This window comes from Fuscibacter oryzae, from assembly GCF_016765795.1.
Lineage (GTDB): Bacteria > Pseudomonadota > Alphaproteobacteria > Rhodobacterales > Rhodobacteraceae > Fuscibacter > Fuscibacter oryzae.
The window spans coordinates 113135-449530 of record NZ_JAESVP010000003.1; the positions used below are offsets into that span (position 1 = coordinate 113135).

A 336396-nucleotide genomic window follows, 5' to 3' on the forward strand; every position below is an offset into this window, starting at 1 on the left:
CGATGGCCGCCATCATGGTCGCAGCCGCATCGGGAATGAACGGGGCCGACAGGATGGCATAGACCCGGATCAGATTGAGACTGAGCCGGATCATCGCCTGCGCGCGCTCCGGGTCGGTTTTCACCACCGTCCAGGGGGCGGCGGCTTGCAAATATTCGTTGCCGATCACCCATATCGCCCGCAACTCGGCGCTGGCTTTGCGCACCTCCATCGCCTGCATGCAGGCTGCGTAATCCGTTATGCGGGTGCCCAGTTCTTCGATCAGGCGATGTTCCTGTTCGCTGAAGGCACCGCCAGCGGGCACTTCGGCCCCGAATTTCGACACGCAGAACTTGGTGACACGGCTGACAAGATTGCCCAGCACATCGGCCAGATCCTTGTTCACGCTTGCCTGGAAATTCTCCCATGTGAACTCGCTGTCGCTGGATTCCGGCGCGTGGGACAAAAGCCACCAGCGCCAGTAGTCCGACGGCAGGATCGACAAAGCCTGATCCATGAACACCCCGCGACCGCGCGAGGTGCTGAACTGGCCGCCGTCATAGTTCAGATAGTTGAAGGATTTCAGGTAATCGACCAGCTTCCACGGCTCGCCCGAGCCCAGAATGGTGGCGGGGAACGACAGGGTATGGAAGGGTACGTTGTCCTTGCCCATGAACTGGTAATAGGTCACGTCATGCGCGCCCTTGTCGGTGCGCCACCAGCGTTCCCAGTCGGCATCGGCCTTGCCATTCGCATCGGCCCATTCGGCGGTGCCAGCGATATATTCGATGGGGGCATCGAACCAGACGTAGAAAACCTTGCCCTCCATGCCCGGCCAGGGCTGATCGCCCTTCATCACCGGGATGCCCCAGTGCAAGTCGCGGGTGATGCCGCGGTCTTGCAGCCCGTCGCCGTCGTTCAGCCATTTCTTGGCGATCGAGGTGGTCAGGATCGGCCAGTCGGTTTTCGAGTCGATCCACGCCTCCAGCTTGTCCTTCAGGGCGCGCTGCATCAGGTAAAGGTGCTTGGTTTCCCGCACCTCCAGATTGGTGCTGCCGGAAATGGTGGAATGCGGGTTGATCAGGTCGGTCGGGTCCAACTGCTTGGTGCAGTTGTCGCATTGGTCGCCGCGCGCGGAATCGTACCCGCAATTGGGGCAGGTGCCCTCGATATAGCGGTCGGGCAGGAAGCGGTTGTCGTCGATGGAAAAGATCATCTTCTCCGACACTTCGCGGATCAGGCCGTTGTCGGCCAGCTTGCCTGCGAAATGCTGGGTCAGCACATGGTTGCGCTGGCTGGACGACCGCCCGAAATGGTCGAACGACAGGCGAAAGCCCTTGGCAAGCTCGGCCTGAACCTTGTGCATCTCGGCGCAATATTCGGCCACCGGCTGGCCTGCCTTGGCGGCGGCCAGTTCGGCGGGGGTGCCGTGTTCGTCGGTGGCGCAGATGAACATCACCTCATGCCCCATCGCGCGGTTGAACCGGGCGAACAGGTCGGCTGGCAGTTGCGAACCCACAAGGTTCCCAAGATGCTTGATGCCGTTGATATAGGGAATGGCGGAGGTGATCAGAATCCGTGCCATGAGGTGCCCTTTTCCTTAGGTCGGGCGCTGTTTAGCGCCCGCCGTGCAAAAGGGCCAGAGGTTTGACCTATTTCGCCGTATAGCCCCCATCAACAAGGTGATAGCTGCCGGTGATGAAACTGGCGTGATCCGAGAGCAGGAACAGCGTCAGCGCGGCGACTTCTTCGGCCTTGCCCATCCGGCCCGCCGGGTGCTGCGAAATCAGCCAGTCGCGGGCGGCTTTGTCAAAACCTGCAAGCAGCGGCGTATCGATGAAGGCGGGGCCAACGGCATTCACCCGAATGCCTTGCGTCGCATATTCCATCGCTGCGTTCTTAGTCAGGCCCACGACCGCGTGTTTGGCTGCCACATAGGCGGGCGCCCCGCCAAAACCAACCGATCCAAGGATCGATGCCATGTTCACAATCGCCCCGCCGCCCGATTTCAGCATGGCCGGAATGCCAAAGCGCAGCCCGTAGAACACCCCGTTCAGGTTGATGCCGATAACCTGCGCCCAACCGTCGAGTGGATAATCCCCGGTGGGCGCTGAAGGCCCGTCGATGCCGGCGTTATTCACCAACAGGTGCAACCCGCCGCCCCAGGCCACCGTGTCAGCCACCATCGCCTCTACCGCCGTCGCATCGGCCACATCGCCTGCCAGCGCCCTGGCCTCGCCACCTTTGGCGACGATGCGGGCCACGACGGTTTGGGCTTTGTCCAGCGAAATATCCTGCACCGCGACCTTTGCCCCCGATTTGGCCAGCGCAACCGCAACCGCCTCGCCGATGCCCGACCCCGCGCCGGTGACAAGCGCAGTCTGGCCTTTGAAGGTGATATCCATCGTCGTCTCCTTTGCTTCGATTTAGGAATCCTACCCGGATTCGAGGCTGGTTTCGTTGATCTGGCGCAGTTGGCACTTGATTCCCGGCTTGCCTTGGCCGTGCCGCGAGTTAGCTTGCCCCCTGTTGATGGAGGGCAGGATGAAAACCATTTCCTTGGGGCGGACCGGGCTGAACGTGCCAGAGATCTGTCTGGGCACCATGACCTGGGGCAGCCAGAATACCGAGGCCGAGGGCCATGCCCAGATGGATATGGCCGTGGACCATGGCGCCACCTTCTGGGACACGGCAGAGATGTATCCGGTCAATCCGGTGCGGGCCGAAACCGTAGGCAAGACTGAAGAAATCATCGGCTCTTGGCTGGCGGCGCGGGGCGGGCGTGACCGGCTGGTCATCGCCACCAAGGTGGCCGGCGTGGGGCAGATGGTGCGGCCCGGCCAGCCGATTTCGGGCGCAACCCTGCGCGCGGCGGCTGAAAGCTCGTTGCAACGGCTGGGCACCGATTACATCGACATCTACCAACTGCACTGGCCCAACCGGGGCAGCTATCACTTCCGTCAGCACTGGGATTACAAACCCACCAGCGACCGCGCCGGAACCGAGGCAGAAATGCTGGACATTCTGGGCGAGGCGGCGCGCCTGATCGGCGAAGGCAAGATACGCCACATCGCCCTGTCGAATGAAAGCGTCTGGGGGGCGGCGAAATGGTTGTCGCTGGCCGACCGGCACGGCCTGCCGCGTATGGCGACGGTGCAGAACGAATATTCGCTGCTGTGCCGCCAGTTCGATACCGACTGGGCAGAGCTTGCCACGATGGAAGAGATGCCGCTGCTGGCATTCTCTCCACTGGCGACGGGGCTTTTGTCGGGCAAATATGCGGGCGATGTCACGCCAGAAGGCTCTCGTCGCAGTCTTAATCACACTCTGTCGGGCCGGATCACGCCCCGGGTGTTTCCCGCCGTTGCCGCCTATCTGGGGGTGGCCGCGCGCCATGGGCTTGACCCCTGCCAGATGGCGATTGCCTGGTGCCGGACGCGGCCTTTCCCCTGCATTCCGATCATCGGGGCGACCAGTCTGGCGCAGTTGCAGACCGCCCTTGGCGCGGCAGAGATCACCCTGTCGGCAGAGGTTCTGGCCGAGATCGAGGCGGTGCATCGCGACTGGCCGATGCCATACTGACGCCCGGGCTTGCGGCGGTCGGGCGGACCTGATTCACTGACCCGCAAGGCAAGGGGGCATGCGATGCGGTATCTGGTTCTGGCGGTGGCCATTGTACTGTCGGCCTGCACGATGGGTCTGGGCGGCAAGGGTGGCAAGGCGGTGGCCGCCAACCCTATCACGGGTGGCGATGTGACGGTTACCGCGCTGTCGGGGCCACCCGGCGCGGCAACTGCGGGTGCAGCACCCGTCGCCGCAACAAAGCCGCCGCTGCCAAACCCGGCGCGGCCACATCCGGCCCCTGCGGCGGCCGATACGGCACAGGCAAAGCCCGCCGCTTCCCCCGCGAAACCTGCTGACGCCGCCGCACCTGTTGCCGAAGAGCCGAAACCGGAGCCGCCGCCGTCCTCTCCCGAAGAGGCCGCCTGCCGCAAGAAGGGCGGGCAATGGGCCAAGGTTGGCAAGGGCGCCGGGCAGACCTGCGTGCAGCGCACGCGCGATGCGGGCAAAGAGTGCAAGAAGGCCTCGCAATGCGAAGGGCTGTGCCTTGCGCGGTCTGGCACCTGCGCGCCAATTGCCCCCTTGTTCGGCTGCAATGAAATTCTGCAAAACGACGGATCAAGGGTGACATTGTGCATCGACTAAGAGGGAATAGGCTGGGGCTTGCGGCCTGTCTGGTGTTGATGGCCTGTTCTGCGCCGACGTTGCCGCCGCAACAGGGCGGCTACCGCAAGGCGGGGGCACCGATCTATTCTTCGGTGCAGGTTGAAAGCGCGCGGCTGGCCGGGGATTGGCGGCAGGTTGCCGCATTCGGGCCAGCGGGCTGTGCACCGGGCGGGGTGACGATTTCCGGCAAGGGCACCTTGCAGGCCAGCTATCGGCTGTGCCTGTCGGGGCGCGACATGAAGGGCGGTGGCGCGATGCAGCCCGCCGGGCCGGGGCGCTTTGTCGTCGGTGGTCGGGCGTGGTGGGTGCTGTGGGCCGATGCCGATTACCGCACGCTGGTGATCGGCACGCCCGACGGCAGCTTTGGCTTCATTCTGGACCGCACGGGCAGTATTTCGCCCGACCGGCTGAAGGCCGCGCGCGAGATTTTGGAATGGAACGGCTATGACCTGTCGCGGCTGGCGGTGTTTTAGGCTGATGCGTGCAGGCACGCACCCTACGGGATAGGGACAGCCGTAGAACCAAGTCGCAAGGTGCGTGATTTCACGCACCTTTCCGCGCCATTCCCCTTGACCAACCGCCGCTTTCTGCCCTCATAAGTCCAGCCCTTCCTGCGATTTGAGGCCAGAATGTCGATCCCTGCCGAAGCCTTTGTTCTGCCGCCTGCCGGGCGGGGCAGCCTGCAACAGCGCATCCGGCAGATGGTGACCGAGGGCATTCTGGCGGGCCGCTTCCGCCCCGGCCAGCGGATGCCATCATCGCGCGGTCTGGCCGAGCATCTGGGCATCAGCCGGATCACGGTCACGCTGTCTTATGCCGAGCTGGTCTCCTCTGACTACCTTACTGCGCGGGGGCGGTCGGGCTATTTCGTGTCGGAAAACGCACCCCGCGCGCCCGATATGCCCGCCCGTGGCCCGCGCGCCGAAAGCCCCGATGTCGCCCGCCTGCTGGCGGGCCGCGTGCTGGCGGCGGGGCAGGTGGACCGGCCCGCGGATTGGGAGGCCTATCCCTATTCCTTCATCTATGGCCAGGCGGATGCCACGCTGTTTGACCATCAGAACTGGCGCCTTTGTGCGGTGCGGGCACTGGGGCGGCGCGATTTTGCCACCCTGACGCAGGATTACTATGACCGCGACGACCCCCTGCTGATCGAGCATGTCTTGCGGTCCATCCTGCCCCGGCGCGGGATTGCGGCGGAACCGGACGAGGTGCTGCTGACCCTTGGCGCGCAGAACGGGCTGTGGCTGGCCTCTCAGGTGCTGCTGGGGCCGGGGCGGCGGGCGGCGGTGGAAAACCCCTGCTATTCGGGCCTGCGCGGGGTGCTGGCGGCGACGGGGACCGAGATTCTGCCGGTGGATGTCGATGCCGACGGCCTGCCGCCCGAGGCGGTGCCAAAGGGGGTGGATGCGGTTTTCACCACCGCCAGCCACCAATGCCCGACCAACGCCACCATGCCGCTGGAGCGGCGTCTGGCCCTCTTGGAGGCGGCGGGGCGCGAGGGGTTCGTGATCGTCGAGGATGATTACGAGTTCGAGATGTCGTTCCTGAAACCTGTCTCTCCGGCGCTGAAAAGCCTCGATAGCGACGGACGGGTGATCTATGCCGGGTCGTTTTCCAAGTCGGTGTTTCCGGGGATGCGGCTGGGCTATCTGGTTGGACCGGCAAGCTTTATCCGCGCCGCCCGCGCGCTGCGGCTGACCACGCTGCGCCACCCGCCGGGGCATATTCAGCGCACTGTCGCCTATTTCCTGTCCCTTGGCCATTATGATGCGCTGATCAACCGGATGCGCACCGCCTATCGCCGCCGCCGTCAGGCGATGGAAGAGGCGATCCGCGACAACGGGTTGGTCGTCGCTGGGCAGGGTGGCTTTGGCGGTTCGTCTTTCTGGATGCGGGCACCTGCAACGGTGAACACCGAGGTGCTGGCCGAGCGTCTGCGCGCCGAGGGCGTGCTGATCGAGCCGGGGCGGGTGTTCTTTGATCCCGAAAGTGCGCCGCGAAACTATTACCGGCTGGCCTATTCCTCGACCCCGCCGGTGCGGATACCCGAAGGGATTGCCCGGATCGCGCGGGCGATAAGGCAGGGGGCGGGCTAGCGGCAATCGCCGGGGCGCTGCCCCGGACCCCGAAGTATTTCTGCCAAGAGGAAGGGAAGATCTGGCGCTATCAGCCCGGAGGCACTGGCCCTAAGCGGGCTTGGGGCGCGGGGCTATCACTTGGGCCACACCGTCATTCCGGGAAGGATACGCCATGAAGATGACCACCGAGGAAGCCTTCGTCAAAGTGCTGCAAATGCACGGCATCGAACATGCCTTCGGCATCATCGGATCGGCCTTCATGCCGATTTCGGACCTGTTTCCCCGTGCGGGCATCAGCTTTTGGGACTGCGCGCATGAAGGCAGCGGCGGGATGATGGCCGATGGTTTTACCCGCGCCTCGGGCAAGATGAGCATGATGATCGCCCAGAACGGGCCGGGCATCACCAATTTCGTCACGGCGGTGAAAACGGCTTACTGGAACCATACGCCGCTGTTGCTGATCACGCCGCAGGCGGCGAACAAGACCATCGGGCAGGGCGGCTTTCAGGAAGTCGAGCAGATGGCGCTGTTCAAGGACATGGTCTGCTATCAGGAAGAGGTGCGCGACCCGTCCCGCGTGGCCGAAGTGCTGAACCGTGTAATCCTGCAAGCCAAGCGCCAGTCGGCCCCGGCGCAGATCAACTTTCCGCGCGATTATTTCACCCAGGTGATCGACATCGATCTGCCCGCGATTGTGGAGTTTGAACGCCCCGCAGGCGGGGAAGAGGCGATTGCCGCCGCCGCCGCGCTGCTGTCATCGGCCAAGTTTCCCGTCATTCTGAACGGGGCGGGCGTGGTCTTGGGTGGCGCCATTCCGGCCAGCATGGCGCTGGCCGAGCGGCTGGATGCGCCGGTCTGCGTCGGCTATCAGCACAACGATGCCTTTCCCGGCAGCCATCCACTGTTCGCGGGTCCCTTGGGCTATAACGGGTCGAAGGCCTCGATGGAGTTGATTTCGCAAGCGGATGTGGTATTCTGTCTGGGTACCCGACTGAACCCGTTTTCAACCTTGCCGGGATACGCGCTGGACTATTGGCCGAAGCAGGCCAAAATCATCCAAGTTGACATCAACCCGGATCGGATCGGGCTGACGAAGAAAGTCACGGTTGGCATTGTCGGCGACTCCAAGAAAGTAGCCGAGGCGGTTTTGGCGCGGTTGGCCTCTACCGCAGGTAACCATGCGCGGGCGGAGCGCAAAGCCAAGATCGCACAGACCAAATCGGCCTGGGCGCAGGCGCTGTCTTCGATGGATCACGAAGATGATGATGTGGGCACCACATGGAATCAGCGCGCCCGCGCCGCAAAGCCGGACTGGATGAGCCCCCGCATGGCGTGGCGCGCGATTCAGTCGGCGCTGCCGAAAGAGGCCATCATTTCCAGCGACATTGGTAACAACTGCGCGATCGGCAATGCCTATCCGACGTTTGAGGCGGGGCGGAAATACCTTGCCCCCGGCCTGTTCGGGCCGTGCGGTTATGGTCTGCCGTCGATCGTCGGTGCCAAGATTGCCTGCCCGGATGTGCCTGTTGTGGGCTTTTCCGGCGATGGCGCCTTTGGCATCGCGGTGACCGAGCTGACCGCGATTGGCCGCGGCGAATGGCCCGCGATTACCCAAGTTGTGTTCCGCAATTACCAATGGGGCGCGGAAAAGCGCAATTCGACCCTGTGGTATGACGACAATTTCGTGGGCACCGAGCTGGATACGCAGGTGTCCTATGCCGGGATCGCGCGGGCCTGCGGTTTGCAGGGCGTGGTGGCGCGCACGATGGATGAATTGCGCGACGCGCTGACCAAGGCGATTGCCGACCAGATGGCCGGCAAGACGACCCTGATCGAGGCGATGATCAATCAGGAACTGGGCGAGCCTTTCCGCCGCGATGCGATGAAAAAGCCGGTTGCAGTGGCGGGCATTTCCGCTGCCGACATGCGTCCGCAGGTCGTTTGATGCTGTTCGGCCTTGGGCTGGGGGCTGCGGTCTGGATGGGGGTTGCCATTCTGGTGGCGGCCTTCATCCGGGGCTATTCGGGGTTCGGCTATTCGGCCATCGTCATCGCCGCCTCGGGTGTGGTGACGAACCCGCTGCATTTCGTGGCGACGGTAGTGATATTGGAAACCGCGATGAGCCTTCAGGCCTTTCGCGGCATCGGCCATCAAATCGACTGGCGGCGCGTCGGGCTGATGATGGCGGGGGCGGTCGTGGGGCTGCCCCTGGGGCTGTGGGTGCTGACCGGCGTTTCCGAAAACACGGCGCGGGCGGTGATTTCGATCTATATCCTGATCATGTGTTGCGTGCTGTTGGCAGGCTGGCGGCTGCGGACCGAGGTGCGGGGCGGGCCGAATGTGGTGGCGGGCCTGATCTCTGGCCTTGCCAATGCGCCGGGGATGGGGGGGCTGCCGGTGGCGGCGTTCTTTGCCGCGCAACCGATGGCAGCGGCGACGTTCCGGGCGACGCTGATCGCCTATTTCCCGATCCTCGACCTTTATTCCGCGCCGCTTTACTGGTGGCACGGGCTGGTGACGTGGAACACGTTGTGGATTGCGCTGGCGGCCCTACCGCTGACCTTCCTTGGCAACTGGCTGGGCAGCCGGCATTTCCTGAACACCGACCCCAAGGATTTCCGCCGCTTTGCGATCATCCTTCTGGCCGGGCTGGCGGCGCTGGGGCTGATCAAGGCGGTGATCTGATGCTGCTGGTGGTCAATGCCGGGTCATCCTCGGTCAAGGTCGTGCTGTTTGATGGCGGGGCCGAGCTGGCGCGCGGCATGGTGGCCGAGATCGGTGGCGCTGCGGTGGTGGAGGTTGGTGGCGCAAAGTACGCCCGCCCGGTTGCCGACCACGGCGCGGCGCTGCTGGCGCTGATCGAGGGGATGGGGCTATCGGTTGGTTCGCTGGCCGCTGTCGCGCATCGGGTGGTGCATGGCGGCGCGGCGCTTACCGCGACCTGCCGGGTGACGGCGGAGGTGGAGGCGCAGATTGCGGCCTGCATCCCGCTGGCCCCCTTGCACAATCCGGCGAACCTGATGGGCCTGCGGGCGATGACCGCGCTGGCCCCCGACCTGCCGCAGTATGTCAGCTTTGACACGGCCTTTCACGCGACCAACCCCGAGGTGGCGACGGCCTATGCCCTGCCTTTGGCCGAGCGCGAACGCGGCATCCGCCGCTATGGCTTTCATGGCATCAGTTACGCCGCACTTGTTCGAAAAGTGCAAGAAATGGCCGGCAATAAGTTGCCAGATCGGCTGTTGGCATTGCATTTGGGCAATGGCGCATCTCTATGTGCCATTCACGCTGGGCATTCTGTCGCCACCACCATGGGCTATTCACCACTGGACGGGTTGACCATGGGCACCCGAACCGGGGCGATTGACGGCAATGCGGTGCTGCGGCTGGCCGAGGTGCATGGCATCGACGGGGCCGCCCGCATCCTGAACCGGGAAAGCGGCCTTTTGGGTCTTGGCGGTGCCAGCGACATGCGCGCCTTGCGGGCGGCGGGCACGGCAGAGGCCGCCTTTGCGCTGGACCATTTCGCCTATTGGGCCGTGCGCCACGCGGGCAGCATGGTGGCCGCGATGGGCGGCCTTGATGCCATCGCCTTCACCGGGGGCATTGGCGAGAATGACCGCGCAATGCGGGCCGCGATTGTTGAGGGGCTTGGCTATCTGGGGGCCGAACTGGACCCGGCCGCGAATGAGGCGAATGCAGCGCAGGTGCATTCCGCGACATCGCGTGTCGCTATCCATGTGGTTCCCGCCGAAGAGGAGCGCCACATTGCAAAAGAGGCCATGGCAATCATGGCCAGCGAGGCAAGCGGATGAGCCAGCCGATCCTGAACCTGTCGCCCGCCGTTTCGGACGAGGTGCGCAAGACCACCTGTTATATGTGCGCCTGCCGCTGCGGCATCAATGTGCATCTGAAATCGGGCAAGGTTTCCTATATCGAGGGCAACCGCGCCCATCCGGTGAACAAGGGGGTTCTCTGCGCCAAAGGGGCTTCGGGCATCATGCAGGTGACTGCGCCCAGCCGTCTGCGCGCGCCCCTGCGCCGGGTTGGCCCGCGCGGATCGGGCGCGTTTGAGGAAATCAGTTGGGACGAGGCGCTGGCGCTGGCGGTGTCGTGGATGAAGCCCTTGCGCGAAACCGCGCCGGAAAAGCTGGCATTTTTCACAGGGCGCGATCAGAGCCAAAGTCTCACAGGCTGGTGGGCGCAGAATTTCGGCACGCCGAACTATGCCGCCCATGGCGGGTTTTGCTCGGTGAACATGGCGGCGGGCGGCATCTACACCATCGGCGGCGCGTTCTGGGAATTCGGCCAGCCCGACTGGGACCGCACCAAGCTGTTCGTGATGTTCGGCGTGGCCGAGGATCACGATTCTAACCCCATCAAGATCGGTCTGGGCAAGCTCAAGGCCCGCGGCGCGCGGGTGATCGGCGTCAACCCGATCCGCACCGGCTATAATGCGATTGCCGATGATTGGCTGCCGATCACGCCGGGCACCGACGGGCTGCTGATCCTGTCGCTGATCCATTGCCTGTTCGAGGCGGGCAAGATCGACCTTGAGTATCTAGCGCAATGGACCAACGCGCCCCTGCTGGTGAACGACACCGAAGGCCCCGAAAAGGGCCTGATCCTCAAGAACGCCGAAAGCCAGCCCTTCGTGATCGACCGCCGTACCGGGAACCCGGCGCCGTGGGATGGCAAGGGGGTTCAGCCAGATCTGGGCGCAGTGTGGGACGGTCACCGGACGGTGTTTCAGCATATGGCCGAACGCTATCTGTCGCCCGATTATGCACCGGAGGCGGTGGCCGACCGCTGCGGCATTCCGGCGGCGCGCATTCGGGCGCTGGCGGCGGAACTGGCCGATGTGGCGTTCAATCAGTCGATTGAAATTGCGCAAGCATGGACCGATTTTCGCGGCAACCGGCATGAAACCATGCCCGGAAGGCCGGTCAGCTTTCACGCCATGCGGGGCATCTCGGCCCATTCCAACGGCTTTCAGACCGCCCGCGCGCTGCATCTGTTGCAGATCGTCCTCGGCACGGTCGAGGTGCCGGGCGGCTACCGTTTCAAACCGCCATACCCCAAGCCGGTTGAGGCGCATCCGACCCCGAACTTTGTTGCCGTGCCGGGCAAGCCGCTGTCTGGCCCGCATCTCGGCTATGTGCGCGGACCCGAGCAATTGGCACTGAAACCCGACGGCTCGCCCGCGCGGATCGACAAGGCGTTTTCGTGGGAAAACCCGTTCTCGGCCCATGGGTTGATGCACATGCTGATCCCCAATGCCCATGCCGGTGACCCGTATCGGATCGACACGCTGTTCCTCTATATGGCGAACATGGCGTGGAATTCGTCGATGAATACGGCGAAGGTGATGGAGATGCTGACCGACAAGGGGCCGGACGGCGACTACATCATCCCCCGCATCATCTATTCCGATGCCTATGCGTCTGAAATGGTGGCATATGCCGACCTGATCCTGCCCGACACCACCTATCTGGAACGGCACGATTGCATCAGCCTGCTGGACCGCCCCATTAGTGAACCCGATGCGGCGGGCGACTCGATCCGCTGGCCGGTGGTGGAACCGGATCGTGATGTGCGCTGTTTTCAGACCGTTCTCCTCGACCTCGGTGCCCGTTTGGGCCTGCCGGGGATGACCAACGAGGATGGCAGCGCGAAATTCCGCGACTATGCCGATTACATCGCCAACCATCAGCGCCGTCCCGGTGTCGGCCCGCTGATCGGTTTTCGCGGTAATGGCGAGGCTGAGGGGCGCGGTGCGCCGAACCCCGATCAGATGCAGCGTTACATCGAGAGTGGCGGCTTTTATCAGGCCCATGTGCCGGAAGAGGCCCTGTTCTATAAACCCTGGAACCAAGCCTATCAGGATTGGGCGGTGGCGACCTCGTTCTACGAGACGCCGCAGCCTTACCTGTTCAGCATCTGGTCCGAACCGATGCGGCGGTTCCAGCTCGCCGCCGAAGGGCAGGGCGCGATCCAGCCGCCCGACCATATGCGCGCGCGGCTGAAACAGGCGATGGACCCGCTGCCCGCGTGGTATCCACCCTTTGGCGACGAGGGGGCCGAGGGCTATCCGATCCACGCCCTGACCCAGCGCCCGATGGATATGTATCATTCCTGGGGCACGCAGAACGCCTGGCTGCGGCAGATCCGGGGGATGAACTTCCTTTATCTGCCGACGAAAGTCTGGGAAGCGCATGGGTTTAGCGATGGCGATTATGCCCGCGTCACCAGCCCCAATGGCGAAATCACCGTGCCGGTTGCCCATATGGCGGCCTTGAACGAAAACACCATCTGGACGTGGAATGCCATTGGCAAGCGCAAGGCGGCGTGGGCACTGGACGAAGGGGCAAGCGAGGCGACAGAGGGCTTCCTGCTGAACCATCTGATCTCCGAACTTTTGCCGGAAAAGGACGACGGGATGCGCTGGTCGAACTCCGACCCGGTGACCGGACAGGCGGCGTGGTTCGACCTGCGGGTGAGGGTGGAACGGGTGGGGCCGCGCGATCATTCGGAACCGGCCTTTGGCCCGGTGCCGCGTGTGGTGCCCAAGGGGGAGGACCGGGCATGACGCAATTTTCTTGGAAGAAAATTGCAAATTCCTTCCAAGGAATTTGCCGCGCGGGGGACACGGAATGACCATGCTTCCCGGCCCTACGCCCAAGAAACTGGGCCTTGCCATCGACCTAGATACCTGCGTCGGCTGCAACGCCTGCGTCACCGCCTGCAAAGGCTGGAATGATCAGGGCTATGGTGCCCCCCTGTCGGATCAGAACCCTTATGGGTCAGACCCTTCCGGCACCTTCCTAAACCGCGTTCACAGCTATGAGGTGCAGCCCCCGGATGGGCCCGCTCAGGTAGTGAACTTCCCCCGGTCCTGCCTGCATTGTGAGGCGGCGCCTTGTGTCACCGTCTGCCCCACCGGCGCCAGCTACAAGCGGGCCGAGGATGGCATCGTGCTGGTGAATGAGGATGCCTGCATCGGCTGTGGCCTGTGTGCCTGGGCCTGCCCTTACGGCGCGCGAGAGCTGGATCAGGCGGCGGGGGTGATGAAGAAATGCACCCTTTGCGTGGACCGGATCTATAACGACAACCTGCCAGAGGTGGACCGCGTTCCCGCTTGTGTGCGCACCTGCCCGACCGGCGCGCGGCATTTTGGTGATTTCGCCGACCCCAATTCCAACGTCAGCCGCCTCTCTGCTGAACGGGGTGGGATGGAACTGATGCCGGAACTGGGCACCATGCCGGTCAACCGCTATTTGCCGCCGCGCGAAAAGGGGGTGGAGCAGACCTCTCCCCTCGCGCCTCTGTTGGACATTCGTGCAACCGGCCTTGCGGGCTGGCTGGACCTCGTCTTGTCGAGGTTCTGATGCATCCCGCGCCTTCAGTCATCCTGTTCACCACGCTGTCGGGCCTTGGCTTTGGCTTTCTCGCCTTTCTGGGGGCGGGATGCCTGCATCCGGCGAGTATGACGGCCTTTCTGCTGTGGGGCTTGGGCTATGCGCTGGCGGTGGGGGGGCTTTTGTTCTCGACTCTGCATCTTGGCAATCCGCAGCGCGCCTGGCGGGCGTTCAGCCAATGGCGCACAAGCTGGCTTAGCCGCGAGGGCTGGGCCTCGGTCGTGACGCTGCTGCTGCTCCCGCCGGTCGCGCTGTCGGACTGGCTGGGGCTGGGGTGGTCGCGGCTGCCGGGGATGATCGGGGCGGCAATGTGCTTTGTGACCATCTTCACCACCTCGATGATCTATGCGCAGCTCAAGACAATTCCGCGTTGGAACCACTGGATCACGCCGGTGCTGTTTTTGGCCTTTTCCGGCACTGGCGGGGCCATTCTGGCGGGAAAGGTCTGGCTGGCGGTTGGCGGCTGTGTGGTCTTGGCGGCGGTTCTGGTGGCGGGCTGGCGCATTGGTGACGGACGTTTTGAGACGGTTGGGGCCACGATGGAAAGCGCGACCGGCCTTGGCAGCATCGGCAAGGTGCGGGTGTTTGAGCGCGGGCATACCGCGGGGAACTACCTGCTGCGCGAGATGATCTTTGTCGTCGGGCGCAAACATGCCGCGCGGCTGCGTGTCATCGCGCTGGCGCTGGCGGCGGTGGTTCCGGCGTTGATTCTGCTGGTTGCTGGCCCGCATCCGGTGGCCATCGCGCTTGCGGCACTGTGCCACCTGATCGGGGCGATGGCCCAACGCTGGCTGTTCTTTGCCGAGGCCGAGCATGTGGTGGGCCTTTACTACGGGCAAAGGTAAACAACCCCATCCGGGTCTGGGGCCGGACGGGGTTGGCGCTTTGGCTCTGGTAACGCTCGAACCTGACGCAGCGATGTTACGGCGCACGGGCCGGAATCCGTCGCGTCCTGCGATCCTTTCTTGAGGTTGTCATCCCTGTGGGATAGCGAGCGCGAAAAAGGAGCCTGCCATGCCTGCTGACATGTCCCCACAGCTTCGGCTTGCCGTCGGAAGCATCGTTGTAGGCTTTGTCGTGCTGGGTCTGAAGCTGCTGGCATGGCAGATGACCGGCTCTGTCGCGTTGCTGTCTGACGCGCTGGAAAGTTTGGTGAACGTGGCGACGGCAATTGCCGCGCTGATCGCCATTCGGGTCGCGGCCAAACCTGCGGACGCCGACCACCCCTATGGCCACCACAAGGCGGAATTGCTGAGTGCGATTCTGGAAGGGGTGATGATCATCCTGGCTGCCATCCTGATCCTGCGCGAGGCGTGGTTTGCCTTTCAGGCGCCCCGCGCGCTGGATGCGCCTTTGTCGGGGCTGCTGGTCAACGGCGCGGCGGGCGTGCTGAACGCGCTTTGGTGCTGGGTGCTGATCCGTCAGGGGCGACGGCTACGGTCGCCCGCGCTGGTGGCCGATGGCAAGCATTTGCTGTCTGACGTGATTTCCTCGGCCGGGGTGCTGTTCGGTGTGCTTTTGGCGATTGAAACCGGATGGGCGGTGCTGGACCCGGCCATGGCGGCGCTGGTTGCGTTGAACATCCTGTGGTCGGGCTGGAAGGTGATGAGCCATTCGGTTTCCGGCCTGCTGGACGAGGCGGTGCCCGAAGAGGTGATGGTCAAGGTGCGCGAGGCGATCAGCCGCGAAGGGGAGGGGGCGGTTGAGGCGCATGACCTGCGCACCCGCCACGCCGGTCGCGCGACCTTTATCGAGTTTCACTTTGTCGTGCCGGGCAGCCTGACCGTCAGCGAGGCGCATGAGATGTGCGACCGGGTCGAGGCGGCGCTGAAAAAGGTGGTGCCCGATTGTGTGGTGACGATTCATGTCGAGCCGGAACACAAGGCCAAGCATTCCGGCATCGTGGTGATCTGACCGGTCAGACCGCGCGCTGCCGCAGACGGATGATCTGGTGCAGCGTCTCGGTTATCGGCACGGTGGCGAAGATGTCGCGCATCATCGCCACGTCGCCTTTGATGCCCTGCCACAGCCCGCCGCGCTTGGCCGATTTTGCCGGGCTGGCCACGTCGGGCCAACGCACCACCGCCACCTTGCCGCCTTGCGCCAGAATTTGCCGGTTCAGAAAAACCTCAAACCCAAAGCGGGGCAGGCGGGCCAGTGCACTCTCTTGGCCGGCAATCAGCGCGCGCGGGATCACGCGTTCACCGCTGATGTAGTCCAATCCCAGCGCCCGCCAGGTGCGGGGGGCATTGCCGCGCAAGGACAGGCTGGCAAAGGCGCGGCCCGTGGCCACGGGGGCAATAAGCGCGTCGATGTCTGCTGCTGTCAGGCCGGTCAGATCGGCGTCGATCAGCACCAGATGGCTGCCGCTGGCTTGTGCCAGCCCGGCCAGCAGCGCCTGAGTCTTGCCCAGATTGCCGGGGGTTTGCAGCACCGTCACGCCATGAGCGCGGGCAATCTCTGCCGTATCGTCGGTTGAGCCGTCGTCGATGACGATCACCTGATCAAGTCGCGGATGGCGGTCAATCGCTGCAAGAACCGCGCCGATCCGGGGACCTTCGTTCCAGGCGGGGATCAGGCAAGAGAACCGTGGCCCGGTCATACTGTGGGGGCCGCCGAAGGGACAGCCATCGCATTGCCCCGCCATTCGATGCCCCGGCGCAGGAAGGTGGCCAGCCACAGCACAGGCAGGAGCGCATCGCGCAGCGGCAGGGCCAGCACACCGCGTAAGCCCAGCGGCCAGCGGGCGGCCCGGCATAGCGCGATCTCTGCCCCATACCACAGCGCAAGATAGGCCAGCGGCCAGATGGCGCTGCCTCCGGCCAGACCCGTTGCCGCAAAGGCCAGCGCAGCGGGCAGCAGTGCACCGTTCAGCGGTTCCAGCAGGAACAGCAGGGGAAAGCCGTCGCGGCGCACCCTGCTCCAGCGCAACTGGCGGTTCCAGACCGCGCGCAGGCTGCGCTGCCCGATCGGTTGCGCCCAAGGGCGTGGCGGCAGGCTGACCCGCAGCCCCTGTTCGCGGGTAATGCGGGTGGCGGTAACATCCTCGGCCAGATGGCGGCCAAGGGCGGCAATGCCACCCGCAGCCTCCAGCGCCGGTTTCGACCAGAACAGCGTCTTGCCTTGGGCAAAGCCAAAGCCCAGCCGCGCCGCCGCCAGTTGCAGCCGCGCCTGATTGCCGTTCAGGAACGCGCATTCCAGATGGCCCCCAAGGTCGGCAGGCCGCACCCCGACCGGCGGGCAAGAGACAAGGCCCGTCCCCTCTGCCCAACTGCCTGTGACGGTTGTCAGGTAATCCGGCGGCAGCAGCAGGTTGCTGTCGGTCATGCACACCCATTCATACGTCGCGGCGCGCCAGCCCTTGGCCAGATTGGCCAGCTTGGGGTTGGTCAGCGCATCAAGCCCGGTCAGCAGCCGCGCGGGAACATGCGGATATTGTGCCATCAGCCGACGGCACAGAGCGACCGCGGGGTCTGCCTCGTTTGGCGCGCAGAAAATTACCTCATACTGCGGGTATTCCAGGGTGAAGGAAGAGCGCAGGGTTTCTTCATCAAACGGATCGCTGCCGCAGACCGGGCGCAGCAGCGTCACGGGCGGCTGACCGATCCGACGGGGCAGGGGGCGGCGCAGTTGGGCAAGGCCAAGGCCGACCGTGGCCAGATGGGCAAAAAGCAGACCTGTTGCTGCCAACAAAAGACCGATCGCCATCATACCCCAATTGCTCCTGTGGGCAGCGGTGCAACGGCATTGCGAGGCACCAGCGCCGCGCGTCCGCCGACAAGGCGCAATCGGCCATCGAACCCTTCGGCCAGCGCCGAAAAGCTGTCAACCCAATCGCCGCAATTGGCATAGGTCAGCCCGTGGTCATCGTGCAGGGCGGCAATGTGGAAATGGCCGCAGATCACGCCATCCACCCCATCGGCCCGCGCCAGTGCCACCAACTGCCGCTCGTGCCCGCGCCCCAGATACATCAGCGCATTGACCGAGGTGATCAGGAACTCGATCACGCTGCGCCGGTCTACTGCCACCTGTCGGCGCAGGCGGGCCAGCAGACGGTCAATGCAGCGCAAGCCATGGTCGATGCGGCTGCCAAAGCGGGTCATCGCATGGTGGCGGATCAGGCGGCCGTCGATCACATCGCCATGCGTGACCAGATAACGCCGCCCGTTCGCTGCCTCGTAAATCAGTGCGGCGGGCGATGGGGGCGGCAACTGGCGGCCCTGCGGCGCAGGGGTGGCCTGCGGGTCATGGTTTCCGGGCAGATAGATCAGCGTCGCGCCATCCGCCTCGCGCTCGGACAGATGGTCCAGCACCGCCTGATGCCCGTCGGTCCAGAACGGCAAAAGAGGCGACCACAGGTCCAGCACGTCGCCGACCAGATAATAGGTTTCGGCCAGATTGGTGGTCAGAAAGTCCAAGAGCAGGTCGGCCCGGCAACCGATGGCACCAAGATGCAGGTCAGACAGGAACAGGCAGCGGTGGTGCTGGGGCAGCGGGGGATGCGTCTGGGGCATGGTGTGGCTCCGTCGCTGAAATCTGGCCGGACGATGGGGCGGCACCGGATTCCATTTGATGACAGTATTGCTGCATTCGCATGAAGCGCGCCATAGGCTATGCCGCGATGCAGCGAAAATCCAGCCGGCCGTGCAACACCTTGCCGTGACAACGCCATCTCGGCGCAAGCTGGCTTGCACCGGCATCAACTGCCGCTACAGTCACCGCGATACCTTAACCCGCGGGGGCCTGTCGTGCTGCGTCGTCTTCTTTGCCTTTCCTTTGCCGGTCTGCTGATATCATCGCCCGGCTGGGCCGCCCCTTGCGGCGATACCTCTGCCGGGTTCGAGGACTGGAAGAGCATCATGGCCGCCGAGGCCAAGGCCGAGGGGGTCGGCCCCGCCGGGATCAAGGCGCTGAAAGGGGCCAGCTATTCCAAGGCGACCATCGGTGCCGACCGCAACCAGAAAAGTTTCAAATATTCGCTGGCCAAGTTCATGGATGTGCGGGGCGCCAAGGCGATTGCCGCGCAGGGGCGCAAGCGGCTGGCCAAGAACCGCGCCTTCTATGACGGGCTGCGCCAGCAATATGGTGTCGATCCGGGCGTGCTGATCGCGATTCACGGCATGGAAACGGGTTTTGGCAATTTCATGGGTGATACCAACGTGGTTTCGGCCATTGCCACGCTGACCTGGGACTGCCGCCGCAGCGACTTTTTCCGCCCGCATCTGATGGGGGCGCTGAAGCTGGTCGATCAGGGGGCGATCAGTCCGGCGACCATCGGGGCCAAACATGGCGAACTGGGGCACACCCAGTTCCTGCCGGGTAATGCGCTGGCTTACGGCGTCGACGGCAACGGGGATGGCCGGGTCGATCTGGCCAGCATGGCCGATGCCATGGCCACGACGGCGCATTATCTGCAGCAAAAGGGCTGGCAAGCCGGCCTAGGCTTTCAGCCAGGAGAGCCGAACTTTGCCGTGATCGGACAGTGGAATGCGGCCTCGGTCTATCAGCAGGCCATCGCGTTGATTGCGGCGGATATAGATCGGTGATTTTCGCTCTTGCGCAGCTTTGGGGCAGAGGCTAAAAGCCCGCCCGTGGCCCGTTCGTCTATCGGTTAGGACACCTGGTTTTCAACCAGGTAAGAGGGGTTCGACTCCCCTACGGGCTGCCACTTATCCTTGTAATATGCTGATTTTACAGGGATTTTTCAAGAATCCAATCCTCTGCCTAGGAATTGCCCAGGGTTTTAACCGGCCACTTCGGTCGCTGGATCATGCAGGGAACAATCACGCATTTGTGAAGGCTAGTGTCGTGGCGAATGATCGTCGATACTGTCGAAAAGCGTCAACGAATTAACTATCGGGCGAATTACATCGCCATTGATGATGTGAAAGCGTGTCTGCAAGCTGGCGGGTTTCAAATTGCCGCCGAAGAACGCTTGCCGAATGGAACCGGAACGAAGATCAGTGTCGGGAACGGTGCTATCGTCAATGTCTATGATACCGGAAAAGTCGTTGTCCAAGGCAAAAACCAAGACCCGATGAAGGAATGCCTTGGTGTTCAACCCGCCGCCGTAGCCGTCGCAGGGCTAGATGAACGCCGCATCGCCGACCTTCTGGGGCAGAAAACCCTGTCCATGGCGCGGCACTATTCGCGCTCCGCCAACCTCGCCACCAAGAACCGCGAGACCATAGCAACTCTCGAAACCGAAAACGCGCGGCGGGCGCGGAGTGTCAAACCTTCCGCCAAAAGCGTCAAGCCCAAACCGAAAGAGAAATCGGAATGAAAATAAACCTAGCGATTTCAGGGATTTAAGTGGTGCCCGGAGCCGGAATCGAACCAGCGACACGCGGATTTTCAATCTTCGTATCTCTATCGTGGTGGCGTGAAGGTGGCAAGGCAGTTTTTCGGCAAGTGTCTGAAATTATGTCGAAATTATGTAGAGGTATTTGTTGCAATTTATTGCGGTTAGCTGCAATCGGTTGTATCTAGTGGCACACCTTTGGTAGCCCATAGGTAGCCCAATCGGAGATGAGCTTTGCCCCAAACGAAGTCAACATTGTCGGATGCTGCGCTGCGCAAATTGAAACCGACGGGGGTCCGACACGAGATCAACGACAGTGTGGCAGTGGGTCTGAGGGCGAGAGTTTCTGCCGAAGGGCGCGTCACCTTTATCCTCAAAGCGAAAGACGCCGCGAACAAGCTCCAGACCATCACACTCGGTGCATACCCGCATATGTCACTAAAGGAGGCGCGTGAGGGGGCGAACCAGGCCCGTCTCAACCTTAAGGCGGGAAAAGACATCAACCAGGAAAAGCGGCAAATCCGGCGTGCTGGTGCAGCTGAAAGCGAGGAAGTGACGCTGCGTGATCTCCTTGGCGAGTTCGAGACGCGATTTGCTTCCTCCAAAAAGACTTGGGCACCGCGTGGGCCACGTTCAGAGCGGAGTGGTGCGCGGCAGGTGATCGAGCGAGTCTACAAGGAGCTTTTGGATCGGCGGGTGGTAACTATTACCGATGAGGAGTTTGCCCATGCCACCACCGGTTACAAGAGGGCAAAACCAAAGGACGGAAAATTAACTGCCAATGGTCAGGCTTCGCGAGCCCGCGGCTACTTGGGGCCAGTTCTGGACTGGGCAGCAGGCAGGAAGATCTATGCTAAGATTGGTGCATCGCGTTTGCCTCGCCTTGGGGTCGTGAGCCTAGTTACCACGCACGACCCAGCCTCAGACGATCCGACCATTGCTGGCAAGAGAACGCGCGTCCTCACCGAGGCAGAGCTAAAGGCTGTCCTGCCTTACCTTGTCTATCCAGCGCCAAAGGTTGGCAGTCTGAGGCTCGAGGCCAGCCGCGACTATCGGCCCATTGCGATGCGGTTTCTGCTCTTTACTGCTGCGCGTCTTGAGGAGGTCTGCGCGATGCGTTGGAAGCATTTGGATCGTCTGAATAAGGTTTGGCACAAACCCAGCGTCAAATCGACGAAGGGCGGTTCGCGCAGCCAAAATCTACCTTTGTCAGATGCTGCGATGTCAATCCTGCGCGGATTGCCTGACTGGGAATGCGCCAAGCCGACCGACTTGGTGTTCCCGAACGCGACTGGCGAGCGCAAGTTGGGCAACTGGACACGCTACCAGAAAGCGCTTCATGAAGTGACCAGCACGAATGGCTGGCATCGTCACGACCTTCGTAGGACCGCTGCTACCATTATGATGTCTTTGAAAGTGCCTGCCTCAACTATTGAACATATATTGGCCCATGCAGACCCCTTGAAGGCGGACAATGTAGGTGGTTCTGCATCGCACTACCTTCAGCTGACTCGTGTGCTGAGCAACACGCGTGACCCGCAAGAAGAGGCTCTAGCCGTTCTGGGTGAGGCGTTGGAGCTGATTGAGTTTGGTGCGCCCGTCAAGCGCAAGCAGATGGCACGATGAGTCGCCGCTGGACCGCGATTTCTGAATGGCTACACTCAGGCCCGCAACGCCTCGTAATAGCGCAGGTTGCCGCTGGACCGCGATTTCTGAATGGCTACACTCGACACCATGCGCCGCAGCCTGCACCGCGAGTTGCCGCTGGACCGCGATTTCTGAATGGCTACACTTATCCCATGCGTCATCCGCGATGGAGAAACGTTGCCGCTGGACCGCGATTTCTGAATGGCTACACTACCCACCGTCATCATATCAGACCGATTTTTGTTGCCGCTGGACCGCGATTTCTGAATGGCTACACTCGCGGCGCTCGGGAAAGCGCGATGCCAAGCGTTGCCGCTGGACCGCGATTTCTGAATGGCTACACTAAGGCGTCCTGACATGGCTGACGTTGCCCAGTTGCCGCTGGACCGCGATTTCTGAATGGCTACACTGGCGCTGTCCATGTGCCGCACGATCATCAAGTTGCCGCTGGACCGCGATTTCTGAATGGCTACACTGCCGGGCGGCATTTCGATGCCGTCACGCATGTTGCCGCTGGACCGCGATTTCTGAATGGCTACACTCCATGCTGGGGAGTGTGATTGTGACGGACGGTTGCCGCTGGACCGCGATTTCTGAATGGCTACACTCAGATGCAAACAGCATTGCCCGCAGGCAGAGTTGCCGCTGGACCGCGATTTCTGAATGGCTACACTTTTGAAACCAGGCTTCAATGCCTCACGCAGTTGCCGCTGGACCGCGATTTCTGAATGGCTACACTCATGGCCGCAGCGATTGCGGAGCGTGACGCGTTGCCGCTGGACCGCGATTTCTGAATGGCTACACTCGTCACCGATGTCCGTGTGCAGCGGTTGCAGTTGCCGCTGGACCGCGATTTCTGAATGGCTACACTTCAGTCGGCAGGCATCACCACGCACACCAAGTTGCCGCTGGACCGCGATTTCTGAATGGCTACACTACCACAGCCAGCGCCCCATATGCCGATGAAGTTGCCGCTGGACCGCGATTTCTGAATGGCTACACTCGGGTCGCGCGGGGCCGGGTCAAGGCGGGCGTTGCCGCTGGACCGCGATTTCTGAATGGCTACACTTGAACGGGTCCATGACCACATCGCCCGGCTGTTGCCGCTGGACCGCGATTTCTGAATGGCTACACTATGGGCGCATCGTTCAGTCCTGGCTATGAAGTTGCCGCTGGACCGCGATTTCTGAATGGCTACACTCGCGGCGGAAGACATGGCAAAGGCAATGAAGTTGCCGCTGGACCGCGATTTCTGAATGGCTACACTCATTGCCGCGCTGGTGGCAGACCGCGAAGCGTTGCCGCTGGACCGCGATTTCTGAATGGCTACACTACCACGACGAAACCAATTGAATGCCATACGGTTGCCGCTGGACCGCGATTTCTGAATGGCTACACTACTAGCCGTTATTACATTGCGCAAAATGGCGTTGCCGCTGGACCGCGATTTCTGAATGGCTACACTCGCGGGTGCGAACTCTGGAACGGCAACGGCGTTGCCGCTGGACCGCGATTTCTGAATGGCTACACTCGTTGCGTTCGAGACCGCCGCGCGCCGGGTGTTGCCGCTGGACCGCGATTTCTGAATGGCTACACTGTTGACATAGGTGATGACATAGCGGGCGTGGTTGCCGCTGGACCGCGATTTCTGAATGGCTACACTGCATGTTGAACTGATAGGCCGGGCTGTTCTGTTGCCGCTGGACCGCGATTTCTGAATGGCTACACTCCCGCAGCCGACCGTGCAATCCGGCGTGGTGTTGCCGCTGGACCGCGATTTCTGAATGGCTACACTTGAACTGTCGCTGGCCTATGATACGGCGGAGTTGCCGCTGGACCGCGATTTCTGAATGGCTACACTGTATCGCAGGCGGTAGTTTCGGCGGGCTGCGGTTGCCGCTGGACCGCGATTTCTGAATGGCTACACTTTGTAGAGATCGGCAAGGGCGTTCTGCTGCGTTGCCGCTGGACCGCGATTTCTGAATGGCTACACTGTCCACTGCACTGATCTGCCGACCCGCAAGGTTGCCGCTGGACCGCGATTTCTGAATGGCTACACTGGCCTTTTCCATCATGCCAAGGGCTACAAGGTTGCCGCTGGACCGCGATTTCTGAATGGCTACACTGCAACTTGCCGCCTAGATCGGCAGTTGTGTGTTGCCGCTGGACCGCGATTTCTGAATGGCTACACTCCCGCGTAACCGCGCCCCCGGGGGACAGGGGTTGCCGCTGGACCGCGATTTCTGAATGGCTACACTGGGCGAAACCCCCAACCCCTTCATAGAAGGGTTGCCGCTGGACCGCGATTTCTGAATGGCTACACTTTCGTCACATTGCGGAAATGGATCGGCGCAGTTGCCGCTGGACCGCGATTTCTGAATGGCTACACTGGTTACGGTCTGCGTCACGCTCAAGCCCTTGTTGCCGCTGGACCGCGATTTCTGAATGGCTACACTAGACCTTGGCGGGCTTGCCCTATCGGGGGCGTTGCCGCTGGACCGCGATTTCTGAATGGCTACACTCACCTAGCCTGCGCCATGGCAATGCATAGCGTTGCCGCTGGACCGCGATTTCTGAATGGCTACACTCGCGACAAGGCAGAGGCGCTGTTCATCCTAGTTGCCGCTGGACCGCGATTTCTGAATGGCTACACTTGATCTCGCCATAACTTCTTGTTTATGAAGGGAAAGATGGCGAGATCGAGTTTGGCAAAATGAGCGAATCGCATCAGAATAGAACCAGCTGGGACGGATTTTCTCGCGCGCGGCGCCTGCCTTGGTCGGAGAAATGAACGATGTCACGGTATTGGCGGTCGGTCAATGTCAGGATCTGGACATCCCCCTGAGAGGGTAGTGCGCTTTCGATTCGTCGCACGCGTGTCTCGAAGGCTTCCTTGCCGTTGATGAAGCGGGCGTAGATCGAAAACTGACTGCGCTCGAACCCTTCGTCCAGCAGGAAGTTTCGGAAATCTCCGGCCGCCTTGCGTTGTGGCTTGGTGTCGGTCGGCAGGTCGAACATCACTAGTATCCACATCAGGCGATACCCGCTGAGAAAGGTGGTCGGGCTGCTCATCGGCCCAGCCCGGAGAGGACAAGTGGGGAAGGGGGCTTGGGCAGGGCAAGGATCAACCGCTTCGCTTCGAAGCTTTGGGCAAGGGAGACGGCTAGGCGTGACAGCGCCACGGAAAGGGGGCTGGTTTCCCCAATCAGCGGCAGGTCCAGGGCAATGAGCCCGGCCATGCGGTTTTTGGCCTCGGACGACACTTTTGGCCCGGCCTCTGCCGCTATGGCGCGTGCGGTCAGATCGACCAGCGGGCGAAACGGCTCCATCAGGTCATCGGCCAGCGCGAAGGCATTGGCGCGGTTGGAGTGGAAGAGGCCAATGGTCGGATGCAGACCTGCGGCCACGACGGCACGTGCCGTAGCCGCCCGCAGAACCGTATAGCCGTAATTCAGGAGCGCGTTTATATCCGGCAGATCGACGTCGCGGCGGAAGCTCTTGCCCATCATCAGCGGCCAATAGATCCGCGCCGCCTGCGCCTCGGCATTGCCATTGTCGCCCGATTGGACATTGCGGGCAATCATGTCAAGCGGGGCGCGCGGTTGGCTGATTGCGGCCAGAGCGGTGGCTTGCATCGTGATCTTGGAAATCACGATCTGTTTCCAAGCCTGTTTGATCAAGGGTTGCGGGGCGTCCCATTGCGCACGCATCCGGGCATTCTGCATATGGTGCCCCTCAAGCGAGCAAATGACCGCCCTGGGCTGGTGATTGGTGGCACAAAGAACCACCGGAGCGCCACGATCTGCAAGTTCGACCAGAAGGGAATTGCTCCAGGTGACACCGTGCGTATGCACGATCACGGCAGAAATATGATCAAGAGGGACGCGGCCAATTGTCTTGCCGTCAGATTCTACTTTCAGAAAGCCACGATCCCGCGACAGGTGACGGCCTTCCTGGCTGATATCAATGATTTGATCCAAAGGGTTTTCTCCGGCACACGCCAACCTAGAAAGGTTAACGTGACCGATGATTCCCTCCAAAGGATTCTGTTTTAGCGCGCGCCGGGGTCTCGGATTCGGCCAGTTTCATCAACAATCACCCGACGCGCACCGGATTTTATCAATGTCGTGGTCTGACATCGAATGAAGACGTCCTCCTTGTCTCGGCGGTAACGCTGATCGGCATTGCTTTCGTTATGTGCGACCAGAGTAACGCTGCCGTTGGTGTCAAATTTGACCACCACGGCGACGACTGGGCCGAATTTACTGCTGTCAAGTCGGACCATATCACCCTTGAATAACCGTATCAGGCGCTTTGCTGCGGGATGAGGTTTGCGTTCACCCGGCTGATGGGCGTCAAAGGTCGAGATCACCTGATATATCAGCTTGCCGTCCGGCAGGCGCCAGACCTCGTAGCGTTGGTTGCTGTCGCCCTTGTAACCTTTATAGGCACGGCCTTGTCGGTCGCTAATCTGGATCACATCTACCGGCTCAATAATCCGGACATGGCGAATGCCACGATAGGGGCTGGGGCGGGCACGGAAGGCTTCGATCGCGGCTTTCAGATCCTTGCCGTCCTTGCCCTTGATCGCCAGTGACAAAAGCTGCGCCAGATGAGGATCGCGGATCTTGTCGATCATCGCGGGTGTCAGGCTGTCGATCGGCTTGCGGGTCACGACCAATGGCACGCCCTTCAGTTTTTCCCCGGTCAGGCCATAGGCCGTATCGTTGTGCAACTGGCCGGCGGTCGAATCCTTCCCCTGCTTCTTCGCCCCGGGGTCAATGCGGCCATGGTCTGCGCGATGGCTGACGATGGTCTGGTCAAGCTGGGCCTTGAGGCTGTCGCGGAAATCGGGCCAGGGCGCGGGGATAGAGCCAGCTAGATCCTCTAGGCCATTTTCCACATTGGCCTTGGCGATATCCGCAATGCGTTTGACCATGCCCTGATCGGTCGCTCCGACCACGGCGGCGTCGATCATGTGATGGCGGTGGTCTTGGCGGTTCTTGGCTTTGGCTGTGCCGCGATGAGCATCCGGCAAGAGGCTGTTCAGCCCCCAATGGCGGCGCAAAAGCTCGGTCAGTTTGCCCACCACTACCCAGATCGGACGGCGCCCGTCGCGCAGGGCATCGGCATAAAGACTTTCCAGATATTCCCGTGCCAGGCGCGACAGATATTGGGTGTCAATCAGGGCGCGGGCTGCAAAATCCCGCTCGCCCTCGAATTTGGCCATGGCATCGGGCTGGAACCGCCAGCTTTTGCCGTCCGGCAGGTTTTTCAGATTGGCCTCTATGGCGGGCCATTTCGGGGTGTTCCCCCATGCCTCCCATGGCGTCTGATTGCGCTTTTCGCGGTTGGCGGATTTCAGGCAGATCGTGCGATTGTTGAAACTGTCGTCCAGCGTGCGCGAATAGGGCAGGATGTGGTCGATGTCGCAACTGCCGTCAAAAAGCATCGCGGCGGATATGCGCGCGCCGGTATAGGGGCAGAAGCGCTTCAATGGATCGGACGAGGATTCCTCCCACACCCGCAGAATGGCGCGGTTGCGGCCGTTGTCCTCGACCTTCAGTTCCTCGATCAGTTTCTGGCTGCGGTTTTCCGCCGCCTTCTGGTTTTTTGAATTTAGCTGCGCCAGGTCGCGCTTTTGCTCCTCGCTCATCTTCAGGTCGCGGGCCAGTTCCATGACGATCTCATGTGGCCGCCCGTGGATTTCGATCACCCGGTTTACCAGCCGCCGCAACTGACCAAGGCCGATGTGGACGGTCGGGTTGGTGATGCGGCCAAAGCGGGTCACATCGTCATCCTCCTCCTCGCCGGTGCCGGGCAGGACGTGGCGATCAAGGATCTGGCCGTAATAGGGCAGGCGGTCCAGCACTTCGCCGGTGCCTAGGTGCGAATGGTTCCAGCCGCAGAATTCCACCGCTTCGTTGTAGGTAGGCACCTCCTGATCCGCTGTGCCGCCGATCAGCACCGCCAGAATCCGGCGGGTTGCGGTTTCGCCAAGTCGACCGAAGCCTTCGGGCAGGGGCGCATCGGCGATGGCGCGGGCGCGGGTTCGGTCCAGCCCGGTGCGCTCCATCAGCCAGATGACCAGCTTTTCGCCGTCCTGTTCGTCGCGCAATTGCTGGAGGATCTCCCACTGCGCCTCAGGGGGCAGGGCCGACCAGCCGGGGCCATAACGGTCAGGGTGGGCCAAGCTCATCCGCACCGGGTCGCAGGCGATGGCGTCGCGCATCGCGGTTTCCAGCGAGAAACTCTCGTCGGCGTTCAGCTTGATCAGTTTTCTCAGCGCCGTAAGCGTCAGCTTGTTTGATCCGGGGCTTTTCGCAGGTTCCTTTCCGTTCAGAGCGAAGACGATCTTGTCACGCTCTGCCCGGGTCAGCCGACGCTTCGGCTGGCCTGGCGCGGTGACGCGCAGCATGTTCACGGTTTCATACAGCGTGCGCTGTTGGGTCATGGGGTGCGCCTTGGGCAGGCGGGGCTCAGGCAGGAAGAGGCAGCGGCCGATCGCAGGGGCTTTCAGCGGGCGTTGATAAAAGATCGTCTCGAACAGTAGGTCGCGCAGGTCGTCGGTCAGTTCCGGGTGATGTTTCGCCTGCACCTTCCATAGCGCGTGGAACTCTTCCTCCAGGTGATGCCGGTCGGGGTAGAAATCATAGCCCGCCTGCTCCTTGCCATCATCACCGGTCAGATGCGGGTTGATGCGGGTGCGGACCGCGGGCACCGCGCGCTGATCATCGACTTCGGCGCGACGCATGTGCAGGAACTCGCCATAGGTCCGCGCGCCCGAGGCCATGATAGCCTGATCCAGCCGGGCCGAGGCGTCAACGATCAGCCCGCCCTCGTTGTTACCCTTGTCGGTGCGGCGGTTCGATTTGAAGCCGCGGCGCTGGTTCAGGTGGAACAACGCGCGGCCCAGATGGGGCAGGGGAAGCGCCTTGTCCAATCCTTCGGCGCGAAGCGCATAGGGGTCGAGCGTGGTCAGCTCTGCCGCTTCGGTCGGGTCCTGCGGCATCAGCCCGTCGGCCGCTAGACGCTTCATTAGTGCGGCCCGTCGGCGCAGATAACGATCACGCCTCCGGCGCATGGCACGGGCACCGCGACGCCCGACGGCAAGCGATTGGCCAGTCTTGGCCTCGCGTCCGTCGCCGAAGATGCGCGACCCGCCGTCAAGGATGCGCACGGGCTGGTTGTTGACGACTTCATAGAGAAGCCAGCCTATACTGGAGGAGCCGATGTCGAGTGCGAGTCGGGTGAGCATGGTTGTCCTCCCTGTGGTTGTATGGGAGTGTGGCAGAGAGTGGTGGGTTTTGCATAGTGCTTTTGAGGAAATTATCTTTGAAGTCCATTGACAGCCGCTCGGTCTCGGCTCAGCCTTGTCATAGTAGGCACGTCTTCCGAGGTGAGTGCGTGCGAAGCGGGCAATTGTGCGTCGTATGATAGGCTACGGCAAAGCTTCGTTGGCACCGCAGATGTGGTCAGGTTGGGTTTGTGCCCCGTTCAAGTGTCAGTATTTTCCTGGTCGAGATGGACTTGGCTCCATGACCCGAAAGTGCTTTTGAGTTGTCGCTGGACTGCGATTTCTGAAGGTGACTTCGCGCTTGACTTCGTTGCCTGCCCGCTGTTTTCTGACCTCATTCAGAAATCGCGGTCGAGCGGCTAACAAGCTCGACAGAGCACCACATCGAAGCACGGGCTACGGCCCGTGTTTCCATTTTTTGCACACAGGCTTCTTAGCCTGTCTTGAGGTGTTGATTTCGGTTTGTCAGGATGCTGCACATCCAAGACCCACCGATCGATCCCGAGACCGAGCCGTTCCCCGATTTTTCGCGCAACGCGCGCATCGCCGGAGAGGCCAGGAGCGAGTCACTGAGAGCCCTTCTGTTTTCGTGAGTCACTGACACCTCAAACAGCCCCACCCCACCTCCTAGCGCGCCTCTGGGCCTCTGCGGCCGCCCCCCCCCCTCTCCTGAAGCGGCCCGGAATTCTTTCACGCATCTCGAACTGGACAAGTTCGCACAATGTTCGCACCCTGTCATCTTGCTGATTCTGGACCCTGCGATGTGCAACCTCTACTCCGAGACCAAAAGCCAGGACGCGATGCGGCATGTCTTCGATGATGTCGTCGAGGAGGAGGAGCCCTTCGAGGATCTGACCGGCAACCTGCCACCGATGGCTGGAATCTGGCCGGACTACCTGGCGCCAATCTTTCGTCATGGCGGAAATGGTGGCTGGCGGCTTTCGATGGCGCGCTGGGGATTGCCGACGCCACCACAGTTTCTGACCGGCAAGCGCACCGACCCCGGTGTGACGAATGTCCGCAATCTGGCCTCACCGCACTGGCGGCGCTGGTTGGGCGTCGAGCATCGCTGCCTCGTGCCGTTCACCTCCTTCGCGGAGCCTGACACCCGCCAGGGGCCGACCAAAGGCAAACCCGTCTGGTTCGCACTCGGCCCTGATCGACCGCTGGCCTTCTTTGCTGGCATTCGCACCGGCTGGACCTCGGTGCGCAAGGTGAAGGAAGGCGAGGTGACGGTCGATGCCTTTGGTTTCCTCACCTGCGCACCCAACCGCGAGGTCGAGGCCATCCACCCCAAGGCGATGCCCGTGATCCTGGTGCGGCCGGAGGAGTGGCGCGCGTGGTTGACGGCCCCGATCGAACAAGCGCTGCATCTGCAACGCCCACTGCCGGACGGCGAGTTGGACATCGTGCTGGAGGGTGTGAATGAAGACCCTGCGTGATCGACCGTCCAGCGACTCCCTCGCCCTCGCCAAAGCCCGTGTGCACGAGGCCGAAGGACCGGGCCGACGCGCCTTCGCGGTCTATCAGGGCCTGCGTCACCCCGGCCCGGTCGTCTGGGTGCTGCCTGCGCATGAACCGCAGCGCCCTCTGCTGGCCGGTCTGCCTTCGGGGCTGGGTGAACGGCTGATGATCCTCACCCCCAAAGGCGAGACCGATCTGCTGTGGTGCGTCGAAGAGGCGTTGCGGGCCAGCCCCGTCGCTCTGGTCATCGCAGAGCCACAACAGCCGCTGTCGCTGACGGCCGGTCGTCGGTTTCAACTTGCGGCCGAGGCGGGGCGAACGGTCGGCCTGATGTTGATCCAGGAGGGTCAGGGCAGCAACGCGACCGAGACACGCTGGCACTGCGCACCATTGGCGACGACGGACTCGACTCTGCACAGCTGGTCCCTTAACAAGAACAAATCAGGAACAATCGGAACGCTGATTGCAGAGTGGGATGTCACGTCGCCTCATGTCCATCTGGTTTCCCAGGCTGGCGAGCGAGACCAGCTTGCGGACCCGGCCCGTTGAGGGGCCCTTCGCGCTGATCCATCGGTCGGCCAATGCCGATCACCTACATTGTCTGAACCCTCTGGCCGAACGACATGGCCTGCGTCGCGGCATGTCGCTGGCCGATGCGAGGGCGATCTGCCCTGATCTGGCGACCCGGCCTGCCGATCTGGTTGCCGAAGCCAGATCGCTGACCACCTTGCGTCGCTGGGCCGGTCGTTACGCACCGATGGTTGCCGTTTCGGGTTCGGACGGGCTTATCGCCGACATCACGGGCGTCGCGCATCTCTTTGGCGGCGAGGCCGAGGTGCGGGGCGATCTTCATGCGAGGCTTGCTCAGGCCGGGCTTTCGGTCACCAGCGCCATCGCTGGCAGTCTGGGCGCCGCCCATGCTCTGGCGCGACATGGCGGCGGTATCATCGCCGAGGGTGCCTTGCAGGCAGGTATCGAGCACCTGCCAGTCTCGGCCCTGCGGATCGAACATGCCACCGCCGAGGCTTTGGCGCGGGTCGGTCTGGCGCGGATCGGCGATCTGATCGCGCAACCGAGGGCTCCCCTTGCAAGACGGTTCGGCATCGCCCTGATCCAGCGCCTCGATCAGATCTTGGGCCACCAACCAGAGCCGGTCTCTGCCGACCCTGACCCTCCACATTTCGGGGTGCGGATGACGCTGCCGGACCCGATCGGCCTGACCTCGGATGTCATGGCCGGGCTGGCGCGTTTGCTGGACCGGCTCTGCACCACCCTGGCCCTGCATCGCCGTGGAGCGCGTCGTCTGCGGTTGGAACTGCGTCGGGTCGATCGCGGAACGGTGCAGGTCGAGATCGGGCTGGCACGCGCCATGCGTGACCCGGCCCGCATCCTGGCGCTGTTCGCCAAAGGCGTCGAAGAGATCAACGCAGGGTTCGGCATCGACGCTTTGCGCCTCTTTGCCGCGATCACCGAACCCATGGCCCCCGAACAGATCGGCCACGGCGCCCAGGTCAAGACGGAGGATGCGCTGGCCGATCTGGTCTCGCGTCTTGGCAACCGCATCGGCTTTGACCGCGTGCTGCGTCTGGCTCCGGCAGACAGCCTGATCCCCGAACGCAGCTTTCAGATGGTGTCGGCGGCCTGGTCAGAGCCGGTCGCGGCCCCGCCCTGGTCTGGTCCGCCACGCCCGATCACCCTGTTTCCACCCGAACCTGTCACGCAGGTCTCCGGCCACCCGCCCGCGCGATTTCGCTGGCGGCGGATGCGCCTGACCACGCTGCGCGCCCAAGGCCCGGAACGCATCGCCCCCGAATGGTGGTTCGATGATCCAGCCTGGCGCAGCGGCCTGCGTGACTACTGGCGGATCGAGACCCAGGAAGGCCCGCGGCTCTGGCTGTTTCACACCCCACAGACCCCGAGCTGGTGCGTGCAGGGAGAGTTCGCATGACCGGCTATGCCGAGCTTTGCGTCACCTCGAACTTCACCTTCCTCAACGGTGCCTCCCACCCCGAGGAGCTGGTGACCCGCGCCGCCGAACTGGGCCTGACCGCCATCGCCATCACCGACCGCAATTCGGTCGCGGGTGTGGTGCGGGCGTTTTCGGCGTTGAAGGAACTGGCGCGGCTGAAAGAGGAGGCGCAGACCGAGGCCGCAAAGACCGAGATCGCGCAACCGGGACCGGCGATCCGCTCGCAGCGTGTGACCGATCATTCCAGCCGACAAACCGTGCCACATTTCACCGGCGAGACATCGGCGCCGATGATATCCGACCTGACATTGCCCAGGCTGATCCCCGGTGCGCGGCTGGAGCTGACCGACAGTCCGGTCAATTGGCTGGCGCTGCCGACCGATGTCGCGGCCTGGTCTCGCCTGACCCGCTTGCTTTCCTTGGGCAAGCGTCGTGCAACCAAAGGCGAATGCAGCCTGACCCGCGCCGATCTGATCCAGTGGGGACAGGGGTTGATCCTGATCGCCCTGCCGCCTGATCCAATGACGACCACCGTGCCGGTCATCGACATCACCCGCATCGCCCGCGCTTTTCCCGGTCAGTGCTATCTCGGCGCGGCCCCGCAGTATGACGGGCGTGATCAGCGACGCCTCGACCACCTCGCAGCACTTGCTCAGGCCACCGCCCTCGCGCTGGTCGCGGTCGGGGATGTGCTGATGCACCGCGCCAGTCGCCGCCCTCTGGCCGATGTGCTGACCTGCCTGCGGATCGGCTGCACCATCGACAACATCGGTCGGAACCGCCTGACCAATGGCGAGCGACGGCTGAAGTCTGGCGCCGAGATGGCCCGCCTCTTCAATCGTTACCCCGCTGCGATCCGTCGCAGCGTAGAGATCGCCGACCGCTGTGCCTTTCGTCTCGACGAGCTGCGCTATCAATATCCCGACGAGGCCCAGAATGGGGAACCTGCCCAGACCCGTCTGGAGCGCCTGACCCGCGATGGCCTCGTCTGGCGCTATCCAGAAGGACCACCCCCGAAGATCCTCCAGCGCGTCGAGAAGGAGCTGACGCTGATCGCCGAGGTCAGCTATGCGCCCTATTTCCTGACGGTGCATGACATCGTGGCCTTCGCCCGATCCAGGAGCATCCTGTGCCAGGGGCGCGGCTCGGCCGCCAATTCGGTGGTCTGCTATCTCCTCGGCATCACCGAAGTGCCGCCTGAGTCCATCACCCTGATCTTCGAGCGGTTCATTTCGAAGGAACGCGGCGAGCCGCCGGACATCGACGTGGATTTCGAACACGAACGCCGCGAAGAGGTGATCCAGTGGATCTATGACCGCTATGGCCGCGACCGCGCCGGTCTGACGGCAACCGTAATTCATTTCCGCAGTCGTGCCGCCATCCGCGAAGTCGGCAAGGTCATGGGGCTGTCGCAAGATGTGATCGCGCGGCTTTCGGGGCAGATCTGGGGCTGGTCGTCGGCAGCCCCCGGCGAAGACCGGCTGCGCGACGCGGGTCTGTCGCCAAACGACCGGCGCGTCGTGCTGGCGATGCAGTTGATCGGCGAGATCATCGGCTTTCCGCGCCACCTGTCGCAGCATGTCGGCGGTTTCGTTATCACCCATGGCCGTTTGGATGAGCTTTGCCCGATCGAGAACGCGGCGATGGAGGATCGCACCGTCATCGAATGGGACAAGGATGACATCGACGCGCTTGGCCTGCTGAAGGTGGACATCCTGGCGCTTGGGATGCTGACCGCGATCCGCAAGTCGTTTGCGATGCTGGCCGATCATCGCGGGCGGCAGCTGACCCTCGCCAATGTTCCGCCGGAAGATCCCCTGGTCTATGACATGCTCTGCCGTGCCGATGCCATCGGGGTGTTCCAGGTGGAAAGCCGGGCGCAGCTGAACTTCCTGCCCCGGATGCGACCACGCCAGTTCTACGATCTGGTCTGCGAGGTGGCGATCGTCCGGCCCGGCCCGATCCAGGGCGGCATGGTCCACCCCTTCATCAACCGCCGACAGGGGCGCGAGAAGGTCGAAGACCTTGGTCCAGCGATGATGGAGGTGCTTGGTCGCACCTATGGCGTGCCACTTTTTCAAGAACAGGTCCTCCAAATCGCTGTCGTCGCGGCCGGATTCACCCCGTCCGAGGCCGATCGTCTGCGTCGCAGCCTCGCCACCTTCAAGCGCATGGGCACCATCGGCTCGTTTCGGGACCGCTTCATCTCCGGCATGTTGGCGCGCGGCTATGATGCCGGTTTCGCCGCCCGCTGTTTCGCCCAGATCGAGGGCTTCGGCTCCTACGGCTTTCCTGAATCCCACGCGGCCAGCTTCGCACGCCTGGTCTATGTTTCGGCCTGGCTGAAGTGCCATTACCCGGCGATCTTCACCTGCGGCCTGTTGAACAGCCAGCCGATGGGGTTCTACGCGCCTGCCCAGCTGGTGCGCGATGCACGGGATCATGGGGTGGAGGTGCGGCCGGTGTCGGTCAACCACTCGCATTGGGACTGCACGCTGGAGCTGCGCTCGGACGGTGCGTTGGCGCTGCGTCTGGGGTTCAGGCAGATCAAGGGTCTGCGCGAGGAGGATGCCATCTGGATCGCCGCCGCCCGCGGTAATGGCTATCCTGACGTGGAAAGCCTCTGGCGGCGGGCCGGTATCCGCGCCGATACGCTGGAACGGCTGGCCGAAGGCGATGCTTTCTCAGCCCTTGGCCTGACCCGTCGCGACGCCCTCTGGGCCGCCCAGGCGCTGCGGGCACCAAAGCCGCTGCCGTTGTTCGGCGCAGATGGCGAGGGATTGACTGAGCCCGCGGTGGTCCTGCCGCAGATGACCCTCGGTCAGGAGGTGATCGAGGATTACCTCGCCCTGCGCCTGTCACTGCGTGCGCATCCGATGGAGCTTCTTCGACCTGGGATGACCGAAAGTCTGCCCCACAATCGCCTGGCTGAGGCCAAGGGGCGCATCACCATCACCGGCCTCGTCATCACCCGCCAGCGGCCAGGCACAGCGTCAGGCGTGATCTTCCTGACGCTGGAGGACGAGACTGGCACCGCCAACGTGGTGATCTGGCGGAAGATCTATGACACTTTCCGCAAGGCAGTGATCGCCGGTCGGCTCCTGCGCGTCACGGGCCGGATCCAGCGCGATGGTCAGGTCACCCATCTGATCGCCGAGCGGGTCGAAGACCTGTCACCCCTCCTCGCCACCCTCGGTCGTCAGGTGCTGATCAACATCAATGACGGCCGCGCCGATGAAACGAAGCGCCCGGTTGGTGGGAGCAGAAGGTCAAGCGCGCATCACCCGCGGGAGCAGGCCAAGAAGTTGTTTCCGAGCCGGGATTTTCATTGAGGGCGATGGGCAGAGGCCGGACGGTCGCTACGCCGGGTATGGAGCGCTCCTTTGATCTCTGAGGGGCAGTCGATTAGCGAGGGCAATAGTAGACCGTCGCCACTTGGTTCGGGTCGATGGTGCCGTTCTTGAAACCGACGCTGAACGGGCTGAAGCCAACATAACCGCCGAGCCTGTTCTTGCCGTTCAGCTCCAAGCAGACCAGATCCCGCTTGGTTCCATCGGCGAGTGTTGCCGTCGCGCCGCGGATATCTCGGAACTGAGCGGACGATGGGTCGATCAGTTGATACGTCAGATGATCTTTCGCTGCCTGGACGTTCTTCGCGTTCGGTTTAGACGGCTGGTAGGTGGCTTGCATCAGGTCCGAGCAGGCGGTCAAAGTCAAAAAGGCTATAAGGACGAGTTTCTTCAATTCCGTTTCCAGTCAGCATTGGGTTTTTAGTTCGATGCAGCGGCTGTGCACTGCGTTGCAAATGATCTGCTTCCAGATGGTTAGCACAGTTGTTCTTTCCAAGACTAGAACAACTGTTCGTGGCGCGGTGTCAAGGTGTGCGGGATGGCTCCCGCCATGGATCGCAGCAACGAACCCTTGGTCATCGCGTTTGCCGCCGCCCTGCGCGAAGCACGGTTGCGCGCGGGCATGACCCAGGAAGAACTGGCCGAGCGCGCTGATGTGTCTGTCCGGTTCATTTCGCTGCTGGAGAACGGCAGGCGCCAACCGTCGCTCAGTGCCTTGGCGGCGGTCAGCGCCGGGTTGAACATTCCGATGTCGATGATGCTTGCGGCGGTCGAGGGTCACCTCATGACCAACCAGGGTAATACAGATGGTGGCAAAGAAGCCACTCCCGAAGCGTAGATATTCTACGCGGACATGCTTGATCGCCAGACAAACCCGACATGACCAAGACACGCCAGAAACGCGACAACAGCTACTATCTCGACCGCCTGCGCATCGATCACCCCGGTATTTATGCCGATTTTCAGGCCGGAAAGTTCAAGAATGCGTCCGAGGCGCTGATCAAAGCGGGCCTGCGCAAACCCAAAACAGCTCTTGATGCGCTCCATTCGGCTTGGGCGAAGGCGACCACCGCAGAAAGGGTTGCCTTCAAAGCTATGATTGGATGCGCACCGAAAGTATCCACCACGTCATTTATTTCACCAGGAGTCAGCCAGCCTACGACACCAGCATCGACGCCAAGGCCAATTCACCAGAACCGCTACCTGACGCCCGAAGCAGCAGATGACATCCGAGCGATCATGGCTCGGCGCGGGCTGAAGAATGGTGATGTCATGCGCGAACTTGGCTTCAATCCTTTGAACGCGTCGCTCGGTATGGCCCTGAATCGCAATACGCAAATCAAAGAACCCCTTCTGAAAGCTCTGGAGGGCTGGATTGTGAGCTATCGGGCATGATGTGCTGGGACAAACGAGACGATCAAACGAGACGATGTTGTCAAATCAGAACCCAGAACACGCAAATGAGTTCTTTGCGTTGCGTAGAATTTCTACTGACCCCTGATCGAACAGTATAATTTCTTCGATCCTGCCCGACATCCGTGCCAATGGCGCATATAGGGTTGCGTGTTACCTTGAGAAAGTCATGACCCTTCCAACCCTCGCAGCCCTTCCCGCCGGCAAACCGTCCTCGACATCCTATCATCTGGCGCATGACCTGATGCCCGTCAGCAATGTCCAACGCCGTCTGGCGGGTCGGAACAAGATGGTGCCGGCCGTGAACCTTGATGCCTACAGGTTCCGCACTGTGATCGACTGGATCGAGTTCCGCGTCGAGTTCGGAAGGATGACGCAACGGCAGCATGTCCAACAGGTTCTCCGCCGGTTTCTTGACCGAGGCAGCTACATCAAGCCGAAGAACATGGGGCCAGGTCTGACGTTCAGCATCTGCCATATCCGCGTTCAAGAGCCGAAGAACCTGGCGCTGATTGAAGATATACACCGGGCGCTGGTCAACACCTTCGGAGAGGCCGCAGGATCACGCGTGACGGCCATCGAGATCAGCGTTGACGCTTACCCAGCACAACCGTCTGATGCCGCTCGTGCGACTCTCCTGGGCGCTCTGCAAAGGACGATCTGGACTAACCGGGATATCTGGTCGAATGGCGCTAGTCGGCCGCGGGTATCGATTGGCAAAGCACGTCATGAAAATCAGTGGCTGATGATGGGACCGGAGACGGATGGAACGATCTTCTGTCGCTCGTCGTCTGAAAACCATGTGCCTGCATTCATTGATGGCACGATGTATCTCGGGGCGCGCGATGAAGATGTGATGATACGGATAATGGACAAGGTTATCGATCAGCAAAACCCTAACGGTAAGCACACCATACTTTCGGATGACCGGAAGAGGGTCAGGATCGAGGTGACGCTAAAAGGTGAGGAACCTCAAAGAATGGGGATCACGGATATTCCCTCGCTGCGCCAGCTAAAGATGGCCACGTTTCAGAAGGAATACTTTCAGTTCAAGCTGCCGACATTCCTGGATGTGACACAGATTGGGACCGCAAAAGATCTGATCCACAGAACAAGGGAGACTTGGCGAGCGGACACCTACCTGAAAACCGGCGTCATCGGGCTGATGGTGATGGATGCCGTAACGACCCTGCGCCGGAAAAAGATGAAGGACGGGGTTCGCAAAACTTTGCGCGCGATGAACAAGTCAACGAGGAACCCAGCTCCTGACGCAAGGCTCGCCCCCGCGTTTTTATCCTGGGATGAACTAAACCAAAAGGTCAACGTCGCGTTTCAGCAGCAGGAGAAAAGAGAGCAGACGGCTTGGAAGAGGATGAAGGTCTAAAAAGGGAGGTAGTAGACTATGGTGAGGAAGCAACCCATACCATCTCTACCAGTTATTAGGCCATCGCGGCCGCTTGAGATGCTGCCGCCCTTAAAGAAAAGGCTGAAATCGCGATCTGGTCGGTTTCATGGCGGGAAACGGCGGTGAAAAAAACCTGCATGTGGCGCCTGAACCGTAGCACTCAGCTTTGATCGGGAGGGTGCTGGCGCCGACGGCGCGGGGCACTGAACGCGCCCGCTGGCCGAACCCTCCGCGCCTTCGTTCTCCCATGTCAGTCCTGGGCAGATGTCGCCCGACGACAACCACGCTGGCCCACCATCATCTTCGCCTTCATCGCCAGACTCGCTGAGGCGCGCGCTGAGCTGCATCCGTGCTCTCGCTGGTGGTGATGTGCACCCAGATCAGCAGCGCTGCCCCTGACCGCCCCCTGCGCTGTTCCTGGTGATCGCCGTCAACGCCGCCGATGACCATTCGTTTCTCCCTTCACTTTCAGCGTATCCTCAGACGCCCGCGACGTGGACGAAGTGCCTTGTGCACCTGTCCTTCCGGTGCTGATCTGCATGGCGGCAAGCCGTGATCATCGTCCGCGACCGGTTTCGTGCTCAGGATCGTGGATCTGCGGACGTTCGGCATCAGGTGGATTTCGATGGCCGCAAGCCGATCCTGCGGTCCGTCTCTCTGGCAAGTTATCGGGAAAATTCATTTTGCGAGGTCAGAATGTAAACTTAGCGCCCACTTCTCCGTGCCAGGATCAACAAAACAAGGGATTTTCATCGGTCGAAGCGCAACATTTCATCGCCCGAGGCAACGAAATCCGTCCACGGAGCAACCGGAAATGTTGCGTTTCAGCGGGAATATGTTGCGCTTTGTTGACGTGTGGACAGGTTTTCGGCCCGAAATGTTGCGCTTGCTCACCCTGTCAACATGGTCACGCGGCCCGACGACGCTGTTCATCAATGCGTTTCCGCGCCCTTGCGTAAACGGATTTGATCGCGGCCGCGGCCAGTTCCTCGGTCTCGAACCTGCCAAGGTTGATGACGGCCTCGTCCAAAAGCACCATCGCCTCGAAGGCATCGCCGATCTTCCACACCCCGCGCGTCGCAGTCGGTTCAGGTCTGGGCGGACAGTGTTGTTCTTTCTGGCTGCGCCCGGCCTCACGCAGGTTCTTCCAGCGGTTGTCGCTGCGATCGCCGTTGATGTGCTCGATGTTGCTACGGGGCATGGTGCCTGTCATCCACAGCCAAGCCAGCCGATGAAGCAGGTGATAATGGCTGGCGATGGAGACCTTGAGAAACCCTCTGTCGTCATGCCGGGTGCCTGCGATCCGGCCTTTGCGGCTACCTTTGACAAAGGTGAATACCCCGGTGTCAGGGTCGTAGTCGAGCACCTGGCGCAGGCGCTGTTGGGTCAGCATCATCGATCTCCATGAAGACGTTATGCTGATATCTAAGGCGCCATCCTTGGATCGTCGCACGGGATGGAGAAATTTCTGGTCGAGGTGACCAACTGAGTGTCAGGTGCGATTCATGTGTGCGGGGTCGCATATTGCTGAGCAACACAGCCAGCCCAGAGCAGCCGCTGAAGCCAGTTCTTCGAACGATCGATTTCAAATACCGACGTTGCGCTCAATAGCAGCTGGGTCCAGACTTTTGACCCATGTCATGGCTCGCGGCCCCGCGACGCGGCATGGTTGTCTTGTGTATAGGGATGACTTCTGATGGATACCGCGTCTCTTTTTGAAGATCCGACGCATTTCCTGTTCTTCACGGGAAAGGGCGGCGTGGGCAAGACCTCGCTCAGTTGCGCGGTGGCGTTGGGTTTGGCGGATACAGGCAAACGCGTGCTTCTGGTCAGCACCGATCCGGCCTCGAACCTTGACGAGATGTTGGGCGCCAGGCTTTCCGATCAGCCGACGGCCATTCCCGGCGCCGTGAATCTGTTCGCCATGAACATCGACCCCGACAAGGCGGCAGAAGACTATCGGGCACGGGTCATCGACCAGTTGGGAGCCGATGCTTCCGAAGTGGAAATAACCACTGTGCGCGAGCAACTTTCCGGCGCCTGCACGATCGAGATTGCGGCTTTCGACGAATTTGTCGGGCTGCTGGCCGGGGATGCGCCGGAATACGATCACATCATCTTCGACACCGCCCCGACCGGCCATACCCTGCGTTTACTGAGCCTGCCTCGCGCGTGGACGGGGTTTTTGCAGGGCAACGACCGTGGTGCTTCCTGTCTTGGTCCACACTCGGGGTTGAAGATGCAGGAGGCGCGGTTCCAGGCTGCACTGAAGGCCCTGGCCGACCCGAAGCGCAGTTCGATCGTGCTGGTAACCCGCGCCGACCGTGGGGCGGTGCAAGAGGCGGCGCGAACCTCGGACGAGTTGCGCGCGTTGGGGCTTGGCAATCAGCGCCTGGTGGTCAACGGCGTGTTCCATGCGAGCGGGCAAAGGGATGCTGTCGCAGAGGGTCTGGCCCGCGATCACGCCACCGTTCTGGCCCATCTCCCGCAGAACCTTGCGGCTCTACCCCGGAGCGAGGTTCCGCTACGATCCTTTGATATGGTAGGGCTGCCAGCACTACGCGCATTGTTCAGGCCCGAGGAGACGGCCGGCCATGTGGCGGTGGTTCCGCCAGGTATCGATGAGGCCGGGCTTGCCGAAATGGTAGACGAACTGGCGCAAGCCGGTCGCGGTCTGGTCATGGTGATGGGCAAGGGCGGGGTGGGCAAGACAACCGTGGCCGCCGCCATCGCCGTGGGCTTGGTCAAGCGCGGGCATCAGGTGCATCTGACAACAACCGATCCCGCCGCGCATGTTGCCTTGGTGGTGGATGGCATCCTGTCTGGTCTGACCGTGGACCGTATCGACCCCGTGGCGGAAACCTCTCGCTATGTCGAAAAGGTCATGGCCACCAAAGGGCGCGATCTGGATGCGGCCGACCGCGCCCTGATGCTGGAAGACCTGGCTTCGCCCTGCACCGAGGAGGTGGCGGTGTTCCATGCCTTTTCGCGGATCGTTGCTGAAGCCCGCAGCGCCTTTGTCGTGGTGGATACGGCGCCGACAGGCCATACACTTTTGCTGCTGGATGCGACAGGAGCCTATCACCGCCAGATGACGCAGGACATGGGCACCGTGCAGGGGCGTATCGTCACGCCTTTGATGCGGTTGCAGGACCCCGACTATACGCGGGTCGTCCTTGTGGCCTTGCCGGAAACCACTCCGGTCTCCGAAGCGGCAAGCCTTCAGGATGACCTGCGGCGGGCCAGGATCGAGCCTTGGGCCTGGGTCGTCAACCGGGCGATGGCGCGCACGGGCACCACTAACCCGCTTTTGCAAAGGCGGGTCGCGTCCGAGGTCGCGCAAATCACGCGCATCCGAAGCGGGCTGGCGCGTCGGCTTTACCTTCTGCCGTTCTGCCCGGAACCGCCTGTCGGGGTCGCGCGTCTCTCAGATCTGAGCTGAATGGTTTCAGACGGAACAAGCCGCCGGTTCTGCGACCTTGGCCAAGCACCACTGCGTGACCGCTTCGGCTTCGGTCGGAGGCCCTTCGATCTCTTCACCCGCAAAGGCGAGCAACGCCGCGAGGTTCAGACCGTTGACGCCGACCAAGATCGGCAGTCCGCGATGCAGGGCTTCGGCGATGAGCGCAACCAGCCCTTTGCGTATTCCAGAAATGCGCCGGTTCGCCCTTGGCGGCTGCGCGACGAGTCGCTCAAGAACAGCCCGACCATCACCCGCCCTGCGCGGCGCAGAGCGGGTGGGCCGTCCAGCATCAGCTCGAGGGGACGATAGCTGACGCGGATAGGTTAGGGGTGTTTAATCGGTCCGACGTAACCTCGCATCCGGGTTCTCCGCCAGTGCTATCATCGAAATAGCGAGCATTGGCTGGGCGCGGGCTGATCAAGGTTAGGTCTGGAGAGCTATTTGAAAGGTGATGAGGCAGATCAGGGCAAGATTAGTGACGACCGCGCAGGATAGCCAACTTCGCGTCATTTTACCCGAAGGGATCACCTCGCCGACAGGCTCGGATGTGGTCCAGCGGAACTTCCTGCCGGCCCTGGGTGAAGTGGCCCGTTCGCGCAATGCACATCCGAATTCAACGCTCCGGGTGTTTGGCCATACGAACAATGTCTCTTCTGACGCCTCTAAGAGGCAGCCCAGCCAAGGCCGTGCGCCGTCAGTATCCCGCGCTGATCCGTTATGGCGCGGCCTTGAGCAGGATCCGCCATTCCCAGCGCGGATTTGGCGAGCCAATCACGACAAGCGCCACGTCAGGTGGCTAGGCACAGAACCACCGCGCCGAAATCGTGACGACGCCTGCCGATTGACCATGCTGCCTGCCGCGTTGCGGCGGGCGCCCATTGGCGGTTTGTCGCCGGTTTTCCACTCCGCCCGAATGAATGCGCGCGATGCAAACCTGGATCAGGATGAAACGGCGCAAAACAGCGCAAGTTCGCCCATGGCCCGCGAATACCCGCAGACCATATCTGCACCAGACCTGCGGTGCCCCGACCGATCCCGTAATTTTCAGATTTCAGTTATTGTTCTTAGTTGGGTCGCGAAGGGCATCGTCGGGTCTGGAAGCCGAAAGGACTTGAAATGACTATGAATATTTCCAACACCACCGCCGAAAAGATGAAATCCGTCAAGGCCGCTTGGGACAAAGCCCCTGATGGCGCCAAGAAGGATGCGGCCTTGACCCATTACAAGGCGGCCGAAAAGGCGCAGACGGCCAAGAACGATGCCGAATGCATGAAAGCTTTGGATGAAGCCACCAACGCGCTGGCGTAAGCCGCGTCAGCCCTTCCGGCATTCGTGCTTCGGAAGGGCAACCCTGACCTAGATCAGCAGCGGGCCATCGTGGTCAAGGTAAGCCCGATCAAAGCCCGCCAGCTCGACCAGCGCGTCATGGTCGTCAAACACCACGCGGCCTTTCTGGAAGGTCAACAAACCGCTTTCGCGCAGCTCTCGCAAGACACGGTTGACGTGCACCGCACTCAGCCCCAGCGCATCGGCCAGAAGATACTGAGACAAAGGGCAGGCATAGCCCGTCCGGTCCCCAATACCAACCAGCCGCAGTCGTGCCCCCATCTCCAGCATGAAGTGCGCCATCCGCTCTGCCGCAGACCGGCGGCCCAGATCCACAAGATGCTCCACAACCATCGCCTCGTCACGGGACGCGGCCCATAGCACGGCGGTCGCCAGGCGCGGCGTGCGCGCAAACGCATCCAGCAAATCGTGTTGCGTGACTTCAGACGCCTGAACCGGGGTGATTGGTTCAACATTGTGATCGGCAGTTCGGAACAAGACCGAGCGCAGCCCCAGAAAATCGCCTGGAATCTGAAAATCCACGATCTGCCGCGTGCCGCCGGGGAGGATCTTGTAGGAACAGGCCCAGCCCGATGCCAGCACGAAGGCGCTCTGGCCACTCTGGCCCTGATGGATCATGTCAACACCAACAGAAAATCTTCGACGGCGTTGGTAGATCTCGGACATCACCGACAGATCGCTTTGTGACAGGCGCACAAAGGCGGCCAGTTTGCGCGCAAACGGGCTGTCCTGGATCGCGATTGCGACGTTTCGCTGAGTCATCAATCGCCCCTGTAGCATCAGGCAGTAATCAGCAGCCCATTCGCCTTTATCTTGGACAAAAGAGACGGACCTCTGCTGATCCAGATCAGCCCGCACCGGAAATTTCCGGTGATGATGTCGTGTCTGTTGCAGGTCTATGCTTGTCGCGGGTGATCGTGACAGAAGTTTCCCAGAAAGTCGAAATACAATGCCGACCACGCCCGAAGTTGCCGGAACTGCCGCCCTTGCCATCTGCGAGTCCCTGTTGCTCGCGTTGAACGACCGCAACATCCTGCCAGAGCGTGAGATCATGGGCGTCTTGAAAGATGCGGCGGCTGCGCATGAATACGCCCCTGCCGGTGATGGCAACGAAGCCATGCACAAGGCGGTAGCCGCATTGATCAACACGATCATCAGCGGTGGCAATTCGGTCCGCAGAAGCTGAAAAGCCCGTGGCGTCGCGCAGTCGCAGGCGAAGGCGCGTAAGGATCTGGTGCAGGCGCAGGCGCTGATTGCTGCTGGAAGACCGGCGTCATGAACTTCAGGGGGTCTGGAATGAAGCCCTGCGTCGGGGGACGAAGTGGGAGGAGAAGCTCATGCAGGCGGCAGGGCAGCTCGCGCACGGCCTCGGTGACCGCCTGATTACTTTGACAGAGGATCGGTCCTGATGGGCGCATGGAGCGTGCTGCGCCCAGATCTCTGGCCGTGCAACCCCGCCAACCCGGAGGGTTGAGGCGCCCCCGACCGGCTGGCGCAGAATGCACCCCCATCATCAGACGCGATTTTTTCTAGGACTTCGCTGTTCCCGTTCGCAGAGTTACAACTCCCACCCGACGCTCGCAGCGTTGGTCGGTAAGTTCAGTCTGTAACCAACCACAGACGAGACCGACAATGACTAACCCCTACGAGAACAGCCCAGCGACCATCTTCATCGCCGACCGCATCCGCGACCTGAGCCACTCCAAGACGCAGGCCGAGATCGCCACCGAAGCCGGTTTCGTGAATCCGAACATGGTCACGTTTCTCAAAACCGGAAAGACCAAGATCCCCCTCGACCGCATCCCTGCGCTCGCCAAGGCGCTGGAGGCTGACCCAGCTGTCCTGATGCGTCTGGCGCTGGACCAGGCGGTGGGCGCGACCGCAGCGCGGGCGATCACCGAGATCTTCGGCTCGCCCGTCAGCGAAAACGAACAGGGCTGGCTCGACGAAATCCGTGACGCATCTGGTAATACCGACCCACGCCTGACCGCGCGGTCTCGGACGGTGCTGAGGGGGATCTTCCGCAAATGAGTGAAGGGAAACTCGTCGTGCCGGCGGGACCAGCGGGACCGTGGGACCAGTTGACCGAGAACGAGAAGGCGTGGATTGAGATGATCCGCGTCATCTCAGGCGGCCGCGATCCTCGGATCACGCTGTCCCGCATTCAGGCGTTGACGAAACTCCTGGACGCGGGATGGGGCGGCGGCGGGGTAAGCTAGCCGTTCCCCGTGGGGTCAGGCGCAGCCACCGCCCTCGCAAATTATCACGCAGCAAGCAAGTGCGACGCGTCGAACGTGAAGCAGGCCTGGAGATTGCTTTCATAGGCTTCGATATCACTCAGCCGCCACCTGGTGCAGCCAGGGCCAACTTTCACCGCGAGCGGGAAGGCGCCTGCGCGCTTCCAGCGCCAAATGCTATCGGTGGATACACCGAGACGTTCGGCGACCTGATCAACAGAGAGATAGAGGGTGTTGGGGTTTGCCGGCGTCGCCAATTGTGGTCTCCTAAGTTATGCAAGGGGGCATAAGCTCTCTATACGCACGACTCCTGGAAGTGCGCTCGTGGCATCTTCACTTTGTGAAAAGAATCTTGTTGGGGTGCCTGCCTATTCGTCGTTCAGACGGATTTCGGTTAGGCCCGCGCAAAGTAGCCCATAGGTAGCCCAGATCCGACGTCGTAACCGTGTCCGAAACATCAAGGCACGGTTCCGATCAATCATTTCAGGGATTTAAGTGGTGCCCGGAGCCGGAATCGAACCAGCGACACGCGGATTTTCAATCCGCTGCTCTACCAACTGAGCTATCCGGGCACTCTTGATGAAAGGGCGCTGCCTTTCGAGTGGGCGGGTGATACGTCAGGTGGGCGGGGCTGTCCAGAGGGTTTTGGCGTTTTTTCGCGTGGGTTACTGGTGAATTTATTGCGTGCGGGGAGGAGCGGGCGGCGGGGCGTCGGTTTCCTCGGTATCGTCCTCGGCGGGAAGGGCATAGCCGCCGGTCAGCCAGCGGCCAAGGTCTACATCGGCGCAGCGGCGGCTGCAAAAGGGGCGGTATTTGGCATCCGCCGCCTTGCCGCAGATCGGGCAGCTCATGCCAAAAGCTCGCTGAGCGGAAGGCGGTCGCGGCGGCGGGTCATCTCGAACAGGCCCAGATTGGTCCAGCCTGCCAGATTCACATCCGCGCCTTCGGTCTTGAAGGCCGCCTTCAACACCTGATCCAGAATCGCGCGGTCCTTTTTCGGCAGGGGCGCGAAATCTACCACGATCTGGCCGCCAAGGCCGCGCAGGCGCAACTGGCGAGGCAGGTCGCGTGCGGCGGCGATATTGGCCTTGAGCGCTGCGGCGGGCGAGGTATCGGTGCCGGTGTTCACATCAATCGCCACCAAGGCGCGGGTGGGTTCGATCATCAGGTGGCCACCGGCGGGCAGGGGCACGCGGGTGCGGGCCAGGTCGGCGATCAGATCGGCAACGCCATGATCGGCAAAGCCGCCGGGGGCGCTGACCACCTCGTCCGGCGCAGGTTCCAGCCAGTCGCGCAGCGCAAGGTCATGCGCGCCAGGGCCATCGAACAGCAGTTCGGGGTCGCCCGCCACATCGGCCAGAACGGCTTCGGCCAACGCGCGCAGTTGCGCCAGATCCTCGGCTACCTCGTCCAGATCGGCCTCGGCGCAGGCCGACCGCAGGATAAGGCCCAAAGTTTCATCGGCCCCCGCCATACCGGCCTTGGCCAGATCATCAAGATCGGCGCGCAGGTCGTCGTCATGAATGCGGCGCGAGATGTTCAGACCCGGCGCGCCGGGGGTCAGGATGGCAAAGCGGCCCTTGAACAGCAGGCGCGTGGTGACGGGCAGGGCCTTGCCCGGCTCGGCAGGGCCGGTGACCTGCACCAGCAGGCGCTGGCCGGGCGCGATGCCCGAAATCTGGCGCAAAAAACCTGAAGCCCCGCCGGGCAATTTCACGAAAATGCCGCCCTGGCCCTTCATCGGGCGGTCGGCAACGGCGCGGTAGATGGCACCCGGCAGCGCCTCGTCGCCCTTGGGATCAATCGCCAGCTCTTCAAGCTGCCCGTCCACCACAAGCGCGGCGGCGTCGCGCCCGTCAAAGGTATCCAGAATAACGACGCGGCCCTTCATGCTTGCCTCCAGACCGGCCAGCCTGCATCTGCAAGCAGGGCCGCGGTTTCGGCCAGTGGAAGGCCGACGATGCCGGTAAAACTGCCGGAAATCCACGGAATGAAGGCGCCAGCCGCGCCCTGAATGGCATAGGCCCCGGCCTTGCCCTGCCATTCGCCGCCCTGAAGATAGGCGTTCAGTTCCATATCGGACAGCCGCTTCATCTTGACGGCGCTGACGCTTTCGCGCGTCCAGAGGCGGTCGCCGCGGCGCAGGGCAATGGCGGTGATCACCTGATGCCGCCGCCCGCCAAGGGCCGTTAGGAACGCTGCCGCCTCGCCTGCGTCGCGCGGCTTGCCCAGAATGCGGCGGCCAAGGGCAACGGTGGTATCGGCGCACAGCACCAGATCATCCGGCCCGGCAGCAACCGCCGCCGCCTTTTCGCGCGCCAGCCGCGCGCAATAGGGGCGGGGCAGTTCGCCCTTTTTCGGCTCTTCGTCGATGTCGGGGGGCAGGATGGCGTCGGGCGTGATGCCCAGGTGCGACAGAAGTTCCTTCCGGCGCGGACTGCCTGATCCCAGAATGAACTTCAATTTACTTGAAGCGATAGTTGATGCGGCCTTTCGACAGGTCATAGGGGGTCATTTCGACCTGCACCTTGTCGCCTGCCAGAACCCGGATACGGTTCTTGCGCATCTTGCCAGCCATCGTCGCGATCAGTTCATGGCCATTTTCGAGTTCAACCTTGAATGTCGCATTGGGCAAAAGTTCCTTCACGACACCGGGGAATTCGAGGGTTTCTTCCTTGGCCATGGTCTCTCCAAAAGGGGTAAGGCCCGCGCGGGTGGCGGGCTGTGCGCGGCATATGCGCCGGATTTTCCCGATTTTCAAGGGGAGTCTTGGGTGCGGCCGAGGAGCCGGGGGTTTCACATCACCGGACCGCAGTGGACTATTTCCAGAAAGGCAAGGGAAAGCGGGATCAGGTTCGGATCAAGGTCACGCCCGATGCGGCCCGATCCATCTGTTCTTCCCAATGGGCGTGGTTCAGCACCTGCCCGTCGCGCCGCACCGCATGGATGGTTTCAAGATCCACAGTGGCATAGGCCCAGCCCGGTTGGTTGAGGGGCGTTTCGTCGAAGATGCCCATGGCGGGAAAGCCGCGGTCGGGCGGGCCATAGATCGCGGCGGAGCCGACGTTTTCATCCACTGCGGGGGAAAAGTCGCACAGGCCCACGGTGGGTGAATGGACAGTGACACATTGCCCTTCCAGCGCGCGGGCCATGGCGCCGACGCGGACGCGGGTGAAACCGGCAAAGCTGTCGGTGCAAGAGGGGACAAGGATGATCTCGGCCCCCGCCTCGACCAGTGCGCGGCCCAGCAGGGGAAATTCGCTGTCATAGCAGATCAGCACCCCGATCTTGCCAAGGGGCGTGTCGAAAAGCTGCAAGGGGCCGCCTGCGACCACATTCCAGACCTCGCGTTCGAACCGGGTCATCATCTGTTTGTCCTGATGGCCGATCAGGCCATTTGGGCCGAACAGGCTGGCGCGGTTAACGGGGCGTGGACCTTCGAACACCGGGCCGGACGCGCCAAGGATATGGAGGCGGTGTTTCGCTGCCAGCCCGGCATAAAGGGCATCCGTTGCGGGCCTTGCGCGGGCGACCTCGTGCAGGCTTGCCTCCAGATCGGCGGCGATGGTGTGGCCGCCAAGGCTCGCCTGCTCCATCAGGCCATATTCGGGAAAGACCAGCAGGTCAGCGCCATTCCCTGCCGCCTGTTCCACCCAAGCCGTCGTCTTGGCGGCGAAACTGTCAAAAGTTTCATGGAAATCCAGCGGATAGGCGGCAGCGGCGATGATCACAGCTTGTGCATCCAGAATTGCAGGGGCTTCACGCTTTCGCCGGTATCGCCCACGTCCTTCCAGGCAAATTCCGCCATCATGCCGGGCAGGGGGGCATAGCCGCGCCCCAGCCAGAAGGCGTCATTGGTGCGGTAGGTTTCGGGCCGCATCGGGTGGCTGGCGGGCCGCACGACCGAACAAAAGGCGATATGGCCGCGCCCCATGGCGCGGGCATGGTCTTCGCGCAGGTCGAAAAAGCGGTGACCGATGCCCTGACCACGATAAGCGGGCAGAAGGACCGATTCCGCGCCATAAAGAATGTCGTGCATCGGCACGGGAAAATCGCGGAAGGGGGCGGCGAATTCCTCGGCGTGGTCTTCCATCAGGGTCGAGGTCGAGGCCCCGACAAGGATGCCAGCGTCAAACGCGCCAACCAACAGCGCGCCGGGATTGTCGCGGTAGGTTTGCAGATAGTCCCGCTCGTATTCCAGCGTGCCGTCGTAAAGGTAAGGCCAGTCACGGAAGACGGCGATGCGCAGGCGGGCGACGCCATCAAGGTTTGCCTCCAGTTCGGCTCCGCGAAGGGTGCGGACCTCAACCATTCGACACCTGTGCGACCCAGTCGTTCAGGTTGTAAAAGGTGGTCACGCGGGAAATCTGGCCATCCTTCAGGTCAAAGAACGACCCGGCGGGCAGAATATAGGTCTGGCCTCTGGCTTCGGGCAGGCCGGGATCGGTTTTCAGATAGGTGCCATGCACCACAAATTCGGCGGCGGCGCGGGTGCCGTCTTCGTTGACGAAAACCACGATGTCCTTCAGCTCCTCGCGGTAGCTGACGCCCATATGGCTGCAAAACTCGGCGAACTTTTCCTTGCCAAGGCGCACACCGCCCTCGTTGACGCGGTGTTCGATGTCATCGGTGACGGCGGCCAGCATTCCGGCGGCGTCGCCTGCGTTGAAGGCGGCGTAATAGGCGGTCACGGTGGCGCGGGCAGTAGCGGACATGGCAGGCCTTTCAATGCATCGGACCCCGTGTTTGTGGCACGGGGTCCGGGCAGGGTCAAAGCCTGACGATGACGTTGGGTCGTGCGAAAACGACCTTTAGGCCAGTGCTGCGCGCACCGTTTCGGCCACGGGGGTCGTCGGGCGGCCGATCAGGCGCGACAGGGTGCGGTTATCATCGAACAACGAGCCTTTCGAGGCGCTGAAATCCGATTCCGCCAGCACTGCGGCAAAACCTGCGGGCAGGCCGAACCCTTCCAGCGCTTTGGCATAGTCGGCTTCGGGCAGATTGACGAAGGCGACTGGCTTGCCGGACTGCTTGGCCACCTCGGCCGCAAGATCAGCCAGCGTATAGCTGTCGTCGCCCGCAAGCTCATAGGTTTTGCCCGCGTGCGAGGCATCTAGCGCTGTGACCGCAATCGCTTCGGCATAGTCCTTGCGGGCGGCGGTAGAGACGCGGCCGTCACCCGCCGAACCAATGATCGCGCCATGTTGCAGCGCGGCGCCAAGGCTTCCGGTATAATTTTCGCTATACCAGCCGTTGCGCAGGATCGTCGCAGGAATACCCGAAGCCGCGAGCGCCGCCTCGGTGGTGACATGATCCGAGGTCAGCAACTTCATCGGCGAGGCATCGCCCTTGAGGATCGAAGTATAGATGATGCGCCCGACGCCCGCAGCCTTGGCGGCAGCGATGACGTTCTTGTGCTGGCCCGCACGGTCGTTGAAATCATTGGTCGAGATGAGAACCAGCGTATCGACGCCTTTCAGCGCCTCTGGCGCAGCGGTCCAGTAATCGAAAGCGCGGGCCTCTACCCCCAGATCAGCCGCCTTTTCGGGGCTGCGCACTAGGGCGACGGGGCTGGCACCACGGGCTTGCAGCGCGGCGATGGCAAGGCGGCCCAACTGGCCGGTGGCTCCGGTAACGGCGATGGTCATGTCAGTCTCCATTGGTTGACCTGTGGGACCAGCAATACGCCTTTACTTACGAAACGGAAGTACATACAATTTTGTTAGTATAAAGGATGACCGCACATGACCCCGGACAAAAAGGCACAAGACCTGCTGGACTTCTGGCAGAAGGGCAATGTTCTGGCGGCGGATTGCCCGTCGCGCCCCGTTTTGCAGCATATGACCAGCCGCTGGGGCACCCTGGTGATGATCACCCTGATGACCGGCACCCATAGGTTCAGCGCGCTGCGCCGCAAGGTAGGTGGCGTCAGCGAACGGATGCTGGCCCAGACCCTGCAACTGCTGGAGGCGGATGGTATGATCGCGCGTGAGGCGCATAATGTTGTGCCGCCGCATGTCGATTACAGTCTGACACCCCTTGGCCAACAGGCGGCGGGCCATCTTTTGGCGCTGACCGGCTGGATCGAGGACAACCTTGGCCAGATCCTGTCTGCCCATGCGGCGGGCCAGAACGCCGCCTGACATCAGATTGAAATGACAGGCAGGGGCCGGGCGGATTGCCCGGCCTTTTTGCATTCTGACAGTTTCGTGACTGTTCGATGACAGTGAACTTTGAATGCGAAAAGGGATGGCTAATAGTTCGCTTTGCCGGGGCCTATCTCCTCCTCAGACGACGAAATGATGCGTCGCCAAAATGAAAATGGAGAATAAAATGAAGAAGTTCGCTCTTGCCGTTTCTACCCTGGCCCTGCTGGCTGGTGCTGCCAATGCTGCCGGTTTCAACTCGGCCGAACGCCCCGACACCATCGTGGCTGCGACCGAAGTGACCAAGGTTGAAGTGAAAGCCAAAGACGTTGCCTTTCCCAAGGAACTGCACCGCGCGGGGCTGTCGGCGGATCAGACCGTCAGCGTGACTCTGTTCCCCTCGACCGGAACCGTTGACCGGCCCAGCCGCGACTGATCACGGCCGATGACGAAGGTCAGGCCCAGAGGCACCCGCTAGCTCCGCGGGTGCCTTTGTCATTTCGCGCTCTGCTTTCAAGGTGGCGATCTGTGCGCCACCGCGCAGGTGCAAAAGGATGGCGTGAAAAATGGACAGTTTCAAACATCAGAAAACCGCCCCATGTCGTCAGTCACGACAGGACGGAATACGATTTATGGAAACTGCGGTTCTTCGGACCTTTTTGCACATCGTTGACGAGGGCAGCTTTGCCGAGGCGGCCCGCCGCATGGGAATCTCCAAAAGCCTGTGCAGCAAATACATCTCTGATCTAGAGGCGAGTCTGGGCGCGCGGCTTCTGACCCGCTCTACCCGGTCGGTCAAACCTACGGCTGTGGGGCTGGATTACAGTGCGCGGGTGCGCGAAATTCTTGCCCAGCTTGACGAAGCGACCGAGGCAGTGCGCGCGGTGTCGGCCAAGCCCTCTGGTCCGCTCAAGATCGGTGCGCCGGTTTTTTACACCCTGCGTGTGCTGCAACCCCATATGTTGAAGTTCATCGAACAGCATCCCGACATTCAGCTGGAGGCGGTGCTGGATGACGAACGCGCCGATCTGGTCGGCGACAGCTTTGATGCGGTGATCCGCATCGGCAATCTGGATGACTCCGGCCTGTTTGCGCGACATCTGCATGATGTGCGGCTGATGCTGGTCGCCTCTCCGGGGTATCTGGCGGAACATGGCGTGCCCGCCAAACCGGAGGATCTGACCGATCATCGCAGCATCTATTACACAAATCTGCGCGGCAGCGGCACCTGGCCGTTCCGTAAGGGCAATGAGGTGGTTCACCAAAAGATCGTTCCGGTCTTTCAGACCAACAACGGCGAATTGGTGCGTGCGGCGGCGATGGATGGCAAAGGCATCGCCATGATGCCGATGTTCATGATCGACGAAGAGTTGCGCGACGGGCGGCTGGTGCCGATCCTGACCGATTTCTTTCTGCCAGACGTGCCAGTGAACCTGATCTATCCCTCTCGCCGCCACATGACGGCGGCCTTGCGGGCGTTCATGGAATTCATGTCGGGCCTGAAGCTGCGCTGACGGGTATCAGGCCGCCTCTGGCCTGCCAAACCGGTCGAGGATGCGGTCGCGGATCTGGTCGCGCGCCTGACGATAGGCTGACAGCTTGGCCTCGCGCGTCTCACCAATGGCGGTGGGGTCGAGGATCGGCCAGTATTCGACCTCCAGATGATAGTTGCGCGTCAGGTCCAGTGCTGCGCGGCGGCTGCTTGCCGACAGTGCCACGATCAGGTCGAACTGGCCCAGATCGTCGCCCATCTCCTGCATCTCTTCAAAGCTGCGCGAACGGTGGCGGTCCAGCTCTACCCCCAGCTCTTTGCAGACAGCGATGGAAAAGCCGTCCACTTCCATGTCGTTCTTGACGCCAGCGGATTGCACATAGACCTGATGGCCATAGAATTTCTTCATCAGCGCCTCGGCCATGGGAGAGCGCACCGCGTTATGGTCACAGCAAAACAGCACGGCCTGGGGAAGATCGATCAAGATCACCCCCAATTCAGGACGCAGATCAGGGTGAACAGGCGGCGGGCCGTGGCGGTATCGACCAGGGCCTTGCCCTCCAGCCGCTCTTGCAGAACCCGCGCCCCTTCGTTGTGAATGCCACGCCGGGCCATGTCGATCGCCTCGATCTGGCTGGGGGGCAGGCGTTTCACCGCGTCGAAATAGCTTTCGCAGATCTGGAAATAGTCTTTCACCACCTGCCGGAACGGCCCGAGCGAGAGGTGAAACTCTCCCACTGGCTGCGCATCTTCCAGGGCAAGAGAAAAGACCAGCCGCCCCTCGCGGATCGCAAGGCCCAGCCGGTAGGGGCCGGGGGGGATGTCGCGCCCGTCGCGCGCGGGCAGGCCAAAGCTGTTGTCCTCCAGCAGATCAAAGATCGCGACCTTGCGCTCTTGCTCGATTTCCGGGGTCGGGCGGGCAAGGCCGTTTTCGTCGATCTCGATATGGCAGATGCGGTTCATCGGGCGGTCCGTTATTCTTGGCCCGTGCTTGATGCCCGACACACCGATGCCGCGCAAGAATTAAACGGAAATCTGCCAGGCGGGGCAGGGCCGGAAGCCTGTTTTGCAACCAACCTGCGGGCGCAATGCCGCAGTGCGCCGGAAATCGTCTGCCGCACCGTTCTACCGTCAGCAAGGCCGTTGCCCCGCCCAAGCATCTGTGGCAAGACGGGATCAGCAAAAATCAGACCGATGAGTTCAGAGATGAGCGATTACTCCGCCCGCCGCATCATGATGGTTGACACGCAGGTCCGCCCCTCGGACGTCACGAAGTACCCGATCATCGAGGCGATGCTGGCAGTTCCGCGCGAAAAATTCGTGCCTGCCGACCTGCGCGAAGCGGCCTATGCGGGCGAAAACGTCGCCTTGGCATCGGGCCGTGTGGTGCTGGAACCGCGCACTTTGGCCAAGCTGCTGGACGCGCTGGACATTCAGCCCAGCGAACTGGTGCTGGATGTGGGGGCGGGTCTTGGCTATTCCACCGCCGTGATTGCCCGCATGGCCGAGGCGGTGGTGGCGGTCGAGGAAGATGAGGCGCTTGCCGCAGAGGCGACCAAGGCACTGGCTGCCCAAGGGGCCGACAATGCGGCGGTTCTGACCGGCGCGCTGGCCGCAGGGTCGCCGAAACATGGCCCGTTTGACGTGATCACCATCGAAGGCGGGGTCGAGGTTCTGCCAGATGACCTGCTGGCCCAGTTGAAAGATGGTGGCCGGATTGGCGCCATTTTCATGCAAGGCGCAGTTGGCATTGCAAAGGTCGGTTACAAGGACGGCGGCCGGATGACCTGGCGCTTTGCGTTCAATGCTGCGGCGCCGGTTCTGCCGGGCTTTGCCGCCAAACAGGGCTTCACGCTCTGACGGGGTTGTCCGCGCATCCTGCGCGGGCTGACCAGAGGCAGACGAGCCGGGGGCACGCCCCGGCCAAAAACAGGAAACGGGCGATGCGTAAGATTGTGAAGATGCTGGGCTTTGTCGCAGGGATTGCGGCGGGTTCGGCAGGGGCGCAGGCTGAAACGCTGGCCGATGCGCTGGTTTCGGCCTACAAGACCTCTCACCTGCTGGACCAAAATCAGGCTGTGCTGCGCGCGGCAGATGAAGATGCGGCAATTGCGGTGGCGAACCTGCGCCCGGTGATCGACTTTGTGGCCCAGGCCGGGTGGCGCAAGTATAACAACGATGCGGCGACCTCTTCGCTGCCGGTGCCGAATTTCGAGACCACCTCCTCCAGTCTGGCCGTTACCGGCTCTGTCGTGATCTGGGCTGGCGGGCGCGGGCGCTTGCAGGTCGAGGCGGCGCATGAAAGCGTGCTAGCCACCCGGTCGTCGCTGGTCAACGTCGAACAGCAGGTGCTGCTTTCGGCGGTGGCGGCCTATGTCAACCTTGGGCTGGCGCAAGAAATTGTGGGCCTGCGAGAGTCGAACGTGCGGGTGATCACGCAGGAAATGCGCGCCGCCCGCGACCGGTTCGAGGTGGGTGAGATCACTCAGACCGACGTGTCGCAGGCAGAGGCTGCACTTGCCGCCGCGCAGGCCACCCTTGCCGCCGCGCAAGGTCAGTTGATGATTGCGCGAGAGAATTACAAGGCGTCCATCGGTCATTACCCCGACCGGCTGTCGGGCCTGCCCCGTCCGCCTTCCACCGCCAAATCGCTGGGCGATGCCAAGGCGGTCGCGATGCGCAGCCACCCGTCGATTGGCCAGCAGCAACATGCGGTCAAGGCCGCCGATCTGGCAGTGAAGATTGCAGCCACCGCCCTTGGTCCGACCATCTCGGGCGAGATTTCTGTGAACAAGGATACCGATACCGGCCTTGGCAATTCAGGCATCGGCCTTGCGATGAGCCAGACGCTTTATGCCGGCGGTGGCAAATCTGCCACCTATCGCCGGGCGCTGGCGGGCAAGGATCAGGCCTCTGCCGGGTTGTTGCAGACCACGGTTACGGTCGAACAGACGGTTGGTCAGGCCTGGGCAAATCTGGTGGTTGCGGGCGCGTCGATTGATGCGACGCGCAAGCAGATTTCGGCTGCGCAACGAGCGTTTGACGGGGTGCGCGAGGAGGCGCAGCTTGGCGCGCGCACAACGCTGGATGTGCTGACGGCGGAACAGGATCTGCTGTCAGCCCGCGTCAGCCGCCTTCAGGCCGAGGCTGATCGTTATATCGGCGTTTACAACCTGCTTGCCTCGATGGGCCTGTTGACGGTCGATCATCTGAAACTTGGCATCCCGACCTATGACCCAGAGGCTTATTACAACGCTGTCAAGGATGCTCCCGCCGCCAGCGCACAGGGCAAGCGGCTGGACCGCATCCTGAAAAAGATCGGCAACTGATTTACTACCGCATTTGATGCGCAATTCGCCCCCCTTGTGGGGGCGAATTCTTGTCAGGTCCATGCTGGGCGGCTAGACTGGGCCAAAGGCAAGAACAACGAGGCGCGCATGTCGGAAGCCATGAGCAAGGTCGAAATCGAGGATGTTCTGTCCTCGATCCGACGTCTGGTGTCGGAAGACAGCAAGCCATCCATCGTGCGGGGGGGGCCGTCTTTGGAAAGACGCGACATGACCCTTGGGCCAGAGCGGCTGATTCTGACACCCGCTCTGCGCGTGGTGGCGGAAGAGCTGGCCGAGCCTGCCATTCCGCCTGCCGCCGCCCCCATCGGCGCACTGGTGGCGGGCCTTGGCGCCGCCGTCGATGCCCAGCAGGAAGAATGGGAGCCTGAGACGGGAGACGAACAGCCGCCCCTGCCCGAAGGGGCCGCCGTGCTGGAGGACGCCGAGTGGGAGGGGGAGTGGGAAGACGAAGGCCCCGTGCTGACCTTTGCCGCCTATCCTCGCGTTCAACTGGTCAATCCGATTCTGCCGCCGCGTGCCGTCCCGGTCGAGGTGGCAGAGGTCGCGGAAGCAGTGGACCCTTGGGCGACGCTGCCGCGAGATGAAATCCTTGCCGAGGCCGCTCCGGACATCATCGCAGAGGCCGCGTCAGAGATTGCCCCCGAGATCATCGAAGCCACCGTCGAGGACACCCACCCCGATGTTGCCACTTGGGCGCAAGAGGGTGAGGACGAGCCGTTCGATACCCTTGCGCGCGGCGCGCCCACCATTGAACCCGATCTGGCCTGGGCTGACGCCGCAGAGGCCGAGGCAGTTGAGGAACTGAGCAGCGAAATCGCGGGCCGGATTGATCCGGCCGAGGCGCAGGCAATCGGCGAAGAGGCGTTGCGTGAACTTGTGCGCGAGTTGATCGTTGAAGAGTTGCAGGGCGCGTTGGGCCAGCGGATCACCCGCAACATCCGCAAGCTGATCCGCGCCGAAATCTCTCGGGCCGTTGCCACCCAAGACCTGTACTAAGCCTTTCACGCCACGCCAGGAAACGAAAAAACGGCCCCAAGGGGCCGCTTTTTCGTCTTGCAATCTGTGGTCGGCGGGACCGGATCAGGCGGCTTCTGCCTGATCCATTTCCATCGCATGGCGGCGTTCGGATTCTTCACGGCTCAACGCGACCGAGGTGCGCACGCCCTTGGAAACGAACTCCATCAAACCCTTGACCACACGTTCGTTGGGGTCAATCCCGGCGCAGGACAAAACCTCGCGTCCGTCGCGCGACCGCGCCCAACGGGCGATCTGTTCCGGCCCGTTGCCGAACTTCTTGTCATCCGCAATGGCATCATCCAATGCGGCGAGCACCACGGCGGCAAACAGCTTGCGCGCGCGTTGACCTTGCTCGAAGTTGAACGCAGTGCTGTCGATCGTGTCCAGCATCACGAGTTCCTTTGTTATTGCTCTTGTTAGCGGTCGCGTCCTGCGCTTGTAACGATTTGATCACGATTCGGCGTCTCGTCTTTCATATGGCAGATATGCGCTGGACGCATAGCTAAAAGACGCTCGCTACAGTATCTTGTCGAATTGGTGCAGGACGGTCGGCCATATATAGGGCGGTTCATCCATCTATCAACCATTTGTCCATATTTGGCCGCAATTTATGCAGGGGTAACGCATGGCAGGGCTTGATCTTCTGATAAATGCGTTGCGGGCGGCGGCGGTGGCGGAAATCCTGCCGCGCTTCCGCAACCTGCTGCCAGGACAGATCGACCGCAAGTCGCATTTCGCTGATCTGGTGACCGTTGCCGATACCGCCGCCGAGGCGCATGTGACCGCCGCGCTGGCCCGCGACTGGCCCGGTATTCCGGTGCTGGGAGAGGAGGGGGTTGCCGAGAACCCGGCCCTGCGCCAGCGGATGGCAACCGAGGCGCAGGCCGTGGTGCTGGACCCGATTGACGGCACCTGGAACTTTGCCCGCGGGCTGGCGCTGTTTGGCATGCTGGCGGCGGTGGTGCGCCATGGCCGGGCGGTGGCGGGGGTGCTGTATGACCCGATGTGTGATGACTGGATCGTGGCGACCGGGGATGGCCCGACGCTGCTGCAAGATGCGCGGGGCAACAGCCGCGTGCTTGCCACCTCTGGCGTGACTGACCCGGCCGAGATGACCGGATACTTCGCGGCTGGTTTGTTTGAGGGCGACCTGCGCCGCGCAGGTGTTCTGGCGGGCCTTGGCTATGGCCGTGTGCTGACGTTGCGCTGTGCCTGCCATGAATACCGGCTGATCGCGCAGGGCTATGCCGAATTCGCGCTGTCCGGCCCGGTGCCCCACCCGTGGGACCATGCGGCGGGGGCGCTGGCTGTCGTGCAGGCGGGCGGCGTCGCCCGGTTTCTGGACGGGCAGCCCTATGACCTCAACCGAGAGCGGGGTGTGCTGTTGGTCGCCAGCAGCGAGGCGGTCTGGCAGCGCGTGGCGCAGGATTTCGCGGCGCTGGCGGGTTAGCCATCGGCGAACAACCGGGCAGAGCCGGCGGTCAGCGGGCCATCCATCCGGTCATGGCGCATATGGGCCAGCGCCCGGCCCCCCGATTGGGTGAACAGTATCCCGGCAGGTTTGCCCCCAGACAGGATTTCGGTGCCAACGGGTGCTGCCCCGTCGATCCGCAGGCGGACAAGACCTTTGCGCAGTTCAGTTTTGTGCTTCATCCGGGCCGTGACCTCTTGCCCGACATAGCAGCCCTTGCGGAAATTCACGCCGTTCAGCCGCTCGAAGCCTGCTTCCAGCAGATAGCTGTCATCGGGCAAAAGCTCGATCCCGGTTTCCGGTATCAGATGTTCAACGCGGATGGCATCCCAGTCGATCACGGGCGCTGTGCCCGCATTGCCCCAGGCGCGCCAGCCCAATGCGGGATGGCGTGGGTCGGGCAAGGCCCCGGCGGGGGGCGTGCCCATGCCGCGCGTGACATGCAGGTCAGGCGCGGGCGTGATCTGCACATCGGCGCGCAGACGGTACATCGACAGACGGCGCACCGTTGCCTCGGCCAGCTTGTCGCTGATGTCCAACAGCAACTCGCCTGCCCGCGCCACCACGAAGAAATCTGCCAGATATTTCCCCTGCGGGGTCAACAGCGCCGCCCAGACCACACCGTCGGCCTTGGCCAAAGGCATCACGTCATTAGACACCAGCCCTTGCAAAAAGGGCAGGGCATCCGCGCCGGTCAGGCGATAGATACGGCGGTCGGGGGCGGTTTCCGGGGTGGTTTCGACACTCATGCGCCAGATGTCGGTGCCGGGGCGGCGAAGGTCAAGCCCCTACCAGTCGCCCAGCTTGCCCTTCGCCTCATACCGGCGATAGGACTCGGCCAGCGCCTTGGGGTCATAACCGTCCCGGATCCAGTCGATCAGGGCAATGCCGGTCCGGTCGCGTTCTCGCGCATAAAAGCGCAGAAAGTGGTCGAGTATCCCGGTCCGGCCAAAGGACAGGTGAACATAGCGCAGCGAAAGCTGACCCATCGCCTCTTCCACCGTTTTGCCTTCAACCCAGATCAGCCAAAGCGCTGCGGCAAGGCCGGTGCGGTCGGCGCCCGATTTGCAATGCACCAGAATAGGGCGCGGCAGGGTTTGAAAGAGGTCGTAAAGCTGCAACAGCACCTCGGGTTCGGGCGCGCGGCGGGCCGACATGTTCAGGTCGATCAGCGGCAGGCCAAGGCGGTCGCAGGCCTCGCGCTCAAACAGCCAGAAACTTTGACCAGAGGCACCGCGCAGGTTCAGAACCGATTTGATGCCCAGACCCGCATAGGCCGCCAGCCGCTTGCCGTCGGGTTGGTTCGACCGGAACAGGCCGGGGGCGACGGTGGCGAAATTGTGCCACCAGATGCGCAGGAAAGCATGGTCGGACAGTTGGAAATGCCACCATGCGGCGCGGCGCGCGGCGGGGGTGGTGATGTCGGTGCCATAGCGCCGCCCAAGGGCGTCCTGCCAGTCCTTCAGCTTTTGGTGAATGCGGCCAAGCATCAGAACTGTTCCCTTTGGTGTCGCGGGCGAGATAGCGGCTAACCCCGGTTCACGCAAGCATGGCGGCTGATTGACCTTGGCCGGGCTGCCCGATAGCCGTTGGCCAGCGCGAAAGGATTTAACGATGACGCTTGCCAACGGCCGCCCCTATCTTGCCATTCCCGGCCCCTCGGTTCTGCCTGACCGGGTGTTGCAGGCGATGCAGCGGCCGTCGCCCAACATCTATGCCGGGGCGTTGGTGGATATGGTGGCGGGCCTGTGGCCCGATCTGCGCGCAGTTGCGGGCACGACCGCCAATGTCGCGGCCTATATCGGCAACGGCCATTCCTTGTGGGAGGCTTCGACCGCGAATCTGTTTTCGCGCGGTGACCGGGTGCTTTTGGTGTCCACCGGGCATTTCGGGCTGGGCTGGATGGGCGCTTTGCGCGCCATGGGTGTGCAGGTGGATTGTCTGGATTTTGGCCGCCAGCCCGCCGATTTCAGTCAGGTTGAGGCGGCATTGCGGGCCGATTGTGCGGGCAGCATCCGTGCGGTGCTGACCACCCATGTTGATACCGCCAGCTCGGTCCGCACCGATATTGCGGCGCTGCGGGCGGCGATGGACCGGGCCGGGCATCCGGCGCTGTTGGTGGTGGATTGCATCGCCAGCCTTGGCTGCGACGAATATCACATGGATGCCTGGGGCATCGACGTGACGCTGGCCGCCAGCCAGAAGGGGCTGATGGTGCCGCCGGGCATGGGGTTTATTTGGTTTTCCGAAAAGGCCCGCGCGGCGGGGCGGGCGGGCGACCTGCGCACCCCCTATTGGGATTGGACGCCGCGCGCCGATGGCCCTGATTTCTGGCAGCACTGGCATGGCACGGCGCCCACGCATCACCTGTTCGCACTGCACGAGGCGCTGTCCATGCTGCACGAGGAAGGCATACCAGCCGTCTGGGCGCGGCACCGCGCGCTGGCCGGGGCGGTCTGGGCGGCGTTTGACGCTTGGGGGGCGGGGAACCCTGAAATCCGCCTGTCGGTGGCCGACCCCGCCAATCGCAGTCATGCCGTCACTGCGGCGCGCATCGGCCCGCAGCCGATGGCCACCCGTCTGCGCGGCTGGTGCGAACAGAAGGCGGGGGTGACGCTGGGCATCGGCCTCGGCTCGGTCGAGCCGGGCGACCCGGATTACGACGCCCATCTGCGGGTGGCCCATATGGGGCATGTGAATGCCCATATGACGCTTGGCGCGCTGGCGGTGATCGAGGCGGGGATGATCGCGCTTGGCATTCCGCACGGGCCGGGGGCGTTGTCGGCGGCGGCGGGCGTTGTGGCGCGGGCTGGCGGGGCATGACATTGCCCATCTCCGGGCCTGCGCACCGGCCCCTGATCGGGGTGTTCCTGATGCTTGGGGCGATGACGGTTCTGCCGGGTATCGATGTGATCGCCAAGCAACTGGGCCGTGACGGTCTGCCGATCCTTCAGATCGTCTGGGGGCGGCTGGCGCTGGGGGCGGTCATGGCGCTGCCCTTGGCGCTGCGGGCGGGGGGCGGGGGCGCGCTGTGGCCCGACCGGCCCGCCTATCACGCGCTGCGGGCGGCGTTTCTGGCGGCGGCAACCTTTACCTTTTTCCTGTCGCTGACCTATCTGCCCATCGCCTCGGCGCTGGCGATCTTTTTCGTGCAGCCGCTGATCGTCACCGTGCTGTCGGCGCTGGTGCTGAAGGAACGGGTCGGTCCGCGCCGCTGGTCGGCGGTGGCGGTGGGGTTTGTGGGCACGTTGATCATCATTCGCCCCGGCGTGGTCGAGGTGAACCCCGGCAGCCTGCTGGCACTGGCGGCGGGCACGCTGCTGGCCTGCTATTTCGTGCTGACCCGCGCCATTGCGGGCCGCGCGCCTGCCGTTGTCACCACGTTTCAGACCAGCCTGATCGGCGGCGCGCTGTTGTCGCTGGCGGTGCCGTTTGTGTGGCATCCGCCAACATCGGGGCAATGGGCAATGCTGGTCGCGCTGGCCTTTATCGCCACCTTTGGCCATCTCCTCATCGTCAAGGCCTATGACCATGCCGAGGCGTCGCTGCTGGCACCCCTAGCCTATACCGAGATGGTGACCTCGGTGATCATGGGCTGGGTCTTCTTTCGCGATTTTCCCGATATGTGGACCTTTGTCGGCGTCGCCATCCTGATTGGCTGCGCGCTCTACATCTCAATGCGCGAACGGGCGGCGGGCCGGATGCCCGTGCCAGAGGGGATTGAGCAGCCCTGACCCCTCATCCTGACCCTCTCCCCTTGGGGAGAGGGTCAGGATGAGGGGGGCATCAGCCGCCGTTTTTTGCCAGCCAATCCTGCATCCAGGCAATCTCGGCCTCTTGCGCCTTGATCACACCTTCGGCAAGGGCGCGGACCTCTGGGTCTTTGCCGTGGTCCAGCACGATCCTTGCCATCGCGACCGCGCCCTGATGATGCGGGATCATGCCGCGCACAAAGTCGATGTCGGCATCGCCGGAATAGTCGATCATCATCCCTTCATGCATCGCAGCATTCGCCGCCTGATAGGCCGCCGTGGAGGGGGAGGCATCGGCCGCCATATGGCCGGAATGATCCATGGTCTGGGTCATGGTCTGGGCCAGAACGGGCAGGGCGGCGATGGCGGCAAGGCCAAGGGCCAAGAATATCTTTTTCATGCGGTTCTCCTGAATGATCTGTGCGTTTTCCCACCTTCCCCCTGCGGGAGGGCAAGTGCCAAATGCGTGATGACCCCCTTTTCCTTTGCCAGCCCGCTGCCTATCCTTTTTTCTCGGAAAGGGTGTGGACATGAACGGTACTTTACGCCCCGTCGTGGGCATCATCGGCAACTCTCACGTTATGAACGACCAATACGCGATTCATGCGGCCGGTCTGATCAATTCGACCGCCGTCGCAGAGGCGGCGGGCTGTCTGCCGTTGATCGTGCCCGCCGATCCGCGTGTTGTTTCGGTGCCCGAACTGATGGCGCGCTGTGACGGGTTTCTTCTGACCGGCGGGCGGCCCAACATCCACCCTGCGGAATATGGCGAGGAGGAAACCCCCGCCCACGGTGCATTCGACCGCAACCGCGACGCCATCACCCTTCCGCTTATTCGGGCCTGTGTGGACAGCGGCCAGCCCTTTCTGGGCATCTGCCGCGGCTTTCAAGAGGTGAACGTGGCGATGGGTGGCACGCTGCACCCGGAAATCCGTGATCTGCCGGGCCGGCAGAACCACCGGATGCCGCCCGAGGGCACGATCGAGGAGCAATTCGCCCTGCGCCATGCGGTGCGCTTTACGCCCGACGGCGTTTTTCACCGCCTGATGGGCACGCCAGAGGTGATGACCAACACCCTGCACGGTCAGGGCATCTGCCGCCCCGGCGCGCGCATCGTGATTGACGGCCATGCCCCCGATGGCACGCCCGAGGCGATCTATGTCAAGGACGCGCCCGGATTTACCCTGTCTGTTCAGTGGCACCCGGAATGGAATGCCGCGAACGATCCCGTCTCGCGCCCCTTGTTCCGGGCCTTTGGGCAGGCGGTGGCCGACTGGGCCACGAAACGGGGGTAAGATCATGCGAATACTGGTTCTTTACGCGACGACCGATGGTCAGACGCGCAAGATCGCACGCCATGTGATGACGGTGCTGTCGGGCATCGGGCTTGGGGTGGAACTGCTGAATGTGACCGAGGCAGAGGGGCTGGACCTGTCCCGCTATGACCGCGCTGTGCTGGCCGGGTCGCTGCATGCCGGCGGCTATCAACCCGCGCTGGCAGGGTTTGCCAAGGCGCATGCTGCGGCGCTGAATGCCATGCCCACGCTGTTTCTGGCGGTATCGCTGTCGGCGGCGGGTGATGACGTGCAGGATTGGCAGGGCCTGAACGATTGCCTGCAGCGGTTTCTGGCCGAAACCGGCTGGACGCCGGGCTATATCGAACACGTCGCCGGGGCCTTCCGGTTCAGTGAATACGGCTATTTCCGCGCCTGGGCGATGCGGCGGATCGCGGCGGTGAAAGACCCGGCGGTGCAGGCCGGGCAGGACAAGGAATACACCGACTGGGCGGCGCTGGACCGGGTTGTCCTGGGCTGGGTTGCCTAAAGCCCGGCCAGCAGGGCGGCAAGCGCCAGCCCCGCCGGAACCGCCTGAACGAACAGGATGCGGCGCGAGACGGTGGCCGCGCCGTAAAGGCCCGCAACAATGACGCAGGCCAGCCCGTAAACCGCCATCTGCCAGCCCGCGCCATGCAGCCCTGCAATCAGTGCCCAGATCAGGGCGGCGGCGAGAAACCCGTTATACAGCCCCTGATTGGCGGCCAGCACCTTTGACGCCTGCGCAAACGTCTCTGTCGTGCCAAAGACCTTGCGGCCACGCGGCGCCGTCCACTGCGTCATTTCCAGCCAGAGGATATAAAGGTGGATCAGCGCGACCACGGCGGTCAGGATCTGGGCCAGCATCGCGTTCTCCTTGTCGGGCGGGGGCTTCGCCTTTAGGTTAGCGCAAACAGGACGAGGTGGGAAATGAAGCGTTCTCGGATCAACCAGATCATGGCGGCGGCGGATGAGATGATCCGCCACCATGGCTTTGCCTTGCCGCCCTTTGCCCATTGGTCGCCGGACGAATTTCGCGCCCGCCGCGACGTGGCGGGCCGGGTGATCGAGGGCCGCTGCGGTTGGGACATCACCGATTACGGGCAGGGGCGGTTTGATGAACTGGGCCTGTTCCTGTTCACGCTGAGGAACGGGCAACTGGCCGACCTGCAGCGCGGTGGCGGCATGTGTTATGCCGAAAAGCTGTTGATTTCCCGGCAGGACCAACTGTCGCCGATGCACACCCATGCGCTGAAGGCCGAAGACATCATCAACCGGGGTGGGGCGACGCTGGTGGTCGAACTGTTCGGGTCTGACGAGGCGGGCAACTTTGCGCCCGATCGCGGCGGCCTGGTGCGCTGCGACGGGATCGACCGGCCTTATGAGCCCGGCGAAAAACTGCGGCTGGCTCCGGGGGAATCCGTCACGCTGATGCCGGGCGATTGGCACGCCTTTTGGGGCGAGGGCGGCGATGTGCTGATCGGTGAGGTTTCGACGGTGAACGACGATCTGACCGACAACATTTTCCGCGAGCCGATCGGGCGCTTTGCCGAGATCGAGGAAGATGAGGCGCCGACGCATCTGCTGGTGTCGGATTACGACCGCTGGCTTTTGGCCTGACCGTCGGCGGCGGGGGTTTCACACCCCCGCACCCCCGTGGAGTATTTGGAAAGGTGCAAATGCGAAGGGGGGCGTTGACCTTGCCGGGCGGGGCGGGGATTGTCTGTCCATGAGCCAGAATTTCGCCGCCCGCCTGACCCGTCATCCCATTCCGTTCGATCCGGCGCAGGGCGCTGATGCCTGGGCCGGGCTGCCCGATCTGCCGCCCGAGTTTCGCCCGCTGATCGAGGGGACGGCGGGCTGTTCGCCCTATCTGCGCGACCTGATGCGGCGCGAGGGGGATTGGCTGCGCGGGGCGCTGGCCGATGTGCCCGAGGCGGCGTTTGGCGGCATTCTTGCGCCTTTGGATCAGGTGGCGGTCGATCAGCTGGGCGATGCGTTGCGGCAGGCCAAGCGGCGCGCGGCGCTGTTGACCGGGTTGGCCGATCTGGGCGGGGTCTGGCCGGTGATGCAGGTAACCGATGCCCTGACCCGGCTGGCCGACCGGGCGGTGCATCTGGCGATCACGCGGTTGGTGGCCGAGGAGATCCGGCGTGGCAAGTTGCCGGGGCAGGGCGAGGACGATGCCGCCAGCGGGGCGGGGATGTTCGCGCTGGCCATGGGTAAGATGGGGGCGGGGGAGCTGAACTATTCCTCGGACATCGACCTGATCTGCCTGTTCGATCAGGACCGCTATGGCGCGGATTGGCAAGAGGCGCGGGCGGCCTTTATCCGCGTCACCCGCAAGATGGCCGCGATGCTGTCGGATGTGACGGGCGGCGGCTATGTGTTCCGCACCGACCTGCGGTTGCGCCCCGATGCCAGTGTGACGCCGGTCTGCATCTCGATGGCCGCCGCCTATGGGTATTATGAGGCCGAGGGGCGGACGTGGGAGCGCGCGGCCTATATCAAGGCGCGGCCCTGTGGCGGCGATCTGGCGGCGGGTGCGCGGTTTTTGCAGACGCTGACGCCCTTTGTCTGGCGCAAGCATCTGGATTTCGCCGCCATTCAGGACGCCCATGACATGCGCCTGCGCATCCGCGCCCACCGGGGCCTGAACGGGCGGGTCGAGGTGGAGGGGCATGATCTGAAGCTGGGGCAGGGTGGCATCCGCGAGATCGAATTTTTCACCCAGACCCGGCAGTTGATTGCCGGGGGGCGCGACCCCAGTCTGCGCGACCGTACCACTTTGGGCGGGCTGCAGGCGCTGGCCCGGCAGGGCTGGGTACCGGAAGAGGTGGCGGTGGAGTTGTCGGACCTATACCGCACTCACCGCGAGGTCGAGCATCGCTTGCAGATGGTGAATGATGCGCAGACGCATGAGATGCCCGCCACGGCGGAGGGTGTGGCCCGCATCGCCGCCTTTTGCGGTCAGGACGACGCTGCCTTTCGCCGCGACTATCTGGACCGGCTGGCGCGCACCAACCGCCTGACCGAAGGGTTCTTTGCCCCCGGTGAGGCCGAGGAAGGGCCAGAGCTGTCCGATCATGCCAAGGCCGTGGTGCAGGGCTGGAACGCCTATCCCTGCCTGCGCAGCGACCGGGCGCAGGGTATCTTTCGCCGCCTGCGGCCCGCCCTGCTGAAACGCCTTGGCCGGGCCGCCAACCCGGATGAGGCGCTGATGGCGCTGGACGGCTTTTTGAAAGGGCTGCCCGCCGGCGTGCAGGTGTTTTCGCTGTTCGAGGCGAATTCGGCGCTGGTCGATCTGATCATTGACATTGCCGCAACTGCCCCCGATCTGGCGCGGCATCTGTCGCGCAACTCAGGGGTGCTGGATGCGGTAATCGGCGGCAGTTTCTGGGCACCCTGGCCGGGCATGGCTGCTTTGCGTGACGAACTGGCCGCGCGGCTGGCCGAGGTGCCGGATTATGAGGGCCGCCTGAATCTGGCGCGTCGCTGGATGAAGGAGTGGCACTTTCGCATCGGCGTGCATCATCTGCGCGGCCTGATCGACGGATTCGAGGCGGGCAAGTTCTATGCCGATTTGGCCGAGGCTGTGATTGCGGCGCTGTGGCCTGTGGTCGTCTCTGATTTCGAGGCGCGGCATGGTCGCCAGCCGGGGCGTGGTGCGGTGGTGGTGGGCATGGGCAGCCTTGGTGCGGCGCGGTTGAATGCGGCGTCTGACCTTGATTTGATCGTCATTTACGATGCGGCCGGGGTCGAGGCGTCAGAGGGGCGCAGGCCTCTGCCGACCAAGCCCTATTTCGCCAGGCTGACGCAGGCGATGGTGACCGCGCTGACCGCCCAGACCGCCGAGGGGCGGCTTTATGAGGTGGACATGCGGTTGCGCCCCTCGGGGCGGCAGGGGCCGGTGGCGACGGGCGTCGAGGGCTGGCGCAGCTATCAGATGGACGAGGCCTGGACTTGGGAGCATCTGGCATTGACGCGCGCGCGGGTGCTGGCGGGTGATGCCAGCCTTGCCGCCGAGGTTGAGGGGGTGCGGCGTGAGGTGATCGGGCTGAAGGGGCAGGGGGCATCGGTTCTGGCCGATGTCGCCGATATGCGGGCGCGGCTGGCGGCGGCAAAACCGGCGGAAGGCCCGTGGGATGCCAAGCGCGGCGCGGGCCGGATGATGGATGTGGAATTGTTCGCGCAGGTGCTGGCCTTGCAATCGGCCAGCCCGGCGCGACAGATCGAACGGCAGGTTCAGGCGGGGGTAAAGGCTGCGAAAGCGTCGGATTCCGACGCGCAGGCGGTGCTGTCTGCCTTCAGGTTATATTGGCGGCTGCATGCTGGTGCGCGTCTTTTGTCTGACCGGATCGTCGATCCGGCGAGTTTGGGTGAAGGGGCGCGGGCGTTCCTTTTGCGCGAAGCGGGCGAAGCGACGGTGGCGGACCTTACCGCGCGGCTGGCAGAGGCGACGGCGGTTGTGGACAGGGTGATCGCGGCCCATTTGGGGGATGCACATGGGGAGACGGGCGATGGATCTGCGGCAGGCTGACCCCAAGGGGCTGGTGCGGGAAAGCTACCGGATTGAGGGGATCACGCTGGGTGAATGCCGGTCGATCTTCATGGACTGGGCGCTGAGCCTGCCGGTGGGCGCCAATACGCCCGATGCGCTGCGCAGCCTGATCGCGGAATATGCCGGGGGCAACCCCGGCCACCCGATGAACGGCGTGCTGGAGGCGGCGCTGACCGCCCCCGATGCGCCGCGGCGGCGCGGGGGCCGCGCCGCGCGCGTGGGGCTTTAGGCCCTGATTTCAGGCGCGCGGCAGGGCCGCTGCCTCTGCCGCCAGTTTGGTGATCGCGGCCCAATCGCCGCGTAGCATCGCATCCTTGGGGGCAACCCAACTGCCGCCAACGCACAGGATGTTCTTCAACGCCAGATAATCCGGTGCGATCTTCAGGGAAATACCGCCTGTGGGGCAGAATTTCACCTGTGGAATGGGTGAGCCGATGGATTTCAGATAGGCCGCGCCGCCCGCCTGTTCAGCCGGGAAGAACTTTTGCACGGTAAAGCCCTTTTCCAGCAGCGCCATGATTTCGCTGGCGGTGGCCGCACCCGGCAACAGCGGCAGACCCTCATCCTCGCAAGCGGCGATGATGCGGTCGGTCGCACCGGGCGAGACGCCAAAGGTGGCCCCCGCCGCCTTGGCCGCCTTGACATCAGCAGGCGTCAGCAGCGTGCCCGCCCCGACAACGCCGCCGGGCACCTCGCTCATGGCGCGAATGGCGTCCAGCGCGCAAGAGGTGCGCAAGGTCACCTCCAGCGCGGGCAGCCCGCCCGCCACCAACGCCCGCGCCAGGGGGGCGGCATGGGCCAGATCGTCAATCACCAGCACCGGCACCACGGGGGCCAGACGGCAGATCTCGGCGGCTTTCAGTGATTGTTCGGCGGGGGTCATGGCGGTCTCCTGTGCCCAGACGGCGGGGCGGTTGAAAGGGCAGGTGCCTCCGGCGGAGATATTTGGGCCAATGTGAAAGGGGCTTCCTCTTGGCAAAAATACTCCCGCCGGAGGCGAAGGTTGGGGCCGGGCGCGCGGGCCGGAATTACACGACCACGGCGGCGCCGGTTTCGGCGGTGCCGACGCTGCGGCGGAAGGATTCGAACAGCTCGCGCCCGATGCCGTGGCTGTTGGCTGACAGATCGGGGCGCACCATGGTGCGGGCGGTCAGGTCGGCGGTGGTGGTCAGGGTGCCTGCCACCGCATCCAGCCGCACCACATCGCCATCACGCAACAGGGCAAGCGGGCCGCCGGTTGCGGCCTCTGGGCTGACATGGATGGCTGCCGGAACTTTGCCGCTGGCCCCCGACATGCGGCCATCGGTGACCAGCGCCACCTTCAGCCCCCGGTCTTGCAGGACCGACAGCACCGGCGTCAGCGAATGCAGTTCCGGCATGCCATTGGCTTGCGGCCCTTGGAAGCGGACGACAACGATGGTGTCCGTGGTGAACTCGCCCGCCTTGAAGGCCAGCTTGACCGATTCCTGATCGTGAAACACCCGCACCGGGGCCTCGACCACATGGCGTTCGGGGGCGACGGCGGAAACCTTGATCACCCCGCGCCCCAGGTTGCCCGACAGTTGGCGCAAGCCCCCGGTTGGCTGGAACGGGTCGGTCGCGGGGCGGACGATCTTGTCGTTCAGGCTGGCGGCGGGGCCATCGGCCCAGGTCAGGCGCCCCTCGGTCAGCGTTGGTTCCTGCCGGTAATGCGCCATCCCGTCGCCCGCCACCGTCTTGGCATCGGCATGCAGCAGGCCCGCATCCAAGAGCTGCCCGATCAGGAATTGCAGACCCCCGGCGGCGTGGAAGTGGTTCACGTCGGCCAGACCATTGGGGTAAACCTTGGCCATCAGCGGCACGGCCTGCGACAGGTCGTCGAAATCGGCCAGGTCCAGCAGCACCCCGGCGGCGCGCGCCATGGCGGGCAGGTGCAGGACAAGGTTGGTCGATCCGCCCGTGGCCATCAGCCCGACGATGCCGTTCACAAAGGCGCGTTCATCCAGAATTTCGCCTGCCGGGCGGAAATCATTGCCCAAGGCGGTGATGGTGGCGGCGCGCTCCACTGCCGCCGTCGTCAGCGCCTCGCGCAGCGGCGTGCCGGGGTTGACAAAGCTGGCGCCGGGCAGGTGCAGGCCCATGAACTCCATCAGCATCTGGTTGGTGTTGGCCGTGCCGTAAAAGGTGCAGGTGCCGGGGCCGTGATAGCTGGCCATTTCCGATGCCATCAGTTCGGCGCGCGTCGCCTTGCCCTCGGCATAGGCGTTCCTGACCTTGGCCTTTTGATCGTTCGGGATGCCAGAGGTCATCGGACCTGCGGGAACAAAGACCGCAGGCACATGGCCAAAGGTGGCGGCGGCCATGATCAGGCCGGGCACGATCTTGTCGCAGACGCCCAGATAAAGGGCGGCATCAAAGGTGTTGTGGCTAAGCGCCACGCCCGCCGCCAGCGCGATCACGTCGCGGGAAAACAGCGACAGCTCCATGCCCGGTTGCCCTTGGGTCACGCCATCGCACATCGCGGGCACGCCGCCTGCGACCTGCGCTGTGGCACCCGCCTTGCGCGCCGCCTCGCGGATGATGCGGGGATAATCCTCATAGGGTTGGTGGGCCGACAGCATGTCATTATAGGCGGTGACGACGCCGATATTGGGCGCGCGCCCTGCGGCCAGCGTATCTTTGTCTGCCCCCATCGCGGCATAGGCATGGGCCTGATTGCCGCAGGCCAGATGCGCCCGCGTCGGCCCTGCGGTTCCGGCTGCCGCAATCCGCGCCAGATAGGCACTGCGCGTCGGATGCGAGCGTTCGCGGATGCGGTCGGTCACACGGGCGATGACGGGATGAAGCGGCATTGGGGCCTCCTCTGGCGGGTTCGGCACTGTTCTATCAAATTGCGTTAGCGCTAACAACCCGCAGGGATGCGTGCTGAATACGATTTGTCATGCACCAAGACCGTCGTGCCTGCTAGCCTTGGGCAAATCTGTTTCGCGGGTAGACATGCGCAGTTTGGCAAAGGTTCGCTTTGGCGTCACGATTCATTTGAGGCGATCTTTGCGGGCAATGCGGTTTTCGGGCGCTATTTTGGTCCTGACCCTGTTGCTTCCTGCGCCGCTCTGGGCCGGGGATCGGCTGACTTCGGTCGATGTGGCGGAAATTGCGGGCGTACTGGACAGTCTGATTGGCGGCACTGCGCGCTATGACCTGGCCGAACAGCAGGCGCAAAAGGCCATGGTCGATGTGGTGCAAGAGTTCGGCGCAGACAGCCGAGAGGCGCTCTTGCTGGAACGCCCCCTGCTGGTGGCCGCCATCTTGCAGGGCCGGGCAATGGAAAGCGCCAAGCAATCCGCGCATCTGCTTGCCAAGGCGCGGCGGTTGCTGCCTGCGAATGACCCGCTGCTGTACCGGGTGATCGCCAGTCGCGCGCTGGCCTTGCGCGTTGCGGGTGATCTGGACGCCGCGCTGGCCCTGACGTCAGAGGCGCTGGCCGTGGCCGAGGGGCAGCTTGCGGCGGATGACCCGGCGGGCGATGAGCTGTGGTTGACGCAGGCCTCGCTGGCGGCCGCGCTGGATGACCTGTCTTTGGCCGATGCCGCCTATGCCCGTCTGGCAGACCGTCTGGTGGGGCGTGATGATGCCGAAGCGCGTGCGATGCGTGCGATGGCCATGATTGGCTGGGCCGGTTTTGTCGTGCGGACCGGCGATCTGGATCGGGGTATCGCGATTTATCAGGCGGCCATTGCGGCGATGGACGAGCAGTTCGCCGACATCAAGCACCCACGCCTGATGCCCGCCCGTCTGGCTGCTGTGCGCCAACTGGCCGAGGCGTTGATTCAGGCCGGGCGGCGCGACGAGGTGGAGCCGCTGGTCGCCCCACTGATGGACGAGGTGGCAAGCGTCTATGGCCCCGATGCGCCGCAATGGGGCGATCTGGCCTTTCCTCTGTCGATCGTTCTGGGGGGCACCGAACCGGGTGCCCCGCGCGCCTCCGAGGCGATTGCGCTCTTGTCCCGTGTCATTGCCGTCTGGGAGCCAGTTTATGGCCCCGATGTCGAAGATCTGGTGCGTGCGCGGTTGAACCTGGCGCAATTGCTGGCTTCTGCCGGGCAGACGGATGCGGCGATGGGGCAGATTGGCAAGGTTCACACCAACCGGGTGCCGGGTGCGCGGACGCAGTTGACCTATGTGCTGCATGAGGCGGAACTGGTCGGGCAGATCACACGCGATCAGGCGGTTGATGCCATTCTGGGCCAGATGCAAGACAGCCAAAGCGCCGGAGCAGGGGCGGCGCAGCGCCTTTTGGCGGAACGGCTGGCCGCAGGCAGCGATGCCGGAGCCGGGGCTTTGCGCGATCTGACGGATGCCAAGGGCAGGCTTGACAGCCTTCGCAGCCAGATGGTCGCGCTGGTTGGCCTGCCGGTTGAGGGCCGCGCGCCCGGTGCCGCCGATCTGCTGCGGCAGGCGATCAGTGACGCGCAAGGTCAGGTAGAGGCCGCCACTGCGCGGATCGACCACGATTTTCCGGCGCTTGCCGCCGCGACCGGGCGGCTGCCGCTGCCTTTGGCGGAAATCCGCACGCTGTTGGCCGCCGATCAGGCGTTGGTGGTGATTGTCCCGCCCGAAGGGGTGTTTGACGCGGGCCTTGTGGTGGCCATCAGCCGCGATGCGCTGGACTGGCACACCTTTCAGGCCGAGGGCACTGAAGTGGACCAGGCGGTTCTGGCGCTGCGAACCGGGATAGACCTGCGGCTTGGCCTGCGCGGCGCGGCGGCCCTGTCGGCAGAAGAGGGCGAGACCGGGAAGACCGCCGATTTCGACTTTGCCGCCGCATATTGGCTTTATACCCAGACGCTGGGGCAGGTGGAGGCAGTGACGCATGGCAAGGCGCATCTGTTGCTGGATCTGCGCGGGGTGATGGCGACCCTGCCGCCGCAGCTTTTGCTAGCCAGCCCCGTAACGGACCCAGCCCGCGCCGACTGGCTGGTGCGCCACCATGCCATTTCCGTGCTGCCTGCGATTTCGGCGCTGCGCCCCTCTGCCGCCGCGCCCGCAGAGGGGCCATTGCAGCTTGCCGCCTTTGCCGACCCGGAGTTTGGCGGTCTTGCGGCAGGAACCCGCCTTGCCCCCCTGCCTGAAACCGCCGATGAGGTGCGCGAGGTTGCCCGCGCGCTGGGCGCCGGGCCAGAGGCGCTGCACCTGTCTGCCGCCGCGTCAGAGCGGGCGGTCAAGCAGGCCGACCTGTCGAGGGTGGGCCTGCTCTATTTCGCGACCCATGGCCTGATGTCCGGCGATGATGCCGGTCAGGGCGCGCTGGATGAACCCGCCTTGGCCCTGACACCGGGCGGCGGAGAGGACGGTTTTCTCAAGGCATCAGAGATTGCCGAGCTGCATCTGAACGCGCGCTTTGTCGTCTTGTCGGCCTGCAATACCGCCGCGGGCACCGGGCCGCGAGGAGAGGCGTTGTCCGGGTTGGTGCAGTCTTTCCTTTATGCAGGCGCGCGCGGCCTGCTGGTCAGCCACTGGCCGGTTGAAAGCCATTCCGCCGTTGCCCTGATGACCGGCCTGTTTCGCCACCGCGCCGCCGATCCGGCGATCAGGGCCGCCCGTGCCCAGCAACTTGCCATCCTTGACATGATCGACCACCCCGCCGATCCGCGCTGGTCGCACCCGGCCTATTGGGCGCCCTTTATTCTGGTTGGAAACCCGGACTGACTGTTTCCGGCCTTGCGGCGACCTGCGAAATCCCCAGCAATTGCTGCTTATTTTCCTAAATATCGTCACAATCTCATGGCCAATTGCCCCCAAGCGCGTGGTGCGCTGTGTCTTGAGGTTCAGATCATGGCCCCGTCCCGTCTGGTATTCGCCCTTCCCGTTGCGCTGCTGCTTTCGGCCTGCGTCAGCTCCGAGCCTGCAAGCCGCAGCACGGTTGATCCGGCCAGAACGGCCACCCGGTCAGGCGGGGGCGGCCCTGTTGTCATGCAGTCTGCCTATGATGTCGTGGGTGTCAGCGTGAATGTGCCCCAGACCTTGCGTGTGTCCGAGGCGAACTCTTTCCATCCCAGCGCCGATATCGTGTGGCACGGCGACCCCTATGGCGACCGCTATCAGCAGGTTGCGTCGATCTTCCGTGATGCCGCAACGGCCGCGACGGGGCCGATGCATCAGGGGCGCGCCGTCAATGTGGGAATCGAGGTCATCCGCTTTCATGGTGTGACCGACAAGACCCGCTACACGATCGGGGGAACCCATTCGATGCATTTCATCCTGACGGTGACCGATGCGGCCACGGGTCAGGTTCTGGACGGTCCGCGCCGTGTTCTGGCCGATGTAAAAGCCGCAGGAGGCAATGCCGCCGTGGCCGAGGACCGTATCGGGCGCACCCAGCGTGTCGTTGTGACCGAACATCTGACTCAGGTCTTGCGCCGCGAATTGTCCACGGTGGTGACCGATCCAGAGGTGATTGGCCGCGCCCTTATGGCCGTGCCGCCGACCGCCCCGGAAACTGCGGGCTAAGGCTTCCCGAACCGGCAGGAAACAGATAGAGGAGGGGCATGACAGCCCCTCTTTCGCATCAAGATGACGCCGCGCCACGCGGCCGCCCCGTAGTTCGCCTGCGCCCCAAGGCCGAGGCGCGTGCCATTCGCCATGGCTTTCCCTGGGTCTATGCCGATGAGCTGGCGCTGGATCGGCGCACATCCGCGCTGCCCCCCGGCACACTGGCCGTGCTGGAAGATGACCTGCGCCGCCCGATGGGTCTGGTGACGGTCAACGTCAAATCCAAGATCGTCGCCCGCATGCTGGACCGCGACCCGGAGGCGGTAATCGATCAGGCGTGGTTCGCCCGCCGTATCGCCCATGCGCTGACCCTGCGCGACCGTCTGTTCGACGCGCCCTTCTATCGCCTGATCCATGCCGAGGCCGATGGCCTGCCCGGCGTGGTGATTGACCGCTTTGGCGATGCGGCGGTGGTTCAGCCAAACGCGGCCTGGGCCGAGGTGCATCTGGAGGCACTGGTGGCGGCGCTGGTCGCGGTGACGGGCGTCAGCACCGTCCTCAAGAACGGCTCAGGCCGCGCGCGGGGGCTGGAAGGGCTGGACGAGGAAACCGTGCTGTTGCAAGGCGCGTTGGCGGGGCCGATTGCGGTGCCGATGAACGGGGCCACCTATATGGCCGATCTGATGGGCGGGCAAAAAACCGGCCTGTTTTATGACCAGCGCCCCAACCACGCCTTTGCTGCACGCCTGTCCAAAGGGGCGCGGGTGCTGGATATGTTTGCCCATGTCGGGGGCTTTGGCCTTGCCGCCTTGGCCGGGGGCGCGGCCAGCGCGCTGGCGGTAGATGCCAGTGCCGCCGCGCTGACCCTTGCGGGGCAGGGGGCCGCGGCGATGGGGGTGGCGGACCGCTTCGCCACCCGTCAGGGCGATGCCTTTGACGTGCTGGAGGCGCTGGGCACCGAAGCTGTGCAGTTCGACGTGGTGATCTGCGACCCGCCCGCCTTTGCCCCCGCCAAACCGGCGCTGGAGGCGGGCCTGCGCGCCTATGAACGGATCGCGCGGCTGGCGGCCCCGTTGGTGGCGCCCGGCGGCTATCTGGTTCTGTGTTCGTGCAGCCATGCGGCGGACCTGTCGGCGTTCCGCAACGCCTCGGCGCGCGGCATCGGGCGCGGTGGACGGCGTGGGCAGATATTGCATACCGGGTTCGCCGGGCCGGACCATCCGGTGCTGCCGCAACTGGCGGAATCGAGCTATCTGAAGTCGATCTTCTTCCGGCTGGATTGATGCGCGCCGTTCTGGACGCTTGTGTTCTTTATCCTACCGTGCTGCGCGAAATCCTGTTGGGGGTCGCGGCACGCGGAGTTTATGAGCCGATGTGGTCCGAACGGATCTTGCGCGAATGGACCCGCGCCACCGACAAGATCGGCCCCGGTGCCATGGCGCAGGCCGAAGGCGAGGCGCTGGTGGTCAAGGCGTCCTTTCCCCGCGCCAGTGTTCGCGAACAGCCCAATATAGAGGCGCGGGTTTCGCTGCCCGACCCGAATGACGAACACGTTCTGGCGGTGGCGGTGGCCAGCCACGCCGATGCCATCGTAACCTTTAACGCCAAGGATTTCCCGCGCCCGGTGCTGGCCGAATTCGGCATCGAGCGGCGTGATCCCGACGGGTTCCTGTGGGAGTTGTGGTCCCACGCGCCACGGGACGTGGAAGCGGTCGTGACATCGGTTCACGCCACAGCCGAGCGGATGCTGGGAGAGCAGATCCCCCTGCGCAAACTGCTGAAAAAGGCGCAATTGCCCAAGCTGGCCAAGGCTTTGGCGGCGGAATAGGGACCAAATTTCTTCGAAGAAACTTGCAAAATCCTTCGAAGGATTTTGTCACGCCCTTTGCCAGCGCCGCTCCATCGCATCAATCGCGGCAATCCGGTCGTCAATCGCCGGGTGGCTTAACAGCCACGCGGGCTGCCCGGCCTGCCCGCCAACCAGACGCTCCAGCTTGCGAAACAGCGACTTTTGCGGCCCGGTGCCGATGCCTGCCTTGGTCAGCAGGGCCGCGGCCCAGGCATCCGCCTCAAACTCATCGCGGCGCGAAAGCCGGGCCATCACCGCCATGGATACCAGCCGCGCCAGTCCTACACCTACGAAGGGCAAAAACCGCGCCAGCGCCGCCGACAAGACCACGAAGACCACATTCTGCCCGGTGAAATCGATCATCCGCCGCCGCACATGCCCCAGCGCCACATGGCCCAGCTCATGCGCGATGACGCTGGCCAGCTCATCAGCCGAAACCTCGCCTCGCGCCTTCCTCGCCAGAAAGCCGCGCGTCAGGTAAATCTGGCCATCGGGCGCGGCAAGGCCGTTTACCGCGTCAACCTCATAGACATTCACCGCAATGCGCGGCAGGTCCAGCGCATGGGCCAGACGGTCAGCCGCAGCCTCAATCTCGGGGTCATGCAGGGGCCGCGACCGGGCGGCCAATGCCTTTTTAGTCTGGCTGACCGACATGACCAGCGAGAACAGCGCGTAAACCACGGCAAGGGCAATGGGGATCAGGACGGCGACCATGCCATGGAATATGGCCAGCCATGGCGCGCGCTTCAATGGCAGGTCGCGCCCGGACAGGTTTGCGTTTCTCCTACCGCAGCGCCTTGATCCCGCGTGACAGGCCTTCCAGCGTCATCGGCACCATCTGGCCTGCAAAGATATCGCGGATCAGGGGGGTCGATTGGCTATGGCCCCAATGCGCCTCTGGCACCGGATTTATCCACAGGTGGTTGGGCCATTGGGTGCAGGCGCGGTGCAGCCAGACCTGACCGCTTTCCGGGTTCCAATGTTCATTGGCCCCGCCGGGGTGCAGGATTTCATAGGGTGACATCGCGGCATCACCGACGAAGATCGCCTTATAGTCGCTGCCATAGGTGCGCAGCACTTCGGCGGTTGGGGTCTGGGCGTTCCAGCGGCGGGCATTGTTGCGCCAGACACCTTCGTAAAGGCAGTTGTGAAAATAAAAGGGCACAAGCTGCTTGAACTCTGCCCGCGCGGCGCTGAACAGCTCTTCCATCACCTTGACATAGGGGTCCATGCTGCCGCCCACGTCCAGAAACAGCAGCACTTTCACGGCGTTGCGCCGTTCGGGGCGGGTTTTCACATCCAGCCAGCCCTGCTTGGCGGTGGCGCGGATCGTGCCATCCAGATCAAATTCCTCCACCGCGCCATCGCGCGCCCATTTGCGCAACCGGCGCAGGGCCACCTTGATGTTGCGGGTGCCCAGTTCGACCTGATCATCCAGATTGCGAAACTCGCGCTTGTCCCAGACCTTGACGGCGCGCTGGTGGCGGCTGGCATCCTGCCCGATGCGGATGCCCTCGGGGTTGTAACCATAGGCGCCAAAGGGCGATGTGCCTGCGGTGCCGATCCATTTGTTGCCGCCCTGATGGCGGCCCTTCTGCTGTTCCAGCCGGGCCTTCAGCGTCTCCATCAGCGCATCAAACCCGCCAAGCGCCTGTATTTGCGCCTTTTCCTCGGCTGTCAGGTACTTTTCGGCCAGCTTGGCCAGCCAGTCGCCTGGCAGATCCAGCGCCTCGATCGCCTGTTCGGGGGAAATGGTTTCCAACCCCTTGAAGGCGGCGGCAAAGGCGCGGTCGAACCGGTCGAAATGGCGTTCGTCCTTGACCATGACAACGCGGGCAAGGTGATAGAACCCTTCGATGTCAAGGGTCACCAGATCGGCGGCCATGGCCTGATGAAAGGCCAGAAATTCACGCAGGGAAACCGGCACTCCTTCCGCCCGCAGGGCCTGGAAGAACGGCAGGAACATCGCTTACCGCGCCATGCGGTCGATGAAGATGCTGGCGAACATGCCCAAAAGCGCGAAGGCAATGGCATAGATCGCGGCATATTGCAGAATATCCAGCCGCTTGCCGCCGCGCCGTTTTGCGGTCAGCCCGCCGATGACCGCGCCGATCACAAGGCCTGCAAGTACGATCATTCCGGTTTCCTGCCCCTGCTGCGGGGCGGTCAGCCCCCGTCGCGCGCGTCCAGGGCGGCGATTTCAGCCATCCGCGCGCGCATCTGTTTGTCCGAGCCGAAGCCATAGCGCGCAAGGGGTGCGGCGTCCAGATGCAGGCTGCGGGCGGCGGCGGTCTGGCCCGTCCTTTCCAGCGCGTGGGCCTTGATCAGCATCAGTGTCGCCGCCAGCGAAAAGTTCTGCGAATGCCGCGCCACGGGAATCGCATGGTCGGCAAAGGCGATGGCTTGCCGTGGCTGGCCGGTTTTCAAGGCAATCGCGGCAAGCTGCATGTCCACATGGGCCACATGCACCTCGGCGCCGGGCAGGTTGGCATAAACGCGCCGTGCCTCGGTCAGCGCCTGCACGGCGGCCTGCGGATCGAAGCCAAGCTGAGAGCGCCCCACAGCATAAAGCGCCAGCCCCAGCCGGGCATCGGTCCAGCCCTCGGCATGGGCGATGGCCAGCATCCGCTGGGCAGAGGCGGCGCGGGCCTTGCCACCCATGGGGCCAAAGGTCGCCTCGACGGCATCGGTCCAGTCATGCGGGCCGATGTCGGCAACTGTGGCGGGCAGACCGATGCCTGCGGGATTCAGGCGGGCCAAAATCGCGGGAAGGCGGGCGGCCACTTCGGCCTCTGTCATCCCGGAGTGCAGGTCTGGCGCATAGTGAATGCGCAGGATCAGCATATCGAAGGGGGTTAGCACTGCGTTGAAATTGTCGTCGTTAAAGACGGAGTCTGTCAGCCGATACAGGTCGTTCAGCGGGCCAAGCGCCTGGGCCAGTTCCTCGTGGAAACAGTCGCGCACCTCTTGCGGGCTGGTGTCAGAGGGCACAAAAATCGCCGCCCGCTGCCGTTGGGTCAACTGCCCCCAGTCTGTCAGGGCGTCGGTCCGGTGTCTGCGGTATTCGGCAAAAGAGCTGACGTTCGGCACCACGAAGCAGGCCGCCGTTGGGGCCGCGCGTGACAGGGAACGGCGCGGCAGGAATTCGATGACAATACTGGCGCTTGATCCGGTTGCCGCCATGCGGATGTCTAGCCCCGCTTCGGCCTGCATGCGCCCGACAACGCGCTGTAATTCCGCCGCCGCCTGCTGTGGAACCGCGCCCGCCAGCGCCACAGTGACCGGCGTTTCAAACCGTGTGAGCATCGTCAGCCGCCGCCCGCTTTCCATCTGGAATTCCAGATCCAGAAAATCGCGCGCCAGATCGGCATTTCCATGCAGAGGTGCTGTCACCGCGCGCTGACCATCGGCCAGAAGCGGCAGCGCAACCAATGCCGTGGCCGGAGAACCGGCGCGCATTGTCACCTCTGCGGCAGGGTGGGCGGTGCAGGCGGCCAGAAGCAGCAAGGGAAGAAAGATGGCACGGCGCATCAGTGAAGTCTCATTCGTAAAAAGGGCACGCAGGCAAGGCACCAAGGCAAGCTGTCCCAGGTCCGGGCTGCGGCGAGGGAAGCCCCCACTCCCCTCGCGCCGCCGGTCCGTTGCGGGTTTCCCCGCCGGTCCATTCACCCCGTTTGCCACCCTGTTTCCGCGCCCGTCTTGCCACACTGAAACAACGCGCGACAAGCCGATGATTTTCTTGCGATTCACCAGATACGAGGCCCGAGCGGTCCTTGGTGGCAGCCGGTTGGTCCGCTCTTCGAGACAACATGCCCGCAATGTCTGTTTCTGGGCAGTCCGGTGTCAATCTTTGGATTTCCTGATTGTTTTGGCCAGACTAGCCTTGGCGGTCGTGGCGCAGCCATGTGCCAGATGTGCTGCCGTGTGATCACGGAAAGTTTCCAAGTGTTTCATAATTTGGGACTTAGGTGAATGAAACGTGGCGGAATGATGGCCAAGTTGTGGCTCTGCTGTACGAATCAGGGTTATCCACAGGCCAGCCCTAGCGCTGCCCCCGGGCCATGAAGGCCAGCCGTTCGAACAGTTGCACATCCTGTTCATTCTTGAGCAGCGCACCATACAGGCGGGGCAGCGCATGCTTGCCCTCGCGTCGCAGGTCTTCGGGGGAAAGGTCTTCGGCCAAAAGCAGCTTCAACCAGTCCAGCGCCTCGGAGGTTGAGGGCTTTTTCTTCAACCCAGGCGTTTCGCGAATCTCGAAGAATCGCGTCAGGGCTGCGGCCAGCAGCGCCTCTTTGATGCCGGGGTAGTGCAGGCGGACGATGGCGGCCAGAACATCGGGGTCGGGAAAGCGGATGTAGTGAAAGAAGCAGCGGCGCAGGAATGCCTCTGGCAGTTCCTTTTCGTTGTTCGAGGTGATGATAACCACGGGCCGCTGACGGGCGCGCACCGTCTCGCCCGTCTCGTAGACATGGAACTCCATCCGGTCCAACTCTTGCAACAGGTCGTTCGGAAACTCGATGTCGGCCTTGTCGATCTCGTCAATCAGCAGAACCACGCGGCCTTGCGCCGCAAAAGCCTGCCACAGCTTGCCGCGGCGGATGTAATTCGCAAGCTCATGCACCCGCGCATCGCCCAACTGGCTGTCGCGCAACCGGCTGACGGCATCGTATTCATAAAGGCCCTGCTGGGCGCGGGTGGTCGATTTCACATGCCATTCGATCAGGGGCAGCCCAAGGCTGGCCGCCACCTGCCGGGCCAGCTCGGTCTTGCCGGTGCCGGGTTCGCCCTTGACCAGAAGAGGGCGTTCCAGCGCCACGGCGGCGTTGACCGCAACCTTCAGGTCATCGGTGGCGACATAGCTGGGGGTGGTGTCGAACTTCATGGCAGCCTCGCTGACCCTATATATTTGGCGCGACCCTAGAGGCGCCGTCAAAATGTCGCAACTGCTAGTGACAATGGTTTGGCGATAGGCTACATGCCGCGCCAACAGGAGAGCGCCACGTCAGTTGCCACCTGGCCAAGGCGCGCCGACACGACTGGAGTGTGCTGTGATGAAGCCCGAAGTGTTCTTGCCTGACGACTACCGGCCGGCCGAAGACGAACCCTTCATGAATGACCGGCAGTTGGAATATTTCCGCCGCAAACTTCTGATCTGGAAACAAGAGCTTCTGGATCAGTCGGCCGAAACGCTGGACAATCTGACGGAAAGCGCCCGCAACGTGCCCGATCTGGCTGACCGCGCCAGCGAAGAGACCGACCGTGCGCTGGAACTGCGCACCCGTGACCGCCAAAGGAAACTGATCGCCAAGATCGATTCTGCGATGCGGCGGATTGATAACGGCGAATACGGCTATTGCGAGATGACCGGAGAGCCGATCAGCCTCAAGCGGCTGGATGCGCGCCCGATCGCCACCATGACGCTGGAAGCGCAAGAGCGGCACGAGCGCCGCGAAAAGGTTCACCGCGACGATTGACCGCCCGGTGCGGGGCTTGCGGCCCCCCACCCGATGGCCGAAGGATAAGCCGGGCATTTCGCCCGGCCTTTTCTTTTCCGGGGGTATGGCATGGCGCAAGAGGTGACGATCCTCGGGGCGGGGGTGGCGGGCCTTGCCGTGGCGCGCGCCCTGGCGCGGCAGGGCTGGCAGGTACTGGTGCTGGAGCAGGCCGACGCCATCCGAGAGGTGGGGGCAGGCCTGCAAATCGGGCCAAATGGTGCGGCGGTGATCGATGCGCTGGGTCTGGGCGATGCGATGCGTGCGGCCTCGGTGCGCGCACAGGCGGTGGCGCTGAAAGACGGGCTCTCGGGCGCGAACGTGCTGCGGATGGATATGGCGGCGCATTACCCGGCGCTTGGCTGGCATTTCCTGCACCGCGCCGATCTGATCGACATTCTGGCCAATGGTGCGCGCGAGGCGGGCGTGCAGATCCGCCTGCTGCACAAGATTGATCAGGTTGATCTGTCCGGCCCGCGCCCGCGCATCGTGACCGCGCAAGGGGCCGAGTTTCTGCCCGGCACCCTGATCGGGGCCGACGGGCTGCATTCGCCGACGCGCGCCGCGCTGAACGGGGCCGCCGCGCCGTTCTTTACCGGGCAGGTCGCCTGGCGTGCCGTGGTGCCAGAGATGCCGGGCGCCGACGCGGTGGCCGAGGTGCATATGGGCCCGGGCCGCCACCTGGTCAGCTATCCCTTGCGGGGCGGGCGTTGGCGCAACATCGTCGCGGTAGAAGAGCGCAAGGCCTGGGTGCAGGAAAGCTGGTCACTGCGCGATGATGCGATGGAGTTGCGTCTGGCGTTTCAGGGCTTTGCGCCGCGGGTGCAGGGCTGGCTGGAACAGGCGCAGGATGTCTGGCTGTGGGGACTGTTCCGCCATCCGATAGCACCGGTCTGGCAGCGGGTGATGCCCGAAGGCGCGGTGGCGATTCTCGGCGATGCCGCGCATCCAACGCTGCCGTTTCTGGCGCAGGGCGCAAGTATGGCGCTGGAGGATGCCTGGTCGCTGGCGCAGGCGCTGGGGCAGGGCCAGCAGACGTTGCCAGCCTGGCAGGCGGCGCGTGCGCCGCGTTGCGCGCGGATCGTCCAGGCGGCGAACAGAAATGCCCGAGCCTATCATCTGTCGGGTTTGCCACGGTTTGTCGGCCATACCGCGCTGCGCATCGGCAATGCGGTGGCCCCCGATCTGGCGTTGAAACGGTTCGACTGGCTTTACGGGTTTGACGTGACCAAGGCGCGGACGGGTGCCTAGGTCGAGACGGCCAAAGCGGCTGCGGGGCAGCACAGATCCAGCCCGCCCGCCATCACCACAGCCTCCGACGTCAGTCGCAGGGTAACGAAATGGGCAAGGGCCACGCGCTCTTGCCGGATGAACTCTCCATCCACCAGTTGCGAGACGGGAACAGCGGCCTCTGCCACGCCCCACAGCGCCTTGGCGCGCCAGTCACGCACCAGAACGCGCTGATCGGGGGCAAGGCGCACCTCGGCTCCGGGGCGGCCGATGCCCAGCGTATCTGGGCTGACCACAATCACCTGCGCATCCTGCTGGCTGCGGATTTCGATTTCCACCACCTTTGCTATGCCGCGCCGGGTGATCACCCGGTCGCCCAGCCCCAACAGTTCTACCGGCAGCTCGCCCTCGGCGGTCATCACCTGCGTTCCGGCCAGAAAGCCGATCGCTTCGGGGGGCTCGGTTGCGGCAGTTTTAGACTGATGGGCAAGGTCAAGCGTGGTCATTGCAACCTCGGGAAGAAGCTGCGGTCAATTTTCTCGTCAAATGCGGTCTGAATGTGGCGTGCTGCGGTCATTTCGGTGGACTGTCATTGCCCCGTGCCTTGCGCTTTTTCCTCTCGCATCCTGCAACGGGCTTTGTTAGAAGGGCGCGGATTTGCGGGGCAGGCCAGCCGGTCTGCTCTGTGGCAATTCGCGGGTGTGGCGGAACTGGCAGACGCACCGGATTTAGGTTCCGGCGCCGCAAGGCGTGGGGGTTCGACTCCCTTCACCCGCACCAGTATTGGATTGAGAAGGACGAGATATGCAGGTCACCGAGACCCTGAAAGACGGCCTGAAGCGCGCCTACACCATCACGGTGTCGGCGGCCGAGCTGGAAGCCAAAGTGCAGGAAAAACTGCTTGAGGCCCAGCCCGACATTGAAATCAAGGGCTTCCGCAAGGGCAAGGTTCCTCTGGCGATCCTGAAAAAGCAATTCGGCCAGCGCCTGACGGGCGATGCGATGCAAGATGCCATCGACGGCGCGATGAAAGACCATTTCGAGAAGACCGGCGACCGCCCGGCGCTGCAACCCGAAGTCAAGATGGTTGGCGGCGAAGAGTGGAAAGAGGGTCAGGATGTCGTGGTCGAGATGGCCTACGAAGCCCTGCCGCCGATTCCCGAGCTGGATACCGCCAAGATCACGCTGGAACGTCTGGTCGTGAAGGCCGACGAAGGTGCCGTGGAAGAGGCGCTGAAGAATCTGGCCGACAACGCCAAGAACTTCGAGGCCCGCAAGAAGGGATCGAAGGCCAAGTCGGGCGATCAGGTCGTGATCGACTTCAAGGGCTCGGTTGACGGCGATTATTTCGAAGGCGGCGCTGGCGAGGATTACCCGCTGGTTCTGGGTTCGAACAGCTTCATCCCCGGTTTCGAGGATCAACTTGTCGGCACCAAGGCCGGTGAAGAAGTGAAGGTCGAAGTGTCCTTCCCGGAAAACTATGGTGCCGCACATCTGGCCGGCAAGGCCGCTGTGTTCGAAACCACCGTCAAGGAAGTGCGCGAGCCGAAGGCCGCCGAGATCGACGACGAGCTGGCCAAGAAGTTCGGCGCCGAAGATCTGGCTGCGCTGAAGGGTCAGATCACCTCGCGTCTGGAAGACGAATACAAAGGTGCCTCGCGCGCCGTGATGAAACGGTCGCTGCTGGATCAACTGGACGGTCTGGTGCAGTTCGATCTGCCCGCGAAACTGGTCGAGGCGGAAGCCAGCCAGATCGCCCACCAGCTGTGGCACGAGGAAAACCCCGATCACCACGGCCATGACCACGGCTCGATCGAAACCACGGATGAGCATAAAAAGCTGGCCGAACGCCGCGTGCGTCTGGGGCTGCTGCTGGCCGAAATCGGTCGCAAGGCCGATGTCGAGGTGTCCGACGCCGAGATGACCCAGGCCGTTCTGGCCGCTGCCCGCCAGTATCCGGGCCAGGAACGCGCCTTCTTTGAATTCGTGCAGAAGAACGCCCAGATGCAACAGCAACTGCGCGCGCCGCTGTATGAAGACAAGGTGGTTGATCACATCGTGGCCGGTGCCAAGGTGACCGACAAGGAAATCGGCAAGGACGATTTGCAAAAGGCCGTCGAGGCGCTGGACGAGTTCTAAGCGCTCCTTGCAGGCAACAGATCAGGCCGCGCCTTTGGGTGCGGCCTTTTCGTTTGGCTCATCGGCCCGCACCACATACAGCCCCGCGCCGATGATGATGGTGATGCCCAGCCAGCCCAACGCATTGGGCAGGTCGCCCCAGAACAGCCAGCCCCACAGGATGCCCCAGAAGGCGAAGGTGAACTCGAACGGGGCCACCACCGAATTGGCGGCGATGCGATAGGCTTGGGTCAACAGCGTCAGGCCGATGGCCGCGATGCCGCCGCAGGCGCACATCAGCAGGGCGTCCTGCGTAGTGGGCCAGACCCAGCCGCGCGTCAGGAAGGCCAGGCTGGCATGGCCCGCCCCCTCATGCGCGCCGGTGCCATAGACCAGCGCCAGCGCCGCCGCGCACAGCAGGAACGCGATATTGCCCCAAAAGGCCAACGCGGCGGCACTGTCGCGCACGCCCATGATGCGGGCGGCCACCATCGACCCGGCATAGGCCGCGCCGCAAAAGATGGGCAGCAGCGCCGCCCAGTCGAACAGATCGCCGCCGGGCTGCACCATGATCACCACGCCCGCGAACCCTGCCGCCAAAGCCAGCCAGCGGCGCGGGCTGACCCGCTCCTTCAGCACCAGCGCCGACAGCAGGGTGATCATCAGTGGTGCGGTGAAATACAGCGCCACCGTCGTTGCCATCGGCAACGCCGCAAGCGCCAGATAATACGCGGTGTAAGCCAGAAAGTTCAGCACCCCCCGCACCAGCATCAGCGGCCATGTCGGGCTGACCAGCCCGCGCAGGGTGCCATCCATCAGCTTGGTGATCACCAGCAGGCAGGGAATGGCCGTCAGGCTGCGCAGCACCATCGCCTGATGCAGCGGATAACTGCCCGACAGCAGCTTCAGAATCAGATCCTGCACCGAAAAAATCGCGATCCCCGCGATCAGATATAGAATGCCCAAGGTGGTGGAAGAGGTGCGCATGACGGCAGGCTAGCCAGGGGCGGCGCGCGCGCTGTCCTGTTCCCGACGCCCGCTGTCGGGCAAACGAAAACCGCGCCCCGATTGCTCGGGGCGCGGCTGCCGATCCCTGGTCAGGGAAAGGATTACTCGTCGTTGGCGGCAGCGCCGACTTCGTCGAACAGCTCGGCAATCTCGAACTCGGCCGCGGCTTCCGCCTCGGCTGCCAGTTCCTGGATCGACTTGCCCGAAGCTTGAAGTTCGGCTTCTTCAACCGAGCGGGCCACGTTCAGATTGATCGTGGACGATACTTCGGGGTGCAGGACCACGGTCACGGTGTGGATGCCCAGATCCTTGATCGGCTTGTCCATCACAACCTGGTCGCGCTTGACGGTGAAGCCGGCAGCGGTCGCGGCTTCGGCTGCGTCACGGGGCGAAACCGACCCGTAAAGCGCGCCCGAATCCGAGGCGGACCGAATCACCACAAAGGTCTGGCCGTCCAGTTTGGCGGCCACAACTTCGGCTTCCTTCTTGGTCTCGAGGTTTGTGGCCTCAAGCTGGGCCTTCTTGGCCTCGAAGGATTTGATGTTGTTGGCATTGGCACGCAGGGCCTTGCCTTGCGGCAAGAGGAAGTTGCGTGCGTAGCCGTCCTTGACGTTGACGACTTCGCCCATCTGGCCAAGCTTGGCCACGCGCTGAAGCAGGATAACTTGCATGTGCCTGTCTCCCTTACTTCACGGCATAGGGCAGCAGGGCCAGGAAGCGGGCGCGCTTGATGGCTTGCGCCAGTTCACGCTGCTTCTTGGCCGAGACCGCGGTGATACGGGACGGAACGATCTTGCCACGCTCCGAGATGTAGCGTTGCAGCAGACGGGTGTCCTTGAAGTCGATCGCCGGTGCATTGTCACCCGAGAACGGGCAGACCTTGCGGCGGCGGAAAAACGGTTTGTTCGCCATGGTTTATGCTCCTGTTTTCAGATCAGCGACGGAAACCGCCCGAACGCTCGGGACGATCGCCGAACGAGGGACGCTCACGACGTTCGCCACCGAAACCGCCTTCAGGACGGTCACCGCGGTCGCCGCGTTCACGCTCGTCGCGCTTTTGCATCTGAACCGAGGGGCCCTCGGCATGGGTATCGACCTTGATCGTCAAGACGCGCATGACATCGTCATGCAGACGCATCAGGCGTTCCATTTCCTGCACGGCGGCCGCGGGTGCGTCCGACTTGAGCAGGGCATAGTGGCCCTTGCGGTTCTTGTTGATCTTGTAGGCCATCGTCTTGACGCCCCAGTATTCGGATTCGACGACTTTGCCGCCGTTGTCCGAAAGGACGGTCGAGAAATGTTCCACCAGGCCTTCAGCCTGCGCGTTGGACAGGTCCTGACGCGAAATAAAGACATGCTCGTACAGCGGCATGTGCACTCCGGTTCTGTCAGGCGCATTTCATAGGACGGGCAAACCCTTTGCTGCGGCCCGTCCACGAGAGGCTGCGCCGGTTCATGGAAAATGCAGCAAAGGATGCGGCCTTATACAGAAGAACCTGCCCGATGCAAGCGCGCGTTCCCCCTGTTCCTCTTGGCAGAAATACTCCGGGGGGATGAGCGATCAGAAATCGTCCAGTGGACGATTTCCGCGAAGAACGCCCGGCCCGTGGCCGGGCCGGACCGGGACTGGGGGCTGGCCCCGCTTCTACAGTGCCGAGGCAGGCAGGCCGAACACCCGGTCGAACGCCCATGTAAAGCCAAAAGTATAAACCGCAAAGAACACCAGCAGCCCGGCATCATAGGCCAGCGCCTGCCAAAGCGTGACATCCATCCACCACGCCAGGAACGGCACCATCAGGATCAGCAGGCCACCTTCAAACAGCGCGCCATGCGCGATGCGGCGGCGAAAGGAGCGGCCCTTGACGGTCTGACGCCGCTCCCACGCCTCAAACCCCGCGTTGAAGGCATAGTTGAAGAGCAGCGCAATGATCATCGACCCCAGCGCCGCGCCACCCGCGGTCTTTGCATCCTGATCGGAAAAGGCCAGCCGGCCGAGGGTAGAGATGATCAGGCCGATCGCTTCGAACAGGACGGCATAGATCACGCGGCGCAGGACAGGGGACACATCTGGATCATGGCGCGCGACCCTGAAGCCGCCGTCGGCGACCGTCAAGAGCTTGCGCCGATTGCAGGATGGGTTCGGAAAGGTTAAGCGGGGAAAAGACCATCGAGGGGGACGGGATGAGCCGCGCATTCGTATTTCCGGGGCAAGGGGCGCAAGCCATCGGCATGGGCAAGGCCTTGGCCGAGGCCTATCCGGCCGCCAGAGCCGTGTTCGATGAGGTGGATGACGCGCTGGAAGAAAAGCTGTCGGCGCTGATCTGGGGCGGTGACATTGCCGAACTGACGCTGACGCAGAACGCGCAACCCGCGCTGATGGCAACATCGATGGCGGCGATTGCAGCTTTGGGGGCCGAGGGCTTGGGCATCCAGCAGGGCGATTTCGTCGCTGGGCATTCCTTGGGGGAATATTCGGCGCTGTGCGCGGCGGGGTCGCTAAGCCTGTCCGACACCGCCCGCCTGCTGCGCATTCGCGGCAAGGCCATGCAAGAGGCGGTTCCGGTGGGCGTGGGCGCGATGGCCGCCCTGCTGGGGCTGGATTTTGCCACCGCGACCGAAGTCGCGGCAGAGGCCGCGCAGGGCGAGGTCTGTCAGGCCGCCAATGACAATGACCCCGCGCAGGTGGTGGTGTCCGGCCACAAGGCCGCGGTCGAGCGGGCGGTCGAGATTGCCAAGGCCAAGGGTGCAAAGCGCGCGCTGATGCTGCCGGTTTCCGCCCCTTTTCACTGCGCGCTGATGCAACCCGCCGCTGCCGTGATGGCCGAGGCACTGGCGGGCGTGGTGATCCATGCCCCCAAGGTGCCGCTGGTCGCCAATGTGCGGGCCGAGGCGGTGACCGAGCCGGACCGCATCCGGCAATTGCTGGTGGCGCAGGTGACGGGATCGGTGCGCTGGCGGGAATCGGTGCTGTGGATGGCGGGTGCCGGTGTGGCAGAATACTGGGAAATCGGGGCAGGCAAGGCGCTGTCGGGCATGATCAAGCGCATCATCGGGGGCGATGTGGTGCTGAAGGCCGTTGGCACACCCGAGGATGTGGCCGCGCTGAAGGCCTGAGGCCGGCGCCTGCGGACAGCGCCGGGGGCTTCGCGCCTCCGGACCCCCGCGGGATATTTATGAACAGATGAAGACCTTCTGGGTGGGGGAGTTTGCAATGTTTGATCTGACCGGAAAATCCGCGCTGGTGACGGGCGCGTCGGGCGGGATCGGGGGCGAGGTGGCGCGCGCGCTGCACGCGGCGGGGGCCACCGTCGGCCTGTCGGGCACGCGGGTCGAGCCGCTGGAGGCGCTGGCCGCCGAACTGGGCAGCCGGGCGAATGTGCTGCCCTGCAACCTGTCGGTTGCCGAAGAGGTCGAGGCGCTGATGAAGCGCGCGACCGAGGCGATGGGGCAGGTGGATATTCTGGTCAACAACGCCGGGATCACCCGTGACGGGTTGATGATGCGCATGTCGGATGACGATTGGGCGCAGGTGATCGAGGTCAACCTGACCTCGTCCTTCCGCCTCTGCCGGGCGGCGTTGCGCGGCATGATGAAGGCGCGCTGGGGGCGGATCATCAATATCACATCCGTCGTCGGCACGGCGGGCAATCCGGGGCAGGCCAATTATGCCGCCGCCAAGGCCGGCCTGCAGGGCCTGTCGAAATCGCTGGCGCAAGAGGTTGCGACGCGCGGCATCACGGTGAACTGTGTCGCCCCCGGTCTGGTGGAAACCGCGATGACCGAAAAGCTGAACGACGAGCAGCGCGCGCGCATTCTGGCCGATGTGCCGGTGGGCCGGATGGGCAAGCCAGTCGAGATCGCGGCAGCGGTGCTGTATCTGGCCTCGCAGGAGGCGGCCTATGTGACGGGCGCCACGCTTCATGTGAATGGCGGCGGCAACATGGCGTAACGGGTTGACCTGGGCACCGGGTCGCGGCCAATGTTCTTGCCATGCCCGCGCGGCTTTGCTATCAGCCGCGCCAAAGACAGCCGGGGCACGTCGCCCCCTTGATGAGGAAGTGACATGAGCGACATCGCCGAGCGCGTTAAGAAGATCGTCGTCGAGCATCTCGGCGCCGAAGCCGACAAGGTGACCGAGAATGCCTCGTTCATCGACGACCTGGGCGCAGACAGCCTTGATACGGTCGAGCTGGTCATGGCGTTCGAAGAAGAATTCGGCATCGAGATTCCCGATGACGCCGCCGAAACCATCCAGACCTTCGGCGATGCGGTAAAGTTCATCTCGGGCGCTGTCTGAGATCTTTCGCAGGTTTATGGAAAGGGCGGCCTTCGGGCCGCCTTTTTCATTTTCGGCTCGTGGGAAGCGGCTTGCCTCTGCCAGAGGGCTGCGGTCTGATGGGCAAAACCAGCAGGAGGTCGCAGATGGCAACACTTGGCACGATGTTCGGGGCAGGGGCCGCGCGCGGGTTTCTGGGCCTGCCCGATGCGCCCGATCTGGCGGCGCTGGCGGCTGATGTTGTGATTCTGGGCGCTGATGGTTGCACTCCCTATGCCAGCGTTGGGCATTATTGCGCGGGGGGCGCGGCGGCGATCCGGGCGGCGGGCGCGCAATGGGCGGCCTCGCAGCAGGCGATGAATTTCGATCTGGGGCAGGCGGTCATTCCTGGCGGTGCGCGGATCGTGGATGCGGGCGATCTGGCGATTTCGCAAGACGCCGCCGCCAACCGCGCTTTGCTGCGCGATGCGGCGGGCAAGGTGCTGGCGGCGGGGGCCGTGCCGGTTTTGCTGGGCGGGGACGATTCGTTGCCCATTCCGTTGTTGCAGGCGCTGGAGACGAAGGGGCCGCTGACCATTCTGCAAATCGATGCCCATATCGACTGGCGCGATGATGTGGGGGGCGAGCGCTGGGGCCTGTCATCAACCATGCGCCGCGCCTCCGAGATGGCGCATGTGGAGCGGATCATTCAGGTCGGCCAACGGGGCATCGGCTCTGCCCGGCCGGGCGATGCGCGGGCGGCAGAGGAATGGGGGGTAACCTTTGTTCCGGCGCGTGAGGTGGCGGCGCAGGGCATCGGCCGGGCGCTGTCGCTGATCCCCGAGGACGCGAATATCGCGGTCTGTCTGGATGTGGACGCGCTGGACCCGGCGATCATGCCTGCCGTGATCGGGCGCGCGGCGGGGGGCCTGACCTATTGGCAGGTTTTCGAGCTGATCGCGGGGGCAGCGGCGCGCGGGCGGATCGTCAGCTTCGACATGGTGGAGTTCATGGCCAGCCGCGACATCGACGGACAGGGGGCACTGGTTGCGGCGCAGTTGCTGGCCGGGGTCTTGGGTGTTCTGGCAGGGCAGGTAGAGAAATGAGCAAGTTCAATCAACCGCTTGGTGGCAATGACATGCCGCGCTTTGGGGGGCCGGCCACGATGATGCGGCTGCCTTCGCAGGCGGATGCGGCGGGGCTGGATGTGGCTTTTGTCGGCATTCCGATGGACATCGGCACCTCGAACCGGCCCGGCACGCGGTTGGGCCCGCGCCAGATCCGCGACGAGTCCCGGATGCTGCGGCCTTATAACATGGCGACGGGGGCGGCACCGTTTGAACATTTGCAGGTGGCCGATATTGGGGATGTACCGATCAACACCTTTGATCTGAAAAAGTCGGTCGATATCATCACGTCGTTTTATGACGACGTGCTGGCAAAAGGCGCTCTCCCCCTGACGCTGGGGGGCGACCACACGCTGACCTGGCCCATTCTGCGGGCGATCAAGAAGAAACATGGTCCCGTGGCGCTGATCCATGTCGATGCCCATGCCGACATCAACGACACGATGTTCGGCGAAAAGGTCGCGCATGGCTGCCCCTTTCGCCGGGCGTTTGAGGATGGCTGTCTGATCAATGACAAGGTATTCCAGATCGGGCTGCGCGGCACAGGATACAGCCCCGAGGATTTCGACTGGGGCCGCAAGAACGGTTGGACGGTCGTGCAAGCGGAAGAGTGCTGGCACAAATCGCTGAAACCCTTGATGGAAGAGGTTCGGGCGAAGATCGGCGATGCGCCGGTTTACCTTTCCTATGACATCGACAGCCTTGACCCCGCCTTTGCCCCCGGCACCGGCACGGTGGAACCGGGTGGCCTGACCATCTGGCAGGGGCTGGAGATTGTGCGCGGCTGTGCGGGCCTGAACCTTGTGGGCGGTGATCTGGTGGAGGTCTCGCCCCCCTATGACCCAAGCGGTAACACCGCGCTGGTGGGGGCGAACCTGCTCTATGAAATGCTGTGCGTGCTGCCGGGGGTGCCGCAGGGGCGGTGACACCCTCACCCCTCCCTCTCCCCTAGGGGAGAGGGAGGGCACCCATCGGCCAAGGGGCGCAACTTGCCCATGGCAGACCCCCGCTCCCTCGGGGGAGAGGGTAGGGTGAGGGGGCGCCCCCTTGCACCATCCCCCCCCCTCGGTCTAAGGCAGCCCCGACCCCGCAAAAGAAAGGCCGCCCGATGATCCCGCGCTATTCCCGCCCTGACATGGTTGCCATCTGGGAGCCGCAGACCCGCTTTCGCATCTGGTACGAGATCGAGGCGCATGCCTGCGACGCGCAGGCCGCCCTTGGCGTGATCCCCAAGGCCAATGCCGAAGCGGTCTGGAAGGCGAAGGACGTGGAGTTCAACGTCGCCCGCATCGACGAGATCGAGGCGGTGACCAAGCATGACGTCATCGCCTTTCTGACCCATCTGGCCGAGATCATCGGCAATGATGAGGCACGGTTTGTCCATCAGGGCATGACCAGCAGCGATGTGCTGGACACCACGTTGAACATTCAGCTTGTCCGCGCCAGCGACCTGTTGCTGAAGGGCCTCGACCGCGTTCTGGCTGCGCTGAAAGCCCGCGCTTATGAGCATAAGGATTCGGTCCGCATCGGCCGCAGCCACGGCATCCATGCCGAACCCACCACCATGGGCCTGACCTTCGCGCGCTTTTATGCCGAGATGGAGCGCGGCAAGCGCCGCCTTCTGGCCGCCCGCGAAGAAATACGCACCGGCGCGATTTCGGGCGCGGTCGGCACATTCGCCAATATCGACCCGCGGGTTGAGGAATACGTCTGCGAAAAGCTGGACCTGATCCCTGAAACCATCAGCACCCAGGTCATTCCGCGCGACCGCCATGCCATGTTCTTTGCTACCCTTGGCGTCATCGCCAGCAGCATCGAAAACATCGCCATTGAGATCCGCCACATGCAGCGCACCGAGGTGCTGGAGGCCGAAGAGTTCTTCTCTCCCGGCCAAAAGGGCAGCTCTGCCATGCCGCATAAACGCAACCCCGTGCTGACCGAAAACCTGACCGGTCTTGCCCGTCTGGTCCGCATGTCGGTGGTGCCGGCGTTGGAAAATGTCGCCCTTTGGCACGAGCGTGACATCAGCCATTCATCGGTGGAGCGTGCCATCGGCCCCGATACCACGATCACTCTGGATTTCGCGCTGCACCGTCTGGCGGGTGTGGTGGAAAAGCTGGTGGTCTACCCGGATAACATGCTGAAGAACATGAACAAGTTCAAAGGACTGGTCATGTCGCAGCGCGTTCTTCTGGCGCTGACGCAGGCGGGTGTGTCGCGCGAAGACAGCTATCGGCTGGTGCAACGCAACGCGATGAAGGTCTGGGAAAAAGGTGCCGATTTCAAAACCGAGCTTCTGGCCGACCCAGAGGTGACCGCTGCCCTGTCGCCCGCCGAGATCGAGGAAAAGTTCGACCTTGGTTATCACACCAAGCATGTCGATACCATTTTCGCCCGCGTTTTCGGCTGATCAATGAAGCCCTGACGCCCGTTCCGACGGGCGGGCGTCAGTTTTGGCAAAACGTGCATCGGCAATTGTGGATTCCGTGTTAGCTTTTTCAAAGCAACCGGAGAAAACCCATGCGCCTTTTGCACGCCATCGCGCTCTTCGCCACCTTGCCCTTTGCGGCCCTTGCCGTTGGTTCGGATGACAGCGATCCGCCAAAGCCAACCCAGACCACGACCCAATGCAAGAACGGCGAGGTCTGGGATGAAGCGCAGCAGAAATGCGTTCCGCCGCAGCACAATGACCTGAGCAATGACACCCGGTTCCGCGCGGTGCGCGAACTGGCTTGGGCCGGGCGCTATGACGATGCCATGCTGGTCCTGTCGTCGATGACCGAGGGTGAGACGGATCGCGTTCTGACTTATCGCGGTTTTATCCTGCGCAAATCGGGCAATATCGAACAGGGCATCGTGGCCTATGAGGCGGCGCTGAAGCTGAACCCCCACAACATCCTGACGCACAGCTATTACGGCCAGTTGCTGGTCGAGATGAACGAGGTGGATGCCGCGCGCGTGCATCTTGCCGCGATCCGGGCTGATGGCGGGCAGGGAACCTGGGCTGAAGCCTCTTTGGCCCACGCCATCGATACCGGGCTGACCTATACCTACTGACCTTGCGCAAAGGGGGCGGCATGAAAGTTCTGGCTGTTATGGCGTTGTGTCTTGTTTCCGGGGCGGCAGATGCCCAACAGCAATCCGTACCGCCCGGCGGGCACGATTGCGAAAGCCAACCCAGTTGTGCCACGGGAACCCTGTGGAATCCCGGCACGAAAACCTGCGAGGCGGTGTCCAGCTAAGGCGGCGTTAACCGGACCCTGCCAGTCTGACCTTGACCCGGGAATCGAGGCGGATATGTCAGAACGGCAGGCTTTGGCGCGAATTGAACCTGTAAAGCGGGCGGTGGCGATTCCGTCGGCCCCCAAGCCACGGGTACCCAGCCCGCGCGAAAAGGCGGCCATCATCGTGCGGTTCCTGCTGGCCGAGGGGGCAGAGATACCGCTGTCGCGCCTGCCCGAACACATGCAATCCTCGTTAACCGAGCAGATGGGCCAGATGCGGCTGGTGGATCGCACCACCCTTGCCAGCGTCGTCGAAGAGTTTCTGGCAGAGCTGGAGCAGGTTGGCATGGCCTTTCCTGGTGGTATCGAAGATGCCTTGTCGGTGATGGGGGGGCATATTTCGCCCAATGCCGCCAACCGGTTGCGCCGCCTTGCCGGGGCCTCTGCCAAGGCCGATCCCTGGGACCGGCTGACGCAACTGCCAACCGACCGCCTGCTGCCAGTGCTGGAAGAGGAAAGCGCCGAGGTGGCGGCGGTGATGCTGTCAAAGCTGCCGGTGGCGCGGTCGGCGGAACTCTTGGGCATGCTGCCGGGCGACCGGGCACGGCGGGTGGCCTTTGCCGTCTCGATGACCGGGAATGTCGATCCTGAAACCGTGCGCCGGATAGGCCTGTCGCTGGCCACCCAACTGGATGCCCAGCCGCCCCGCGCGTTCGAGGCGGGACCAGTGGAACGGGTGGGCGCGATCCTGAACATCTCGCCCGCGCTGACCCGCGAAGATGTGTTGAAAGGGCTGGAGGAAGAGGATCGCAGATTTGCCGATCAGGTGCGCAAGGCGATTTTCACCTTTGCCCATATTCCCACCCGGCTGTCGCCCCGCGATGTGCCAAAGGTGATTCGCGTTGTCGATCAGACGGTTCTGGTCAGTGCCCTTGCGGGGGCCAGTGGCGAGGCGGATGCGACGACGGCCGAATTCCTCCTTGCCAATGTCTCGCAACGCATGGCGCAGGCTTTGCGCGAAGAGATCGCCGGGCGCGGCAAGGTGCGCGAGAAGGACGCCGAAGAGGCGATGGCTGCGGTTGTCACCTCGATCCGGCAGTTGGAGGGGGCGGGTGAGTTGAACCTGATCCGCGAGGAGGACGAATAGCCACAGACTTGCTATCCTGCCGCATATGAACCGTTAGGAGCGCATCATGGAACGAGTCGTCGGCAAGGTCGTGACGGTGGAATTTGACGGCAAACGCTGCGTCCATTCGCGCAACTGCGTGCTGTCTCATCCAGAGGTTTTTGTGCCAAACGTGCAGGGTGAGTGGATTTTTCCAGATGCCGCCACACCAGAGGCGGTGCTGCAAATTGGCCTCAACTGCCCCTCTGGCGCCATCCGGGTGCGGCGGAACGACGGGGCGGCCAGCTCTGATGCAGCGCCCGTGGTCAACCTGCTGCGTCTGCGCGAAAACGGCCCCCTGGCGTTGGAGGCGCCAATTCTGATCGGCGGTCAGCAGCAGGTCGCGTCGCGTGCAACGCTGTGCCGGTGCGGGCATTCCGCGAACAAGCCCTATTGCGATGGAAGCCATACCGCCGCGGGGTTCGTCGCAACCGGAGAGGTGGCCGCAAAAGACAGCCAACCTCTGGAGCAGCGCAATGGCCCGGTCGAGGTTGTCGCCCAGCCCGACGGCCCGCTGAAGGTGACCGGCAACCTAGAGGTGGTGTCGGGCACGGGCCGCACCCTCAACCGGGCAACAAGGCTGTTCCTGTGCCGCTGTGGCCATTCGGCGAACAAGCCGTATTGCGATGGCAGCCACAAGGCTGCGGGATTCACAGCGCCGGGGGTTTAAGCCACGGGGGCTTAGGCGCCCCATCCCGACCCGTGGAATGGGGCGTAAGGTGATGGCCGGGCGACCATCGCAGCCCGATTTATGCCATGTGAACCCCCTCCCGGCGCGCTGACTATCCCAGCAGACGGGGATCAAATGGATATTTCGTCAGATTCTCGAACCCCGTCTCGGTGATCAGAACCTGATCTTCCAGCTTGATCGAGAAGTTGCCCCCTTCGGGTGAAACCAGCGCCTCGACGCACAAGACCATCCCCGGCTCCAGCGCCACCTCGAAGGCCCCGTCCACCCAGGCATCGGCATAGGGCACAAAGGGCCATTCGTCGCACAGGCCAACTCCGTGCATCTTGCAAGAATACTTCTGCTTCCAGTACTGGCCGTCCAACTGGTGGCCGTTGTGCGTCAGCTCCTTGATCGTGACACCCGGTTTCAGCATCGCCATGTTCTCGCGGATGTGGTCCATGCCGTGGTTCATCGCCGAAATCATCGCATTGGTCGGGCGCCCGTCCCCCACCCACCATGTCCGCGAGATATCGATGCAGATGCCATAGCTGCCGATCAGATCGGTATCAAAGGCGACAATCTCGTTATTCTGCACGATCCGGGGCCCACATTCCTGAAACCACGGGTTGGTACGCGGACCCGATGCCAGAAGCCGCGTCTCGATCCACTCTCCCCCACGCCGGATGTTGCCCTTGTGCAGCTCTGCCCAGATGTCATCTTCGGAAACGCCGCCCTTGGGCACGTTTTCACGGGTAAACGCCTCCATCCCGGCGATGGCGCTTTCGCAGGCATAGGCGGCGCAGCGCATCGCCAGAATTTCGTCGGGGCCCTTCACGGCACGGGCGCGTTCGGTGATAACCTCGCCCTCCAGCACCTCAAACCCGGCGCGTTCCAGCGCGCGCAACCCGTGGACCATGATCTTGTCCACGGCCAGCCGACGGTTGGTGCCGGCATGGGCGCGCATCACCTCGTCCACTTGGCCGGCGAAAGCCTTGGCATCGCCCGCCGTTGCATCACCGCAGACGTTGTAAAAGAAACTCGCGCCGTGGCGCAGTTCGGCCACCAGCGGGTTGAAAGTCACCAGAAACGGCGCCTGTTTGTATTCCCAGACCACCATATGGCCATCGGCGCACAAAAGGCAGGCGCGGAACGGGTTGTGGCTGTTCCAAAGCTGCATATTGGTGGTGTCGGTCACATAGCGGATGTTCAGCGGGTCAAACATCAGTACGCCGCCCACATCGCGGTTGATCAATTGCTGGGTCAGCCGCCGCCAGCGATATTCCCGCATCTTTGCCAGATCGGGCGGCACCAGCCCCGCCGCCTGCCATTCGCCAAAGGCCAGTTGCGTTGGCCCGATCTCGACCCGGTCATTGTCATTCGGGGTGCCGTCGGCCAGTCGGTCGGCGCGGGCGGGGTCAATCTTGCGGCGGGTTTCAGCATAAGAGGTCATGGCGGGTTCCGGATTTGTGTTGTGCCCAGCTTCGCGCCACCGGTGTCAAAGGCATGCCAGTTGACGACATTTCCCGTCGCCTATTGCCTTCACATTGGCCCAAGCATCCCCGCCGGAGGCTCCGCACGCGGGGCTTGCGCTGGGTTCGGGCTTGGGCGAAGAACGGGCATGACCGATCCGATCCTGCAAACCCGCCTGCCATTCGCCCCCTGGATGGACCCGCGCACCGCGCGCTTGCCGGGCATTCTGCAGGTCGAGGGCGACGACTGGTTGCGGGTTGATGATGCCTTTGCCGCCCAGATGGCAGAGCGCGACCGCCTGCTGGCCACCCGGCCGGAGATGGTGGTCGGAATGCTGGACAGCGCAGGCCCGGCGGCGGGCGAGCTTTATGCCGAGGTTCTTGCCCGGCTTGGCCGGACGCCCGGCTATCATGTCGGCGCCAGCACGGTGCAGCGCCCCGATGGCGTAACGGTTGCGCTGGACCCGGCGCAGCCGATGGCCACCTTGCTGCGGCTGGTGCAGGAAGATCTGTGCCTGATGGAAAAGCACGGGGACGAACATGTGCTGACCGCCGCTGCCCTGTGCTTTCCGGCAAGCTGGTGGTTGGGGGAAAAGCTGGGCCGTCCACTGTTGGGCATTCATGTGCCGGTGCCCAGCTATGATGCCGATATTGCCCGAAGGGTGCAGCGGTTGTTCGATGCGATCCGGGCGGAACAGCCGCTTTGGCGGGCCAATGCGCTGATTTACCGCGACCCGACGCTGCATCAGCCGCGCCGCGAGGATGACCCGCGCATCGACCGCCACGGCGGGTCTTTTGTGCGCTCTGAACGGCAGGTGTTGCGGCGACTGCCCCGGACCGGCGCCGTGGTATTTTCGATCCACACCTATGTGGTGCGGATCGAAACGCTTACTCCGGCAGAATTTGACGGCTTGCAGAAAGCCCAGCGCTGAACCCGACGGGATCGGTGATCAGGTCAGTGCCGCCAGGCTATGAACCAGATCGGTGTTCGACACCGCGATCATCAGGCTTGCCAACGTCATGGCGCGGGAAGAGAACCGCATGTCGCCGCCCTTCAGAAATCCATAGGCCATCACCAGAGCTGCGACAGGCGCGTTCACGGCAAGCAGCGAGGCATTCATGGCGTGGGCGGCCAGTTGCAGCGGGCGCGACGGCTGTTCAACCTGTTGCACGTCGTCGCCACAAGGATACAGCGCTTCGCGCAGGCGGCCCAACTCTGGGTCATGCCAGCGTGCTGCCTCGCCCTCGGGTTGGGCCTGCATCTCCTTGGCGTCTTCGGCCATGGTGATCTCCAGATCCGCTGCTGCCTCGCGGGCGGCCTCTTCGTTCAGCATTTCGCCGATGTTCGGCGTGGTCAGCCGGGGCAGGGCATCGACCAACTCGTCCAGCGTCTCTGAGGTGGCGATGCCGGGGATGTGATGCCACAGCACAGCTTCATGCGGGATGCGGCGCTGCACACGCTCGGCCAGTTGCACGCACATCGTGTCATGGGCCGGGAACTGCCCGGCCACCGCCGCGATGGGCGAGGGGCCGACCGAGATGGTCAGGCAGGACAGGCGGTCGAGGCCGATACCCTCGCTCCAGCCCAACAGAATGCGTGTGCCCGGCATGTCGAACAGCGCGATATCTTCGCAATCCCACGTCAGATTGACGGCGCAAGACGCAAACCGACTAAGCACCGAGTCGAGGTCGCCGACCAGCCGCGCAAAGTTCACCTGGGTTTCAGCAGCACACACAAGCTGACAAATCGTACCTGGCATGGACTGTCCCATAGCGCCCTCCGATATCTGAACAACCTGACCGTGTAGGCGGATTGTGCCCTGAAACTGGTTCGAATGTGGCAATTAATAGGCAATTAACCAAATGCCCGGTTTCGTTTCAGTTTTTTCGACCTGACGCCGCTGGTTGAACGATTGTTGGGTCTTCCGTACCCGACCTATCCGAAAAGACATGTCCTTCCGGGTGGCACCTGTCCGAAAAGACAGGTCTTCCAGGACAGGTTTGGCGAATCACCAAAGGAAAAGGCCGCCCGTTTCGGGGCGGCCTTTCCAACACATTGTTGCCCTGATCAGCAGGAGTAGTACATCGCATATTCAACCGGGTGGGGTGTATGCTCATAGGCGTACACTTCTTCCCACTTCAGGCCGATATAGGCGTCAAGCTGCTCTTTCGAGAACACGCCGCCTGCCAGCAGGAAGTCCATGTCCTTCTCCAGCTCTTCCAGCGCTTCGCGCAGGGAACCGCAGACGGTCGGGATTTCCGCCAGTTCTTCGGGCGGCAGGTCGTACAGATCCTTGTCCGAAGCCGGGCCGGGATCGATCTTGTTCTTGATGCCGTCCAGACCTGCCATCAGCAGGGCCGCAAAGGCCAGATAGGGGTTCGCCGCCGGATCGGGGAAACGCGCCTCGACGCGCTTGGCCTTCGGCGATTCCGTCCACGGAATACGAACGCAGCCCGACCGGTTGCGGGCCGAGTATGCGCGCAGAACCGGGGCTTCAAAGCCGGGGATCAGACGCTTGTAGCTGTTGGTCGACGGGTTGGTCAGCGCGTTCAGCGCCTTGGCGTGCTTCAGGATGCCGCCGATGAAGTACAGGGCTTCCTGCGACAGGTCGGCATACTTGTCACCGGCGAACAGGGGCTTGCCGTCCTTCCAGATCGACATGTTGACGTGCATCCCCGACCCGTTGTCGCCCTTCATGGGCTTGGGCATGAAGGTCACCGACTTGCCATAGGCGGCGGCGACGTTGTGGATGACGTACTTGTACTTCTGGATATTGTCGGCCTGTTCGACCAGACCACCGAAGATCATGCCCAGCTCGTGCTGGCAGGTGGCGACCTCGTGGTGGTGCTTGTCCACCTTGATGCCGATGCGCTTCATCGTGGACAGCATCTCGCCGCGCAGATCCTGCGCTTCGTCGATCGGGTTCACCGGGAAATAGCCACCCTTGTGACCCGCGCGATGCGCCTGGTTGCCAGACTCGTATTCCGTATCGGTGTTCCAGGCCGCCGCATGGGCGTCGATCTGGTAGGCCACCTTTTGCGGCGTGACCGAATAGCGCACGTCGTCAAAGATGAAGAATTCAGCTTCGGGGCCGCAATAGAACGCATCGCCCAAGCCCGAGGATTTCAGGTAGGCTTCGGCCTTCTTGGCAATCTGGCGGGGGCAGCGGTCATAGGCTTCTCCGGTGTCCGGCTCGACCACGTCGCAATGCACGCACAGGGTTTTTTCGGCGTAGAACGGGTCCATATAGACCGACGACGCATCCGGCATCAGTTTCATGTCGGACTGGTCGATCGACTTCCAGCCGGCGATGGAGGAACCATCGAACATGAAGCCTTCTTCAAAGAAGTCTTCATCCACCAGGTCGGTCACCAGGGTGACGTGCTGAAGTTTGCCTTTGGGGTCGGTGAAACGAATATCGAGATATTCGATTTCCTCGTCCTTGATCAGCTTCAGAGCTTTTGCAACTGCGCTCATCTGACTGCCTTTCGGTTTTCAGGGTTTCGTTTCAGGCGGTTGGGCCTGGGTTCTCACACAGCATCATCACCGGTTTCGCCGGTGCGGATGCGGATGGCCTGTTCAACGGGAGAGATGAAGATCTTGCCGTCGCCGATCTTGTCGGTGCGCGCGGCCCCGATGATCGCCTCGATGGCGGTGTCCACCATGTCGTCAGAAAGCACGACCTCGATTTTCACCTTGGGCAGGAAATCGACAACGTATTCCGCGCCCCGGTAAAGCTCGGTATGGCCTTTCTGACGTCCGAACCCCTTCACCTCGGTCACTGACAGGCCCTGAATCCCGGCTTCCTGAAGGGCTTCCTTCACTTCATCCAGCTTGAATGGCTTGATGATCGCCTCGATTTTCTTCATGGGCCGACTCCCCCCGTATTTGCACACGACCCCACTGACCACTTCCTTCAGGGGGCCACAATTGGCTAGGGTTGGGGCGGGGCATCCGGTCGCGGGAATCCGCGCTTGGTGATGAAAAAATAGGCAATACGCCATTAAATCAGGCTGTTTGAAAACTGCTGAAGGACCGCAATGACAGAACTGCTGACCGCCGCCCAAATGCGCAGCATCGAACAGGCGGCAATCGCCTCGGGTCAGGTGACCGGGCTGGAGCTGATGGAACGCGCCGGGCAGGGCGTGGTCGAGGCGATTTTCGAGGAATGGCCCGAACTGGCCCGCGCCCCGAGCCGCGCCGTGGTCCTCTGCGGGCCGGGCAACAACGGCGGCGACGGGTTCGTCGTGGCGCGGCTGCTGAAGGGGTGGGGCTGGGAGGTGGAGGTGTTCCTCTACGGTGACGCCGAGCGGCTGCCGCCGGATGCGCGGGTGAATTATGAGCGGTGGGTGGGGATGGGGGAGGTGCGTATGCTGGATGAGACGGCGCCTGTTTATTTGTCGCGGCCTGATCTTGTTGTGGATGCGCTATTTGGTATCGGCCTGTCGCGGTCCTTGCATGGAATTCTGGATGACATGGCACGAGAGGCCATGGATATGGCGGCAGTCTGGTATGACGTTGCCATCGACATGCCGAGCGGTCTGGACAGTGACAGCGGCAAACCGCTTGGCAGCGTGTTTCCTGCGGAACTTACGGTCAGCTTTCATGCTCCGAAAGTGGGGCATGTTCTTGAAGATGGCCCTGCCCGATGCGGCAAGCTGCGGATTGTGGACATTGGGCTGGAGCAAACGGCGGGCCGAATTCGCGGTGAGCGGAACAAATTGCCCCTGCTTGAACGTCAACGCTTGAGCCGAGAAACCATCACGCTCACCTTCGAAACCAGTCAACTTTACAAAGGTAGCGACGAACACAAATACGCCCACGGCCACGTCCTCATCCTTTCCGGCCCATCCGGCCATACCGGAGCAGCCCGCTTGGCCGCACGGGGCGCCTTGAGGATCGGGGCGGGGGTGGTGACGGTGGGGTGTCCGCCGGATGCCCTCCCCGAAAACGCTGCGCGGCTGGACGCGGTGATGCTGCGGGAGGTGGCGGACGCTGCCGGGCTGCAAGGGGTTCTGGAGGACAAGCGGATCAACGCGCTTTGTCTTGGGCCGGGGATGGGGACGGGGGCGAGGCAGGCTGAACTGCTGGGCGTGGCATTGGCGAGTCGGGGTGAACCCCGACCTACCGGCCCCGTAGGTCGGGGTTCACCCCGACTCCGCCGCCACATCGTCCTTGACGCCGACGCGCTCACGCTCCTGTCGCAGCACCCCGACCTGTTTGCCGCCCTGCACGAGGGCTGTGTCCTGACCCCCCATGCCGGCGAATTCGCCCGGCTTTTCCCCGACATCGCGGCGAAACTGGCGGAACCCGCGACCAGAGGCCCCGCCTATTCCAAGGTGGATGCCACCCGCGAAGCCGCCGCCCGCGCCGGTTGCGTCGTCCTCTACAAAGGCCCCGACACGGTGATTGCCGCGCCCGAAGGCCGCTGCGCCATCAATGCCGCCGTTTATGACCGCGCCGCGCCCTGGCTGGCCACGGCAGGATCGGGCGATGTGCTGGCGGGGTTCATCACCGGGCTTCTGGCGCGCGGCTTCAGCCCCTTCGATGCCGCCTGCACCGGGGCATGGCTGCATGTGGAATGCGCCCGCAGCTTTGGCCCCGGCCTGATCGCCGAAGACCTGCCCGAGGAATTGCCCAAGGTGTTCCGCGCCCTCGACCTCTGACCCCTTCATCTTGGCATAAATATCCCCCGCGGAGCGTCCCTTGGCTGGCCAAAGCTGCCTCCGGCGGGGATATTTGGGCCAGTATGAAATCAGGCGTCGAGTTCGACCCAGACCGGCACATGATCGGACGGTTTCACCCCGCCGCGCACGGCCTTGTCGATGCCGGAGGACATGAGCAGATCTGCGGCTTGGGGGCTGCACATCAGATGGTCGATGCGGATGCCGTTGTTCCTTTCCCATGCGCCGGCCTGAAAATCCCAGAAGGAGTAATGGCCGGGGCCGGGGTGCTGGATGCGGAAGGCATCGGTCAGGCCGAGATGTTCCAGCCGGCGAAAGGCCGCGCGGGATTGGGGCAGGAACAGCGCGTCGGTTGTCCAGGCCTCGGGCTTTGCCGCGTCCTGTGCTTCGGGGATCACATTGTAATCGCCGAGGAAGATCAGTGGCAGTTCATCGGCCATAAGGGTGCGCGCCCGCGCCTCCATCCGGGCCATCCACGCCAGTTTGTAATCATACTTCGGCCCCGGCGCGGGGTTGCCGTTGGGCAGGTACAACCCGCAGACCCGAACCTTGCGCGCGCCCTGAACCGTCGCCTCGATCCAGCGGGCCTGTTCGTCACTGTCATCGCCGGGCAGGCCGCGGACCACATCGGTCATCGGCAGCTTCGACAGGATCGCCACACCGTTGAAGCCTTTTTGGCCATGGGTTTCCACCTGATACCCCAGCGCCTCAAACACCTCGCGCGGGAAGTTTTCGTCGACCGATTTGATCTCTTGCAGGCAGACCACATCAGGGCGGGCCTGTTCCAGCCATTCGGGCAGGGCCTCGATCCGGGCCTTGATGCCGTTGATGTTGAAGGTGGCGATCTTCATGGGCGGCTCTCCTGCCTTTTGCCCGTTCTAGGGCGCGGGCTGGTTCGCGGCAAGCCAAAGGGCATCCAGCGCGTCGATCTGGGCCAGATCAAAGCGGTCGGCCTCCTCCCAATAGCGGCCAGAGGGGCTGTGATAGTTCAGCGCCCTCTCCCGCGCCAAGGCCTGCGCGGCCAGTTCGGTATTGAAGGGCTGGAGGCGCAGCTCGGCCAAACCCTGCAACATCGCGCGCGGCCAGACCAGCCGCGACGGCCCTTCCGACAGGTTGACGGCGGCACAGCCCGCCATGGCGGCCAGAATGCGGAAGCGGGCCGATTTCGCCTCTAGCGAGCGCAGGGTGATATCGGCGCGCAGCGGGTCCGGCGTGCCTGTTCCGTAGAAATGGGTCGGTCCGGTGGCGGGGTAGTGCATGTCACAGCCATAGGCGGCAATCACACGGGGCTTTAGCGTGTGGAGTATCCAATAGGCAGTGGTAAAGGCCATTGTTCCGCCTGCATAAAGAAATCCGCCCAAGGCGTTTTGGGCAGGTACGAAATCTTCTTGGGTTATCAGGCGTTGATCCGGCCCGGCAATGGGGCGGCGGTCTTCGGGGAAGTCCCATGGAAAGATCGCATCGTCCCAATCGGGGCGGATACGCCAGGCGTTGTTGATGGCGACAATCCGGTCAAACCCGGCTCGGGGCCAATCTGCGGCCTGCACCGCCTGCGGGCCGGACCCCAGCATAAGAACCACCGTCACAACGCCCCCATCACCTGTTTTCCCGCGACAGTTAGGGCGCGGGCGGCGATTGTCACGATGAAAGCGATGGTGTCAGATCGAAAAACTCGTCCCGCAGCCGCAGGACGCCGTGGCATTGGGGTTTTCCACCACGAACCGCGCGCCGATCAGCTCTTCGGTAAAGTCGATCACCGCGTTTTGCAGGAAGGGCAGGGACACGCTGTCCACCACCACCTTGGCGCCATTCTTTTCCAGCACCAGATCGTCCGAGGCCGGATCATCCAGCCGGATGTCATACTGAAACCCGGAACAGCCGCCGCCCAGCACGCCCACGCGCAGGGGTTTGGCATCGCCGGTCAGGTCGGCAATCTCGGCCAGCCGGGCAAAGGCGCGGTCGGTCACACGGGGGGGCAAGGTCAGGGTCATGGTTTGTTCGCGTGTTCAGGGCCGGATGGGTTGAATATAAGGCGGCGCAACGCCCCGAACAAGGACGAGCCGATGCTTGCCCCCTTTGCCTGCCAGCCCGAGGCCTCTCGGGGTCGGCTTTTCACCGAACAGATGTCGTCTTTCCGCAGCCCGTTTCAGCGAGATCGTGACCGGATCATCCATTCGTCGGCCTTTCGCCGGCTGAAGCACAAGACGCAGGTCTTTGTGGAACATGAAGGCGATTACTACCGCACCCGCCTGACCCATTCGATCGAGGTGGCGCAGGTGGCGCGCACCATCTCGGGCGTTCTGCGCCTGAACACCGATCTGGCCGAGGCGATCGCGCTGGCCCATGACCTTGGCCACACGCCCTTTGGCCATACCGGTGAGGATGCGCTGGAACTGCTGATGCAGCCCTATGGCGGGTTTGACCACAACGCGCAGGCGCTGCGCATCGTCACCCGGCTGGAAAAGCATTACGCCGATTTCGACGGGCTGAACCTGACATGGGAAACCTTGGAAGGGATCGCCAAGCACAACGGCCCGGTGACTGGTCCCAACGCCGATGCCAAGCACGCAGGCCCGCTGCCCTATGCGCTGGCCGAGGTGAATGCGATGTGGGATCTGGAACTGCACACCCATGCAAGCGCCGAGGCGCAGGTGGCGGCGATTGCCGATGACGTGGCCTATTCGCACCACGACCTGCACGATGGGCTGCGTTCGGGCCTTTTCACCGAGGCCGACCTGATGGAGCTGCCCGTCACCGGCCCGGCCTTTGATGAGGTGGACCGCCTCTATCCCGGCCTTGATAAATCCCGTCGCCGGCATGAGGCGTTGCGCCGTGTGTTCGGTCGCATGGTTGAGGATGTGATTGCCGTCGCGCAGGGCCGACTTGACGCGGCACAGCCGAAATCGGTCGATGAAATCCGCCACATGGGCACCACCATCATCCGGTTTTCAAAGCCGCTGTATCAGGAACTGAAGGCGATCCGGTCGTTCCTGTTCACCCGCATGTACCGTGCGCCTTCGGTGGTGGCGATGCGGGCCGAGGTGACACAGGTATTCAACGGGCTGTTCACCTTGTTTCAGGCGCACCCCGACCGGTTGCCCGAAGAATGGCAGGCAGATGTGGCCATGGCGCAGGATGATACCGCCCTTGCCCGGGTGATTGCCGATTATGTGGCTGGCATGACCGACCGCTTTGCACTGCAAGAAGGCAAGCGGCTGTTGGGGTAGGTGGTGCGTCTTTGGGCCAAGCGGTGCGTCTCAAGTACGCACCATCAACGCCGCCGCGCCGCCGCGATCCAAAAGCCCACCAGCACCAGCGACAGGATCGCGTTCCAGCCCGGCATGGAAATGCCCATCATCGCCCAAGCGATCTTGTCACAGGCGGCAGGGGCACCCACCGTGATGTCGGTGTTCAAGAGGTCGGCGCCCGACACCCCCTCCATCGTGTTGACGGTGCAGGTCGCCAGACCCTCCCACCACTTTTGCTCTACCCCCACATGGAACAGGCCGATCCCCGCGCTGGTCAGCGGGGCCAAGGCCCCCAGCATCGGCAACGCCCGGCCCGGAATGGCCAGCGCCAGCGCGCCAATCCCCACTGCCGCCATATGCGGATAGCGCTGATACCAGCACAGCACACAAGGCGCGAGGCCGCCGATATACTGAAAGGCAAAGGCCCCCAGCACCAAGGCCAGCGACCCGGCGGCCGCGATCAGGATCAGGTGGTTGCGCGTCATTTAACCCTCATGCAAAACGCCAGATTGCCCAGCCGATGGCCGCCGCCGCCGTAAGGCCGGCAGCAATCCAGGCAAAGCGCCGCTCGACAAAGGCGGCCATGGCCACACCGTATTTTTGCAGCAGCCAAGCCAGCAGATAGAACCGCCCGCCGCGTGCGATGATCGCCGACAGGATGAACCATTTCAGGTCAAACCCGATCACACCCGACAGGATGGTGACCACCTTCATCGGCGGAATATGGGAAAAGCCCGAGGTGACCAGCATCAGCAGAATGGCCGCATCGCCGGTGCCACCCTTCATCGCCTCAAAATCGTCAATCTTGCCGGCGGCTTCCAGCATGGGCCGGGCCACAAGATCAAAGAAGTAATGCCCGATCACCCAACCGAAAACGCCCCCCAGCACCGACATGACCGAGGCGATCAGCGCATAGCGCATGGCGCGTTCGGGCCGTGACAGGCACATCGGCACGAACAGCACATCGGCGGGAATCGGGAAGAAAGAGCTTTCGGTAAAGCTGATCACCCCCAGCGCCTTGGGCGCATGTCGCGACCCGGCCCAGGTGAGTGTCCAGTTGTATAGCCTGCGGAACATGCAGAGCCCCCTTGGTTCGGTGTCCTTTGGCCATGCCGCGCCCCGAAGGTCAAGTTGGACGATTTGCACCTTGGCGTGATCCCGGTATGATCGGGCCATTAGGTGCGGGGAGTGTGACAATGGAATGGCGTGGACGCGAGCAAAGCCGGAATATCGAAGACCGGCGCCGGATGGGCGGTGGCGGTGTGCGGGCCGGGGGCATTGGCGGCGTCGGTGTAATTGCCGTCGTGGTGATCGGCTACTTTCTGGGCATCGACGTGACGCCCCTGCTGAATGACACATCCGTGACCGGCGGAGGTCAGGTGACCCAAGGCGAGCTGACGGCAGAAGACAATGCAGCGGGCGAATTCGTCTCGGTCAATCTGCGCTATACCGAAAAGATCTGGGACCAGGTGTTCCAGGAGCAGGTCGGCCAACCCTATCAGCCGGTGACGCTGGTGTTGTACAAGGGTGTCACGCAGTCGGCCTGCGGTAGCGCATCGGGGGCGACGGGGCCGTTCTACTGTCCGGGCGACAAGAAGGTATATCTGGACACCGAATTCTTTACGACCATGCAGCAGCAACTGGGCGCGGGCGGCGATTTCGCCATGGCCTATGTGGTGGCGCACGAGGTCGCGCATCATGTGCAGGACGAGTTGGGCATCCTGGGCAAAGCCAATGATTATCGTCAGCGTGTCAGCGAGGCGGAAAGCAATGAGATTTCCGTGCGCATCGAATTGCAGGCTGATTGCCTGTCTGGCGTCTGGGCGCGCGCCGTGCAGGACCGTTTCGGCGCGATCCAGCAGGGCGATTTCGAAGAGGCGTTCAATGCCGCCAAGCAGATCGGCGATGACACGCTGCAACGCAGTGCAGGCCGCGTTCCCATGCCCGAAAGCTTCACCCACGGCACCTCTGCCCAAAGGTCGGGCTGGTTTGCCAAAGGGCTGAAGTCGGGCCAGATGGAAGTTTGCGACACCTTCGCTGCCCAACAGCTCTGAAACCCCATTGAGCCTGTCGCGCGGACCTTGTAAGAGAGGCCCGCGTGCGGGTGTGGCGGAATGGTAGACGCGACAGACTCAAACTCTGTTTCCGCAAGGAGTGTCGGTTCGAGTCCGACCACCCGCACCAGAATTTCCTATTTCATTTTAGGTGCGTAGCACGCAACAAGCGTTGCTGCTGCCTGTCCGGCAGCGATGAAATAGGCCGGGTCGCGGTGCGTCAGCGATGCGGAAAAGGCGCCGTCCAGCAACAGAATGATTTGTCGCGCCAACAGTTTGGCAGGTGTCAGGCCAGCGACGTCCAGTTGTTCGGCAAGCCACGTCTCGAACCCCGCTTTGTGGCGCGCACCGACCTTGACGGCAGGGTGGCCGGGCAGGGCGGCGAGTTCCGCAGTTGTCCGCAGAAAGCCGCAGCCTTTCCATTTTGGATGACGTGCCACCTTGGCCAGTTCGTCAAAAATCGCCTGCACTTTTGCTGGCACTCCACCCTCTGCTGCCACGAACCATGCCGTCATGCGGGCCAGATTCGGCTGATCACGCGCCTCCAGATAGGCGGCGATCAACTCGTCCTTGCTGGTGAAGTGGTAATAGAGCGTGCGTTTGGTCACACCTGCCGCCGCAGCCACAGCATCAACGCTGACCCGGCCTATCCCCTCGGCATAAAACAGTTTTTCGGCGGCATTAAGGATGCGGGCGCGGGTATCGGTCTGGGGTTTCATGGCTCTATGTATACTGACTAGTGAGTATACATTATCTGAAATATCCACATCCTGCCAATATCTTGTACTAGGAGGGATGCGATGACGGATCTTGTTTTGATGGAAACCGATGGCCCGGTGGCTTTGCTGACGCTGAACCGCCCTGCCAAACTGAACGCGCTGAGTTATGAGTTGATCGACAGGCTGCTGGCGCGGCTGGATGATATTGAAGGCGACGCCCGTCTGCGCGGTGTCATCCTGACCGGCGCGGGGCGTGCCTTTTCGGCGGGCGGCGATATTCCGCAATTTGCGGCTTCGGTCGGGCAGGGGCCGCATATTGCCCTGCGCGACTTTGTGGCGCGGGGGCAGCGGTTGACCGCGCGGATCGAGGCGTTTCGCAAGCCGCTGATCGTGGCGGTGAACGGTCTTGCCTATGGGGGCGGGTGCGAGATCACCGAGGCAGCCCCCCTTGCCATCGCCAGCGACCACGCCTTGTTTGCCAAGCCAGAGGTCAGGCTGGCGATGCCGCCCACCTTTGGCGGCACGCAGCGGCTGCCGCGCCTTGCCGGGCGCAAGCGGGCGATGGAGTTGCTGCTGACGGGCGATGTCTTTGCGCCCTATCGGGCGCTGGATATGGGGCTGGTCAATGCCGTGGTGGCGCATGACGCGCTGATCCCGGCCACGCGGCTCCTCCTGGACCGTATTCTGGCCCATTCGCCGCTGGCGATAGAGGCGGTGATGATGGCGGTCACGCGCGGCCTGAACATGCCCATCGCCGAAGGTTTGCTGGTCGAGGCAGAGCAATTCGCCCGCATGGCCCCCACCGCCGATCTGGCAGAGGGGTTGGCGGCTTGGCTCGACCGCCGTCCTGCCAGCTATACCGGATTCTGGAATGCGACGGCTGGATGAGGCGGCTGACTGACAGGCCCCCTTGCCACTGTGACCCAAAGCGGGAAGGTGGGGCCAAGGAGATTCCCATGGCCCACAGTCACGAACATGATGCCGACGATCCGTCTGCGCCCGCGCTGACCTTGCTGACCATCTTCGGCCTGCTGGCCGGGCTGGCGGCGGAATATGGCGGGGCGCCCCCCTTCGCGCAGTGGTTCGGCTATGGGCTGGCCTATTTGGCGGGGGGGCTGCCCGCGCTGCGCGGCGCGCTGGAAGAGCTGTGGCACGACCATGTGCTGGATATCGACCTGCTGATGGTGGCGGCTGCGCTGGCCGCCGCCTCGGTCGGGGCGCCGACCGAAGGGGCGATCCTGCTGGCGCTGTTCAGCTTGTCCTCGATGCTGGAAGGTCGCGCGATGGGCCGGGCGCGCCGCGCGGTCGAGGCGCTGATGGCGCTGCGGCCGGATACCGCTCTTCGCCGCACCGCCACCGGCATCGAAGAGGTTCCGGCAGCTTCGCTGGTTGCCGGTGACATCGTGGTTCTGCGCCCTGGTGCGCGGGTGCCGGTGGATGGGGTGGTGATCGAGGGCCACGGCTCGCTGGATGAAAGCACGATCACCGGCGAATCGATGCCGCTGGCCAAAGGACCGGGCGCGCAATTGTTCGAGGCGACGGTGAACCTGGACGGCATTCTGGGCATGCGGGTCAGCAAGGCGCTGGCCGATAGCACGGTAGCCCGCATGATCCGGCTGGTGACAGAGGCGCAGGCGGCGCGGTCGCCGTCAGAGCGGTTTTCGGAATGGTTTGGCCAGCGCTATACGGTTGCGGTGCTGGTGGGGTCAATTCTGGCCTATGTCATCATGCGGCTGATCGGGCTGGTGCATGGCGATGCGATGTACCGCGCGGCGACCTTGCTGGTGGCGGCCAGCCCCTGCGCCGTGGTGATCTCGGTTCCCGCAGCGATTCTGTCGGCACTGTCTGCGGCGGCGCGGGGCGGCGTGCTGTTCAAGGGCGGGGCCGCGCTGGAAACGCTGGCGGCGGTGCGGGCCTATGCCTTTGACAAGACCGGCACCCTCACCACCGGGCGCGCAGATCTGGTGGCGATTGCCGCACCGGATATGGAGGACGACGACTTCCTGTCCCGCCTGGTCGCACTGGAGGCGCAGTCGGAACATCCCGTCGCCGGTGCCCTGCGCCGGGCGGCGGCAGAGCGTGGCATCGCGGTGGCCGAACGCACCGGCGTGCGCAGCATCCCTTCAGAGGGAATCGTGGCGGGTGAGGGCGAAGCCTGGGCCGGAAATCCGCGACTGGTGGCGCGGATGGGGGCGGCGGTGGATCACCCCGCAGTGCAGGCACTGGCGGCGGGCGATTCAACGACGATCTATTACGGCGAAGGCGCCCGCTTGCTGGGGGCGGTGGCGGTGGCCGATACGGCGCGGTCTTCGTCGGCTGCCAGCCTGTCGGCGCTGCGCGACAATGGCGTGACTGGCATTGCCATGATGACGGGCGACAGGCGGGCGGTAGCCGACCGGATCGGTGGCGATCTGGGCCTGCGCCCGGACGAGATTCACGCCGATCTTTTGCCACAAGACAAGGTGGCGCTGGTGGCGGGGCTGGCCAAACATGGCAAGGTGGCCTTTGTCGGCGATGGTGTGAACGATGCCGCCGCCCTTGCGCGGGCAGATGTGGGCATCGCCATGGGGGCTGCGGGCAGCGAGGTGGCTTTGCAGGCCGCTGATGTGGCGCTGCTGTCGGATGAGATGACGCAGCTTGCCGCCGCGCACCGCCTTGCACGGCGGACGGCGGGGATCATCCGGCAGAACCTGATCTTTGCGCTGGGGATGATGGTCATTCTGGTCGTGGGGGCCTTGTGGGGTGAACTGCCCTTGCCGCTGGCGGTGGTGGGGCATGAGGGCGGTACGGTTCTGGTGGTGCTGAACGGGTTGCGGTTGCTGGCAGACCCGATCCGGCGTGGCGCGAAGGGGTAGGCGTCGGCGGCGGGGGCGCTTCGCCCCCGCACCCCCCGAGGATATTTAGAGAAGGGGAACTGGTTTGATGAGCGGTAAAACCATTCTGATCACCGGCGCAGGCTCTGGCATTGGCCGGGCCACGGCGCGGGCCTTTCATGCGGCGGGCTGGCGCGTGGCCCTGATGGGGCGACGAGAGGCGGCGCTGCGCGAGACCTTGGCCGAGGGGCTGATCCTGCCCGCCGATGTGGGCGACCCGGCACAGGTTCAGGCGGCGTTTGACAGGCTGGCGGCGGAATGGGGGCGGCTGGATGTGCTGTTCAACAATGCAGGCCAGGCGGCCCCTGCGGCCCCGATTGATGAGATTCCGGTGGAAAGCTGGCTGTCGGTGATGAATGCCAACATCAACGGCATGTTTCTGGTGGCGCGCGCCGCCTTTGGCCTGATGCGGCGGCAAGACCCGCAGGGCGGGCGCATCATCAACAACGGCTCGATCTCGGCCCATGTGCCGCGCCCCGGATCGGCGCCTTATACCATGTCGAAACATGCGGTGACGGGGCTGACGCGGACGCTTGGCCTGGACGGGCGGCGGTTCAATATCGCCTGTGGGCAGATCGACATTGGCAACGCGCTGACCGAGATGGCGGCGGCCTTTCCCGGCGGCGTGCCGCAGGCGGATGGCGCGGTTCGGGCAGAGCCGGTGATGGATGTGGCCCATGTCTCGGATGCGGTGCTGCACATGGCGGGGCTGCCGCTGTCGGTCAATATTCCGTTCCTGACCATAATGGCGCGCGACATGCCCTATATCGGGCGCGGCTAGGGGGTGGGCGCGGATGGGCTAGCGCCTGTCACATTCCCCGCCTAGCCTGCGCCGCAAAGGAGACTCACCATGACCCTGCGCGACCCTGCCTTTACCGCCCCCGGCCGTTTCTGGCGCGGCAATCTGCACACCCATTCCACCAATTCCGACGGTGTTCTGCCGCCCGAGGAGGTCTGCCGCCGGTACCGCGCCGAGGGCTATGACTTTCTGGCGCTGACCGATCACTTCGTCGGCCTCTGGGGCTATCCGATTTCCGACACCACCGGCTATCGGACCAATGATTTCACCACGATTCTGGGGGCCGAACTGCATTCCGGCGCGATGGCCAATGGCGAGTTATGGCATATTCTGGCGGTGGGTCTGCCGCCGGATTTCAAACCCTCGAACAGCCCGCATTTCACGCCGGTCGCGGGGCAGGAAACGGCGGCCCAGATCGCGCAGCGCGCGGTCGATGCCGGGGCCTTTGTGGCGATTGCCCATCCGCAATGGTCTGGGCTGACGCTGGAAGATGCGCGGGGCGTGACGGCGGCCCATGCGGTGGAAATCTATAACCACGGCTGTGCGGCGGGGTGCGACCGGCCCGATGGCTTTGCGATTGCCGATCTGTTGCTGACCGAGGGGCGGCACCTGACCATGGTGGCCACCGACGACGCGCATTTCAGCGAGCCGGATTTCTTTGGCGGCTGGGTGATGGTCAAGGCGCAGGAAAACACGCCCGAGTCTTTGCTGGCGGCGCTGAAGGCCGGGCATTTCTATTCATCGCAAGGCCCCGAGCTGCGCGACGTGCGGATCGAGGGGAATATGGTGGTGGTGGAATCCTCTGCCGTTGTGTCGGTTATCGCCATCGGCTGGGGCACCGGGGCCAAGGGCGTGCATGGCCATTCGATGACCCGCACCGAGGTGCCGCTGGACCGGTTGAACGGATCGCCTTGGGTGCGTGTGGCGGTGATCGATGCGGCGGGCAAGCGGGCCTGGTCGAACCCGATCTGGCGCGAGGCGGGGGCGAACCCGCGCCGGGGCTAAGGGCAGGACCGGGGGCTTACCCCCGGACCCCCAGGATATTTATGAACAGATGATGAGGCGGGGGAGGGTGCGTGATTTCACGCACCTGCCTTAGTTCCCCAGGATGCCCGGCAGGCGCAGGCCGTGTTCGCGCGCGCAATCCAGCGCGATGTCATAGCCCGCATCAGCATGGCGCCAGACACCCGAGGCGGGGTCGTTCCACAAGACCCGCTCCAACCGTTTGGCGGCCTCTGGCGTGCCATCGGCGACGATGACCACGCCGGAATGCTGGCTGAACCCCATGCCGACGCCGCCGCCATGGTGCAGCGACACCCAGGTGGCACCCGAGGCTGTGTTCATCAGCGCATTCAGCAGCGGCCAATCCGAGACGGCATCAGAGCCGTCTTTCATGGCTTCCGTCTCGCGGTTGGGCGAGGCGACGGAGCCGCTGTCCAGATGATCGCGACCGATCACGATGGGGGCCTTGAGCTCTCCGCTCGCCACCATCTCGTTGAACATCAGGCCGGCGCGGTGACGGTCACCGAGGCCGATCCAGCAGATGCGGGCGGGCAGGCCCTGAAACGCGATGCGCTCTGCGGCCATGTCAAGCCAGCGGTGGAGGTGGTGGTTTTCCGGGAACAGCTTTTTCATCGCCGCGTCGGTCTTGCGGATGTCTTCCGGGTCGCCCGACAGGGCGCACCAGCGGAAGGGGCCGATGCCCTTACAGAACAGCGGGCGGATATAGGCGGGCACGAAGCCGGGGAAGGCGAAGGCGTTATCAAGGCCTTCGTCCTGCGCGACCTGCCGGATGTTATTGCCGTAATCGAGCGTCGGCACATCGGCGTTCCAGAAATCGACCATCGCGGCGACATGTTGCTTCATGCTGGCGCGGGCGGCGGATTCAACCGCAGTCGGATCGGTTTCCTGCTTGGCGCGCCATTCGCCCACCGTCCAGCCCGCCGGACAATAGCCGTGCAGCGGGTCATGGGCGGAGGTCTGGTCGGTTACGATGTCGGGGCGCATCCCGCCCGCTTTCATCCGGGCGTAGATTTCGGGGAACACCTCGGCGGCATTGCCCAGAAGGCCTACGGACTTCGCCTCTCCCTTTGCCGTCCAGTTGGCAATCATGGCGAGGGCTTCATCCAGCGTCTTCGCTTTGGCATCCAAATATCTGGTGCGAATACGGAAATCGATCCGCGTCTCATCAACTTCGACGGCCAGACAGCAGGCCCCGGCGAAGACCGCCGCCAAGGGCTGCGCGCCGCCCATGCCGCCCAGACCGCCGGTCAGAATCCACTTGCCGGTCAGGTCACCGTTGTAATGCTGGCGACCCGCTTCCGCGAAGGTTTCATAGGTGCCCTGCACGATGCCTTGGGTGCCGATGTAGATCCACGACCCAGCCGTCATCTGGCCGTACATCATCAGGCCCTTGCGATCCAATTCGTTGAAATGCTGCCAGTTGGCCCAATGCGGCACGAGGTTGGAATTGGCGATCAGCACACGCGGCGCATCGGCATGGGTGCGGATGACGGCAATCGGCTTGCCGGACTGCACGATCAGCGTTTCCTCTGGTCCAAGGTCTTTCAGGCTGGCGACAATGCGGTCAAAATCGTTCCAGGTGCGGGCAGCGCGGCCGATTCCGCCGTAAACCACCAGCTCATGCGGGTTTTCGGCAACGTCTGGGTGCAGGTTGTTCATCAGCATCCGCATCGCAGCCTCTGCCCCCCAGGTTTTGGCGGTCTTTTCGGGGCCGGTCGGCGGATAGATGTCGCGTGTGTTGTGGCGCGGGTTGGTCATGGCGGGCCTCACAGGGTGGGGAAGGTCAGGGCGGTGGATTGTACGATTGTGCTATCGCCGATCAGCGCGGCGGCGGCGGCCAGATCGGGGGCAAGATAGCGGTCGTCGCCAAGGGTGGCGACGCGGGTGCGCAGCGCGGCAACCGCCTTTTGCAAGGGCACTGAAGTGGGCAGGGGTGCCCGGAAATCAATGCCTTGCGCGGCGCAGATCGCCTCGACCCCCAGAATGTGGTTCAGGTTTTCGACCATCCGCCCCAGACGGCGCGCGCCATGGGCGGCCATTGAAACATGGTCCTCTTGGTTGGCGCTGGTGGGGGTGCTGTCGATCACGGTCGGATGGGCGAGGTGCTTGTTTTCGCTCATCAAGGCCGCCGTCGTCACCTCGGCGATCATCAGGCCAGAGTTCAGGCCGGGTCGGGGCGTGAGAAATGCGGGCAGATCGAACGACAGTGTCGGGTCCACCATCAGTGCCACGCGGCGTTGGGCAATCGCCCCGATCTCGCTGATCGCCATGGCGATCATGTCGGCGGCGAAACCCACGGGCTCGGCATGGAAATTTCCGCCCGAAACGATGCGGCCATCGGACAGGACCAGCGGGTTGTCGGTCGCCGCATTCGCCTCAATCTCCAGCGTGCGGGCGGCCATGCGCAGCACGTCCATCGCGGCACCGGTCACCTGCGGCTGACAGCGGATGCAATAGGGGTCTTGTACGCGGCTGTCGCCCTCGCGGTGGCTTTCGCGGATCACCGAACCGTCCAGCAGGGCGCGCAGGGTCGCCGCAGCCTTGATCTGGCCGGGCTGGCCGCGCAGGCTGTGAATTTCGGGTTCGAGTGGTGCGGTCGATCCCATGATGGCATCGGTCGAAAGGGCCGAGGTCACCAAGGCGCCCTGCGCCGCCGTCCACGCCCCGAACAGGCCCGCCAGCGCATAGGCGGTGGAAAACTGGGTGCCGTTGATCAGGCCAAGCCCCTCTTTCGGGCCAAGCGTGATCGGGGAAAGCCCTGCTTCTTCAAGCGCCTGTCGTGCGGGCTTGATCTGGCCTGCGAACTCGGCCTCACCATGGCCCAGCATCACCGCCGTCATATGGGCAAGGGGCGCAAGATCACCGCTGGCCCCGACTGAACCTTGGGCGGGCACCACGGGTGTCACACCCTTTGCCAGCATGTTCTGCAAGAGATCAACCACCAGCCAGCGCACGCCCGAGGCCCCGCGCGCCAGTGACAAAAGTTTGAGCGTCATCATCAGCCGCGTGGTGGCGCGGGGCATCGGCTCGCCCACACCGCAGGAATGCGACAGGATCAGGTTTTCTTGCAGCTTTGCCGTATCTTGCGCGGCGATCTTCAGGCTGGCAAGTTTGCCGAAGCCGGTGTTCACGCCATAGACCGGCACATCCCCAGCGGCAGCCGCGGCAATATGGGCGGCAGCCGCCTCAATCGGCGCGCGCGCGGTGTCGGCCAGACGGGCGGTCGCTTCGGTGCGCCAGATGCGTTCCAGTTGGGCAAGGGTGGTCTGGCCGGGAATCAGGATTTCAGGCGTCAATTTGGCCTCCGAACATGCGGGCAAGAAGGGGCGTCGCCCCGATGGTGTAGGAAAGTTGTGCCGGGTGGGTGGCATCCCACAGGCACAGATCGGCCAGTTGGCCGGGGGTGATGGTGCCCCGGTCGGTCAGGCCAAGGGCGCGGGCGGCATGGGTGGTGGCACCCAAAAGCGTCTCTTCCGGGGTCATGCGGAACAGGGTGCAGGCCATGTTCATCGTCAGCGGCAAGGACGCGACGGGGGCTGTGCCGGGGTTGAAATCGGTGGCGACGGCCATGGGAATGCCCGCATCGCGCAGCGCCTGAATTGGCGGCTTTTGGGTCTCGCGCAGGGTATAGAAGGCGCCGGGCAGGATGACGGCGACAGTGCCCGCTGCGGCCATGGCCGCAATACCGTCAGCGCCCAGATATTCGATATGATCCGCCGACAATGCGCCAAACCGGGCGGCCAGAAGGGTGCCTTTCTGGTCCGACAATTGTTCAGCATGCAGCTTGACGGGCAAGCCCATGGCCCGGGCCGCAGTGAACAGGCGTTCCACCTGATCTGGCAAAAAGGCAATGCCTTCGCAAAAGGCATCGACCGCATCGACCAGCCCTTCGGCATGGGCGGCGCGCAGCGAGGGGATTGCCACCTGTTCGATGTAATCCATTGCGCGGCCAGCGTATTCCGGCGGAATGGCATGGGCGGCAAGGTGGGTGGTCTGCACGCGCAAGGGGCGGTGGCTGGCGATCTGGCGCGCCACGCGCAGCATTTTCAGCTCATCCTCAACGCTCAGGCCATAGCCGGATTTGACCTCGATCGTCGTGGCACCTGCTGCCATCATCAGGTCGGCGCGGGCAAGGGCCTGCTCCAGCAGCACCTCTTCACTGGCCGCTCGGGTGGCGCGGACGGTCGAGAGGATGCCGCCCCCGGCGCGAGCGACCTCTTCGTAACTCGCGCCGTTCAGCCGCATTTCGAATTCCAACGCACGGTTGCCGCCAAAGACGATATGGCTGTGGCAATCGATCAGGCCGGGGGTCAGCAGATGCCCGCCGCAGTCGTGGCTGGGCAGGGCGGCATAGGCTTCGGGTATTTCGGACATCCGTCCAACCCACAGAATCCGGTCTGCTTCAACCGCGACCGCGCCCCCTTCGATCAGGCCATAACCGCCTGCCATCGTCGCCACCGTGGCATTGGTCAGAAGAATCGCCATACCGCTTGCCTTATGTCTGAGGTTGGCGCTAATATGTCTGCACATAATGACCGCTGTCAAGTCGAGGGTGCCATGACCGTGATCTACGCCAAAACCGCTTTGCTGCCCGAGGGCTGGGCAAGGGATGTTATGGTGGTGGTCGAAGCGGGGCGGATCGCCTCGGTCGAAACCGGTGTGGCGGGGCCAGCGCAGGGCGGCGCGGTGGATTGCCTGCTGCCCGCCATGGTCAACCTGCATTCCCACGCGTTTCAGCGGGCGATGGCTGGGCTGACCGAGCGGCGCGGCAAGACCAATGACAGCTTCTGGACCTGGCGCGAGTTGATGTATCGCTTCCTTGGCCGCCTGACGCCCGCGGACGCGCAGGCCATCGCTGCCATGGTGATGATGGAGATGGCCGAGGCGGGCTATGCCGCCGTGGCCGAATTCCACTATTTGCACCACGCGCCGACCGGGCCTTATGACGATCTGGCTGAAATGTCGGGGCGGATCGCGGCAGCGGCCCATGAAACCGGGCTGGGGCTGACGCTGCTGCCGGTTCTTTATGAGCGGGGCGGTTGCGATGGCCGCGCGCTGAACGAGGGGCAGCGGCGGTTCGGCAATGACCCCGACCGGTTTGCGCGGCTGTGGCAGGGGGCGGCGGGCCATGTGAAGCGGCTTGGGCCGGATGCCAACATGGGGGCGGCCCCGCATTCGCTGCGCGCTGCCACGCCGCATGGGTTGCGCATCGCGGCGGGGCTGTGCCCGACGATGCCGGTGCATATCCATGTGGCCGAGCAGGAGGCCGAGGTGGCCGAGGTGGTGGCCGCGACCGGGCAGCGCCCGGTGGACTGGCTGCTGAAGAATGTTGAACTGACCCAGCGCTGGTGCCTGATCCATGCCACCCAGATGACACCCGAGGAAGCGGTGGGCATGGCAAAATCGGGCGCGGTGGCGGGGCTGTGCCCGATCACCGAAAGCAATCTGGGCGACGGCATTTTTGATGGCCTGCGGTTTCGCGGGGCGGGGGGCGCGTTCGGCGTTGGGTCGGATTCCAACGTGCGGATCTCACTGTCCGAGGAGTTGCGGACGCTGGAATATTCGCAGCGGCTGGCCGGCAAGGGCCGGGCGATGCTGGCCGAAGAGGGGCGGTCGACCGGCCGGGTGCTGTATGAAGAGGCGGCGCGGGGCGGAGCCTTGGCCGGGGGGCGGCAATCGGGGGCGATTGCGCCGGGCATGTGGGCCGATCTGGTGGCCTTGGATTGTTCCGGCCCGGATATGGAATTTGCGGCGGGCGATACCTTGCTGGATACGTTCATATTTGCGGGCGACGACAGGATGGTGGCCGAGGTCTGGTCTGCCGGGCGCCATATCGTGACCGGTGGGCGGCATACCGAGCGCGATGGCATCGTGGGGCGCTATCGGGGCGCGATGGCCCGGCTGCGGGACGCGCTGTGATTTCCGGCTGGGAGGGCATCCGCGAAGAGGTGCTGCGCCGCATTCGCGTGCGTGACTGGCCGCCGGGTGAGACGATTCCAACCGAGGAAGAGCTGGCGGCAGAGTTCGGCGTGGCGCGCGCCACGGTGAACCGTGCCTTGCGCGAACTGGCGGGCGCGGGGGTGCTGGAGCGGCGGCGCAAGGCGGGCACGCGGGTGGCGCTGTTGCCCGTGCGCAAGGCCACGCTGGATATTCCGGTGATACGCCAAGAGGTTGAGGCGCGGGGGCAGGTGCATGGCTTTACCCTGCTGACCCGAACCGAGGGCGCGCCGCCGGTGCCTGTTGCCTCTCGTCTTGGCCTTGGGCCATCGGCGCGGGCGATCTATCTGGAGACGCTGCATCTGGCCGACGGTCGGCCATTCGTGTTTGAGACCCGCTGGCTGAACCCGGCGGTTCTGCCAAAGCCGCTGCCGGATTTTGGTGTGGTCAGCGCCAATGAATGGCTGGTGGCGCATGTGTCCTATGAAACCGGCGATATCGCCTTTACCGCCGAAGCGGCGGATGCGCGTGAGGCGGCGGTGCTGGGCGTGGCCGAAGGGGCCGCGCTGTTCGTGACAGAGCGGACGACCTGGACAGCAGAGGCCGCGATCACGCTGGTGCGGCTGGCGCATGTGCCGGGCTATCGGTTGCAGACGATGATCTGAGGGGCTGCGGTCGCCCCCTCACCCTGACCCTCTCCCCCGAGGGGAGAGGGGAGGCGCTTTTCTGGCGCGGTACGCCCTGTGGCAAGGGGCACCATACTGACCAATTGGTCGCCGCTCCCTCTCCCCTCTGGGCACAGGGCCGGGGTAAGGGGGCTTACGCCTCCTCGACCTCCACATTCTTGGTCAGCCGCCGATAGACAATGCGGCGCAGGCGGCGGTGCAGCGGACTGATGCGGTGGCGCAAATGGGTGGCGCAATAGACCGGCTGGCGCAGGACGGGCGCATCCGAAACCGCGCGGAACCGCCCGCTTTCAATCAGCGCAGCGGCGCTTTTTTCCAAGACATAGCCCGACCCGCCGGTGGCTTGCAGCATCGACACCACCGCCGCGCTTTGCCCGACCGAGATGGGGGCCGCAGCAAGATCGGGGGTGACCTGACGGTGCATCTCTTCAAACGCAGGCGAGAAATGGGCAAAGACAAAGCGGGCGGGGGTGACCTCGGCCAGTTTGTCCACCTCGGTTGAAATCATCTGATAGGCCACCTCTCCTACATTGTCGAAATGCAGGTCGGGGTGCGGTTTCGGGGCGAACATCACCGCGAAATCCAGCGTGCCGGTCAGCAGGTCGGCGCACATCTGGTTGGAATAGTCCGGCTCTATATAAAAGGCGGTGTCGGGAAAGTTGCGGCGAAAGCCTGCCACCCAATCGCCCAGATATTGCGCCGACAGGTCGTTCTGGATGCCCACCCGCACCAGATGCGCCGCTTGCTGGGGCACGATGATGCGGCGCTTGGCCTCGTTCCATTCGTGGCGCAGCATGCGGGCGTGGGTTTCGAACCGCGTGCCTTCGGTCGTCAGGTCGGTGCCCGCGCGCGACCGGGTGAACAGCCGCACGCCCACCGCCTGTTCCAGCGTTTGAACGCGGGCCGAGACGGTGGATTGCGTCACGCGCAGACGTTCCGCCGTGCGGTGAAAGCTGCGGGTTTCCACAAGGTCAAGAAACGTGTCGAGAAGTTCGATCTGCATGGCTGCCCCGGACAGTGATCAGGTAGTCTGATCGTTTTTCCCGATCATAAGCCGCTTCGCCGCCGGATTGAAAGGTGGAATCCGCCGGAGGATAGTTACGCCAAAGACGGGGAGCAAAATGAGCGATTTTCCAACATCGGCGCGGGTTGTGATCATTGGCGGCGGCGCGGTGGGGGTTTCCTCGCTGTATCATCTGGCCAAGGCCGGGTGGACCGATTGCCTGCTGCTGGAAAAGAACGAGCTGACGGCGGGCAGCACCTGGCACGCGGCGGGCAATGTGCCGACGTTTTCGTCAAGCTGGTCGATCATGAACATGCAGCGCTATTCGGCAGAGCTGTATCGGCGGCTGGGGGCCGAAGTTGACTATCCGATGAATTATCACGTCACCGGATCGGTGCGTCTGGCCCATACCAAGGAACGCTTGCAAGAGTTTCAGCGGGTGGTCGGCATGGGGCGCTATCAGGGAATGGACCTGAAGATCCTGACCCCGGATGAGGTGAAGGAGGTCTATCCCTTCCTTGAAACCCACGATCTGACCGGCGCGCTGCACGACCCCTATGATGGCGACATCGACCCCGCGCAACTGACGCAGGCTTTGGCCAAGGGTGCGCGGCAAATGGGCGCGCGGATTGAGCGGTTCTGCCCGGTGGATGGCGTGGAATGGACCGGGACCGAGTGGATCATTTCCACCCCCAAGGGCGATGTGCGGGCCGAATATGTGGTGAACGCTGCCGGGTATTATGCCCGCGAGGTTGGCCGCATGTTTGGCCGCGAGGTGCCGATGATGGTGATGAGCCATCAGTACATGCTGTTCGACACCATTCCCGAGCTGGAGGCGTGGTCCAAGGATGTGGGCCACAAGCTGCCGCTGCTGCGCGATGTGGATTCCAGCTACTATCTGCGGCAGGAAAAGAACGGTTTCAACCTTGGCCCCTATGAGCGCAACTGCAAGGCGCACTGGATTTCCAAGGACGACCCCTTCCCGCAGGACTTCAGCTTCCAACTTTTCCCCGATGATCTGGAGCGGTTGGAGTGGCACATCGCCGATGCCATGGCCCGCGTGCCGCTGCTGGAAAAAGCCCCGCTGACGAAGGTGATCAACGGCCCGATTCCTTACGCCCCCGATGGCAACCCGCTGATCGGGCCAATGCCCGGCGTGCCCAATGCGTTTGAGGCTTGCGTCTTTACCTTCGGCATTTGTCAGGCCGGGGGGGCGGGCAAGGTGCTGGCCGAATGGATCACCGAAGGGGCGACCGAATGGGATATGTGGTCCTGCGACCCCCGCCGCTTTACCGGGTTTGAGGATGAGGATTACTGCATCCAGAAGGGGATGGAGGTTTACGGCCACGAATACGGTATCCATTTCCCCCACCACGCTTGGCCCGCCGCGCGGGGCAAAAAGCTGTCGGCGGTGCATGAACGCACCAAGGCTTTGGGCGCGGTTTATGGCGCCTATAACGGGTGGGAGCGGGCCTTGTGGTATGCCCGCCCCGGAGATGACACATCCGAGGCGGGCACCCAGACATGGGACCGGGAAGGCCCTTGGTTTGCTGCTGTAAAGGCGGAATGCGAGGCGGTGCGGGATGGCGTCGGCGTGCTGGACCTGCCGGGGTTCAGCCGGTTCGAGCTGGAAGGGCCGGGGGCGGCCGACTGGCTAAGCCGCCAGATCACCGGCAAACTGCCCGCCGTGGGCCGCATGGGCCTGGCCTATTTCGCCGATGACAAGGGCCGCATCGTCACCGAAATGTCGGTGGTGCGGCGCGAGGAGGAGGCCTTTACCCTGATCACGGCAGCCCTTGCGCAAAGCCATGACGGCGAATGGTTGAAGCGGCATCTGGCCGAGGGTCTGACCCTGCGCGACCGGACCGAGGATTTCACTTGCCTGATCGTGACCGGGCCAAAGTCGCGCGATCTGCTGGCGGGGCTGACCGGGGCTGACCTTTCGGCGAAATGGCTGAGCGTGCAGCCCGCAGCGGTTGCCGGGCAGGATTGCGCGCTGTTCCGCGTCAGCTTTGCGGGGGAATTGGGCTGGGAAATTCATGCGACCCCGGCACGGATGCCCGCAATCTATGATGCGGTGATTGCGGCGGGGGCAAAGCCCTTTGGCATGTTCGCGCTGAACAGCTTGCGCGTGGAAAAGGGCTATCGCGCGTGGAAGGGCGATCTTTCAACCGATTACACCGTGCTGCAAGGCGGGCTGGAGCGGTTTGTCGATTGGTCAAAACCCGCGTTCCGGGGCAAGGCCGCGCTGGAGGCGGAAAAGCAGCGCGGGGTGGCCAAGCGGTTCTGCACGCTGGTGATCGAGGCTGGAGAGCAGGATCCGCCGTACATGTCCACCATCTGGCACGGCGGCAAGGTCGTGGGCGAGCTGACCTCTGGCTATTACGGGCATCGGGTGGGGGCTGTGATCGGCCTTGGGATGTTGCGGGCCGATCTGAATGTGCCGGGGGTGAAGGTGGAGGTCGAGATTTTCGGCACGCTCTACCCCGCCACGGTGCAGGCAGATCAGCCGCTGTGGGATGCCAAGAACGAGCGTATCCGCGCGTGACGGCGGGCGGACCGGGGGCCAGCCCCCGGACCCCCGGGATATTTATGAACAGATGATGAGGGACTGGGCTGTGGCGAACATTCCGACGAAAACGCGGGCGGTGGTGATTGGCGGCGGGGTGTCGGGCTGTTCGGTGGCCTATCATCTGGCCAAGGCCGGTTGGGAGGTTGTGCTGTTGGAGCGGAAGCGCCTGACCTCTGGCACGACCTGGCATGCGGCGGGGCTGATCGGTCAGTTGCGCGCCAACCAGAACATGACGCGGTTGGCCAAATATTCGGCAGAGCTTTATTATCAGTTGGAGGCGGAAACCGGCGTTGCCACCGGGATGAAGCGGGTGGGGTCGATGACCGTTGCGCTGACCGAGGCGCGGATGGAAGAGATTCAGCGTCAGGCGACGATTGCCAAGATCTTTGGTGTTGAGGTGCATCGGATTACGCCGGATGAGGTGAAGGCGCTGTATCCGCATCTGAACATCGAAGGCGTTGTCGGCGGCGTGCATCTGCCGAATGATGGCCAGTGCGATCCGGCTAACATCACCATGGCCTTGGCCAAGGGGGCCCGGATGGCGGGTGCCAAGCTGTTTGAAAACGTCAAGGTCGTGAAGGTCACCGAAGGGCCAGCGCCGGGTGGCGCGCGGCGGGTGACGGGGGTGGATTATGAGGGGCCTGAGGGGCCGGGGCATATTGACGCCGATGTGGTGGTGAACTGCGGCGGTATGTGGGGGCGTGATCTGGCGGCGCAGAATGGGGTGACGGTGCCGCTGCACGCGGCAGAGCATTTCTATCTGGTGACCGAACCCGTTCAGGGCTTGGGCGATATGCCGGTGCTGCGGGTGGTCGATGAATGCGCCTATTACAAATCGGATGCCGGCAAGATGATGCTGGGCGCGTTCGAGCCGAAGGCCAAGCCTTGGGGCATGGGCGGCATTCGCGAGGATTTCGAGTTCGACACGCTGCCCGAGGATTGGGATCACTTCATGCCCATTCTGGAAATGGCGATGAACCGGATGCCGATGTTCCAGACCACGGGCATCCATACCTTCTTCAACGGGCCGGAGAGTTTCACCCCCGATGACCGCTATTACCTTGGGCCTGCGCCCGAGCTAGGGGGGTATTGGGTGGCCGCGGGGTATAACTCGATCGGTATCATCTCTTCGGGCGGGGCGGGGATGGCCCTTGCGCGCTGGATCACCGAGGGCGAGCCGCCGTTTGATCTGTGGGACGTGGATATTCGCCGTGCCCAGCCGTTCCAGAAGAACCGCAAGTATCTGAAGGAACGGGTCAGCGAGACCCTGGGCCTCTTGTATGCCGACCACTATCCCTATCGGCAGGTTGAGACCAGCCGCGGGGTGCGCCGCACGCCGCTGCATGAGCATCTGAAAGCCAAAGGCGCTGTGTTCGGCGAGGTTGCGGGCTGGGAGCGGGTGAACTGGTTCGCCAATGCGGGGCAGGAGCGGGAGTATCGCTATAGCTGGGGCCGCCAGAACTGGTTTGACAACCAAAAGGCCGAGCATATGGCGGTGCGGACGGGCGTTGGCCTGTTCGACATGACCAGTTTCGGCAAGATCAGGGTCGAGGGGCGCGATGCCTGCGCCTTTCTGAACCGGGTTTGCAGCGCCCAGATGGATGTGGAGCCGGGCAAGATCGTCTATACCATGTTCCTGAACGAACGTGGCGGGGTTGAGGCCGACCTGACCGTGACACGCCTGTCAGAGCGCAGCTATCTGCTGGTGGTGCCGGGGGCGACCTTGCAGCGTAACCTCGCTTGGCTGCGTGATCATGTGGCCGAGGATTTCGCTGTGATCACCGATGTGACGGCGGGCGAGGCGGTGCTGTGCGTGATGGGGCCGAAGGCGCGCGATCTGATGCAGGCGGTATCGCCCAATGATTTTTCCAACGCAGCGCATCCCTTTGGCACGGCCAAGGAGATTGAGATTGGTTATGGCATCGCCCGCGCCCATCGGGTGACCTATGTCGGCGAATTGGGGTGGGAGATTTACCCATCGGCGGATCAGGCCGCCCATGTGTTCGAGGTGCTGGCCGAGGCGGGTGAGGCCCATGGGCTGAAGCTGTGCGGGCTGCACGCGCTGGATAGCTGCCGGATCGAAAAGGCCTATCGCCACTGGGGCCATGACATCACGGATGAGGACCATGTGGTCGAGGCCGGGCTTGGCTTTGCGGTGTCAAAGAAAAAGCCCGCGTTCATCGGGCGCGAGGCGGTGTTGAGGACGCAAGAGGCCGGGCTGGCCCGTCGTCTGGTGCAGTTCCGCCTGAAAGCCCCCGAGCCGCTGCTGTTCCATAATGAGGCGGTGGTGCGGGATGGCAAGATCGTCGGCCCGGTGACTTCGGCGAATTACGGGCATTTTCTGGGGGGGGCCATCGGCATGGGCTATGTGCCCTGCGCCGGCGAGACCGAGGCGGAGATGCTGGCCTCGACCTATGAGATCGAGGTGGCGGGGGTGCGCCATGCGGCCGAGGCCAGTCTGATGCCGATGTATGACCCGAAATCGGAGCGGGTGAAGGGGTAGGCTGCCCCCTCACCCCGGCCCTCTCCCCCTAGGGGAGAGGGGGAGGTGCGAGGTTGGGCAGGGCAGGATTGGCGGCAAATGGCGCATGAGTATTTGGGCCAAGAGGAAGGGGAACGGGCGATGAGCGAAACTGGCAATGAGGTCGGCGAGATGTGCGAACCCGCGCGGGCGCGGCGGGAAAGCGGGCGGTCCGGTGGGCGCGCGGCGCGGGTTGCCTTGCGCGCGGCCCCCTTGGCCGAGGATGTGCGTCCGGTGCGGGGTGGCCTGCCGGGGGGGCAGTATAAACCGCTGACCGAGGCGGGGATTGCCCAGATCCATGCGGCGGCGCTGGATGCGCTGGAGCAGATCGGGTTGAGCCAGGCGCCGAAATCGGGGGTGGAGGTGATGACCGCCGCCGGGGCCATTCAGGGCAGCGACGGGCGGCTGCGGTTTCCGCGCGCATTGGTTGAGGATATGCTGGCGGTGGCGGCGCGGAATATCACGCTGCATGCCCGCGACCCCAAGCATGACCTGCATCTGTCGGGCAGCAATGTGCATTACGGCACGGCGGGGGCGGCGGTGCATATCGTCGATCCAGTGACGCTGGAGTATCGCGACAGTACGGCGCAGGATTTGTATGATGCCGCGCGGTTGGTCGATAACCTCGACAACATCCACTTTTACCAGCGCACGATGGTGTGCCGCGATGTGGTGGACAACAAGGAGATGGACCTGAACACGCTTTATGGGTGCCTTGCAGGCACCAGAAAGCACGTGGGGACCAGCTTCAGCGACCCGAGCCACGTCGCCGACTGCTTTGACATGCTCTATATGGTGGCGGGGGGCGAGGAGAAATGGCTGGAGCGGCCGTTTGTCAGTAACTCCAACTGTTTCGTCGTGCCGCCGATGAAATTCGCCGAGGAAAGCTGTATCACGATGGAGGATTGTATCCGCCGCGGGATGCCGATGCTGCTGCTAAGCGCTGGGCAGGCGGGGGCGACGGCCCCGGCGCCGATTGCGCTGACCATCGTGCAGGCGGTGGCGGAATGTCTGGCCGGGGTGGTCTATGCCAATGCGGTGAAAAAGGGCGCGCCCTGTATCTTTGGCACCTGGCCCTTTGTCAGCGACCTACGCACCGGGGCGATGAGTGGCGGTAGCGCGGAACAGGCGCTGTTGACGGCCGGTTGCGCGCAGATGCACCGATTCTATGACCTGCCGGGGGGTGCGGCAAGCGGCATTTCCGACAGCAAGCTGCCCGACATGCAGGCCGGCTGGGAACAGGGGATCACCAACTCGCTCGCCGGTCTGGCGGGCCTCAACATGTGTTATGAGGCGGTGGGGATGCATGCCAGCCTGCTTGGCTTCTGTCTGGAAAGCCTTGTGCTGGGCGATGACCTTCTGGGGCAGGCGATGCGTCTGGTGCGCGGGATTGATGTTACACCCGACAGCACCAGCCTGGATGCGATGAAAGAAGTCTGTCTGGGCGGGCCGGGGCATTATCTGGGCAGTGACCAGACGCTGAAGCTGATGCAGACCGAATATATCTATCCCAAGGTCGGTAACCGGATGAGCCCCAAGGAATGGAACGAGGCGGGCAAGCCCCTGCTGCTGGACACCGCCATGGCAAGGAAGAATGACATCCTGTCCAAGGCGGGTTGCGTGGTGGACCCCGAGATTGACCGGGCGATCCGCGCCCGCTTCAACATCTATTTCCGCTAGGGCCGATTGCGCCGGACGGGCCAGCCGGACTAGGCTGGCCCGGTAAATGAGAGCGGTGATACGCCGCCAGTCCGACAGGAGAGATACGATGACCATTTCCAAGCATATCGGCCAGTTCTACATCAACGGCGGCTGGGTTGACCCGCTGCCCGGTGCCACCAAATTCGGCGTTGAAAACCCCGCAACCGAAGAGATCGTGGGCGAGGTGGCGCTGGGCACCGCCGCCGATGCCGACCGCGCGATTGCAGCGGCCCGCGCGGCGTTTGATGGCTGGACGGTGACACCGCTGAAAGACCGCATCGCCTTGGTCCGCCGCATTCTGGAGGTGTATAATTCCCGGTATGAGGAATTCGCCCAAGCCATGTCGACCGAGATGGGTGCGCCGATCGAATGGGCGCGGGGCGCACAGGCATGGGCGGGGCAGGTGCATATTGAAAGCACCATCAAGGCCGCCGAAGAGATGCAGTGGGAATACATGCGCGGTTCGACCCGGATCGTGCTGGAAGGCATCGGGGTTTGCGCGCTGATCACGCCATGGAACTGGCCGATGAACCAGATCGCCTGCAAGGTGGCGCCTGCGCTGATTGCCGGTTGCACCATGGTGCTGAAACCGTCGGAAATCGCGCCGCTGTCGGGCCTGCTGTTTGCCGAGGTTTGCCATGAGGCGGGTGTGCCGCCGGGCGTGTTCAACATGGTCAACGGCAATGGGCCGGAGGTGGGCGCGCGGATGTCTTCGCACCCCGAGGTGGATATGGTCAGCTTTACCGGCTCGACCCGCGCGGGCACGGCGATTGCCGCCGCCGCGGCCCCGACGGTGAAGCGCGTGGCGCAGGAGTTGGGTGGCAAGTCGCCCAACATCATCCTGCGTTCGGCTGATCTGGCCGAAGCGGTGAAGGCGGGCGTTGCGGGCTGTTTCGGCAACACCGGGCAAAGCTGTGACGCGCCGACCCGCATGTTCGTGCCGCGCGATCTGCATGACGAGGCGCTTGGCTACGCCAAGGAAGCCGCGGATGAGGTGGTGGTCGGCGACCCGCGCGACACGGCAACAACGATGGGGCCGCTGGTGTCAAAGCTGCAATTCGACAAGGTGCAGCGGCTGATTCAGGCCGGGATTGATGAGGGCGCGACGCTGGTTTGTGGCGGCATTGGCCGGCCCGTGGGGGTGAACCGCGGCTGGTTCGTGCGCCCGACGATCTTTGGTGATGTGACCAATGAAATGACCGTCTCGCGCGAGGAGATCTTTGGCCCGGTGCTGGCGATCCTGCCCTATGACGATCTGGATCACGCGGTCACCATGGCGAACGATACGCCTTACGGCCTTGCCGCCTATATCGCCGGCCCGGTCGAGGAGGCCAAGCCGCTGGCGCGCCGCCTGCGGGCGGGCACCATCAACCTGAATTATCCCGATTGGGATACGTTTGCGCCATTCGGGGGCTACAAGCAATCGGGCAACGGGCGTGAATATGCCGACTGGGGCATCCATGATTTCTGCGAAATCAAGGGTGTGGTCGGCTGGGGCGCATAAGCGCCCCGAACGGGGGGAACGAATGAAATACGGATATATCGGCCTGGGCAACCTGGGCGGCCACATCGCCATGTCGCTGATCAAGGCGGGGCATCAGGTCGTGGTCTATGACCGCGACCCCGCCTTGGCCGAACGGCATGTGGCGGCGGGGGCGGTTCTGGCCACCTCGGTCACCGATCTGGCGGGGCAGGTGGATCATGTGTTCACCTGCCTGCCATCGCCTGCCGTCAGCGAACTGGTTCTGGCGGAAATGCTGATCACCCTGAAGCCGGGGGCGACATGGATCGAAAATTCGACCATCGGGCGAGATGATATCCGGCGGTTGGGCGGGCTGGCGAAAGGGTCCGACATCCGGTTGCTGGAGGCGCCGGTGACCGGCGGTGTGCATCTGGCGGCGCGGGGCGAAATCACCGTGCTGGTGGGGGGCGATGCCGATCTGTTTGCGCTGCATGAACCGGCGCTGCGCGCGATTGGCAACCGCATCTTCCACATGGGGCCGTTGGGGTCTGCGGCGGTGATCAAGGTCATCACCAACATGCTGGCCTTCATCCATCTGGTGGCGGATGGCGAGGCGCTGATGCTGGCCAAACGCGGCGGGCTGGACCTGAAAACCGCGTGGGAGGCGATTGCCGCCTCATCCGGCAGCAGTTTCGTGCATGAAACGGAAGGCCAGCTTATCCTGAACGGCAGCTATGACATTGCTTTCAGCATGGACCTTGCCTTGAAAGACCTTGGCTTTGCCATGGGTTTCGGCCGCGAATTCGGCGTGCCGCTGGATCTGGCCGGAATGACGGCGCAGACCTTTGTCAAGGGCAAGGCGGCCTACGGCGGGGCGGCGCAATCGACCCAGATCGTGAAATTGCTGGAAGATGCGTTGGGAACCGACCTGCGGGCCGAAGGGTTCCCGGCACGGCTGGAATGAAGGCAATTCATTGCGATTGACGAATGCCTCCCACTGGCACAGTTTGAACGCAGGTGTATGGAGCAACCTGTTCATGCGTATCTTTTTTCTTTTGGCCACGTTGGCCTTTGGTTTGACTCACGCGGCCGCAACCGCCGCAAAACCCGTGACTTATATCTGCAATCTGGAGGTGGGGCGGCGCATGAACTGGGTGCCGAAGCAACTGGTCGTGTTGATCGAGCCGGGGGCAAAGACCGCTTTGGTCAATGATCCGATCATCCAGTATTTCCTGAAAAAGCCGATGACGGCAAAGGTGACAGCCGATAACGGGCAGCGTCTTGGGTTGGGCTGGTCATATATGGTGACCGACGGAAAAGGCCGCGACAAAAGCGAGATGATCTATAGCGCGATCATCCGTAAATCCGACATGCATGTCAGCATGCGGGCGGTTCCTGCGGGCTATGACAACACCTTTTCCGCCGGTGGCTCCTGCAAGAAGCAATGATTCTGGCGGCGACTCCTTGACCTTCCGGCTTTGCGGGGCCTTATTCCCCCTAGTCCAAATCCGCGACGAACAGGAGATGTCAGATGGCTTTCACCCTTCCCGATCTGCCCTATGCCCACGATGCGCTTGCCTCGCTTGGCATGTCGAAGGAGACGCTGGAATACCACCACGACCTGCACCACAAGGCCTATGTTGACAACGGCAACAAGCTGATTGCCGGGACCGAGTGGGAAACCAAGTCGCTGGAAGAGATCGTCAAAGGCACCTATGCTGCCGGTTCGGTTGCCCAGAACGGTATTTTCAACAACGCCTCGCAGCATTGGAATCACAACCTGTTCTGGGAAGTGATGGGGCCGGGCGAAGACAAGAAAATCCCCGGTGCGCTGGAAAAGGCGCTGACCGAGGCATTCGGTTCGGTCGCCAAGTTCAAGGAAGATTTCGCCGCCGCCGGTGCCGGTCAGTTCGGGTCGGGCTGGGCCTGGCTGGTCAAGGATGCCTCGGGTGCGCTAAAGATCACCAAGACCGAAAACGGCGTGAACCCGCTGTGCTTTGGTCAGACCGCGCTCTTGGGTTGTGATGTGTGGGAACATTCCTACTACATCGATTTCCGCAACAAGCGCCCGGCCTACCTGACCAACTTCCTAGAAAAGCTGGTCAACTGGGAAGCGGTTGCTGCCAAGCTGTAAGCCCACAGCAGCAAAGATCAAAGGCCCGCCGGTTTCGGCGGGCCTTTTTCGTTCCACCGTGCAACGGCTCAATCGGTCCGCAGATGCGCAGGCAGGGCGTCCACATAGCTTGCCGGCAAGTTCGGATCGACTGCGCCGCGCCGCACGAGTTCATCAAGGCACAGGAGCGCAAGCGAATGGCTGTCAAACGTGGCGCAGGCAAGCAAGGCCAGATGGCCAACCTGTCCCGAAGACCAGCCTGAGATGCCCGTCAGATCGCGCACATAAACCGCGTCACCGTCGATCAGCTGATCTGCCAGCCGCCGGGGCCGAAGCCGCGCGGACTGAGAGTTGGGCAGCATGAGTGATTTGTTGAACATGAACTTGTGCAACTCAAATCCCAGGGCGCGCAACTGGGTGTCGATGCCACCCAGCATCGGTTCGCCCTCATAAAGCCGCTGATAGCGCAATTCGATGATGACGCAGACGCACTGTTGCATCACACGGCTTGCGGCGGCCAGCACGGCCCCCTCGCCGCCCTGAATGTCGATCTTCAGCATGTCGAATTCCGGAAGATCGGGCAGATCGTCCAGTGCTGCGGTCTGCATCTGTATCTGCTCGCGCATCTGCCCCCAACGCGGCCGGCCGATGACCGCCAGCCCCGGTTCATAAGGCGGCAAGGTCGAGGTCATGCCCGAAGACCGCATCACATGCAGGGTGACGGGAGTGCCGTCGCCCACGGCCACCGGAAAATAGGTTTCGTTCGGCGACGGGCGTTTTTGCAAGGCGGCATAGGCCGAGGGCTGCGGCTCGAACCCGACGATCCGGCAGCCGCCCGCCGCCAGCAGGGCCGAATAGGGCGCAGGATTGACCGGATTGGCCCCGACATCGGTGATCGTTGTCAGCCGGGGCAGGGACAGCGCCTTTTGCAACAGGGCGGCAGGCGCGGAAAGGGTCTCGGTCATGAACTATCTGGGCCATTGTTTCTGTTTTCAGAACGCTAGCCCAGCGAAATCGGGTTGGAAAGGTGCGATCCGCCGGTTACCGCGCGAAGGCGGATTGCAGTCTGGCTTCGGCGGCGGGCACATCCGGCACAACCTGAAACAGCCCCAGCATCGAGGTGTCGGCAAAGCCCTCGGCAACGATATGTTGCAACAGGCTGACCAGCGGCTGCCAATAGCCCTGCACATCCAGTAGCAGGATCGGTTTGCGGTGCAGACCGATCTGCGCCCAGGTCAGCACCTCGAAAAACTCATCAAGGCTGCCTGCGCCGCCCGGCAGCACGACCACGGCGTCAGAGTTCATGAACATCACCTTTTTGCGTTCGTGCATGTCTTCGGTGATGACGAACTGGGTGACCTGACGGCGGCCCTTTTCCAGCCCGATCAGATGGGTGGGGATGATGCCCATGGCGGTGGCCCCGGCCTCTTGTGCGGCGCGCGCCACCTCTCCCATCAGGCCGATGTCGCCTGCGCCATAGACCAGCCGCCAGCCGTTTTGCGCCAGCGTGCGGCCGAAATCGCGGGCGGCCTGGGCATGGGCGGGGTTCTTGCCGGGACGCGCGCCGCAGAAGACACAGATCGAGCGCAGCTTGTCGGACATCGCAATCCCCCGGTGGAATCCAGTTGCTTTCCCGGCATCTATAGGGGTTCCTGAAGCAAAGGAAAGCAGCGGCCGGGAACAGGCCGCGCGATCGGGGGGAAACATGGCTGGTGAAGGTGGAAAAAGCGGCGCGATGGGCGTTGCGGCGGGGGCAGGGGTGGCGGCGGTTGTCGTCGTAGCGGCCTGGCTGGGGTTGAGCGGCCCGCCAAGCGGGGCACCTGATGTGCCACAGGACAAGGCTGCGGAACCGGCAGTTGAGGGGGCAGCGCCTGCACCCGCGGCGCAACCTGCCGCCGAGGCGGTGCCCGCGGCTGCACCGACCCAGGCGACGCCTGAGCAGACTGCCCCTGGGCAGACCACCCCCGACCAGACCACACCGGAACAAGTAACACCCGAACCGCCAGCTGCCATGTTGCCCGCATTCGATGTGGTGCGCGTTGCCCCGGATGGTGCGGCCACGGTCGCAGGCTCTGCCGCGCCCGATGCAGCCGTGTCCTTGCGGATCGACGGGGCCGAGGTGGCGGCGGGCAAGGCGGACGGGCAGGGCAAGTTTGCGCTGCTGTTCACCATGCCGCCTGCGGACGCTCCGCGCCTGATGCAACTTGTGACGATTGTCGGCGGGGTTGAGACTGCCGCAAAAGAGATGGTCGCGGTTGCGCCGGTTGCCGCCCCGAAGGTGGCCGAGGTGGCACCTCAGCCCGCCGCCGAACCCGCCGCTGGTGTTACAGCCGAGGCCACGGCCACAATAGCAGAGACCACCGAAGCCGCGCAGCCCAGTTTCACCTCTCCCCCCGCCGCGCTGCTGGTGGCGGGCAGCGGCGTCAAGGTGCTGCAATCAGGGGCCGCGCCGACGCCCGGTTTTGCCCCCGCGCTGACCATCGATTCCATCGCCTATACCGCCGACGGGGCGGTGCAGGTCGGCGGGCGCGGCCAGCATGGGCAGGATGTGCGTCTGTATCTGGACCAGAAATCCGTGGCGACCGCCCCTGTGGAGATGGATGGCGCCTGGACGGTGACCCTGCCCGATGTTGCGCCGGGCCTTTACACCCTGCGGGCCGATCTGGTGATGCCAGATGGCAAGGTGACCGCCCGGTTCGAGACCCCGTTCAAGCGCGAGACGACCGAGGCGCTGGCCGCTGCCTTGGGCAGCGGAGCGGGTGCCCCACAACCGGCAGAACCCACCCCGACCGCCGAGCCGCAGCCAGGTGCCACGCCGGAACCGGCAACGGCAACCGATGCCACTGAAACCACCGCCGCAGAACCAGCCGCCCCCCAACCCGCGGCGCCCCAGCCTGCCACCGCCCAGCCTGCCGCCGCCCCGCCTGCCGCCGCCCAGCCCGCAGTGGCCCCGCCGCCTGCTCCCCTGACGGTCACGGTTCAGCCCGGCTATACCCTGTGGGGCATTGCCAAAACCGAATTCGGCGACGGCGTGATGTATGTTCAGGTGTTCGAGGCGAACAAGGACCGCATCCGTGACCCCGATCTGATCTATCCGGGGCAGGTGTTTACGATTCCAAAGGCGCCCTAGGCGCGTCCTGCGGCACCGTAGGCGCGGCCTCTGGCGTGGATGCAGCCTCAATCACGGGCGCTGCCACGGCGCGCCCGTGGCGGCAGCAGGCCACCACCTCTGGGTGTTCAAGGCAGCAGTCGGTCAGCAGAAATGCAATGGTCTCACCCAAGCCGCCCGCGTCGATTGCATAGATCACGTTGCGCGCCACCTTGCGCGCTCCGACCAGACCCGCCTGTTCCAACTGGGCCAGATGGAACGACAACCGAGAGGCCGACAGCCCCATCTGGCGCGCGATCTCTCCCGCAGCCAGCCCGTCTGCGCCATGCGGCACCAACAGGCGCACAAGGGCCAGCCGGTCCTCGTTCGCCAGCGCCTGCAAGGCCGAGAGGGCTTTACTCTGCTTCATTCTTCAACTACTCATGAAACGTTGAATGATTAGGGATACCGCAGTTCGGCCCCGCAATCAACCGCCAGGACATCCAAGACCCTCCGTCAAGATCCCCTTCAGGACCCCAGCACGATGCGCAGAAGCACCGCAACCAGCGCCGACCTTTCCACAACCGAAGCCAGTGGTCTGCAAACCATGCGGCGCATGGCGCCCTATCTCTGGCCCGAGGGGCAGGCTTGGGCCAAGCGGCGCGTGGTGATCGCGCTGATGTTCCTGCTGGTGGCCAAGGTCGTCTCGGTTTCTATCCCGTGGTTCTACAAGATTGCGGTCGATCACCTGACAGGTCCCAAGCCCGATGCAGGCACGATGCTGGGCTTTGGCGCGGTGGGCATGACGCTGGCCTATGGCCTTGCGCGGTTCGGAGCGGTGGCCTTTGGCGAATTGCGCGATGCTGTCTTTACCCGCGTGGGCCAGCGCGCCCTGCGCCGCCTGGCGCTGGAGACCTTTACCCATATTCACCGCCTGTCGCTGCGCTATCACATCACAAGGAAGACCGGCGGCCTGAGCCGGATCATCGAACGCGGGGTCAAGGGCGTCGATTTCCTGCTGCGCTTCATGCTGTTTTCCATCGGGCCGCTGATTTTGGAACTGTCGATGGTGTCGGCCATCTTTGCCTGGGTGTTCGGCTGGCAATATGCGGTGGTGGTGATCGTGACGATCACGCTATACGTCACCTATACGTTCAAGGTGACCGAGTGGCGGGTGAAGATCCGGCGCGAGATGAACGATCAGGACACCGACGCCAACCAGAAGGCGATCGACAGTCTGCTGAACTTTGAAACGGTCAAGTATTTCAACGCTGAAGGCTGGGAAGCCGCGCGCTATGACCGCGCGATGGAGCGGTATGAGGCGGCGGCGGTGAAAACCGGGCAATCGCTGGCGGTGCTGAACGCTGGGCAAAGCCTGCTGATCACCATCGGCCTTGTGATCGTCATGGCCATGGCGGCGCGCGGGGTGCAGGCGGGGCAGTTGACGGTGGGCGATTTCGTCATGGTCAACGCCTACATGATCCAGATCACCATGCCGCTGAACTTTCTGGGCACGGTTTACCGCGAAATCCGGCAGGCCTTGGTGGATATGGGGCAGATGTTCGGTTTGCTGGGCCAGCCGGAAGAGGTGCGCGATGCGCCGAACGCGCCTGCGCTGAAGGTGGCAGGTGGTGAGATCGTGTTTGACGACGTGCGCTTTGCCTATGACCCCGACCGCCAGATCCTGAAAGGTGTGTCTTTCACAGTCCGCCCCGGCCAGACCTTGGCTTTGGTCGGTCATTCCGGGTCGGGCAAGTCCACCATCGCGCGGCTGCTGTTCCGGTTCTATGATGTGACGGGCGGCGCGATCCGCATTGACGGGCAGGATATTCGGCAAGTCAGCCAGACCAGCCTGCACGCCCAGATCGGGGTGGTGCCGCAAGATACCGTGCTGTTCAACGATACGGTTTATTACAACATCGCCTATGGCCGCCCCGATGCGACGCGCGAGCAGGTTGAAGAGGCGGCACGGGCGGCGAAGATTCACGACTTTATCGCAGCCCTGCCAGATGGCTATGAAACCACGGTGGGCGAGCGCGGGCTGAAACTGTCTGGCGGCGAAAAGCAGCGGGTGGGCATTGCGCGGACGCTGCTGAAAAACCCGCCGATCCTGATTCTGGATGAGGCGACATCGGCATTGGACACCCAGACCGAACGGTCGATCCAGACCAGTCTGGCCGAGATGGGGCAGGGCCGCAGCGTGATCACAATCGCGCACCGGCTGTCCACCATCGCCGATGCCGACCAGATTCTGGTGATGGAACAGGGCGTTGTGATCGAACGCGGCACCCATGCCGATCTGCTGGAGCTTGACGGCACCTATGCCGCGATGTGGGCGCGCCAGTCTGCGGACGAGAGCGGCGACGAGGATGAAAGCGAGCCGACGGGCCTGCCCGGCACCTTTGTTGCCGAGGCGGTCAGCACCGACCTGCCACCGGATCGCAATTATCGCTATACGCCGAAAAGCTGACGAACCTGCCTGCCATCAGGCGGCGGCAAGGTGATCTGGCACCAGGGTGATATCGTCGGGAGAGAGCGAGGTGACGCCCGCCACCTCTGCCACAGCGGTTCCATCCAACGAGATGATCGAGCCGCTACCATCGTCGTTGGCCGTAATCGACAAGGCGGGTGGTAAGGCTGCGCCGGTCGCCGGATCGGTTGCGGGGGTGTAAAGCAGTTCCAGCACATGGCCGCCGGGTTCGAACCCCTCGATCAGCGGCAGTTCGGCATGGTCTTCTAGGGGAATGACCAGATCGTGGTGGTTGGTTTCTGCGTCTGGCGCGGTATGATCCATTGCCTCTGGCGCTTGTGCGGGAAGCGTGCCGGGACCATCCTCTCCCTCCAGAAACCAGGCCAGTGTATCGCGGTGGGCGGCGATGTCGTGCTCCGGCGCCACAGGTGCCGCTGTCATATGCGCCACAGGGTCGGGCATGGGGGCATGGGAGAGGTCATCCGTGTCAGCCTGCTCGTGGTCGGTCATCAGCGTGGCGCCAACCGCGCCCGACAGCATCAGAACCCCCGTCCAGATCGAGTAATCCACTGTGGTTATCCCTGATTCACCATTGGGTGCATTTTGCGGGCAAATGTGACCTTGGCATGGCCCAATGATGCCAGACTGCGGACAGTCGCGCGCCATCACGATCAAGGTGGGGCAGGGCTTGGCAAGGCGGCGCAGGGGCGTGTAAGACAGTCGGGAAGAAGGAGACGCGGCTTTGAGCAACCCCGACAGTTTCATTGACGAAGTTACTGACGAAGTGCGACGCGACCGGCTTTTTGCGATGTTCCGCAAATATGGCTGGATCGGTGGTTTGCTGGTCGTGCTGATCGTGGGGGGGGCCGCCTTCAACGAATGGCAAAAGCATCGGGCCACGGTTCGAGCGCAGGCCTTTGGCGATGCCATGATGGATGCGCTGGATCTTGGCGGCGCGGCAGAGCGGCGGCAGGCGATTGCGGGCATTCCGGCTGACGGCGCACAGGTTGCGCTGAAAGAGCTGATGCTGGCCTCGGACCCTGCGGGCGACAAGGCGGGGGCGTTGCAAGCGCTTGATGCCATTTTGGCTGATTCGAGCCTGCCCGTGGCTTACCGCGACATTGCGGCCCTGCGCCGGGTGATGGTGGCCGGGGCCGATATGCCCCTGGCCGACCGCCGCGCGCTGCTTGAAGGGGTTGCGGTGCCGGGCCGCCCGCTGCGGGTTCTGGCACAAGAACAACTGGCCTATCTTCTGCTGGAAGACGGCAAGAAGGACGAGGCGATTGCCGCGCTGTCGGCCTTGGTGGTCGATCAGGAATCGCCCTCGGGCCTGAAGGCGCGTGCGGGGCAGGCAATCACCGCTTTGGGTGGAACGCCACCCGAAGCAGTAAAGGCCGGGTAAGCGGATGCGGATCGGGAAGGGGGCCTTGGTGGGCAACTGGTCGAACAGGCTTGGGATTGCGCTTTTGCTGGCAGGCACGGCGCTGGCGGGCTGTCAGAAAGAGGCGGTGCTGGAAGGCACGCGCTTTCCGGTCTCTGAACCCCTAGCGAATTCGGAAGCCGTCGAGGGGCAACCCGCGCCGGTTCCGGCAGATGAACGCGCGGGCTTTGCCGCCCAACCGATCAGCCTGCCTGCTGCGGTCGCCAATGCCGAATGGGCGCAGCGCGGCGGCAATGCGGCCCATACCGGGGCCAGCGGCAGCCTGTCAGCCACGCCCCAACGGGTGTGGAGTCTGAACATCGGCGCAGGCAACAACCGGCGTGACCGGATCACGGCGGCCCCCGTCGTGTCGGGCGGCAAGGTCTATGCGATGGATTCCGGCACCACGGTTGCAGCGGCGACTCTGGGCGGCGGGTTGGTGTGGAAAACCTCGCTTGTGGCGGATTTTGACCGCAAGAGTGCTGTGGCTGGCGGCGGTGTTGCTGCGGCGGGCGGCAAGGTATTTGCCACTACGGGTTACGGCGAAGTTGTGGCGCTGGACGCGGGCACGGGTGCCGTGATCTGGCGCCAGCGCATGGATGCGCCGATTGCCGGTTCCCCGGCGGTCGAGGGTGGCACGGTCTATGCCGTGGCCCGTGATGGCACCGCGATGGCGCTGGATGCGGCAAACGGCAAGATTTTGTGGCAGATTGTCGGTTCGCGCCAGAACAGCGGTGTGCAGGGCCCGGCTTCGGTGGCGATTGCCGGGAGCAAGGTGCTGATGCCCTTTGCCACGGGCGAAGTTGTAACAGCCGACGCGAAGGATGGCACCCCGTCCTGGCGCGGTGCGGTTGTGGGCAAGCGGTTCAATCTGGCGGCCTCGGGCCGGGGCGACATCACTGGCGATCCGGTGGTGTCGGGCGGTGTGGTCTATGTCGGTTCGGCCTCTGGCCGGACGGTGGCGATGAATGCCGAAACGGGTGAGCGGCTGTGGCTGGCCGAAGAAGGCGCTTTGAACGCGCCTTTGGTCGTCGGCGGGTCGGTGTTCGTGGTGAATGATGTGGCGCGTCTGGTGCGGCTGGATGCGGCGACGGGCGCTGTGATCTGGGCCACCGACATGCCCTATCACGTCAAGGACAAGCCCAAGAAGTGGAAGGCGATCTACGCCCATTTCGGGCCGGTTCTGGCGGGCGGGCGGATTGCGGTCGCCTCGTCTGACGGGGTGTTGCGGCTGTTCAACCCGGTTGACGGGGCACTGGTGGCCACGGCGGATATTCCGGGTGGCGCGGCCTCGGCCCCGGTTCTGGCGGGGGGGATGCTGCTGGTCATGGGCGGCAACGGGCAGATTCACGCTTTCCGTTAAGCGCGGGGGCGTGTAAGACACGCGCTTTCCGGGTCTTCGGAGCGAAAGATGAGTTTCACCCTCGCCATCGTGGGGCGCCCGAATGTGGGCAAGTCCACCCTGTTCAACCGGCTTGTGGGCCGCAAGCTGGCCTTGGTTGATGACCAGCCCGGCGTGACGCGCGACCTGCGCGAGGGGGATGCCAAGCTGTTCGACCTGCGGTTCACCGTGATCGACACGGCGGGGCTGGAAGAGATTACCGACGATTCCTTGCAAGGGCGGATGCGGCGGCTGACCGAACGCGCGGTCGATATGGCCGATGTCTGCCTGTTTCTGATTGATGGCCGCGTGGGCGTGACCCCTTCGGATGAGGTGTTTGCCGAAATTCTGCGCAAGAAATCGGCGCGCGTTTTGCTGGGCGTGAACAAGGCCGAGGGCAAAGCGGGCGATTCCGGCGCGCTGGAGGCCTATTCGCTTGGCCTTGGCGAACCGATCCGCCTGTCTGCCGAACATGGCGAGGGGATGGACGATCTTTACGACGCCCTGCGCCCGTTCGAGGCCGAATTTGCGGCCCGAGAGGCCGAGATCACCCCCGCAACCGACCTGGACCTGACCGAGGAAGAGGCCGAGCATGAGGGCGACGAGAATGCCCACAAGCCGACCACCGCCAAGCCGCTGCAAATCGCGGTGATCGGGCGGCCCAATGCGGGCAAGTCTACGCTGATCAACAAGATTCTGGGGCAGGACCGTTTGCTGACCGGGCCAGAGGCCGGGATCACCCGCGACGCGATTTCGCTGAAGGCCGACTGGATGGGCACGCCCATTCGCATCTGGGATACCGCCGGGATGCGCAAAAAGGCGCGGGTGGTAGAAAAGCTGGAAAAGCTGTCGGTCGCCGATGGCTTGCGCGCGGTGCGCTTTGCCGAGGTGGTGGTGGTTCTGCTGGATGTGGAAATCCCGTTTGAAACGCAGGATCTGCGCATTGCAGACTTTGCCGAGACCGAGGGCCGCGCTGTCGTGGTGGCGGTGAACAAATGGGATCTTGAGGGCGAAAAGCAGGAAAAGCTGGCCGAACTGAAAGAGATGTTTGAACGCCTGCTGCCGCAGTTGCGGGGCGCGCCCTTGGTTACGGTGTCGGGCAAGACCGGCCGTGGGCTGGACCGTCTGCATGATGCGATCCGCCGCGCGCATGACGTCTGGAACCGCCGCATCGCCACCAACCGGCTGAACACCTGGCTGGGTGCCATGACCGAGGCGCACCCGCCGCCCGCGCCGGGCGGCCACCGCATCAAGCTGCGTTACATCACCCAAGCCAAGACGCGCCCGCCGGGCTTTGTCATCAAATGCTCGCGCCCCGATGAATTGCCGGAAAGCTATAAGCGCTATCTGATCAACGGGTTGCGCGACCATTTTGACATGCCGGGCACGCCGATCCGGCTGTTCTTCCGAGGGCAGGGTGATGAAAACCCGTGGAAGGAACGCAAGTTCCACACGCCCAGCCGGTTGCGCAAGCATATGGACAAGAAGAAGGACTGAGGCGGTTGCCCCTTGCGTCACGGCAGTGCAGTCTGCGGCCCAAGGAGATAACCATGCCCCAACCCCTTCCCGAATGGCGTGCCGACCGATTGGCCGCCCTTGCCGCACCCGATGGCTGGCTGAATCTGACCGACCGGATCGAGATTGCGTCCGGCAACCGCTATGCCGTGGGACGGGCGGCGGATAACGGGCTGCGCATCTCGGCCGGGCCGGATCATCTGGGCGTTCTGACCGTTGCGGCGGATGGCAGCGCCAGCTTGGCCATCGAAGGGCAAGACTTGCCCTTTACCCCCATTCCCGGTGCCCCGCCGCGCCTGTCGGTTGCCAACCTGATTCTGGAGATCCATGTCGCCGAAGGCCAGCCCGCCTTGCGGGTGCGTCGGATCGACCATCCCCGCCGCCTGCGCGATGTGGGCCTGCGATATTTCCCCGATGCGCCGGACTGGGTGATCCGCGCGAAATGGCAACCGTTGGCCGCCCCGCAGCAGGCCGAGGTGGATATGATCGGCGGGCGGCGCGAAACCGTGCAATTGACCCATCAGGCGGTGTTTTCCTATGACGGGCAGGTTGTTACCCTGATGCCGACGCATTGGAAATCGGGCGCGCCCATGTTCGTGATCCGCGATCTGACGGCGGGGTCCGAAACCTATCCGGCGGCGCGCTTTCTGATCGGCGAGGATGTAACGGGCAGCGAAATCACCCTTGATTTCAACAAGGCCCATACGCCCCCCTGCGGTTTTACCGACTTTGCCATCTGCCCCCTGCCGCCGCGCGAAAACATTCTGCCCTTCCGCATCGAGGCGGGCGAGAAGCGCCCCCTTTGACCTTTCGTTGACGGAAGGCGGGCGCAGGCGTAGCCTGTGGTCATTCAAGTACAGGTTCTTGCCATGGCCCCCGCAGGTTTAGGCCGCATACCGGTTGATTTCGCCGATTTGCGGAAGAACTATCCGACCTACAAAAAGCTGCCCGCCCATATCCAGAACTATATGGACGCGCTTAACAAAGACCTGCCCGAAGGCGCGCCCAAGAACACGCCCTGCTGCTTTCAGATCAGCGAGGCGTTCAATCTGTCGGGGCCGGAAACCAAGATCCCCGACCGCAGCTTTCGCCGGGCCACGGCAAAGCTGGGCAGCTTTCGCTATTTGGGTGCGGTGGATGAGTTGGAATATTATCTGACCGCCACTTTCGGCTCGGGTGAGGATATTCATCTGAAAAAGGGCAAGGGCACGCCCGCACAGCAGATGGCTGCGATGAAGTCGGCGATGACCGGGCGGCAGGGCCTTGTGCTGTTCCGGAATGGCGGCGCGGGTGTGCATGTCGAATTGTGGGACAATACCGACATCGTGCAGAACGGTGCCCCGGCGTCAGACGGCTCGTCCATGAACCAGAGCTATCTTTTCGGCCAGCCGCGCGTGCTGTTCTGGCAGGCCAGTGGCGACGACGGCCAAGACCCCTTGCCCGACTGGCTGACCGGCTGGTGGGATGTGTGGGACGGGCAGCAGTATTACTATTACCTGTCGCCCGAATACGTCGTGTCCTACACCAAGAAGGAACCGCTGACCGCCCTGTCGCTGCCCGAACGCAACATGGTCAACGAAGGCACGGTGACGTTCAAGGATCTGAAGCTGACCTTCAACTGGAAGCCCGTCGGCAATGAGGCGACGGAAGAGGTGTTCACGGTGCCCTGGGGCTGCCCGGTGCGGATGGAGGGCACATCGAACCGTTTCGGCCCGTTGACCGCCACGCGCAAGTCAAGCTGGCCGACCGCCAAGGTCGCGCCGAAGAAGAAGTGACCGCCTGCGCCTTATTGGCAGCTTGCCTAACCGCCCCGCCTGCGGCATGACCATGCCGACCGCAGACGGGAGACGACCATGACCCAGCATCGCATCGCCATCCTCGGCGCCTCTGGCTATACGGGGGCAGAACTTGTGCGCCTGATTGCCACGCATCCGGCGATGAAGATCGTGGCCCTGTCGGCAGACCGCAAGGCTGGCATGGCCATGGATCAGGTCTTCCCCTTCCTGCGCCATCTGGACCTGCCGGTGCTGCAAAAGATCGACGAGATCGACTTTTCCGGCGTTGATCTGTGCTTTTGCGCGCTGCCCCATGCCACCACTCAAGTCGTGGTCAACGCCTTGCCGCGCAACCTGAAAATCGTCGATCTGTCGGCAGACTTCCGGCTGCGTGACCCGGCGGAATATGAAAAGTGGTATGGTCAGCCGCATACGGCGGTGGAGTTGCAGCGCGAGGCGGTTTACGGCCTGACGGAATTTTACCGCGACGAGATCAAGACCGCGCGGCTGGTCGCTGGCACAGGCTGCAACGCGGCCACCGGGCAATTCGCCCTGCGCCCGCTGATTTCGGCGGGGGTGATTGATCTGGACAACATCCTGATCGACCTCAAGGCCGGGGTGTCGGGCGCGGGCCGGTCCTTGAAAGAAAACCTGCTGCATGCCGAATTGTCAGGCGGCACCCATACCTATTCGATGGGCGGCAAGCACCGTCATCTGGGCGAGTTCGATCAGGAGTTTTCCAAGATCGCCGGTCGGCCGGTGCAGGTGCGGTTCTCTCCCCACCTGCTGCCGATGAACCGGGGCATTCTGGCGACGGTCTATGTCAAGGCCGACCCGCAGGTGGTGCATGCCACGCTGGCCAAGGCCTATGCGGCAGAGCCGTTCCTTAAGGTGCTGCCCTTTGGCGCGCTGCCTTCAACCCGCGACATTGCCGGTTCGAACTTTTGCCATCTGGGCGTGATCGGCGACCGGGTTCCCGGCCATGCCGTGGTGGTGGCGGTGCTGGACAACCTGACCAAGGGGTCGTCGGGGCAGGCGATCCAGAATGCGAACCTGATGCTTGGGATCGAAGAAACCGCGGGTCTGATGCTGGCCCCGGTTTTCCCGTAACCGATTGACCGCGATCAAGGCGCGCCCCGCGCCGGCATGGCACCGGGGCGCAAAGAGGGCAGGGTGATGGACGCAATCGCAAAGCGTGAATTCCGGGGCATGAAGGGGCTGAAGAAAAAGCGCCGGGTCCAGATCATTCTCCTGGCCTTCGTGGCGCTGGCCTTGTCCACGGCGCTGATTGGTTATGCCATGCAGGATGGCATCAACTTTTTTCGCTCGCCCACGCAGGTCTCTGAACAGCCCCCGGCGGTCGGAGAGGTGTTCCGCCTTGGTGGGCTGGTCGAAGAGGCCAGTCTGGTGCGCGGGCAGGGCGAGGCGATCACCTTTCGCGTAACGGATAACAACAAGATCGTCCCCGTGACCTATACCGGGATCCTGCCTGATCTTTTCGCCGAAGGGCAGGGCGTTGTCGCCACCGGGTCCATGCAAGGGGGCACTTTTGTCGCGACCGAGATCCTTGCCAAGCATGACGAGACCTATATGCCCAAAGAGGTGATCGAGGCGCTGAAAGAACAGGGCACCTACGTCGAACCTGCGAAGAAATAACGCCCCCGGCGGCTGGCAGCGTGCGCCGCCCTCAGCCCCGCTTAACCGCCCTGCCGCACCCTGCCACCTTGGGGAGCGGAAGGGGCAAGATGAAATCGGTAGAGGAATTGGCGCAAGACATCGTTGCGCGCGAGGGCGGTTTTGTGAACGACCCGGCCGATCCGGGCGGGGCGACCAACCATGGGGTCACCCTGGGAACGCTGCGCCGCCTTGGCATTGATGTGAACGGCGATGACAGGGTTGACGTCAAGGATGTGCAGCGCCTGACCGAGCAGCAGGCGAGGCAGATTTTTATCGAACATTACTGGCGGCGCACCGGGGTTTCGGCGCTGCCAGAGGCGCTGCAACCGTCGGTTTTCGATATGTATGTCAATGCTGGCGGCAATGCGGTGCGGGTGTTGCAGCGCCTGTTGACCGACATGGGCTTTGCTTGTGATGCCGATGGGGCAATCGGCCCTCAGACCATCCGCGCGGCCCAGATGGCCTATGAGGCGGCGCCTAGCCATCTGGTCGATGCCTATGGCATAGCGCGGCGGAACTATTACTACAGCCTGGCCGATGCCCGTCCGGCCAGCCGGAAATTCGCCACCCGCCGCGATGGCAGCAAGGGCGGCTGGATTCTGCGCGCCGAAGAGTTCATTGCCCCGAAATACCGCCTGTCGGATGCCCAGCATCGGGCGCGGGTGGCAGCATGGGCGTGATTGGTCAGATTCTTGGCAGCCCCTCGGCGGTGTCTGCCATTGGCGATACGGTCAAGGGGGTGGCAGAGGTTTTCACCCCCTCGGCCACCAAGCGGATGGAGCTGTCGGCCAAGGCGCAGATGGCGGCGCTGGATGAATTCGGGGCAGAATTCGCCAACCCGTCCCTTAGCGGGTTTGATCGGCTGATCAACGGGTTGAACCGGCTGCCACGGCCCTTGCTGGCCTTTGGCACCATTGGTCTGTTCATCTATGCGATGATCGATCCGCAGGCCTTTGCCGGGCGGATGGTGGGGCTGAATGCGGTGCCAGAGCCGCTTTGGTGGCTGCTTGGGGCAGTGGTCGCCTTTTACTTCGGCGCGCGTGAGACGTTTTATTTTCGCAACCGCCCGGGCACCGCCACTGGCTTTCCCAGCCAACCCACCGACAGCACGGGGCCGCAAGATGACAACCCCGCGCTGACCGACTGGCGGGCGGGGCAAGCGCAGTAACCTCTGGCGATGATCTCGGCCCGCCGTTAGGAAGGGCCGGGACAGCGCTTGGGGGCAGCAGATGAACGACGGCTCTGACAATGTGATCGCAGGCGTGCCAATTCCGGTTGTGCTGATCGGGGCGGATGACCGGGTTGAAGCGGCGAACCCGGCGGCGCAGGCCTTGTTTGGTTCCGCCATCGTTGGGCGGCATCATGTGCTGTCGTTTCGCCAGCCCGAAGTCGTCGCGGCCATCGCTGCGGCGCGGTCTGGTCAGGCGGGGCGCGCGCGCCTGATTACGCAGGGCGAAACCCAGGACGGGGTGCATGAGGTCACGGTCACCCCGGTGGGCGAACGCGTCGTGCTGGCGTTCGAAGACCATTCCGCTTTGGCGCAGATGGACCAGATGCGCCGTGATTTCGTGGCCAATGTCAGCCACGAATTGCGCACCCCCCTGACCGCGATGATCGGCTTTATCGAAACCCTGCAAGGCCCGGCCAAAGAAGACACCCGCGCACGAGAGCGTTTTTTGGGCATCATGGCGCGCGAGGCGGAACGGATGAACCGCCTTGTCCGTGACCTTCTGCACCTGAGCCGGGTTGAGGCGGAAGAGCGGGTTCGCCCTTCGGATGAGGTGGATCTGGCGGCCCTGACCCGCAGCGCTGCTGCCATGCTGAAGCCGGTGGCAGAGGAGGGCCGGGTGACGATTCGACTGGAAGGCACAGACACGCCGGTTCTGCTGCGCGCTGATTCGGACCAGATGATGCAGGTCTTGTCCAATCTGATCGAGAATGCGGTGAAATACGGCAGCCCGCCCGGTGCGACCGTAACGGCGCGAATCGCGCGCGAGAACGGCCCGCGCGGCCCCCTGCTGCGGCTGTCGGTTTCCGATCAGGGCGAAGGGATCGATGCCCAGCATCTGCCGCGCCTGACAGAGCGGTTTTACCGCGTGGACAGCCACCGTTCGCGCGAAAAGGGCGGTACGGGGCTGGGCCTGGCCATCGTCAAGCACATCATCAGCCGCCATCGCGGCCGCCTGATCATCGAAAGCGAAAAGGGCAAGGGCAGCCGGTTTTCGATGCTGTTGCCGCTCGACTAGCGCTGTCATCTAACTGTTACAGTTCTGTCGCAAAACCGAAGCCATGCGGCCCTAGACGGAGCAGCGACGGAGGGGCAAACGGCCCCCCGCGCGACAGACGGAGACAAAGATGTCCTTCATGAAACTTTCGGTCTCGACCGCTGCGATCATCGCAGCCTCGACCTTCGCGGCCTCGGCCCGCGACCAGATCCAGATTTCCGGTTCCTCGACCGTGCTGCCCTATGCCACCATCGTCGCCGAAGCCTTTGGCGAAAACACCGATTTCGCGACCCCGGTCGTTGAAGGCGGCGGTTCGGGTGCCGGCCGCAAGAAGCTGTGCGAAGGCGTAGGCGAAAACACCATCGACATCGCCAACTCGTCCAGCCGCATCAAGCAGTCGGACATCGACCTGTGCAAAACCAATGGCGTCAATGACATCATGGAAGTGCGCATCGGCTATGATGGCATCGTGTTCGCCAGCGACATCGCCGGCCCCGACTTTGCCCTGACCCCGGCTGACCTGTATGGTGCGCTGGCCGCCAATGTCGCCAAGGATGGCGCTGTGGCTGCGAATGCTGCCAAGTCGTGGAAAGACGTGAACGCCGCCCTGCCGGATCAGGCGCTGCAACTGTTCATCCCGGGCACCAAGCACGGCACGCGTGAAGTGTTCGACACCAAGGTGATCGAAGAGGGCTGCAAGGCCACCGGCGCTTATGACCTGTTCCTGGCGGCTTCGACCGGCGCGGATGACGACGCCAAGAAGAAAGACGCCGTTGCCAAGTGCAACGAGCTGCGCACCGATGGCGTTTCGGTTGATATCGACGGCGACTACACCGAAACTTTGGCCCGTCTGGACGCCAACAAGACCGCCGTTGGCGTGTTCGGTCTGTCGTTCTACGAAAACAACACCGACAAGCTGAAGGTTGCCACCATCGACGGCATCGTTCCTTCGGTTGATACGATTGCCAAGGGTGAATACCCGGTGTCGCGCCCGCTGTTCTTCTATGTGAAGAAGGCCCATATTGGCGTGATCCCCGGCCTGAAGGAATACATCCAGTTCTTCGTGTCGGACGAGATGGCTGGCCCGGATGGTGTGCTGGCTGGCTATGGTCTGGTTCCCGATCCGGAGCTGGCGGCGACTCAGGCGGCTGTTGAAGCCGAAACTCCGATGGCTCCGCTGCAATAATCGACTGACAGGGGGCGCGGGATGATCCGCGCCCCCGAACCTCCCATTTCCGAAAGATCGCCATGAGCACCGGCCTCCTGACGCTTCTCGTTGCAGCCCTTGCCATTCTGGGCATGGTCATGGGGCGCAGCCGCGCCGTGGCCACCGCAGGGGGCGATATACGCAAGCTGCACTCGCTGCCCTTCTTTTATGGTCGCTTTACCGCCTTGCTTACGGCTGTTCCGGCCTTTTTGCTGATCATCGTCTGGCTGCTGGCGCAGCCGCTGATCGTGGAAAACAAGGCTGCTGCCCTGCTGTCGCCCGCCGATATTCCTGACGGATCGTCGAAGGCGCTGGTGATGACCGATGTGCGCCGTATCGCCGAAGGGCTTGATCGGCTGACCGAATCCCGCACTGATATTCCGGCGCTCAAGGCTGATCCGGCCGCTCTGAAGGCTGCGATGAACGCTGCCGGTGTGGCGCTCCAAACTGACCCGGCCCCTTCGGTCATTGAGGCGGCAGAGGCGCTGCGCGAGGCGCAGGGCCGGTCGCGCCTGTATCTGTCGATCGCGGCGGGCATCGTCGCCTTGGGCGGCTTTGCCTGGGGCGTCAGCCGGATCAAGCCGGAATTCCGCGCCCGCAACGCGACCGAGATTTTCACCATGTGGCTGCTGATCGGCTGTTCGCTGATCGCGGTTCTGACCACGGTGGGCATCGTCGCCTCTATGCTATTCGAGACGGGCCATTTCTTCCGCCTTTACCCCGCCAAGGATTTCTTCTTCTCGACGACCTGGTCGCCCAAGTTCGGCGGCGGATCATCGCTGGGCATCATTCCGCTGGTCTGGGGCACGCTTTATGTGTCGTTCATCGCGCTGCTGGTTGCGGTGCCCGTGGGGTTGATGAGTGCGATTTACCTGGCGGAATATGCCAGCAAGCGTACCCGCGCCTGGGTAAAGCCCGCGATTGAAATTCTGGCCGGTATCCCGACCATCGTTTACGGCCTGTTCGCGCTGATCACCGTTGGCCCGCTGCTGCGCGACTGGATCGCACAACCCGCGGGTTTGGGTGACAGCTCGTCCTCGGTCATGACGGCGGGCCTGGTCATGGGGATCATGGTCATTCCCTTCGTCTCTTCGCTGTCCGATGACATCATCAACGCCGTGCCGCAAAGCTTGCGCGACGGCTCGCTTGGTCTTGGTGCCACGCCGTCCGAAACCGTGCGTCAGGTGGTGATGCCCGCCGCATTGCCCGGCATCGTCGGCGCGGTTCTGCTGGCCGCAAGCCGCGCGATTGGGGAAACCATGATCGTGGTTATGGGGGCGGGGGCTGCTGCGAAACTCAGCCTAAACCCGTTCGAGGCGATGACCACTGTCACGGTGAAAATCGTCAGCCAACTGACCGGCGACACCGAATTTGCCAGCCCCGAAACGCTGGTTGCCTTTGCCCTGGGCCTGACGCTGTTCACGCTGACCTTGGCGCTGAATATTCTGGCCCTCTACATCGTCCGCAAATACCGGGAGCAATACGAATGAGCGGCTCGCTCTTCACACTCGACGCACGCACCAAGGCGCGCAACGCCGCCGAGCGCCGGTTCCGGGCCTATGGGCTGGGTGCCATCGTCATCGCCTTGCTTGCACTGGTCTGGCTGTTGATCTCGATCTTTTCGGCAGGCCTTCCGGCCTTCCGCCAGACCTTCCTGACCTTTCCGGTTACGCTGGATGCTTCACAGCTCGACAAATCGGGCACGGGCGATGTGGCGCAACTGTCAAAGATCACGACCATCACCTATGCCAAGATTCTGGGTCAATCGCTGGAGGCGGCGATTGCCGCCAAGGGGATTGATCTGGGCGGCGCAAAGCCCAAGCAGGTCGCCGATCTGATATCGCAGGAATCGGCGGCGACCCTGCGCAGCAAGGTCATGGCCGACCCGGCGCTTATCGGCACCACCATCGACTTTACCACCCTCGCCTCGGGCCGGATCGATGGCTATTACAAGGGCCGCGTCACCATGGACAGCGCGGCACTGGACAAGAACACCTCGCCCGAACAACTGCGGTTGGCTGACAAGCTGAAAGAGGCGGGCATGCTTGCGGTGCGGTTCAACACCGGCTTTCTGACCATGCCCGACGCGTCGGACAAGCGGCCAGAGGCGGCGGGCCTTGGCATCGCGATCCTCGGCTCGTTCATGATCATGGCGGTGGTGCTGGTCTTGTCCTTGCCCATCGGGGTTGCCGCCTCGATCTATCTTGAGGAATTTGCGCCGAAAAACTGGATCACTGACCTGATCGAGGTGAACATCGCCAACCTCGCGGCCGTGCCCTCCATCGTTTACGGTATCCTTGGCCTTGCGATCTTCATCAACTTTGCCGGGCTGCCGCAATCGGCGCCTATCGTCGGCGGCCTTGTGCTGACGCTGATGACCCTGCCGCGCATCATCATCCCGACCCGCGCGGCCCTGAAAGCCGTGCCGCCCAGCATCCGCGATGCGGCGCTGGGGGTGGGGGCCAGCCGGTTGCAGACCGTGTTCCACCACGTTCTGCCGCTGGCGATGCCCGGTATCCTGACCGGCATGATCATTGGTCTGGCGCAGGCTTTGGGGGAAACCGCACCGCTGCTGCTGATCGGCATGGTTGCCTTTGTGCGCGACGTTCCGGGCGGGTTGTTCGATCCGGCCTCGGCCCTGCCGGTGCAGGTTTATAACTGGACCCAACGCGGCGATCCGGGCTTTGTCGAGCGTGCTTCTGGTGCCATCATCGTCCTGCTTGTCTTCCTTATCATCATGAACACGGCCGCCATCATCCTGCGCCGCAAGTTCGAACGCCGCTGGTAGAAGGGGGCCAACATGAAAGACCTCGTTATGGAGACCCGCGTGGATACGCAAACCATCAAGATCAAGGCTGAAAAGGCTCAGGTGTTCTATGGCACCAACCACGCGATCAAGGATGTTGATGTCGAGATCATGGATAAAACCGTGACCGCTTTCATCGGCCCGTCGGGTTGCGGCAAATCCACCTTTCTGCGCTGCCTGAACCGGATGAACGACACCATTCCGTCGTGCCGCGTCGAAGGGTCGATCACGCTGGACGGCGATGACATCTATGATGCCCGCGTCGATCCGGTGCAGTTGCGCGCCAAGGTCGGCATGGTGTTCCAGAAACCGAACCCGTTCCCCAAGTCGATCTATGACAACGTGGCCTATGGCCCCAAGATCCATGGTCTGACCCGCACCAAGGCCGAGCTGGATGAGGTGGTTGAAAGCTGCCTGCGCAAAGCGGCGCTGTGGAACGAGGTCAAGGACCGTCTGCATTCGCCCGGCACTGGCCTGTCGGGTGGCCAACAGCAACGCCTGTGCATCGCCCGCGCCATCGCCACCAGCCCCGAGGTTCTACTGATGGACGAGCCGTGTTCCGCGCTTGACCCCATCGCCACGGCGCAGGTTGAAGAGCTGATCGACGAGCTGCGCAGCCAGTTTTCGGTGGTGATCGTCACCCACTCGATGCAGCAGGCCGCCCGCGTATCGCAGCGCACCGCGTTCTTCCACTTGGGCAATCTGGTAGAGTTTGGCGAAACGGGTCAGATTTTCACCAACCCCAAAGACCCGCGGACCGAATCCTACATCACCGGCCGCATCGGTTGAGGAAAAGCACATGATCACCGAACAACATATCCTCAGCGCCTTTGACCGTGACCTTGAATCTGTTCAGGCCATGATCATGAAGATGGGCGGTCTGGTCGAGGCGGCGCTGTCGGATGCCGCCGCCGCACTGGAAACCCAGGACGAGGCGCTGGCCGAGCAGGTGCGCAAGGGCGATGCCGCGATTGATGCGCTGGAAGAATCGGTCAATGCCGAATGCGCCCGGCTTATCGCGCTGCGTGGCCCGATTGCCGGCGATCTGCGCACAGTGCTGACCGTGATGAAGATTGCCACCGCGCTGGAACGGTCGGGCGATTATGCCAAGAACCTGGCCAAGCGCGCGCTGGTTCTTGGGCAACTCGCGCCCATTCCGGGCGCTGCGGGCGCGATCCGCCGTCTGGCGCGTCAGGTGGGCCTGCTGCTGAAAGATGCGCTGGATGCTTTCATCGCCCGCGATGCGGGGCTTGCCGAAGACGTGCGCCAGCGCGATCTGGAAGTTGACCAGATGTATAATGCGCTGTTCCGCGAATTCCTGACCTTCATGATGGAAGACCCGCGCAATATCACCGCCTGCATGCATCTGCATTTCATCGCCAAGAATATCGAGCGTGTGGGCGATCATGCCACCACGATTGCCGAGCAGGTGATCTATCTGACCACGGGCACGCTGCCGGGGGGTGACCGCCCCAAGGCCGACCTGACGGTCGAGGGGCAGTAAGCCATGGCCGATCCGCGCCCCACGGTACTGTTGGTAGAGGACGAAGGCTCTCAACGCGAGGTTCTGGCCTATAACCTCGAAGCCGAAGGCTTCGAGGTGGCGCAGGCGTCAAATGGCGAGGAAGCGCTTGAATCCGTTGCCGAAAGCGCACCTGATCTGATCTTGCTGGATTGGATGATGCCGCATGTGTCCGGGTTGGAGGTGTGCCGCCGGCTGAAACTGCGGCCAGAGACGCGCAACATTCCGGTCATCATGCTGTCGGCCCGGTCTGAAGAAGTGGACAAGGTGCGCGGTCTGGAAACCGGGGCCGATGACTATGTGGTCAAGCCCTATTCGGTGGTCGAGCTGATGGCGCGGCTCAAGGCGCATCTGCGCCGGGTGCGGCCATCTTCGACCGGAATTGCGCTGGAATGGGGCGATATCCGGCTGGACCCCGAAACCCACCGCGTCACCCGGCAGGGCGAGATGCTGAAGCTGGGGCCGACCGAGTTCCGCCTGCTGGCAACCTTTCTGGAAAAGCCGGGCCGCGTGTTTTCGCGCGACCAGTTGCTGGACCGGGTTTGGGGGCGCGACATCTATGTCGATACCCGGACGGTTGATGTGCATATCGGACGGTTGCGCAAGGCCCTGATGGCCTTGGGCGGTGAAGACCCGCTGCGTACGGTGCGCGGCGCGGGCTATGCTCTGGGGTAACTAGCCCCTCACCCTGACCCTCTCCCCCAAGGGGAGAGGGAATGCGACCCCTCGGTCAAGGGCGCGCGGTAGCCAGTCTTGCGATTCCCCTCTCCCCTTGGGGGAGAGGGTCAGGGTGAGGGGGCTACGCCTTCCCTTTGGCCAAGGGATGCTTGGTCAGCACCAGGTTCTTCAACTGATCATCCAGCACATGGGTATAAATCTCGGTCGTGGCCACATCGGCATGGCCCAGCAGGGTCTGGATCACCCGCAGATCGGCCCCGCCTGCCAGCAGATGCGTGGCAAAGGCATGGCGCAGGGTGTGGGGCGTCACCTTGGTCGGGTCTATCCCGGCCAGAACCGAAATATCCTTGAGCATCAGGTGAAAATGCTGCCGCGTCAGGTGCCCCTCGGCCCCCGGCCCGGGGAACAGGGCGCGCGACGGGGGACGGCCTTCTTTGCGGCCGCGGTCTTCGTCGGCGTCGCGGTGGGCCAGCCAGTCGGTCAGCGCCGCCCGCGCCGGGCCGGACAGCGGCACCATGCGTTCCTTGCCGCCCTTGCCGCGCACCAGCACCATGCGTGGATCGCCCCGCGCTGCGGCCACGGGCAGGCCCACCAGTTCGGAAACCCGCATCCCGGTGGCATAAAGCAGTTCCATCAGCGCGCGGTTGCGCAGCCGTTCGCCGGGGTTGCGGCCCTTGGTGCGGGCGGCGTCCAGCAGGCGTTCCACCTCGGATGTTGAAAGCGTTTTGGGCAGGCGCTTGCTGGCTCCGGGGCCGGTGATGCGGATGGCGGGGTTGTCGGCGCGCCAGCCTTCGTCATGGGCAAAGCGGAACAACTGGCGGATCGCCGACAGCCGCCGCGCCCGGGTGGCCTTGGACAGGCCCTGCGCCTCGCACCAGACGATGTAATCTTCCACCCCGTCGCGCGCCACATCGGCAAAGCCCAGCTTGTGCCCAGCCAGCCAGCCCGCGAAATCCTTGAGATCGCGGCCATAGGCAAGGCGGGTGTTGCGGGCGGCGTCAGCCTCGGCGGCCTGCGCCTCGAGGAAAGTGGAAATCCACCGCTCCATCGCGGCGGGGGCGGTCATCCCCGCCGCTCCAGCAGCAGCACTTCCAGTGCGGTGCGCCTGGCAGCATCCTCCAACCCCAGTTTGCGCAACAGGGCGAGGCCCTTGGCTACCTGGGTCGTGTCGCCCTTCAACCCGGTGTCGATCAGGGAAATCGCCATCAGCATCGCCTCTCCCAACCGCTTTTGCGCCAGCAGATCCTCTGCCCCAGCGGGCAGAACCGGATTGGTAAAGGCGGGGGCAAGGGCGCGGGCCATGCTGTCGGGCGCGTTCAGGCCCTTGACCGACCCAGCGGCAACACCCGCCAGAAACAGCGACCGCGCATCCCCCGGCGACAGGGCAGAGGTGGCAAGGCTGCGATAATCGGGCGACAGCAGGCCCATCTCATAGGCGATGCGCGCTGCATCGCCGGTCAGCTTCAGCTTTGACAGCGGCAGGGCATAAAGGTCGGCAAAGGGCACCTCTGCCTCAACATCCGCCATGCGGGCATAGGCCAGCGGCAGGCGCTGTTCGATCGTGCCCAGATCGCCTGCCGTCAGGGCGGTGTCAAAGTTCTGAAACGCCTCGGCCCGGTCCCACACCCCGCCAGAGGCGGCCGGTTTTTTCTGCGTATAAAGGCCCAGCAACTGATTGGCCGGAATCATCCCGGCCCGCGCCAGCCGCTCTGCCGCCTCAAGCTGCGCCTTCCAGCCCGCGCGGGGCCCCAGTTCGGCATGGGCAAAGGCCAGGGGCAGGGTGCTGGTGGACAAAGGCTCGCCAATCGCATCATAGATGCGCCAGACCAGCGGCGTCACCGGCTTGGGCGGGTCTGGAACCGGCTCGCCTTCAAACAGGTCAGGGTCAAGGAACCGCGACAGCAGTTCATCTTCCACCCCCGACACATGGCCAAGGGCTTGGGCCGTGCGCAGGGTCAGGGCCGCCGCACTCCAATCGCCCGACCGGGCAAGGCAAAAGACGCGGGTGGTCAGGGTCAGCGCCAGTTCCGGCGCGCGGGCCAGATCGGTGCAGGCCTGATCTTCGGTTCCGGTCAGCAGGGCCACGTCAAAGGCACGGCGGAACACCTCGGGGTTCTTGACGTGCCCCGCCTCGGCCAGCAGGGCCGCCGCCTGATCCAGCGCGCCCAGTTCCAGCAATTTGTCGATCCGCGCGATCAGCAACTCGCCCCGCCCACCCGCATCGGCAGGCGGAGAGGCCTCGGCGATCAGGATCGTGACCAGCAACCCTTGCAGGGCGGGCAGCCCCTCGATCCGGGTATCCCGGATGGCGGCGGTCACTTCGGCTGTGCGCGCCAGCCCCCACAGATCATGCGGAAACCCGGTGGCGGCGGGGGACAGCAACCCCACGGCATCGGGCGAGGGCCCGCCGATCACCGAAACGGCGACATCCTCTGGCAAGGCACCCTTCTTGGCCACCGCCGGCTCATTCGGGGCGGCGGGGGGGATGACGGTGGCATTGGGGGCGACAACATGGGGCTTGGCCGTCACCGATTGCGACAGCCAGTCGATTGCCGACAGGGGGGCCTCTGCTCGCAGGGGCAGGGCTGTGCTGCAAAGAATCAGGGCAAGCGCCGCTGCTCTAGTCGGCATGAAGTGTCACCGGCTGGCGCACTTCTTGCGAGGCGGGCGTCATGTCTGCCACATAGGAATAGCCAACAAGGCCAAGAAACCCAAGCACCGCAAGCCAGAACAACAGCTTGATCAGTCGCCACATATGCCCGTCCTTCGCCGCATCTGCGGCCTGCCTGTTGCCGCCCGGTTGGGTCCGGGCCGGCGATTGCGGCAGCCGCGCGGGCTGCTTCGCAGTGAATATATATGGCATTCCGTCAGACTTCACGCCATTGAGGGAAAGAAATTGCGCCATCGGCAGGGGGTTGCCTTCGGGGAAGGCGCAAAGGGGGTAAAGGGTGCGGCTGAAGAAGACCGTTGTGATGGTTGGCATGATGGGTGCGGGCAAGACGGCGGTGGGAACAGCCGTTGCGCGATTGCTGGCGGTGCCCTTCCTCGATTCCGACGAAGAAATCGTACGCGCCGCCGACCGCAGCATCGCCGAAATATTTGAGCGCGACGGAGAGCCGTTCTTTCGCGCCCGCGAAACCGAGGTACTGGGCCGCCTGCTGAAAGGCACGCCCTGCATTCTTTCGACCGGCGGCGGCGCGTTTCTGTCGGAAATCAACCGGGGCCTGATTGCCGAATTTGGTGTCTCGGTCTGGTTGCGCGCTGACCTTGATCTGTTGTGGCAACGGGTGCGCCACAAGACCACCCGCCCCCTTTTGCGTACCGAAAACCCGCGCGAAACGCTTCGCACGCTTTACGAGGCGCGACGCCCCTTTTACCAGATGGCGGAAATCGTCGTCGATTCCCTGCCCAGCTATACGGTGGAGGATATGGCGCGGCGGGTCGTGGCGGCGCTTGCCGCGCGGCCAGATGTGCTTGAAGGGGAATAGCATGGCTGTCGAAACGGTTCCGGTCGCGCTGGGAACACGGTCTTACGAGGTGCGGATCGGGCAGGGCCTGATCGACCGCGCCGGGGCCGAGATTGCCTTTCTGCTGAAACGCAAGAAAGCCGCCATCATCACCGATGACACCGTTGCTGCGCAGCATCTGCATGAACTGACGGCGGCGTTGCGGGCAGAAGGCATCGTCAGCACGGCGCTGACCATCCCGCCGGGCGAAAGCTCCAAGGGGTGGCAGCAATATGCCCGTGTGTCGGAATGGCTGCTGGAACAAAAGATCGAGCGGCGCGATATCGTCATCGCCTTTGGCGGCGGGGTGGTGGGCGATCTGGTCGGCTTTGCGGCGGCGACGCTGCGGCGCGGCGTTCGGTTCGTGCAAATTCCCACCACCTTGCTGGCGCAGGTAGACAGTTCGGTCGGCGGCAAGACCGGCATCAACTCTGCCCAAGGCAAGAACCTGATCGGCGCGTTCCATCAGCCCAGCCTTGTGCTGGCCGATATCGATGTGCTGAAAACCCTGCCGCCGCGCGATTTTCTGGCGGGCTATGGCGAGGTGGTGAAATACGGCCTGCTGGGCGATGCCGCGTTTTTCGACTGGCTGGAGGGCAATGCCCCGTCGCTGGCGACCGATGCCGCCAACCGCCAATATGCCGTGCGCCGCAGCGTCGAGATGAAGGCGGGCATCGTCAGCCGGGATGAGACCGAAGAGGGCGAGCGCGCCCTTTTGAACCTGGGCCATACCTTCTGCCACGCGCTGGAAAAGGCCACCGGCTATTCCAGCCGCCTGCTGCATGGCGAGGGTGTCGCCATCGGTTGCGCGCTGGCCTTTGAACTTAGCCAGCGGCTTGGCCTGTGCAGTCAGGAAGCCCCCAGTCGCGTGCGCGCCCATCTGAGGGCGATGGGCATGAAGGTGGACCTTTCGGATATTCAGGGCGATCTGCCGGGGGCCGAGGCTTTGGTGGCGCTGATGGGGCAGGACAAGAAGGTGGTGGATGGCAAGCTGCGGTTCATTCTGGCCCGCGGCATTGGCGAGGCTTTCGTGGCCGACGATGTGCCGCCTGCCTTGGTGACCGAACTTTTGGGCGATGCGCTAAGGTCTAGGTAAAAAACATCTTTCCCAAAACCAAGATCCGGCCCTACGCTTTCCCCAAATAGGGGGAGCCATGACGCAGACCAAGCCGGACCGGCCAGAGATATTGCACGCCGAATGGGGCGACATAACCGCCTCATTGCGCGCGGGCCTGCGCGACTTTGCCACCGCGCCCGCCTATGGCCTGTTTTTCGCAGCGTTTTATGTCGCCGGGGGCTGGCTGGTGACCTGGGCACTGATGGCCAAAGGGCAGTTGTGGTGGACCTTGCCCGCAAGTGCCGGGTTTCCAATTCTGGGGCCCTTTGTCGCTTGTGGTCTTTACGAGGTATCCCGGCGGCTGGAACAAGGGTTGCCCTTGCGCTGGAATGAGATTCTGGGGGTCATCCTGCGGCAGAAAGACCGGCAGATCCCGTCAATGGCGGCGGTGATCGTGATCTTTTTCCTGTTCTGGAACTTTCTGTCCCACATGATCTTTGCGCTGTTTCTGGGCCATGCCACGCTGACCAATGTCACCTCGTCGCTGGCGGTGTTTCTGACGCCCGAGGGACTGACGATGCTGGCCTTCGGCACGGCGGTGGGCGCGGTTTTTGCCGGGGTGTTGTTTGCGATCACCGTGGTCAGCCTGCCGATGCTGATGGACCGCGAGGTCGATTTCGTGACCGCCATGATCACCTCTTTTGGCGTGGTGCGGCAAAGCCCGGTGGTAATGCTGGCTTGGGGCGCAGTGATCGGGGCGCTGCTGTTCGTGGCGATGCTGCCGGGGTTTCTGGGGCTGTTCGCGGTGCTGCCGGTTCTGGGGCACGCAAGCTGGCACGTCTATCGCCGCGTAGTGGCGTGGGAGGAGCCTTCGCAGGGTTGATCACGATCTGGTCATCCGTGGTCAACAAAGCGCGGGGCTTTCGGTGCCGGTGTTGCGACGGGGTGGATGGATCGGCATAGATGGCAGGGCCAGCAGACCTGACCTGTGGCCACTGCCACCGGGTCACTGCCAGCCATCCCATCCCCCCTTTCAGGAGATTGTCATGGACCCTTTTGCCAAACTGGATCGCTATACACCGCAGGCCCTTGGGGCGTTGCGCATCGTATCCGCATTGATTTTCACCGCGCATGGCACGCAAAAGCTGTTTGGTTTTCCCGCAGGTGAAAGGGGGCAGCCAGAGCCTTTCTCGCTCATGGGCCTTGGCGGCGTGATCGAGCTGATCGGCGGTGTCTTGTTGCTGATCGGGCTTTTCAGCCGCCCGGTGGCCTTCATCCTGTCGGGTCAGATGGCGGTTGCCTACTGGATGTTCCATGCGCCCAGCAGCTTTTTCCCGATTCAGAATGGCGGCGATGCGGCCATCCTTTACTGCTTTGTCTTCCTGTTGTTCGTGGTTACAGGTCCAGGGGCCTGGAGCATGGACGCCACGCGCAAACAATCGCAAGTGCGCTAAAGGCAGCGGCCAAACAAAAAAGGCGCCCAACGGGCGCCTTTTACTTATGGGGCAGGCGGATGCTTACGGCTCTTCGCCCGTCACAGCCGCACCGCGTGCGGTTTGGCCTGCTTGGCGGCCGGTGGCCAAGGGGTCGTCCTGACGCTGGACCGAGCCTTCGAAATGGGCACCACTTTCGATGGCGATGGTCTTGTGGATGATGTCGCCTTCGACCTTGGCGGTCGAGGTCAGGCGCACCTTCAGGCCGCGCACCCGGCCAATGACGCGGCCATTGACCACGATGTCGTCGGCCACGATCTCGCCCCGGATGGTGGCGGTTTCGCCCACGGTCAGCAGGTGGGCGCGGATGTCGCCCTCAACCGTGCCTTCGACCTGAATGTCGCCGGTGGTGCGCAGGTTGCCCACCACGGTCAGATCCGCCGACAGCACCGAAACCTGTGCCTTGCCACCCTTGGCGGCAGGGGTCGAAAAGTCCATCGAGGGCTTGGAAGTGGTCATCGGGGCCTCGGGTGCTTTGGGCTTTTCGGTTTCGCCGGGCTTTTGCCCCGGTTCGTTGATGCGGCTTTTAGAAAACATTGGTCGCTGCCTTTATGAAGGTCATCGGATTTACGGCGCGCCCCGAAAGACGCACTTCGTAGTGAAGGTGAGTGCCGGTTGAACGGCCTGAATTGCCCATATCACCGATCCGCTCTCCGCGCGAGACCCTTTGGCCCACCTCCACACGGATCTGTGACAGGTGGCCATAGCGGGTCTCGATGCCAAAGGCGTGCTGGACCTTGATCAGACGGCCATAGCCGTTTTCCCAGCCGGCATAGGTCACCACGCCATCGGCGGTGGTAAAGACCGGCGTGCCGTAGCTGCCCGCCAGATCCTGCCCCTCGTGCATGCGCGCGCCCCGGCCAAAGGGATCGTCGCGCCCGCCAAAGCCTGACGTGAAGCGCACAGCCGATTTGACCGGCATGCCGAACGGCGTCTTGAACGCGGCGATACGGTACATATTCAGTTCGTCCAGCGTTTTCAGCAAGGCATTGGCGCGCAATTCCTCGACCGAAGGGGGCTGGTTCGAGGTGGACAGCACGATCGGCGTCAGCGGCCCGCCTTGCCCGGAATATCCCTTGCGGACCGAGGAAATCAGGTCGTCGGTCGAAAGGCCCGCCGCGCTGAACATCTTGTCCAGCGGTTCGACCGAAATCGTCAGGGCTTCTTCCAGATGTGTAAAGATTGCGTTGGTCCGGGCCTCCATCGCGGCCTTTTCGCCTGCGACCACTTCAACCCGCTCGGCGGCCTTTTTCGCGGCACCAGCCATCAGGTCACGCTCTTGCGCGGCGCTGCCCAACTGATCGCTAAGGAAGGCCACCGTGGCAGCGGTGTCACGGGCGCGGCCCGCCTCGGTCACCGCGCCGCCGTTCGAGGCAAGAACCGCGCGGGCGCGGTCGGCATCGGCGCGGGCGCCGTCACGCTCTTTGATTGTGCGGCGCAGGGTGGACTGGATCACGTCGATCCCGGTCTCCAGTTCTCGCCGCCGGTCTTCCGAGGCCAAGAGCCGCGACTGCATCGCGCTGACCTGCTCCAGCGCGAGGGCAAAGCGGTCTTGCGCGCGGGTCGCCTCGTCCGCGCGGCGGTCGCGGTCATCAGACAGGGCGGACAGGCGCTTTTCATACATCGCCTGCTGGCGCGCGATCTGGTCGCGCGAGGTTCCGGCAGAGATGGAATCGAAAATCAGGATGGCGGTGGCCAGAACGGTCCAGGCCAGCGTCACACCACCCACCACGACCGCAATCGCCTGAGTGCTGGAGCGCAGACGGATGAAACGGGTGTCAGTATCGGATTTCAGGAACAGACGACGTTCGGGAAAATACCGCTCAAGCGTGGTATGTATCCGATAGGCGATGCGGCTTATCACGTCGGGCGGTTCCGATTTTCTGTCAGGTGGCAGCCTCTCCCCAGAGGCGCCCTTTGCTTAAGACGGTGCCCGTGATGTCGCAACATATTTGCAAAGGGCCCCGGCGAAGCCTTGCCGGAACCCTGCCTGATCGGCAGAAAGTTGCCGATCACGGGGCTGTGTCGTCCTTATCCCCATCCACAAGCGGCCAGTAGAAGTCTGGGGGCAACCCGGCCTCGGCGCGTTTCTCTTCGTTGAAGGGTGGTTTCAGCCCGCCGTGAAAGTACGTTCGTACAAGATCGTGGAACACCTCTTTCGGGTCATTGCCCGCGCGCCCGCACAGCCAGTTGAACCATTTGGAGCCATAGGCGACATGGGCCACCTCTTCGGCATAGATCACCTCCAGCGCCGCGACGGTGGCGGTGTCATTCGCCTTGCGAAAGACCTCAATCATGCCGGGCGTCACATCCAGCCCGCGCGCCTCCAGCACCATGGGCACCACGGCAAGACGGCCCATCAGGTCCCCCACGGTATCTTCGGCGGCGCGCCACATGCCGGCATGGGCGGGCAGGGCGCCGTAATGGCTGCCCATCGCCTCCAGACAATCGCAGATCAGGTTGAAATGCTTGGCCTCATCATCGGCGGCCTTCACCCAGTCATCGTAAAAGCCCAAGGGCATCGGGTGGGCGGTAAAGCGGGCGATGATGTCCCAGTGCAGATCGACCGCGTTCAGCTCGATATGAGCAACTGCGTGCAGCAGGGCGGTGCGGCCAAGGGGGCTGCCGGGGCGGCGGCGGGGCACGTCGCGCGGCGGCAGCAGTTCGGGCCGTTCGGGGCGGGCGGGGCGTAACGGGGGCTGCGCCGTGCCGATGGGCAAAGGCGTGCCTGCCGCGCGGGCAGCAAACCATGTGGCCGCATGCCTGCGCCCCAGCGCGGTCTTTTCGCGGCCATCGGCGCGGGTCAGCACCTGCACGGCCATTTCGGCAAGGCTGGTCATGCCTTGCCTGCGAGGGCGCGCACCGCTGCCAGCACCTCTTCGGCATGGTCTGCAACCTTGACCTTGTTCCACACCTGCGCCACCCGGCCCGTGCTGTCGATCAGCAGCGTCGTGCGCTCGATCCCCATATAGGTCTTGCCATACATGCTTTTCTCGACCCACAGGCCATAGTCTTCGCAGACCGTGCCCTGTTCATCCGAGGCGAGGATGACGCGCAGGTCATGCTTTTTGCAAAAGTTGTCGTGCTTTTTCACGCTGTCTTTGGAAATGCCGATGACCGCCGCGCCAAGGGCGGCAAACTGTTCGATGCGGGCAGAAAAATCCTGCCCTTCCAGCGTACAGGCGGGGGTGTTGTCCTTGGGGTAGAAGTACAGCACCACGATGCCCGGTCGCAGAGCTGACAGGCGAACCGTGCCGCCGCCGTTGCGCGGCAGGGTGAAATCGGGGGCTTCAGTTCCGGTCGTGATCATGGGCGGCTCCTTGCTGCGGGCTGTTGCACCCTTGGCGATCTAGTTGCCTTCCGGCAAATATGAAGGCAAGCCCGCACCGAAGGGTTACAGGCAAGGACAGGCAGGCATGACGGCGGCGCAAGACAAGGGCGAGGAGGGGGGGGACCCACCGGAACGCCCGGTATCGCCCCGTCCGCGCAAGCGCCACCGTACCGGCCTTGGGCTGCGCATTTTTCTGGTATTGCTGGCCTTTCTGGTTGTGGTCGCAGGCTATGGCCTGACCGGACGGCCCATCCGGCTGCCGGTCTGGGCAGTGGCAGAGGTCGAATCGCGGCTGAATGCCATGGTCGGGCCGGTGATGCCCGACAGTTCGGTTGCCATTGGCGGGATGGAGGTGGCAGTCGATGATGACTGGGTGCCACGCATCCGGCTGGACGATCTGCGCCTGCTCAAGCCGGATGGGGCGGCGTTGCTGGCGCTGCCGGAATTGCGGATGTCGCTGGACCCGGCGGCTTTGCTGCGTGGGCGGTTGCAGCCGCAAAGCCTGCTGCTGTCGGGCGCGCGCATTTCTGTGCGCCGCGATGCGCAGGGCCAGTATGACTTTGCCTTTGGTGGCGGCGGAGCGGTGCCGCAGATCACCAGCTTTGCCCAGTTGTTCGACCTTGCCGACAAGGCGATGGCCCAGCCCGCCGCCGCCAGCCTGAAATCGGTTGAGGCCGAGGCCCTGACCCTGCGGCTGACCGATGACCGCACGGGCCGGGTGTGGGAACTGGGTGATGGCCGCATGACGGTTGAAAACCGCCCCGATGCGCTGGCCGCCGAGTTGGGCGTCACCGCCAGCGGGGCAGAGGGCGTGGCCGGGCGCGCCACGCTGACGCTTGTCACGCAAAAGAAATCGGACGAGGCCCGGCTGGAGGCCCGGTTTGATGGTATTTCCGCCCCCGATCTGGCTTCGCTCGCGCCAGTTCTGGCGCCGCTTGGAGCGCTGGATGCACCGATTTCGGGTCGGCTGGCTACCACTCTGCGCTCGGCCGGTCTGTCAGCGCTGGAGGGAGAGCTTAACATCGGCGCGGGGGCCTTGCGCCCGACACCCGCCGCGCAGCCAGTTCTGTTCACCGATGCGCGGATCGTGCTGCATCTTGATCCCGACCACGGCAGGCTGGTTATGGACGATCTGGCGGTGGATGGCCCGGCGCTGAAGTTGCAGGCCGACGGGCAGACCTATTTGCTGGATGCGGCCGGGCAGAGGATGCTGGGGCCTTTGGGGGCCATGCTGCCCGAAACCTTTCTGACCCAGATCCGCTTTCGTGATGTGAAGATCGACCCTGAGGGACTGTTTCAGGAACCCGCCCAGTTCAGCGCCGGCGCACTGGACCTGCGGCTGCGCGTCAACCCGTTTCGGGTCGAGGTCGGGCAACTGGCCCTGGCCGAGGATGACCGCCGCCTTTTGGCGCGCGGGGTTGCCAGTGCCGATGCGCAAGGCTGGACGGCCTCGTTCGATCTTAGCCTGAACAAGATTGCCCATGACAAGCTGGTGGCTTTGTGGCCGGTGCGGCTGGTGCCGAAAACCCGCGAATGGGTGCAGAAAAACATTCTGCAAGGCAAGCTGTTCGACGTGAAGGCCGCGCTGCGCATTCTGCCGGGGCAGGAACCGCGCCTGCATCTGGGTTACAGCTTTGAAAACGCCGATGTGCGGTTCGTGCCCAGCCTGCCGCCGATCCGCGAGGGGTATGGTTATGCCACGATTGAAGGCAAGACCAACACCATCGTGCTGTCACGCGGCAAGGTGACGCCACCCCTTGGCGGCGACATCGACATGGCCGGATCGGTCTTTATGGTGCCCGATATCACCCAGAAACCGGCACAAGCGGAGATACGGCTCAAGGCGCGGTCCAGCCTGACGGCGGCGCTGTCGCTGCTGGATCAGCCGCCGTTCCAGTTCCTGACCAAAGCCGACAAGCCGGTTGATCTGGGCGAGGGCGAGGCGCAGTTGCAGGCGGTGCTGCATTTGCCCCTGAAGCCCAAGGTTTTGGTTCAGGATGTGACCTATCAGGTGACGGCGCAAGTCAGCCACTTTCGCTCCGATGTTCTGGTGCCGGGGCGTGTGATTACGGCCGATGCCATGCAGGTTCAGGCCGACAGGAGCGGTCTTACAATCAGCGGGCCGGGGCTGATCGGCGGTGTGCCCTTTGATGCCACCTATCATCAGGGCTTTGCCCCGGAGGAGCGCGGCAAGGCGCGGATCGAAGGCACCGTCGCGCTGTCGCAGGGGGCCGCGGACGAATTTGGCCTTGGCTTGCCCGATGGCACGGTTTCGGGAACCGGGCGGGCGAATGTGGCGATTGATCTGCAAAAGAACCAGCCGGGCAAGCTGCGCCTGACCTCGAACCTTGCGGGTATCACCCTGCGGCTGCCCGATGTCGGCTGGACCAAACCCGCCGCCACGGCGGGACGGCTGGAGGCTGATGTGACGCTGGGGGCCACGCCCGGGGTGGAGCGTCTGGTTTTGGATGCCGCCAGCCTGAAGGCCGAAGGCGCGGTCAGCATGAAACCCGGGGGCGGACTGGACAAGGCCAGCTTTCCCAAAGTGTCGCTGGCGGGCTGGTTGAACGGTGCGGTCACCATCACCGGGCGCGGCAAGGGGCGGCCTGTGGGGTTGGCGATGACCTCTGGCACGGTTGATCTGCGCAAGCTGCCGCCCGCCTCGGCGCGCAAGGGGTCGGGGCAGGGCGGCGGGCCGCTTTCGCTGTCGCTGGACCGGCTGGTGGTGGCGCAGTCGATCACGCTGACCGGGTTTCGTGGGGATTTTTCACTGGCTGGCGGGATCAACGGCGATTTCCGGGCCGCGGTCAACGGCGGGGCGGCGGTGGCGGGCAATATCCTGCCCGCACCTTATGGCACCTCGGTGCGGCTGGTGTCCGAGGATGCCGGGGCCGTCATGCGCGATGCGGGCATCTTTCAAAGCGCCCATGGCGGCAAGCTGAGCTTGGTTCTGGTGCCGCGCAAATCCGGCGGGGCCTATGACGGCAAGGCGCGGATCACCGGGGTCCGGGTGCGCAACGCCAATGTGCTGGCCGAACTGCTGAACGCGATCAGCGTGGTGGGGTTGCTGGAGCAGCTCGACGGATCCGGCCTTGTCTTTGCCGAGGTGGATGGCGACCTGATCCTGACGCCCAATGCGGTGCAGATCACGCGCGGGTCGGCGATTGGCGCGTCACTTGGGGTGTCGATGGCCGGGGTCTATCAAAGCGGTTCGGGGCTGGTCGATATGCAGGGCGTCATCTCACCGATCTACATGCTGAACGGGATCGGCGCGCTGCTGTCAAAGCGCGGCGAGGGGGTCTTTGGCTTCAACTACAGCTTGAAGGGCACGGCGACGGACCCGCAGGTCTCGGTCAATCCGCTGTCGATCCTGACGCCGGGCATGTTCCGCGAGATCTTTCGCCAACCGCCGCCCGTGGTGGGGGAAAGCAAGGAATGAAACTGTCCGATTTTGATTTTGACCTGCCGGACGAGTTGATCGCCACGCGCCCCGCCAAACCGCGAACCTCCGCACGGCTTTTGCTGTCCGATGGGGATTCCATCCGCGACCTGCATGTAAGCGATCTGATCGACATTTTTCGCCCCGGCGACCGGCTGGTGCTGAACAACACCCGAGTCATTCCGGCGCGCCTTTTTGGCCAACGTCAGCGGGGCGAGGCGGTCGCCAAGGTCGAAATCACCCTGCTGGAACCCGCCACAAACGGCTGGCGCGCGCTGGCCAAGCCGTTGCGCAAGGTACTGGTGGGCGAAGTGATCCGCTTTTCTGACGAGTTGTCCGCCACCGTGGCTGAGAAATCGGAAACCGACTTGCGGCTGACCTTCAACCTGACCGGCCCCGATTTTGACGTCGCTCTGAATGCCGCCGGGGCCATGCCGCTGCCGCCCTATATCGCCGCCAAACGCCCGGCGGACGCGCAGGACAAGGATGACTATCAAACGGTCTTTGCCCGCCATGCCGGGGCCGTCGCCGCCCCCACGGCCAGCCTGCATTTCGATGCGGCGCTGTTGCAGGCCTTGGCCGACAAGGGAATAGCCTTCACCGAAGTCACCCTGCATGTCGGCGCAGGCACCTTTTTGCCCGTGAAGGTCGAGGATGTGACCACCCACCGGATGCACGCCGAATGGGGTGAGGTGACGCCACAGGCCGCCGCCGAGATCGCCGCCACCAAGGCCGCTGGCGGCAGGGTTATTCCGGTGGGCACCACCGCGCTGCGCCTGATCGAAACCGCCGCCCGTTCTGGCCAGATCGAACCATGGGTGGGGCCGACCGACATTTTCATCTACCCCGGCTTCCGGTTTCATGTAACCGACGCCTTGATGACCAATTTCCACCTGCCGAAATCGACGCTGCTGATGCTGGTGTCGGCGCTGATAGGCAAGGACCGGATGGACCGGATCTATGCCCATGCGATTGCGCAGGGCTATCGGTTCTTTTCCTATGGCGATGCCTCGCTGCTGATCCCCTGACGGCGCGCCTCTGGCCAAGGCCGGGGGGCCGTCTGCCCCCCGGCCCCCCCGAGGATATTTATGAACAGATGATCTGGGCTTAGGGCTTTCTTAACCTTGAACTTTCAGACTGGACTGACCGTACAGGGAGGGATCCCGATGGCGGCAACAGGTGATGATTCCCTGCCTCGTTGGTTCGGGGCAGGGCGTCACCTTTGGTCATCATCTGTTCATAAATATCCCGGGGTCCGGGGCGGCGCCCCGGTGCCGACCGGCGCCAATGGGCGCTGCATTCCGCCACTGGTCGCAATCGGGCTGCGCGGCGATGCCGGGCGTGGTAGGTTCATGGGCGACTGTAAGGGAAGTGCACGATGCTGAAGGTTCTGGCCCAATCCTGGCCCCTGTTGTTGGGGGTTATGCTGTTGATGGTGGGCAACGGGGTTCAGGGCTCTTTGCTGGGCATTCGCGGTGGGTTGGAAGGGTTTTCGACCTTTGAGCTGTCGGTGATCATGTCATCGTATTTCGTCGGCTTTCTGGGCGGGTCGCGGCTGACGCCGGGGTTGATCCGCCGGGTGGGGCATGTGCGGGTGTTTTCCGCTATGGGGTCGCTGATCTCGGCGGTGCTGGTGCTTTATCCCTTGGTGGTGGATGTCTGGGCCTGGTCGGGGTTCCGGCTGCTGATCGGGTTTTGCTTTTCGGGCATCTATGTCACCGCCGAAAGCTGGCTGAACAACACCGCCACCAATGAGACCCGGGGCCAGACCCTGTCAGCCTATATGATCGTGCAGATGATCGGCATCATCGCCAGCCAGGGTCTGCTGGCGCAGGGCGACCCGTCGGGGTTTGCGCTGTTCATCATTCCTTCGGTTCTGGTGTCATTGGCGTTCATGCCGGTTCTTTTGGCCGACACGCCCGCGCCGACCTTTGACGAGACGCGGGGGATGAGTTTTCGTCGGCTGTTCATCGTCTCGCCCCTTGGCTGTGTGGGAATGCTGCTGACGGGCGGCGTCTATGCGGCGATGTTCGGCATGGCTTCGGTCTGGGGGGCGATGCGGGGGCTGACGATCGGGCAAATCGCGGCCTTTGGTGCGGCGCTTTATGTCGGCGGGCTGGTGCTGCAATATCCGGTGGGCTGGCTGTCGGACCGGATGGATCGGCGGATGCTGATCCTGTGGCTGTCGGCTGCGGGGGCGGTGCTGATGGCGGCTTCGGCGGCGGTGACACTGCCATTCACGCTGGTTTTGGGCGTGGCGCTGCTGCTGGGGGGCATTATCAACCCCCTCTATTCGCTGCTGATCGCCACCACGAACGACCATCTGACCAAAGATCAGATGCCAGCAGCCTCTTCCGGTCTGATCTTTCTGAACGGATTTGGCGCGATTTTCGGCCCGCTGGTTGCAGGTTGGCTGATGCAGCGTGTCGGTCCGGCGGGGTATTTCCTGCTGCTGGCGATTTTGTTCGCCCTGCTGGCCGGCTATGCCGCATGGCGCTTGTCGCGCCGCCGTTCGCCCAAGGCGCAGGGGCGCTATTCAGGCCTGTCGCCAACGGCCTCCTCGCTGGCGGTCGAGGCGGTGCTGGACAAAGAATGATCGCGGGGTGATTGCGGCCCAGCCCTGAACCTGCCACGTTAGCGGAAACAGGAGGGCGGCAGATGGCAGACCCGGTTGAGGTGCTGGATTTCTGGCTGGGCGAGGTTGGCCCGGACGGCTGGTATGCCGGCGGCGAGGTGCTGGACGGCGAATGCCGCGCGCGCTTTGCCGACATCTGGCAGGCCGCGCGCGAAGGCGGGCTGGAGCATTGGGTCGATGGCCCGGCAGGTACGCTGGCCTATCTGGTGATCTGCGATCAGCTTGCGCGCAATATTCACCGGGGCACCGCTGATGCCTTTGCGACCGATCCGTTGGCACTGGCCGCCGCGCGCAAGGCGGTAGAGGCTGGCTGGGACATGGACGCCCCGGAGCCGGAGCGCCAATTCTTCTATATGCCGTTCGAGCATTCGGAAAACCCGGCAGATCAGGCGCTTGCCGTGCGACTGATGGAGGAGCGTCTGGCCTCTGATCCCGAAATGGCGCTGCATGCCCGCGCCCATCAGGCGGTGATTGCCCGGTTCGGCCGGTTTCCGTCGCGCAACGCGGCGCTGGGGCGCATCTCGACCGCAGAGGAGGAGGAGTGGCTGGCCAAGGGGGGCTATGCGGCAGAGGTCCGCGCTCTTCAGGATAGCCATGCACAGGGCGCATAGAGGCAGGGCGCCATGTTTGTTGTTTCGTTGAACCAGATAGTTTAAGGCCAAACTATCTTTAAACGCCCACTGTTTTCTTAGGGAGGAGACGATGGCAGGCCAAAGTTTTGACGTGATCGTGGTGGGCGCTGGCCCGGGCGGTTATGTGGCGGCGATCCGTGCGGCCCAGTTGGGCCAGAAGGTTGCGATCATCGAGCGCGAGAATTTGGGCGGCATCTGCCTGAACTGGGGCTGTATCCCGACCAAGGCCCTGCTGCGCAGCGCCGAGGTGTTCCATCTGATGCACCGCGCCAAGGAATTCGGGCTGAAGGTCGAAGGCGCGTCCTTTGATCTGGATGCCGTGGTCGCCCGCAGCCGCGGTGTGGCCAAGCAATTGTCGGGCGGCATTGGCCACCTGATGAAAAAGAACAAGATCACAGTGTTCATGGGGGCGGCAACGCTGCCCAAGGTGGGCGTTGTCAGCGTCAAATCCGACAAGGGCACCGAGGAGCTGACCGCCAAGTCGATCATCCTTGCCACAGGTGCGCGGGCGCGCGAATTGCCGGGGCTGGAGGCGGACGGCGATCTGGTCTGGACCTACCGGCATGCGCTGCAACCCAAACGGATGCCGAAAAAGCTGCTGGTCATCGGTTCGGGCGCGATTGGCATCGAATTTGCCAGCTTCTTCAACACTCTGGGCGCAGATACGACCGTGGTTGAGGTGATGGACCGCGTTCTGCCGGTGGAGGATGCCGAGATCAGCACCTTTGCCAAGAAGGCCTTTGTCAAACAGGGTATGAAGATTCTGGAAAAGACCACGGTCAAAAAACTGGATCGCAGCCCCGGCAAGGTCGTGGCCCATCTGGAAGATGCCAAAGGCACCACGACGCAGGAATTTGATACGGTGATTTCGGCTGTCGGCATCATTGGCAACGTGGAAAACCTTGGGCTGGAGGCTTTGGGCGTCAAGATCGACCGCACCCATGTGGTGACGGATGAATTCTGCCGCACCGGCGTGCCGGGCCTTTATGCCATTGGCGACATTGCCGGCGCGCCGTGGCTGGCGCACAAGGCCAGCCATGAAGGCGCGATGGTGGCCGAGCTGATCGCGGGCGGTCATCCGCATCCGATCAAGCCGAACAGCATCGCCGGTTGCACCTATTGCCACCCGCAGGTCGCAAGCGTGGGCTTGACCGAAGCCAAGGCCAAAGAGGCGGGCTATACGGTCAAGGTCGGTCGTTTCCCCTTTATCGGCAACGGCAAGGCGATTGCGCTGGGTGAGGCGGAAGGCATGATCAAGACGATCTTCGATGCCAAGACCGGAGAGATGCTGGGCGCCCATATGGTGGGGGCCGAGGTGACCGAGCTTATTCAAGGCTATGTCGTCGGGCGGTCGCTGGAAACCACCGAGGAAGACCTGATGAACACGGTTTTCCCGCATCCCACGCTGTCGGAAATGATGCACGAGGCTGTTCTGGACGCCTATGGTCGCGCGCTGCATATCTAAGATGTGCTGGTTAGGCTAACCAAAGGGGGCTTCGGCCCCCTTTTGCATATCAGAGGTGTTATGCGCACGGCTTTCACCATTTTTGCCATCTGGGCGGCGGGCCTTGGGGCGGCGGCGCAATTCGGCAAGATGTCGGTGGCGTTCGACGTGCTGGGGCGGGCCTATGCGGGCCATGCCGGGGTGGGAATTGGCTTGATGGTGTCGATTGTCGGCATTGTCGGGCTGATCTTTGGCACGACGGCGGGCTTGCTGGTGGCACGGGTGGGCGCGCGGCGGGCGATGCTGGTGGCGCTGTGTCTTGGGGCGGCGGTCAGTCTGGTGCAATCGGTCTTTCCGCCTTTTCCGGTGATGATGTTCAGCCGCGTGCTGGAGGGGGCCTCTCATCTGGCGATTGTGGTCGTGGGGCCGGTGGCGATTGCGGCGGCGGCCCCACCCGCACGGCAGGCGGCGGCGATGACGCTGTGGTCCAGCTTTTTCGGGCTGACCTATGCGGTGCTGTTCTGGTTGGGGCCGGGGTTGATTGCGGCGGCGGGGCCGGGCGCCTTGTTTCAGGCCCATGCGGCATGGATGCTGGCTTGCGCCGGGGTGCTGGCGGTGCTGATGCCCGTGCCGCCCGCGCGGGTGCCTGTGGCGGGCAAGGGGGTGCTGGCCGAACATCTGGCAATCTATGCCTCGCCCTTTGTGGCGGCCCCGGCGACGGGATTTATTTGCTATACAATCACTTACGTTGCGGTTCTAACGCTGCTGCCCGGTCTGGCAAGCCCCGGCTGGGGCGGGTTCATCGGGGTGGCGATGCCCTTGGTTTCCATTGGCGTGTCGCTGACGCTGGGGGTGTGGCTGCTGGGGCGGATGCCTGCGGTCCGGCTGGTGCAGGCTGGCTTTGCGCTGGCCGCGCTGGCGGCGCTGGGGTTATGGGCCACCTGGGGGCGAGGGGCTGCCGAGGCGTGCTTTGCCCTTGCCGTGGGGGCGGCCCTGGGCATCGTGCAGGGGGCCAGTTTCGCCTCGATCCCGCAACTGAACCCGGTGGCAGAGGACCGCGCCCGCGCTGCCGGAGCCATTGCGCAATTGGGCAATCTGGGCACCACCACGGGCACGCCGCTGCTGGCTTGGTTGGTGTCGCAGGCCGGCGCGTCCGGCCTTGCGCTGTTCGTGCTGGTATTTTCAGGCTTGGGTATAGCAGTTCATGCGGTGCAGGCCCGTCGCCGCGCTAGCGTGTAACGGGGCCGCCTGCTGCGCACCAATCGCCAAAACCGCCGATGTTATGCGCCTCATATCCCAGACCGCGCAGAACCTCGACCGCACGACCTGCCCGACCGCCCATGGCGCAAAACACTGCCACCGGCTTTGCCGGATCAAGTCGCGCATCGTGATCGGGCGCCTTCGGATCAGCCTTCAGCGGCACCAGCGCCAGCGGGATATGCACCGCCCCCGCAGCCGTGCCAGAGCCTTGAAGCTCTGCCATCTCGCGGCAATCAAGCAGGGTCATCTGGCCCGCCGCAGCCTTGGTAATGGCCTCGGCACAGGTCAGCGGCGGGGTGGCCTTGGCGAACGGGTTGAACATGGGGTGATCCTTTGGATTGGGTTGGCAGGAATATATTCGTGAAATTGAATTTGTGAAGCCCACCCGCCAAAAAACTGCGCAACGGGATGTTTGTTCACTCTTGGTTCACATTTTGTGGTTGGAGACTCGGGCATTTCACCCTACATCTGGCCTTCGTGTCGGGGGTGACCATGGAACAGAAGTTCATCGAGGTGCGCGGCGCGCGCGAACATAACCTGAAGAATGTCGATGTGGACATTCCGCGCGACAAGCTGACGGTGATCACCGGGCTGTCGGGATCGGGCAAATCGTCGCTGGCGTTTGACACGATCTATGCCGAGGGGCAGCGCCGTTATGTTGAAAGCCTGTCGGCCTATGCCCGGCAGTTTCTGGACATGGCGGGCAAGCCCGATGTGGACCATATCAGCGGCCTGTCGCCTGCGATTTCGATTGAGCAAAAGACCACCTCAAAAAACCCCCGGTCCACCGTTGGCACGGTGACCGAGATTTATGACTATCTTCGCCTGCTGTTCGCCCGCGTTGGCACGCCCTATTCGCCCGCCACCGGCCTGGCGATCACCGCGATGCAGGTGCAGGATATGGTCGATGCCGTGATGGCGATGGCAGAGGGGACGCGCGCCTATCTGCTGGCCCCGATCGTGCGTGACCGCAAAGGCGAATACCGCAAGGAATTTCTGGAGCTGAGGAAGCAGGGCTTTCAGCGCGTCAAGGTCAACGGCACCTTCCACGATCTGGAAGACCCGCCCACGCTGGACAAGAAATTCCGCCACAACATCGATGTGGTGGTGGACCGGATCGTGGTGCGCGAAGGGCTGGAGACGCGGCTGGCCGACAGCTTCCGCACCGCGCTGAACCTCGCCGACGGGATTGCGATTATCGAGACGGCCCCGAATGAAGGGGAAGGCGAGAGGATCACCTATTCCGAAAACTTCGCCTGCCCGGTGTCGGGCTTTACCATCCCGGAAATCGAACCGCGCCTGTTTTCGTTCAACGCCCCCTTTGGTGCCTGCCCGGCCTGCGACGGGCTGGGGGTGGAACTGTTCTTTGATGAACGGCTGGTCGTGCCTGACCAGAACCTGTCGATCACCCAAGGGGCCATAGCACCTTGGGCCAAATCGAAATCGCCCTATTTCACCCAGACGGTCGAGGCGCTGGCCAAGCATTACGGGTTCGACCGCAAGACCAAGTGGAAAGACCTGCCGGACAAGGTGAAAGACCTGTTCCTTTATGGGTCAAAGGGCGAAGAGATCGAGTTCCGCTATGACGAGGGCGGGCGCATCTATCAGGTGTCCCGCGTGTTCGAAGGCGTCATCCCCAACATGGAACGCCGCTACCGCGAGACCGACTCGGCTTGGTCCCGCGAGGAGATGGAGCGCTATCAGAACAACCGCGCCTGCCATACCTGCAACGGCTATCGCCTGAAACCTGAGGCGCTGGCGGTGAAAATTGCCGGGCTGCATGTGGGGCAGGTGGTGCAGATGTCGATCCGCGAAAGCCATGACTGGATCGGGCAGGTGCCCGCCAGCCTTGGCCCGCAAAAGAATGAGATTGCCAGGGCCATCCTGAAGGAAATCCGCGAACGTCTTGGATTCCTTGTGAATGTCGGCCTTGATTACCTGACGATGAGCCGGAATGCGGGCACCCTGTCGGGCGGCGAAAGCCAGCGCATCCGGCTGGCCAGCCAGATCGGATCGGGCCTGACAGGGGTGCTCTATGTGCTGGACGAACCCAGCATCGGCCTGCACCAGCGCGACAATGACCGCCTGCTGACCACGCTGAAAAACCTGCGCGATCAGGGCAATACGGTGCTTGTGGTCGAACATGACGAGGATGCGATCCGCGAGGCGGACTATGTGCTGGATATCGGCCCCGGTGCGGGTGTGCATGGCGGCCAGATCATCTCGCGCGGAACGCCCGCCGAGATTGCCGCCGATCCGGCCAGCATCACCGGGCAATATCTGTCCGGTTCGCGCGAGATTGCTGTGCCGAAAGAGCGGCGGACTGGCAGCGGCAAGAAGCTGACCGTGGTCAAGGCCACCGGCAACAACCTGAAAGGGGTGACGGCCGATTTTCCGCTTGGCAAGTTTGTCTGCGTCACCGGCGTTTCGGGGGGCGGCAAATCGACCCTGACGATTGAAACCCTGTTCAAGACCGCCGCTACGCGCCTGAACGGCGCGCATGAAACCCCTGCGCCGTGCGAGACGATCAAGGGGTTCGAACACCTCGACAAGGTGATCGACATTGACCAGCGCGCCATTGGGCGCACCCCGCGATCAAACCCCGCCACCTATACCGGCGCCTTCGGGCCGATACGCGACTGGTTCGCCGGTCTGCCGGAAGCAAAAGCCCGCGGCTATCAGCCCGGCCGGTTCAGCTTCAACGTCAAGGGTGGGCGGTGCGAGGCCTGTCAGGGCGATGGCGTCATCAAGATCGAGATGCACTTTCTGCCCGATGTCTATGTGACCTGCGAGACCTGCAAGGGCCACCGCTATAACCGTGAAACCTTGGAAATCAAGTTCAAGAACAAAAGCATCGCCGACGTTCTTGAGCTGACCTGTGAAGACGCGCGCGAGTTCTTTCAGGCGGTTCCGGCGATCCGCGACAAGATGGATGCTTTATGCGAGGTCGGCCTTGGCTACATCAAGGTCGGCCAACAGGCCACCACGCTGTCAGGGGGCGAGGCACAGCGCGTGAAGCTGTCGAAGGAACTCAGCCGCCGCGCCACGGGGCGGACGCTCTATATCCTCGATGAGCCGACCACCGGCCTGCATTTCGAGGATGTGCGCAAACTGCTGGAGGTACTGCACGCGCTGGTCGATCAGGGCAACACCGTCGTGGTGATCGAGCATAACCTTGACGTGATCAAGACTGCCGACTGGATCATCGACATCGGGCCAGAGGGCGGCGATGGCGGCGGCGAGATCGTCGCCACCGGCACGCCGGAACAGGTTGCCAGGGCCGAGCGCAGCCATACCGGGCGCTATCTGAAAGACATGCTGAAGCCGCGCCGTGTTGCGGCGGAATAGCGCCTTTCGCGGCGTCTTGGCATTGTGTAGGGCTGGGGCATGACGCTGCTGGCCGTTCACAACCTGTCCATCGCGCGCGGCACCGTTCCGGTGCTGGAGGGCGTCAGCCTGTCGCTGGCCGCCGGGCGGGCGATGGTGCTGCGCGGGCCGAACGGTATCGGCAAGACCACGCTGCTGCGCTGCATCGCGGGGCTGCAACCGGCGCTGGAGGGCGTGATCGAGGCGGCACCCGATGCCATCGCCTATGCCGCCCATGCCGACGGCATCAAGGCCACGCTGACGGTCGCCGAGAATCTGGAATTCTGGGCCGCGATCTTTGGCACCAAGGGTATCGACCATGCCCTAGATGCGATGAACCTGCGTGACCTGCGTGACCGGCGCGGGGCGAACCTGTCGGCGGGGCAAAAGCGGCGTCTGGGGCTGGCGCGGATGCTGGTGGCGGGGCGGCCGGTCTGGGCTATGGATGAGCCGACGGTGTCGCTGGATGCAGCCTCGGTCGCGCTGTTCGCAGCGGCGGTCTTGGGGCATCTGGCGCAGGGCGGGGCGGCGCTGATCGCCACCCATATCGATCTTGGACTGCAAGCGCAGGTGCTGGACCTGACGCCCTATCGCGCGAAGGCGCCGCAGGACGGCGGGCGCAGGGGTGCGTTTGATGAGGCCTTCACATGATCGCCCTGTTGCTGCGCGATATCCGGCTGGCCGTGCGCGCGGGCGGCGGGTTTGGCTTTGGGCTGGCGTTTTTTCTGCTGGTCACCGTGATGGTGCCTTTTGGCGTCGGCCCGGAACCTGCCACGCTGGCGAAAATCGCGCCCGGCATCCTGTGGGTCGGCGCGCTGCTGTCGTGCCTGCTGTCGCTGGACCGTATCTTCGCGCTGGATTTCGAAGATGGCTCGCTGGACCTGCTGGCCACAGCCCCCATCCCGCTGGAAGGGGTGGTGGCGATCAAGGCGCTGGCGCATTGGCTGGTGACGGGGTTGCCGCTGGTGCTGGTTTCGCCCGTGCTGGGGGTGCTGATGAACCTGCCCGGCCCCGGCTATGGCTGGCTGGTCGCCTCGTTGCTGGCAGGAACGCCCGCGCTGTCGGTGATCGGGGCTTTCGGCGCGGCGCTGACCGTGGGGTTGAAGCGGGGTGGGTTGCTGCTAAGCCTGCTGGTGCTGCCGATGTATGTGCCGACCCTGATCTTTGGGGCCGAGGTTGTGAAGCGTGGCGCGATGGGGCTTGCAACCGGAACGCCGATGGCGCTTCTTGCCGGGATCACGGCGGGGGCGGTGGCGCTGCTGCCGTTTGCGGCGGCTGCGGCAATCCGCGTCAACCTGCGCTAGGGGCTTCGTGCTAGGATAGGCCATGTCGATCTGGGAATATGCCAACCCCAAAAAGTTCATGCAGACGACCGAGGTGATCCTGCCTTGGGTCGCCGTTCTGGCGGTTTTGTGCCTTGTGACCGGCCTTGTCTGGGGGTTTTTCTTCACGCCCGATGCTGACCGCTTTGGCTCTACCGTCAAGATCATCTACCTGCATGTGCCGGCGGCGATGATGGCCACCTCGGCCTGGGCGATGATGCTGGTCACATCGCTGATCTGGCTGATCCGGCGGCATCATGTGTCGGCGCTGTCGGCTAAGGCCGCTGCGCCGGTGGGGCTTTGCTTTACCGTCATCGGGCTGGTGACAGGGGCGATCTGGGGGCAGCCGATGTGGGGCACCTGGTGGGCATGGGACCCGCGGTTGACCGCGTTTCTGATATTGGCGTTGTTCTATCTGGGTTATATCGCCCTGTGGTCGGCGGTGGATGACCCCGACACGGCGGCCGATCTGACCAGCGTTCTGTGCATCGTGGGGTCGGTATTTGCCTTCCTGTCACGCTATGCGGTGCTGTTCTGGAACCAAGGGCTGCATCAGGGGGCGAGCCTGTCGCTGGACAAGAAGGAAAACGTGTCGGACGTGTACTGGATACCGCTGCTGGTCTGCATCGCGGGGTTTGTCCTGTTGTTCATCACGCTGGTTTTCCTGCGCACCCGGACCGAGATTCGCGCCCGGCGGTTGGCGGCGCTGTTGGCGCGAGAGAGGCTGGCATGATGCCCGATCTGGGGAAATATGCGGGCGCGGTGCTGTGGTCCTATGCGGCGACCATCGCCGTGATCGTGGCGCTGGTCGCGGTCAGCCTGTGGCGCGGCGCACAAGTCAAACGCGCGCTGCGCGAGGTTGAGGAACGGCAGGGCAAGAATGGCTAAGTGGTTGATGGCAATTCCGCCGGTGTTGTTTCTGGCGCTGGCGGGCATGTTCTGGGCCGGAATGCAGCGCGAGAACGCTGGGCAGTTGCCTTCGGTTTTCGTGGGCAAGGTGGCACCGCCGCTGGGCGCGGAAACCTTGCCCGGCCTGCCCGGCGTGACGAATGCCGACCTGACGCAAGGCAAGCTGACCGTGGTGAACTTCTGGGCCAGCTGGTGTCCGCCCTGCCGCGCCGAACACCCGACCCTGATCGCGCTGCGCGATGAGGGCGTGCGGGTGGTCGGCGTCAACATGCTGGACCGCGCCGATGATGCGCTGGGGTTCCTGAACGAACACGGCAATCCCTTTGCGGCAGTGGTGTTCGATCCGCGCGGCAAGACACGGTTGGACTGGGGGGTCACCGCGCCGCCCGAAACCTTCATCCTGCGGCCCGATGGCACGGTGGCCTATCGCTTCATCGGCCCGATGGTGGGCGATGACTATCAGCAGCGGTTTCGGCCAGAGCTGGAAAAGGCTCGCGCGGCGAACTAGACCGTCGTCAGGCCATCGCGGCCAATACTGGAAACAGCATCAGCAGCACCAGAATCTCGCCCCAAGGCAGGGTCAGTGGCAGAGACGGGCGATGGGCGGGCTGATCGAAATCGGCCTGCGACAGCAGGGGCGGAAAGCGGTTGGGCATGATAATCTCCGGCAGGGGTGATCCGGGTGGGTTGTCCCTTTGTTCTGCCAGTGATTCTTGAACAGGCCCTTAATTCGTTGACGTTTTCTCCAAGGCCTCGATTTCCTGCGCCACCAGCTTTTGCAGCCGCCACAGGCTTCGGTCGTGAATGCCATGTGCTTCCAGCGCGGCAACTGTATGCAGCACATATTCCGAATTCGGCCCGACATAGCCGCAAGCCCGCGCGATCAGCGCCGCCGTTTGCCCCTGTGTCAGTCCCCGCCGCAGGTGCAGGGCCAAAGGTGGGGCGTAAAAGGTCAGCGCAGTCAGCTGGCCTTCTGCCGTTTCCACAACCAGCCAGCGGCGAGAGGGCAGCAGCTCCAGATAGGGCGTTTCGCGGGTGATCAGGGCGATCAGGGCGGCGCGTTCCTCTCCCGCTGCCACCTGTAACGCCAACCCCCGGCAGTGGCCGCCGGGCATCAGCGCCATCATCAGGCCCGGCGCCTCCGGTGTGCCGCGCCAGCTTGTCAGTCCGATGGTAAAGGCGCGGTGCCAGCCAGGCGCGTCGCAGGGCAGGGTGCGGACAGGGGTGAACTCTGGCTTCCAGATCAGCGAGCCATAGGCGAACACCCAAAGGGGGCCGGCGGGCCGTTCGGCCAGCAGCACATCGGCGGCCTCGGCAATGGCGGTATCGTCCAGCCGGGTCCAGCCGCGCAGGTCGGCGGAGTCGGGATCAAACACCACCTCGCGCCGCGTTCGGGCGACATGGGCTTCGGTCAGGGTCATGCGGCGCTGCGGCATGGGCGGAATTGGCCACGGGGTTGCGGCAGCGTCAAGCCAAATGCAAAACGCCGCCCCGAAGGGCGGCGTTTTGGCAAGGTTTCAGGCCTTACGAGGCGGCAAGATTGCGCAGCACATAATGCAGCACACCACCGTTTTCGACATATTCAATTTCGATCGCGGTATCGATGCGGCACTTGATGCTGATCGTCTTCTTCGTGCCATCGGCATAGGTGATGGTGCAGGGCACCAGGCTCAGCGGTTTCAGATCACCCGCAAGGCCGGTGATTTCCACCGTCTCATTGCCGGTCAGGTTCAGCGACTTGCGGGTCATGCCTTCGGTGAACTCGAACGGAATGACGCCCATGCCGACCAGGTTCGACCGGTGGATCCGTTCAAACGATTCCGCCACCACGGCCTTCACACCCAGCAGAGCCGTGCCCTTCGCCGCCCAGTCGCGCGACGAGCCCGCGCCATATTCCACGCCGCCAAAGATCACCAGCGGCGTGCCGGCGGCCTGATGCGCCATCGAGGCATCAAAGATCGAGGTCTGCTGACCATCCGGCCCCTTGGTGTAACCGCCTTCAACGCCATCGAGCATCTCGTTCTTGATGCGGATGTTGGCGAAGGTGCCGCGCATCATCACCTCATGGTTGCCGCGACGGGCGCCATAAGAGTTGAAGTCGCGCGCGGCCACTTGCCGTTCGGTCAGATACTGGCCCGCCGGGGTGGTGGGTTTGAACGAACCTGCGGGCGAGATGTGGTCGGTGGTGATCATGTCACCAAGGATCGCAAGGATGCGCGCGCCCTTGATGTCGGAAATCACGCCCGGCGTTTTCGACATGCCGCGGAAATAGGGCGGATTCTGGATATAGGTCGAAGACGCGGGCCAGTCATAGGTCTGGCTGTCGGTGGTCTCGACCGCCTGCCATTTCTCATCGCCCTTGAACACGTCAGCGTATTTTTCCTGAAACGCCTTGCGGGTGACGGTCGCCTCAACCAGCTCGGCAACCTCTTGGTTGGTCGGCCAGATGTCCTTCAGATAGACCGGCTTGCCATCCTTGCCGGTGGCAATCGGGTCTTTGGTCAGGTCGATGTTCACATCGCCCGCCAGCGCATAGGCGACAACCAGCGGGGGCGAGGCGAGGTAGTTCGCCCGCACGTCGGGCGAGATACGCCCTTCAAAGTTGCGGTTGCCCGACAGGACGGCGGTGGCGACCAGATCATTGTCGTTGATCGCCTTGGAAATCGCCGGGTCGCCCAAGGGGCCAGAGTTGCCGATGCAGGTGGTGCAGCCGTAACCCACGAGGTTGAAGCCCACCGCGTCCAGATCTTCCTGCAACCCGGCGGCGTTCAGGTATTCGCCCACGACCTGCGATCCGGGGGCGAGCGAGGTTTTCACCCACGGCTTTGCCTTAAGCCCCAGCGCACGCGCCTTGCGGGCGACCAGACCGGCCCCGATCATCACATAGGGGTTCGAGGTGTTGGTGCAGGAGGTGATGGCCGCGATCACCACCGAGCCGTCGCGGATGGTGTAATCCTTGCCTTCAACGGCTGCGGTCTTGCGGGCATCCTTGGGCGGGGCGATGACGCCGCCGCCCTGATCGGCCATCTCATTGGCCGCAAGCGAGACGTCCATGCCGCGATATTCGGCCACGGTTTTATAGAAGCTGCGGGCGGCAAGGTTCAGGGGCGTATAGTCCTGCGGGCGTTTCGGGCCGGAAATCGCCGGAACGATCTCGCCCATGTCGAGTTCAAGCGTCGAGGTATAGACGGGCGAGTAATCCGCCCCGCGCCACATGCCGTTGGCCTTGGCATAGGCCTCGACCAGCGCGATCCGCGATTCCTCACGCCCCGTGTTGCGCAGATAGCGCAGGGTTTCGCCGTCGATCGGGAAGAAACCGCAGGTGGCGCCGTATTCCGGGGCCATGTTGGCGATGGTCGCCCGGTCGGCCAGCGGCAGGTGATCCAGCCCTTCGCCGTAGAATTCAACGAACTTGTTCACCACGCCGTGCTTGCGCAGCATCTGCACGACCTTCAGCACCAGGTCGGTCGCCGTGGTGCCTTCCATCATCTTGCCGGTCAGCTTGAAGCCGACCACCTCTGGAATCAGCATGGAAACCGGCTGGCCAAGCATCGCCGCCTCAGCCTCGATCCCGCCGACGCCCCAGCCCAGAACGGCCAGGCCGTTGACCATGGTGGTGTGGCTGTCGGTGCCGACCAGCGTATCCGGGTAGGCCACGACATCGCCGTTCTGGTCGGTATCGGTCCATACCGTCTGTGCCAGATATTCCAGGTTCACCTGATGGCAGATGCCGGTGCCGGGGGGCACGACGCGGAAATTGTTGAACGCCTTTTGCCCCCATTTCAGAAAGACATAGCGTTCGATGTTGCGCTCATACTCGCGCTCCACATTGGCTTGGAAGGCACGCGGGCTGCCGAATTCGTCGATCATGACCGAGTGGTCGATCACAAGGTCAACCGGGTTCAGCGGGTTGATCTTTTGCACATCGCCACCAAGGCCAGCGATGCCGTCACGCATGGCGGCAAGGTCAACCACGGCGGGAACGCCGGTGAAATCCTGCATCAGCACGCGGGCGGGGCGATAGGCGATTTCGATGGGGTTCTTGCCACCCAGCTTGGCCCAGTCGGAAAACGCCTTGATGTCGTCAACCTTGACGGTCTTGCCGTCCTCGAAACGCAGCATGTTTTCCAGCACCACCTTCAACGAGGCGGGCAGCTTGGAAAACTCGCCCAGACCAGCCGCTTCGGCGGCGGGGATCGAATAGTAAGAAACGGTCTGGCCACCCGCGCTCAGGGTCTTGCGGGTCTTCTGGCTATCGTGTCCGACGGTAACGGTCATGCGGGCCTCCTCATGGCTGGCGTCTTGCGGGGGTTGTGCCCAAGAGGGCAGGCCCTTGCAAGGGAATCATCTGCACTTGCCGGCATTGTATGCAATTGTATGCCGATTTTCCAGCCCTCAATTCCGTGACTGCATCAGGAACAGGCACTCGCAAAACCTTGATTGGCATGTGCGGGGGCAGTTTTGTAGAACCAAGGTAAGACTTGGGGATCGGAACCACACCATGATGCGACAGATTGTCAGTGCCGCCTGCGGCCTGTGGCTGTGTCAGGCCGGGCAAGTCGTGGCGCAAAGCCAGACCGGCGTGGTGGTAGAGCTTTACACATCGCAAGGCTGTTCGTCCTGTCCGCCCGCCGACCAGGTGTTCGAGCAACTGGTCAACCAACCCGGCGTGATTCCCCTGGCGCTGCATGTTGATTACTGGGACTACATCGGCTGGCAGGATACCTTTGGCAACGCCCGCTTTACCGACCGGCAAAAGGCCTATGCCCGCGCCTCGGGAGAGCGGATGATCTATACGCCGCAAATGATCATCTCTGGCCAAGAGCGTATCGTCGGCAGCGAGGCGCAAGAACTGGCCACAGCGATTGCCCGGCAACTGGCGGTGCAACCGGCGGTCAAGCTGACCATCGAACGCATGGGCGACCGTGTGATGATTCGCGCCGCCGCCAACCCGCCCCTGCCGCAAGCGGTTGTGGTGCAGCTTGTGCGCTATCAGCCGCAACAGACGGTCGAGATCGAGGGCGGCGAAAATCAGGGCCAGATTGTCACCTATTCCAACATCGTGACCGACTGGCAGCGACTGGGCGAATGGCCCGGCAAAGCCCCGCTGGAGGTAGAGGCCGAGGCGCCGGGGCCAAGCCCCGTGGTTGTGATCCTGCAAAATCAGGGGCCGTCGAACATCGTGGCGGCGGCGTCGCTTAAATAGGCTTCGGGCCCGGTTATCTCACGCCCGGTCATCCTTGGCACTACCCATCACCACATAGGTCGTGATCGAGCGGACCTGCGGCAGCACGCCCAGCATTTCGGTATGCCAGTGCTTGTAGGCCGCAAGATCCTCCACCTCGACCCGCAGCAGATATTCCACCGTGCCGGTGATGTTGTGACACTCGCGCACCTGCGATGCGCGCGACACCGCGCGTTCAAACGATTCCTGCCCCGCCTTGGTGTGGTCGTTCAACCCCACCGCCACATAGGCGACAAAGCCGATGCCGCGCTTTTCGGGGTCCAGCACCGCGCGATAACCTTTGATCAGGCCCGACCGCTCCATCTCTTGCACCCGGCGCAGGCAGGTTGAGGGGGACAGGCCGACCTTTTCGGCCAGCTCCAGATTCGGAATCCGGCCGTTGCGGGACAGCTCCTGCAATATGTGTTCATTGATGGCATCAAGTTTGGTCATAGATTGCAGATATACCTTTCTATCTGCAATATTTGCAATCCTTCGCCACATCGCGTGCTGCATGATTGCGGTATGAATACCGAAATCCTCTTCGCGCTTTTGTCTTTTGCCTTCGTCACCTCGGTCACGCCGGGGCCGAACAACCTGATGCTGATGGCTTCGGGGGCCAATTTTGGCATCCGCCGCACGATTCCGCATATGCTGGGCATTTCGGTCGGCTTTGCCGTCTTGGCCTGTGCGACGGGTTTGGGCCTTGCCGGGGTGCTGCATGCCTGGCCGCCGGGGATGCTGGCGCTGAAGGTGGCGGCGGTCGGTTATATGCTATGGCTGGCTTGGAAAATTGCAGGCTCGGCTGCGCCGGGGCAGGGCAGGGCGGGCGCGCGCCCGATGACCTTTCTGCAAGCGGCAGCCTTTCAATGGGTCAACCCCAAGGCTTGGGCCATGGCCCTTGGGGCGATTGCGGTCTATGCGCCCGACGGGCGGCTGGCGCAGATCGGCTGGGTGGCGGGCATCTTTGCCCTGGTCAACCTGCCGACCGTCAGCCTCTGGGCTTGGGCGGGCGAGGCGCTGCGCACCCTATTGTCCGACCCGCGTCGCCTGCGCCTTTTCAACGGAGTCATGGCGCTGGCGCTGGTCGCCTCGCTCTGGCCGGTGCTGAAAATGTAAGGTGCCCCGTTACTTGACCCGCGTCCAGGTGCCGCCATCGCGGCAGATGCCGAACACACAGCCCCGCACAGCCAGCGCATTGCCCGACAGCGTCATGTCCGACGAATAGGTCTTGTCGCGGTCGGGCGACCAGATCTTGCCGTCGTCATAAACCCCGTCGGGGTAGGCCACCATGTCCCAGACGATCTTTTTGCCGACATTGGGGCTGTCGATCTCTTTGCCCGTCTCGTCAAAGGCCTTGATCAGCGTGCCGCAGAACGCCGGGCCGCAGGGCTTGATCTGGACATAGCCAAACTTGCCATTGTCATCAGGCTTGGTCTTCCACACCCCTTCAACCGGATCTGCAAACGCCGCCCCGGCAGTGACCGACAGCACGGCGGCCAAAATCAGCTTTTTCATCGCGGGTTCCTCCTCCCAATTCCTCGGGCGATCATCGGGCAGGCGGGGGCTTGCGATCAAGCCTGACGTCGGGTCGCGCCCTTGGCAAAGCGCCGATCCCGTGCCAAAGGGGGCGCGACCAGTGCCAGCGAGGGCCCCGATGATCCTGTATCCCGCGATCGACCTGAAAGACGGTCAATGCGTGCGACTGTTGCGCGGAGAAATGTCGGCGGCCACCGTCTTTGGCGATGACCCGGCGGCCCAGGCGCTGAAGTTTCAGGATGCGGGCTGCGAATGGCTGCATCTGGTGGACCTCAACGGTGCCTTCGCCGGGCAGCCGGTCAACGCGGCGGCGGTCGAGGGCATCTTGGCGGCCGTCAAGGTGCCCGCGCAACTGGGCGGCGGTATCCGCGATATGGCGACCATCGCGATGTGGCTGGAAAAGGGCCTGTCGCGCGTAATCCTAGGCACCGTAGCGGTGGAAAACCCCGCGCTGGTCCGCGAAGCGGCCAAGGCTTTCCCCGGCAAGGTTGCCGTCGGCATCGACGCCCGCAAAGGCTTTGTCGCCACCAAGGGCTGGGCCACCGAAACCACCGTGCAGGCGACCGACCTTGCCCGCAGCTTTGAAGACGCCGGTGTGGCCGCCATCATCTATACCGACATCGACCGCGACGGCGCGATGCAGGGCCCCAACATCGAGGCGACCGAGGCCCTTGCCCGCGCCGTGACCATTCCCGTCATCGCCAGCGGCGGCGTGTCCCGCATGGAAGACCTGATCGCGCTACGCGATACCGGCGTGATCGCTGGCGCCATCTCGGGCCGGGCGCTCTATGACGGGGCGATTGATCTGACCGGCGCCCTGCACGCTCTGCGCTCCTGACTTCCTCTTGGCAAAAATACTCTGGGGGTCCAAGGGGGCAACGCCCCCTTTCCCCGCCAGCCCCAAGGCGCTAGGTTTCCCCCATGCTGAAAACCCGCATCATCCCCTGCCTTGATGTCGCCGATGGCCGCGTGGTCAAGGGCGTAAACTTCGTCAACCTGATCGATGCGGGCGACCCGGTCGAGGCCGCCAAGGCCTATGACGCAGCGGGCGCGGATGAGCTGACCTTTCTTGACATCCACGCCACCCATGAAAACCGCGGCACGATGTTTGACCTCGTGACCCGCACGGCCGAGCAATGCTTCATGCCGCTGACAGTGGGGGGCGGGGTGCGCACACATCACGACGTGCGCGCGCTGCTGCTGGCCGGGGCGGACAAGGTGTCGTTCAACTCCGCCGCCGTAGCCAACCCCGATGTCGTGGCCGAGGCGGCGGATCGTTTCGGCAGCCAGTGTATCGTCGTGGCGATTGACGCGAAAACTGTCGCCCCCGGCAAGTGGGAGATTTTCACCCACGGTGGCCGCAAATCTACCGGCATCGACGCGGTGGAGTTCGCCCGTCTGGTGGCCGCCAAGGGCGCAGGAGAGATTCTGCTGACCAGCATGGATCGCGACGGCACCAAGGGCGGCTACAACTTGCCCCTGACCCGCGCGATTGCCGATGCCGTGGATATTCCGGTGATCGCCAGCGGCGGTGTCGGCACACTCGATCACCTTGTCGAGGGCGTTACCGAAGGCCACGCAAGCGCGGTGCTGGCGGCTTCGATCTTCCACTTCGGCACCTTTACCATCAGCGAAGCCAAAGCCCACATGGCCGCCGCCGGCATTCCGATGAGGTTGTGATGGATACACTTTCCCGCCTTTACACCACCATCGCCAGCCGCAAGGGCGCAGACCCGGATACCAGTTGGACCGCCAAGCTGTTCGCCAAAGGCCCCGAGAAATGTGCCGAGAAATTCGGTGAGGAAGCCATCGAGGCGATCATCGAGGCGGTCAAGGGTGACCGGGACAAGTTGACCACCGAGGCGGCGGATGTGCTGTACCATCTGCTCGTCATGCTCGCCGCGCGCGACGTGACGCTGGATCAGGTTCTGGCGGAACTCGACCGCCGCGAAGGGGTGTCAGGCATCGCCGAAAAGGCAGGTCGCGGGTAACATCGGGGCCAACGTCCGCAGCGATCAGGCCTGGCTGTGTGAACCTGCCAGTATTACGCAGATTTGATGGTTGGTGTTAGGCAGGGTACGCGCTTAAGACTGCGGCGCTTTGCCAAGATTGACGGAAAAGCACAGATCAACGGAAGTTACCTCTCCAGCGCGCCCCGCTAGCCTGGAAGTCCTGCGCATTGTTGGGTGGTAAGTTCTGTGTTTCGCCAATTTTCCCAATGAAGTCAGGGATATTTGGCTCCGGCGGTAGGCGAGCTTGGGATTAATCAAACTCGGCAGATCGCCGGATATTCTTTTATATATCAAGTCCTTGCGTGGACCTTTGGCCGACCCGGTGGTCAGGCGTGTGTGCCTGACGTGGTGGATTTGTGTGCCTAGATTAAGCCGAACACCGGCGGACGACAACCTATCTGGCAGTGTTTCAGCGAGGCTCTAGGCCACCCGGAATGAAGTATACTGATCCAGAGTCACCGTTGTAAGGAATCCCTGCCGCTTGAAAGAGTGAAGGAAGGTAGTTTGGCGCAAAGGGCATCCCTCGTTGGAGCTCTTTCCACATTGATCGCCCTAGAAACCGCAATTCTGGCATGTTTATTGCTCTGGCCGAGTGCAGCAGGATCATAAGACCGGCAGCACCAACGGGATTTCCTTCCTTTTGCGCTTCTCGGATCAATCGGTTCAGTTCCATTGGGAAGAAATCACAGCCCTCTGCATCGCGCACCTCGCCCAAGTCGAACGCTCCCGATGGCACAACTCCATGCTGATTCAGAAAGAAACGATAGAATGTTGCCGATGCGATCAGGAGGCCGAGGTCGTCGTCATCTGCGCCCTTTAGCATTGCTATTTGACGTTCTATGTCTTCAGTGGCTGCTTTCGCTGAAGAAATTTCTACCTTGCGTTTGATCCAGCCAAGCATTGTTTTCCCCGTGTAAGTGCTCTGCGAGCAGTGATCTCCTGCCACCTCTGCCGTAATGTGAAGGAGGCTTTCCACAACTATCTAAGCAGTTGTCAGACTTACGCCGAAAATTGCCACAAAAATTTGAGCGGCTGACCTAGACAGGTGTGGCCGCGCGATACCCCCCGTGGGCCTTCTTCACCGCACCCGCCGGACACCGATAGGCTTTCCTGCCGTGACCTTCTCCCGCGCTGGCTGATCGCTGGCCGCGTCCTGATCTGGTGCGCGATGGATGATCGCTAGGGTATACCTCAGGGGCCACGCCATGAGGCCGCTAGATCGGTGGCCGTTGACTGTTGACAGGACTCTGCGGCCACTCTATCAAGGGCCATGACCTCAGAAGCCACAGGGAATGTCATGGCAACGATCCTCTACGCCCGCGTCTCCACGACCGAACAGAACCTTGCCCACCAGAGGGCCCAAGCCGAAGCGGCGGGCATCGTCATAGATGACATGGTGGCAGACCACGGGGTCTCCGGGGTCAGCACGACCCTTGCAGAGCGCCCGGAAGGCAAGCGCCTCAATGACATGCTGCGGCGGGGCGATGTGCTGGTGGTGCGCTGGGTGGACAGGCTAGGGCGGAACTATCAGGACGTGACGGACACGATCCGGCACTTCATGCGGAAGGGCGTGGTCATCCGCACCGTGATCAATGGGCTGACCTTTGACGGGGCCACGACAGACCCCATGCAAGCTGCCGTAAGGGATGCCCTGATCGCCTTTATGGCGGCCACCGCACAGGCACAGGCCGAGGCCATCAAAGAGGCCCAGAAGGCGGGCATAGCGGCGGCACGGGAGAGTATCACGGCCTACCGGGGCCGGAAGCCCAGCTACGACGGGGAGACGCTGGCAGAGGTCCTAGAGCGCCACCGCAACGGGGCAGGGGCATTGACCATCGCAAAGGAACTGGGCCTATCCAGAGGCGCTGTCAGGCGCATGGTGGAGGACCCCGAGGCGGCACAGGCTGCCCTCGCCCGGTGGACCAAGGAGGGGGTGTGAGCGATGGTTCAGATGATCGTAGAGGGGTTCTGCTGGGCGGCCATGGGCGGCATGGTTGTCAGTTCCGCGCTGTCCGTGTGGTTCACCTACTTCCGGTAGTTTTTCAATAGGTCAGCATTGCTGACTCTTTGTTTGCGCCTATCTGTCTTTGTCCATGTCGGGGTCCGCCCCGTGAAGGCTTCTAGGGCTCCGTCGCGGCGGGGCCTTTCGCCATGCCCACCACAATGACCACCAAATCCTGCAACTTCTGCCTGACCCCTCTGACACCCTCAGCGGCCCCTTTCGTGTGCCCGGTGTGCGGAGCCCGATACTTCCCCCTCCCCATCAAGTGATCTGACAAGGAACTGACCATGACCAGCAAGAGCTTCGATCTCGAAACCTTCACCTTCAACGGAAAGATGCTGCGGGCTGTCACGCTTGACGGCAAGCTGTGGTTCCCGTCGCAGGACGTGGGGCGCATCCTCGACTACCACCGCGACGGCATCTCCACCTGCATCCGCGCGGCTACCGGGGAGGGGGAGACGCACATCCTCCGGCACAGCGAGGCGTCCAAGGAACTTCAAGGGACGCTCTTTCCGGGATCGAACCGCCGCATCCTACTGGTGAGCGAACCCGGTCTCTACAAATTCGTCCTCCGCGCCCAACGGTCCAACCCCGCCGCCCGTGACTTCCAAGACTGGGTGACGCAGGAAGTCATGCCCCGCATCCGCAAGCATGGTGGATGCCCCTTGGAAGTTACAAGGGCCTCCTGTTCTCGGACACATCCTCAATTTGAGGACTTGTTCCCCCAAGGGCGGGGGCGTCAAACACCTGAACTGCGGTGGTTTGGCATCTCCAAGTCCAACCGCGCGGCTACCGGGAAAATTTCTTCGCCCCACTTCTGGGCCCACGTCTGAGCCCGTCCCGATGCCGCAGCACGATTTCCTGAGTCGAGCCAGCGGCTTACGGAATCCGGGATAGACCCACATTTTGGACTGTCTTCATAGGCCCATAAATGGGACTATTCTTTTTTGTTTGCAATGAGTTGAGAGGTAATCCTAGACAGGCACATTCACTGTCACAGAAGGATCACGACATGACGCAGAAGAACCCCACGACCGCCTTCGACCCCACCTTGGGCGCTATCCACGATCTGACCATCGCCAGCGAGTTCCTGATGGTCGCGCTGCGGGCCATCACCGCGACGCAGCGGGTAAATGACCGTCAGGCGCAGGAGGCAATCTCCCTGACGCTCCGCAAGCTCCGGCCCCTGATGGTCGCCTAAGGGCCGTTGTGGTGCGCCTCCGGGGTCATCCTCGGGGGCCGTCCGATTGCCCCTCAGCATTGGACTGAGCAAGTCCGTTCATCCCACCTCAACCCGGTTTGCGTCCGCATCCACGGGCTGACCCTGCATGTCCAAACGAAAGGACCACCATGAACGACATGAACCCCCTCCGCCCGGCGCTGGCCGACACGACCATGACCACCGAACGCGATGACCAGCCCACCATGGGCCAGACTCGCATTGAGATTTACACCGATGGCTCCAGCATCGGGAATCCCGGCCCCGGTGGCTATGGGATCGTCACGCTGCGGCTGGATGCTGACGGCACGATCCTCAAGCACCGGAAGCGCAAAGGCAGCGAACCGACGCCGACCACGAACATCCGCATGGAGATGACCGCCTCCTGTGTCGCCCTCGAAAGCCTTGGGTTTCCCACCGCCGAGCCCATCACCGTCTATTGCGACCTCGACCTGATTCCGAAGGCCATGAACGAATGGCTGGCGAAGTGGCGGGCGAACGGATGGAAGAAGGGCAGCGGCAAAGCTCCCGAGAACCGCGACCTCTGGGACCGCCTTGAACGGGCCGCAGAAGGGCGCAAGGTGACGTTCGCGTGGGTGCGTGGTCACAACGGGGCCGAACACAACGAACTGGCCGACAAGCTGGCCTATGCCGGGGCGCGAGAAGCCGAAGGGGTTTTCCTGCCAGATGGGGCGGCGAACAAGGCTTGAACCCGTTTGCGTCGGGCGGGTAATATTCTGGCATGTTCGCGCATCCTGAGTGCCCGACCATCGGCCCCGAGGCTCATGTCTCCGTGCCGCCCGCTGAACCCGTTGTCGAAACCCTTAACCCGCACCTCATCTGCCCAAAGTGTGCCGAGGCATTCCAGCCGAAGCGCAAGAACCAGAGGTTCTGTTGTCGTCAATGCCAGAAGGCGGAGACGAACAATCAGGCCCGAGGGTCGCAAGCGATAGCCCAGAGCGGGGAAGCGAAGCGCCGCCACGAGGTCCGCAAGGGCCGCATCAGGGGCCTTTCCCACGCCCTCTACGAGACTCCACCGACCTACCGGGCCGAGTTTCTGGAGAGGCTGATAGCCGAGGCCCGAGGCAATGCGGAGCTACGAAGCCTGACCACAGATCGCTACTTTCTGCGAAGCTGGGACAGGGACGAGGGAACAGGTCGGCTTCATGTCGCCCATGTCCTCGACCACTACTGCCGTGAAGTCTACGGTCTCCGGTCCTTCGAGGTGCTGAACCCCGAAGCGGAACTGCCCGACGCAGATATTCTCGCTTTCCCGGCAGAGTATTTCGGGCCGGACGCGCAGCCGATCTACGAGGACGGCAGCCTGAAACGGCGACAGTGAAAGCATCGGCGGGGGCGGGTGAAAATCCGCCCTCTGCCACTATAAAGAGACCCCCAAGGTGTATATGGGCCCGTTCCGGTGCCCTGTCGGTGTCCTTGTCAGTGAGCCCACGTCTACGCTCTCCCCGACCACATCCCGAGGTAGCAGCCCCGGTAGGCTATTCTCAGGAGACGCCCCGACGATCCTGCACCCCACGGTGCCCACTATGGCCACGTTACAGTCCACCCTGACCGGGCCCATAAGGGATGCCTAAAGTGCGCGGATACAGGCCAAAATCGTAATCGCTTTCCTCTGGGTCTTCCTCGTGGGGGCCGCCTCGGACCTCCTACATGAGCTACTATCAGCACGTCTGCGCGCGCCAGGGTGGCCCTCTCCATATTTGGGTCGGGATGGGCCGATCACCCCGGAAGACTGAAATCTTCCAGGGCCGAAAGGAGACGGTGGTCCACCAATAGGACGTGCTGTAGGTTGATCTTCAACCGCTTATTTTTTGGAGGGACCTCTTATGGTGCGTTACTGGTGGGTTAATCAAAATCAAACTTATAAGGCAGAGGTTGGTGGCGGCTACATGTGGTCACCGAAACGAAATAGAGACAATGGCTTCAACGAGTTCTATCAGAACATGACCAAACTCTCCTCGGGTGATCTCGTATTCTCCTTTGCAGACACCTTCATCAAGGCGGTCGGGAAAGTCTCGGCACGAGCCCGCTCGGCTGAAAGGCCCAAAGAGTTTGGGAACGTCGGGAATGCATGGGATGTTGACGGCTGGTTGGCGCAAGTTGCTTACGAAGTGCTGGACGAACCCATCAGGCCTAGGGACCACATGGACATACTGGCCCCCCATCTACCCAATCGATACTCGCCAATCCGTCCCGATGGTCGCGGAAACCAAGTTTACCTTGCCGAAATCTCAGAATCTATGGCTGACAAGCTGGCATCATTGATCGGCCGACGACTGGACGAAATGTCCGAAGACAGCCAAAGTCGTGAAATTCAAAATCGAACTGATATTGGCGCCACAGAGAAGTATCAACTTGTGCTCTCACGACTTGGCCAGGGTCGATATCGATCGAATCTTGAGCGATTTGAAAATAGATGCCGCATTACCGGCATCACTGATCGCAGGTTTTTGACAGCGAGCCACATTAAACCATGGTCTAGGAGCACCGACTCCGAAAAACTAGATGGGAACAATGGATTGCTCCTCTCTCCGCACATAGATCGCCTGTTCGATCGCGGCTACATTTCTTTTGAGAACGATGGTGCACCTATTCTTAGCTCAGTGCTTCCAAGTGATGTTTCTTCGGCATGGCGCCTATCGGAAGGAATCGAGAAAAAACTCCTCAATGAGCAGCAGTCAAGCTACATGGATTATCATAGAGAAAATATCTTCCGGGGTCGTAAATTTTAAATATGATCGAGCGCGATATCTGAAGTCACGCGGGGTGCGGGATGACTGGATGCGCATCAGTGCGATTTGATCAGTGAAAAGAATTGCGGGCAATTTAGACGACGAGATGCTGTGGTTATCCTTTTGGGAGCCGCCTCACGGGTTCCACAGGAGGCTCGCTCAGGGCTCTATCTACCGCTCGACGGGTTCGCCCACCGGGAACCGGAGGGCCCGCTGTGCGGGGCTTTAGTGTGTCCTACGGGGTATGTCAGGGGCCGGATCGTCTCGGCCTCTCCCTCAATCGTTCTCGGCCTCATTGGTCTGCTGCTTGTCAGCATCCGACAACGGAATGCCCAGCGCTTTCTTCATCGCCCGCGTGGTCATTCGCAGCTTTGCCAGGCTGCCCCCATAGACCCGATCACCGACACCACCGAGGGCATGACCTAGGATCAGGTTCTGGTCCAGCGACGACACCTCGGCCAGAATGAGGCTGTCCTTCATGTTGTGTCGAAGCGAATGGATCACATGCTTGGGGTCCGTGGTCACAGCCCGGACATGCTTCATGATCGCCGCAGAGGCCGCGTCAGCGCCCCGTGGGCTGCCGTAGGCGGGGAACAACAGGTTGCCCGCGCGGGGCAGGGTTAGCGCGTCCTTGGCGGCTGCCAGCGCGTCACCGACAAGGGGAACTGATCGGCGGGAACTCTCGGTCTTGAGCCTCCGGTTCTCGTGCCACGTCACCCGGATATGGGGGAAGTCTCCCCCGGTCTCCACGTCCTCGACCCGCAGCCCCGACACCTCGGCCAAACGGCACCCTGTCCCCTCCAAGAGACGCCAGATCAGGCCCAAGTCCCTCTTGGCATGGCCGACGATCCGCTGCCGCACCTGCCGCAGGACCTTGGCGGGGAATGGGTCGCGCTTCTCTCCATCCGAGGCCCGGCCCCGTTCGGTGCCCACCGTCAGCTTGTTGAAAGGGTTCTGGAAGGTGGCCGGAAGCGGCATTTCCGTGGCCGCAAAGTTGATCACCGCCTTGAGGCCGTTCATGTCGCGCGCCACAGAGGCGGGGCTGATCTTCTGGCCGTTGTCCTTGATCCGGTCCAGCATGTGGTCGCGCACCTTGCGGGCGTCCTCTCGGGTCAGATCGACCAGCACGGGATCGCAGCCCAGCGCGTCCTTCACATGGCCGATGATCCGGGCAATCTGCCCATCGAATCGCTCGACCACCTCGGCAGGATCGTCCCCCTTCGCCCTCTCGGCCAGATACAGCCTCTTGGCATCCTCCAGCGTGGGGGTAGGGGCGGGATACTTCTTCGGCCCGAGGCGTAGCAGGTTGATGGCGTGGGTCTCGACCGGCGGCACCTCGATGGGACCCCATTCGCCCTGTGGATAGCTGTCCATCATGATCTCGCCCAGCAGGACAAGTTCTTCCTCGGACACGCCGACTGCAACCAGATCGGCCCGACGACGCAGGGCCTCGGCATAGGCTTCCCTGTCTGACGCCTCGTGGCTGGTGGCGCGGGCGGACCGGGCTATCGTCGCCTTCGCCCCGGCAATCTCTCGCTCGACCTGCGCGTGATACCGGGGATAGGCCGCAAGAGCTTCCTTCTCGGTATCGCCCAGCTTGTCCTTGAACTCGCGCTTGGTGATGACCGCCGCGACCCCTTTAGGGACTCTGCGCCGATACTGGTAGCTGCCCGATTTGGTTACTACGACGTGCTTCAAGATGAGCCCCATGTGTGCCTCGCGTGTGCCGCAATGTGCACCGGAAGGGACAGCAAGTCACTCAACCTCTTGATATATTTCCAGTCTCTGGTGGGAAACTGGCTCCGGCGGTAGGGATCGAACCTACGACCAATTGATTAACAGTCAACTGCTCTACCGCTGAGCTACGCCGGAACACGGGGGCTGTATAGCGGCGGGTTTCGGGGGCGGCAAGGGGGACTTTGCAGAAATTTCGTCCGGGCGTCACATCAGGGAGAAGACGGATCTAGCCGACAGCGGGAATGGGCTGGTGATGTGATTTCTGTCTGCCAGATCAAGAAGATGCGCCAGCACGTTGCGTTCGGCGGCTGGCAGCAGAGCGGGCGGGGTATCGCGATAGATAGCCCGTGTCAGGGTGGCTGCATCTGCGGGGGCGGGGGTAAGGGCGGCCAAAACCTCGGCCTCTCTGGTTTCGCGGTGACGGTAAAGATCTTGCAGACGGGCGGACGGGTCGTCGACGACATTGCCATGGCCGGGCAGCATCTGCCGCCAGTCCCGCGCCATCAGACGCCGCAGTGACGCCATATAGGCCCCCATGTCACCATCGGGTGGCGAGACGAGAGAACTGGCCCAGCCCATCGCAAGATCGCCGGAGAACAGCAGCCCATCGGTGGCAAAGCACAGGTGATTGGCGCTGTGGCCGGGGGTGTGCAGCGCCTCGATCTGTAGGCCGCCAAGGTGCAGGGTCTCACCATCGATCAGGCGCTGGTCAGGGGTGAAGGCGTGGTCAAGCCCTTCGCCGCCCCCCGTCAGCCCTTGGGCTTGCAAGCGTGTCATCAGCGCAGATTGCCCGGCTCCGGCAGGACCAAGGGCCAGCACCGGCGCGCCTGTGGCCCGTGACAGCGCGGGCGCAAGGGCGGAATGGTCCAGATGGGCATGGGTCACCAGAATCGCCTCTACCCGCTGACCAGGTTCCAGCTCGGCCAGAATGGTGGCCTGATGCGCGGCAAGGTCGGGGCCTGGGTCGATCACCAGCACCGCATTGCCCTTTGATAGCAGCCAGGTGTTGGTGCCGCTGTGGGTCATGGCCGAGGGGTTCGGGGCGCGGATCAGCCGAACCTGCATTTCCGTCATTTGCCGCCCTTTCGCTGTGCCCGTCCCGGCGCTAGTGTTGCGCCCATGTCCTTGCGCCTCAAGCCCCTTTTGCCACATGGCCTGTTTGGCCGGGCCGCGTTGATCCTGATCCTGCCGGTGGTGGTGATCCAGTTGATCGTCGCCACCATCTTCATTCAACGCCATTTCGAAGGCGTGACCCGGCAGATGAGCGACAGCATCGCCATCGAGATGCGCCATCTGCTGGATGAGGTTGCCAAGGAGCCTGACCTTGGGGCAGCGCAGCACAGCGCAGCCGAAATCGGGGGTGCGTTGGAGTTGCAGGTGGCCTTGCCGGGCAGCACCATTCCCGCCGCTGACAGCCGGGAATACTGGGATTGGTCGGGCCGGGTGGTGATTGATACGCTGCGCAACCGCCTGCCGGAATTGCAGGTGGTTGATCTGATGACCGACAGCCGTGGGGTGCAGGCCTGGTTTTCCACTCCCCATGGCGAGATGGAGGTGATGCTGGATCGCCGCCGCGTTTCGGCCTCGAACCCGCATCAGCTTTTGGTGCTGATGATGCTTGCCTCGGCGCTGATGACGGCGGTGGCCTATGTGTTCCTGCGCAACCAGTTGACGCCGATCACCCGGCTGGCGCGCGCAGCAGAGGCGTTTGGCAAGGGGCAGGCGGTGCCTTACCGCCCGCGCGGAGCCACCGAAGTGCGCGCGGCGGGCAATGCCTTTTTGGACATGCGTGCAAGGATTGAACGGCAGATCGAGACGCGCACCATGATGTTGTCGGGTGTCAGCCATGACCTGCGCACCCCCCTGACGCGGATGAAGCTGGCGCTGTCGCTGATGCCCGAGGATGAGGATACCGCCGCACTTGGCCGCGATGTGCAGCAGATGGAGCGGATGGTCGATGAATTTCTGGCCTTTGCCAGGGGCGATGCCATGGAAGAGGCAGCACCCGTCGATCCTGCCGCGCTGTTGCGCGAGGTAGCAAAGGCCGCGTCGCGCAATGGCCGCGCGGTGGTGGTGGGGGCGCTGGATTGGCCGGGCGGCATGATCCGGCTGCGCGATCATGCGGTGCGGCGGGCCTTGGAAAACCTGATCGGCAATGCGCAGCGCTATGGCCAGACAATCGAGGTGTCGCTGACCACCAACGACCGCGCCTTGCGGTTCGTGGTGGAAGATGACGGGCCGGGCATTGCCAGGGATCAGCGGGAAGAGGCGATCCAGCCCTTTCGCCGGCTCGATGCGGCGCGTGACCCCAACAAGGGGGCCGGTGTCGGGCTGGGCCTGTCGATTGCAGCCGATGTGGCGCGCAGCCATGGCGGGGCGCTGCGGCTGCTCGATTCCGAGCGGCTGGGCGGTTTGCGGGCCGAACTGTCGGTGGCGCGCTAGGGGCTGACAGGCTGGCCGAACAGCGACAGCACCGGGCCGCCCGCTGCCACGGCGTCGCTCTGGTCATGGGTGACAAGGATGACCGGCAGGTTGCGGGTGGCGTCAAAGGTCGCTTGCCGGATCTGGGCGCGCAAATTTGCATCAAGCCGGGCGAAGGGTTCGTCAAGCAGCAAGGCTTGCGGCTCGGCTAGCAAGGCGCGCAGCAGGGCGACCCGCGCCCTTTGCCCGCCCGAAAGGGTTGCAGGATCGCGGGCAGCAAAGCCTGACAACCCGGCCGCAGCCAGCCCCTGTTCAATCCGACTGCGGCGCTGCGCCTTTGAGCCACCGGGTGCCAGACCAAACTGCAAATTCTGCCCGACGGACAGATGCGGAAACAGCATGTCATCCTGAAACAACAGGCCGATCCGGCGGGCAGCCGTGGGCAGGCCGGTCACCTTCCGCCCGTTCAGCACGATGTGACCCGAGGCGCTGAACCCAGGTGGCAAGGCCCCGATCAGCGCCTGCAACAGCATCGACTTGCCTGCGCCCGAGGGGGCCATCAGCGTCAAAACCTCACCGGGGCGAATGGTCAGATTCAATTGCGCCAGTACATCTGTACCGCGACGTACGGTCAGGCTTTCAAGGTGGAGGCCGGTGGGCGCGCTCATCTGCCGCGCTCGGCCAACATGGCGCGGCGGTTGGCAAAGACCTGCCGTGGCACGGCCAGCGCCAGCGCGAAAGCCACCGCAGGCAGCGCCAGTTGAGCTACGGCAAAAACCCCGATCAAACGCCGGTTGCCGCCCGAAGACAGGGCCACCGCCTCGACGGTCAGCGTGCCGACGCGGCCACCGCCCACCATCAGCGTGGGAAGGTATTGCCCGGCAGAAACGGCAATCCCCAAGGCCGCCGCCGTCAGCACCGGCCCCAGCAGCATCGGCAGTCGCAAATGCCAAAAGATGCGCGTCTGCCCTGCGCCCAGTGTGGCAGCGGCCACCCCGAGGCGGGAATCCCACCCGCGATAGGCTGGGGCAAGCGACAAAAACACATAGGGCAGCACAAAGAACAGATGCACCACCATCACGGCAAGCGCTGTGCCCTCGACGCCAAGGTGCAAGGCGATCACCTGCACCCCCGGCATGACCGCGATCTGGGGCAGTAGCAGCGGCAGATACAGCGCGCGTTCGGCCCACCGGTCTGGCACCAGCCCGTGGCTTTGCTCGAACTGAAGGCTGGCGATCACCAGTCCCAGTGCCAGCCCCGTGGCACCAAAGGCAATCACAGCGGTCAGCCACAGGCTGTGGCCCAAGGCGGGCAGCGCGCGCGCCCATGTCTGCAAGGTCAGCGATTGCGGCAGGTCGGCTGGAAAGCGCCACTCTGCCGCGACCGACCACAGCCCCAGCCCGGCCAAGGACAGAGCCAGCAGGCCCGCCAGCCCGAAGCCAAGGCCCATCGCGGCCAGACGGGCCGGGGCATCGGCCCAGACCGCCCGCCGCCCGCGCCCGATATGGTACCGTAATCCGGCGCGGCCCGCCCCCTCTGCCACCCGCCACAGCCCCATCGCCGCCAGCACCAGCGCCAGTTGCACGATTGCCGCCGCCGAGGCGACGGGCAGGTGGCGCAGGCCCGCATCTGTCAACCAACCGGCGATCTGGGCCGACAGGGTCGGTGGCAGGCCGGGGCCAAGGATCATCGCCATTTCCACCGTGGTCATGCCATAGGCCAGAACCGCCATCACCGGCAGGCGCAGCCGGGCATAAAGCGGCGGCCAGACCCCCACGGCAAAGGCCGACAACCGGCCATGGCCCAGGGCCGCCCCCAGCACCAGCCGCTGGGCGGGCGCGCAGGCGGGCAGGGCAGCCAGCGCCATCAACAGCAGAAACGGCATCTCTTTGGCAACAAGCCCTAATGTCAGCGCCAGCCCCATCGGGTCGTGCAGCGTCAACAGATCTGGCGGCTGCTGCCAGTCGGTGGCCCAAGGCGACAACAGGCGCGCGATCCAGCCCGATGGCGCCAGAAGAAAGGCCAGCCCCAGCGCCGCTGCCGCATGGGGCACGGCCAGCAGCGGCGACAGCATACGCCGCAAGGGGGCAAAGGCGGGGCGGTCGTGCAGCATTGCCACGATCAGCCCGGTCAGCAACAGCGACAGCGCGGTTGCGCCCATCCCTGTTCCCACCGACAACGCCACCGCCCGAGGCAGGCCGGGCCAGCCCGCCAGCTCGGCAAATCCGCCCGAAAAGGCCGGAACAAATCCCACCACCAACCCACCAAGCATCGGCAGGGTGAACAGCGCCAGACCCAGCCGGGGCAGGGCTTTGATCATCTGTTCCCCCGCCCGGCCAATCGGCAGATCATTTGGTCACGCCATAACGTGTCAGCCAATCCTCGCCGATTTTCACCATCCAGCTTGCATGAGGCTCCAGCAGGGCTGGCCCCAGGTCTTGCGGCGACAGGGTTGCAACGCCAAGATCAAGGCCGGCAAAGGCGTTACGGTCCTCTTCGGGCAAGGCGGCAAGGTTCAGCACGGTCTGAAAACCCAGGATGTTGGGGTCTTGCGCGCGGGCCTGAATTTCGGGCTGCAACAGAAGGTTTGCCACCACCTGCGCCGCTGCACTGTGGCTGGCATTGAACGGGATCGCCACGAAAGAGGCATTGCCGATGGTGCCGCCCCGCAGAACAAACGTGCGCACCGTTGCGGGCAGGTTTCCGTTAGCGATTTCCGCGCTGGCACGACCGGGGTTGAACGACAGGGAAATGTCGATCTCGGCATCGGCAAGCAACTGGGCAAGGGCGGGTTCATTCTGGGGAAAGGCGCGCCCCGCGCGCCACAGCGCCGGGTGGATACGGTCCAGAAACGCCCAAAGCGGCGCGGTGTCTTGCGCATAGGTGTCTCCCGCTGGCTGTTGCAGGCGGGCAGGGTCGGGCATTACCCCGTAAAGCACCTGTTTAAGGAACGTCAGCCCCAGATAATCGGGCGGCTGCGGATAGGTGAACCGGCCCGGGTTGGCCAGAATCCAGTCCGCAAGTGCCGCCAGTGTGGCGGGGGGCACGGGCAGGCGGGCGGTATCATGTTCAAACACCAGTTGCGCCATGGCCCAGGGGGATTCGTACCCTTCTGTGGGCAAGGTGAAATCGGTCACAACGGCGGGTTTGCCTGCCACATCGACCAAGGGCCAGTTCGGCAGGCCTTCGGCAAAGGGGCCGAACAGAAGGCCCTTTTCCTTCATCGCGGCGAAATTCTCGCCGTTGATCCAGATCAGGTCCACCGCGCCATCCTCGGTCTTGCCCGCCTGCTGTTCGGCCAGCACGCGCGCGACGGCATCGGCGGTCGAGGCCAGTTTGACATGTTCGATGCTGATGCCGTGGCGCATTTCGGCCTCAGCCCCCAGCCAGGCAATGAAGTCGTTGATCTTGGGGTCGCCCCCCCAAGCGTGCCACCACACTGTCTGATCGCGGCCCGCATCCAGCACCGCCTGCCAGTCTGCCTGCACCTCGGCGGCCCGCGCCAGCCGGGGATGCAGCGCGACAGCGGTCGCGGCAAGGCCGATCTGGCCCAAGTGGCGGCGGGTGATCATGGTCGGTCCTTTCCCTGTCGGTTCCAGAGGGATACGAACAGCCATGCCACAGGGCAACCCATTCCGGGCCACCCGACGCAATCGTGAGGCACCATGCTGGACAGCCATCTGCGCCCCTTGATCGACCCGATGCTGAACCGGGCGGGCAAGGTTTTGTCAGGGGTGGGCGTTACGGCCAACAGCGTCACCCTTGCCGGGCTTGGTCTTGGGCTGGCGGCGGCGGCGATGCTGGCCTTTGGCTTGCCGGGGGGGCTGGCGCTGCTGCCGCTGCTGCTGGGCCGGGTGCTGGATGGGCTGGACGGGGCTGTGGCACGGGTGACAGGGCGGACGGATTTCGGCGGCTATCTGGATATCACCTGCGATTTCGCCTTTTACGGCGCGATCCCTCTGGCCTTTGCGCTGCGCGATCCGGGCAATGCGGTGGTGGCGGCGTTTCTGCTGGCGACGTTCTATCTGAACGGGGCGAGTTTTCTGGGCTTTGCCATCATGGCCGAAAAACGCGGCATCACGACCACGGTGCAGGGGCAAAAGTCACTGTATTATTCGGCGGGGTTGTTAGAGGGGGCCGAGACGATCCTTTTCTTCGTTGCCCTTTGCCTGTGGCCCGATGCGTTCCGCCCCATGGCGCTGGTGTTCGGGGCGCTGTGTCTGGTGACCACGGGTGCGCGTGTGATGCTGGCGCGACGGATTTTTGGGGTGGATGGCTAAAATGGAAAAAGGGTGCGTGAAACCCACGCACCCTTCCCATGATTTCAAGGAATTGCGCCTGAACCTTACAGCATCGCCTTAACGGCGGCAACGGTGGCCTCTGCCGTGATGCCGAACTCTTTATACAGCCGGTCATAGGGGGCCGAGGCACCGAATGAGGACATGCCGATGAAGGCAGCCTTGCCGTCCTTGCCCCGCTCGCCCAACAGCCAGCGGTCCCAGCCCTGACGCACGCCCGCCTCGATGCCCACGCGCACCGGGCCTGCGGGCAGCACCTTTTTGCGGTAAGCCTCGTCCTGCTGGGCGAACAGCTCCATCGACGGCATCGACACAACGCGGGTGCCGATGGCTTCCGCCTCCAGCAGATCACGCGCCTTCATTGCAATCTCGATTTCCGAGCCCGTGGCGATCAGGATGACCTGACGCTTGGCGGTGGCATCGACCAGCACATAGGCACCCTTGGCGACCATGTTCTGGTTGGTGTGCTTGGTCCGCACCGGCATCAGGTTCTGGCGCGACAGGGCCATGACCGAAGGCGTCTTGGTCTGGCTAAGTGCCACTTCCCAAGCCTCGGCCACCTCGACCAGATCGGCGGGGCGCAGCACCAGAGTGTTCGGCGTGGCGCGCGAAATGGCCAGATGTTCGACCGGCTGGTGGGTCGGGCCGTCTTCGCCCAGACCGATGGAATCGTGGGTCATCACATAGACCACCGGCAGGCCCATCAGCGCCGAGAGGCGCATCGACGGGCGGGCGTAATCGGTAAAGGCCATGAAGGTGCCGGAATAGGGCCGCACGCCGCCATGCAGCGCCAGACCGTTCATCGCGGCGGCCATGCCATGTTCGCGGATGCCCCAATACATGTAGCGGCCCTTGCGATCCTCGACCCCAAAGGTGCCAAGATCGGCGGTTTTGGTATTGTTGGAACCGGTCAGGTCGGCAGACCCGGCAAAGGTTTCGGGCATGACCGGGTTCACCGCCGCCAGCACCTTTTCCGAGGCCGAGCGGGTGGCGAGTTTCGCCGGTGCCTCTGCCGCCGCCTTCTTCACACCGCGAATGGCCGCCGCCAGCTTGGCGGGCGCTTCGGTGGCAAAGACGCGGGTCAGTTCGGCCTGCTTGGCTGCCGACAGGGCGGCAACGCGGGTGTTCCATTCGGCGCGGGCGGCGGCGCCACGGGCCCCGAAACCTTCCCAGGCCTTTTTCACATCGGCGGGCACTTCGAATGGGCCGGCGGTCCAGCCATAAGCCTCTTTCGCGGCGGCCATCTGGGCCTTGTCGGTCAAGGCACCATGGCCTTTCGAGGTGTCCTGCGCGGCATGACCAAAGGCGATATGCGTGGCGCAAGCGATCATCGCCGGACGGGGCGATTTTTTCGCCGCCGTGATGGCACGGTCGATGTCTTCGGGGTCGTGGCCGTCACATTCAAACACATCCCAACCACTGGCGGCAAAGCGCGCCTTCTGGTCGGTCACGTCCGACAGGGAAACCTTGCCGTCAATGGTGATGCCGTTGTTGTCCCACAGCACGATCAGGCGCGACAGCTGCTGCTTGCCCGCGATCCCCAGCGCCTCTTGGCTGACACCTTCCATCAGGCAGCCATCACCGGCGATGACATAGGTGTAATGGTCCTGCACCTTGGCACCCCAGACTGCGCGCAGATGCTCTTCGGCCATGGCGAAACCGACCGAATTGGCAATGCCCTGACCCAAGGGGCCGGTGGTGGTTTCCACGCCCGCCACATGGCCATATTCCGGGTGACCGGCGGTGATGGCGCCCCATTGGCGGAAATTCTTGATCTGATCCAGCGTCACATCGGCATAGCCGGTCAGATACATCAGCGAATAAATCAGCATCGAGCCGTGGCCCGCCGACAGGATGAACCTGTCCCGGTCGGGCCAGCGCGGTGCCTTGGGATCGAACTTCAGGTGCTTTTCAAACAGCACCGTCGCCACATCGGCCATGCCCATCGGCATGCCGGAATGGCCAGAGTTTGCGGCGGCAACCGCATCCAGCGTCAGGGTGCGGATGGCGGCAGCGCGCATCCAGTGGTCGGGGTGCTTGGCGCGAAGCGTTGCGATGTCCATGGCCGTCTCCTCTGAAAACTGGGTTGCAGGGTGAATAACAGCCATGGCGGCAAGATCAAGCGCGGCCCGCAACCATTTGGGGCGAAAGGGGCGGCGGGCGGGCAAGCGATGGGCTAAGATCACTCTTGACGGGCCGTTCAGCGATTCGCAGGCTGGCCCGAACCGACGCCGCAAGAAGAGGGACCACCCCCCATGCAGGACATCACCGAGCTGGAACGCCGGATCAGCGCCGCGCTGGCCCGCATTGGCCAGGGGATCGAGGCGCTGGCCACGGCAGCGCCCGAACCCGCCACCGGCCCCGTCGATGAAAGCGCCCTGGTCGAGATCGGGCGGCTGAACGACGCGCTCGACGAAGAAAAGATGGCCAATGCCCAGTTGAACGAACGGCTGCGCGTGCTGCGCGCCCGCGAGGGCGAGGGCCGTGCCGAGCTGGAGGCCAAGGTGGCCGAACTGGAATCCGAACTGGCCGCCCTGCGCGCCGAACGTGCCCAAGAGGCTGCCGAGATCGCCGAGATTGTGGCAGCCCTGACCCCCATTGTCGAAGAGACCACCCATGCCTGATATTGAGATCACCATCGGCGGCCGTTCCTTCGCCGTATCCTGCCAGCCGGGCGAGGAGCATTTCCTGCGCGCCGCCGCCAAGGCGCTGGACGGCGAGGCGCAGCCGCTGATTGCCCAGATGGGCCGCATTCCCGAAGCGCGGATGCTGCTGATGGCGGGGCTGATGCTGGCCGACAAGACGGCGGCAGTGGAAGATGAGAACCGTCAGCTCAAGGCGCGTCTGGCTGATGTGGATGGACGTCCGGCGGCTGAACCCGTTCGTATCGAGGTGCCGGTCATCCCACCGCAACTGACCGAAACGCTGGCCGAAATCGCCGCGCGGGCCGAGGCGCTGGCAGCGCGGGTTGAAGAAAAGATCACGGCATGAGGCTGATCCTTGTGCCCGCCATGGCCATTGGCCTGATGCCCTTTGCCGCGCAGGCAGAGATTCAGGCTATTTCCGTTCGGTTCGATTGTGAACGCGGGGTCGAACTGCCCGTGACCTTTGTAAACAGCGGCCAAGACAGCGTTGCGGTCATGCAGATCGAAGGCCACCAGATGACGCTGTATCAAGAGGTTAGCGCCTCTGGTGCCCGCTATGGCTGGCCGTCGGACGGGTCGGCCTATGTGCTGTGGACCAAGGGAACCGAGGCGACGGTTTATTGGCGCGACGGTGCGGCGAAAACCGAAACTGCCATTCTGTCGGGCTGTGTTCAGGCCGAATAAGAAAGGCCCGCCGAAAGGGCGGGCCTTGTGAAATCTGGTTTATCGGGTCAGGCGTTGGCTTCGCGGATCTTGTCAGCGGCGGCCTTGTCATAGGCCACGCCCTTCGATTCAAACAGCGCATCGAGTTCGCCCGAAAGGGTCATCTCGGTGACAATATCGCAACCGCCGACGAATTCGCCCTTCACATAAAGCTGCGGGATCGTGGGCCAGTCGCTGAAATCCTTGATGCCCTGACGAATTTCGGCATCGGCCAGCACGTTCACATCGGCGAATTCGACGCCCATGTAATTCAGCACGCCCGCGACGCGGGACGAAAACCCGCATTGCGGCATCATCTTGGTGCCCTTCATGAACAGCACCACGTCGTTCTTTTCGACGGTGTCTTTGATGGTTTCAAGTGCGGTCATTATCGTCTCCATCCGTTGGCCAGCGGCGTGGCCGGATCATTGGCTATGTGGTAGATATGGGGCGGGTCGCAATCAACCCCAAGATAGGTGTTCAGGCGCGCCTCTAAAACCCTGTGCGGGCGAAGGTGACCCTCAACCTCGGCACGGTGGGCGGCGATTTCGTCAGATGTGCGGTTGCACCCCTGCCATAAATCCCAAAGCTGCCCGACACCGGAAATGGCATCAAGGGCGCCCAACACATTCACTCCGGGGCCTTGGTGGTCAGCGCCAGCGCATGAAGTTCGCCCTGCGCGCCGTCCATCTTGCCCTTCAGCGCCGCATAGACCGCGCGTTGCTGCTGTACGCGGTTCTGGCCGCGGAAACTTTCGTCGATCACCTCGGCCGAAAAGTGCTGGCCGTCATCGCCCTGCACCTCGATCTGCGCGTTGGGAAAGGCTTCGCGGATCAGCTTTTCAATGTCGCGCGCTTCAAGGGCCATGGCTTGCTCCGTTGGTCTTTCCGCAAGATTTAGGCGCAAGGGCAGGGGGCCGCAAGGGGGGCTGCTAGGCCTTGAGGGCCTGCCATTCGTCGCGCAGCATGCCGTACAGCATCATATCCACCGCGCGCCCAAGCGCCGGGCGCCACCAATGGCGACGCAATTGCCCCTCGAGCCGGAAGCCAAGGCTTTCATACAGGTGCTGCGCCCGCAGATTTTCGCCGCTGGCATCCAGCCACAGGCGCTTGGCGGGCCAGACAGTGAACGCATGATCCACCAGCGCGCCGACAAAGGCCCGGCCCCGACCACCGCCGGGCGCATCCAGCGCAAGGCGGCGCAGTTCTACTGTGCCGGCCTTGTCGGTCAGCCCGTTGAACAGCGCATAGCCCCGGGCGCCATCTGCCTGCCAGATCAACAGCGCGGCATCCGGGTCATCTAGATAGGCTTGCAGCGCCGTCTCATCCTCATCGGTGATGAACGGGGCATTGGCCGGATCGGCGGCAAGGCGGCGGATGAAGGCAAAATCGCCGGGGGTGGCGGGGCGCAGGGTCATTTCGTCCATTCCCGGTCAAGCATGGCCATGAAGACGCAATCTACCCAGTCGCCCGTGGGGCGTTGCCAGCATTCGCGCCAGACCCCTTCGCGCACGAAACCTGCCGTCTCGAAAAAGTGCAGGGCGCGGGCATTGTCGGCGGTGATGTCCAGCCCCAGCCGATGAGCGGCGCGCGGGCCGAACATCTCTTCCAGCACGGCGCGCAAGAAGGGGCGGCCAATACCGGGGCGGTTGGCGGCGAATTCGCGCAAAGACCAGACGCCATGCATCCAGTTGGTCACGCAGGCAAATCCCGCAGGACCGCCCGCATCCCAGATCAGCAGATTGCCCTCAGCGATGGCTTCGGCAATTTGGTCGCCTTGCGGCGGGTCCAGCCAAAGGGCGTTATCCGGCGCGGTCCAGAGGGCATGGACAAAGTCCGCCTCATCGGCCCGCGCCAGCCGCAGCATCAGGCAACCGCCTTGGCAAAGGCGGTGCGGTAAAGGTCGGACAGGGTGGCAAGCGGGGCGCTTTCGGTCCCGAAGGTTACCTTGTCGCCACCAAAGGTTCCGACGCGGATGATTTCCACGCCCGAAGTCAGGGCGGCGGCTTCCAGTGCGCGGGCACCGGCTTCGCTGGCGGCAACCAGATAGCGGGCCTGATCCTCACCGAACAGGGTCGGAATGTCGCCATGGGCCAGCGTCACGCCAAGGCCCGCGCCTTCGGCCATTTCAAAGGCGGCAAGGGCAAGGCCGCCGTCGCCAAGGTCGGTCGCGGCGCGGACATGCTTGCGGTTCGAACGCAGGAAATCCCCGTTCTTCTTTTCGGCGCCCAGATCGATCGAAGGCGCATCGCCCGCCTCGATCCCGAAGGCCTCGGCCAGCAGGGCGGACTGGCCCAGATGCCCAAAGGTTTCGCCGATCACCAAGGCCACATCGCCCGCCTGTGGCTTGCCTGCGATCAGGTCATCAAGGCTGTACAGGATGCCGACAGCGCCGATGGTGGGGGTGGGCAGAATGCCCTTGCCGTCGGTTTCATTATACAGTGACACGTTGCCCGACACGATGGGCATATCCAGCGCCGCCACAGCCGCGCCGATGCCTTTGATCGCGCCGACCAGTTGCCCCATGATTTCGGGCTTTTCGGGGTTGCCGAAGTTCAGGTTGTCGGTCGTGGCCAGCGGCACAGCCCCAACGGCGGTCAGGTTGCGGTAAGCCTCGGCCACAGCCTGCTTGCCGCCCTCAAACGGGTTGGCCTTGACGTAGCGGGGGGTCACGTCACTGGTAAAGGCCAGCGCCTTGCCGGTGCCATGCACCCGCACCACACCGGCGGGCAGGCCGGGGGTGATGACGGTATCGGCGCCGACCTGGCAGTCGTATTGCTCATAGACCCACGACTTCTGGGCGTAAGAAGGGGAGCTGATCAGGGCGCGCAGCCCGTCAATCGCGCCAATCGCCGGAACCTCGCCCAAGGGTGCTGCCTTTGGCGTTTCCACCCAAGGCCGGTCATATTCCGGCGCGCTGGAGGACAGTTTCGACAGCGGCAGATCGGCCTTCACCTCATTCCCGTGCAGGATCAGGAAGCGGTCTTCGGGGATGGTTTCGCCGACGATGGCAAAGTCCAGATCCCATTTGACGAAAATCGCACGGGCCACATCCTCCAGCTCTGGCTTGAGGACCATCAGCATCCGCTCCTGAGACTCGGACAGCATCATCTCATAGGCGGTCATGTTGGCTTCGCGCTGCGGCACGTCATCCAGTTGCAGCTTGATGCCAAGGCCGCCCTTGTCGCCCATTTCCACGGCAGAACAGGTCAGGCCAGCCGCCCCCATGTCCTGAATGGAAATCACGGCACCCGAGGCCATCAGTTCCAGGCACGCCTCCAGCAGGCGCTTTTCGGTAAAGGGGTCGCCAACCTGAACCGTGGGGCGCTTTTCCTCGATGGTTTCATCGAACTCGGCCGATGCCATGGTGGCGCCGCCGACGCCATCGCGCCCGGTCTTTGCCCCAAGGTAAACCACCGGCATACCCACACCCGAGGCGACCGAGTAGAAAATCTTGTCGGCATCGGCCAGGCCCGCCGCAAAGGCGTTTACAAGGCAGTTGCCGTTATAGCTGCGGTGGAACCGCACCTCGCCGCCCACGGTCGGCACGCCAAAGGCATTGCCATAGCCGCCGATGCCCTCGACCACGCCCTTGACCAGATAGCCGGTCTTTGGGTGGCTGGGTTCGCCAAAGCTGAGGGCGTTCATCGCCGCGATGGGGCGCGCGCCCATGGTGAACACGTCGCGCAGAATGCCGCCCACGCCGGTGCCGGCACCCTGATGGGGTTCGATATACGAAGGGTGGTTGTGGCTTTCCATCTTGAAGATGACGGCCTGACCATCGCCGATATCGACCACGCCCGCATTTTCGCCCGGTCCGCAGATGACTTGCGGCCCGGTGGTGGGCAGGGTGCGCAGCCATTTCTTTGACGACTTGTAGGAACAATGTTCGTTCCACATCGCCGAGAAGATGCCGAGTTCGGTGAACGTCGGTTCGCGCCCGATGATGCCCAGCAGGCGCTGCCATTCATCGGGCTTCAGCCCGTGGGCGGCGACGATCTCGGGGGTGATGACGGGGTCGGTCATGGCGCTCTCCGGTGGTCGGGTTTGGGGCGTCTTAGGACAGCCGGGGCCGAAGGGGAAGCGGTGCAGGCCGCGCCGGGGCGATTTTTAGAGGAAAAACGCCAGGGCCGTCAGAATCTTTCCGGCAATCGTCGCTAGGCAATCAAAATCGGTGTGGTCCAAGGCCCATGTGCTTGGCGTTTGTCATTGCCTGACGCAGCCGGTTTGGCCTGCATTGCTGACCGTCGCTGCTGATGAAGGCGGTGCTTCGGGGCTGGGTGGCGAATTCTCCGGGGGGCTGGCGGCGAACGCAGAACTTGCCGCCTTGATCGGCCAGTTTTACCAGACGAACGATGCTGCGACTGCGAGATGCAGCTATGAACAGGCCATTCTTGCAGCATCAGGCACCGCAGATGCCCGGTTCTTGACCAAAAGGCTGCATGGCTTGCGCAAAGTGTCGAATTTTTATGGACGGGATCAGTGGCGCTTGCCTAAAATCAGGTCACTTCATGCCGTTAAGGACGAAAGTCGGCCCAAGGGTTTGTGGCAGGCGCAAAAAAAAGGCCGAGCATAAGCTCGGCCAAGTCCAACAGGGAGGTATGAGGGGCAAGAGCGAACTCAACTGCCGCCTCAAGGTGGTATTTATGGTTGTGACCTGATTCTCGCAACCATCATTGTTTAGCGCTCGCAGCATTTCCGTTATGCGTAAAGCGCATAGCTTCTGTTTTCTTGCCGCAAAATTGCAAGGCAATCACCCGGAAGCCGCCGAAAGGTTGGGCGCTTAAGCGGCAAAAAATGCCGCGAAGGGCGGTTCAGTCCTGATGACGCTTGCGATAGGCGAAAATCTCTTCCGTCACGAATTCGCGGAAGGCCGCCACCCGCTTGGAGTGGCGCAGCTCTTCTGGATAGGCAAGAAAGACCGGAACCTCTTCGCTTTCGACATCGGGCAGAACCCGCACCAGATGCGGGAAATCTTCGGTCAGGTAATCTGGAAGGACGCCGATACCCAGATGGTTCAGAACCCCTTGCGACACACCGAAATAATTGTTCACCGTCAGGGTTGATCGCAGATCATTGCTCATGATCTGGGCGACCAGCGTGGCGCCAGCGGCAACCTGCGCGGTTCCGGCGTGTTGGCAGATCAGCCGGTGTTTGGCGAAATCGGCCATGTTTTTCGGGGTTCCGTGTTCGGCAAGATACTCTGGCGTCGCATAAAGCCGCATGCGGATGTTCATCAGCCGCTTGCGGATCAGGTCGGCTTGGCTGGGTTCCTTCATGCGAATGGCGACATCGGCCTCTCGCATCGGCAGGTCCAGCACCCGCTCTTCCAGCATGAGGTCGATCTTCAGCTCGGGATATTTGGCATAAAGGCTGACCAGACGGGGGGCCAGCCACATGGTGCCAAAGCCGGTGGTGGTGGTGACGCGCAACTCGCCGAACACCTCATCCTCGGCATCGCGGATGCGGGCGGCCGTGGCGTCCAGTCGTTTGACCATCTGCGTGGTGGCGTCATACAGCAACTCGCCCGGTTCGGTCAGAATCAAGCCCCGGGCATGCCGGTGAAACAGCGTGACGTTCAGGCTTTCTTCCAGCGCGCGGATCTGGCGGCTGACGGCAGATTGGCTAAGGTGCAGCACGTCTCCCGCATGGGTCAGACTGCCCTTTTCGGCCACCGCATGAAAGATGCGCAGCTTGTCCCAATCCATCTCGATACCTTTTCACTCTTTTCCAGCCTACCACGAACCTGTGCATCTTCGCATAGCTCGCTTGCGTCAAATGCAACTCTGGTCGGGTTATTTCAATGGCTGACGTAATTATCCCACGGTTCTGCGGGCTTTCCCTGATCGGGCTGCGCGGCTATGATCGGGCAAATACAAGATCCCGCCCGCAGCCGCCTGTGACCATAGCAGGCTACGGACGACAAGGGAGAGGCAGATGGCAGTTGGTATCTTTGATTCGGGCCTTGGGGGCCTGACGGTTCTGGATGCAGTTTCGCGCCGGTTGCCGGATATTCCCTTTGTTTATTATGGGGATAACTCTCATGCCCCCTATGGTGTCCGCACCCATGATGACATCTTCAACCTGACCTGTGCGGCGGTGGAGCGGCTGTGGGCCGAGGGCTGCGATCTGGTCATTCTGGCCTGTAACACCGCCTCGGCGGCGGCGCTGAAACGGATGCAGGAGACTTGGGTTCCCAAGGATAAACGGGTGTTGGGCGTCTTCGTTCCGCTGATCGAGGCGCTGACCGAACGGCAGTGGGGCGACAATTCGCCGCCCCGCGAGGTTGCGGTGAAACATGTGGCACTGTTTGCCACCCCTGCAACCGTAGCGAGCAGGGCTTTCCAACGAGAGCTGGCCTTTCGCGCCATCGGTGTCGATGTCGAGGCACAGCCCTGTGGCGGTGTGGTCGATGCGATCGAGCAGGGCGACGAGATTCTGGCCGAGGCTTTGGTGCGCAGCCATGTCGAGGCGCTGAAACGCCGGATGCCCCACCCGGAGGCTGCCATACTGGGATGCACCCATTACCCCCTGATGCAGCAGGTGTTTCAGGATGCGCTGGGGGCAGAGGTCAAGGTATACAGTCAGGCCAATCTGGTGGCCGAAAGTCTGGCCGATTATCTGGTGCGGCGGCCCGAATTCCACGGCGCGGGCACGCAGTCAAAATTCCTGACCACGGGTGACCCGGTTTATGTCTCGCACAAGGCGACGCAGTTCTTGCGCCGCCAGATCACGTTTGAGGCCGCATGACCCGGCCTGATCGCCGCAGTCTGTTGCTGCGGGCGGGGCTTTTGGGGGTTGTAACTGCGGGGTGGCCGATCAGCGCCGCAGCGCGGCAAGGCGATTGGGCGCAGCCTGTCTTGCCCCCGCCTGCCGGATTGCCCAATCTTTATCAGGTGACACCCCTGCTGTTTCGGGCAGCGCAGCCAGAGGCCCAGGGCTTTGACCGCATGGCGCAGCTTGGCATCCGGTCGGCCCTGTCGTTGCGCCAGACGGTGGATGACCGGGCCTTGGCGCAAGGCAGCGGCGTGGCGGTGATGCGGGTGCCGATGAAGGCGCGGCATGTCGGCGAGGATCATGGCGCGCGGATCGTGCTGGCCATGCGGTCCTTGCGCGCGGCAATGACCGACGGGCCGGTGCTGGTGCATTGCCACCACGGCGCGGACCGGACCGGGGTGATCTGCGCGCTGTGGCGGATGCTGTATCAGGGGTGGTCGCGGTCCGATGCCAGTGATGAGCTGATCAACGGTGGCTTTGGCTTTCACCGGATATGGGCGAACATCCCGCGCTATCTGGCGACGGTCGATCTGAACGCTTTGCGCGCCGGGATTGAAACGGGGGCATAGCCGCCGCAAGAGCAGGGGCACCGCCAAACTCTGGCGTTGCCCCCTGATGCGTCAAACCAGAATGCCGTCTGCCGCTATGCGGGTCTTGCCGCCCAGATAGGGGTGCAGCACCGCTGGCAGATCAACCGAGCCATCGGCCTGCTGGCCATTTTCCAACACCGCAATCAGGCAGCGTCCCACGGCAAGGCCGGAGCCGTTCAGCGTGGCGACAAACTCGGGCTTGCCACCCGCAGGACGATAGCGCGCGTTCATGCGCCGGGCCTGAAACTGGCCGCAGGTCGAGACGCTGGAGATTTCGCGATACCGGTTCTGCCCCGGCAACCAGGCCTCAAGGTCAAACGTCCGCTGCGCGCCAAAGCCCATGTCGCCGGTGCACAGCACGATGGTGCGATAGGGGATGCCCAGTTTTTCCAAAATCGCCTCGGCGCAGCGGCGCATCCGCTCTTGTTCGTCAAGGGCGGTGTCGGGCGCGCATATCGTCACCATTTCGACCTTTTCGAACTGGTGCTGGCGCAGCATGCCAGAAGTATCTTTGCCCGCAGACCCTGCCTCAGACCGGAAGCATTGGGTATGGGCGGTCATGCGGATGGGCAGGGCCGTTTCGTCGATAATGTCGCCCGCCACCGTGTTGGTCAGCGTCACCTCACTTGTGGGCACCAGCCACCAGCCATTGGTGGTCTGATAGCTGTCTTCGGCGAATTTCGGTAGTTGGTTGGTGCCATACATCGCCTCTTCCTTGACCAGAACCGGGGTCCAGGTTTCGGTCAGGCCATGCTCGGTGATGTGGGTATCCAGCATGAATTGCGACAGCGCGCGGTGAACGCGGATCACCGCACCGCGCAGCACCACGAACCGGCTGCCCGACAGTTTGGCGGCGGTTTCGAAATCCATTCCCGGTTTCACGCCCGCAATGTCGAAATGCTCCTTGGGCGCAAAGTTGAAGTCGCGCGGCGTGCCCCAGCGGTGGATTTCCACGTTGTCGTCTTCGTCGGCACCATCGGGCACCGCGGCCAGCGGCAGGTTCGGAATGCGCATCAGCGCATCGCGCAGCTTGGCATCCTCGGCGTCGGCTTCGGTGGTCAGCGTGGCAATCTCGGCCTTCTTCTCGGCCACCAGTGCGCGCAGGCGTTCAAATTCGGCATCATCGCCGCGTGCCTTGGCCGCGCCCACCTCTTTCGAGGCGCGGTTCTGGTCGGCTTGTGCGGTCTCGGCGGCCAAAATCTTTGCCCGCCGTGCCTCATCCAGCGCCAGAAGGCCCGACGACATGCCATTAAGCCCGCGACGCGACAGCGCGGCGTCGAACGCGGCGGGGTTTTCGCGGATCAGGCGGATGTCGTGCATTTTGGTCACCGGGTTGTTTTAGGGGCTGTTTTGCCGGGGTTATGACCGATTTGACCGGGCAAAGAAAGGGCTGGCCCCACCCCACGCCAAGTTGACCGGGCGAGGCAGGGTGCATCGGCTTGCCTATCCCCCCCCGCGCCGTTAGGGTGCCCGCCGCAATCAGGGGCTGCCAAACGGCCCCAAGGAGAGGATGCCCATGTTCGTCACCCCCGCCTTCGCCCAGACCGCTGGCCAAGCGGGCGCCGGTTCCGCCGTCGCCTCGTTCCTGCCGCTGATCCTGATTTTCGGTATCATGTATTTCTTGCTGATCCGCCCACAGCAGAAAAAGATGAAAGACCTCAAGGCCATGGTCGAGGCGCTGCGCCGGGGGGATCAGGTGCTGACCGCTGGCGGCATCGTCGGCAAGGTCACCAAAGTTGGTGAAGACGGTATGGTCGAGGTCGAAATCGCCGACGGCGTGCGCGTCAAGGTGCTGAAGCACACCATTAGTCAGGTTCTGAACAAGACCGAACCTGCCGCCTCCTGAACGCTGGAAGCCTGACATGATTACGATGCCGCTTTGGAAGCGCCTTCTTATCCTTGCTATCTCCCTTTGGGGAATCGTTGCGGCCGTGCCGAACGCCTTTTACGGGCGGGTCGAACACCACAATGACGCGGTAAAGGCGATCGAGGCGGCAGGGGGAACTGCCACAGAAGAGCAGAACGCGGCGCTGGCGCAGTGGCCGTCGTATCTGCCGTCTTCGCTGATGAGCCTTGGGCTTGACCTGCGCGGCGGGGCGCATCTGCTGGCAGAGGTGGAGACCGCCTCGGTCTATGCCCAGCGGATCGATGCCATGTGGCCAGAGGTACGCGATGCCCTGAAAGGGGTGCGCGATCAGGTCGGCAACGTGCGCCGTCAGCCCGCCGATGCCGGTGTGCTGAAGGTCACGCTGTCCAAGCCCGAAGGCATGTCTGTTGCGCTGGAAAAGGTAAAGGCGCTGGCGCAGCCGGTTGTTACCTTGACCGGCGTCGGCTCCAGCGATCTGGAGGTGACAACCGAGGGCACTGACACGATCGTGGTGCAACTGTCCCCGGCGGAAAAAAACGCGACCGACAGCCGCACCATGCAGCAGTCGCTGGAAATCATCCGTCGCCGGGTGGATGAGGTGGGCACCCGCGAACCGACCATCCAGCGCGAGGGCACCGACCGGATTCTTATTCAGGTGCCGGGCCTTGGGTCGGCGCAAGAGTTGAAGGACATCATCGGCACCACCGCCAAGCTGACGTTCAACGAGGTGGTGGGCCAAACGGCAAATGCCGAAACGCCTGCCAGCCCGAACCAGGCGGTTCTGCCTGACGCCGAGCGTGAGGGTGTGTTCTACGTCGTCAGCACCGAAGCGGTGGTGACGGGCGAGGAGCTGACCAATGCCCAGCCGTCGTTTGACCAGAACGGCCAACCCTCGGTAAGTTTTCAATTCAACCCGTCGGGCGCCCGTAAGTTTGGTGACTACACCGCCGCGAACATCGGCAAACCCTTTGCCATCGTCCTTGATGACAAGGTGATTTCGGCCCCCGTGATCCAAAGCCATATTGGCGGTGGTTCGGGCGTGATCACCGGCCACTTTACGGTTGAAGGCTCTACCCACCTTGCGGTTCTGCTGCGGGCTGGGGCCTTGCCTGCCAAGATGACCTTCCTTGAAGAGCGCACCATCGGCCCCGAACTGGGGCAGGATTCGGTGGATGCCGGACGTCTGGCGGCGGTGGTCGGCCTGATCGCGGTCAGCGTATTCATGATCGCCAGCTATGGCCTGTTCGGCATTTTCGCCATCGTGGCCCTTGGCATCAACATGGCGCTGATCATCGCGGTTCTGTCGGCCATTGGGGCCACGCTGACCCTGCCGGGCATTGGCGGCATCGTGCTGACCATCGGCATGGCGGTCGATGCCAACGTGCTGGTGTATGAACGTATCCGGGAAGAGTTGCGCCACGCCAAGACTCCCGGTCGCGCCGTGGAAATCGGCTATGAGCGGGCCTTGTCGGCGATCATCGACGCCAACCTGACGACCCTGATCACCGCGATCATCCTGTTCTACATGGGCAGCGGCCCGGTCAAGGGATTTGCAGTAACGCTAGGCATCGGGGTCATCACCTCGGTCTTCTCGGCGATCTATATCACCCGCTTCATCATCGAGGTCTGGCTGAACCGGACCCGTCCAAAAACCATTGTGGTGTAAGGAGTTACGACATGGCCTGGCGTCTGCGACTTGCCCCGGAAAAGACCAGTATCGACTTTTTCAAACACCAATGGCTGACCTTTGGCGGGTCGGTTGTGCTGATGCTGGCTGCCATTGCCGTCTGGGTGGTGGTGGGGCTGAACTTTGGCATCGACTTTAAGGGCGGCACCACGGTGCGGACCGAAAGCACCACGCCGGTGGATGTGGGTGAATATCGCAAGGCGCTGGAGGGGCTGCCCCTTGGCGACATCGTGATTTCCGAGGTGTTCGACACCAACTTCCGCCCGGACCAGCATGTTGCCATGGTGCGGGTATCATCGGCCCAAAAGGGAGAGGCGGTGACGCCCGAAACCCTGCAACAGGTCAAGGATACGCTGGTCAAGATGGACCCGGCGCTGAAAATCGTGTCCGAGGAAACCGTTGGCCCGAAAGTCTCGGGAGAGCTGATCTGGAATTCGGTTCTGGCGCTGGGGCTGACCAGCCTTGCGATCATGGCCTATATCACCCTGCGGTTCGAATGGCAGATGGCCTTTGGCGGGGTGATGGCGCTGCTGCATGACGTGATCATCACGATCGGTATTTTCGCGCTGTTCCAGATCCGGTTTGACCTGACCATCGTGGCGGCGCTGCTGACGATCTTGGGGTATTCGATCAACGATACCGTGGTGGTGTTTGACCGGCTGCGAGAAAACCTGATCAAATACAAGACCATGCCGCTGCGAGAGGTGATGAACCTTTCGGTCAACGAAACCCTTAGCCGCACGCTGATGACCTCGATCACCACTCTGATCGCGGTGGGGTCGCTGCTGGTATTCGGCGGCGACGTGATCCGCGGCTTTAGCTTTGCGATTTTCATGGGGGTTCTTTTGGGCACCTATTCCTCGGTCTATGTCGCCAAGAACCTTGTGCTGTTCATCGGACTGGACCGCAGTGACAAGCCCAAGGGCGGCAAGCTGTCGGACCACGAATTCGCGAATATCGACGCCTGAGATGCGCCTGACCGAAGTAAGCTATGGCTCGGCCCAACCCATCGAAGGGTATGGGCCGGGCTTTTTTCGTGTCGGCACTCATGTGTTGCGCGGTGCCTGCCTGATCACGCCCTGGGATGCCGGGCCGTGGGGCGGGGCGGATGATACGGCCAGCCTGCTGACGCTGGCAGGCAGGATTGACGTGCTGCTGCTGGGAATGGGGCCGCAGATCGCGCCGGTTCCTCGCAATCTGCGCGAGGCGCTGGAGGGCGCCGGTATTGGGGTGGAGCCGATGAATTCGCCCGCCGCCTGCCGCACCTATAACGTGCTGTTGGGCGAAGGGCGCCGGATCGCCGCAGCCCTGTTGCCGATGCCCTGAGGGCAAGCCGGGACGGTGAAAACCGGGCGCACAGCGCGCGTGAGTCGTTCGCGTTAAAGAAACAGAAATCCTATTGGTCTATCCCGTAGCCGGATCGGAAACGCTTGCCGTTTCTCGGTTGCTTGTTGCGTAGGTTTGGCAACTCTGGGTTGCTGATCTTGGCGAAAATGAGGCGAGAAGTTGACGGGTGCCGCGATTTCGGGCAGATTTGCGACTGTTCGGGGGCGGACACGTTCGTGTGGGAGTGAGTAATTGTGAAACGGTTCCTCGGACTGGTGTTGGTGCCTGCATTTGCGCTGATCGTGATTGATCCGGCTGCAGGCAAGACCGTAAAGCCCGAAGGCTTTGGTCTGGTCGAAACTAAAGATAAACATTCGGGACGGCAGGGTTCGGGCAGTGAACAGCGCCGCATTGGTATTGCGGGGAACGTGTTGCCCGATGGCCAGAATGTGCCGCGCGTGCCGCCCGTCAAGGGAAAGCAGCCAAAGTTGGGTTACGGGTTCGCCTTTGCTGGCGGCGCAGCGGATAATCTGCCGAAGCGCAGTATCCTTGGCGATCTGTTGGCTGGCGGCTCACATCACCGCAAGGCAGTCTGGCCCGGTCTTGATTTCACTGGATACGGGAGCAAGGGGCGCGGTCCGGTTCGACCCGGCGGGGCAGGCGGCTGGGGTGATGGCCCTGGCGGTCCGATTGATCCGGTTACTCCGCCCGGCGGTGGCCCGGATCAGCCGGGTGGCCCAGAGGAGCATACGGGTGGCCCGACCGATGGCGGCAACCCTTTCATTCCTGATGAGCCTGTCGATCATGGCGACCAAGGGGATGGGATATCCCCGGTTCCATTGCCTGCGGCTGGCTGGCTGATGGTTGCTGCCCTTGGCGGTCTGGCCGCAGTCGGGCGTCGCCGCAACCGGGCTTGATCTGGAAAAACAATTTGGACAGGGCGGTCACATGCCGCCCTGTTTCATTAGTTCCCCAAGGCGCTCAACAGCCCATAGACCGCCAGAATTCGCGACGTATCGCCGTTGATCCGGTAGGTATAACCATCAATCACGGCATACACGCCATCTCGTGGCAACCCATAACGCCACGGGCGTTCCAGAATGCGGTAGTCACCCGGCGACAGGTAGTCACCAACGCGGTGGCCGTGATGGTCCTTCTTGGCCAATCCGGGCGGTCTGCATCCATTTCCCTTTTTGGCCAGACCGGGCGGGCAGCCCTGAGAATAGCCGTGGCCTTTGTATTTGCCATGCGAACCGCCCTTGTCTGCCAAAGCCGGTGAAGCCGCCAAAGCCGTCGCCAGTGCGGCGATCAAAAAACGGGTCTTCACGACAACCTCCTGTTTTCGCTTCCACACCTGTCATGTGGGCAAGGATACGCAAATGTCAAAGTGGCCCGGCCAAAAGCCGCCCATCGGCATGACCGATGATTGCGGCGAAAAGAAGACTCGGGTTGGTGGCTGCCTGCGCGCGATTGTTCGTAAAGATGGCGCGTTGGTGCTGGAGTTGGCGCATTGTTTCTCGAATGATCGCCATAGGGTCGAGTTGGTGGCAATAATTTGACAAGAATGTGGTCGCCGTTGTCTGGTGGCACAAGTTCGCCGCCCAAGGCGCTGAAATCCGCAGGTTTTTGGAGTGTACGCTGTGAAAAATTTTCTTCTGACCGCCGCCATAGCCCTTGGCAGCATGGCCGGAGCCGCCGATGCAGCCGTGATCGGCACCGGCGATTACACCACCTTCTTCAATGGCACGGGTGGGGTGCCGGTCACGATCTTTGATTTCTTTGATGATGTAGATTCCGGCACCCGTGCAGGTGACAGCTATTCAGCGGCTTTTACCCTGTCATCGAAACATTCTGATACCTTTGGCGGCAGTGACAGCAGCGACGTCAGCGATTCCGCTTATGAGGTTGGGCCGGTTGGCGGCTATTACGGCATCCTGCGGATCGACTTTGCGCAGCTGGTCTCGGCCTTTGCAGTGCAGACCTATAAGTTCGACGGCGCTGCCGAACAGATCCGTATCTATGGTCTGTCGGGCCTTTTGGCCTCGTTCAATGTCGCAACCATTCCTACATTGGATATCACCCAGTTCCGTGGCTTCTTCGGCACCGCCGGTGAGCATTTCGCCGCAGTCGAGCTGGAGGGTGATTTCTATTCGATGGCCAAGCTGAAGTATCTGTTCGACGAACCGGCACCAGTTCCGGTTCCGGCGGCGGGCCTGATGCTGGCGGGCGCCGTGGCCGGGCTGGCCGGCATGCGCCGCCGCCGCAAGGCCTAGGTTGATAGCAACGCGGGCGGGAAGCGATTCCCGCCCGATTCGCATCAGCCCTTCATCGGGCAGGTGCTAAGATCTAGGGGCGAATACAGCGGACAGGATGACATCGGCCCGGTCTGCTAGCACGATCCCGATGAGGTTGGCCCCGATGAACTTGGCAGAATGCCAAAACCCTGATCCAGATTGATCAAGGCGTGCCGGATCTCCGTCATCCGCAGATGACGCGCGATTTTCGGGGGTAACGTCCACCGTATCGGTCCACATTGTCAGGCGATGCGCCGCGGCACGCTTATTGCCAAGTCAAAAGGGGTAGGGCGCAAACCCTACCCCCCCCATTTCGCACTGGCCCAAATATCCCGGGGGGCCGGGGGCAGCGCCCCCGGCCTTTGCGGTCAGTCCATCGCCTTGAAGTTCAGGCTGGCCCCGTCCTTGATGCCCGAAAACCAGCGCGCGGTAACGGTCTTGGTCTTGGTGTAGAACCGGAACGCATCGGGGCCGTACTGGTTCAGGTCACCGAAGGCCGACTTTTTCCAGCCACCGAAGGTGTAGTAAGACAGCGGCACCGGAATGGGGAAGTTGATGCCCACCATGCCCACATTCACACGGGATGCGAAATCGCGCGCGGTATCGCCATCGGCGGTGAAAATCGCGGTGCCGTTGCCGTATTCGTTGTCGATCACAAGGTTCAGCGCGTCTTCATAGGACTTGGCGCGCACCTGAGACAGGACCGGGCCAAAGATTTCTTGCTTGTAGATGTCCATGTCGCGGGTCACGTTGTCAAACAGCGACGGGCCGCAGAAAAAGCCGTTCTCATAGCCTTGGATCTTGATGCCACGGCCATCGACGACCAGTTTCGCACCCTGTTCCACGCCCGAGGCGATCAGCCCGTTGATGCGGTCTTTCGAGGCCTGGGTGATGACCGGCCCAAAGTCCACATCTTCCCCGGCGGTATAGGGGCCGACCTTCAGCTTTTCGATCCGCGGCACCAGCCGTTCAATCAGTGCATCCGCCGTTTTGTCGCCCACCGGCACCGCAACCGAGATTGCCATGCAGCGTTCGCCCGCAGCACCAAACCCGGCCCCGATCAACGCATCGGCGGCCTTGTCCATATCGGCATCTGGCATGATGATCATGTGGTTCTTGGCGCCGCCAAAGCACTGGGCGCGCTTGCCGTTCGCCGCCGCCCGGCCATAGATATATTGCGCAATCGGGGTCGAGCCGACAAAGCCCACGCCCTGAACGGTTTCGTTGTCCAGAATGGCGTCGACAACGCCCTTGTCGCCGTTCACCACCTGCAACACGCCATCGGGCAGGCCCGCCTGTTGCAGCAGTTGGGCAAGGAAGATTGCGGTCGAAGGCGTGCGCTCGCTGGGTTTCAGGATCATCGCATTGCCACAGGCCAATGCAGGGCCCATTTTCCACAGCGGGATCATCGCCGGGAAGTTGAAGGGCGTGATGCCCGCCACCACACCCAGCGCCTGACGCATAGAATAGATGTCGATGCCGGGGCCGGCGTTGTCGGTCATCTCGCCTTTCAGGAAGGCGGGCGCGCCCATGCAGACCTCGATTACCTCAAGCCCGCGCTGCACATCGCCGCGCGCATCGGGAATGGTCTTGCCATGTTCACGAGCGACCATCTCGGCCAGCTTTTCCATGTTCTGGTTGATCAGCGCGCCGAATGCCATCATCACCCGGGCACGGCGCTGGGGGTTGGTGGCACCCCATTTGATCTGGGCCTTGGCAGCCTCGGCCACCGCATGATCCAGTTCGGCCACGGTGGCCAGCGCGACACGCGCTTGCACTTCGCCGGTGGCGGGGTTCATCACATCAGTAAAACGGCCCGAAGTGCCGGAAACCATCTTGCCGTTGATCCAGTGGCCAATCTCTTGCATCGCATCCTCCCATGGGAATTTGAGCGCACAATACCCTTGCGGAAATGCTGGGAAAAGCGGCAATATGACAAAGGGGTTTTGCGTTTTTGCAGGGCGGCATGGACTGGGACGATCTGCGCATTTTTCTGGCGGTTGCCCGCAGTGACAGCCTGTCGGCGGCGGGGCGGGTGCTCAAGATCGACCCGGCCACCGTGGGCCGACGCATCGCGCGGCTGGAAGATGCGATGGGCGCGCGGCTGTTTGCCAAATCGCCGCAGGGCTATGCACTGACCGATCAGGGCGCACGGCTGATCCCCCATGCCGAACGGGCCGAGGGGGCCTTGCAAGGCGCCACAGAGGCGCTGACCGGGCCAGAGGGGCTGACGGGGCAGATTCGCCTTGGCGCGCCCGATGGCTGTGCAAACTATCTGCTGCCGCAGGTTCTGACCCGGATCTGCGATGCCAATCCGGGGCTTGAGGTGCAGGTGGTCGCCCTGCCGCGCGTGTTCAACCTGTCACGGCGCGAGGCGGATATGGCGATCGGCGTCAGCCGGCCAGAGGCCGGTCGCCTGACGGTACAAAAGCTGACCGACTATCGCCTGTCACTGGCGGCCAGTGCCGGTTATCTGGCCGCCCATCCACCCATTTCCAGCCGCGCCGATCTGCCGGGGCACCAGTTCGTCAGCTATATTCCCGACATGATCTTTGACAAGGAACTGGATTATCTGGCCGAGATCGGCGGCCCTGCGGCGCGGCTGACCTCGAATTCGGTCTCGGTGCAGTTGAACATGCTGCGGCAAGGGGCGGGGGTGGGGGTGGTGCATGATTTCGCTCTGCCCGCAGCGCCGGGGCTGGTGCGGATCTTACCGGATGACATTCGCCTGACGCGGGCCTTCTGGCTGATCCGTCACGCCGATGATGGCCGGGTGGTCCGCCTAAGCCGATTTGCCGATTTGCTGGTGCGCGAAGCGCGGGCCGAGATGGTCCGGCTGGAAGGCGGCCTGACCGCATAAGTCCAAGGTAGTTCTTGACAGAATCCTGTGCGCGCCCGACGCTTGCAAGGACAAACACGGACTAAGGAGGAGCCCATGCTTGTCAGCCAGATCCTGAAATCGAAATCCGACGACGGTGTTGTGACGGTTCAGCCTTCCGCGACCTTGGCCACGGTTGCAGAGCTGTTGTCGTCGCGCAAGATCGGGGCTGTCGTGGTCTCGGCCGATGGCAAGCATGTCGCAGGCATCCTGTCTGAGCGCGATATCGTGCGCGAACTGGGCAAACGGGGGCCTGCCTGCCTGTCCGACAAGGTTGACAGCGTGATGACCGCCCGCGTTGTGACCTGTAGCCGCGGCGATGATGCGCAGGTGGTCTTGCAGAAAATGACTGATGGTCGGTTCCGCCACCTGCCAGTGGTCGAGGGTACCGAAATGGTTGGTCTTATTTCCATCGGCGATGTGGTCAAAGCGCGTCTGGCCGAACTGGCGATGGAAAAAGATGCGCTGGAAGGCATGATAAAGGGCTTTTGACGCGAGGTTTGCGGCACATTGCTCTTGCCAGCGGGCGCGCAATATTGTTGCGTGGCCGCGCCTAAGATGGAGCCCTTCCCATGCGTATCGGCCTTTATCCCGGAACCTTTGATCCGGTCACCCTTGGCCATACCGATATCATCCAGCGGGCTTCGGCGCTGGTGGATCGTCTGGTGATCGGGGTTGCGATCAACCGCGACAAGGGGCCGTTGTTCACGCTGGAAGAGCGGGTGGCGATGGTGCAGGCCGAAGGTGCAGAAATTTCGGCCAGGACTGGCTGCGAAATTGTGGTGCATCCGTTTGAAAACCTGCTGATTGACTGCGCGCGCGATGTGGGCGCAGGGGTCATCATTCGGGGGCTGCGGGCGGTTGCGGATTTTGAATACGAATTCCAGATGGTCGGCATGAATCGCGCGCTGGATGCCAGCGTCGAGACGGTCTTCCTGATGGCGGATGCCCGGCGGCAGGCGATTGCCTCGAAGCTGGTCAAGGAAATCGCTCGGCTTGGTGGCGACGTGTCAAAGTTCGTCACCCCGTCGGTGAATGCAGCACTTCAGGCCCGGTTCGGCCAGCGGTCTTGACCCGGCCCTTGCCCTCTGGCAATGCCGGGGCAACAGGGGAAACATGATCAAATGAACCTTTTCGCCGAAATCCGCCTTGCCGTGACCGACGCCTTGTCGGCGCTGATGGCCGAGGGCGTGCTGCCCGCCGGTCTGGACCTTGCCGCAGTTTCGGTGGAACCGCCGCGCGACCCGGCGCATGGTGACATGGCGACCAATGCGGCGATGGTGCTGGCGAAACCCGCAGGCCAACAGCCCCGCGCGATTGCCGAGGCGCTGGCCGCCAAGCTGATGGCCGATCCGCGCATCATGGGGGCCGATGTTGCTGGGCCGGGGTTCCTGAACCTGCGGCTGGCCGATGGCGTCTGGCACAATGTTCTGCGGGCGGTTTTGCTGAATGGCACCGACTATGGCCGTTCGGCCATCGGGGCGGGGCAAAAGGTGAATGTGGAGTTTGTTTCGGCAAACCCCACCGGCCCGATGCACGTTGGCCATGTGCGTGGCGCGGTGGTGGGCGATGCGCTGTCAAACCTGCTGGCCTTTTCCGGCTGGGTCGTCACGCGGGAATATTACATCAACGACGGGGGCGCGCAGGTCAATGTGCTGGCCCGTTCTGCCTATGAGCGTTACCGCGAGGCGCATGGCCTTGAACCCGAAATCCGCGAAGGGCTTTACCCCGGCGATTACCTGATTCCGGTGGGCGAGGCGCTGAAGACCAAATACGGCGCAACCCTGCTGGACCAGCCCGAGGCGGTCTGGCTGGAGGATGTGCGCGAATTCGCCACCGCGATGATGATGACCGAAATCCGCCGCGATCTGGCCGTTCTGGGCGTGACGATGGATGTCTATTCTTCGGAAAAGGCCCTTTATGGCACGGGCGAGATTGAGGCCGCGATCCAGACCCTGCGCGATATGGACCTGATCTATGAAGGCACGCTGGAACCCCCGAAGGGCAAAGAGCCCGAGGATTGGGAGCCACGGGTGCAAACCCTGTTCCGCAGCACCGCGCATGGCGATGACGTGGACCGCCCGGTGATGAAATCGGACGGGTCCTGGACCTATTTCGCGCCCGACATCGCCTATCACTACAACAAGGTCAAACGTGGGTTTGATCAATTGATTGACATTTTCGGCGCCGACCATGGCGGCTATGTCAAGAGGATGAAGGCGGCGGTTTCGGCGCTGTCGAATGGCCGGGTTCCGCTGGATATCAAGTTGATTCAGTTGGTGAAACTGTGGAAGGGCGGCGAGCCGTTCAAGATGTCAAAGCGGGCAGGGACGTTCGTGACCCTGCGCGATGTGGTGGAACAGGCGGGGGCTGATGTGACCCGCTTCATCATGCTGACGCGCAAGAACGACGTGGCCTTGGACTTCGATTTCGACAAGGTGCTGGAGCAATCCAAGGACAACCCGGTTTTCTATGTGCAATATGCCAATGCGCGGGTGAATTCGATCTTGCGCAAGGCGCGCGAGGCGGGAATTTCCTGTGATGATCCGGTGCTGATGGCGGCAGATCTGACGATCCTGAGCCATGAGGCGGAGCTGAAACTCGCCCGCCAGATCGCCGAATGGCCGAGACTGGTCGAGATTGCCGCGCGCGGGAACGAGCCCCATCGGGTGGCATTCTACCTGTACGAACTGGCGTCCGATTTCCATGGGTTGTGGAATCGCGGCAATGACGACCCATCCCTGCGATTCGTGCAAGAGGGCAACTCGGCAACATCCCAGGCAAAAATTGCGCTGGTGCGGGCCACGGGCGTTGTGATCGCCTCTGGTCTGGCTATTCTGGGGGTGACTCCGGTCGAAGAAATGCGCTGAGCAGGCGTAGGACCGGATACCCAGAATAGCTCGGGTCGGCATGTATCGCCCCGACAGTGAGGCGAAAGATGGCGGATCTGGAATTCGAGTCCTATGATGGAGGCTATGAGGCCCCACAGCGGTTCGGGCGTGCGATCAACATTGCGGGCGCGGTGTGTTCAGTGGCGCTGGTGCTGGGCCTTGGGGTCTGGGGCTATCGGCTGGCGGTGCGCGATGTAACCGGGGTTCCGGTGTTCCGCGCGATAGAAGGTCCGTTGCGCGTGGCACCTGCCGACCCCGGCGGCCAGCAGGCGATGCATCAGGGCCTTTCGGTCAATGCGGTTGCGGCGGCAGGCACGGCGCGTCCGGTGCCGGAGTCGCTGCGTCTGGCCCCCAAGGATGTTGATCTGACCGCCGAAGATGTGGCCGGGCTGGCCGACCTGCCGCTGTCGGCGCAGCCTGCCTCTGATGTGATTGCCGATCAGCAGGCAGTAATCCCCGCGCCGGCGGTTGCCGCCGAAGAGCAAAGCGCCGTCTCTGCCGCGATTGCCGAGGCGGTTTCCGGCGAAGAGGGGGCCGTTCCGGCAGAGGATGCCGTGGCCACCGATACAGCCCTCGCGGATGCCATTTCCGAGGCGGTTGCCGTCCCCGAACCAGTGGTTCCGGCCATTGCCGCCGCGCGGCCCCGCGCCCGCCCTGCAAACCTGCACCTTGCCTCTGCCACGCCTGCCAAGATTGATGCGCCCGCCGCCGCAGTCGTTGCAGCACCAATCCCCGATCCGGCCAGCCTGACCGCCGGGGCGCAACTGGTGCAACTGGGTGCTTTTGATGATGAGGCGCAGGCGGGCCGCGAGTGGGAACGTCTGCAAGGCCAGTTTGTCGATCTGTTCGCAGGCAAGGCGATGGTGGTACAGGCCGCGCAATCGGGTGGCCGCACCTTCTATCGGCTGCGCGCTGCGGGCTTTGGCGGTGCCGAGGATGCGCGCGCCTTCTGCAACACGCTGCTCAGTGGCAATTCCACCTGCATTCCGGTTACCCAAAGATGACCAGCCCCGGCCGGATGGCGGCCTGTTTCGGCTGCTTGGGGCCGGTGTTGCTGCCCGAAGAACGGGATTTCTTTCGCGATGCTGATCCGTTCGGCTTCATCCTGTTCGCCCGGAATATCGAGAACCCGGAACAGGTTTTGCGCCTGACCGCCGATCTGCGCGCGGCGGTGGGGCGTGATGCGCCGATCCTGATCGATCAGGAAGGTGGGCGGGTGCAGCGGATGCGGGCGCCCCATTGGCGCGAATGGCTGCCGCCACTGGATACCGTTCTTGCCGCCGGACCGGATGCGGCGCGGCTTATGGAGCTGCGGATGAGGGTGATCGCGGCAGAACTGCGCGCCGTTGGCATTGACGCAAATTGCGCCCCGGTGGCCGATATTGCGGGGCAGGGCACTCATCCTTTCCTGCGCAACCGATGCTATGGCACCGAGGCGGAAACCGTTGCCCGCATTGGCCGCGCCGTTGCCGATGGCCTGCTGGCGGGGGGCGTGTTGCCGGTGGTCAAGCACTTGCCCGGCCATGGCCGTGCCACAGCCGATACGCATCACGATCTGCCCACTGTGACCGCCAGCCGTGCGGAACTGGCGGCGACCGATTTCGCCCCTTTCCGGGCGCTGGCCGATCTGCCGATGGCAATGACGGCGCATATCATCTTTGCCGCCTATGACGACAAACCCGCCACCCAGTCGCCCGAAATGATCCGCGTGATCCGCGAAGAGATCGGCTTTCACGGACTGTTGTTGACCGATGATCTGAACATGCAGGCGCTGTCGGGCGATCTGGGCAGCCGGACCCGGGCGTCAATGGATGCAGGCTGCGATATTGCGCTGCATTGCAAGGGCGACATGGCCGAGATGCTGATGGTGGCCGGGCAGGCGGGCGATATGCGGACCGATACGCAGGCCCGCGCGCAAAGGGCGCTTGCCCAACGCCGCAGCCCCGCCCCGGTTGACATCGCCGCACTGGAGGCGGACCTTCAGGGCCTGACCGCCTTGGCGAGGGATGATGGCTGACGCCTCACAACAGGACGACTGGACGCAACCCTCGCCAATGGCTGTCGCCGAACGGCAGCAGGCCGAGGCGCTGATTGTCGATGTTGATGGGTTCGAGGGGCCGCTGGACCTGCTCTTGACGCTGTCGCGGACGCAAAAGGTGGATCTGCGCAAGATTTCCGTCCTGCAACTGGCCGAGCAATATCTGGGCTTTGTCGAGCAGGCCCGCGCCCTGCGGATTGAACTGGCGGCGGATTATCTGGTGATGGCGGCTTGGCTGGCCTTTCTCAAATCGCGCCTGCTGTTGCCGCCCGAACCGGGTGAGGCTGGGCCAAGCGCCGAAGACCTTGCCGCGCATCTGGCCTTTCAGCTTGAACGGTTGCAGGCGATGCGAGAGGCCGGGGCGCAACTGATGGCGCGCGATCAGTTGGGGCGCAACTTCTTTGCCCGAGGCGCGCCAGAGCGGCTGTCGGCCCGCATCAAGGTGACCTATGACGCCAGTTTGCTGGACCTGATCCGCGGTTATGCCCGAATTCGAACCCGTGACGAATTTCGCCCCTATGCCTTTGACCGCCATGATATTTTCACGATGGAACAGGCGCTTGACCGGATGCGGGGCCTATTGGGTTATGTCGGCGAATGGGCCGAGTTGACGCAGTTTCTGCCCGAAGGCTGGGATGGTTCGCCCTCTCGCCGCCGCTCTGTTACTGCGGCACATTTCGCGGCGGTGCTGGAAATGGCCAAGCGGGGGCAACTGACCATTCGGCAATCTGATACCTTTGCCCCGATCCAGATTCGCAAGGCCAGCCATGACTGACCGGCAAGAGGCGGTTGAACAAAGCCTGTTCGCGGCCCCCCCGATGGGCGAGCAGGAACGCATGGTCGAGGCGATCCTGTTTGCCAGCGCCGAGCCGGTGACGCTGGCGCAATTGATCGACCGGATGCCTCTTGGCTGCGACCCCGCCGAGGCGCTGGTCACCCTGCGACGCCGCTTTGAAGGGCGCGGTGTGAACCTGATCAAGGTAGGCGAGGCCTGGGCCTTTCGCACCGCGCCCGATCTGGGCCATCTGATGCACAAAGAGGCCGAGGAAAGCCGCAAACTTTCCCGGGCGGCGGTCGAGACGCTGGCGATCATTGCCTATCATCAACCCGCGACGCGGGCAGAGATTGAAGAAATTCGCGGCGTGGCGGTTTCACGCGGCACGATTGACCAGTTGATGGAGATGGACTGGATCAGGCTGGGCCGCAGGCGCATGACGCCGGGGCGCCCGGTGACCTTTGTCGTGACCCAGACCTTTCTGGACCATTTCGGGCTGGAATCGGCGCGCGATCTGCCGGGCGTCAAGGAATTGCGCGCGGCGGGATTGTTGGACAGCCGTGCAATGCCCGGAGCCGACACCCCACCCGATGACGAAGAAACCACGACCGGCCAAAGCGAGTTGTTCGAGGACTGACCATGGATTGGACGAAACTTCTGAATGGTGTGCTGAACCAACTTTTGCGTCGGTTCATGAACACTGCGATCAGCAAGGGGATCGACCATTTCGCAGGAGGCGGAAAGCCACCCAAGGAAATGACGCCCGAAGAGCGCGAACAGGCCCGGCAGGGCCGCGAGATGGCGCAGCGGGCAAAGCAGGTGCGCAAGGCAACCCGGCGGTTGTTCTAAAGAAAAAGGCGCGCAGGCTTCCCCACGCACCTCTTCATTCCTGTGCAGAAATCACGCGCGACCGCGACGACCGCCACGGCGGCCACCGGCGGCCTGGCTGGCGGCGGCAGAGGCTTCGGCAAAGGTCTGACCGCCTTCAACCGCTTCCAGCACCTTGGCAAAGCGGATCCACTCACCACCGTTGGCATCGTGGTTCATCAGGAAGTTGGCAGCGCGGATCGCCTCCATCTCCTGCTGACGCACCGGGTTCATGATGGCGCTGGTCATCCCTGCGCCAATCGCCATCGGCAGGAAAGCCCCGTTGATGCCATGACGATGCGGCAGACCGAACGAGATGTTCGACGCGCCGCAGGTGGTGTTCACGCCCAGCTCTTCGCGCAGGCGACGTACCAGGGCGAACACCTGCTGACCGGCCGAAGCCATGGCACCAACCGGCATGACCAGCGGGTCAACCACAATGTCATGCGCCGGAATGCCGAAATCAGCCGCACGTTCCACGATCTTTTTCGCCACCGCAAAGCGGACATCCGGGTCGGGCGAAATGCCGGTGTCGTCGTTGGAAATTGCGACAACCGGAACGTTGTATTTCTTGACCAGCGGCAGAACCAGCTCAAGCCGCTCTTCTTCCCCGGTGACCGAGTTCAACAGCGGGCGGCCTTCACAAGCCATCAGACCCGCCTCCAGCGCGCCGGGCACCGAGCTGTCGATGCACAAAGGCACGTCAACCGTTTGCTGCACAATCTCAATCAGCGCCTTCATCAGCGGCGGCTCGACAAAGTTGTTGTCGGCATAACGCGGGTCTTTCGCCATCATGTTGGTGAAGACCGCGCCAGAGTTGATGTCAAGCACGGTCGCGCCACAGGCCACCTGTTCCAGCGCATCCTTGATGACGGTTTCAAAGTTGCCGGCTTCCAGTTCGGCTGCCAGCTTTTTGCGCCCGGTGGGGTTGATGCGCTCGCCAATGACGCAGAAGGGCTCATCAAAGCCGATGATGACGGTTTTCGTTTTGGATTCAACGACGGTGCGGGTCATTCTTAAACCTTTGTCTTAGACGTTTGCGGGACGGCCCGAGGCGCCGCCATTATCGGTAACCCATTGGGCATTGGTCTTGATGCCACCCAGCGGGAAGAAATGGACCTGTTCGATGCCAAAGCCCGGATTGGCGGCCTTGTGCGCGGCCAGTTCGGCCACGAAATCGGTCGGTTCATAGGGCAGCAGCAGCTTGGTCACATCCATTGCCCGCTTTTGCAGCACGCGCAAGGAGGCGCCGACGCCGCAGGAAATGGCGAATTTGATCAGGGTTTGCAGCTTGGCAGGGCCAGCCACGCCGATATGGACCGGCAGCTTGATGCCTTCGGCAGCCAGACGGTCAACCCAGGCGATGACCGGGGCGGCTTCAAAACAGAACTGGGTGGCCATCGCCATCTTGGCGTCGGTGCGCTCGGCAAATGCCGATTTCCAGCGTGCGGCTTCCATCACCATCTTGTCCGAGCCATCAGGATCGATGTCCTTGTTGCCTTCGGGGTGACCGGCGACATGCAGGCGGTCGAACCCGGTAAAGGCACCCGATTCCAAAAGTTGCATCGAGGTGGCATAGTCGCCGACAGGGTTGGTCACGCCACCCGCCAGCAACAGGCCCTGCCGGACGCCCACATCCTTGTAACGGCCAACCCAGTCGGTCAGCGTCGTCTTGTCCTTGATGATGCGCGCCGGGAAATGGGGCATCACATCATAGCCTTCGGCGCCGATGCGCTTGGCGGTCGCCACCATGTCTTCAATCGGCGTGCCGTCGATATGGGCGATGTAGACACGGGTGCCCTTGGGCAGCAGGGCGCGGAAATCCTCGACCTTTTCGGCGGTGCGGGGCATCACCTCGATCGAATAGCCCTTCAGGAAGGCCTCGACCTCGGCACTTTGGCCGGCGGGGGCCTCTTTGGTGTCCTTGCGGAAAAAGCTCAGGGCCATGGTTTACTCCTTAGGCGTTGCCCAGCCATCGGTGGCGATCAGCGCCTTGATGCGGTCGGTGTCATATTCGGCTTCCAGCCGCGCCGCCTCGGTCTGGGCGATCTCATCGGGATCGCCGTCCACCTCATAGGCGGGCGCCTTGCGCCATTCTGCCAGATAGGAATCGCTGTCGCGGGCGCCGATCTTCATCGCGCAGCGATCGATCGCCTGTTCAAAGCGTTCGGGCAACTGCACCTTGGATCCGCGCCGGCCTTTGCCAACGATGACCTGCGCCGGAATATCGCGCCACATCACCACGGTGACTTCGGGCATACCGCTGATTCTCCTCTGACCTCTGCACCCGTTCTAAGCGCCCGTCCGCGACAGGCAGGGTCGGATTTCGACATGGCCCGCGTCGCTTGCGACCCATGGCTTGCTAGCGCACGGGGAGGATTCGAGCCAGAGGCCCGAAATCCAGAATTATTCATGCAAGTCATGAACATCTTTGGGGCTGGTTCGCGGCAGGATCGGTGCTTGCAACATGGTCATCGCGTCGTTACCTTGAGGGCAACCACATATGGAGGGCGGTCATGACGCCCGAGCGTCCCCTAGCGGCGGACGCGAACAGCCCTGCGGTAGAGGTGTCGAAGGGCGCTTCCCGTAGGACTTACCCGTCTGCCGCTGACAAACCTCGTCCCGGCGGGCTTTATGCTGCCGTGGATCTGGGCACGAACTCGTGCCGCATGCTGATTGCCGAACCGCGTGGCAGCCAGTTTCATGTCTTGGACAGTTTTTCCAAGACGGTGCAACTGGGTGCCGGGCTGGAGGCTTCGGGCAGACTTAGTCGCGCATCGATGGGGCGGACGATGCAGGCATTGAGGATTTGTCAGAAAAAGATTGAAAGCCAAGGCGTCACCCGGATGCGTCTGGTCGCTACCGAGGCCTGCCGCCGGGCCCGTAACTCCAAGGATTTCATGCGCCAGATCCGCCGCGAAATCGGGCTGGAGGTGGAGATCATCCCCGCGGAGGAAGAGGCGCGGCTGGCGGTAATATCTTGTGCCCCGCTGGTGACGGCCCGGACCGAGCAGTTGCTGGTCGTGGATATTGGCGGCGGCTCGACCGAACTGGTGTGGATCGACCTGTCGGGCGTGGACCCGACCGACCGCGCCCGCGCGATCATGGGCCTGCACCGCGGCTTTCAAGGCCAGCCGGTGGGCGGTGCGCGGGTGGTGGACTGGATCTCGGTGCCCCTTGGGGTGGCAACCCTGAAGGACCAGTTCGCCGATGTGGAAGACGACGGCGCGCGCTTTGCCCTGATGAGCTGGTTTTTCGAAGAAAATCTGTCCTCGTTCAGCCCTTATAACGCCGCGCAGCCGCGCGAGGGGTTTCAGATCATCGGCACCAGCGGCACGGTGACAACCGTTGCCGCCAGCCACCTGGGTCTGCGCCGCTATGACCGCACCAAGGTGGACGGGCTGGAGATGACATCGGACCAGATTGACACGGTGATCCGCGATTACCTGTCGCTTGGCCCCGACGGGCGGCGCACCGACCCGCGCATTGGTCGTGACCGCCACACGCTGATCATGTCCGGTGCGGCTATCCTTCAGGCGCTGATGCGGATATGGCCGACCGACCGGCTGTCAGTGGCAGACCGGGGCCTGCGGGAAGGGCTGCTTTATGCCCAGATGAGCGCGGATGGCGTTCTGGAAGACGGACCGAAGCTATGACGGAAAAGAACACTTCTGGCCGGGGCCAGCGCGATCTGCGGGTGCGGGTGAAAACCGCCAAGGGGCGCAAGCTCAGTTCCACCCTGTGGTTGGAACGGCAGTTGAACGACCCCTATGTTCAGCGTGCCAAGCGCGAAGGCTATCGCGGCCGTGCGGCCTATAAGATTCTGGAGCTTGATGATAAATACGGGTTCCTGAAACCGGGCGCGCGGGTGGTTGACCTTGGCTGCGCGCCGGGGGGCTGGTGCCAGGTGGCGGTCGTGCGCGTCAACGCCCTGTCGCAAAACCCGAAAAAGCCGGTGGGCACCGTGCTGGGCGTCGATCTGCAAGAGATCGAGGCGATTTCCGGGGCGGAGCTGCATCAGCTCGATTTTCTGTCCGAAGGCGCGGATGAGCTGGTCAAGGGCTGGCTGGGTGGCAAGGCCGATGTGGTGATGAGCGACATGGCCGCTGCGGCCAGCGGCCACAAGGGCACCGACCATTTGCGCATCATCGCCCTGATTGAAGCGGCACTGGAATTTGCCTTTGACGTGCTGGAAGACGGCGGCACCTTTGTTGCCAAGGTTCTGGCCGGCGGGGCCGAGATTGAAATGCAGACCCTGCTGAAGAAAAGTTTCCGCAAGGTGGCGAATGTCAAACCGCCAGCCAGCCGGTCGGACAGTTCGGAAAAGTTCGTCGTGGCGCAGGGGTTTAGGGGCCGTGCGGGGCAGGCCGCCGAGCCGGAGGAGGACTAACCCCTTCGCGCGCGGATGCGCCCATGAAAAAGGCGCCCGAAAAGGCGCCAGCTTTTCAAATTTTATTGATTTGACGGCCGGGTTTTGCTGGTCAGCCGCCCCAAGTCCGCAGCGGGCCGCAATCCATATGCACAAAGTCGGACCGGGGATAGGTGCCCACACCGCCCGCCGCACAGGCCTTGGCGGCGCGTGCCATCTGGCCAACGCTGCGCGATTTCAACCGCAGGTCTGCCGCCTGTCCCTTCATGTGCAGCGAATTGCGCGCCACCCCTTTGGAGTGAGACCGCAGCATAGCATTGGTGGCCGGGCTGCGATAGCCCGACAGCAGCATGTAAGGCTCATCCGTATCCATCAGACGATGCGCCGCCGCCATCACGTCAAAGTTGCGAGGGTCCATCTTTTTAACGTCATCGGAACGCCAATCGCGCATGAAGTGATTGATTTCCTTGACAACTTCGGGGATATATTCACCCTCGATCCAGTAGATCGTGTCAATCGACTCGCCGGTGCGGCCCGAATACATGCTGATCCGGCGCACATCGCCCGCGCCGCGCAACAACCCGAAGGCTTTGCTGTAAGTGGGCGCTGCAACCACGGCGGTTGCCGCGAAAACACCCAGAAGTCCCCGCCGGGTAAAGCCCGGATTGTCCGCCATAGCCATTCTTGCCTGTCCCATCGCTGGTCTTTGATCGCCTGTACCCGGCGATTTGCACTTGTCCCACAAGCAGGAACTGTATGGCACGGTTTGTGGCCGGACCAAAGTGCAGAAACGCCTCTCCGACTCACCTTGGCGGCAATCGGCAAAAAATTGCTGAATATGAACCGCGCAAGGTGGGGAATTCCGCACCGTCGGTTTTGAAACCGATTGCGGCGGCTGTGTCGCAGTTTGCAAGAGATGGGGAAGGGGCGGTTTACACCCAGGGAAATATGGTCGAAACTGCCTGAAATCCTGCCATTTTGACCTTGAAGGCCCGCTCGTGACGATTCCCAAGCTGCATTTGCGCCAGACTTTCCGCCAAGCCTTGCTGACAGCCGCCATGGGCCTTGCGCTGGCGGCCAGCGCGCAGGGGCAGGGGCTGCTGACCGCTTTCATAAAGTCGGTGGCCGAGGCGGTGAACGCCGAGGGCACTGACACGGCGGGAATCGCCGCCTTTTATCAGGCGCGCGGCTATCAGACCCTGTGGACCGGCCCCAGCGATGCCCCCCGGCGCGAGGCGTTTCTGACCGCACTGGATGCCGCGTCCGAACAGGGCCTGCCGCCAGCGCGTTATGGCCGCGATGCGCTGGTTGCCGCTTTCCACAGCGCCGTGACCGAAGGGGATCGTGGCCGGCTGGAGGTTGCGATGAGCCGCGCCTTCGTCACCTTTGCCGGTGATCTGAAGGCGGGCGTGATTGCCCCGAAAAAGCTGGACAGGACCATCGTGCGCGACATCGCGCGGCCAGAAGCTGCGGCAACGCTTGCGGCTTTTGCGGCGGCTGATCCCTGGGGCTTTTTCCGCGCGCTGCCACCGTCCACACCGGAATACGCCCGTCTGTTGAAGGAAAAACTGCGGCTGGAGGGGATCATCGCTTCTGGCGGCTGGGGGGCCGAGGTGCCTGGCGAGCTGTCGCCCGGTGCTGCCGGTCCGAAGGCGGTGGCGCTGCGTGACCGTCTGGTGGCGCTTGGCTATCTGCCGCATTCGGCCAGCGGCGCGTTTGACCGCCCGATGGTGCGCGCGGTGCAGCGCTATCAAGCCGACAACGGCATCACTGCCAACGGGGTGGTGGGCGATAGCACGCTGGCCGCGCTGAACACACCGCCAGAGGATCGGCTGAAAGCGGTGACGGTCGCGATGGAGCGGTTGCGCTGGATGGGCGATGCGCCGCGCGGCGACCGGCATATCTGGGTGAACCAGCCCGACTTTACCGCCAAGATCATGGATGGCGGCGCCGTGACCTTTCAGACCCGTGCCGTTATTGGCAAGAATTCGGCAGACACCCGCACGCCCGAGTTTTCGGACGAGATGGAATATATGGTGGTCAACCCGTCCTGGGGGGTGCCGCGCTCGATCATCGTCAAGGAATATCTGCCGCTTTTGCAAAAGAACCCCAACGCCGTCAGCCATATTCAGGTGGTGGATCGGTCGGGCCGCGTGGTGCCGCGCGGGGCGGTGAATTTCGCGGCCTATTCGGCCAGCTCTTTCCCGTTTTCGATGCGCCAGCCGCCGTCGGATGGCAATGCGCTGGGGTTGGTGAAGTTCATGTTCCCCAATCAGTACAACATCTATCTGCATGATACGCCGTCGAAAAACCTGTTCGCCAATGAGGTGCGGGCCTATTCGCACGGCTGTATCCGGCTGGGCGACCCCTTTGATTTCGCCTATGCGCTGCTGGCGCGGCAGACCGATGATCCGAAGAGGGTTTTTCAGAATGAGTTGGACGGGGGACGCGAATCCCTTGTTCGGCTGGATGTGAAAGTGCCGGTCCATCTGGTCTATTTTACCGCTTGGCCCACGGCGCGCGGCACCATCGGCTATCGCAATGACATCTATGGCCGTGACGCGGCGATTTTCCGGGCACTGAGCGAGGCCGGGGTGGTTTTGCCGCAGGTTCAGGGCTAAGTCTTTCCCGATAAACGGAGAGGGACCATGGCGCATAGCGTTGCCGACATTGCCCAAGCCATCGGGGCCGAAGCCGCCGGTGACCTGACGCTGACAGTGACCCATGCGTCAGAGCCTGCCACAGCGGGCCCGCAGGCGCTGGCACTGGCCATGGACCCGAAATATGCGCCCGGTCTGGCCAAAGGGCAGGCGCAGGTGGCCATGTTGTGGCCGGGGGCCGATTGGCAGGGCATGGGCCTGCGGGCGGCGATTTTCGCCCCGCGCGGGCGGCTGGCGATGGCGGGGCTTTCCCGGATGCTGGACCCGGGCCCCCAGATCGCGCCGGGGGTTCATCCGATGACGGTGATCGACCCCAGCGCGCAGATTGGCGCAGGGGCCGCGATTGGCCCGTTTGTCACCATTGGCGCAGGCGCGGTTATCGGCGCGCGGGCGCGGATTGCCGGCCATGTCTCTGTCGCCGAAGGGGCGCGGATCGGGAATGATGCGCTGATCTGTCAGGGCGCACGGATTGGCGCGCGGGTCAGGATTGGGGATCGCTTCATCTGCCAGCCCGGCGCGGTGATTGGCGCTGACGGGTTTTCCTTTGTCACACCGGAAAAGTCTGGGGTTGAAGAAATTCGTGAAACCCTCGGAAAACGCGACGAAATTCATCAGCAAAGCTGGACGCGGATACACTCCCTAGGCGCGGTGACGATTGGCGATGATGTGGAGATTGGCGCCAATTGCACGATTGACCGGGGCACGATCCGCGACACCACGATTGGCAATGGCACCAAGCTGGATAATCAGGTTCATGTTGGTCACAATGTGCAGATCGGCAATGACAGCCTGATCTGCGGGCAGGTCGGCATTGCCGGGTCGTCGCGCATCGGCAACCGGGTGGTGCTGGCGGGGCAATGCGGCGTCAACGACAATATCTTTGTCGGCGATGACGTGATCGCGGGCGGGGGCACCAAGATTTTCACCAATGCGCCGGCGGGCCGGGTTTTGCTGGGCTATCCGGCGGTCAAGATGGAGGCGCATGTCGAGATACAAAAGGCGCTGCGCCGTCTGCCCCGGCTTGCCGCCCGCGTGGGCGAGATTGAAAAGATCGTCGGCGCGTCATCTTCCGGTGACTGAACCGTCACACTCGCTGGCGTAAGGACCAGCCGACAGGAGAATGCGCATGAGTGGAACCGTTGCCGAAAAGGTCATCCTCATCATTGCCGAACAGGCGGTGCTGGACCCGTCTGACGTGCGGATGGATTCGACACTGGAAAGCCTGGGGATCGACAGTCTTGGGCTGGTGGAATCGATTTTTGCCATTGAAGAGGCGTTCGACATCTCGGTGCCGTTCAACGCGAACGAGCCCGATAAAAGCAGCTTTGACATTTCTTCTGTCGGGGTCATCGTTGCGGCGGTCGAAGGGCTGATCGCGGCGAAATGAGGCGCGTTGCAATCACCGGGGCAGGCACCGTCAACCCACTGGGTGCCGATGTGGCCAGCACATTTGTCGCCATGGCCGAGGGGCGCTGTGCCATCGGTCCGCTTGATTTGCCTGATCGAGACCGGCTGGCGGTGCAGATCGGCGCGCAGGTGCAGGGATTTCGCCCGGAAGATCATTTCGACAGGGCGCAACTGGGGCTGCTGGACCGCTTTGCCCAGTTTGCGCTGGTCGCCGCCCGGCAGGCCGTGGCACAGGCGGGGCTGGATTTCACCGAACTGGGCCAGCGCGCTGGGGTGGTTACCGGCACAGCAGGCGGCGGGCTGATCACGCAGGACGAGAGCTATCGTGCGGTTTACGAAGAGCGGAAGTCGCGGGTGCATCCCTTTACCGTGCCGCGCCTGATGATGAATGCGGCGGCCAGCCATATTTCGATGGAATTCGGGCTGATGGGGCCGGTGTTCAGCGTGGCCACCGCCTGCGCCTCATCCAATCACGCGATGGGGCTGGCGTTTCAGATGGTGAGGTCGGGCGCGGCCCCCGTGATGCTGGCGGGCGGGGCCGAGGCGATGCTGGTCTTTGGCGGCATCAAGGCGTGGGAGGGCCTGCGCGTCATGTCCCGAGAGGCGTGCCGCCCGTTCTCCGCCAACCGCAGCGGAATGGTTCAGGGCGAGGGGGCAGCGATCTTCGTCTTTGAAGACTGGGATCATGCCACCGCGCGCGGGGCCGAGATTCTGGCCGAGGTCGTGGGTTTCGCCATGACCTCGGATGCCTCTGACATTGTGGTGCCTTCGGCGGAGGGCGCGCGGCGGGCGATGGCGGGGGCGCTGGCCGATGCGGGGCTGCGCCCGGATCAGGTGGATTACATCAACGCCCATGGCACCGGCACCAGCGCCAATGACCGCAGCGAATGCGCGGCGATTGCGCAGGTGTTCGGCGACCATGCCGGGCGGTTGATGGTGTCCTCCACCAAATCCATGCACGGCCACCTGATCGGCGGAACCGGCGCGGTAGAGCTTTTGGCCTGCCTGATGGCACTGCGAAACGGTGTGGTTGCGCCGACGATGGGCTGGGAAGAGGCGGACCCAGATTGCCCGCTGGACATCGTGCCAAATCAGGCGCGGCAGGCACGGGTAGAGGTGGCGCTGTCAAACGCCTTTGCCTTTGGCGGGCTGAACGCGGTGCTGGCCTTGCGCCGGGCATGAAAAAAACCCCGCCGATGGCGGGGTTTTCAATCTGTTGCAGAAGATCAGTTGCCTGCGGGCTTTTCCGGAACCGTGATGGATTCAAACCCGGCAGTGAAGCCCTTGAGCGAGATATCCAGATTCACCTTCTGATCGGGGGCCGCGAACGGGACGATGGTCAGCGTTGCCTTGGCGCCCTTTTTGAACTGGGCCACTTCGTCGCCGGTAAATCCGACGCGGGCCACACAACCAACCGAGCCACAAACCGTGAACGGGTAAACCTTGGGCTGCGCGGTGTCGATCGTCAGCGTCAGGTTAGAGGTCAGCATGGTTTCCAAGGGCACGATCACGGTGGCCCCGGCAGCAGCCTTGCCGCCAGCGGGCAGCGGGAACATGCTGATCTCGGAGACGGGATTGCTCTTTTGATCCTTCAAAAGCTGATAAAGTTCGCAAGGATCAGAGCCGTCCTTGGCCTTGACGCAGCGCAGTTCCCACTGTTCGAACGTGCCGCCCAGATACATCTCGCCCGGCTGGGCGTCCTTTTCCTCTTTCAGCTTGGGGGCGCCGGGGGTGCTGCCCATGTTCAAGTCAGCGCCGGGGGCGGCTTCGGTCGCGGCAGGGGCGGCGGCTTCTTGCGCCAGAACGACGGTGCCGGACAAAGCCAGACCAAAACCAAGTGCCAAAGCCAGCGTACGGGGAAGGGAATAGGACGACATTTCTGTCACTTTCTTGTTGAACCGGCGCTGCCATAGCATGCTGCGCCCGCCAAGTCAGGTATGAAAATTTCCGTGTCACGCAGCTTTGTGCGGCCAAATTGCCAGCGTCGATTGCCGCCGCATAAAAACTCAAAAGGGCCAGCGTGGCTGGCCCTTTTGCGATTGTTTTTGCTCCCTGTCGGACTGGCCGACTTTATGGGGCAGACGCTACGGCGGTTTCACAAAGCCGTCAACTAGGATTCTTGTGACCGCGCCACCATCGGTAAACATGGAAAAAAGCCGCGCCTTTTCAGAGGCGCGGCCAGTCTGACAGGGAGGAAAACCGCCGGGGAAAACCCGAAACCCCGACAAGCACAGGCTGGCAGGAATGGGTTAAGAATGTATTGTGCCTGTGTATCGCGGCTGCAAGAAATGCTGGCGAATGAATGCCCCCGGAGGTGCTGGAATGGGTGAGACGATTTTTGTCGGTGGCGGAGGAGAGGGTTACGGGCTGCCACAGAACCTGCTGCTGAAATACGGCAACCGCCACGGGCTGGTTGCCGGGGCAACGGGCACCGGCAAGACCGTAACGCTGCAAGTGCTGGCCGAGGGGTTTTCAAAAGAGGGCGTGCCGGTCTTTGCTGCCGATGTGAAGGGCGACCTGTCGGGGATCGCCGTTGCCGGATCAGAAGGCGGCAAGCTGCATGACGCGTTTTTAAAGCGGTCTCAAACCATCGGCTACACGCTGGAATACGGTGCCAGCCCGGTGACGTTCTGGGATTTGTACGGCCAGCAAGGTCATCCGATCCGGGCGACCGTGGCCGATATGGGCCCCTTGCTTTTGTCACGGATGCTGGAATTGAGCGAGCCACAAGAGGGCGTGCTGAACGTCGCCTTCCGCATGGCCGATGAAGAGCAACTGCCGCTTTTGGACCTGAAGGATCTGCAAGCGCTGCTGACCTTTATCGCCGAGCACGATAATGAGATTTCGGCGCGCTATGGCCTTGTGTCCACCACCTCGGTCGGCGCGATCCAGCGCCGGCTGCTGGTGCTGGAGAATGAAGGCGCGACCGAGATGTTCGGCGAACCGGCGCTGGACCTGATGGACCTGATGCGCGTGGATGCGGCGGGCAAGGGCATGGTCAACATTCTGGCCGCCGACAAGCTGATGAACTCGCCCCGGCTCTACGCCACCTTCCTGTTGTGGCTGCTGTCTGAATTGTTCGAGACGCTGCCCGAGGTCGGCGACCCCGATAAACCCAAGCTGGTGTTCTTTTTCGACGAGGCGCATCTGCTGTTCACCGACGCACCCAAGGCGCTGATTTCCAAGGTGGAACAGGTCGCGCGGCTGATCCGGTCCAAGGGGGTGGGGGTGTATTTCATCACCCAGAATCCGGCGGATGTGCCGGATGTCATTCTTGGCCAGTTGGGCAACCGGGTGCAGCACGCCTTGCGCGCCTTTACCGCCAAGGACCAGAAAGACCTGAAACTTGCGGCGGAAACCTATCGCCCGAACCCGCGCTTTCAGATCGAGGATGCCATCCGCGATGTCGGCACGGGTGAGGCTGTGACCTCGTTTCTTGAGGCTAAAGGCATTCCCGGTATGGCAGAGCGCACCTTGGTGCGCCCGCCGCGCAGCCAGTTGGGTCCGGTTGATGCCGCAGTGCGGGCGCAACTGATCGCGGCTTCACCGTTGGGACAGAAGTACAACACCCCCATCGACCGCGACAGCGCCTATGAACGGCTGCGGGCACGGGCTGATAAGGCGGCGCAAGAGGCCTCTGCCGCCGAGGCCGCAGACGCGCGCAAGTCCGAAGAGGAGAAAGAGTTCGCCCGCGCCCGCCGTTACGACGGTACACCGGATGCCAAACCCGCCAGCCGCGCACCCGCCTCGCGCCGGTCAGATTCCATGGGCGAGGCCTTTGCGAAAAGTTTCGTCCGCCAGTTGGGCACGAAGACCGGGCAGGCCGTGGTGCGGGGAATTCTGGGATCGATCTTTGGCAAGCGCTGATCAGAAGATCGGGCGCTGATTACCGCAAGGGCCGGACGCGCAGTCGTGTGATCCGGTTCTCGCGCCGGGCCAGCACCTCGAAGCGAAAGCCGTGAAAGCTGAAGGCCTGGCCTTCAACGGGAATCATCTGCGCCTCGTGGATGACAAGGCCTGCAATCGTGTTGGCCTCGTCATCGGGCAGATGCCAGTCCATCGCGCGGTTGAGGTCGCGGATGGTCATGGCACCGTCAACCTGCCAACCGCCGGTCTCATCCGGTTTCATCCCGGCATTGCGCGCCACCACGTCGAATTCATCGGTGATGTCGCCGACGATCTCCTCCAGAATATCCTCCAGCGTGATCAGGCCACGCAGGGCGCCATATTCATCGACCACAAGTGCAAAGGGGGTGCGGCGCTTCAGAAAGGCGCGCATCTGATCATCAAGGCTGGTGGTTTCGGGGATGAAATAGGGCTTACTCGCCACCTTCAGAAGATCAAGGCCCTGAAGATTGCCCTCTTCCCGCATCAGCCGATCGCTTTCCCGCCACAGATCCTTGGCGTGGATAACGCCCAGAATGTTCTCGCCGTCGCCGCGAAACACGGGCAGCCGGGAATGGGCAGAGGCCATGACCTGACGCAGAATCGTTTCGGGCGGGGCATCGCCGTCGATCATCTCGATCACGCGGCGGTGGCGCATGATCTCTTCAACCGTGCGGTCCGACAGGTCCAGCGCGCCAAGCAGGCGGTCGCGCGCCTCTTTCTCGCCCGCGGCACCGCTGGCAATATCTTCGCGCAAGGCAACGCGCGCTTCCACCTGTGTAGTGGCGCGGAACGGGCGGAGCAGGGCGGCAAACATCTGGTGCAGGGTCATACGCCAGAGATGACCGGCAAAGAGCTGCGCGGTCAAGACATGCCGCATCACAGGCCAAGTTATTGGCGGCGCGCGATTTTCATGCTGTAAGGAAGATTGGCTGGGGCGCTAGGGCATTAATCCAACTTTTTCTAAGTCCATAGATTTCACACAAGTATTTGTAGTTTATTGACAATTGTATGTCAAACTGTAACACATGACTGTAACACACGACCGTTCCACAGGGAGCATTTCATGGCCCGAGTCAGTCATCTTATGAGGCGTGGAGGGGCCTATTCCGCCCGTATCCGGGTGCCCCTTGATCTGGTCGAGATCGTCGGGAAAACCGAGATCGTGAAGGCCCTCGGAACCGCAGATGTAGCCGAGGCCAAGAGTCGCCTTTACCCCATCTTGGCGCACTGGCAGCGCGAGTTTGACGACCTGCGCGCTCGCCGCGCGCTGGTGCCCGCTGACCGGGATCATGCCGTTTGGGATCACTACACGGCCACGCTAGACCGCGACGACAAGGAGCGCGCGAACCTGCCGGGCGACGACGATATTCAGGCCGTGAAGGCCGACCTGCTGGATAAGGTGGAACGGGGCGAGATCACCGGCACCGATCAGTTTTCAATCCTGAACGCCACGCTTGACCTAAAGGTCATGCAGAAGGCGGGCGAGATTGCAGCCGACGCCCGGAAGGCGAAGCTGGCCGACATGCGCAAACACTTGGCGAAGGGCGAGACTGCTTTGATCGCCCATGAGGTTGACGATTACCTGCGCCAGAACGGCCTTCTGGTGCAGCGTGGAACGCCGGACTGGATCAGCCTTGCCCGGCACATGATGCGGGCCGAGATCGAGGCTCTACAGCGCACCCTAGAGCGCGACCGGGGCGATTGGGGTGGCCTGCCGACTGACCCGCTGGTTAAGCCTGCCACTGGATCAAGACGCGAGGTAGCCAAGCCGGGCGAAACCATCATGGAGATTTTCGAGATATTCGCCCGCGAGAACAAGAACGGCGTGGCGCAAGACCGACTGAACCAGTGCCGCCGCGACATTGGCACGTTTGTGCAACTTGTCGGGGCCAGCTTCCCTATTGCGAAAATCACGAAGGTTGAGGTCCGCGAGTGGAAACAACTGCTGACGAAGTATCCGGTCAAGGCCACCGAAACCAAAGTGTTCGCGGGCATGAACATTCACCAGATCGTCAAGGCGAATGAGAAAGTGGGCAAGCCGGTTCTGGCTAACCGGACCGTGAACCGTTACCTATCCAGCCTCGGGGCGTTCATGACCTGGGCTGTTGATAACGGTTATCTGGAGAGCAACCCGACCGAAAAGATGATGCTTAAGAAGGAAACCAAGGCCCCGACCTTGCCCTTCAAGACCGAACAACTTCAAACCCTGTTTGCATCGCCTTGGTTCACCGGCTGCAAGAGCGCCGACGAATGGCGCAACGTGGCGAAGCCCGGTGATGTGCTGATAAGAGACCATCGCTTCTGGGTTCCGCTGATCATGCTGTTTTCTGGTGCGCGACCGGGTGAGATCGGCCAGCTTGCGGTCAATGACGTGCGGGAAGTGCATGGGCACTGGATCATACATATCACGACCGAGGGCGACGAAACCGAAGAAGGTAAGTCGGTAAAGACCGAAGGTTCAATGCGAGTGGTGCCGGTGCATCCCGAACTTATTCGCCTCGGATTCATCCGCTACCACGCAGCGCGGTTAAAAGAGGGTGGCGCGCAGTTGTTTCCCGGTGCCAAGCGCAACGCGCGTGGGCAGATGATGGCCGACGTAGCGCGCGAGTTCGGGCGCTACATGACCCGTATCGGCATGAAGCAGGGCAGGGGCCTTTCGCTCTATTCGTTCCGCCATGGTGCAGCCGACGCCCTGCGCCGTGGCGGCTATCTGGACAATGAGTTCGGTTTCATCCTTGGACATGCCGAAGCCTCCACCACCGGCAAGTATGGCATCATTCCGCAAGGGATGCTGGATCATCGCGTGAAGCTGGTGAACGCGATTGCCTATCCCGATCTGAACCTAGACCCACTCACAGCGTTATAATATAACAAATCGCTTGCCTCGGGATTCCGCGCTGTGGTATCATGATACCGTAGTATTTTAACGAGTTCCGCATGGGTATCATGTCCCGTCTCGCCCGCATTGTCGGGCGAGACACTTCCGAACAGAAAGCAATCACGCTGACCAGCCCCGAAGCCTTTGGGCTGTTCGGGCTATCTCCGGTAGGGTCTGGCGTAACCATCACCGCGCATTCTGCCATGCGAGTTCCTGCCGTGCGCAGGGCCGTGTCGCTGATCGCTGAATCTGTCGCCACCTTGCCGTTCAAGACCTACACCGCCGACAAAGAGGCGGCGAAGGATCACCCGTCCTATGGGCTGGTGCATGACTGGGCGAACGACTGGACCAGCGCCGAAGCCCTGCGCGAAACCCTGACCATGGATGCCCTGCTGACCGGCCACGGCTTTGCGCATGTCGTCCGCAACGGTGAGGGCAGGGCGCTTGAACTGCACCAGCTGGACCCCGGCGCGGTCAGTATTGAATATGACGACTTCGGCGAACCTTCTTACCGCCTGCGCCTTAAGGGCGGTGGTGATGTGGTCCTGTCCTATTCTGACGTGCTGCACATCCAAGCCCCCGGCGGCGTGTCGCCTGTCACCTTGGCCCGTGAAGCTATCGGGCTGGCCGTGGCCGCTGAACAGCACTTGTCGGGGTTCTTCAAGAATGGTGGCCGTCCTTCGGGCGTGATCCGGCACCCGAACAAGCTGGACGCGGAAGCGCTGACCAAGCTGAAAAGCTCTTGGTTTGCGACCCATGGCGGCGAACAGTCGGGCAAGACCGCCATTCTGGATGAGGGCATGGAGTTTCAGGAGATCGCCCTGAAGCTGGCTGATGCCGAATTTTCCGAGGTGCGCCGGGAACAGGTGCGCGAGATTGCCCGTGCCTTCAACGTGCCGCCCGCGCTGCTTTACGAACTGTCGCGGGGCACTTGGTCCAACTTTGAACAATCGCACCGCGACTTCCTGACCGGCACCCTGCGCCCGTGGATTGCCCGCTGGCAGGCCGCTTATACCCGCGTCCTGCTGACCCCCGAGGAACGGGCAGGTCTTTATATCGAGGCCACGCCCGATGATCTGCTTTCGGTCGAGTTCGCCGCCCGTGCCACCGCCCTAAGCCAATACCGGGCCATGGGGGCGATGACGGCAAACGAGGTGCGCGGCTTCCTGAACCTTCCGGCGATGGCCGAAGGCGACACCCTGGAAAACCCCTTCACCACCACCGGCGCAGCCCCCGCGCCTGAACCTTCCCAAGACCCCAAGGACGAAACCACCAATGACTGACCAGATCACCCACCGCGCTTTCTTCGGTGACCGCGAACGCACCTTCATTCTGACCGACCCCATGCTGGCCGAACTGGAAAAGCTGACCGGCTTGGGCGTCGGTGCGCTTTACCTGCAACTGGTGGGCATGGCCTATCCTGCCGAGGCCCTGCGCGAGATCATCCGGCTGGGCCTGATCGGCGCGGGCACCACGCCCGAGGACGCCAAGCGCCTTTGCGATGCCTACGCCAGCAACCGCCCGCTGGTCGAAACCTTCCCGCTGGCCTTTGAGATCATGGAAGCGCGCTGGAACGGCAAGGCGGAACAGGTGGCCGCGTGACCGATCGGCTGGAAATCAAGGCGCAGATCACCGCGACCGAGACCGGCGAAATCACCGGCATTGCATGGCCCTTCGGTTCAGCCGACCGCGTGGGCGATGTGATCCAGAAAGGCGCATTCGACCAGCCCACCGCCCTGCCCATGCTGTTCGCCCATGATCAGGGGCAGGTGATCGGGGTTTGGGATCAGATCGCGGAATCTGAATCCGGCCTGACCGTCAAAGGCCGCTTGCTGGTGGAGGATGTGGAACGCGCCCGCGAGGTTCGCGCCATGATCCGGGCCGGGGCCGTCTCGGGCCTGTCTATCGGCTTTGTCACCAAGGCCGCGAACCGCCACGCCAAGGGCCGCACGATCACGGCACTTGCCCTGCACGAAATCAGCATTGTTGCCGTCCCGGCCCATCCGGGCGCGCAGATCACCTCTGTCAAATCTGTAACGAGTGAGATTCCCCAAATGGAAAACGAAGACGACAAGACCCCGGCCAATGCGCCGGAAATCGACCTGAAGGCTTTCGAGGCGGTCAAAGCCCGCCTGGACAAACTGGAGGCCAAGGGCAACCGCACCGGCGTTCATGTGACCGGCGCGCAATCGCCTGTCGTGGGTGCCGAGGAAGTCAAAGCCTTTGCGCACTTCCTGCGCACCGGCGACCGTTCCGAGGTCAAGAGCCTTGCCTATGGCGCACCTTCGACCGGCAGCATTCTGGCCCCTGAAACTGTTTCGGCTTCGATCCTTGAGAAAGTCGCCGAACAATCGCCGATGCGGAATCTTGCATCGGTGATCAGCATGGGCGGGCCGCTGCTGCAACTGCCCCGGCTGGTGGCCGAGGTGAACCCGCAGCACGTCACCGAAACCGCCGCCCGTGTGGAATCCGAGCCGAGCTTTGAACAGATCGACCTGAAGGCGCACGAAATGGCGGTCATCGTGCCGGTGACGCGCATTCTCTTGGAAGATGCGCAGGTGGACCTGTCGTCCTATCTGGCGGATCACATCGCCCGCCGCTTCGGCCAACTTGAAGCGCAATGGTTTGTCACCGGCAACGGCACGACCGCCGCTGAGGGTGTGATGACTTCGACCGAAGTGCCCGAGCTTGAAACGCTGGGCGTGGGTCTGGTCGGTCTGACACCCGCGACCCTGTTTGACCTGTTCTATGGCATCAAGACGACCTACGCGAACCGTGGCGCTTGGCTGATGAACCGCAAGACGATGATGGTGGTTCGCACCATGGTTGATGCCACCGGGCAATTCCTGTGGCAGCCGGGCCTTGCCGCCGGTCAGCCGCCGACCCTTCTGGGCCGCCCGGTCTATGAAGCGCCCGACATGGCCGACCCGGTGGCCGGTGCCACGCCCATCGCCTTCGGTGACTTCGCCACGGGTTACGCCATTGCCGACCGCACCGGCTTTGAAGTCCTGCGCGACGACTACACCGGGGCCGCGAACGGAATTGTGAAGCTGCACGCCCGCCGCCGCGTCGGTGGCCGCGTGATCATGGGCGAGGCCCTGACCAAGCTGAAGCTCAAGGCCGCATAAGGCCATGCTGATCCGGCCCGCAGCGGAAATCCTGTTGCGCCATGGCGACCACGCCTTGACGCTTCGGGCATCCCTGCGGGCCGCAATCGCCCTTGAAGCTGAACCGGGCGGCTTTGCTGGCCTGTTCAACCAGATCGCCGGTCAGCAAGTCACCGCCATTCGTTCGGTGATCCTGACCGCCGCCACGGATCGCACCCAAGCCGAAAGGCTCTTGGCTGATGCTTCCACCGAACCGCTTGCGCCGTTTGTCATGTCGGCGCAGGCGGCTTGTCTCGCCCTGCTGATGGCCTTGATACCAGCCGGGCAGGGCGAGACATCCAAAGCCACCACGCCACCCGCCAAGCCCATCCCCTTCGGCCAGTATCTTGCTGACCTGTTCGGCTATGCGACCGGGTGGCTTGGCTGGACCCCATCCGAGGCATGGAACGCCAGCCCTGCCGAGATCGGCGCGGCCTTCACCGCCCATGTTGACCGGCTGGTGAAGTTGACGCCCGGTGCATCAAGCCCCGCGCCAGATGACACCAAAGAACGGCAGCGCGAACAGAATGAAGCCGCTGGCCTTGATCCTGACTTTGACCGCGCCGGGCTTCGCGCTCTGAAAGCGAAGATGTGATGCCCAAGCCCCCGCGCCTTTGTTCCTGCGGTGCGATTGTCCCGGCGGATAGCCTCTGCACCTGCCAGCGCGAGGCTATCCGCGCCCGTGGCCGCCGCCATGATGCGAACAGGCCGAACAGCCGACAGCGGGGCTATACGCGGGCATGGGAAGCCCTGCGGGCCGAGTTCCTGCGCCTGCACCCGACCTGCGCCTTCTGCGGGGCAGGGTCGCAGGTGGTGGACCATATCCAGCGCCACCACGGCAACCCCGCGCTGGTGATGAGTTGGAACAACCTGCAAGCCCTCTGCAAGCCATGCCACGACCGCGAGAAACAGCGTCAGGAGCGGGCGGCAAGTGTTTGACCATGAACCCGGTTGCAGTGCCGAAAAGGCCCTGTGGCACTCTGTCTTACTGGTGGCTGTTGATGACGCGCTGATAGGTATTGCGGCTGATAATGGCAGCCACGCCTCAAGGATCAGGCTTTGCGAGGAAGCCCGCCGCTTCCTTACGACCCCATCTAATGACCTGGCTCTTATATGCGCCCTTGCCGGTATGGACCCGCAGGCGGTCATAGAACGGATGCGCAAGCAGATCGCCGAAGCCCCATCACCCGAAGAACTGGCAGGCGACCGGAAGGGGAACCGCGCCACCAAGAACAAGCGCAAGGTCGCGCCGCCGAAGCCCAAGGACAAGCCGGAACCCAAGCTGATTACTCACAACGGTGAAACCCTGACCCTCAAGGAATGGTCAGATCGCACGGGCATAGGTCAGCCGACGCTCACCAACCGCATGAATGCAGGCTGGACCGTGGCCGATGCGCTGACCATCCGACCGGGGCAGGCCAAGCGCCGGGCCGGTGAAGCCTTGCGGGCGAAGATCGAGGCCGATGTGGCCGAACGCCAGCGCAGGCGGCGCGGCCCGAATAGGGTGCTGACCTACAACGGCGAGACCTTGCCCCTAGGCGAGTGGGCCACCCGCACCGGCCTACAGGCGCAGACTATCGCTAAGCGGATTAAGAACGGCTGGCCGGTGGAGCGGGCGCTGATGGTGGGTGATGGGCGATGCACAGAATAGGTTTACGCTACTTGGCTCACGAGAAGAATTTTAGAATCTGAGCGGTTCCGATCCAAATCGCTGTTGCAAATAATCCCGTCATGATCGCTTCCAATATTCCGGTGGAGTGCGCAGGCTTTTCGCGAGGGGAAATAGAGTCTTCTGTAAGGCTAATGCGTCCTTGCATTTGAATAATATGCCACCTTGCTCTTCTTGTGCAATAAAGCATGACTAGTGCGACCGAAAGGCCGATAATCGTCCCCCAAATTGATACAAAGCTTTGCATCTTGTCAAGCATTTGGGATATGGGGCTTTGGCCGTCTGCCCATTTTCCATACCCCATTTGGTATAGAGTTGCGGAGTAATCTGCCTGTTTTACCGCAGCATCTAGGCCAAAATTATTCACATATGTCTGAAAGGTTCCACGTTCAAACAGCTTCGTTTCTGGATTGAACATCGGGCGATCTCTTGCAAAGTTCAGCACCATCATTAATGCTATAACTTGCATCGTCGTAACAGCGCTGAGAACTCCGAGCTTTAGGAAGGAGAACCTGGCGGCGGAAATTCCATGCTTTCCGAGCATTTTCATGGCGCCGAGAGAAATTGATGTGCTGACCAAGCCATCCACAATCAACTTAAAGGGGAAGATATCTTTTCCCATTAAGTTGAGTTCTTGTGGGGCCAGATTTTGCAACTCTCTTTCAATTAGCTGATAAATGGCGGGCGGCCAGGTAATCTCGGTAGACATAATTCGTGTTAAGACCCACCCAACTGGAGCAGTCCTAAAGTCTATACTTACAACTTGCCGCTCTATTTTTTGCTCTGGAGTTCTATTAAATCCAATCATGTATGTTGCGGTCACGTTCACTCGAACAACTACACCGCTAAATGATTCAATTGTGTTAAAGAATTGCTCATAGCTATGCCATGTAACCTCGTGCTTGTTGTCAAGGGTGCATGTAAAAGTGTATTGGTCGCTCAGTAGTTCGCTTTGGGTTTTGATTTGATGTCTTATCTTATCAACAATTGATTTAATTCGTGACTTTGTTAGATCAAATCCGATCTCTAATCTATAGGTTTCCTCTCGTGGGCTGGATGTCAGGTTGTAGATGAATTCTTGGAATTGCGGCTTGCTAAATGATACGACGTATTCACCGCTGTCTACTTTCTTCGTTATTCCCAAATTTGTCATTAGACTTAAATCCCTTACCAGAATCATCGGTTGATTGGATGTTACCGCCGTTCACGGCGAGCCTGCTAGGGGGTATCCTTCAACTTCGCCCCCTCCGTGGGAACCGGCGTGTGGTGCTGCGCGTAGGAAATGTTATAATATAACTTTCCACGGATGGGGTATCATGTTACCTTGCAGGGGTGTTCTGCCCTTGTGAGTAACCAGTATGCAGCTTTCCCTTGCCCTGATCCGGGCGCACCTGAACCTTGACGACGACCGCGACGAGGAACTTCTGACCCATTACGCCAATGTGGCCGAGGAATGGGTGGAGGCTTACACCGGCGAGCGGTTCAACCCTTATAGCGCCCTGATGGTGCAGGCCGCGTTGATGCTGATCGGCCAGCACTATGACGCCCGTGAGGCGATCAGCTTTAGCAACCCTTACACGCTGCCCTTCGGCATTCATGAAATGCTGTCGCCCCTCAAGTATCGGGAAGTGTGATGGCCCGTTATGTCGAGGGTTCCGAGGCGCTGGCAAAGAAGCTGCGCGCCGTGAAGGACAAGCTGCCCGAGGCCCTGCGCCCGGTGCTGATCAAGGGCGGGGCAGAGATCGCCGCCGATGCCCGCACCTTGGCAGAGGCATCGCGGCGCACGGGCGCGCTGATTGAAAGCGTTCACGTCACCGGGCCGGGCCAGACAACCCCCGCTTTCTCCGGGGATGGTGGGCAGCGCACCGCGACCGAATGGCAAGTGCTGGTGACTGCCGGTGATGCCGATGCCCGCCACGCCCATCTGGTCGAGGGTGGCACCGAAAAACGCCACCACAAGGACGGCACCAGCACGGGGGCTATGCCTGCGCAGCCCTATTTCAACCCGGCTTGGCGGCTGAACAAGGCCCGGCTGCTGCGCCGGATCAACCGGCTGTTGCACAAGGCGATCAAGGAGGCCCTGCAATGATAGAGCCGACCCTTGCTTTGCAAACTGCCGTTCGCGCGGTGCTGATCACCAGCCCGACCATTGTGCAGCACATCGCGCCCGAGCGTATCCGGGCAGGGGCGATCCGGCCTGAACATATGCCGTCAATCGTCATGACACCGGGCCGGGTGGAAGTGCGGGGCAGGGCGTCGGGTGGGCAGATCGTGGCCGAGGTCGCGCTGATGCTGCACCTCTGGGCGGTGGAAGATGGGTCCGAAGTGGCGCAGGAAATCGCCGGTGGTGTGCTGGCCGCGCTGATGGATGCCCCGCCCGCCGATGGTTTCGCAATCGACGAATGGGCGCGGCCCGATCTGGCATGGCTTTCTGATCCTGACCCGGCGCGGTCACATACCCATGCGGCTATCGCCTTGCGGGCGGTCCTGCGGTGGAGGGCCGAGTGATGCAGGCCGGTAAGCTGCAACAGCCGATTGAACTGCAACACCTGTCCGAAACGGTGAGCGCCAGCGGCCACGCGGTGCAGACATGGGCCACCTATGCCAGCGGGCGGGCCGAGCTTCGGCAAGCCGGGGTTTCCGAGTTCCTGACCACCTACGGCGAAGGCGTGACGAATAACGCGGTGTTTGTCATCCGCTGGATTCCGGGTGTGACCGTGGCTGACCGGATCGTTCACGCGGGCAAGGCATGGAACATCGTCGCTGTGGCCGAGATCGGGCGCAGGAAGGGCCTTGAACTGCGGGCGGTGGCGGCATGAGCCTATTCGTAAAACATCCAGCGGTCCCGTTCGGAACCTGTCGCTGCAAACATGACGCCGCTCTGCCTGTCGTATGTGCAAATCACCGCAGGAAGTTCTTCCGCTGGCAATTTTTCCACAACCTTTGCCCAATCCTGGCCACTCGCGGGGATAATTTCAAAGACCAACTGGCCGTGTTTCTTCCACGATCTTCCGACCGCCAAGGATACTTCGCGTTCCTTGGTTTTTTCGTTCAGCCAGTCCACGCAAGCTGCGCCAAACACTTCACGTTCCCGGTCGGTGGTCTTGCTCGAAATCGCTGCCTGATGCCGCTGGTAGTAAATCCAAGCCTGATATCCCGTGGCGACATTCGTAACGATCAGAAGGGCAGTAAGGGTGCGGCTCATAAAGCATTTTCCGTATGCTATCTGGCTTCAGCATATGGGGTGGCGTTGTGAGTTCCAAGCATCTTCGCGGGGTAAAGCCCAAGATCACCGCCGATCTGGAACCGCTGACCAAGGTTCCCAAGGCGCCGACCTATTTCAGCCCCTATGCGGTGGCCGAGTGGAAGCGGGTTCTGCCGGTGCTGGTGGCGCGCAAGGTCATCTGCACCGCCGATCTGGCCCAAGTCGAAACCTATTGCTGTATGGCCGGGCTGGTGCGCCAGATCGAAACCGAACGCCAGCTTGCGGGCGGCGTGGTGGATGTGAAGCTGTTCGGGGTGCAGAACCGGGCCGCGCAAACCGCGCGCCAGATCGCCGCGACCCTCGGGCTTGACCCGGTGAGCCGGGCGCGCATGGGGGCAGGGCAAGAGGGTGGCGCGGGCGACACCAGCCCCGACCCTCTGGCGATCTGACCATGGCGGCACCTTCCACCTTCCCGGCGTGGGTGTTTGACACCAGCCCGATTCCTGACCCCCTCGGGCATGGTGAACGCGCGGTGCAATTTCTGCGCGCCCTGCGCCACATCAAGAGCGATCAGCCGGGCCGGGCCTTCACCCTCTACCCTTGGCAGGAACGGATTGTGCGGGCGATCTATGGCCCGCGTGATGCCGATGGCGACCGGATCGTGACACGGGTGTTCTTCTTTATCCCGCGCGGGAACCGGAAGACATCGCTGGCCGCTGCCCTGTCGCTGCTGCACCTGATCGGCCCGGAAAAGGTTCCAGGTGGTGAGCTGGTCTTTGCCGCCTGCGACAAGCGGCAGGCGGGCATCGCCTTCAAGGAGGCGACGAACGTGGTCAAGCTGGACCCCCGGCTTGGTAGGGTGTGCAAGATCACCGACCAGCGCAACGCGGCCAAGGAGATTGAAAGTCAGATCAAGGGCTTTGAGTCGAAACTTGAAGTGGTTTCTTCAGATGGTTCGCGCCAGAACGGCACGACCCCGACCTTTGTTCTGTGTGATGAGATTCACGCTTGGAAGGAAGGCGCGGGCGCGGAAATGTGGGAAGTGCTGGAATCCGGCGTGTCGAAAAGCCGGAATGGCCTGATCATCACCGCCACGACTGCCGGGCGCGGGGCCGAGGGTTTCGCCGCCGATCAATACGCCTATGCGCGCGATGTGGCCTTGGGCAAGGTGCATGACCCTTCGGTTCTGCCGATCCTGTTTGAAATGCAGGAGGGTGACGACTGGACCGACGAAGCGGTCTGGCACCGCTGTAACCCCGGCCTGCAAGACGGGTTCCAAGACCTGAAAGACCTGCGGAACAAGGCGCAGCGGGCGCAGCACATGCCTTCGGCGGCCTATGGGTTCCAGCAATACCACCTGAACAAGTGGCACGGGAACAGCCGCGACCCGCTGTTTGACATGCCGACCTATGACCGGCGCAGGCTGGACGACGACGAGGCCGACCTTGAACAGCTTCCGGCTTACATCGGCGTGGATATGTCGCAATCGGGCGACCTGACCGCCGTGGCAATCGCCTTCCGTCATGGCGACGGGCAGGTGACCTTGCGCAATACCTGTTTCGTGCCCTCTGCTGATCTTGAAGCCAAGGGGCACCGCGACCGCGCGCCCTATCCGCAATGGGCCGACCTGAACCTGATCCAGCTTTGCCCCGGTGGGGTGATCGACCAGAAGCAGGTCGAGGACCATATCCGCGAGTTGTGCGCCAGCTATGATGTGCAGGAGATCGCGGTGGACCCGGCCCTTGCGCGCGTCCTGACCCAGAACCTGACCGATGACGGCCTGCCGGTGTTCACCCATCCGCAAAGCGCGCTGATCATGTCCGAGGCCACCGGCAACCTGATCAGGACCGTCAACGGCGATCTGATCCGGCACAATGGCGACCCGGTTTTGCGCCAGCACTTTGACAATGTGGCGGTTTCGACCAACCCGCAAAGCGGGCTGGTGCGGATGCACAAGCAAAGATCAAACGGCAAGATTGATGCCGCCATTGCTTCGGCCATGGCGGTTTCGCGCGCCGTCACCGCGCATAACACGCGCAGCCGCTATAGCGACCCAAGCGTTTTGGGTCTGACCATTCTGTAAGGAGTAATGAGTATGGCCCTTGATGAAACCGGCCTTCTGGTGAAGCTGGAAGCCTCTGTAAACAAGTTCCAGCGCGACTTTGACAAAGCCATAGGCGTTCAGAAGCGGGCGACCCGCCAAATGGAGGCCAGGGCGAAAGACAGCGCCGACAAGATGGCGAAGTCTTACGAGGGCTTGGGCGGGCGCATGTCGGCGGCGTTCCAGAAGATCGCCATGCCGAAGATTGCCGGTATCGCGGGCACGGTGGCCGGTATCGGTGTGGCCGGGGTCGTGGCATCGGTGCGCGGTGTGACCCGCAGCCTTGCCGAGATGGGCGACGAGGCCAAGCGCGCCGGTATGGGCGTGGAGGCGTTTCAGGAATGGCGCTATGTGGCCGATCAGAACCGGATCAGCATTGATGCCCTGACCGATGGTTTCAAAGAGCTTTCCTTGCGCGCAGATGAGTTTGTGGTGACCGGCAAGGGTTCCGCCGCCGAAGCGTTCCAGCGCCTCGGGTTCACCGCCGACCAGTTGAAAGGCAAGTTGAAAGACCCGTCCGCGTTGATGCTGGAAATCATCAAGCGGCTGCAAGGCATGGACAAGGCAGCGCAAATCAGGATCAGCGATGAATTGTTCGGCGGCACCGGGGGCGAACAATTCGTTCAGCTTCTTGAAAAGGGCGAAGGTGCAATCCGGGGCCAGATCGACCGGGCGCATGACCTTGGCATCGTCATGAAGTCCGACATGATCGACAAGGCCGCCGAACTGGACGCCAAGTTCAGTGAGGTGGAAACCCGGCTGCAAAGCCTGTGGCGCACCGGCGTCGTGGGGGCTGCCGAGTTCTTCGGTCTTGTCGAACGCGAACGGGCGAAGATGAACTTCGACCCGGCCAATACCGCGCGGCTGCTGGGGCAGGGCACCGCCGCCGCCTTGGGCGATCTGCCCGAGGTTCCGCAGGATGCCTTGGCCGAGATCGAGGGCTTGAAGGTCGAATATGCCGATCTTGCCAATGAAGCCCGCAATCTGGTCCCGGCCTTGTCCGACGCCAGCAATATGATGCGCGGCCTTGGGAATGAAGCGGGGGCCGTGGCCCTGACCGATCTTGCCACGCGGATCGGCGATGCAGCCCGCGCCTTTGAGGCTGGCACGATCACCGGCGAGGAATACGCCGCCAAGCTGCGCGAGGTCATCACCGAGGCGCAAAACACGATCAGCGAAATGGACGCGCTGGACCAAGCCCGCCTTGGTAACGTGATTGATCAGGTGGCCGCGCTGCTGGGCTGGATTACCAAGCTGCCCGCTGCGGCCGCAGCCGCCCGCGCCGAAGTCAGCAAGTTGTCGCTGATGGATACCGGCACGCCCCTGACCGGGACCGGGGAAGACCTGTTGCCGCCTAGCCCGCTGGCCCCCAAGTCGTCGCAACGCCCCAAGGGCAGGCCGATGGACCTTGGCGTGCCCGACCCGGCGAAGTCAGGCGGTGGCGGTGGCGGCAAACAGGATGAGTTCGCGCGGGCCGTGGAGGGGCTGCAACGCGAAAAGGCCGCGCTAGAGGCACAAGCCGCTGCGATGATTGCCGCCGCCGCCTCTGGTCAGGATTACGGCGATATGTTGGAATTCGCCCGGACCCGTGCCGAGTTGCTGGTGGCAGCACAACGCGACGGCAAGGCCGTGACCCCCGAACTGATTGCGCAGATCGACCAACTGGCCGCAGCCCATGCGCGGGCGGGTGCCGCCGCCGCCAAAGCCGCCGACGATCTGGAAAAGGTTCAGAAGCGGGGCGAGGCCGGTGCCGAGGCCCTGACCGGCATTTTCACCAGCGTCTTGACCGGGGCGAAGTCAGCCGAGGAAGCCGTGGCGGAACTGTTGATGCAGATGGCCGAGGCGCAATTCAACAAAGCCTTCATGTCGCTGTTTGGCGAAGGGGGCGCGGGCGGCGGTCTGGCGTCTTGGATCGGCGGGCTGCTTGGCTTCGCCGATGGTGGTTTCACCGGGCCAGGTGGGAAGTATGAACCGGCGGGGGTGGTCCATCGGGGCGAATTTGTGTTCAGCAAGGAGACTGTGGCCCGCCTTGGCGCAGGGAACCTTGCCAGACTCCATGAGAGCGCCCGCAGGGGCTATGCCGAGGGTGGGCTGGTGTCACCCACCGGAAACATGGCGAGACTCACCAGCGCGCGCCCTATGGACTCTGGCGAAGGGGTGCCAGCGATCAGCATATCCGCACCCATCACCGTGAACGGTTCAGCCGGAACGCCCGAACAGAATGCCGATCTCGCGAAACAGATGGCGCGTGAGTCCGAGTCTATGTTCCGGGGCATCATCCGCGACGAACTGGTGAAACAGATGAGACCGGGCGGGATGATCCGGTAAGGCGCATGGAGCGGGCGCAAGCCCGCGACCAGCCGGGGAAGGGTATGTGTAGGATGAGACGCGGGTGACTACGACCGAGGAATGGTGAGATTGAGGGCGTGTCGTTTTGCCCGTTACGTATATTCTCTAAGAGTAAGAAGATACTCTTAGATATACATATATACGGGCAAAACGACACGCTTTCCGTTCCCCGGTTGCAGTCATGCGTAACGTGCAAAACGACACGCACAAATTGCCCCTTGTATACTTAGGCACCAGTGCCTATGTTGTGGGTGGAAACAACGTAAGGGTGCCGTAATGGCTTTCAATCTCAAGCTGCCGGATGAACGCGGCAGGCAACTTCAACTGATCGCGGAAGCCGAGGGCAAGACCGTGGTGGATGTGATTACCGATCATATCCGCGCGAAGATCGACGCTGGTGTAATCCCGGCTGAACTGCCGGGCGTGGACGTGACCAAAGCGCCGACCGAGATCACCATCCGGGCGAATGGCTTTGAAGCCACCATTCCGGCGAACGAGGGGCCGACCCTTGCCGACCTGATGCGCGAGTCTGGCAACCTGCCGTCCGACCGTGAACGCAAGCTGCGGTGGATCGAAGGGCTGGCCGCGCTGTCGGGTATCAAGGTCAAGCGCATGGGGGCGGGCGTCAAACTGATCAACCCCGTCACCGGGGCGGAACATCCGCTGTCCTTTAGCGTGGCATCTGATCTGGCTGACCAGATCGACCGCGCCGCCGAATGAAAACAGGGGCCAGCGCGCCAACGCTGAACCCCTGCAATTCTCTTCCATTTGCGAGTTTCTTTATATGTCGATTGACCACTTCCTGCAAGACGAAGACGACTTTGATCCGCATGTTGAGGCGGTTCTGAGCGGTATCAAGCGCGATGATAGCGCCATATACGACCTAATGCGTGAACTGGACGCCATTGGGAAACCTGATGCTGAAACGGTTGTTGAAACGGTCGCGGTGAAACCGCAGGTCCAGAGTCTTCCGGCGCTGCCCTACCAAGGCCCCGATGCCGACGACCCCGATACAATCATTCCAGAGGTGAAGCTGACACGTTGGGACATTGCCCGCGCAAATTTGCGCGAGGCCGAAGCCAAGCGGGATACGATCTTGGCGAAGCCCGTCCGGGCCGATGGGGACGCCCGCCGCGTTCTGTTGCTGGACCACGCTATCGAGAAGGCCAAGGCCGCGATGAAACGCGCCGAAGGCGACGTGTCGCGCCGCCAAGAGGGGATTGACGATTGGCGGGCCGGTGAGGGGCGCGCGGTCTACAATGCGAAGCGCAGGAAGCGCGAACAGCCGAACGCCGATCTTTCCAGCCTGACCACCGAACAGAAGGACCAGCACGGGAAGGACCGGCGTTCTGATGCAAACTGGTTCAGGCGCCAGCGCGAAAATGGAATCCCCGAACCGCGTATTCAGGCCGAGTTCGCGGCGCGTATCCAAAAGCGCGAGGCCGACCGGGCTGCAAAGGCCCAAGAGGATGCAGAGGAAGCCACTTCGCGCGTTGACCCGCGTTACGGCATGTTCTGACAAGGGGCGCGTAGCTATCCAGCCACCTAGCTATTCCTGGCCCATCCCATCCCGGCCAAAACTAAGTAACGACTTACTTAGTTGAATAAAAACATATAGTTACGTGAATTTCCTCTTGCGCCGTGGAATCCCCGCGGCCTAGACTCGCATCATCGAAACATGGAGCCGATGATGCCGAACTTCCTTTCCGACGACCGCTATACTGCCCTGCTGGACGCCCTACAGGGCGCGGTTGTCACCGCCTGCACCACCGCCGCCGAACTGCGCGACCTGATGGCCGAGGCGCTGGCTTGTGCCGATATTCTGCCCGAGGGGTGCCGGGCAGACTTTGAGGGGCTGCGGGTGGTGCAGGCTGCTTGACGCTACGTCAACTTGTGGACCGCGCATTTTGTCCTTGCATTACTATCTACATAGTAATAGTAATGATTCCATAAGGAGAGACACCATGCCAAATGCCAACGCAGAAGCGCAACGCCGCTGGCGACTACGCCAGAAAACAGAGAAGAAAGCCGACCTTCGGCGCGCGGTTACAGCTACGGACGTATTCAAGACCCCCTTTTTCGAGTTCTTAGGTGACTTCTGCTATAGCAGCTCAGACTTCAATGTTGCGCTTGACCTAGCTGGCATTGAAACACCCCAGTTTGATGATGACCTGGGGCCTGAGGCACACACTCGCGACCTAGCGATACCGCCGCCAGATGACGATTTCTACCCGTTCAAAGGCACAAAGGGTTCGCTTGGTCGTGCCGAGGTCATGGTCGGCTGTTTAATCGACGCTGCGGCTGACCTTGCCCATCAAGTGAACGAATACAAGCGGCAAGAGATCAAATCCCGCCTTGCCGAAATCGAGGCTTCCGACCTGTCGGACCCAGAGACAAAGAAGGCCGCACTGCAAAACGTGACGCGCCTGAACAAGATGCTTGACCAGCTTGATAAGCAGGTCCGGTGGACCTTCCCACAGTGGAAGGTGACGGGCTGAAAGGCCCCTGACAGTAGGACGGGCGACTTAGTTTGCCGACGCGGAAGCCCGCCCTCTGTTCTCGACATGCAACTTTATAGAGGAGCCACACATGGCCCAAGACTACATTGACGCCGATCCGGTAACAACCTTCGCCTTCTATGATGGCGAACCGGGCGAAAGCTCAAGCGGCACTGTCCTGCATCGGCCTGTATCAGGCAGCGTCTTGAGCGGTAAGTTCACGACGCACGGCGGGTTAATCACTGTCACCTGTGGCGGAGCAAAGAAAACCACCCAGCTTGGGCATTTGACCCCGATTACCCTTGCAGAGTTGCTAATGGCAGAGATGGCGCGGGCTGCCTAACCACCTCCAAGAACAGCGCCCCACGGCGCCTGCACTTTCTTCCTATCCTGATGAGATGATCAGCCCCGTCAGCCGTATAGGCAAGGTAAGGGTGTGGTGCGCCCTGTCTCGGTCCAAGAGCCAGGCGAAGGCACTGCCATCAGTCGGCGAGTGCGCGGTGGCATTCCGAAAACCCCGACACGGCACGGCGGCATTACTCCGTCGCGTGGTGCCGAGAACCTTGACGCGATCAGAAAGGGCGGGGCGGAAGTCTCGCCCTTTCTTGGTTTTCGCGATCATTTTCGGTCGAAGCGATGTTGCACATATTTCCGTAAGAATCTTTCCCTGAACTGGTCAGCAATTCGTCCAAAAGTTGCGTCGTAGTGCTTGCGCTATACTTAGGAGGAATCATGCTCAGAATTTTGAAAGTTGCGACAATTAGCGCTCTGACATTTACGGCCCATCCGTCTGAGGTGCTTGCGCACTCTGGTGGCCTCAACTCTGAGGGGTGCCACAATGACAGAAAACGTGGTGGCTATCACTGTCACCGAAACACCACCCGCAAGACAGCGCCGCGTTACACTGCCCCTCAAGGCTTCATATCCAGTGGCGTTGGATCATATCGAAATTGCGCTGCTGCGAGGGCCGCAGGCGCAGCCCCGGTTTATCGGGGCGACCCCGGCTATGGTGCGCATCTTGACCGGGATAATGATGGGGTAGGGTGCGAGTGATATTGAGAATCTGGTTTGCGGGCATTCCGCGAACCAGCCCTTTGACTCAGAAGGCTTGATTTTGACAGTGAAGCCCAAGTGTTACACACGCAAAACTGTAACACATGCGATCCGAGCGGTTCGCGTAAGTGTATGATTATAAAGGAAAATCTCGATTGGCTGGGGCGCTAGGGATCGAACCTAGGAATGGCGGTACCAAAAACCGCTGCCTTACCACTTGGCTACGCCCCAACCGTGCGGCGGTGTTTAGCGAAGGCGATTGCGCGGTGCAAGAGGCATTTGGCGAAAAAATCGGGCAGTGGTCTGGGCAGTGGACGGGGCGGGTTGCAGCGGCTATGCGGGCGCATGGATCGGGTAGATGTAGCAGTTCTTGGGGCGGGCGCGGCCGGGCTTATGGCCGGGATCGAGGCCGCGCGGCGGGGGCGCCGGGTGGTGGTGATCGACCATGCCCGCACAGCGGGTGAAAAGATTCGCATCTCCGGCGGCGGGCGGTGCAACTTTACCAACCTTGGTGTCGCGCCAGACCGCTTTCTGTCGCAAAATCCGCGCTTTGCGTTGTCGGCGCTGAAGCGGTTCACGCAATGGGATTTCATCGCCCGGATGGATGCGGCACGGATCGCCTGGCACGAAAAAACGCTGGGCCAGTTGTTTTGCAACGGCCCGGCCACGCAGGTCGTGCAACTGCTGACCGACGATCTGGCGCGCGCGGGCGGCGAGTTGTGGCTGTCTTGCGCGCTGGGAGAGGTGCGCCAGATGGCGCAGGGGTTTCAGGTGGAAACCGCCCGTGGCCCCCTGTTGGCCGAGGCGGTGGTGGTGGCGACCGGTGGCAAGTCGATCCCCAAAATGGGGGCCACAGGATATGGCTATAAGCTGGCCGAAAGCTTTGGTCTGCCGCTGGTCGAAACCCGGCCCGCGCTGGTGCCTTTGACCTTTGCCGAACAGGAGCTGACGCGGCTGGCCCCCTTGTCCGGGGTTGCGGTGCAGGGCCGGGTGTCTTGCGGCAAGCGCGGTTTTGACGAGGCGGTGCTGTTTACCCATCGCGGCCTGTCGGGGCCTGCGGTCTTGCAAATCTCCAGCTATTGGCGCGAGGGGCAGGGGATCGTGGTCGATCTGGCCCCCGGGCGTGATGTTGTGGCAGAACTGGCGGCGGCCAAGCGGGCGCAGGGCAAGTCGGCCCTGCGCACGGTGTTGGCCCGTATCGTGCCCGAACGGCTGGCCCGCGTGATCGAGGAGGATCTGGGCCTGACGACGGCACCAATGGCCGAACTGTCGCAGGCGACACTGGCGCGCGTGGGAGAACGGGTGCGGGCATGGGCGCTGATGCCCGTCGGCAGCGAGGGATACCGGACGGCAGAGGTCACACTGGGTGGGGTGGATACCACGGCACTTGACGGGCGCACGATGCAGGCGCGTGGCGTTCCGGGGCTGTATTTCGTGGGTGAGGTTGTGGACGTAACCGGCTGGCTGGGCGGATATAATTTTCAGTGGGCCTGGTCATCCGGCTGGGCTGCCGGGCAGGTGGCGTAAGGGGGCGGCGCACCGCCCCCAAACCATCAGACGGCGGCCGTGACGATCACTTCCACCAGATACTCTGGCGTTGCCAGCTTGGCCTCGCCCGTGGCGCGGGCCGGGGTGTGGCCCTGCGGCACCCAAGCGTCCCAGACGGCATTCATCTCGCCAAAGGTCGAAATATCCGACAGCCAGATCTGGGCCGACAGGATGCGCGTCTTGTCGGTTCCGGCGGCAGCCAGGATGCGGTCCACCTCGGCCAGCGCCTGACGGGTCTGATCGGCAACCGAAGATCCCGGCTCTCCGACCTGACCGGCCAGCCAGGCGATGCCGTTGTAAACGGTTGCTTCCGACATGCGGGCGCCGACGCCGATGCGTTTGATCTCGTTGCTCATAAAAGCCTCCTGAAGGGTGATGCGCCCCGTGCTATCGCGCGGCGGGCATGAAGGAAAGCCAAATCCGGGCGGCGGGAACCTGCCAATGCCCCGAACTGCTGTGGCGAGATTCAGCCGCCCCAAACTTGCTGTGGTTGCGAAGGCCATGCTGCGTGTGCGACATGGCTGCCGACCCGCGGGGAAACCCCCAGACCTGACCAAGACTGACGGACATCTTATTTATGACTGCAAGACCGCTCTCTGCCACGTTGCTGTGCCTTGGCCTGTTGCTGACGCCCGCCGCCGTCTTTGCCAAGGAAGGCAATGACGCCCGCCCCCACCACAGCGGTGCAAAGTTCGTCAAGGTTAAGAAAGCCGCCGCCGACGAGGCTGCGCGCACCGAGCTGAAAGCGGCGGTGTCCGAGGCGGAAAGCACAAAGCCGCGCAAGGGCCGTATCTGGTGTGTGCCCTTTGCCCGGCAGGTCAGCGGGATCGAGATCAAGGGCAATGCCGCGACATGGTGGCATAAGGCGGGCGGTCAATATGATCGTGGATCGCTGCCCCAGATTGGCGCTGTGATGAACTTTCGCGCCAGCAAGGCCATGCCCATGGGCCATGTTGCCGTGGTATCGCAGGTGGTGAGTGAGCGGCAGGTGCTGGTTGATCAGGCCAACTGGATCAGGAACCGCATCACCAAGGACACCTTGGTCGTCGATGTTTCGGCCGAAAATGATTGGTCGCAGGTGCGAGTCGCCAATTCGGACGGCACGCTGGGACGCACCAACCCGGTTTACGGCTTTATCTACCGCTAGGGTCAGAAGGGCGGTATCCAGCGGAACTGCCGCTCTACGGTGACATGGGCGCCGTAGCCCTGCTCCAGCCGTGGGGTGCTCCACCATCGCATATAGGCTTCACGCATCGTCTTGCCTTCGACCATATCGGCGTAAGACAGGCTGCGAGAAGTAACCATCTCCATCCGTATCGCCGGGATCGTATAGATCATCAGCGCGCCCAGCCCCTGACTTTGCGCCCGCAGGATCTGGCTGGCCATGGCTTTTGTCTCACGCTCGATGGCGTGGCCCAAGGCCCAGTCGTTCAGGAATTGAGAGGCACCCGCGACGGCCATGGCAATCGCCTCGCCCTTTGCCATACGCCCGGCCATGCCGGAATCGACGATCGGGGCCCCCATTGCGCGGGTCACAACGATGTTGCGGTCGATATAACGGTCTTTCGCGGGAATCTTCGGCGCCTGCCGGGCCATATCGATAAAGGTGATGCCGCGGGTCTGCATCGGCCCGCTGACATTGGCCGAATTGCCACCATAGTTGGTGATCGCGATCCGCACCTTTGGCGGCGGGGACACCGTGCCATTGGCCAGCGTGGCCCGAGTGGCGCGCAGGCGGTCAAGGATCACCTTCTGGTCGGGCACATCCGTCATGCCCTCGACCCGGGTGATCAGACCATCCAGATTGGTTGCCAGATTGCGCAACGGGTCGATGGCCGTGCCAGAGGCCACATTGCCGGATGACTTATAAGCCTTGTTGTCGAAAATGATCAGATCGCTGGTCTGGGGGTTGAAGGCGACCCCATCAAAGCCCGGCGCATTGGCGGCATGCCCCGCCGAGCCGCCCGGCCCTTCGACAAAATAGTAGCCTTCGGCCCCGAGAAAGAACCCAGCGCCCTGTTCGCCGAAATAGCCTTTGTCCAGCCGGTCAGCCATGAGAAATCGCCATGAGAAAATGGTGTGCCGGAAAATCGGCAGAGTCTGAAATTGGTAAGCCCAGACTGCCAGAAATTTGCTCGCCTGACAATCTTGGGTTGATCCGCGCGGCATGATTCGGTCGCGCTACCCACGATTATTTCTATGAATCGCTGATCTGGGCAGGTTCAGCTTGCAGCACATTGTACGGGGCTGTTGCTGCGGGCTTTTAAGGTTTCCAAAACCATATCCAATCGCCGGTCAGGGGCAGAAAACCCCTTTTGTGGAAACCACATAGTCCGAAAGTACATGTCCCGAAATGCTAGTTCCCAAAAACTGCAACTTTCGCTTAGGTAGAAGGGTGCGAGAGAGAATGTTGATGTGTGGTTGTCTCGTAAACGGTTGTGTTGGTTTTTAACGATTGTTCCCTCTCTCGCACTTGTAACCCCGCCAGAAGAGTTCCCTATGTACCGCACTGCCAAGATTGATCTTCACCGCAGCTTGGGCATTGTTGGTGAAATGCTTCAGATCACGCTGGAGTCTTTGCCCTGGATGGAAGTGGCCCTGTTCGGCCTGCTGATCCTGGGGATTATGCTGTCGTGAAGCCCATAGCATAGGCGTTCGCAGAACCAGCCCTATGCAGCATAGTCGAATGTCGGGATGTTGGAGCGGGTGAGGGGAATCGAACCCCCGTATTCAGCTTGGGAAGCTGCTGCTCTGCCATTGAGCTACACCCGCGACGCCGCCTGACTAAGCCAGCGGTGCGGCCTCGTCAAGCGGTCTGGCGATATGGTCAGGGTGTGGTGGCGGTCAGTTCGGTGCGCTCTCCGGCCTTGACGGTAAAGGGCGTGTCGGTCTTCACCTCTCCAAACGTGGCCTGCAACACATAATCGCCGGCGGGTAGGGTGGTTTGCCAGGCATCCTTGTATTCAAAGGCCAGCGACTTGCGGTTGCCCGCGATGTCCTTTTTCGCCGACAGAACCTCGGAATAGCCGCCGCCGGGCACGGTAAAGGCCGCGACCCCGGCGTTCAGCAGGGCGGTCGCCTTGGTTTCCTGCCCGGTTTTGATGGCAAAGGGCACCTCGACCGTGGTTGCCCCCAGCGTGACCCGCGCCAGATAGTCACCGGCCGGCAGATCGAACCCTTGGGTCGCGGCATAGGCGTTGGTGATCGACGCGCGGTTGCCCGCGATATCGGCCTTGCCGGACAGGATTTCGATGAACTGGTTGCTATCTTCCACCGCGACGCCTTCGGCATAGATCGCATCAATCGTGGCATGGCCGGTGCCAAGAATGACATCCTGCACCTTTTCCTCGCCCGCCTTGATCGAGAAGGGCAGGGTCACCTCTGCCGCGCCATAGGCTGCGCGCAGGTCATAATCGCCCGCAGGCACGACGCGGGTGGTGGATTTGTATTCATAGGCCACCGACTGGCCCGCTTGCTGCAATTCCCAACTGCCGTTTTCCTCGATCGGAACGCCTTCCTGCTGGAACAGCCGGATGGTGGCGGCGCCTGCGTTCAGCACCAGTTCGGGGGTGGCGACGGCGGTGTCGGTCACCGTCACCTCCGCCTCGGCATGGGCCGAATCGAGCGTGGCAAGAATGCGGTAGGTGCCGGGTGGCACCTCGCCTTTGTGGGTGCCGTAGATCGTGGCAATGCTGTCGCCGGTTGACCCATCGGCATTGATGGCGCGCACCTCGAAATAGCCGTCCTCGATGCGATCGACCTCGGGGCCACCGGCTACCAGCACCATCGAAGGATCAAGGTTTTCAACCACTTTGGCCGGTTCTGGCGCGGGGGCGGGTACGGGTGCCGGGGCCGGAGGTGCCGCATCCTCAATCACGGTTTCCGCCAGCGCCTCTGACAATGTGCCAAGGTCAGAGGCCTGAATATAGCGGCCGCCGGTTTCTTCGGCCAGACAGGCGACCTGCTTGCCCTCATCCGCCGTCAGGCCAAAGCCCACGACATGGGCGGTGAAATCAACGCCCGACGCCTCAAGCTCTCGCCCCAGTGCGCAGGGATCGGCCTGGCAGGTCTCGATCCCATCCGTGATCAGGATGACGGTGGCCTTTTCTTCGCTGGAGCGCAGTTCGCTGGCGGCGCGGCGGACGGCCTCGGTCAACGGGGTCTTACCAAGGAAGTTCAGGCTATCCGCAGCCGCTGCAATGGCCGGGCCGGTGCCTACGCCGGGGGGCACCAGCAGTTCGATATCCTCACACGATCCCTTTTCGCGGTGGCCATAGGCCATCAGGCCCACTTCGCTGCCTGCGGGCAGTTCGGTCAGCACCTGTTTCAGCGCCTCGCGTGCAATTTCCAGCTTGGGCCGTCCGTCGATCTGCCCCCACATCGAGCCAGAGGCATCAAGAACAATGATCGATTTGCCTTCGGCCAGTGCTGACATTGGCAAAAGCAGGCTGAAAATCAGCATGAGGGAACGCAGCATGGCAAATGACCTGAGCAATGAACCTGTCATCAGGCTAGCAGGCCGCCAGATTGGCGCAAGCGCCATGGCGGGTCGGGTTTTCCATAAGAATGGCCCCCGCCGGGGGAAACGGCGGGGGCCTGCACATCCGCCGGGCAACACACGCCCGGCAGCAAACGCTTACATCTTTGGCAGCATGACGGTGTCGATCACATGAATGACTCCGTTCGATTGCTTGACATCTGCGATGGTGACGGTGGCCATGTTGCCCTGTTCATCAGTCAGCATCATCTTGCCGCCGTCATAGGTGGCTTGCAGCGTGCAGCCGCCAAGGGTCGGGACAGGGTGCTTGCCGCCATCATCCTTGATCATGCCTTCCAGCGCCTCGGCCATCACGGCCTTGCCGACGACATGGCAGGTCAGGATCTTGACCAGAGTGTCCTTGTTTTCCGGCTTGAGCAGGGTGTCCACCGTGCCGGCCGGCAGCTTGGCAAAGGCTTCGTTGGTGGGGGCGAACACGGTGAACGGGCCTTTGCCGGACAGCGTTTCCACCAGACCGGCGGCCTGAACGGCGGCAACCAGCGTGGTGTGGTCTTTGGAATTCACGGCGTTTTCGACGATGTTCTTGGTGTCATACATCGCGGCGCCGCCGACCATGGGGTTTTCAGCGAATGCAACGCCAGCGGACAGTGCTAGGATGGCAGTGGCAAGACGGAATTTCATGGGTCTTCTCCCTGGGGTGATGAACGGGTCCATCCCGTTCTCATCAGCAGGAACGAAGCGAATTTGCGGAAGTTTCAAAAAGCTTGAAAAATCACGCAGCCGTGATCAAAGCGTGATTTCGGTGGCCATCACCACCGGCCCCGTTGGCTTGCCCGCAGGCGCGCCGCCAGCGGGTTCAACCGAAACGGCCAGCGTCCAGCCTGCGGGCGGGGTGGGATAGCCCACAACCAGCGGGCGGTCTTGCAGCAGGCCCAGCGAGACCGGGTCTTTGCCGGGGGCGATGATCCACAATTCATGCACTTGGCCCGTGGGGGCGGCCTGACCCGCGCTGCGGACAACGGTCAGCTTGAAGCCGTCAAAGGTGGCGTCATAGGCGGTGGCGGCGTCGGCGGTCTGCATATGCACCTGAACCGCAGGGGCGGGCGTCATCCACAGGAAGGCCACCGCCAGCAGCATCATCGCCACACTGGCAAAGCCCGCCCCGATCAGCGCGCCGATGCGGAACCGACGTTCGCGGCGGTCTTGCGCGAACAGCCGCGCCTCAATCGCGGGCATCAGGTTTGGCGCAGGCACCGGGGCAACCTGATCGGCCAGCGGGGCCAGATGCGCCTCCCACGCCGCAACGCGGGCGGCAAAGGCCGGGTCGCGGGCGGCGCGGGTCTGGGCTGCGGCGCGCTCTTCGCCCTCCAGCACGCCAAGGGCAAGCTCGGCGGCCAGCGCGTCGTCGTCGTCATCCGGGCGGGCGGGGTCGGTCATTGGTTCAGGCAATCGCGAAGGGACAACAGGCTGCGCCGCAGCCAGGTGCGCATGGTGTTCAGCGGCACATCAAAGCGGGCGGCAAGGTCTGTATAAGACAGGCCTTGCAGGTATGCACCCCTGACGGCGCTGGCGCGGTCCGGCTCCAACTGGTCAAAGCAGGTGGACATGCGGGCCAGCTCGCCCGTGGCGATCAGGCGGGTTTCGGGGCGCATCCGGTCGTCTGCAATATCCTCCGGCATTTCGGCCGTGGTTTGAGGGCGCGCGCGCAGCCGGTCAATCGCATGGTTGCGGGCAAGGGCCACCAGCCAGGCCATGCCGGTGCCGCGCGCGCCATCATAGCGCGCCGCCTTCAGCCAGACCCTGGTAAACACCTCTTGCAACGCATCCTCCGCCTCGGCCCTGTCGCCAAGAATACGGATCAACAGGCCAAAGAGTTTCGAGGAGGTTGCGGAATATATTGCCCGAAACGCCGCACGGTCCTGTGCGGCGCAGCGCAAAAGCATCTCGGCGATGGGATCGTCGGTCATGGCCAGCAGCTAGCAGGCCCATGCGGATGGTCAAGGGCAAGGGCGCGCTTTTTGCGAAAGGATCAGGTTTTTGCCGTGGGTCAGCTTTTCGACAGCGCGGCCAGATGGGCGGCACAGCCGGTCAGGGCGGCAAAGTCATCTTCCACCACTGTGACGCGGAACCCCTCCATAAAGGTCGAGAACCGCCCCTTGTCGCGGAAATGGGCGGTCAGGGACAGTTCGTCCAGATAGGGGGTCATGGCGCGGGCGACGCCACCGATCAGGTAAATGCCGCCAAAGGGCAGGTGGATCAGCGCCAGATTGCCCAGCGTCTGACCCAGTTGATGCACCCACAGTTGCGCTGTCTTGCGCGCCGCCTCGTCGCCCGAGGCAAGGGCTGCCATGATGTCGGCAGCCTTCTTGTCCTCAACCTTGCCCGCCTCATGTGTGACAAAGGCATAAAGCCGTTCCAGCCCGCGCCCGGCCAGCACATCTTCAACCCCGGTAAAGCCATGGGCGCTGGCGCCATAGGTTTCGCCAAAGGTCATCAGGCGAAAATCTTCCTCGCCCCGGACCGGCATAGATACATGCCCGCATTCCGATGCCGCCACATACCGCCCCCAGTGGGTTTCATGCACCGGGGCCGCGTTCATGCCGGTGCCGACGCCGACGACCAGCATTGATGCCCCCGCTTGCGTCGGTCCATCAATCACCGGGCGCAAAAAGCGATCCTCGATCCGCCCCAGAGCATGGCCCTGCGCCTGAAGGTCGTTCAGAATGGACACGCGGGTGGCGCCGGTTGCCGCGGTCAGGCCCGCGCCGGTGATCGTCCAGTCCAGATTGGTCATCACCGCCACGCCATCGCGCACCGGACCGGCGGCGGCCACGCAGATGCCTGCAACCGCCGAAATCCCCTCTTCCGCCAGATAGCGGGTCAGCACCGGCTCCAGCCCCGGAAAATCGGCATTGGCATAGCGGCGAATGCTGTCTTGCTGCACCACCTTGCCCCGCGCCAGGGCGACCCGTGTGTTGGTTCCCCCGATATCGGCAACAAGGCTAAGGGTGGTCATGGTCATGCAGATGTCCTTTCGGGGGCCGCGACCGGATGCGCGACAGGTGTTAGCGCCAACTCTATCCGCCGCGCCGCACAGGGTAAAGGCGGTCGGCAGTAGGCTGCGGCAAGCTGCGGGCTGGACATGACCCCCTTTTCGCGGTTGGCGTGGCAGAAAGGAGATCGCCATGTCCCAAGCGCCCCAGATCGACCGTCGGCCAAAACGGTTTCCGCCACCCGAGTTTCCGCCGCGCAGGGCCGCCCTGTTTGCGAAAACGCCGCCTGCGGTGTTTCCGGTGGTTCTGGGCCTGCTGGGGTTGGGTCTGGCGCTGCGGCGCGGTTTGGCGGGAACGGCGCTGGCAGAACCGCTGGAGGCGCTGAACGGCGGCCTGTTGGGGCTGTGGCTGTTTGCGGTGCTGGCGCTGCTGGGCAAGGTTTTGCGGCGGCCGGGCGTGGTGGTGCAGGATCTGCGGGTGCTGCCGGGCCGTGCGGGGTTGGCGGCAGCCACGATGTCGGGGATGGTGGCGGCGTCTCTGATCCTGCCCTTCGTGCCGGGGCTGGCGGTGGGTCTGGCACTGGTGTCGCTGACCCTTCATGCGGTTCTGGCCGGGTTGCTGATTGCCACGCTGTTGCAAATGCCGCCCGAAGCGCGCGAGGTGAACCCGACCTGGCACCTCAGCTTTGTCGGCTTCATCGTTGGCGCGGTGCCTTTGGCGCTGGCGGGCTGGACAGGCGTTGCACAGGCGATCCTGATGGTAACGCTGGTGGCGGCGGCGGTGATCTGGGCTGTGTCGCTGGCTCAGTTGATCCGGCGCATTCCACCCGCGCCGTTGCGCCCGTTGCTGGCCATCCACCTGTCGCCCGCAGCCCTGTTTGCTACCGTGGCCAGCTTGCTGGGCCAGCCGGTTCTGGCGCAGGCCTTTGCGGCCTTTGGTGCGGTGATCCTGCTGGCGCTGGTCATCTTTGCCCGCTGGATCACCTTGGCCGGGTTTTCGGCGATGTGGGGGGCGCTGACCTTTCCGCTGGCGGCCTATGCCAGCGCGCTGATCGTGACGGGTGGGGGCTTTGCCCTGCCGGGGCTAGCTGTGCTGGTGGCCGCCACCCTGCTCATTCCGCCAATTGCCTGGAACGTGCTGAAACTCTGGCCCGGCGGGAGACTGGCGGCCAGGACCAACGCGGCAGAAGCCTAGATCAGCCCCACCCAGGTCCGCGCTATGGCCAGCCCGTGCTGATCAGCTGCAGCGCCGCGCGTGGCAGCATGATCGGCAAAGGTGCTGCCCCAGCCGGGGCTGATCGTCTCGATCAGCGCGGGAAACTCGGCCAGCCAGTCGGCGGCCATCGGGCGGTTGACCTCGAAATGGAACTGCATCCCGTATCCGGCGCGGCCATGGCGATAGCATTGCACCGGCGCGACGGGGGATGTGGCCAGATGCACCGCGCCCGGCGGCAGGGTAAAGGTGTCGCTGTGCCATTGAAAGATCGGGAACTGGCCGGGCAGGGTGGCCAGAACCGGATCCGTCGCGGCGGCCTTGGTCAGGGTCATGTCGCACCAGCCAAATTCGCGCGTACCACCCAGCCGGTTTTCGGCCCCCAAGCCCCGCGCCATGATTTGTGATCCAAGACAGATGCCCAGCGTGGCCTTGCCGCTGTCCGCCGTCTTCGCCATCAGATCGGCAAGCCGGGGCAGATAGGGGTGGGTGTGATCATCCGTCGCGGCCTGTTCGCCGCCAAACACCACCAGCGCGTCATAATCGGCCATCACCGGCAGCGTTTCATCGGCCCAGGGGCGATAAAGTCCGATCCGCGCCGCCTGTTCATGCAGCGCCACCCCCACCTGTCCGTGATGGGTGATCCGGGTGTTTTCAACGATTGCGACGCGCATATGCACCTCCTGCCACGCCCCGGCACTATCCTTAGCGTTTTTGCCGCCCGCAAGGGGCGATTGCCTCTTGCCCTTTCACCCGACCCATGAAACAGGGACTTGCCAAACGACGACTCCCCGCCATGACCGATTGGAGGCTCTTATGGAGATTCGTGAGGCGCTTACCTTCGACGACGTTCTGCTGGTGCCCGCAGCATCAAGCGTGCTGCCGTCGGATGCCGATACCTCGACCTTTGTGACCAAAGCGGTGCGGATGAACATTCCGCTGCTCTCTTCGGCCATGGATACCGTGACCGAGGCGCGGATGGCGATTGCCATGGCGCAGGCGGGGGGCATCGGTGTGGTGCATCGCAATCTGGACCTGGAGGCGCAGGCGCGTGAAGTGCGGCGCGTCAAGCGGTTCGAAAGCGGTGTGGTCTATGCCCCCATCACCCTGCGCGCCGACCAGACGCTGGCCGATGCCAAGGAGTTGATGGACCGCTATAACATTACCGGCTTTCCGGTAGTCGATGGCGATAACCGCGTTGTGGGTATCGTGACCAACCGCGACATGCGCTTTGCCAGCGATGACAAGACGCCGGTTTCGGTGATGATGACATCGGACAACCTCGCGCTGCTGCGTGAGCCGGTGGACCGGGCGCAGGCGATCAGCCTTATGAAGGCGCGGCGGATCGAAAAGCTGCTGGTGACCGATGGGGCGGGCAAGCTGACCGGCCTTCTGACGTTGAAGGATACCGAGCAGAGCGTGCTGAACCCGCATGCCTGCAAGGATGAGCTGGGCCGCCTGCGGGTGGCCGCCGCCTCGACCGTGGGGGATGCCGGGTTTGAACGGTCCTCGGCGCTGATCGATGCCGGCGTGGACCTTGTGGTGATCGACACCGCGCATGGCCATTCCGAGGGGGTGGCGCGCGCGGTTGAACGCATCAAGAAACTGTCGAACAAAGTGCAGGTGATTGCGGGCAATGTGGCCACGGGCGAGGCGACGCGCGCCCTGATCGGGGCCGGGGCCGATGCGGTCAAGGTCGGCATCGGGCCGGGGTCGATCTGCACCACGCGTATCGTGGCCGGTGTGGGTGTGCCGCAACTGACCGCGATCATGGATTCCGCTCGCGCTGCGGGCGATGTGCCGGTCATCGCCGATGGCGGCATCAAGTTCTCGGGCGATTTCGCCAAGGCCATCGCGGCAGGGGCATCCTGCGCGATGGTCGGTTCGGCGATTGCCGGAACGGACGAGTCGCCCGGCGAGGTGATCTTGTGGAACGGCCGCAGCTATAAATCCTATCGCGGCATGGGCAGCCTTGGCGCCATGGCGCGGGGATCGGCCGACCGCTATTTCCAAAAGGATGCCGCCAGCGACAAGCTGGTTCCCGAAGGGATCGAGGGGCAGGTGCCCTACAAGGGCACCGTGGCGACCGTGCTGCACCAGATGGTTGGCGGCTTGCGGGCAGCCATGGGCTATACCGGCTGCGCCACCGTGGCCGAGATGCGGCAGAACTGCCAGTTCGTCCGCATCACCGGCGCGGGCCTGAAGGAAAGCCACGTCCATGACGTGCAGATCACGCGCGAAAGCCCGAACTACCGGATCGGCTAAGCGGTTGCGGGATGGGCGGCAACGCCCATCCTATCCCCAGCCAAAGGCACCCAGCAGTACGAAGATTGCGCTTTTGATTAGCGCCCACAGTACAAAGACCACCAGCGCAAGTGCCGCGATGGCCGTCACCAACCCGCCCAGCACCCAAGCGCCGTCATCCTCCATCAGCCCAAGGGCAAACAGGATGATGGCCAAGGCGGGCAGCATGTTACCAAAGGGGATCGGCAGCATGATCGACAGCGCCAGAAAGACCGACAGAATGCCGATCAGCCGTTCGGCCCGTGGGCTGGCAAGCGCGGTCAGCCGGGGGTGCAGATAGCTTTCGCCGCGTTCGATCCAGGGAATCCCACGCTCCATCAGGGTTGCAAGGGTTTCGCGCGCCAGCGAGCGGTTGGTGATAAAGCCCGGCAACCATGGGTCGCGCCCCAGTGCCATCTGGAGTGTCAGATACAGCAGCGGAACCCCCATCACCGCCGAGGTGCCGGGAATGCCGGGCAGGGTATTGGGCAGGGCAAACAGGATCAGCAGCACCGAATGCGCCCGCTCTCCCATGTTGTGAAACAGGCTGCCGACGGTCACGCGCGGGCCGCTTTCGGCATTCAGCACGCGCCGCAGGGCTTGGCTGGTCCGTTCGGGCGCGGTGTCGCCCGCAGTCGGTTCCGTCATCTTTGCCTCCTGCATGGGGGCAAGATGGGCACCTTTCACCGCGATTGCCAGCCCGTGCGCGCCAATTGCGGGAACAATCGCGACAGGCCCCTTTTCGGCTGGTCCGCCTGCCGATAGGAGGAGAGGACAGGAGGCCCTATGGCAGTTGCATTGATCACGGGAACGGGGGCGCCGGGGGGCATCGGCATGGCTTGCGCGCGGGCTTTGGGGCGGGCGGGGTTTGATCTGGCGATCACCGCCACCACGGGCCGGATTGAGGCGCGGGCTGCCGAATTGGGGGCCGAAGGGTTCCGCGTGTCGGCGCATCAGGGCGATCTGACCGATCCGGTCGCGGTTGCACGCTTGTACGATGCGGTTGGGCCGGTCGATGTGCTGGTGAACAATGCCGGGATGGGGTCGCTTCAGTCTCCGGCAGAACAGGTTGAGTTTCTGGACATTGACCCGGATCAGTGGCGGCGCGCGCTGGATGCTTCGCTGACCACCGCCGTGCTGGTGACGCGGGCCTTTCTGCCCGCGATGGTCGCGCGCGGGCAGGGCCGGGTGATCATGATGGCCTCTGTCACCGGGCCCTTCGTGTCGAACCCCGGTGAGGCCGCCTATTCCACCGCCAAGGCGGCCATGGTGGGGCTGACCCATGCGCTGGCGCTGGAGGTTGCGCCCCGCGGCGTAACGGTGAATGCTGTCGCCCCCGGCTGGATTGCGACCGAAGCCGCAACGCCCGAAGAGGTACTGGCGGCAAGGGCCACACCGCCGCGCAGAGCGGGCAGGCCCGATGAGGTGGCGGCGGTGGTGGCATTCCTTGCGTCCGAAGGGGCGTCCTATGTCAACGGGGCCACGCTGGTGGTTGATGGCGGCAACATCTTGCAGGAGCGCAAGGCATGACCCCCCCGGCCCGCGCCGCAGCGGCAATTGCCGTGCTGGACCGGATATTGGCCGGAGAGAATGCCGAACAGGCGCTGACCAACTGGGGCCGCGCCAGCCGCTTTGCCGGGTCGGGGGACCGGGCCGCCGTACGCGATCTGGTGTTTCAGGCGCTGCGCTGTCGGCGGTCTTATGCGGCACTGGGCGGGGCGCAGACCGGACGGGGGCTGATCCTTGGTCACTTTCGCGCGGAAGGCATTGATCTGGAAGCAGTTTTCACCGGAGAGGGCCATGCCCCCGCGCGCGCTTCCGGCGAGGAGGGGCGCGCGCCGACGGAAAATGAGGCGCTGGATTGCCCCGATTGGCTGGCCCCCCGTCTGGAGCAGTCGCTGGGGGATGATTTTCCTGCCGTGATGGCCTCCTTGCGACAACGTGCGCCGGTTTTCCTGCGGGTGAATGTTCAGCGCTGCGAGGTGGCAGAGGCACAGGCGATGTTGGAGCGTGAGGGAATCGCGACACGGCGAAACCATCTTGCGAAGAACGCGTTGGAAGTAACCGAGAACGCTAGGAAAATACAGGCATCTGCCGCCTATGCCGATGGCGCGGTGGAACTACAGGACGCCGCCTCTCAAGCTATTGTCGAGGCGCTGCCGCTGGCCGAGGGGATGCGCGTGCTGGATCATTGCGCCGGCGGTGGTGGCAAGACACTGGCCATGGCAGCAAGGGCACGGCTGAAGCTGTGGGCACATGATGTGACGCCGGGGCGCATGCGTGACCTGCCGGCGCGTGCCGCACGGGCGGGTGTGAAGGTTGCTTTGGCGGAAATTCCTGAAAAGACGGCGCCTTATGACCTTGTGCTGACAGATGTTCCCTGCTCTGGTTCCGGCTCTTGGCGGCGCGATCCGCAAGGCAAATGGGCGCTGACGGCTGCGAAAATGGCAGAGCTGGCCGTGGTGCAGGCCACCATTCTTGCCCGCGCCGCTGCGATGGTTGGGCCATCCGGGTGGCTGGCCTATGCGACCTGCTCGCTGCTTGAGGAAGAGAATGACGGTCGCATCGCAACCTTTCTGGCCGCAAACCCGAATTGGCGGCAAGAGCGCAGCCTGCGCCTGACCCCGCTGGACGGGGCCGACGGTTTCTTTCTTTCCCTGTTGACGCGAATCTGAGGTTTCCCTCTCAATTCCAGCGTGTTTTCTGCATTCCCTGTCATCCGTTAGGGGAGGCTTAACGATTTGGCGCGCCAATGGGGGATGACTCCTCGTGGGGATGGAGGGACTGGTGGCGGGAACGGATCTTGATGTGCGTGGCTTTCGACAGGTGCAGTTTGCGCCCGGAGTTCTTTTTGTTCCTGCCTCCGCCCTGGCTGCCTTTGTAGCCGCCGCAGCGGTGCCGGGAGTTGAGATGCGGCTGTTCGCGCTGGTGACCGGGCTTACGCTGGGTGCCGTTTTCGTGCTGCGCCATTTCGCGCGCCTGTTTCGCAACCATCGCGCCCGTCAGGCAGAGGGGCAGCTCCGCGCGCTGGTCGCGCATGACGCCTCTCCCTGTTTCACCACGGATTCCATGGGGGTCGTGCACCATCGCAACGTGGCGGCAGAGACGCGCTTTGGCCTGACCGCCGAAACGCTGGCCGCCGCCATGGGCGATATGTTCGCAAGCCCGCGCGCGGTGCTGTACCGGCTGCACCTGCGCGCCGATACTCAAGGGTGGGCGCGCGAGGATGTGGTGACACGGCGCGGCCATATGCGGCTTTCGGTTCATCGCGTGGCCGAGGGGCGGTTTTTGTGGCGGCTGGAAGAGTTTCAGGATCGCGGTCCATCCGGCCGTGGGGCAGACAGTCTGACATTGCCGATGTTGACGGCCAACCGTCAGGGCGTGATCCTGTTCGTGAACGAGGCGATGCGCCGCCTGCTGGGGGGGCGTCCGCGCCGTCTAGATGCGATCTTTTCGGCGCCAAATCTGCGCTCTGGCGAGATGGTTCAGGTTGCGGCAGCCGAGGGACCGATCCGCGCTGTGCTGGCAGAGATCGAAGGGATTGCCGACCGGCGAGAGATTTACCTGCTGCCAACCACGGACACCGCGACGCATGGCGCGGTGATGATGGGCACGGATTACGAAACCGTTCCGGTCCCGCTGCTGAATTTTGCGCCCGGAGGCCATGTTCTGCAAGCCAACCGCGCCGCGCGCGACATGCTGGAATTGGCCGAGCCATCGGGCCAGATGATCTGGGATCTGTTCGAGGGGCTGGGGCGCTCGGTCGGGGATTGGCTGGCCGATGTCGCGGCAGAGCGTACACCGGGTTCGGCAGAGGTTCTGAACGCCCGCGCCCTTGGCCCCGAGGTGTTCATGCAGGTCACCTTGCGCCGGATGTCGGAAGGGGGCCGCCCTTCAGTTCTGGCGGTGTTGCAGGATGCGACCACACTGAAGCGGCTGGAAGCGCAGTTGAGCCAAAGCCAGAAGATGCAGGCAATCGGTCAGCTTGCCGGTGGCGTCGCGCATGATTTCAACAATCTTCTAACCGCGATTTCAGGGCATTGCGATCTTTTGTTGATGCGCCATGACAGCATGGACGGCGATTTCGCCGATCTGGATCAGATTCGTCAGAATGCCAATCGCGCGGCGGCGCTGGTCGGGCAACTTCTGGCGTTCTCGCGCAAGCAGACGCTGAAGCCCGAGCGGCTTGATGTGCAGGAGTTGTTGGCTGATCTTGCACATCTGCTGAACCGGTTGGTTGGAGAAAAGGTCAAGCTGCGGCTGGCTCATGCGCCGGAACTGGGGCCGATCCGGGCCGACCGGCGTAAACTGGAGCAGGTGGTGATGAACCTGGTGGTCAATGCGCGCGATGCGATGGCCGAGGGCGGGACGATTCGGATCGACACGGAAGAGGTGGTGCTTCGCGATCCGATGTCGCGCGATCGGGTCACGGTTCCGGCGGGCGAATATGCCGTGATCCGGGTGTCGGACACCGGCTGCGGCATTCCTGCGGATCGGCTGGAAAAGATTTTTGAGCCGTTCTTCACTACCAAGAAGCTGGGCGAAGGCACGGGGCTGGGGCTGGCGATGGCTTATGGCATCGTCAAGCAATCGGGCGGCTATATCTTTGTCGATTCGGTCGAAGGCGAGGGTACGGTCTTTCACCTGTGGTTCCCGGTGAATGATGCGCAAGAACAGGCCACGCCACCGACGCGGGCGAAGGCGACCGAAGTGGTGCTGAAACCCGGCGAGGGCGTGGTGCTGCTGGTCGAGGATGAGGCGCCGGTGCGGGCCTATGCCAGCCGGGCGCTGCGGATGCGGGGCTATACCGTGATCGAGGCACAGAATGCCGAGGAGGCGCTGACCTGCTTGCAAGACCCCAACCTGTCAGTCGATGTCTTTGTCACCGATGTGGTCATGCCGGGGATGGACGGGCCAAGCTGGGTGCGCCTTGCGCTGGAGGAACGCCCCGATACGCGGGTGATCTTTGTCTCGGGCTATGCCGAGGATGCGCTGACCGAAGTGCAGGCGCGCATTCCGAACTCGGTTTTCCTGCCAAAACCGTTTTCGCTGTCAGAACTGGCGGCGACGGTGCAGGGGCAGTTGGTGCATTAGGGGTGCAGGCTGTCATAAAGGGCATAGTCTGCGGCAAGGGCGGTACGCAGCATCGCCTGCGCCTCCGTGCCCAGCAGGGTCTGGCCCGCAGGCGAGACGTTAAGACGGGGCAGGGTGACGGCCTGCCCCAGCCGGTCTTGCAGGAAGGCCACAAAGGCCGGCATGTCCTCATACCGGAAAAGATGGGTGACCCGCGCGCCATCATTGGTCTGAACCATCTGCGCCTGAGAGCCGACCTGGGCAAAGCCAGGGCGTTTTTCGGCGGCATAGGCGTGCACGAAATCGTCAAAGCTGATGTTGCGGGTTGAGCGGTTGGGCATCACCCCGTCGCGCTGGCGATAGCGATACCAGCTGCCCAGCCAGTCGGCAGGCTCTCGGATAAGGGCGCAGGTTTCAAAGGCATCCTCGCCTAAAGACGCCTTGAGATAGGGCGCGAGAAAGCGGTTATAGCGGCCAAGGGGCGTGTGCTTCAGCTCTGGCGCCTTGGTGATCGCCAGGTCGGCCTGATCGGCCAGCGCGGCCTCGATCGCGGTCGATCCGGTCTTGGGGGTTGCCAGAAACACCAGCCGCTGCTTTCGGAAGACCAGCATGAAGCCACCTTTTGTTCGCATCGGATAACTATTCATTAATCCTTGGCAGTTAAAACAAGGTTTATGAAAAAGCGATTGATCTGTTCCTGTTTTGATCGCATAAAGCGGAAACAAATGGGGAACAAACCCACAATTGCCGCCAGGTTGCGGCCATGACATAAGGAAACGGCAATGGCGGTTGCGAACCTTCTGGAATTCGGCGGAAAGCAGGACATGGACAAGCAAAAGGCACTGGAAAGCGCCCTGGCGCAGATTGAGCGGCAGTTCGGCAAGGGCTCTATCATGAAGCTTGGCCAGGACAATGCTGTCATGGATATCGAGGCGACCTCGACCGGCAGCCTTGGGCTTGATATCGCGCTGGGGATCGGCGGGTTGCCGCAGGGCCGCATCATCGAAATTTACGGGCCGGAATCCTCGGGGAAGACCACGCTGACGCTGCATGTGGTGGCCGAACAGCAGAAAAAGGGTGGCGTCTGCGCCTTTGTCGATGCCGAACACGCGCTGGACCCGTCTTATGCCAAGAAGCTGGGTGTCAATCTGGATGAGCTGCTGATTTCGCAGCCCGACACCGGCGAACAGGCGCTGGAAATTGTCGACACGCTGGTGCGTTCGGGCGCGGTCAGCCTGATCGTGGTCGACTCGGTCGCGGCCCTGGTGCCGAAATCGGAGATTGAGGGCGACATGGGCGACATGCAGATGGGCAGCCAGGCCCGTCTGATGAGCCAGGCGATGCGCAAGCTGACCGCCAGCATCGGGCGCTCGAACTGCATGGTGATCTTCATCAACCAGATCCGCATGAAGATCGGCGTGATGTTCGGCAGCCCCGAAACCACCACCGGCGGCAACGCGCTGAAATTCTATGCCTCGGTTCGTCTCGATATCCGCCGCACCGGCGCGATCAAGGACCGCGATGAGGTGATCGGCAACTCGACCCGCGTGAAAGTGGTCAAGAACAAGGTGTCGCCCCCGTTCAAAGAGGTGGAATTCGACATCATGTATGGCGAAGGCATCTCTAAAGTGGGTGAGTTGATCGACATTGGCGTCAAGGCGGGCGTCGTGGAAAAATCGGGAAGCTGGTATTCCTATAACGACGAGCGGATCGGTCAGGGCCGCGAAAACGCAAAGACCTTCCTCAAGCAGAACCCCGGCGTTGCCTCTGATATCGAGGAGAAGATCCGCGCTGCAAACGGGCTGGATTTCACCATGGCCGACAAGGGTGATGTGCTGGACGACTGACAGCGCAAATTTGATCAAGAATTCAAAGGGCCGGATCGCATCCGGCCCTTTCCATTTCGGCGTGGACAGGGCGCGGCGCGGGGGCTAAATGGGGCAAAATCCTATGGCCCAAGGGGTTCTCATGGCGTCCTTGAACGACATCCGCTCGACCTATCTCGATTTCTTCCGCCGCAATGATCATCGCGTGGTGGACAGCAGCCCCTTGGTGCCGCGCAATGACCCGACGCTGATGTTCACCAACTCGGGCATGGTGCAGTTCAAGAACCTGTTCACCGGGGTGGAAACGCGCGACTACAAACGCGCGACGACGGCGCAGAAATGCGTGCGCGCCGGCGGCAAGCACAATGACCTGGACAATGTGGGCTATACCGCACGGCACCATACCTTTTTCGAAATGCTGGGCAATTTCAGCTTTGGCGACTACTTCAAGGATCAGGCGATTGCCTTTGCCTGGGAATTGCTGACCAAGGATTTCGGCCTGAACAAGGACAAGCTGCTGGTCACGGTTTACCATACCGATGACGAGGCGGCAGGCATCTGGAAAAAGGTGGCCGGACTGTCGGATGACCGGATCATCCGCATCGCGTCGGATGACAACTTCTGGCGGATGGGGCCGACCGGGCCTTGCGGTCCCTGCACCGAGATTTTCTATGACCATGGCGACCATATCTGGGGCGGCCCGCCCGGCAGCGCCAACGAAGACGGCGACCGCTTCATCGAGATCTGGAACAACGTGTTCATGCAGAATGAGCAGTTTGCCGATGGTCGTCTGATCCCGCTGGAGATGCAGTCGATCGACACCGGCATGGGGTTGGAGCGGATTGGCGCGCTGCTGCAAGGCAAGCACGACAATTACGACACCGACCTGATGCGCAGCCTGATCGAGGCATCCGCGCATGCGACCAGCAATGACCCTGATGGCCCCGGCAAGGTGCATCACCGGGTGATCGCGGATCACCTGCGGTCCACCTCGTTCCTGATTGCCGATGGCGTGATGCCCTCGAACGAAGGGCGCGGCTATGTTCTGCGCCGGATCATGCGCCGCGCGATGCGCCATGCCCATATGCTGGGCGCACAAGACCCGGTGATGTTCAAACTGGTGCCCGCGCTGGTGCGCCAGATGGGCGCGGCTTACCCCGAGTTGACCCGTGCGCAGGCGCTGATCGAGGAAACGCTGCGGCTGGAGGAGACCAAGTTCCGCCAGACGCTGGACCGTGGGCTGAAGCTGCTGGATGACGAGCTGGCGCACATTCCCGAAGGGGCCGACCTGCCGGGGGGCGCGGCCTTCAAACTCTATGACACTTATGGTTTCCCGCTGGATCTGACGCAGGATGCCTTGCGCGAAATGGGCCGCGCGGTGGATGTCGCGGGCTTTGACGCTGCGATGGAAGAGCAGAAGGCTAAGGCGCGCGCGAGCTGGTCGGGCGCCGGTGGCACCGCCGAGGCCAAGGTCTGGTTCGAGATTGCCGAGGCCAAGGGCACCACCGAATTCCTGGGCTATGACACCGAAACCGCCGAAGGCGTGGTGCTGGCGCTGGTGCGTGACGGGGCCGAGATTGGCAGTGCCGCCAGTGGTGAGTCGGTGCAGATCGTGGTGAACCAGTCGCCGTTCTATGCGGAATCGGGCGGTCAGGTCGGGGATGCGGGCTTTGTGCGCACCGATACCGGCATGGCGGAGGTGACCGATACCCGCAAGGCGGCAGGCGTTTTCATCCACGTTGCCAAGGTGCTGGAAGGCTCGATCCTGAAGGGTCAGCCCGCGAAGCTGGAGGTTGCCCACACCCGCCGCTCCGCGATCCGCGCGAACCATTCGGCGACCCACCTGCTGAACGAGGCGCTGCGCCGCGCCTTGGGCGATCACGTTGCGCAAAAGGGCAGCCTGAACGCGCCGGATCGCCTGCGGTTCGATTTTGCCCACAACGCCGCGCTGTCGGCAGGCGAGCTGGCGACGGTTGAGGCCGAGGTCAACGCCTTCATCCGCCAGAACGGTGCGGTCGATACCCGCGTGATGACGCCTGACGATGCCCGCGGCCTTGGTGCGCAGGCGCTGTTTGGCGAGAAATACGGGGATGAGGTGCGCGTGGTTTCCATGGGCGTGCTGGAAGGCTCGGGCAAGGGGACCGATGGCAAGACCTATAGCCTTGAGCTGTGCGGCGGCACCCATGTGGCCCGTTTGGGTGAGATCGGGGTGTTCAAGATCCTGTCACAAGGCGCTTCATCCGCTGGAGTGCGTCGGATTGAAGCGATCACTGGTCAGGCGGTGCTTGAAGATGTTGCCGAAAACTATGGCTACCTTGATCAACTGACCACAGTTCTTGGAGGTGTTCCTTCCGAACTGCCTTCAAAGGCACGGAAATTGCTTTCTGATGTAAAATCCTTGCAGAACGAGGTTGCCACCCTGCGGCGCGAAGTTGCCATGGGCGGCAAGGGCGCCGGACCAGAGGCCAAGGATATCAACGGTGTGAAATTCGTGGCCCAAGTGCTGACCGGGGTTTCCGGCAAGGATCTGCCCGCGCTGATCGATGAGATCAAGGGCCGCATCGGGTCGGGTGCCGTGCTGCTGATCGCCGATACCGGGGCAAAGCCTGCGGTTGCGGCGGGTGTGACGGCCGACCTGACGGGCGGCCTGTCGGCCGTGGCGCTGGTCAAGGCGGCGGCCGAGGCGATGGGCGGCAAGGGGGGCGGTGGCCGCCCCGACATGGCGCAGGCCGGCGGGGCCGACATTGGCGCGGCGGATGCGGCGATCAAGGCGGCCGAAGCCGTGCTGGGGGCGTAAGATGCCCGGCGCCCTGTGGATCGCCCATGTCGAAGTGACCGACGCCGAGGCCTATGGCCGCTATGCCAAGCTGGCAGGCGGGCCGATTGCCGACCACGGCGGCAAGTTTCTGGCCCGTGGCGGGCGCTATGTGCAGCTGGAAGGCAATGACCGCGCCCGCAACGTGGTGGCGCGGTTCCCCAGCCTTGAGGCGGCGGTGGCCTGCTATAACTCGCCCGCCTATCAAGAGGCGTTGTCCCATGCCAAAGGTGCCTCGATCCGAGACCTTGTGGTGGTGGAAGAGGCGGAATAGCGGGCAAACCACGAAAGGCGCGGGAAATCGCGCCTTTTTGACCAAAAGCCCGATTCCGGCCTGCGATTTTCATGCTAGTGTCATGGAAAATATAATGAGGCGGGCAGATGGTTGTAACTGGTAAGGGGGCACGCTGATGTGCCGTTGGGCCGCGTATTCGGGCGAACCGATCTTCCTTGAGGAAATCGTAAGTCGTCCGGGCCATTCACTGATCCGCCAAAGCCATTGCGCCACGCAATGCCACACCGCCATCAACGCCGACGGTTTCGGCGTGGCTTGGTATGGCGAACGGCCCGAGCCGGGGCTTTACCGCGATGTGATGCCCGCTTGGTCGGACCCCAATCTGAAAAGTCTGGTGATGCAGGTGAAATCTGGCCTGTTTCTGGCCCATGTGCGCGCCAGCACGGGCACCGCGACCAGCCGGAACAACTGCCATCCCTTTGTCCATGGCGCGTGGAGTTTCATGCACAACGGCCAGATCGGCGGGTTTGATGCGATGCGACGTCAGGCCGAGATGATGATCCCCGACGCGCTTTACCCCAACCGCAAGGGCGCCACCGACAGCGAAGCGATCTTTCTGGTGGCCCTTGCCGAGGGGCTGGACGCTGACCCAAAGGGCGCGCTGGAACGGGCTGCGGCGCGGTTCATCGCGCTGGCGCAGGAAAAGGGCTGCGCGCCGTATTTGCGGATGACGGCGGCGCTGTCAGATGGGAAACGGCTTTATGCGGTGCGCTATGCGACCGATGACCATGCCCCGACGCTTTATCATCGCTGGTCCGCGACGCGCGGCGGCATGGCTGTGGTGTCAGAGCCGCTGGAAGATGATGAGGGCGACTGGACTGCGGTTCCCGCCGGCAGTTTCTGCACCTTTGACGGGGGCCGTGTGCTGACGGAACCTTTCGCCCCGGTCCCCCTGCGCGCCGCAGCCTGACGGCTTGGCGGGGCGGGTCGTTGCAGCTAACCTTCGGTCATTGACCCGGAGGTTTTTGATGAAGCTTGTTCTGCCGCTGATCCTGTTGTCCGGCCCGGTGCTGGCGGATGACCTGATTTTCTTCCACTCTCCGTCCTCCGACATCCAGTGCATGATAGCGACCGGCGATTACCCCGCCGCGCGCTGCGATGTGATGGAGGTGACGAACCTGTCCCACCCCATTCCGCCCGCCGATTGCGATCTGGATTGGGGCCATGCGTTTGAGGTTGGCCCCATAGGCCGGGGCGCGCCTGCCTGCGTGGGCGATACCGTCGCCAGCCCCGATGCGATGGAGCTGGGCTATGGCCAGTCGGTCGAGTTGGGCGGGTTCCGCTGTATTTCAGAAAGGGCGGGAATGACGTGTGTGAACGGGCAGGGGCACGGCTTTACCGTCGCCAAGGCGTCGCAGAAAATGTTTTGATCAAAATCTCTGGCCAAAAGACGCGCATCTGCTAGGGTGTTTCTATTGGATGGAGATTCAAAATGAACATCGCAGCCCCCAACACCCTGCCAAATGACCTGTGGCAGATGGACCATGACCACGCGCTTCACCCCTGGACCAACTTTGGCCCGTTTGAAAAACAGGGGTCGCTGGTCATTGCGCGGGGTGAGGGCTGCTATCTGTGGGATCAGGGCGGCCAGCGCTATCTGGATGCGGTGGGCGGCATGTGGTGTACCAACATCGGCCTTGGCCGCAAGGAAATGGCACAGGCGATTGCCGATCAGGCCGAGACTTTGGCCTTTGCCAACTACTTCGTCGATATGACCAATGGCCCCGCCGCACGGCTGGCGGCAAAACTGGCCGAGCTTGCGCCCGGTGATCTGAACCGGGTGTTCTTTACCACCGGCGGGTCAACGGCGGTCGATACGGCGGTGCGGATGGTCAGCTATTACCACCATGCCCGCGGCAACCCCGAAAAGACCGGCATCGTTGCGCGGGAAAACAGCTATCACGGCTCGACTTACCTGACGCAATCGGTGGGCAAGCGGAACGGCGACCGGGTCGAGGAGTTCCGCTATAAAGAGGATGGCATCTGGCACCTGACTTGCCCGAACCCCTATCGCCGCCCTGCCCACATGACCGAGGCGCAGTTCTGTGATGATCTGGTGGCCGAGTTCGAGGCGCTAATCGCCCGTGTCGGCGCCGACCGCATCGGCGGTTTTATCGCCGAGCCGATTCAGGCCAGCGGCGGCATCATCATTCCACCCGAAGGTTACCTGCGCCGCATGTGGCAGGTGTGCCAGCGCCATGACATCCTGTTTATCGCCGATGAGGTGGTGACCGCCTTTGGCCGCATTGGCCATTGGTTCGCCAGCCTGTCGGAATTCGGGGTGCAGCCCGATATCATCACGTCGGCCAAGGGGCTGACCTCGGGCTATCTGCCCTTGGGCGCGATGATCTTTTCCGACCGTATCTGGGATGTGATGGCCGAAGGCGGGCAGCGCTGGTTCACCTCTGGCCTGACGTATTCTGGCCACCCGGTGTCCTGTGCCGCCGCGCTGAAGAACATCGAGATTATCGAGCGTGAGGGCCTTTTGGCCCATGCCGCAAGCGTTGGCAGCTATTTTGAGGACCGGATGGCGCCCTTGGCCGACCTGCCGCTGGTGGGCAATGTGCGGGGCAAAAAGCTGATGCTTTGCGTGGAATCGGTGGCCGACAAGCACACCAAGGCGCTGCTGCCGGATGAGGCGAACGAATCCAAGCGCATCTCGGATGTGGCCGAGGGGATGGGTCTGCTGGTCCGGCCTATCGGGCATCTGAACGTGATGTCGCCGCCGCTGATCCTGACGGAACCGCAGGTCGATTTCATCGCCGAGACGTTGGAAAAGGCAATTCGCCGCGTGACCGACGATCTGGTGCGCGAAGGCTTCCGGCTGGGCTGATCGGTCGTTGACCTGTCACCCGGCAGGCATAGACTTGCCGGGTAAGGTCAGGGGTGCGCCGATGAAGCTGTTTCAATGCCAGTGTTGCGGGCAGGTTCTGCATTTTGAAAATACCACTTGCCTGCGCTGTGGCCGGACGGTGGGTTATCTGCCAGACCAAGACCGGATGGCGGCGGTAGAGCCGGACGGGCCGCATTGGCTGATGGTGCCGGGGCAGGGTGCGGCGGGCGACGGCACCCTTTGGCGGTTCTGCCATAATTGGGAACTTTCGGCCTGCAACTGGATGGTTGCCCCAGCCCCGGACGGCAGCGAAGCGCCGGCCTATTGCGCTGCCTGTCGCCACAATCACCTCGTGCCCGACCTGTCCGCCCCGGAAAACCACGCGCGCTGGCAAAAGATCGAGGGCGCAAAGCGCCGTCTGATCTATACGCTTCGTAACCTTGGTCTGCTGATGCCGGTGGCGGGGGATGGGCACCCTGAACCGCTGGTGTTCGATTTTCTGGCGGATGATCCCGGCTCGGTTCAGCGTGTGCTGACAGGACATGCCGATGGCGTGGTGACAATCGCGCTGACTGAAGCCGATGATGCCGCGCGCGCACAGGTGAAAGAGCGGTTGGGAGAGGCCTATCGCACCCTGCTGGGCCATTTTCGGCACGAGGTGGGACATTACTACTGGGATATTCTGGTGCGCGATGGTGGCGCGCTGCAAGGATTTCGCGCCATGTTCGGCGATGAAACCGCCGATTATGCCGCCAGCCTTAGCCGCCATTACGCCGACGGCCCGCCGCCGGGCTGGGCCGCCAGCTATGTCTCTTCCTATGCTACCATGCACCCGTGGGAGGATTGGGCCGAAACCTGGGCGCATTACCTGCACATGATCGATACGCTGGAAACGGCCGGGGCGCTGGGGATGCGCATCGACCCCGGCGTTGATACCGGAGAACTGTCGGCCGCGATTGATTTCAGCCCCTATCGGATGGTCAAACTGCGCCAGTTGATTGACGCCTGGATGCCGCTGACGGTGGCACTGAACGTGCTGAACCGTTCGATGGGGCAGGCCGATGGCTATCCCTTTGTGTTGCCGCAGGCGGTGCAGGACAAACTGGGCTTCGTGCATGATCTGGTGCAGGGCCAGCGGCGGTAGTGTCTCAGTTTGAGTTCGGGGCGGTTGACTTCGCGTGCCTGCTCTGGTTCCTTGGGCAGACCCGGATCCGGCGCGTCTCCGCAATTCGCAAACGACGACCGCAAGAAGATTTGAGTTTTCCCAAATGGCCCTAGAAGACGCCAAGTCCCAAGTGGACACTGCTTTCACCCGTGCCCAACAGCGCGGTTATTCCTTTGAAAACGCCTTTGGTGGTGCGACCAGTTTCCTGCGTCGCAGCTATACCAAAGACCTGACCGGGGTGGATCTTGCCATCACCGGCGTGCCCTTTGATCAGGCGGTGACGCACCGCACCGGAACCCGCTTTGGCCCCCGCGCCATTCGCGAGGCGTCAACCTTGCAACCCTATGATCCGCCCTATGGCTGGCCGACCAACCCCTTGGATGAATTGAACATCATCGACTATGGCGATGTGGCGTTCGACTATGCCAAGGTTTCGGATTTCCCCGAAACCCTGACGGCGCATATCCGCAAGATCCTGTCGGCAGGCGCGGGCAGCATCACCCTTGGCGGCGACCACTATATCACCTTCCCGATCCTGCGGGCCTATGCCGAGAAGTTCGGGCCGTTGGGGGTGATCCATTTCGATGCCCATTCCGACCTGTGGCCTGATGACGACCTTAGCCGCATCGACCACGGCACGATGATGTACAAGGCGGTCAAGCAGGGCTACGTCGATCCCAAGCGCTCTGTCCAGATCGGCATTCGCACCACGACCGAGGATTATCTGGGCGTTCACGTCATCGACGCGCGAGAGGTGCATGAAAAGGGCGTGGCCCATGCCGTCGAACTGGCGAAATCCATCGTCGGCGACAAGCCCACCTATGTAACCTTCGACATCGACGCGCTGGACCCGGCCTATGCGCCGGGCACCGGTACGCCGGTCTGGGGTGGGTTGCATTCCTGGCAGGCTGCTGCGGCCCTGCGCGATCTGGCGGGCATCAACATGGTCGGCGGTGATGTGGTCGAGGTTTCGCCCCCCTATGACACCACGGGTGCCACCGCCATCGCGGGCGCCCATGTCGCCTATGAGCTGATCTGCCTTTACCACTGGGCAAGGACGCAGCGCTGATGAAACTTGCCGTGACCGCGCTGGTGCTGCTGGCCGTGGTCGCGGCAGCCGACCTATGGGTGCGGCTTGCGCCCTTTGATCCCGCCGCCTGGAATGTTGACCCACGGCAGGGCATGACATCTGGGCAGGGCGGCCTTTCCCTACCGGTCGGCGATGCGCGCCCCAAGGTTGACCAGTTGCGCAACGGGGCGACGACGCAGTTCCTTTCGCCCCTTTCCGCGCAGGCCGTACTGGCCCGGCTGGACAGCATCGCGCTGGCCACCCCGCGCACCACGCGGCTTGCGGGCAGTGCCGAAGAGGGGCGGATCACCTGGGTCACCCGCTCGGCGCTGTGGGGTTTTCCCGACTACACGACCGCGCAGGCGCGGCCGGGGCAGGGCATTACCAAGGTGACGCTGTGGGCGCGACAGCGGTTTGGCCGCGGCGATCTGGGCGTGAATGCCGCGCGGTTGACCGGCTGGATCGACCAGTTGCTGCGCGCCCCTTGACCGCAGGCAGGCCATCGGCCAAACCCGGCTCATGGTTCCGTTGGAAAAACTTGCCCAGATCACCCAACGTTTCGAGTTTCTCGAGGCGCAGTTGCATGCCGGGGCGGCCCCCGCCGAGATTGCCCGCATCAGCCGCGAATATTCCGATCTGAAGCCGGTGGCCGATGAAATCGCCGCCTATCGCCGCGCGCTCGATGATCTGGCCGAGGCCGAGGCGATGCTGGCCGACCCCGAAATGAAGGCTTTGGCCGAGGATGAGATTCCGGCGCTGAAGGCCCGCATTCCGGTGATGGAACAGGCCCTGCGCATTGCCCTGTTGCCCAAGGATTCCGCCGACGCCCGCCCGGCCATTCTGGAAATCCGTCCCGGCACGGGGGGCGAGGAGGCAAGCCTGTTCGCCGGTGACCTTGCGCGGATGTATCAGCGCTATGCCGAGCGGATGGGCTGGCGGTTCGAGGTGCTGGAGCAGCAGGAGTCCGACCTTGGCGGCATCAAGGAATTCACCGCCCATGTGCAGGGCGAAGGCGTCTATGCCCGGCTGAAATTTGAATCCGGTGTACACCGCGTGCAGCGTGTGCCCGAAACCGAGGCGGGCGGGCGCATCCATACCTCTGCCGCGACCGTGGCCGTTCTGCCAGAGGCGGAGGAGGTGGATATCGACATTCCCGCATCCGACATCCGCATCGATACGATGCGCAGTTCCGGCGCGGGGGGGCAGCATGTGAACACTACCGATTCCGCCGTGCGTATCACCCACCTGCCTTCCGGCATCGTGGTGACCAGCTCGGAAAAGTCGCAGCACCAGAACCGTGCCATCGCCATGCAGGTTTTGCGCGCCCGGCTGTATGAGGCAGAGCGTGAACGGCTGGACAAGGAACGCAGCGACGCCCGCAAATCGCAGGTTGGCAGCGGCGACCGCAGCGAACGCATCCGCACCTACAATTTCCCGCAAGGCCGGATGACCGACCACCGCATCAACCTGACGCTGTATGCTCTGGCGCAGATCATGGCGGGCGACCTGACCGAAACGATTGATGCGCTGATTGCCAATGATCAGGCCGAAAAGCTGGCCGAGATGGAAGGATGAAGGGCAACGAGGCCCTGCGCGCCGCCATCCCCCGCCTGCGAGACGCGGGGATAGAGGATGCCGCGCGTGATGCCCGTCTTTTGCTGGCCCATGCCATGGGGCTTGCGCCCGACAGGCTGACGCTGCATCTGCCGGACCCTCTGACCGAGGGGCAGCACGCGGCCTATGAGGCTGCCATCGCTGCCCGTGCCGCGCGGCAGCCTGTCTCGCAGATCATCGGGCAGCGCCTGTTCTGGGGGCGCAGCTTCCGTGTCACCCGCGACACGCTGGACCCGCGCCCCGAGACCGAATTGCTGGTTGCCGAAGCCCTGTCGCGACCCTTTGTCAAAATGGCCGATCTGGGCACTGGCACCGGCTGTATCCTGATTTCCTGCCTGCTTGATATGCCGATGGCCACGGGCCTCGGCACCGACCAGTCGCTGGCTGCGCTGGAGGTGGCGGAGGGCAATGCCCGCGCCCATGGCCTTGGCAATCGGGCGCGCTTTCGTCAGGCCGATTGGTTTTCCGGCATCGCCGACCGCTTTGACCTGATCGTGTCGAACCCCCCCTATATCGCGGCCGATGAGATGCCCGCCCTCTCGCCAGAGGTGCGCAACTGGGAGCCGCTGGCGGCGCTGTCACCGGGGGGCGACGGGTTGGCAGCCTATCGTACCATTGCGCTGGGGGCCGGGGCGCGGCTGATGCCGGGTGGCCGGCTGCTGTTGGAGATCGGGCCGACGCAAGGGGCTGCCGTTCTGGCGCTGTTGGCGGCGCAGGGGTTTCAGGGCCTGCGCATTTTGCCCGATCTTGATGGCCGCGACCGTGTGGTGGTTGCTGCCGCACCGGGCGACGCGGGGCATTGCGGTTCGGCATAGGGGCGCCGTTTCCTGAACAATTGCGTAGAATTTCGTAGAATCTCCTTGTCAGCCGCCCGCTTCCGTGGTTAGTCCGCTAATGTACGAGGGCGGGCCTTTCGCCCCCTCCTACAGAATGCCATGCACCCGCCTGACTGTTTTTCGGCCCCTGAAAGGGCTGCGGCAGGGTCCAAGCCATCAAAGGACAAGATGCGCTCCTCCAAGTCTCGTTCGCGCTCGAAGCAGAACCGCCCGCGCACGCTCGGCAATATCATCAACCGTGTGTTCGACTCCTCTGGCCCAGAGGGGAAGGTGCGTGGCACGCCGCAGCAGATCATTGAAAAATATCAGGCGCTGGCGCGTGATGCACAACTGTCGAACGACCGTGTTGCAGCCGAGAATTTCATGCAGCATGCCGAGCATTACACCCGCATGCTGGCCGAAGCGCAGCGTGAAATGGCGGCCGAACAAGAGGCCCGCCAGCAGTATCATCAGCAGAACAATCAGAACGGCAATCAGAACGGCAACCGTGATCGTCCGGTAAATGACCGGGGTGAGCGGCAGGATTATCGTGGTGAACAGCCCGATGAATTTGCAGCCAATGCAGATGGTTTCGAGGTGATGGGCGGCGATGACGACGGCCATCTGGTTGAACTGCCAGAGGCACCGCGCCCGCAGCATCAGCCGCAGCAGAACCAACGGCGTGATGACAATCCGAACCGCGACAACAACCAGAACCGCCGCCGCGACGACAATCGCCGCCGCGATGACAACCGCCGGGATGAAAATCGTAGGGACGACAATCGGCGGGATGAAAATCGCCGTGAGGATCGCTCGCAGCAAGAGAACCGGCAGCAAGAAAACCGTCGCCGCGAGGATCGCCCGCAAGAACCGCGCACCGAAGTGCAAAAGGTCGAGATCAGCGTAAAGGCCGAAGCACCCGCAGCCCCTGTGGTTGAAGCTGCTGCTTCAGCCCCGGTCGTGGCCGACGCCCCGGCCAAGGCACCCCGCGCTCCGCGCAAGCCGCGCGCGCCAAAGGCTGCCAGCCCTGATGTGGCCCCCGCTACGGGTGAGGCGCCCGAAGCTGCCGAATAAGAGCAAGGCCCGCCGATCTTGCGGGCCTTTTCATTTCGCCACTTCGCGGGCCAGGGCGCAGAACCCCTCCAGCGAAATTTCCTCGGCCCGCGCCGTTGGTGGAATTCCCGCAGCATTCAGGCGGTCTTCAATATCCGGCCCCATAGCCTTCAGAGAGGAGCGCAGCATCTTGCGCCGCTGGTTGAAGGCCATCGCGGTCAGGCGCGACAACACCCCCTCATCCGCCGGATAACGTGGCTGGCGCAGGCGGGTGAAATGGACCACCGCCGAATGTACCTTAGGGGCGGGGGTAAAGGCCTCTGGCGGCAGGTGCAGCACGATCTTTGGCTCGGCCCGCCATTGAGCCAGCAGCGCAAGGCGGCCATAATGTTCGGTGCGCGGCTTCGCCACGATCCGCTCTGCCACTTCCTTCTGGAACATCAGCGTCAGGCTGTCCCAAAAGGGGGGCCAGATCTTGGGCGTCAGCCAGCGGATCAGCAATTCGGTGCCGACGTTATAGGGCAGGTTGGCCACGATGCGGATGGGCGCTGTCAGATGCGACCGCACGTCCACCTCCAGCGCGTCACCGTTGATCACGTCCAGCTTGCCGGGGTAGGCGGCAGAAATCTCGGCCAGGGGGGCCATGCAGCGGGGGTCTTTTTCCACCGCCAGCACCCGTCGCGCCCCTTCGGCCAACAGGCCACGGGTCAGGCCACCGGGGCCGGGCCCGACCTCCAGCACATCACAGGCCGACAGATCGCCCGCAAGACGCGCGATTTTCGCGGTCAGGTTCAGATCCAGCAGGAAGTTCTGGCCAAGCTGCTTTTTCGCCACCAGATCATGGGCTTCGATCACCTCGCGCAGCGGGGGCAGGCCGTCAATCGTTGCCATTTTGCCCCCGTGCTGCTGCCATACGGGCGGCCATCTTCAATGCTGCGACCAGACTTTCAGGCCGCGCAATTCCCTTTCCCGCAATGTCAAACGCCGTGCCATGATCAGGCGAGGTGCGGATGAACGGCAGGCCCAGCGTGACGTTGACCCCTTCGTCAAAGGCCAGTGTCTTGATCGGGATCAGTGCCTGATCGTGATAGGCACAAACCGCCGCGTCATAGCTGGCGCGGGCGCGGGCGTGAAACATCGTATCGGCGGGCAGCGGACCGCGCAGGGCAAAGCCCTCGTCCCGCAGGCGCGTGATCAGGGGGGTGATCCAGTCGATTTCTTCGCGCCCCATCGTGCCGCCTTCGCCCGCATGGGGGTTCAGGCCCGCAACTGCGATTATCGGGTTTTCAAGGCCAAAGTCGCGGATCAGGCCCGCATGGGTCAGGCGGATCGTCTCTTCCAGCAGGGCAGGCGTCAGGGCGTGCGGCACGTCTGACAGGGCGATGTGAATGGTGGCGGGCACCACGCGCAGAGTGTCGCAGGCCAGCATCATCACCACGCGGTCCACCCCGGCCAGGTGGGCCAGAAACTCGGTATGACCGGGGAAGGCAAAGCCCGCGCCATCCTTTAGCGCCTTCTTATGGATCGGTGCGGTGCAGATCGCCGCCGCCTCGCCGCGCTGCACAAGCGCCACGCCGCGTTCGATGGCGTCGATCACGCCGCGCGCATTGGCGGGGTCTGGTTGTCCGGCAATGGCTTGCCCGGCAAAGTTTTGCGGCAGAACCGGCAGGTAGCTGGCCGGCACCGACAGCGCCTCTGCTGGTCGTGCGATCTCGCGCAGGGCGGTGCCGCGCGGCAGATGGCAGGGATCTCCAATCCAGAAAAAGGGCAGGCTATCGCCCAGAATGCTGCGCGCCGCCACGGCGATTTCGGGGCCGATGCCCGCAGGCTCGCCGCAGCTTAACGCGATGGGCAGCATCTCAAGGCGTCCGAATCTCGGCCTCGGACTTCAGTTCTTGCAAGTACAGATCGGCCAGCGACCCCATCCGCTGGTTTTGCAACTGACGGCGCGCATCCTCGCGCGATGGCATCAGCGCGGTATCCAGCCCCCGGCGGCAGAGCATCAGGAACACCCGCCAGCCGCCCCGCACCACAGTAGCAGAGCTTTCACCGGGGTCGAGCAGGCTAAGAGGGCCAGCTATATCACCGGGAATCTGTCCGCCAGATTGGGTAAGCCGCTTTAGCCGGTCGGCAGGCTGGCCCTTGGCGACATCATAAAGATCATCGCAGGTATCAACCTCTTTGCGCACTGCCGCCGCCGTTGCCAGAGCTGCCGCATCATTCGGGATCAGATATTCTGCATATTCGGTCTTGATCTGCTGTTCGGCGGCCGAGATCTGCTCATCCGCGCGGTCCAGCACCATATAAATCGCAATGTTTTCATCGGTTTCGATGATGCGCGACACAGTGCCGGGCGCGGTTCCCTGCAACACGGTGCGGGTTTTTTCGTCCAGCGACGTCAGGCGTTGCCAGTCACGCGAACCGCCACCGCCCGCCGACTTGCCTTGCGAATACTTGCGGGCGGCAGCGGCAAAATCAGCCTCTGTCTTGATCGTCACCCGCAGTTTGCGCGCCAGAGCCAAAGAGCCAGAGCGCTCTTTGCCGGTGCCGGGCAGGATGATTTCAGCAAGACGCAGGGTGGGCACGGTTTCGGTTTTATACGACTCCAGCGCGCGGTCCACTTCGGCGTCGGTAATGTTGACCGTTCCGGCATAGCGGGCGCGCACTACCTCGCGCCAGATCATGCCAGCGCTCACGAAATCGCGGAAGGTTTCTGGATCTACCCCGCCCTGGCCAACGGCCTTGACGAATTCATCAGCGGACAGGTTGGCGCGGCTGGCGAATTCTTCCATGCCCGACTTGATCTGCTCGGCTGTGATCTTGATGCCCAGCCGCTTGGCCTCTGACAGGCGCAGGCGATCTTCGATCAGGGTGTCCATCGCCATCTTTTCCAGATCACCCGGCTGGCGCAGGATTTCCATGAACTTGATGCGCTGGTCCAACTCATACTGGGTGATCGCGCGGCCGTTCACGGTGGCGACGGGGGCAAACTGGTTCGCCATCGCGGAAGGGCTGGTTACCGCCAGCGCGCCCGCAAAAAGGGCCGCGACGCAAAGCCCGCGTGCCGCCGCAGCTACCGTCATCCGAGTGGTTTTATGCGCCTGTCTCATCGCCTGCCGTCTTCCATTGTCGCCGTCCGTGGTCTTGCCCCGGCACCCGTCGCTTCGTTTCATGGTCAGCCCCGGCATTGCCGCGCGCTGCCCGCCTGTCCGCTGCCAAAGCCCAAAAGCTCTACTGACAGGCCGTATTCCGTTGTCGGCGTCACACTAGAGGAGGACGTGAACCGACGCGAGAGAGAAAGATCGACCGCGATGCATTCATTGCGGAAGGTCAGGTTGCCCCCCAGCCGCGAGGCGCGGTCCTGCACCAGATCGTAGCGGCTGGTGACGCGCGCGTTCCAGCCGCTGGTCACCTTCATCGTGCCGTCGAAAACCAGTTCCTCGGTGCGGATCGTGCGGCTTTCGGTCGGGTCTGCCTTGACATAGACATAGCCGCCCGAAAGGGAATAGCGGTCGCCTGTCAGGCCCAGCCGCAATTCGCCCTTGGTCAGCGACAGGTCATCATCCATCACCAGCCGGTTGGTCAGCGACATGCCCCCCGGCAAGGAGACCTGCCAGGCCGCCAGCCAGTCCGACTGCGCGCCCGACAGACCCGACGCCAGGTTGAATTGGCCCAGATCCTCGGCGCGAAACACCCTGCCTGCGGTGATGCCAAGGGTCCAGCCATCGGGGTCGTGGCGCAGGTAGTTCACACCGATATTGGCCCGCGCCCCACGCTCCACCGCATCGGCACCGGGATAGCGGTTCAGCGCGAACAGGTTGCCTTCGTCGAATTCGACAAGCACCGAATCCTCATTCGGAATGCTGTCGCTGCCGCCGGGTGCCAGAACCAGTTGCACCACAGGTTCGATCACCTGACCCGAACCATCGGCACCCGATTTCACCCAAGGCCAGCGTAGTTCTGCTGCCACCGCGCTCCACAGCCGTGCATCGGTGCCGTTGACCGCATCATCCTGCCCGATCGAGTAAAGATCGGCGCGCCCTTCTGCCATCAGCGCACCCACCATGCCAGCGGGCAGCAGCCAGTCGCGCCGCCAGTCGCCCCGCAACGAGGCGCGCGACGTGTCGCGCCCGTCAGCGATGCCATCGCCATCGGTATCGAACGCAAAGGTAGAGGTGCGGGCATGGCTGTGCAGTTGCAGGGCCAGTCCGCCCTGTCCACCAAAAGGCCCATAGTTGAAGCGCCGCGCCCAGATTGCATCGGTGATGACCGAGGGGATTGTCGATCCATCCTCGCCCGCGCGCAGCGTCTGCACCCCGATCAGCCGGGCAGAGATATATTCGTCACGCCGGGTGCGGGCGACTTCGGCTTCGCTCAGCAAACGGTCTTCGTCGCTGACGCCGTAATCCAGCAGATAGCCGTCATCGCTGGCCAAGGCGGTGTGGAACGTCAACTGAAAGCCGCGCGGCAGATCGAAGGCGCCATCCGCCGTGGTATAACCGCGCAGGTGATCGGGGCGGATGTTGTCTCTTGCGCCGTGGAACAAGAGTTCAAGATTGCCGCTCTGGAATTCCTGCCGATAGCGCAAATGCACGGCGCGGGTTGATCCGGTGGACAAGAAGGGGGTGATCAACAGATCGCGGCTGTCGCCCAGCGTCAGGAAATAGGGCGTCCAGATGCCCGCGCCGATCTTGGAACTGTTGGTCCATTTCGGCATCAGAAAGCCGTCAGCGCGGTGCAGCGTCGGGTCGGGCATCCGCAGCCGCGGAATGTAGAACACCGGCACACCGCCCAGCCTGAACTGCGCATCGCTGAAGTAAAGCTGGCGTTCCTGCTGATCGTGCACCACGCGGCTGGCGCGAATTTCCCACAGAGGCGTGTCGCCCCCTTCGCAGATTTTGCACGATGACGCGGCAACCCGGCGCAGAGCGGTATAGCGCCCGCTGACGCGCTGCATGTCGGCGGCAGCCAGTTGCAACTGCTGGTCCAGCACGACGCGGGCCGAGGTGATAAGCCCTTCGGTCATATCGGCCTTCAGGCTGGCCTGATCGGCCAGAACCACGGTGCCATTGCCATCGTCAATGCGGATCGGGCCGGTAATCTCCAGCCGGTCGGCCGCGCGGTCATAAACCACGCGCTGCGCGGTAAGCCGTTGGCCCTTGTAAAAGATTTCCACATGGCCATCGGCCACCAGCACGGAATCCGACTGGATTTGCAGGCCATCGGCCACCAGTGTCGCCCTTTCCTGCGCCTGAAGCGGCGAGGTCAGGGCGGTGGTCAGCAGCAGGCCAAGAAGGGCGGCGAAGCGGCGCATCAGCCATCCTCCACATGCAGAAGAAGTGCGATAGACAGCAACAGGGCCGCGACAGGCGGGCTCCATGCTGCGGCCAGAATGGGGATCTGGCCATTTTCGCCCAGCACCTGGGCAAAGTTGCGCAAAAAGAACAGCGCGAATCCCGAGGCCAGCGCCAGCAGGGTCAGTTGCCCGGTTTTGCCAAACCGGGCGTGACGCATGGTAAAGCCTGCCGCCACCAGCACCATGGCACCTAGCAACAGCGGCAAGGCAAGCTCCATCTGCATCCAGACCCGATAGTTGCGCGCCGAAAAACCGGCGTCTTCCAGTTCCCGGATATACTTGGGCAAATCCCAAAAAGCGATGGTTGACGGCTCTCCGAAACCGTCGCGGATGCGCTGGGGCGTCAGGTCGGTCGGCAGGCGGGTACCATCTGGCTGCGCCTTTGCCGTGGCTTCGGGGTTGGAGGCGGTCAGATCCCAGTGTTTCGCGCCGGTCAGCACCCAGTTGCTGGCTTGCAATTCTGCCGATTTCGCCTCGATCCGGCCAATCGCCAGACCTTCGGGTGAAAAGAGGAAGAAGGACACATCATCCAGCCTGCTGCCATCAGGGGCGGCGCGCGCGGCGCGGATGACCGACTGGCCCTTGTCATCCCCCTGCCGCATCCACAGCCCTTCGGAGGTGACAGACAGCACTGATTGGCCCCCGGCACTGCCCGCTATCCGGGCGTATTCCTTTGACGTGGCGGCGACCAACGGGTCCAGCACTGCCACCGCCAAAAGCCCCACCACCAACGCAGCAACAAATGGCGCCACCAGAAAGCGCAGGCCCGACCGGCCCGCCGCGCGCACCGCAACCAGTTCGGATGACCGGGCCAGTGCCAGAAACAGCGCAATGGCCGACAGAATGACGATCAGCGGCAGAATGCCATACAGGCTTTGCGGTGCATTCATCAGTGCCAGATAGGCCGCGCGCGAAACCGCCATGTCGCCCGCACCGCGGCGCAACTGATCAATCACGTCGATCAGCAGCAAAAGGCCAAAGAACACCCCGAAGACCAGGGCAAATGTCCACAGAAACCGGCGCGCGAAATAGAGGCTAAGGGTCATGCCGCCACCTCTGCGCTGCGGGGTCGGCGTTTCGGGCGCGCGGCCAGCCACAGCAGCGCGAATCCCGCCAGCAGGGCGACACATGGTGCGGCATAGGCCCAGACCCAGCCCTGCGGCGATTGCAGGCCAAGATCGGTTGACGCCGTTGCCACACCCTGCACCGCGAGCAGCAATACCACCGCCACCCCGATCTGGCGCCACAGGCCAAAGCGGCTGAATGCGCCGATCATCAGCGCGGCATAGCCGATCAGGGCAGAGCCTACCGCCAGCAGCGGCTGGGCAAAGCGCGAATGGCCGTCAAAGCGGAACTCGGATGTGGTTGCGCCGGTTTCCGCGACCAGCGCCGGGTCGGCGGCCAGCAGGTCCAGCGTGGACAATTCGTCAATCGTGCGCTGCTTGGGGCGGGTGTCGGCCATCAGGCCCGCGAAATCATAGGTGAAATCGGCAAACCGCGTCAGCGTCAGCCGCTTGGTCGCGGTTTCCACCGTTTGGGCCGCGCCGTCGAACATCAGCAGTTTCGGCCCGCTGTCGGTGCGGGCAAACAGCGCCTTTTTCGCGGTATAGACAGTGCGTTGGTCGGGCAGGCGGTCATCGGCCAGAAACATGTCCAGCAACTCTCCCGTGGCCGCAATCTCGCGGATGTACAGGGTCAGGCCGCGCGAGGGATGGGTAAAGGTGCCCTCTGCCAGATAACGGGCAGAAGCGTTCTGTGAAATCTCGGCCGTGCGTTCGGCAAGGGCGGCGCGCGACAGCGGCACAAGAAGGTGCATCAGGACCCCCATCATCAGCGCCACGCACAGCCCGAACCACAACACGGGCCGCGCCATCCGATAAGGCGAAAATCCGGTCGCCTGCATCACCACCAGCTCGCTTTCGCGGGTCAGGCGATTGGCGACATAGACGGCGGCGGCAAAGGCTGACAGGGGCAACACCAGCCGGATGACATTCGGCAGCGTCAAAAGCGAGAATTCCAGAAACACCAATGCCGACTGGCCATCGCCGATCAACTGGTCAAACAAGCGCACCGCGCGGTTGACCCAATAGACGGCAACCATGACAAGCGAGAAAAAACCAAATACCGCAAGCAGTTGCGATAACAGGTATCGGTCAAATCTCGGCACGCCCCACAGCCCTTATTTTTATCGTTGCACATAGCTTAACGGAAATGGTCGCAAAGGAAAACTCGTATCTGGCAAAGGGCGGGGGCCTTCGCTAGCCTTGCGCGGAACCCTGCGCGACATACGTCGTGCACTTGCCGGAGATTGCCATGACCACCCCCGTCGCCATCACCTTTGACGCGCCCGATCTGGACGGGCTGGGCCAGCGCAAGGGGCGCATTGCCCTGATCTGCGACGGCGCGGCACCCGCCACGCCTGCGGCGCGCCGGATTGACCGGCAGATGCGCGGTGGCTTGGCACGGGTGCTGGCTTCGGACGCATGGGGCAAGGTGAAACCGGGTGAGACGCTGGAGCTGGCCTTTCCCGCCGGGCTGGCGGCGGATGCGCTGCAACTGGTGCGGCTGCCGAAAAAGGCCAGCGCCGCCGAGGCGCGCAAGGCGGGCGGTGCCATCGGGCGGGCCCTGACCGAGGCACCTTTACTGGTTCTGGCCGAAGGCCATCGCAGCGCCGCCGAACTGTCGTTCGGGCTTGCCGCGCGGGCTTATGACTTTACGCCGCACAAATCGGGCGAAAAAAAAGCCCCGGGTGCCGTCACGCTGGCCGTCACCGCACCAGAGGCGATTGCGGCAGAGGCCGCGCCGCTGGCGGCCCTTGCCGAGGGCATCTTTTTCACCCGCGATCTGGTGAATGAACCGGCCAACATTCTGACCACGCATGACTTTGCTGCCCGTCTGGCCGCGATGCACGAACTGGGCCTGAACGTCGAGATTCTCGAAGAGGATCAGTTGACCCGCCTTGGCATGGGCGCATTGCTGGGCGTGGGGCAGGGGTCTGAAAGCCCGTCGAAAGTGGTGGTGATGGAGTGGAGGGGCGGCGGAGACGAGCCGCCCTTGGCTCTGGTGGGCAAGGGTGTGGTGTTCGATACCGGCGGCATTTCCATCAAGCCTGCGGGTGGCATGGAAGAGATGACGATGGATATGGGCGGCGCGGGCGTGGTGGCGGGTGTCATGCGCACACTGGCCTTGCGCAAGGCCAGGGCCAATGTGGTCGGGCTGGTCGGGCTGGTGGAAAACATGCCCGATGGCCGCGCCCAGCGCCCCGGTGATGTTGTGCGCACCATGAAGGGCGACACGGTCGAGGTGATCAACACCGACGCCGAGGGGCGCTTGGTGTTGGCCGATGTGATCTGGTATGCGCAGGACCGCTTTCAGCCCAGCGGCATCATCGATCTGGCCACGCTGACCGGAGCGATCATCGTGGCGCTTGGCCATGAGCATACCGGCGTCTTTTCCAACGACGACGCCTTTTGCGACAGCTTTCTTGCCGCGGCAAAGGCCGAGGGCGAGGGCGCCTGGCGGATGCCGATGGGCGATGCCTATGACGCCAAGCTGAAATCGCGGATTGCCGATATGATGAACATCGGGGGCCGCGATGGCGGGGCGATCACAGCGGCGCAGTTCATCCGCCGCTTTGTGAAAGACGGGATGCCGTGGATTCACCTTGATATCGCGGGAACCGCCTTGTTGAAATCCGACAGCACGTTGGCCCCCAAAGGGGCGACGGGCTGGGGCGTTCTGGCTCTGAACCGGCTGATCCGCGACAAATACGAGGTGAAGTAACCCGATGGGTCAGGCGATGTTCTATCACCTGACGCGGTCGGGCGTGTTTGACACGCTGCAAACCCTGCTGCCCCGCGCCGTGGCGCAGGGCTGGCGGGTGATGCTGCGCGGCACCGACCGCGCCGCGCTGGAGCGGATTGACACCCGCCTGTGGCAAGAGCCGGAAGACGGCTTTTTGCCTCACGGGCTGGAGGGCGGGCCCCATGACGCCTTGCAACCGGTGCTGATGGGGCTTGGTCCTGCGGTCAATTCCCCGCAGGCCGTGGCGCTGATCGACGGGGCCGAACCCTTGCCCGGAGAGGACGCCAGCGAGCGGCTTTGGGTGATCTTTGACGGCAATGACGAAGCGGCGGTTGTGCGGGCACGGGCGCTTTGGACCCGGCTGGCCGGTGGCGGGCTGACCTTGCAGTATTGGAGCGAAGAAACCGGCCGTTGGCAGATGAAGACCGAGCGGAAGCCCGGTTAGAATGCCCCCGGTCAGAACTGCGGCCACCTGCCACGTCATTCTGTACGGCAAAAAATCACCGGGGCGGTATCGCACCGGCCATTTCCATGATAGCGCCCACGGCGTAACGGGCAGGCGTAAGGGCGCGATCTATGAATTCATCAGGCAGTTCCGCCGCGCAGCAGGCGCGCGAGTGGGTGCAGATCCTGGCGAAATACCGCGAGCCGTCGGTGGGCCGCAGCGTGCTGGAGCTTGTGATAACGCTTGTGCCCTTTGTGGCGCTGTGGGTGCTGGCGTGGCTGTCGCTGTCTGTCAGCTATTGGCTGACTCTGGTGCTTGCCCTGATCAACGCGTTCTTTCTGGTACGGCTGTTTTGCATCCAGCACGATTGCGGCCATGCCTCTTTTTTCAAGAATCGCCAGGTGCAGGATTGGGTCGGCCGCTGCCTTGGCGTGCTGACGCTGACGCCCTATGATGTCTGGCGGCGCACGCATGCGTTGCACCATGCCCAGCACGGTAACCTTGACCAGCGCGGCATTGGCGATGTGCTGACGCTGACGGTCGAGGAATATCAAAGCCGGGGCAAATTCGGGCGGCTGATGTACCGGATGTACCGTCACCCCATCGTGCTGTTCGTGATCGGGCCGATCTATCTGTTCATCCTGCAAAACCGCCTGCCGGTTGGCCTGATGCGGTCTGGCTGGCGGTTCTGGGGATCGGCGGGGGGCACCAATCTGGCGCTGGCGGTGATTCTGGGGGCGATGGTGTGGTTTGGCGGGCCGATGCCGCTCCTGCTGATCTTTCTGCCGACCTCGATTCTGGCGGGCGCAATAGGCGTCTGGCTGTTCTTCGTGCAGCATCAGTTCGAGGAAACCCATTGGGCCAAGGGCGATGACTGGCAGTTGCACGAGGCGGCGCTGGCCGGGTCGTCGCATTATGTCCTGCCGCAGCCGTTGCGCTGGCTGTCGGCCAACATTGGCATCCACCATGTCCATCACCTGTACAGCCGCATCCCGTTCTATCGCCTGCCCGAAGTGCTGCGCGACAATGCCGGGCTGGCGCAGGTGCAGCGCCTGACCCTGCTGCAAAGCCTGCGGTCGGTGAACCTGCATTTGTGGGATGAAAAGTCGAGCCGCCTGATGTCGTTCCGCGAGGCACGGCGGTTGTATGGCGCGGCCTGACGCCTGCGGCGCATGGCGATAATTCATGCGCGTGGCGAGATGGGGCCAGAAGTTTGGCTGACCCCCGAAACGCTGATCAGATCGACCCTTTCGGGCCGCTTACTAGGCACGATCCCGGTGGGCGGTGTGTGCGTCCTGCTGCCAAAGGTCAGGGGTTAACCTCTCCGCGGGGCTGTCGCCTTAGCTACACATGGCGTGCGTGTCAAACCATCGCCCTCGACACACGGTCCTTGCGCGGCGTAGCATCCGGCCATGGAAACAGCCTTTCTTATCACCGCCTTTGCCACGTTGTTCGTGGTCATCGATCCGCCCGGTCTGGTGCCGCTGTTCATCGCCCTGACGCGGGGCATGGGGCCAGAGCGGCGGCGCGCCATGGCGTCGCGTGCCTGCCTGATCGCGTCATTCCTGCTGACGATCTTTGGCCTTGCGGGCGAATCCATTCTGGGCTTTGTCGGTATCTCGATGCCCGCGTTCCGCATTGCGGGCGGCATTCTGCTGTTTCTGACCGCGCTGGACATGCTGTTTGAACGGCGCACCCAGCGGCGTGAAGGCCAGCAGGCAGAGCCTGACCACGACCCTTCGGTCTTTCCCCTTGCGACGCCGCTGATTGCCGGGCCGGGGGCGATTGCCTCGATGATCCTGCTGGTGGGGCAGGCGGGCAATGGTTGGGCCGGTGCCTTTGCCATCATCGGACTGATGCTGGCGATGATGGTGGTGACCTTTCTGTTTCTGCTGGCCTCCCCGCCGATGGAGCGGCTGCTGGGCCGCACCGGCACCATCGTGATCACCCGGCTTTTGGGCATGCTGCTGGCGGCGCTGTCGGTGCAGTTCGTGATCGACGGGGTCAAGGGGACGGGGCTGGTTTAGCCCCTGCGCCCCGCCTATCTGTAGGTCACCAGGCAGGAGAGCGGGCCAGGAGGGCGGAATGGACGGCGAAATTCTCGGGCGATTTCTGTATCTGGCGCTGCTGCTTGCTGCGGTGGGCGGCTGGGTGATTGTCGAATTTCGCCAACGCATGGGGCAGACCTTGCGGCTGGGCATGGCTTGGGGGTTGATCTTTCTGGGCGTGATGGCGGGCTATGGGCTGTGGAAGGACATCCGACGCGATGTGTTGCCACAACAGATGGTCACGCAAAGTGGAGAGCTGATTTTGCCGCGCGCCGAGGATGGCCATTACTATGCCCATATAACCGCCAACGGCACCGGCCTTCAGGTGCTGGCCGATACGGGGGCGACGAATGTAGTTCTGTCGCCGCGTGATGCGCGTAAGCTGGGCATCGATACCGCCGCGCTAGTTTACATCGGGCAGGCGATGACGGCGAATGGCGTGGTGCGCACGGCGCGAACCACCCTTGCCAGCCTGTCGCTGGGGCCATTTCAGGATACCGACGTGCCAGTCTGGGTGAACGAGGCAGATATGGATGTGTCGCTCTTGGGCATGGATTATCTGGGCCGCTTTCGCATCGAGATTGACGGCGACCGGATGAAGCTGCGCCGTTAGCGTTTGGGCACCACGCCAAGGGCGTTCAGCGCCGCCTCCAGCTCTGACCGCTGGCCCGCGCTGCTGGCCTTGGCTTCGGCTTTGATCGCGTCAAAGCGGATGCGCAGGCGCTTTTTCTCTTCGCCCTGACAATCGGTCCAGGGGCGGCCCTGAAGGCCCATGACCAGAACGTAATAACCGATGAAATGCGGCATCTCGCCCGCCTGCAACAGCCGCAGATAGGCGGCATCGGGGCCGATCTGGCGGATTTCCTCGGCGGTGGTAATGCCGGCGCGGGCATAGGCCGCCTCGGTTGCGGGTCCAAGGTTGGGGATCGAGGAAACGGGTAAGGACATTGGCGGGCCTGAAATGAACAGGGCCAGCCTAACGGCTGGCCCATCCTGCCCTCAAGGGCAAAATCTCAGATTGCGGCCCAGTCACGGAACACGGGCTGCTGGCCCTGTTGCTGTGTGGTGCCTTGCTGCTGGCCCTGCTGTTGCGGGGCGGTCTGCTGGCCGCCTTGCTGGGGCGCGGGGGTATTCGACATCGTCTGCTCCGGTTCGCTGCGGTGGCGTTCGCCATCCTTGTCATCCTGCCGTGCCTTAACGGCACATCAAGGCCGGTCCGGGGGCGGAATTACGGCTAAATAAACCCTATCAGCGACATCGGCAACGGGGAGAAAGCAGATAGTTCGATCAGATTGCCGTTACGACACGGGGACGATACGGGCCGGAAACCCGATCTCGTCCAGCGCCCGGATCAGGGTGTCGGCGGGGGCGGTGCCGCCCACCTCCACCTCTTTCGTGCCAAGGTTGACGGTGACGGGTGCTGCACCCGGTATATGCGAAAGCGCCGCCTCGACAGAGGCTTTGCAGTGGCCACAGGTCATATCAGGCACGGAAAGACGGGTCATGGGAACCTCCATTTGCCCCGATATGGGGGTTCCGGCGGGGGGAAGGTCAAGGGGCGGAAAAACTATTTTCGGGCCTTGACCTTCCCGTCACAGGAAGGCCCATATGGCATGGGGAAGGAGTTTCCCGATGTCGAAAACAATCCGTTTCCATCTTGAGGGTATGACCTGCGCATCCTGTGTGGCGCGGGCAGAGCGGGTGCTGCGGGCGCAGGACGGGGTGGAAAGTGCCTCGGTCAACCTTGCGGCCGAAACCGCCGATGTGGCGTTTCATGACCCTGCCACGCCCGATGCCATGGCCAGCGCGCTGTCAAAGGCTGGGTATCCGGCACGGCAATCCACCGTCACGCTGGCGGTCGAAGGGATGACCTGCGCCGCCTGCACCGGCCGGGTGGAACGGGTGCTGAAGGCTCAGGCCGGGGTAGCAAGCGCTACCGCCAATCTGGCAACGCGGCAGGCGCAGGTGGTGCTGTGGGGCGACGCCGACCCCGCCACGCTGGCCGCTGCGGTGACGCGGGCGGGTTATCAGGCCAGCCTGCTGGCCGAAACGCCCGCCACCGACCCGCATGGGGAGGAACGCAGGCTGTGGCGCCAAACCGCGCTGGCGGCGGCTTTGGCCGCGCCGGTTTTCGTGGCCGAAATGGGGGGGCACGCCTTTCCCGCCTTTCACCACTGGCTGCACATGACCATCGGGCTGCCGCTGCTGTGGCAGGTGGAATTCGTGCTGGCCAGCCTGACGCTGCTGCTGCCGGGGCGGCGGTTCTTTGTGAAAGGCTTGCCCGCGCTGGCGCGGCTCTCGCCCGACATGAACAGCCTTGTCGCGGTTGGCACTCTGGCGGCTTGGGCCTATTCCAGCGTGGTGACCTTCCTGCCATCGCTGATCCCCGAACCTTCGCGCGCGGTGTATTTCGAGGCGGCCAGCGTGATTGTCGCGCTGATCCTGCTGGGGCGCAGTCTGGAGGCGCGGGCGCGGGGCCGGGCGGGGGCGGCGATTGCTCGGCTGGTGGGGTTGCAGCCCAAAACCGCCCGGCGCGTGGACGGAACCGAGGTGGCGGTGGCCCTGCTGGTGCCGGGCGATCTGATCCTGATCCGCCCGGGCGAACGGCTGCCCACCGATGGCGAGGTGACGATGGGTCAATCGACTGTAGACGAATCCATGCTGACCGGAGAGCCGCTGCCGGTGGCCAAAGGGCCGGGCAGTACGGTGACCGGCGGCACGGTGAATGGCACCGGCGCCATGACCGTGCGGGTTTCGGCGGTGGGGGCCCACACGGTTCTGGCCCGCATTACGGCCATGGTCGCCGAGGCGCAGGGCGGCAAGCTGCCGGTGCAGGCGCTGGTCGATCGGGTGACCTTGTGGTTCGTGCCGGTGGTGATGGGCCTTGCGCTGCTGACAACCCTGCTGTGGCTGGCCTTTGGCCCTGGCATGGCCGAGGCGCTGGTGGCGGGCGTGGCGGTGCTGATCATCGCCTGCCCCTGCGCGATGGGTCTGGCGACGCCGGTTTCCATTCTGGTCGGCACCGGGCGGGCGGCGGAACTGGGGGTTCTGTTTCGCCGGGGTGAGGCGTTGCAGCGCCTGTCCGAGGTGACGGGCGTGGCGTTCGACAAGACCGGCACGCTGACCGAGGGGCATCCGCGTGTGGTGGCGATGCTGCCCGATGATGCGGGTCTGCTGGCCATGGCCGCAGGGGTTGAGGCGCAATCCGAACACCCCCTTGCCGGGGCGATTCTGGCCGAGGCGGCGGCGCGGGGCATTCCCCCCGCTGCAATTGCCGGGTTTCAGGCGCTGCCGGGGCGGGGCGCGCAGGGTCAGATTGGCGGCGTAACGGTTCAGGTGGGATCGGCGCGGCTGTTTGAACAGGTGCCCCAAGCGCTGGCCGATTTTGCCGCAACCGCGCAATCCAAGGGTCAGGGCGTCCTGTTCGTCGGTCGCGCTGGCCGGGCCGAGGCGGCGATTGCCGTGGCCGATCAGCCCAAGGCAGGCGCGGCTCCGGCGGTGCAGGCACTGGCGGCCCTTGATCTGCCTGCCACGATGATCACTGGCGATGCCGAGGCCACGGCGCGCGCCATTGCTGCCGATCTGGGCATTGCCGATGTGCGCGCTGGCATTCTGCCCGAAGGCAAGGCGCAGGCGGTGGCAGCCCTTGGCGGCAAGGTTGCCTTTGTCGGCGACGGCATCAACGATGCCCCCGCGCTGGCCGCCGCAGAGGTGGGCCTTGCCATGGGCACCGGCACCGATGTTGCCATCGAGGCCGGCGAGGTGGTGCTGATGCGCGGCGATCCGATGGGGGTTGTCGATGCCATCGGTCTGTCCCGCGCAGTGATGCGCAATATTCGGCAAAACCTGATTTGGGCCTTTGGCTATAATGCCGCGTTGATTCCGGTGGCGGCGGGCGCTTTGGTGCCGTTCGGCGGGCCGCAACTGTCGCCGATGCTGGCGGCTGGGGCCATGGCGCTGTCGTCGGTCTTTGTGCTGTCCAATGCCTTGCGTCTGAAACGGTGGAGACGATGATGAACATCAAGGAAGTTGCCGCCCGTGCGGGCCTGCCCGCCAAAACGATCCGGTATTATGAGGATATTGGCCTGATCCGGCCGAAACGGGCCGCCAACGGCTATCGCAGCTTTGCCGATGCCGATGCGGCAAAGTTGCAGTTTCTGGCCCATGCCCGTGGCCTTGGCTTTACCATCGAAGAGTGCCGAGCCCTTCTGGCCCTGTACGAAGACAAGTCCCGCGCCAGTGCCGAGGTGAAAAAGCTGGCCGAAAGCCATCTGGACCGCATTGCCGCCAAGATCGCCGAATTGCGGGCGATGCAGGCGACGCTTTCACATCTGGTTCATGCCTGCGCAGGCGACAACCGGCCTGATTGCCCTATTCTGCAAGGCATAGCCGAGCGCGTGGTCTAAGGGTCAGGCCACCTTCAACAACTCGGTCAGGCCATGATTTCCTGCGACCAGATCGGTCAGCAGAACCGAATCGAGGCGGGCGTAAAACGCCTCCAACGCGTCGGCCAGCACGCATTTCAACTGGCAGACGCCAGACAGCGGGCAGGATGACTGATCGCCATCGGTGCATTCGGTGAACGGCAGCACCCCTTCGAAATCGCGAAAGACCTGCCCGACGCGGATCTGGTCGGTCGGCAATGCCAGCATCAGCCCACCCGCGCGGCCCCGGATGGTCTTTAGATACCCCTTGCGCGCCAAAAGGTGGATCACTTGCGCCAGATGGTTCTCTGATGCGCCGCAAGCCTCGGCCACCTCGTGTTTTCGCACGATACGTCCGGTATTCACGGCGCAGAACATCAGCGTGCGCATCGCAAGGCTGGTTCGGATTGTCAGGCGCATCTCTCTCTCTCCGCAGATCAGGTCGCGCACAGACTACTCTGCGTCGCTGCGGGATGATTTGATTCAGATCATGTTCGGCTATCTGCCATTCTTGTTGCGCGTTTGCCCGTTAAGTGAATAATTGCTCAATTGATGCGCAAAAAATGCAGTGATCTTACGCAGTGTTCGCGCTAACAAGACTGTGAGAAGAGTGATGACCCGGATCAGTCCGGGCGCGACTTGTGGGGGCAAGGTCACGCGCCTAGGCTGGATTCGGAATGTTTGCCAAGGGGACGACAATTTGGACGACCAGCGCCTTATCCCGGAAACCCTGCGCGCAGAGGTTCTGCGCCACCTGACCTATACGCTGGGCAAGGATGCCCCGAACGCCAGCATCTATGATTGGCGCATGGCGCTGTCATACGCGATCCGCGACCATATTGTAGAGCCGTGGTTTGCCGCGACCCGCCGGACCTGGGCGGAAGACAGAAAGCGCGTCTATTACCTGTCGATGGAATTCCTGATCGGTCGGATTTTGGAGGATGCGACCGTCAACCTTGGCCTGCGCGATCAGGCGCAAGAAGTGATGGCCAGCTTGGGCCAGGATTTCAGCCAGATCGTCGAGGATGAGCCGGATGCAGCCCTTGGCAACGGGGGCCTTGGCCGGCTTGCAGCCTGTTTCATGGAAAGCATGGCGACGGTTGGCTGTCCGGCCTATGGCTATGGCATCCGCTATGAACATGGCCTTTTCCGTCAGCGGTTCCAGAACGGCCAGCAGATCGAGGCCCCCGAAGACTGGCTGCGCCAGACCCATCCGTGGGAATTCGCGCGCCCCGAAAGCGCCTATACCATCCCGTTCAAGGGCAATGTCGAAACCCGCGATGGCAAGCCCGTCTGGGTGCCGGGTGAAACGGTTCTCGCCTCGGCCCATGATACGCCGGTGATTGGCTGGCAGGGCAAATGGGCCAACACCCTACGCCTGTGGGAAGCCCTGCCGACCCAGATGTTCGATCTGGAGCGGTTCAATCGCGGCGATTACGCGGCGGCGGCAGAACCCGAGGCGCTGGCCCGCACCCTAAGCCGCGTTCTTTACCCCGATGACACCACCTATCAGGGCAAGGAACTGCGGCTGAAGCAGGAATTCTTCCTGACCTCTGCCGCGCTGCAAGACATTCTGCGCCGGTTCAAGAATGGTCACTCCAACCTGCGTGATCTGCCGAAATATGTCGCGATTCAGATGAACGACACCCATCCGGCGATTGCCGGGCCGGAACTGGTGCGTCTGTTGTCCGATGAAAACGGCTTGCCGTTCGAAGAGGCGATGGAAACCGCGCAGGCCTGCCTTGGCTATACCAACCACACCCTGCTGCCAGAGGCGCTGGAGCGGTGGGCGACCTTTACCTTTGGCGCAGTTTTGCCGCGCCATATGCAGATTGTCGAACAGATCGATAGCTGGCACCGCCGCACCTACAGCCCGCCGCATTACATCGGCATCGTCAAGCATCAAGAAGTGCGGATGGGCGAACTGGCCTTTGTCATGGCCCACAAGGTCAACGGCGTTTCGGCGCTGCATTCCGATCTGGTGAAAAAGAACCTTTTCCCCGAACTGAACCGCCTGCATCCGGGCCGGATCATCAACCAGACCAACGGCGTCACGCCGCGCCGCTGGCTGAAAATGGCCAACCGCCCGCTGGCTGACCTGATCACCGAAACCATCGGCGACGGCTGGGAAGCCGATCTGGACAAGCTGCGCGGGCTGGAAGCCCATGTCGATGACGCCGCCTTCCGCGCGAAGTTTGACAAGTCAAAGCGCGCCAACAAAGTGGCGCTGGCAGCCTGGATCAAGGATCATTGCGGCGTGACTGTGTCGCCTGATGCGCTGTTTGACGTGCAGGTCAAGCGCATCCACGAATACAAGCGCCAATTGCTGAACATCCTGCAAACCGTTTCGCACTGGCACGCGATCAAGCAAGACCCGACGGCCAACTGGGTGCCGCGCGTCAAGATTTTTGGCGGCAAATCGGCGCCCGGCTATGCGGTGGCCAAGGAGATCATCCACTTCATCAATGATGTGGCGACGGTCGTGAACAACGATCCTGACACCAAAGACCTGCTGAAGATTGTGTACCCCGAAAACTACAACGTCTCGATGGCTGAACGGCTGATCCCGGCCTCTGACCTGTCGGAACAAATCTCGACGGCGGGCAAAGAGGCGTCAGGCACCGGCAACATGAAGTTCATGATGAACGGCGCGCCGACCATCGGCACGCTGGACGGTGCCAATGTCGAGATATTGCAAGAAGTCGGGGCCGAGAATTTCTTCCTGTTCGGCCTGACCACCGAAGAGGCGATGAAACGCCGCGAAGACCCCGACCAGTCGCGCAAGGCGATCGAGGCCAGCCAGCCCATGCTGGATGTGCTGCAAATGGTTGCCGAGGGGCGTTTCTCTCCCGATCAGAAAGACCGCTACCACGGGTTGGTGCATCGGGTCTGGCACCACGACTATTTCCTCGTGGCGGCGGATTTTGACGCCTACAATGCGGCACAGGCCAAGGTGGATGCCGCCTATGCCGACCGGGCGGCATGGGTGCGGATGGCTGCGATGAACACGGCACGCTCTGGATTCTTTTCTTCGGATCGCACGATCCGCAGTTACATGTCGGAAATCTGGGACATTCCGGCGGCAATCTAGGTCTGCAAGCATCGGGGAGGATGCGGGATGACTGGACTAGACCGTGAGGAAGGCCTTGCCCTTGTCGAAGGGCGCCACGGCGACCCGTTCGCCGTGCTGGGCCCGCACAAGCAGGATGGCGGCTGGCAGGTCGCCGTGTTGCAGCCGGGCGCGGATCGCGTCTGGCTGCTGACCGGCAAAACCGCCAAGGCCACCGAGGCCGAGGCGGTTCCCGGCGCGCCGGGACTGTTTAACGGCACGATGAAAAAGAACCAGCCCTACCGGCTGCGCGCCGAAGGGCATGGGGCCACCTGGGAATGGGAAGACCCGTTCCGCTTTGGCCCCGTTCTGGGCGAGATGGACGAATACCTGTTCGCCGAAGGCACCCACCGCAGGCTGTGGCAGGTGCTGGGTGCCCATACCATCACGCACGAAGGGGTGGAGGGCACGCATTTCGCCGTCTGGGCCCCCAATGCCGAGCGGGTTTCGGTGGTGGGCGATTTCAACATCTGGGACGGCCGCCGCCACCCGATGCGAAAGCGCGGCGCCACCGGCGTGTGGGAGATTTTCATTCCCGGTCTGGGCGACGGCACGGTTTACAAATACGAAATCCGGGGGCAGGGCGGCCAGACCCTGCCGCTCAAGGCCGATCCGGTGGGATTCGGCAGCGAACATCCGCCCGCCAATGCCAGCGTCGTGCGCGACATCCGGGTGGCTGACTGGCACGACGATGTATGGATGAAATCGCGCGCCGTGCGCCATACGGTTGATGCCCCCATCTCTGTTTATGAGGTGCATCTGGGGTCATGGCGGCGCGCGCCGGGCAACCGGATGCTGTCTTATGACGAGCTGGCCGAACAACTGGTCGATTATGTCGCCAGCATGGGCTTTACCCATATCGAACTGCTGCCGATTTCCGAATTTCCGTTCGATGGCAGTTGGGGCTATCAGCCGGTCGGCCTTTATGCCCCCACCATCCGCCACGGCACGCCGGGTGAATTCCGCGCCTTTGTGAACGCCGCGCACCGCAAAGGGCTGGGCGTCATTCTGGATTGGGTGCCCGGCCATTTCCCGACCGACCCGCATGGGCTTGGCCGGTTTGACGGCACCTCGCTTTATGAACACCAAGACCCGAAAGAGGGGTTCCATCAGGACTGGAACACCCTGATCTATAACTATGGCCGGGTAGAGGTGCAGAACTATCTGATCTCCAACGCCTTGTATTGGTTGAAGGAATACCACCTTGACGGGCTGCGGGTCGATGCCGTCGCCTCGATGCTGTATCGCGATTATTCGCGGCAGGCGGGCCAGTGGGTGCCCAACAAAGATGGTGGGCGCGAGAATTACGAGGCGATTGCCCTGCTGCAAAAGGTCAATATCGCGGCCTATGGCGAATGCCCCGGCATCGTGACCATTGCCGAGGAAAGCACCGCCTTTCCCGGCGTGTCGCGCCCGGCGGATTGGGGTGGGCTTGGCTTTGGGTTCAAGTGGAACATGGGCTGGATGAACGACACCCTGTCCTACATGCACCGCGACCCGATCTACCGCAAACACCACCACCACCAGATGACCTTTGGCCTGCATTACGCCTGGTCGGAAAACTACCTTTTGCCGATCAGCCATGACGAGGTGGTGCATGGCAAAGGGTCGATGCTGGGCAAGATGCCTGGTGATGGTGAACAAAAGTTCGCGAACCTGCGGGCCTATTACGGGTTCATGTGGGGGCACCCCGGCAAGAAGCTGTTGTTCATGGGGCAGGAATTCGCCCAAGGCGCGGAATGGAACCACAACCAAAGCCTTGACTGGCATCTGCTGGACCTGCCGCAGCATAAGGGCATTCAGGCGCTGGTGCGCGATCTGAACGCGCTTTACCGCACCACGCCCGCGCTGCATGTGAACGACACGCGGCCCGATGGCTTCCGCTGGCTGGAATCGAACGACGCGGAAAACAGCACTTACGCCTGGGTTCGCCGCGGGGCCGAGACGGACCGGCAGGTGGCTGTCGTGGTCAACATGACCCCGGTCGAACGGCGGATGCGGCTGGGCTTGCCCGTGGCGGGCCAGTGGGATGAAGCATTGAATACGGACGCAGAAATCTATGGCGGTGCGAACCGCGGCAATCTGGGAGGAGTGACCACCGAGGACACGCCCTGGCATGGCCAGGCACAGTCCGCGATGGTGACATTGCCGCCGCTTTCGGCCGTTTATTTCATTCAAGGTGACCGGGCAGCAAAGTAAGCCCGAAGGGAGGGAATGATGAAAGCAAGACCGAACCAGCGACTGTCGTCGCAGGCCATGGCCTTTGTTCTGGCAGGTGGCCGGGGCAGCCGCCTGAAAGAATTGACCGACCGCCGCGCCAAGCCTGCCGTCTATTTCGGCGGCAAGACGCGGATCATCGACTTTGCGCTGTCAAATGCGTTGAATTCCGGCATCCGCAAGATGGCGATTGCCACCCAGTACAAGGCGCACAGCCTGATCCGCCATATGCAGCGCGGCTGGAACTTTTTTAGGGCCGAGCGGAACGAATATCTGGATATTCTGCCCGCATCGCAGCGGGTGGATGAAAGCAAATGGTATCTGGGTACGGCGGATGCCGTGGCGCAGAACATTGATATCATTGATGATTATGACGTGAAATACGTCATCATCCTGGCCGGTGACCATATCTATAAAATGGATTACGAGGTCATGCTGCAACAGCATGTCGATACCGGCGCGGATGTGACCATTGGCTGTCTGACCGTTCCCAAGGCCGAGGCGACGGCCTTTGGCGTGATGCATGTGGACAAGGACATGCGCATCACCTCGTTTCTGGAAAAGCCCAAAGACCCGCCGACGATTCCGGGCGATCCGAAGCACTCGCTCGCTTCGATGGGGATCTATGTTTTCGACTGGGCCTTCCTGCGCGACCTGTTGATCCGGGATATGGAAGATTCCAATTCCAGCCACGACTTTGGCAATGACCTGATCCCGCATATCGTGGCCAACGGCAAGGCGATTGCCCATAAGTTCGCCGATAGCTGCGTGACCAGCGGGCTGGAGGATGAGCCTTACTGGCGCGACGTCGGCACCATCGACGCCTTCTGGCAGGCCAATGTGGACCTGACCGATTTCGTGCCCAAGCTGGACCTTTACGACAACAGCTGGCCGATCTGGACCTATGCCGAAATTCTGCCCCCTGCCAAGTTCATCCATGATGAGGATGGCCGTCGCGGCATGGCGGTGTCGTCGCTGGTATCGGGCGATTGCATCGTCTCGGGGTCCGAAGTGCGCAACAGTTTGTTGTTCACCGGCTGCCGGACGCACAGCTATTCTTCGCTGGAATATGTGGTGGCTCTGCCGTACGTCAGGGTTAACCGCAAGGCGGAGTTGAGAAATTGCGTGATCGACCGCGGCGTGATCATTCCCGAGGGGCTGGTGATCGGCCACGACCCCGAGGAGGATTCCAAGTGGTTCCGCCGCAGCGAAGGCGGCGTGGTGCTGATCACGCAGGACATGATCGACGCCTGGAGCCGGGCGAAACTCTGACGGCGGGGGCCTTGGATGGCGGCGGGGGTTTCACACCCCCGCACCCCCGCAGGGTATTTGAAAAGGTGCAAGGGCAAGAGGTGCCGTCATGCTGAGGGGTCGGGTTCTTTCGGTTGCGTCGGAATGCGTGCCGCTGATCAAGACGGGGGGCCTTGCCGATGTGGTGGGGGCGTTGCCTGCCGCACTGGCGCCCTTGGGCTGGGACATGCGGGTGATGGTGCCCGCCTATCGCCCCTTGCGCGCGATGCTGGACGGCTGGGGCGAGGTCTGGACCGAAGAGAACCTGTGGGGCGGCACCGGCACGGTTTATCAGGGCGAGGTGGCGGGCATGACGGTGCTGGCGCTGGATGCGCCGCATCTCTTTGACCGCGAGGGTGGCCCCTATAACGGAGCGCAGGGCGATTGGTGGGACAATCCGCAGCGGTTCGCGGCGCTGTCCTGGGTGGCGGCGCAGGTGGCGCGGCACGGGATTGATGGGTGGAAACCCGATGTCCTGCACGCCCATGACTGGCAGGCGGGTCTGGCCCCGGCCTATCTGGCCTATGGCGGATCGGGCGGGGTGGGCACGGTGATGACCGTGCATAACATCGCGTTTCAGGGGCAGGCGCCGGCCGGTCTGATCGACGAATTGCGTCTGCCGCGCAGCCAGTTCTACCCCGATGCGCTGGAATATTTCGGCACCCTGTCCAGCCTGAAGGCCGGACTGGTGACGGCGGACAAGGTGACAACCGTGTCGCCCCATTACGCCGAAGAGCTGATGCGGCCAGAGTTTGGCATGGGCTTGCAGGGCATCATTGCCCGCCGGGCGGCAGAGGGGGCGGTTTCAGGTATTCTGAACGGGGTGGATACCGAGGTCTGGAATCCCGAAGTGGCCGATGCGCCCTATTCGGCGGCCAAGCCCGCAGGCAAGGCCAAAAACCGGGCGGCGTTGTGCGCCGAGTTCGGGTTGGATGTGCCGGGGCCTTTGGCCATTCTGGTCAGCCGCCTGACCGATCAGAAGGGTATTGATCTTTTGCCCGCCACCTTGCCCGCCTTTATCGAGGCGGGCGGCGGTTTGGTGGTGCTTGGGTCGGGTGATCCGGCGCTGGAACAGGCGATGCGCGATCTGGCGGCGCGCTATCCGGGACGCGTCGGCGTGCGGATCGGCTATGACGAGGCGCTTAGCCGCCGGATGTTTGCCGGGGGCGATGCGGTTCTGGTGCCCAGCCGATTTGAGCCTTGCGGGCTGACGCAGATGTATGGCCTGAGGTTCGGCACGATTCCGGTGGTCTCGGCGGTAGGTGGCCTGTCTGACAGCGTGATCAGTGCCACACCTGCGGCAATGGCGGCGGGGGTGGCGACGGGGCTGGTGTTCAGCCCGGTGGACGGGCTGGCGCTGGGGCAGGCCTTGCAGCGGTTGCTGGCGCTTTACGCCGATGCCCCGGCTTGGGCGCAACTGCGCAAGGCGGCGATGCGTCAGCCGGTGGGCTGGGAAATCTCGGCTCAGGCCTATGCCGCGCTGTATCAGGAGTTGCTGGGGTGAGCGGGTTTTCCCTTGCCGCAGGGCTGCCTTGGCCAATGGGCGCCAGCCTGACGCCGGGCGGCGTGAATTTTGCGGTCTTTTCGGCCCATGCCACCGGGTTGGAGCTGTGCCTTTATGCTCCCGGCGGCCGGCACGAGGTGGCGCGCCTGCCGTTCAAGGACCGCACCGGAGATGTCTGGCACATTGAAGTGGTGGGGGCGCGACCCGGCCTGCACTATGGCTTGCGCGCCCATGGCCCCTATGATCCCGAGGCGGGCCACCGCTTCAATGTGAACAAGTTGCTGCTTGATCCCTATGCCCGCGCCTGGTCGGGCAAGCTGCGTTGGTCCGATGCGTTGATGGGCTACCGCGTGGGTAGCCCGCGCGCCGACCTGTCGTTCGACAACCGCGATTCCGCCTTTGCAGTGCCAAAATCGGTGGTGGTGGACCCGACATTCGACTGGATGGGCGATCAGCCGCCGCTGACCCCGTGGTCTGATACCGTGATCTACGAGGCGCATGTCCGCGCATTGACGATGAACCATCCGGTTCTGCCGCATGGCATGCGCGGCACCTATGCGGCGCTTGGGCATCCCGCGATTATTGAGCATTTGCGAAGGCTTGGGGTGACAGCCGTCGAATTGCTGCCTGTGCATGGCTATTTCGATGACAGGTTTCTGGTGGCAAAGGGCTTGCGCAACCATTGGGGCTATAACTCGATGGGGTTCTTTCAGCCAGAGCCGCGCTATGCCCAGCGCGATGCGCTGACCGAGTTCAAGGGCGCGGTGCGGGCGCTGCACAAGGCCGGGATCGAGGTGATCCTTGATGTCGTTTACAACCATTCGGGCGAGGGCGATGAATGGGGGCCGACCCTTTCGTTCCGCGGGTTGGACAACGCCAGCTATTACCGGCTGGTGCATGGCGGGCGGCACTATATGAACGATGCGGGCACCGGCAATACGCTGGACCTGACGCATCCGGCGGTGCTGCGCATGGTGATGGACAGCTTGCGCTATTGGGTCGAGGATTGCCACGTTGACGGCTTCCGGTTCGACCTTGGCACGGTTTTGGGGCGCGAGCCAACGGGCTTCAGCCCGCAGGCCGGGTTTTTTGCTGCGTTGCGGCAAGACCCCGCGTTGCAGCATGTCAAGCTGATCGCCGAGCCGTGGGATATCGGGCTTGGCGGCTATCAACTGGGGGCTTTCCCGCCGCCCTTTGGGGAGTGGAACGACAAATACCGCGACGGGTTGCGCCGGTTCTGGCGCGGCGATGCGGGCCTTGCGCCCGAACTGGCGCGGCGGCTTCTGGCCTCGGCCGACAAGTTCGACCACCATCGACGGCGGGCCACGGCCTCGGTCAACTATGTCGCCTCGCATGACGGGTTCACGCTTGAGGATCTGGTCAGCTTTACCATCAAGCGCAACTTCGCCAATGGCGAGGATAATCGCGACGGCCATGACGACAACCACGCCGACAACATGGGGGTCGAGGGGCCTTCGTCCAACCCTGAAATCTGTGCCGCGCGCGATCTGCGCAAGCGTAACCTGCTGGCCACGCTGATGTTGTCGCAAGGCACGCCGATGATTCTGGCGGGCGATGAGATTGGCCACAGTCAGGGCGGCAACAACAACGCCTATGCGCAGGACAATGACATCACGCGGCTGGACTGGGTTCACGCTGACACGCGCCTTGCGACCTTTGTCGCGCGGCTGATCCGGCTGCGGAGCGACCACCCTGTGTTGCGGCAACCGCATTTCCTGCATGGCAAGGTGCGCGACACGGACGGTCAGCCCGATGTGATCTGGCGTCGCGCCGATGGAGAGGTGCCTTCGCCGGGCGATTGGCACAACCCTGCCTTCCGTGCCATTGGGCTGGAACTGCGGATGTCTGCCACGTTCAGCCCGGATGCGACCGATACGCTTTATATCCTGATCAATGGCGATGGCCCGACCCGCGCCGTTCTGCCCAAGACCTTTGCGCGCTGGCGGCATCTGCTGGACACCACGCGCCCCGATGCCCCGGCAACAGAATGCCGGGCCGAACTTGACCTGCCCGCCCAGTCCGTTCACCTTTTCCAGCCCATCCTTCCCGAAGGAGCCACATGATGCGCAGCCAGATAATCACCACCACCCCCATCGCCGGGCAAAAGCCCGGAACCTCTGGCCTGCGCAAGAAGACGCGGGTTTTCATGCAGCCGCATTATCTGGAGAATTTTGTCCAGGCGGTGTTCGATGTGGTGGGCTGCAAGGGCAAGACCTTTGTTCTGGGTGGCGACGGGCGCTATTTCAACGACCGCGCGGCGCAGGTGATCTTGCGTATGGCGGCGGCGGGTGGCGCGGCGCGGGTGATCGTGGGGCAGGGGGCGTTCCTGTCCACCCCGGCGGCCAGCCATCTGATCCGCCTGAACAAGACCGATGGTGGGTTGATCATGTCGGCCAGCCACAACCCCGGCGGCCCGGATGAGGATTTCGGCATCAAGTTCAACATGCCCAACGGCGGCCCCGCGCCCGAGGCGGTGACCGAGGCGATGTACAAGCGTACGACCGAGATCACCGAATACCACATCGTCGAGGCGCAGGATGTGGACCTGAACACCATCGGGCGCAGCATGATGGGCGACATGGTGGTGGATGTGGTCAGCCCTGTCGCCGATTATGCCGCGCTGATGGAGACCTTGTTCGACTTTCCGGCGATCCGCGCGATGTTTGCGGGCGGCTTCCGGGTGCGGATGGATTCGATGTGCGCAATCACCGGGCCCTATGCGGTCGAGGTGCTGGAAAACCGCCTTGGCGCGCCCAAGGGCACCGTGACCCATGCAACGCCCTTGCCCGATTTCGGTGGCATGCACCCCGACCCCAACCCGACCTGGGCGCATGAGCTGATGGCCGAGATGTTCGGCGACAATGCGCCCGATTTCGGCGCGGCATCGGATGGCGACGGCGACCGTAACATGGTGGTGGGCAAGGGCATCTATGTCTCGCCCTCTGACAGCCTTGCGGTGCTGGCGGCGAATGCCCATCTGGCGCCGGGCTATGCCCGGGGGCTGGCGGGCGTTGCGCGGTCAATGCCGACCAGCGCCGCTGCTGACCGGGTGGCGGATGCCTTGGGGATCGGCAAGTATGAAACGCCCACCGGGTGGAAGTTCTTTGGCAACCTGCTGGATGCCGGCAAGGCCACCCTGTGTGGCGAGGAAAGCTTTGGCACCGGCAGCGACCATGTGCGCGAGAAAGACGGGCTGTGGGCAATTTTGCTGTGGCTGAACATTCTGGCCGTGCGCAAGGAAAGCGTGCGCGCCATTCTGGAGGCGCATTGGCAGAAGTTCGGCCGCAACTACTATAGCCGCCATGATTTTGAGGCGATTCCGACCGACAAGGCCGATGCGATGATGGCTGGCTTGCGCGCCAAACTTACCAGCCTGCCGGGCACCAAGATCGAGGGGCTTACAGTCGAGGCTGCGGACGATTTCGCCTATACTGACCCGGTTGATGGCTCCGTCAGCCTCAAGCAAGGGGTCCGGGTGCTGTTCCAAGGGGGCTCTCGGTTCGTGATGCGGCTTTCCGGCACGGGCACCGAAGGCGCAACCCTGCGGCTCTATCTGGAGCGCTATGTGCCGGGGCCGGAGGGTCTGGGAGAAGACCCGCAAGAGGCGCTGGCCCCGATCATCCGCGCCGCGCATGACCTTGCCGGGATTGCAGGCTATACGGGGAAAACTGCGCCCGATGTGGTGACCTGAAAAAACGGGGGGACTTCGCGTCCCCCGCACCCCCCTGCGGAGTATTTGCAAAGGTGCAAGGGCAAAGGGGGATTGCGACCCGCATTTGTCGCAAAGGCGACAGCCTGATGGTCGGCTTGCGCCAAACTTGACACAACTGTCGAGGAGGACGGGAATGAACGAGCATCGCAGGGCGGGTCGGCAAGCGCGGGCGGCGGAACGGCAGAGCAAGGCCTCGGGGCCGGGGCGGCCATATATCATGCGCAACATTCCGACCTATGACATTCTGGGCGAAGAAAGCCTGCGCAAGATCGAGGCGGCGACAGACCGCATTCTGGCGGAAACCGGCCTGATCTTTCGCGATGACCCGCAGGCGCTGGAGATGTGGCGCAAGGCCGGGGCCAAGGTGACGGGCGATCTGGTGAAATTCGAGCCGGGTTTGCTGCGCGACTTGCTGCGCACAGCGCCCGCCGAATTCACCCAGCACGCCCGCAACCCCGCCAATTCGGTGCGGATCGGCGGCAAGAACGTGGTCTTTGCGCCCGCCTATGGCAGCCCCTTTGTGGCCGATCTGGACAAGGGACGGCGGTTCGGCACGCTGGCCGACTTTCAGAACTTCGTAAAGCTGGCGCAATCCTCGCCCAACCTGCACCATTCGGGGGGCACCATCTGCGAGCCGACGGATGTTCCGGTGAACAAGCGGCATCTGGATATGGTGCTGGCGCATCTGGAGTTGAGCGACCGGGGGTTCATGGGGTCTGTTACCGCCGAGGACCGCAGCGAAGATTCCATTGAAATGGCGCGGATGGTGTTTGGCCGCGACTTCGTGGACCAGAACTGTGTGATCCTGGGCAATATCAACGCCAATTCGCCGCTGGTTTGGGACGGCACGATGACCAAGAGCCTGCGGGCCTATGCACGGGCCAATCAGGCTGCGGTGGTGGTGCCGTTCATCCTTGGTGGCGCGATGGGGCCGGTGACGACCGCCGGGGCGATTGCGCAGTCGCTGGCCGAGACCATGGCGGGCTGTGCGCTGACCCAGTTGGAGCGCCCCGGCGCGCCGGTGGTGTTCGGGAACTTCCTGTCCTCGATGAACCTGCGGTCGGGCAGCCCGACCTTTGGCACACCGGAACCGGCGATCGGCAGCATGGTGGTGGGCCAGTTGTGCCGCCGCCTCAACCTGCCGATGCGCTGCGCGGGGAACTTTTCCGCCTCCAAGCTGCCGGACGGGCAGGCCATGATGGAGGGCACGATGTCGATGATGTCGGCCATTCATTGCGGCACCAATTTTATCCTGCATTCGGCGGGCTGGCTGGATGGCGCGCTGACCATGTCTTATGAAAAATTCATGCTGGATGCCGATCTGTGCGGCGCCTTGCACAGCTATCTGGATGGCGTGGTGGTGGACGACAATGCGCTGGCGGTCGATGCCTTTGCCGAGGTCGGTCCGGGAAACCACTTTTTCGGCTGTTCGCACACGATGGCGAATTATCAGACCGCGTTCTGGGACAGCGCGCTGTCTGACAATGAACCGTTCGAGAAATGGGAAGCGGCAGGCAGGACCGATTCCGCAACGCGCGCGAATCGGGCGTGGAAGATGACCCTTGCCGAATATGAGCCGCCCAAGCTGGATGAAGGCATCCGCGAAGGGTTGCGCGACTTTGTGGCGCGGCGAAAGGCCGAAATGGCGGATATGTGGTACTAGGTCCGGGCGGACTTAGGTGCGCAGCCCGGTTTCGTACAAAAGACCCCGTCGCTTGGCTTCGTAGTAATAGCCCTTGGCATACCACATGATGGCCCGGTCCTGGCTGCCGCCTGAAACCAGCCAGGCGCCGCGCAGGTATTTCCCGGCGTAATGCAGGTTGGTTTCGGCATCCAGCAGCCCTTCGGGGGGGCCTTGATACCCCATGGTGCGCGCTGTTTCGGGGCGGATTTGCAGCAGGCCGAAATAGGGACCGTGCCGGGCCGCCGGGTTATAACCGCTTTCGCGCTGGATCGCGCGATGCAGCAGGCTTTCGGGAATGCCATGGATGCGTGCCCATTTGCGCACCAGCGCCTGCATTTCCGGGGTGTTGCCGGGTGCGACCCGTGCACGAGAGGCAACCTCTGACCCGCCACCACAGGCGGCCAGCGGCAGAAGGGCTGCAACAAAAAGCAACTGACGGCGGCGGATCATGCGGTTCTCTTTCTGGCTTTGGGGCGTTTTATCGGCGGGCGCGGTGGCTGAAAACCCCCTTGCACCGCATCGGCGGGCCTTTGCGACCTTGGCATAACTTCCCAGCGCGCCGATCTTTGGTAGCATTACCGAAATCTCAGCAAGGACGGTCGCGATGATCACCGCCGAAATATCTGCCGACCGCCCGCTGAACCGCGCGTTGATTGTGGATGATCATCCGCTGTTTTGCGACGCGCTGTCGATGACGCTGCGGGTGGTTGCCGGGATCACGCAGGTCGAAACCGCCAGCCGTCTGGATGAGGCGCTGGTCCGGCTGGACCGCGCGCCCGCGCCCGACCTTGTGGTGCTGGATCTGAACCTGCCCGATGTTGATGGCTTGGACGGTCTGGTGCGGTTGCGGCTGGCAGCCCCGCTGGTGCCGGTGCTGGTGGTCTCGTCGCTGGATGATGCGCGGGTGATCGGGGCGGCGCTGCGGGCCGGTGCGATGGGGTTCGTGCCGAAACACGCGCACCGCGACGTCTATCTGGCGGCAATCGAGGCGGTGCGCGCCTCTCGCCGCTTTTTGCCCGAGGGCTATGCGCCAGAAGCGGCGGGGCCCAGCGAGGGCGAAGAGGTTGTGGCGCGGCTGGGTCTGCTGACCCGGCAACAGGCGCGCATCCTGCAACTGATCTGTGAGGGCAAGCTGAACAAGCAGATCGCATGGGAGCTGTCGATCGCCGAAACCACGGTCAAGGCGCATGTCACGGCAATCATGCGCAAATTGGGCGTTCTTAGCCGCACCCAGGCGGTGCTGATGGCGAAACAGGCACAGTTCGCGCAGCTTTTGCCAGAGGGGGGCTGAATGGGGCCGTACCATGGTGCCGGGCGGTTAGCACTTGATTGCTGACGCGGCTTCGTTAGCCTTCCCAGCCGGGAGGACGGGCAGAATGCAGGGGGGCACAGCTTTGGCTTGGGCCGGGCAGGCGCTGTTGCGCCGCGCCTCGGTTGGCACCGATCATCCGACGCCAGCCGCAGTTTTGCTGGCCGAACTGGGCGCGGTGCCGCTGGCTGCGCTGTTCCTGTTCTCATCCTCGGCCGAGTGCCTGCCGCGTCTGGCGCGTGAGATCAGCGAAAGCCGCCCCGACATGCCAGTGCTGGGCTGCACCACGGCTGGTGAGATTTCCGCCGCCGGTTATGTCGAGGACGAGATTGTCGCGGTGGGCTTGCCCGCCAGCATCTTTGCCGCAACCCCGCTGTTGATCGAGGGGCTGGACCGCCTGCAACCCGATGCGCTGATTGGCCAGTTGATCCGCGCGCGGCAGGCACAAGCCCGGCAATGGCCGGAATGGGAGGGCGAGTTCGCCTTTCTGATGGTCGATGGTCTTTCTGTCCGGGAAGAGACGCTGGCGCCGATTCTGGCGCAGGGTCTGGGGCCGGTGCCGCTGTTTGGCGGATCGGCGGGGGATGGCGCGCGGTTCCGGTCCACCTTTGTGATGTATGGCAACCGGCTGTTGCAGAACGCGGCGATCCTGACGCTGGTGCGCACGGCGGCGCGGGTCAAGGTGTTCTCGCTGGACCATTTGCAGCCGACCCAGATCCGCATGGTGGTGACCGAGGCCGACCCGGCCCGCCGCATCGTGCGCCGCATCAATGCCGAGCCGGCGGCGCAGGAATATGCCCGGCTGTTGGGCAAAGACCCCGCGCAACTGACCGCCTTTACCTTTGCCGCCCATCCGGTGGTGGTGCGGATTGGCGGGGCGCATCATGTCCGCGCCATCCAGCAGGTGCTGCCCAACGGTGACCTCGTGTTCTTTTCGGCAATTGATGAGGGCGTGGTGCTGACGCTGGCCGAACCGGCCGATATGGTAGACCATCTGTCGCGCGAACTTGGTGCGCTGCGCGAAGGCGGGCAGATGCCATCCATTCTTGCCTGCGATTGCATCCTTCGCCGGTTCGAGGCGCTGGAAAAGCAGAAATACGGCGCGCTTTCCACCGTACTGCGCGACCATGGGGTGGTGGGATTTTCAACCTATGGCGAACAGTTGAATTCAATGCACGTCAACCAGACCATGACCGGGGTGGCGCTTTATCCACCAGAAGCCCTGCCATGATCGAAGGGCTGATCAACCCCGCCGACCCGCCAGAGCGGCGCGAGGAAAAGCTGCTGACCATCGCCCGCGTTCTGATGCGGCGGGTGGAACAGATCACCGATGACGGCGGCATCGCCTATGCTCAGTTCGAGCGCGCGGCATTGCTGGAAGATCAGGTGAGAGAGCGGACGCGAGAGCTGTCGCGCGCGCTGGACCTGTTGAACGAAACCAATGCCGCGCTGCACGACGCCAACCGCCAGACCGAACAGGCCCGTCAGAACTTGGCCAGCGCGATTGAAACCGTGCAAGAGGGCTTTGCGCTGTTTGACGCCAATGACGTTCTGGTCATGTGCAACTCGCGCTTTGGCATGCACATGCCGGACATCCGGTCGCGGCTGCTGCCGGGCCTGACCTTTGATGGCTATGTCGATCTGTGCGCCCATTCGGCGCATCTGGCGCTGGCAGAGGGGGAAACGCCCGAAAGCTGGTCAATCGGGCGCAAGCGGCGGCATGAAGAGCGCCATGTCAGCTTTAACGTGCGGATGGATTTCGACCATTGGGTGCAGGTCAGCGAACATCGCACCGCCGATGGTGGCACGGTGGTGCTGCAAACCGATGTGACCGACCTGATCCGGTTGGAACGGCAAGAGATGGGCCGGATTCTGGACGATCAGGAACGCCTTTTGCGCGCCACGCTGGACCATATTGATCAGGGCGTGGCGATTTTTGACCGAGAGGCGCAACTGGTCGGCTGGAATGCGCGGCTGGGGGCCTTGCTGGCTATTCCGGTGGTGCGGCTGCGGGTCGGAACCGCGTTCGAACAGATCATGCTGCGCCTGCGCGCCGGGTTCCGCATGGGGCAGGGCATGACCGAGGCGCGGATGCTGACCTGGGCCGATGGCCGCCACAGCCGCCCGCCGCTGACCTTTGACCTGCGCCATGATGCCGGGCTGATCCTGACCGTCTTTGCGCAGGAAATGCCCGACCGTGGCTTTGTGATGAGCTTTACCGACATCACCACCGAACGCCGCGCCCAAGAAGACCTGTCGCGCGCCAAGGAAACGCTGGAGGTGCGGGTGGCGGAACGCACGCTGGACCTTGCCGATGCGCTGGGGCGGGCGGAACGGGCCAATGCCAGCCGGTCGCGCTTTGTTGCCGCCGCCAGCCATGACCTGCTGCAACCCCTGTCGGCGGCCAAGCTGTTCCTGTCGGCCATTCCGCCCGAAGGGGTCAGCGCGCCGGTGGCCGAAACTCTGGGCAAGGCGCAGAATGCGCTGGTCTCGGTCGAGGCGATTCTGGCGCAGCTTTTGGACATCTCTCGGCTGGAAAGCGGGCGGGCGGCGCTGTCGGTGGGACCGGTGCCGGTGGGGCGGCTGTTGCGCCAACTTGCCGAAGAATTCGCCCCCATCGCACTGGCCAAGGGGCTGCGGCTGACGGTGCGGGCCAGCGATGCGGTGGTGCTGTCGGACGCGGGCTATCTGCGGCGTATTTTGCAAAACCTGATCGGCAATGCCATCCGCTATACCGACAAGGGGGGCGTGCTGGTCGCCGCCCGACCGCGCGGCACCCGCCTGCGGCTGGAGGTGTGGGATTCAGGCCCCGGCATCCCTGACGAAGAGCAGGAGGCCATTTTCAAGGAATTTCACCGCATCGACGGCCGCGCTTCGGCCAGCGAGGGCATGGGTCTGGGGCTGGCTATCGTCGAACGCGCCTGCACGCTGCTCAACCACCCGCTGGCCCTGTGGTCGCGGATGGGGCGGGGCACGGTCTTCATGGTGCAACTGCCCTTGGCCGATGCCGCCGCCCAGCCAGAGGTGACCCACCGCCCGGCCCAACTGGATCAGGCTTCTGCCGCCGGGCGGATCGTGCTGCTGGTGGAAAACGACGCCGAACTGCGCCGCGCCCTGACCCTGGTGATGGAGCAATGGGGGGCAGAGGTGATCGAGGCCGCCGATGCCGCAGAGGCGCAGTCTCTGTTGGCCGATCTGGGCATTCTGCCTGACGCGCTGCTGATCGACCATCAACTGGAAAGTGATATGACCGGGCTTGACTTGATTGCCGCTTTCCGCGCCGATCATGGCATATTGCCGACCCGGCTGATCACCGCCAGCCGCGATTCCACCCTGCGCCGCGCCGCCGCCGAAGCGGGCGTGCCGGTCTTGGAAAAACCCGTCTCGCCCGAGGCGTTGCGCGCCTTTCTGGCCGGCCTGTAACCGGCCCCTACGACCAAGGAAGCATAGCGGCGCAACGTCGCGCGCGCATAGTCTTTCACCAACGGAGGAGACACCATGCAGCTTAGTGACAGTCGCGACATCAAGGCCGCACCCTTGGCCGTATGGCAGGCGATCCTGAACCCCGATGTGCTGAAGGAGTGTATTCCCGGCTGCGAAAGCCTGACAGGCAGCGTGGCCGACGGGTTCGAGGCGGCGGTGGTGCAAAAGGTCGGGCCGGTGAAGGCGCGTTTTACCGGCGTCGTGACCTTTTCCGATATTATCGAAGGCAAGTCGCTGACCATCTCGGGCGAGGGCAAGGGCGGGCCTGCGGGCTTTGCCAAGGGCGGCGCGAAGGTGGCTTTGGAACCGATTCCCGAAGGCACCCGCCTGACATATGAGGTTGACGCCTCGGTTGGCGGCAAGATCGCGCAACTGGGCAGCCGCATCATTGATGGCTTTGCCAAGAAACTTGCTGATGATTTCTTTGCAAGGTTCCAGCAGACTGTCGAAGGCCCCGCACCAGAGGAGGTGGTGGAGGTTACCTCTGACGAGGGGGAACCCGCAGAGGAAGAAACGAAGAAGGGCTGGTTCAAGCGTCTGATCGGCGGCTGAACCCCAGAACCCAGGACGATTCCAAGGGAGGAGAACCCATGACGAAACTCTCGATGACCGTGAACGGCAAGGCCGTTTCGGGCGAGGTAGAGGGCCGCACGCTTTTGGTGCAGTTCCTGCGCGAAACCCTTCATCTGACCGGCACCCATGTGGGCTGCGACACCTCGCAATGCGGGGCTTGCACCGTTCATATCGATGGCAAGGCGGTGAAATCCTGCTCGATCTTTGCCGCCGACGCGGCGGGCGCCAATGTGACGACGATCGAGGGTATGGCCAATGCCGATGGCAGCCTGTCGGTGATCCAGCAGGCGTTTCAGGATTGCCACGGGCTGCAATGCGGCTTTTGCACGCCGGGCATGGTGATGACCTCGGCAGCCCTTCTGGCCGATAACCCGCACCCGACCGAGGCAGAGGTGCGCCACGGGCTGGAAGGCAACATTTGCCGCTGCACCGGGTATCACAACATCGTCAAGGCGGTGCTGACCGCCTCTGGCCAGACCGTCGCTGCGGAATAGGGGGATATGATGCCGAAGGATTACGGGATTGGCGCGTCCTCTAAGCGCCGCGAAGATGTCCGCTTCCTGACGGGGCGGGGGCAGTATACCGATGACCTGTCGATCCATGGCCAGGCCCATGCGGTCATGGTGCGGTCGAACGTGGCGCATGGAAAGATCGTGTCCATCGACACCTCGGCCGCGGCTGCGATGCCGGGGGTTCTGGCGGTTTTCACGGGCGAGGATTTCAAGGATGTCGGCGGCAACCCGGCGGGCTGGCTGATCAAGTCGCGCAATGGCGAACCGATGCGCGAGCCGAAGCGCCCGGTTCTGGCCCATGGCAAGGTGCGCCATGTGGGCGATGCCTATGCGGCGGTGATCGCGGAAACTTATGAGCAGGCCAAGGCGGCGGCGCAGCAGATTGCCGATGATGCGGTGATCGACGAACTGCCCGCCATAATCGACATGAAGGCGGCTGCGGCGGATGCCAGCAACCGCGTGCATGATGAAATCCCTGACAACATCTGTTTCGACTGGGGCTGGATCGAGGATAACCGCGCGGCTGTGGACGCCGTGTTCAAATCGGCCCCGCATATCACCACGCTGGAACTGGTAAACAACCGCCTTGTCCCGAACGCCATGGAACCTCGCGCCAGCATCGGCGAATATTTCCCCGGCACCGGCGATTACAAGCTGACCACCACCAGCCAGAACCCGCATCTGACGCGCCTTCTGGTTGCGGCCTTCGTCATGGGTATCCCGGAAAACAAGCTGACCGTGGTGGCCCCCGATGTGGGCGGCGGCTTTGGGTCAAAGATCTATCACTATGGCGAGGAGGCGCTGGTTCTGGCCGCCGCCAAGAAGCTGGGCCGCGCCGTGCGCTGGACGGCGGAACGCAGCGAGTCGTTCCTGTCTGACGCCCATGGCCGCGACCATGTGACCAAGATCGAACTGGCCTGCGAAAAGGACGGCACCTTCCTGGCCTTCCGCACCGAAACCTATGCCAACGTGGGCGCCTATCTGTCGAACTTTTCAACCGCGACGCCCACCTTTTTGCACGGCACGCTGATGGCCGGGCCCTACAAGGTGCCGCATGTCTATGTGAACGTGAAAACCATCTTCACCAACACCGCGCCCGTCGATGCCTATCGCGGCGCGGGCCGGCCCGAGGCAACCTTTAGCCTTGAGCGTGTGATCGACAAGATGTGCCGAGAGCTGGGGCTGGATCAGTTCGAGGTGCGGCGGAAGAACTTTATCACGCCCGATATGTTCCCCTACACCACGCCCGTTGGCCTTGCCTATGACACCGGCAACTATCAGGCGACGCTGGCCAAGGCGATCGAGATGGCCGATGTCGCCGGGTTCGACAAACGCGCTGCGGCGTCGAAAGCCAAGGGGCGCTTGCGGGGGATGGGCCTTTCCACCTGGATCGAGGCTTGTGGCATCGCGCCCTCTCACCTTGTGGGCGTGCTGGGCAGCCGTGTCGGTCTGTATGACGCTGCAACGGTGAGGGTGAATGCCACCGGCAATATTTCGGTGATGGTCGGGGCGCACAGCCACGGGCAGGGGCATGAAACCGTGTTTCCCCAGATCGTGGCCGAACGGCTGGGCGTGCCGGAATCGTCGGTGGAAATCGTCCACGGCGACACCTCGAAAATTCCGTTCGGGATGGGGTCTTACGGCTCCCGCTCCTTGGCCGTGTGCGGTGTGGCGATGAACAAGGCCATCGACAAGATCGTGGCCAAGGGCAAGAAGATCGCCGCCCATATGCTGGAGGCATCCGAGGGCGACATCACGTTTGAGGATGGCAAGTTCAGTGTCGCCGGCACCGACAAGGCCAAGACCTTTGGCGAAATCGCCTTTTCGGCCTATGTGCCGCACAACTACCCCTTGGAAACGCTGGAACCGGGGCTGGAGGAAACCGCCTTCTACGACCCGGCGAACTTCACCTATCCCGCCGGTGCCTATATCTGCGAGGTAGAGCTGGACCCCGACACTGGCAAGGTGGATGTGGTCGCCTTCCACTGCGCCGACGATTTCGGCAACATCATGAACCCGATGATCGTGGAAGGTCAGGTGCATGGCGGTGTGGGGCAGGGGATCGGGCAGGCCCTGTTGGAAAACACGACCTATGACGAAAACGGCCAGCTTTTGACCGGCTCGTTCATGGATTACGCCATGCCGCGCGCCAGCGACGTGCCGTTCTACAACGTGGACTATTCCTGCCAGACGCCTTGCACCCACAACCCGCTGGGCGTGAAGGGCTGTGGCGAGGCCGGGGCCATCGGTTCGCCGCCCGCTGTGGTGAATGCGGTGATCGACGCGCTGCACCGGGGTGGGATGACCCATGTCACCCATATCAACATGCCCGTCTCACCCGGTCGGGTGTGGCAGGCGATCAACGGTTAAGGTCGAGGGGAAAGCCATGCAGAATTTCGACTTTGTGAAACCGGCGACCATCGCCGAGGCTGTCAAGGCGCTGAACTCGGGCGATGCGCAGGCGCTCTCGGGGGGGCAAACGCTCATTGCCACCATGAAACAGGGGCTTGCCGGGGCGGAAACCTTGGTCAGCCTGACCGGCATCGCCGAGATGAAAGGCGTGTGTCAGGGCGACGGTGGCCTTCATATCGGGGCTGCAACCTCTCATGCCACCGTGGCCCGGGAGGTGGCGACGACCTATCCGGCGCTGGCAAAACTGGCGGGCGGCATCGGCGACCCGCAGGTCAGGAACCGCGGCACCGTTGGCGGCAGCCTTGCCAACAATGACCCGGCAGCCTGCTATCCCAGTGGCGCGCTGGCCTCTGGTGCCACCATCGTGACCGACCGGCGCGAGATTGCGGCGGATGATTACTTTCAGGGTCTGTTTGCCACTGCGCTGGATGAGGGTGAGATCATCACCAAGGTCATCTTCCCGATCCCGGAAAAGGCGGCCTATGTAAAGTTCGAACAGCCCGCCAGCCGTTTTGCCCTGACCGGGGTTTTCGTGGCGAAATTCGCGGGTGGCGTTCGGGTTGCGGTGACGGGCGCGTCCAATGACGGTGTGTTCCGCTGGACCGAAGCCGAAAAGGCGCTGTCGGCCAACTTCTCGGCCGCTGCGATTTCGGGCCTTTCGGTGGATGCGGGCAACATGATCAGCGACCTGCATGGCACGGCGGAATACCGCGCCAATCTGGTCAAGGTTCTGACCGCGCGGGCGGTGACCGCTGCCTGATAGATATGCGATTGCGAAGGCCCCAAAGCAGCTTTGGGGCCTTTGTCATTGACCCGTCACCCGAATCCGCCAAACTATACTGGATACAAGGGGGCAGATACGGGGGGGTTGCCACCCGTTGATCCCCAGATATAGTCAAGGCATCCGGGGCGGACCCCCGCCCTGATGCCAAGGCATGAGGCGAAGGCGGAGTCCCCTACGGAATGGACGGCGATTTCAGAACTCAGTTTGTGCGTGACCCGGCGGGGTTGAAACAGTTTCCCGCGCTGGTGCTGAACGCCGATTACCGGCCGCTCAGTTACTATCCCCTCAGCCTCTGGCCGTGGCAGGATGCGATCAAGGCCGCCGTGCTGGACCGGGTGCAGATCGTCGCCGAATACGATCATGTGGTGCGAAGCCAAAGGCATGAATTCCGCATCCCCTCGGTTGTCGTGCTGAAAGAATTTGTAAGACCTCAGAAGCGCGTGGCATTCACGCGCTTCAATCTTTTTCTGAGGGACGAATTCTGCTGCCAGTATTGCGGTTCAAAGGGGGATCTGACCTTTGATCATGTGCTGCCCCGGTCGCGCGGTGGCATCACCTCTTGGGAAAACGTGGTGGCGGCCTGTTCGCCCTGCAACCTGAAAAAGGGGTCAAAGACCCTGCGGCAAGTGGGGATGCAGTTGAAACGCCCGCCGCGTCCGCCCAGCCCGGAAGAGATGCAGGCCCATGGCCGCCGCTTTCCGCCGAACCATCTGCACGAAAGCTGGATGGATTATCTGTATTGGGATGCCGAGTTGGACGCCTGATAGTCATATAATCGTTACAAATCCTTCACATTACGCTCGGCCCGTGGTTCTGTTCCCCGAAACAGGGGGTGTGACATGGTTGAACTGGGGGCCGCGACGATCAACATGGCGGTGGCGGTGGCCTGCGGGGCGCTGATCGGGTCGGAACGTCAGGTGCGGCAGCGGATGGCGGGCTTGCGCACCAATGCGCTGGTGGCGCTGGGGGCTGCGGCTTTTGTCACGTTCTCGCAACTGGTGCCCAATGACGCCTCGCCCACGCGCGTTGCGGCGCAGGTGGTGTCGGGCATCGGCTTTCTGGGCGCGGGTATCATCTTTCGTGACGGGTTCAACGTGCATGGCCTGAACACGGCGGCGACGCTGTGGTGTTCGGCGGCGATTGGCGTGGTCGCCGGAATTGGCCGCTGGCCCTATGCGCTGGTGGTCACGGCGCTGGTGGTTTTTATCAATCTGGGGCTGCGGCCCTTGGTCAAATGGCTGAAACGGCACACCAATGCCGGGGTGCCGATGATCAAGGGCTATCGTGTGATCCTGACCACCGAACCTGCGAACGAGGCTGTGATGCGGGCAAAACTGCTGCATGGCTTGACGGTGGGCGGTCTGCACATCTCTGAAATCGCGGCGCAACCAGGTGACGGCTCGATTGAGCTTGCGGTTACCATCAGCGCAGAGGGCTTTGCCGAGACCATGATAGAACAAACTGTGCAGCGCCTTGCCACCGAACCGGGCATCCGCCGGTTGCGCTGGACGGCGGTTGAGGACTGAAACCGCCAGCGCCTTCCCCCGACCCTACAAGCAGTGCTAGACTTGGAAGCGTCGGGGCGCTAGAAAACCCGCGTTAGCGCTAACAGCGCGCAAGCAGCGAGGAAGTCATGGCCGTCCGCGTCATACCCGTCGATCCCTTTGATCTGGTGATCTTTGGCGGCACCGGAGACCTTGCCCGCCGCAAGATTTTGCCGGGCCTGTATCTGCGATTCCTGTCGGGCCAGATGACCGCCGACAGCCGTATCATCGGTGCCGCGCGCGCCGATCTGACCGAAGAGGCGTTTCGTCAGTCGGTTCGCGAGTCGATTGCCGAATTCGTGCCCAAGCCCAAGCAGGACGAAGCGGTCATCTCCGCTTTCCTTGGCCAGATAGGCTATGTCACGATTGACGCCAAGGGCGAGGGCGGATGGCCGGCCCTGAAGGCGATGATGCGCCCCGGTATGGTGCGCGCGTTTTATTTCTCGGTGGCCCCGGCCTTGTTTGGCGACATCGCCGAACGCCTGCACCTGCATGGCGTGGCCGATGGCGAAAGCCGCATCGTGGTGGAAAAGCCGTTCGGGCGTGACCTCGCCTCGGCCCGCGCGCTGAACGAGGTGCTGGCGCAGCATTTCAAGGAAAGCCAGATCTACCGGATTGACCATTATCTTGGGAAAGAAACCGTCCAGAACCTGATGGCCGTGCGGTTCGCCAACATCCTGTTCGAGCCGATCTGGAAGGCCGAATACATCGACCATGTGCAGATCACCGTGGCAGAAACGGTGGATGTGGCGGGCAGGGGCGCCTATTACGACAAATCGGGCGCGATGCGCGATATGGTGCAGAACCATATGATGCAGCTTTTGTGCCTGATCGCGATGGAACCGCCCTATCACTTTGACCCGAACGCCGTACGCGACGAAAAGCTGAAGGTCATTCGCGCGCTGGATGCGGTAAAGCCCGAAGACATCGTGCGCGGCCAGTATCGCGCCACCATCGACAAGGGTGGCGACAGCTATGCCGTCCATTCTGAAAACCCCGAGACGCGGACCGAAAGCTATATCGCGCTGAAGGTGAACATTTCGAACTGGCGCTGGAAGGGCACGCCTTTCTACCTGCGCACCGGCAAGAAACTGCGCGCGCGGTCTTCGGAAATCGCAATCACCTTCCGTGAGCCGCCGCATTCGATCTTTGATGATCACACCGGCTGGCGCGAAAACGTGCTGGTTATCCGCCTTCAACCGAATGAGGGGATGGAGATGATGGTGATGATCAAGGAACCGGGTCCGGGCGGCATGCGCCTTACCCAAGTGCCGCTGGATATGTCGTTCGCCGATGCCTTGGGGTCCGAGGCGAATGACGTGCCCGATGCCTATGAACGCCTGATCATGGATGTGATCCGCGGCAATCAGACCCTGTTCATGCGCGGCGATGAGGTTGAGGCCGCCTGGGCCTGGGCCGACCCGATCATCCAGGGCTGGGAAGCGCGGGGCGACCGCCCGCAGCTATACGATGCGGGATCGTCTGGGCCAGAGGATGCGCTGATGCTTATGCACCGCGACGGGCGCCGCTGGCGGGACATCCGCTGATGGAATTCCGCGAATATCCTGACCGGGAACTGATGTTCCTGTCGCTGGCCAATGACATTGCCAGCCAGTTGGCGGATTTCCTGCGCCGCGATGGCCGCGCATCCTTGTGCGTGCCGGGCGGCACCACGCCGGGGCCGATTTTCGACACGCTGTCAGGGGTCGATCTCGACTGGCCCAATGTGTCGGTCTTCCTGAACGATGAACGCTGGGTGCCCGAAACATCCGACCGTTCGAACACCGCGCTGCTGCGCAGCCGCCTGATCCGCGGTAAGGCCAATCAGGCGTGTCTTGTGCCGCTTTATGCGCCGGCGCAGACGCCCGAGGAGATGCTGGACGCGCTTGCCGATGGCATCCGCCCGCATCTGCCGATCTCGGTCCTTCTGCTCGGCATGGGCAATGACATGCACACCGCCAGCCTGTTTCCCGGCGCTGATCGTCTGACTGATGCGCTGTCCTCCAGCGCGCCGATCTTGCTGCCGATGCGCGCCGAGGCTGCGGTGGAACCGCGCGTGACGCTGACGGTTCCGGCCCTGCGCAGCGCGATGAACATTCATGTGCTGATCACCGGCCCCGAAAAACGCGCGGCCCTTGAACGCGCGCAAACCCTTCCCCCCGAAGAGGCGCCGATCCGCGCGCTTCTAGATCTGGCAACCGTGCATTGGGCAGAGTGACATGACCGACAAATGGCAAAACCTGAAAGACCACCACGCAAAGGTGGCAGAGCGGCATATCCTTGACCTGTTCGCCGCCGATCCCAATCGCGCCCATGACTTTGCGGCCCGCGCCGGGGCGATGCTGTTTGACTATTCCAAGACCAATATCGACGCCAAAGGCCGCGACCTGCTGATCAAACTGGCCGAGGTTTCGGGCGTTGCCGAAAAGCGCGCTGCCATGTTTGCGGGCGAAAAGATCAACGATACCGAAGGCCGCGCCGTGCTGCACGTCGCCCTGCGTGCACCCGAGGGCGAGGTGATCACGGTTGACGGCAAGGATGTGCTGCCAGAGGTCCGCGCCATCCGCGCCCGCATGGCCGAATTTGCCCGCCATGTGCGCGACGGCCATTTCACGGGGCAGGGCGGTCGCATCACCGATGTGGTGAACATCGGCATCGGCGGGTCCGACCTTGGGCCTGCGATGGCCACGCTGGCGCTGGCGCCCTATCATTTTGGGCCGCGCGTGCATTACGTCTCGAACGTCGATGGCGCACATGTGCATGACACGCTGAAGGGCCTGAACCCCGAAACCACGCTTGTCATCGTGGCCTCAAAAACTTTCACCACGATTGAAACCATGACCAACGCCGATACGGCGAAACGCTGGATGGCGGAAAAGGTCAAAAACCCCGGCGCGCAATTTGCCGCCGTTTCGACCGCTGCCGATAAGACTGCCGCCTATGGCATTGATCCTGCACGCGTCTTCGGGTTCGAAGATTGGGTTGGCGGGCGTTATTCGATGTGGGGGCCAATTGGCCTGTCGCTGATGATCGCCGTGGGACCAGAGGGGTTTGACGATTTCCTCGCCGGTGGCCGCGACATGGATGAACGCTTCCTTTGGGCGCCATTCGAAGAAAACCCGGCGGTGATGCTGGCTCTTGTCGGCATCTGGCACAACCAGATCTGCGGTTACGCCACCCGCGCCGTCCTGCCCTATGATCAGCGCCTGTCGCGCCTGCCCGCCTATCTGCAACAGCTGGAGATGGAATCAAACGGCAAGGCCGTGGCAGTCGATGGCAGCCCGCTGGTGGTGAACTCCGGCCCCGTGGTCTGGGGTGAGCCCGGCACCAACGGCCAGCACGCCTTTTACCAGCTGATCCACCAAGGTACCCGCGTCGTGCCCTGCGAATTTCTTGTCGCCAAGGAAGGCCACGAGCCTGACCTCGCCCACCAGCACCTTTTGCTCGTTTCGAACTGCCTTGCGCAGTCCGAGGCGCTGCTGCGGGGCCGCAGCCTTGATGAAGCCCGCGCCATCATGGCGAAAAAGGGTGCCACTGGGGCCGAACTGGAACGTCAGGCCCGCCATCGCGTGTTCCCCGGCAACCGCCCGACCACCACGCTGGCCTATCCGAAACTGACGCCCTTCACGTTGGGCCAGATCATCGCACTGTACGAACATCGCGTGTTCGTCGAAGGCGTGATCCTTGGCATCAATTCCTATGACCAATGGGGCGTTGAACTGGGCAAGGAACTGGCGCTGGCGCTGCAACCAGTGCTGGAAGGCAAGGCCGATACCACCGGCAAAGACGGCTCCACCGCCGCCCTCGTCGCCTATCTCAAGCCGTAAGGAAAATGGCCGCGCCCCGAATGGAGCGGCTGTTGATTTTCACCCGGAACTGAGCCGGTTAGGCGCATAATTTTCACTGAGAACTGAGCCATGTGAACCTTCCCCCAACGCGGTGAGTGGCGGGGGCAACGGAGTGATCCACATGGGACTTTT

At 63.1% G+C, this 336396-nt stretch carries 332 protein-coding genes, 7 tRNA genes, 1 pseudogene and 1 CRISPR repeat array (1 of these 341 running past the window's edge); of the genes and pseudogenes, 219 read left to right on the top strand and 121 right to left on the bottom strand.

Annotated features, from left to right (window positions below):
- Together metG and JI744_RS06500 are read right to left on the bottom strand one after the other, a co-directional pair.
- On the bottom strand, window positions 1–1564 hold the 5' portion of the coding sequence (metG, locus tag JI744_RS06495) for a methionine--tRNA ligase (RefSeq protein ID WP_202658897.1). The gene continues 155 nt to the left of window position 1, outside the view; only the first 1564 of its 1719 coding nucleotides appear in the window; it begins with the start codon at window positions 1562–1564; its stop codon lies off the left edge, out of view.
- 67 nt (window positions 1565–1631) lie between these two features.
- Window positions 1632–2384, bottom strand: coding sequence for an SDR family NAD(P)-dependent oxidoreductase (locus JI744_RS06500; RefSeq protein WP_202658898.1), 753 nt, complete (start codon window positions 2382–2384; stop codon window positions 1632–1634).
- Between the two features lie 139 nt (window positions 2385–2523).
- Between JI744_RS06500 and JI744_RS06505 the strand changes: the two genes are divergently transcribed.
- The 11 genes from JI744_RS06505 (at window position 2524) to JI744_RS06555 (ending at window position 15616) form a co-directional block, all read left to right on the top strand.
- On the top strand, window positions 2524–3561 hold the full coding sequence (locus tag JI744_RS06505; protein ID WP_202658899.1) for an aldo/keto reductase: 1038 nt from the start codon (window positions 2524–2526) through the stop codon (window positions 3559–3561).
- Window positions 3562–3624: 63 nt separating this feature from the next.
- The gene (locus tag JI744_RS06510) at window positions 3625–4185 is read left to right on the top strand and encodes a hypothetical protein (protein ID WP_202658900.1); all 561 of its coding nucleotides are present in this window, start codon (window positions 3625–3627) and stop codon (window positions 4183–4185) included.
- A 38-nt stretch (window positions 4186–4223) separates the two neighbouring features.
- Window positions 4224–4679: a lipocalin family protein gene (locus tag JI744_RS06515; RefSeq protein WP_202658901.1), complete on the top strand. Its 456-nt coding sequence runs from the start codon at window positions 4224–4226 to the stop codon at window positions 4677–4679.
- Between the two features lie 156 nt (window positions 4680–4835).
- Window positions 4836–6302 carry a MocR-like pyridoxine biosynthesis transcription factor PdxR gene (gene pdxR / locus JI744_RS06520; protein WP_202658902.1) on the top strand — a complete coding sequence of 489 codons (1467 nt, stop codon included), beginning with the start codon at window positions 4836–4838 and terminating at the stop codon, window positions 6300–6302.
- Between the two features lie 154 nt (window positions 6303–6456).
- Window positions 6457–8229, top strand: a complete 1773-nt coding sequence (gene xsc / locus JI744_RS06525; protein WP_202658903.1) for a sulfoacetaldehyde acetyltransferase — start codon at window positions 6457–6459, stop codon at window positions 8227–8229.
- Window positions 8229–8969 (top strand): sulfite exporter TauE/SafE family protein, encoded by a 741-nt coding sequence (locus JI744_RS06530; RefSeq protein WP_202658904.1) that lies wholly within the window; start codon window positions 8229–8231, stop codon window positions 8967–8969. The genes xsc and JI744_RS06530 overlap by 1 nt, the downstream gene beginning before the upstream one ends.
- Window positions 8969–10099: an acetate/propionate family kinase gene (locus JI744_RS06535; RefSeq protein ID WP_202658905.1), complete on the top strand. Its 1131-nt coding sequence runs from the start codon at window positions 8969–8971 to the stop codon at window positions 10097–10099. Before JI744_RS06530 ends, JI744_RS06535 begins: the two co-directional genes overlap by 1 nt.
- A complete protein-coding gene (locus tag JI744_RS06540) occupies window positions 10096–12873 on the top strand; it encodes a molybdopterin-dependent oxidoreductase (RefSeq protein ID WP_202658906.1) in 2778 nt (925 codons plus the stop codon). Before JI744_RS06535 ends, JI744_RS06540 begins: the two co-directional genes overlap by 4 nt.
- Before the next feature lie 64 nt (window positions 12874–12937).
- The gene (locus JI744_RS06545; protein WP_202658907.1) at window positions 12938–13672 is read left to right on the top strand and encodes a 4Fe-4S dicluster domain-containing protein; all 735 of its coding nucleotides are present in this window, start codon (window positions 12938–12940) and stop codon (window positions 13670–13672) included.
- Entirely contained in the window at window positions 13672–14547 is an 876-nt protein-coding gene (locus tag JI744_RS06550; RefSeq protein WP_202658908.1) for a dimethyl sulfoxide reductase anchor subunit family protein, read from the top strand. Before JI744_RS06545 ends, JI744_RS06550 begins: the two co-directional genes overlap by 1 nt.
- Window positions 14548–14728: 181 nt before the next feature.
- Window positions 14729–15616 (top strand): cation diffusion facilitator family transporter, encoded by an 888-nt coding sequence (locus JI744_RS06555; RefSeq protein WP_202659349.1) that lies wholly within the window; start codon window positions 14729–14731, stop codon window positions 15614–15616.
- Window positions 15617–15620: 4 nt separating this feature from the next.
- Here JI744_RS06555 and JI744_RS06560 read toward each other — a convergent pair whose 3' ends face one another.
- Genes JI744_RS06560 through JI744_RS06570 form a run of 3 tightly spaced genes read right to left on the bottom strand, consistent with a single transcriptional unit; the run spans window position 15621 to window position 18216 of the window.
- Window positions 15621–16304: a glycosyltransferase family 2 protein gene (locus JI744_RS06560; protein ID WP_202658909.1), complete on the bottom strand. Its 684-nt coding sequence runs from the start codon at window positions 16302–16304 to the stop codon at window positions 15621–15623.
- A complete protein-coding gene (locus JI744_RS06565) occupies window positions 16301–17413 on the bottom strand; it encodes a ceramide glucosyltransferase (RefSeq protein ID WP_236019302.1) in 1113 nt (370 codons plus the stop codon). Before JI744_RS06565 ends, JI744_RS06560 begins: the two co-directional genes overlap by 4 nt.
- Entirely contained in the window at window positions 17410–18216 is an 807-nt protein-coding gene (locus JI744_RS06570) for a UDP-2,3-diacylglucosamine diphosphatase (protein ID WP_202658910.1), read from the bottom strand. The genes JI744_RS06565 and JI744_RS06570 overlap by 4 nt, the downstream gene beginning before the upstream one ends.
- 237 nt (window positions 18217–18453) lie before the next feature.
- Between JI744_RS06570 and JI744_RS06575 the strand changes: the two genes are divergently transcribed.
- The 4 genes from JI744_RS06575 (at window position 18454) to JI744_RS06590 (ending at window position 21629) form a co-directional block, all read left to right on the top strand.
- Window positions 18454–19248 (top strand): lytic murein transglycosylase, encoded by a 795-nt coding sequence (locus JI744_RS06575; RefSeq protein WP_236019331.1) that lies wholly within the window; start codon window positions 18454–18456, stop codon window positions 19246–19248.
- Window positions 19249–19295: 47 nt separating this feature from the next.
- Window positions 19296–19370, top strand: a tRNA-Glu gene (locus JI744_RS06580).
- A 147-nt stretch (window positions 19371–19517) separates the two neighbouring features.
- On the top strand, window positions 19518–19985 hold the full coding sequence (locus JI744_RS06585; protein WP_202658912.1) for a hypothetical protein: 468 nt from the start codon (window positions 19518–19520) through the stop codon (window positions 19983–19985).
- 252 nt (window positions 19986–20237) lie between these two features.
- On the top strand, window positions 20238–21629 hold the full coding sequence (locus tag JI744_RS06590; protein ID WP_202658913.1) for a tyrosine-type recombinase/integrase: 1392 nt from the start codon (window positions 20238–20240) through the stop codon (window positions 21627–21629).
- Window positions 21630–24304: a CRISPR direct-repeat array (repeat unit 36 nt; unit sequence GTTGCCGCTGGACCGCGATTTCTGAATGGCTACACT). It begins immediately after the preceding gene.
- A 73-nt stretch (window positions 24305–24377) separates the two neighbouring features.
- Here JI744_RS06590 and cas2 read toward each other — a convergent pair.
- Genes cas2 through cas9 form a run of 3 tightly spaced genes read right to left on the bottom strand, consistent with a single transcriptional unit; the run spans window position 24378 to window position 28908 of the window.
- Complete coding sequence (gene cas2 / locus JI744_RS06595; RefSeq protein ID WP_236019303.1) at window positions 24378–24722, bottom strand: CRISPR-associated endonuclease Cas2; 345 nt, start codon at window positions 24720–24722, stop codon at window positions 24378–24380.
- Window positions 24719–25690 carry a type II CRISPR-associated endonuclease Cas1 gene (gene cas1 / locus JI744_RS06600; protein WP_236019304.1) on the bottom strand — a complete coding sequence of 324 codons (972 nt, stop codon included), beginning with the start codon at window positions 25688–25690 and terminating at the stop codon, window positions 24719–24721. Before cas1 ends, cas2 begins: the two co-directional genes overlap by 4 nt.
- 11 nt (window positions 25691–25701) lie before the next feature.
- A complete protein-coding gene (cas9, locus tag JI744_RS06605; protein ID WP_202658914.1) occupies window positions 25702–28908 on the bottom strand; it encodes a type II CRISPR RNA-guided endonuclease Cas9 in 3207 nt (1068 codons plus the stop codon).
- 779 nt (window positions 28909–29687) lie between these two features.
- On the opposite strand from cas9, the gene JI744_RS06610 reads away from it, so the two are divergent.
- Genes JI744_RS06610 through JI744_RS06625 form a run of 4 tightly spaced genes read left to right on the top strand, consistent with a single transcriptional unit; the run spans window position 29688 to window position 35712 of the window.
- The gene (locus JI744_RS06610; protein WP_328756973.1) at window positions 29688–30389 is read left to right on the top strand and encodes an SOS response-associated peptidase; all 702 of its coding nucleotides are present in this window, start codon (window positions 29688–29690) and stop codon (window positions 30387–30389) included.
- Window positions 30373–30960 carry an ImuA family protein gene (locus JI744_RS06615; RefSeq protein WP_236019305.1) on the top strand — a complete coding sequence of 196 codons (588 nt, stop codon included), beginning with the start codon at window positions 30373–30375 and terminating at the stop codon, window positions 30958–30960. The genes JI744_RS06610 and JI744_RS06615 overlap by 17 nt, the downstream gene beginning before the upstream one ends.
- On the top strand, window positions 30941–32359 hold the full coding sequence (locus JI744_RS06620) for a Y-family DNA polymerase (protein WP_328756974.1): 1419 nt from the start codon (window positions 30941–30943) through the stop codon (window positions 32357–32359). Before JI744_RS06615 ends, JI744_RS06620 begins: the two co-directional genes overlap by 20 nt.
- Window positions 32356–35712: an error-prone DNA polymerase gene (locus JI744_RS06625; protein WP_202658916.1), complete on the top strand. Its 3357-nt coding sequence runs from the start codon at window positions 32356–32358 to the stop codon at window positions 35710–35712. The genes JI744_RS06620 and JI744_RS06625 overlap by 4 nt, the downstream gene beginning before the upstream one ends.
- Before the next feature lie 73 nt (window positions 35713–35785).
- Here the strand turns inward: JI744_RS06625 and JI744_RS06630 are convergent, their stop codons facing one another.
- Complete coding sequence (locus JI744_RS06630; RefSeq protein WP_202658917.1) at window positions 35786–36124, bottom strand: hypothetical protein; 339 nt, start codon at window positions 36122–36124, stop codon at window positions 35786–35788.
- Window positions 36125–36268: 144 nt separating this feature from the next.
- Between JI744_RS06630 and JI744_RS06635 the strand changes: the two genes are divergently transcribed.
- The 3 genes from JI744_RS06635 (at window position 36269) to JI744_RS06645 (ending at window position 38527) form a co-directional block, all read left to right on the top strand.
- The gene (locus JI744_RS06635; protein ID WP_202658918.1) at window positions 36269–36568 is read left to right on the top strand and encodes a helix-turn-helix domain-containing protein; all 300 of its coding nucleotides are present in this window, start codon (window positions 36269–36271) and stop codon (window positions 36566–36568) included.
- A 41-nt stretch (window positions 36569–36609) separates the two neighbouring features.
- Window positions 36610–37125, top strand: a complete 516-nt coding sequence (locus tag JI744_RS06640; protein WP_202658919.1) for a hypothetical protein — start codon at window positions 36610–36612, stop codon at window positions 37123–37125.
- A 187-nt stretch (window positions 37126–37312) separates the two neighbouring features.
- Window positions 37313–38527 (top strand): hypothetical protein, encoded by a 1215-nt coding sequence (locus tag JI744_RS06645; RefSeq protein ID WP_202658920.1) that lies wholly within the window; start codon window positions 37313–37315, stop codon window positions 38525–38527.
- A 928-nt stretch (window positions 38528–39455) separates the two neighbouring features.
- Here the strand turns inward: JI744_RS06645 and JI744_RS06650 are convergent.
- Window positions 39456–39941, bottom strand: coding sequence for an HNH endonuclease (locus JI744_RS06650; RefSeq protein WP_202658921.1), 486 nt, complete (start codon window positions 39939–39941; stop codon window positions 39456–39458).
- 303 nt (window positions 39942–40244) lie between these two features.
- Between JI744_RS06650 and arsA the strand changes: the two genes are divergently transcribed.
- Window positions 40245–41990, top strand: a complete 1746-nt coding sequence (gene arsA, locus JI744_RS06655) for an arsenical pump-driving ATPase (RefSeq protein WP_202658922.1) — start codon at window positions 40245–40247, stop codon at window positions 41988–41990.
- 6 nt (window positions 41991–41996) lie between these two features.
- On the opposite strand, the gene JI744_RS06660 is transcribed toward arsA, so the two are convergent.
- Entirely contained in the window at window positions 41997–42203 is a 207-nt protein-coding gene (locus tag JI744_RS06660) for a DUF2478 domain-containing protein (protein ID WP_202659367.1), read from the bottom strand.
- Between the two features lie 283 nt (window positions 42204–42486).
- Here JI744_RS06660 and JI744_RS06665 point away from each other — a divergent pair, with 283 nt between their 5' ends.
- Together JI744_RS06665 and JI744_RS06670 are read left to right on the top strand one after the other, a co-directional pair.
- Window positions 42487–43131, top strand: a complete 645-nt coding sequence (locus JI744_RS06665) for an OmpA family protein (RefSeq protein WP_202658923.1) — start codon at window positions 42487–42489, stop codon at window positions 43129–43131.
- A complete protein-coding gene (locus JI744_RS06670; RefSeq protein WP_236019307.1) occupies window positions 43128–43319 on the top strand; it encodes a hypothetical protein in 192 nt (63 codons plus the stop codon). The genes JI744_RS06665 and JI744_RS06670 overlap by 4 nt, the downstream gene beginning before the upstream one ends.
- A gap of 48 nt (window positions 43320–43367) precedes the next feature.
- On the opposite strand, the gene JI744_RS06675 is transcribed toward JI744_RS06670, so the two are convergent.
- On the bottom strand, window positions 43368–44120 hold the full coding sequence (locus JI744_RS06675) for a Crp/Fnr family transcriptional regulator (protein WP_202659371.1): 753 nt from the start codon (window positions 44118–44120) through the stop codon (window positions 43368–43370).
- 187 nt (window positions 44121–44307) lie between these two features.
- Between JI744_RS06675 and JI744_RS06680 the strand changes: the two genes are divergently transcribed.
- Together JI744_RS06680 and JI744_RS06685 are read left to right on the top strand one after the other, a co-directional pair.
- Window positions 44308–44544, top strand: a complete 237-nt coding sequence (locus JI744_RS06680) for a hypothetical protein (RefSeq protein WP_202658924.1) — start codon at window positions 44308–44310, stop codon at window positions 44542–44544.
- A gap of 446 nt (window positions 44545–44990) precedes the next feature.
- Window positions 44991–45389, top strand: a complete 399-nt coding sequence (locus JI744_RS06685) for a helix-turn-helix domain-containing protein (RefSeq protein ID WP_202658925.1) — start codon at window positions 44991–44993, stop codon at window positions 45387–45389.
- A 232-nt stretch (window positions 45390–45621) separates the two neighbouring features.
- Here JI744_RS06685 and JI744_RS06690 read toward each other — a convergent pair whose 3' ends face one another.
- From JI744_RS06690 to JI744_RS06735, 10 genes are all read right to left on the bottom strand, one after another.
- Window positions 45622–45852 carry a helix-turn-helix transcriptional regulator gene (locus tag JI744_RS06690; protein WP_202658926.1) on the bottom strand — a complete coding sequence of 77 codons (231 nt, stop codon included), beginning with the start codon at window positions 45850–45852 and terminating at the stop codon, window positions 45622–45624.
- Window positions 45853–46091: 239 nt separating this feature from the next.
- A tRNA-Phe gene (locus JI744_RS06695) sits at window positions 46092–46167 on the bottom strand.
- A 105-nt stretch (window positions 46168–46272) separates the two neighbouring features.
- Window positions 46273–46446: a DNA gyrase inhibitor YacG gene (locus JI744_RS06700; protein WP_202658927.1), complete on the bottom strand. Its 174-nt coding sequence runs from the start codon at window positions 46444–46446 to the stop codon at window positions 46273–46275.
- Complete coding sequence (locus tag JI744_RS06705) at window positions 46443–47486, bottom strand: ribonuclease E/G (protein WP_202658928.1); 1044 nt, start codon at window positions 47484–47486, stop codon at window positions 46443–46445. The genes JI744_RS06700 and JI744_RS06705 overlap by 4 nt, the downstream gene beginning before the upstream one ends.
- Window positions 47483–48058: a Maf family protein gene (locus JI744_RS06710; protein ID WP_202658929.1), complete on the bottom strand. Its 576-nt coding sequence runs from the start codon at window positions 48056–48058 to the stop codon at window positions 47483–47485. Before JI744_RS06710 ends, JI744_RS06705 begins: the two co-directional genes overlap by 4 nt.
- Before the next feature lies 1 nt (window position 48059).
- Window positions 48060–48278: a translation initiation factor IF-1 gene (gene infA / locus JI744_RS06715; RefSeq protein ID WP_202658930.1), complete on the bottom strand. Its 219-nt coding sequence runs from the start codon at window positions 48276–48278 to the stop codon at window positions 48060–48062.
- A 166-nt stretch (window positions 48279–48444) separates the two neighbouring features.
- Window positions 48445–49326, bottom strand: a complete 882-nt coding sequence (locus tag JI744_RS06720; RefSeq protein WP_202658931.1) for a carbon-nitrogen hydrolase family protein — start codon at window positions 49324–49326, stop codon at window positions 48445–48447.
- A complete protein-coding gene (locus JI744_RS06725) occupies window positions 49323–49907 on the bottom strand; it encodes a GNAT family N-acetyltransferase (RefSeq protein WP_202658932.1) in 585 nt (194 codons plus the stop codon). The genes JI744_RS06720 and JI744_RS06725 overlap by 4 nt, the downstream gene beginning before the upstream one ends.
- Window positions 49900–50310, bottom strand: coding sequence for a ketosteroid isomerase-related protein (locus JI744_RS06730; protein WP_202658933.1), 411 nt, complete (start codon window positions 50308–50310; stop codon window positions 49900–49902). The genes JI744_RS06725 and JI744_RS06730 overlap by 8 nt, the downstream gene beginning before the upstream one ends.
- A 96-nt stretch (window positions 50311–50406) precedes the next feature.
- Window positions 50407–51243, bottom strand: a complete 837-nt coding sequence (locus JI744_RS06735; protein WP_202658934.1) for an SDR family oxidoreductase — start codon at window positions 51241–51243, stop codon at window positions 50407–50409.
- Between the two features lie 96 nt (window positions 51244–51339).
- On the opposite strand from JI744_RS06735, the gene JI744_RS06740 reads away from it, so the two are divergent.
- The 3 genes from JI744_RS06740 (at window position 51340) to JI744_RS06750 (ending at window position 53255) form a co-directional block, all read left to right on the top strand.
- Window positions 51340–51738: a winged helix-turn-helix transcriptional regulator gene (locus JI744_RS06740; protein ID WP_202658935.1), complete on the top strand. Its 399-nt coding sequence runs from the start codon at window positions 51340–51342 to the stop codon at window positions 51736–51738.
- Between the two features lie 190 nt (window positions 51739–51928).
- Window positions 51929–52177 carry a hypothetical protein gene (locus JI744_RS06745; RefSeq protein ID WP_202658936.1) on the top strand — a complete coding sequence of 83 codons (249 nt, stop codon included), beginning with the start codon at window positions 51929–51931 and terminating at the stop codon, window positions 52175–52177.
- 196 nt (window positions 52178–52373) lie between these two features.
- On the top strand, window positions 52374–53255 hold the full coding sequence (locus tag JI744_RS06750; protein ID WP_202658937.1) for a LysR family transcriptional regulator: 882 nt from the start codon (window positions 52374–52376) through the stop codon (window positions 53253–53255).
- A 6-nt stretch (window positions 53256–53261) separates the two neighbouring features.
- Here the strand turns inward: JI744_RS06750 and JI744_RS06755 are convergent, their stop codons facing one another.
- Window positions 53262–53720, bottom strand: a complete 459-nt coding sequence (locus JI744_RS06755; RefSeq protein WP_202659373.1) for an arsenate-mycothiol transferase ArsC — start codon at window positions 53718–53720, stop codon at window positions 53262–53264.
- On the bottom strand, window positions 53720–54196 hold the full coding sequence (locus JI744_RS06760; protein WP_202659375.1) for a UPF0262 family protein: 477 nt from the start codon (window positions 54194–54196) through the stop codon (window positions 53720–53722). Before JI744_RS06760 ends, JI744_RS06755 begins: the two co-directional genes overlap by 1 nt.
- A 243-nt stretch (window positions 54197–54439) precedes the next feature.
- On the opposite strand from JI744_RS06760, the gene JI744_RS06765 reads away from it, so the two are divergent.
- From JI744_RS06765 to JI744_RS06775, 3 genes are all read left to right on the top strand, one after another.
- Complete coding sequence (locus tag JI744_RS06765; RefSeq protein ID WP_202658938.1) at window positions 54440–55093, top strand: protein-L-isoaspartate O-methyltransferase family protein; 654 nt, start codon at window positions 54440–54442, stop codon at window positions 55091–55093.
- Between the two features lie 83 nt (window positions 55094–55176).
- Entirely contained in the window at window positions 55177–56562 is a 1386-nt protein-coding gene (locus tag JI744_RS06770; RefSeq protein ID WP_202658939.1) for a TolC family outer membrane protein, read from the top strand.
- A gap of 108 nt (window positions 56563–56670) precedes the next feature.
- Window positions 56671–57579: a hypothetical protein gene (locus JI744_RS06775; protein WP_202658940.1), complete on the top strand. Its 909-nt coding sequence runs from the start codon at window positions 56671–56673 to the stop codon at window positions 57577–57579.
- Window positions 57580–57663: 84 nt separating this feature from the next.
- Here JI744_RS06775 and JI744_RS06780 read toward each other — a convergent pair whose 3' ends face one another.
- Complete coding sequence (locus JI744_RS06780) at window positions 57664–57990, bottom strand: DUF6280 family protein (RefSeq protein ID WP_202658941.1); 327 nt, start codon at window positions 57988–57990, stop codon at window positions 57664–57666.
- A 235-nt stretch (window positions 57991–58225) separates the two neighbouring features.
- Here JI744_RS06780 and JI744_RS06785 point away from each other — a divergent pair, with 235 nt between their 5' ends.
- Window positions 58226–59050 carry an inositol monophosphatase family protein gene (locus JI744_RS06785; protein ID WP_202658942.1) on the top strand — a complete coding sequence of 275 codons (825 nt, stop codon included), beginning with the start codon at window positions 58226–58228 and terminating at the stop codon, window positions 59048–59050.
- Here JI744_RS06785 and ygfZ read toward each other — a convergent pair.
- Together ygfZ and JI744_RS06795 are read right to left on the bottom strand one after the other, a co-directional pair.
- Complete coding sequence (gene ygfZ / locus JI744_RS06790; protein ID WP_202658943.1) at window positions 59047–59820, bottom strand: CAF17-like 4Fe-4S cluster assembly/insertion protein YgfZ; 774 nt, start codon at window positions 59818–59820, stop codon at window positions 59047–59049. The genes JI744_RS06785 and ygfZ overlap by 4 nt on opposite strands.
- Window positions 59821–59859: 39 nt before the next feature.
- Window positions 59860–60561, bottom strand: coding sequence for a fused DSP-PTPase phosphatase/NAD kinase-like protein (locus JI744_RS06795; protein WP_202658944.1), 702 nt, complete (start codon window positions 60559–60561; stop codon window positions 59860–59862).
- A gap of 124 nt (window positions 60562–60685) precedes the next feature.
- On the opposite strand from JI744_RS06795, the gene JI744_RS06800 reads away from it, so the two are divergent.
- Window positions 60686–61894, top strand: coding sequence for a pyridoxal-phosphate-dependent aminotransferase family protein (locus JI744_RS06800; RefSeq protein ID WP_202658945.1), 1209 nt, complete (start codon window positions 60686–60688; stop codon window positions 61892–61894).
- Window positions 61891–62805: a DMT family transporter gene (locus JI744_RS06805; RefSeq protein WP_202658946.1), complete on the top strand. Its 915-nt coding sequence runs from the start codon at window positions 61891–61893 to the stop codon at window positions 62803–62805. The genes JI744_RS06800 and JI744_RS06805 overlap by 4 nt, the downstream gene beginning before the upstream one ends.
- Before the next feature lie 52 nt (window positions 62806–62857).
- Here JI744_RS06805 and copM read toward each other — a convergent pair whose 3' ends face one another.
- Complete coding sequence (copM, locus tag JI744_RS06810; protein ID WP_202658947.1) at window positions 62858–63223, bottom strand: CopM family metallochaperone; 366 nt, start codon at window positions 63221–63223, stop codon at window positions 62858–62860.
- A 130-nt stretch (window positions 63224–63353) separates the two neighbouring features.
- Here copM and JI744_RS06815 point away from each other — a divergent pair, with 130 nt between their 5' ends.
- On the top strand, window positions 63354–64118 hold the full coding sequence (locus JI744_RS06815) for a gamma-glutamyl-gamma-aminobutyrate hydrolase family protein (RefSeq protein WP_202658948.1): 765 nt from the start codon (window positions 63354–63356) through the stop codon (window positions 64116–64118).
- A 4-nt stretch (window positions 64119–64122) separates the two neighbouring features.
- Window positions 64123–64647: a flavodoxin domain-containing protein gene (locus JI744_RS06820; RefSeq protein ID WP_202658949.1), complete on the top strand. Its 525-nt coding sequence runs from the start codon at window positions 64123–64125 to the stop codon at window positions 64645–64647.
- Here JI744_RS06820 and JI744_RS06825 read toward each other — a convergent pair.
- Window positions 64644–65003 (bottom strand): DUF1304 domain-containing protein, encoded by a 360-nt coding sequence (locus JI744_RS06825; RefSeq protein ID WP_202658950.1) that lies wholly within the window; start codon window positions 65001–65003, stop codon window positions 64644–64646. The two genes, JI744_RS06820 and JI744_RS06825, sit on opposite strands and share 4 nt — an antisense overlap.
- A gap of 63 nt (window positions 65004–65066) precedes the next feature.
- On the opposite strand from JI744_RS06825, the gene JI744_RS06830 reads away from it, so the two are divergent.
- From JI744_RS06830 to JI744_RS06840, 3 genes are all read left to right on the top strand, one after another.
- A complete protein-coding gene (locus JI744_RS06830) occupies window positions 65067–65756 on the top strand; it encodes a D-lyxose/D-mannose family sugar isomerase (protein ID WP_202658951.1) in 690 nt (229 codons plus the stop codon).
- A 109-nt stretch (window positions 65757–65865) separates the two neighbouring features.
- A complete protein-coding gene (locus JI744_RS06835; protein WP_202658952.1) occupies window positions 65866–68676 on the top strand; it encodes a bifunctional [glutamine synthetase] adenylyltransferase/[glutamine synthetase]-adenylyl-L-tyrosine phosphorylase in 2811 nt (936 codons plus the stop codon).
- Window positions 68657–68926 (top strand): hypothetical protein, encoded by a 270-nt coding sequence (locus JI744_RS06840; protein ID WP_202658953.1) that lies wholly within the window; start codon window positions 68657–68659, stop codon window positions 68924–68926. Before JI744_RS06835 ends, JI744_RS06840 begins: the two co-directional genes overlap by 20 nt.
- A 9-nt stretch (window positions 68927–68935) precedes the next feature.
- Here the strand turns inward: JI744_RS06840 and eda are convergent, their stop codons facing one another.
- Together eda and edd are read right to left on the bottom strand one after the other, a co-directional pair.
- Window positions 68936–69580: a bifunctional 4-hydroxy-2-oxoglutarate aldolase/2-dehydro-3-deoxy-phosphogluconate aldolase gene (gene eda, locus JI744_RS06845; protein ID WP_202658954.1), complete on the bottom strand. Its 645-nt coding sequence runs from the start codon at window positions 69578–69580 to the stop codon at window positions 68936–68938.
- A gap of 145 nt (window positions 69581–69725) precedes the next feature.
- Window positions 69726–71528: a phosphogluconate dehydratase gene (gene edd / locus JI744_RS06850; protein ID WP_202658955.1), complete on the bottom strand. Its 1803-nt coding sequence runs from the start codon at window positions 71526–71528 to the stop codon at window positions 69726–69728.
- Window positions 71529–71772: 244 nt separating this feature from the next.
- Between edd and JI744_RS06855 the strand changes: the two genes are divergently transcribed.
- From JI744_RS06855 to JI744_RS06870, 4 genes are all read left to right on the top strand, one after another.
- Window positions 71773–74385: a CHAT domain-containing protein gene (locus JI744_RS06855; RefSeq protein WP_202658956.1), complete on the top strand. Its 2613-nt coding sequence runs from the start codon at window positions 71773–71775 to the stop codon at window positions 74383–74385.
- A gap of 75 nt (window positions 74386–74460) precedes the next feature.
- Entirely contained in the window at window positions 74461–75186 is a 726-nt protein-coding gene (locus tag JI744_RS06860) for a DUF6778 family protein (RefSeq protein ID WP_202658957.1), read from the top strand.
- 38 nt (window positions 75187–75224) lie between these two features.
- The gene (locus JI744_RS06865) at window positions 75225–76451 is read left to right on the top strand and encodes an RSP_2647 family RNA methyltransferase (RefSeq protein ID WP_202658958.1); all 1227 of its coding nucleotides are present in this window, start codon (window positions 75225–75227) and stop codon (window positions 76449–76451) included.
- Window positions 76451–76996, top strand: coding sequence for an RSP_2648 family PIN domain-containing protein (locus tag JI744_RS06870; protein ID WP_202658959.1), 546 nt, complete (start codon window positions 76451–76453; stop codon window positions 76994–76996). Before JI744_RS06865 ends, JI744_RS06870 begins: the two co-directional genes overlap by 1 nt.
- Window positions 76997–77044: 48 nt before the next feature.
- Here the strand turns inward: JI744_RS06870 and JI744_RS06875 are convergent, their stop codons facing one another.
- The 5 genes from JI744_RS06875 to JI744_RS06895 all read right to left on the bottom strand — a co-directional run bounded on the left by JI744_RS06875 (window position 77045) and on the right by JI744_RS06895 (window position 81899).
- Entirely contained in the window at window positions 77045–77731 is a 687-nt protein-coding gene (locus JI744_RS06875) for a M48 family metallopeptidase (protein ID WP_202658960.1), read from the bottom strand.
- 70 nt (window positions 77732–77801) lie between these two features.
- Complete coding sequence (locus JI744_RS06880) at window positions 77802–78983, bottom strand: vWA domain-containing protein (RefSeq protein ID WP_202658961.1); 1182 nt, start codon at window positions 78981–78983, stop codon at window positions 77802–77804.
- A gap of 3 nt (window positions 78984–78986) precedes the next feature.
- Window positions 78987–79154, bottom strand: a complete 168-nt coding sequence (locus JI744_RS06885; protein ID WP_202658962.1) for a hypothetical protein — start codon at window positions 79152–79154, stop codon at window positions 78987–78989.
- A 29-nt stretch (window positions 79155–79183) separates the two neighbouring features.
- Complete coding sequence (locus JI744_RS06890; RefSeq protein ID WP_202658963.1) at window positions 79184–80548, bottom strand: DUF2927 domain-containing protein; 1365 nt, start codon at window positions 80546–80548, stop codon at window positions 79184–79186.
- Window positions 80549–81059: 511 nt separating this feature from the next.
- Complete coding sequence (locus JI744_RS06895; protein WP_202658964.1) at window positions 81060–81899, bottom strand: AAA family ATPase; 840 nt, start codon at window positions 81897–81899, stop codon at window positions 81060–81062.
- Between the two features lie 169 nt (window positions 81900–82068).
- On the opposite strand from JI744_RS06895, the gene dksA reads away from it, so the two are divergent.
- Together dksA and JI744_RS06905 are read left to right on the top strand one after the other, a co-directional pair.
- Window positions 82069–82491: an RNA polymerase-binding protein DksA gene (gene dksA / locus JI744_RS06900; RefSeq protein ID WP_202659384.1), complete on the top strand. Its 423-nt coding sequence runs from the start codon at window positions 82069–82071 to the stop codon at window positions 82489–82491.
- A gap of 90 nt (window positions 82492–82581) precedes the next feature.
- Window positions 82582–83760: an FAD-dependent oxidoreductase gene (locus JI744_RS06905; RefSeq protein ID WP_202658965.1), complete on the top strand. Its 1179-nt coding sequence runs from the start codon at window positions 82582–82584 to the stop codon at window positions 83758–83760.
- Here JI744_RS06905 and JI744_RS06910 read toward each other — a convergent pair.
- Window positions 83757–84245: a Hint domain-containing protein gene (locus tag JI744_RS06910; protein WP_202658966.1), complete on the bottom strand. Its 489-nt coding sequence runs from the start codon at window positions 84243–84245 to the stop codon at window positions 83757–83759. The genes JI744_RS06905 and JI744_RS06910 overlap by 4 nt on opposite strands.
- Window positions 84246–84434: 189 nt before the next feature.
- Between JI744_RS06910 and JI744_RS06915 the strand changes: the two genes are divergently transcribed.
- Both JI744_RS06915 and tig read left to right on the top strand, forming a co-directional pair.
- Window positions 84435–84519 (top strand) — tRNA-Leu (locus tag JI744_RS06915).
- A gap of 24 nt (window positions 84520–84543) precedes the next feature.
- Window positions 84544–85878 carry a trigger factor gene (tig, locus tag JI744_RS06920; protein WP_202658967.1) on the top strand — a complete coding sequence of 445 codons (1335 nt, stop codon included), beginning with the start codon at window positions 84544–84546 and terminating at the stop codon, window positions 85876–85878.
- Between the two features lie 21 nt (window positions 85879–85899).
- Here the strand turns inward: tig and JI744_RS06925 are convergent, their stop codons facing one another.
- The 5 genes from JI744_RS06925 to JI744_RS06945 form a co-directional block, all read right to left on the bottom strand.
- Window positions 85900–86844, bottom strand: coding sequence for a DMT family transporter (locus tag JI744_RS06925; protein WP_202658968.1), 945 nt, complete (start codon window positions 86842–86844; stop codon window positions 85900–85902).
- A gap of 122 nt (window positions 86845–86966) precedes the next feature.
- Window positions 86967–87536 carry a 50S ribosomal protein L9 gene (rplI, locus tag JI744_RS06930; RefSeq protein ID WP_202658969.1) on the bottom strand — a complete coding sequence of 190 codons (570 nt, stop codon included), beginning with the start codon at window positions 87534–87536 and terminating at the stop codon, window positions 86967–86969.
- A gap of 13 nt (window positions 87537–87549) precedes the next feature.
- On the bottom strand, window positions 87550–87777 hold the full coding sequence (gene rpsR, locus JI744_RS06935; RefSeq protein ID WP_202658970.1) for a 30S ribosomal protein S18: 228 nt from the start codon (window positions 87775–87777) through the stop codon (window positions 87550–87552).
- Window positions 87778–87799: 22 nt separating this feature from the next.
- On the bottom strand, window positions 87800–88237 hold the full coding sequence (gene rpsF, locus JI744_RS06940) for a 30S ribosomal protein S6 (protein WP_202658971.1): 438 nt from the start codon (window positions 88235–88237) through the stop codon (window positions 87800–87802).
- 273 nt (window positions 88238–88510) lie between these two features.
- A complete protein-coding gene (locus JI744_RS06945; protein WP_202658972.1) occupies window positions 88511–88930 on the bottom strand; it encodes a PACE efflux transporter in 420 nt (139 codons plus the stop codon).
- A gap of 116 nt (window positions 88931–89046) precedes the next feature.
- On the opposite strand from JI744_RS06945, the gene fabD reads away from it, so the two are divergent.
- From fabD to JI744_RS06995, 10 genes are all read left to right on the top strand, one after another.
- Complete coding sequence (gene fabD / locus JI744_RS06950) at window positions 89047–89979, top strand: ACP S-malonyltransferase (protein ID WP_202658973.1); 933 nt, start codon at window positions 89047–89049, stop codon at window positions 89977–89979.
- 97 nt (window positions 89980–90076) lie between these two features.
- Entirely contained in the window at window positions 90077–90814 is a 738-nt protein-coding gene (fabG, locus tag JI744_RS06955) for a 3-oxoacyl-[acyl-carrier-protein] reductase (protein ID WP_202658974.1), read from the top strand.
- Between the two features lie 114 nt (window positions 90815–90928).
- On the top strand, window positions 90929–91162 hold the full coding sequence (locus JI744_RS06960; protein ID WP_202658975.1) for an acyl carrier protein: 234 nt from the start codon (window positions 90929–90931) through the stop codon (window positions 91160–91162).
- Window positions 91163–91287: 125 nt separating this feature from the next.
- A complete protein-coding gene (locus JI744_RS06965) occupies window positions 91288–92226 on the top strand; it encodes an arginase family protein (RefSeq protein ID WP_202658976.1) in 939 nt (312 codons plus the stop codon).
- Window positions 92223–93173, top strand: coding sequence for an agmatinase (gene speB, locus JI744_RS06970; protein WP_202658977.1), 951 nt, complete (start codon window positions 92223–92225; stop codon window positions 93171–93173). Before JI744_RS06965 ends, speB (JI744_RS06970) begins: the two co-directional genes overlap by 4 nt.
- Window positions 93174–93355: 182 nt before the next feature.
- Complete coding sequence (gene purB / locus JI744_RS06975; RefSeq protein WP_202658978.1) at window positions 93356–94657, top strand: adenylosuccinate lyase; 1302 nt, start codon at window positions 93356–93358, stop codon at window positions 94655–94657.
- 110 nt (window positions 94658–94767) lie between these two features.
- On the top strand, window positions 94768–95304 hold the full coding sequence (locus JI744_RS06980; RefSeq protein WP_202658979.1) for a tetratricopeptide repeat protein: 537 nt from the start codon (window positions 94768–94770) through the stop codon (window positions 95302–95304).
- Between the two features lie 20 nt (window positions 95305–95324).
- Entirely contained in the window at window positions 95325–95489 is a 165-nt protein-coding gene (locus tag JI744_RS06985; protein WP_202658980.1) for a hypothetical protein, read from the top strand.
- A 55-nt stretch (window positions 95490–95544) separates the two neighbouring features.
- The gene (locus JI744_RS06990) at window positions 95545–96618 is read left to right on the top strand and encodes a flagellar motor switch protein FliG (RefSeq protein WP_202658981.1); all 1074 of its coding nucleotides are present in this window, start codon (window positions 95545–95547) and stop codon (window positions 96616–96618) included.
- Window positions 96619–96664: 46 nt separating this feature from the next.
- Complete coding sequence (locus JI744_RS06995) at window positions 96665–97306, top strand: CDGSH iron-sulfur domain-containing protein (RefSeq protein WP_202658982.1); 642 nt, start codon at window positions 96665–96667, stop codon at window positions 97304–97306.
- A 112-nt stretch (window positions 97307–97418) separates the two neighbouring features.
- On the opposite strand, the gene dddP is transcribed toward JI744_RS06995, so the two are convergent.
- Window positions 97419–98756, bottom strand: coding sequence for a dimethylsulfonioproprionate lyase DddP (gene dddP, locus JI744_RS07000; RefSeq protein WP_202658983.1), 1338 nt, complete (start codon window positions 98754–98756; stop codon window positions 97419–97421).
- A gap of 168 nt (window positions 98757–98924) precedes the next feature.
- On the opposite strand from dddP, the gene JI744_RS07005 reads away from it, so the two are divergent.
- A complete protein-coding gene (locus JI744_RS07005; protein WP_202658984.1) occupies window positions 98925–99707 on the top strand; it encodes a heme-dependent oxidative N-demethylase family protein in 783 nt (260 codons plus the stop codon).
- Window positions 99708–99725: 18 nt separating this feature from the next.
- On the opposite strand, the gene JI744_RS07010 is transcribed toward JI744_RS07005, so the two are convergent.
- From JI744_RS07010 to JI744_RS07020, 3 genes are all read right to left on the bottom strand, one after another.
- Window positions 99726–100535, bottom strand: coding sequence for a hypothetical protein (locus tag JI744_RS07010; protein ID WP_202658985.1), 810 nt, complete (start codon window positions 100533–100535; stop codon window positions 99726–99728).
- A gap of 308 nt (window positions 100536–100843) precedes the next feature.
- A complete protein-coding gene (gene glnA / locus JI744_RS07015; protein ID WP_202658986.1) occupies window positions 100844–102253 on the bottom strand; it encodes a type I glutamate--ammonia ligase in 1410 nt (469 codons plus the stop codon).
- A 53-nt stretch (window positions 102254–102306) separates the two neighbouring features.
- Window positions 102307–102645: a P-II family nitrogen regulator gene (locus JI744_RS07020; protein ID WP_202658987.1), complete on the bottom strand. Its 339-nt coding sequence runs from the start codon at window positions 102643–102645 to the stop codon at window positions 102307–102309.
- A 171-nt stretch (window positions 102646–102816) separates the two neighbouring features.
- Here JI744_RS07020 and JI744_RS07025 point away from each other — a divergent pair, with 171 nt between their 5' ends.
- Complete coding sequence (locus JI744_RS07025; protein ID WP_202658988.1) at window positions 102817–104442, top strand: NAD(P)H-hydrate dehydratase; 1626 nt, start codon at window positions 102817–102819, stop codon at window positions 104440–104442.
- Between the two features lie 89 nt (window positions 104443–104531).
- Here JI744_RS07025 and xth read toward each other — a convergent pair whose 3' ends face one another.
- The 3 genes from xth to JI744_RS07040 form a co-directional block, all read right to left on the bottom strand.
- A complete protein-coding gene (gene xth, locus JI744_RS07030) occupies window positions 104532–105311 on the bottom strand; it encodes an exodeoxyribonuclease III (protein WP_202658989.1) in 780 nt (259 codons plus the stop codon).
- A gap of 27 nt (window positions 105312–105338) precedes the next feature.
- Window positions 105339–106046 (bottom strand): hypothetical protein, encoded by a 708-nt coding sequence (locus tag JI744_RS07035; protein WP_407927508.1) that lies wholly within the window; start codon window positions 106044–106046, stop codon window positions 105339–105341.
- 72 nt (window positions 106047–106118) lie between these two features.
- The gene (locus tag JI744_RS07040) at window positions 106119–106445 is read right to left on the bottom strand and encodes a HesB/IscA family protein (RefSeq protein ID WP_202659388.1); all 327 of its coding nucleotides are present in this window, start codon (window positions 106443–106445) and stop codon (window positions 106119–106121) included.
- Window positions 106446–106523: 78 nt separating this feature from the next.
- On the opposite strand from JI744_RS07040, the gene JI744_RS07045 reads away from it, so the two are divergent.
- Entirely contained in the window at window positions 106524–107687 is a 1164-nt protein-coding gene (locus JI744_RS07045; RefSeq protein WP_202658990.1) for a deoxyguanosinetriphosphate triphosphohydrolase, read from the top strand.
- A 44-nt stretch (window positions 107688–107731) separates the two neighbouring features.
- Here JI744_RS07045 and JI744_RS07050 read toward each other — a convergent pair whose 3' ends face one another.
- Together JI744_RS07050 and JI744_RS07055 are read right to left on the bottom strand one after the other, a co-directional pair.
- Entirely contained in the window at window positions 107732–108193 is a 462-nt protein-coding gene (locus JI744_RS07050) for a disulfide bond formation protein B (protein ID WP_202658991.1), read from the bottom strand.
- A gap of 7 nt (window positions 108194–108200) precedes the next feature.
- Entirely contained in the window at window positions 108201–108785 is a 585-nt protein-coding gene (locus tag JI744_RS07055; protein ID WP_202658992.1) for a YqaA family protein, read from the bottom strand.
- 119 nt (window positions 108786–108904) lie between these two features.
- Here JI744_RS07055 and ypfJ point away from each other — a divergent pair, with 119 nt between their 5' ends.
- Window positions 108905–109762, top strand: a complete 858-nt coding sequence (ypfJ, locus tag JI744_RS07060; protein ID WP_202658993.1) for a KPN_02809 family neutral zinc metallopeptidase — start codon at window positions 108905–108907, stop codon at window positions 109760–109762.
- Between the two features lie 46 nt (window positions 109763–109808).
- Window positions 109809–109892, top strand: a tRNA-Leu gene (locus JI744_RS07065).
- A gap of 7 nt (window positions 109893–109899) precedes the next feature.
- Here JI744_RS07065 and JI744_RS07070 read toward each other — a convergent pair.
- On the bottom strand, window positions 109900–110529 hold the full coding sequence (locus tag JI744_RS07070; RefSeq protein WP_328756992.1) for a TetR/AcrR family transcriptional regulator: 630 nt from the start codon (window positions 110527–110529) through the stop codon (window positions 109900–109902).
- 33 nt (window positions 110530–110562) lie between these two features.
- Between JI744_RS07070 and JI744_RS07075 the strand changes: the two genes are divergently transcribed.
- The 4 genes from JI744_RS07075 (at window position 110563) to JI744_RS07090 (ending at window position 115158) form a co-directional block, all read left to right on the top strand.
- Window positions 110563–111369 carry a crotonase/enoyl-CoA hydratase family protein gene (locus JI744_RS07075; protein ID WP_202658994.1) on the top strand — a complete coding sequence of 269 codons (807 nt, stop codon included), beginning with the start codon at window positions 110563–110565 and terminating at the stop codon, window positions 111367–111369.
- A 68-nt stretch (window positions 111370–111437) separates the two neighbouring features.
- Window positions 111438–113336: a heavy metal translocating P-type ATPase gene (locus JI744_RS07080; protein ID WP_202658995.1), complete on the top strand. Its 1899-nt coding sequence runs from the start codon at window positions 111438–111440 to the stop codon at window positions 113334–113336.
- Window positions 113337–113403: 67 nt separating this feature from the next.
- Window positions 113404–114135 carry an SDR family oxidoreductase gene (locus JI744_RS07085; RefSeq protein WP_202658996.1) on the top strand — a complete coding sequence of 244 codons (732 nt, stop codon included), beginning with the start codon at window positions 113404–113406 and terminating at the stop codon, window positions 114133–114135.
- 69 nt (window positions 114136–114204) lie between these two features.
- Window positions 114205–115158: a PHP domain-containing protein gene (locus JI744_RS07090; RefSeq protein ID WP_202658997.1), complete on the top strand. Its 954-nt coding sequence runs from the start codon at window positions 114205–114207 to the stop codon at window positions 115156–115158.
- A 90-nt stretch (window positions 115159–115248) separates the two neighbouring features.
- On the opposite strand, the gene hutU is transcribed toward JI744_RS07090, so the two are convergent.
- Genes hutU through hutI form a run of 3 tightly spaced genes read right to left on the bottom strand, consistent with a single transcriptional unit; the run spans window position 115249 to window position 119661 of the window.
- Window positions 115249–116934 (bottom strand): urocanate hydratase, encoded by a 1686-nt coding sequence (gene hutU, locus JI744_RS07095; protein ID WP_202658998.1) that lies wholly within the window; start codon window positions 116932–116934, stop codon window positions 115249–115251.
- Between the two features lie 8 nt (window positions 116935–116942).
- Window positions 116943–118472 carry a histidine ammonia-lyase gene (gene hutH, locus JI744_RS07100; RefSeq protein ID WP_236019310.1) on the bottom strand — a complete coding sequence of 510 codons (1530 nt, stop codon included), beginning with the start codon at window positions 118470–118472 and terminating at the stop codon, window positions 116943–116945.
- The gene (gene hutI, locus JI744_RS07105) at window positions 118462–119661 is read right to left on the bottom strand and encodes an imidazolonepropionase (RefSeq protein ID WP_202659000.1); all 1200 of its coding nucleotides are present in this window, start codon (window positions 119659–119661) and stop codon (window positions 118462–118464) included. The genes hutH and hutI overlap by 11 nt, the downstream gene beginning before the upstream one ends.
- A 72-nt stretch (window positions 119662–119733) precedes the next feature.
- On the opposite strand from hutI, the gene JI744_RS07110 reads away from it, so the two are divergent.
- Together JI744_RS07110 and JI744_RS07115 are read left to right on the top strand one after the other, a co-directional pair.
- On the top strand, window positions 119734–121095 hold the full coding sequence (locus JI744_RS07110; RefSeq protein WP_202659001.1) for a formimidoylglutamate deiminase: 1362 nt from the start codon (window positions 119734–119736) through the stop codon (window positions 121093–121095).
- Window positions 121092–121778, top strand: a complete 687-nt coding sequence (locus JI744_RS07115; RefSeq protein WP_202659002.1) for a GntR family transcriptional regulator — start codon at window positions 121092–121094, stop codon at window positions 121776–121778. Before JI744_RS07110 ends, JI744_RS07115 begins: the two co-directional genes overlap by 4 nt.
- Window positions 121779–121932: 154 nt before the next feature.
- On the opposite strand, the gene JI744_RS07120 is transcribed toward JI744_RS07115, so the two are convergent.
- Entirely contained in the window at window positions 121933–122802 is an 870-nt protein-coding gene (locus JI744_RS07120) for a LysR family transcriptional regulator (RefSeq protein ID WP_202659003.1), read from the bottom strand.
- A gap of 118 nt (window positions 122803–122920) precedes the next feature.
- Here JI744_RS07120 and JI744_RS07125 point away from each other — a divergent pair, with 118 nt between their 5' ends.
- From JI744_RS07125 to JI744_RS07155, 7 genes are all read left to right on the top strand, one after another.
- Window positions 122921–125350, top strand: coding sequence for a GcvT family protein (locus JI744_RS07125; RefSeq protein WP_202659004.1), 2430 nt, complete (start codon window positions 122921–122923; stop codon window positions 125348–125350).
- Between the two features lie 55 nt (window positions 125351–125405).
- Window positions 125406–127877 carry a GcvT family protein gene (locus tag JI744_RS07130; protein ID WP_236019311.1) on the top strand — a complete coding sequence of 824 codons (2472 nt, stop codon included), beginning with the start codon at window positions 125406–125408 and terminating at the stop codon, window positions 127875–127877.
- A 120-nt stretch (window positions 127878–127997) separates the two neighbouring features.
- The gene (locus tag JI744_RS07135; protein ID WP_456237457.1) at window positions 127998–129575 is read left to right on the top strand and encodes a trimethylamine methyltransferase family protein; all 1578 of its coding nucleotides are present in this window, start codon (window positions 127998–128000) and stop codon (window positions 129573–129575) included.
- Window positions 129576–129663: 88 nt separating this feature from the next.
- Complete coding sequence (locus JI744_RS07140; RefSeq protein WP_202659005.1) at window positions 129664–131100, top strand: aldehyde dehydrogenase family protein; 1437 nt, start codon at window positions 129664–129666, stop codon at window positions 131098–131100.
- 22 nt (window positions 131101–131122) lie between these two features.
- On the top strand, window positions 131123–132022 hold the full coding sequence (locus JI744_RS07145; RefSeq protein WP_236019312.1) for an NAD(P)-dependent oxidoreductase: 900 nt from the start codon (window positions 131123–131125) through the stop codon (window positions 132020–132022).
- A 73-nt stretch (window positions 132023–132095) separates the two neighbouring features.
- Window positions 132096–132506 (top strand): hypothetical protein, encoded by a 411-nt coding sequence (locus JI744_RS07150; protein WP_202659007.1) that lies wholly within the window; start codon window positions 132096–132098, stop codon window positions 132504–132506.
- A gap of 83 nt (window positions 132507–132589) precedes the next feature.
- Window positions 132590–133192, top strand: coding sequence for a superoxide dismutase (locus JI744_RS07155; protein ID WP_202659008.1), 603 nt, complete (start codon window positions 132590–132592; stop codon window positions 133190–133192).
- A gap of 68 nt (window positions 133193–133260) precedes the next feature.
- Here the strand turns inward: JI744_RS07155 and JI744_RS07160 are convergent, their stop codons facing one another.
- A complete protein-coding gene (locus tag JI744_RS07160; RefSeq protein WP_202659009.1) occupies window positions 133261–134136 on the bottom strand; it encodes an FkbM family methyltransferase in 876 nt (291 codons plus the stop codon).
- Between the two features lie 76 nt (window positions 134137–134212).
- Window positions 134213–134773, bottom strand: coding sequence for an LOG family protein (locus JI744_RS07165; protein ID WP_202659010.1), 561 nt, complete (start codon window positions 134771–134773; stop codon window positions 134213–134215).
- A 103-nt stretch (window positions 134774–134876) separates the two neighbouring features.
- Between JI744_RS07165 and JI744_RS07170 the strand changes: the two genes are divergently transcribed.
- Window positions 134877–136301, top strand: coding sequence for a LysM peptidoglycan-binding domain-containing protein (locus JI744_RS07170; RefSeq protein WP_236019313.1), 1425 nt, complete (start codon window positions 134877–134879; stop codon window positions 136299–136301).
- Here JI744_RS07170 and JI744_RS07175 read toward each other — a convergent pair.
- Window positions 136279–136689 (bottom strand): ArsR/SmtB family transcription factor, encoded by a 411-nt coding sequence (locus JI744_RS07175; RefSeq protein WP_202659011.1) that lies wholly within the window; start codon window positions 136687–136689, stop codon window positions 136279–136281. The two genes, JI744_RS07170 and JI744_RS07175, sit on opposite strands and share 23 nt — an antisense overlap.
- 114 nt (window positions 136690–136803) lie before the next feature.
- Between JI744_RS07175 and JI744_RS07180 the strand changes: the two genes are divergently transcribed.
- On the top strand, window positions 136804–138729 hold the full coding sequence (locus JI744_RS07180) for an ABCB family ABC transporter ATP-binding protein/permease (protein ID WP_202659012.1): 1926 nt from the start codon (window positions 136804–136806) through the stop codon (window positions 138727–138729).
- A gap of 15 nt (window positions 138730–138744) precedes the next feature.
- Here the strand turns inward: JI744_RS07180 and JI744_RS07185 are convergent, their stop codons facing one another.
- On the bottom strand, window positions 138745–139299 hold the full coding sequence (locus tag JI744_RS07185; RefSeq protein WP_202659013.1) for a hypothetical protein: 555 nt from the start codon (window positions 139297–139299) through the stop codon (window positions 138745–138747).
- 172 nt (window positions 139300–139471) lie between these two features.
- Between JI744_RS07185 and JI744_RS07190 the strand changes: the two genes are divergently transcribed.
- The 16 genes from JI744_RS07190 (at window position 139472) to phoB (ending at window position 154932) form a co-directional block, all read left to right on the top strand.
- Window positions 139472–140131, top strand: coding sequence for a hypothetical protein (locus JI744_RS07190; RefSeq protein WP_202659014.1), 660 nt, complete (start codon window positions 139472–139474; stop codon window positions 140129–140131).
- Between the two features lie 4 nt (window positions 140132–140135).
- Window positions 140136–141512 carry an outer membrane protein assembly factor BamB family protein gene (locus tag JI744_RS07195; protein WP_202659015.1) on the top strand — a complete coding sequence of 459 codons (1377 nt, stop codon included), beginning with the start codon at window positions 140136–140138 and terminating at the stop codon, window positions 141510–141512.
- A 48-nt stretch (window positions 141513–141560) separates the two neighbouring features.
- The gene (der, locus tag JI744_RS07200; RefSeq protein WP_202659016.1) at window positions 141561–143027 is read left to right on the top strand and encodes a ribosome biogenesis GTPase Der; all 1467 of its coding nucleotides are present in this window, start codon (window positions 141561–141563) and stop codon (window positions 143025–143027) included.
- Between the two features lie 53 nt (window positions 143028–143080).
- Window positions 143081–143851 carry a DUF1684 domain-containing protein gene (locus JI744_RS07205; RefSeq protein WP_202659017.1) on the top strand — a complete coding sequence of 257 codons (771 nt, stop codon included), beginning with the start codon at window positions 143081–143083 and terminating at the stop codon, window positions 143849–143851.
- A gap of 63 nt (window positions 143852–143914) precedes the next feature.
- Window positions 143915–144820 carry a T6SS effector amidase Tae4 family protein gene (locus JI744_RS07210; protein WP_202659018.1) on the top strand — a complete coding sequence of 302 codons (906 nt, stop codon included), beginning with the start codon at window positions 143915–143917 and terminating at the stop codon, window positions 144818–144820.
- A 78-nt stretch (window positions 144821–144898) separates the two neighbouring features.
- The gene (argC, locus tag JI744_RS07215; RefSeq protein ID WP_202659019.1) at window positions 144899–145930 is read left to right on the top strand and encodes an N-acetyl-gamma-glutamyl-phosphate reductase; all 1032 of its coding nucleotides are present in this window, start codon (window positions 144899–144901) and stop codon (window positions 145928–145930) included.
- A gap of 99 nt (window positions 145931–146029) precedes the next feature.
- Window positions 146030–146476, top strand: coding sequence for a cytochrome c maturation protein CcmE (ccmE, locus tag JI744_RS07220; RefSeq protein WP_202659398.1), 447 nt, complete (start codon window positions 146030–146032; stop codon window positions 146474–146476).
- Window positions 146477–146565: 89 nt separating this feature from the next.
- Window positions 146566–147177 (top strand): holin-associated N-acetylmuramidase, encoded by a 612-nt coding sequence (locus JI744_RS07225; RefSeq protein WP_202659020.1) that lies wholly within the window; start codon window positions 146566–146568, stop codon window positions 147175–147177.
- Window positions 147168–147665 (top strand): holin family protein, encoded by a 498-nt coding sequence (locus JI744_RS07230; protein WP_202659021.1) that lies wholly within the window; start codon window positions 147168–147170, stop codon window positions 147663–147665. The genes JI744_RS07225 and JI744_RS07230 overlap by 10 nt, the downstream gene beginning before the upstream one ends.
- A gap of 61 nt (window positions 147666–147726) precedes the next feature.
- On the top strand, window positions 147727–148743 hold the full coding sequence (locus tag JI744_RS07235; protein WP_202659022.1) for an ATP-binding protein: 1017 nt from the start codon (window positions 147727–147729) through the stop codon (window positions 148741–148743).
- Window positions 148744–148852: 109 nt separating this feature from the next.
- Window positions 148853–149908 carry a substrate-binding domain-containing protein gene (locus JI744_RS07240; protein WP_202659023.1) on the top strand — a complete coding sequence of 352 codons (1056 nt, stop codon included), beginning with the start codon at window positions 148853–148855 and terminating at the stop codon, window positions 149906–149908.
- Between the two features lie 62 nt (window positions 149909–149970).
- Window positions 149971–151419, top strand: coding sequence for a phosphate ABC transporter permease subunit PstC (gene pstC, locus JI744_RS07245; RefSeq protein ID WP_202659024.1), 1449 nt, complete (start codon window positions 149971–149973; stop codon window positions 151417–151419).
- Window positions 151416–152717: a phosphate ABC transporter permease PstA gene (gene pstA, locus JI744_RS07250; RefSeq protein WP_202659025.1), complete on the top strand. Its 1302-nt coding sequence runs from the start codon at window positions 151416–151418 to the stop codon at window positions 152715–152717. Before pstC ends, pstA begins: the two co-directional genes overlap by 4 nt.
- A gap of 12 nt (window positions 152718–152729) precedes the next feature.
- Window positions 152730–153524 (top strand): phosphate ABC transporter ATP-binding protein PstB, encoded by a 795-nt coding sequence (gene pstB, locus JI744_RS07255; RefSeq protein ID WP_202659026.1) that lies wholly within the window; start codon window positions 152730–152732, stop codon window positions 153522–153524.
- Between the two features lie 10 nt (window positions 153525–153534).
- Window positions 153535–154239, top strand: coding sequence for a phosphate signaling complex protein PhoU (gene phoU, locus JI744_RS07260; protein WP_202659027.1), 705 nt, complete (start codon window positions 153535–153537; stop codon window positions 154237–154239).
- A gap of 3 nt (window positions 154240–154242) precedes the next feature.
- Window positions 154243–154932 carry a phosphate regulon transcriptional regulator PhoB gene (gene phoB, locus JI744_RS07265; protein WP_202659028.1) on the top strand — a complete coding sequence of 230 codons (690 nt, stop codon included), beginning with the start codon at window positions 154243–154245 and terminating at the stop codon, window positions 154930–154932.
- A 124-nt stretch (window positions 154933–155056) separates the two neighbouring features.
- On the opposite strand, the gene JI744_RS07270 is transcribed toward phoB, so the two are convergent.
- Genes JI744_RS07270 through JI744_RS19220 form a run of 3 tightly spaced genes read right to left on the bottom strand, consistent with a single transcriptional unit; the run spans window position 155057 to window position 157690 of the window.
- Window positions 155057–156001: a site-specific tyrosine recombinase XerD gene (locus JI744_RS07270; protein WP_202659029.1), complete on the bottom strand. Its 945-nt coding sequence runs from the start codon at window positions 155999–156001 to the stop codon at window positions 155057–155059.
- Window positions 155998–157566: a hypothetical protein gene (locus JI744_RS07275; RefSeq protein ID WP_202659030.1), complete on the bottom strand. Its 1569-nt coding sequence runs from the start codon at window positions 157564–157566 to the stop codon at window positions 155998–156000. Before JI744_RS07275 ends, JI744_RS07270 begins: the two co-directional genes overlap by 4 nt.
- Window positions 157556–157690, bottom strand: a complete 135-nt coding sequence (locus JI744_RS19220; protein ID WP_268885777.1) for a hypothetical protein — start codon at window positions 157688–157690, stop codon at window positions 157556–157558. Before JI744_RS19220 ends, JI744_RS07275 begins: the two co-directional genes overlap by 11 nt.
- Before the next feature lie 193 nt (window positions 157691–157883).
- Here JI744_RS19220 and JI744_RS07280 point away from each other — a divergent pair, with 193 nt between their 5' ends.
- The 4 genes from JI744_RS07280 (at window position 157884) to JI744_RS07295 (ending at window position 160952) form a co-directional block, all read left to right on the top strand.
- Window positions 157884–158423 (top strand): shikimate kinase, encoded by a 540-nt coding sequence (locus JI744_RS07280; protein ID WP_328757006.1) that lies wholly within the window; start codon window positions 157884–157886, stop codon window positions 158421–158423.
- Window position 158424: 1 nt separating this feature from the next.
- A complete protein-coding gene (aroB, locus tag JI744_RS07285) occupies window positions 158425–159537 on the top strand; it encodes a 3-dehydroquinate synthase (RefSeq protein ID WP_202659031.1) in 1113 nt (370 codons plus the stop codon).
- Window positions 159538–159595: 58 nt separating this feature from the next.
- Window positions 159596–160381, top strand: a complete 786-nt coding sequence (locus tag JI744_RS07290; protein ID WP_202659032.1) for a DUF2189 domain-containing protein — start codon at window positions 159596–159598, stop codon at window positions 160379–160381.
- A gap of 163 nt (window positions 160382–160544) precedes the next feature.
- Window positions 160545–160952: a DoxX family protein gene (locus JI744_RS07295; RefSeq protein ID WP_202659033.1), complete on the top strand. Its 408-nt coding sequence runs from the start codon at window positions 160545–160547 to the stop codon at window positions 160950–160952.
- A 63-nt stretch (window positions 160953–161015) separates the two neighbouring features.
- On the opposite strand, the gene JI744_RS07300 is transcribed toward JI744_RS07295, so the two are convergent.
- The 4 genes from JI744_RS07300 to JI744_RS07315 form a co-directional block, all read right to left on the bottom strand.
- A complete protein-coding gene (locus JI744_RS07300) occupies window positions 161016–161528 on the bottom strand; it encodes a bactofilin family protein (protein ID WP_202659034.1) in 513 nt (170 codons plus the stop codon).
- Window positions 161518–162855 carry a DUF5930 domain-containing protein gene (locus JI744_RS07305; protein WP_202659035.1) on the bottom strand — a complete coding sequence of 446 codons (1338 nt, stop codon included), beginning with the start codon at window positions 162853–162855 and terminating at the stop codon, window positions 161518–161520. The genes JI744_RS07300 and JI744_RS07305 overlap by 11 nt, the downstream gene beginning before the upstream one ends.
- A 148-nt stretch (window positions 162856–163003) precedes the next feature.
- The gene (locus tag JI744_RS07310; protein ID WP_202659036.1) at window positions 163004–163831 is read right to left on the bottom strand and encodes a ferritin-like domain-containing protein; all 828 of its coding nucleotides are present in this window, start codon (window positions 163829–163831) and stop codon (window positions 163004–163006) included.
- Window positions 163828–164301 (bottom strand): peroxiredoxin, encoded by a 474-nt coding sequence (locus JI744_RS07315; RefSeq protein WP_202659037.1) that lies wholly within the window; start codon window positions 164299–164301, stop codon window positions 163828–163830. Before JI744_RS07315 ends, JI744_RS07310 begins: the two co-directional genes overlap by 4 nt.
- Window positions 164302–164407: 106 nt before the next feature.
- On the opposite strand from JI744_RS07315, the gene JI744_RS07320 reads away from it, so the two are divergent.
- The 6 genes from JI744_RS07320 to JI744_RS07345 all read left to right on the top strand — a co-directional run bounded on the left by JI744_RS07320 (window position 164408) and on the right by JI744_RS07345 (window position 173711).
- Entirely contained in the window at window positions 164408–167761 is a 3354-nt protein-coding gene (locus JI744_RS07320) for a YhdP family protein (RefSeq protein ID WP_202659038.1), read from the top strand.
- Window positions 167758–168789 (top strand): tRNA preQ1(34) S-adenosylmethionine ribosyltransferase-isomerase QueA, encoded by a 1032-nt coding sequence (gene queA, locus JI744_RS07325; RefSeq protein ID WP_202659039.1) that lies wholly within the window; start codon window positions 167758–167760, stop codon window positions 168787–168789. The genes JI744_RS07320 and queA overlap by 4 nt, the downstream gene beginning before the upstream one ends.
- A gap of 350 nt (window positions 168790–169139) precedes the next feature.
- Window positions 169140–170357 (top strand): MFS transporter, encoded by a 1218-nt coding sequence (locus tag JI744_RS07330; protein ID WP_202659040.1) that lies wholly within the window; start codon window positions 169140–169142, stop codon window positions 170355–170357.
- A 62-nt stretch (window positions 170358–170419) separates the two neighbouring features.
- Window positions 170420–171007 (top strand): DUF924 family protein, encoded by a 588-nt coding sequence (locus tag JI744_RS07335; RefSeq protein ID WP_202659041.1) that lies wholly within the window; start codon window positions 170420–170422, stop codon window positions 171005–171007.
- Between the two features lie 91 nt (window positions 171008–171098).
- Complete coding sequence (gene lpdA, locus JI744_RS07340) at window positions 171099–172493, top strand: dihydrolipoyl dehydrogenase (RefSeq protein ID WP_202659042.1); 1395 nt, start codon at window positions 171099–171101, stop codon at window positions 172491–172493.
- A gap of 60 nt (window positions 172494–172553) precedes the next feature.
- Window positions 172554–173711, top strand: coding sequence for an MFS transporter (locus JI744_RS07345; RefSeq protein ID WP_202659043.1), 1158 nt, complete (start codon window positions 172554–172556; stop codon window positions 173709–173711).
- Here JI744_RS07345 and JI744_RS07350 read toward each other — a convergent pair.
- Window positions 173701–174054 carry a rhodanese-like domain-containing protein gene (locus JI744_RS07350; protein WP_202659044.1) on the bottom strand — a complete coding sequence of 118 codons (354 nt, stop codon included), beginning with the start codon at window positions 174052–174054 and terminating at the stop codon, window positions 173701–173703. The two genes, JI744_RS07345 and JI744_RS07350, sit on opposite strands and share 11 nt — an antisense overlap.
- Window positions 174055–174224: 170 nt before the next feature.
- Here JI744_RS07350 and uvrA point away from each other — a divergent pair, with 170 nt between their 5' ends.
- From uvrA to JI744_RS07380, 6 genes are read left to right on the top strand one after another with little or no spacing between them, the layout of a single operon-like run.
- Complete coding sequence (uvrA, locus tag JI744_RS07355; RefSeq protein ID WP_202659045.1) at window positions 174225–177080, top strand: excinuclease ABC subunit UvrA; 2856 nt, start codon at window positions 174225–174227, stop codon at window positions 177078–177080.
- 39 nt (window positions 177081–177119) lie between these two features.
- On the top strand, window positions 177120–177749 hold the full coding sequence (gene ccmA / locus JI744_RS07360; RefSeq protein WP_202659046.1) for a heme ABC exporter ATP-binding protein CcmA: 630 nt from the start codon (window positions 177120–177122) through the stop codon (window positions 177747–177749).
- On the top strand, window positions 177746–178402 hold the full coding sequence (ccmB, locus tag JI744_RS07365; RefSeq protein ID WP_202659047.1) for a heme exporter protein CcmB: 657 nt from the start codon (window positions 177746–177748) through the stop codon (window positions 178400–178402). Before ccmA ends, ccmB begins: the two co-directional genes overlap by 4 nt.
- A 22-nt stretch (window positions 178403–178424) precedes the next feature.
- A complete protein-coding gene (locus tag JI744_RS07370; RefSeq protein WP_202659048.1) occupies window positions 178425–179153 on the top strand; it encodes a heme ABC transporter permease in 729 nt (242 codons plus the stop codon).
- Window positions 179150–179308, top strand: a complete 159-nt coding sequence (ccmD, locus tag JI744_RS07375; protein ID WP_202659049.1) for a heme exporter protein CcmD — start codon at window positions 179150–179152, stop codon at window positions 179306–179308. The genes JI744_RS07370 and ccmD overlap by 4 nt, the downstream gene beginning before the upstream one ends.
- 7 nt (window positions 179309–179315) lie before the next feature.
- Complete coding sequence (locus JI744_RS07380) at window positions 179316–179837, top strand: DsbE family thiol:disulfide interchange protein (protein ID WP_202659050.1); 522 nt, start codon at window positions 179316–179318, stop codon at window positions 179835–179837.
- Window positions 179838–179844: 7 nt separating this feature from the next.
- Here JI744_RS07380 and JI744_RS07385 read toward each other — a convergent pair whose 3' ends face one another.
- The 3 genes from JI744_RS07385 to acnA form a co-directional block, all read right to left on the bottom strand.
- Window positions 179845–179985, bottom strand: coding sequence for a hypothetical protein (locus tag JI744_RS07385; protein ID WP_202659051.1), 141 nt, complete (start codon window positions 179983–179985; stop codon window positions 179845–179847).
- A 69-nt stretch (window positions 179986–180054) separates the two neighbouring features.
- On the bottom strand, window positions 180055–180765 hold the full coding sequence (locus JI744_RS07390) for a gamma-glutamylcyclotransferase (protein WP_202659052.1): 711 nt from the start codon (window positions 180763–180765) through the stop codon (window positions 180055–180057).
- An 88-nt stretch (window positions 180766–180853) separates the two neighbouring features.
- A complete protein-coding gene (acnA, locus tag JI744_RS07395; protein WP_202659053.1) occupies window positions 180854–183607 on the bottom strand; it encodes an aconitate hydratase AcnA in 2754 nt (917 codons plus the stop codon).
- A gap of 226 nt (window positions 183608–183833) precedes the next feature.
- Here acnA and JI744_RS07400 point away from each other — a divergent pair, with 226 nt between their 5' ends.
- The gene (locus JI744_RS07400; RefSeq protein WP_202659402.1) at window positions 183834–184535 is read left to right on the top strand and encodes a DUF1223 domain-containing protein; all 702 of its coding nucleotides are present in this window, start codon (window positions 183834–183836) and stop codon (window positions 184533–184535) included.
- An 18-nt stretch (window positions 184536–184553) separates the two neighbouring features.
- On the opposite strand, the gene JI744_RS07405 is transcribed toward JI744_RS07400, so the two are convergent.
- Window positions 184554–185006, bottom strand: coding sequence for an Lrp/AsnC family transcriptional regulator (locus JI744_RS07405; protein ID WP_202659054.1), 453 nt, complete (start codon window positions 185004–185006; stop codon window positions 184554–184556).
- Between the two features lie 72 nt (window positions 185007–185078).
- Between JI744_RS07405 and JI744_RS07410 the strand changes: the two genes are divergently transcribed.
- Complete coding sequence (locus tag JI744_RS07410) at window positions 185079–185672, top strand: LysE family translocator (RefSeq protein ID WP_202659055.1); 594 nt, start codon at window positions 185079–185081, stop codon at window positions 185670–185672.
- A 9-nt stretch (window positions 185673–185681) separates the two neighbouring features.
- Here the strand turns inward: JI744_RS07410 and JI744_RS07415 are convergent, their stop codons facing one another.
- Window positions 185682–186071: a DUF2147 domain-containing protein gene (locus JI744_RS07415; RefSeq protein ID WP_202659056.1), complete on the bottom strand. Its 390-nt coding sequence runs from the start codon at window positions 186069–186071 to the stop codon at window positions 185682–185684.
- Window positions 186072–186210: 139 nt separating this feature from the next.
- On the opposite strand from JI744_RS07415, the gene hisA reads away from it, so the two are divergent.
- The 3 genes from hisA (at window position 186211) to JI744_RS07430 (ending at window position 188083) form a co-directional block, all read left to right on the top strand.
- Window positions 186211–186930 carry a 1-(5-phosphoribosyl)-5-[(5-phosphoribosylamino)methylideneamino]imidazole-4-carboxamide isomerase gene (gene hisA, locus JI744_RS07420; protein WP_202659057.1) on the top strand — a complete coding sequence of 240 codons (720 nt, stop codon included), beginning with the start codon at window positions 186211–186213 and terminating at the stop codon, window positions 186928–186930.
- A gap of 83 nt (window positions 186931–187013) precedes the next feature.
- The gene (gene hisF, locus JI744_RS07425) at window positions 187014–187772 is read left to right on the top strand and encodes an imidazole glycerol phosphate synthase subunit HisF (protein WP_202659058.1); all 759 of its coding nucleotides are present in this window, start codon (window positions 187014–187016) and stop codon (window positions 187770–187772) included.
- A complete protein-coding gene (locus JI744_RS07430) occupies window positions 187772–188083 on the top strand; it encodes a phosphoribosyl-ATP diphosphatase (protein ID WP_202659059.1) in 312 nt (103 codons plus the stop codon). Before hisF ends, JI744_RS07430 begins: the two co-directional genes overlap by 1 nt.
- A 430-nt stretch (window positions 188084–188513) precedes the next feature.
- On the opposite strand, the gene JI744_RS07435 is transcribed toward JI744_RS07430, so the two are convergent.
- Window positions 188514–189005 (bottom strand): hypothetical protein, encoded by a 492-nt coding sequence (locus JI744_RS07435; protein WP_202659060.1) that lies wholly within the window; start codon window positions 189003–189005, stop codon window positions 188514–188516.
- 396 nt (window positions 189006–189401) lie between these two features.
- On the opposite strand from JI744_RS07435, the gene JI744_RS07440 reads away from it, so the two are divergent.
- The 6 genes from JI744_RS07440 (at window position 189402) to JI744_RS07465 (ending at window position 194078) form a co-directional block, all read left to right on the top strand.
- Window positions 189402–190043 (top strand): recombinase family protein, encoded by a 642-nt coding sequence (locus JI744_RS07440; protein ID WP_202659061.1) that lies wholly within the window; start codon window positions 189402–189404, stop codon window positions 190041–190043.
- Between the two features lie 350 nt (window positions 190044–190393).
- Window positions 190394–190939: a BRO-N domain-containing protein gene (locus tag JI744_RS07445; RefSeq protein WP_202659062.1), complete on the top strand. Its 546-nt coding sequence runs from the start codon at window positions 190394–190396 to the stop codon at window positions 190937–190939.
- 179 nt (window positions 190940–191118) lie between these two features.
- Window positions 191119–191307: a hypothetical protein gene (locus tag JI744_RS07450; protein ID WP_202659063.1), complete on the top strand. Its 189-nt coding sequence runs from the start codon at window positions 191119–191121 to the stop codon at window positions 191305–191307.
- A 149-nt stretch (window positions 191308–191456) separates the two neighbouring features.
- A complete protein-coding gene (locus tag JI744_RS07455; protein WP_202659064.1) occupies window positions 191457–192035 on the top strand; it encodes a ribonuclease H family protein in 579 nt (192 codons plus the stop codon).
- A 32-nt stretch (window positions 192036–192067) separates the two neighbouring features.
- Entirely contained in the window at window positions 192068–192667 is a 600-nt protein-coding gene (locus JI744_RS07460; RefSeq protein ID WP_202659065.1) for a hypothetical protein, read from the top strand.
- Window positions 192668–193172: 505 nt separating this feature from the next.
- Window positions 193173–194078: an HNH endonuclease gene (locus tag JI744_RS07465; RefSeq protein WP_202659066.1), complete on the top strand. Its 906-nt coding sequence runs from the start codon at window positions 193173–193175 to the stop codon at window positions 194076–194078.
- A 276-nt stretch (window positions 194079–194354) separates the two neighbouring features.
- On the opposite strand, the gene JI744_RS07470 is transcribed toward JI744_RS07465, so the two are convergent.
- The 3 genes from JI744_RS07470 to JI744_RS07480 form a co-directional block, all read right to left on the bottom strand.
- A complete protein-coding gene (locus JI744_RS07470) occupies window positions 194355–195776 on the bottom strand; it encodes a site-specific integrase (protein WP_202659067.1) in 1422 nt (473 codons plus the stop codon).
- Between the two features lie 99 nt (window positions 195777–195875).
- Window positions 195876–195950: transfer RNA gene (locus JI744_RS07475), tRNA-Asn, on the bottom strand.
- Window positions 195951–196019: 69 nt separating this feature from the next.
- A complete protein-coding gene (locus JI744_RS07480) occupies window positions 196020–196889 on the bottom strand; it encodes an MBL fold metallo-hydrolase (protein ID WP_202659068.1) in 870 nt (289 codons plus the stop codon).
- A gap of 45 nt (window positions 196890–196934) precedes the next feature.
- Between JI744_RS07480 and JI744_RS07485 the strand changes: the two genes are divergently transcribed.
- Window positions 196935–198257, top strand: coding sequence for an ATP-binding protein (locus tag JI744_RS07485; protein ID WP_202659069.1), 1323 nt, complete (start codon window positions 196935–196937; stop codon window positions 198255–198257).
- On the opposite strand, the gene JI744_RS07490 is transcribed toward JI744_RS07485, so the two are convergent.
- Genes JI744_RS07490 through JI744_RS07500 form a run of 3 tightly spaced genes read right to left on the bottom strand, consistent with a single transcriptional unit; the run spans window position 198254 to window position 201808 of the window.
- On the bottom strand, window positions 198254–198904 hold the full coding sequence (locus JI744_RS07490) for an ATP-binding cassette domain-containing protein (protein ID WP_202659070.1): 651 nt from the start codon (window positions 198902–198904) through the stop codon (window positions 198254–198256). The two genes, JI744_RS07485 and JI744_RS07490, sit on opposite strands and share 4 nt — an antisense overlap.
- Complete coding sequence (locus JI744_RS07495; RefSeq protein ID WP_202659071.1) at window positions 198901–200556, bottom strand: ABC transporter permease; 1656 nt, start codon at window positions 200554–200556, stop codon at window positions 198901–198903. The genes JI744_RS07490 and JI744_RS07495 overlap by 4 nt, the downstream gene beginning before the upstream one ends.
- Window positions 200557–200584: 28 nt before the next feature.
- Window positions 200585–201808 (bottom strand): ABC transporter substrate-binding protein, encoded by a 1224-nt coding sequence (locus JI744_RS07500; protein ID WP_202659404.1) that lies wholly within the window; start codon window positions 201806–201808, stop codon window positions 200585–200587.
- Between the two features lie 93 nt (window positions 201809–201901).
- Here JI744_RS07500 and JI744_RS07505 point away from each other — a divergent pair, with 93 nt between their 5' ends.
- Entirely contained in the window at window positions 201902–202516 is a 615-nt protein-coding gene (locus tag JI744_RS07505) for a CDP-alcohol phosphatidyltransferase family protein (protein ID WP_202659072.1), read from the top strand.
- Between the two features lie 65 nt (window positions 202517–202581).
- Here the strand turns inward: JI744_RS07505 and tkt are convergent, their stop codons facing one another.
- Window positions 202582–204597 carry a transketolase gene (tkt, locus tag JI744_RS07510; RefSeq protein WP_202659073.1) on the bottom strand — a complete coding sequence of 672 codons (2016 nt, stop codon included), beginning with the start codon at window positions 204595–204597 and terminating at the stop codon, window positions 202582–202584.
- Window positions 204598–204789: 192 nt separating this feature from the next.
- Here tkt and JI744_RS07515 point away from each other — a divergent pair, with 192 nt between their 5' ends.
- From JI744_RS07515 to JI744_RS07525, 3 genes are read left to right on the top strand one after another with little or no spacing between them, the layout of a single operon-like run.
- Entirely contained in the window at window positions 204790–205158 is a 369-nt protein-coding gene (locus JI744_RS07515) for a hypothetical protein (protein WP_202659074.1), read from the top strand.
- Entirely contained in the window at window positions 205151–205525 is a 375-nt protein-coding gene (locus tag JI744_RS07520; RefSeq protein WP_202659075.1) for a cell division protein ZapA, read from the top strand. The genes JI744_RS07515 and JI744_RS07520 overlap by 8 nt, the downstream gene beginning before the upstream one ends.
- Window positions 205522–205863: an MliC family protein gene (locus tag JI744_RS07525; protein WP_202659076.1), complete on the top strand. Its 342-nt coding sequence runs from the start codon at window positions 205522–205524 to the stop codon at window positions 205861–205863. The genes JI744_RS07520 and JI744_RS07525 overlap by 4 nt, the downstream gene beginning before the upstream one ends.
- Window positions 205864–205910: 47 nt before the next feature.
- Here JI744_RS07525 and grxD read toward each other — a convergent pair whose 3' ends face one another.
- From grxD to purL, 5 genes are all read right to left on the bottom strand, one after another.
- Complete coding sequence (gene grxD / locus JI744_RS07530) at window positions 205911–206270, bottom strand: Grx4 family monothiol glutaredoxin (RefSeq protein WP_202659077.1); 360 nt, start codon at window positions 206268–206270, stop codon at window positions 205911–205913.
- Window positions 206271–206511: 241 nt separating this feature from the next.
- Window positions 206512–206748, bottom strand: a complete 237-nt coding sequence (locus tag JI744_RS07535) for a BolA/IbaG family iron-sulfur metabolism protein (RefSeq protein ID WP_202659078.1) — start codon at window positions 206746–206748, stop codon at window positions 206512–206514.
- 64 nt (window positions 206749–206812) lie between these two features.
- On the bottom strand, window positions 206813–207307 hold the full coding sequence (locus JI744_RS07540; protein WP_202659079.1) for a GNAT family N-acetyltransferase: 495 nt from the start codon (window positions 207305–207307) through the stop codon (window positions 206813–206815).
- Window positions 207295–207747: a GNAT family N-acetyltransferase gene (locus JI744_RS07545; protein ID WP_202659080.1), complete on the bottom strand. Its 453-nt coding sequence runs from the start codon at window positions 207745–207747 to the stop codon at window positions 207295–207297. The genes JI744_RS07540 and JI744_RS07545 overlap by 13 nt, the downstream gene beginning before the upstream one ends.
- A complete protein-coding gene (gene purL, locus JI744_RS07550) occupies window positions 207747–209906 on the bottom strand; it encodes a phosphoribosylformylglycinamidine synthase subunit PurL (RefSeq protein WP_202659081.1) in 2160 nt (719 codons plus the stop codon). Before purL ends, JI744_RS07545 begins: the two co-directional genes overlap by 1 nt.
- Before the next feature lie 211 nt (window positions 209907–210117).
- Here purL and JI744_RS07555 point away from each other — a divergent pair, with 211 nt between their 5' ends.
- Window positions 210118–210456: a hypothetical protein gene (locus JI744_RS07555; RefSeq protein WP_202659082.1), complete on the top strand. Its 339-nt coding sequence runs from the start codon at window positions 210118–210120 to the stop codon at window positions 210454–210456.
- A 238-nt stretch (window positions 210457–210694) separates the two neighbouring features.
- On the opposite strand, the gene JI744_RS07560 is transcribed toward JI744_RS07555, so the two are convergent.
- Window positions 210695–211588, bottom strand: a complete 894-nt coding sequence (locus JI744_RS07560) for a LysR family transcriptional regulator (RefSeq protein ID WP_202659083.1) — start codon at window positions 211586–211588, stop codon at window positions 210695–210697.
- A 229-nt stretch (window positions 211589–211817) separates the two neighbouring features.
- On the opposite strand from JI744_RS07560, the gene murI reads away from it, so the two are divergent.
- Both murI and JI744_RS07570 read left to right on the top strand, forming a co-directional pair.
- On the top strand, window positions 211818–212630 hold the full coding sequence (gene murI, locus JI744_RS07565) for a glutamate racemase (protein WP_202659084.1): 813 nt from the start codon (window positions 211818–211820) through the stop codon (window positions 212628–212630).
- The gene (locus tag JI744_RS07570) at window positions 212627–213226 is read left to right on the top strand and encodes a dual specificity protein phosphatase family protein (protein WP_202659085.1); all 600 of its coding nucleotides are present in this window, start codon (window positions 212627–212629) and stop codon (window positions 213224–213226) included. Before murI ends, JI744_RS07570 begins: the two co-directional genes overlap by 4 nt.
- A 51-nt stretch (window positions 213227–213277) precedes the next feature.
- On the opposite strand, the gene serS is transcribed toward JI744_RS07570, so the two are convergent.
- A complete protein-coding gene (gene serS, locus JI744_RS07575; protein ID WP_202659086.1) occupies window positions 213278–214567 on the bottom strand; it encodes a serine--tRNA ligase in 1290 nt (429 codons plus the stop codon).
- Between the two features lie 196 nt (window positions 214568–214763).
- Here serS and yajC point away from each other — a divergent pair, with 196 nt between their 5' ends.
- The 5 genes from yajC (at window position 214764) to JI744_RS19305 (ending at window position 219044) form a co-directional block, all read left to right on the top strand.
- A complete protein-coding gene (gene yajC / locus JI744_RS07580; protein WP_202659087.1) occupies window positions 214764–215093 on the top strand; it encodes a preprotein translocase subunit YajC in 330 nt (109 codons plus the stop codon).
- Window positions 215094–215109: 16 nt separating this feature from the next.
- Window positions 215110–216780, top strand: coding sequence for a protein translocase subunit SecD (secD, locus tag JI744_RS07585; RefSeq protein WP_202659088.1), 1671 nt, complete (start codon window positions 215110–215112; stop codon window positions 216778–216780).
- A gap of 11 nt (window positions 216781–216791) precedes the next feature.
- Window positions 216792–217769 carry a protein translocase subunit SecF gene (gene secF / locus JI744_RS07590; protein ID WP_202659089.1) on the top strand — a complete coding sequence of 326 codons (978 nt, stop codon included), beginning with the start codon at window positions 216792–216794 and terminating at the stop codon, window positions 217767–217769.
- A gap of 1 nt (window position 217770) precedes the next feature.
- On the top strand, window positions 217771–218127 hold the full coding sequence (locus tag JI744_RS07595) for an Mth938-like domain-containing protein (protein ID WP_202659090.1): 357 nt from the start codon (window positions 217771–217773) through the stop codon (window positions 218125–218127).
- 254 nt (window positions 218128–218381) lie between these two features.
- A complete protein-coding gene (locus tag JI744_RS19305) occupies window positions 218382–219044 on the top strand; it encodes a VPLPA-CTERM sorting domain-containing protein (RefSeq protein ID WP_202659091.1) in 663 nt (220 codons plus the stop codon).
- Window positions 219045–219091: 47 nt separating this feature from the next.
- Here the strand turns inward: JI744_RS19305 and JI744_RS07605 are convergent, their stop codons facing one another.
- The gene (locus JI744_RS07605; RefSeq protein WP_202659092.1) at window positions 219092–219454 is read right to left on the bottom strand and encodes a hypothetical protein; all 363 of its coding nucleotides are present in this window, start codon (window positions 219452–219454) and stop codon (window positions 219092–219094) included.
- Between the two features lie 52 nt (window positions 219455–219506).
- Between JI744_RS07605 and JI744_RS07610 the strand changes: the two genes are divergently transcribed.
- A complete protein-coding gene (locus JI744_RS07610) occupies window positions 219507–219686 on the top strand; it encodes a hypothetical protein (RefSeq protein ID WP_202659093.1) in 180 nt (59 codons plus the stop codon).
- A gap of 81 nt (window positions 219687–219767) precedes the next feature.
- Entirely contained in the window at window positions 219768–220400 is a 633-nt protein-coding gene (locus JI744_RS19310; protein ID WP_202659094.1) for a VPLPA-CTERM sorting domain-containing protein, read from the top strand.
- Between the two features lie 389 nt (window positions 220401–220789).
- Here the strand turns inward: JI744_RS19310 and JI744_RS07620 are convergent, their stop codons facing one another.
- Window positions 220790–222289 (bottom strand): CoA-acylating methylmalonate-semialdehyde dehydrogenase, encoded by a 1500-nt coding sequence (locus tag JI744_RS07620; RefSeq protein ID WP_202659095.1) that lies wholly within the window; start codon window positions 222287–222289, stop codon window positions 220790–220792.
- Between the two features lie 98 nt (window positions 222290–222387).
- Between JI744_RS07620 and JI744_RS07625 the strand changes: the two genes are divergently transcribed.
- The 9 genes from JI744_RS07625 (at window position 222388) to JI744_RS07665 (ending at window position 229852) form a co-directional block, all read left to right on the top strand.
- Window positions 222388–223281 carry a LysR family transcriptional regulator gene (locus tag JI744_RS07625; RefSeq protein ID WP_202659096.1) on the top strand — a complete coding sequence of 298 codons (894 nt, stop codon included), beginning with the start codon at window positions 222388–222390 and terminating at the stop codon, window positions 223279–223281.
- Window positions 223282–223356: 75 nt separating this feature from the next.
- Complete coding sequence (locus tag JI744_RS07630; protein WP_202659097.1) at window positions 223357–223791, top strand: CBS domain-containing protein; 435 nt, start codon at window positions 223357–223359, stop codon at window positions 223789–223791.
- Between the two features lie 80 nt (window positions 223792–223871).
- Window positions 223872–224372, top strand: coding sequence for a pantetheine-phosphate adenylyltransferase (gene coaD / locus JI744_RS07635; protein ID WP_202659098.1), 501 nt, complete (start codon window positions 223872–223874; stop codon window positions 224370–224372).
- A gap of 51 nt (window positions 224373–224423) precedes the next feature.
- Window positions 224424–226169, top strand: a complete 1746-nt coding sequence (gene argS, locus JI744_RS07640) for an arginine--tRNA ligase (RefSeq protein WP_202659099.1) — start codon at window positions 224424–224426, stop codon at window positions 226167–226169.
- 68 nt (window positions 226170–226237) lie between these two features.
- Window positions 226238–227194 (top strand): SPOR domain-containing protein, encoded by a 957-nt coding sequence (locus tag JI744_RS07645; protein WP_202659100.1) that lies wholly within the window; start codon window positions 226238–226240, stop codon window positions 227192–227194.
- Window positions 227191–228207, top strand: coding sequence for a beta-N-acetylhexosaminidase (gene nagZ / locus JI744_RS07650; protein ID WP_202659101.1), 1017 nt, complete (start codon window positions 227191–227193; stop codon window positions 228205–228207). Before JI744_RS07645 ends, nagZ begins: the two co-directional genes overlap by 4 nt.
- Window positions 228200–229003 carry a segregation and condensation protein A gene (locus JI744_RS07655; RefSeq protein ID WP_236019316.1) on the top strand — a complete coding sequence of 268 codons (804 nt, stop codon included), beginning with the start codon at window positions 228200–228202 and terminating at the stop codon, window positions 229001–229003. Before nagZ ends, JI744_RS07655 begins: the two co-directional genes overlap by 8 nt.
- Window positions 228996–229640: an SMC-Scp complex subunit ScpB gene (gene scpB / locus JI744_RS07660; protein ID WP_202659102.1), complete on the top strand. Its 645-nt coding sequence runs from the start codon at window positions 228996–228998 to the stop codon at window positions 229638–229640. Before JI744_RS07655 ends, scpB begins: the two co-directional genes overlap by 8 nt.
- Window positions 229641–229642: 2 nt before the next feature.
- On the top strand, window positions 229643–229852 hold the full coding sequence (locus JI744_RS07665; RefSeq protein ID WP_202659103.1) for a hypothetical protein: 210 nt from the start codon (window positions 229643–229645) through the stop codon (window positions 229850–229852).
- 51 nt (window positions 229853–229903) lie between these two features.
- On the opposite strand, the gene JI744_RS07670 is transcribed toward JI744_RS07665, so the two are convergent.
- The 3 genes from JI744_RS07670 to JI744_RS07680 are packed head-to-tail and all read right to left on the bottom strand — an operon-like array spanning window position 229904 to window position 232129.
- On the bottom strand, window positions 229904–230884 hold the full coding sequence (locus JI744_RS07670; protein WP_202659104.1) for a methyltetrahydrofolate cobalamin methyltransferase: 981 nt from the start codon (window positions 230882–230884) through the stop codon (window positions 229904–229906).
- Between the two features lie 15 nt (window positions 230885–230899).
- Window positions 230900–231817, bottom strand: coding sequence for a methylenetetrahydrofolate reductase (locus tag JI744_RS07675; protein ID WP_202659105.1), 918 nt, complete (start codon window positions 231815–231817; stop codon window positions 230900–230902).
- Window positions 231818–231820: 3 nt separating this feature from the next.
- Window positions 231821–232129, bottom strand: a complete 309-nt coding sequence (locus tag JI744_RS07680) for a virulence factor (RefSeq protein ID WP_202659106.1) — start codon at window positions 232127–232129, stop codon at window positions 231821–231823.
- 257 nt (window positions 232130–232386) lie between these two features.
- Here JI744_RS07680 and JI744_RS07685 point away from each other — a divergent pair, with 257 nt between their 5' ends.
- Window positions 232387–233526 carry a Ppx/GppA phosphatase family protein gene (locus JI744_RS07685; RefSeq protein ID WP_202659107.1) on the top strand — a complete coding sequence of 380 codons (1140 nt, stop codon included), beginning with the start codon at window positions 232387–232389 and terminating at the stop codon, window positions 233524–233526.
- Window positions 233523–234260, top strand: coding sequence for an RlmE family RNA methyltransferase (locus JI744_RS07690; RefSeq protein WP_202659108.1), 738 nt, complete (start codon window positions 233523–233525; stop codon window positions 234258–234260). The genes JI744_RS07685 and JI744_RS07690 overlap by 4 nt, the downstream gene beginning before the upstream one ends.
- Window positions 234261–234351: 91 nt before the next feature.
- Here JI744_RS07690 and JI744_RS07695 read toward each other — a convergent pair whose 3' ends face one another.
- Window positions 234352–234921: a YcbK family protein gene (locus JI744_RS07695; protein WP_202659110.1), complete on the bottom strand. Its 570-nt coding sequence runs from the start codon at window positions 234919–234921 to the stop codon at window positions 234352–234354.
- A 376-nt stretch (window positions 234922–235297) separates the two neighbouring features.
- Between JI744_RS07695 and JI744_RS07700 the strand changes: the two genes are divergently transcribed.
- Genes JI744_RS07700 through JI744_RS07715 form a run of 4 tightly spaced genes read left to right on the top strand, consistent with a single transcriptional unit; the run spans window position 235298 to window position 239488 of the window.
- Complete coding sequence (locus JI744_RS07700) at window positions 235298–236860, top strand: L,D-transpeptidase family protein (RefSeq protein ID WP_202659408.1); 1563 nt, start codon at window positions 235298–235300, stop codon at window positions 236858–236860.
- 27 nt (window positions 236861–236887) lie between these two features.
- Entirely contained in the window at window positions 236888–237979 is a 1092-nt protein-coding gene (locus tag JI744_RS07705) for a UDP-3-O-(3-hydroxymyristoyl)glucosamine N-acyltransferase (RefSeq protein ID WP_202659112.1), read from the top strand.
- Between the two features lie 46 nt (window positions 237980–238025).
- On the top strand, window positions 238026–238286 hold the full coding sequence (locus JI744_RS07710) for an acyl carrier protein (protein WP_202659114.1): 261 nt from the start codon (window positions 238026–238028) through the stop codon (window positions 238284–238286).
- The gene (locus JI744_RS07715; protein WP_202659116.1) at window positions 238283–239488 is read left to right on the top strand and encodes a beta-ketoacyl-[acyl-carrier-protein] synthase family protein; all 1206 of its coding nucleotides are present in this window, start codon (window positions 238283–238285) and stop codon (window positions 239486–239488) included. Before JI744_RS07710 ends, JI744_RS07715 begins: the two co-directional genes overlap by 4 nt.
- A gap of 44 nt (window positions 239489–239532) precedes the next feature.
- On the opposite strand, the gene JI744_RS07720 is transcribed toward JI744_RS07715, so the two are convergent.
- The gene (locus JI744_RS07720; protein ID WP_202659118.1) at window positions 239533–240183 is read right to left on the bottom strand and encodes an invasion associated locus B family protein; all 651 of its coding nucleotides are present in this window, start codon (window positions 240181–240183) and stop codon (window positions 239533–239535) included.
- A gap of 445 nt (window positions 240184–240628) precedes the next feature.
- Here JI744_RS07720 and JI744_RS07725 point away from each other — a divergent pair, with 445 nt between their 5' ends.
- A complete protein-coding gene (locus tag JI744_RS07725) occupies window positions 240629–242173 on the top strand; it encodes a helicase HerA-like domain-containing protein (RefSeq protein WP_202659120.1) in 1545 nt (514 codons plus the stop codon).
- Between the two features lie 19 nt (window positions 242174–242192).
- Here JI744_RS07725 and JI744_RS07730 read toward each other — a convergent pair.
- Window positions 242193–242924: pseudogene (locus JI744_RS07730) on the bottom strand (transporter associated domain-containing protein); the annotation flags it as partial.
- Window positions 242925–243257: 333 nt separating this feature from the next.
- On the opposite strand from JI744_RS07730, the gene JI744_RS07735 reads away from it, so the two are divergent.
- The 7 genes from JI744_RS07735 to JI744_RS07765 all read left to right on the top strand — a co-directional run bounded on the left by JI744_RS07735 (window position 243258) and on the right by JI744_RS07765 (window position 249869).
- Window positions 243258–245060, top strand: coding sequence for a site-specific integrase (locus tag JI744_RS07735; protein ID WP_202659132.1), 1803 nt, complete (start codon window positions 243258–243260; stop codon window positions 245058–245060).
- A gap of 71 nt (window positions 245061–245131) precedes the next feature.
- Entirely contained in the window at window positions 245132–246355 is a 1224-nt protein-coding gene (locus JI744_RS07740) for a phage portal protein (RefSeq protein WP_236019317.1), read from the top strand.
- Window positions 246348–246674, top strand: coding sequence for a gene transfer agent family protein (locus JI744_RS07745; protein ID WP_202659134.1), 327 nt, complete (start codon window positions 246348–246350; stop codon window positions 246672–246674). The genes JI744_RS07740 and JI744_RS07745 overlap by 8 nt, the downstream gene beginning before the upstream one ends.
- Complete coding sequence (locus JI744_RS07750; RefSeq protein ID WP_202659136.1) at window positions 246671–248200, top strand: phage major capsid protein; 1530 nt, start codon at window positions 246671–246673, stop codon at window positions 248198–248200. Before JI744_RS07745 ends, JI744_RS07750 begins: the two co-directional genes overlap by 4 nt.
- Before the next feature lie 4 nt (window positions 248201–248204).
- Window positions 248205–248813, top strand: coding sequence for a hypothetical protein (locus tag JI744_RS07755; RefSeq protein WP_202659138.1), 609 nt, complete (start codon window positions 248205–248207; stop codon window positions 248811–248813).
- The gene (locus tag JI744_RS07760; RefSeq protein ID WP_202659140.1) at window positions 248813–249157 is read left to right on the top strand and encodes an HNH endonuclease; all 345 of its coding nucleotides are present in this window, start codon (window positions 248813–248815) and stop codon (window positions 249155–249157) included. Before JI744_RS07755 ends, JI744_RS07760 begins: the two co-directional genes overlap by 1 nt.
- 217 nt (window positions 249158–249374) lie before the next feature.
- On the top strand, window positions 249375–249869 hold the full coding sequence (locus JI744_RS07765) for a hypothetical protein (protein ID WP_202659142.1): 495 nt from the start codon (window positions 249375–249377) through the stop codon (window positions 249867–249869).
- A 16-nt stretch (window positions 249870–249885) separates the two neighbouring features.
- On the opposite strand, the gene JI744_RS07770 is transcribed toward JI744_RS07765, so the two are convergent.
- Window positions 249886–251040, bottom strand: a complete 1155-nt coding sequence (locus JI744_RS07770) for a hypothetical protein (RefSeq protein WP_202659144.1) — start codon at window positions 251038–251040, stop codon at window positions 249886–249888.
- A gap of 205 nt (window positions 251041–251245) precedes the next feature.
- On the opposite strand from JI744_RS07770, the gene JI744_RS07775 reads away from it, so the two are divergent.
- Genes JI744_RS07775 through JI744_RS07790 form a run of 4 tightly spaced genes read left to right on the top strand, consistent with a single transcriptional unit; the run spans window position 251246 to window position 252706 of the window.
- The gene (locus JI744_RS07775; protein ID WP_202659146.1) at window positions 251246–251521 is read left to right on the top strand and encodes a head-tail connector protein; all 276 of its coding nucleotides are present in this window, start codon (window positions 251246–251248) and stop codon (window positions 251519–251521) included.
- On the top strand, window positions 251521–251976 hold the full coding sequence (locus tag JI744_RS07780; RefSeq protein ID WP_202659148.1) for an HK97-gp10 family putative phage morphogenesis protein: 456 nt from the start codon (window positions 251521–251523) through the stop codon (window positions 251974–251976). Before JI744_RS07775 ends, JI744_RS07780 begins: the two co-directional genes overlap by 1 nt.
- On the top strand, window positions 251973–252395 hold the full coding sequence (locus JI744_RS07785; protein ID WP_202659150.1) for a DUF3168 domain-containing protein: 423 nt from the start codon (window positions 251973–251975) through the stop codon (window positions 252393–252395). Before JI744_RS07780 ends, JI744_RS07785 begins: the two co-directional genes overlap by 4 nt.
- A complete protein-coding gene (locus tag JI744_RS07790) occupies window positions 252395–252706 on the top strand; it encodes a phage head closure protein (protein WP_236019339.1) in 312 nt (103 codons plus the stop codon). The genes JI744_RS07785 and JI744_RS07790 overlap by 1 nt, the downstream gene beginning before the upstream one ends.
- 2 nt (window positions 252707–252708) lie before the next feature.
- Here the strand turns inward: JI744_RS07790 and JI744_RS07795 are convergent, their stop codons facing one another.
- Window positions 252709–253092 carry a hypothetical protein gene (locus tag JI744_RS07795; RefSeq protein WP_202659158.1) on the bottom strand — a complete coding sequence of 128 codons (384 nt, stop codon included), beginning with the start codon at window positions 253090–253092 and terminating at the stop codon, window positions 252709–252711.
- 47 nt (window positions 253093–253139) lie between these two features.
- Here JI744_RS07795 and JI744_RS07800 point away from each other — a divergent pair, with 47 nt between their 5' ends.
- The 9 genes from JI744_RS07800 (at window position 253140) to JI744_RS19320 (ending at window position 261093) form a co-directional block, all read left to right on the top strand.
- Entirely contained in the window at window positions 253140–253541 is a 402-nt protein-coding gene (locus tag JI744_RS07800; RefSeq protein WP_328757042.1) for a P27 family phage terminase small subunit, read from the top strand.
- 2 nt (window positions 253542–253543) lie between these two features.
- Window positions 253544–255175 (top strand): terminase large subunit, encoded by a 1632-nt coding sequence (locus JI744_RS07805; RefSeq protein ID WP_202659162.1) that lies wholly within the window; start codon window positions 253544–253546, stop codon window positions 255173–255175.
- 12 nt (window positions 255176–255187) lie between these two features.
- A complete protein-coding gene (locus JI744_RS19315; RefSeq protein WP_202659165.1) occupies window positions 255188–257521 on the top strand; it encodes a phage tail tape measure protein in 2334 nt (777 codons plus the stop codon).
- A 297-nt stretch (window positions 257522–257818) separates the two neighbouring features.
- Window positions 257819–258262 carry a hypothetical protein gene (locus tag JI744_RS07815; RefSeq protein WP_202659167.1) on the top strand — a complete coding sequence of 148 codons (444 nt, stop codon included), beginning with the start codon at window positions 257819–257821 and terminating at the stop codon, window positions 258260–258262.
- 64 nt (window positions 258263–258326) lie between these two features.
- Window positions 258327–259061, top strand: a complete 735-nt coding sequence (locus JI744_RS07820) for a hypothetical protein (RefSeq protein ID WP_202659169.1) — start codon at window positions 258327–258329, stop codon at window positions 259059–259061.
- Between the two features lie 171 nt (window positions 259062–259232).
- Window positions 259233–259421: a hypothetical protein gene (locus JI744_RS07825; RefSeq protein ID WP_202659171.1), complete on the top strand. Its 189-nt coding sequence runs from the start codon at window positions 259233–259235 to the stop codon at window positions 259419–259421.
- An 85-nt stretch (window positions 259422–259506) separates the two neighbouring features.
- Window positions 259507–260040: a hypothetical protein gene (locus tag JI744_RS07830; protein ID WP_202659173.1), complete on the top strand. Its 534-nt coding sequence runs from the start codon at window positions 259507–259509 to the stop codon at window positions 260038–260040.
- Between the two features lie 91 nt (window positions 260041–260131).
- Window positions 260132–260383: a hypothetical protein gene (locus JI744_RS07835; protein WP_202659175.1), complete on the top strand. Its 252-nt coding sequence runs from the start codon at window positions 260132–260134 to the stop codon at window positions 260381–260383.
- 389 nt (window positions 260384–260772) lie between these two features.
- On the top strand, window positions 260773–261093 hold the full coding sequence (locus tag JI744_RS19320) for an excalibur calcium-binding domain-containing protein (RefSeq protein ID WP_202659177.1): 321 nt from the start codon (window positions 260773–260775) through the stop codon (window positions 261091–261093).
- 156 nt (window positions 261094–261249) lie between these two features.
- Here the strand turns inward: JI744_RS19320 and JI744_RS07845 are convergent.
- Window positions 261250–261324, bottom strand: a tRNA-Gln gene (locus JI744_RS07845).
- Window positions 261325–261438: 114 nt separating this feature from the next.
- Between JI744_RS07845 and JI744_RS07850 the strand changes: the two genes are divergently transcribed.
- A complete protein-coding gene (locus tag JI744_RS07850) occupies window positions 261439–262620 on the top strand; it encodes a BaiN/RdsA family NAD(P)/FAD-dependent oxidoreductase (protein WP_202659179.1) in 1182 nt (393 codons plus the stop codon).
- 26 nt (window positions 262621–262646) lie between these two features.
- Here the strand turns inward: JI744_RS07850 and JI744_RS07855 are convergent, their stop codons facing one another.
- Window positions 262647–262997, bottom strand: coding sequence for a RidA family protein (locus tag JI744_RS07855; protein WP_202659181.1), 351 nt, complete (start codon window positions 262995–262997; stop codon window positions 262647–262649).
- Between the two features lie 221 nt (window positions 262998–263218).
- Here JI744_RS07855 and JI744_RS07860 point away from each other — a divergent pair, with 221 nt between their 5' ends.
- Window positions 263219–263788 carry a CHAP domain-containing protein gene (locus JI744_RS07860; RefSeq protein ID WP_202659183.1) on the top strand — a complete coding sequence of 190 codons (570 nt, stop codon included), beginning with the start codon at window positions 263219–263221 and terminating at the stop codon, window positions 263786–263788.
- A 2-nt stretch (window positions 263789–263790) separates the two neighbouring features.
- Here JI744_RS07860 and JI744_RS07865 read toward each other — a convergent pair whose 3' ends face one another.
- Window positions 263791–264696 carry a hypothetical protein gene (locus JI744_RS07865; protein ID WP_202659185.1) on the bottom strand — a complete coding sequence of 302 codons (906 nt, stop codon included), beginning with the start codon at window positions 264694–264696 and terminating at the stop codon, window positions 263791–263793.
- A 444-nt stretch (window positions 264697–265140) separates the two neighbouring features.
- Between JI744_RS07865 and JI744_RS07870 the strand changes: the two genes are divergently transcribed.
- Window positions 265141–265278, top strand: a complete 138-nt coding sequence (locus JI744_RS07870; protein ID WP_202659187.1) for a hypothetical protein — start codon at window positions 265141–265143, stop codon at window positions 265276–265278.
- Window positions 265279–265339: 61 nt separating this feature from the next.
- Here JI744_RS07870 and JI744_RS07875 read toward each other — a convergent pair.
- The 6 genes from JI744_RS07875 to JI744_RS07900 all read right to left on the bottom strand — a co-directional run bounded on the left by JI744_RS07875 (window position 265340) and on the right by JI744_RS07900 (window position 270161).
- Window positions 265340–265413, bottom strand: a tRNA-Gly gene (locus JI744_RS07875).
- Between the two features lie 55 nt (window positions 265414–265468).
- Window positions 265469–267118, bottom strand: coding sequence for a vWA domain-containing protein (locus tag JI744_RS07880; protein ID WP_202659189.1), 1650 nt, complete (start codon window positions 267116–267118; stop codon window positions 265469–265471).
- A gap of 159 nt (window positions 267119–267277) precedes the next feature.
- On the bottom strand, window positions 267278–267820 hold the full coding sequence (locus JI744_RS07885; RefSeq protein ID WP_202659191.1) for a fasciclin domain-containing protein: 543 nt from the start codon (window positions 267818–267820) through the stop codon (window positions 267278–267280).
- Between the two features lie 105 nt (window positions 267821–267925).
- On the bottom strand, window positions 267926–268576 hold the full coding sequence (locus JI744_RS07890) for an anti-sigma factor (protein WP_202659193.1): 651 nt from the start codon (window positions 268574–268576) through the stop codon (window positions 267926–267928).
- The gene (locus JI744_RS07895; protein ID WP_202659195.1) at window positions 268573–269106 is read right to left on the bottom strand and encodes a sigma-70 family RNA polymerase sigma factor; all 534 of its coding nucleotides are present in this window, start codon (window positions 269104–269106) and stop codon (window positions 268573–268575) included. The genes JI744_RS07890 and JI744_RS07895 overlap by 4 nt, the downstream gene beginning before the upstream one ends.
- Window positions 269107–269186: 80 nt before the next feature.
- On the bottom strand, window positions 269187–270161 hold the full coding sequence (locus JI744_RS07900; RefSeq protein WP_202659197.1) for a glucokinase: 975 nt from the start codon (window positions 270159–270161) through the stop codon (window positions 269187–269189).
- A gap of 163 nt (window positions 270162–270324) precedes the next feature.
- Here JI744_RS07900 and JI744_RS07905 point away from each other — a divergent pair, with 163 nt between their 5' ends.
- The gene (locus JI744_RS07905) at window positions 270325–271326 is read left to right on the top strand and encodes a TDT family transporter (RefSeq protein WP_202659199.1); all 1002 of its coding nucleotides are present in this window, start codon (window positions 270325–270327) and stop codon (window positions 271324–271326) included.
- Here JI744_RS07905 and JI744_RS07910 read toward each other — a convergent pair.
- Window positions 271323–272018, bottom strand: a complete 696-nt coding sequence (locus JI744_RS07910; protein ID WP_202659201.1) for a type 1 glutamine amidotransferase — start codon at window positions 272016–272018, stop codon at window positions 271323–271325. The genes JI744_RS07905 and JI744_RS07910 overlap by 4 nt on opposite strands.
- Before the next feature lie 142 nt (window positions 272019–272160).
- On the opposite strand from JI744_RS07910, the gene guaB reads away from it, so the two are divergent.
- Window positions 272161–273609 (top strand): IMP dehydrogenase, encoded by a 1449-nt coding sequence (gene guaB, locus JI744_RS07915; protein ID WP_202659208.1) that lies wholly within the window; start codon window positions 272161–272163, stop codon window positions 273607–273609.
- A 30-nt stretch (window positions 273610–273639) separates the two neighbouring features.
- On the opposite strand, the gene JI744_RS07920 is transcribed toward guaB, so the two are convergent.
- Window positions 273640–274275: an exopolysaccharide biosynthesis protein gene (locus JI744_RS07920; protein ID WP_202659210.1), complete on the bottom strand. Its 636-nt coding sequence runs from the start codon at window positions 274273–274275 to the stop codon at window positions 273640–273642.
- A gap of 138 nt (window positions 274276–274413) precedes the next feature.
- Between JI744_RS07920 and JI744_RS07925 the strand changes: the two genes are divergently transcribed.
- The 3 genes from JI744_RS07925 (at window position 274414) to JI744_RS07935 (ending at window position 278721) form a co-directional block, all read left to right on the top strand.
- A complete protein-coding gene (locus JI744_RS07925; RefSeq protein ID WP_202659212.1) occupies window positions 274414–275157 on the top strand; it encodes an SDR family NAD(P)-dependent oxidoreductase in 744 nt (247 codons plus the stop codon).
- A complete protein-coding gene (locus JI744_RS07930) occupies window positions 275154–276302 on the top strand; it encodes an RsmB/NOP family class I SAM-dependent RNA methyltransferase (protein ID WP_202659215.1) in 1149 nt (382 codons plus the stop codon). Before JI744_RS07925 ends, JI744_RS07930 begins: the two co-directional genes overlap by 4 nt.
- A 235-nt stretch (window positions 276303–276537) precedes the next feature.
- A complete protein-coding gene (locus JI744_RS07935; RefSeq protein ID WP_236019318.1) occupies window positions 276538–278721 on the top strand; it encodes a hybrid sensor histidine kinase/response regulator in 2184 nt (727 codons plus the stop codon).
- Here the strand turns inward: JI744_RS07935 and JI744_RS07940 are convergent.
- Entirely contained in the window at window positions 278718–279311 is a 594-nt protein-coding gene (locus tag JI744_RS07940; RefSeq protein WP_202659219.1) for a hypothetical protein, read from the bottom strand. The two genes, JI744_RS07935 and JI744_RS07940, sit on opposite strands and share 4 nt — an antisense overlap.
- A 171-nt stretch (window positions 279312–279482) precedes the next feature.
- Between JI744_RS07940 and recA the strand changes: the two genes are divergently transcribed.
- From recA to JI744_RS19100, 12 genes are all read left to right on the top strand, one after another.
- Window positions 279483–280547 carry a recombinase RecA gene (gene recA, locus JI744_RS07945; protein WP_202659228.1) on the top strand — a complete coding sequence of 355 codons (1065 nt, stop codon included), beginning with the start codon at window positions 279483–279485 and terminating at the stop codon, window positions 280545–280547.
- 121 nt (window positions 280548–280668) lie between these two features.
- Window positions 280669–283323, top strand: coding sequence for an alanine--tRNA ligase (gene alaS / locus JI744_RS07950; protein WP_202659230.1), 2655 nt, complete (start codon window positions 280669–280671; stop codon window positions 283321–283323).
- Between the two features lies 1 nt (window position 283324).
- A complete protein-coding gene (locus tag JI744_RS07955; RefSeq protein WP_202659232.1) occupies window positions 283325–283615 on the top strand; it encodes a DUF1330 domain-containing protein in 291 nt (96 codons plus the stop codon).
- Between the two features lie 136 nt (window positions 283616–283751).
- Complete coding sequence (locus JI744_RS07960; protein ID WP_202659234.1) at window positions 283752–284546, top strand: class II glutamine amidotransferase; 795 nt, start codon at window positions 283752–283754, stop codon at window positions 284544–284546.
- Between the two features lie 58 nt (window positions 284547–284604).
- Entirely contained in the window at window positions 284605–285006 is a 402-nt protein-coding gene (locus tag JI744_RS07965) for a DUF6636 domain-containing protein (RefSeq protein WP_202659236.1), read from the top strand.
- 62 nt (window positions 285007–285068) lie between these two features.
- Window positions 285069–286469, top strand: a complete 1401-nt coding sequence (locus tag JI744_RS07970) for an aminotransferase (protein WP_236019319.1) — start codon at window positions 285069–285071, stop codon at window positions 286467–286469.
- 61 nt (window positions 286470–286530) lie between these two features.
- Window positions 286531–287613, top strand: a complete 1083-nt coding sequence (locus JI744_RS07975; RefSeq protein WP_202659238.1) for a zinc-binding metallopeptidase family protein — start codon at window positions 286531–286533, stop codon at window positions 287611–287613.
- A 124-nt stretch (window positions 287614–287737) separates the two neighbouring features.
- Window positions 287738–288703: an agmatinase gene (speB, locus tag JI744_RS07980; protein WP_202659240.1), complete on the top strand. Its 966-nt coding sequence runs from the start codon at window positions 287738–287740 to the stop codon at window positions 288701–288703.
- A complete protein-coding gene (locus JI744_RS07985; RefSeq protein ID WP_202659242.1) occupies window positions 288703–289191 on the top strand; it encodes a DUF1499 domain-containing protein in 489 nt (162 codons plus the stop codon). Before speB (JI744_RS07980) ends, JI744_RS07985 begins: the two co-directional genes overlap by 1 nt.
- Window positions 289192–289222: 31 nt before the next feature.
- A complete protein-coding gene (gene prfA, locus JI744_RS07990) occupies window positions 289223–290278 on the top strand; it encodes a peptide chain release factor 1 (protein ID WP_202659244.1) in 1056 nt (351 codons plus the stop codon).
- The gene (gene prmC / locus JI744_RS07995) at window positions 290275–291132 is read left to right on the top strand and encodes a peptide chain release factor N(5)-glutamine methyltransferase (RefSeq protein WP_202659246.1); all 858 of its coding nucleotides are present in this window, start codon (window positions 290275–290277) and stop codon (window positions 291130–291132) included. The genes prfA and prmC overlap by 4 nt, the downstream gene beginning before the upstream one ends.
- A gap of 189 nt (window positions 291133–291321) precedes the next feature.
- Window positions 291322–292206 (top strand): DUF4167 domain-containing protein, encoded by an 885-nt coding sequence (locus JI744_RS19100; RefSeq protein WP_236019320.1) that lies wholly within the window; start codon window positions 291322–291324, stop codon window positions 292204–292206.
- Between the two features lie 30 nt (window positions 292207–292236).
- On the opposite strand, the gene rsmA is transcribed toward JI744_RS19100, so the two are convergent.
- From rsmA to lptF, 6 genes are read right to left on the bottom strand one after another with little or no spacing between them, the layout of a single operon-like run.
- Window positions 292237–293076 (bottom strand): 16S rRNA (adenine(1518)-N(6)/adenine(1519)-N(6))-dimethyltransferase RsmA, encoded by an 840-nt coding sequence (gene rsmA, locus JI744_RS08005; RefSeq protein WP_202659248.1) that lies wholly within the window; start codon window positions 293074–293076, stop codon window positions 292237–292239.
- Window positions 293063–294043: a 4-hydroxythreonine-4-phosphate dehydrogenase PdxA gene (pdxA, locus tag JI744_RS08010; RefSeq protein ID WP_202659250.1), complete on the bottom strand. Its 981-nt coding sequence runs from the start codon at window positions 294041–294043 to the stop codon at window positions 293063–293065. Before pdxA ends, rsmA begins: the two co-directional genes overlap by 14 nt.
- A 1-nt stretch (window position 294044) precedes the next feature.
- Window positions 294045–295358 (bottom strand): peptidylprolyl isomerase, encoded by a 1314-nt coding sequence (locus JI744_RS08015; protein WP_202659252.1) that lies wholly within the window; start codon window positions 295356–295358, stop codon window positions 294045–294047.
- A 2-nt stretch (window positions 295359–295360) separates the two neighbouring features.
- Window positions 295361–297499, bottom strand: a complete 2139-nt coding sequence (locus tag JI744_RS08020; RefSeq protein WP_202659254.1) for an LPS-assembly protein LptD — start codon at window positions 297497–297499, stop codon at window positions 295361–295363.
- Window positions 297499–298587 (bottom strand): LPS export ABC transporter permease LptG, encoded by a 1089-nt coding sequence (lptG, locus tag JI744_RS08025; RefSeq protein WP_202659256.1) that lies wholly within the window; start codon window positions 298585–298587, stop codon window positions 297499–297501. The genes JI744_RS08020 and lptG overlap by 1 nt, the downstream gene beginning before the upstream one ends.
- Complete coding sequence (gene lptF, locus JI744_RS08030) at window positions 298584–299708, bottom strand: LPS export ABC transporter permease LptF (protein WP_202659258.1); 1125 nt, start codon at window positions 299706–299708, stop codon at window positions 298584–298586. Before lptF ends, lptG begins: the two co-directional genes overlap by 4 nt.
- A 146-nt stretch (window positions 299709–299854) precedes the next feature.
- On the opposite strand from lptF, the gene JI744_RS08035 reads away from it, so the two are divergent.
- The 5 genes from JI744_RS08035 (at window position 299855) to JI744_RS08055 (ending at window position 304451) form a co-directional block, all read left to right on the top strand.
- Window positions 299855–301324 carry a leucyl aminopeptidase gene (locus JI744_RS08035; protein WP_202659260.1) on the top strand — a complete coding sequence of 490 codons (1470 nt, stop codon included), beginning with the start codon at window positions 299855–299857 and terminating at the stop codon, window positions 301322–301324.
- Between the two features lie 4 nt (window positions 301325–301328).
- Window positions 301329–301790 (top strand): DNA polymerase III subunit chi, encoded by a 462-nt coding sequence (locus JI744_RS08040; protein ID WP_202659262.1) that lies wholly within the window; start codon window positions 301329–301331, stop codon window positions 301788–301790.
- Window positions 301791–301921: 131 nt separating this feature from the next.
- Entirely contained in the window at window positions 301922–302950 is a 1029-nt protein-coding gene (locus JI744_RS08045; RefSeq protein ID WP_202659264.1) for a fatty acid desaturase, read from the top strand.
- 252 nt (window positions 302951–303202) lie between these two features.
- Window positions 303203–303817, top strand: a complete 615-nt coding sequence (locus JI744_RS08050; RefSeq protein WP_202659266.1) for a MarC family protein — start codon at window positions 303203–303205, stop codon at window positions 303815–303817.
- A 58-nt stretch (window positions 303818–303875) separates the two neighbouring features.
- The gene (locus JI744_RS08055) at window positions 303876–304451 is read left to right on the top strand and encodes a retropepsin-like aspartic protease family protein (RefSeq protein ID WP_202659268.1); all 576 of its coding nucleotides are present in this window, start codon (window positions 303876–303878) and stop codon (window positions 304449–304451) included.
- On the opposite strand, the gene JI744_RS08060 is transcribed toward JI744_RS08055, so the two are convergent.
- From JI744_RS08060 to JI744_RS08065, 3 genes are all read right to left on the bottom strand, one after another.
- A complete protein-coding gene (locus JI744_RS08060; RefSeq protein ID WP_202659270.1) occupies window positions 304448–304786 on the bottom strand; it encodes a TfoX/Sxy family DNA transformation protein in 339 nt (112 codons plus the stop codon). The two genes, JI744_RS08055 and JI744_RS08060, sit on opposite strands and share 4 nt — an antisense overlap.
- A gap of 65 nt (window positions 304787–304851) precedes the next feature.
- Window positions 304852–304977 (bottom strand): hypothetical protein, encoded by a 126-nt coding sequence (locus JI744_RS19230; protein WP_268885778.1) that lies wholly within the window; start codon window positions 304975–304977, stop codon window positions 304852–304854.
- Between the two features lie 159 nt (window positions 304978–305136).
- Window positions 305137–305343, bottom strand: coding sequence for a heavy-metal-associated domain-containing protein (locus tag JI744_RS08065; protein WP_202659272.1), 207 nt, complete (start codon window positions 305341–305343; stop codon window positions 305137–305139).
- A 160-nt stretch (window positions 305344–305503) separates the two neighbouring features.
- On the opposite strand from JI744_RS08065, the gene JI744_RS08070 reads away from it, so the two are divergent.
- Window positions 305504–307852, top strand: a complete 2349-nt coding sequence (locus JI744_RS08070) for a heavy metal translocating P-type ATPase (RefSeq protein ID WP_236019322.1) — start codon at window positions 305504–305506, stop codon at window positions 307850–307852.
- Complete coding sequence (gene cueR / locus JI744_RS08075; RefSeq protein ID WP_202659276.1) at window positions 307852–308244, top strand: Cu(I)-responsive transcriptional regulator; 393 nt, start codon at window positions 307852–307854, stop codon at window positions 308242–308244. Before JI744_RS08070 ends, cueR begins: the two co-directional genes overlap by 1 nt.
- Window positions 308245–308247: 3 nt before the next feature.
- Here the strand turns inward: cueR and JI744_RS08080 are convergent, their stop codons facing one another.
- On the bottom strand, window positions 308248–308682 hold the full coding sequence (locus JI744_RS08080) for an RrF2 family transcriptional regulator (protein ID WP_202659278.1): 435 nt from the start codon (window positions 308680–308682) through the stop codon (window positions 308248–308250).
- Between the two features lie 280 nt (window positions 308683–308962).
- Between JI744_RS08080 and JI744_RS08085 the strand changes: the two genes are divergently transcribed.
- The 7 genes from JI744_RS08085 to JI744_RS08115 all read left to right on the top strand — a co-directional run bounded on the left by JI744_RS08085 (window position 308963) and on the right by JI744_RS08115 (window position 321778).
- Window positions 308963–311353: a glycogen/starch/alpha-glucan phosphorylase gene (locus JI744_RS08085; protein ID WP_236019323.1), complete on the top strand. Its 2391-nt coding sequence runs from the start codon at window positions 308963–308965 to the stop codon at window positions 311351–311353.
- 27 nt (window positions 311354–311380) lie between these two features.
- Window positions 311381–313570, top strand: a complete 2190-nt coding sequence (gene glgB, locus JI744_RS08090) for a 1,4-alpha-glucan branching protein GlgB (protein ID WP_202659290.1) — start codon at window positions 311381–311383, stop codon at window positions 313568–313570.
- 18 nt (window positions 313571–313588) lie between these two features.
- Window positions 313589–314860 carry a glucose-1-phosphate adenylyltransferase gene (glgC, locus tag JI744_RS08095; RefSeq protein ID WP_202659292.1) on the top strand — a complete coding sequence of 424 codons (1272 nt, stop codon included), beginning with the start codon at window positions 313589–313591 and terminating at the stop codon, window positions 314858–314860.
- Window positions 314861–314948: 88 nt separating this feature from the next.
- Window positions 314949–316382: a glycogen synthase GlgA gene (gene glgA, locus JI744_RS08100; RefSeq protein WP_202659294.1), complete on the top strand. Its 1434-nt coding sequence runs from the start codon at window positions 314949–314951 to the stop codon at window positions 316380–316382.
- Window positions 316379–318466 (top strand): glycogen debranching protein GlgX, encoded by a 2088-nt coding sequence (gene glgX / locus JI744_RS08105; protein WP_328757075.1) that lies wholly within the window; start codon window positions 316379–316381, stop codon window positions 318464–318466. Before glgA ends, glgX begins: the two co-directional genes overlap by 4 nt.
- On the top strand, window positions 318466–320094 hold the full coding sequence (locus JI744_RS08110; protein WP_202659296.1) for an alpha-D-glucose phosphate-specific phosphoglucomutase: 1629 nt from the start codon (window positions 318466–318468) through the stop codon (window positions 320092–320094). Before glgX ends, JI744_RS08110 begins: the two co-directional genes overlap by 1 nt.
- 154 nt (window positions 320095–320248) lie before the next feature.
- Entirely contained in the window at window positions 320249–321778 is a 1530-nt protein-coding gene (locus JI744_RS08115) for a trimethylamine methyltransferase family protein (protein ID WP_202659297.1), read from the top strand.
- A gap of 12 nt (window positions 321779–321790) precedes the next feature.
- On the opposite strand, the gene JI744_RS08120 is transcribed toward JI744_RS08115, so the two are convergent.
- Entirely contained in the window at window positions 321791–322249 is a 459-nt protein-coding gene (locus JI744_RS08120; RefSeq protein WP_202659299.1) for a lytic transglycosylase domain-containing protein, read from the bottom strand.
- A gap of 154 nt (window positions 322250–322403) precedes the next feature.
- Here JI744_RS08120 and JI744_RS08125 point away from each other — a divergent pair, with 154 nt between their 5' ends.
- From JI744_RS08125 to pgi, 12 genes are all read left to right on the top strand, one after another.
- Window positions 322404–323090: a response regulator gene (locus JI744_RS08125; RefSeq protein WP_202659301.1), complete on the top strand. Its 687-nt coding sequence runs from the start codon at window positions 322404–322406 to the stop codon at window positions 323088–323090.
- 85 nt (window positions 323091–323175) lie between these two features.
- Complete coding sequence (locus JI744_RS08130) at window positions 323176–324339, top strand: FIST N-terminal domain-containing protein (RefSeq protein WP_202659303.1); 1164 nt, start codon at window positions 323176–323178, stop codon at window positions 324337–324339.
- Window positions 324336–326531 (top strand): PAS domain-containing hybrid sensor histidine kinase/response regulator, encoded by a 2196-nt coding sequence (locus JI744_RS08135; RefSeq protein ID WP_202659313.1) that lies wholly within the window; start codon window positions 324336–324338, stop codon window positions 326529–326531. Before JI744_RS08130 ends, JI744_RS08135 begins: the two co-directional genes overlap by 4 nt.
- A gap of 75 nt (window positions 326532–326606) precedes the next feature.
- Window positions 326607–327143 carry a CoxG family protein gene (locus JI744_RS08140; RefSeq protein WP_202659315.1) on the top strand — a complete coding sequence of 179 codons (537 nt, stop codon included), beginning with the start codon at window positions 326607–326609 and terminating at the stop codon, window positions 327141–327143.
- Window positions 327144–327181: 38 nt separating this feature from the next.
- Complete coding sequence (locus JI744_RS08145; protein ID WP_202659317.1) at window positions 327182–327658, top strand: (2Fe-2S)-binding protein; 477 nt, start codon at window positions 327182–327184, stop codon at window positions 327656–327658.
- Window positions 327659–327667: 9 nt separating this feature from the next.
- Window positions 327668–330046 carry a xanthine dehydrogenase family protein molybdopterin-binding subunit gene (locus JI744_RS08150; protein ID WP_202659319.1) on the top strand — a complete coding sequence of 793 codons (2379 nt, stop codon included), beginning with the start codon at window positions 327668–327670 and terminating at the stop codon, window positions 330044–330046.
- 16 nt (window positions 330047–330062) lie between these two features.
- The gene (locus JI744_RS08155) at window positions 330063–330848 is read left to right on the top strand and encodes an FAD binding domain-containing protein (RefSeq protein ID WP_202659321.1); all 786 of its coding nucleotides are present in this window, start codon (window positions 330063–330065) and stop codon (window positions 330846–330848) included.
- 203 nt (window positions 330849–331051) lie between these two features.
- Window positions 331052–331636, top strand: a complete 585-nt coding sequence (locus JI744_RS08160) for an HNH endonuclease (protein WP_202659323.1) — start codon at window positions 331052–331054, stop codon at window positions 331634–331636.
- Between the two features lie 75 nt (window positions 331637–331711).
- Window positions 331712–332398: an MgtC/SapB family protein gene (locus tag JI744_RS08165; RefSeq protein WP_202659325.1), complete on the top strand. Its 687-nt coding sequence runs from the start codon at window positions 331712–331714 to the stop codon at window positions 332396–332398.
- A 107-nt stretch (window positions 332399–332505) separates the two neighbouring features.
- On the top strand, window positions 332506–333963 hold the full coding sequence (gene zwf / locus JI744_RS08170; RefSeq protein WP_202659327.1) for a glucose-6-phosphate dehydrogenase: 1458 nt from the start codon (window positions 332506–332508) through the stop codon (window positions 333961–333963).
- Entirely contained in the window at window positions 333963–334634 is a 672-nt protein-coding gene (gene pgl, locus JI744_RS08175; RefSeq protein WP_202659329.1) for a 6-phosphogluconolactonase, read from the top strand. The genes zwf and pgl overlap by 1 nt, the downstream gene beginning before the upstream one ends.
- Window position 334635: 1 nt before the next feature.
- Window positions 334636–336243, top strand: a complete 1608-nt coding sequence (pgi, locus tag JI744_RS08180) for a glucose-6-phosphate isomerase (protein ID WP_202659331.1) — start codon at window positions 334636–334638, stop codon at window positions 336241–336243.
- The last annotated feature ends 153 nt before the right edge of the window (window positions 336244–336396 follow it).

What these genes read in the sequence shown, in the direction of transcription:
- JI744_RS06500 (WP_202658898.1), bottom strand. Translation starts at nt 2,384, where the DNA reads ATGGATATCACCTTCAAAGGCCAGACTGCGCTTGTCACCGGCGCGGGG.
- JI744_RS06505 (WP_202658899.1), top strand. Translation starts at nt 2,524, where the DNA reads ATGAAAACCATTTCCTTGGGGCGGACCGGGCTGAACGTGCCAGAGATC.
- JI744_RS06510 (WP_202658900.1), top strand. Translation starts at nt 3,625, where the DNA reads ATGCGGTATCTGGTTCTGGCGGTGGCCATTGTACTGTCGGCCTGCACG.
- JI744_RS06515 (WP_202658901.1), top strand. Translation starts at nt 4,224, where the DNA reads ATGGCCTGTTCTGCGCCGACGTTGCCGCCGCAACAGGGCGGCTACCGC.
- pdxR (WP_202658902.1), top strand. Translation starts at nt 4,836, where the DNA reads ATGTCGATCCCTGCCGAAGCCTTTGTTCTGCCGCCTGCCGGGCGGGGC.
- xsc (WP_202658903.1), top strand. Translation starts at nt 6,457, where the DNA reads ATGAAGATGACCACCGAGGAAGCCTTCGTCAAAGTGCTGCAAATGCAC.
- JI744_RS06530 (WP_202658904.1), top strand. Translation starts at nt 8,229, where the DNA reads ATGCTGTTCGGCCTTGGGCTGGGGGCTGCGGTCTGGATGGGGGTTGCC.
- JI744_RS06535 (WP_202658905.1), top strand. Translation starts at nt 8,969, where the DNA reads ATGCTGCTGGTGGTCAATGCCGGGTCATCCTCGGTCAAGGTCGTGCTG.
- JI744_RS06540 (WP_202658906.1), top strand. Translation starts at nt 10,096, where the DNA reads ATGAGCCAGCCGATCCTGAACCTGTCGCCCGCCGTTTCGGACGAGGTG.
- JI744_RS06545 (WP_202658907.1), top strand. Translation starts at nt 12,938, where the DNA reads ATGACCATGCTTCCCGGCCCTACGCCCAAGAAACTGGGCCTTGCCATC.
- JI744_RS06550 (WP_202658908.1), top strand. Translation starts at nt 13,672, where the DNA reads ATGCATCCCGCGCCTTCAGTCATCCTGTTCACCACGCTGTCGGGCCTT.
- JI744_RS06555 (WP_202659349.1), top strand. Translation starts at nt 14,729, where the DNA reads ATGTCCCCACAGCTTCGGCTTGCCGTCGGAAGCATCGTTGTAGGCTTT.
- JI744_RS06560 (WP_202658909.1), bottom strand. Translation starts at nt 16,304, where the DNA reads ATGACCGGGCCACGGTTCTCTTGCCTGATCCCCGCCTGGAACGAAGGT.
- JI744_RS06565 (WP_236019302.1), bottom strand. Translation starts at nt 17,413, where the DNA reads ATGATGGCGATCGGTCTTTTGTTGGCAGCAACAGGTCTGCTTTTTGCC.
- JI744_RS06570 (WP_202658910.1), bottom strand. Translation starts at nt 18,216, where the DNA reads ATGCCCCAGACGCATCCCCCGCTGCCCCAGCACCACCGCTGCCTGTTC.
- JI744_RS06585 (WP_202658912.1), top strand. Translation starts at nt 19,518, where the DNA reads ATGATCGTCGATACTGTCGAAAAGCGTCAACGAATTAACTATCGGGCG.
- cas2 (WP_236019303.1), bottom strand. Translation starts at nt 24,722, where the DNA reads ATGAGCAGCCCGACCACCTTTCTCAGCGGGTATCGCCTGATGTGGATA.
- cas9 (WP_202658914.1), bottom strand. Translation starts at nt 28,908, where the DNA reads ATGCTCACCCGACTCGCACTCGACATCGGCTCCTCCAGTATAGGCTGG.
- JI744_RS06615 (WP_236019305.1), top strand. Translation starts at nt 30,373, where the DNA reads ATGAAGACCCTGCGTGATCGACCGTCCAGCGACTCCCTCGCCCTCGCC.
- JI744_RS06625 (WP_202658916.1), top strand. Translation starts at nt 32,356, where the DNA reads ATGACCGGCTATGCCGAGCTTTGCGTCACCTCGAACTTCACCTTCCTC.
- JI744_RS06635 (WP_202658918.1), top strand. Translation starts at nt 36,269, where the DNA reads ATGGCTCCCGCCATGGATCGCAGCAACGAACCCTTGGTCATCGCGTTT.
- JI744_RS06640 (WP_202658919.1), top strand. Translation starts at nt 36,610, where the DNA reads ATGACCAAGACACGCCAGAAACGCGACAACAGCTACTATCTCGACCGC.
- JI744_RS06645 (WP_202658920.1), top strand. Translation starts at nt 37,313, where the DNA reads ATGACCCTTCCAACCCTCGCAGCCCTTCCCGCCGGCAAACCGTCCTCG.
- JI744_RS06650 (WP_202658921.1), bottom strand. Translation starts at nt 39,941, where the DNA reads ATGCTGACCCAACAGCGCCTGCGCCAGGTGCTCGACTACGACCCTGAC.
- arsA (WP_202658922.1), top strand. Translation starts at nt 40,245, where the DNA reads ATGGATACCGCGTCTCTTTTTGAAGATCCGACGCATTTCCTGTTCTTC.
- JI744_RS06670 (WP_236019307.1), top strand. Translation starts at nt 43,128, where the DNA reads ATGACTATGAATATTTCCAACACCACCGCCGAAAAGATGAAATCCGTC.
- JI744_RS06675 (WP_202659371.1), bottom strand. Translation starts at nt 44,120, where the DNA reads ATGACTCAGCGAAACGTCGCAATCGCGATCCAGGACAGCCCGTTTGCG.
- JI744_RS06680 (WP_202658924.1), top strand. Translation starts at nt 44,308, where the DNA reads ATGCCGACCACGCCCGAAGTTGCCGGAACTGCCGCCCTTGCCATCTGC.
- JI744_RS06685 (WP_202658925.1), top strand. Translation starts at nt 44,991, where the DNA reads ATGACTAACCCCTACGAGAACAGCCCAGCGACCATCTTCATCGCCGAC.
- JI744_RS06700 (WP_202658927.1), bottom strand. Translation starts at nt 46,446, where the DNA reads ATGAGCTGCCCGATCTGCGGCAAGGCGGCGGATGCCAAATACCGCCCC.
- JI744_RS06705 (WP_202658928.1), bottom strand. Translation starts at nt 47,486, where the DNA reads ATGAAGGGCCGCGTCGTTATTCTGGATACCTTTGACGGGCGCGACGCC.
- infA (WP_202658930.1), bottom strand. Translation starts at nt 48,278, where the DNA reads ATGGCCAAGGAAGAAACCCTCGAATTCCCCGGTGTCGTGAAGGAACTT.
- JI744_RS06725 (WP_202658932.1), bottom strand. Translation starts at nt 49,907, where the DNA reads ATGGTTGAGGTCCGCACCCTTCGCGGAGCCGAACTGGAGGCAAACCTT.
- JI744_RS06730 (WP_202658933.1), bottom strand. Translation starts at nt 50,310, where the DNA reads ATGTCCGCTACTGCCCGCGCCACCGTGACCGCCTATTACGCCGCCTTC.
- JI744_RS06735 (WP_202658934.1), bottom strand. Translation starts at nt 51,243, where the DNA reads ATGACCATCGCCGTTACCGGAGCCACCGGCCAGTTGGGCCGCCTTGCC.
- JI744_RS06740 (WP_202658935.1), top strand. Translation starts at nt 51,340, where the DNA reads ATGACCCCGGACAAAAAGGCACAAGACCTGCTGGACTTCTGGCAGAAG.
- JI744_RS06745 (WP_202658936.1), top strand. Translation starts at nt 51,929, where the DNA reads ATGAAGAAGTTCGCTCTTGCCGTTTCTACCCTGGCCCTGCTGGCTGGT.
- JI744_RS06750 (WP_202658937.1), top strand. Translation starts at nt 52,374, where the DNA reads ATGGAAACTGCGGTTCTTCGGACCTTTTTGCACATCGTTGACGAGGGC.
- JI744_RS06760 (WP_202659375.1), bottom strand. Translation starts at nt 54,196, where the DNA reads ATGAACCGCATCTGCCATATCGAGATCGACGAAAACGGCCTTGCCCGC.
- JI744_RS06765 (WP_202658938.1), top strand. Translation starts at nt 54,440, where the DNA reads ATGAGCGATTACTCCGCCCGCCGCATCATGATGGTTGACACGCAGGTC.
- JI744_RS06770 (WP_202658939.1), top strand. Translation starts at nt 55,177, where the DNA reads ATGCGTAAGATTGTGAAGATGCTGGGCTTTGTCGCAGGGATTGCGGCG.
- JI744_RS06775 (WP_202658940.1), top strand. Translation starts at nt 56,671, where the DNA reads ATGTCGGAAGCCATGAGCAAGGTCGAAATCGAGGATGTTCTGTCCTCG.
- JI744_RS06780 (WP_202658941.1), bottom strand. Translation starts at nt 57,990, where the DNA reads ATGCTGGACACGATCGACAGCACTGCGTTCAACTTCGAGCAAGGTCAA.
- JI744_RS06785 (WP_202658942.1), top strand. Translation starts at nt 58,226, where the DNA reads ATGGCAGGGCTTGATCTTCTGATAAATGCGTTGCGGGCGGCGGCGGTG.
- ygfZ (WP_202658943.1), bottom strand. Translation starts at nt 59,820, where the DNA reads ATGAGTGTCGAAACCACCCCGGAAACCGCCCCCGACCGCCGTATCTAT.
- JI744_RS06795 (WP_202658944.1), bottom strand. Translation starts at nt 60,561, where the DNA reads ATGCTTGGCCGCATTCACCAAAAGCTGAAGGACTGGCAGGACGCCCTT.
- JI744_RS06800 (WP_202658945.1), top strand. Translation starts at nt 60,686, where the DNA reads ATGACGCTTGCCAACGGCCGCCCCTATCTTGCCATTCCCGGCCCCTCG.
- JI744_RS06805 (WP_202658946.1), top strand. Translation starts at nt 61,891, where the DNA reads ATGACATTGCCCATCTCCGGGCCTGCGCACCGGCCCCTGATCGGGGTG.
- copM (WP_202658947.1), bottom strand. Translation starts at nt 63,223, where the DNA reads ATGAAAAAGATATTCTTGGCCCTTGGCCTTGCCGCCATCGCCGCCCTG.
- JI744_RS06815 (WP_202658948.1), top strand. Translation starts at nt 63,354, where the DNA reads ATGAACGGTACTTTACGCCCCGTCGTGGGCATCATCGGCAACTCTCAC.
- JI744_RS06820 (WP_202658949.1), top strand. Translation starts at nt 64,123, where the DNA reads ATGCGAATACTGGTTCTTTACGCGACGACCGATGGTCAGACGCGCAAG.
- JI744_RS06825 (WP_202658950.1), bottom strand. Translation starts at nt 65,003, where the DNA reads ATGCTGGCCCAGATCCTGACCGCCGTGGTCGCGCTGATCCACCTTTAT.
- JI744_RS06830 (WP_202658951.1), top strand. Translation starts at nt 65,067, where the DNA reads ATGAAGCGTTCTCGGATCAACCAGATCATGGCGGCGGCGGATGAGATG.
- JI744_RS06835 (WP_202658952.1), top strand. Translation starts at nt 65,866, where the DNA reads ATGAGCCAGAATTTCGCCGCCCGCCTGACCCGTCATCCCATTCCGTTC.
- JI744_RS06840 (WP_202658953.1), top strand. Translation starts at nt 68,657, where the DNA reads ATGGATCTGCGGCAGGCTGACCCCAAGGGGCTGGTGCGGGAAAGCTAC.
- eda (WP_202658954.1), bottom strand. Translation starts at nt 69,580, where the DNA reads ATGACCCCCGCCGAACAATCACTGAAAGCCGCCGAGATCTGCCGTCTG.
- edd (WP_202658955.1), bottom strand. Translation starts at nt 71,528, where the DNA reads ATGCCGCTTCATCCCGTCATCGCCCGTGTGACCGACCGCATCCGCGAA.
- JI744_RS06860 (WP_202658957.1), top strand. Translation starts at nt 74,461, where the DNA reads ATGGCCAATTGCCCCCAAGCGCGTGGTGCGCTGTGTCTTGAGGTTCAG.
- JI744_RS06865 (WP_202658958.1), top strand. Translation starts at nt 75,225, where the DNA reads ATGACAGCCCCTCTTTCGCATCAAGATGACGCCGCGCCACGCGGCCGC.
- JI744_RS06870 (WP_202658959.1), top strand. Translation starts at nt 76,451, where the DNA reads ATGCGCGCCGTTCTGGACGCTTGTGTTCTTTATCCTACCGTGCTGCGC.
- JI744_RS06875 (WP_202658960.1), bottom strand. Translation starts at nt 77,731, where the DNA reads ATGGTCGCCGTCCTGATCCCCATTGCCCTTGCCGTGGTTTACGCGCTG.
- JI744_RS06880 (WP_202658961.1), bottom strand. Translation starts at nt 78,983, where the DNA reads ATGTTCCTGCCGTTCTTCCAGGCCCTGCGGGCGGAAGGAGTGCCGGTT.
- JI744_RS06885 (WP_202658962.1), bottom strand. Translation starts at nt 79,154, where the DNA reads ATGATCGTACTTGCAGGCCTTGTGATCGGCGCGGTCATCGGCGGGCTG.
- JI744_RS06890 (WP_202658963.1), bottom strand. Translation starts at nt 80,548, where the DNA reads ATGCGCCGTGCCATCTTTCTTCCCTTGCTGCTTCTGGCCGCCTGCACC.
- JI744_RS06895 (WP_202658964.1), bottom strand. Translation starts at nt 81,899, where the DNA reads ATGAAGTTCGACACCACCCCCAGCTATGTCGCCACCGATGACCTGAAG.
- dksA (WP_202659384.1), top strand. Translation starts at nt 82,069, where the DNA reads ATGAAGCCCGAAGTGTTCTTGCCTGACGACTACCGGCCGGCCGAAGAC.
- JI744_RS06905 (WP_202658965.1), top strand. Translation starts at nt 82,582, where the DNA reads ATGGCGCAAGAGGTGACGATCCTCGGGGCGGGGGTGGCGGGCCTTGCC.
- JI744_RS06910 (WP_202658966.1), bottom strand. Translation starts at nt 84,245, where the DNA reads ATGACCACGCTTGACCTTGCCCATCAGTCTAAAACTGCCGCAACCGAG.
- tig (WP_202658967.1), top strand. Translation starts at nt 84,544, where the DNA reads ATGCAGGTCACCGAGACCCTGAAAGACGGCCTGAAGCGCGCCTACACC.
- JI744_RS06925 (WP_202658968.1), bottom strand. Translation starts at nt 86,844, where the DNA reads ATGCGCACCTCTTCCACCACCTTGGGCATTCTATATCTGATCGCGGGG.
- rplI (WP_202658969.1), bottom strand. Translation starts at nt 87,536, where the DNA reads ATGCAAGTTATCCTGCTTCAGCGCGTGGCCAAGCTTGGCCAGATGGGC.
- rpsR (WP_202658970.1), bottom strand. Translation starts at nt 87,777, where the DNA reads ATGGCGAACAAACCGTTTTTCCGCCGCCGCAAGGTCTGCCCGTTCTCG.
- rpsF (WP_202658971.1), bottom strand. Translation starts at nt 88,237, where the DNA reads ATGCCGCTGTACGAGCATGTCTTTATTTCGCGTCAGGACCTGTCCAAC.
- fabD (WP_202658973.1), top strand. Translation starts at nt 89,047, where the DNA reads ATGAGCCGCGCATTCGTATTTCCGGGGCAAGGGGCGCAAGCCATCGGC.
- fabG (WP_202658974.1), top strand. Translation starts at nt 90,077, where the DNA reads ATGTTTGATCTGACCGGAAAATCCGCGCTGGTGACGGGCGCGTCGGGC.
- JI744_RS06960 (WP_202658975.1), top strand. Translation starts at nt 90,929, where the DNA reads ATGAGCGACATCGCCGAGCGCGTTAAGAAGATCGTCGTCGAGCATCTC.
- JI744_RS06965 (WP_202658976.1), top strand. Translation starts at nt 91,288, where the DNA reads ATGGCAACACTTGGCACGATGTTCGGGGCAGGGGCCGCGCGCGGGTTT.
- speB (WP_202658977.1), top strand. Translation starts at nt 92,223, where the DNA reads ATGAGCAAGTTCAATCAACCGCTTGGTGGCAATGACATGCCGCGCTTT.
- purB (WP_202658978.1), top strand. Translation starts at nt 93,356, where the DNA reads ATGATCCCGCGCTATTCCCGCCCTGACATGGTTGCCATCTGGGAGCCG.
- JI744_RS06980 (WP_202658979.1), top strand. Translation starts at nt 94,768, where the DNA reads ATGCGCCTTTTGCACGCCATCGCGCTCTTCGCCACCTTGCCCTTTGCG.
- JI744_RS06985 (WP_202658980.1), top strand. Translation starts at nt 95,325, where the DNA reads ATGAAAGTTCTGGCTGTTATGGCGTTGTGTCTTGTTTCCGGGGCGGCA.
- JI744_RS06990 (WP_202658981.1), top strand. Translation starts at nt 95,545, where the DNA reads ATGTCAGAACGGCAGGCTTTGGCGCGAATTGAACCTGTAAAGCGGGCG.
- JI744_RS06995 (WP_202658982.1), top strand. Translation starts at nt 96,665, where the DNA reads ATGGAACGAGTCGTCGGCAAGGTCGTGACGGTGGAATTTGACGGCAAA.
- dddP (WP_202658983.1), bottom strand. Translation starts at nt 98,756, where the DNA reads ATGACCTCTTATGCTGAAACCCGCCGCAAGATTGACCCCGCCCGCGCC.
- JI744_RS07005 (WP_202658984.1), top strand. Translation starts at nt 98,925, where the DNA reads ATGACCGATCCGATCCTGCAAACCCGCCTGCCATTCGCCCCCTGGATG.
- JI744_RS07010 (WP_202658985.1), bottom strand. Translation starts at nt 100,535, where the DNA reads ATGCCAGGTACGATTTGTCAGCTTGTGTGTGCTGCTGAAACCCAGGTG.
- glnA (WP_202658986.1), bottom strand. Translation starts at nt 102,253, where the DNA reads ATGAGCGCAGTTGCAAAAGCTCTGAAGCTGATCAAGGACGAGGAAATC.
- JI744_RS07020 (WP_202658987.1), bottom strand. Translation starts at nt 102,645, where the DNA reads ATGAAGAAAATCGAGGCGATCATCAAGCCATTCAAGCTGGATGAAGTG.
- JI744_RS07025 (WP_202658988.1), top strand. Translation starts at nt 102,817, where the DNA reads ATGACAGAACTGCTGACCGCCGCCCAAATGCGCAGCATCGAACAGGCG.
- xth (WP_202658989.1), bottom strand. Translation starts at nt 105,311, where the DNA reads ATGAAGATCGCCACCTTCAACATCAACGGCATCAAGGCCCGGATCGAG.
- JI744_RS07045 (WP_202658990.1), top strand. Translation starts at nt 106,524, where the DNA reads ATGCTTGCCCCCTTTGCCTGCCAGCCCGAGGCCTCTCGGGGTCGGCTT.
- JI744_RS07050 (WP_202658991.1), bottom strand. Translation starts at nt 108,193, where the DNA reads ATGACGCGCAACCACCTGATCCTGATCGCGGCCGCCGGGTCGCTGGCC.
- JI744_RS07055 (WP_202658992.1), bottom strand. Translation starts at nt 108,785, where the DNA reads ATGTTCCGCAGGCTATACAACTGGACACTCACCTGGGCCGGGTCGCGA.
- ypfJ (WP_202658993.1), top strand. Translation starts at nt 108,905, where the DNA reads ATGGAATGGCGTGGACGCGAGCAAAGCCGGAATATCGAAGACCGGCGC.
- JI744_RS07075 (WP_202658994.1), top strand. Translation starts at nt 110,563, where the DNA reads ATGACGGATCTTGTTTTGATGGAAACCGATGGCCCGGTGGCTTTGCTG.
- JI744_RS07080 (WP_202658995.1), top strand. Translation starts at nt 111,438, where the DNA reads ATGGCCCACAGTCACGAACATGATGCCGACGATCCGTCTGCGCCCGCG.
- JI744_RS07085 (WP_202658996.1), top strand. Translation starts at nt 113,404, where the DNA reads ATGAGCGGTAAAACCATTCTGATCACCGGCGCAGGCTCTGGCATTGGC.
- JI744_RS07090 (WP_202658997.1), top strand. Translation starts at nt 114,205, where the DNA reads ATGACCCTGCGCGACCCTGCCTTTACCGCCCCCGGCCGTTTCTGGCGC.
- hutU (WP_202658998.1), bottom strand. Translation starts at nt 116,934, where the DNA reads ATGACCAACCCGCGCCACAACACACGCGACATCTATCCGCCGACCGGC.
- hutI (WP_202659000.1), bottom strand. Translation starts at nt 119,661, where the DNA reads ATGGCGATTCTTCTGACCAATGCCACGGTGGCGACGATGGCAGGCGGT.
- JI744_RS07110 (WP_202659001.1), top strand. Translation starts at nt 119,734, where the DNA reads ATGACCGTGATCTACGCCAAAACCGCTTTGCTGCCCGAGGGCTGGGCA.
- JI744_RS07120 (WP_202659003.1), bottom strand. Translation starts at nt 122,802, where the DNA reads ATGCAGATCGAACTTCTCGACACGTTTCTTGACCTTGTGGAAACCCGC.
- JI744_RS07125 (WP_202659004.1), top strand. Translation starts at nt 122,921, where the DNA reads ATGAGCGATTTTCCAACATCGGCGCGGGTTGTGATCATTGGCGGCGGC.
- JI744_RS07130 (WP_236019311.1), top strand. Translation starts at nt 125,406, where the DNA reads ATGAGGGACTGGGCTGTGGCGAACATTCCGACGAAAACGCGGGCGGTG.
- JI744_RS07135 (WP_456237457.1), top strand. Translation starts at nt 127,998, where the DNA reads ATGAGCGAAACTGGCAATGAGGTCGGCGAGATGTGCGAACCCGCGCGG.
- JI744_RS07140 (WP_202659005.1), top strand. Translation starts at nt 129,664, where the DNA reads ATGACCATTTCCAAGCATATCGGCCAGTTCTACATCAACGGCGGCTGG.
- JI744_RS07145 (WP_236019312.1), top strand. Translation starts at nt 131,123, where the DNA reads ATGAAATACGGATATATCGGCCTGGGCAACCTGGGCGGCCACATCGCC.
- JI744_RS07150 (WP_202659007.1), top strand. Translation starts at nt 132,096, where the DNA reads ATGCGTATCTTTTTTCTTTTGGCCACGTTGGCCTTTGGTTTGACTCAC.
- JI744_RS07155 (WP_202659008.1), top strand. Translation starts at nt 132,590, where the DNA reads ATGGCTTTCACCCTTCCCGATCTGCCCTATGCCCACGATGCGCTTGCC.
- JI744_RS07160 (WP_202659009.1), bottom strand. Translation starts at nt 134,136, where the DNA reads ATGACCGAGACCCTTTCCGCGCCTGCCGCCCTGTTGCAAAAGGCGCTG.
- JI744_RS07165 (WP_202659010.1), bottom strand. Translation starts at nt 134,773, where the DNA reads ATGTCCGACAAGCTGCGCTCGATCTGTGTCTTCTGCGGCGCGCGTCCC.
- JI744_RS07170 (WP_236019313.1), top strand. Translation starts at nt 134,877, where the DNA reads ATGGCTGGTGAAGGTGGAAAAAGCGGCGCGATGGGCGTTGCGGCGGGG.
- JI744_RS07175 (WP_202659011.1), bottom strand. Translation starts at nt 136,689, where the DNA reads ATGAAGCAGAGTAAAGCCCTCTCGGCCTTGCAGGCGCTGGCGAACGAG.
- JI744_RS07180 (WP_202659012.1), top strand. Translation starts at nt 136,804, where the DNA reads ATGCGCAGAAGCACCGCAACCAGCGCCGACCTTTCCACAACCGAAGCC.
- JI744_RS07195 (WP_202659015.1), top strand. Translation starts at nt 140,136, where the DNA reads ATGCGGATCGGGAAGGGGGCCTTGGTGGGCAACTGGTCGAACAGGCTT.
- der (WP_202659016.1), top strand. Translation starts at nt 141,561, where the DNA reads ATGAGTTTCACCCTCGCCATCGTGGGGCGCCCGAATGTGGGCAAGTCC.
- JI744_RS07205 (WP_202659017.1), top strand. Translation starts at nt 143,081, where the DNA reads ATGCCCCAACCCCTTCCCGAATGGCGTGCCGACCGATTGGCCGCCCTT.
- JI744_RS07210 (WP_202659018.1), top strand. Translation starts at nt 143,915, where the DNA reads ATGGCCCCCGCAGGTTTAGGCCGCATACCGGTTGATTTCGCCGATTTG.
- argC (WP_202659019.1), top strand. Translation starts at nt 144,899, where the DNA reads ATGACCCAGCATCGCATCGCCATCCTCGGCGCCTCTGGCTATACGGGG.
- ccmE (WP_202659398.1), top strand. Translation starts at nt 146,030, where the DNA reads ATGAAGGGGCTGAAGAAAAAGCGCCGGGTCCAGATCATTCTCCTGGCC.
- JI744_RS07225 (WP_202659020.1), top strand. Translation starts at nt 146,566, where the DNA reads ATGAAATCGGTAGAGGAATTGGCGCAAGACATCGTTGCGCGCGAGGGC.
- JI744_RS07230 (WP_202659021.1), top strand. Translation starts at nt 147,168, where the DNA reads ATGGGCGTGATTGGTCAGATTCTTGGCAGCCCCTCGGCGGTGTCTGCC.
- JI744_RS07235 (WP_202659022.1), top strand. Translation starts at nt 147,727, where the DNA reads ATGAACGACGGCTCTGACAATGTGATCGCAGGCGTGCCAATTCCGGTT.
- JI744_RS07240 (WP_202659023.1), top strand. Translation starts at nt 148,853, where the DNA reads ATGTCCTTCATGAAACTTTCGGTCTCGACCGCTGCGATCATCGCAGCC.
- pstC (WP_202659024.1), top strand. Translation starts at nt 149,971, where the DNA reads ATGAGCACCGGCCTCCTGACGCTTCTCGTTGCAGCCCTTGCCATTCTG.
- pstA (WP_202659025.1), top strand. Translation starts at nt 151,416, where the DNA reads ATGAGCGGCTCGCTCTTCACACTCGACGCACGCACCAAGGCGCGCAAC.
- pstB (WP_202659026.1), top strand. Translation starts at nt 152,730, where the DNA reads ATGAAAGACCTCGTTATGGAGACCCGCGTGGATACGCAAACCATCAAG.
- phoU (WP_202659027.1), top strand. Translation starts at nt 153,535, where the DNA reads ATGATCACCGAACAACATATCCTCAGCGCCTTTGACCGTGACCTTGAA.
- phoB (WP_202659028.1), top strand. Translation starts at nt 154,243, where the DNA reads ATGGCCGATCCGCGCCCCACGGTACTGTTGGTAGAGGACGAAGGCTCT.
- JI744_RS07270 (WP_202659029.1), bottom strand. Translation starts at nt 156,001, where the DNA reads ATGACCGCCCCCGCCGCGATGGAGCGGTGGATTTCCACTTTCCTCGAG.
- JI744_RS07275 (WP_202659030.1), bottom strand. Translation starts at nt 157,566, where the DNA reads ATGCCGACTAGAGCAGCGGCGCTTGCCCTGATTCTTTGCAGCACAGCC.
- JI744_RS19220 (WP_268885777.1), bottom strand. Translation starts at nt 157,690, where the DNA reads ATGTGGCGACTGATCAAGCTGTTGTTCTGGCTTGCGGTGCTTGGGTTT.
- aroB (WP_202659031.1), top strand. Translation starts at nt 158,425, where the DNA reads ATGGCTGTCGAAACGGTTCCGGTCGCGCTGGGAACACGGTCTTACGAG.
- JI744_RS07290 (WP_202659032.1), top strand. Translation starts at nt 159,596, where the DNA reads ATGACGCAGACCAAGCCGGACCGGCCAGAGATATTGCACGCCGAATGG.
- JI744_RS07295 (WP_202659033.1), top strand. Translation starts at nt 160,545, where the DNA reads ATGGACCCTTTTGCCAAACTGGATCGCTATACACCGCAGGCCCTTGGG.
- JI744_RS07300 (WP_202659034.1), bottom strand. Translation starts at nt 161,528, where the DNA reads ATGTTTTCTAAAAGCCGCATCAACGAACCGGGGCAAAAGCCCGGCGAA.
- JI744_RS07310 (WP_202659036.1), bottom strand. Translation starts at nt 163,831, where the DNA reads ATGACCAGCCTTGCCGAAATGGCCGTGCAGGTGCTGACCCGCGCCGAT.
- JI744_RS07315 (WP_202659037.1), bottom strand. Translation starts at nt 164,301, where the DNA reads ATGATCACGACCGGAACTGAAGCCCCCGATTTCACCCTGCCGCGCAAC.
- JI744_RS07320 (WP_202659038.1), top strand. Translation starts at nt 164,408, where the DNA reads ATGACGGCGGCGCAAGACAAGGGCGAGGAGGGGGGGGACCCACCGGAA.
- queA (WP_202659039.1), top strand. Translation starts at nt 167,758, where the DNA reads ATGAAACTGTCCGATTTTGATTTTGACCTGCCGGACGAGTTGATCGCC.
- JI744_RS07330 (WP_202659040.1), top strand. Translation starts at nt 169,140, where the DNA reads ATGCTGAAGGTTCTGGCCCAATCCTGGCCCCTGTTGTTGGGGGTTATG.
- JI744_RS07335 (WP_202659041.1), top strand. Translation starts at nt 170,420, where the DNA reads ATGGCAGACCCGGTTGAGGTGCTGGATTTCTGGCTGGGCGAGGTTGGC.
- lpdA (WP_202659042.1), top strand. Translation starts at nt 171,099, where the DNA reads ATGGCAGGCCAAAGTTTTGACGTGATCGTGGTGGGCGCTGGCCCGGGC.
- JI744_RS07345 (WP_202659043.1), top strand. Translation starts at nt 172,554, where the DNA reads ATGCGCACGGCTTTCACCATTTTTGCCATCTGGGCGGCGGGCCTTGGG.
- JI744_RS07350 (WP_202659044.1), bottom strand. Translation starts at nt 174,054, where the DNA reads ATGTTCAACCCGTTCGCCAAGGCCACCCCGCCGCTGACCTGTGCCGAG.
- uvrA (WP_202659045.1), top strand. Translation starts at nt 174,225, where the DNA reads ATGGAACAGAAGTTCATCGAGGTGCGCGGCGCGCGCGAACATAACCTG.
- ccmA (WP_202659046.1), top strand. Translation starts at nt 177,120, where the DNA reads ATGACGCTGCTGGCCGTTCACAACCTGTCCATCGCGCGCGGCACCGTT.
- ccmB (WP_202659047.1), top strand. Translation starts at nt 177,746, where the DNA reads ATGATCGCCCTGTTGCTGCGCGATATCCGGCTGGCCGTGCGCGCGGGC.
- JI744_RS07370 (WP_202659048.1), top strand. Translation starts at nt 178,425, where the DNA reads ATGTCGATCTGGGAATATGCCAACCCCAAAAAGTTCATGCAGACGACC.
- ccmD (WP_202659049.1), top strand. Translation starts at nt 179,150, where the DNA reads ATGATGCCCGATCTGGGGAAATATGCGGGCGCGGTGCTGTGGTCCTAT.
- JI744_RS07380 (WP_202659050.1), top strand. Translation starts at nt 179,316, where the DNA reads ATGGCAATTCCGCCGGTGTTGTTTCTGGCGCTGGCGGGCATGTTCTGG.
- JI744_RS07385 (WP_202659051.1), bottom strand. Translation starts at nt 179,985, where the DNA reads ATGCCCAACCGCTTTCCGCCCCTGCTGTCGCAGGCCGATTTCGATCAG.
- JI744_RS07390 (WP_202659052.1), bottom strand. Translation starts at nt 180,765, where the DNA reads ATGCCGCAGCGCCGCATGACCCTGACCGAAGCCCATGTCGCCCGAACG.
- acnA (WP_202659053.1), bottom strand. Translation starts at nt 183,607, where the DNA reads ATGACCGTTACCGTCGGACACGATAGCCAGAAGACCCGCAAGACCCTG.
- JI744_RS07400 (WP_202659402.1), top strand. Translation starts at nt 183,834, where the DNA reads ATGCGACAGATTGTCAGTGCCGCCTGCGGCCTGTGGCTGTGTCAGGCC.
- JI744_RS07405 (WP_202659054.1), bottom strand. Translation starts at nt 185,006, where the DNA reads ATGACCAAACTTGATGCCATCAATGAACACATATTGCAGGAGCTGTCC.
- JI744_RS07410 (WP_202659055.1), top strand. Translation starts at nt 185,079, where the DNA reads ATGAATACCGAAATCCTCTTCGCGCTTTTGTCTTTTGCCTTCGTCACC.
- JI744_RS07415 (WP_202659056.1), bottom strand. Translation starts at nt 186,071, where the DNA reads ATGAAAAAGCTGATTTTGGCCGCCGTGCTGTCGGTCACTGCCGGGGCG.
- hisA (WP_202659057.1), top strand. Translation starts at nt 186,211, where the DNA reads ATGATCCTGTATCCCGCGATCGACCTGAAAGACGGTCAATGCGTGCGA.
- hisF (WP_202659058.1), top strand. Translation starts at nt 187,014, where the DNA reads ATGCTGAAAACCCGCATCATCCCCTGCCTTGATGTCGCCGATGGCCGC.
- JI744_RS07430 (WP_202659059.1), top strand. Translation starts at nt 187,772, where the DNA reads ATGGATACACTTTCCCGCCTTTACACCACCATCGCCAGCCGCAAGGGC.
- JI744_RS07435 (WP_202659060.1), bottom strand. Translation starts at nt 189,005, where the DNA reads ATGCTTGGCTGGATCAAACGCAAGGTAGAAATTTCTTCAGCGAAAGCA.
- JI744_RS07440 (WP_202659061.1), top strand. Translation starts at nt 189,402, where the DNA reads ATGGCAACGATCCTCTACGCCCGCGTCTCCACGACCGAACAGAACCTT.
- JI744_RS07445 (WP_202659062.1), top strand. Translation starts at nt 190,394, where the DNA reads ATGACCAGCAAGAGCTTCGATCTCGAAACCTTCACCTTCAACGGAAAG.
- JI744_RS07450 (WP_202659063.1), top strand. Translation starts at nt 191,119, where the DNA reads ATGACGCAGAAGAACCCCACGACCGCCTTCGACCCCACCTTGGGCGCT.
- JI744_RS07455 (WP_202659064.1), top strand. Translation starts at nt 191,457, where the DNA reads ATGAACGACATGAACCCCCTCCGCCCGGCGCTGGCCGACACGACCATG.
- JI744_RS07460 (WP_202659065.1), top strand. Translation starts at nt 192,068, where the DNA reads ATGTTCGCGCATCCTGAGTGCCCGACCATCGGCCCCGAGGCTCATGTC.
- JI744_RS07465 (WP_202659066.1), top strand. Translation starts at nt 193,173, where the DNA reads ATGGTGCGTTACTGGTGGGTTAATCAAAATCAAACTTATAAGGCAGAG.
- JI744_RS07480 (WP_202659068.1), bottom strand. Translation starts at nt 196,889, where the DNA reads ATGACGGAAATGCAGGTTCGGCTGATCCGCGCCCCGAACCCCTCGGCC.
- JI744_RS07485 (WP_202659069.1), top strand. Translation starts at nt 196,935, where the DNA reads ATGTCCTTGCGCCTCAAGCCCCTTTTGCCACATGGCCTGTTTGGCCGG.
- JI744_RS07490 (WP_202659070.1), bottom strand. Translation starts at nt 198,904, where the DNA reads ATGAGCGCGCCCACCGGCCTCCACCTTGAAAGCCTGACCGTACGTCGC.
- JI744_RS07495 (WP_202659071.1), bottom strand. Translation starts at nt 200,556, where the DNA reads ATGATCAAAGCCCTGCCCCGGCTGGGTCTGGCGCTGTTCACCCTGCCG.
- JI744_RS07500 (WP_202659404.1), bottom strand. Translation starts at nt 201,808, where the DNA reads ATGATCACCCGCCGCCACTTGGGCCAGATCGGCCTTGCCGCGACCGCT.
- JI744_RS07505 (WP_202659072.1), top strand. Translation starts at nt 201,902, where the DNA reads ATGCTGGACAGCCATCTGCGCCCCTTGATCGACCCGATGCTGAACCGG.
- tkt (WP_202659073.1), bottom strand. Translation starts at nt 204,597, where the DNA reads ATGGACATCGCAACGCTTCGCGCCAAGCACCCCGACCACTGGATGCGC.
- JI744_RS07515 (WP_202659074.1), top strand. Translation starts at nt 204,790, where the DNA reads ATGCAGGACATCACCGAGCTGGAACGCCGGATCAGCGCCGCGCTGGCC.
- JI744_RS07520 (WP_202659075.1), top strand. Translation starts at nt 205,151, where the DNA reads ATGCCTGATATTGAGATCACCATCGGCGGCCGTTCCTTCGCCGTATCC.
- JI744_RS07525 (WP_202659076.1), top strand. Translation starts at nt 205,522, where the DNA reads ATGAGGCTGATCCTTGTGCCCGCCATGGCCATTGGCCTGATGCCCTTT.
- grxD (WP_202659077.1), bottom strand. Translation starts at nt 206,270, where the DNA reads ATGACCGCACTTGAAACCATCAAAGACACCGTCGAAAAGAACGACGTG.
- JI744_RS07535 (WP_202659078.1), bottom strand. Translation starts at nt 206,748, where the DNA reads ATGGCCCTTGAAGCGCGCGACATTGAAAAGCTGATCCGCGAAGCCTTT.
- JI744_RS07540 (WP_202659079.1), bottom strand. Translation starts at nt 207,307, where the DNA reads ATGGACGAAATGACCCTGCGCCCCGCCACCCCCGGCGATTTTGCCTTC.
- JI744_RS07545 (WP_202659080.1), bottom strand. Translation starts at nt 207,747, where the DNA reads ATGCTGCGGCTGGCGCGGGCCGATGAGGCGGACTTTGTCCATGCCCTC.
- purL (WP_202659081.1), bottom strand. Translation starts at nt 209,906, where the DNA reads ATGACCGACCCCGTCATCACCCCCGAGATCGTCGCCGCCCACGGGCTG.
- JI744_RS07560 (WP_202659083.1), bottom strand. Translation starts at nt 211,588, where the DNA reads ATGGATTGGGACAAGCTGCGCATCTTTCATGCGGTGGCCGAAAAGGGC.
- murI (WP_202659084.1), top strand. Translation starts at nt 211,818, where the DNA reads ATGGCAGTTGGTATCTTTGATTCGGGCCTTGGGGGCCTGACGGTTCTG.
- JI744_RS07570 (WP_202659085.1), top strand. Translation starts at nt 212,627, where the DNA reads ATGACCCGGCCTGATCGCCGCAGTCTGTTGCTGCGGGCGGGGCTTTTG.
- serS (WP_202659086.1), bottom strand. Translation starts at nt 214,567, where the DNA reads ATGCACGACATCCGCCTGATCCGCGAAAACCCCGCCGCGTTCGACGCC.
- yajC (WP_202659087.1), top strand. Translation starts at nt 214,764, where the DNA reads ATGTTCGTCACCCCCGCCTTCGCCCAGACCGCTGGCCAAGCGGGCGCC.
- secD (WP_202659088.1), top strand. Translation starts at nt 215,110, where the DNA reads ATGATTACGATGCCGCTTTGGAAGCGCCTTCTTATCCTTGCTATCTCC.
- secF (WP_202659089.1), top strand. Translation starts at nt 216,792, where the DNA reads ATGGCCTGGCGTCTGCGACTTGCCCCGGAAAAGACCAGTATCGACTTT.
- JI744_RS07595 (WP_202659090.1), top strand. Translation starts at nt 217,771, where the DNA reads ATGCGCCTGACCGAAGTAAGCTATGGCTCGGCCCAACCCATCGAAGGG.
- JI744_RS07610 (WP_202659093.1), top strand. Translation starts at nt 219,507, where the DNA reads ATGTCAAAGTGGCCCGGCCAAAAGCCGCCCATCGGCATGACCGATGAT.
- JI744_RS07620 (WP_202659095.1), bottom strand. Translation starts at nt 222,289, where the DNA reads ATGCAAGAGATTGGCCACTGGATCAACGGCAAGATGGTTTCCGGCACT.
- JI744_RS07625 (WP_202659096.1), top strand. Translation starts at nt 222,388, where the DNA reads ATGGACTGGGACGATCTGCGCATTTTTCTGGCGGTTGCCCGCAGTGAC.
- JI744_RS07630 (WP_202659097.1), top strand. Translation starts at nt 223,357, where the DNA reads ATGCTTGTCAGCCAGATCCTGAAATCGAAATCCGACGACGGTGTTGTG.
- coaD (WP_202659098.1), top strand. Translation starts at nt 223,872, where the DNA reads ATGCGTATCGGCCTTTATCCCGGAACCTTTGATCCGGTCACCCTTGGC.
- argS (WP_202659099.1), top strand. Translation starts at nt 224,424, where the DNA reads ATGAACCTTTTCGCCGAAATCCGCCTTGCCGTGACCGACGCCTTGTCG.
- JI744_RS07645 (WP_202659100.1), top strand. Translation starts at nt 226,238, where the DNA reads ATGGCGGATCTGGAATTCGAGTCCTATGATGGAGGCTATGAGGCCCCA.
- nagZ (WP_202659101.1), top strand. Translation starts at nt 227,191, where the DNA reads ATGACCAGCCCCGGCCGGATGGCGGCCTGTTTCGGCTGCTTGGGGCCG.
- JI744_RS07655 (WP_236019316.1), top strand. Translation starts at nt 228,200, where the DNA reads ATGGCTGACGCCTCACAACAGGACGACTGGACGCAACCCTCGCCAATG.
- scpB (WP_202659102.1), top strand. Translation starts at nt 228,996, where the DNA reads ATGACTGACCGGCAAGAGGCGGTTGAACAAAGCCTGTTCGCGGCCCCC.
- JI744_RS07665 (WP_202659103.1), top strand. Translation starts at nt 229,643, where the DNA reads ATGGATTGGACGAAACTTCTGAATGGTGTGCTGAACCAACTTTTGCGT.
- JI744_RS07670 (WP_202659104.1), bottom strand. Translation starts at nt 230,884, where the DNA reads ATGACCCGCACCGTCGTTGAATCCAAAACGAAAACCGTCATCATCGGC.
- JI744_RS07675 (WP_202659105.1), bottom strand. Translation starts at nt 231,817, where the DNA reads ATGGCCCTGAGCTTTTTCCGCAAGGACACCAAAGAGGCCCCCGCCGGC.
- JI744_RS07680 (WP_202659106.1), bottom strand. Translation starts at nt 232,129, where the DNA reads ATGCCCGAAGTCACCGTGGTGATGTGGCGCGATATTCCGGCGCAGGTC.
- JI744_RS07685 (WP_202659107.1), top strand. Translation starts at nt 232,387, where the DNA reads ATGACGCCCGAGCGTCCCCTAGCGGCGGACGCGAACAGCCCTGCGGTA.
- JI744_RS07690 (WP_202659108.1), top strand. Translation starts at nt 233,523, where the DNA reads ATGACGGAAAAGAACACTTCTGGCCGGGGCCAGCGCGATCTGCGGGTG.
- JI744_RS07695 (WP_202659110.1), bottom strand. Translation starts at nt 234,921, where the DNA reads ATGGCTATGGCGGACAATCCGGGCTTTACCCGGCGGGGACTTCTGGGT.
- JI744_RS07700 (WP_202659408.1), top strand. Translation starts at nt 235,298, where the DNA reads ATGGGCCTTGCGCTGGCGGCCAGCGCGCAGGGGCAGGGGCTGCTGACC.
- JI744_RS07705 (WP_202659112.1), top strand. Translation starts at nt 236,888, where the DNA reads ATGGCGCATAGCGTTGCCGACATTGCCCAAGCCATCGGGGCCGAAGCC.
- JI744_RS07710 (WP_202659114.1), top strand. Translation starts at nt 238,026, where the DNA reads ATGAGTGGAACCGTTGCCGAAAAGGTCATCCTCATCATTGCCGAACAG.
- JI744_RS07715 (WP_202659116.1), top strand. Translation starts at nt 238,283, where the DNA reads ATGAGGCGCGTTGCAATCACCGGGGCAGGCACCGTCAACCCACTGGGT.
- JI744_RS07720 (WP_202659118.1), bottom strand. Translation starts at nt 240,183, where the DNA reads ATGTCGTCCTATTCCCTTCCCCGTACGCTGGCTTTGGCACTTGGTTTT.
- JI744_RS07725 (WP_202659120.1), top strand. Translation starts at nt 240,629, where the DNA reads ATGGGTGAGACGATTTTTGTCGGTGGCGGAGGAGAGGGTTACGGGCTG.
- JI744_RS07735 (WP_202659132.1), top strand. Translation starts at nt 243,258, where the DNA reads ATGGCCCGAGTCAGTCATCTTATGAGGCGTGGAGGGGCCTATTCCGCC.
- JI744_RS07740 (WP_236019317.1), top strand. Translation starts at nt 245,132, where the DNA reads ATGGGTATCATGTCCCGTCTCGCCCGCATTGTCGGGCGAGACACTTCC.
- JI744_RS07745 (WP_202659134.1), top strand. Translation starts at nt 246,348, where the DNA reads ATGACTGACCAGATCACCCACCGCGCTTTCTTCGGTGACCGCGAACGC.
- JI744_RS07755 (WP_202659138.1), top strand. Translation starts at nt 248,205, where the DNA reads ATGCTGATCCGGCCCGCAGCGGAAATCCTGTTGCGCCATGGCGACCAC.
- JI744_RS07760 (WP_202659140.1), top strand. Translation starts at nt 248,813, where the DNA reads ATGCCCAAGCCCCCGCGCCTTTGTTCCTGCGGTGCGATTGTCCCGGCG.
- JI744_RS07765 (WP_202659142.1), top strand. Translation starts at nt 249,375, where the DNA reads ATGCGCAAGCAGATCGCCGAAGCCCCATCACCCGAAGAACTGGCAGGC.
- JI744_RS07770 (WP_202659144.1), bottom strand. Translation starts at nt 251,040, where the DNA reads ATGACAAATTTGGGAATAACGAAGAAAGTAGACAGCGGTGAATACGTC.
- JI744_RS07775 (WP_202659146.1), top strand. Translation starts at nt 251,246, where the DNA reads ATGCAGCTTTCCCTTGCCCTGATCCGGGCGCACCTGAACCTTGACGAC.
- JI744_RS07780 (WP_202659148.1), top strand. Translation starts at nt 251,521, where the DNA reads ATGGCCCGTTATGTCGAGGGTTCCGAGGCGCTGGCAAAGAAGCTGCGC.
- JI744_RS07785 (WP_202659150.1), top strand. Translation starts at nt 251,973, where the DNA reads ATGATAGAGCCGACCCTTGCTTTGCAAACTGCCGTTCGCGCGGTGCTG.
- JI744_RS07790 (WP_236019339.1), top strand. Translation starts at nt 252,395, where the DNA reads ATGCAGGCCGGTAAGCTGCAACAGCCGATTGAACTGCAACACCTGTCC.
- JI744_RS07795 (WP_202659158.1), bottom strand. Translation starts at nt 253,092, where the DNA reads ATGAGCCGCACCCTTACTGCCCTTCTGATCGTTACGAATGTCGCCACG.
- JI744_RS07805 (WP_202659162.1), top strand. Translation starts at nt 253,544, where the DNA reads ATGGCGGCACCTTCCACCTTCCCGGCGTGGGTGTTTGACACCAGCCCG.
- JI744_RS19315 (WP_202659165.1), top strand. Translation starts at nt 255,188, where the DNA reads ATGGCCCTTGATGAAACCGGCCTTCTGGTGAAGCTGGAAGCCTCTGTA.
- JI744_RS07815 (WP_202659167.1), top strand. Translation starts at nt 257,819, where the DNA reads ATGGCTTTCAATCTCAAGCTGCCGGATGAACGCGGCAGGCAACTTCAA.
- JI744_RS07820 (WP_202659169.1), top strand. Translation starts at nt 258,327, where the DNA reads ATGTCGATTGACCACTTCCTGCAAGACGAAGACGACTTTGATCCGCAT.
- JI744_RS07825 (WP_202659171.1), top strand. Translation starts at nt 259,233, where the DNA reads ATGCCGAACTTCCTTTCCGACGACCGCTATACTGCCCTGCTGGACGCC.
- JI744_RS07830 (WP_202659173.1), top strand. Translation starts at nt 259,507, where the DNA reads ATGCCAAATGCCAACGCAGAAGCGCAACGCCGCTGGCGACTACGCCAG.
- JI744_RS07835 (WP_202659175.1), top strand. Translation starts at nt 260,132, where the DNA reads ATGGCCCAAGACTACATTGACGCCGATCCGGTAACAACCTTCGCCTTC.
- JI744_RS19320 (WP_202659177.1), top strand. Translation starts at nt 260,773, where the DNA reads ATGCTCAGAATTTTGAAAGTTGCGACAATTAGCGCTCTGACATTTACG.
- JI744_RS07850 (WP_202659179.1), top strand. Translation starts at nt 261,439, where the DNA reads ATGGATCGGGTAGATGTAGCAGTTCTTGGGGCGGGCGCGGCCGGGCTT.
- JI744_RS07855 (WP_202659181.1), bottom strand. Translation starts at nt 262,997, where the DNA reads ATGAGCAACGAGATCAAACGCATCGGCGTCGGCGCCCGCATGTCGGAA.
- JI744_RS07860 (WP_202659183.1), top strand. Translation starts at nt 263,219, where the DNA reads ATGACTGCAAGACCGCTCTCTGCCACGTTGCTGTGCCTTGGCCTGTTG.
- JI744_RS07865 (WP_202659185.1), bottom strand. Translation starts at nt 264,696, where the DNA reads ATGGCTGACCGGCTGGACAAAGGCTATTTCGGCGAACAGGGCGCTGGG.
- JI744_RS07870 (WP_202659187.1), top strand. Translation starts at nt 265,141, where the DNA reads ATGTACCGCACTGCCAAGATTGATCTTCACCGCAGCTTGGGCATTGTT.
- JI744_RS07880 (WP_202659189.1), bottom strand. Translation starts at nt 267,118, where the DNA reads ATGCTGCGTTCCCTCATGCTGATTTTCAGCCTGCTTTTGCCAATGTCA.
- JI744_RS07885 (WP_202659191.1), bottom strand. Translation starts at nt 267,820, where the DNA reads ATGAAATTCCGTCTTGCCACTGCCATCCTAGCACTGTCCGCTGGCGTT.
- JI744_RS07890 (WP_202659193.1), bottom strand. Translation starts at nt 268,576, where the DNA reads ATGACCGACCCCGCCCGCCCGGATGACGACGACGACGCGCTGGCCGCC.
- JI744_RS07895 (WP_202659195.1), bottom strand. Translation starts at nt 269,106, where the DNA reads ATGACCGACGATCCCATCGCCGAGATGCTTTTGCGCTGCGCCGCACAG.
- JI744_RS07900 (WP_202659197.1), bottom strand. Translation starts at nt 270,161, where the DNA reads ATGACCATGACCACCCTTAGCCTTGTTGCCGATATCGGGGGAACCAAC.
- JI744_RS07905 (WP_202659199.1), top strand. Translation starts at nt 270,325, where the DNA reads ATGTCCCAAGCGCCCCAGATCGACCGTCGGCCAAAACGGTTTCCGCCA.
- JI744_RS07910 (WP_202659201.1), bottom strand. Translation starts at nt 272,018, where the DNA reads ATGCGCGTCGCAATCGTTGAAAACACCCGGATCACCCATCACGGACAG.
- guaB (WP_202659208.1), top strand. Translation starts at nt 272,161, where the DNA reads ATGGAGATTCGTGAGGCGCTTACCTTCGACGACGTTCTGCTGGTGCCC.
- JI744_RS07920 (WP_202659210.1), bottom strand. Translation starts at nt 274,275, where the DNA reads ATGACGGAACCGACTGCGGGCGACACCGCGCCCGAACGGACCAGCCAA.
- JI744_RS07925 (WP_202659212.1), top strand. Translation starts at nt 274,414, where the DNA reads ATGGCAGTTGCATTGATCACGGGAACGGGGGCGCCGGGGGGCATCGGC.
- JI744_RS07930 (WP_202659215.1), top strand. Translation starts at nt 275,154, where the DNA reads ATGACCCCCCCGGCCCGCGCCGCAGCGGCAATTGCCGTGCTGGACCGG.
- JI744_RS07935 (WP_236019318.1), top strand. Translation starts at nt 276,538, where the DNA reads ATGCGGCTGTTCGCGCTGGTGACCGGGCTTACGCTGGGTGCCGTTTTC.
- JI744_RS07940 (WP_202659219.1), bottom strand. Translation starts at nt 279,311, where the DNA reads ATGCTGGTCTTCCGAAAGCAGCGGCTGGTGTTTCTGGCAACCCCCAAG.
- recA (WP_202659228.1), top strand. Translation starts at nt 279,483, where the DNA reads ATGGCGGTTGCGAACCTTCTGGAATTCGGCGGAAAGCAGGACATGGAC.
- alaS (WP_202659230.1), top strand. Translation starts at nt 280,669, where the DNA reads ATGGCGTCCTTGAACGACATCCGCTCGACCTATCTCGATTTCTTCCGC.
- JI744_RS07955 (WP_202659232.1), top strand. Translation starts at nt 283,325, where the DNA reads ATGCCCGGCGCCCTGTGGATCGCCCATGTCGAAGTGACCGACGCCGAG.
- JI744_RS07960 (WP_202659234.1), top strand. Translation starts at nt 283,752, where the DNA reads ATGTGCCGTTGGGCCGCGTATTCGGGCGAACCGATCTTCCTTGAGGAA.
- JI744_RS07965 (WP_202659236.1), top strand. Translation starts at nt 284,605, where the DNA reads ATGAAGCTTGTTCTGCCGCTGATCCTGTTGTCCGGCCCGGTGCTGGCG.
- JI744_RS07970 (WP_236019319.1), top strand. Translation starts at nt 285,069, where the DNA reads ATGAACATCGCAGCCCCCAACACCCTGCCAAATGACCTGTGGCAGATG.
- JI744_RS07975 (WP_202659238.1), top strand. Translation starts at nt 286,531, where the DNA reads ATGAAGCTGTTTCAATGCCAGTGTTGCGGGCAGGTTCTGCATTTTGAA.
- speB (WP_202659240.1), top strand. Translation starts at nt 287,738, where the DNA reads ATGGCCCTAGAAGACGCCAAGTCCCAAGTGGACACTGCTTTCACCCGT.
- JI744_RS07985 (WP_202659242.1), top strand. Translation starts at nt 288,703, where the DNA reads ATGAAACTTGCCGTGACCGCGCTGGTGCTGCTGGCCGTGGTCGCGGCA.
- prfA (WP_202659244.1), top strand. Translation starts at nt 289,223, where the DNA reads ATGGTTCCGTTGGAAAAACTTGCCCAGATCACCCAACGTTTCGAGTTT.
- prmC (WP_202659246.1), top strand. Translation starts at nt 290,275, where the DNA reads ATGAAGGGCAACGAGGCCCTGCGCGCCGCCATCCCCCGCCTGCGAGAC.
- JI744_RS19100 (WP_236019320.1), top strand. Translation starts at nt 291,322, where the DNA reads ATGCGCTCCTCCAAGTCTCGTTCGCGCTCGAAGCAGAACCGCCCGCGC.
- rsmA (WP_202659248.1), bottom strand. Translation starts at nt 293,076, where the DNA reads ATGGCAACGATTGACGGCCTGCCCCCGCTGCGCGAGGTGATCGAAGCC.
- pdxA (WP_202659250.1), bottom strand. Translation starts at nt 294,043, where the DNA reads ATGCTGCCCATCGCGTTAAGCTGCGGCGAGCCTGCGGGCATCGGCCCC.
- JI744_RS08015 (WP_202659252.1), bottom strand. Translation starts at nt 295,358, where the DNA reads ATGAAACGAAGCGACGGGTGCCGGGGCAAGACCACGGACGGCGACAAT.
- JI744_RS08020 (WP_202659254.1), bottom strand. Translation starts at nt 297,499, where the DNA reads ATGCGCCGCTTCGCCGCCCTTCTTGGCCTGCTGCTGACCACCGCCCTG.
- lptG (WP_202659256.1), bottom strand. Translation starts at nt 298,587, where the DNA reads ATGACCCTTAGCCTCTATTTCGCGCGCCGGTTTCTGTGGACATTTGCC.
- JI744_RS08035 (WP_202659260.1), top strand. Translation starts at nt 299,855, where the DNA reads ATGACCACCCCCGTCGCCATCACCTTTGACGCGCCCGATCTGGACGGG.
- JI744_RS08040 (WP_202659262.1), top strand. Translation starts at nt 301,329, where the DNA reads ATGGGTCAGGCGATGTTCTATCACCTGACGCGGTCGGGCGTGTTTGAC.
- JI744_RS08045 (WP_202659264.1), top strand. Translation starts at nt 301,922, where the DNA reads ATGAATTCATCAGGCAGTTCCGCCGCGCAGCAGGCGCGCGAGTGGGTG.
- JI744_RS08050 (WP_202659266.1), top strand. Translation starts at nt 303,203, where the DNA reads ATGGAAACAGCCTTTCTTATCACCGCCTTTGCCACGTTGTTCGTGGTC.
- JI744_RS08055 (WP_202659268.1), top strand. Translation starts at nt 303,876, where the DNA reads ATGGACGGCGAAATTCTCGGGCGATTTCTGTATCTGGCGCTGCTGCTT.
- JI744_RS08060 (WP_202659270.1), bottom strand. Translation starts at nt 304,786, where the DNA reads ATGTCCTTACCCGTTTCCTCGATCCCCAACCTTGGACCCGCAACCGAG.
- JI744_RS19230 (WP_268885778.1), bottom strand. Translation starts at nt 304,977, where the DNA reads ATGTCGAATACCCCCGCGCCCCAGCAAGGCGGCCAGCAGACCGCCCCG.
- JI744_RS08065 (WP_202659272.1), bottom strand. Translation starts at nt 305,343, where the DNA reads ATGACCCGTCTTTCCGTGCCTGATATGACCTGTGGCCACTGCAAAGCC.
- JI744_RS08070 (WP_236019322.1), top strand. Translation starts at nt 305,504, where the DNA reads ATGACCTGCGCATCCTGTGTGGCGCGGGCAGAGCGGGTGCTGCGGGCG.
- cueR (WP_202659276.1), top strand. Translation starts at nt 307,852, where the DNA reads ATGAACATCAAGGAAGTTGCCGCCCGTGCGGGCCTGCCCGCCAAAACG.
- JI744_RS08080 (WP_202659278.1), bottom strand. Translation starts at nt 308,682, where the DNA reads ATGCGCCTGACAATCCGAACCAGCCTTGCGATGCGCACGCTGATGTTC.
- glgB (WP_202659290.1), top strand. Translation starts at nt 311,381, where the DNA reads ATGACTGGACTAGACCGTGAGGAAGGCCTTGCCCTTGTCGAAGGGCGC.
- glgC (WP_202659292.1), top strand. Translation starts at nt 313,589, where the DNA reads ATGAAAGCAAGACCGAACCAGCGACTGTCGTCGCAGGCCATGGCCTTT.
- glgA (WP_202659294.1), top strand. Translation starts at nt 314,949, where the DNA reads ATGCTGAGGGGTCGGGTTCTTTCGGTTGCGTCGGAATGCGTGCCGCTG.
- JI744_RS08110 (WP_202659296.1), top strand. Translation starts at nt 318,466, where the DNA reads ATGCGCAGCCAGATAATCACCACCACCCCCATCGCCGGGCAAAAGCCC.
- JI744_RS08115 (WP_202659297.1), top strand. Translation starts at nt 320,249, where the DNA reads ATGAACGAGCATCGCAGGGCGGGTCGGCAAGCGCGGGCGGCGGAACGG.
- JI744_RS08120 (WP_202659299.1), bottom strand. Translation starts at nt 322,249, where the DNA reads ATGATCCGCCGCCGTCAGTTGCTTTTTGTTGCAGCCCTTCTGCCGCTG.
- JI744_RS08125 (WP_202659301.1), top strand. Translation starts at nt 322,404, where the DNA reads ATGATCACCGCCGAAATATCTGCCGACCGCCCGCTGAACCGCGCGTTG.
- JI744_RS08130 (WP_202659303.1), top strand. Translation starts at nt 323,176, where the DNA reads ATGCAGGGGGGCACAGCTTTGGCTTGGGCCGGGCAGGCGCTGTTGCGC.
- JI744_RS08135 (WP_202659313.1), top strand. Translation starts at nt 324,336, where the DNA reads ATGATCGAAGGGCTGATCAACCCCGCCGACCCGCCAGAGCGGCGCGAG.
- JI744_RS08140 (WP_202659315.1), top strand. Translation starts at nt 326,607, where the DNA reads ATGCAGCTTAGTGACAGTCGCGACATCAAGGCCGCACCCTTGGCCGTA.
- JI744_RS08145 (WP_202659317.1), top strand. Translation starts at nt 327,182, where the DNA reads ATGACGAAACTCTCGATGACCGTGAACGGCAAGGCCGTTTCGGGCGAG.
- JI744_RS08150 (WP_202659319.1), top strand. Translation starts at nt 327,668, where the DNA reads ATGCCGAAGGATTACGGGATTGGCGCGTCCTCTAAGCGCCGCGAAGAT.
- JI744_RS08155 (WP_202659321.1), top strand. Translation starts at nt 330,063, where the DNA reads ATGCAGAATTTCGACTTTGTGAAACCGGCGACCATCGCCGAGGCTGTC.
- JI744_RS08160 (WP_202659323.1), top strand. Translation starts at nt 331,052, where the DNA reads ATGGACGGCGATTTCAGAACTCAGTTTGTGCGTGACCCGGCGGGGTTG.
- JI744_RS08165 (WP_202659325.1), top strand. Translation starts at nt 331,712, where the DNA reads ATGGTTGAACTGGGGGCCGCGACGATCAACATGGCGGTGGCGGTGGCC.
- zwf (WP_202659327.1), top strand. Translation starts at nt 332,506, where the DNA reads ATGGCCGTCCGCGTCATACCCGTCGATCCCTTTGATCTGGTGATCTTT.
- pgl (WP_202659329.1), top strand. Translation starts at nt 333,963, where the DNA reads ATGGAATTCCGCGAATATCCTGACCGGGAACTGATGTTCCTGTCGCTG.
- pgi (WP_202659331.1), top strand. Translation starts at nt 334,636, where the DNA reads ATGACCGACAAATGGCAAAACCTGAAAGACCACCACGCAAAGGTGGCA.